General features: G+C 56.8%; 396 protein-coding genes, 8 tRNA genes, 1 other RNA gene and 5 pseudogenes (1 of these 410 running past the window's edge). 233 read left to right on the top strand and 177 right to left on the bottom strand.

Annotation, left to right across the window (positions count from 1 at the left end; all coding sequences use genetic code 11):
• Window positions 1–95: 95 nt before the first annotated feature.
• Window positions 96–1,121, bottom strand: a complete 1,026-nt coding sequence (locus tag GOW92_RS07290; RefSeq protein ID WP_170559267.1) for a helix-turn-helix domain-containing protein — start codon at window positions 1,119–1,121, stop codon at window positions 96–98.
• Between the two features lie 132 nt (window positions 1,122–1,253).
• Here GOW92_RS07290 and GOW92_RS07285 point away from each other — a divergent pair, with 132 nt between their 5' ends.
• Genes GOW92_RS07285 through GOW92_RS07275 form a run of 3 tightly spaced genes read left to right on the top strand, consistent with a single transcriptional unit; the run spans window position 1,254 to window position 4,639 of the window.
• Complete coding sequence (locus tag GOW92_RS07285; RefSeq protein WP_217356505.1) at window positions 1,254–2,651, top strand: amidohydrolase family protein; 1,398 nt, start codon at window positions 1,254–1,256, stop codon at window positions 2,649–2,651.
• A 45-nt stretch (window positions 2,652–2,696) separates the two neighbouring features.
• On the top strand, window positions 2,697–3,461 hold the full coding sequence (locus tag GOW92_RS07280) for a DUF3299 domain-containing protein (RefSeq protein WP_170559265.1): 765 nt from the start codon (window positions 2,697–2,699) through the stop codon (window positions 3,459–3,461).
• Window positions 3,458–4,639, top strand: a complete 1,182-nt coding sequence (locus GOW92_RS07275) for a carbohydrate porin (RefSeq protein WP_170559263.1) — start codon at window positions 3,458–3,460, stop codon at window positions 4,637–4,639. Before GOW92_RS07280 ends, GOW92_RS07275 begins: the two co-directional genes overlap by 4 nt.
• A gap of 329 nt (window positions 4,640–4,968) precedes the next feature.
• On the opposite strand, the gene gph is transcribed toward GOW92_RS07275, so the two are convergent.
• Complete coding sequence (gene gph, locus GOW92_RS07270; protein WP_170559260.1) at window positions 4,969–5,628, bottom strand: phosphoglycolate phosphatase; 660 nt, start codon at window positions 5,626–5,628, stop codon at window positions 4,969–4,971.
• A gap of 225 nt (window positions 5,629–5,853) precedes the next feature.
• On the opposite strand from gph, the gene hemP reads away from it, so the two are divergent.
• Together hemP and GOW92_RS07260 are read left to right on the top strand one after the other, a co-directional pair.
• The gene (gene hemP, locus GOW92_RS07265) at window positions 5,854–6,021 is read left to right on the top strand and encodes a hemin uptake protein HemP (protein ID WP_170559259.1); all 168 of its coding nucleotides are present in this window, start codon (window positions 5,854–5,856) and stop codon (window positions 6,019–6,021) included.
• Complete coding sequence (locus tag GOW92_RS07260) at window positions 6,018–6,494, top strand: hypothetical protein (RefSeq protein WP_170559257.1); 477 nt, start codon at window positions 6,018–6,020, stop codon at window positions 6,492–6,494. The genes hemP and GOW92_RS07260 overlap by 4 nt, the downstream gene beginning before the upstream one ends.
• 51 nt (window positions 6,495–6,545) lie before the next feature.
• On the opposite strand, the gene GOW92_RS07255 is transcribed toward GOW92_RS07260, so the two are convergent.
• The 7 genes and pseudogenes from GOW92_RS07255 to GOW92_RS07225 all read right to left on the bottom strand — a co-directional run bounded on the left by GOW92_RS07255 (window position 6,546) and on the right by GOW92_RS07225 (window position 14,874).
• A complete protein-coding gene (locus GOW92_RS07255) occupies window positions 6,546–9,611 on the bottom strand; it encodes an aminotransferase class III-fold pyridoxal phosphate-dependent enzyme (protein WP_170559255.1) in 3,066 nt (1,021 codons plus the stop codon).
• Window positions 9,612–9,623: 12 nt separating this feature from the next.
• Window positions 9,624–10,499 (bottom strand): annotated as a pseudogene (locus GOW92_RS07250) (NAD(P)-dependent oxidoreductase); the annotation flags it as partial.
• Window positions 10,500–10,594: 95 nt separating this feature from the next.
• Window positions 10,595–10,984 carry a Cu(I)-responsive transcriptional regulator gene (cueR, locus tag GOW92_RS07245; protein ID WP_170559251.1) on the bottom strand — a complete coding sequence of 130 codons (390 nt, stop codon included), beginning with the start codon at window positions 10,982–10,984 and terminating at the stop codon, window positions 10,595–10,597.
• Window positions 10,981–13,464, bottom strand: coding sequence for a heavy metal translocating P-type ATPase (locus GOW92_RS07240; protein ID WP_170559249.1), 2,484 nt, complete (start codon window positions 13,462–13,464; stop codon window positions 10,981–10,983). The genes cueR and GOW92_RS07240 overlap by 4 nt, the downstream gene beginning before the upstream one ends.
• Before the next feature lie 101 nt (window positions 13,465–13,565).
• Window positions 13,566–13,727, bottom strand: a complete 162-nt coding sequence (locus GOW92_RS07235) for a hypothetical protein (RefSeq protein ID WP_170559247.1) — start codon at window positions 13,725–13,727, stop codon at window positions 13,566–13,568.
• A 50-nt stretch (window positions 13,728–13,777) separates the two neighbouring features.
• The gene (locus GOW92_RS07230) at window positions 13,778–14,398 is read right to left on the bottom strand and encodes a pyridoxamine 5'-phosphate oxidase family protein (RefSeq protein ID WP_170559245.1); all 621 of its coding nucleotides are present in this window, start codon (window positions 14,396–14,398) and stop codon (window positions 13,778–13,780) included.
• An 11-nt stretch (window positions 14,399–14,409) separates the two neighbouring features.
• Window positions 14,410–14,874: a DUF1348 family protein gene (locus tag GOW92_RS07225; protein WP_170559243.1), complete on the bottom strand. Its 465-nt coding sequence runs from the start codon at window positions 14,872–14,874 to the stop codon at window positions 14,410–14,412.
• A 302-nt stretch (window positions 14,875–15,176) separates the two neighbouring features.
• Here GOW92_RS07225 and GOW92_RS07220 point away from each other — a divergent pair, with 302 nt between their 5' ends.
• On the top strand, window positions 15,177–15,740 hold the full coding sequence (locus GOW92_RS07220) for a TetR/AcrR family transcriptional regulator (RefSeq protein WP_170559241.1): 564 nt from the start codon (window positions 15,177–15,179) through the stop codon (window positions 15,738–15,740).
• Window positions 15,741–15,866: 126 nt separating this feature from the next.
• Window positions 15,867–17,024 (top strand): acyl-CoA dehydrogenase family protein, encoded by a 1,158-nt coding sequence (locus tag GOW92_RS07215; protein WP_170559239.1) that lies wholly within the window; start codon window positions 15,867–15,869, stop codon window positions 17,022–17,024.
• A gap of 158 nt (window positions 17,025–17,182) precedes the next feature.
• Here the strand turns inward: GOW92_RS07215 and GOW92_RS07210 are convergent, their stop codons facing one another.
• Window positions 17,183–18,073, bottom strand: coding sequence for a LysR substrate-binding domain-containing protein (locus GOW92_RS07210; protein ID WP_170559238.1), 891 nt, complete (start codon window positions 18,071–18,073; stop codon window positions 17,183–17,185).
• A gap of 97 nt (window positions 18,074–18,170) precedes the next feature.
• Here GOW92_RS07210 and GOW92_RS07205 point away from each other — a divergent pair, with 97 nt between their 5' ends.
• From GOW92_RS07205 to GOW92_RS07190, 4 genes are read left to right on the top strand one after another with little or no spacing between them, the layout of a single operon-like run.
• Window positions 18,171–19,337, top strand: a complete 1,167-nt coding sequence (locus GOW92_RS07205) for a pyridoxal phosphate-dependent aminotransferase (RefSeq protein WP_170559237.1) — start codon at window positions 18,171–18,173, stop codon at window positions 19,335–19,337.
• Window positions 19,338–19,361: 24 nt separating this feature from the next.
• On the top strand, window positions 19,362–21,554 hold the full coding sequence (locus GOW92_RS07200; RefSeq protein WP_170559236.1) for a dehydrogenase E1 component subunit alpha/beta: 2,193 nt from the start codon (window positions 19,362–19,364) through the stop codon (window positions 21,552–21,554).
• The gene (locus tag GOW92_RS07195) at window positions 21,551–22,585 is read left to right on the top strand and encodes an ACP S-malonyltransferase (RefSeq protein WP_170559235.1); all 1,035 of its coding nucleotides are present in this window, start codon (window positions 21,551–21,553) and stop codon (window positions 22,583–22,585) included. Before GOW92_RS07200 ends, GOW92_RS07195 begins: the two co-directional genes overlap by 4 nt.
• Window positions 22,586–22,624: 39 nt before the next feature.
• Window positions 22,625–23,896, top strand: coding sequence for an NAD(P)/FAD-dependent oxidoreductase (locus GOW92_RS07190; protein WP_170559234.1), 1,272 nt, complete (start codon window positions 22,625–22,627; stop codon window positions 23,894–23,896).
• Window positions 23,897–23,898: 2 nt separating this feature from the next.
• Here GOW92_RS07190 and GOW92_RS07185 read toward each other — a convergent pair whose 3' ends face one another.
• A complete protein-coding gene (locus GOW92_RS07185; protein ID WP_170559233.1) occupies window positions 23,899–24,600 on the bottom strand; it encodes an SDR family oxidoreductase in 702 nt (233 codons plus the stop codon).
• A gap of 103 nt (window positions 24,601–24,703) precedes the next feature.
• Between GOW92_RS07185 and GOW92_RS07180 the strand changes: the two genes are divergently transcribed.
• A complete protein-coding gene (locus GOW92_RS07180) occupies window positions 24,704–25,555 on the top strand; it encodes a LysR substrate-binding domain-containing protein (RefSeq protein WP_170559231.1) in 852 nt (283 codons plus the stop codon).
• On the opposite strand, the gene GOW92_RS07175 is transcribed toward GOW92_RS07180, so the two are convergent.
• Window positions 25,546–26,448 (bottom strand): LysR family transcriptional regulator, encoded by a 903-nt coding sequence (locus tag GOW92_RS07175; protein WP_170559229.1) that lies wholly within the window; start codon window positions 26,446–26,448, stop codon window positions 25,546–25,548. The two genes, GOW92_RS07180 and GOW92_RS07175, sit on opposite strands and share 10 nt — an antisense overlap.
• Before the next feature lie 76 nt (window positions 26,449–26,524).
• Between GOW92_RS07175 and GOW92_RS07170 the strand changes: the two genes are divergently transcribed.
• The 5 genes from GOW92_RS07170 (at window position 26,525) to GOW92_RS07150 (ending at window position 33,702) form a co-directional block, all read left to right on the top strand.
• Window positions 26,525–29,737 carry a reductive dehalogenase gene (locus GOW92_RS07170; protein WP_170559227.1) on the top strand — a complete coding sequence of 1,071 codons (3,213 nt, stop codon included), beginning with the start codon at window positions 26,525–26,527 and terminating at the stop codon, window positions 29,735–29,737.
• A gap of 129 nt (window positions 29,738–29,866) precedes the next feature.
• The gene (locus GOW92_RS07165) at window positions 29,867–30,733 is read left to right on the top strand and encodes an FAD binding domain-containing protein (protein WP_170559225.1); all 867 of its coding nucleotides are present in this window, start codon (window positions 29,867–29,869) and stop codon (window positions 30,731–30,733) included.
• Window positions 30,730–31,209, top strand: a complete 480-nt coding sequence (locus GOW92_RS07160) for a (2Fe-2S)-binding protein (protein WP_170559223.1) — start codon at window positions 30,730–30,732, stop codon at window positions 31,207–31,209. Before GOW92_RS07165 ends, GOW92_RS07160 begins: the two co-directional genes overlap by 4 nt.
• Complete coding sequence (locus GOW92_RS07155; protein WP_170559221.1) at window positions 31,209–33,464, top strand: xanthine dehydrogenase family protein molybdopterin-binding subunit; 2,256 nt, start codon at window positions 31,209–31,211, stop codon at window positions 33,462–33,464. The genes GOW92_RS07160 and GOW92_RS07155 overlap by 1 nt, the downstream gene beginning before the upstream one ends.
• Entirely contained in the window at window positions 33,457–33,702 is a 246-nt protein-coding gene (locus GOW92_RS07150; RefSeq protein WP_170559220.1) for a MoaD/ThiS family protein, read from the top strand. Before GOW92_RS07155 ends, GOW92_RS07150 begins: the two co-directional genes overlap by 8 nt.
• Here GOW92_RS07150 and GOW92_RS07145 read toward each other — a convergent pair.
• On the bottom strand, window positions 33,699–34,406 hold the full coding sequence (locus GOW92_RS07145) for a lysophospholipid acyltransferase family protein (RefSeq protein WP_170559218.1): 708 nt from the start codon (window positions 34,404–34,406) through the stop codon (window positions 33,699–33,701). The two genes, GOW92_RS07150 and GOW92_RS07145, sit on opposite strands and share 4 nt — an antisense overlap.
• A 143-nt stretch (window positions 34,407–34,549) precedes the next feature.
• Between GOW92_RS07145 and GOW92_RS07140 the strand changes: the two genes are divergently transcribed.
• The 3 genes from GOW92_RS07140 to lptF all read left to right on the top strand — a co-directional run bounded on the left by GOW92_RS07140 (window position 34,550) and on the right by lptF (window position 36,404).
• Window positions 34,550–34,625, top strand: a tRNA-Trp gene (locus GOW92_RS07140).
• 288 nt (window positions 34,626–34,913) lie between these two features.
• Window positions 34,914–35,081, top strand: a complete 168-nt coding sequence (locus tag GOW92_RS07135; protein WP_170559216.1) for a hypothetical protein — start codon at window positions 34,914–34,916, stop codon at window positions 35,079–35,081.
• Between the two features lie 183 nt (window positions 35,082–35,264).
• A complete protein-coding gene (gene lptF / locus GOW92_RS07130) occupies window positions 35,265–36,404 on the top strand; it encodes an LPS export ABC transporter permease LptF (RefSeq protein ID WP_170559214.1) in 1,140 nt (379 codons plus the stop codon).
• On the opposite strand, the gene GOW92_RS07125 is transcribed toward lptF, so the two are convergent.
• Window positions 36,401–37,231: a LysR family transcriptional regulator gene (locus GOW92_RS07125; RefSeq protein ID WP_170559212.1), complete on the bottom strand. Its 831-nt coding sequence runs from the start codon at window positions 37,229–37,231 to the stop codon at window positions 36,401–36,403. The genes lptF and GOW92_RS07125 overlap by 4 nt on opposite strands.
• A 100-nt stretch (window positions 37,232–37,331) precedes the next feature.
• Here GOW92_RS07125 and GOW92_RS07120 point away from each other — a divergent pair, with 100 nt between their 5' ends.
• Window positions 37,332–37,922, top strand: a complete 591-nt coding sequence (locus GOW92_RS07120) for an HD domain-containing protein (RefSeq protein ID WP_170559210.1) — start codon at window positions 37,332–37,334, stop codon at window positions 37,920–37,922.
• Here GOW92_RS07120 and speB read toward each other — a convergent pair.
• From speB to GOW92_RS07070, 10 genes are all read right to left on the bottom strand, one after another.
• Window positions 37,919–38,761: an agmatinase gene (speB, locus tag GOW92_RS07115; protein WP_170559208.1), complete on the bottom strand. Its 843-nt coding sequence runs from the start codon at window positions 38,759–38,761 to the stop codon at window positions 37,919–37,921. The two genes, GOW92_RS07120 and speB, sit on opposite strands and share 4 nt — an antisense overlap.
• Window positions 38,758–39,927, bottom strand: coding sequence for a carboxynorspermidine decarboxylase (gene nspC, locus GOW92_RS07110; RefSeq protein ID WP_170559206.1), 1,170 nt, complete (start codon window positions 39,925–39,927; stop codon window positions 38,758–38,760). The genes speB and nspC overlap by 4 nt, the downstream gene beginning before the upstream one ends.
• A gap of 109 nt (window positions 39,928–40,036) precedes the next feature.
• Window positions 40,037–41,260 carry a saccharopine dehydrogenase family protein gene (locus tag GOW92_RS07105; protein ID WP_170559204.1) on the bottom strand — a complete coding sequence of 408 codons (1,224 nt, stop codon included), beginning with the start codon at window positions 41,258–41,260 and terminating at the stop codon, window positions 40,037–40,039.
• Window positions 41,261–41,282: 22 nt separating this feature from the next.
• Entirely contained in the window at window positions 41,283–43,172 is a 1,890-nt protein-coding gene (speA, locus tag GOW92_RS07100) for a biosynthetic arginine decarboxylase (RefSeq protein ID WP_170559202.1), read from the bottom strand.
• 101 nt (window positions 43,173–43,273) lie between these two features.
• Window positions 43,274–44,359 (bottom strand): DUF1513 domain-containing protein, encoded by a 1,086-nt coding sequence (locus GOW92_RS07095; protein ID WP_170559200.1) that lies wholly within the window; start codon window positions 44,357–44,359, stop codon window positions 43,274–43,276.
• Between the two features lie 3 nt (window positions 44,360–44,362).
• On the bottom strand, window positions 44,363–45,373 hold the full coding sequence (locus GOW92_RS07090; protein ID WP_170559198.1) for an imelysin family protein: 1,011 nt from the start codon (window positions 45,371–45,373) through the stop codon (window positions 44,363–44,365).
• A 3-nt stretch (window positions 45,374–45,376) separates the two neighbouring features.
• Window positions 45,377–46,924, bottom strand: coding sequence for a di-heme oxidoreductase family protein (locus GOW92_RS07085; RefSeq protein ID WP_170559196.1), 1,548 nt, complete (start codon window positions 46,922–46,924; stop codon window positions 45,377–45,379).
• Window positions 46,884–47,369: a bacterioferritin gene (bfr, locus tag GOW92_RS07080; RefSeq protein ID WP_170559194.1), complete on the bottom strand. Its 486-nt coding sequence runs from the start codon at window positions 47,367–47,369 to the stop codon at window positions 46,884–46,886. Before bfr ends, GOW92_RS07085 begins: the two co-directional genes overlap by 41 nt.
• Window positions 47,317–47,610, bottom strand: a complete 294-nt coding sequence (locus GOW92_RS07075) for a (2Fe-2S)-binding protein (RefSeq protein WP_170559192.1) — start codon at window positions 47,608–47,610, stop codon at window positions 47,317–47,319. The genes bfr and GOW92_RS07075 overlap by 53 nt, the downstream gene beginning before the upstream one ends.
• 141 nt (window positions 47,611–47,751) lie before the next feature.
• Window positions 47,752–49,020: an imelysin family protein gene (locus GOW92_RS07070; protein ID WP_170559191.1), complete on the bottom strand. Its 1,269-nt coding sequence runs from the start codon at window positions 49,018–49,020 to the stop codon at window positions 47,752–47,754.
• Between the two features lie 211 nt (window positions 49,021–49,231).
• Between GOW92_RS07070 and GOW92_RS07065 the strand changes: the two genes are divergently transcribed.
• Window positions 49,232–49,780, top strand: coding sequence for a ZrgA family zinc uptake protein (locus GOW92_RS07065; protein ID WP_170559189.1), 549 nt, complete (start codon window positions 49,232–49,234; stop codon window positions 49,778–49,780).
• A gap of 134 nt (window positions 49,781–49,914) precedes the next feature.
• Here the strand turns inward: GOW92_RS07065 and glyA are convergent, their stop codons facing one another.
• The gene (gene glyA / locus GOW92_RS07060; RefSeq protein WP_170559187.1) at window positions 49,915–51,222 is read right to left on the bottom strand and encodes a serine hydroxymethyltransferase; all 1,308 of its coding nucleotides are present in this window, start codon (window positions 51,220–51,222) and stop codon (window positions 49,915–49,917) included.
• Window positions 51,223–51,319: 97 nt separating this feature from the next.
• Here glyA and GOW92_RS07055 point away from each other — a divergent pair, with 97 nt between their 5' ends.
• Window positions 51,320–52,189, top strand: a complete 870-nt coding sequence (locus tag GOW92_RS07055) for a LysR family transcriptional regulator (protein WP_170559185.1) — start codon at window positions 51,320–51,322, stop codon at window positions 52,187–52,189.
• An 854-nt stretch (window positions 52,190–53,043) separates the two neighbouring features.
• Here the strand turns inward: GOW92_RS07055 and GOW92_RS07050 are convergent.
• From GOW92_RS07050 to GOW92_RS07020, 7 genes are all read right to left on the bottom strand, one after another.
• A tRNA-Met gene (locus tag GOW92_RS07050) sits at window positions 53,044–53,120 on the bottom strand.
• 81 nt (window positions 53,121–53,201) lie between these two features.
• Window positions 53,202–54,176: an alpha/beta fold hydrolase gene (locus GOW92_RS07045; protein ID WP_170559183.1), complete on the bottom strand. Its 975-nt coding sequence runs from the start codon at window positions 54,174–54,176 to the stop codon at window positions 53,202–53,204.
• 4 nt (window positions 54,177–54,180) lie between these two features.
• Complete coding sequence (locus GOW92_RS07040) at window positions 54,181–55,650, bottom strand: flavin-containing monooxygenase (RefSeq protein WP_170559181.1); 1,470 nt, start codon at window positions 55,648–55,650, stop codon at window positions 54,181–54,183.
• 103 nt (window positions 55,651–55,753) lie between these two features.
• On the bottom strand, window positions 55,754–58,174 hold the full coding sequence (locus tag GOW92_RS07035; protein WP_170559179.1) for a GcvT family protein: 2,421 nt from the start codon (window positions 58,172–58,174) through the stop codon (window positions 55,754–55,756).
• Window positions 58,175–58,284: 110 nt separating this feature from the next.
• Window positions 58,285–58,524, bottom strand: coding sequence for a hypothetical protein (locus GOW92_RS07030; protein ID WP_170559177.1), 240 nt, complete (start codon window positions 58,522–58,524; stop codon window positions 58,285–58,287).
• Between the two features lie 59 nt (window positions 58,525–58,583).
• Window positions 58,584–59,738 (bottom strand): aromatic ring-hydroxylating oxygenase subunit alpha, encoded by a 1,155-nt coding sequence (locus tag GOW92_RS07025; RefSeq protein ID WP_170559175.1) that lies wholly within the window; start codon window positions 59,736–59,738, stop codon window positions 58,584–58,586.
• A gap of 99 nt (window positions 59,739–59,837) precedes the next feature.
• Window positions 59,838–60,743, bottom strand: a complete 906-nt coding sequence (locus tag GOW92_RS07020; protein WP_170559173.1) for a LysR substrate-binding domain-containing protein — start codon at window positions 60,741–60,743, stop codon at window positions 59,838–59,840.
• A 557-nt stretch (window positions 60,744–61,300) separates the two neighbouring features.
• Between GOW92_RS07020 and GOW92_RS07015 the strand changes: the two genes are divergently transcribed.
• The 5 genes from GOW92_RS07015 to GOW92_RS06995 all read left to right on the top strand — a co-directional run bounded on the left by GOW92_RS07015 (window position 61,301) and on the right by GOW92_RS06995 (window position 67,484).
• The gene (locus GOW92_RS07015) at window positions 61,301–63,127 is read left to right on the top strand and encodes a BCCT family transporter (protein WP_170559171.1); all 1,827 of its coding nucleotides are present in this window, start codon (window positions 61,301–61,303) and stop codon (window positions 63,125–63,127) included.
• Between the two features lie 155 nt (window positions 63,128–63,282).
• Window positions 63,283–64,830: a trimethylamine methyltransferase family protein gene (locus GOW92_RS07010; RefSeq protein WP_170559170.1), complete on the top strand. Its 1,548-nt coding sequence runs from the start codon at window positions 63,283–63,285 to the stop codon at window positions 64,828–64,830.
• A 76-nt stretch (window positions 64,831–64,906) separates the two neighbouring features.
• The gene (locus GOW92_RS07005) at window positions 64,907–66,010 is read left to right on the top strand and encodes a mandelate racemase/muconate lactonizing enzyme family protein (protein ID WP_170559169.1); all 1,104 of its coding nucleotides are present in this window, start codon (window positions 64,907–64,909) and stop codon (window positions 66,008–66,010) included.
• 11 nt (window positions 66,011–66,021) lie between these two features.
• The gene (locus GOW92_RS07000; RefSeq protein WP_170559168.1) at window positions 66,022–66,753 is read left to right on the top strand and encodes an SDR family NAD(P)-dependent oxidoreductase; all 732 of its coding nucleotides are present in this window, start codon (window positions 66,022–66,024) and stop codon (window positions 66,751–66,753) included.
• Entirely contained in the window at window positions 66,750–67,484 is a 735-nt protein-coding gene (locus GOW92_RS06995; protein ID WP_170559167.1) for an SDR family NAD(P)-dependent oxidoreductase, read from the top strand. Before GOW92_RS07000 ends, GOW92_RS06995 begins: the two co-directional genes overlap by 4 nt.
• Before the next feature lie 4 nt (window positions 67,485–67,488).
• On the opposite strand, the gene GOW92_RS06990 is transcribed toward GOW92_RS06995, so the two are convergent.
• From GOW92_RS06990 to GOW92_RS06975, 4 genes are read right to left on the bottom strand one after another with little or no spacing between them, the layout of a single operon-like run.
• Window positions 67,489–68,829, bottom strand: a complete 1,341-nt coding sequence (locus GOW92_RS06990; protein WP_170559166.1) for an NAD(P)/FAD-dependent oxidoreductase — start codon at window positions 68,827–68,829, stop codon at window positions 67,489–67,491.
• Complete coding sequence (locus tag GOW92_RS06985) at window positions 68,826–70,322, bottom strand: aldehyde dehydrogenase (protein ID WP_170559165.1); 1,497 nt, start codon at window positions 70,320–70,322, stop codon at window positions 68,826–68,828. Before GOW92_RS06985 ends, GOW92_RS06990 begins: the two co-directional genes overlap by 4 nt.
• A 5-nt stretch (window positions 70,323–70,327) precedes the next feature.
• Entirely contained in the window at window positions 70,328–71,245 is a 918-nt protein-coding gene (locus tag GOW92_RS06980) for a dihydrodipicolinate synthase family protein (protein ID WP_170559164.1), read from the bottom strand.
• Window positions 71,246–71,252: 7 nt separating this feature from the next.
• On the bottom strand, window positions 71,253–71,963 hold the full coding sequence (locus tag GOW92_RS06975) for a GntR family transcriptional regulator (RefSeq protein WP_170559163.1): 711 nt from the start codon (window positions 71,961–71,963) through the stop codon (window positions 71,253–71,255).
• A gap of 137 nt (window positions 71,964–72,100) precedes the next feature.
• Between GOW92_RS06975 and GOW92_RS06970 the strand changes: the two genes are divergently transcribed.
• The 3 genes from GOW92_RS06970 to GOW92_RS06960 all read left to right on the top strand — a co-directional run bounded on the left by GOW92_RS06970 (window position 72,101) and on the right by GOW92_RS06960 (window position 75,552).
• Window positions 72,101–73,051, top strand: a complete 951-nt coding sequence (locus GOW92_RS06970) for a GlxA family transcriptional regulator (protein ID WP_170559161.1) — start codon at window positions 72,101–72,103, stop codon at window positions 73,049–73,051.
• A gap of 385 nt (window positions 73,052–73,436) precedes the next feature.
• Complete coding sequence (locus tag GOW92_RS06965) at window positions 73,437–73,940, top strand: hypothetical protein (RefSeq protein ID WP_170559159.1); 504 nt, start codon at window positions 73,437–73,439, stop codon at window positions 73,938–73,940.
• Window positions 73,941–74,310: 370 nt separating this feature from the next.
• A complete protein-coding gene (locus GOW92_RS06960; RefSeq protein WP_170559157.1) occupies window positions 74,311–75,552 on the top strand; it encodes a hypothetical protein in 1,242 nt (413 codons plus the stop codon).
• A gap of 137 nt (window positions 75,553–75,689) precedes the next feature.
• On the opposite strand, the gene GOW92_RS06955 is transcribed toward GOW92_RS06960, so the two are convergent.
• Genes GOW92_RS06955 through GOW92_RS06945 form a run of 3 tightly spaced genes read right to left on the bottom strand, consistent with a single transcriptional unit; the run spans window position 75,690 to window position 76,515 of the window.
• Window positions 75,690–75,872 carry a hypothetical protein gene (locus tag GOW92_RS06955; protein ID WP_170559155.1) on the bottom strand — a complete coding sequence of 61 codons (183 nt, stop codon included), beginning with the start codon at window positions 75,870–75,872 and terminating at the stop codon, window positions 75,690–75,692.
• Window positions 75,869–76,039, bottom strand: coding sequence for a hypothetical protein (locus GOW92_RS06950; protein WP_170559153.1), 171 nt, complete (start codon window positions 76,037–76,039; stop codon window positions 75,869–75,871). The genes GOW92_RS06955 and GOW92_RS06950 overlap by 4 nt, the downstream gene beginning before the upstream one ends.
• Window positions 76,036–76,515 (bottom strand): hypothetical protein, encoded by a 480-nt coding sequence (locus GOW92_RS06945; protein ID WP_170559151.1) that lies wholly within the window; start codon window positions 76,513–76,515, stop codon window positions 76,036–76,038. Before GOW92_RS06945 ends, GOW92_RS06950 begins: the two co-directional genes overlap by 4 nt.
• A 207-nt stretch (window positions 76,516–76,722) precedes the next feature.
• On the opposite strand from GOW92_RS06945, the gene GOW92_RS06940 reads away from it, so the two are divergent.
• The 16 genes from GOW92_RS06940 to GOW92_RS06865 all read left to right on the top strand — a co-directional run bounded on the left by GOW92_RS06940 (window position 76,723) and on the right by GOW92_RS06865 (window position 86,548).
• Window positions 76,723–76,938, top strand: a complete 216-nt coding sequence (locus GOW92_RS06940; RefSeq protein WP_170559149.1) for a hypothetical protein — start codon at window positions 76,723–76,725, stop codon at window positions 76,936–76,938.
• A 68-nt stretch (window positions 76,939–77,006) separates the two neighbouring features.
• Window positions 77,007–77,888 (top strand): DUF7146 domain-containing protein, encoded by an 882-nt coding sequence (locus tag GOW92_RS06935; protein WP_170559147.1) that lies wholly within the window; start codon window positions 77,007–77,009, stop codon window positions 77,886–77,888.
• Window positions 77,881–78,363: a hypothetical protein gene (locus GOW92_RS06930; RefSeq protein ID WP_170559145.1), complete on the top strand. Its 483-nt coding sequence runs from the start codon at window positions 77,881–77,883 to the stop codon at window positions 78,361–78,363. The genes GOW92_RS06935 and GOW92_RS06930 overlap by 8 nt, the downstream gene beginning before the upstream one ends.
• Window positions 78,363–80,204 carry a hypothetical protein gene (locus tag GOW92_RS06925; RefSeq protein ID WP_170559142.1) on the top strand — a complete coding sequence of 614 codons (1,842 nt, stop codon included), beginning with the start codon at window positions 78,363–78,365 and terminating at the stop codon, window positions 80,202–80,204. The genes GOW92_RS06930 and GOW92_RS06925 overlap by 1 nt, the downstream gene beginning before the upstream one ends.
• Complete coding sequence (locus GOW92_RS06920) at window positions 80,201–80,725, top strand: hypothetical protein (protein WP_170559141.1); 525 nt, start codon at window positions 80,201–80,203, stop codon at window positions 80,723–80,725. Before GOW92_RS06925 ends, GOW92_RS06920 begins: the two co-directional genes overlap by 4 nt.
• Window positions 80,715–81,020, top strand: coding sequence for a hypothetical protein (locus GOW92_RS06915; protein ID WP_170559139.1), 306 nt, complete (start codon window positions 80,715–80,717; stop codon window positions 81,018–81,020). The genes GOW92_RS06920 and GOW92_RS06915 overlap by 11 nt, the downstream gene beginning before the upstream one ends.
• Window positions 81,021–81,821, top strand: a complete 801-nt coding sequence (locus GOW92_RS06910; RefSeq protein WP_170559137.1) for a hypothetical protein — start codon at window positions 81,021–81,023, stop codon at window positions 81,819–81,821.
• A complete protein-coding gene (locus GOW92_RS06905; RefSeq protein WP_170559134.1) occupies window positions 81,811–82,437 on the top strand; it encodes a hypothetical protein in 627 nt (208 codons plus the stop codon). Before GOW92_RS06910 ends, GOW92_RS06905 begins: the two co-directional genes overlap by 11 nt.
• Before the next feature lie 241 nt (window positions 82,438–82,678).
• A complete protein-coding gene (locus tag GOW92_RS06900; RefSeq protein ID WP_170559132.1) occupies window positions 82,679–83,176 on the top strand; it encodes a hypothetical protein in 498 nt (165 codons plus the stop codon).
• Complete coding sequence (locus GOW92_RS06895; protein WP_170559130.1) at window positions 83,173–83,487, top strand: hypothetical protein; 315 nt, start codon at window positions 83,173–83,175, stop codon at window positions 83,485–83,487. Before GOW92_RS06900 ends, GOW92_RS06895 begins: the two co-directional genes overlap by 4 nt.
• Window positions 83,477–83,974, top strand: coding sequence for a hypothetical protein (locus GOW92_RS06890; protein ID WP_170559129.1), 498 nt, complete (start codon window positions 83,477–83,479; stop codon window positions 83,972–83,974). The genes GOW92_RS06895 and GOW92_RS06890 overlap by 11 nt, the downstream gene beginning before the upstream one ends.
• Window positions 83,975–83,985: 11 nt before the next feature.
• A complete protein-coding gene (locus tag GOW92_RS06885; protein WP_170559127.1) occupies window positions 83,986–85,383 on the top strand; it encodes a phage major capsid protein in 1,398 nt (465 codons plus the stop codon).
• A 5-nt stretch (window positions 85,384–85,388) separates the two neighbouring features.
• On the top strand, window positions 85,389–85,688 hold the full coding sequence (locus tag GOW92_RS06880; RefSeq protein ID WP_170559125.1) for a hypothetical protein: 300 nt from the start codon (window positions 85,389–85,391) through the stop codon (window positions 85,686–85,688).
• Window positions 85,688–85,939 (top strand): hypothetical protein, encoded by a 252-nt coding sequence (locus GOW92_RS06875; RefSeq protein ID WP_170559124.1) that lies wholly within the window; start codon window positions 85,688–85,690, stop codon window positions 85,937–85,939. Before GOW92_RS06880 ends, GOW92_RS06875 begins: the two co-directional genes overlap by 1 nt.
• Entirely contained in the window at window positions 85,936–86,343 is a 408-nt protein-coding gene (locus GOW92_RS06870) for a hypothetical protein (protein ID WP_170559122.1), read from the top strand. The genes GOW92_RS06875 and GOW92_RS06870 overlap by 4 nt, the downstream gene beginning before the upstream one ends.
• 4 nt (window positions 86,344–86,347) lie before the next feature.
• On the top strand, window positions 86,348–86,548 hold the full coding sequence (locus GOW92_RS06865) for a hypothetical protein (RefSeq protein WP_170559120.1): 201 nt from the start codon (window positions 86,348–86,350) through the stop codon (window positions 86,546–86,548).
• An 830-nt stretch (window positions 86,549–87,378) separates the two neighbouring features.
• Here the strand turns inward: GOW92_RS06865 and GOW92_RS06860 are convergent.
• A tRNA-Thr gene (locus tag GOW92_RS06860) sits at window positions 87,379–87,453 on the bottom strand.
• Window positions 87,454–87,536: 83 nt separating this feature from the next.
• Here GOW92_RS06860 and GOW92_RS06855 point away from each other — a divergent pair.
• The 10 genes from GOW92_RS06855 (at window position 87,537) to GOW92_RS06810 (ending at window position 94,226) form a co-directional block, all read left to right on the top strand.
• Window positions 87,537–87,692 (top strand): hypothetical protein, encoded by a 156-nt coding sequence (locus tag GOW92_RS06855; RefSeq protein WP_170409977.1) that lies wholly within the window; start codon window positions 87,537–87,539, stop codon window positions 87,690–87,692.
• A gap of 6 nt (window positions 87,693–87,698) precedes the next feature.
• Window positions 87,699–88,967, top strand: a complete 1,269-nt coding sequence (gene murA, locus GOW92_RS06850; protein ID WP_170559118.1) for a UDP-N-acetylglucosamine 1-carboxyvinyltransferase — start codon at window positions 87,699–87,701, stop codon at window positions 88,965–88,967.
• Entirely contained in the window at window positions 88,964–89,440 is a 477-nt protein-coding gene (locus GOW92_RS06845; protein WP_170559116.1) for a DUF2948 family protein, read from the top strand. The genes murA and GOW92_RS06845 overlap by 4 nt, the downstream gene beginning before the upstream one ends.
• Before the next feature lie 43 nt (window positions 89,441–89,483).
• Complete coding sequence (locus tag GOW92_RS06840; protein WP_368040255.1) at window positions 89,484–89,951, top strand: GNAT family N-acetyltransferase; 468 nt, start codon at window positions 89,484–89,486, stop codon at window positions 89,949–89,951.
• A 60-nt stretch (window positions 89,952–90,011) separates the two neighbouring features.
• Window positions 90,012–91,313, top strand: a complete 1,302-nt coding sequence (gene hisD, locus GOW92_RS06835) for a histidinol dehydrogenase (RefSeq protein ID WP_170559114.1) — start codon at window positions 90,012–90,014, stop codon at window positions 91,311–91,313.
• Between the two features lie 121 nt (window positions 91,314–91,434).
• Window positions 91,435–92,235, top strand: coding sequence for a hypothetical protein (locus GOW92_RS06830; RefSeq protein ID WP_217356503.1), 801 nt, complete (start codon window positions 91,435–91,437; stop codon window positions 92,233–92,235).
• A 68-nt stretch (window positions 92,236–92,303) separates the two neighbouring features.
• Complete coding sequence (locus GOW92_RS06825; RefSeq protein ID WP_058279383.1) at window positions 92,304–92,783, top strand: UPF0262 family protein; 480 nt, start codon at window positions 92,304–92,306, stop codon at window positions 92,781–92,783.
• Between the two features lie 3 nt (window positions 92,784–92,786).
• A complete protein-coding gene (locus GOW92_RS06820) occupies window positions 92,787–93,239 on the top strand; it encodes a low molecular weight phosphatase family protein (RefSeq protein ID WP_058275393.1) in 453 nt (150 codons plus the stop codon).
• A 2-nt stretch (window positions 93,240–93,241) separates the two neighbouring features.
• Entirely contained in the window at window positions 93,242–93,640 is a 399-nt protein-coding gene (locus GOW92_RS06815; RefSeq protein ID WP_170559109.1) for a ketosteroid isomerase-related protein, read from the top strand.
• Window positions 93,633–94,226, top strand: coding sequence for a GNAT family N-acetyltransferase (locus tag GOW92_RS06810; RefSeq protein ID WP_170559108.1), 594 nt, complete (start codon window positions 93,633–93,635; stop codon window positions 94,224–94,226). The genes GOW92_RS06815 and GOW92_RS06810 overlap by 8 nt, the downstream gene beginning before the upstream one ends.
• Window positions 94,227–94,288: 62 nt before the next feature.
• Here the strand turns inward: GOW92_RS06810 and GOW92_RS06805 are convergent, their stop codons facing one another.
• Window positions 94,289–94,960 (bottom strand): HAD family hydrolase, encoded by a 672-nt coding sequence (locus GOW92_RS06805; protein WP_170559106.1) that lies wholly within the window; start codon window positions 94,958–94,960, stop codon window positions 94,289–94,291.
• A gap of 144 nt (window positions 94,961–95,104) precedes the next feature.
• Window positions 95,105–96,001 (bottom strand): LysR family transcriptional regulator, encoded by an 897-nt coding sequence (locus GOW92_RS06800; protein ID WP_170559104.1) that lies wholly within the window; start codon window positions 95,999–96,001, stop codon window positions 95,105–95,107.
• A gap of 91 nt (window positions 96,002–96,092) precedes the next feature.
• On the opposite strand from GOW92_RS06800, the gene GOW92_RS06795 reads away from it, so the two are divergent.
• The 7 genes from GOW92_RS06795 (at window position 96,093) to GOW92_RS06765 (ending at window position 100,241) form a co-directional block, all read left to right on the top strand.
• Window positions 96,093–96,917, top strand: a complete 825-nt coding sequence (locus GOW92_RS06795; protein ID WP_170559102.1) for a TauD/TfdA dioxygenase family protein — start codon at window positions 96,093–96,095, stop codon at window positions 96,915–96,917.
• 197 nt (window positions 96,918–97,114) lie between these two features.
• Window positions 97,115–97,990: a carbon-nitrogen hydrolase family protein gene (locus tag GOW92_RS06790; RefSeq protein WP_170559100.1), complete on the top strand. Its 876-nt coding sequence runs from the start codon at window positions 97,115–97,117 to the stop codon at window positions 97,988–97,990.
• Window positions 97,991–98,080: 90 nt separating this feature from the next.
• Window positions 98,081–98,299, top strand: a complete 219-nt coding sequence (gene infA, locus GOW92_RS06785; protein WP_005978431.1) for a translation initiation factor IF-1 — start codon at window positions 98,081–98,083, stop codon at window positions 98,297–98,299.
• Between the two features lie 11 nt (window positions 98,300–98,310).
• Window positions 98,311–98,889, top strand: a complete 579-nt coding sequence (locus tag GOW92_RS06780) for a Maf family protein (RefSeq protein ID WP_170559098.1) — start codon at window positions 98,311–98,313, stop codon at window positions 98,887–98,889.
• Window positions 98,886–99,908 carry a ribonuclease E/G gene (locus GOW92_RS06775; RefSeq protein WP_170559096.1) on the top strand — a complete coding sequence of 341 codons (1,023 nt, stop codon included), beginning with the start codon at window positions 98,886–98,888 and terminating at the stop codon, window positions 99,906–99,908. Before GOW92_RS06780 ends, GOW92_RS06775 begins: the two co-directional genes overlap by 4 nt.
• On the top strand, window positions 99,905–100,087 hold the full coding sequence (locus GOW92_RS06770) for a DNA gyrase inhibitor YacG (protein WP_170559094.1): 183 nt from the start codon (window positions 99,905–99,907) through the stop codon (window positions 100,085–100,087). The genes GOW92_RS06775 and GOW92_RS06770 overlap by 4 nt, the downstream gene beginning before the upstream one ends.
• A gap of 79 nt (window positions 100,088–100,166) precedes the next feature.
• Window positions 100,167–100,241, top strand: a tRNA-Phe gene (locus GOW92_RS06765).
• A 280-nt stretch (window positions 100,242–100,521) separates the two neighbouring features.
• Here GOW92_RS06765 and GOW92_RS06760 read toward each other — a convergent pair.
• From GOW92_RS06760 to GOW92_RS06745, 4 genes are all read right to left on the bottom strand, one after another.
• On the bottom strand, window positions 100,522–105,666 hold the full coding sequence (locus tag GOW92_RS06760) for a RecQ family ATP-dependent DNA helicase (RefSeq protein ID WP_170559092.1): 5,145 nt from the start codon (window positions 105,664–105,666) through the stop codon (window positions 100,522–100,524).
• 404 nt (window positions 105,667–106,070) lie between these two features.
• Window positions 106,071–106,373, bottom strand: coding sequence for a thiol-disulfide oxidoreductase DCC family protein (locus tag GOW92_RS06755; protein WP_170559090.1), 303 nt, complete (start codon window positions 106,371–106,373; stop codon window positions 106,071–106,073).
• A 322-nt stretch (window positions 106,374–106,695) separates the two neighbouring features.
• Window positions 106,696–107,229, bottom strand: a complete 534-nt coding sequence (locus GOW92_RS06750) for a DUF3299 domain-containing protein (RefSeq protein WP_170559088.1) — start codon at window positions 107,227–107,229, stop codon at window positions 106,696–106,698.
• Entirely contained in the window at window positions 107,219–108,487 is a 1,269-nt protein-coding gene (locus GOW92_RS06745) for an agmatinase family protein (protein WP_217356502.1), read from the bottom strand. The genes GOW92_RS06750 and GOW92_RS06745 overlap by 11 nt, the downstream gene beginning before the upstream one ends.
• Window positions 108,488–108,868: 381 nt before the next feature.
• Between GOW92_RS06745 and GOW92_RS06740 the strand changes: the two genes are divergently transcribed.
• Together GOW92_RS06740 and GOW92_RS06735 are read left to right on the top strand one after the other, a co-directional pair.
• Window positions 108,869–110,407 (top strand): hypothetical protein, encoded by a 1,539-nt coding sequence (locus GOW92_RS06740; protein WP_170559086.1) that lies wholly within the window; start codon window positions 108,869–108,871, stop codon window positions 110,405–110,407.
• Window positions 110,408–110,504: 97 nt separating this feature from the next.
• Window positions 110,505–111,845 (top strand): mechanosensitive ion channel family protein, encoded by a 1,341-nt coding sequence (locus tag GOW92_RS06735; RefSeq protein ID WP_170559084.1) that lies wholly within the window; start codon window positions 110,505–110,507, stop codon window positions 111,843–111,845.
• Window positions 111,846–112,055: 210 nt separating this feature from the next.
• On the opposite strand, the gene GOW92_RS06730 is transcribed toward GOW92_RS06735, so the two are convergent.
• Window positions 112,056–112,508, bottom strand: a complete 453-nt coding sequence (locus GOW92_RS06730) for a hypothetical protein (protein WP_170559082.1) — start codon at window positions 112,506–112,508, stop codon at window positions 112,056–112,058.
• A gap of 398 nt (window positions 112,509–112,906) precedes the next feature.
• Between GOW92_RS06730 and GOW92_RS06725 the strand changes: the two genes are divergently transcribed.
• From GOW92_RS06725 to GOW92_RS24870, 3 genes and pseudogenes are all read left to right on the top strand, one after another.
• Complete coding sequence (locus GOW92_RS06725; protein WP_170559080.1) at window positions 112,907–114,631, top strand: amidohydrolase; 1,725 nt, start codon at window positions 112,907–112,909, stop codon at window positions 114,629–114,631.
• A 44-nt stretch (window positions 114,632–114,675) separates the two neighbouring features.
• Window positions 114,676–115,233 carry a hypothetical protein gene (locus GOW92_RS06720; protein ID WP_170559078.1) on the top strand — a complete coding sequence of 186 codons (558 nt, stop codon included), beginning with the start codon at window positions 114,676–114,678 and terminating at the stop codon, window positions 115,231–115,233.
• Window positions 115,234–115,670: 437 nt separating this feature from the next.
• Window positions 115,671–115,841: pseudogene (locus GOW92_RS24870) on the top strand (IS6 family transposase); the annotation flags it as partial.
• A gap of 90 nt (window positions 115,842–115,931) precedes the next feature.
• On the opposite strand, the gene GOW92_RS06715 reads toward GOW92_RS24870, so the two are convergent.
• The 3 genes from GOW92_RS06715 to GOW92_RS06705 form a co-directional block, all read right to left on the bottom strand.
• On the bottom strand, window positions 115,932–116,579 hold the full coding sequence (locus GOW92_RS06715; protein ID WP_170559077.1) for a sulfotransferase family 2 domain-containing protein: 648 nt from the start codon (window positions 116,577–116,579) through the stop codon (window positions 115,932–115,934).
• A 229-nt stretch (window positions 116,580–116,808) separates the two neighbouring features.
• Window positions 116,809–117,414: an outer membrane beta-barrel protein gene (locus tag GOW92_RS06710; protein WP_170559076.1), complete on the bottom strand. Its 606-nt coding sequence runs from the start codon at window positions 117,412–117,414 to the stop codon at window positions 116,809–116,811.
• 385 nt (window positions 117,415–117,799) lie between these two features.
• On the bottom strand, window positions 117,800–119,074 hold the full coding sequence (locus tag GOW92_RS06705; RefSeq protein WP_170559075.1) for an adenylate/guanylate cyclase domain-containing protein: 1,275 nt from the start codon (window positions 119,072–119,074) through the stop codon (window positions 117,800–117,802).
• 532 nt (window positions 119,075–119,606) lie between these two features.
• Here GOW92_RS06705 and GOW92_RS06700 point away from each other — a divergent pair.
• The 4 genes from GOW92_RS06700 (at window position 119,607) to rpsD (ending at window position 123,198) form a co-directional block, all read left to right on the top strand.
• On the top strand, window positions 119,607–119,786 hold the full coding sequence (locus tag GOW92_RS06700) for a hypothetical protein (RefSeq protein ID WP_170559073.1): 180 nt from the start codon (window positions 119,607–119,609) through the stop codon (window positions 119,784–119,786).
• A gap of 945 nt (window positions 119,787–120,731) precedes the next feature.
• Window positions 120,732–121,463 (top strand): hypothetical protein, encoded by a 732-nt coding sequence (locus GOW92_RS06695; RefSeq protein WP_170559071.1) that lies wholly within the window; start codon window positions 120,732–120,734, stop codon window positions 121,461–121,463.
• Between the two features lie 377 nt (window positions 121,464–121,840).
• The gene (locus tag GOW92_RS06690; RefSeq protein ID WP_170559069.1) at window positions 121,841–122,377 is read left to right on the top strand and encodes a hypothetical protein; all 537 of its coding nucleotides are present in this window, start codon (window positions 121,841–121,843) and stop codon (window positions 122,375–122,377) included.
• Between the two features lie 200 nt (window positions 122,378–122,577).
• A complete protein-coding gene (gene rpsD, locus GOW92_RS06685; RefSeq protein WP_058275494.1) occupies window positions 122,578–123,198 on the top strand; it encodes a 30S ribosomal protein S4 in 621 nt (206 codons plus the stop codon).
• A 128-nt stretch (window positions 123,199–123,326) separates the two neighbouring features.
• Here the strand turns inward: rpsD and GOW92_RS06680 are convergent, their stop codons facing one another.
• A complete protein-coding gene (locus GOW92_RS06680) occupies window positions 123,327–123,788 on the bottom strand; it encodes an Lrp/AsnC family transcriptional regulator (RefSeq protein WP_170559067.1) in 462 nt (153 codons plus the stop codon).
• A gap of 103 nt (window positions 123,789–123,891) precedes the next feature.
• On the opposite strand from GOW92_RS06680, the gene GOW92_RS06675 reads away from it, so the two are divergent.
• From GOW92_RS06675 to GOW92_RS06660, 4 genes are all read left to right on the top strand, one after another.
• A complete protein-coding gene (locus GOW92_RS06675; RefSeq protein ID WP_170559065.1) occupies window positions 123,892–125,307 on the top strand; it encodes an aminotransferase class V-fold PLP-dependent enzyme in 1,416 nt (471 codons plus the stop codon).
• A gap of 64 nt (window positions 125,308–125,371) precedes the next feature.
• Window positions 125,372–126,457 carry a histidinol-phosphate transaminase gene (gene hisC, locus GOW92_RS06670; protein WP_170559063.1) on the top strand — a complete coding sequence of 362 codons (1,086 nt, stop codon included), beginning with the start codon at window positions 125,372–125,374 and terminating at the stop codon, window positions 126,455–126,457.
• Entirely contained in the window at window positions 126,454–127,374 is a 921-nt protein-coding gene (locus GOW92_RS06665; RefSeq protein ID WP_170559061.1) for a prephenate/arogenate dehydrogenase family protein, read from the top strand. The genes hisC and GOW92_RS06665 overlap by 4 nt, the downstream gene beginning before the upstream one ends.
• Complete coding sequence (locus tag GOW92_RS06660) at window positions 127,371–128,222, top strand: extensin-like domain-containing protein (RefSeq protein WP_170559059.1); 852 nt, start codon at window positions 127,371–127,373, stop codon at window positions 128,220–128,222. Before GOW92_RS06665 ends, GOW92_RS06660 begins: the two co-directional genes overlap by 4 nt.
• Here the strand turns inward: GOW92_RS06660 and GOW92_RS06655 are convergent.
• Complete coding sequence (locus GOW92_RS06655; protein ID WP_170559057.1) at window positions 128,219–129,220, bottom strand: DUF2125 domain-containing protein; 1,002 nt, start codon at window positions 129,218–129,220, stop codon at window positions 128,219–128,221. The genes GOW92_RS06660 and GOW92_RS06655 overlap by 4 nt on opposite strands.
• Window positions 129,221–129,287: 67 nt before the next feature.
• On the opposite strand from GOW92_RS06655, the gene GOW92_RS06650 reads away from it, so the two are divergent.
• The 3 genes from GOW92_RS06650 to GOW92_RS06640 all read left to right on the top strand — a co-directional run bounded on the left by GOW92_RS06650 (window position 129,288) and on the right by GOW92_RS06640 (window position 132,770).
• Entirely contained in the window at window positions 129,288–129,818 is a 531-nt protein-coding gene (locus tag GOW92_RS06650) for a gamma-glutamylcyclotransferase (protein ID WP_170559055.1), read from the top strand.
• Window positions 129,819–129,887: 69 nt separating this feature from the next.
• Complete coding sequence (locus GOW92_RS06645; RefSeq protein WP_170559053.1) at window positions 129,888–131,066, top strand: biopolymer transporter ExbB; 1,179 nt, start codon at window positions 129,888–129,890, stop codon at window positions 131,064–131,066.
• Window positions 131,067–131,069: 3 nt separating this feature from the next.
• Complete coding sequence (locus tag GOW92_RS06640; protein WP_170559051.1) at window positions 131,070–132,770, top strand: peptidoglycan -binding protein; 1,701 nt, start codon at window positions 131,070–131,072, stop codon at window positions 132,768–132,770.
• 25 nt (window positions 132,771–132,795) lie between these two features.
• Here the strand turns inward: GOW92_RS06640 and GOW92_RS06635 are convergent, their stop codons facing one another.
• The 3 genes from GOW92_RS06635 to gloB all read right to left on the bottom strand — a co-directional run bounded on the left by GOW92_RS06635 (window position 132,796) and on the right by gloB (window position 137,086).
• Window positions 132,796–133,683 (bottom strand): YHYH protein, encoded by an 888-nt coding sequence (locus tag GOW92_RS06635; RefSeq protein ID WP_170559049.1) that lies wholly within the window; start codon window positions 133,681–133,683, stop codon window positions 132,796–132,798.
• A 137-nt stretch (window positions 133,684–133,820) separates the two neighbouring features.
• Complete coding sequence (clpA, locus tag GOW92_RS06630; protein ID WP_170559047.1) at window positions 133,821–136,145, bottom strand: ATP-dependent Clp protease ATP-binding subunit ClpA; 2,325 nt, start codon at window positions 136,143–136,145, stop codon at window positions 133,821–133,823.
• Between the two features lie 173 nt (window positions 136,146–136,318).
• Window positions 136,319–137,086 (bottom strand): hydroxyacylglutathione hydrolase, encoded by a 768-nt coding sequence (gene gloB, locus GOW92_RS06625; RefSeq protein ID WP_170559045.1) that lies wholly within the window; start codon window positions 137,084–137,086, stop codon window positions 136,319–136,321.
• 61 nt (window positions 137,087–137,147) lie between these two features.
• Here gloB and GOW92_RS06620 point away from each other — a divergent pair, with 61 nt between their 5' ends.
• The 7 genes from GOW92_RS06620 (at window position 137,148) to GOW92_RS06590 (ending at window position 143,518) form a co-directional block, all read left to right on the top strand.
• Entirely contained in the window at window positions 137,148–137,882 is a 735-nt protein-coding gene (locus tag GOW92_RS06620) for a class I SAM-dependent methyltransferase (RefSeq protein WP_170559043.1), read from the top strand.
• 311 nt (window positions 137,883–138,193) lie between these two features.
• Window positions 138,194–138,754, top strand: coding sequence for a F0F1 ATP synthase subunit delta (locus GOW92_RS06615; RefSeq protein WP_170559041.1), 561 nt, complete (start codon window positions 138,194–138,196; stop codon window positions 138,752–138,754).
• Window positions 138,755–140,293, top strand: a complete 1,539-nt coding sequence (gene atpA, locus GOW92_RS06610) for a F0F1 ATP synthase subunit alpha (RefSeq protein WP_170559039.1) — start codon at window positions 138,755–138,757, stop codon at window positions 140,291–140,293. It begins immediately after the preceding gene.
• Between the two features lie 15 nt (window positions 140,294–140,308).
• On the top strand, window positions 140,309–141,184 hold the full coding sequence (locus tag GOW92_RS06605) for a F0F1 ATP synthase subunit gamma (RefSeq protein WP_170559037.1): 876 nt from the start codon (window positions 140,309–140,311) through the stop codon (window positions 141,182–141,184).
• A 20-nt stretch (window positions 141,185–141,204) separates the two neighbouring features.
• On the top strand, window positions 141,205–142,629 hold the full coding sequence (gene atpD, locus GOW92_RS06600) for a F0F1 ATP synthase subunit beta (protein ID WP_170559035.1): 1,425 nt from the start codon (window positions 141,205–141,207) through the stop codon (window positions 142,627–142,629).
• Between the two features lie 12 nt (window positions 142,630–142,641).
• Window positions 142,642–143,052 carry a F0F1 ATP synthase subunit epsilon gene (locus GOW92_RS06595; protein ID WP_170559033.1) on the top strand — a complete coding sequence of 137 codons (411 nt, stop codon included), beginning with the start codon at window positions 142,642–142,644 and terminating at the stop codon, window positions 143,050–143,052.
• A 115-nt stretch (window positions 143,053–143,167) separates the two neighbouring features.
• Entirely contained in the window at window positions 143,168–143,518 is a 351-nt protein-coding gene (locus GOW92_RS06590) for an H-type lectin domain-containing protein (protein WP_170559031.1), read from the top strand.
• Window positions 143,519–143,575: 57 nt separating this feature from the next.
• Here GOW92_RS06590 and rpiB read toward each other — a convergent pair whose 3' ends face one another.
• On the bottom strand, window positions 143,576–144,025 hold the full coding sequence (gene rpiB, locus GOW92_RS06585; RefSeq protein WP_170559029.1) for a ribose 5-phosphate isomerase B: 450 nt from the start codon (window positions 144,023–144,025) through the stop codon (window positions 143,576–143,578).
• Between the two features lie 60 nt (window positions 144,026–144,085).
• Window positions 144,086–145,105 (bottom strand): ribose-phosphate pyrophosphokinase, encoded by a 1,020-nt coding sequence (locus GOW92_RS06580; protein ID WP_170559027.1) that lies wholly within the window; start codon window positions 145,103–145,105, stop codon window positions 144,086–144,088.
• A gap of 107 nt (window positions 145,106–145,212) precedes the next feature.
• Here GOW92_RS06580 and GOW92_RS06575 point away from each other — a divergent pair, with 107 nt between their 5' ends.
• The gene (locus tag GOW92_RS06575) at window positions 145,213–145,815 is read left to right on the top strand and encodes a 2-hydroxychromene-2-carboxylate isomerase (RefSeq protein WP_170559025.1); all 603 of its coding nucleotides are present in this window, start codon (window positions 145,213–145,215) and stop codon (window positions 145,813–145,815) included.
• Complete coding sequence (locus tag GOW92_RS06570) at window positions 145,812–146,624, top strand: alpha/beta fold hydrolase (RefSeq protein ID WP_170559023.1); 813 nt, start codon at window positions 145,812–145,814, stop codon at window positions 146,622–146,624. The genes GOW92_RS06575 and GOW92_RS06570 overlap by 4 nt, the downstream gene beginning before the upstream one ends.
• A 39-nt stretch (window positions 146,625–146,663) precedes the next feature.
• Here the strand turns inward: GOW92_RS06570 and GOW92_RS06565 are convergent, their stop codons facing one another.
• From GOW92_RS06565 to GOW92_RS06530, 8 genes are all read right to left on the bottom strand, one after another.
• A complete protein-coding gene (locus tag GOW92_RS06565) occupies window positions 146,664–147,698 on the bottom strand; it encodes a threonine aldolase family protein (RefSeq protein ID WP_170559021.1) in 1,035 nt (344 codons plus the stop codon).
• Complete coding sequence (locus tag GOW92_RS06560; RefSeq protein ID WP_170559019.1) at window positions 147,699–148,172, bottom strand: YcgN family cysteine cluster protein; 474 nt, start codon at window positions 148,170–148,172, stop codon at window positions 147,699–147,701.
• Window positions 148,169–149,101 carry a bifunctional riboflavin kinase/FAD synthetase gene (locus GOW92_RS06555; RefSeq protein ID WP_170559017.1) on the bottom strand — a complete coding sequence of 311 codons (933 nt, stop codon included), beginning with the start codon at window positions 149,099–149,101 and terminating at the stop codon, window positions 148,169–148,171. The genes GOW92_RS06560 and GOW92_RS06555 overlap by 4 nt, the downstream gene beginning before the upstream one ends.
• 116 nt (window positions 149,102–149,217) lie before the next feature.
• Entirely contained in the window at window positions 149,218–149,661 is a 444-nt protein-coding gene (locus GOW92_RS06550) for a MaoC family dehydratase (RefSeq protein ID WP_170559015.1), read from the bottom strand.
• Between the two features lie 100 nt (window positions 149,662–149,761).
• Window positions 149,762–150,637: a TIGR01459 family HAD-type hydrolase gene (locus GOW92_RS06545; protein WP_170559013.1), complete on the bottom strand. Its 876-nt coding sequence runs from the start codon at window positions 150,635–150,637 to the stop codon at window positions 149,762–149,764.
• Between the two features lie 108 nt (window positions 150,638–150,745).
• A complete protein-coding gene (locus GOW92_RS06540; protein WP_170559010.1) occupies window positions 150,746–151,816 on the bottom strand; it encodes a DUF389 domain-containing protein in 1,071 nt (356 codons plus the stop codon).
• 134 nt (window positions 151,817–151,950) lie between these two features.
• A complete protein-coding gene (locus GOW92_RS06535) occupies window positions 151,951–152,871 on the bottom strand; it encodes a manganese-dependent inorganic pyrophosphatase (RefSeq protein WP_170559009.1) in 921 nt (306 codons plus the stop codon).
• 105 nt (window positions 152,872–152,976) lie between these two features.
• Window positions 152,977–154,053 (bottom strand): TraB/GumN family protein, encoded by a 1,077-nt coding sequence (locus GOW92_RS06530; RefSeq protein ID WP_254452906.1) that lies wholly within the window; start codon window positions 154,051–154,053, stop codon window positions 152,977–152,979.
• A gap of 19 nt (window positions 154,054–154,072) precedes the next feature.
• Between GOW92_RS06530 and GOW92_RS06525 the strand changes: the two genes are divergently transcribed.
• Window positions 154,073–154,747 (top strand): DUF2161 domain-containing phosphodiesterase, encoded by a 675-nt coding sequence (locus GOW92_RS06525; protein WP_170559007.1) that lies wholly within the window; start codon window positions 154,073–154,075, stop codon window positions 154,745–154,747.
• Here the strand turns inward: GOW92_RS06525 and bla are convergent.
• On the bottom strand, window positions 154,744–155,625 hold the full coding sequence (bla, locus tag GOW92_RS06520; protein WP_170559005.1) for a class A beta-lactamase: 882 nt from the start codon (window positions 155,623–155,625) through the stop codon (window positions 154,744–154,746). The two genes, GOW92_RS06525 and bla, sit on opposite strands and share 4 nt — an antisense overlap.
• A gap of 226 nt (window positions 155,626–155,851) precedes the next feature.
• On the opposite strand from bla, the gene GOW92_RS06515 reads away from it, so the two are divergent.
• From GOW92_RS06515 to GOW92_RS06495, 5 genes are all read left to right on the top strand, one after another.
• Entirely contained in the window at window positions 155,852–156,139 is a 288-nt protein-coding gene (locus tag GOW92_RS06515) for a co-chaperone GroES (RefSeq protein ID WP_008757222.1), read from the top strand.
• A 54-nt stretch (window positions 156,140–156,193) separates the two neighbouring features.
• Entirely contained in the window at window positions 156,194–157,837 is a 1,644-nt protein-coding gene (gene groL, locus GOW92_RS06510) for a chaperonin GroEL (protein WP_170559003.1), read from the top strand.
• Window positions 157,838–157,958: 121 nt separating this feature from the next.
• Window positions 157,959–158,801, top strand: coding sequence for a DMT family transporter (locus GOW92_RS06505; protein WP_170559001.1), 843 nt, complete (start codon window positions 157,959–157,961; stop codon window positions 158,799–158,801).
• A 38-nt stretch (window positions 158,802–158,839) separates the two neighbouring features.
• Window positions 158,840–159,613, top strand: a complete 774-nt coding sequence (locus GOW92_RS06500; RefSeq protein WP_170558999.1) for an alpha/beta fold hydrolase — start codon at window positions 158,840–158,842, stop codon at window positions 159,611–159,613.
• Window positions 159,610–160,761: an alpha-D-ribose 1-methylphosphonate 5-triphosphate diphosphatase gene (locus GOW92_RS06495; protein WP_170558997.1), complete on the top strand. Its 1,152-nt coding sequence runs from the start codon at window positions 159,610–159,612 to the stop codon at window positions 160,759–160,761. The genes GOW92_RS06500 and GOW92_RS06495 overlap by 4 nt, the downstream gene beginning before the upstream one ends.
• Window position 160,762: 1 nt before the next feature.
• Here the strand turns inward: GOW92_RS06495 and GOW92_RS06490 are convergent, their stop codons facing one another.
• The 4 genes from GOW92_RS06490 to GOW92_RS06475 all read right to left on the bottom strand — a co-directional run bounded on the left by GOW92_RS06490 (window position 160,763) and on the right by GOW92_RS06475 (window position 163,372).
• Window positions 160,763–161,830, bottom strand: a complete 1,068-nt coding sequence (locus tag GOW92_RS06490; RefSeq protein WP_170558995.1) for a 5-(carboxyamino)imidazole ribonucleotide synthase — start codon at window positions 161,828–161,830, stop codon at window positions 160,763–160,765.
• On the bottom strand, window positions 161,830–162,588 hold the full coding sequence (locus GOW92_RS06485) for an NAD(P)-binding domain-containing protein (protein WP_170558993.1): 759 nt from the start codon (window positions 162,586–162,588) through the stop codon (window positions 161,830–161,832). Before GOW92_RS06485 ends, GOW92_RS06490 begins: the two co-directional genes overlap by 1 nt.
• Window positions 162,585–163,070 carry a 5-(carboxyamino)imidazole ribonucleotide mutase gene (purE, locus tag GOW92_RS06480; RefSeq protein ID WP_170558990.1) on the bottom strand — a complete coding sequence of 162 codons (486 nt, stop codon included), beginning with the start codon at window positions 163,068–163,070 and terminating at the stop codon, window positions 162,585–162,587. The genes GOW92_RS06485 and purE overlap by 4 nt, the downstream gene beginning before the upstream one ends.
• A 77-nt stretch (window positions 163,071–163,147) precedes the next feature.
• Complete coding sequence (locus GOW92_RS06475; protein WP_058275529.1) at window positions 163,148–163,372, bottom strand: YdcH family protein; 225 nt, start codon at window positions 163,370–163,372, stop codon at window positions 163,148–163,150.
• Between the two features lie 164 nt (window positions 163,373–163,536).
• On the opposite strand from GOW92_RS06475, the gene GOW92_RS06470 reads away from it, so the two are divergent.
• From GOW92_RS06470 to GOW92_RS06455, 4 genes are all read left to right on the top strand, one after another.
• Window positions 163,537–163,950, top strand: coding sequence for an Hsp20 family protein (locus GOW92_RS06470; RefSeq protein ID WP_058275530.1), 414 nt, complete (start codon window positions 163,537–163,539; stop codon window positions 163,948–163,950).
• 5 nt (window positions 163,951–163,955) lie between these two features.
• Window positions 163,956–164,180: a DUF1150 family protein gene (locus tag GOW92_RS06465; RefSeq protein WP_170466716.1), complete on the top strand. Its 225-nt coding sequence runs from the start codon at window positions 163,956–163,958 to the stop codon at window positions 164,178–164,180.
• A 98-nt stretch (window positions 164,181–164,278) separates the two neighbouring features.
• Window positions 164,279–165,166: a PhzF family phenazine biosynthesis protein gene (locus tag GOW92_RS06460; RefSeq protein ID WP_170558988.1), complete on the top strand. Its 888-nt coding sequence runs from the start codon at window positions 164,279–164,281 to the stop codon at window positions 165,164–165,166.
• The gene (locus GOW92_RS06455) at window positions 165,163–166,032 is read left to right on the top strand and encodes a hypothetical protein (RefSeq protein ID WP_170558986.1); all 870 of its coding nucleotides are present in this window, start codon (window positions 165,163–165,165) and stop codon (window positions 166,030–166,032) included. Before GOW92_RS06460 ends, GOW92_RS06455 begins: the two co-directional genes overlap by 4 nt.
• Here the strand turns inward: GOW92_RS06455 and GOW92_RS06450 are convergent.
• From GOW92_RS06450 to trxB, 5 genes are all read right to left on the bottom strand, one after another.
• Entirely contained in the window at window positions 166,029–166,886 is an 858-nt protein-coding gene (locus tag GOW92_RS06450; protein ID WP_170558984.1) for a hypothetical protein, read from the bottom strand. The two genes, GOW92_RS06455 and GOW92_RS06450, sit on opposite strands and share 4 nt — an antisense overlap.
• A 114-nt stretch (window positions 166,887–167,000) precedes the next feature.
• Window positions 167,001–168,719, bottom strand: coding sequence for a bifunctional sulfate adenylyltransferase/adenylylsulfate kinase (locus tag GOW92_RS06445; protein WP_170558982.1), 1,719 nt, complete (start codon window positions 168,717–168,719; stop codon window positions 167,001–167,003).
• Window positions 168,720–168,925: 206 nt separating this feature from the next.
• Complete coding sequence (locus GOW92_RS06440) at window positions 168,926–170,596, bottom strand: adenylate/guanylate cyclase domain-containing protein (RefSeq protein WP_170558981.1); 1,671 nt, start codon at window positions 170,594–170,596, stop codon at window positions 168,926–168,928.
• Between the two features lie 51 nt (window positions 170,597–170,647).
• Window positions 170,648–171,124, bottom strand: a complete 477-nt coding sequence (locus GOW92_RS06435) for an RES family NAD+ phosphorylase (protein ID WP_170558979.1) — start codon at window positions 171,122–171,124, stop codon at window positions 170,648–170,650.
• Window positions 171,125–171,128: 4 nt separating this feature from the next.
• Window positions 171,129–172,070 (bottom strand): thioredoxin-disulfide reductase, encoded by a 942-nt coding sequence (gene trxB / locus GOW92_RS06430; protein WP_170558977.1) that lies wholly within the window; start codon window positions 172,068–172,070, stop codon window positions 171,129–171,131.
• Window positions 172,071–172,297: 227 nt separating this feature from the next.
• Here trxB and GOW92_RS06425 point away from each other — a divergent pair, with 227 nt between their 5' ends.
• Window positions 172,298–172,798, top strand: coding sequence for an Lrp/AsnC family transcriptional regulator (locus tag GOW92_RS06425; protein WP_170423073.1), 501 nt, complete (start codon window positions 172,298–172,300; stop codon window positions 172,796–172,798).
• Between the two features lie 116 nt (window positions 172,799–172,914).
• On the opposite strand, the gene GOW92_RS06420 is transcribed toward GOW92_RS06425, so the two are convergent.
• The 5 genes from GOW92_RS06420 to lgt all read right to left on the bottom strand — a co-directional run bounded on the left by GOW92_RS06420 (window position 172,915) and on the right by lgt (window position 177,138).
• On the bottom strand, window positions 172,915–173,697 hold the full coding sequence (locus GOW92_RS06420) for a Hint domain-containing protein (protein ID WP_170558975.1): 783 nt from the start codon (window positions 173,695–173,697) through the stop codon (window positions 172,915–172,917).
• Window positions 173,698–174,030: 333 nt separating this feature from the next.
• Window positions 174,031–174,159 (bottom strand): hypothetical protein, encoded by a 129-nt coding sequence (locus tag GOW92_RS25135; RefSeq protein ID WP_302477274.1) that lies wholly within the window; start codon window positions 174,157–174,159, stop codon window positions 174,031–174,033.
• A 272-nt stretch (window positions 174,160–174,431) separates the two neighbouring features.
• Complete coding sequence (gene pgeF, locus GOW92_RS06415) at window positions 174,432–175,190, bottom strand: peptidoglycan editing factor PgeF (RefSeq protein WP_170558974.1); 759 nt, start codon at window positions 175,188–175,190, stop codon at window positions 174,432–174,434.
• Complete coding sequence (locus tag GOW92_RS06410; protein WP_170558972.1) at window positions 175,187–176,254, bottom strand: class I SAM-dependent methyltransferase; 1,068 nt, start codon at window positions 176,252–176,254, stop codon at window positions 175,187–175,189. The genes pgeF and GOW92_RS06410 overlap by 4 nt, the downstream gene beginning before the upstream one ends.
• Window positions 176,251–177,138 (bottom strand): prolipoprotein diacylglyceryl transferase, encoded by an 888-nt coding sequence (gene lgt / locus GOW92_RS06405; protein ID WP_170558970.1) that lies wholly within the window; start codon window positions 177,136–177,138, stop codon window positions 176,251–176,253. The genes GOW92_RS06410 and lgt overlap by 4 nt, the downstream gene beginning before the upstream one ends.
• Before the next feature lie 97 nt (window positions 177,139–177,235).
• Between lgt and GOW92_RS06400 the strand changes: the two genes are divergently transcribed.
• The 5 genes from GOW92_RS06400 to GOW92_RS06380 all read left to right on the top strand — a co-directional run bounded on the left by GOW92_RS06400 (window position 177,236) and on the right by GOW92_RS06380 (window position 180,431).
• A complete protein-coding gene (locus tag GOW92_RS06400) occupies window positions 177,236–177,484 on the top strand; it encodes an accessory factor UbiK family protein (protein ID WP_050604795.1) in 249 nt (82 codons plus the stop codon).
• 313 nt (window positions 177,485–177,797) lie between these two features.
• Window positions 177,798–178,298, top strand: a complete 501-nt coding sequence (locus tag GOW92_RS06395) for a YbjN domain-containing protein (protein ID WP_170558968.1) — start codon at window positions 177,798–177,800, stop codon at window positions 178,296–178,298.
• A gap of 36 nt (window positions 178,299–178,334) precedes the next feature.
• Window positions 178,335–179,150, top strand: a complete 816-nt coding sequence (gene proC / locus GOW92_RS06390; protein WP_170558966.1) for a pyrroline-5-carboxylate reductase — start codon at window positions 178,335–178,337, stop codon at window positions 179,148–179,150.
• Entirely contained in the window at window positions 179,143–179,481 is a 339-nt protein-coding gene (locus GOW92_RS06385) for a tRNA-binding protein (RefSeq protein ID WP_170558964.1), read from the top strand. Before proC ends, GOW92_RS06385 begins: the two co-directional genes overlap by 8 nt.
• Window positions 179,481–180,431: a 2-hydroxyacid dehydrogenase gene (locus GOW92_RS06380; protein WP_170558962.1), complete on the top strand. Its 951-nt coding sequence runs from the start codon at window positions 179,481–179,483 to the stop codon at window positions 180,429–180,431. The genes GOW92_RS06385 and GOW92_RS06380 overlap by 1 nt, the downstream gene beginning before the upstream one ends.
• Here the strand turns inward: GOW92_RS06380 and GOW92_RS06375 are convergent.
• Window positions 180,428–181,006 carry a thymidine kinase gene (locus tag GOW92_RS06375; protein WP_170558960.1) on the bottom strand — a complete coding sequence of 193 codons (579 nt, stop codon included), beginning with the start codon at window positions 181,004–181,006 and terminating at the stop codon, window positions 180,428–180,430. The two genes, GOW92_RS06380 and GOW92_RS06375, sit on opposite strands and share 4 nt — an antisense overlap.
• Before the next feature lie 356 nt (window positions 181,007–181,362).
• Between GOW92_RS06375 and GOW92_RS06370 the strand changes: the two genes are divergently transcribed.
• Window positions 181,363–181,824 (top strand): hypothetical protein, encoded by a 462-nt coding sequence (locus GOW92_RS06370; RefSeq protein WP_170559388.1) that lies wholly within the window; start codon window positions 181,363–181,365, stop codon window positions 181,822–181,824.
• 100 nt (window positions 181,825–181,924) lie between these two features.
• Here the strand turns inward: GOW92_RS06370 and GOW92_RS06365 are convergent, their stop codons facing one another.
• Both GOW92_RS06365 and GOW92_RS06360 read right to left on the bottom strand, forming a co-directional pair.
• On the bottom strand, window positions 181,925–182,434 hold the full coding sequence (locus GOW92_RS06365) for a GNAT family N-acetyltransferase (protein ID WP_170558958.1): 510 nt from the start codon (window positions 182,432–182,434) through the stop codon (window positions 181,925–181,927).
• Window positions 182,435–182,522: 88 nt separating this feature from the next.
• A complete protein-coding gene (locus tag GOW92_RS06360; RefSeq protein ID WP_170558956.1) occupies window positions 182,523–183,647 on the bottom strand; it encodes a beta-ketoacyl-ACP synthase III in 1,125 nt (374 codons plus the stop codon).
• Window positions 183,648–183,803: 156 nt separating this feature from the next.
• Here GOW92_RS06360 and GOW92_RS06355 point away from each other — a divergent pair, with 156 nt between their 5' ends.
• From GOW92_RS06355 to GOW92_RS06345, 3 genes are read left to right on the top strand one after another with little or no spacing between them, the layout of a single operon-like run.
• Window positions 183,804–184,283 carry a MarR family winged helix-turn-helix transcriptional regulator gene (locus GOW92_RS06355; protein ID WP_254452905.1) on the top strand — a complete coding sequence of 160 codons (480 nt, stop codon included), beginning with the start codon at window positions 183,804–183,806 and terminating at the stop codon, window positions 184,281–184,283.
• Window positions 184,280–185,317: an efflux RND transporter periplasmic adaptor subunit gene (locus tag GOW92_RS06350; protein WP_170558954.1), complete on the top strand. Its 1,038-nt coding sequence runs from the start codon at window positions 184,280–184,282 to the stop codon at window positions 185,315–185,317. Before GOW92_RS06355 ends, GOW92_RS06350 begins: the two co-directional genes overlap by 4 nt.
• 11 nt (window positions 185,318–185,328) lie before the next feature.
• Complete coding sequence (locus tag GOW92_RS06345; protein WP_170558952.1) at window positions 185,329–188,376, top strand: efflux RND transporter permease subunit; 3,048 nt, start codon at window positions 185,329–185,331, stop codon at window positions 188,374–188,376.
• A gap of 18 nt (window positions 188,377–188,394) precedes the next feature.
• Here GOW92_RS06345 and GOW92_RS06340 read toward each other — a convergent pair whose 3' ends face one another.
• The 3 genes from GOW92_RS06340 to carB all read right to left on the bottom strand — a co-directional run bounded on the left by GOW92_RS06340 (window position 188,395) and on the right by carB (window position 193,636).
• A complete protein-coding gene (locus tag GOW92_RS06340) occupies window positions 188,395–189,543 on the bottom strand; it encodes a hypothetical protein (protein ID WP_170558950.1) in 1,149 nt (382 codons plus the stop codon).
• Window positions 189,544–189,626: 83 nt separating this feature from the next.
• Window positions 189,627–190,037, bottom strand: coding sequence for a VOC family protein (locus tag GOW92_RS06335; protein WP_170558948.1), 411 nt, complete (start codon window positions 190,035–190,037; stop codon window positions 189,627–189,629).
• A 254-nt stretch (window positions 190,038–190,291) separates the two neighbouring features.
• The gene (gene carB / locus GOW92_RS06330) at window positions 190,292–193,636 is read right to left on the bottom strand and encodes a carbamoyl-phosphate synthase large subunit (RefSeq protein WP_170558946.1); all 3,345 of its coding nucleotides are present in this window, start codon (window positions 193,634–193,636) and stop codon (window positions 190,292–190,294) included.
• Window positions 193,637–193,814: 178 nt separating this feature from the next.
• Between carB and GOW92_RS06325 the strand changes: the two genes are divergently transcribed.
• The 4 genes from GOW92_RS06325 (at window position 193,815) to aspS (ending at window position 198,066) form a co-directional block, all read left to right on the top strand.
• Window positions 193,815–194,942, top strand: a complete 1,128-nt coding sequence (locus GOW92_RS06325; protein ID WP_170558944.1) for an aminodeoxychorismate synthase component I — start codon at window positions 193,815–193,817, stop codon at window positions 194,940–194,942.
• The gene (locus GOW92_RS06320) at window positions 194,897–195,544 is read left to right on the top strand and encodes an aminotransferase class IV family protein (protein WP_170558942.1); all 648 of its coding nucleotides are present in this window, start codon (window positions 194,897–194,899) and stop codon (window positions 195,542–195,544) included. Before GOW92_RS06325 ends, GOW92_RS06320 begins: the two co-directional genes overlap by 46 nt.
• A complete protein-coding gene (locus GOW92_RS06315) occupies window positions 195,541–196,212 on the top strand; it encodes a CPBP family intramembrane glutamic endopeptidase (protein WP_368040254.1) in 672 nt (223 codons plus the stop codon). The genes GOW92_RS06320 and GOW92_RS06315 overlap by 4 nt, the downstream gene beginning before the upstream one ends.
• A gap of 78 nt (window positions 196,213–196,290) precedes the next feature.
• Window positions 196,291–198,066 carry an aspartate--tRNA ligase gene (aspS, locus tag GOW92_RS06310; protein ID WP_170558940.1) on the top strand — a complete coding sequence of 592 codons (1,776 nt, stop codon included), beginning with the start codon at window positions 196,291–196,293 and terminating at the stop codon, window positions 198,064–198,066.
• Between the two features lie 246 nt (window positions 198,067–198,312).
• Here the strand turns inward: aspS and GOW92_RS06305 are convergent, their stop codons facing one another.
• Entirely contained in the window at window positions 198,313–199,029 is a 717-nt protein-coding gene (locus GOW92_RS06305) for a response regulator (protein ID WP_170558938.1), read from the bottom strand.
• A gap of 135 nt (window positions 199,030–199,164) precedes the next feature.
• On the opposite strand from GOW92_RS06305, the gene mce reads away from it, so the two are divergent.
• Window positions 199,165–199,569, top strand: coding sequence for a methylmalonyl-CoA epimerase (mce, locus tag GOW92_RS06300; protein ID WP_170490274.1), 405 nt, complete (start codon window positions 199,165–199,167; stop codon window positions 199,567–199,569).
• Between the two features lie 21 nt (window positions 199,570–199,590).
• Window positions 199,591–199,866: a DUF1467 family protein gene (locus GOW92_RS06295; RefSeq protein ID WP_170558937.1), complete on the top strand. Its 276-nt coding sequence runs from the start codon at window positions 199,591–199,593 to the stop codon at window positions 199,864–199,866.
• A gap of 3 nt (window positions 199,867–199,869) precedes the next feature.
• Here GOW92_RS06295 and GOW92_RS06290 read toward each other — a convergent pair whose 3' ends face one another.
• Window positions 199,870–200,568, bottom strand: coding sequence for an EI24 domain-containing protein (locus GOW92_RS06290; RefSeq protein WP_170558935.1), 699 nt, complete (start codon window positions 200,566–200,568; stop codon window positions 199,870–199,872).
• Window positions 200,565–201,143, bottom strand: coding sequence for a nitroreductase family protein (locus GOW92_RS06285; RefSeq protein ID WP_170558933.1), 579 nt, complete (start codon window positions 201,141–201,143; stop codon window positions 200,565–200,567). The genes GOW92_RS06290 and GOW92_RS06285 overlap by 4 nt, the downstream gene beginning before the upstream one ends.
• Before the next feature lie 138 nt (window positions 201,144–201,281).
• Between GOW92_RS06285 and GOW92_RS06280 the strand changes: the two genes are divergently transcribed.
• Window positions 201,282–201,557: a DUF167 domain-containing protein gene (locus GOW92_RS06280; protein ID WP_170559382.1), complete on the top strand. Its 276-nt coding sequence runs from the start codon at window positions 201,282–201,284 to the stop codon at window positions 201,555–201,557.
• Here GOW92_RS06280 and GOW92_RS06275 read toward each other — a convergent pair.
• Complete coding sequence (locus GOW92_RS06275) at window positions 201,545–201,793, bottom strand: hypothetical protein (protein ID WP_170558931.1); 249 nt, start codon at window positions 201,791–201,793, stop codon at window positions 201,545–201,547. The genes GOW92_RS06280 and GOW92_RS06275 overlap by 13 nt on opposite strands.
• A 122-nt stretch (window positions 201,794–201,915) precedes the next feature.
• Here GOW92_RS06275 and GOW92_RS06270 point away from each other — a divergent pair, with 122 nt between their 5' ends.
• The 4 genes from GOW92_RS06270 (at window position 201,916) to GOW92_RS06255 (ending at window position 203,659) form a co-directional block, all read left to right on the top strand.
• Window positions 201,916–202,623 (top strand): M48 family metallopeptidase, encoded by a 708-nt coding sequence (locus GOW92_RS06270; protein ID WP_170558929.1) that lies wholly within the window; start codon window positions 201,916–201,918, stop codon window positions 202,621–202,623.
• Between the two features lie 5 nt (window positions 202,624–202,628).
• Window positions 202,629–202,988 (top strand): YigZ family protein, encoded by a 360-nt coding sequence (locus GOW92_RS06265; protein ID WP_438826308.1) that lies wholly within the window; start codon window positions 202,629–202,631, stop codon window positions 202,986–202,988.
• Between the two features lie 68 nt (window positions 202,989–203,056).
• Window positions 203,057–203,320, top strand: a complete 264-nt coding sequence (locus GOW92_RS06260) for a DUF6455 family protein (protein WP_170558925.1) — start codon at window positions 203,057–203,059, stop codon at window positions 203,318–203,320.
• A gap of 78 nt (window positions 203,321–203,398) precedes the next feature.
• Entirely contained in the window at window positions 203,399–203,659 is a 261-nt protein-coding gene (locus GOW92_RS06255; RefSeq protein WP_170558923.1) for a DUF6455 family protein, read from the top strand.
• On the opposite strand, the gene GOW92_RS06250 is transcribed toward GOW92_RS06255, so the two are convergent.
• A complete protein-coding gene (locus GOW92_RS06250; RefSeq protein ID WP_170558921.1) occupies window positions 203,660–203,902 on the bottom strand; it encodes a CDGSH iron-sulfur domain-containing protein in 243 nt (80 codons plus the stop codon).
• Between the two features lie 213 nt (window positions 203,903–204,115).
• On the opposite strand from GOW92_RS06250, the gene GOW92_RS06245 reads away from it, so the two are divergent.
• Window positions 204,116–204,304, top strand: a complete 189-nt coding sequence (locus GOW92_RS06245; RefSeq protein WP_170558919.1) for a hypothetical protein — start codon at window positions 204,116–204,118, stop codon at window positions 204,302–204,304.
• A gap of 606 nt (window positions 204,305–204,910) precedes the next feature.
• On the opposite strand, the gene rimO is transcribed toward GOW92_RS06245, so the two are convergent.
• Window positions 204,911–206,305 (bottom strand): 30S ribosomal protein S12 methylthiotransferase RimO, encoded by a 1,395-nt coding sequence (gene rimO / locus GOW92_RS06240; protein WP_170558917.1) that lies wholly within the window; start codon window positions 206,303–206,305, stop codon window positions 204,911–204,913.
• Between the two features lie 94 nt (window positions 206,306–206,399).
• Here rimO and GOW92_RS06235 point away from each other — a divergent pair, with 94 nt between their 5' ends.
• Window positions 206,400–208,349 carry an AsmA family protein gene (locus GOW92_RS06235; protein WP_170558915.1) on the top strand — a complete coding sequence of 650 codons (1,950 nt, stop codon included), beginning with the start codon at window positions 206,400–206,402 and terminating at the stop codon, window positions 208,347–208,349.
• A gap of 57 nt (window positions 208,350–208,406) precedes the next feature.
• On the opposite strand, the gene GOW92_RS06230 is transcribed toward GOW92_RS06235, so the two are convergent.
• The 4 genes from GOW92_RS06230 to GOW92_RS06215 are packed head-to-tail and all read right to left on the bottom strand — an operon-like array spanning window position 208,407 to window position 212,968.
• Window positions 208,407–209,903: a phosphomannomutase/phosphoglucomutase gene (locus GOW92_RS06230; protein ID WP_170558913.1), complete on the bottom strand. Its 1,497-nt coding sequence runs from the start codon at window positions 209,901–209,903 to the stop codon at window positions 208,407–208,409.
• Between the two features lie 14 nt (window positions 209,904–209,917).
• On the bottom strand, window positions 209,918–210,751 hold the full coding sequence (gene kdsA, locus GOW92_RS06225; RefSeq protein ID WP_170558911.1) for a 3-deoxy-8-phosphooctulonate synthase: 834 nt from the start codon (window positions 210,749–210,751) through the stop codon (window positions 209,918–209,920).
• A gap of 5 nt (window positions 210,752–210,756) precedes the next feature.
• Window positions 210,757–212,331 (bottom strand): capsule biosynthesis protein, encoded by a 1,575-nt coding sequence (locus GOW92_RS06220; protein ID WP_170558909.1) that lies wholly within the window; start codon window positions 212,329–212,331, stop codon window positions 210,757–210,759.
• Complete coding sequence (locus tag GOW92_RS06215; protein WP_170558908.1) at window positions 212,309–212,968, bottom strand: ABC transporter ATP-binding protein; 660 nt, start codon at window positions 212,966–212,968, stop codon at window positions 212,309–212,311. The genes GOW92_RS06220 and GOW92_RS06215 overlap by 23 nt, the downstream gene beginning before the upstream one ends.
• A 230-nt stretch (window positions 212,969–213,198) precedes the next feature.
• Between GOW92_RS06215 and GOW92_RS06210 the strand changes: the two genes are divergently transcribed.
• Window positions 213,199–213,786 (top strand): uracil-DNA glycosylase family protein, encoded by a 588-nt coding sequence (locus GOW92_RS06210; RefSeq protein WP_170558906.1) that lies wholly within the window; start codon window positions 213,199–213,201, stop codon window positions 213,784–213,786.
• Window positions 213,779–214,567 (top strand): SseB family protein, encoded by a 789-nt coding sequence (locus GOW92_RS06205; protein ID WP_170558904.1) that lies wholly within the window; start codon window positions 213,779–213,781, stop codon window positions 214,565–214,567. Before GOW92_RS06210 ends, GOW92_RS06205 begins: the two co-directional genes overlap by 8 nt.
• A 38-nt stretch (window positions 214,568–214,605) precedes the next feature.
• Here GOW92_RS06205 and yghU read toward each other — a convergent pair whose 3' ends face one another.
• Window positions 214,606–215,484, bottom strand: coding sequence for a glutathione-dependent disulfide-bond oxidoreductase (gene yghU, locus GOW92_RS06200; RefSeq protein WP_170558902.1), 879 nt, complete (start codon window positions 215,482–215,484; stop codon window positions 214,606–214,608).
• A 251-nt stretch (window positions 215,485–215,735) separates the two neighbouring features.
• Between yghU and GOW92_RS06195 the strand changes: the two genes are divergently transcribed.
• Window positions 215,736–216,254 (top strand): YHS domain-containing (seleno)protein, encoded by a 519-nt coding sequence (locus GOW92_RS06195; RefSeq protein WP_170558901.1) that lies wholly within the window; start codon window positions 215,736–215,738, stop codon window positions 216,252–216,254.
• Between the two features lie 50 nt (window positions 216,255–216,304).
• Here the strand turns inward: GOW92_RS06195 and GOW92_RS06190 are convergent, their stop codons facing one another.
• Together GOW92_RS06190 and metF are read right to left on the bottom strand one after the other, a co-directional pair.
• Window positions 216,305–216,955, bottom strand: a complete 651-nt coding sequence (locus GOW92_RS06190) for a J domain-containing protein (protein WP_170558900.1) — start codon at window positions 216,953–216,955, stop codon at window positions 216,305–216,307.
• Between the two features lie 166 nt (window positions 216,956–217,121).
• Window positions 217,122–217,988, bottom strand: a complete 867-nt coding sequence (gene metF / locus GOW92_RS06185) for a methylenetetrahydrofolate reductase [NAD(P)H] (protein WP_170558899.1) — start codon at window positions 217,986–217,988, stop codon at window positions 217,122–217,124.
• A gap of 94 nt (window positions 217,989–218,082) precedes the next feature.
• On the opposite strand from metF, the gene GOW92_RS06180 reads away from it, so the two are divergent.
• Window positions 218,083–218,988: a LysR family transcriptional regulator gene (locus GOW92_RS06180; RefSeq protein ID WP_170559380.1), complete on the top strand. Its 906-nt coding sequence runs from the start codon at window positions 218,083–218,085 to the stop codon at window positions 218,986–218,988.
• 96 nt (window positions 218,989–219,084) lie between these two features.
• Entirely contained in the window at window positions 219,085–219,870 is a 786-nt protein-coding gene (locus GOW92_RS06175) for an inositol monophosphatase family protein (RefSeq protein WP_170558898.1), read from the top strand.
• Between the two features lie 306 nt (window positions 219,871–220,176).
• Here the strand turns inward: GOW92_RS06175 and GOW92_RS06170 are convergent, their stop codons facing one another.
• Window positions 220,177–220,920, bottom strand: a complete 744-nt coding sequence (locus tag GOW92_RS06170; RefSeq protein WP_170558897.1) for a rhomboid family intramembrane serine protease — start codon at window positions 220,918–220,920, stop codon at window positions 220,177–220,179.
• 42 nt (window positions 220,921–220,962) lie between these two features.
• Complete coding sequence (putA, locus tag GOW92_RS06165) at window positions 220,963–224,364, bottom strand: bifunctional proline dehydrogenase/L-glutamate gamma-semialdehyde dehydrogenase PutA (RefSeq protein ID WP_170558896.1); 3,402 nt, start codon at window positions 224,362–224,364, stop codon at window positions 220,963–220,965.
• Window positions 224,365–224,466: 102 nt separating this feature from the next.
• Here putA and GOW92_RS06160 point away from each other — a divergent pair, with 102 nt between their 5' ends.
• Together GOW92_RS06160 and GOW92_RS06155 are read left to right on the top strand one after the other, a co-directional pair.
• Complete coding sequence (locus GOW92_RS06160) at window positions 224,467–224,955, top strand: Lrp/AsnC family transcriptional regulator (protein WP_170558895.1); 489 nt, start codon at window positions 224,467–224,469, stop codon at window positions 224,953–224,955.
• Window positions 224,956–224,985: 30 nt separating this feature from the next.
• Window positions 224,986–225,552 (top strand): tetratricopeptide repeat protein, encoded by a 567-nt coding sequence (locus tag GOW92_RS06155; RefSeq protein ID WP_170558893.1) that lies wholly within the window; start codon window positions 224,986–224,988, stop codon window positions 225,550–225,552.
• 53 nt (window positions 225,553–225,605) lie between these two features.
• Here GOW92_RS06155 and GOW92_RS06150 read toward each other — a convergent pair whose 3' ends face one another.
• From GOW92_RS06150 to GOW92_RS06120, 7 genes are all read right to left on the bottom strand, one after another.
• Window positions 225,606–227,495, bottom strand: coding sequence for a PhoX family protein (locus tag GOW92_RS06150; RefSeq protein ID WP_170558891.1), 1,890 nt, complete (start codon window positions 227,493–227,495; stop codon window positions 225,606–225,608).
• Window positions 227,496–227,725: 230 nt separating this feature from the next.
• Window positions 227,726–228,721: an ABC transporter ATP-binding protein gene (locus GOW92_RS06145; protein WP_170558889.1), complete on the bottom strand. Its 996-nt coding sequence runs from the start codon at window positions 228,719–228,721 to the stop codon at window positions 227,726–227,728.
• Window positions 228,718–229,752 carry a Gfo/Idh/MocA family protein gene (locus GOW92_RS06140; RefSeq protein WP_170558887.1) on the bottom strand — a complete coding sequence of 345 codons (1,035 nt, stop codon included), beginning with the start codon at window positions 229,750–229,752 and terminating at the stop codon, window positions 228,718–228,720. Before GOW92_RS06140 ends, GOW92_RS06145 begins: the two co-directional genes overlap by 4 nt.
• Window positions 229,749–230,588, bottom strand: coding sequence for a carbohydrate ABC transporter permease (locus tag GOW92_RS06135; RefSeq protein WP_170558885.1), 840 nt, complete (start codon window positions 230,586–230,588; stop codon window positions 229,749–229,751). The genes GOW92_RS06140 and GOW92_RS06135 overlap by 4 nt, the downstream gene beginning before the upstream one ends.
• Window positions 230,589–230,598: 10 nt before the next feature.
• On the bottom strand, window positions 230,599–231,513 hold the full coding sequence (locus GOW92_RS06130) for a carbohydrate ABC transporter permease (RefSeq protein ID WP_170558883.1): 915 nt from the start codon (window positions 231,511–231,513) through the stop codon (window positions 230,599–230,601).
• Window positions 231,514–231,585: 72 nt separating this feature from the next.
• Entirely contained in the window at window positions 231,586–232,839 is a 1,254-nt protein-coding gene (locus tag GOW92_RS06125; protein ID WP_170558881.1) for an ABC transporter substrate-binding protein, read from the bottom strand.
• Between the two features lie 25 nt (window positions 232,840–232,864).
• Window positions 232,865–233,752 carry an N-acetylmuramic acid 6-phosphate etherase gene (locus GOW92_RS06120; RefSeq protein WP_170558879.1) on the bottom strand — a complete coding sequence of 296 codons (888 nt, stop codon included), beginning with the start codon at window positions 233,750–233,752 and terminating at the stop codon, window positions 232,865–232,867.
• A 169-nt stretch (window positions 233,753–233,921) separates the two neighbouring features.
• On the opposite strand from GOW92_RS06120, the gene GOW92_RS06115 reads away from it, so the two are divergent.
• The 4 genes from GOW92_RS06115 to nagA are packed head-to-tail and all read left to right on the top strand — an operon-like array spanning window position 233,922 to window position 237,714.
• Entirely contained in the window at window positions 233,922–234,797 is an 876-nt protein-coding gene (locus GOW92_RS06115; protein ID WP_170558877.1) for a BadF/BadG/BcrA/BcrD ATPase family protein, read from the top strand.
• The gene (locus tag GOW92_RS06110) at window positions 234,784–235,533 is read left to right on the top strand and encodes a GntR family transcriptional regulator (protein WP_170558875.1); all 750 of its coding nucleotides are present in this window, start codon (window positions 234,784–234,786) and stop codon (window positions 235,531–235,533) included. Before GOW92_RS06115 ends, GOW92_RS06110 begins: the two co-directional genes overlap by 14 nt.
• Window positions 235,534–235,552: 19 nt before the next feature.
• Window positions 235,553–236,581 carry an SIS domain-containing protein gene (locus GOW92_RS06105; protein ID WP_170558873.1) on the top strand — a complete coding sequence of 343 codons (1,029 nt, stop codon included), beginning with the start codon at window positions 235,553–235,555 and terminating at the stop codon, window positions 236,579–236,581.
• Complete coding sequence (gene nagA, locus GOW92_RS06100) at window positions 236,578–237,714, top strand: N-acetylglucosamine-6-phosphate deacetylase (RefSeq protein ID WP_170558871.1); 1,137 nt, start codon at window positions 236,578–236,580, stop codon at window positions 237,712–237,714. Before GOW92_RS06105 ends, nagA begins: the two co-directional genes overlap by 4 nt.
• A gap of 120 nt (window positions 237,715–237,834) precedes the next feature.
• On the opposite strand, the pseudogene GOW92_RS24865 reads toward nagA, so the two are convergent.
• A pseudogene (locus GOW92_RS24865) lies at window positions 237,835–238,540 on the bottom strand (IS5 family transposase); the annotation flags it as partial.
• Between the two features lie 396 nt (window positions 238,541–238,936).
• Between GOW92_RS24865 and GOW92_RS06085 the strand changes: the two are divergent.
• The 11 genes from GOW92_RS06085 (at window position 238,937) to GOW92_RS06035 (ending at window position 249,038) form a co-directional block, all read left to right on the top strand.
• Complete coding sequence (locus tag GOW92_RS06085; RefSeq protein WP_170558866.1) at window positions 238,937–239,107, top strand: Flp family type IVb pilin; 171 nt, start codon at window positions 238,937–238,939, stop codon at window positions 239,105–239,107.
• A gap of 142 nt (window positions 239,108–239,249) precedes the next feature.
• A complete protein-coding gene (gene cpaB, locus GOW92_RS06080) occupies window positions 239,250–240,065 on the top strand; it encodes a Flp pilus assembly protein CpaB (protein WP_170558864.1) in 816 nt (271 codons plus the stop codon).
• Between the two features lie 8 nt (window positions 240,066–240,073).
• Window positions 240,074–241,657, top strand: a complete 1,584-nt coding sequence (locus tag GOW92_RS06075; protein ID WP_170558862.1) for a Tad domain-containing protein — start codon at window positions 240,074–240,076, stop codon at window positions 241,655–241,657.
• A gap of 5 nt (window positions 241,658–241,662) precedes the next feature.
• Entirely contained in the window at window positions 241,663–242,169 is a 507-nt protein-coding gene (locus GOW92_RS06070) for a TadE/TadG family type IV pilus assembly protein (protein ID WP_170558860.1), read from the top strand.
• On the top strand, window positions 242,166–242,861 hold the full coding sequence (locus GOW92_RS06065) for a TadE/TadG family type IV pilus assembly protein (RefSeq protein WP_170558859.1): 696 nt from the start codon (window positions 242,166–242,168) through the stop codon (window positions 242,859–242,861). The genes GOW92_RS06070 and GOW92_RS06065 overlap by 4 nt, the downstream gene beginning before the upstream one ends.
• 24 nt (window positions 242,862–242,885) lie before the next feature.
• Window positions 242,886–244,094: an AAA family ATPase gene (locus GOW92_RS06060; protein ID WP_170558857.1), complete on the top strand. Its 1,209-nt coding sequence runs from the start codon at window positions 242,886–242,888 to the stop codon at window positions 244,092–244,094.
• 14 nt (window positions 244,095–244,108) lie between these two features.
• Window positions 244,109–245,497: a CpaF family protein gene (locus GOW92_RS06055; RefSeq protein WP_170558855.1), complete on the top strand. Its 1,389-nt coding sequence runs from the start codon at window positions 244,109–244,111 to the stop codon at window positions 245,495–245,497.
• A gap of 3 nt (window positions 245,498–245,500) precedes the next feature.
• Window positions 245,501–246,472 carry a type II secretion system F family protein gene (locus GOW92_RS06050; protein WP_170558853.1) on the top strand — a complete coding sequence of 324 codons (972 nt, stop codon included), beginning with the start codon at window positions 245,501–245,503 and terminating at the stop codon, window positions 246,470–246,472.
• A 10-nt stretch (window positions 246,473–246,482) separates the two neighbouring features.
• Window positions 246,483–247,484 carry a type II secretion system F family protein gene (locus GOW92_RS06045; protein WP_170558851.1) on the top strand — a complete coding sequence of 334 codons (1,002 nt, stop codon included), beginning with the start codon at window positions 246,483–246,485 and terminating at the stop codon, window positions 247,482–247,484.
• 224 nt (window positions 247,485–247,708) lie between these two features.
• Entirely contained in the window at window positions 247,709–248,563 is an 855-nt protein-coding gene (locus GOW92_RS06040; protein ID WP_170558849.1) for a helix-turn-helix transcriptional regulator, read from the top strand.
• The gene (locus GOW92_RS06035) at window positions 248,553–249,038 is read left to right on the top strand and encodes a prepilin peptidase (RefSeq protein ID WP_170558847.1); all 486 of its coding nucleotides are present in this window, start codon (window positions 248,553–248,555) and stop codon (window positions 249,036–249,038) included. Before GOW92_RS06040 ends, GOW92_RS06035 begins: the two co-directional genes overlap by 11 nt.
• A gap of 24 nt (window positions 249,039–249,062) precedes the next feature.
• Here GOW92_RS06035 and GOW92_RS06030 read toward each other — a convergent pair.
• Together GOW92_RS06030 and GOW92_RS06025 are read right to left on the bottom strand one after the other, a co-directional pair.
• A pseudogene (locus GOW92_RS06030) lies at window positions 249,063–249,178 on the bottom strand (IS5/IS1182 family transposase); the annotation flags it as partial.
• 343 nt (window positions 249,179–249,521) lie between these two features.
• Window positions 249,522–249,908, bottom strand: coding sequence for a MerR family transcriptional regulator (locus GOW92_RS06025; RefSeq protein WP_170558845.1), 387 nt, complete (start codon window positions 249,906–249,908; stop codon window positions 249,522–249,524).
• A gap of 440 nt (window positions 249,909–250,348) precedes the next feature.
• On the opposite strand from GOW92_RS06025, the gene GOW92_RS06020 reads away from it, so the two are divergent.
• Together GOW92_RS06020 and GOW92_RS24860 are read left to right on the top strand one after the other, a co-directional pair.
• Window positions 250,349–250,672: a hypothetical protein gene (locus GOW92_RS06020; protein WP_170558843.1), complete on the top strand. Its 324-nt coding sequence runs from the start codon at window positions 250,349–250,351 to the stop codon at window positions 250,670–250,672.
• A 4-nt stretch (window positions 250,673–250,676) separates the two neighbouring features.
• Window positions 250,677–250,943 carry a GDCCVxC domain-containing (seleno)protein gene (locus tag GOW92_RS24860; protein WP_254452904.1) on the top strand — a complete coding sequence of 89 codons (267 nt, stop codon included), beginning with the start codon at window positions 250,677–250,679 and terminating at the stop codon, window positions 250,941–250,943.
• Between the two features lie 297 nt (window positions 250,944–251,240).
• Here the strand turns inward: GOW92_RS24860 and GOW92_RS06015 are convergent, their stop codons facing one another.
• Window positions 251,241–252,620, bottom strand: coding sequence for a metal-dependent hydrolase family protein (locus GOW92_RS06015; protein ID WP_170558841.1), 1,380 nt, complete (start codon window positions 252,618–252,620; stop codon window positions 251,241–251,243).
• A 423-nt stretch (window positions 252,621–253,043) separates the two neighbouring features.
• Here GOW92_RS06015 and GOW92_RS06010 point away from each other — a divergent pair, with 423 nt between their 5' ends.
• The 3 genes from GOW92_RS06010 (at window position 253,044) to GOW92_RS06000 (ending at window position 258,357) form a co-directional block, all read left to right on the top strand.
• On the top strand, window positions 253,044–253,745 hold the full coding sequence (locus tag GOW92_RS06010; protein WP_170558839.1) for a helix-turn-helix transcriptional regulator: 702 nt from the start codon (window positions 253,044–253,046) through the stop codon (window positions 253,743–253,745).
• Between the two features lie 129 nt (window positions 253,746–253,874).
• Complete coding sequence (locus GOW92_RS06005) at window positions 253,875–255,500, top strand: murein L,D-transpeptidase (protein WP_368040252.1); 1,626 nt, start codon at window positions 253,875–253,877, stop codon at window positions 255,498–255,500.
• A gap of 349 nt (window positions 255,501–255,849) precedes the next feature.
• Window positions 255,850–258,357, top strand: a complete 2,508-nt coding sequence (locus tag GOW92_RS06000) for an AsmA family protein (protein WP_254452903.1) — start codon at window positions 255,850–255,852, stop codon at window positions 258,355–258,357.
• An 11-nt stretch (window positions 258,358–258,368) separates the two neighbouring features.
• Here GOW92_RS06000 and GOW92_RS05995 read toward each other — a convergent pair whose 3' ends face one another.
• Window positions 258,369–258,869: a hypothetical protein gene (locus tag GOW92_RS05995; protein WP_170558835.1), complete on the bottom strand. Its 501-nt coding sequence runs from the start codon at window positions 258,867–258,869 to the stop codon at window positions 258,369–258,371.
• 573 nt (window positions 258,870–259,442) lie between these two features.
• Between GOW92_RS05995 and GOW92_RS05990 the strand changes: the two genes are divergently transcribed.
• Together GOW92_RS05990 and GOW92_RS05985 are read left to right on the top strand one after the other, a co-directional pair.
• Window positions 259,443–262,043, top strand: coding sequence for a response regulator (locus GOW92_RS05990; RefSeq protein WP_217356501.1), 2,601 nt, complete (start codon window positions 259,443–259,445; stop codon window positions 262,041–262,043).
• Between the two features lie 3 nt (window positions 262,044–262,046).
• Window positions 262,047–263,648: an adenylate/guanylate cyclase domain-containing protein gene (locus tag GOW92_RS05985; protein ID WP_170558831.1), complete on the top strand. Its 1,602-nt coding sequence runs from the start codon at window positions 262,047–262,049 to the stop codon at window positions 263,646–263,648.
• Between the two features lie 11 nt (window positions 263,649–263,659).
• On the opposite strand, the gene GOW92_RS05980 is transcribed toward GOW92_RS05985, so the two are convergent.
• Window positions 263,660–264,028: a response regulator gene (locus tag GOW92_RS05980; RefSeq protein ID WP_170558829.1), complete on the bottom strand. Its 369-nt coding sequence runs from the start codon at window positions 264,026–264,028 to the stop codon at window positions 263,660–263,662.
• A gap of 619 nt (window positions 264,029–264,647) precedes the next feature.
• Between GOW92_RS05980 and GOW92_RS05975 the strand changes: the two genes are divergently transcribed.
• The 4 genes from GOW92_RS05975 (at window position 264,648) to GOW92_RS05960 (ending at window position 269,788) form a co-directional block, all read left to right on the top strand.
• Window positions 264,648–264,722 (top strand) — tRNA-Gly (locus tag GOW92_RS05975).
• Between the two features lie 264 nt (window positions 264,723–264,986).
• Window positions 264,987–266,807 (top strand): ABC transporter transmembrane domain-containing protein, encoded by a 1,821-nt coding sequence (locus GOW92_RS05970; protein ID WP_170558827.1) that lies wholly within the window; start codon window positions 264,987–264,989, stop codon window positions 266,805–266,807.
• Between the two features lie 155 nt (window positions 266,808–266,962).
• Window positions 266,963–268,852, top strand: a complete 1,890-nt coding sequence (locus GOW92_RS05965; protein WP_170558825.1) for an acyl-CoA synthetase — start codon at window positions 266,963–266,965, stop codon at window positions 268,850–268,852.
• 12 nt (window positions 268,853–268,864) lie between these two features.
• Entirely contained in the window at window positions 268,865–269,788 is a 924-nt protein-coding gene (locus tag GOW92_RS05960) for an alpha/beta hydrolase (protein ID WP_170558823.1), read from the top strand.
• A gap of 4 nt (window positions 269,789–269,792) precedes the next feature.
• Here the strand turns inward: GOW92_RS05960 and GOW92_RS05955 are convergent, their stop codons facing one another.
• The 16 genes and pseudogenes from GOW92_RS05955 to GOW92_RS05880 form a co-directional block, all read right to left on the bottom strand.
• Window positions 269,793–270,629 carry an alkaline phosphatase family protein gene (locus GOW92_RS05955; RefSeq protein ID WP_170558821.1) on the bottom strand — a complete coding sequence of 279 codons (837 nt, stop codon included), beginning with the start codon at window positions 270,627–270,629 and terminating at the stop codon, window positions 269,793–269,795.
• A gap of 158 nt (window positions 270,630–270,787) precedes the next feature.
• Window positions 270,788–272,425, bottom strand: coding sequence for an ABC transporter ATP-binding protein (locus GOW92_RS05950; RefSeq protein ID WP_170558819.1), 1,638 nt, complete (start codon window positions 272,423–272,425; stop codon window positions 270,788–270,790).
• Window positions 272,422–273,237: an ABC transporter permease gene (locus GOW92_RS05945; protein ID WP_170558817.1), complete on the bottom strand. Its 816-nt coding sequence runs from the start codon at window positions 273,235–273,237 to the stop codon at window positions 272,422–272,424. The genes GOW92_RS05950 and GOW92_RS05945 overlap by 4 nt, the downstream gene beginning before the upstream one ends.
• Window positions 273,237–274,193 (bottom strand): ABC transporter permease, encoded by a 957-nt coding sequence (locus tag GOW92_RS05940; protein ID WP_170558815.1) that lies wholly within the window; start codon window positions 274,191–274,193, stop codon window positions 273,237–273,239. Before GOW92_RS05940 ends, GOW92_RS05945 begins: the two co-directional genes overlap by 1 nt.
• Before the next feature lie 15 nt (window positions 274,194–274,208).
• Entirely contained in the window at window positions 274,209–275,795 is a 1,587-nt protein-coding gene (locus tag GOW92_RS05935) for an ABC transporter substrate-binding protein (protein ID WP_170558813.1), read from the bottom strand.
• A 125-nt stretch (window positions 275,796–275,920) separates the two neighbouring features.
• Complete coding sequence (locus GOW92_RS05930) at window positions 275,921–277,915, bottom strand: CocE/NonD family hydrolase (RefSeq protein ID WP_170558811.1); 1,995 nt, start codon at window positions 277,913–277,915, stop codon at window positions 275,921–275,923.
• A 51-nt stretch (window positions 277,916–277,966) separates the two neighbouring features.
• Window positions 277,967–279,070, bottom strand: a complete 1,104-nt coding sequence (locus GOW92_RS05925; protein WP_170558809.1) for a glycerate kinase type-2 family protein — start codon at window positions 279,068–279,070, stop codon at window positions 277,967–277,969.
• The gene (gene dtd / locus GOW92_RS05920; protein ID WP_170558808.1) at window positions 279,070–279,507 is read right to left on the bottom strand and encodes a D-aminoacyl-tRNA deacylase; all 438 of its coding nucleotides are present in this window, start codon (window positions 279,505–279,507) and stop codon (window positions 279,070–279,072) included. Before dtd ends, GOW92_RS05925 begins: the two co-directional genes overlap by 1 nt.
• A gap of 25 nt (window positions 279,508–279,532) precedes the next feature.
• On the bottom strand, window positions 279,533–280,201 hold the full coding sequence (locus tag GOW92_RS05915; protein WP_170558807.1) for a nitroreductase: 669 nt from the start codon (window positions 280,199–280,201) through the stop codon (window positions 279,533–279,535).
• A gap of 100 nt (window positions 280,202–280,301) precedes the next feature.
• Window positions 280,302–281,411, bottom strand: a complete 1,110-nt coding sequence (locus GOW92_RS05910) for a TFIIB-type zinc finger domain-containing protein (protein WP_170558806.1) — start codon at window positions 281,409–281,411, stop codon at window positions 280,302–280,304.
• Entirely contained in the window at window positions 281,411–281,887 is a 477-nt protein-coding gene (locus tag GOW92_RS05905; RefSeq protein WP_170558805.1) for a protein tyrosine phosphatase family protein, read from the bottom strand. Before GOW92_RS05905 ends, GOW92_RS05910 begins: the two co-directional genes overlap by 1 nt.
• Before the next feature lie 17 nt (window positions 281,888–281,904).
• The gene (locus tag GOW92_RS05900; RefSeq protein ID WP_170558804.1) at window positions 281,905–283,050 is read right to left on the bottom strand and encodes an SPFH domain-containing protein; all 1,146 of its coding nucleotides are present in this window, start codon (window positions 283,048–283,050) and stop codon (window positions 281,905–281,907) included.
• A 21-nt stretch (window positions 283,051–283,071) separates the two neighbouring features.
• Complete coding sequence (locus GOW92_RS05895; protein WP_170558803.1) at window positions 283,072–283,998, bottom strand: DUF2927 domain-containing protein; 927 nt, start codon at window positions 283,996–283,998, stop codon at window positions 283,072–283,074.
• Between the two features lie 43 nt (window positions 283,999–284,041).
• Complete coding sequence (locus GOW92_RS05890; RefSeq protein WP_170558801.1) at window positions 284,042–285,232, bottom strand: toxic anion resistance protein; 1,191 nt, start codon at window positions 285,230–285,232, stop codon at window positions 284,042–284,044.
• 30 nt (window positions 285,233–285,262) lie between these two features.
• On the bottom strand, window positions 285,263–286,177 hold the full coding sequence (locus tag GOW92_RS05885; RefSeq protein WP_170558798.1) for a 5-bromo-4-chloroindolyl phosphate hydrolysis family protein: 915 nt from the start codon (window positions 286,175–286,177) through the stop codon (window positions 285,263–285,265).
• A gap of 189 nt (window positions 286,178–286,366) precedes the next feature.
• A pseudogene (locus GOW92_RS05880) lies at window positions 286,367–287,161 on the bottom strand (pseudouridine synthase); the annotation flags it as partial.
• A 61-nt stretch (window positions 287,162–287,222) separates the two neighbouring features.
• On the opposite strand from GOW92_RS05880, the gene GOW92_RS05875 reads away from it, so the two are divergent.
• Entirely contained in the window at window positions 287,223–287,672 is a 450-nt protein-coding gene (locus GOW92_RS05875) for a nucleoside deaminase (RefSeq protein ID WP_170558794.1), read from the top strand.
• Between the two features lie 2 nt (window positions 287,673–287,674).
• Here the strand turns inward: GOW92_RS05875 and GOW92_RS05870 are convergent, their stop codons facing one another.
• Window positions 287,675–288,367 (bottom strand): metal-dependent hydrolase, encoded by a 693-nt coding sequence (locus tag GOW92_RS05870; RefSeq protein WP_170558792.1) that lies wholly within the window; start codon window positions 288,365–288,367, stop codon window positions 287,675–287,677.
• Window positions 288,368–288,427: 60 nt separating this feature from the next.
• Here GOW92_RS05870 and GOW92_RS05865 point away from each other — a divergent pair, with 60 nt between their 5' ends.
• Window positions 288,428–289,084 carry a ceramidase domain-containing protein gene (locus GOW92_RS05865; RefSeq protein WP_170558790.1) on the top strand — a complete coding sequence of 219 codons (657 nt, stop codon included), beginning with the start codon at window positions 288,428–288,430 and terminating at the stop codon, window positions 289,082–289,084.
• Here the strand turns inward: GOW92_RS05865 and GOW92_RS05860 are convergent.
• Window positions 289,075–289,638 (bottom strand): DUF4202 domain-containing protein, encoded by a 564-nt coding sequence (locus GOW92_RS05860; protein ID WP_170558788.1) that lies wholly within the window; start codon window positions 289,636–289,638, stop codon window positions 289,075–289,077. The two genes, GOW92_RS05865 and GOW92_RS05860, sit on opposite strands and share 10 nt — an antisense overlap.
• A 139-nt stretch (window positions 289,639–289,777) precedes the next feature.
• Window positions 289,778–289,942 carry a hypothetical protein gene (locus GOW92_RS05855; protein ID WP_170558786.1) on the bottom strand — a complete coding sequence of 55 codons (165 nt, stop codon included), beginning with the start codon at window positions 289,940–289,942 and terminating at the stop codon, window positions 289,778–289,780.
• Between the two features lie 236 nt (window positions 289,943–290,178).
• Between GOW92_RS05855 and gatC the strand changes: the two genes are divergently transcribed.
• From gatC to rnpB, 5 genes are all read left to right on the top strand, one after another.
• The gene (gene gatC, locus GOW92_RS05850; protein WP_058275619.1) at window positions 290,179–290,466 is read left to right on the top strand and encodes an Asp-tRNA(Asn)/Glu-tRNA(Gln) amidotransferase subunit GatC; all 288 of its coding nucleotides are present in this window, start codon (window positions 290,179–290,181) and stop codon (window positions 290,464–290,466) included.
• A gap of 3 nt (window positions 290,467–290,469) precedes the next feature.
• Entirely contained in the window at window positions 290,470–291,957 is a 1,488-nt protein-coding gene (gene gatA, locus GOW92_RS05845; RefSeq protein WP_170558784.1) for an Asp-tRNA(Asn)/Glu-tRNA(Gln) amidotransferase subunit GatA, read from the top strand.
• 40 nt (window positions 291,958–291,997) lie between these two features.
• Window positions 291,998–292,696: a hypothetical protein gene (locus GOW92_RS05840; protein WP_170558781.1), complete on the top strand. Its 699-nt coding sequence runs from the start codon at window positions 291,998–292,000 to the stop codon at window positions 292,694–292,696.
• Window positions 292,647–293,357 carry an N-acetylmuramoyl-L-alanine amidase gene (locus GOW92_RS05835; RefSeq protein WP_170558779.1) on the top strand — a complete coding sequence of 237 codons (711 nt, stop codon included), beginning with the start codon at window positions 292,647–292,649 and terminating at the stop codon, window positions 293,355–293,357. Before GOW92_RS05840 ends, GOW92_RS05835 begins: the two co-directional genes overlap by 50 nt.
• A gap of 51 nt (window positions 293,358–293,408) precedes the next feature.
• Window positions 293,409–293,808, top strand: an RNA gene (rnpB, locus tag GOW92_RS05830) — RNase P RNA component class A.
• A gap of 8 nt (window positions 293,809–293,816) precedes the next feature.
• Here rnpB and GOW92_RS05825 read toward each other — a convergent pair.
• From GOW92_RS05825 to GOW92_RS05815, 3 genes are all read right to left on the bottom strand, one after another.
• Complete coding sequence (locus GOW92_RS05825; RefSeq protein ID WP_058275623.1) at window positions 293,817–294,149, bottom strand: GYD domain-containing protein; 333 nt, start codon at window positions 294,147–294,149, stop codon at window positions 293,817–293,819.
• A gap of 67 nt (window positions 294,150–294,216) precedes the next feature.
• Window positions 294,217–295,059 carry a DUF2182 domain-containing protein gene (locus tag GOW92_RS05820; protein ID WP_170558777.1) on the bottom strand — a complete coding sequence of 281 codons (843 nt, stop codon included), beginning with the start codon at window positions 295,057–295,059 and terminating at the stop codon, window positions 294,217–294,219.
• A 13-nt stretch (window positions 295,060–295,072) separates the two neighbouring features.
• On the bottom strand, window positions 295,073–295,708 hold the full coding sequence (locus GOW92_RS05815; RefSeq protein WP_170558775.1) for a DUF1326 domain-containing protein: 636 nt from the start codon (window positions 295,706–295,708) through the stop codon (window positions 295,073–295,075).
• 316 nt (window positions 295,709–296,024) lie between these two features.
• Here GOW92_RS05815 and GOW92_RS05810 point away from each other — a divergent pair, with 316 nt between their 5' ends.
• Both GOW92_RS05810 and rpmG read left to right on the top strand, forming a co-directional pair.
• Window positions 296,025–296,729, top strand: coding sequence for a DUF533 domain-containing protein (locus tag GOW92_RS05810; RefSeq protein WP_170558773.1), 705 nt, complete (start codon window positions 296,025–296,027; stop codon window positions 296,727–296,729).
• A gap of 126 nt (window positions 296,730–296,855) precedes the next feature.
• Entirely contained in the window at window positions 296,856–297,023 is a 168-nt protein-coding gene (gene rpmG, locus GOW92_RS05805; RefSeq protein WP_058275626.1) for a 50S ribosomal protein L33, read from the top strand.
• Here rpmG and GOW92_RS05800 read toward each other — a convergent pair.
• Complete coding sequence (locus tag GOW92_RS05800; RefSeq protein WP_170558771.1) at window positions 297,016–297,234, bottom strand: hypothetical protein; 219 nt, start codon at window positions 297,232–297,234, stop codon at window positions 297,016–297,018. The genes rpmG and GOW92_RS05800 overlap by 8 nt on opposite strands.
• On the opposite strand from GOW92_RS05800, the gene GOW92_RS05795 reads away from it, so the two are divergent.
• Window positions 297,233–297,739 (top strand): hypothetical protein, encoded by a 507-nt coding sequence (locus GOW92_RS05795; RefSeq protein ID WP_170558769.1) that lies wholly within the window; start codon window positions 297,233–297,235, stop codon window positions 297,737–297,739. The genes GOW92_RS05800 and GOW92_RS05795 overlap by 2 nt on opposite strands.
• A 166-nt stretch (window positions 297,740–297,905) precedes the next feature.
• Here GOW92_RS05795 and GOW92_RS05790 read toward each other — a convergent pair whose 3' ends face one another.
• Window positions 297,906–298,682, bottom strand: coding sequence for a Bax inhibitor-1/YccA family protein (locus GOW92_RS05790; RefSeq protein ID WP_170558767.1), 777 nt, complete (start codon window positions 298,680–298,682; stop codon window positions 297,906–297,908).
• 127 nt (window positions 298,683–298,809) lie between these two features.
• Here GOW92_RS05790 and GOW92_RS25460 point away from each other — a divergent pair, with 127 nt between their 5' ends.
• The gene (locus tag GOW92_RS25460; protein WP_438826302.1) at window positions 298,810–299,160 is read left to right on the top strand and encodes a hypothetical protein; all 351 of its coding nucleotides are present in this window, start codon (window positions 298,810–298,812) and stop codon (window positions 299,158–299,160) included.
• A gap of 40 nt (window positions 299,161–299,200) precedes the next feature.
• Entirely contained in the window at window positions 299,201–300,082 is an 882-nt protein-coding gene (locus GOW92_RS05780; protein ID WP_170558765.1) for a LysR family transcriptional regulator, read from the top strand.
• Window positions 300,083–300,089: 7 nt separating this feature from the next.
• On the opposite strand, the gene GOW92_RS05775 is transcribed toward GOW92_RS05780, so the two are convergent.
• Complete coding sequence (locus GOW92_RS05775; protein WP_170559376.1) at window positions 300,090–301,046, bottom strand: NADPH:quinone oxidoreductase family protein; 957 nt, start codon at window positions 301,044–301,046, stop codon at window positions 300,090–300,092.
• A gap of 321 nt (window positions 301,047–301,367) precedes the next feature.
• On the opposite strand from GOW92_RS05775, the gene GOW92_RS05770 reads away from it, so the two are divergent.
• From GOW92_RS05770 to GOW92_RS05760, 3 genes are all read left to right on the top strand, one after another.
• Window positions 301,368–301,739 carry a helix-turn-helix domain-containing protein gene (locus tag GOW92_RS05770; RefSeq protein WP_058275630.1) on the top strand — a complete coding sequence of 124 codons (372 nt, stop codon included), beginning with the start codon at window positions 301,368–301,370 and terminating at the stop codon, window positions 301,737–301,739.
• A gap of 44 nt (window positions 301,740–301,783) precedes the next feature.
• Window positions 301,784–302,575 (top strand): histidinol-phosphatase, encoded by a 792-nt coding sequence (hisN, locus tag GOW92_RS05765; RefSeq protein WP_170558763.1) that lies wholly within the window; start codon window positions 301,784–301,786, stop codon window positions 302,573–302,575.
• A 114-nt stretch (window positions 302,576–302,689) separates the two neighbouring features.
• Entirely contained in the window at window positions 302,690–304,024 is a 1,335-nt protein-coding gene (locus GOW92_RS05760; protein WP_170558761.1) for an 8-oxoguanine deaminase, read from the top strand.
• On the opposite strand, the gene guaD is transcribed toward GOW92_RS05760, so the two are convergent.
• Window positions 304,021–305,310, bottom strand: coding sequence for a guanine deaminase (guaD, locus tag GOW92_RS05755; RefSeq protein WP_170558759.1), 1,290 nt, complete (start codon window positions 305,308–305,310; stop codon window positions 304,021–304,023). The two genes, GOW92_RS05760 and guaD, sit on opposite strands and share 4 nt — an antisense overlap.
• Window positions 305,311–305,448: 138 nt before the next feature.
• Between guaD and mgtE the strand changes: the two genes are divergently transcribed.
• On the top strand, window positions 305,449–306,843 hold the full coding sequence (gene mgtE / locus GOW92_RS05750; RefSeq protein WP_170558757.1) for a magnesium transporter: 1,395 nt from the start codon (window positions 305,449–305,451) through the stop codon (window positions 306,841–306,843).
• Window positions 306,840–307,403: a 5-formyltetrahydrofolate cyclo-ligase gene (locus tag GOW92_RS05745; protein ID WP_170558755.1), complete on the top strand. Its 564-nt coding sequence runs from the start codon at window positions 306,840–306,842 to the stop codon at window positions 307,401–307,403. Before mgtE ends, GOW92_RS05745 begins: the two co-directional genes overlap by 4 nt.
• On the opposite strand, the gene GOW92_RS05740 is transcribed toward GOW92_RS05745, so the two are convergent.
• A complete protein-coding gene (locus GOW92_RS05740; protein ID WP_170558753.1) occupies window positions 307,400–307,627 on the bottom strand; it encodes a putative hemolysin in 228 nt (75 codons plus the stop codon). The genes GOW92_RS05745 and GOW92_RS05740 overlap by 4 nt on opposite strands.
• A gap of 88 nt (window positions 307,628–307,715) precedes the next feature.
• Here GOW92_RS05740 and GOW92_RS05735 point away from each other — a divergent pair, with 88 nt between their 5' ends.
• From GOW92_RS05735 to GOW92_RS05725, 3 genes are all read left to right on the top strand, one after another.
• Window positions 307,716–308,531 (top strand): TIGR00282 family metallophosphoesterase, encoded by an 816-nt coding sequence (locus tag GOW92_RS05735; protein WP_170558751.1) that lies wholly within the window; start codon window positions 307,716–307,718, stop codon window positions 308,529–308,531.
• Between the two features lie 90 nt (window positions 308,532–308,621).
• Entirely contained in the window at window positions 308,622–310,400 is a 1,779-nt protein-coding gene (locus GOW92_RS05730; protein WP_170558749.1) for an SLC13 family permease, read from the top strand.
• 98 nt (window positions 310,401–310,498) lie between these two features.
• Complete coding sequence (locus GOW92_RS05725; protein ID WP_170558747.1) at window positions 310,499–311,239, top strand: YbaY family lipoprotein; 741 nt, start codon at window positions 310,499–310,501, stop codon at window positions 311,237–311,239.
• Window positions 311,240–311,253: 14 nt separating this feature from the next.
• Here GOW92_RS05725 and GOW92_RS05720 read toward each other — a convergent pair whose 3' ends face one another.
• The 4 genes from GOW92_RS05720 to GOW92_RS05705 all read right to left on the bottom strand — a co-directional run bounded on the left by GOW92_RS05720 (window position 311,254) and on the right by GOW92_RS05705 (window position 316,380).
• Window positions 311,254–312,915 carry an FAD-binding dehydrogenase gene (locus GOW92_RS05720; RefSeq protein ID WP_170558745.1) on the bottom strand — a complete coding sequence of 554 codons (1,662 nt, stop codon included), beginning with the start codon at window positions 312,913–312,915 and terminating at the stop codon, window positions 311,254–311,256.
• A gap of 11 nt (window positions 312,916–312,926) precedes the next feature.
• Window positions 312,927–313,784 (bottom strand): bile acid:sodium symporter family protein, encoded by an 858-nt coding sequence (locus GOW92_RS05715; RefSeq protein ID WP_170558743.1) that lies wholly within the window; start codon window positions 313,782–313,784, stop codon window positions 312,927–312,929.
• A 72-nt stretch (window positions 313,785–313,856) separates the two neighbouring features.
• Complete coding sequence (locus tag GOW92_RS05710; RefSeq protein WP_170558741.1) at window positions 313,857–314,591, bottom strand: glutamine amidotransferase; 735 nt, start codon at window positions 314,589–314,591, stop codon at window positions 313,857–313,859.
• 16 nt (window positions 314,592–314,607) lie between these two features.
• Entirely contained in the window at window positions 314,608–316,380 is a 1,773-nt protein-coding gene (locus GOW92_RS05705) for an SLC13 family permease (RefSeq protein ID WP_170558740.1), read from the bottom strand.
• A gap of 110 nt (window positions 316,381–316,490) precedes the next feature.
• Between GOW92_RS05705 and GOW92_RS05700 the strand changes: the two genes are divergently transcribed.
• Both GOW92_RS05700 and GOW92_RS05695 read left to right on the top strand, forming a co-directional pair.
• Entirely contained in the window at window positions 316,491–317,231 is a 741-nt protein-coding gene (locus tag GOW92_RS05700) for a YebC/PmpR family DNA-binding transcriptional regulator (RefSeq protein WP_170558738.1), read from the top strand.
• A 155-nt stretch (window positions 317,232–317,386) separates the two neighbouring features.
• The gene (locus GOW92_RS05695) at window positions 317,387–318,658 is read left to right on the top strand and encodes a permease (RefSeq protein WP_170558736.1); all 1,272 of its coding nucleotides are present in this window, start codon (window positions 317,387–317,389) and stop codon (window positions 318,656–318,658) included.
• On the opposite strand, the gene GOW92_RS05690 is transcribed toward GOW92_RS05695, so the two are convergent.
• A complete protein-coding gene (locus GOW92_RS05690; RefSeq protein ID WP_170558734.1) occupies window positions 318,649–319,551 on the bottom strand; it encodes a LysR family transcriptional regulator ArgP in 903 nt (300 codons plus the stop codon). The two genes, GOW92_RS05695 and GOW92_RS05690, sit on opposite strands and share 10 nt — an antisense overlap.
• An 86-nt stretch (window positions 319,552–319,637) precedes the next feature.
• Between GOW92_RS05690 and GOW92_RS05685 the strand changes: the two genes are divergently transcribed.
• The 6 genes from GOW92_RS05685 to GOW92_RS05660 all read left to right on the top strand — a co-directional run bounded on the left by GOW92_RS05685 (window position 319,638) and on the right by GOW92_RS05660 (window position 325,413).
• A complete protein-coding gene (locus GOW92_RS05685) occupies window positions 319,638–320,237 on the top strand; it encodes a LysE/ArgO family amino acid transporter (RefSeq protein WP_170558733.1) in 600 nt (199 codons plus the stop codon).
• 40 nt (window positions 320,238–320,277) lie between these two features.
• Entirely contained in the window at window positions 320,278–321,186 is a 909-nt protein-coding gene (locus GOW92_RS05680; RefSeq protein ID WP_170558731.1) for a DMT family transporter, read from the top strand.
• Window positions 321,187–321,273: 87 nt separating this feature from the next.
• Window positions 321,274–321,846, top strand: coding sequence for a choline-binding transcriptional repressor BetI (gene betI, locus GOW92_RS05675; RefSeq protein ID WP_170558729.1), 573 nt, complete (start codon window positions 321,274–321,276; stop codon window positions 321,844–321,846).
• Window positions 321,843–323,351: a choline-sulfatase gene (gene betC / locus GOW92_RS05670; RefSeq protein WP_170558727.1), complete on the top strand. Its 1,509-nt coding sequence runs from the start codon at window positions 321,843–321,845 to the stop codon at window positions 323,349–323,351. The genes betI and betC overlap by 4 nt, the downstream gene beginning before the upstream one ends.
• Before the next feature lie 72 nt (window positions 323,352–323,423).
• On the top strand, window positions 323,424–325,082 hold the full coding sequence (betA, locus tag GOW92_RS05665) for a choline dehydrogenase (protein WP_170558725.1): 1,659 nt from the start codon (window positions 323,424–323,426) through the stop codon (window positions 325,080–325,082).
• Window positions 325,083–325,173: 91 nt separating this feature from the next.
• Window positions 325,174–325,413, top strand: a complete 240-nt coding sequence (locus GOW92_RS05660; protein ID WP_170558723.1) for a YdcH family protein — start codon at window positions 325,174–325,176, stop codon at window positions 325,411–325,413.
• Between the two features lie 73 nt (window positions 325,414–325,486).
• On the opposite strand, the gene GOW92_RS05655 is transcribed toward GOW92_RS05660, so the two are convergent.
• On the bottom strand, window positions 325,487–326,887 hold the full coding sequence (locus tag GOW92_RS05655; protein ID WP_170558721.1) for a helix-turn-helix domain-containing protein: 1,401 nt from the start codon (window positions 326,885–326,887) through the stop codon (window positions 325,487–325,489).
• Window positions 326,888–326,952: 65 nt separating this feature from the next.
• Window positions 326,953–328,158, bottom strand: a complete 1,206-nt coding sequence (locus GOW92_RS05650) for a multidrug effflux MFS transporter (RefSeq protein WP_170558719.1) — start codon at window positions 328,156–328,158, stop codon at window positions 326,953–326,955.
• Window positions 328,159–328,341: 183 nt separating this feature from the next.
• Between GOW92_RS05650 and GOW92_RS05645 the strand changes: the two genes are divergently transcribed.
• From GOW92_RS05645 to GOW92_RS05635, 3 genes are all read left to right on the top strand, one after another.
• On the top strand, window positions 328,342–329,874 hold the full coding sequence (locus GOW92_RS05645; protein WP_170558717.1) for an acyl-CoA carboxylase subunit beta: 1,533 nt from the start codon (window positions 328,342–328,344) through the stop codon (window positions 329,872–329,874).
• Window positions 329,875–330,107: 233 nt separating this feature from the next.
• Window positions 330,108–330,470: a DUF6497 family protein gene (locus tag GOW92_RS05640; RefSeq protein ID WP_170558715.1), complete on the top strand. Its 363-nt coding sequence runs from the start codon at window positions 330,108–330,110 to the stop codon at window positions 330,468–330,470.
• Window positions 330,471–330,606: 136 nt separating this feature from the next.
• A complete protein-coding gene (locus GOW92_RS05635; protein ID WP_170558713.1) occupies window positions 330,607–330,960 on the top strand; it encodes a hypothetical protein in 354 nt (117 codons plus the stop codon).
• A gap of 86 nt (window positions 330,961–331,046) precedes the next feature.
• Here the strand turns inward: GOW92_RS05635 and GOW92_RS05630 are convergent, their stop codons facing one another.
• On the bottom strand, window positions 331,047–332,198 hold the full coding sequence (locus tag GOW92_RS05630; RefSeq protein ID WP_170558711.1) for a DcaP family trimeric outer membrane transporter: 1,152 nt from the start codon (window positions 332,196–332,198) through the stop codon (window positions 331,047–331,049).
• A gap of 650 nt (window positions 332,199–332,848) precedes the next feature.
• On the opposite strand from GOW92_RS05630, the gene GOW92_RS05625 reads away from it, so the two are divergent.
• Both GOW92_RS05625 and GOW92_RS05620 read left to right on the top strand, forming a co-directional pair.
• The gene (locus GOW92_RS05625; RefSeq protein WP_170558710.1) at window positions 332,849–333,052 is read left to right on the top strand and encodes a hypothetical protein; all 204 of its coding nucleotides are present in this window, start codon (window positions 332,849–332,851) and stop codon (window positions 333,050–333,052) included.
• A gap of 117 nt (window positions 333,053–333,169) precedes the next feature.
• On the top strand, window positions 333,170–335,215 hold the full coding sequence (locus GOW92_RS05620; protein WP_170558707.1) for an acetyl-CoA carboxylase biotin carboxylase subunit: 2,046 nt from the start codon (window positions 333,170–333,172) through the stop codon (window positions 335,213–335,215).
• A gap of 76 nt (window positions 335,216–335,291) precedes the next feature.
• Here the strand turns inward: GOW92_RS05620 and GOW92_RS05615 are convergent, their stop codons facing one another.
• Window positions 335,292–335,738 carry a DUF4174 domain-containing protein gene (locus GOW92_RS05615; protein WP_170558705.1) on the bottom strand — a complete coding sequence of 149 codons (447 nt, stop codon included), beginning with the start codon at window positions 335,736–335,738 and terminating at the stop codon, window positions 335,292–335,294.
• 168 nt (window positions 335,739–335,906) lie between these two features.
• Between GOW92_RS05615 and scpA the strand changes: the two genes are divergently transcribed.
• From scpA to GOW92_RS05585, 6 genes are all read left to right on the top strand, one after another.
• Window positions 335,907–338,033: a methylmalonyl-CoA mutase gene (scpA, locus tag GOW92_RS05610; protein WP_170558703.1), complete on the top strand. Its 2,127-nt coding sequence runs from the start codon at window positions 335,907–335,909 to the stop codon at window positions 338,031–338,033.
• A 104-nt stretch (window positions 338,034–338,137) separates the two neighbouring features.
• Window positions 338,138–338,740, top strand: coding sequence for a VOC family protein (locus GOW92_RS05605; protein WP_170558701.1), 603 nt, complete (start codon window positions 338,138–338,140; stop codon window positions 338,738–338,740).
• Window positions 338,737–339,261, top strand: coding sequence for a GNAT family N-acetyltransferase (locus GOW92_RS05600; protein WP_170558699.1), 525 nt, complete (start codon window positions 338,737–338,739; stop codon window positions 339,259–339,261). The genes GOW92_RS05605 and GOW92_RS05600 overlap by 4 nt, the downstream gene beginning before the upstream one ends.
• Before the next feature lie 9 nt (window positions 339,262–339,270).
• Complete coding sequence (locus GOW92_RS05595; protein ID WP_170558697.1) at window positions 339,271–339,951, top strand: molecular chaperone DjiA; 681 nt, start codon at window positions 339,271–339,273, stop codon at window positions 339,949–339,951.
• A 3-nt stretch (window positions 339,952–339,954) separates the two neighbouring features.
• Window positions 339,955–340,950, top strand: a complete 996-nt coding sequence (locus GOW92_RS05590) for an endonuclease/exonuclease/phosphatase family protein (protein WP_170558696.1) — start codon at window positions 339,955–339,957, stop codon at window positions 340,948–340,950.
• Between the two features lie 19 nt (window positions 340,951–340,969).
• On the top strand, window positions 340,970–341,362 hold the full coding sequence (locus tag GOW92_RS05585) for a hypothetical protein (protein ID WP_438826301.1): 393 nt from the start codon (window positions 340,970–340,972) through the stop codon (window positions 341,360–341,362).
• A gap of 3 nt (window positions 341,363–341,365) precedes the next feature.
• On the opposite strand, the gene GOW92_RS05580 is transcribed toward GOW92_RS05585, so the two are convergent.
• The 5 genes from GOW92_RS05580 to GOW92_RS05560 all read right to left on the bottom strand — a co-directional run bounded on the left by GOW92_RS05580 (window position 341,366) and on the right by GOW92_RS05560 (window position 347,153).
• Window positions 341,366–342,910, bottom strand: coding sequence for a Ppx/GppA family phosphatase (locus GOW92_RS05580; RefSeq protein WP_170558693.1), 1,545 nt, complete (start codon window positions 342,908–342,910; stop codon window positions 341,366–341,368).
• A gap of 49 nt (window positions 342,911–342,959) precedes the next feature.
• Complete coding sequence (locus tag GOW92_RS05575) at window positions 342,960–343,649, bottom strand: HdaA/DnaA family protein (protein ID WP_170558691.1); 690 nt, start codon at window positions 343,647–343,649, stop codon at window positions 342,960–342,962.
• Between the two features lies 1 nt (window position 343,650).
• On the bottom strand, window positions 343,651–344,724 hold the full coding sequence (locus GOW92_RS05570) for an AI-2E family transporter (RefSeq protein ID WP_170558689.1): 1,074 nt from the start codon (window positions 344,722–344,724) through the stop codon (window positions 343,651–343,653).
• A gap of 90 nt (window positions 344,725–344,814) precedes the next feature.
• Complete coding sequence (locus GOW92_RS05565; RefSeq protein ID WP_170558688.1) at window positions 344,815–345,789, bottom strand: isopenicillin N synthase family dioxygenase; 975 nt, start codon at window positions 345,787–345,789, stop codon at window positions 344,815–344,817.
• Window positions 345,789–347,153: an FAD-dependent oxidoreductase gene (locus tag GOW92_RS05560; RefSeq protein ID WP_170558686.1), complete on the bottom strand. Its 1,365-nt coding sequence runs from the start codon at window positions 347,151–347,153 to the stop codon at window positions 345,789–345,791. The genes GOW92_RS05565 and GOW92_RS05560 overlap by 1 nt, the downstream gene beginning before the upstream one ends.
• 169 nt (window positions 347,154–347,322) lie before the next feature.
• Here GOW92_RS05560 and proS point away from each other — a divergent pair, with 169 nt between their 5' ends.
• Both proS and GOW92_RS05550 read left to right on the top strand, forming a co-directional pair.
• Complete coding sequence (gene proS / locus GOW92_RS05555) at window positions 347,323–348,663, top strand: proline--tRNA ligase (protein WP_170558684.1); 1,341 nt, start codon at window positions 347,323–347,325, stop codon at window positions 348,661–348,663.
• Window positions 348,647–349,540 (top strand): glycosyltransferase family 2 protein, encoded by an 894-nt coding sequence (locus GOW92_RS05550; protein WP_170558682.1) that lies wholly within the window; start codon window positions 348,647–348,649, stop codon window positions 349,538–349,540. Before proS ends, GOW92_RS05550 begins: the two co-directional genes overlap by 17 nt.
• Window positions 349,541–349,545: 5 nt before the next feature.
• Here the strand turns inward: GOW92_RS05550 and GOW92_RS05545 are convergent, their stop codons facing one another.
• Window positions 349,546–349,896 carry a hypothetical protein gene (locus tag GOW92_RS05545; protein WP_170558678.1) on the bottom strand — a complete coding sequence of 117 codons (351 nt, stop codon included), beginning with the start codon at window positions 349,894–349,896 and terminating at the stop codon, window positions 349,546–349,548.
• 337 nt (window positions 349,897–350,233) lie between these two features.
• On the opposite strand from GOW92_RS05545, the gene GOW92_RS05540 reads away from it, so the two are divergent.
• From GOW92_RS05540 to GOW92_RS05530, 3 genes are read left to right on the top strand one after another with little or no spacing between them, the layout of a single operon-like run.
• Window positions 350,234–351,232 (top strand): DUF6492 family protein, encoded by a 999-nt coding sequence (locus GOW92_RS05540; RefSeq protein WP_170558676.1) that lies wholly within the window; start codon window positions 350,234–350,236, stop codon window positions 351,230–351,232.
• Window positions 351,233–351,285: 53 nt separating this feature from the next.
• Window positions 351,286–352,581 (top strand): lipoprotein-releasing ABC transporter permease subunit, encoded by a 1,296-nt coding sequence (locus tag GOW92_RS05535; protein WP_170558674.1) that lies wholly within the window; start codon window positions 351,286–351,288, stop codon window positions 352,579–352,581.
• Window positions 352,574–353,260, top strand: coding sequence for an ABC transporter ATP-binding protein (locus GOW92_RS05530; protein ID WP_170558672.1), 687 nt, complete (start codon window positions 352,574–352,576; stop codon window positions 353,258–353,260). The genes GOW92_RS05535 and GOW92_RS05530 overlap by 8 nt, the downstream gene beginning before the upstream one ends.
• On the opposite strand, the gene GOW92_RS05525 is transcribed toward GOW92_RS05530, so the two are convergent.
• Entirely contained in the window at window positions 353,244–353,681 is a 438-nt protein-coding gene (locus GOW92_RS05525) for a DMT family transporter (RefSeq protein WP_170558670.1), read from the bottom strand. The genes GOW92_RS05530 and GOW92_RS05525 overlap by 17 nt on opposite strands.
• 92 nt (window positions 353,682–353,773) lie before the next feature.
• Between GOW92_RS05525 and GOW92_RS05520 the strand changes: the two genes are divergently transcribed.
• Complete coding sequence (locus tag GOW92_RS05520) at window positions 353,774–354,172, top strand: c-type cytochrome (RefSeq protein ID WP_170558668.1); 399 nt, start codon at window positions 353,774–353,776, stop codon at window positions 354,170–354,172.
• Window positions 354,173–354,175: 3 nt separating this feature from the next.
• On the opposite strand, the gene GOW92_RS05515 is transcribed toward GOW92_RS05520, so the two are convergent.
• Together GOW92_RS05515 and GOW92_RS05510 are read right to left on the bottom strand one after the other, a co-directional pair.
• Window positions 354,176–354,850: a hypothetical protein gene (locus GOW92_RS05515; protein ID WP_438826300.1), complete on the bottom strand. Its 675-nt coding sequence runs from the start codon at window positions 354,848–354,850 to the stop codon at window positions 354,176–354,178.
• Window positions 354,851–354,909: 59 nt separating this feature from the next.
• On the bottom strand, window positions 354,910–355,572 hold the full coding sequence (locus GOW92_RS05510; protein WP_170558664.1) for a DNA-3-methyladenine glycosylase I: 663 nt from the start codon (window positions 355,570–355,572) through the stop codon (window positions 354,910–354,912).
• A gap of 414 nt (window positions 355,573–355,986) precedes the next feature.
• On the opposite strand from GOW92_RS05510, the gene GOW92_RS05505 reads away from it, so the two are divergent.
• The 7 genes from GOW92_RS05505 to GOW92_RS05475 all read left to right on the top strand — a co-directional run bounded on the left by GOW92_RS05505 (window position 355,987) and on the right by GOW92_RS05475 (window position 363,879).
• Complete coding sequence (locus GOW92_RS05505) at window positions 355,987–356,937, top strand: ABC transporter substrate-binding protein (RefSeq protein ID WP_170558662.1); 951 nt, start codon at window positions 355,987–355,989, stop codon at window positions 356,935–356,937.
• 10 nt (window positions 356,938–356,947) lie between these two features.
• The gene (locus tag GOW92_RS05500; protein WP_170558660.1) at window positions 356,948–357,997 is read left to right on the top strand and encodes a quaternary amine ABC transporter ATP-binding protein; all 1,050 of its coding nucleotides are present in this window, start codon (window positions 356,948–356,950) and stop codon (window positions 357,995–357,997) included.
• Window positions 357,994–360,060 carry an ABC transporter permease gene (locus tag GOW92_RS05495; RefSeq protein ID WP_170558659.1) on the top strand — a complete coding sequence of 689 codons (2,067 nt, stop codon included), beginning with the start codon at window positions 357,994–357,996 and terminating at the stop codon, window positions 360,058–360,060. Before GOW92_RS05500 ends, GOW92_RS05495 begins: the two co-directional genes overlap by 4 nt.
• Window positions 360,061–360,167: 107 nt before the next feature.
• Window positions 360,168–360,833 carry an NnrU family protein gene (locus GOW92_RS05490; RefSeq protein ID WP_170558658.1) on the top strand — a complete coding sequence of 222 codons (666 nt, stop codon included), beginning with the start codon at window positions 360,168–360,170 and terminating at the stop codon, window positions 360,831–360,833.
• Between the two features lie 72 nt (window positions 360,834–360,905).
• Window positions 360,906–361,427: a DUF2478 domain-containing protein gene (locus GOW92_RS05485; protein WP_170558656.1), complete on the top strand. Its 522-nt coding sequence runs from the start codon at window positions 360,906–360,908 to the stop codon at window positions 361,425–361,427.
• Between the two features lie 86 nt (window positions 361,428–361,513).
• On the top strand, window positions 361,514–362,761 hold the full coding sequence (locus GOW92_RS05480) for a D-arabinono-1,4-lactone oxidase (RefSeq protein WP_170558654.1): 1,248 nt from the start codon (window positions 361,514–361,516) through the stop codon (window positions 362,759–362,761).
• 11 nt (window positions 362,762–362,772) lie between these two features.
• Window positions 362,773–363,879, top strand: a complete 1,107-nt coding sequence (locus tag GOW92_RS05475; RefSeq protein ID WP_170558652.1) for an alanine racemase — start codon at window positions 362,773–362,775, stop codon at window positions 363,877–363,879.
• Window positions 363,880–364,025: 146 nt separating this feature from the next.
• On the opposite strand, the gene GOW92_RS05470 is transcribed toward GOW92_RS05475, so the two are convergent.
• Window positions 364,026–364,109, bottom strand: a tRNA-Tyr gene (locus GOW92_RS05470).
• A gap of 116 nt (window positions 364,110–364,225) precedes the next feature.
• Here GOW92_RS05470 and rlmB point away from each other — a divergent pair.
• The 4 genes from rlmB to GOW92_RS05450 all read left to right on the top strand — a co-directional run bounded on the left by rlmB (window position 364,226) and on the right by GOW92_RS05450 (window position 366,520).
• Window positions 364,226–364,996, top strand: a complete 771-nt coding sequence (gene rlmB, locus GOW92_RS05465) for a 23S rRNA (guanosine(2251)-2'-O)-methyltransferase RlmB (protein WP_170558650.1) — start codon at window positions 364,226–364,228, stop codon at window positions 364,994–364,996.
• A complete protein-coding gene (locus GOW92_RS05460; protein WP_170559372.1) occupies window positions 364,980–365,294 on the top strand; it encodes a hypothetical protein in 315 nt (104 codons plus the stop codon). Before rlmB ends, GOW92_RS05460 begins: the two co-directional genes overlap by 17 nt.
• 104 nt (window positions 365,295–365,398) lie before the next feature.
• On the top strand, window positions 365,399–365,851 hold the full coding sequence (locus tag GOW92_RS05455; RefSeq protein ID WP_254452901.1) for a YHS domain-containing (seleno)protein: 453 nt from the start codon (window positions 365,399–365,401) through the stop codon (window positions 365,849–365,851).
• A 198-nt stretch (window positions 365,852–366,049) separates the two neighbouring features.
• A complete protein-coding gene (locus GOW92_RS05450; RefSeq protein ID WP_170558648.1) occupies window positions 366,050–366,520 on the top strand; it encodes a CoA-binding protein in 471 nt (156 codons plus the stop codon).
• Between the two features lie 3 nt (window positions 366,521–366,523).
• Here GOW92_RS05450 and GOW92_RS05445 read toward each other — a convergent pair whose 3' ends face one another.
• From GOW92_RS05445 to GOW92_RS05430, 4 genes are all read right to left on the bottom strand, one after another.
• Window positions 366,524–367,099 carry a hypothetical protein gene (locus tag GOW92_RS05445; RefSeq protein WP_170558646.1) on the bottom strand — a complete coding sequence of 192 codons (576 nt, stop codon included), beginning with the start codon at window positions 367,097–367,099 and terminating at the stop codon, window positions 366,524–366,526.
• A 72-nt stretch (window positions 367,100–367,171) separates the two neighbouring features.
• Complete coding sequence (locus tag GOW92_RS05440; protein ID WP_170558644.1) at window positions 367,172–367,489, bottom strand: phosphoribosyl-ATP diphosphatase; 318 nt, start codon at window positions 367,487–367,489, stop codon at window positions 367,172–367,174.
• Complete coding sequence (hisF, locus tag GOW92_RS05435; RefSeq protein WP_170558642.1) at window positions 367,486–368,247, bottom strand: imidazole glycerol phosphate synthase subunit HisF; 762 nt, start codon at window positions 368,245–368,247, stop codon at window positions 367,486–367,488. The genes GOW92_RS05440 and hisF overlap by 4 nt, the downstream gene beginning before the upstream one ends.
• A 115-nt stretch (window positions 368,248–368,362) precedes the next feature.
• A complete protein-coding gene (locus GOW92_RS05430; RefSeq protein WP_368040251.1) occupies window positions 368,363–370,516 on the bottom strand; it encodes a spermidine synthase in 2,154 nt (717 codons plus the stop codon).
• A gap of 312 nt (window positions 370,517–370,828) precedes the next feature.
• Here GOW92_RS05430 and GOW92_RS05425 point away from each other — a divergent pair, with 312 nt between their 5' ends.
• Entirely contained in the window at window positions 370,829–371,275 is a 447-nt protein-coding gene (locus tag GOW92_RS05425; RefSeq protein ID WP_254452900.1) for a DUF302 domain-containing protein, read from the top strand.
• Here the strand turns inward: GOW92_RS05425 and hisA are convergent, their stop codons facing one another.
• Window positions 371,276–371,995: a 1-(5-phosphoribosyl)-5-[(5-phosphoribosylamino)methylideneamino]imidazole-4-carboxamide isomerase gene (gene hisA, locus GOW92_RS05420; protein ID WP_170558640.1), complete on the bottom strand. Its 720-nt coding sequence runs from the start codon at window positions 371,993–371,995 to the stop codon at window positions 371,276–371,278.
• A gap of 134 nt (window positions 371,996–372,129) precedes the next feature.
• Between hisA and GOW92_RS05415 the strand changes: the two genes are divergently transcribed.
• A complete protein-coding gene (locus GOW92_RS05415) occupies window positions 372,130–372,531 on the top strand; it encodes a DUF2147 domain-containing protein (protein WP_170558638.1) in 402 nt (133 codons plus the stop codon).
• Window positions 372,532–372,535: 4 nt separating this feature from the next.
• Here the strand turns inward: GOW92_RS05415 and hisH are convergent, their stop codons facing one another.
• Together hisH and hisB are read right to left on the bottom strand one after the other, a co-directional pair.
• On the bottom strand, window positions 372,536–373,174 hold the full coding sequence (gene hisH / locus GOW92_RS05410) for an imidazole glycerol phosphate synthase subunit HisH (protein ID WP_170558637.1): 639 nt from the start codon (window positions 373,172–373,174) through the stop codon (window positions 372,536–372,538).
• Complete coding sequence (hisB, locus tag GOW92_RS05405) at window positions 373,175–373,762, bottom strand: imidazoleglycerol-phosphate dehydratase HisB (RefSeq protein WP_170558635.1); 588 nt, start codon at window positions 373,760–373,762, stop codon at window positions 373,175–373,177.
• Window positions 373,763–373,915: 153 nt separating this feature from the next.
• Here hisB and GOW92_RS05400 point away from each other — a divergent pair, with 153 nt between their 5' ends.
• Window positions 373,916–374,155 carry an Lrp/AsnC family transcriptional regulator gene (locus tag GOW92_RS05400; RefSeq protein WP_170558633.1) on the top strand — a complete coding sequence of 80 codons (240 nt, stop codon included), beginning with the start codon at window positions 373,916–373,918 and terminating at the stop codon, window positions 374,153–374,155.
• 1 nt (window position 374,156) lies between these two features.
• On the opposite strand, the gene GOW92_RS05395 is transcribed toward GOW92_RS05400, so the two are convergent.
• The 4 genes from GOW92_RS05395 to GOW92_RS05380 form a co-directional block, all read right to left on the bottom strand.
• Entirely contained in the window at window positions 374,157–374,759 is a 603-nt protein-coding gene (locus GOW92_RS05395; RefSeq protein WP_170558631.1) for a hypothetical protein, read from the bottom strand.
• A gap of 39 nt (window positions 374,760–374,798) precedes the next feature.
• Window positions 374,799–375,665: a GNAT family N-acetyltransferase gene (locus GOW92_RS05390; RefSeq protein ID WP_170558629.1), complete on the bottom strand. Its 867-nt coding sequence runs from the start codon at window positions 375,663–375,665 to the stop codon at window positions 374,799–374,801.
• An 86-nt stretch (window positions 375,666–375,751) separates the two neighbouring features.
• Window positions 375,752–375,826, bottom strand: a tRNA-Gly gene (locus GOW92_RS05385).
• 35 nt (window positions 375,827–375,861) lie between these two features.
• Window positions 375,862–375,936, bottom strand: a tRNA-Gly gene (locus GOW92_RS05380).
• A gap of 149 nt (window positions 375,937–376,085) precedes the next feature.
• On the opposite strand from GOW92_RS05380, the gene GOW92_RS05375 reads away from it, so the two are divergent.
• Window positions 376,086–376,238, top strand: coding sequence for a hypothetical protein (locus tag GOW92_RS05375; RefSeq protein WP_170558627.1), 153 nt, complete (start codon window positions 376,086–376,088; stop codon window positions 376,236–376,238).
• A gap of 16 nt (window positions 376,239–376,254) precedes the next feature.
• Here GOW92_RS05375 and GOW92_RS05370 read toward each other — a convergent pair whose 3' ends face one another.
• The 4 genes from GOW92_RS05370 to GOW92_RS05355 form a co-directional block, all read right to left on the bottom strand.
• Complete coding sequence (locus GOW92_RS05370) at window positions 376,255–376,638, bottom strand: MAPEG family protein (protein ID WP_170558625.1); 384 nt, start codon at window positions 376,636–376,638, stop codon at window positions 376,255–376,257.
• Between the two features lie 72 nt (window positions 376,639–376,710).
• Window positions 376,711–380,148, bottom strand: coding sequence for a pyruvate carboxylase (locus GOW92_RS05365; RefSeq protein WP_170558623.1), 3,438 nt, complete (start codon window positions 380,146–380,148; stop codon window positions 376,711–376,713).
• A gap of 127 nt (window positions 380,149–380,275) precedes the next feature.
• On the bottom strand, window positions 380,276–381,430 hold the full coding sequence (locus GOW92_RS05360) for an alpha-hydroxy acid oxidase (protein ID WP_170558621.1): 1,155 nt from the start codon (window positions 381,428–381,430) through the stop codon (window positions 380,276–380,278).
• Window positions 381,431–381,469: 39 nt separating this feature from the next.
• A complete protein-coding gene (locus GOW92_RS05355) occupies window positions 381,470–383,254 on the bottom strand; it encodes a sensor domain-containing diguanylate cyclase (RefSeq protein ID WP_170558619.1) in 1,785 nt (594 codons plus the stop codon).
• Window positions 383,255–383,435: 181 nt separating this feature from the next.
• Between GOW92_RS05355 and GOW92_RS05350 the strand changes: the two genes are divergently transcribed.
• Together GOW92_RS05350 and GOW92_RS05345 are read left to right on the top strand one after the other, a co-directional pair.
• Window positions 383,436–385,832, top strand: a complete 2,397-nt coding sequence (locus tag GOW92_RS05350) for an ATP-dependent helicase (RefSeq protein WP_170558617.1) — start codon at window positions 383,436–383,438, stop codon at window positions 385,830–385,832.
• Between the two features lie 25 nt (window positions 385,833–385,857).
• Window positions 385,858–386,184, top strand: coding sequence for a hypothetical protein (locus GOW92_RS05345; protein ID WP_170558615.1), 327 nt, complete (start codon window positions 385,858–385,860; stop codon window positions 386,182–386,184).
• Window positions 386,185–386,237: 53 nt separating this feature from the next.
• Here GOW92_RS05345 and GOW92_RS05340 read toward each other — a convergent pair whose 3' ends face one another.
• Complete coding sequence (locus tag GOW92_RS05340) at window positions 386,238–386,462, bottom strand: DUF1127 domain-containing protein (protein ID WP_170558613.1); 225 nt, start codon at window positions 386,460–386,462, stop codon at window positions 386,238–386,240.
• Between the two features lie 916 nt (window positions 386,463–387,378).
• Here GOW92_RS05340 and mraZ point away from each other — a divergent pair.
• The 9 genes from mraZ (at window position 387,379) to GOW92_RS05295 (ending at window position 397,073) form a co-directional block, all read left to right on the top strand.
• A complete protein-coding gene (gene mraZ / locus GOW92_RS05335; protein WP_170558611.1) occupies window positions 387,379–387,882 on the top strand; it encodes a division/cell wall cluster transcriptional repressor MraZ in 504 nt (167 codons plus the stop codon).
• A gap of 4 nt (window positions 387,883–387,886) precedes the next feature.
• The gene (rsmH, locus tag GOW92_RS05330) at window positions 387,887–388,879 is read left to right on the top strand and encodes a 16S rRNA (cytosine(1402)-N(4))-methyltransferase RsmH (RefSeq protein ID WP_170558609.1); all 993 of its coding nucleotides are present in this window, start codon (window positions 387,887–387,889) and stop codon (window positions 388,877–388,879) included.
• Entirely contained in the window at window positions 388,876–389,244 is a 369-nt protein-coding gene (gene ftsL, locus GOW92_RS05325) for a cell division protein FtsL (protein ID WP_170558607.1), read from the top strand. The genes rsmH and ftsL overlap by 4 nt, the downstream gene beginning before the upstream one ends.
• Window positions 389,241–391,028 carry a peptidoglycan D,D-transpeptidase FtsI family protein gene (locus GOW92_RS05320; protein WP_170558605.1) on the top strand — a complete coding sequence of 596 codons (1,788 nt, stop codon included), beginning with the start codon at window positions 389,241–389,243 and terminating at the stop codon, window positions 391,026–391,028. The genes ftsL and GOW92_RS05320 overlap by 4 nt, the downstream gene beginning before the upstream one ends.
• Before the next feature lie 22 nt (window positions 391,029–391,050).
• On the top strand, window positions 391,051–392,532 hold the full coding sequence (locus GOW92_RS05315; protein WP_170558603.1) for a UDP-N-acetylmuramoyl-L-alanyl-D-glutamate--2,6-diaminopimelate ligase: 1,482 nt from the start codon (window positions 391,051–391,053) through the stop codon (window positions 392,530–392,532).
• Window positions 392,529–393,923 carry a UDP-N-acetylmuramoyl-tripeptide--D-alanyl-D-alanine ligase gene (locus GOW92_RS05310; protein ID WP_170558601.1) on the top strand — a complete coding sequence of 465 codons (1,395 nt, stop codon included), beginning with the start codon at window positions 392,529–392,531 and terminating at the stop codon, window positions 393,921–393,923. The genes GOW92_RS05315 and GOW92_RS05310 overlap by 4 nt, the downstream gene beginning before the upstream one ends.
• A gap of 36 nt (window positions 393,924–393,959) precedes the next feature.
• Window positions 393,960–395,042 carry a phospho-N-acetylmuramoyl-pentapeptide-transferase gene (gene mraY, locus GOW92_RS05305; protein ID WP_170558599.1) on the top strand — a complete coding sequence of 361 codons (1,083 nt, stop codon included), beginning with the start codon at window positions 393,960–393,962 and terminating at the stop codon, window positions 395,040–395,042.
• Between the two features lie 150 nt (window positions 395,043–395,192).
• Window positions 395,193–396,593 (top strand): UDP-N-acetylmuramoyl-L-alanine--D-glutamate ligase, encoded by a 1,401-nt coding sequence (murD, locus tag GOW92_RS05300; protein WP_170558598.1) that lies wholly within the window; start codon window positions 395,193–395,195, stop codon window positions 396,591–396,593.
• 99 nt (window positions 396,594–396,692) lie between these two features.
• Entirely contained in the window at window positions 396,693–397,073 is a 381-nt protein-coding gene (locus tag GOW92_RS05295; protein ID WP_170558596.1) for a glycine zipper family protein, read from the top strand.
• Here the strand turns inward: GOW92_RS05295 and GOW92_RS05290 are convergent.
• Complete coding sequence (locus GOW92_RS05290) at window positions 397,070–398,251, bottom strand: NAD(P)/FAD-dependent oxidoreductase (protein ID WP_170559364.1); 1,182 nt, start codon at window positions 398,249–398,251, stop codon at window positions 397,070–397,072. The genes GOW92_RS05295 and GOW92_RS05290 overlap by 4 nt on opposite strands.
• 150 nt (window positions 398,252–398,401) lie before the next feature.
• Between GOW92_RS05290 and GOW92_RS05285 the strand changes: the two genes are divergently transcribed.
• The 7 genes from GOW92_RS05285 to murB all read left to right on the top strand — a co-directional run.
• A complete protein-coding gene (locus GOW92_RS05285) occupies window positions 398,402–399,205 on the top strand; it encodes an arylamine N-acetyltransferase family protein (protein WP_170558594.1) in 804 nt (267 codons plus the stop codon).
• 151 nt (window positions 399,206–399,356) lie between these two features.
• Entirely contained in the window at window positions 399,357–400,520 is a 1,164-nt protein-coding gene (gene ftsW, locus GOW92_RS05280) for a putative lipid II flippase FtsW (RefSeq protein WP_170558592.1), read from the top strand.
• Entirely contained in the window at window positions 400,520–401,617 is a 1,098-nt protein-coding gene (locus tag GOW92_RS05275) for a UDP-N-acetylglucosamine--N-acetylmuramyl-(pentapeptide) pyrophosphoryl-undecaprenol N-acetylglucosamine transferase (RefSeq protein ID WP_170558590.1), read from the top strand. Before ftsW ends, GOW92_RS05275 begins: the two co-directional genes overlap by 1 nt.
• Window positions 401,614–403,023, top strand: coding sequence for a UDP-N-acetylmuramate--L-alanine ligase (gene murC / locus GOW92_RS05270; protein ID WP_170558588.1), 1,410 nt, complete (start codon window positions 401,614–401,616; stop codon window positions 403,021–403,023). The genes GOW92_RS05275 and murC overlap by 4 nt, the downstream gene beginning before the upstream one ends.
• A 76-nt stretch (window positions 403,024–403,099) precedes the next feature.
• On the top strand, window positions 403,100–403,348 hold the full coding sequence (locus GOW92_RS05265; protein WP_170558587.1) for a DUF2484 family protein: 249 nt from the start codon (window positions 403,100–403,102) through the stop codon (window positions 403,346–403,348).
• A complete protein-coding gene (locus GOW92_RS05260; RefSeq protein WP_170558586.1) occupies window positions 403,345–403,599 on the top strand; it encodes a DUF2484 family protein in 255 nt (84 codons plus the stop codon). The genes GOW92_RS05265 and GOW92_RS05260 overlap by 4 nt, the downstream gene beginning before the upstream one ends.
• Before the next feature lie 340 nt (window positions 403,600–403,939).
• On the top strand, window positions 403,940–404,071 hold the 5' portion of the coding sequence (gene murB, locus GOW92_RS05255; protein WP_170558585.1) for a UDP-N-acetylmuramate dehydrogenase. The gene runs 798 nt beyond the window's last position; only the first 132 of its 930 coding nucleotides appear in the window; it begins with the start codon at window positions 403,940–403,942; its stop codon lies off the right edge, out of view.

Here is a 404,071-nt window from a genome sequence, read left to right as displayed (position 1 = left end):
GTAGGTTCAAATCCTACTCCCGCAACCAAATCGAATAAAACAATCAAATCAAAACCAAAACCAAAACCAAAAATAAGACCAAAAATACGGTCGACCTACGAGAAAAACTCGTCAGAACTTACCTGCCCGCGAAATCGCGACGGCGTAACTCCCATCTGACCACGAAAAAAACGCGTGAAATGAGACTTGTCTGAATATCCCAACATCAGACTAATTTCAGTTATTGTCTTGTCGTTGCGGCTTAGGTGATCTTTGGCGACGTCGACCTTGAGGCGTTTGATTTCCCGCGGCAGCGTTGTTCCCTGTTGGTGCAGAGCCCTCAGCAGCCGATCCGCTTGAAGGCCGAGCAGGCGGGCAACGGCCGGTGGACTCAAGTCAGCTTCGTCTAGCTTATCGCGCAAAACGGATCGTATCGCGGCGACGACAGTGATCTCTTCTTGTTGCTTGGGAGAAGTTTGTGGTTCAACTGAGGCGTCGAATGAATGAGGCTTTAATAGCCAGTCGACCGGAAAGCTGATTTGCATCCCTGGATCTGTCCCGAGTCCGACTTCAATGCCCTTGTAGCCAAGTGGGACCCCGTTGATGTAGCGGCTTTCCCACCGCACGACCGAAGGGCTCCAGGACTGTGCGACCACGGTTTGCAGTAGACGAACATAGATCGCGGCCCCGAATCCTGTGACCTGAACCGGAGGTACGGCTGGGTCCTGCTGCCGTTCGATCCGATAGATTGCTTTGTCTGCATCTAAAATCAGCCTGTGGCGTACCGAACTGGACTCTTGCGGAACGAGCCGGACAAAGCGGGCAAAGAACTCAAAGAGCGTTTTGGATGAATGTCGGGCCTGCGCAAACGGCGGCCACTCGTGCAAGTTGAATGACTCTCCGACATGCAGTCCAAGATAACGATCTCCTGCTATGTCTGAAAAGGCGTTAAGAAGTCCGTAAACCAATTCTGAATGCACATAGACGGACGGATCGGACAAGAGCTCGGCCTGAAGGCCCACCTGATCTAAAGCAGGCTGGGGGTCAATCTGGCGTTCCGTGAGATAGTTCAGAAACGGTGCCGCCAGCGCGAGCCGAATAAATCCTTCGCTTTGGCCCTGTGCAATGGTGTTTATAGGCATGTCCGTCACCTTTCGGGGTTGGCTCGATGACCACTTTTTGCACCTTATTCAAACAATGAGATTGAAAACTGGCAACTACTTGTAGCTAAATCAAGCTAACATCTCAGATATTCGAATATATCGAGGTTGCCTATGTCCGGATCACGAACACCACTGCTATGGGCTGCGTTTTTTGCTGCGGCCAGTTCTTTTGGTTTGCCCGCGATGGCCCAGGATACTGAAGCCCCGCAAACCTTGTTTACTAACGTGCACGTATTTGATGGGGTAAGCGAACAGCGCATCGAGAATGCCAGCGTGCTGGTCGAGGGTAACCTGATAAAATCCGTCTCGACCGATACGATCGATGCGCCGAACGCCACGGTTGTTGATGGGGGCGGTCGGACCTTGTCGCCAGGTTTCATTGAGCTTCATGCGCATCTTATGCTGATGGGGCCAACCCTTCCTGCAATGGAGGCCAACACAACCTGGGAGGATTTTGCCATTCACGGGGCCAGAATGGCCGAGATGTACCTGATGCAGGGGTTCACCACCGTTAGGGACGCGGGTGGCGCCAATGGCGGACTTCGCCGCGCCATCGACGCGGGGCAGATTGTTGGTCCCCGATATTTTCCCTCTGGCGCTTTCATAGGAACGCGCGGTGGTCACGCCGACTTTGCCAATTTCACGGCACCTCCCGGATCGGATACCAATATGGGCCGTTTGAACATGGCGCAGGAAGTGAGCGGCGTGGATGACGTTTACAAATTCGCGCGAAACAATTTCCGTATGGGCGCAACGCAGCTGAAGTTCATGCAATCTGGCGGTGTCGTTTCGGCGTTCGATCCGTGGCAATTGCTTGCCGGGTCTCGCGAAGAAATTGAAGCCGCTGTGCAGGTTGCAAATGAGTATGGCAGTTACGTCATGGCGCACTCTTACCGCAAAGAGGCGATCCTGAGCGCCTTGGAAGCCGGGGTGATGTCGATCGAACACGGGTTCTCGTTTGACTGTGAGATTGCCGAGGTCATGAACGCGAAGGGGGCTTACATCACCACAAACCTGACCGCATTTGATCCGGGCTTGCTTGAAATCCCCGCGGTTGCAAACGTGCCCGCCAGCCTGGCTAAGGCTAAGTCCGCATCGGCAACTTTTGCAGGCTACATCGACAACATGAAGGAGTGCCCGGTAAAGCGTGGGTTCCAGACCGACTGCGTTGGATCTGTCGAGGCATGCAACATTCAAATCGCTTATGAAAAGCACCTGAACAACGAGTTTTTCGGCCCCTATACGTCGATGGTTACGCTGACCTCGACAGGCGGCGAAGTTGTTGCTTTGTCCGGTGATTTCATGAACCCGTATACTGGCGGCAAACTGGGTGTGATCGAACAAGGTGCCTATGCGGATATTCTGCTGATTGATGGTAACCCGCTCGAGGATTTCTCGGTCACTGGAACCGGCAATCAGTGGTTTGGTGCGGACCCGCGACCAGACAGCCCTGAGACCATCCGTTTGATCATGAAAGACGGCGTCATCTACAAAAATACGTTGGACTGATTTAAGGTAGATGCACCGAAACAAGCGATGTATCGGAGGGCGCGGATGAAAGCCTTTTACACGATGGTCACAGCGGTCGCACTGACCCTAGCCGGTTCTGCTGCAATCGCGGCTCCGGGTGGCGTTATTGACTGGTCCGATTTGCCGGACCCATCGGTTCAGGCTTTCAAGGACCCATACAGGGAACTCAGCCCGGAAATGTTCGATGACGTACTGTTCGTCGTTCGTATGCGTAGCAGGCTGCAGCAGGATGTCGGCAGCGCAGAGGAACGGCACAAATGGCAAGAGCTTCTGACCGAGACCGAAGATGCCCTTGCAGCTGGCGGAGTCGATGTCGATTGGTTACTGGCCCAGCGGCAAGTTGTGACCGAACGGCGTGAATTGGCCGCAACAGCGGGAAATCCACTGATCGACGGGCAAACGATCACACTTGCAGGGTTTGCAATACCGGCACCTGCAGATGCGGACGGTCGGCCTGTGGCCTATCTGGTGCCGGAACGGGGCATGTGCAGCCACATGCCTCCGCCGCCGCCAAATCAGATGATCCGGGTACGGTTGGACGGGGATTGGACCCCCAGCTTTTTCCATGAACCTGTGCGGTTGACGGGAAAGCTGACCATAGCCCCTTCGGATCAAAGAATGATGGTCGTGGATGGCTTGATGCCCATGCACGCGACCTTTCAATTGGATGCCGACAGCGCCGAGACACTGGAAACCCGCGGCGACAGCCTTGAATGGACGCAGAGCGGTGCCAACCGCCTTCGCGGGGCAGGCAATCGCAAGACCGGCGGCAATAAGGCGTCCGAATGATCAGAGCTTCGATTGCCACGCTGCTGCTTCTTGTTTGCACAAGCGGGGCTTGGGCGCAGGGTTTGTCCGGACCTTCTTCTGTTGGGGCCGAACTAGAACCCGGTGATGGGCTGACAGATCCGCAGTATCGTTCGGATTTTCCGAAAAACATTGCGCCGCGATGGTTTCGTTGGAAAGACGGTCTGGCCGAGAACGGTTTTCGGTTCAACTTCGACTACTTGGCATTGGGTCAATCCACGAACGCTGATTTGGGGACCGGTGAAGCGGCCAGCGGTATCGCGCGGTTGTATGGCAACTGGCAGGCAACCGAACGAGGCTCTTTGACGTTCAAAATCGAGCATCGCCATAAATATACGGAAGTTGCGCCACAGTTTCTGGGGTTGGACGGCGGGGCGCTGTCCATCACGGGCACAGCATTCAACGACAGTGGCTTATTGTTGACCAACCTGTTCTGGACCCAAAGGGCAGATGATGGTGCATGGACATTGCAGATAGGCCAAATCGACGTCACCGATTTTGTAGATGTCTATGGGCTGGTCAGCCCCTATAGCGGTTTTCAGAACCTTGCCTTCAACACGAATCCGACAATCAACGCCCCCAATCCAGGGTTGGGGATTGCCGGCGGCTTGAAGCTGAGCAGCAATCTATACGCCGTAGCCAGTGTAGCCGACGCCAATGCAGATCCTTCGGACCCGAGTTTTGACGTGTTCAGCGACGGTAATCTCTTCAAGTCGTTAGAGCTTGGCTACACGTCCAGTTTCGACCGCATCTATTTTGACAACGTCCACCTGACCCTGTGGCACGCCGATGCCGCTGATGATGGCAGCCGCGCTGAGGATTATGGCGCAGCCTTTTCCGCTGCTTGGTTCGTGGATAACAAATGGATGCCATTCTTGCGCGCTGGCGCGGCGAAAGGAACTGCAGCATTGTACGACCGCTCTGTTTCAGCGGGGGTCGGATATTTCGGTCGCAACACGGATCTTGCCGGGCTGGGTTTGAACTGGGCCGAAGCGCGTGGCGTCGATGGGGATCAGTTCACGGTTGAAGCGTTCTACCGCTTCTCGATTTCACCGGGCCTGCAGATCACACCGTCTTTGCAGTTCATCGAAAACCCTTTGTTGAACCAGGAGCAATCCAGCGTAACGTTGATCGGCCTGCGAACACGGATCGTTTTCTGACAAAGAAAGTCCAGTGCTTCGGCGTTGAAGATGCTCGGAGATAACCTGTTTCAATGCTCCAGCTCACGATTCTGGGGGTTGGTTGCCTTCGGAAACGAGTTTTTCCGCAAAATCGTATTTTTCCGTCAAAAAAATTTGCACAATTTCAATCGGTTATGCCTGCCTACGGGAAACCCCCAATTCCTGAAAACAAGTCGATTCGTTAACTTTAAATCATCCAAAGATTTACTGCGGACAATACCACTTTTCCCCGATGAGGGGCTGGCTACTTACCCCCTCGGCCGGCCCCTCAACCGCCTTTTTCAAGCCCCTTTCCCGAAAATTTGCCACTAACCTTGTACTGCCTCCAGCACGAGTGCAGGCAACTTGTGCGTGTCATCGTAGCTGAAGTTGTGCGGGATCTCTGCAACCGGGGTCTTTCTGTAGCCTTCCGAAAACAGCAGGAAGGGTACTTTGGCACGGTATGCAGTTTCGGCATCCACCTCGCTGTCGCCGACATAAAGACGCGGGCCGGCATTGGCGACGGCATTGAAGCTCGCTTCAAGGTGCGCGGGATCAGGTTTGCGAACAGCCAGTGTATCGCCGCCAAATACAGTGTCGAAGTGTTGAGCCAGATCCAGCGCCTCTAAGATATGTCGCGCCGGGGCCTCGGGTTTGTTCGTGCATACACCCAAAACGCAACCCATTTCGCGCAGTTTCGCCAGCGCTTGTGGAACGCCGGGGTACGGGATCGTTTTCTCGCTGGAGGCGGCAGAGTAATGGGCCAGCGTCAGTTTGGTCAATTCTCCATGCCGCCCGATCGGCAGGTCGTGATGGCGGATCATTCGCTCGACCAGTTTTGGCAGGCCATTACCCACAAATTGTTTGATTGTGCTTTCTGGCAGGGGGGCGATGCCGATATCCAGCAATGTCCGGTTGGCCGCCGCAGCAATGTCCGGAAGGCTGTCCACCAGCGTTCCATCCAAGTCGAACATGATTGTCGCGGTCATCGGTATTCCCGTCTGTAAATGAGTGTGAACCAGACCTAGCCTGCATGAAATCTCGACGCAATTACCCCGAGACCGTGTTTTCCGAGGAACGGGGTTGACATACCTGACTAAATTAATCAGATTAGCGTCAAGATCCCTTCAGCCAACCCGGTTCGGGTCAGCCATATTGTTGAAAGCGCGAACAAATTAAGGCCCTTCGCCCGAGAACCTACTGGAGTTGTCCTGATGAATGTGCAGAATCCAAATGCCAGCCAGTCCTATGCGGTGTCCATGCTCCCGGCCCACAAAGCCGAAGATTTGACCAAGGGTGGCAACTTGGCCCATATCGAACTGGGCGATCAACTTTACACACTGCGTATCACACGCGCCGGCAAGCTGATCCTGACGAAATGAGCGCGCCTTCCTCGCGCGGCGGGGCTGCGGTTGGGCGTCTGTCCGACCTCAGCCCGATCGAAGTTGGCGCCGTTATGTATCTGCGTTTATGGAGCGAAAGCCCCCAGGCGCGTGCGGATGCAGCAAGCGATTTCGAAATCGCGCTCGGTCTGGACCAGGGGCGGGCGGCGATGATGACGCTGGACCGTCTGTGCGGGCTGTGTGCTCATCACGGTCGTCGTCCCTTGGTGCGGCACGGGTTGGGCTGTTCCTGCCTCGGCGCAGATGAGAACTGCTTTGCGCAGATGATTGCTGCGGCGTCAGAAGGTGCGCGGGAAGACGCCATGATGATGGCATCCCTTATCGTTCGGCCCGACTTTGCCCCGGCGTTGGCATCGCTGTCCGAAGAGATGGGCATGGTACTGCGCCGCATGACCGCGTCGATACCCCTGCCGACCACAGGGCATAAGTCCCCCTCGGCCGTGTTGCATTAAGCAGCAGGCAACTTAAAAACCCCGGCGTATCAGAGTCGGGGTTTTTTTGCTTCAGCAGCACCCGCATCCAGCGTGATGATGATCGTGATCGCAGGCCGGCGCGGGGGCATAGTCACCAACCTCGGACAGTACGTCGCGCAAGGCCCATAGGATCATGTCGACGTCTTCCGCCTCGATGGTCAGGGGCGGGCGAATTTTCAGGATGTTATCTTTGGGACCCTCACTGCCGATTAGGATACGGTGATCACGCATCCGATTCTTGACGTAGCTGCAGATCTCGGTGCCCTCGGAATTGTCTGGATTGATCAGCTCCACACCCAGAAACAAGCCCATGCCACGCACGTCTCCTACACAGCTGAAATCGGCTTCAATCTGTCGGAGCCCGTCCATCAGCCGCAAGCCCATGTCGCGGGCGTTGCCTTGAAGGCCTTCGTCATCGACGATATCCAACACCTCTTTGCCAATCCGGCAAGACAGGTTGGAGCCGCCGAAGGTCGAAAAGAACTCGATCCCGTTGTTGAAACTGTCCGCGATGGCCTTGGTCGTAACGAGAACACCCAGCGGATGGCCGTTACCGATGGGCTTGCCCATAACAACGATATCCGGCAGCGCGCCCTGATGTTCAAAGCCGAAATAGTAGTCACCAAGGCGACCAAGGCCGGTCTGAACCTCATCCGCAATGCATACGCCGCCTGCTGCGCGGATCTTATCGTATACCGCTGGCAGATATCCTTTGGGTGGGATGATCTGACCGCCAACCGAGGGGAAGGTTTCTGCAATAAAGCCAGCCAGCCCTTGGCCTTTGTCCTGTAGCGCGGCGATAGCCGGATCCACGAGGTCAGCGAATTTCTGGGCGCGATCAGGATCGTCGCGCTTGTACGAGCCACGAAAATCGTCTGCAACCTCGACCAGTTCGACCCAATCCGCCTGACCGATCCCGCCCGGCTTTTTGAACTTGTAAGCCGAGATTGCCACCGCTGCATTGGTATTGCCGTGATAGCCGTGGTCCGGCGTAACAATTCCCTTGGCTCCGGTATGTGCCCGGGCCAATCGCAAGGCCAGTTCGTTTGCCTCGGTACCCGAGTTTACGAAGAAGCAGACCTCAAAATGATCGGGCAGTTTGGACAGGATCTTGTCGGCAAACGCTGTTTGCGCCGGGTGCAGGTAGCGTGTGTTCGAATTCATCCGTTTCAGCTGATCTGCTGCCACGGCCTGAATGCGTGGGTGAGCATGGCCCACATGCGGGACGTTGTTGTAGGCGTCCAGGTAGGGGCGACCCCACTCATCAAAAAGGTGGTGTTTCCACCCGCGCACCAGCATGACCGGATCGTCATAGGTCAGGCTCAGGTTTCCGCCGAAATGATCATGCCGCCCTTGCAGGATCGCCTGTTTGTCGGTCGGGCGATAGAACACCTTGTCATCCGGCAGGTTCAGCAGGGCTGCGGGGTTGGGGCAAACGGCGTGCCACAGCTCCATCTCATCCGGATCGCCGACACCAGGCCAATCGTTTTGCATCCCGTCCGTAGTCAAAGCCAGGTGGAAATGCACATGCGGGGCCCAGCCTCCATTTTGCGTAGAATTCCCCAGTCGAGCAAAGGCGGCACCTTGCGCCACGGGATCACCGGGCTTTAGCCGCCCACAAACCTCGGGGTCCAGATGACCATAGAGGGTATAGAACGGATCGCCTTCAGGCGTTTCATGGTGCAAGATCACGACACCGCCGTAGTCCAGGTGGGCATTGCGGTTTTCAACGGCTTCGACCCGACCGCTCATCGGCGCATGCAAGATGGTTTCGGCGGGGGCGAATATGTCCACTGCCAAATGCACCGTCCGTCGGTCAGAAGCTTTCCACGGCCCTTTGCGGAACGCAGGCTCGGCATAGATCAGGCGGGGTTCATTGTAATAGCCTAGCCAGAGGCCTTCTCCGAACTCCTCACCCACGCGCGCGGCTTCACCCAGCGGCATGTTGAAGGGGTTCTGTGGCCATGTTGAATTCTCGACCGACAGCGATCCCATTGGAACTTCACTTAGGTCCTGGTCGAACATTTGGGCGAACTGACCGCGATGTTCAGAGAGATAGGCATGGATGCGTTCAGCCCCGTCCGTCACGGACAATCCGCATCCAGCGCGCAACCGCGCGGACATCAGACCGCCATTGATTGCATTGTTCTCCAGGAACCGCCATGCGGGGGCCTGACTGATTGTCACGTAAGGATCATCCGGGTTCTCGGACGCCATTAGGGTCGAGTTGACCACCGACACCGCCAGCCGCATCCGCAGCAGTGGCCAGATCAGATCAACCTCGTCAGCCCGCAACCGGTTTGCGGCGTGATAGCCGCGAACCAGCGCTGTCAGCGCGCGCTCAGGCTTTGGATGGTCCAGAACGATGTAAGCTGCGGCAATCGCCAGATCGCAGATACGCGGCGCGGCGCACATGTCCCCCAAATCAATCAGGCCCGAGACTGTCTGGCGCTGCCCCAACTCTCCGTCGACCAAGATGTTGTAGTCGTTAGCATCATTGTGGATTGCCTGTTTCGGCAGGCTGGCCAAACGGTCCGAAATCGTATCGAAACCAGCGCAAATCTCGGACAACATGGCCTGTCGCGCCGGATCTGTGATGGCGTCCAGCTTGTCCGCGATCCAGCCCGCTTGCGTAAGGTCCCATTTGAAATCCGGGCGGTGCAGTCCTTCGTGGTCAAATCGCTCCAACGCCCTGCCGGTTGCCCCCAAAACGCGGCCCAGCTTCATGATCAGTTCTTCGGGCTTCGGTGCCGCCTTGGCATAGCATTGGCCCGGCAAGCACTCGAGCAGCCAAGCCAGTCGTGGCTGCCCATCCTGATCCGAGATTTCCGGTAGCAGCGCACCGTTGATGTCAGGGAAAACAGCAGGAAAGGGAAGCCCCGGAGCCTCGGCAGCGAGGTGTTCCAAAGCCTTGATCTGCAGGTCAATGAACTCGACCTCGCAGTCTGCGCGCATGACTTTCAGCACATAGTTTTGGCCGTTGGTGGCCCTGGCCAGAAAGTTGAGGTCATATTCGCCGTCCAGTCGGGTCAGCTTAGCCTCATGCCCCCATTGGGTGCGTAGGGCGCGAGCCCAGAAATCCGTCGGCTCAACCATGTTTGCAGTCCTTTAGTCCAGCGCGCGCAGGCGTTTGAAGAGCGAGGATGTGTCCCAGCGCCCACCACCCAGTTTCTGAACATCTTTGTAAAACTGATCGACCAGCGCGGTCACGGGCAGCGAAGCCCCCGTTTCATTGGCCGTGTCCAAACAGATGCCAAGATCCTTACGCATCCAGTCCACCGCAAACCCATGATCGAAATGGTCATCCAGCATCGTTTCATACCGGTTCGCCATCTGCCAACTGCCTGCCGCGCCCTGGCTGATCACTTCGACGACCGACCGGCCGTCCAGCCCTGCTTTCTCGGCAAAGTGCAATGCCTCGCTGAGGCCTTGCACCAAGCCGGCAATAGCGATCTGGTTACACATTTTGGTCATTTGACCCGCGCCGCTGTCGCCAATGCGACGGCAAATCTTGGAATAGACCTGCATGATCGGTTCTGCCGCATCATAAGCCGCCTGATCTCCGCCGCACATGATCGACAGGACTGCGTTTTCGGCTCCTGCCTGGCCGCCGGAGATTGGGGCGTCCACAAAAGCAATGCCACGGGTTGCTCCTGCGTCGTAAAGCTCGCGCGTCACCTTGGCGGAAACGGTCGTGTGGTCGACAAAAATCGCGCTGTCCGACATACCGTTGAACGCACCGTTCTCACCCGTGCAAACCATGCGCAGGTCATCGTCATTTCCGACGCAAGCCATAACGAATTCTGCACCCTCTGCAGCTTCGCGCGGCGTCGCAGCCATCGAACCGCCGTGTTGGGCGACCCAGGCTTCGGCCTTTGCCGCGGTGCGATTAAATACGGTGACATCGTGCCCGGCGGCCTGCAGGTGACCGGCCATGGGATAGCCCATGACGCCCAGACCCAGAAACGCGACTTTTGCCATTTGGTGATCCTCTCTGCTGTCCGGTGCCTGTCTTTTTTCAGCAGGCCGGAGTGTTTAGCAGAGACAAAGCAAAGCTGCGCCCAAAGGGCAACCCCGCGTCACGCCTTGCCGCCCAAATCCTGTAGGATCGGGCAATCGGGCCGGTCATCTCCCGCACAGGCGTCAATAAGGTGGCCAAGCGTATCTCGCATCGCGTTTAGATCGGCAATCTTGGCTTCGATTTGGGCCATATGCGCGCGGGCTACCTTTTTAACATCGGCACTGGCACGGGTTTCATCCTCGTAGAGTGCCATCAATGTGCGGCAATCCTCGATCGTGAAACCCAAGGCGCGGGCGCGGCCCAAAAAGTTCAGCTTGTGCACATCTTGGCTGCGGAATCGGCGGTAACCGTTGTCATCGCGCAGTGGTTTGATCAGCCCGATATCCTCGTAGTAGCGGATCGTTTTCGCGGGCAGACCTGTCTGGTTTGAAACGTCGCCGATATTCATGAGGTCACCGTTTGCGTTGAATGGCCTTGCGGAGTGTCAGGCAGGCTGGCACGGACGCGTCGCAAACGTAGTGCATTCGAGACGACAAAGACACTCGACAACGCCATCGCCCCAGCGGCGAGGGCTGGTGACAAGAGGTGTCCGCTAAACGGGTAAAGAACACCTGCAGCAACCGGGATGAGCAGGATGTTATAGCCAAAGGCCCAGCCCAGGTTCTGCTTGATGTTGCGCATTGTCCTGCGGCTGATCTCAACCGCATTAACGACACCGCGCAAATCACCAGACATGAGCACCACGTCAGCGGTTTCAATCGCCACGTCAGTGCCGGTTCCAATCGCGATACCGATATCCGCCGCCGCCAATGCAGGGGCGTCGTTGATACCATCCCCGACAAAAGCCACAGAGCCGAACGTGTCGCGCAACGCATTAATCGCGGACAGCTTGCCATCAGGCAGTACCTCGGCCGTGACATGATCGATGCCCAGATTGCCTGCCAAAGCCTGCGCCGTACGAGCGTTGTCGCCCGTCACCATCGCCAATGTCAGCCCCATCTCGTGCAGACGTTCCAGCGCCTGCACAGTGCCGGGTTTGATTGGGTCCGCCACTGCCAGCATCGCAGCAGCTTGTCCGTCGATGGCCACAAACAAGGGTGTCGCGCCTTCGGCTGCGCGCTGGTTGGCCTCAGCCATCAGCTCTTGCATGACGGCAATGTTGTTCTGCTCCATCAGTCTGGCCGATCCGATCAGCAGCTTTTGCCTCTCGACTATGGCCTGAACACCCAGACCGGTGAGTGATTCAAAACCCGTAATATTGGGCAAATCTGATGGCCCGGCGCGGGTGATGGCCGAGGCGATGGGATGCTCTGAACGTGACTCGACTGCGGCTGCCAAACGCAAAACGTCGTCGCGGTCAAAGTCGTTCACGGTCTTAACGCCGGCAAGCTCCGGCCGCCCTTGCGTGAGTGTCCCGGTTTTGTCCAAAGCCACTACTTTGACCTGTTGCAATTGCTGCAACGCATCGCCTTTGCGGAACAGCACACCCAGCTCTGCTGCGCGACCGGTACCAACCATAATCGAGGTTGGTGTCGCCAGGCCCATGGCACAGGGACAGGCGATGATCAAAACCGAAACCCCGGCGACCATGGCCATTGGCAATGTCGGTTCAGGGCCAAACACCAACCAGACCGCTATCGTCAGCAAAGCCACTGCGATCACCACCGGAACGAACCTTGCAGTAATTTGATCGACCAGACCCTGTATCGGCAGTTTCGCCCCCTGCGCCTGTTCGACCATATGTATGACCTGAGCCAGAACCGTGTCGGCACCAACACGCGTTGCGCGCACGCGCAGCGCACCGGTGCCGTTCACCGTGCCGCCAACGACCTGATCCGAGGATGCTTTGCCCACCGGCACCGGTTCGCCTGTGATCATGCTTTCATCCACATAAGAGTTGCCGTCCAGAACCTCGGCATCCACGGGAACCCGCTCACCCGGGCGGATCTGCAGAATATCTCCCACCGCGATATCGGCGATGGGTCGATCAAAGAAGTTGCCGTCCTGTTCTACCCTTGCCGTTTTGGGCTGTAACCCGACCAGCTTACGGATCGCCGCGCCAGTCCGGCCTTTAGCGCGCGCCTCCATGACGCGGCCCAGCAGGATAAGGACCACGATGACCGATGCGGCCTCGAAATATACATTGGCGCTGCCCTGTGGCAGGATTTGCGGGGCGAAGGTTGCGGTGACCGAGAATAAGTAGGCGGCCCCCGTTCCCAGGGCGACCAGCGCGTTCATATCGGGCGATCCTCGCATCAATGACGGAATGCCTTTGACGTAAAACACACGCCCGGGGCCAGCCAAAATGACGGAGGTCAGAGCAAACTGCACAAGGTGACTGGATTGCGTGCCGATCGTGGCATGAACCCAATGATGGAAGGCGGGGATCATGTGCCCACCCATTTCCAAAATAAATACCGGCAATGCGAGCACGGCTGCCAAGATCGTCGCGCGAGTCAGCGCATGGGTTTCATTGGCGTTCGTGTGATTTGCGGGCGTATCCGGCACGCCGTCCGCCACACGTGCGGGGTATCCGACAGCTTCGGACAAATTGGCCAGTTTTTGCGGATCGGTAGCCCCGTCGATAAACGTGACCACAGCGGTTTCGGTTGCAAGATTAACTTGCGCATCAACGACAGCAGGGTCAGCTTTCAGCGCTTTTTCAATCTTGGCCACGCAGGATGCACAATTCATCCCGCCGACTTTCAGGGTCGTCTGTTTGCTGATCGCTGGGTATCCGGCGTCGCTCAGGGCGTTCGTCAACGCGTTGATTGGCCTGGTATGCGTGATCTGAGCCGTTTCTGTTGCGAAATTGACCGAAGCCTCGGTCACGCCTGGTACCGCTTTCAAAGCGGCCTCGGCTCGTCCCACACAAGACGCGCAGGACATGCCCGAAATTTTGAGTTGAGTGATTTGCGGCGTAGTCATGCGACTCATCCTGAATTGACTTTCATCCACCAGATGGGGGTTCCAGTCACGGGAAGGTCAAGGGCAAACAGAGGTTTTCTTTTTATTTCCCGGAACGCGCGCTATCGGGTCGATAGCGTTTCTAGCAGGAGCGTGTTGTAAACCGCCGGTGGCGAGGTGCGCACAGCCTGGGGTGACGCAAAAAACGCCAACATCAGAGCGGCCGTGGCCAAGACAAAACCAACGAGGCAAAAACTGGCGACATTCAATGTGGACCGTTTCATCGGGAATGTCCTTGTTCAAGATAAGCAGATAAATTTTTGCCGTTGCTGGATCAGGAAAGGCTTGCCAGCTCTTGCTTCAGTTTCTCATTTTCGGCCTGAAGTTGCGCCAATTGCTGCCCTAGTGAATTAAGATGCGGCCGAAGCTCGGCCTCGGTAAATCGGGGCGTAATGTGGCGTGGGCAATTCCAATCCAATCCCTCAACCCGGATGATTACAGCGCGTTCAGCTGGGGCATCGGCGCCATCCGGGTATAGGCTGGTCGCTGCGGTTTCGCCTTCAGTGAACTCGACCCTGCCAAGGATTTTCAGGCGGCGCCGGTTGGCGTAATCCATAAGGATCATCGCCACCCGGTTGTTTCCGTCCAGATTCCCGCGCGAGATATACTGCTTGTTGCCGGAAAAATCGGCATACCCGATTGTCTGCGGTCCCAGAACCTTGAGAAACCCGATCGGGCCACCGCGGTATTGCACATATGGCCAACCGGTCTCGGACACGGTGGATTGATAGAACCCGTCCCGCGCTTCGATAAAGGCTTTTTCGGGCTCACCGATTTCATGACCCTGCTGCGGGCCGCTTTCGATGAATTTTGCATAGGTTTTGGCAGATCCCATTCGCTCCTGATGGGCGCGGACGGCGGGGGTAAAGGTCAGTTCTGAAAAAGCGCGGGGCATGAGATGTCCTTTCAAAGTCCCAGTTCGGACAGGCCAGGATGATCATCGGGCCGAGGGCCGTGCGACCAGAAAAATAATCGTTCAGCTTCAGCAATAGGCAGATCGTTCAACGATGCGTGGCGTTCAGCCATTCGACCATCTTGTGCAAATTGCCAGTTTTCGTTGCCATAAGACCGGAACCACTGACCGCTGTCGTCCCGCCATTCATATGCATAGCGCACCGCAATTCGGTCACCGGAATAGGCCCACAGCTCTTTGATCAGCCGATATTCCAGTTCCTTGTGCCATTTGCGAGTTAGAAACGCATGGATGTCTGCATGCCCGCTCAGGAATTCCGCCCGATTACGCCACCGGCTGTCTTCAGTGTAGGCCGGGGTAACAACATCCGCGTCACGGCTGTTCCAGGCGTTTTCCGCCATCCGCACTTTTTGCGTTGCGGTTTCCAGTGTGAACGGGGGCAAAGGGGGACGAGTCATTTACAAGTCTTTCAAGTCAGTGAGGCTGCCAACAAAGCGATTGTCAAAAGAAGGGGGACGTATTGGGGCGGGAATGGTCTGCTGCGGGATTTCATTGGTTTACTCCGGAGGTTTACAGATCGGTACACTATGAGCTCAATGTGTACAGATCGGTAACCTTTTTCAAGTATTGAGCTGAATTAATTTGATCCCAAATCTGAGTTTCTGATGAGGAGTGAATGAAAACAGTAGGTTAGGCTGTTTTTGTTGCAGCCATCGCTGCAGTGCATTATGTACCGATCAGTACATACAGGAGCTGACTGATGCGCCCGAACAAACGTGACGAGCTGGTCCGCAAGGCTTTGCAGGTCTTCTATCGTGACGGATTTCACGCCACCGGCATGGACAAGCTGGTGGTTGAAACAGGCGTGTCAAAAACGTCGATGTACAAGCATTTCCGCACAAAGGAAGAACTCATCCTGGCGGCTTTGCGGCTACGAAATGAGAGTTTTCGCGACTGGTTTATGGCCCGGATAGATGAGCTAGCAGATACGCCCGCTGAACGGTTGATTGCCAGTTTCGATGCGCTGGGCGAGTGGTTTCAGGAGGACAGCTTTCGCGGATGCATGTTCATCAAGGCGGGCGCAGAGTATCAAGAACAGGACCACCCGATCCATGTGCAAGCTGCCGAGCACAAGCGTCTGATGCTTGAGTTTCTGACCGATCTGGCCCGCAAGGCGGGCGCGCGCGACCCCAAGGCACTAGGCTGCCAGCTACTGCTGTTGCAAGAGGGCGCAATCGTAACGGCCGTTCTGGTCAAAAGCTGCGACCCCGCGCAAGATGCCAAGGCAGCGGCGCGGGTTCTGTTGGAAAACGCCTTGGCTTAACCGGATTTAAACCTGTGAACGTAGTGTCTTGAGCAAAAAAGACGTTACGTTGCTATACTGTGGATGGGTTGGTTTGCAGGATGTCCAAAGTTACCCTTGTCGAAATTCGATTTGGGAGAAGCCTACATGTCGCTATTCAAGCCAACCGCCAACTGGGTCACCGAGGAACATCAGATGTTTGCCGAAATGGCAAACCGGTTCATGGATGACGAACTTGTTCCCAACATCGAACGTTGGAACCAGAACGGCGTCGTGGATCGCGACTTCTGGAATAAGGCCGGGGATATGGGGCTGATGGCAGGCGCAATCCCCGAGGAATATGGCGGTGTAGGCGGCGGGATCGGATTTGACGCGGTCACGTTATACGGCCAATCTGCGCGCGGCGATGCAGGCTGGGGGTTCGGGATTCAGTCTATCGTTATCCACTACCTGAACGCCTACGGCAGCGAGGATCAAAAGCACAAGTGGCTGCCCCGTCTGGCATCCGGTGAAATGGTGGGCGCTTTGGCCATGACCGAGCCGGGAACAGGTTCGGACGTTCAGTCCGTTCGCACCACGGCAGACAAAGACGGAAATTCCTATCGCCTAAACGGATCCAAGATCTTTATCACCAACGGCCAATCCGCCGATTTGATCCTGGTGGCCGCAAAGACGGATAAATCGCAAGGATCCAAGGGCGTTTCGCTGATCGCAGTTGAAACCGAGGGCGCAGAAGGATTCCGCCGGGGCCGTAACCTCAAGAAATTGGGGATGAAGGCCAATGATACGGCTGAGTTGTTCTTTGAAGACGTCAAGGTTCCCATGACCAACTTGATCGGTGCGGAAGAGGGGCAAGGCTTTTATCAGATGATGAAACAATTGCCGTGGGAACGTTTGACCATCGGCATCATGGCGCTGGGTGCGATCGACTTCGCAATTGCCGAGACTGTGCGCTATACGCAGGAGCGCAAGGCGTTTGGCCAGCGCGTTATGGACTTTCAAAACACGCGGTTCAAACTGGCCGAATGCAAGACCAAGGCCGAAGTGCTGCGCAGTTTCGTCAATGACTGCATCGCACAGCTTGAGGCGGGCACGTTGGATGCGGCGACGGCCTCGATGGTGAAATACTGGGGGTCAGAAGTGCAAAACGAGATCATGCACGAATGTCTTCAGCTTTTCGGTGGTTATGGGTTCATGATGGAATACCCGATTGCCCGGCTTTATGCGGATGCGCGGGTGCAAATGATTTACGGCGGTACCAACGAAATCATGAAAGAACTGATCGCCCGTTCGCTGGACAATTAATACACCCAAAAGGCTCCCGCCCATCGTCAACGTTTTACAAAAACGTTTTCTCCCGTTGGGCCGGGCAGTCGCGGTTGTGCTCGCACCTGCCCGGCCCACCTGCCGTCCACAGGACACAAGGCCGAAGGCCGCGCAGCTTTCGGCTGAGCCTTTTTCGCTCAGAATGGGCCAACCTGACCTTCCAACCAGATCCGAAACGACCGTAACGGCTCGGACTCAGGCTTCGATTGTGGCCAAACTAGAAAGAACTGCCCCAAGCTAATACGGGGTCCGTTCCAAGCCGGAACCAGCCGTTCGGATTTCAATTCGTTTTCAATCAGATAGCTGGGCAGTAGCGCCGCCCCCAATCCGTGGATCGTGGCCTGCACCATCGTCGAGAACTGATCGAACAGCATTCCCCGCATACCTGATGCATCCCGCCCTTGTGCGGCAAACCATCTTTCCCAGGCGTCCGGCCGGGTTTCAAGGTGCAGTAGGGGGGCTTTCATCAGCCAGCTCAGGTCCTGGTCGCCCCCGGGCAACAGCTCCGGTGCGCAGACCGGGACCACTTGTTCACGCATTATCGGCAGGTAATTTACCCCGGGCCAGTCCTTTTGGCCAAAGTGAATGGCCGCATCAAAATGCTCGGCCTCAAAATCAAACGGCTTGAGACATGTGTTCAGGTTCACGGTCACTTCGGGGTGACACCGGGCAAAATCCTGCAGGCGTGGTGCCAGCCAGTGCATTCCAAAAGCGGGTAGGATGGACAGGTTCAGCGATCCACCTGTTGGATTTGCCTTCAATTTCAGGGATGCCTGCGCTATCTGGTTTAGCGCCGTGCGCGCGACCAGAACATACTCTCGTGCGGCGGGGGTCAGGTGCAATCGCATCTGATTGCGTTGGATGAGCGCGACGCCCAACTGTTCCTCCATCGACTTGAGCTGTCGGCTGATCGCGCTTTGGGTCAGGGACAGTTCTTCGGCCGCAGCCGAAGCGCTGCCAAGGCGATCAACCGCTTCCAGCGCCAGGAGCGAAGGGATCGAGGGTAAGAACCGACGTGGTGCAATCATATGACTAATCCTCATACCTTTCACACGGAATATCACTGGTAATTGCCCCACACCAGCCTGATACAGAAGGTATGGATTCCAGCGTGGATGTGGAACAATGACCCTGACGAGCAGTCTTCAAAGAATTCAGCCGGCCAAGCGCCTTGAAGGGATTGAGTTATCTGAGATTGTCCGCATTTCAGAACATGCTGCACGTCTGCGCGCGCAAGGGGTCGACGTAGTTGCGCTTAGCACGGGTGAGCCCGATTTTCCCACACCAACGCATATAGTTGAGGCCGCGCATAGCGCGGCCGTCGCCGGCCAGACCCGCTACCCCGCGACGGCAGGAACGCCGGCTTTGCGCTCGGCGATCGCAGACGAGGCGGGTGTAGGTCCTGAGAACGTAATAATATCGACGGGCGCCAAGCAGGTGTTATCCGGCGCGATGCTGGCAACCCTCAACCCCGGTGACGAGGTGATCATGGCCGCTCCGTTTTGGACAAGCTATGCGGATATGGTCAGGCTGGCAGGGGGTGTTCCCGTGATCCTAAGCTGCCCATCCACGCAGATGTTCAAAATGACACCGGATCAGTTGGAGGCCGCGATCACCCCGCGCACGCGTTGGCTGATGCTGAATTCTCCGTCCAACCCAACGGGCGCGGTCTATTCCAAGGCTGAATTGCGGGCGTTGGGTGCTGTGCTGCGAAACTACCCGCAGGTCTGGGTGATTTCGGATGAGATTTATCAGCACCTGTCGTTTGTTCCTTTTACACCCTTTGTGCAAGCGGTCCCCGAGTTGGCGGATCGAACGTTGATCGTGAACGGTGTGTCCAAGGCCTATTCCATGACGGGCTGGCGTATTGGGTGGGGCGTCGGCCCGGTGGCGCTGATCAAGGCGATGGTTGCAGTGCAGGGGCAGATCACGTCGGGCGCGTGCTCGATTGCACAAGCGGCTGCATTGGCAGCTGTTACCGGCCCGCAGGATCTGCTGGCAGAACGCCGCCATGCAATGCAGGCTCGCCGTGATTTGGTTGTCAAAAGCCTAAACGCCGCCGGCTTGGAATGTGCCATGCCGGATGGTGCGTTCTACGTCTTTCCCAAGAGCCCCGCGAAGATGTCCGTTGATCATGAATTTTGCAGCTACTTGCTGAATGAAGCAGGCGTTGCCCTGGTGCCCGGACGGGCGTTTGGGATGCCGGGGCATCTGCGGCTTTCTTTTGCCTATGCCACCGAAAGCCTGCAAGAAGGGGTGCGCCGTATCGCGGGCGCCATCGCTCAACTATGACCAAGTAAGACCGGGATACATCCTATGGACCGCGCTCAGATCGTTCACCAAAACTTCCTGACCCGTGTCGCCAATCGCGACTTTCCCAACGGTGCAGGACCGCGACAAGGGCTGAGCAAGACTGATGCGGTGTCGCTGTACCGGTCACAAGTCCTCAGCCGCGCCTTGGACCGCACCAGCAGGGCGATGCAGAAGGCCGGGCAGGGGTTCTATACCATCGGCTCATCAGGGCACGAAGGGATGGCCGCCGTGGCGCACGCAATGCGCCCAACAGATATTGCCTTTCTTCACTACCGGGATGCGGCGTTCCAGATCGCTCGTGCCGAACAGGTGCCGGGCCAGCAGATCGCATGGGACATGCTGTTGAGCTTCGCCTGCTCGAAAGAGGATCCAACCTCAGGCGGACGGCATAAAGTGCTGGGGTCCAAGGCGCTGACGATTCCGCCGCAGACCTCGACCATCGCCAGCCATTTGCCAAAGGCCGTGGGCGCGGCTTACGCGCTGGGTGCGGCGCGGCGGCATGATCCGGAACACCGGGAACTGCCTTTGGACGGGATCGCGATGTGCTCTTTCGGCGACGCATCGGCCAACCATTCCACGGCGCAGGGTGCGATCAACACGGCTGGTTGGACCAGCGTACAATCGACCCCATTGCCGCTGCTTTTCGTTTGCGAGGATAACGGGATCGGAATCTCGGTCAGAACGCCCAAGGGCTGGATACAGGCATCGATGGAGCATCGCCCGGGGATCAAGTATTTTCAGGCCAATGGTCTGGATATCTTTGAGACTTACGCCGTGTCCAAGGAGGCTGCCGAGTACGTCCGCACCCGCCGCAAACCGGCTTTCCTTCATTTGAAAACGGTGCGCCTTTACGGTCATGCAGGCGCCGATGTGCCAACGACCTACATGCCCAAAGCCGAAGTTGAGGCCGATGAAGCTAACGATCCTCTGCTCCACACGGTGCGATTGCTGGATCAGGCTGATGCGCTGTCCCCGGATCAGGCGTTGAAAATTTACGAGGACACCTGCGCCCGGACAGACCGCGTGGCTGCCGAAGCTGCGACGCGTCCCCATCTGGCCAACGCGTCCGAGGTCATGGCCAGCCTGATTCCACCCAAGCGCGCCTGCAAACCCACCAACGGTCCAAGTACCGAGGCGCGCGCCAATGCCTTTGGTGGGGACATGCGGGCAATGCAAGATCCGCAACCGATGAGCCGCCTGATCAATTGGGCGCTGACAGATCTGATGCTGCAGCACGGTGAAATCGTGTGTATGGGTGAAGATGTTGGCCGCAAGGGTGGCGTCTATGGCGTGACCCAGAAATTGCAGCAGCGCTTTGGTTCGGATCGGGTGATCGACACGTTGTTGGACGAACAATCTATTCTGGGGCTCGCAATCGGAATGGGGCACAACGGGTTTGTCCCGATCCCCGAAATCCAATTCCTCGCTTATTTGCACAATGCCGAGGACCAGATCAGAGGCGAGGCCGCAACCTTGCCGTTCTTCTCGAACGGACAGTTCACCAATCCGATGGTTCTGCGCATAGCGGGGCTTGGGTATCAGAAAGGATTCGGCGGGCATTTCCACAATGACAATTCTCTGGCTGTCCTGCGTGACATTCCCGGCGTGATCATTGCCTGCCCGTCAACAGGTGCGGATGCGGCGCAGATGTTGCGTGAATGTGTGCGTCTGGCGCGTGAAGAACAGCGGGTGGTGGTTTTTCTGGAACCTATTGCCCTATATCCCATGCGTGACCTGCACGATGCACAAGACGCAGGCTGGATGACGGCCTATCCGTCGCCGGACAAGAGTACTGCGTTGGGCGAAATCGGCGTGCATGGCGAGGGGACAGATTTGGCTATCGTCACCTATGGTAATGGGCATTATCTTTCGAAACAGGCTCTGCCCGAATTGGAGGCGGCGGGCCTGAAAACCCGCATCATCGACATGCGTTGGCTGGCACCGCTTCCCGTTGATGCGCTGCGTGAGGCAACCAAGTCCTGCAAACACGTTCTGATCGTCGACGAGTGCCGCCGCACTGGCAGTCAGTCTGAGGCATTGATGACCTTTTTCGCGGAAAACAGCCCCACGGCTTCAACCGCGCGCGTCGTGGCCGAGGATTGCTTTATCGCCACTGGTCCCGCCTATGCGGCCCCGTTGCCTTCGAAGGATGGGATTGTCGCTGCTGCACTTAGTCTGACCGGAGGCCGCTCATGACCCGAACAGCGGTCGTCATCTGCCCCGGACGGGGGACCTATAACAAGCCCGAGCTTGGCTATCTGCATCGCCACTACGCGCATCAGACGGAGATGTTTCATAGCTTCGACGCTATACGCGCCGAAGCGGGGCAGGAGGCTGTAACTGCCCTGGACAGTGCAGCGCGCTACACGGTTTCCAAATATTCAAAAGGAGACATCGCTTCCCCTCTCATCTACGCAGCCTCGCTGGCAGACTCGCAGACGCTGGCCGATGATATCGAGGTGGTTGCAGTCACCGGAAACTCGATGGGGTGGTACATCGCGCTGGCCGCCGCTGGAGCGTTGTCCGCTGAGGCTGGTTTCAAGGTCGTGAACACCATGGGCACGCTGATGCAGGATCACTTGATTGGCGGTCAGCTTGTTTATCCTTTTGTCGGTGACGACTGGTTGGATGATGCCGCGCGCAAGACCGAGTTGATCGCGGATGTGGACCGCATCAACGCAATTCAAGGTCATGATCTGGCGTTATCCATTGATCTTGGCGGAATGCTGGTTCTGGCCGGCAACGAAAAGGGGCTGCTGGCATTCGAGGCGTCGCAACCCAAGGTGCAGGATCGTTTCCCGATACGGTTGCCAAACCATGCTGCGTTTCACACGGCCTTGCAGGCACCAGTTGCCGCCGAAGGGCGTGCGCGTCTGGACACAGAATTGTTCGGACAGCCTGAACGCCCCCTGATCGACGGTCGTGGAAAGATCTGGTGGCCTGGTGCCACAGATACTGCGGCGCTGTGGGACTATACGTTAGGCCATCAGGTGACCGAACCATATGACTTCACCCGCGCGATCCAGACTGCTGCGCATGAGTTTGCGCCGGATTTGTTCATTGTCACCGGTCCTGGCGCGACCTTGGGTGGTGCAGTCGCGCAATCCCTGGTTCTGGCGAATTGGCGCGGCATGGCAGATAAGACCGCGTTTCAGGCCCAGCAGGAAGCTCGGCCCTTCCTAATTGCAATGGGGCGCGAGGATCAAAGAGCCCTTGCAACAGGTTAACGCCGCCCTGATGATCCGCGCAATTTGAAGGAGCGCGAAGTGAGCGACCACAACCAATCCCTTTGGCTGAAAACATGCCGCGAACACGTCGAACCCGCGATATCGACCAGTGACATCACTGTTGATCTGGCGGTGATCGGCGGCGGCTACACCGGCTGTTCTGCAGCCCTGACTGCAGCCAAAGCAGGTGCCACGGTCTGCGTGCTTGAGGCGGATGAGATTGGTCACGGCGGCTCGGGTCGAAATGTCGGGTTGGCGAATGCAGGGCTGTGGTTGCCGCCCGCCGAGATTCGCGCGCATTTGGGTGACATGGTTGGGGACCAGTTGATTGACCTTCTGGCCGCTGCTCCAACTGAAGTATTCAACCTGATCGACCAGCACGACATAGGGTGCGAACCGGTTCGAAATGGAACACTGCATTGTGCGCATTCTGCGGCGGGCTTACGGGATTTGCAGGCCCGCCACGCACAACTTAGCGCTGCTGGCGCACCGGTTGAGTTGCTTTCTGCAGACCTGACCGAGCAACGTACAGGAAGTGTGGTATTTCATGGTGCCATGTTTGACCCACGCGCGGGGACAATTCAGCCGTTGGCCTACGTGCGAGGCCTGGCACGTGCTGCGGCCGAAGCCGGTGCATTGATCTGCACACGAAGCCCGGTTCGGTCTATGGAACATGTCGATGGAACCTGGATGCTAAAAACATCGCAGCGCACGGTGCGTGCAAAGTCGGTGGTGCAGGCAACCAACGCCTATCACCGCGACCTGAGTGCATCGGCCCCCGCATATGTGCCGGTCTATTACTTTCAATACGCGACAGCCCCGTTGTCGGACAGTCTTCGCGCCAGCATTTTGCCGGGCGGCGAGGGGTGCTGGGACACAGATCTGATCATGACCTCGTTCCGAATGGATCATGAGGGGCGGTTTATCATTGGGGCTATGGGTGATCTGGATCGGGCAGGAGGTGCGTTTCACAAAAGCTGGATCAAACGCAAGCTGGCTCAGCTGTACCCTCAACTGGCTGATCGGCCGTTGGTCGAAGGATGGCATGGCCGCATCGCTATGACTTCGGATCACATCCCCAAGATCACACGGATTGGCCCTAATGCCTTATCCGTCCACGGCTATTCCGGACGTGGGATCGGACCTGGGACCGTCTTTGGCCGTCTTGTTGCCGAGAGCCTGCTGCAGGACGACCCAGGTCTGTTACCAGTGCCTGCCGTCGTTGAATATCAGGAAAACTGGACAGTCCTGCGCCGCGCGTATTTTGAAACTGGCGCGGCGCTGACACATTTTTTTAAGGCACGGTTCTGAGGTTAGACCGCGCGGGTAATGCCGCCATCCACCCGTATGTTCTGACCAGTGATATAGCCGCCACCCTCTGACGCGAGCATTGCCACGACCGAGGCGATTTCATCATAGCTGCGTCCGTAGCGGCCCAACGGGATGCGTGCACGGAATTCCTCTTTTTCAGGCAGGCTGTCGATGAACCCGGGCAAGACGTTGTTCATCCTTATGTTGTCGGCCGCATATTTGTCTGAAAATAGCTTGGTGAAGGCAGCAAGGCCTGCGCGGAACACGCCTGAGGTTGGGAATACCGGGTCGGGTTCGAACGCGGCGAAGGTCGAAATGTTGACGATGGATCCACCGCCTTGATTCTGCATGATCGGTGTCACCAACCGAGTTGGTCGGACGGCATTCATAAAATAGACATCCATGCCGGTGTGCCAGTCTTCGTCCGTCAGTTCCAGCACTGGCGCGCGCGGGCCGTGACCGGCCGAGTTGACCAGCACATCAATGCGCCCCCAATGAGTCATCGCTGCATCGATCAGTTTCTGCAGGTCATCCGTGGACTGGTTCGAACCGGTCACGCCTACACCACCCAGTTCCCGCGCCAAAGCTTCACCTTTACCTGACGAAGACAAGATGCCAACTTTAAAGCCGTCTGCAGCAAGCCTACGTGCTGAATCCGCGCCCATTCCGCTGCCGCCTGCTGTTACCAGCGCCACTTTGCTCATGTGATTTCTCCATTCCTTGATGGCATAAGGATGGGCTTTGGCGGACAGATTGACCAATCAGTTCTGCTGCGTTTATGCTGTAGAAAATCTACAGGGTATTGTAATGGCCGCGCTTCCACCGCTGAATGCTTTAAGGGCTTTCGAAGCTTCTGCACGTCATCTGAACTTTCGTTTGGCTGCCGAGGAATTGAATGTCACCCAGGGGGCCGTCGCCCAGCAAGTGCGCGGGCTTGAGGCGCGGTTGGCCGTGACGCTGTTTGACCGCCTGCCACGTGGACTTGCTCTGACTGAGGCCGGGCGCAGGTTTCATACACCTTTGCGCCGGGCTTTCCGACTGATCGAAGACGCTGTCGAAGGTTTGTCGGAGGACAGGCAAATCACCATTTCTGTCACGCCAAGCTTCGCTTCGAAATGGCTGGTTCCCCGTCTTCAGGACTTTACCCGTCATTACCCGGACATTGCCGTCCAGGTCGACGCGCGGGAAAGGCTTGCGGAATTCCAGAGGGACGGCGTCGACATTGCCGTTCGCCAAGGGCGCGCGCCGTTCGGGTCGGGCCTGGTCGCCGAACCTTTGTTCTCGACAGTCTTCGTCCCGGTTTGCAACCCTCAGTTAGCGACTGCGATTTCCAAGACTGCGGACCTGACAAAGCACACGCTGCTGAATGACACGCATGGGCTGTGGCCCCTGTTCTTGCAGCGAGCAGGAATCACGGGCAAGCCGAAGATGATGAGTTTCAGTCAAACAAGTCTCGCCATCGACGCCGCCGTGTCGGGCCAGGGTATCGCGCTGGCTAATGAGCCGCTTGTTTCCGCCCAGTTGGCCGCGGGTCAGTTGGTGCGCCCGATCCCAGACGAACTGGTCGAAGATCTGGGGTTTTATATCGTGGCACCCAATCAACCTCGGCAGCCAGCGTTGGTCGCTTTGATGAAAGAATGGTTGCTGTCTCAGTCCTGAAGCGTTGATGCGATGGCTTCGATCCTGTCACGCAGCCAGCGATGTGCCGGATCGTTGGACGACCGCTGATGCCAGACCATGAAGATCGAGACAGGCTCGCATGTGAAAGGCAAAGGCGCACAATCCAACGCATTGAGAGGACCGCGCTTCATCAGTGCCGTATCGGTGGAAATCAGATCGCCGCCTTTTACAAACGAGGTTATGGCGTTGAAGTGCGGCAGGGTGACCGTGGGGGGCCTGATCTGGTTTTGATCGACGCCCCGCATAACTGCGCGCGAGCTGCGGCCGTCGGAAAATCGCACTTCGACGTGTTCGGTTTCGCAATAGGTTTCCCAGCTGTCCGGAGGAGATCGCCGCGTGCCATCATAATAGATCATCAGCGGACTGCTGAGGATGCGCTTTTGAAAGATGTCCGGCCCATCCGGCGGCAAAGGCGACAACATCAATTGACATCGGTCACTGCGTAGAAGCTCGGGGTCCGGAACACCAGAGGGGATAAATCCTAACCCCAATCGAACACCTTCGGCCCGAACCGTTTGCAGCAATTGCGGGAAGATCAATTCCCTTGGCATGTCATTAGTGGCGATGTGAAAGGCCATCTCCTCGGACAGGGGATCGAACGGGCGATCCTCGGTCAGCGCGCGCATGTTGTCCAAGACCTGCTGCACTTGGTCTTTCAAGGACAGTGCGCGTTCGGTGGGGGTCAGGCCTTGCCCCGATCTGACGAATAAGGGATCGCCCAGAACCAACCGGAGTTTGGACAGGGTGTGGCTGATGGCTGATTGTGTCACGCCAAGCCGATCTGCGGCTTTGGACACCGAGTTTTCCTCGAGAATGGTCAGGAAGACCCTGAGGACTTTGCCATCCAGATCCATGAAATCTATTTTGCTCATACCGTTTATGATTATTCATGAATGGATTTGCTGTCCATGCCGCAGTAGGTGACATTCACAGATTAGGAGGCGCGCGATGGGGATCCGCTTTTTTTCGGATAAGAACCGGCCGGTTCACATGGGACCTTATCCATTAGAACGGTTGGCACGTCAGAACGCCGTGCCGGATTTGTCTGCCGTGCAGCCGATGCCCATGCTCAGTTTTCACAGGCCGGACCAGCCCGAAAGCATTGTTAACGCTATGGGTGAATTCCAGGCGATGATGGACACAATTCGCGACGGGTTCGTGAATGCTGTGCCCTCTGAAATTCCGGCTGACCTGACCGCACGCGCGCATCACCTGAAAGCCTTTGGCTATTTCAATGATGCGTCGATGATGGGTTGCGGACCCTTGCCCGCAGAGGCGCTGCTGTCCGAGCCGCGCCGTAACCCGGACATTGACCGTCTGTCCCATGCGCTGAAGACACGGCAGACCAAGACGCTGGCGTCGGGCATAGATGTCATCATGGCCGACCTTAAGGAAAGTATGGAGGCGGCGCCCAAGCCGATGGACAAGCATCGCCACGCCATCGTCTTTCTGTATGAACACAACCGTGATCCGAGCGCGGACGAGCCCGGCTCGGATTGGATCATAGATGCGCAGGATCATCGTTCCTGTTTGCTGGCGACCGAAAATGCGGTGGTGATTGCCAACTATATCCGTTTGTTGGGATTCGACGCGCGGGCGCATACCGCAATGTCGTCAGAGGTTGATCTGGGCAAGCTTGCGGTGGCGGCGGGGTTGGCGACAGTCGAGGATGGCGAAGTCGTTGTCCCGTGGGTAGGCAAGCGGTTTGGTCTGGCGGCCGTGACGACCGAGATGGAGATCGCACATGATACCCCTCTGCAACCGATGGCCCAGCAACCGTGGTTTCGCACGCAGGGCCCGGCGTGGTGGCTGGGAACGGGATTTGCCAAGAACGCTTTGAACCGCGATCCCTATGCTAAACGGCGTTACATGGATGGGTCGCACCCGTTCGAAAGGCTCAAACGCGTAGAGGACCCGACGACATATATCGACGAAGAGAATGTTGCCCGCGTCCCTAAGCGCGCTGACATGTTTGCCCGTGCCCAGTTTGGGGATATGGGGAAATCGCTGCAGGATGCGGCCAAGGGTGGGCATTACGTGCGCAAGGCCGCCCCCAGCTTCGCGCAACGCCGTTCTCTAGGGGCATTTGTGTTGTTGCAGGACGGCGAAAGCGCAGATGGCCCTTGTCCGCACGATGCCGTCCGAAATGCCGCGAATATCAAGGCCGCAACCTATTTTCTTGGCGTTGATGCCTTGGGCCTCAGTCGGTGTCCGGAATGGGCGTGGTATTCCCACGACGCAACCGGAGAAGAGATCATCCCGCTGCACGATCAGGCCATCAGCATGATCATCGATCAGGGCTATGAAACGATGGAGGGCGCAAGCGGTGACGACTGGATCAGCGTTGCCCAGTCGATGCGGGCCTATCTGCGGTTTTCACTTTTGGGTGGTGTGATCGCGCAGCAGATCCGCAACCTCGGTTACAAGGCCAAAGCGCATACGGTTATGGACGGCGAAGTCTTGCAGCCGCCACTATTGCTGTTGTCCGGATTGGGAGAAGTCAGCCGGATAGGCGAAGTCATCCTGAACCCGTATCTCGGTCCCCGGCTCAAGTCCGGTGCAGTGACGACTGACATGCCAATGGAACATGACAAGCCGATTGATTTTGGTCTGCAGACCTTCTGTGAAAGCTGCAACAAATGCGCGCGCGAATGCCCTTCGGGGGCAATCACCGCAGGGCCAAAGCTTATGTTTAACGGCTATGAGATCTGGAAATCCGACAGCCAGAAATGCGCAACCTACCGCGTGACCACACCGGGCGGTGCAATGTGCGGTCGCTGCATGAAAACCTGCCCGTGGAACCTTGAAGGCATCTTCAAGGAACGACCTTTCCGTTGGGCTGCGATGAATATCCCCCAGGCCGCGCCAGCCCTGGCAAAGCTGGACGATGCCGTGGGCAACGGGGGTCTGAACGACACCAAAAAATGGTGGTGGGATATCGAGTTGCAGGCGGATGGAGCCTATCGTCCGACGGAACACCCGCTGAACAGGCGTGATCTGCAAAAAGATCTGGATCTGAGATACGAAGATCAGACCCTCGCCGTTTATCCCGCCTATCTGGCCCCGCATCCCTGGCCCTATCCATTTGCGATGGATCGCGAGGCAGGGATCGCGGCTTACGAGGCGTTGGTCAGTGCTGATGAATACAAGACCCGTAAGACTGCGGGCGACATGTCAGTTATCCATCGCTACCAGATTGCCGGAGACGCGCCGGTGATGCGGGTTGCGGTGACCAAAGTCGACAAAATGACTGCTGATGTAACGAAGTATGAATTCTCACCGCTGGACGGTGCGCCCCTGCCGGGATGGACAGCGGGCGCACATCTGGACGTGTTGGTTGCGCCCGAATTCCTGCGCCAGTATTCGATGTCAGGTGATCCGTCGGACGCGTCCGCCTATCAGATCGGCGTCCTGCGCGAGGACGATGGGCGCGGCGGTTCGGCCCTGTTGCACCGTATCTTCAGTGAGGGGCGCAAGGTCTTTATCTCGAAGCCGATCAACCATTTCGAACTGGACGAAACTGCAACCAAGACCTTCTTGATGGGTGGCGGGATCGGGATCACGCCGATGATCGCATTCGCACACCGCCTGCACGCGCTGGGAAAGCCGTTCGAGTTACATTACTCCGCCAGCACCCGTGCCGGGGCCGGGTACCTCGTTGATCTGGCCGCGATGCCCTGGGCAGATCATGTGCATTACCATTTCTCAGATGAGGGCACGCGTGCTGACCTCGACACCGTCTTGTCGGGCTATCGCGATGGATGGCACGTTTATACCTGTGGACCGGATCGGTACATGGACGGGGTGATCCAGGCGGCAGAACGCCAAGGTTTCCCGGATGACGCCCGGCATCTTGAGTATTTCTCAGTCCCCGAACAGCCGGAATACCAGAACCACCCCTTCTCGCTGAAGTTGGCAAAGTCCGGCAGGGAACTCGCTGTCCCCAAGGATAAAGACGCGGCACAGGTTCTGAATGAAGCAGGCATTCACGTGGATGTGAAATGCGCCGATGGTATCTGTGGCGTCTGTAAATGCGGCGTTGTTTCGGGCGATATTGAGCATCGGGATTTTGTCCTTTCGAACAAACAACGCGAAGATGCGATCATTCTGTGCCAAAGCCGCGCCGCTGAACCTGACGGTGTGATCGAACTCGACCTCTGATCCGAGGTCTGAAAACGACCGTGTGAATCACAAAAATTGGTCGTTCCAGCCATGGACGCCGTGGGGTTGCTGCACTAACGTCCCCTGCGAACCCCAGTGAATCCTGATCAACAGGTGCGAGGTATTTTCATGGATTATCACAGCCCCGCCAGCTTTGCCGAGGCGTCGGCACTGGCCGCAAACGCGACGGGCATCACACGTTTTCTGGCGGGTGGTACCGATGTTCTGGTGCAGCTACGGTCAGAGTTGGTGACGCCCGATACGCTGATCGACATCAAAAAGATTGATGGCGTCAGTGACATCAACAGCAATGCCGACGGCAGCTGGACCCTCGGCGTCGCTGCTACCGGCGCAGAGATGAGCGAACATCCCGAACTGAGCCGGGACTGGCCAGGTGTTGTCGAAGCGATGGACCTGATCGGTTCGACTCAGGTGCAGGGGCGTGCGACCTTGACCGGCAACCTGTGCAACGGATCGCCTGCAGCGGATTCCGTGCCAGCCATGGTGGCAGCGGGTGTGACCGTCACGGTGACCGGTCCGGAGGGCGACCGAGAGGTTGCAGTCGAAGATATCCCGACCGGTCCCGGCAAGATATCTTTGGCCAAAGGTGAACTGATCTCGGCCGTCCACATTCCCGCCCGTGGCGAGAATGGTGGAGACGCCTATTTGCGGTTTATTCCGCGCACCGAAATGGACATTGCCGTTGTCGGCGTCGGTGTAAACCTTCGTCTGGACGGCGACACTGTCACCGAGGCTCGTGTTTCATTGGGTGCTGTTGCCCCGACCGTGCTGCTGGTCGAAGACTGCGCTAAAGCCATAATCGGCAGTACGCTGGATGATCCCGCGCTGGACGCGCTGGCTGCTGCGGCATCCGCCGCCTGCAACCCGATCGACGACAAACGCGGCACAATCGCATTCCGCACCGATGTCGCAGGCGTTCTGGCCAAGCGTGCCGCGAAAATCGCCTATGCCCGTGCGAAGGGAGAACAAGCATGAGCAAGTTCCACGTATCTACCACCGTAAATGGCGACACTGTCGAATACCTGTGCGATCCGCGGGAGACCCTGCTGGACTGTTTGCGCGACAAGCTGAACCTGACCGGCGCGAAAGAGGGCTGCGGGACCGGTGACTGCGGTGCGTGCTCGGTCTCAGTTGATGGCCGGCTGGTCTGCTCATGCCTGATGCTGGGGGTTGAAGCGGATGGTAAGTCCATCGAGACCGTCGAAGGCATCGCGGATGGTGACGTTCTGCACCCGCTGCAGCAGAAGTTCATCGAACATGCAGCGCTGCAGTGCGGTATCTGCACTCCGGGTATTCTGGTCGCGGCCAAGTCTCTGTTGGAAAAGAACCCCAACCCGACCGAAGAAGAAACCCGGTACTGGCTGGCGGGCAACCTTTGCCGCTGCACCGGTTATGACAAAATCATTCGCGCCGTCATGGAAACGGCAGAAGAACTGCGGGAGGCTTCGTAATGGCACTCGACGATCGCAAATCTGAATTCACTTTTGTTGGCACGCGACCGAACCGTCCGGATGGGTTGGACAAGGTTACGGGCCGCGCCAAGTTCGGGGCCGATATGTCGGCGCCCGGTATGTTGCACGGCGCGATCCTGCGCTCGCCTCACGCCCATGCGCGGATCGTGAAAATCGACACGTCGAAAGCCGAGGCGCATAAGGATGTGAAAGCCGTCGTGACCCGCGCGGATTTTGCGGACGTCCCGTTCAAATCGGGACTGGAGGGCGAATTCTGGAACGTTCTGGAAAACGTTATGGCGGGCGAAAAGGCCCTGTATGACGGTCACGCCGTTGTCGCTGTTGCTGCTACGTCTGCCCTTGCAGCGCGCGATGCGCTCAAGCTGATTGAGGTCGAATACCAGGTGCTGCCTCACGTTACAGATGTGGACAAGGCGATGGCCTCAGATGCGCCTGTCATTCGCGAAGGGGCGGCGGATTACTCGGTGCCTGAAGGCATGCACCCGAACGTCGTTCGCTACCATGAAAGTGGGCACGGCGATGTCGAAGCCGGTTTTGCCGAGGCCGATCTGGTCATCGAAGACAGCTTTGTCACCGAAGCTACCCATCAGGGCTATATCGAACCCCATGCCTGTTTGGGCATGTTGGGAAATGACGGTAAGGGTGAGCTGTGGTGCACGACCCAGGGGCACTGGATCGCACAGAAGACATGCGCGGCGCTGCTGGGTATCGAAACCTCGCAACTGCGCGTGACCGCGTCCGAGATTGGTGGTGGCTTCGGCGGCAAAACGACCGTCTTTATCGAACCCGTTGCGCTGGCGCTCAGCCGCAAGGCCAACCGCCCCGTCAAGGTTGTGATGACCCGATCCGAAGTGTTTCGGGCAACTGGCCCCACGTCTTCGGCGTCTATGGACATCAAGATCGGGATGAAGAAGGACGGCACCATTTCCGCCGCTCAGGGCGTGTTTCGCCTGCAGGGTGGCGCGTTTCCTGGTGCGCCGGGTGACATGACGGCCATGTGTGCGTTTGCGCCGTACAATCTGACCAACGTCAAACAGATTGGCTATGACGTTATGGCCAACCGGCCGAAACAGGCTGCCTACCGTGCACCGGGTGCCCCCATGGGTGCATTCGCCGTTGAATCGGTGATCGATGAACTGTGCAAAAAGCTGGGCCTCGATCCTGTTGATGTGCGTCTGAAGAACGCCGCGCATGAGGGCACCAAGGCTAGCTATGGCCCACGTTATGAGCGCATCGGTCTGGTTGAGACGTTGGAAGCCGCCAAGGCGCATCCGCATTACTCGGCCCCGCTGAAGCCAGGGCAGGGGCGCGGCATCTCCTGTGGGTTCTGGTTTAACCACGGTGGTGAAACTTCGGTCTCGCTATCTCTGTCCGAGGACGGTTCGGCCCAGTTGATGGTCGGTACGCCGGACATCGGCGGCTCGCGTGCATCTATGGCACTGATGGCGGCTGAGGTTCTCGGTATTCCCTACGAAAACATCCGGGTGACCATCGCCGATACAGCGACGCTTGGGTACAACGACGTCAGCCACGGCTCTCGCGTGACCTACGCCTCCGGTCTGGCAACCATCAAAGCAGCCAAACACGCGGTCGAAAAACTGTGCGAACGTGCGGCGGCCAGCTGGGGAATTCCGACGGACGCAGTCAAATGGGAAAACGGCTGTGCGGTGCCCTCTGGCCCCAATGCCGGTGATTTCGATCCGCGGCCACTGGCTGATATCACGGCTCATATGGGCTCGACAGGCGGACCGATCTCAGGCCATTTTGAAGCGACCCCGGAAGGCGCAGGCGTGTCGTTTGGCACTCATATCGTTGATGCCGAGGTTGATCCGGAAACCGGCAAGACCTCGATCACCCGCTACACGGTCATCCAGGATGCCGGGAAGGCGATTCACCCGACCTATGTGGAAGGCCAGTATCAGGGCGGTGCCGCGCAAGGTATCGGCTGGGCGCTGAACGAAGAGTATATCTACGGCGATGACGGTCGCCTGCAGAACTCGATCTTCCTCGACTATCGCATCCCCGTTGCCAGTGACCTGCCGATGATCGACACGGTGATTGTCGAAGTGCCCAACCCCGGTCACCCCTTCGGTGTACGAGGCGTCGGCGAGACAGGCATCGTGCCGCCTCTGGCCGCCATTGCCAACGCCGTGTCCCATGCGGCTGGCGTGCGCATGCGTCAGTTGCCGATGTCGCCGCCGCGTATTCTGGCCGCGCTCAAGGACGATGGTTGAGGTTCATCTCTGGTCCGGTCTCCGGTCATTGACCGGGGGCCAGCAGGTCGTCGAGGTTGAAGCCAAGACGACCGGCGACCTATTACGCGCATTGGTGCTGGCTCACCCACAGCTTCAAGGTCCTATTGATGCCGGCGTGTCGATTGCAATTGATGGCCGCGTCATCGCCACAGGGTTGACCGAGCCAATCCCTGAAGGCAGCGAGGTTTACCTGATGCAGCGGTTAAGAGGCGGTTAGGCCTCTGGCGACCACGGTTCGCGCCCAACCATGCGGTCGGCCTCGGCAGTGATATCGTTCATATGCTGCTCAAGGCTTTGGCGCAGCTCCTCGATTTTCTCTTCAGACGCTTTGCGAGGCACGGTCTCGGTCCACTCGCTGCACAGAAAGACTCCTTTGTTCCGCCATGGGCGGGGCATCAAAAGACGATCCCATGTACCCGCTTCGCTGCCGTATTGTGCAGAAAAGGTGATCCCGAAGATTCGTTTGCCAGATGTGCGCGCCCAAACCAATGGCACCGTGGAAAGCACGCGCTCAGGTCCACGTGGTCCGTCAGCTGCGATGCCGATGGAAATCCCTTGTTTGATCTTACCGATCACTTCTCGCGACACGGCAACGTTGCTCTTGTGTTTGCTGGCCATGGCGATCGTGTCCATTCCGAACAACTTCTGCACCCGACCCACCATGCTGCCGGCCCGCGCAGACGAAGTGATTGAACAGATGCGCCCTTTGTCCAGCGGGAAGAAGTACGGCGACTGCGCCAGCCTTTGGTGCCACAGCACCACGATCACTGGTTCACCTTGTTCTGCCAGCTGGTCCAGTTCTTCATATCCGATGCGCTGCCACTTGGTGTTGCGATTGACCATCCGGATATAGCTGGCGATGCGGCGCGCGGCCCAGTTCAGAATGGCTTCGCTGTCGGCGATTTTTTTGCGGATACTCACGAATTGGGTCCCTCGTACTGGCCAAACCGTGTCTTATAGAACTAAACGCAGTTCGCAACTTGTTTGTGAGTTGGATTAGTCTACCGGAATCTGAAAAAGCCTCTTGAGTCCGCTGCGCGGCTGGCATATCTGATGCGCACCTTAGGGGTATAGCTCAGTTGGTAGAGCGACGGTCTCCAAAACCGTAGGTCGCGGGTTCGAACCCTGCTGCCCCTGCCATTCTTCCAATGAAAATCTGGAATCGGTGCAAGCCTTGTGGATTGCTCTTGTTCGTCGTGGCGCACAACTGCAGGCCGCTTCATGGACAATTATCGGATCGCTATGGTCAGACGAGCGAGGATTTTCGAGAGGTTGGATGTCTGCGAAAGGTTTTCAGAGCCCAGGCGCCGAGCCTGCCGTAAGGTTAACCCGATAAGAACACAGTGTTTTTACTTGATTTATTCGGTTTGTGTCAAAATACTGGCGAAAGTTTGTCGGCTTAGCGATGTCAAGTTTGAGGTAGTAGTGATGGCGTATGGTGAAGGTTCGGGACTGACGGAAGACCAAAAGAAGTGGGCCGAATGGACGATGCATCCTAAGAAGCGCAAGTTCAAACTAACCGACTATGCGTCTGTCGTAGTCATTGCCGCCTCTGTCGTTGTCGTAACCGGTGTCCATCACTACGTGATCTTCTAAATAATTCAGAAGTAAAGAGTTTTGATCTTTACTCGCCTTGTTTTTGGGGGGGTGAAGTCTGCAATCTTACTTTGTCCTGACATCGTTCCTCCCGCGGCCTGCTGTCAAAGGGTCAATCCCGGTTTCCTACGCCAGTAGAATGGCATATGGTCCTGCCCACAACAGACAGGCGGAAGAGGGTTCATGTCGCGCTTTGATGGTTACTTCCTGCGGCAACTGCTGATTCTGTTCGGCTTTTTCACTCTGGTATTGGTGGGGGTGTTCTGGATTACCCGTTCCGTCAGCCTGTTTGATCGCGTGATCAGCGGTGGACAACCCGCGATGGTGTTTCTGGAATTCACCGCACTGACCTTACCGACTTTGATCCGCACGGTGATGCCAATGGCGGTGTTTGCCGCGGCCGTCTATGCCACCAACCGCCTGAGTCGCGAAAGCGAGATGACGGTGATGCTGGCCACCGGAACCAGCCCCTGGAGATTAGCGCGTGCAGTGTTCGTATTCGGCATCCTGACCGGTCTGATGATGGCCGCGATCAGTGTTTTCCTGCGTCCGGCATCAGTGGATCGGTTAGACCAACGTCAAGCTGAGGTCGCCGGGGATGTTACCGCACAGCTATTGAATGAGGGTGAATTTCTGCACCCTGCGCAAGGCGTGACGGTCTACATCGGGGAAATCGATCTTGACGGGACGCTGTCCGAGGTTTTTGTCTCGGATCGCCGGGATGAAGAGAACCCGGTCAGCTACTCAAGTAAAACGGCCTATCTGGTCAACAATGGCACCGGCATTCACCTGGTGATGGTGGACGGGATTGCACTGCGTTTGAACCCTGAGAGCAGAGCGCTGTCTTCAACGCTTTTTGCGGATGCATCATATGACATTTCCGAGCTGACAAATTCGGACACAAATGCAATGCGGACTCTTGAGGCGATCCCAACGATCGAACTAATGCAGGGTCGTGATGGGATTCTGGCGAATGAGTATTTCTCGGAAGGGGAACTGATCGAAGAACTACATCAGCGCTTCTCGTGGATTGCCATCTGTATTGCTGTGGCAATGGCTGGGTTTTCAACGCTGATGTTGGGCAGCTTTTCGCGCTTTGGGCTATGGCCTCAGATATTTGGGGCCTTCACGATTTTGATCCTGTTGGAAGGTGTCCGGGGCTTTGTCTCGCCTGTCGTGATTGAAGATCCGAAACTGTGGATTTTACTCTATATTCCGGCCGCCATCGGTGTTCTGATCTCTTGCGTTTTCCTGCTGATCGCCGGGCGACCGCTAATTCGAGCCCGATCACGCGGGGCGAATGGCTCCTTGTCTCAGGCTTAACCCGTTTCACGCAATTCAGTCAGGCAGGCCATCACGTCGTCAAACGCCTCGCTATCTCGTCTGGTCACCAGATACAGCGGCAACATCAGATCCATTGCTTCGGCAACCGATACCACAGTGCCGTCGTTCAACTGATCCCGAATTACGTATTCCGGAAAGTAACCCGTACCGCCGCGCTTAAAAACATACCGCAAACCCATCATGCAATTTCCTAAAAAGAGCGTCTGTCCCGACGCTTTGCGCGCTGCCGAACGCACGTGGTCCTGATAGACTTCGCCCAATTCGAGATTTACGAAAACGGCATCTTCGGCCGCGTCGGGCGTTTCGACCAAGAGCAAACGCTCGGGCGCCAGTTCCTGGTACAGAACGCGCCGATCGGACGGCTTTTCGTGGGTCAGTGCCGCATCCAGCACATGCGTCGCAACGGCGTCGACCATGTTAAGGTCGTGATCGTAGTTCAGAGTCAGTAACAATTGTCCGTGCCGTTGCTCATAGCGAACGGCCAGATCAACCAGCAACGGATCCCAAATGCTGAGCTGCGCGCCAAGGCGCAAAGCCGCGCGGTGTGGTGTCTGGCCCGGCAATTCGTGCGAAGCGAACGACCATAACGACAACATCTGCTCGGCATAGGGGCGAAACTGTCGCCCGAACTCTGTCAGGTTGGTGCCACCTGCACCACGCGTAAACAGGGGCTTTCCGGTTTCCTCTTCGATCAGCTTGATCCGGGCGCTAACCGCAGTCTGAGTGACGTTGAGTTGCCGTGCAGCGGCATGGAACCCACCGGTGTCCGCCACGCATAGAAATGTCTCAATGGCTTTGATCTGCATGATGAAAGTATTTTTTCATCACAATGATAAAATCAATTCATTTTTTTGGACGACTGACCTCGACTATGCTGACGACAGCAGATCAGCCAGAGGAAATACCATGCTGGACAAAAGCCACAAACCCACCTGGACCAGTTTTGAAGAGGCAACCAAAGCCGATTGGGATGCGGTCATGGAGTATGAAGAGGCTTATAACGCGGCCCTTCCTGACCGTATTCTGGATGCGATCCGTTCGTTGGACGAGGCATGGACGCCTTACCCGGTGAACCGATACCAGCACAGCCTTCAGGCCGCGACGCGAGCCCATGAAGATGGCGCGGACGAGGAAATTGTGGTCGCCGCCCTGATCCACGACACCGGGGATATCCTGTCACCGTACAACCATGGTGAACTGTCAGCAGCGATGATGAAGCCGTATGTCAGCGAAAAGACCTATTGGATTTTGAAACATCATTGCGTGTTTCAGGGCTATTACTACAACCACCATCTTGGCGGGGACCGCAACGCCCGCGACAAGTATCGCGACAGCCCCTATTGGGAGGACTGCCGGTATTTCTGTCATGAATACGATCAGAAGGCTTTTGATCCGGACTATCCGACTAAACCGCTGGAGTTTTTTGAGCCTATGTTGCGCCGTGTCCTGAACAAGGGCGAAGGGCATATGGAGCTGAACGAAACGTCAGAAAGCTAACAGGCCGCCATCAGACGGTAGACGATCTGCGCGGCGGTAAAGTCCCAGGCGGCATTGCCGTCCGGGGCCAGTTCCACCACGTCGAAGCCCACACATTTTCTGCCCTTCAAGGCGTGCTCGACAAGTCGCAGAGCCTGATAATACCCCAATCCGCCTGGAACTGGTGTGCCGGTGGCGGGCATTTGCGATGGGTCCAGGCCGTCCACATCGAAACTGACATAGACCAGTTCGGGGAAGTCCTCGGGCAAATCGACGGCGTGGATATTGCCCGTGACCAGTTCCTCTGCATCTACGTGGAAGACGTGGTTCTTAAGGCGGCTTTGGGCCTCTTCGGTTGAGTACGCGCGGACGCCAAACTGAGCCAGCCGGACACCTTCCTCGGCCAACAAGTGCATCACGGAAGCGTGGGAATGCTTCTCGCCCTGATATGCATTGCGCAGGTCTGCATGAGCGTCGACTTGAACGATACCAATCGGTTGGTTAAGGGCGCGCGCCACGCCCATCACCGCACCGTAGCTAAGTGAATGCTCCCCGCCCAATGTGACCGGCACTTTGCCCGTGCGGATCGCAGCCTCGGTGCGCTGGGCAAGGCGTTCCATGATTTCGGACAGCGACGCGTCACAGTCCACGGGCTCTTCGGTGAAGATGCCTTCGACACAAGGCTCTGAATGACCGGTAATACGCTCCAGTTCATTGCTGGCCTCAATTATGGCGTCGGGACCTTTGGCAGTACCCGAGCCATAAGAAACCGTGCGTTCCAACGGCACCGGAATCACGCGAAAGCGTGCGTCCTCAGAGCGCTCGGATGCGGTCAGTTCACTGTCGAGGAAAATGCTCATGAGAGTCGGTCCTTAAAGTCTTCATAGCCGAACTGCTTGATGATCTTCAGTTCGTCTGTCTCGCTGTTCCACAAGGCGATGGTCGGCAGAGGAACACCGTTGAACGTGTTGGTCTTGACCATCGAATAGTGCGCCTGATCGAGGAAGGCAAAGCGCTGGCCGATTGCCAGTGGTCGATCCCATGTGTAATCGCCGATCACATCGCCCGCCAGGCAGGAGGGGCCACCTAATCTATAGGTGTGGCCTGTTTCTGCCTCGTTCATCAGGGCAGGGCGGTAGGGGGCTTCGATCACGTCGGGCATATGGCAGGTGGCCGAGATATCTGTAATCGCAAGGTCCATGCCGTTGGTAGGCAGGTCGAGGACTTCACCGATCAGGATGCCCGCATCCAGCGCCACGGCCTCACCGGGTTCGATATAGACGTCGATGTTGTACGTTTCGCGAATGTTTTTGATAAACGCCACCAGCCCTTCGCGGTCATAGTCATCACGGGTGATGTGGTGACCGCCGCCGAAGTTCAGCCATTTGAGCTGACCGAGGAACGGTTTGAGTCTCGATTCCACAGCAGACCATGTACGCTGCAATGGTTCGAAACCCTGTTCGCACAGCGTGTGCATATGCAGCCCGTCTACGCCAGTCATGGTTTCGGCGGACAGTTGACTGACTGGTGTTCCAAGGCGAGAGCAGGGCGCGCAAGGGTCGTATTTGGGAATCTCACCTTCGGAATGCTCCGGGTTGATGCGAAGGCCAACCTGAACGCCTGCGGCTCGGGCCTTGGCGAGGAAACGGTCCTTTTGCGCCGGAGAATTGAAAATGATGTGGTCGGAGAGGGACAGGATTTCGTCGATATCGGAATCCTTGTAACCCGCACAGAAGGTTGCGACTTCACCACCGTATTCTTCGCGACCCAAACGCGCCTCATAGATACCCGATGCGCATGTGCCACCAAGGTGTTGGCGCACCAGTGGGGACAACGCGAACATCGAGAATGCTTTGAGCGCGCTGAGCACATGCGCGCCGGATTGGCTGCCGATTTCGGACAGGATGGCCAGATTCCGTTCCACGGCCTTTTCGTCGACCACGAAGCAAGGGGTTGGCACGCGGCTAAGGTCGAACGCGCGGAAGGCGCCGGCGTCGCCCGCCTGTGTGGTCATCATTTCCGACACGGTTTGATCTCCGAACAGTGCGGAGGGCAGTGCCCTGCCGCGGGTGGGTGCGAAGCGCCCGCCCATAGGGGCGGTCGGGCGCTGCCCGGCGTTGCCGCCGGGCTAAGGCTCAGAACTCGACCGGGCCGTCGAGTTCGTGGACCTGCCACGGCAGGCCGTGCTCGTTCAGCATGTCCATGAAGTCATCCGGGTCGAGCTGTTCCATGTTCCACACGCCTGGTTCGTTCCAGTTGCCTTTCAGCACCTGCGCTGCACCGATCATGGCGGGGACACCGGTGGTGTAGCTGACCGCTTGTGATCCGACCTCTGCGTAACATTCTTCGTGATCGCAGATGTTGTAGATGTAATAGGTCTTCTCGCCCGAGCCATCCTTGGCTTGACCTGTGGCGATGTCGCCGATGCAAGCCTTGCCCTTGGTCTCTGCACCCAGATCGCCAGGATCGGGCAGCAGGGTTTTCAGGAACTGGATCGGGATGATTTCCTTGCCGTCATGCATTACCGGGTCGATGCGGGTCATGCCAACATTTTCCAAAACTTTGGCGTGTGTGATGTAGGCGTCGCCGAAGGTCATCCAAAAGCGGGCGCGTTCGATCTCGGGGAAGTGGGTCGAGAGCGACTCCAGTTCCTCGTGATACATCAGGTACATGTTTTTCTGGCCAATGGCGGGGAAGTCGAACTCGACCTTATGGGTCATGGCAGGGGAATGTTTCCACTCGCCGTTTTCCCAGTGACGCACTTCGGCCAGCACTTCACGCAGGTTGATTTCGGGATTGAAGTTGGTGGCAAATTCTTGGTCGTTGGACCCGCCATTTGCGTCCAGCACGTCGATTTGGCGGATGGTGTCCAGCTTGTGCTTTTTCAACCATTTCGCGAAGACGGATGTAACGCCCGGATCGAAGCCCGAGCCGAGGATGGCGGTCAGGCCAGCTTCTTTGAAGCGTTCCTGATAGGCCCACTGCCAGTGGTATTCAAACTTCGCCTCATCCTCGGGTTCGTAGTTTGCAGTGTCGAGGTAGTGGATCCCAGCCTCAAGACAGGCGTCCATCAGCACCAGATCCTGATAGGGCAGGGCGAGGTTCACCAGCAACTCGGCGCCGGTCTCCTTGATCAGCTTGACCGTGTCTTCGACCTTGTAGGCGTCCAGCTCAGCGGTCGCGATATCAACGCCCACACGCTCTTTCACCGCTTTGGCGATGGCATCGCATTTAGATTTGGTGCGGCTGGCCAGGGTGATTTCGGTGAAAATATCCGAATTCATCGCCATCTTGTGTACGGCTGCGTGGGATACGCCGCCCGCGCCGACAACCAGTGTTTTGCCACTCAAAGTTCCCATGGGGGTCATCTCCTCTCTGGGGTTATTCGTAATAGGTGTAGCCGTTGATCGAGTCGCGATAGGCGCTCATCAGGGTTTTGCGTTCGCTGGCTTTCAGAGTACCGGTCGAGATCGCTTCGTCCACCATTTTGCGGAAGGCGGCAACACAGTCGTGAGGGTCGAATTCCACATAGGACAGGACCTGGCTGATCGTGTCGCCCTCCTGCTCGTGTAGCAAGTCAAAGCCGCCATCTGTGCGCAGGTCAATGGTGACGACGTTGGTATCGCCGAACAGGTTGTGCAGATCGCCCAGCGTTTCCTGATAGGCCCCGACAAAGAAAACACCCATGAGGTATTCCTGATCTTCGGGTAGTGAGTGCACGGGCAGACTGGGCGAGACACCGTCGGCCAGAATGAACCGATCAATCTTCCCGTCGCTGTCGCAAGTGATGTCGGACAGCACCGCGCGACGATCAGGCGTTTGGTTCAGGCCCTGCAGGGGCACGATCGGGTGTAGCTGGTCGATCGCCCAGACATCAGGCAGTGACTGGAACAGTGAGAAGTTGCAGTGATAGATATCGGCCACTTTCTCGAGCTGATCATCCACATCCGTATCCAGATCATCGCTTGCGGCCAGCGTCTTGAGGCGGGCCATCAGCGACAGGTAAATTCGCTCGGCCCGCGCCATCTGACGCAGATCGACATAGCCGCGGCGGAACAGCGCGCGCAGCTCATTGCGATAGAAATTCGCGTCGTTCCAGCATTCCTGCAGGCGGTCGCTGCTGAGATAGCCGTTGATCGCCGCAAGATCTGAGACCAGATGGTGATCGTCCGCTTCGACCTTTGGTCCGTTGGGTGCGTCATACAAAGTGCTTTCCAGCACGTTGAACACCAGCATCGATGAGGTTGCCACCACGGCACGGCCGCTTTCGGTGACCAGCGTAGGGTGATCCACTTCGGCCTCGTCCATGGCATAGGCCACAGTTTCGACCACGTTGGCGCAATATTCCTCGACCGTGTAGTTGATCGAGTTCTCGGCGGCCTTCTTCTCACCCGTGTAGTCCACGCCCATGCCGCCGCCGAGGTCCAGATGGGTCAGCGGCACGCCCTCGCGGGTCAACTCGGTGTAGTACCGGCAGGCCTCGCCCACCGCGCGACGCACATCGTTGACGTCCTGCACCTGAGAGCCCAGATGCGAATGCTGAAGCTTCAGACAATGCAACAGGCCCGCGCCCTTCAGTTTGTCCACTGTGGCGACCAACTGGTCGGTGTTCATACCAAAGGCGGACCGGTCGCCCGAGCTTTCTTCCCACTTGCCACTGATCTGGTTCGTCAGTTTGACCCGCACGCCGATCAGGGGTTCGATGCCCAGCTCGTTGTAGACCTGGATCACTGTGTCAGCCTCTTTCGGGCTTTCCAGAACGATGACGGTGTTGAAGCCGATCTTGCGGCTAAGGATGGCCAGTTGGATGAACTCGGCATCCTTGACGCCGTTGCAGACAATCAACGCCTCAGGGGCGAGACGGTGCGCCAGCGCGACCACCAGTTCGGGTTTCGATCCGGCCTCGAGCCCGTAGTTGTACTTTTTGCCGAACTCGACGATCCGGTCGACGACTTGCGCCTGCTGGTTCACCTTTATCGGGAAGACACCGCGATAGGTGCCTTTGTAGCCAGTACGTGCGATCGCATCGCGAAAGCTTTCGTTGATATGGGAAATCTCGTGTTCCAGATACGAACTGACGCGCAGGATCATCGGCGCTTTGATGCCGCGTTCATCCAGATCACTGAGAATACCCGGTAAGCTGATCGCTTCAGCGTCGGGTGCCATGGGATTGCGCAGACCGATTTCGCCCTGCTCCGTCACCTCAATGAGATCTTTGCCCCATTTCTCAACTCCGTAGATGGAATGCGGTGCGTCGGGCGTGTGTTTCAATCAAGTCAGTCCTTGTAAGTCAGGGTGCCAGTTTCGCGCCCGCCAATACGGCAGCTATATGATTCTTCCAAGTGTAATCTATGGGGCGGAATTTTCCGAGTTCATGCAGCTGTGCGAATTGGGATCAGGTGGTTGTCCCATTGGCAATCAGCCCGGTTGGATATTTGGGCTTTGTTTGTGGACAATTGCCCGATGACACCAGTCCCGGTTGTGAACACAAACCCGTTTGATGCGGTGCCAAGGCCGCAAACATCCTCGTGCAGGAAGACGCCATCAAGCTGTCCATCCGCGACCCGAAAACGGTGCACGGCATTGCCGCGGGGACAGGTGATGGCGACTGTTTCGCCTGCACCGGAAAAGGCGATGCTGCCCGCATATCCCTGCAACGTACTTTGGTCACCGTCGGGCGCGCTGAGTAGCAGGGGCTTTTCGCCACGGCGATGCAAACCCAAGAGGGGAGGGTGTTGCGATGTATCGCCCTGCCATTGCATCGCGAACCCAATCAAACCATCAGGTCGCACGGCCAGATGGCGGATCGAGTTTTTGTGCAGCTCTTGTGGCAGTTCCACCTGCTCAAGAGCCCCGCCATATTGGTCAAGATAGGTCAGGCGCGGTTGCATCACAGGCAGGTTGAGTTTGGTTCTTCCTGTTTCTGGATGGGTTTCGATCCCGCCATTTGCCACAACCAATGTGCGCCCATCTGGCATCAGACGCATATCGTGGGGACCGACACCGCCCGAAGCGAACTCGCCAATTCGTGTGTAGTCATCCGTGTTCCAGACACCAATCACGCCCTGAACGGTCTCAAAATCGTTTTCGGTGGTGAACAGCCGCGTTCCATCTGTTGAGAACACGCCATGCCCATAGAAATGGCGGCTTTTCGGGGCTTCTAACACAGCGGTCTGTGTGCCGGTCGCGCAGTCGATGATGATTGCAAATGTTCCCGGACGGCGTGCAAAGGCCACCGCCTGCGCGTGGTGGGGATGCGCCGCCGCCGCGTGCCCGCGCGCGGGCAACGGCAGAGAAAACAGGATGTCGCCGCCCGTATCCAACCCGGCCAGCCGAAAAGTCCCATCCGGGAACAGTGCGGCGGCCAGATAATCCGGTGCGCCGACAGCGGACCATCCACGCAAGGGCGCAAGGCTGGCAGCAGCCAACCCAGCGAGAAAGCTTCGACGATTTGTCACGGTTCAATCCCCGTCCAGCGAGTTGAACCCGGCATTGATGCCCAGTGTGGGGCCAAGCTCGGTCGAGGCAATGGCGCGGATATCGTTGATGGATTGTTGCAGCGCCTCAACGCGGAGTCTTCCCTGTGGGGTTGCCACCCCGGCAAACGCCGGATCGTCCAGCGACTGCGCCCGATCGATGGCGGCGGCGAATGCGTCATCCAGATCGGCGGCGATGTCCGGGTGATCTGCCGCTAGACGCGCGGCAAGGTCACGCAGGGCGATCAAAGACAACTCCACATGGCGCAACGAACGTTCTGAACGCCGCGCTTCGGCGCGTTTGGGGCGGGGGCGATCGAAACTTCCCATTGGGCGACCAAGGCGGGTTTCAGCGGTGAATTCCAGACCAGTCGTCAGGGCCTTGTAAAGCTCTTGCATGGCTTCGTCTTCAGTCCGGTATGGACTGTTCTCACCCGGGCTTGCCAATGCGCGTGCGTAGTCCGCCCAGTCTGCATCAATTGCCGCGGCATTGCGGTTGATGTCTGCGGTTATGGCCTGCATTAGCGCGCAGCGATACTCGGCGCCGCCCAGATCGGTGAACCGTGGATCGTAGAGCATCAGTTCCAGCGCGAAAAAACCGCGTCCGGCCACGGAGGTTTCCGCAAAGGCATCCGGGGATTGAATGGCGGTATCCTCGGTAGAAATCAGGCCGGACAGGGCTTTAGGGGTGAATCCCTTGGTATCGGGCCAAAACGCCAACGCAAAAGCGCGGTCCTCGGCTTCGGATGGGCCAAAGCGCAGATGACCAACCGAAATCCAATCGTCAAACGCGTCGTTGTATGCATTGCGAAGCGGGGTCGAGTTCGGGTCACAATTCGCCCGCGCAGCATCAGCCAAAGCATTGGTGGAATCTGACAGGGCGGAATAGCCGGGTAGGATATGAGCCTCGATGGCGTCGGACAGGATCGGCCCACGATCTTGTGCGTTGGCGCCCAGAGGCATTGTCAGGGAAAGAGCAAGTACGAAGGCGCGCATGGGTCAAAGGCTTTCCAGAAAACGGATAAGGGCATCGCGGTCAGGCTTTGGCATCCCGACGACCGTGTCACGCGCTGTCTGCGCCTCACCGCCGTGCCACAGGATCGCCTCGAGCAACGATTGCGCCCGCCCATCATGTAGAAACTGCGTATGGCCTGACACCTGTTGGGTCAGGCCGATCCCCCAAAGTGGTGGTGTCCGCCATTCACGACCCGTGGCGCGGGCCTCGGGACGGTTATCGGCAAGCGCTTCGCCCATGTCGTGCAGCAGCAGGTCCGAATAGGGCCAGATCAACTGGAAGCTATGCTCGGGACGGTCTTCCATACGATGCGTCACGAATGAGGGCGTGTGGCACGATGCACACCCGGTGTCGTGGAACACCTGTTTGCCGCGCAATACCTGAGGATCGTCCGTATCGCGGCGGGCCGGTACACCCAGATTGCGGCTATAGAAGGCGACCAGATCCATGCCGACCTGGTCAATTTCAAAGTTCCGGTCGTCGCCATCGCCATGTGGAGCGTTTACGCATTCCGCCTGCGTCGCAGTGCAATCGCCGTGCGCAGCCGGATAGAGGGGGCTGGAAATGCCGATATCACCGGCAAAGGCTGCGGCGGATTGCTCCATTATTGTCGGCATGCCCGCCTTATGACCAAACCGGCCCATCATCGGCGCGCCATATTCAATTGCCCATACGATGTTAGGCCGGCCGGATATTCCGTCGCCGTCCTCATCTTCCGGGTCCGCATTCGCCAGCAGGTCTTCTACCGGGATCGCCTCGAGCAAGCCCAGGCCGATCATCTGCGGAGCCACGCGGGGGCTGATCATCGCGTCAGGGTGCAAAGGGCCATAACCCAGATCGGCAGCTTTGTAGGTAGGACGCCGCAAAGTGACGGTTTCCCCATCCGACATAGTGACGGGAACGTCATCGTAAGTGATATCCAACCGGTATTCTGCTGGGTGGCCGGGAAGGGCCAGATCCTGCATTTGCCCGCCGTAATTCGGTTCGGGAAGGGTGGCGATGTAGTTTTCGATCTCTGCGTATCCGTCCTCGGGAGTTCCAGGGATAGACACACGCAGGAACATCGAAATTGCGTTGTCATCGGGGCCGTTGGGCGTATGTCCGCGCCCGTCTTTGATGTGACAGCGTTGACAGGATCTTGCGTTATAAAGCGGCCCCAACCCATCTGAGGCCAGCGTGGAAGACGGGGAAGACACCCAGATCTTCTTGAACAGGCCGTTACCGACTTTGAAGTCGAGCTCCTGCTCGAAACTCAGGTTGCCAGAGGGCTGCGAAAAAGCATCTGCGTCGGTACGCGCTCGGACAGTCGCAGCACCTGCGGACAACTCTTCAAAACGCTGTGGCACACTGAAATCGTCAGGTGCATTTGTTACGCGCGCAATCCTTGCTTGTTCGTCTTCAGTTCTGGGAAGGTAGTTGAGATGAAGATCCCGCAGCTCTGCCGACAGGGATTGGGTGGCCGCAAGGGCGGCCACCGCCAAAAGGGCAAGCTTACTCGCCTTCGTCCATTTTCGATGCGTTAAGGTGCGCATAATTGGCTTCGCCAATCCTTTCGTGCAGGTCGAGCTGCGTTTCGAGGAAATCGATATGCCCTTCCTCATCCGCCAGCAATCCTTCAAACAGAGACATAGTGACGTAGTCGCCAGCGCTCTGACAGTATTCGCGTGCTTCCTTGTACAAGGCCCGGGCATCGACCTCTGCTGCCAGATCGCATTCCAGTGTCTCTTTCGGAGTCTGGCCGATGCGCAATGGGTCAAGTTGTTGAAGATTCGGGTGGCCGCCCAAGAAAATGATTCGCTCGATCAGCTTGTCCGCGTGCTCCATTTCCTCGATGGACTCTTCGCGGCTTTTCTTGGCCATGTGAACAAGGCCCCAATCCTCCTGCAGACGGTAGTGTAGCCAATATTGGCTGACTGCCGTTAGCTCATGCCGCAGTGATTTGTTTAGATATTCTATGACCTTGGGGTCGCCCTTCATCTGCATTCTCCTGTGTTGCCTCGCTGCGAAGTGCGCGAAGCTGCATTGGCACTTCCAACTTATCGCTGGAACGCATCGAGTCTAGGAAAAGTGGCATGCACCCGCCACAATCTGCTGACTTTCCAAGGGCATGGTAGATTTTACCAGGTGTAATGACCGCGTAAGGATCAGACGTGCGCATCCAATCAATAGCCGCGCGGATATCGTGATCCGAGATGTTTGTGCAGTGGCATACGATCATAGCAATCAGGCTCTGAGTTGTATTTCTTACTTTATTAGTAAGTTACTTCAAGAACGTCCAGAGGAAGCGCGCGAAAGGTTCCTCACAAGTGTTGGAGGCGGCGTGATACTGCCGCCTCCGCGTTGGTGTGGGCCTTGCGAGTTACTGGAAGACCGCGTCAGGGTTATCAAGGCTGTCCGAACCCTCGAACTCGATCTGGTCGAGTTCCAGAGCAGTCACAACGCGCTCGATCGTCTTGGTCTGATCGACCAGCCCGTTTACACCACCCATGATCAGCACTTCGCCGCCTTCGTTGCCGCGTTCCAGCATCTGGTCATAGGCAAAACCGGCTTCCGCGGTCGATTTCAGACGTCCAAGGGCCTGCATGGTGTTGGCCAGTTTCACCTTCATCTCCGCGTCCAGGGATGGATCGTTGGCGACAACCAGATCCGACAGCGATGCGCCGGAAACCGGGGTGCCGTCAATGCGGGTGTAGCTGCCCAGATAGACGTTCTGAACCCCCAAACCATCGTAGTAATGGCTGTTGTGGGTGTTGTCCGAGAAGCAATCATGCTCTTCTTCGGGGTCGTTCAGCATCAGGCCCAAGCGCATACGTTCACCGGCCTGCTCGCCGTAGGACAGCGAACCCATGCCGGTCAGAATGGCGCTCACGCCAGCGGTTTCGTCGGCCGTCAGTGCTGCGCGTGCTTCGCCGCCTTCAGCCCACTGTGCTGCCATCCATTCCAGATCGCTGACCAGCAAGTCGGTTGCCGCGCTCAGGTACTGGGCACGACGGTCACAATTGCCGCCGGTGCAGTCGTCACCCTGAACATAGTCGGTGTAGGGGCGGTTGCCTGCGCCTGTGCCGTGACCGTTCAGGTCCTGACCCCACAGCAGGAATTCGATAGCGTGATAGCCTGTGGCAACGTTCGCTTCGATCCCATCGGCTTCGTGCAGGGTCTCGCCCAGCAGTTCCGGGGTTATCTCGCTTGCGTCAATTGTATTGCCGGACAGCTCGAATGACGGGTTGGCGATGACGTTGAGTGCGGCGAACTCGTTTTCGTCGGTTGGGCCGCCATAGGCTGCGTCCACATAGTCGATCAGGCCTTCATCCAGCGGCCATGCATTAACTTTACCTTCCCAGTCGTCGACGATTGCATTGCCGAAACGGTAGACTTCGGTCTGCTGGTAAGGAACACGTGCAGCAATCCATGCGGTGCGGGCGGCGTTCAGCGTGGCGTCCGACGGATCAGCGATCAGCGCATTTACGGCGGCCTGCAGCGACTTCGCGGCGATCAGGCTGTCGTCATATTTGGCTTCGGCGATGTTTGCGTAGGTGTTCAGAACATCCACCTTCGCGGGGGCATCTGCAAATGCTGAAGTCGCGATCCCAAGGGTCAAGACGCTGGTGGCGGCAAAAAATCTGGTCATAGAGGTGACACTTCCCTGTCAGAAATAACTCACAAGCGCCGCCTCAGCGGCGCGCATGCGCTAAAAACTGAGTGAATTAGTAAACTAAGTCAACCTGAGTTTTATTGTCGGAAATAAATGCCGCACCCCATCCCCAGAAATAGCGGGGTCGGCGATCCGATGCCGCGATTGCACGGGGTCTTAATCAGATTAGAATGGACTGGGTGATTCTATGTTGGGTGGTGCCTTGTTTGCTAAATGTGCAGCCGTTGCTTTGATATTTACCCCTGCGGTTGTTCTGTCGCAGGCGGAAAGCGCTGCCCATGAACATGGTACGGGATATGTGGATATTGCGTTTTCCGATCAGTCATTTTCTTTATCGCTCACCGTGCCCGCCGCTGATGTCATAGGATTTGAAGGCTCGGCTGAAACCGATGACGATCGTGCGCAAGTGGCGGTTGCGGTCTCAGATCTTTCCAAGCCTTTAAGCTTGTTTGTGCTGCCGGAAGAGGCCGGGTGCTTTACCGCGTCGGCCAATGTAACCCTGACGGGCGAGGGTTTGGGGCAAGACAAAACCGACGAGGCTGCTGAGCAAGACCAACATAGCGACTTTCTGGCGGACTACCTTATCCAGTGTGAGGATGTTTCCGCGCTGGAAAATATTCGCTTTGCATATTTCGAACGGTTTGAAAACGCGAAGAAGCTGGTTTTACGGGTGACCAGATCCGGAGAGACCCGGGCACATGAAGTAACCCGTAGCCAGCCAAATTTGGATATGTGACGCGCCTAATCTTGGATCATTTGGACCGGCCTGAGCCCGCTTGCATTGCCAATGGTATAAAATGCGAGGCTGGTAACAGCGACGGCCGTCCCTGGCTGCAGGCAAGCAGGCCAGGGACGGCACCGACTGTGCAATTAATGCACGAAATGCAGTTCGGAAAAACTCCTCCGCCACTCAGCGACCTCGGCGGCGATATCCGCGCCTGCCAATCCAGAGGTGATCAGAGCCGCCAAACGGTCAGTGTCCTTCGACGTCATTCCCCATCGAACCAGCTCAGGCGTCCCGATCCGGAGACCGTTCATGTCCCCCTCAACATCGGGCGCGGGCAGGCCAATTCCACAAGCAAGAAACCCGGCACGACGCAATGTTTTGGACGCCGTTTGCCCGCCACCATAAGGTTCTGCCAACACAGCGAATTGGTGTGAGTTTGTAAACCCTTCCCGTCCGGCAAAGATGGGAACGCCGTGGGCGTCCAACCGTTCTGCAAGCGCTTGCGCCATCGCGATCATTTCTGTCGCGTACTGTTTGCCGAAGTCGCGCCAGTCCAGCATCGAAACAGCCAGCGCTGCAGATTTGGCCGCGTCGAAGTTTGCCGTCATACCCGGAAAGGCGATCGCGTCCAGCTTTTGCGTAATTTCAGCGTCATTTGAGACGATCAAACCTCCGGCAGGTCCGCCCAGGCTTTTATACGTACTCATCGTCATGAAATGCGCGCCCTCGGCCAACGGATTTCGCCACGCTTTGCCTGCTATGATCCCGCATTGGTGGGCGGCGTCAAACATGACCTTGGCCCCGATTTCGTCGGCAATCTGCCGGACTTCCTTTACGGGATGTTCGAACAGATTGAGGCTGCCGCCAATGGTGATCAGCTTGGGTCGTTCTTTCAAAGCCAATGCCCGTAGCCGATCCAGATCGACCGTATAGCCGTCACCATCCGTTGGCGCGTCAATCGTGCGTAGTCCAAACAACCCGGCACATCCCCCAAGGTGATGAGTCACGTGCCCACCAATCGAGGCTGGCGGTGCGATGATCGTATCGCCCGGCTTGCAGGTCGCCATAAACCCATAGAGGTTGGCAATCGCGCCTGACGGCACCCTGATTTCGGCGAATTTGGCTTCAAAGATCTCGGCGCAAAGCTCGGCGGCAATCACTTCAATCTCTTCAATAGCTTCCAGCCCCATCTCGTATTTGTCGCCGGGATAGCCCAGCGATGGTCGGGACCCGATGCCAGACGACAACAGAGCCTCGGCCCTTGGATTCATCACATTTGTTGCCGGGTTGAGGTTGAAACACTCTTGTTCGTGGATTTCGCGGTTTCTTCCCGCGAGATCGTCGATCCGTTTGATCAATTCATCCGACGCAGTCTTAGAAGTCTTGGCGGCAATTTTCTGAACACGGGTTTCGCACTGATCTGGGACCCAGTTTCGGGGTGTGATTGTCATATCTGTGACCTCCTGCTTGTCACCAGATTGAACAATCGGGGCGACATCGCAAATCAGAATTGCTATTTCTTGGCGTAGAAAAACTGAGTCTGTGCTGATGGCTGTTCTTCCAAGACGCCCGAAAGGGCCACCACTCAATGCTCTCCGCGCCTTCGAAGCGGCGGCAAGACTGGGCAGTTTCGTAGCAGCCGCTGAAGAGCTGAGCGTCACTCCCGGCGCGATTTCTCAGCATATCAAGACGGTTGAAGCCTGGTCTGATGTGCCGCTATTCCGGCGAAATGCGCAAGGGGTTGAACTGACTGCGGCCGGGCGAGAACTGGCTGGAGAATTCACTATGGCTTTTGATCAGCTTGCGGCTGCAACGCGGAAACTGCGGAATCTGAGCCCAAGCGTCGAGATTCACATCGCGGCGTTACCCTCGGTCGCGCAATTGTGGCTACCGACCCGCTTGGGGCGGATCCGAAAAAATCGGCCGAATATGAAGTTCTCGGTAACTGCCATGGAAACACCGCCTCGATTGTCGCGCGAACTATTCGACCTTTCGGTATTCATTGACGAACCCGACGGGTCGGCCAATCAGGTAGTCGTTGAGAAGGACCTGATTTTCCCGGTTTGCGCGCCGGAATTGGCCGGCAATTTTGACCTTGAATCTGTTCCGTTGCTGCACGATCAGACATGGCAGGATGACTGGCAACGGTGGTCCAATGCGACAGGGGCATATGTCAGCGACCCCACCAAGGGGCCGAAGTATTCGCTTTATGGCCTTGCGGTCGAAGAAGCCAAATCCGGGGCAGGTGCCTTGATGGCACATGGATGCCTGATCGCGCCCGTACTCAAATCCGGACAATTGGTGCGCATGTCTGCACAAGCCTGCGAAACAGGTCGGGCGCTGGTGATAAACCTTCCGCACCCGTCAAGGCGACGCGCGGAACTTGATGAGGTTGTCGCGCTCATGCGGGAAGACTAGCAGCGCGAGAAACCGTGGGTGCTTTTCCACTACGAAACGAAGCTGAGCTTTGTGAGCGCGGCTTCGGAAAGATGTTTGGACTTCGGAATAAAGGCCGGCAGAGTCGATATTAGTGGCGCCAAACCGATTTACGAATTTGATCTAACTTATGACCACGGCAATTAGCCCAAACGCGTTGGTTCCAGTTTCCAATTGATGGTGATTAGCTTGGCTGAAAAAGCTCCACAACATTACCTTATGGATCTTCGCAGAGGATTTGCATGCCCCCGGGACCCGCAGTGATTTCGGTGCGAAAGGGTGCGCCTTACTCGCGAAGTGAGGCGACCACGGCGTGGATGTCGTCGATGATCAGAACACATCTGTTCCATCCTCCCGGGCTTGGGTTGTGACCCATCCGGCCTAGGCTTGGATGCCGAGCGGGACGGTGATCTTCAATGGTACCGCAATCGGCAAGGTTGCTCGCGTTCAGTTCAATCCTTGTTCGAACTCTCTGATGACGGTACGTGCCTTGATGGCAATACCTGTCCGACAAACGCTATTCGGGTCGTACATGCCGACCCATCTCTGCCGGTTGCAGGGATGGCGCGGTTGAAACGGTCTTAACTGGCGGCCACGCCCACCCAAATTGTCCTGACAACTCTGCAAATTCGCCCGAAAGCCGACGCTGGTCTGCGTCCAGGTTTGTGAGCGCGGTAGTCAATCCATTGGTGATACCAGGTACCAACGCTCTGGACGACATCAGATCCTTCGTTTCTGATAACACTGTTTCCCTTGTGGGAAACGAGGCCTCTTCGGTCGAGGATCATCGATGCAGAAACACCTTCGTCTCGATCCAAAAAATCTGAAGTGGGGGATGGTAGCGGAGGAGGGACTTGAACCCCCGACACGCGGATTATGATTCCGCTGCTCTAACCAACTGAGCTACTCCGCCATGAGTGAGAGGCGATTTAAGCGAGGGACCGGGAAGGGTCAAGGGGGAAACACCGCTCAATGACGATTATTTTTGGCCCGTTCAATCGGCTTGGATTCCCGGTTGCGCGCTGACCTCAGTGGTATCCGCAATTCTGCGAATGAACGCTGCGCAGGCGTCGGGTGCGGTGATGAGGATCATATGGCCCAGACCCTCGATTTGTTCGTCACTCAGTCCAAACTGCATCATGGGGGCACCGTTGGCGGCAGGTGAAAGAATGGCGTCCCGTGACCCGTAAAGAATGCCTCCGGGTACGGACAAATCGGTATAGCGGCTTACCTGTTTTTCGATGCTTTCATCCACGCCGACGACGTCCTGCGATGCCGTTATGAAAGCCGAAGGCCGCAACCCCAGCGCGCCGCCGGCGCGGTCTAGAAAGTCATCCGGCGCAGGTTCCGGATCAAAAACGGCCCCCAACGTGTGCGGGGCGGTCTTAGCGGATATAGGAACGGCGATCGTATTGCCGATAAAGTTGCGCAACCACTCAGTGCGTATTTCCAGTGGTTTGAAAACTTGCGGCGTTGCGGGCAGCTTTTGCGTCAAAGGGGCAAGCAAGGCGAGCGCCCTGGTTTTCTCGGGGTGTTGCAGCGCCATAGCCAGCGAAACGGCCCCACCCAGTGAGTGACCGACCAGAACGGCGTTTGATATGCCTTTTGCATCCAGAAACTCCTGAATCATTCGGGCCTGTTCGGGCAGGCGTCCAAGATCTGCACCGTCGCGGGTCGAATATCCGCAGCCAGGGCGGTCGACTGCGATGACGTGGTAGTCATCTGCCAGCAAATCCATCAGGGCATAGGTGAAATGCTGCAGTTGCCCTGCAAGCCCGTGGATCATGACAATTGTCTGTTTGGTTGGGTCGCCCTTTTCAACGAAATGAATGGTTCCGCCCCGGACTGGAACAATCTGTCCAAGTTGCGGTACGCGCTCTAACCCTTGTTGGGTAAGTCTTCGGGTCCACAGGTTCATGCCGACAAAGAAGATGCCTACCAGAAGGGCGATAACTAGAATTGTGGTCATCTCATCACTCTCCGCCTGAGGAAGGGGCAGGGTGGTATTGTTCCAGCCCGGATTGCGCCATGCGCTTTTCATACTCTGAAACGGTCCCGGGCCAAAGCGTCGTGTTCCGGCCCTTTGCGTCCTGATACCATGAGGCGCAGCCACCCACCTGCCATACGCTGCCTTTGTGCCGTTCGCGCATCTCCTGTTCGAAGGCTTCCTGGTAGTCCGGGCGGGGTGTTATAATCTGCAGTCCGTCGCGGTTCATCTGGTCCAGCACTCGGCCGATGTGGCGAACCTGTGCTTCGATCATCAGCACAACCGAGTTGTGACCGAGGCCGGTGTGTGGCCCAAGCAAGATGAAGAAATTGGGGAAACCTGCGATGGCAGTACCCAGATGAGCTTTCATTCCGTCCGACCATGCCTGGCGCAATGTCAGTCCATCGGATCCAGTTATGTCGAGGCGCTCGACGACATCTGTGACATGAAACCCGGTGCCCCAGATCAGGACGTCGGCCTGTGTACGGCTTCCGTCAGATGAAATGATCTGATCGCCCTCAATTGATGCCACACCGTGCGGGAGCACCGTCACGTTTTCACGCGCCAGCGCCGGGTACCAATCGTTTGAGCTGAGGATGCGTTTGCAACCGATACTATAGTCCGGCGTCAGCTGTTTGCGCAGACCCGGGTCTGCGATCGCGCTTTCCAACGATTTGCGCCACATCTTCATGGCAAAATTTACCATCCGTTTTTCGCCGCGGAACACGCGGTGGCGATACTCGAAGACCATGTAAATCAGTTTCCGGCGTGCCCAAGGTAACACCGGGATGCTGCGGTAAAGGCGGCGTAACCAGGGCGCGATCGGGCCATCCGGGCGGGGCAGGACATAGGGGGCGCTGCGTTGAAAGATTGTGACGTGTGCAGCAGTTTTCGCAATTTCTGGAACAAACTGGACAGCGGATGCGCCGGTTCCGACAACTGCGACGCGTTTTTCCTCCAGCGGCGTGTCGTTATCCCACTCGGCAGAGTGAAAGCAAGGCCCGGGAAAACTGTCCGCACCGGGTAAATCGGGGATGCTGGGCAGATGCAGTGCCCCTATGGCCGAGACCAGAAACCGCGCCGACCAGCGCTGCCCACTTTCGGTTTCCACCTGCCAGCGCATGCCATCCCAGCGGGCAGATTTCAGCTGCTGACCGAAATGGCATAGCTCGTAAATCCGCTCATCAAGGCAGACCTTTTTCAGATAGGCCTGAATTTCAGCGCCGCCCGCGTAGGCTCGGCTCCAGTCTGGGTTCAGATGCGTTGCCATGGAATAGAGGTGCGATGGGATATCACAAGCGACACCGGGATAGGTGTTCTCACGCCATGTCCCGCCAATCTCATTCGCTTTTTCAAGGATCGCAATATTCTTGATGCCGCGTTTGCGGGCCTCAATCGCCATCGTCAGGCCGGAAAACCCGGCGCCGACGATCAGCATATCGGTTTGACATTCCATGCGCCCGTCCCTCCCAAAACGACCGATATGGTTGGGTCAGACTATAGGCGCTGGAATGCGTGAGAACAGCCTCCCGTAGGGTCAGGCGCCGTTCTCGGTTTATTCAGCCGCGCAGGATTTCACCATTTGGATCAAAAGGCGGCTCGGAAAGAATGGTCGCCTTGTGCGGATGTCCCAATACCATCACCTCGACCTCATCCCCTGCTTTGGCACCGGTCACAAAGCCAAGCGCCAGAGACATGCTGACGGAATAACCATAAGCGCCAGAGGTCACGCGGCCGATACCCTGACCATTTTTGAAGATTGGCTCACCGCCAGTCGCGTCGGCGTTCGACGCGCTGGTGTCTGCCTCATCCAGTTGCAAAAGGACAAGCTGTTCGCGGGCAGGGTTGGTCAAAACAGTCTCGGCTGCGTTCTTGTTCAGAAAGTCTTTGCTGAACTTGCACAACCGATCCAGACCTACCTCATGCGGCCAGTATTCGGGGCTGTATTCGCGGCTCCACGACCCATACCCCTTTTCGACGCGCAAAGACATCAATGCCCGACTGCCAACTGGACCCGCGCCAAATTCCTGACCGGCTTGAAGCAGCGCGTCGTACAGGTTGGCCTGATCTTCGGTGGCGCAGTGCACCTCCCACCCCAGATCACCCGTGAACGAGACCCGCAGGGCCAGCACCTTGATCCCGGCCAGTTCGATTTTCGCCGACCGCATGAACGGAAAATCCTCGGTGGCGAGTGAGGTATTAGTGAGTCGTTGTAAAATCTCGCGCGATTTTGGGCCCGCGACGTTGAACCCGCACACAGCATGGGTCTTGCTTTCGAAAGTGGTGCCCTTGGGCAGAGGAACCTGCTTGAAGAACCGTTTGTGATAGCGTTCCGCCATGCCGGAACCGATGATCCAGAATTCGTCCTCGGCCACGCGGGTAACGGTGAAGTCCCCAGCGATTCCTCCGCGTTTCGAGATCAGCGGCGTCAGGCAGGACCGACCTACAGCCTTGGGCATAGTGTTGGCGAAAACTGCGTTGAGCCAACCCTCGGCCCCGGGGCCTTTGCAGACATAATTGGCAAAGTTCGAGATGTCGATGATCCCTGCGCGGTCACGCAGCATACGGCATTCCTCGCCAACCGGTCCCCACCAGTTCTGACGCGTAAAACCATTGGTGTCTTTGGCGCCCGGAGTGTCTGCGAACCATAGCGGATGTTCCCAACCAGCATTCAGGCCGAAGACGGCTCCCATTTGGGCCTGCGTGTCGTATACAGGGCGCGTCCGCGCCGGACGACCTGCGCTGCGCTCTTCGTTGGGGAAGTGAATTGCGAACCGGTGGGCGTACTGGTCCTGAACGCGGGCCATTGTGAACTCTTTCGTCGCCCAGTCATCGAACCGAGCCATATCCCAGGCGAACATATCGTACTGCGTTTCACCCTCGATGATCCATTGCGCCGCCATCAGGCCCATCCCGCCGGATTGTGAGAAGCCGGGGATGATACCGTTGCAACAGAAATAGCCGTCGGCCTCGGGCACTGGGCCCATCAACACGTTGCTGTCGGGCGACCAGATCATCGGCCCGTTGATAACCCGCTTGATACCGGCTTCACCCACGGCGGGCAGACGTTCGATGGCGTTCATCATATTCTCTTCGATCCGTTCCAGATCGTCGGGGAAGAGATCATGCGCGAAGTCGAGTGGCGTACCGTCCTCGGCCCAGAATTTCATGTCTTTTTCATAGGCGCCAACCAGCAGGCCCTGACCTTCCTGCCGCAGGTAGTATTCGCCGTCGCGATCACTGACCGAAGGCAAGCGCGTGCCGTGCGCGGCCACGTCCGCCATGGTTTCGGTCACGAAATACTGATGCTCGGTCGGTTGCAGGGGAAGCTCGATGCCAGCCAATTTAGCGACTTCGCGACCCCACAGACCGGCGGCATTGACGACCCAAGGGGTACGGATATCGCCTTTGGGAGTCCGCACAATCCAGGTGCCATCTTCTTGCTGGTCGGTCGCGGTGACCGGAGTGAAGCGATGAGTCTCGGCCCCACGCTGCCGGGCGCCCACCGCATAGGCATTTGTGACGCCCGAAGGGTCCACATTGCCGCCGTCAGGTTCGTACATCACGCAGCGGATGCCATCGTAGTTGACCAGTGGGTTTAGTCGCTGGGCCTCTTCGATGCTGATCTCATAAAAGTTCATGCCGTAAAGCTTGGCCTTAGCGGCCTGCAACTTCAGTTGATGTTCGCGTTCTTCGGTCTGCGCCAGATACAGCGAACCGGGCTGGAACACGCCACAGCTTTGGCCGGTTTCGGCTTCAAGCTCTTTGTACAGGTTCATCGTGTAGTGCTGAATGCGGCTGATATTGGTGCTGTCGTGCAGCCCGTGGATGTTCGCCGCGGCGTGCCAAGTGGACCCGGATGTCAGTTCATCCCGTTCCAGCAGAACCACATCCGACCATCCCAGTTTGGTCAAATGATAGAGGATCGAACACCCGATCACCCCGCCGCCAATCACCACCGCCTGTGCATTCGTTTTCATGAGCCTGCCGTATCAAAGTTGGTCCCGCCGCCATGTGTCATCATCGCAATAGCGCCGGCAACGGACATAAATTTCAAGTTGGGTTGAGTGAGTTTAATCTAAGGCTAAACTCAGAAATTCAGCTTGTGCGCCCGGCCATAGGCGACCAGCCGCTGGTTCAGCGCATCAGCTTCTGGCGCGCCGGATTCCAGCGCGAAAATGAAGGCATGTGTCAGGTAAAAGCAGGCCGCGTCGATGTCCCGCGCCGTTTCGCGCTCATCCGCGGCCAGGGTGTAGTACCGGATCAGGTCGGCAGGATCTTTGCGATCATGCGCGTCCAGTAGAAGTCGATCCAGTTCCTGTTTGTCCATAGGTGTCCCTATTTGTCGTCGACCGGCCAACCTTTGACTGGCTGGCCGATCCAATAAGGTTAGCCTGCGCGGCCGTTTTCGACTTGCGTCGCGACCCAATGGTGGAAGTTATGCGTCGGCCCGTCCATAGCGGGCGAAAACCGACCGCCGTCAAACAACATACCATGTCGGCCTTTCTGCATGCCTTCGACGACAAAGACATCCTCTTCGAATACAGTCTTCCACAGCTGCGCATTCGAAGCACGCAGTCCATCATGCTGCGGAGTGTCATCAACGCTTTTGGCGTAGTACAGCTCGATATGTTCGACGGTGTTTTCCTGATCGACTGGCTCCAGCACAATGGCAAATGCGTGATCGCGCTGCACGCCCAGCAGAACGTTTGGATAAACCGCAATATACTCAGCGCCTTCGTTCCACTTGTCGCTCAGCCCGTCAAAATCCGGGAAGGTTGCGCCGTCTTGATCTGTCAGTTGGCGGTAAACCAGGGTCCCTTGGCCCGAATACTGACCGCGCTCTTCGATATTGTAGTGATCCTCCAGCCGCGAATAACTGTTCAGACCGGGATGCACCCATGGCAGGTGATAGCTTTCGCAATAGTTCTCGACCGCCAGCTTCCAGTTGGTCTTGACGTCAAGCTTGAATGAGGACGTTTCACCGCCGTGGAAGACGGGTTTCTCAAATTCCTTCCAACGTTCCAGCAGAGGGCCGTGAACCTCTTCGAACTCAGGCGCATTGCCATCGACATTCACAAAGATCACATCCCGCCAGACATAGGAGCGTACGCGAACGAGGCCCAGGTCTTCGCGCTTGACGTCCTCGTGCTTGTTCTGGCCTGGGCCACCCACGTGTGGAGTTGCACGCAGCTCGCCTTTCAGGCTGTAGCACCAGCTGTGATAGGGGCAGCGGATTGCGCCGCCGATTTTGCGCGGCGTGTCCACCAGGATCATCCCACGGTGGCGGCAGGTGTTCTGGAAAACGCCAACCTCGCCATCCTTGTCCCGAACAACCAACAGCGGCATGCCTAGAAAATCGACCGGCTTTGCATCACCTTCTTCTGGTACGTCCTTGCCGAACCCGATGCCGGACCAGTTGGCATACAGCACAGATCGTTTTTCTTCGTTGAAAACGGCCGGGTCGACATAGTGTTCGTTCGGCAGGCCATTTGCGACATTTACATCGGCCAGAACGGAAGACAGCGCGCTATGCTTGTTCATCGGGCTCTCCTGAGGTTTTGCTGGATGCTTTTTATCCCTATTGGCGGATCGAACCTGCCTGCCTCAATATCAGAAAAGCTCATCAGAGGGTGATTTCACCTAAACCGAGCCTTCCTGAACCTCTTGAACGATCCAGTTTTTCAGGGCGCGGGCGCTCTCTGAGAGCTCTTCGTCGCGGCGTCCGACCAGGTAAAACTGGTTCGGCGCGGGCACTTGATGCGTGCCAATAGGAACCAGTTTACCTGATTGCAGCATAGGTTGAATCAACCGCTGCCAACCTAGCGCCAGCCCGGCACCCTTCCGCGCCAGCTGCAGCGCGACCGAGTAGCTGTTGACGCGGGATTCAACGGGTACGGTGCCGTTATATCCCAACTGCTGGAACCATTCGGGCCACGTGGTCCAGGTGCGGTCTTCTGAATCCAGGTGGATCAGCCGTTCAGACGTCAGATCCTCGAGACCGGCATCTGCCAGCCTCTCTGCCATCTCGGGGCTGCCAACAGGGACAAGCTGGTCGCGAAACAGCGGCGTATGTGACAGGTTCGGATCGCTGTCCCGCCCGTAGCGGATGAAAAAGTCGACGTCTGGGCGATCGCGAAAGGGTCGGTCCTGCGACAGCTGATCCACATTGACCTCGGGCATGTCACGCCAGAACCGAATAACGGCCGGAGACAACCACAACGCGGCAACCGCTGTTGTCGATCCTACGGTCACCTTTCCGGCCGTGGATCGGTCGCGGATCATGCTCAGCGTTTTCGAGATGCGCCCAAAGGACGTGGACAGCGCCTCGTACAGGGCTTTGCCGTCTTCGGTCAGGTCAACGCCGCGATGCTTGCGTTGAAAGAGAGGCGTGTCCAGATCGCCTTCAAGCGCCTTGATCTGGTGACTGACCGCACCGGGCGTGACAGACAATTCCACGGCGGCGTTCTTGAAGCTCAGGTGACGGGCGGCGGCCTCAAAGGCTGACAATGTTGTCAGCGGCGGCAGGTTGTAATGGCGTCGGGACATAGTGGCTGGTGAATCGCTATTCGGTTTAGTTTAGTTTTTGTCAACTCAGTTTTAGTTTTTTTGAAGGTGAAAGCTATAGCGCTTTTAAAGATTTGATGTTCTTTTGGCTCATGTTAACGGCGAATGTCGCATTTTTCGCCAATGCGTCGGTTCTGGCCGAATTTAGATCGGAGCGCCACTATAGTCAGTTCTACCAACAAATGTCGTGTTTTGCAGGCTTTTCAATAGCGAAATCCCGACGTCATGTGACGGGCCTGCGACCTAACGACGTCCCAAACTGACCACCGGGGAAAGCCGAAAGGGAAAGTGAAGGAGGCGTGGAACTCACTCCCGGTTGGTACGGCTGCATATCGCCAGATTGGAATGTGTGTTGAATTCAATGCAACCCAGCAGGCGCGGAACCATGCCGCTGAGAAGCATTTCTGATAAACAGGAACGAAACAAGAAAGAACCGATACGTCTGCTGCAGCACCATCTCCCACGTAAGAAGCGATTGGGTAAATGGCGGGAAATGCACAGACAGTTTCGAAATTAATACGACATCACGGAGGAGCAACATGTCGATACCCGAACCCTTTACGGATCTAGAGATAGAAACGGCGGATGCCGGTTTCTATGAAAACTACAGCGTGCCAATCGCGCTGATCAGTAAGGGCATAATGGTTGCCCTTGTACTGTGGGCGCTTATTTTCCCGGCCAATGCCAATAGCACACTCGGCAGCTGGAATGGCAAGATCCTGGAAATCTTCAACAGCTTCTACATTGTCATTGTTGGCTTGTTTGTCTTCTTCCTCGTCGTGGTGGCAGCCCTCCCGGCAACCGGAAAGCGGATCATGGGAACAGCGGGCGAAAAGCCTGAATTCTCAAATTTCTCTTGGTTCTCGATGATGTTCGGCGCTGGTCTGGGTGTCGGCCTGATGGTTTTTGCGACTGCTGAACCGCTGGGACTGTGGGGGTCAAACCCCGAGGTTGTAGGTGGCGCTGTTGCAGGTAACGACCCAGAGTCCGTTCAGTCGGCTTATCGGTACACTTTCCTGCACTATGGCTTCCACGCCTGGGCGATTTACGTGGTGACCGGTCTGTCGCTGGCCTATTACGCCTATACCCGTGACATGCCTTTGACCATTCGCGCGGCACTTACCCCACTGTTTGGTCGCCTGATGAACGGTTTTCTTGGCCATGTCGTTGACGTTCTGGGCGTTGTTGCAACAATTCTCGGCGTGTCCGTTACCATCGGGTTTGGTGTCAGCCAGTTCATCGACGGTTTGTATGCCATCACCGGGATGGGATGGATCATGGATTTTGGTGGTGAAGTGCCGACCCCGAGCAAAGTTGGCCTGATCGCAGGTCTGGTTGTCATCATGGGACTGTCGATCATTTCGGCGGTGTCGGGTGTTGGTCGCGGTGTTAAATACCTGTCGAACCTGAACCTTGTTCTGTCGATCATCCTGCTGGGCACCTTTGTCGTATTCGGCTCGTTTGTCTTTGCCATGACGACCTATGGCACGGCCCTGGTTGACTACCTGCTGCACTTCCTTTCGATGAGCTTTGGTGCATATGGTCCGTTGTCGGTTGAAGCCTTTACTGCGGCTCTGCCTGCGGAAGCACAGGCGCATGCGGCTGACCTGGTGGGTGGCGCAACGAACGCATGGGGCAGCTTTGATGGCTTTAAGAGCGGTCTCGAAGGTGCCGCTGCAGAGCTGAGCGATGACACTCTGGCTGCAGTTTACGCTGCGGGTGAGCAAGGCCGTCAGTTTGGCTGGCAGTCGGGCTGGACCACCTTCTATTGGGCCTGGTGGATTGCATTCTCGCCGTTTGTGGGATTGTTCCTTGCGCGTATCTCCAAGGGTCGTTCTGTACGCGAATTCATTCTGGGCTGTGTGTTCGCGCCAGCGCTGGTATGTTTTGCGTGGATGACCATTCTGGGCGGTACTGCGATTGATCTGGAATTGGCCGGTGCTGCTGAAGGCGCGATCATCGGTGCGTCGAACACCAATAAGCTGTTCGTGACACTGTCCTACATGATCGACGGTGGGCTGTTGTCCATGTTGAACGTCATGTGCGTGATCCTGATCATGACCTTCCTGGTGACCTCCGCGGACTCGGGCATTCTAGTGATGAACACCATCATGTCGGGTGGCAGCCAGGAAACCGGCATCAAGCATCGCATCATCTGGGGTGTTATTCTTACAGCCGTGATCGGTGCTTTGATCCTGGCAGCAGGCGAAAACAATCCGATGGACGCGTTGCGCAACGCTATGATCATTGGCGCGTTACCATTTACCATGGTTATGGGGCTGATGATGGTGTCGTTGGCCAAGGCGCTCTACCGCGACGGTCGGCGTGACCAGCACTCTGATACAAGCACACAGGCCGCTGAATAAGTATTGCTCATAGTGCCAAAACAGACGCCGCCCCGACCGGGGCGGCGTTTTTCGTTCGGTTGCCTGTGTCGCTTCCTGCAAACAGATATCGCAATCAGTGAGGTGCAAAGCCGCCGAATCCGTCAGTCTGGTTATCAAGATTGGAGGATTGCACCGTGAATATTCGTACTGCGACACGCTCTGGCGGACGCTCTGCCCGTCGCGCCCTACGCACCGCCCCGAACTTTGATATGTTGCCCGGCCTGACCCGTGGCATTCCATTGTGTGAAGTGATGGACGGCAGCCAGGTCGAACGCATCGATGCCGCCTCGATGGACATTCTGGAAAATGTCGGTGTTCAGTTTCGCGATCCCATCGCTTTGGAGGACTGGAAGAAAGCCGGTGCCAAAGTAGAAGGCGAACTGGTCTACCTGGACCGTGGCCTGGTGCGCGAGTTGATTGCCACTATCCCAAGTGATTTCACCTACCACGCACGTGACTCTAAAAAGAATGTTCGATTGGGTGGCAGGCACTCGATCTTTGTGCCGATGACCGGTGCGCCGTTCCTGCGCGATCTGGACGACGTGCGCCGCAACCCGACGCTGGACGATCTGGCAATGTTTCACAAGCTCAGCCATATGATGCCTGCTCTGCATTCTTCGGCGCATCACATCGTAGAACCGTATGATCACCCGATCAGTCAACGGCACCTGCGCATCACCTATTCCTCGATGAAGCATTCGGACAAGACGTTCATGGGCATGACCACCTCGCCTAAGAACGCCGAGGATGTGATGGATATGTGTGCAATCCTGTTCGGCGAGGCGTTCTTAGAGGACCATCCGGTAACCACCGGCAACTGCAACGGCAACTCGCCCTTGGTTTGGGATGAAACCATGCTGGGTGCGATGCGCGCTTTTTGTCGTCGCAAGCAACCGGTGCTCTGCTCGCCCTTCGTTCTGGGGGGCGCCAACACGCCTGCATCTGTTCCGGCCACCGTAGCGCAGTTAAATGCCGAGGCTCTCAGTGCGCTGGCCTACACACAGGTCATTCGCAAGGGTGCACCGGCGATCTATGGTCACTACCTGTCGACTGTGTCGATGAAGTCCGGTGCGCCGATGGCGGGCACGCCCGAGATCAGCTTGATGAACTTCATGATCGGCCAAATGGCACGCTATTACGGTGTGCCCTGGCGCACGTCGAACACCCTGGGCGGGGCCAAGACGTTCGACGCGCAGGCCGGATATGAATCTGCAACGACCCTACAGGCGGTCATGCATGCTGGTGCCAATTACATCTGGCACTCCGCCGGGTGGAACGAGGCGGGGATGCACTGCTCGGTCGCCAAGTTCATCGTAGATGCCGAACAATGCGCCATGGCTTACCGCATGGCCGAAGGGCCCAAGTGGCACGATTTCGATCAAGCCCTGGCTGCCGTACCAGATGTCGGGCCCGGAGGACATTACCTGGGCCACCCCCACACGCAGGACAACTTTCAGGACGCCTTCTTCATGCCTGAACTGTTCGACAACAACTCGATTGAACAATGGCAGGCCGAAGGAAGTGTCGAAATCACGGAACGCGCTCTGGGTCGGGCGCGCGCGTTGTTGGCCGAATATGAGGAACCCAAACTGGACGAGGCGAAAAACGAAGCCCTGCTGGAATACATCGCCCGGCGCGAGCGCGAGATCCCGGCGGCTGAAGAACTGAACCAGAGTTACTAGGATCATCTCCCCCGAGACTTGCCCGCCCGACAACAGGGCGGGTTTTTTCCTTTCAAGACACGACGGAATATCTGCAGTGAAAATTACCGAAATTCACATCTATAGCCACGATCTGCCGGTCAAGAACGGTCCCTATACAATGGCCAACGCCGAGGTTTGGGCGCTGGACGCCACACTGGTTAAGTTGGTGACCGACAATGGATTGGTCGGATGGGGTGAGACTTGCCCGGTTGGCCCTACGTATGCCGAGGCACACGCCGCTGGTGCGCGTGCCGCTGTGGCCCAAATGGCAAATGGGTTGCTAGGCGCCGAGGTTTCGCTGCTGGGGCTGCACCGTCGGATGGATGGACTTCTAAACGGCCACAACTACGCCAAAGCGGCCATAGACATTGCAGCGCATGACCTGCTCGGCAAGCATTTTGGGGTCAGCGTATCGGAACTGCTCGGCGGTGCCGAAGTGGACAAGGTTCCGTCGTATTACGCGACTGGTGTTGGGGCGCCGGATGATATCGCAACTCTGGCAGCAGGAAAATTGGCCGAAGGCTATCCGCGACTGCAAATCAAGGTTGGCGGCCGGCCGGTTGAGGTTGACATCGAAACCATCCGCAAAGTGTGGGAGGTCATTGGCGGGTCCGGAATGCGCTTGGCCGTGGACGGAAACCGAGGTTGGACAACCCGCGATGCATTGCGCGTCAGTCGCGAATGCCCGGATATCCCGTTTGTCATGGAACAACCCTGCAACACGATTGAGGACCTGCAAAAGATACGGCCACAACTTGGCCATCCGATCTACATGGACGAGAACTCCACCGATCTGAACACCGTTATCTCAGCGGCCGGCACTGGCCTGGTGGATGGGTTTGGTATGAAAGTCACGCGGATTGGTGGCCTGCAGCCAATGCGCACGTTCCGAGACCTCTGCGAGGCGCGCAATCTGCCTCATACCTGCGACGACAGTTGGGGCGGGGACATTATCGCCGCGGCCTGCGTGCATATTGGCGCGACGGTCCGACCCGATCTGCTGGAAGGTGTTTGGCTGGCCGCGCCATACATCGAAGGCAACTACGATGCCCAGAATGGAATCCGGATTGACGGTGGGCACATCCAAGTACCGACTGGACCGGGGTTGGGTGTCGTGCCCGACGAAACCCGCTTTGGCGCGCCGGTCGCGTCGTTCTGAGGGAGCAAGCCATGGATTTCATGGGAAAATCAGCTTTGGTCACGGGTGCGGCCGGTGGGATCGGGGGGTCTCTGGTGCGGCGGTTGCGTGCCGCCGGTGCGCGAGTCGCCGTCGCCGACCGCATGGTCGAAGGGGTGGATGCCGAGGCTCATCTGCCCGGTGACCTGCTGGACGCGGCATATGCCGATGCGCTGCCGAAACGGGCGGCGGATACGCTGGGCGGGTTGGACATTGTGGTCAACAACGCAGGCGTCATTGCGCGTGGTGCCGTTACCGAAACCTCGGATCAGGATTGGTCCTTGTCACTGGGAGTGAATGTCGAGGCCCCATTTCGCATTTGCCGCGCTGCAATTCCGATTATGGCTGCCAACGGCGGCGGGGCGATTGTGAACACCGCATCCTGTTGGGGCCTGCGTCCTGGCCCAAACCATGCGGTCTACTGCATGACCAAAGCCGCGATCGCTTCGCTGACCCAATGTATGGGGATGGACCACGCCCATCAGGGCATCCGCATCAACGCCGTTTGCCCGAACGAGGTGAACACGCCTATGCTGCGGTCCGGGTTCGCCAAGCGCGGGTTCGACCCGGACACCGCGGTGGCCGAGCTGGGACAGACTGTTCCCTTGGGCAGAATTGCCGAACCAGAGGATATTGCCGACGTGATCCTGTTTCTGGCCTCGGATGCGTCGCGGTATGTGTGCGGTGCGTTGCTGGAAGTGAATGGAGGCAAGCCGGTATCATGACCCGATTTAATGGCAAAACCGCTCTTGTCACCGGCGGCCGCAGCGGGATCGGTCAGGCCATTGCTGAACGACTGCGTCAGGACGGGGCGCGGGTGTTTACCGCGCAGCGCGGGCAGGACACCGAGTTTGAAGCGATCGAGTCGGATTTCTGCAATCCGGACAGCCCAGCCGCAGTGATTGCCAGCGTTATCGAACGGGCAGGGCGTTTGGATGTTCTGGTCAACAATGCGGGCATGATGCAGGAATCCCTTGTCGAAGACATGAGCCTGGATGACTGGCACCGCAACCTGGCGGTCAACCTGACGGCCCCGTTTCTGCTGATCAAAGCCGCGTTGCCCTATCTGCGGAATACGCAGGGAAGTATTGTCAACATTGGCTCGATCGAAGGGCTGGGCAGCAATCCCGGGCATGCAGCCTATTGTGCGACGAAGGCCGGGCTGCATGGCTTGACCCGCGCAATTGCCGTCGATCATGGCGCGGACGGAATCCGGTGCAACGCGGTGGCCCCCGGTTGGATCGACACCGAATTGAACATGGAATTCATCGACGCCCAGCCTGATCCAGATGCATTTCGCCGTGATATTGGCCGCATTCACCCTGTCACCCGGACCGGTCGACCAGAGGAGGTCGCTGCGTTAGCGGCCTTTCTTGCGTCCGAGGAGGCCAGTTTTGTCACCGGTCAGGTTTACACTGTTGATGGTGGCCGTATGACGAAGCTCAGCCTGCCCTGACACGTCATTCCTTGCCGGAACGCCACTCTTTCCAAATCAAATAGCTATTTGCACCGAGTGAGGCAAACGGCTCTGGCGGTAGCCGCGGCGGCATTGGTTGGGTCAGGAAATGATCCGCGATTTCGGATCCGCTCTGTGTGATTAATTCTGCGACAGCCATGCCTTGCAGCGTCCCTCTGGCAATCCCCAAACCGTTCTGACAGCAAGCAGAGAAGATGCCGTCGTCCAGCTCTCCGAATGCGGCGGACCCGTTTCGGCTGAGGCAGAGCATGCCTGCCCAACGATGCTCCATTCGTACATCTGGCAGATGCGGAAACCGTTCACGGAACTTGCGGTCATGAACCCAGCCCGCATTGCGCAGGCGCATGGGGCTGGTCTCGATCGTCGGGTGGAAGGTCGAACAGGTGCGGATCAGCAGTCGGTCGCCATAACTGCCCGAGACGCGCCGGACTGAGGTGCCCATCGGATCGGCTGGGGTGACGGCCCAGCGGGGCTGGCCTCCCAATGTCTTGATCTGTGCAGGCGTCAATCGCTCAGTTATCGACGCGTAAAGACAGATATGCATCAGCCGCCGTTCGAAGAACCCGAAGCTTTCCAAATGGCCGTTATTGGCCAGAATGATCCGACCTGTCGAAACCTGCGCATCAGGTGTTCTTACCAGCCACCCCGTGCCTTGTTTCTCAAACCCGGTCACGGGTGAGTTTTCGAACAGATCGACCTGAGCCGAGAGGCCAGAGGACAAAGCTCGAATATAGCCAGCGGGTTGGATCATCACCGTGCCGGGCGCGTAAAGGCCCGAGGAATAGTGCGGACTGCCCGTGATCTCTTGCATCTGTTGGCGATCATAGAGCGTGTAGGGTTCGCCCAACCGGTCCAGATGCGTTGCGAACTCGCGATTGTGCCTGTCTCCAGCTCGGGTGGCGGCCGCGTTGAACTTGCCGCAGGGGTCGAACATTTCCCGCGGCAGGTTGCACTCGTCCGCCACTTTCTTTGCAAACCCAATGGCACGGCGGTTCAGAGCTATAGTCGCGCGGTCGGCTTCCAGCCCCTCACCGGCGTAATTGTCTGACGCCAGATCATGCGGCAGGTCGATCATAAAACCCGAATTGCGACCCGCGGATCCGTCGGCAAAGCGCCCGGCCTCTAAAAGGACAATCTTGAGTGTAGGGTCTAGCTGGTGCAACCGGCGCGCCGCACTCAGCCCGGCAAACCCGCCACCGACAATCGTTACGTCGGCTGCAATGTTCTGTTCCAGCCGCGGCAGCGGTGTTTGCGGCGGCAGGATGGCGTTCCACCCTGCCGGACCAGTCTGCTGCGGTAGCCGCTTTGCGGTATAAGTCGTCAATCGACCGCCTCATCCGCATCATCGGCCAAATCGATCCAGATGGTTTTCAGTTGGGTGTACTGATCATGAGCGTGAACCGAGTTATCGCGCCCGCCAAAACCCGATTGCTTGTAGCCGCCGAAGGGTGTGGTGATATCGCCCTCGCCAAAGCTGTTGACCGTAACGGTACCCGCCCGGATTGCCCGCGCGCCGCGAATGGCGCGTTTGGCGTTGGCGGTGAAGATCGACGCACACAGTCCGTATTCGGTGTCGTTGGCGATCTTGATGGCCTCATCGAAACCCGAAACCTCTATCACCGATAGAACCGGGCCAAAGATCTCTTCCCGCGCCAAGGGGGCGTCGTTGTTAGGGACTTCGACTACGGTGGCTTCGACAAACCCTTTGTCCGCCTTGCCGCCGATCACCACGTTTTCAGCCTGATCCAGATAGCCGCAAACCTTGTTGTAATGGCCTTCGCTAACCAGTGCTCCCATGCGGGTTTCCGGGTCAAGCGGGTCGCCGATATTCCACTGTTTTGTATGATGGGCGATGCGCTCCAGCAGTTCTGCCTTTACATCCTTGTGCACGATCAGCCGTGAGGAGGCCGAGCAGTTCTCGCCCATATTCCAGAACGCACCGTTGACGATATGCGCGGCGACGCGGTCCAGGTTTTCCGCATCTTCCATCACGATGGCGGGGTTCTTGCCGCCCATTTCAAGCACCACTTCCTTGGCGTTGCTTTCGGCCGAATAGGTCAGGAACCTTTTGCCGGTGGCGGTCGAGCCGGTGAAGGACACCATGTCGATATCCGAATGCCGCCCGATGGGTTCGCCGACCTCTGCGCCACCACCCGGAACGATGTTCAGAACACCGCGTGGCAGACCGGCCTCCATTGCAAGTTCGGCCAGACGCAGGGCGGTCAGAGAGGTCTCGGTCGCCGGTTTCACCACAACTGAACAGCCTGCCGCCAGCGCGGGTCCGATCTTCCACGCCAGCATCAGCAGCGGGAAGTTCCACGGCAACACCAGACCGACGACGCCAATCGGCTCGCGCACGATCATGGCGATGTGGTCGTCGCTGGCAGGCGAAACCTGATCATAAATCTTGTCGATCGCCTCGGCGTGCCATTTCAGGCAGTGGATCGTCTCGGGCACGTCCACGGTTTCGCAGTCATAGATGGTCTTGCCGCTGTCGATGCTCTCCATAACTGCCAGTTCACGGGCGTTTCGGGTCATCAGTTTGCACAGTCGGATCAGGACGTCCTTGCGATCCGAGGGGTGCATTTTAGACCAGCGGCCATCGTCGAACGCTTCCCGCGCCTTTTCGACGGCAAAGTCCACATCTGCTGCGTCGCATGCGGCGATATCGGCCAGTTTTGTGCCTGTGGCGGGGTTCACCGTTTCGAAGGTCTTGCCGGAGATCGCCGGACGGAAGGCGCCGTCGATGAAGGCTCCGGTCGGCAGGGCCAGGCCTGCGGCGATGGATTGGTATTCGTCCTGTGTCTGCAGATCCATGTCTTTCACCCTTCCGCCACGATGTCAGCGATTGTCTTTTTCAGCACGCGGGTCACCTGTTCCAGTGCGCGTTTGTCATCCTTGTTCAGGCCCTTTAGCGGAGGCCGCATCGCACCTGCGTCGATCCCGTTCATCGTCACGCCATGCTTGATCGTCTGAATAAACTTGCCGCCCTGTTCCAGCACCCGCATCAGCGGCATCATGGCGCTCATGATCCGGCGGCCTTTTGCAAAATTGCCTTCAATGACACAGGCCTGATACAACGCCACGTGCTCGGCTGGCAGGAAGTTCGATCCGCCGCACACCCAGAACGGCGCGCCCCAAGCAAAGAACTCCAGGGCCTGATCATCCATGCCACAACCCAGTTGGATATGTGGGTAGTCGCGGGCCAGCAGGTGCACCCGGTTGATATCGCCCGAGCTTTCCTTGATGCCGCAAAAATTCCGGCTACGCCCCACACGGTCAAGGAATTCTTCACCCATCATCGTGCCGGTACGGTGAGGGTAATTGTAAAGCATCACCGGCAGATCAGCCGCCTTGTCGATGGCCAGCGCATTCAGCGCGTTTTCCCGGTCGGTCGGCACCGAATAAGGCGGGCTGGCGAGCAGGATCGCATCCGCACCGATCTTTCGCGCGCCAGACGCCAGCGCGATCGAATCCGGTGTGAGCATCGCTCCGGTTCCAACCACCAAGGGCAACCGACCTTTCAACTGCTTGTGCGTGAATGTTGCCAGCTCCAATCGTTCTGCAACAGTTTGGGCGTAATTCTCACCGGTCGATCCACCAGAGATCAATCCATGCACGCCATTCTCAATCAGGTATTCGATCACCTGCGCCAGAGCATCCCAGTTCACGCTTCCATTGGCGTGATAGGGCGTGACCACAGGGGTATATATCCCCTCAAATCTGAAAATCGGGTTCATTCCGTCCTCATGCAGGTTTTGAAAGGGGCGGGATGCCCATCGGGACATCCAGTGCGTCAGGCATCACGAACAACTCGATTTGGTCGCGTGACAGGTTCCAGTGGTCTTCGGCCAGCTGCGCGGCCGCCGTCTCATCGCCCGCCTCGATAGCGGCGATGATAGCGTCATGCTGGCGACTGGCTTCAGAAAGGTTCTCAGCCTTTTGCGCTGACTGAGGTCTGTAAAATGTCATCCCGATCCGGGCGTGGTCGATCAGCAACCGGTTGAATGACGGCAGTAAATAAACATTGGCTGACATCTCGCCGGTCACATCGTGAAAGCGGTTGTTTGCCAGCGCCCGATCTTCGGTGGATCCGGAGCGCAACGCAGCCTTAAACGACTGCTGCGCGTCTTTCAGGTCGTTGATCTGCGCCCGTGTGGCGTTCTGAGCGGCAAGTCGCAAGATCGCCCCATACACCATCGGTGCGGCCAGAAAGAAGTCGCGCAGGGTCGTATACGACATTTCGGACACTCGGGCACTGCGGTTGGTGCGCAGGTCCAGATAACCTTCGCCAGCCAATTGCCGGAACACTTCACGCAATGGCGTGCGGGACAGGCCAAAAGCGTCGGACAGATGCGCCTCGTCCAGATCCGTGCCCGGTTGCAGGCGCAGCGTCAGGATCGACACTTTCAGATGCTCCATCAGTTCAGCTTTACGAGACTTGGCGTCGTCTTTCATTGGTTCCTCCATCGACCGCTGTACGAATCGCGCCGATTGTTTTGCTCTTTCTCTGTATTCGAAGAAAATACAACTTGTATACAGAAAAAAATCGTGCAGCATAAGCCGTCGACCACGCCAAACTGAAACGGACGTTTATGCGCAAACCCCGCCACATCACGTTCATCCTGATCGAGGAATTCTCGCACCTTGCTTTTTCATGTGCGGTCGAGCCGTTGCGCATTGCCAATCTGGTGAGCGGTGAAGACCTGTATGAGTGGTCTTTTGTGTCTGAACATGGCGCGCAGGCCGTTTGCTCCAACGGGTCAGTGACACTAGTGCACGGCGGACTGGACGCGCTGCCAAAAACGGATCAGCTGTTTGTTCTGTCGGGCATTCATATGCGCAATCATGTCTCGCGCCCCTTGCTTGCAACCCTGCGGCGCGAGCGAGCGAGAGGTACGGCCATAGGCGCTTTGTGTTCGGGCGCGTGGTTGCTGGCCGAGGCCGGTTTTCTAAACGAGATGCAGGCCGCCATTCATTGGGAGTACCACGATGCCTTTATGGAGGCTTTTCCCGAAGTTAACCTTGTTCGAAGTGTCTTTGTGGCCGACGAAAAACACATCACAGCCTCGGGTGGCACGGCGACTGCTGACCTGATGTTGCACCTGATCGAACGGGATCACGGCGAAGAGTTGTCGATCGCGGTAGCTGACCAGATGGTCTATAACGCTGTACGAAACGCCACGGCCAAACAACGTGTGTCTCTTCAATCGCGTAACGGGATGCGAAATGCACATCTCGCCAAGGCGATTCACACTATGCAGGATTGCATCGAGGCCCCGGTGTCCCCGTCTGAGATAGCCGAGGATCTGGGGATATCTACGCGCCAGTTGGAGCGGCTGTTCGGCAAATACCTCAACACGTCACCCAAGAAATACTTTATGGAGCTTCGGCTGGAGCGCGCCCAGAAGCTGTTGTTGCAGACCGAAGCGTCCGTCACCGAGGTGGCTATGGCTTGCGGCTTTGAGAATCCGGGACATTTTTCGCGCGTTTACCGATCAAGCTTTGGTGTGACACCGCATGCCCAAAAGAACAAGATTGATTGACTGGCGAGGACGGGGGGAGCGTCTCTGTCCCAAGGCGAGCCTGGCCGGACAGGCGCTCACCCCCTGGTCCTGCTTCGTACCCCCTCGTTAAAACTTTACTGGTAAACTGGTCAGCAGGATTGAGTATTCATACATATCGAAATGGGCATAACTATTACAAGATCGTGTCAGATATGTGTGCTTTTTGTTTAAAACATTAACGTTGCGATGTTTCACCAGTTGACCAAAAGGCGCAAAACAGGCCAACCTATAGTGTGAAATGTATAGACAGACTCTGAAGTTGGCCAAAAAAGCAGACACATCGGGAATCTTTGACCGCAAATCCCATGCCGGCATCGTCGGAAGATTTTATATCTTCATCCTAAATTGACGGTGGAGGATATCAATGCACCTGGAAATAGGTAAATCTGAATCCCGTTTCGATCACGGCGCACATACACATGCAAGCCGCGAACGGCAGATTTGCGATGCGGCCAAATTGGCAGAAGCTGCCTTTTCCGAACTGACCGACTTCGCTGGATGCGCGCCGGACATAGCAGGTTACCAAAGTCGGGTTTTTCGAGTGTTCCGTTGGTATTTTTTGTCGGCATATTGCATGCGGCTGCTGACCAATGCCGCCCATCGGCTTGAGCATCAGACTTTGCAGGTTTCGATGGATGTATTCAGCGCAGTTCGGATGGCCCTGCCTGAGTCCGAGGTTGAGGTTTCCATGGCCTTGGCTCGCGATAAGGTGACAACCCTGGCCGCTGCACGCACGAACAAAATCGGATGCCGCGGACATTCTGCGGGCTGGATCGCCGCAAAGATGAAACAGCAAGGCCGGAACATCCCGTCTGAGATCAAAAGCTCACTTGCTGGTGCATTGTCGGCGTCGGAGCGGCGCGTCTGACGCATCCAACAATACCGTCGCGAACTGGGTGATTTCTTAAACGGGCTTGCGGGCTTGAACCGCACTGCCTTGGTTCGGGGCGGTGCCGCAATCAACGCGACAACCATTTGCCACCTTCATGACAAAACAGCGCTTGCATTCACCAGTTGAGATTGGATGGTGCTGCTGGAGAGAATTGAACTCTCGACCTCTCCCTTACCAAGGGATTACCGACATTTTCCCCTAGTTTCGCCAAGTGCCGTTTCGCCCTTGTAAATAAGGGGTTTACTCTCTATTTCCTGTCTCAAGGCCCCGCCACGTTTCGGGGCGTTTCGCTGCAAAAGTCCGGAAAAAGTCCGGAAAATGTCCGGATGATACAGGAGTTTTAACCATGTCCGCCAACCTCAGAACCCCGAGCGCCCGCGCCCGTTTGACCGCCCGCCGTGAACCCTACTATTCGCCCTTGGATAAGGGCCTTGCTCTTGGGTTCTATGTGGGGGCCAAGGGTGGCCGCTGGACCGCCCGAACCATTAACCCGGCTGGTCGCCCTAAGTGGCTGACCACCACGCTTGCCCCTGAGTCTGACCTGACCTTTGCCGAGGCTTGTGACCGCGCCCGAGCTTGGGCCGCTGACACTCTGGCCGACGCCCCCGCCGACGATCCGACTCCAACCGTCCGTCAGGCCGTGGATTCGTGGGTCGCTGGCAAGCGCCGTGCCTCTGGTGATCTGGCCGCGTCTAAGACGCTGGCCGGGTGGGTGGGTGCCGCTAACAGTGTGGCCGCGTTCCTTGGTGAGAACGTCCGCCTGTCCGATGTATCCCGCGCCGATCTGGAACGCTACCGGGACCGCCCTGCGTCTCGTGGTGCTGTCCGTAGCCGTGCCACTGGCAACCGTGACCTGAACGCCGCTAAGGCGATGTTGACCGCCGGGGCCAACGATCCGGATTTGAACTATCAGGGGCCGCGCGCTTGGCAAGATGCCAAGCGCCACGATACCGAGTCCACCGCCCGCGTAGACGATGCCACCGACGCCACCGCCGAGGCCCTTGGGGGCCGGGTTCTGTCGCTGGACGATATGCGCCTGTTCCTTGAGTCCGCCGAGGTGATTGACCCGGCCTTTGCCACGTTCTGCCGGGTGATGTTCCTGACCATGCAACGGCCCCACGCCCTGCGCATGGCGAACGTGTCTGACCTGATGGTGATTGATGGTCGCCCCATGCTGCGCCTGCGTTTCGGTAAGAACGCGCATAAGCGCCGCCGCCGTGTTGGATCGACTGAACGCACCCTGCGTATTGAACTGTTTGATGAGGTGGCCGCGATCCTGTTTGAACTGGCCGAGGGTCGCCCCGCGAACGCACCGCTGCTGACCGATAGTGAGGGCAACCGCTGGCCCGAGGATTTCCAACGGTTGCCGTTTCAACAGTCCGTTGAGGTGGCCGGGATCGACCCCGAGGGCCTGACCTTCTACACGCTGAGACATTCGGGGATCACTTGGGCCGCAACCCCTGCCGAACATGGCGGGGGCGGATTGGATGCCGTGACCGTCGCACAGTGCGCCGATACCTCGCTTGAACTGATAGCGCGCACCTACTACCGCAGACAGACCGGGATAGGTACGGGGCCGGGGCTGTGATGGGCCTGACCTGATCGACGGATGAGCCGGGGCAATCGCCCCGGTTTTTTTATATTTGTGGTCCACTCTGCAACCGTCCCGTTTAGTCGGTTTAGTGTTAGTGGCGTTGTGGTGGACGCCGCTGGGTTTCGTCGGGTTCACGTTGCAAGTTTCAGGGCTTCGACCTTTTGTAGATCGTCCCGCAAATCCGTGTTTGTGATAGCTGCCAACCACGCGCCGAAATCACTGAACGTCTGAACCTCAACCGCACCCGTGTAGGTTTCCGTTTTCAGGCTGTAGCGCGCCCGTGGTTTGCGCTGTGCCTTTCGTGGTCGGCTCATACCGATTCCCCCTGTTCTTTCGCCTTGGCCCGGTTATAGGCAATCAAGGCTTTGGCCGTTTTCATTGAGTGGGTTTCATGGCCCCGTTTACCTAGTGCAATGTGCGCCTTGTGCAGATCGTTCAACAGGCCAAGCAAGGTGACGTGAATCAATCGCGCGTCGGTCATGCTGCCCCCCGATCTGTCGCCGCCTTGTGCGCTCTGATCAGCTTGGAAATCATCCCCTGAGAACACCCGAGGAACGCGGCAATCTGGCGCTGAGTGGGTGCCTTTCCGTCCCTGTGTGTCAGGAACGCCCGCGCATCGTCTACGGCCTTATAGGTGAACTTGGCCGCGTCCTGTGCCTCTGCCCCGTCTGCGTCAATTTCCGCCGCGCGATCACTGGCAAAGATCAACTGAATCGCGCTGTCCTGTGCAACCGCCGCCGCCCGGTAAATCGACGTTGCGGCGAACATATCGCGCATGACCTCGACCAATGCGCCCCGCGCCTCTGGCCCGTCCAGTTTGACCGCCTGATTATATCGACCCTCTGCCGCTCTGGTGATGTTGTCGGCCTGTTGGCGCAAAGCCTCAGACCGCCGCGATTCGTCCAGTGCCGCCGCCTTGAGGCTTTCCGCGCTGGTCGCATTACTGGTTTTCGTCATTGTCGGACTCCTTTGTGAATACCTACCGCCAAGCGTAGTCGTGAAACGAAACGAAAGGCAACGAAATTCTACGGCGCAAAGCTATAAAAACAAGGGGCTTTACTTTTGATTACTGGAATATTCCACGCTTTACGCAACGACGATTCCACGCCTATGGTTAATTCAAATCCGCCACGAAAGGCGCGACCCTTCAAAGGATGTTACGAAATGTCAAAAGCTCAAAGGGTATATGCACGGTTTGAAAATGACCTTGGCCTAGGCCCGACCAAAACCGCCGAAATTCTGAAATCTGGACAAGGCCCCGAAACCTTCCAACTAGGCCGCAACCGAATGGTGCGGGATGATGTTTGGCAGGAATGGGTTGACCGTGTGAGTGCGGGCGAAATCGACCTGAGTAAATCCGCCCTGACCAAATCGGCCTAAGCGCCGACCCCCTGACAACCTGACCCGCAACAACCCCGGCCAACCGGGGAACAATAGGACTTTGCCCAATGGCTACCTATTCCGCATACGATCTGGCCCGCCACTATTCCCTAAAGACCCCGATTCCGGGGAAGGATGAATACAGTGTGAAGCCCTGCCCGATGTGCGCCGAGAATGGCACCGGGGGAACGCTGCATATCAGCACCGACGAACACGGCAACCCGTGGGTGCGCTGTCACGCCTATTGCGGGTTTGATGTTTGGGAAATTCTGGAACGGGACGGGTTCAAACGACCGAGGCGACCGCGCAACGCTTCGCGGCAAGCTCGTAACCTGACAGAGGTAGAGGCCAAGCGGGAACGCGCTGCCGAGATATTCGACCACGCGCACCAGATCAGCGAAACGTCACCCGTTGGCCTGTACCTGATCAGCCGGGGATTGCCGCCACCGTGGCCCCCGACGCTGCGCGAGGTGATGGCCCTGAACCATCCAACCGGAACCAAGGCCCCGGCACTGGTGGCCGCTGTCGAAAGGCTGGCCGATCTGCACCGGGTGGGTGTCGCGCGGCAATGGCTGACACCAGAGGGCCGAAAGATCGACGCAGACCCCCAAAAGGCCACGCTGGGGCCGATCAAAGGGGGCGGGGTAAGGCTGGCCCCCCTGACTGACCGCATTGGGCTTGCTGAGGGCATAGAAACGGCCCTGAGTGCGCAACGCCTGTACGATCTGCCGACCATCGCCACGCTTGGCACAAACGGCCTGCTGAATATCGAACTGCCCGACGCCGTGCGGTCTGTCGTGCTGTTTCTGGATGGCGACCCCCAAGCCGAGAAAACCGCCGCTCTGTTGGGCGTCCGCCTGCGATCTGAGGGCCGCACCGTGGCCGAGGCCCGCGCGCCTGCCGGGACCGATTTTAACGACCTACTGCAAAGGAGTCTGACCAATGCCTGATAAATTCCTTGAGACTGACCCAGACCTAGAAATCGCAACCGCCGACGCCCTGCCACACATGCCGCTAAATGCGGCCCTGTCCGCCCTGCCGTGTGATGGCGAAAACCCGAGGTTAACGGCCCGCTGCCGTGAAACTGTCGCCGCCCTGATGGTGCCGCCGGGAACGCCCCGACCTATCCGCGATCTGGTCAGGGACATTGCGAAAAATCCTGACGATCTGTCGCCCTTTGAAGTGTTCCGGGTGCGCTGTGCTTTGGGTGGTTTCCGCCAAGCACGGCCCGAGCTTTATGCACTGGTCAAACACATCCTAGTTGACCTGTTCGGGGTGCCAAACATGACCCTGACCCAATGCGCCCACCGTTTCCGGAATGAGGAATCCGCTGCCCGTAAGGCGATGAAAGACGCCGCCAAGAATCGAGATTGGGAAAAGCTGCTTAAACTGGCGCATGACCGCGCAAGCGTAATGGGTGAGTGATGGCCGAGAAACAGACCCAGGCCGTAGAAGTCCCTGATATTGCTGATCAAAATGACCCCCTAGAGGGGCTAATTGACAGGGTAAAATCAGAGGGCAAACCCGCCGCCTTTGAGGTTCCGACGCTGGCCGCATTGGGTGCGCTGGACCGGGACAACCCCGCCGAATTTGAACGCCTGTTAGCTGACCTGAAAGGGCAGGGGGTGGGGCTTACTGTCCTGCGCCAAAAGATCAAACAACACGGCCCGAGGGGTGACGGATCAAGTGATTCACAACTCGACACACTGGCCGAGGTGATGGGCGAATTTGACCTGTTCTGTGATGCTGCCGGAACCGCTTACGCATCCGGGGCAAACCGGGGCATATGGTCAACGGTCAAGGTCAGATCGTCCGCGTTCCGCGAGGCGTTAGTTTTGAAGTATTACGAGGCCACCGACTCCGCGCCGAACAATGACGCATTGGGGGCCGCTGTTAACCTTGCATCTGCCAAGGCGCATCACACCACCACCCGCCGCGAGGTGGGCAAGCGGTATGCCCTGCACGATGGTCTGATTTACGTCTACCGCGCCGACCCGGAAAACCACCAAATCCGGATCAATCCGGCCCTGCCTGATGGCTTCGAACAAATCACCGCTGAGGAGTCGCCCGTCCGGTTTCTGACCCGGCCTGAACTGGCCGAACTGCCCGAGCCTGTGGCCCCGTCTGATCGTGACAAGCTGCTAATGGCATTCCAACAACTGACCCCCTTTGAACGGGTGGACAATTTCCGCCTGTTTGTCGCCGCCATACTGGACGCGATGCAACCCGAGGGGCCGCACGTTGTGACCATCATCACCGGGTTACAGGATAGCGGCAAAAGCAAGCGAATGCAGATGTTCACGCGCTTGGTTGATCCGCAGCAATCCGAGGGGGTGGGGAAGCCTAAAGGCGAATGGGATATTTTCTGTGAAGTCCGCGCCCTGCACTGTCTGGCCTATGACAACCTGTCGGGCATGTCTGGCGACGTGTCAGACGTTTTCAGCCGCATTGCATACGGGGGAACATTCCGCGCCCGAACGCATCACCAGATGGACGAATTTACGAGCCTGACCGGGTGTTGTCCTGTGGTGCTGGCCGGGATTGGTGACTTTGTGGTTAAGGCCGATCTTATTGACCGTTCCGTGTTCCTGCGCGTTGAACCTATCGCCGCTGAAAACCGCCTGCCTGATGCCGAGCTATGGGCCAGATTTGAAGCCCTGCAACCCGAGCTTTTGGGCCTGTTCTATGGTGCGCTTGCTGAGGGTATCCGGAACCGTGGCCGGGTGCTGATCGTCAACGCGCCCCGGATGGTCGATTTTCTGCGCCGGGTGTCCGAGGCCGAGCCTGCGCTGTGGGATACAAAGGGGCTGATCGACGCTGCCTTTCGCCGCAACCTGATTGAACGCATAACCATGCTGCTAAACGATGATCCGTTTGCGCTGGCCGTGTTCGACCTGATGGACGGACTCCGGACGTGGGAAGGCACCGCAACGGCCCTGCAAGATGCCTTGAAAGATTTTGCCGATGAGGAAACCAGATCAAGCCGCCTGTGGCCTTCAAACCCGACTTGGCTAGGCCGACGCCTGCCACACGTTGCGAACACGCTGCGCCACCTTGGGGTGAAGATCGAAACCGACTCCAGCCACACCGGGACGCACCGCAAAATTCAAATCACCTACACGCCCGACGATAGCCTGCCCGATTCCGGGGATGAGCTTGAACCGCTGGTGATCTGGCGCAACGCCACTAACACTAAAACGACTAAACAGAACCCTTCGAAGGTACGCCACAAATATAAAAAAAATTCGGTAGGGGGTGAGCTATGACCCCGGCCAAATTCCTAGACCACGCCGAGTCCGTGGGTTTCCGGTTCTGGATGGATGGCGACAAAATCCGCTATTCGGGACCGCGCGAACCAAAGCCGCAAGGGCTGGAATTTATCAGGGAAAACCGCGCGGCATTTGTGCGGGTGCTGAAAGGTCGGGAAAAGCGCAAAAAACAGACCCAGGATTTGCACAACGCCCGTTATGGCCCTGATTTACATACGGTTTTAGCGTCGTGGCCCTGTGTCCGTTCTGCGCCTTCAATCCTGCGAAATGCTGCCGATTTGATCCTGTCCGCACGATGGTTTCCGACCTTCAAAGGATGGGTAAAAGGCGACCCGCGCCCGATGTTTTCCGAGGTGATGGCCGAGCAACACCGGGGCCGCATTCTGACCCTGCGCCGTTGTGTTGTGTCCAGTGACCGCGCCGGGGTGCCTGACCGTCTGCCGATGGCTTGGACAACCATTCTCAGCCGCCTTGCAATCGACCTTTTCAACAAACGGAGACTGATCAATGAGGGATAAATACCAAGTTCATGCAACGTGCCAATGCCCGACCAATGCAACGCACACTTTCCGCGCCGATGAACTGGACGGTTTGTCATTCATCACCACCGGACCTGACCGCCGAGTCTTTGGCCTGCCGGATCACTGGCGCGCTGTGATGGGCGACACCCGAAACAACCCGTCACAAGGCGATCTGCTGGAAATGGACACAAGCCAACGGGAACAATTCAACCAAGCCAAATCCCGAAACTTTCAATCCGTTGTCGCCGTGACCTGTGACCGCTGCAACGCAACCGTGTGGAGTGCCGAATAAATGGAATACGATTTTCACGACCTCGCCCTTGCGACGAAAGCCGCCTGCGCCCCTGTGCCTGAATACATCGGCCCGTTGGCCCCGTTTGCTGACGATCTGGTGAAGGCCCATTTTCCGCGCGTTCCGGTGATCCTAAACACCGCGTCCGCCCTGACCGTTCAACAGATCATTGATAGCCGTATGCTGCCCCGCTTTGCCGTGCGCTTTGCAACTGCCGTTCAAGTGGCTCAAGGTGATCCGGCTGTGATTGTGCAAGCTGGTGAATGGGCTGGATTGCACCAAGGCCGAAAGTGGATTGAGAAACTGGCCGATCTGCGCCCCGATTTTGGCCGCTGCTACCCTGCGCCGGGTGCCGATTGGGTGACGATGCTAAAGCGGATCGAACGGGCAACCTGTGAACTGCCCGAGGCCGAGAATTGCCCCGAACTGACCCGCCGCCGTTTGATCTGGTCAGGGGTGCCAAATCTGCCTGCCGATTATGGGGTTTATTTGGCTGGTCTGGCGCTGCGCTGGCCTGTGGGTGATTTCATGCAATCGAACACGCCGGGGCCTGTCCGCATCGCCCCTGTGTTTGGCCTGTCATTCGAGTCCGCTGTGGCGATCCTGCGCGGCCTGTTTCATTCGTCCCTGACCTCTTTTGATTGCTGTGCGCTGGCCTGTGAAATGCTGAGAATGCACGAACACATCCAAGGCAAAGAACAACTGCACATCAAACGACCTCGCCGGATCAAAGAACCCGAACCGGGCAAAGTGGACTCGGTCCTGCAATACAATCCGGGGGTGCAATCCAATGGACGCTAAAGCCAAAGACCCGGCCATGTATGGAAGCAAATACGCCCGTGCCGATGCCGATTTTTACCCGACCCCGCCCGATCTAGCCCACGTCCTGACAATCGCGCCCTGTAGGGGCCTGATTGACGGTTCCGAGGTATGGGAACCCTGCGCCGGGAACCACGCCCTAGGGCCTGCCCTGACCGCTGCCGGGGCCACCCGGATTCACTGGTCCGATGCCATTGATTACGGGTTTGCGGATACGGCAATAACACCCTTTGAGGATGCCCTATTTCCACACGCCCCGGTGATCGTGACCAACCCACCATATTCGGGGGATTTCCCTGCGCTGATGGTCAATCGCTGCCTTGAGTGGATGCAATCGGGGAAGCTCGAATCCCTGCTTATGCTGGTGCGCGCTGATTGGGATTTAGCCAAGGGCAGACAGGGGGCCATGTCACACCCGGCCTATGCTGGTGCTGTGCGTATGTGCTGGCGTCCCTACTGGACCACCAACCGCACCGCTTCACCACGCCATAGCTACCAATGGTTGCTGTGGTCAGTGCATAGCGTGGGCCATGAGCCGAGGCATTGCCACCTTTACCAAGCAAGGCCAGACGATGTGCAAGGGATGGTGATGCAATGAACGTGCGATAAGTCAGGAGGATTGTGAATGTGATATGGTGATAACGAATCCAAATGATGTGGATACAATGACTATACATCTAACCGACTGTAGTAGATCACCCTTCGCCCCCTGCTTGCGAACTATGGGCGAGGGATCAACTAGGGGGGGGAGTGGACATAGCATAGGCAATTCACCTCAAGCGTGTCCCCAAGCACAAAACGAACGCTATTCCGAAACCAGACCCCAGAAAGGCCCACCGATGCCGACTAAAGGACGCAAACCGCACAAGGCCCGCAGCGATAGCTTTGCCGCCGCCAACGAAGCCGCAAACAAGCCCGATTTATCCCTGACAATGCCCGAACTGGAAACTATGCCGGGTAGTCATGCGCTGAGTGAATGGGGCGTGAATTTTGCCCGTAATTTGTGGCTGTCCCGCGAACGCTGGACCGTGGCCGATCTGTCGATGATCTGTCAGGCCGCTTTGACCGCCCAAAGACTGCACGAAATGGCCGATGAACTGGCAACCGCGCCCCTAACCGTGATGGCCGGGAATGGTGCGCCGAAACCAAACCCGATCTTTGCCATTGCCGACACGCACCGCGCCCGCCTGCAATTGGTTTACCGTGACCTTGGCGTGAGGTTCAAAGACCGCGACACCCGCGCGAAAGAGGCCCCGGAACCTGACGAAATGCACGTTCCACAAGGCCGGGTGGCTGATTGGCTGAACCGCCTGCAATCCGGGGCGCAAAAGCAATGACCGAGATAAACGCCGCACAATTGGAACGCTTGGCGGGTGGCCCTGTGGTCTGGCCTGACCGGGACCGCGAACCGCTGCTGTTTATCGCCTATGGGCGATATCTGGCGGGGCAAATTGCCGATGTTTTCGGGGCTGAAATCGGCCTGCGCGCAAGCCTGCTTTATGGCGTGGTCGCCGATCCGCTCTGGTGGGAATGGTGCCGCCGCGATTCCGAGTGGATCAACACCCGGCAAAGGGCCGATCTGCCCGCCGATACAGAGGCGCTAATCGCTGAAATCCAAGCAACAGGAGAGTCCGACAATGGAGATTAGGAATCCGTTCAAATCGAAAGCGGCCACCGCACCGCCGCACCCGCGCCGGGTGCTGCCAAAGGTCAAAGACCCGGACGCGGGGCAGATGTTCAACGCCCTGCGCAAGTCTGGCATGACCACCACCGAAATAGGCGATTTGGTCGCGCAACGGCCCGACTATTGGGAAGGTAAATTGACCGCACCGGGCAAGGTGATGCTGGCCGACCTGAAAGCCGATATTGACCGCCGCCTAGATGGCCTGACGGGTGATGAAAGGGCCGTAGAAATCGCCCGAATTGAGGCTGAACTTGACGCCAAATCAGGGGCCGCGCCAACCACCAAAGCTGCCGAGGATGCCGCCGCCGAAAGGACGCTGCGCAAGGTGGCCGAATTTTGGTCTGTCCGGAACCGGAAACAGACCCAGGATTTAGGAATGTCCCTTAAAAATATGGCTGAAACGCCGAAACCACGGGTGCGCCTGCGCGCGATCAACACCCGTAAATATTGAGGAGTCCAACGATGAATAAACCACTTGTCAGGGGCGATCTGCACGACCCCACCAACGAACGCAAAGCGAAAAAGGCCCTGTCAGATGCCGCCTATTCGTCCGCGCTGGAATTTGAAGCCGCCGGGATGAAAGACCGCGCCGGATTGACCAAGGCGCAAGCCGCACTGGAACGCCGAGTCGATGCTCTGGAAAGCCGCCCGTTTGATGCGAAAGCAACCGTCAAACTGTTGCCACCAGATCAGCCGAAAGACGTTGACCCGCTGGCGAAACTGCCCGACCCGAAAACGGCACTGGTGGCCGCAACCGCCGCCGAATTTATGCGCCGTGCGACGGGGCAAGGCACCCATTCCGAATGGGTCTTAAAGTTTGTTCCGAAGGGACCGAACCACGCCGCCACCGTGACCGCTGCAAATGGTCTGTTGTTCAAATCTGCCACCAACCCCGGCACCACAACCGCCGCAGGATTTGGGGCCGAACTGGTGGACTATGGCGTCCTACCGATCTGGTTTGAAAGCCTGAATAACTCGGTTTACGCCGCGCTTGTGGCCCGTGGTCTGCGTCTGGAATTTGGCAATTTCAACGGCCTGACAATGCCACAAATGGCCGCTGACACGATGGCCGCAAATTGGGTTTCTGAGGGTGAGACAATCCCGGTTGTTTCGGGTGCTGTCGGGTCGCTAACGTTCTGGCGTACCAAGCTGGCCGCAATCTCGGTTTATTCCAACGAACTGGCCGAAACGTCGATTCCACACATCCGCCGGGTGATTGAATATGGTCTGCTGTCCGCTGTTTCGATGGCAATTGATAGCGCGCTGTTAGATCAATCGGCAACGATACCCACCGTGCGGCCTGCGTCCATTCTGAACGGCAAACCGAACCAAGCAAGCGCCGGGGCAACGCTGGCCCTGATTATGGACGACCTGAAATATTTGCTAGGTCAGGCCGACGCGCAAAAGATGACTGACCCTGTGTTGATCATGCACCCGGCCCGTAAGCGATCCTTGCAAATGATCCGCGATGGTGAGGGCTTTGTTTTCCGTGATGAGATTGAACGGGGCGAGCTTTTCGGCCTGCCTCTGATCGTATCGAACAACGTCCCGCCTGACGTGGTTTCGATTGTGGACGCTGACAAATTCGCCGGGGCTACTGAGGTTCCACAGATTGACGTTTCAAGCTCCGCAACTGTGGTTATGGCCTCAGATGAAAACCCGGCCCCGGTCTATGGCACGGGTGACGATTCCATTGTTGGCGATGGTGACTCAATTCACATTGACGATGCCGCCGCCGCTGGTGCCGTGGCCCGGTCAACATTCCAGACGAATTGCCAAGCCCTGCGCGTCATTGCGCCTGTGTCGTGGGGAATGCTGCGTTCCTCTGGTGCGGCTTATCTCACTGGCGTTGCGTGGTGATCGACATGAACAAAATCCTATCAACCGGGACGCCGGAACCACGCCCGAACTACGCGCCTAACGTGGCTTGGAAGGAGTCCAGATGGTCGCCCGCTGGCTACCTGTTCCGATATGGCCGCGCTGACGGAACCGCCTATCTGATGGTCACTGACAAGGCCGCTGGTGATTTGCTGATTTGCACCGCCCGTCAGGATGGCCGGGAAATGGTGACAGAGTGGGCAATTGAACCGCCAAAGAATGCGCGAAAGACGATCACGCAACACTTGAACGCGCATTTTCAGGCGATGCTAGGGGGCCGCATCTGATGCCGCCTGAGTGGACGCCCTACGCAGACCGCGCCGGGATGGAATCCGCCTATCACTTTGACGGGGGATTCCACGTCCGCGCCACGCTGGACGGGGCCACGATTTGCACCGCAACACCGAGGCCAGAGGGCCGGAAACAGGATTTCACAATCTGGGTTTCTGACGATCTGGACCGACACCAAAAGCGCAAGGCGTCCAGCCTTGTGCAATCTGCGCTTTACCAATTCTTAGGGGAAAGGATTCGACCATGATCACAACCACCGCACCGCGCCCGCCTGTGGCTGAATACCCGACTCTGATCGTATCGCCTGATTATGATCTGCGCACCGGGCAACCGTCAGAGGATGCCGTTTGGCTTGGCGTCCAAGGCGCGCATCGGGTGGGGCGATTGTTCCGGGGGGATTGTGACAGTCTGGCCGAGTCCGTGCTGCACCAGATCACCGCATTTGGCCTGCCAGATCAAACCGTGATCGTCTGGCAAAACCTGTTCAGCACCACGCGGGAAACTCTGGGTGTGATCCGTCAACGATCTGCCGAGGTACTGGACGAACGCGCCAAGGCCCACGCCCTGAAACTCTACACGCCGAACCATCGGAAACACCCGGCCCATGCTGGCCGATCACGGCCCCCGAAATCAGCGAGATTGAAAGGTTGAACCAATGGCCCTAGTCACGATGTACCGCAGTAACGGCAACCCGGTTTGCCAGACTGACAACGCCGCCGGGTGGCTGGCGTCCGCCCGATATGAACCGCTGAACACTCGGACCCAGATGCACCACGTTCTGAGGGCCGACCCCGGCCTTGATAACCCGATGCACACTCGCCTTTGGATCAAGCCCGAAGATTTGCCCACGCCCTGACCTTGGCGCTATACTGGTGCCGAGGGTGAGTTAGTCGGACTCCCAAACTTGGCCCCTGTGCGATCTGGCGGGATTTGCGCGGGGGCCTTTTCCGTCTTAGGCTGGCGGCAACTGCAATTGCTCTCACGCAGCTAGGCGGGGCCAAAATCTGACCATCGGTCCCGCCATTCCCGAAAGTAAAACCCCTTAGCCTTTACTTTGATATTTTTGACCCGCTGTGCTGGCCGCTGAGTGGGGGAACGGATGTTTTCCGGGTGCTAGGTCGCCGGAAATTACCGGCCCTGTGCGGCTCGCTCTGCGCGCCTGTTTCGCCCTGTTTCGCCCCCTGTCGCTTGGTGCCGTTCTTGGGTGGGGTGGGCGAATCTGATAATCTGGTGACGGGTCGGGGCTGACAATCTGGCGACTTATCCCCGTCACGAAGAGTCACGCGAAACCCGGCCCGTTCAATGTAACTTTTAACCGTGCTTTCTAGTTATCTGGACATAGTAAGACCCCCGGTTTCATCGTCCCGAAATCGGGGGTTTTCTGTTAAGGTGGATTCGCGTGGCGGGTATTTGTCATATCAGCCGCCACGCGCTCTGACCGGGTTCTGATTCAGCATCTTGCCCGGTCCCTCAGATGGTCGCCGGGTATTTAAAAGCTATAGGCGATCAACAAAGGCCCCCGGTTTGCGCAGCCGCAGATTCGGGGGCCTTTTGATTTCTACCCCCGCGACATTCCGTCCTGCCCCGCGCCGTTTCGCTGCAAAAGTCCGGAAATCGAGTCCGGAAATTCCGGACCCCGGAAACAGACCCAGGCCCGTAAACTACTGATTTTGTTTAGGAAAATGGTGGTGCTGCTGGAGAGAATTGAACTCTCGACCTCTCCCTTACCAAGGGAGTGCTCTACCTCTGAGCTACAGCAGCGCTGTGGGCGGGTGATTAGACTCAAACGAAACGGGGCGCAAGGGTGTCTGGACGGTTTTTTTCGTCTCCTGTAGAGAAAGACAATGGCAGACAAAAATTCACCTAAAAAACACGGTAAATCCGGGGACGCGCGCGAAGAACGGCTTAAGGCCGCGCTCAAGGCAAATATGGCACGGCGCAAGGCGCAGGCTAAGGCGCGAGCAGCTTCCGAGGACAAGACCGGCAAGGACGAGGGATAAGAGCAGATGGATTCGATTTTGGTGACGGGCAACGGGCCGCTGAACGGTCAGATACCGATCGCGGGGGCCAAGAACGCATGTCTGACGCTGATGCCCGCAACTTTGCTGAGCGAAGAACCGCTGACGCTGACAAATGCGCCGCGGCTGAGTGACATCAAGACAATGACTGCGCTGTTGCAATCGCTGGGGGCCGAAGTGTCCTCGTTGCAGGATGGGCAGGTGCTGGCGATGTCCAGCCATGACCTGACCAGTCAGACGGCGGATTATGAGATTGTGCGCAAAATGCGAGCATCCAATTTGGTGCTGGGTCCTTTGCTGGCGCGTTTCGGGCAGGCCGTCGTGTCGTTGCCGGGCGGCTGCGCCATCGGCGCGCGTCCGATGGACCTGCATGTCGAAGGACTTGAAGCGCTGGGCGCGGAAATTGAACTGAAAGACGGTTATCTGCACGCCAAAGCCCCCGGTGGGTTGAAGGGCGCTGTGCATGAGATGCGCTTTGCCTCGGTGGGTGCGACCGAGAACATCGTCATGGCTGCGACGCTGGCTAAAGGCACGACTGTTCTGAAGAACGCTGCACGCGAGCCTGAGATCGTCGACCTGGTCGAATGTCTGCGCAAGATGGGTGCACAGATTTCGGGCGAGGGGACCTCGACCGTCGAGATTCAGGGCGTAGATCGCCTGCATGGTGCAACGCATCAGGTGGTAACCGACCGAATTGAACTGGGCACCTATATGCTGGCCCCTGCGATGTGTGGCGGTGAGGTTGAGCTGTTGGGTGGTAGGATGTCTCTGGTCGAATCCTTCGCGGTCAAGCTGGATGCGGCAGGCGTGCATGTCGAAGAAACTCGACATGGCCTGAAGGTTGCGCGCAAGAACGGTCGTGTCAGTGCCGTGGATGTGGTGACCGAGCCATTCCCCGGCTTTCCGACTGACCTGCAGGCACAGATGATGGCGCTGATGTGCACGGCCGAAGGTACCTCGGTTCTGGAAGAGCGTATTTTCGAGAACCGCTTTATGCATGCCCCCGAATTGGTGCGCATGGGCGCAAATATTGAAGTACACGGTGGCACGGCGACCGTGACCGGAGTTGAACGCCTGAAAGGCGCGCCCGTAATGGCGACGGATTTGCGGGCCTCGGTGTCGTTGATTCTGGCCGGTATGGCGGCCGAAGGGGAAACGACGGTCAGCCGGGTCTATCATCTGGACCGCGGATATGAACATGTGGTGCGCAAGCTGGAAGGCGTGGGCGCAAAGATTGAACGGATCAAAGGCCAATGACAGACGCAAGTTTCGAAGACGGACGCGAAGCCCCACTGAACCTGGGGGCCGAGGATGCTGATGACCTGCAGGTGATCTCGACCCTAGCGCAGGACGCGGTTTTCCCGATTACCGAGATGACGTGGAGACCTTCTGAACGTCGCTTCGGTTTACTGCTGAACCGCTTCCGCTGGGAAGACAAGGACGCTGCCGCGCGCCGGGATCGGCCATTCGAACGGGTGCAGGCGGTTTTGGTTGTCGACTCGGTCCTTTCAGTGGCCAGTCAGGGTGTCGACCGCAGCGATAAGGACATGGTGATGTCTCTGCTGTCGATCGATTTCGAAGCCGAAGAAGATGGCGCCGGGCAGATTACGCTGACGCTGGCAGGCGACGGTGCAATCCGCCTGTCGGTCGAGGCGCTGGATGTCACCCTCAAGGATGTGACCCGGCCGTATCAGGCCCCATCGGGTCAGGCACCATCTCATCCGGAATAAGCGCGGCATAGCGCAGGCATTCACCGGGCCTCCACAGGGCCTGGTGTTGCGGCGCGCGACCGTGTTCGATGTGTTCGATCTGAGCCGTGTTCTGATCCGGTCAATTACCGGGCTTTGTAAGGCAGACCATCAGGATGATCCTGAGGTGGTTGCCCAATGGATCGCAAACAAGGATCCGGCGACTATCAGGGGCTGGATCAGGAACGGGGCACAAATCTGGCTTGCCGAGAATAACGGGCAGCCTGCAGCCGTTGGTGGACTGACCGAAGCCGGAGAAATCACCCTGTTGTATATCGATCCCGATCACACCCGTTGCGGTATTGGCGGGGCTTTATTGAAGAAACTTGAGCAGGAGCTTATCGCCTTGGGTTGCGCTGAGGGACGGCTTGAGGCCACCCGAACTGCGAAGGGCTTCTATTCACGTTGTGGCTGGCAAGCCACCGGGAGGTGCAGTCAGCGCAATGACTTGTCCTGTCTAAACATGCGCAAATCGCTGAACCTGCAGGACTGAGGGTTGAGGCCAGCCCATCCGGACGATATGTCCCGGTCAAACGCTCCGGAGTGCCAGAACATGCCTGTCTTCCTCGACACGACGTCGTCCGAATTCGAGACCGCCTTCACAACGCTGTTGTCAGCCAAGCGCGAGGACAGCCCGGATGTGGATGCCGTTGTCGCCGGGATTATCGAAGACGTGCGGACACGTGGCGATGCGGCGGTGATCGAGCTGACCGCCAAGTTTGACCGGCTGGAGCTGACACCCGAAACACTAGCCTTCAGCGCCGAACAGATAGCCGAGGCCGTGGATCAGGTCTCATCCGAAGATCGGGCTGCTTTGGAGTTGGCCGCTGAGCGCATCAGATCCTATCACGAAATGCAGTTGCCAGAGGATCACGAGTGGACAGATTCGTCGGGCGCAACGCTGGGTTGGCGCTGGTCTGCTGTGTCGGCTGCCGGTCTCTACGTGCCCGGCGGGCTGGCATCTTACCCGTCTTCTGTGCTGATGAACGCAATCCCCGCGAAGGTCGCAGGGGTTGAGCGTCTGGCCATTGCCGTGCCGACACCGGATGGACAAGTGAACCCGTTGGTCTTGCTGGCGGCGCAGCTTTCCGGTGTGGACACGATCTATCGTATTGGCGGGGCACAGGCGATTGCCGCACTGGCCTATGGCACCGACACAATTGCAGCGGTCGACAAGATCACGGGTCCGGGCAACGCATTTGTAGCCGCCGCCAAGCGCCGCGTATTCGGGAAGGTTGGCATCGACATGATTGCCGGTCCGTCCGAGATTCTGGTCATCGCCGACAAGGACAACGATCCTGACTGGATTGCACTGGACCTTCTTAGCCAGGCAGAACATGACGAAAGCGCGCAATCGATCCTGATTACAGATGACGCAGGATTTGGACACGATGTCGCCAAAGCCGTCGACAAACGCCTGGAAACCCTGCAGCGCCGCGCCATCGCGGGTGCAAGCTGGCGTGATTTTGGCGCGATAGTCACCGTACGTGATCTGGACGAGGCGGCGGCATTGTCGAACCGCATCGCGCCCGAACACCTGGAGCTGTGCGTGGCGGACCCAGTGGCGCTGAGCGCTAAGACTGTCCACGCCGGGGCTATCTTTCTGGGCCAGTACACACCGGAGGCCATTGGCGATTATGTCGGTGGCCCCAATCACGTGCTGCCAACAGCGCGTTCGGCCCGTTTCTCGTCCGGCCTCAGCGTGATGGATTTCCTCAAGCGTACGACGCTGAGCCAGATGACACCTGAAGCACTGCGTGCGATTGGACCCGCAGCCGAGCAGCTGGCCCACTCCGAAAGCCTTGAGGCGCATGGACTTTCTGTAACCGCGCGGTTGAAGCGTCTGAACGGCTAAATCCTTATGGCATAAGGGTCACACCCGCCGCGAACCTGCACAGGTTATCTGGGTAGGGACTTGAAACAACCGGTTGTTCAACGGCGCCTTGACCGAAGAACCTGACGCATAGGAGCCAGACTTGGAACGCGTGGCAACACTCTGGATCGGCAAGCGATTTAGTTTTCTAGAGCATTTGTGCCTGAAATCCTTCGCGGATGTGGACCAGAAGCCGATCGTCTACCACTATGGCGACCTAGAGGATATTCCGGACTACATCGAGGAACGCGACGCACGCGAAGTTTATGATACTTCCGAGATTTACCGCGATCCGATCGCCCGGTCTGTAGCCGTCCACGCGGATCTGTTTCGACTAAAACTACTGCAGAAAACGGACTATATCTGGGTGGACGCGGATATCTACGCGCTACGCCCATTGGCGGCAAAAGACGGATATCTGTTCCCGCGTGGTAACAAGAAAAACCAACGGCTGATCAACAGCATCATGGCCTTTCCGGACAACAGCACCGCTCTTCAAGCTATGTGCGAATTTGCTTTTGATAGCAATCTGGTACCGCCCTGGTGGCCCGTCGAAAAGCAGCAAGCCTATTTAGAGCTCTACGGAAGATCGACCTATTGGAGCCTTCCTCTCTTTAGTCTGGGACCACCGATGCTGTATCACTACATCAGTCTGAGCGGCGAAATGCAGCATGCGACCCCGCGCGCCGACATGTACGCTTTGCCGCCGCGTCATCGAAGGCTGTGGAACGATCCGGACATGTCCAAACTGGATTTTCTGGACTGGCGGAACAAAATGTCGATCCATTTCCACGGGTCGTGGTTTCGCAAAATGTTTGTGGATTCTGGAACTCTAAAACAGGGAGCGCTTGTGGACCATCTGTTGCGAAAGCACCAGATCGACCCGAATGAACACCCAATTTAGCATTTTCCCGCGTTGTTCAATTTTTTGAGTTGGGATAAGTCTGTCCCGACTTTAACGGACCGCATCCAATGACTCGTATCTCGCACATCGAACTAGATGATCGAAACCTGCCTCCACCGACCCCCGAGATCGAGCAGGAGCGTAAGGTTGCGATCTATGATCTGCTGGAAGAAAACAGCTTTGCACTGCCTGTGCGCGATGACCGTGTCGTGCCCGATGGACCGTACCGTGTTCAGTTGTCGATCCGCGACAAGCGGCTGGTTTTCGACATCGCCACCGAGGCCGAAGAAAAGGCGGCAGAGTTTCACCTGTCGCTGGGGCCGTTCCGGCAGGTGGTCAAAGACTACTTTCAGATCTGCGAAAGCTATTTCAATGCGGTAAAAACCCTGCCGCCCAGCCAGATCGAAACCATCGACATGGCCCGTCGCGGCATCCACAACGAAGGCAGTCGCGTTTTACAGGAACGTCTTGAAGGTAAGGCTGACATTGACACTGATACCGCACGCCGTTTGTTCACGCTGATCTGCGTGCTGCATTTCGGAGGCTGACGCGTGAAGCCTTTGCCGCAGTCGGTCCTGTTCTGTTGCGACCATAACGCGGTTCGGTCCCCTATGGCCGAAGGGCTCATGAAAAAGTTCTACGGCACCGGCACCTATGTGCAGTCCGCCGGTGTGCGAAATGACCTTGAGATTGACGGGTTCTGCATCGCGGTCTGTCAGGAGGTTGGCGTTGAGCTGTCCCGCCATCGGTCACGCTCGTTTGATGAAATGCAAGAATGGGGCGATGACCTCAGTTCGTTCGATCTGATCGTTGCTTTGTCACCGGCCAGTCAGCGCCAGGCGCTGGAGCTGACACGGATTTTTCACCTGGATGTCGATTATTGGCCAATAATGGACCCTACCGGACTGGGCGAAAGCCGCGCAGACAAGTTAATTCACTACCGACAGACCCGCGACCAGATCATTCAGCATCTGAAAGGCCGCTGGGGTGAACCTACGGAGTGATCATGAACAAGACCGTCAAAACCTATTTCGAGGCTTTCAACGCAGGTGATGTCGATGGCATGCTGGCCTGCCTATCTGATGACGTGGCGCATCACGTGAATGAAGGCCAAATCCGCACTGGCAAGGACAAGTTCACCGCCTTCTGCGCCCATATGAACCGCTGCTACAAGGAAAACCTGACCGATATCGTGGTGTTCGAAGCTGAGGGCGGTACCCGCGCGGCAGCCGAGTTTATTGTGAACGGCACCTATCTGCAGACGGATGAGGGTTTGCCCGAAGCCCACGGTCAAACCTATCGCCTGCCGGCCGGATCGTTCTTTGACCTGAAGGATGGCAAGATCACCCGCGTCACCACCTTTTACAACCTTGCCGACTGGACCAAGCAGGTTTCGAATGGCTGAGGTCACGTCTGTTCGTCCCCTGACCGGGGCGGCGCTGACGGATGCCTTGGACGACGTGGCGCGTCTGCGGATCAAGGTATTTCGCGCATGGCCATATCTTTATGATGGCGATCTCGACTATGAGCGAACTTACCTGCAATCCTACCGCGATAGCGACAAAGCGGTCGTGGTGGGGGCATTTGACGGCGACCGCCTGATCGGGGCGTCGACCGGGGCCCCTCTGACCGACCACGCTGACGATTTCGCCACTGCTTTTAAAGGCACAGGGTTTGATCTGAACGAAATCTTCTATTGCGCCGAGTCTGTCCTTCAATCGGACTATCGAGGGCAGGGCGTAGGCCATAAGTTCTTTGACCTACGCGAGGCACATGCGCGCAAGTTGGGCTACGTAAAGTGCACCTTTTGCAGCGTGCAGCGCCCAGTTGATCACCCAATGCGACCGGATAACTATCGCCCCCTGGATGCCTTCTGGCGCGCGCGTGGATACGAACCGCTACCCGGTGTGATCGCGCAGTTTTCGTGGAAGGATATCGGTGAAGAAGGCGAGACACTGAAGCCACTGCAGTTCTGGGGCAGGGATTTGTGACGCTATTTGTCCGAAATGCGGGGCATTCTGCGTTTTCGCTGCAATCGCACGAAGGTTAGCTTTTATTCCGGACCTACCATCAGACCAACGGCGTGGGCCCCGGCGATGATGTCGCTGGCGATGAAATGACCGAGCGCACGTAGTTCGGCGTCGGGGGCGACGATATCGGGGACCTGCACCGTGATAAGACCTGCCGCGTGGGCCGCGCGGACGCCGTTGGGCGAGTCTTCAAACGCGACACAGCTTGACGGATCGTGACTCAGACGTGCGATGGCATGTTGATATATATCTGGCGCGGGCTTGCTGGCAGCGACCTGATCTCCGCCTACTACGTCAGGATAAAGCGCGCTTAGGCCCGCTCGCTCGAGATGCAGATGCGCCTTTTCCGTCTGGGTGCTGGTGGCAATGATGTAAGGTATATCCTGCTCACGCAGGTGTTCTGCCATCGCGCGTGCACCCGGTTTGACGGGGATGCAATCTGCCAGCCGTTGCGCAATTTCGGTATCCCAGACGGCATCAAATTCTTCCAGTTTGATGCGTCCTGCGAGCCCTTCAGCCAAGAGTCGGCGTCCTAGCGCACGGTTCGTGCCGACTAGCCGCCGGAACAGATCGTCGTCTTGCGGCAATCCGAGAGTCTCAAGCGCGGTACGGAAGCCCTCAAAGTATACCCGCTCCGTGTCGAGCAACAGGCCATCCATATCGAAGACGACGGCTAGGGGAGTGGGAAGAGGCATAAATGGTGGCCGCGCTGAGGTTCAGGTGTACGTAGCTTGAATGAACGTTTTCGGGCGAATTGGAAAGGCATCAAAGCGGACAAAACCGCCGTTCTAGTCAAATGCACAAAGGTTCGCTTTCAAAAAAGGTCGTGACACAGTTGTTCAGACCTGGGTCCGGCACATATCCAGAAATGCAGTTACCAGATCCGTCTGCTGCACGGACCTTGCGATGGCAATGGCGACCTCGAAGTGGCCAATCTCTTGCGCGAGCGGACGTGTGACGACAGCATCGCCTTCAATCGTCAAATTCCGGCCAGGCGAGAAGCCAACAAGAGTAAAGCCCAATCCTTTTCCCACATAAGCTTGAACCATTTCGCGCGATTGAGAGGTCAGCGGCACCTCCGGATCAAGACCGGCACCCCGCAACAAGTCAAGATAGCTGGGGCCGGGACCTGCACGCGACACGGAAATGTAGGGAATATCGGACAGATCCTCGAGCTGCACGCTGTCGGCATTTGCCAAAGGGTGCATTGCGGGTAACAAAACCAAAGGCGGCAACGTCTTCAGGCATTCGACATCGAAACGCGTGCTATCAAATCCCTGATTGAAAACAACAAGCGCATCGACCTCTCCTGCATCAAGCGAGGCGACGAGGCTTGGAAAATCATCTTCCACGACTTCGATGCGCACACGGGCATAGTGGTTGCGGAACGCCAGAACCGCAGGCAGCACGACCCGTTGGGCAATGGCGTAGTGCGTCCCAATCCGGATCGTACCGGCTTCCCCCTTGGCCATCTCTGCAGCACGTCGGTCTAGGGCCTTCGCCCGACTTAGCAGAGCTTCGGCATCGGCAAGGAACTCCGCACCTGCACTGGTCAGCCGCATACCCCGTGCGGGAAAACGATCAAACAAGGTCAATCCGGTGACCGCTTCGAGTTTGTCGAGCGCAGAAGAGATCGCCGCAGCGGAGACGTTCAGGTTTCGCGCCGCAGGCGCGATACCGCCGCAGCGGGCGATTTCCGTCAGAAAGGCAAGTTGACGTAGTGAAAATCGAATCATCAGAAAAACCATCCTTTGCGCCAGATTAATTCAGTTTTTCTGATCTTAAGCAATCTCCTACTCTTCTCGCTAGAAAACAGGGAGAGAACCGATGGACATCAGACCTTTGACTGGCGGCCTGGGAGCAGAAATTGTCGGAGCAGATGTAAAAGACGGTGTGCAGTTCGCGGAAATCCAGGCCGCCTTCGCCAAATACTCCGTCATTGTTCTCAGAGGGCAAAACATTGCCCCGGAAGACCACCTGGAATTTGCACGCCGCTTCGGTTCGATTAACGTGAACCGCTTTTTCAAACCTGTCGACGGGCACCCAGAAATTGCAACCGTCCTGAAGGAAAAGGACCAGAAAGAAGCGGTGGGCGAAGGCTGGCACACCGATCATTCCTACGACCAGATCCCGGCGATGGGATCAATCCTGCATGCCATCGAAATGCCCCCCTACGGCGGTGATACACTGTTCGTGTCGATGGGTGCGGCATATGAGGCGCTGTCAGATTCCATACGCCGGTTTCTTGATGGGTTGACGGCCATGCACTCGTCCCGGCACGTCTTTGGCCAGACCACGTTGGATAGCGAAGCGGCCAAAAGCGGAAGACTGGCTAATGCCGAGGCGGCGACGCAAGATGCGCGCCATCCTGTCGTCATCACACATCCGCTCAGCGGGCGCCGTGGATTGTTCGTAAACCCTGTCTTCACCACACACATTGAAGGCCTGACGGCTGACGAATCCGCAGCAATCCTCAATATGCTCTATGAGCATTGCAGACAGCCCGAATTTCAGGCTCGCGTCCGCTGGCAGGAAGGTGACATCACCATGTGGGACAATCGTGCCACCTGGCACAAGGCGATCAACGATTATCACGGTTTCCGGCGTCTTATGCACAGGATTACCGTGGATGGCGTAGCCTTATCGCGTTAGAAGCCCGTTGCTGGCCGTCCAATCGCAAAGGGAACGTGATGCACGAAGTCGCCATCCGTACGCCGCGCAGAATCTGACATATTGGGGTCTTAGCGGGCTTCGCATTTCGTTTGCCGTGTTCGAATGATTTGCCTGTACAGCGCGTGAGCACCGTTATTAGTGTTGCTAAAGATTTACCCATTGAGGATCTCTTGTTCATGAAAGTTGCCACCGCCGCCTACAATCTCGACTGGCTCGACAGTTGGGCGCAATACGAAGACAAACTGGAGCGTTGGGTCTCGGACGCTGCAGGCCAGGGGGCGGAGTTGCTGGTCTTTCCTGAGTATGGAGCAATGGAGTTGTCGACGCTGGACGGAGTGGACGTGGCGGGGGACCTTGAGCGTTCGATCCTCGCGGTTTCTGATCGGATGGAGGACGTGCAGAACCTGCACCAGCGTTTGGCGCAGAACTACAAGACTTACATTCTGGGCGCGTCCGCCCCGGTGGTGGACGGCCCTGATCGACCGGTGAATCGGGCTGCATTTTATGCCCCTGACGGCAAACAAGATCACCAGGACAAACAGATCATGACCCGCTTCGAACGCGAGTCTTGGGATATTGCCGCTGGTGGACCGTTGAAACTATTCGATACGGCGCTTGGCAAGATCGGCGTGCTGATCTGTTATGACAGCGAGTTTCCGTTGCTGGGTCGCGCGCTCAGCGACGCAGACCTCATCCTTGTTCCATCCTGCACAGAGGCTTTGTCCGGCTATTGGCGAGTGCGTATCGGTGCGATGTCCAGAGCATTGGAAAATCAATGTGTTACAGTGATGTCGTCTTTGGTGGGCAATAATGAATGGTCCGAGGCCGTGGACATGAATACCGGAACCGGGGGTATATTTGGCCCACCAGACAAGGGCTTCCCTGCGACCGGCGTTCTGACCGAAGGTACCCTGAACCAACCAGGGTGGGCGTATGCCGAGGTCGATTTGTCAGTCATCGCAAGCGTGCGCTCGGATGGTCATGTTCTCAACCGAACCCATTGGGATGAGCAACCACCCCGAGTCGATTCAGTCACATTATCGGCCCTATAGTAGATTCCGCCCTTGAAATAGGGCCGAAATAAGCTCATTTAAGCGCACATCCCGCAGATTCTGCGGGTGCAACTTAAATATGGAGACAACATGGCCAAGGAAGATACGCTCGAATTTCCCGGTGTCGTGAAGGAACTCCTGCCTAATGCGACGTTTCGGGTCGAGCTGGAAAACGGCCATGAGATCATCGCACATACGGCAGGCAAGATGCGCAAGAACCGCATCCGTGTTCTGGCCGGCGATAAAGTTCAGGTCGAAATGACCCCCTATGATCTGACCAAGGGTCGGATCAACTACCGCTTCAAGTAACGCCTGCCGAAATGGCGTTTATCTTAGGATCGGGCAGCCCAAGGCGGCTGGACCTGTTGGCCCAGCTTGGCGTGCAGCCCGATGCAATCCGCGCCCCAGACATCGACGAGACGCCTTTGAAGGGCGAGTTGCCTGTTCCCTATTGCAATCGCATTACGCGTGCGAAAGTGGGGGCGGTTCAGGCGGAAAGCGACGATGTAACTCTTTGCGCGGACACCACTGTTGCGCTGGGTCGCCGTATTTTGGGAAAACCGGAAGATGTGGGTCAGGCGGCTGAGTTCCTGCATGCTCTGTCTGGTCGCCGTCATCGCGTGATAACGTCTGTTGCCGTGCGGCGCGGTGACCGCGTCCTGCAGCGGGATGTCGTGTCCCAGGTCAAGATCAAGCGCCTGTCAGACGTTGAGATCAATGCATATCTTGCGACCGGAGATTGGCAGGGCAAAGCAGGCGCCTACGCCATTCAAGGCCCCGCCGGGGCTTTCATCCCGTGGATTTCGGGCTCGTTTACCGGCATTGTGGGTCTACCTCTGTCCGAGACCGCCGCGCTTTTGCAAGGCATCGGCTATCCCCTGTATAGTGAGGCGCCATGAAGGGTCGAACCATAGTTCTGGATCATATCGAAAACCGCGAAGCTGCCGCCCTTATGGTAGATGGCAAGCTGGACGATTTTCTGATTGCCACAGATGCACCTGCTCCAGGTACGATTTACCGCGCCCGTGCTGATCGACCGGTCAAAGGGCAGGGCGGCATGTTCCTGACCACGCCAGACGGCCCGGCATTTCTGCGGCAGGTCAAAGGGCTCGCGCCCGGTGCCCAATTGTTGGTTCAGGTGACGGGTTATGCCGAACCCGGCAAGGCGTTGCCGGTCACCGACCGCGTTTTGTTCAAAAGCCGCTATGCGATCGTCACGCCTGATGCGCCCGGCCTGAACATCTCACGTTCCATCCGTGACGAAGATGAACGCGACCGCCTTCTTGAGATTGCTCATGAGAGTATGGAGGGCAGCGAGTTTGGCCTTATCCTGCGATCCTGTTGTCAGGGTGAAAACGCGGCTGAAATCGCCGAGGATATCGGCACCATGCGGGCCCATGCGGACCAAGTTCTGAACGATCCGGGAACCGAACCCGAGCAACTGCTGGAAGGTGATGGGCCACATGTTCTTGCCTGGCGCGACTGGACCGATCCGGCTGAGGTCGTGACGCAGCCGGGAAGTTTTGAGACACATGGCGTGCTGGACGCGTTGGACGTGGCCCTTGGGATTTCCGAGCCACTGCCTGGCGGTGGCTATCTTTTCGTTCAGCCTACTCGGGCTTTGGTGGCGGTGGATGTAAATACGGGCGCGGACACGTCACTGGCAGCGGGAACCAAGGCCAATTTCGCCTGTGCCAAGATGCTTGCCCGTGCCCTGCGCGTTCGCGGTCTGGGGGGGCAGATCACTCTGGATTTGGCGCCAATGCCCAAGAAAGACCGTCGTGGATTCGAGGCCTCGCTGCGCGCTGCATTCAAAGCTGATTCCATCGAAACCACGCTTGCAGGCTGGACCCCTCTTGGCCACTACGAACTACAGCGCAAACGCGGTCGTATCCCGTTGTCCGAGGTGCTGAAATGAGCTGCCCCATCTGCGAAGAAGAAACTGTCACTAAGTTTCGACCATTTTGCTCGAAACGGTGCGCTGACATCGATCTGGCCAAATGGCTGAACGGGTCATATGCAGTTCCTTCGCAACGGGAAGAAGACGTCGAAACCGAAGTTTCCGATCCCAAATCGGACCAGCAACGTCCACATTGAAAAAATGTAAAAAAGCCTCTGGACACCGCTTGGTGCAAGTCATAGAAGGCCCCCACCCAACGACAAACGTCGTTCCCGTGCCCGGGTAGCTCAGGGGTAGAGCAGTGGATTGAAAATCCTCGTGTCGGTGGTTCGATTCCGCCCCCGGGCACCATATTTTCTGGGTGAGATTTCGGCTAATAATCTGTTTTATAAGCTTTAAATGTCGATTGCGTCTGCTTGGCTGATTGGGTAAGCGGCTGTTTGCTCCACAACTTGCTCCACAATATGCTCCGCTCACGATGTGTACTTCACATGGAAATGTTGGGGGTGCCCGAAAACCGTGTTGGTCCGCTATGCGGACAAAGCTACCGATAACTCATTTTGCTGGTATGTGTGATAACGGCCCTGAGCGGTCCATAATCGCAAGTGCAGCGAACAATTGTTTGACCGCCCTACTTGCCGTTCTGATCCTTTCCGAAATCCTTTGCAGCCCCATTGGCCTCTTCGAATACCAGTTCAGGCACTACGACTTCCCAATTGGCGCGTTTCATTAGGTGATGAAAACGCTCATCGGCATCCTCCTTACGCCAATTGATGATGGCCGCAATCTCGCCGGCAACAAATTTCGTGCCCATCGGGGGCGCGAATGCTTTTGCCATCCGCCCGAGGGGCCGCCCTTGAACATCCTCGATCTGCCAGCGATCTCCAACACGGGAGATCCCGACTGGCGCGCCGACTTGTGCTTCGGCGATCGCGTCAAAGACAATGTGCCGATCACCTTGGCGTCCTGCAAATGACAGGTCGACCATTCTCATTTCGGGCGATTGAAAGAACCGGCGTGGACCAGGGACTGTAGTCAAGTCGGGCACCACGTGCCGCGTGACAACGGAGGGCGACTCGGTGGGAAGATATTCGTGGTTGTCGTTGCTCATGACGATCAAATTGCGCCGTGCACGTGTCATGGCGACATAAAACAATCGCCTCGGCGCGTCCTGATCTTCTTTTCGTGACGGTCGTTCCCACCCGCCATCCATGATCACTACATCATCGAATTCAAGGCCTTTGGCGCGGTGCGCTGTCAACAATTTGAGGCCACGCTGCTCGCCCCATGTATCCTTCGACCATTCAGCAAACCATTCGATCACGTCAGGGCTCGGGAGCGCTTTGCCATCAACTTCACGAGCAAGTTGGCCAAGTCCCTCGCCGATCCGGTCAGTCCAACGGCTTGAGGGTATCGTGTTCAGGGTTTCGGTAAGATCGCTCAAGCTGACCAAAGCTGCCTGCCTCTCGCGTAGGCCGTCGATGAACCTCCGCATCTCACGGGTGCGCCAAACGCTTGGCAAGTTTTCGTTCGCCATTTCGACAGGAATTCCATGCGCCTCGGCAAAATCACGAACCGGCAGAAGCTTGCGCCAATCACGAGAAATGATTGCCGCGCCCTTCCAGCTCCAATCCGGGATCAGTTTTGACAGGCGGATCATCTCGTTGACCGCCGCAAGGGCCTGAGCGTCAATTCCGGCTGGGCAGCCAAGGATTTGGACCCGCCCCTGCGCAACCGGGTCGAGGCTTTCCATAGTACCCCCGGCGGGGTCCTTTTGCCGCGATTTGTCGACGGTAATCCCATGCCCTATTTTCATACGTTCCCGAGATCCTTCGATCACGGCGTTCGCTGCGCTGATGATGTTTTTTGACGAGCGGTAATTGTCGGTCAGAAAAACCGGCTTGGCTGAATAATCCTGTTCGAATTGCCGAATGTGGCGCACCGATGCGCCGGCAAACGCATAGATATTCTGGTCGTCATCGCCGACCGCGAACAGGCTGATCCGTTGATCGGGGTCGTCGATACTGCGACCGGCCACCGCTGCGATCAAGGCGTATTCCTCGGGCCCAACGTCCTGATATTCGTCCACGAGAATCCATCGGAACCCTTGGATCAAGGTCTCTCGCAAGGCTTCGGCCTCGATTTTGTCCAGCCCGTCACCACGCAAGAGACGCGCCGCATCGATCAGAAGCGTCTCGAAATCAGGTTCATCGGCCGCTGCCCGCCCGGCGAAACTGGCGCCAACCAACCTCATGGCTAAGGCATGGATGGTCAAGACCGTCACGAAGCGAGCATCTTCGCCGATCAGTAGACGCAAGCGTTCCCGGATCTCGGCGGCGGCGTGACGATTATAGGCGAGCATCAGTATACCATTTGGATCTTCTCGCTTGATTCTGACCAGATAGGCAACGCGATGGACCAGCACGCGTGTCTTGCCCGATCCTGGCCCAGCAAGCACAAGGACATTGGTCTGTTCGCGGTCGTCACGCACGATCTTCTCTTGTGTCGAATTCCCCAGATTGTCGACGATCTCTGCGTAAGACTGAGGCGTTGCCTGCCGTCGGCACTCCGAAATCTTCCCCGGCATCCAAGCTTTCATAAAGTCGGACTGCTCCACTGCGAAATAGTCATGCGCGAGCCGCTGGGCCTGATCGATATCATCGATGCCTTTGTTTGCATAAGCCGCCATCACGTGGGTTTGGACAGTCTGTTCGGTGTAGTGGTCTTCGAGCGGCGCGAAATGTTGGGTGGTGAAACCGCCACCTTTCGGATTGATATGCAAAGTCATGGCCGAGCGGAACACGGACAATCCTTTACCCAGAGTCACCACCTGCTGTTCGTGCAACCACAGAAGCGCCCGGTCCATCAGTTTTGCTGGATCATTGACAGATGCTCGCAACAGCGCATCGCTGTTGATTGCTGCAAGAAGGTCGCCAAGTGTGGTCTCGACAGGAACATCTTTGCCACGCAGGCCGGCCTGAACCTTGTTGATCAAGTATGAAACCAAACGCTCTGCGGCCTGCCTGCGAAGCTGAGCGGTCTGCTCGATCACGCCCCATGATCTTTGCATTCGCACCATGACGCTGCCTTTGGATACCTTGCGCAGGCCAATATTGCCTTTTCCGCCATCCATGTCGCGGCCATCCTGCGCCATCCCGCGGAGCAGCCCCTCGACGATATCGGGTCGCACGGAGGCGTGTCCCCGCTCCCGCAGGGCCTGCGCCACTGAGGCCAGATGGCAGGGCACAGCCTCATTGATGTCCGCGTCTGGCGCTTGCTCTCTAAGGATCGCAATCAGGTCAGCTTCCAACCGGGATGCCGCTTCGAACCGCTTCGACGAGGCATTTTCGACACCTACATGCACGAAGATGGTGATGTTTGTGTCGTCCTTTGCGATCCCCAGGGCTTCGAGATCGGCCAAGGCTTTGCGCAGGCTCGACATCGTCAGCCCACTGACACCGCAGAGCTCGTCCGTGGTGATGCCCTCTTCCTGCGGCGCGTTGATGATATGCTGCACGATGGCGGCCAGATCCTCGCGCCGCCGCTCGGTGATCTCAGCGGTTGCCAGGATTTCGCGGACCCTCTTCATGCTTCTTATCCGGAGCGAGGCGGGGAACACCTGCACCCGGTTTTCTTCGCGGTTCAGAAGGTGTGCTTCTTCCAGCCAGGCGACGGCGGTCTTCACTCGCGTATCGTCGGTATTGCTGTCCCGCTGGAAATCTCGCTCTTTCTCCTCATGAACAATCTCACCGGGTGTGGCGACAATTTCACCGCCTTTTCCAGTCCGAGCATCAAGGCGCCGAAGCGCCTTCAGGATCGCGCCGATTTCGTGCCGCGCAAGTCGAGAACGCGCGCTGAGGCTGAACTGACGATCAACGTCTTCGGTACTGAACAACAGGACGCAGTTTGCAGGCTCGCGGTCCCGCCCGGCGCGACCCGCCTCTTGCAGGTAGTTTTCCAACGACCCCGGCACGTCCCCATGAACCACCAGACGAATGTCCGGCTTGTCGACCCCCATCCCAAAGGCGTTGGTGGCTGCGATCACGCGTAGATTGCCGATGCGGAAGTCCTCCTGGATCTCACGCTTTTCATCGGGGCTGAGGCCTGCGTGATACCGTTCAGCTGCGATGCCCTGTTGTTTTAAGAACTCCGCCACGCGCTCGGTGGCGTTTCGGGTAGCACAGTAGACTACTGCCCCAGACACGCCCTCCCGCGGAAGCTGGGCTTCGATCGTGTCGAGGATATCGGTCATCTTGGTCGCACGTTGCGTTGGCAGCACCTGGAAGCTCAGGTTCGATCGCGATGCGCCACCGTCGATCAACGCCAGCTCGGACCCCAACCGCGCTTTGAAATGAGTGCGGATGTCCTGCACGACGTCCGGCTTTGCCGTTGCGGTCAAGCAAAGTACCGGAGCCGGCTCGTCAGCTGAGCTTTCCTTGATAAACCGCGAAACGTAGCGATAGTCGGGTCGGAAATCGTGCCCCCATTTAGACACGCAGTGCGCCTCGTCCAGCACCCACAGCCCCACCTCGCGCTGTGCCAGAGCGGACCGAACTGTTGTGCTGCGCAGTTGTTCGGGCGAAATTAAAAGGATCGCAGCATCCCCAAGCCGCACCTTGTCGAGCGCGTCTTGACGCTCGGGTAAAGACAATAACCCGTTAATCGTAACCGCCGAGGAAATTCCGGCCCGTACCAAGCCCTGAACTTGGTCCGCCATCAGCGCCACAAGCGGCGATATTACGACGGTCAATGCCCCGGTCTTGTCGAACCGAGACAGCGCGGGGATCTGGTAACAGATGGATTTACCAGTGCCCGTCGGAAGGATGCCCAACAAATTGTCGCCTTCCATGGCCGCCGCCACGATCTTTTCTTGAAGCGGGCGTCCGTTCTCGTCGACTGGTTCCGGGCGGAAACTTGGAAAGCCGAACCAACGTTCGAGCGCACGGGTGGGATCATTGTGCTCTGCGCAATAGGCACAGTGCGGATCACGACAATTCGTATCTCTCAGGTCCTTCACGAGCCGTGCTGCGTCACGGAACTGCGCCCGCACCCAAGGCGGCATGACAGAATCCCCACCAGCGACCGAAATCCAGGCAAGCGCATATGCCATCGGCCAACCCAACCCAGTGTCCGAGAGCCGCTCGAGCAGAGCGTGCACCTGCGCGCCGCAGGCCACGTCTCTTAGTAGCGCTCGAATGGCCTCGTGCGCTTCCGGTTCCGTCGGGATGGGCGCCTCGCGCACGTCGCTGAACAACCGATCAAATCCGACGCTACTGGGACCTCGGCAGCACAGCCAGTGATAGGCGATCATCGTTTCTGGAGACAACGTGTTCAGCGACGCGAAGGCTTTGATCTGGTTGCGAAGAACCTCGAATACAAGACGCGCGTCGAGCTCGGGATCGTTGACGTGACCACTTTGAAGCCGCCCATCGCGGTAGTGCTTGACCAGATGATGGTAGGGATTGCGCGGGAACGCCAAAGGGTTGAGCCACAGCGTGTCAATCGGTCCGTCCGCGAGCTTTGCAAAGCGCGGCGAGACCGCCATGAGATGCGGCAGGTCATGGCGCAGAATATTGTGCCCAATGACATGTGCGAAACCGGCGCAAAACAGATCAAGCTGTTCAAGCGCAACCTTTGGGTCACCTTTCCGATGAACTATCCCCTCTCCATTGCCGTCTGGCACGGCTGCAAAGGCGAACAACTTGGCTTCCTTGGGATCGATCTCCAGATCAACCGACAGACAGCGCGACAGGATTTCGGATTGTTCCCGCGGCATTGGAGTACTCTTGATTCCCGTCGGGTTAGACTCAGGCTTTTCAAGTGGCTCTCGTCTGCCACGGCCAAGGGCCTTTGATATGCCACGGGAAATTAAGCTTTTCATATTCGTAGGTTAATATTTATTCCCAAGGAGCGGAACCTTCGGCGTCCATTTGACAAAATATGTTGTCCCGATGCCATGCCAGGTTTGCGAGGTGCGGCCAGTGTCTTTTTCTTCCGGTTTGCAGGTCTTCCCATCCGGAACCAACAGCCGGTCGACAACATCACTCGGCCCTTTTTGTGAGACCAGTGCTGGTGTGTTTCAGACAGGTCTGTTGATCAAAGTTCGCTTATTCTCCGCCGCGTCGATCTTATACGAATGCAGCATATCTCCGGTTCACGCTCAAACGACATTTGCTTAGCTCATCCGCGCTTGGGCAAAGCGCCCCAAAGCTCTGTGAAGCCGCGCGCGCCCGAAACGAGTTTTCCGTCCGCTCGTCGTACATGAAACCGACCCAATGCCTCTTGCCGCGTTAGATCGTCACCAAGAAGCACATCAGAATTTGAAACGTCAACAAATCGCAGTCGATCAGCGCCCTTACACGAGGCACAATGCTCAATCTCAACGGAGCAGAGCGGGCAAGATCCGTCGTAGTACACCGTAGCGCACGCGTGATCGGCTTTACCCGATTTGACTGCAACCTCAACTCGTTCCGTTTTGTGCATTGTCTTCGACCTCTACCAGTGGGGTGCGCCAGATCTCTCTCAAGAGCTAGCGCAAATGCTGAAGAAACCAGAGCGCAGCTGCGGCAGCTAGGTGTGGTACAAGGCCGCAACTTTCGGAGCAGCTGTCCAAATTCAATGGCAGAATTGCCCGCAGCTGGAGACTGCAAAGCCAAATTGTGAATCTCTGCTTTGGGCTGACTTCGGTCCTATGCATTGATAATGTGGATGGCCGCAAAGTCCGCAAAGCAGGCATTCATCGCAGATAAAGCGAAGGTCCACTTTGAGCCCCAAGCCGTAATTTGTCTGCGGGCCGCGGATGACCTCACTCTGAAGCTGTGACGTTAGGAATGTTTGCTGAAATTACTTCTGAAGCTTCAATCCAGTAGATTGAAGGAGCGAGTTCGCTTTGAGTTTGGCGGATAATTAATTTACCTGTAACCCACACGGGATCCGCCGTTATGTCGACGCCCTCCGGATATTCTACGGTAATGACTTGATCAGGAAGAGGGGCGGTTGGATGTCGGCAGCTCTGAGACAGTGGAGGTATCAATAAAAAGCTTTTTACGTTTTTGAACTCGAACTCAAGAGGGTGCGCGTAGCCAGCAATCCGAACAAGATCTCCCTCCAGTTTAGAATTCCCTGGTACGCACTCAGCAATCTGCATCGACAGCATGCGATCACTCAAATCTCTCGGCATGCAACCCGGATTTGATAGGTAATCATTCAAGAAATCAAAGCATTCAACAAGGCGCTCTTCCCGAAGATCAGACCACGAAATCTCCTGTGGTTCGGAGTGAGCGGCCAAAACGGTTAGGACAACTAGGGAGATCGAGCAACCCGAAAGTCTAATTGTCATTCCGACCGTGCGAAACAGTAAGCGGGCTCTTGTAATCCGGCTCGGTCAATCCTTGTTTGCGCATAGCAATACCGGTCAGGCACTCCCTGATGGTTCGGTTGGCATTCAATGCGGAAACGTAGGTCGGGTCCATTAACGGAGCGAGCTCAACGATTTCAAACCCAATCACGTTTGACTCGGCGCAGAGGCGACGAATTATTGGGAAAACCTCTCGGGGCATCAGGCCACCAGGCTCGGGCGTCCCTGTTCCAGGTACGAATGCCGGGTCAAAGGTGTCGATGTCGAAGGAAATATAGATATGCTCCGGCCCGTCATTTGCCTCGGCGATGACATCTTCCATAACCGCATCCCAGCCGCGTTCTTCGATCTCTGCCATTGTATGATAGCGGAACCCATTCAACCGCATCCATTCAAATGCTTTTTCGTCTGGATAGTATCCGCGCAACGCGACTTGAATAAAGTTTTTGCCCTCGACCATGTCTTCTTCGATCAACCTGAAAACAGGCATGCCATGATTGATCAGGTGTCCAAAGCCATATTTTCCGGCATCGTAATGTGCATCGAAATGAACGACGCCCACATTGCCTTTTCCATAAACGTCCGTCATCGCAGCGACGTTTGGGTACATCAAAGAATGATCGCCACCAACAATAAAGGGTATCACATGGTCACCGTCAGCGTGTTGCACTGCCGCTGCCTGACCAACAAAAGAACGGACCGCATGAATTGTGCGCTCGGTGCTCATGATATCGTTCGGGGCGTTTCCGTAATCTACGACTGTCATATCCTGCAGCGGGTCAACCATGACGTGCATATGCGGTTGTCGCCCCCCATACCCGAGATACAATGAGGAGTTTCGAACCGCATTCGGACCGCGCGACGCTCCGCGTGCGCCGGTCCCCATGTCGGTAAAAGCACCCATGATAGCAACGTCAACTTCAGCAGCGGCTAGATCGCCGGGCGTGAATGCTAATGGTTGGTGCAAGAAAGTTGGGAGTTGCATATAGCCTTGACCAGGGAAACGCTGAGGGTCAACAATTCCGGGCTCCCGTCCTTCACGTTCTCCTTCAAAACTTGGTAAAGGAGTGCGCCATGCATTGTAAGTTGGATCTTCAGTGTCCAAAGGAATAACGGGTTGTTCCCCGTCACGGATCGGTGCTTGGGTACCTTCGAACTCGTGACCGTAGATCTGAGCGTTCCCTGCACTGGCAAAAACAACCGACAAAACAGCCAGTACGGAATGGAGCCTATGAAACACCAGAAGTCCCTCCTCAGTTCTTTGCTGTACCAATACTATTGTCGAAATTGTGGTTTGAAGCAAATTTTGACGCGATGGTATCCTTACACTGAATAGTTAAGACGTTTTGGTGGACTAAAGTTTTTAAGCGTGCCCAGAGATCTTTTGCTGAACTGAAATTTTGAAGCGAAGCAACTACTTATCCCGCCGGGAGCGAATGACCGCACCAAGCCCCATGCGCGCTAACGGACCGTAGCGTCTGAAAGTCTTCTTCGCCGCAACCTGCGTGGCGTTGTTTTACAAATTATGGCGACTAAAAAAGAACGGCGTAAAAAGGTGCATATAGTCATACAGTAAAAGAGATTTGAGCATTTATCCTCGATTAAGCGGAGGAGAATAGTTGTGGTCGAAAAAGTCGATATTCTTGAGCAAGTTGAACGCATAACGACGTCAAAGGACTTTCAGTGTAGTGCGCGGACAAAGTCGCTCCTGAAGCATCTTGTCCAACTAGAGCTTGAGGGTCGAAGTGATGAGTTAAACGGGACTGCATTGGCAATGGATGTGTTTGGAAGGGGCGCTAACTTTGATCCAAACAATGATCCGGTTGTCAGAACTGAAGCTGCCAAACTACGAAAAGCACTACATTACTACTATTTGGCGGAAGGAAATAGTGATCCGGTTGCGATATCGATCCCCAAAGGGCAGTACCGCCCGCTTTTTGAAGTAAACGGCAAAAATGATGCGCCTAAGGACTCATCACTATCGCAAAGTAAAGACTGGCCTGTTCTTGGGATCGGCACTTTCACCGGTTCGGATACGATACGCGCGAAACGTTTCCGTGAGGGGTTTCCCGAAGAGTTGGCGCTGGAACTGGCGCGTTTCGCTCATATCCGCGTTTTGACCGGGTTCTTAGACCAGGGCACTAGTGGGCACAGTGAGAAACCCATAGCTAGTTATGACTATGTTCTTGACGGCTCAGTCCGGGACGATCAAACCAGCCTGCGCCTGATCGTTCAACTTAGAAGGATCGATGATGCTTCGGTACTGTGGGCCGATCGGCGCGACATCAATCCAGACGCGACCGATAGTTTCAAATTCCAGGAAGAGATTGCAAAACAGTGTGCAACAAAGCTGGTCGATGCCTATGGGGTTGTCGCAACAGATACTGCGAGTCGTTTAGCAGGTCGGACGTCTGCTGAGAACAGCGTCTATCAAGCCCTACTAGCGTTTCATGCCCATCTTCGCACCTCGAGATCAGGCAGTTTGAAACAAATGATGGATCTCGCGCATTCAGCAACTCAGAACGATCATTCCAATGGACTTGCACATGCGCTGGTGGCATTGGGTTATGTAGAGGAAGTTGCGTTGGGCAAAAAACGCCTAAGAGAAGTTTTGGAGCCGGGACAAACTCACGCTGAAAAGGCAGTGTCTTTGGAACCTCAAAACCAGGAAGCTCTTTTTGCGGCGGCGATTTATGCGCAGCTGGCCGGGGACAGCCATCGGTTTAATCGTTTAATTGACGCAGTAATAAAAGCCAATCCCAACAGTGCTCTATTGCTTGTATTGGCGGGTGGATGGTTTGCACTGGTGAGTGATGTCAAGCTGGGTGCGGAAATGGTGCGACGGGCCTTAGAAATCAACCCATTTTTGCCGATCTGGACAAACCTCACACTATGTCTGGAAGACGTAGAGAACGGAGACTATTCAACGGCCTCAGAAAAGGTGCGACGGATTGATGCTCGTGAATATGCAGCGGATTGGTTGTTGATTGCTGCCATTCATGATCTGGCTGGCGAGACGGAGCTTGCACGCGATGCGCTTTCGAACTTCCCCACAAAACAGTTTTCGCTCGACGAGTATCTCGGCGATCTCCCCTATGCATCCAGCGTCGTGGATATGCTGCGGAAAGGTATTGGAAACTTGGGTTCCGTTGAGACGTAAAACCCAAATAGTTACTTCGAGCCGGAAAATTTCAGCAAAGATTGCAACAGCCACGGTAATTTGTGCCAAGATAGTCCGAAAATGAGCGGGTAAATCGATGGCTCCTATCCAACTGAAGAGTGTTACGCGCACCTCGATTTTAACTAGAATTGTGGGTTTGTCCGTTTTGTATCTTTTCTCGCTATTTATTAGCATTGCCAACGCGCAACAACCTGCTCAATCGGATCCGTACCAAAACTCAATTTCTGTTGCGAGTGAGGCAAACGTGGACGAAGACGTCCTCTCTCGGCATGTCGTTGCGTTAGGCGCAGAAGATCTGACGAAAATAGCAGACATCTGGCAGCAAAGAGTTCAGGCCAACCTCGCGAGAATTGCCGAAGGCGTAACCCAGTTAGAGATAGTGGCGGATGATCAAGTTCCTGCGCTCGTTGACCAAATAAAGGCTATTAATCGCCAAAACATCGGTGACTTTCAGAACTACTTGGTCGTAGTCAACGCTCTGGAACGCAAAGGTGGTTCTGAAGAGGATTTGAAAAAGCACCAAGGGTTTATCAAAGGTTTCATAACGGAGCTTTTGCTTTCATACCAATGGTCCGCGATTGTTCACCTTTCAAAGGACTGGATTTTGTCAGGCAGGGGTGGGCTAAGAGCGCTAAGCGGGGTGGCCCAAGCCTTAATAGTTATGGCCGGTGCTTTCCTTGTCGGAGGCATTCTAAAAAGAGTGTCTGGCAGATGGTTGCGCGGCCGAAACGTTGATAACGAAATCGCCGCAGTGGTTTTTCCGAACCTGCTGCTCTGGAGCATTCTTGTACTGGGTTTATTTGTCGCCTTGTGGGGGCTTGGTGTAAACCTTGGCGTCACAACAGCAATTATTGGTGGACTTGGGTTCCTTTTAGCTTTCATGCTGCAGAACTTGTTTCAAAGTGTGATTGGCGGGCTTCTGTTACAAGCAACAAACCCTTACTCAAAAGGCGATATTATATCTATAAATAAAACGATTGGCACCGTCGTTGACGTAAACGTCATTTCAACAAAGCTCAGAACTTTCGACAACCGTCTGGTGCAGATCCCTAACCAATCGATCTGGCAAGGGGCCATGGAGAACCTTTCTAAGTACCGAGTTAGGCGTGTCGATCTTGTTTTCGGGATCGGATATTCAGACGATATTGAGCGCGCCAAGGCGACGCTTGCTCAGATAGTTGAAGCAGACAAGCGTTGCCTGAGAAGCCCGGAAACGCGTATTTTTGTCGGCGAATTGGGCCCCTCATCTGTGAACGTTTTTTGCAGGCCGTGGGTACGTACGGATGATTACTGGGATGTGATGTGGGACTTGACGGAAATTGGAAAGACCCGTTTGCAGAATGAAGGCATCTCTATCGCGTTCCCGCAAATGGATGTGCACGTACACGCCAAAGACAAGGCTACTTCTGACAGTTAAAGTGCGATGCGTTTAATTCTTGCTGAACGTTGGCGGAAAAAGATCAGCTAATTCCTCAAGTTCAGAAGCCTCCAGAAACTCGACGGTATTCGTCAGTTTTTTACACGGGCAGTATCTATTGGATTGGCTGGAAATCGCCCGACGAAACAAGGCTTCACTTTGAGAGAGTTTCAGCCGGGCGAAAAAATGACTAGCATTGTTTTCGTTTGGTTACCCAGGGTTTTTGGGGTTAAGTCCCGAGTGTTCTTCCAGCGCTGCCCTGCCTAGGCCTCCTATTACCAATTGCTCGCCCTTAACCTGAGCAACAGCGTCAATTAACAAGGACTTTTCTCGGCCGCCGGCATCGAACAAGTAGTCCACAACTTCGGGCAATGCACTGTTCCAACTCGGGCAAGCCAGTGCGAACTGGGCCAAGAAATTTGCCATGAACTTTATGAGGCGTTCTGCGCTCGTTTCTCCAGTCTCGCGAGCTGCCCAAAGTAAGGCTTCCCACATCGCGTCTTCAAACGCGACCGTTGCTTTGTTGGCCCCGTGAAAATCGATCCAGACTCGGTTTTCGCGGGCTAGCCTAAGTTCTGAAGCCTTTTGTACAAGGTTATGTGCAGCGGCGGTGGTCGAAGGATATTGATCCCTCAAGATTTTCAGAAGTTCGAATTGAGACATCTTTCGCTCCTGTTTCGGTTTTCACCAAACAGAAGTGGGAAAGAGCGGCTGAAACCAGCAGGTGTCCTACTGTAGTCCTACTGTAGCAGGTAGTCAGTAAGCTATTGAAAATAAATATATTTGGAGCTGAAATTCGTTCAAGACGTTCTTTGCTTTCAGGCATCTTGGGACAGTTTGCCTTTTCTCAAAATATGCCGAATGGGGGTAAACTCTCATTGTCGCTTTTCTTAACTTCTTCTTCAAAATTTCTGCGTTGCTCGAAATTTGTGTTTCTGCACACTTGGTTTCGAACATCTGTTTGCACGGAGCTAGCTTCCGAAGCGCCAACCAAATTTATTTGACATGCAGATATTATGTTTCATGATTTATGAAGACTTGCAGTGTTGGGAGTGCGCATTGTGAAACAGACGATGATAGCAATTAGTTTCTTGGCCACTTTCGCTACCGCTTCACAAGCTCAAACCGGTCGAGAGAATCCGACTGGGGACTATGCTCTAATCAATGGTCAGATCCACACCATGGACGAAGCGGGATCTGTCGCTGAGGCCATAGGCATTGAAGATGGTAAAATCGTTTATGTCGGAAGTGCCGAAGGTCTTCCAAATATCATTGGGTTGGGAACAGAAGTTATCGATCTTGCTGGCGCGATGGTTTTGCCAGGCTTTGTGGACGGTCATATACACGCTGCCGCAGGTGGGCTCATCATGTTGGGCGTTGATCTACAGACAGACGATAAGGATGAACTTTTCGCGCGCATCCGAAACGAGGTAGAGACCAATGACGATGATCTGATCCTCGGCTTTGGGGTTCGATTTAATCCTTGGACGGATGGCAACCCAACAGCTGCCATGCTGGACGAAATTGAATCTGAGCGGCCAATGTTTTTCTGGGCAATTGACGGACATGCAGCTTGGGTAAACTCGAAGGCTCTTGAGCTGGCCGGGGTCAACAAAGACACGCCAGACACCGTTCCGGGTTTTGCATTCTTTGAACGTGATGACGACGGTAATCCCACAGGCTGGATCGTCGAAGTCCCGGCTCAGTTGCAAGTTCTGTCCGCGCTTCTCGATATTGATCCGGCATTCATTGCCAAAGGCGTAGAAATGTGGATGGGCCGTTTTGCAGCCGCAGGCATCACAGCCGTCCATGATCATGGTATTCAGGGCCTTGGGCAGGACGAGGGCTTCCAGATGTTGCAGGCCTTTGAGCAAGAGGGAAAGCTGCCAATTCGCGTAATTGGGTCTTATTACTGGAATGACGGGACGATCGACCCTTTGCTAGGCACGATGGAGTTGCGCGAGAACTACAACTCGGACCTCGTGCGGGCCAAATACCTAAAGATCAACATCGATGGCGGTGACGACAAATGGACCGCGCTTATGCTCGATCCTTACGTTGACGAACCTGACAGGGTTCCAGAACCAATCATCCCCTACGATGTTGTAGAAGATGCAGTGGTGCGCGCGGACGCAGCGGGGATTGACGTGACTTGCCATTGTTTCGGCGACCTTGCGGTGCGCAGTCTTCTTGATGCCATTGAGACTGCAATAGAGGTCAACCCGCCGCGCGAACGCAGCCACAAGATCACACACGGCGTTTATGTTCATCCCGATGACTATGTGCGTTTTGGACAACTGGGGGTCACATACGACTCTTCAGGCGCTTGGATGAGCTTGGACCCACTGATGCAATCCATCGCGCTGGCCCGTGTCGGCAAGGAACGACGGGACAAGGCATTCCCAGCAACAAGTGTAATGGCCGCGGGCGGGTCTTTTTCGCTGGGTTCTGACTGGCCCGTATCTGGCTATGTTTCCGAATATCGGCCGCTTTCTGCAATCGAAGCGGCTGTTCTCCGACAGCTTGACGGACGCAAGGATGTCCCCCCACTCGGCGGTGAAGAAGCAAGACTGACCGTCGATCAAGCGCTCACTGCGCATACGATAAATGCAGCACATGGTATGGGCATGGGCAATGAGATCGGCAGTTTAGAAGTTGGCAAAAAGGCGGATCTCGTAGTTGTTAGTGAGAACCTCTACGAGATTGATCCGAACGAGATTTCTGAGGTCGAAATTCTCTACACGATTATGGATGGCCAAGTGACTTGGGATCACACCAAGCAGTGACTGGTCCCTGGATCTAGGCGTCAACTTTATAATGGAGAACTGCCATGAAGCTCCTTCAAAGAGTAGTACTTGCATCGGGTCTAATGGCTAGTGCGGCGGGGCAGTCGCTTGCGTGCGGCAACCCAATGCAATGGGCAATGCTTTTTGAACGCCACCCGGAAGCGAAGGTAGCCTTCACTGCCGATCTAGCAGCTCGAACATCGGGTCTTGTCCAAGCGAGACCATATAGCAAAAGACCCGGCGTCTCGTACCATACGTGGTCTGTTAATTCCCTGGACAGGCTGGCCCAGGAAATGGCGCCGTCGATTTCTGCAAATTTAGAGAAGGGTGAATCACTCACTGTCCTGCTTTCAATCGAAGTTGCGGCCATTCGCTTTCACAGTGGAGATCGTGCACCTGAAATTGTTACTGCCGCTGAGCTCAAAACGATCTCGGACTACGACGCTACTACAACAGTGAACGTTCTATATTCAGGTTGGCGGCACGATCTCGACTTTGACTCAGTGTTAGAAAACGAACTCTTGATCATCTCTCAATCTCAAGCGGTTGAAACGCTTTCAGCGGTATTTGGTGGGGTGTCGAAGGTTTCATTCAAGCCTTGAAGTTGCTTTAACTTGTTTGGTTCCTAAAGATGTGTTCGACAGCTGTAGGAACGTTGCAAGCTAGGTGTAGAATCGGCAAGAGTTTTGACCTACAAGAAACGATGTACACCCGTGCGTTTTGGTGTCTCACGGAGTTTCCGATAACTCTCAAAAAGGGGCGTGGGCAGTCACCTAAAATACTGTGTAAACGAATGTACGAGGCTGTTGATGGGTGACATTTGGTTAGTAGGCATACCAATTCTGTTGTTGGTGTAGTTAGCCTTATTATACTCGCCGCGACTGCGTTTGCGCTTACCGGAAACCGACCAATTGCAAATAGCTGCGCGCTTTTCTTAGGTCATAAATTTACATACTTTGTGATGGGAATTTAAATGGTCTACGGGCTTTCAGAACTTCTCACGCCAGTGGTGGATTTATTATAAAAGGTTTCGTGGACCCAACGCGCGATGCAGCGTTTCAGGCGCATGCGAAGTTTACAGAAATTCGCTTCCGTCCATTCCTCTGTCCAAAACCACTTGAATCAGGAAAGAACCCTCACCAGCCGAGACTCCTTCAAGCTAACGCTCACCGCCGCTCTTGCCGATTGGCGTCAACTTTGTTCCGCATAAGTTCACAGTTTTGGCGTCAAACTTGGACTGGCTCGAATTCGTTTGACAGCACCAGTGACACTGCGCATCGGCTTACGACACTACCCAAAGCTACAACTTTCTAAGAGAAAATTGTTTCTGTCGAATTAGACCATCATTGAAATCGTAACCGAAGTTTTGGATGTCGCTGATGTATATTGCGCCAACAGCTTTACTGCTTTCTGTGGAATAGTATTCTCGGTAGTCCTGCCTCCTCGATTTTTTTCGATGCTTAAAAAACCTACGCTTGCTGCCAACCTCTCTAAGAACGATGCTTAGATCTTTCTCGAATGTTTCGAAGCGGCCGAGGAAATCTATTGGCATTTCTCCATCTTCATTAATGAGAAAATCAGATTGCGGTGTAAAATAGGGAATACTGAGATACTGGGAAGGCTCTTCAACAAATGAATGCAGAAAACTCTCAAAGGTGGAATGATTTGCCACCAATTCCAGTTCCTTTCGCCGCGCGATGATATAATGATAGGCGGATACTAATCGGTCCCAAGGGTTCCGCACAAAACTGAATTTGAAGTAGTTCTTCGCTTCCGGTCCCAGTTCGTCGAGATGCACAAATATTGAAGCGTGTTTATTGATCGTCTGACAAGGCTCATGTTTGGTCAGACTCCGGAGGTTCGGGCGACGCAAAATGGTAGAGATCGTAGATCCCCCAGTTTTAGGTATATGAACGAAGACTGTTTTTAACGTGTGATAGGTTGGCAACGCTTAGCTGGTCCTTCTTGCCAAGAACAGGTGTGCCGCAAGTACGTCGACACCTCGCGAGACATGCGCAAGGACAATGCTACACTCCGGCGCAAGGCGACAAAAGCGAATTATCATGATAACATGATGTGTGGATATAACTGGAACCCCATCTCAATGGTCATCGACACAAGGCATACGCCACACCCTTGATTGGGAATATCGAATACCAAAAAGGATCTGCCGCGACTCAGAATCTGTAGTTCAATGAAAAGGAAAGCACTGTCACATCCAAATCTTTAAATTCACGTTCAAAATCTGAGAATTCAGAGTACACCAACTCGGCTCCGAATGTGATCTGTTCGCGGATGAATCGTTCATAACCAAGGCCCACGAAATAACCACTGCCTGCGCCCGGGTTAATGTCGCCGCTGGCGTGAGTGTCGAGTTCTGCATAGCCGGCGCTGGCGTAGTACATGTTCACGCCACTGTCGAATCCGCCACGCGCACCAAAACGTTTATAATAGCCAAGTTCGAAACCTGGGTCTATGTCCAGTTCCGTTCGGGTGTATTGCAGGAAATACCCGACTATGACCTTGCCGAAATCGTAGTCCCAACCAATTTTTGCGCCGTAAACCGGGCCGCTGGAGCTTTCCACGTCGGGAGCATAGCCAAGCTCTAAGCCGACGGAAAAACCGGTCCAATCGACGCCCGTTTCAGTTGGTAAGGCTGGCTTCCCGAACTGCATTACTGCACTTGCATGTTCAATTTCACCAGCCAGCGAGATTGCTGGATACATCGCAGCGAGGAAGAGGGCGACAAGACTATTGCGCTTTGTCATGTTAATCAAATCCATTGTGCTTTGTCTAAACTCTACTTTAGCGCAGCCGCCTCGGCTTTTTCTAAGTAAGTAGTTCGAAATCACAGAAATGCGGTAATTGCTGTTTCAAGGTGGCAACAGTAGCGCAATGCCAGTACTTCTTCCCCACACGACGCCGTACCGTGACTTCAGAGTTGGCTGTGCTGGCTAGTTGGGAACTGTCAGTTTCTGCGGCAAAGACACTTTTTTGGTACCTATGCTCTGTCGGGAAGCGGGGATCGGCTCTGTCCGCAAAGCAGACGCTCACATCGTATGCAGCGAATGGGGGTGCCGAGCCTAAAGCTGAGCGGTTTCATTCCAATACCCGCGCTTCAAGACGCGCCTAGACGAATGATTGCCAATCGCCTAATGCAATTGAGCGTTATTTGAAAATTTCGTAAGAAAAGACCTCTAAGTCTTCCTCAAAACCCCGCAAAGAATGCCGCCCCAATTTTTTTGGCTCTTCAGATACCAAGTTCACAAAATCACCCGTTGCTAAAAGCCGCGCCTCCAGTTTTCGCGTCAGGCCCTCTAACCTGCTGGCTATCGCGACTGATGGGCCAGTTACCGTAAAATCCAAGCGCTTTTCAGTGCCAACATTCCCGTAGACAGCCGCCCCAGTGTGCAAACCAACCCCAAATTCAGCACGGTCTGGTGGATCAAGTTCTTCATTCCTTTGGAACGCTTCACGCGCCGCGGACAGGGCTGCTTCGCACATGTCTTCGGGTAGTCTTCGTTGACCATCAAAAGGAAAGATTGCAAGCAACCCATCGCCAACGAATTTAAGAACCTCTCCGCCGTGATCGTGTACCGCACCACCGACACAATCGAAGAATTGGTTAACCGTCGCGACATATTTTTCCGATGACAAGCGCTGGCTCAAAGCCGTAGAGCCGCGCATATCACTGAACAAGAGAGCACAGTCAATTATGCTTACATCTCCCCGGGCTATTTGACCGTTCAGTACGGATCGACCGGACAACTTGCCTAGATACACCTCCATCAACTCAGCTGCCAAGAACTGCTCCGACAATACACGCGCTGCACCAAGCAAGGGTAAAGATAGCCGCGACAGACCATCTACCTCACGGTCTGTGAAGCCAGAACGACGCTTTGTAGCAAAAGACACGGACGCGCCCAAAGCCCACTCCATCTCTCCGTCAAAGACAACAGTACGATTGCCGAATGGTGCACTGCATACGACATAGTCGGTCACACCTGCTTCAGCGAGTTTTCGGAATAGCGGAAATTTGTCACGCGTCGCTTGGTCAGTCAGATTTGCTCGCATGAAAGGAAACTTGATTGTGCCGTTAGCAAGTCCGTCCGCCAAATCCCATACTTCCTTATTAAAGTGCTGTTTCGCAATCTCATTGGCCAATTTCGAATTCTCTCCGAAGGGTGCTTTGTCGAAGAGATCAACCGTTACTGAGCTGCGTGGAAGAACGGTCCATTCAATACGATGGTTCGATGCATCCCAAGTTGCATCGAGCAATCCAATTACAGGGTGCATCATCAGGCGACCCAAGGAAACACGCGTGACCGGCACGCCACCATCGATCAGCCTGTTACTTAACTGCTCGACTAGTCCACCAAGATCAGCATCAAAAAAGGCCAGCTTTTGCAGCCAATCTGCAATGCGGTCGAAAACATCCGCCATAACTTACACCTCCACCATCATCTTCTTACAGCCGAAGGCTCGTGTCATTCGGTTTGTCTTCGAACGCTCAATACTCTAGCGATGGGTTTGCAAATTCTCACGCCCGCTCACTCGCGGTATTGGCCAAAGCCTGTCAATTTTTCGAGCTACGAAAAAGTGCCAGGCGAAACAGTCGATAGAGAAACGTGACTATTCAACTCTAAAGTACTCTTTCCAAGGTCCTGTGCAGCGGTGCAACTAACGGCCGCTTTGTCCGCACAGCAGTCGTCCGACTTAATCGCAGCGAGTGACTGCTTCGGGCCCAATGCGGTCATTTGTGTTGACCCAGTCGATAACGCCGCGTCTAACCAACGTCCAGTTCCAGCACAAACGGTCGTTAGGACGTCGAAGCAGACGTAGCTGCGGAGCCAACAAGAATTTAGAGTCCGGTTCGCCCTGTGCATTTGAGGTGGGGAACCGCCAGAGGAAACTTCCCGCACATCATGATTCCTTGGTCACTGGCTACCCGAGAGCAGCGTTTGCCGAGGTTCACATGAGCAGGCAGCAGTACATTTTGAAGATCGCATCACAACATGGCACACACGAGGCCAGGGGATGGTTTGCCAATCCGGCAATGGTTTTTATCCGTGTCGCACTGTATGCGGCCGCCGTCGCCACCGGTGGGGAGCTTGCCGATGCGGTGTTATTGTATGGTCAGGGGCTTGCATGGTGACGCGGTACAACGCGCCCCATCGTGATCAGCTCGGAACAACAACCCCAATCGAAAAACCCACTTGTTCGAAATCGTTAGTCGGCCAAGGAAACGTGGCGCGAATATACCCACGTAACACCGCCCCGAAAGGACCCACAAAACCTCTGGCGGTGTTTGGTCCACGCCGGGTTTCATTTTTCAAGTGGGGAGGTGGGGAGCGACTTCTATTACCTCTATGAAAAATTGGTCAAAATGCCAATTTCTCGCGTGGGGGATAGAAAATAACTTCCCTTACTCCCCATACACTAAAGAGTATCTATATAAGATATTGTAATTTATAAGATTTACTGGCAACCATCGCTGCATTTAGGCTCCCCAATCATTCCCCGCCGGTTCCCCGAAGCTCCCCGTATTTGGCCCTTCTTCGTCGCAATCATTGCGAGCATCATGGGTTTGGAAAAATTTGCCGTCGCGTGAGCGCCCGTGAAGGCGGAGACCAAAAAAGGACATAGGTTTAGCGTCTAAGTGGTGGGACATAAAATTAGAAACGCGCAACAATTAGTGGGAAAATTATATGTCCCACTTTTTGACAACACATTGTTATTCAAAGTTTTAGCTGTGCCGCCCCCGGGCACCACTTAAAGAACCTTACGAATTTGATAAGACAGAACTTAAATGACATCCGATTGATGTGCACCACCTGTCCGGCTTGGTTATAGAGGTATCTGTCGGGGCTGGTGTTGGACAAATTTGACCGCTTTGCGCCCTTGTCCCTCTGATGAGGTAATCCAACACAAGCCGCAATGCGTCCCGGTTTATCTCTTTTCCATTCCCCATCGAGCCGATTAGGGTCCGCTTTGAAAAGGGTGGGCATATGTGGACCAAGGGCGAAATAGGTGAAGCGTTTTGAAGGTGGTAATTCATCAGGGTTTCCATAAAACAGGAACAACAACTCTGCAAAAGACGTTGTCGAAAAATCGGGGATATCTGAAAGATCACATCAACGTCCTTTTGCCGGAAGATCTGCAAGACGCCAGCCGCGCCGCGCGGCGCTATGCGGTTGCCCCCAAGAAGCGCACTCTTCGTAATTTTGGAGCGATCATTCGCGAAGCGCTAAAGCCGTTTGCAGATCATGGCGGTAAGCCTCTACTGATCAGCAACGAAGAACTCGCTGGCCTAATCCCCGGTCGCAAAGGGGTTTGGTCGTATGAACAAACGCACGTTCTTGCCAAAGTTCTGTTGGATGAGGTCTTACACCTGACTGAAGATGGGGACCGCATTGTATTTCTGCTTACAACACGAAACGCGCCCGATTGGGTCAAAAGTACGTATTGGCAAAATCTGCGTAGCCACAGAATTCGCGAGAACTTAGCGCAATACGGCGAGGCATTGCGTCGGGGTTCGGATCTTGAGGCCGTAGTGTGCCGCGTGAAGGAGGCTGTGTCCCCGCGTGCTGAGGTAGAGTCTGTCAATGTTTCCAGGTTCGACGACCATTATTTCCCGCTGATTAAGGCACTGTCCATCCTGAACGTCAGGTCCGACAGGCTTGTCAAAAGTGAAAATCGCAACGTCCAGCCAATGGGCGGCGCTGACTACTTTTTAGAACTGAATCGATCGAACTTGAGCGACGAAGAGGTGTCGGCCGCGAAACGCGAGTACTTGAACAAACTTAAGCGGTCGAACGGCGCCACTTCATGACTTGAAGCAGGTGCGTGGCCAGGTTGGTGCAGTGGCCCAAGCAAGTTGCCGTTACGTAATGCTCCGACCAATCAAAATGCAGGTTCGCGAGTGATTGTAAGAACCGGAACATTAATTTTTCATATATTCAGTACAGAACTGGCGGTTTAAAAGACACAAGATCACTGGGTTCGATTTGCAAATTAAAAACAAGTATTTGGTTGGCGAATCGATTTGGACAGTCTTGCTTTGTAAACTGCCGTTTTTCGAGTAGAGCAACTCAAGGTTGAAAAGTTGTCATTTTAGTATCAATTTGATTTGACAATTTAGAAACATTTGCGTGATTGCTGCAATTCGGTCCCTTTTCCGCCAGATTCTGTCTTGATAAGAAGATGTCAGTGAGCAGTGATTTGTTGAAAGGTACAGGCGGCACAATGAGAGCCGGGGTTAGCGGTCGTATATCCATTTCGTGGACGCAGACAGAGTTAGACGGACTTGAGGCAGCGCCTCAGTCTTTTTTGAAAGTTGGAGCTGCATGGTCATGGCGTGGGCAGGCCCTTTCGTTGGCCAGCCCGTCAGAGCAGGCCCTGGTGTTGTCAGGTCAGGCCGAAGCATACGCATCAAAAGTGTTAAGCAGCATGTCGCCGTCGCCGAGCGTGGCAGACGGTGCGTTGGGTCGGGTCGTCCTGACCAACGGAGCGCAAACATATACAGCAGATTTGTTTATGGTTCCCGGAGAGGCAGACCCGACGCTGGTTTTCGAAAACGGATATCCCGCACGCGACCAAGAATTCTGGGTTAGCGCGTATGCCGAATTTGAACGCGAAACCGTATCGACCCTCCCGGATAGAACCGTTGTCGCATTTCCAACGCAGTCGCTGACGGACGAGGGCTGGGAAAACGCGGTCACGCGAGCCCGAAGCCTGGCAGACTGAACTTCCAATCCGGCAGACTGCGTTCTCACATAGCAAAAAGATCCAAGCCGTGTTGACTCCGCCAATTCTGCGGATATAAGCGCGGCTTCATTGGTGTTGGTGGACCCCGCAAGGGGATTCCTGTCATGGGGGAAACCTCAAGAGGACAACGCCCTTCATAGCGGCCTAAAAAGGCCTCGACTTTAAGAAGGAGATCAGCCGTGACCAAACGCACGTCTGCCAAGTACAAAATCGACCGCCGGATGGGCGAAAACATCTGGGGTCGTCCGAAATCCCCGGTCAACCGTCGTGAATATGGCCCCGGCCAGCACGGTCAGCGCCGCAAGGGTAAACTGTCGGACTTCGGTCTGCAGTTGCGCGCCAAGCAGAAGCTGAAGGGCTACTATGGCGACCTGACCGAGAAGCAATTCCGCCGCATCTACGCCGAAGCCGTGCGTGTGAACGGCGATACTGGTGAAAACCTGATCGGTCTGCTGGAGCGTCGTCTGGACGCCGTCGTCTACCGCGCCAAATTTGTTGCGACCGTCTTCGCCGCTCGTCAGTTCGTGAACCACGGCCACGTCAAAGTGAACGGCAAGCGGGTCAACATTCCGTCGTACCGTGTCAAAGAAGGCGACGTGATCGAAGTGCGTGACAAGTCCAAGCAACTGGCTGTTGTTCTGGAAGCTGCCGCTCTGGCCGAGCGTGATGTACCTGACTACATCGACGCCGATCATTCGAAAATGACCGCCACCTTCGTGCGCGCACCTGGCCTGGGCGATGTGCCTTACCCGGTCGTCATGGAGCCGAACCTGGTCGTCGAATTCTACGCGAAGAACTAATCTTCGCCGACATCAAGTTTTGGAAAGGCCGCGCAATTGCGCGGCCTTTCTTTGTTTAAAGGGGCCTTTGTTCCCAATTGAGGCGGGCTGTGATTCCGCTGGGATACCTTGGCCGGACGAAGAGCGGATCAGATCGGCAAGGGGCGCCCCTCAGCGATTGCCTCCATTGCGAAATATGATGTGACACTGTCCAGTTCGACCTTATCGATCAGTCGCTGATATACTTTATCGTATGATGACATATCCTGTGTGACGACCTTCAATTGATAGTCATAGTCGCCGCCTATGCGATGAAAATCCACAACTTCGGGGATGGTCAGGACGTGGCGTCGAAAGGCCTGCAACCAGTCCGCCGAATGATGTCGGGTGCGTAGCATGACAAAGACCACAAGGCTTAGCCCCAGTTTCTCACGCGCAATTTGCGCGGTTGATCCGGTAACGACACCATTTTCGTTCAACGCCTTTAATCGGCGCCAGCAGGCGTTTTGCGATAGCCCGACCCGATCTGCCAACTCACGCTGAGATAGCGTTGCGTCTGTTTGAAGCTCACGCAAGATACGTTTATCAATTTGATCTAATTTGTCAGCCATTCCGCATCATATGACACAAAATTTTAGAATTCTACCAAAAGATAGGGGAGGTTTTCGCGGCAATGCTCAATCATATTGGATTGTGCAATATGGAGATTTCACCATGACCTTGTCAAAATTTCGCGCAGACCTCCAATCCACCACTCGCAATTCAACCCTGCGCGATGGGCTGATCGGAGAAAATGTTCTGATCCCCGGTTTGAATGGGGACGTGCCGCTGGTCTATGCGGATTACGTCGCTTCGGGTCGCGCGCTGCGGCAGGTGGAGGATTTTGTCACCCATGAGGTGCTGCCTTTCTATGCCAACAGCCATACAGAGGCCTCCTATTGTGGGTCGTACATGACCCGCCTGCGGCGCGAAGCGCGCGCAGAAATAGCCCGCATTGTTGGAGCAAAGGAAGAGGACGCGGTGATCTTTACCGGGTCCGGCGCCACTGCGGGTCTTAACCGGCTGGTCAGTTTGATGGGAATTGAGGGGGCTGACCGGCCGGTTGTTCTGATCGGGCCGTATGAGCATCATTCAAACATCCTCCCCTGGCGGGAAAGCAAAGCGCAGGTCATCGAAATCCCCGAAGCGCCTGAAGGTGGCGTTGATCTGGGTGCACTTGAACGGGCATTGGAGGACAATTCCGATTCCGATCTGATTGTCGGTTCTTTTTCCGCCGCCTCTAACGTAACCGGCATCATTACCGACCCGGACCCGATCACGCGGCTGCTCAAGTCTCATGGCGCTGTTTCGATCTGGGATTACGCTGGGGGTGGACCTTATTTGCCGATGGACATGGGGCCAGAAGATGCGCGCAAGGATGCCATCGTAGTATCCCCGCACAAATTCCCGGGCGGCCCGGGCGCTTCCGGTGTGCTGATCGTTAATCAGAACGCAGTTCGACGCACTTGCCCAAGTTGGCCTGGTGGCGGGACTGTCAGCTTTGTATCGCCCTGGCGCCATGACTACAGCGAGGATTTGGCTACGCGGGAAGAAGCCGGAACACCCAATGTGATCGGAGATATCCGCGCCGCGCTGGCCTTCATCGTCAAGGATGTCGTCGGCACGGATGAAATTGCTGAACGCGAAGCCCGGTACAATGAAATGGCATTGAAAGGGTGGGGGGACAATCCGAACCTGACTTTGCTAGGTACTGAAAACCCGCATCGTTTGCCGATCTATTCTTTCCTTGTGCGGGACAACTCTGGCCAGCCGGTGCATCAGCAACTGTTTACCCGGATGCTCAGCGACATCTACGGCATTCAGGCGCGTGGTGGTTGCGCGTGTGCCGGGCCATATGCGCATCGCTTGCTGGATATCGACCATGAAACGTCCACTGAATTGCATGCTGCTTTGTCAGCAGGGGAAGAGATGAAGAAACCCGGATGGGTCCGCCTGAATTTCTCGTACCTTATGAGCGAAGAGACGGTTCAGTTCATCATCGACAGCGTCAATGACCTGTCCCACCGGACTGAGGAATTCACCCCTTATTACAACGCGGACCCGGCGACCGCCCGCTTCAAAGCGGCGTGACGGAATTGCCGCTTTTCTCAACGCGTTGAGACAGGTATGAGAGGCTCCAACAACGGAGCCTCTTATGAACAAGATCACCCCGCAACCCGGCATTATGGACATCGCGCTTTATCAAGGCGGTCAGTCGCATGTGGCCGGGGTCGAGCATGTGATCAAGCTCAGCTCGAACGAAAATCCGTTTGGGCCAAGCCCCAAGGCGATCGAAGCGGTTCGCGATAGCGCGGCAACGCTTCATCGTTATCCCAGCACCGACCATGCGAGTCTGCGCGCGGCGATCGGCGAGCGTCACGCGCTGGACCCGGCACGACTTATCTGCGGCGTTGGCAGTGACGAAGTCCTGCAGTTCATCGCTCAGGCTTATGCGGGCCCCGGTGATGAGGTTATCTATACCGAGCACGGGTTTTCGATGTACCCGATCATCGCCCGCATGGCTGGTGCAACCCCGGTGATGGTGGCCGAGCGGGATCGCCACGTGGATGTCGACAACATTCTGGCTGCCGTGAACGACCGGACGCGGATTGTGTTTGTGACAAACCCGGGCAACCCGACCTCGACCATGATCGCCGAGGCTGAATTGCTGCGTCTGGCCGAGGCATTGCCCAAGACCTGCCTGATGGTGATCGACGGGGCCTATGCCGAGTTTGTCGATGGGTTCGACGGTGGTGCATCGCTGGTGGATCGGTTTGACAACGTGATCATGACGCGGACCTTTTCCAAGGTGTACGGTCTGGGTGGAATGCGTGTCGGTTGGGGTTATGCCGCGCAGTCGATTATCGACGTGCTGAATCGGGTGCGCCAGCCGTTCAATCTGTCCTTGACCGCGTTGGCTGCTGCAGAGGCAGCGGTGAATGACGTGGAATTCCTGTCCTTCTGCCAGGCCGAAAATGCGCGCCTGCGGGTGTGGCTGTCGGAAGAACTGGACAAGATCGGGATTCCATCGGATGCGTCCTGCACCAATTTCATCCTCGCCCGCTTTGCCAACCGGGCTGAGGCTGAGGCGTGTGACGACTATCTCAAGACCCAAGGTTTGATCGTGCGCCGCGTGGCGGGCTACAACCTGCCGAACGCCCTGCGGATCACCGTGGGCGACGAAGAAGCCTGCCGCCGCGTTGTTGCGGCCATCACTGCGTTCAAAGGGGGCGCCGCATGAGCCAAGTTTACGACCGTGTGGCCTTGATCGGGCTGGGCCTGATTGCCTCGTCAATGTTCTGGGCGATCAAACGCGCTGGGCTTGCGGGTGAGGTTACCGGCTATGCGCGGTCCGAAGCCACCCGCGAAACGGCCCGTCGTATCGGCCTGTGCGACCGAGTTTGCGACAGCGCGCAAGAGGCGGTCGAGGGCGCGGATCTTGTCGTTCTCTGCGTCCCTGTCGGCGCGATGGGGGCTGTTGCAAAGGAAATTGCGCCCGCATTGAAACCTGGGGCGACAGTGACAGATGTCGGCTCGGTCAAGCACCACGTTATTCAGGCCGTTGGGCCTGAAATCCCTGATGGCGTTCATTTCATACCCGCGCACCCGTTGGCGGGGACCGAGCATTCTGGCCCGGAATCGGGATTTGCCGAGCTATTTGATAACCGCTGGTGCCTGTTGGTTCCAGTCGAAGGCTCTGATCCGGACGCAATTGCGTGCTTGCGAGCGCTGTGGGAAGGCATGGGGTCAAACGTCGATGAGATGGATGCGGACCACCATGATCTGGTTCTGGCCGTGACATCGCACGCGCCGCACTTGATCGCCTACACAATGGTTGGCGTGGCGGATGATCTGCGTCGGGTCACCGATACCGAAGTTATCAAATATTCCGCTGCGGGGTTCCGGGACTTCACCCGCATTGCAGCCTCGGATCCGACGATGTGGCGTGACGTGTTCCTGACCAACAAGGAAGCGACGCTGGAGATCCTTGGCCGGTTTACCGAAGAGCTGTTTGCCTTGCAGCGCGCAATCAGAACAGGTGACGGCGAGCAACTATTCGACTATTTCACCCGTACACGCGCGATCCGACGCGGCATCATTGACGCCGGGCAAGACACGGATGCGCCAGATTTCGGACGGGGGAAAACGAACCCATGACACGGGGCTGGAGAACCACTCTGATTGCATTTGCAGCGCTTTGCGCAGCATCGACTCAGGCTGGTTCACTGGAACGCTCGTTGGTACCGTTGTCGCGGCCCGGCACTGTACTGACCCCGCAACAGATCGTCCTCAGCAGCGCGGTGTTGCCTCAGCTGCCTCCGGCGACGATACGCCCGGAGTTGCGGCCAGCGTCGCCGCAGGTTTTGGCGGTCGCGGCCCGTCCCGCAGACCTGCCCCTGCTTGGACCAGACACATCGCTGATGCCGTACCTGCGGCCCAAAGCCCTTGAGCAGGAGGCGCTGTTCAAAAAGCGTAAGTTGCGTAAGGGGTCGGTATGCGGCGACATCAATATACAGGGCAAGCCAGTCGGCACTGTACCGGGTAAGATCAAGGCATGTGGGATCAAGGACGCAGTTCAGATCACCTCGATCTCGGGGGTGACGCTTAGTCGTCCTTCCACGATGGATTGTGGAACGGCTGTTGCGCTGAACAAGTGGGTTGAAAAGGCAGTCAAGCCGACCTTCAAGAGACGCGGGCCGGTGGTCCAGTTGCAGGTCGCCGCGCATTATGCGTGTCGGACGCGAAACAACCGTAAAGGCGCTCGTATTTCCGAGCACGGCAAAGGCCGAGCAATTGATATCTCGGCTTTCAAGATGGCCGATGGAGAGGTTGTGTCGGTCCTGAACGGGTGGCGCAAGAACCCGTCCCAAAAACAACTGGTCAAGATCTGGCGCGAAGCGTGTGGGCCGTTTGGCACCGTACTAGGGCCAAACGCCGACCGGTATCACCGGGATCATTTCCATCTGGATACCGCCCGCCATCGTCGCGGGCCATACTGCCGTTAACGCAAGATCAGGCGGGGCGCAGGCCCCAGCGGCAAAGGCCCGAGCGCCACGAAACCGTCCCGGAAGTTAAGCTGCAGGTCCAGCGCATTTGGGTTTCCACCCAGCCCGGCCATAAAGTTCAGTGCCCGCGTCACAGGATCAACGGCCTGATCGGGTAGGGCACCTGCAGCGTTAGCCATTGCAATCATGTCGCGCCAGTTTTCAGCTTTGACCGCAATCTCGCCCGTTGGAATTCCCTGGTGGTCGATGTCGAGCTCACCCGCTGCAAACAAACGCAAAGCACCCCATTTCATCTCGGCAAGGTTCAGGTCAATCTTCACCGGCTGCGGTCTGCCTTGTTCCAGAGCCGTACGATCCCACGGTTTGTTGAACGTGGCCGTCATATCCAGTTCGAGCGTCTCAAACGCCTGTGGCAACGTAGTTGCAGACCGCATCAAATCGCGCAGACCATCTCCCGGGGTAAACCCGTCTATTCGAGCGCCGATGGCATAGGTTACCGGAATAGAGGTCTGTTCCATAACCAATGTCAGCGTATCGCCGCCAGCCAGCGCTTCGGCATCATCGGTGATCAACCATGAACCGGCGGTCAAAGCCATTTTTTCCAGCACCAGCGCCACACCGGGTTGCAGCTGTAGCTCGGCTTGCAGATCGCTGGCTTCAATGGTCGCTGTCTGATCAAAATAGGACAGGCGCTGGGGCGTGTCGGCAAAGCGCAGCACCTGGCGTCCGGGCCAGATGGCAGGACTTTGGAACTCAATCCAATCCGCGCTCCACGCGGTGCCGTTGACTGGGTCTGCCAGAGCAGGACTGTTCAGGCGCGTAACGTGACGAAACGGATACCCGGCTGTCGAAACATCGGAAAAGTCCGCCTGCCAGCCTTGTTCCTGCTGATTGTCGAACCAGGCGGTGATTGCGTTCCGCAATCCGAATCCGGCAACGAACCAATAGGCGCTCCAGATAACCGTTAAGAAAATGACTACTCGTATTAGACCGCGCATGGCAGTTGGCCCTTTTTCCCGCGTTGAATTTGATGTTTATAGGCCCAAACGGGCAAGGACCAGAGCTATGACGATGTGGGTTTTCGGATATGGATCATTGCTGTGGAATCCGGGCTTTCCGGTGGCGCGCAGCGAACACGCCACGTTGCATGGGTATGCCCGCTCATTCTGCATGAGTTCAATTCACCACCGCGGCACCGAAGAACACCCCGGCCTTGTGCTGGCACTGGACGAACAGGCCGATGCCAATTGCACCGGCTTGGCACTTGCGGTCGAGGCCGGCCATGAAGAGCGCACCTTGCATGAATTGCGCGAGCGTGAGCTGATTTCGTCTGCCTATGTCGAGAAAAACCTTGATGTGCATTTGAACAACGGCGAAGTCGTCACCGCCGTGACTTATGTGATCGACGCGGATCACGTCCAATACTGCGGTGGCATGCCGTTGGAAGAGCAGGCGCAGATCATTGCGCATGCGGTTGGCGGGCGCGGTCCGAATACGGAATACCTGTATAACACAGCTGAACATCTGGCCGAGATCGACCTGCGCGATCCCGATCTTGAGTGGTTAGCGCAACGGGTGCGCAACATCACATCATAATTCCTTGGCGTCACCGGCGGATTTTGGCTAGATTCAAGCCAGAGCAGGCAAAAACCGGGAAGTACGCGCATGGCGCAGGCACATCAGGGCGCGAGACCCCATTTCTCGCATCCCATCCGTCAGATTGTGATGATGTTGGTCGCAATTGGCCTGGCGGGTTTGGGCGTCTTTATGGCGTTGCCATATGTGTTGCCGGTGTTTCAGGCCAACCCATACCTGAACGGTTTTATCATTCTGGTATTCATAATTGGTGTGTTTGCCTGTTTCTTTCAGGTGGCGCAGCTGATTGGATCGGTTCGGTGGATTGAGGCTTTTGTAGGCGGCGTGGTACGCGAAGACGCACGCACGCCGCAATTGCTGGCGCCCCTGGCATCGTTGCTGCGGGAACGTGGTGCCCGATCGCAGATCAGCTCCAGTTCGACCCGGTCGATCCTGGATTCGGTTGCGGAACGGGTTGAAGAAGAGCGTGAGATAACGCGCTATATCACCAATGTTCTGATCTATCTTGGCCTTTTGGGAACGTTCTTTGGGTTGGCGACGACTGTACCGGCCATCGTGGACACAATCCGAAGTCTGAACCCCCAAGAAGGCGAAGAGGGTCTGGCTGTGTTCAACCGACTTATGGTGGGGCTTGAGGCGCAATTGCAAGGCATGGGCGTGGCATTCGGCTCGTCCCTGTTGGGTCTTGCCGGATCTCTGATCGTTGGTTTGCTGGAACTGTTCGCGGGTCACGGCCAGAACCGGTTCTACCGCGAGCTTGAGGAATGGTTGTCCTCAATCACCCGCGTTGGCTTTGCCGCCGCTGAAGAGGGCGGGGCAGAGCTAGCCGTCCTGACCCCGGTTCTGGATGCTATGTCCGAGCAGATGGATGCGCTGCAGGACCTGTTTTCAGCGCAAGAGGCTGACCGCGCCACCGTTTCGGTTAAGCTTGGCCAATTGGTCGACGCGATTGGTGAAATGAATGTGCGACAGTCTGAATCTGAAGGGGTGACAGCGGCATTGGACCGCGTGGCCCTTGGGCAGGATGCCTTGTTGGACCACATGCGCGATCAGGGGACAGGCGATGGTATAGACGCCGAAAGTCGGATGCGCCTGCGCTCGATGGACGTTCAGCTATTGCGCATCCTCGAAGAAATCTCGGCCGGTCGTCAGGAAAGCATGAGCGAATTGCGCAAGGATATCGAATTGCTGGTCAAAGCCCTGACATTGCCCCGAGGCGCCGTGCGCACCGCTCCGGAAGGGGAGTAATCCATGGCTCTGTCCCGCCGCACAGGTCAGCGTTTTCAGGGCTCGGTTTGGCCGGGCTTTGTTGACGCGATCACTGGGTTGCTGATGGTGCTGACCTTCGTTCTGACCATCTTTATGGTGGTGCAGTTCGTGTTGCGCGAAACTATTTCCGGCCAAGAGGACGAACTGACTGCCCTGTCAGATGAAGTCGCTGCGCTGGCCGGAGCGCTGGGTTTGGAAGAGCGTGAAAATAGCCGTTTGGAGGCCCGTCTTGGGGCGTTGAATGCGACTCTGTCGCAAACCGAGGATACGCTGGCGCGGGCCGAAGTGGACTTGGCCCTGTCGCAAGCGCGAATAACGGATTTTGAGGCGCAGGTCGCCGCACTTTTGACGGATCAGGAACGCGCACGCGGTGCAATTGCATCACTGGAATCCCAGCGTGCCAAACTGCTGGAAGACCGTGAGGCATTGAACCTTGCTCTGGCGCAAAGCCGGTCTGAGATCGACGAACAGGCCGAAGCCGCTCGGTTGGCGGCTGCCCAACGCGAGGCGTTGGAGGCGTTGGTCGCAGATCTTGAACAGAGTGACACGGCGCAATCCACCAGGATTAGTGAACTGGAAGAGCAACTCAGCGCGGAAGAGGCTGCCAAACTGGCTGAAGCTGCCGCCGCCGAAAACCTGCGCAACCGACTGCAGGACGCAGATGCCGAGTTGACGGCGATGACCCTGGCTTTGGAAGCGCAGCGCAAGGAAGCTGAGGACACGCTGACGCTGCTTGCTGCTGCACGGGCTGCGAAGGCCGAGCTTGAGCGCCAGTTTGGCGCGCTGGATACGGACGAATTGCAGGCCCAACTACAAGCCGCCTTGGCTGCGCAGGCCGAAGCACAGACCGAGGCACAAACGCAGCGCTCATTGGCCGAAGAACGTGCAAACCTATTGGCTGTGGCTAGGGAAGCGATCTCAACAGAGAAAACGATTTCCGCAAAAGCGCAGCGGGAAACGGCGTTGTTGAACCAGCAGATGGCCGCGCTCCGCCAACAACTTGGCGGATTGCAGGCGTTGTTGGACGATTACGAAGAACGCAACGCAGCTTCGGACATTCGAATTCAGACCCTGGGTCAGGACCTGAATGCAGCTTTGGCCCGCGCGGCATCGGAGGAACGCCGTCGACGTCTTTTGGAAGAAGCTGAGCGCGTCCGGCTAGAAGCTGAGGCCGAGGCTTTGTCGGGTCAAAATCAGGAACTGGCGGCGCAGGCCGAGGACCTGCAGCGCTATCGGTCAGAGTTTTTTGGAAGATTGCGCGACGTCCTCGGGGATGAAGAAGGCGTTCGGATCGAAGGCGACCGATTTGTGTTCTCGTCGGAGGTCTTATTTGATACCGGTTCAGCCGTTTTGTCACCGATCGGGCAGCAGGAGGTCGCCAAAGTGGCCAGTATCCTACGTAGCGTAGCTGCTGAGATTCCCGAGGGTCTGAACTGGGTGATCCGCGTCGATGGCCATACCGACAACGTGCCGCTGGCCGGTTCAGGGCGCTATCGAGACAACTGGGAGCTGAGCCAGGGGCGCGCCTTGTCAGTGGTGCGCTATATGGTTGAAGCTTTGGGCATCCCGCCAAACCGGCTGGCCGCAAATGGGTTTGGTGAGTTCCAGCCTGTCAACCCGGCCGACACGCCGGAGGCCCGCGCACAGAATCGCCGGATCGAGCTGAAACTCACCGAAAGGTAACAGTGTCACTCGTTAAGGGTATGGGTTACCGACGACCGAACCGAAAGCTGGTATCTGGTTTGCCCGCAAAGCAGCGCGGGATGATCGGGTAGCTTTCGGTTAGGAAATACGCATACGTTCCTGATGGATATTCGGGCGAAACCGTAAAGGCTCCGTTACACTCATCCAGATTTCCTGCGCCAGCGACGTAGGCATAGTCTTCATTGAACGTGCCATCGTAGTTCCCGTCTGGTGCTCTTCCTCCGGGGCGGTTGCCGCTTTTCAAGCGGTAGGACGACGTCATTTGCGTGACGTTCCCGTCCACAACGCCGGTCATTGCATAAATCGGGAAACCATCGGCGGCATATCCGATCAGTGGCGAATGACGGTTGGGTGAATAGTCCAGCAGCTCAATAAAGCCAGTAGGGATGCCGTGATAATGGTATTTTCCATTGGGTTGTACATGCGCAAAGTTTTCGTCGAAGCCCAGAGCAACCGCACCGCCAAGCGCATTGTAGGACCAGCCCGAACGGGGACTTCCTTGCCAGAACTCAGCCGCCAACGGGTCGAATACGACGCCGTTCAAAGACACGCCAAAATTCCATCCCATTTCGAGCGGGGTAATGCGTCCATTGGTTTTTGGGTTGGCCGGCACTTTCAGTTTGACGCGCTGCTCGGAAATGCTGTGCGGATTGCCCTTATTTGGGAAGCGGCCGACAAGGTGATCGGGAATCCCATTGGCTGAAACGCGCAGGCTGTTTCGCACCTCAGAGATTTCAGAATGACTGTGTCCGGGGTCAACTGTTGCGGCTTGCAGACGAAGTGGTCGCGTTTCTGTTTCGTCGTGGTACCGAAATCTGTGCTGGGCGGTTGCTATAGCAGCAACTGTGGAAAGAGCGAATGCAACGCTCCAAACGGCGACAGTCTTGGTCATCAAAATCCCCTTTGCGTTTCAACTGTGACATTGAAACGTGCGGGATTGGCTATTCCGTCGAAATAGCTCGAGGTGACTACGAAATCGCCCGGCTGCTGGGCAACCGGGCGATCAAGTTCTTTAGTCGTACGCGGGTCTTAATCCGCAGTTAAAAGCGGAGGCTTATCGCCCGGAATACGCGGCTGATCAGGGCCGAGGATTTCCAGGTTCAAATCGCCCTTTTTGACCGACACGCGGACCACGCCGCCTTTGGCCAGTTTGCCGAACAGCAACTCCTCGGCCAGAGGCTTCTTGATGTGCTCCTGGATGACACGGCCCAGAGGACGGGCACCCATTTTGTCATCATACCCTTTGTCCGCCAGCCATTCGGCGGCTTTGCGGGTCAGGTCAATGGTCACATTGCGGTCCAGCAACTGCGCCTCAAGCTGCAGCACGAATTTCTCGACAACCTGGAGGATGACCTCTTTCGGTAGTGGCGCGAATGAGATCACGGCGTCCAGACGGTTGCGGAATTCCGGCGTGAACATGCGTTCGATCGCGGCGGTATCCTCTCCTTCGCGACGGTCGCGGCCAAAGCCGATAGCCGCCTTGGCCTGTTCCTGCGCGCCCGCGTTCGAGGTCATGATCAGCACTACGTTGCGGAAATTCACCGTGCGTCCGTTGTGATCGGTCAGCTCGCCGTGATCCATCACCTGCAACAGGATATTAAACACGTCCGGGTGCGCTTTCTCAATCTCGTCCAGCAACAGAACACAATGCGGATGCTGGTCAACGCCATCGGTCAGCAGGCCGCCCTGGTCAAACCCGACATAGCCCGGAGGCGCGCCGATCAGGCGGCTGACCGCGTGTTTCTCCATGTATTCCGACATGTCAAAGCGCAGCAGCTCCACACCCAGCGTATCCGCTAGTTGTTTTGCCACCTCGGTCTTCCCTACGCCGGTGGGGCCGGCGAACAGGTAGTTGCCGATGGGCTTTTCAGGCTCACGCAGACCGGCACGTGCCAGTTTGATTGCGCTGGACAGCGCTTCGATTGCCAGATCCTGGCCAAACACCACACGTTTCAGCGAGGCTTCGAGGTCTTTCAGAACCTCGGCATCGTCCTTGGTGACGTTCTTGGGCGGGATGCGGGCGATCTTGGCGACGACCGCCTCGATTTCCTTAACCCCGATGGTCTTGCGCCGTTTGCTCTCAGCCACCAGATGCTGCGCTGCACCGGCCTCATCAATCACGTCGATGGCCTTATCGGGCAGTTTGCGGTCGTTGATGTAACGGGCCGACAGTTCTACCGCCGTCTTGATGGCGTCAGCAGTATATTTGATCTCGTGATGCTCTTCGAAATAGGGTTTGAGACCGCGCAGGATTTTTACACTGTCCTCGACCGAAGGCTCATTCACGTCGATTTTCTGGAACCGACGGCTCAGCGCGCGGTCCTTTTCAAAATGCTGACGGAATTCCTTGTATGTGGTCGATCCCATGGTGCGCAACTTGCCACCCTGCAGAGCAGGCTTCAGCAGGTTTGACGCGTCCATCGCGCCGCCCGAAGTGGCACCGGCACCGATGACGGTGTGGATCTCGTCGATGAACAATACCGCGTCGGGGTGATCTTCCAGCTCGGTCACGACCGCTTTCAGGCGTTCCTCAAAATCGCCGCGATAACGGGTGCCTGCCAACAAAGCGCCCATATCCAGCGAATAGATAGTGGTTTCGGACAGCACATCGGGGGCTTCCCCGCCCACAATCTTATGCGCCAGACCTTCGGCGATGGCGGTTTTGCCCACGCCCGGATCGCCCACCAGCAGTGGGTTGTTCTTGCGGCGGCGGCACAGCACCTGAATGCAACGCTCAACCTCATCGGCGCGTCCAATCAGAGGGTCGACGTCGCCCGCACGGGATTTAGCGTTCAGGTCAATGCAGTACTTTCCGAGCGCGCTTTCTTTCTGATCGCCCTCGGTGACGCCAGGTTGAGCTTCTTCTTCGACCTGATCGGCGCCCGATACCGAGCGGTTTTCCCCGTATGCAGGGTCTTTCGCCACACCGTGTGCGATGAAGTTCACCGCATCATAGCGGGTCATATCCTGTTCTTGCAGGAAATAGGCTGCGTTGCTCTCGCGTTCGGCGAAGATGGCGACCAGAACGTTTGCCCCGGTCACTTCGGTCCGACCTGAACTTTGGACGTGGATTGCCGCGCGCTGAATGACGCGCTGGAAAGCAGCTGTCGGAACAGCTTCGGAACCGTCGATATCCGTGACCAGGTTGGACAGGTCTTCGTCGATGAATTCGACCAGCGTGCTGCGTAACTCATCCAGATCGACGCTGCAGGCTTTCATGACGCGGATCGCGTCAGGTTCTTCCAACAACGCCAGAAGCAGATGCTCCAGCGTGGCAAATTCGTGACGCCGTTCATTCGCGGCTGCCAAGGCCGCGTGGATGGCTTGTTCTAATGTGCTCGAGAATGAAGGCACGCGGGTGCTCCTCTGTCTTGGGTCGAAAGGGGGCAGGCTTCGGCCGGAACCCCATCCCAACCATGTCCTCATACTATTAGAGTTTGGTTGATCGTGGCCCGGCTTCAAGGGTTTTCTTTCACTTGACAGTCACATTTCACGTGACCGTGGCCGTGAGGAAGGCAATTTGGGCATTAAAAGCGGTCTTTTCTAGCCCGGATTTCCGCAAAAACTTCGACCGGGTCCGAATTGCGCATACCCAAATGGGCCTGAATCGCCGGATCAGCGGCTCGCAAGAAGGGGTTTGTGGCCTTTTCGAGCGCCAGAGATGAGGGCACAGTGGCTTCTCCGGCTGCGCGGGCGCGGTCGATATCAGCAACGCGCTCCTGTAGCTTAGCATTTTCCGGGTCAACAGTCACAGCGAATTTTGCATTGGACTGCGTGTATTCATGACCTGAACAAACCAGCGTATCGTCGGGCAGGGCGGCCAGTTTGCTGAGAGAGGCCCACATCTGCGATGGCGTGCCTTCGAACAAGCGCCCGCAACCCAAGGCCATCAAGCTGTCTGCAGTGAACACAACTGCGCTTTGCGGCATATAGAACGCAATATGTCCGACCGTATGTCCCGATACATCCAGGACCTGAACCGGTTCGCCCCCGACTTCGAAAGTGTCGCCTTCGCTGACTTGCTGATCCAGCGGTGGCAGGCGATGTGCATCAGCAGCCGCACCAATCACTTTGGCCGGGCGTCTTTCCAAAATTGCACTCAAACCGTCCACGTGATCCCAGTGATGATGTGTCAACAATACGTGGGACAGCGCCCACCCGCGCCGGTCTAACTCGGCCAGAATGGGACCGGCCTCGGGGGCGTCGACCAGTGCGGTATTGCCGCTTGCGGCGTCATGCGCCAGAAATGCGTAATTGTCGCTGAGACATGGGATGGTAACGACCTCAAGAGGCATGGCCTTTTGCCCTTTCGTTGCTAGACTGCGCCCAGCTAAGCCGATTGACCGGGTGTCTGCAATGCATCTTGATGTGCAGGATTTGAGGAACTTCTACTATCGTAGCACTCTGGGTCGTGCCGCGCAGGCGGCGATCCGTGGACGATTGATTGAGCAATGGCCTGAGGCCAAAGGGCAAACCGTGGCAGGATTCGGGTTCGCTGTTCCTTTGCTGCGTCCTTACCTTGCCGACGCTCGCCGCGTAATCGGCCTGATGCCGGGACCACAGGGGGTTATGCCCTGGCCAGCGGGAATGCCAAATGTGTCGGTTCTGACAGAAGAAACCCTGTGGCCAATCGAAACGGGCCATGTAGACAAGCTTATTGTGATGCATGGTCTAGAAACGTCGCAGCGGCCCAGCCAATTGTTGAATGAGTGTTGGCGTGTTCTGGGGCCAGGGGGGCGCGCATTCTTTGTTGTGCCCAACCGGGCAGGGCTTTGGTCACGGACAGACAAGACACCGTTCGGCTTTGGCCGACCCTATTCTGCCTCTCAACTGGAAAGCCAGCTCAAGGCGCATCATTTCATCCCGGAAAGCCACTGCTCTGCACTTTACCTACCGCCGTCCTTTCGACGTTTCTGGCTGAAATCGGCAAATCTGATCGAAAAGACTGGTCAACGGCTGCCCACCGTTATGGCGGGCGGTGTGCTGATGGTTGAGGTGACAAAACAGATCCGTCCGCCAAGTGGAAATGTCACAAAAGACGCCGAGCGTCGACCGATCAAGGCGCTGGATGGTCTTCTGAAACCAGCCTGAACATACCGGTCAATTTGCTTCGGCAAATCGCAAAAATTGAGGGAAATAGGACACAGGAATCGCAAAAACCTACACTTTCGTAACATTTTTCGCCTGTTTAAGCCGGACAAAAGGGTCGCACCCGGCTTAACTGTTTGAAATTAAACACTTTGTGGATAAGCCTGTTGCCGTGATAATATATTGCTAGCTGGGTTCGGCTCTGCTAGACCCCCGGTGATTTTGATCCCCGACCGTCTGGCCGGGGTTTCTTCACGCCCCCGGGGTAGCTGCCGCAACGCGAATTCGGGGCCCAAAATATCGGAAGGGTGGACGTGTCCGAACCAGCTTCGATTTCCACAGGCATCGCCGAGCGCTATGCCACCGCGATCTTTGAGATCGCCAAAGAGAATAATGACCTCGCAGGTCTGGAAACCGGAATCAACGATCTGGCAGCAGCATTGGGCGACAGTGCCGAACTGCGCGACCTGATCGCATCGCCTCTGGTTTCGCGCGCCGAACAAGAAGGCGCCATTACCGCAATCGCTGACAAAATGGGTCTGCACGCCATCCTGCGTAACACGCTGGGTCTGATGGCGCAGAAACGCCGCCTATTTGTTGTGCCGCAGCTGGTGCAGGTTCTGCGCGACATGCTGGCAGACGAACGTGGCGAAGTGACTGCCGATGTCGCGTCGGCCAAGGCGCTGACCAAAACCCAGATCGAAAAACTGTCCAAGACGCTGTCCGAGCGTGTGGGCAAGACCGTGACAATCAATGCGACCGTTGATGAAAGCCTCATCGGCGGTCTTGTCGTTAAAGTGGGCTCGAAAATGATCGATAGCTCGATCCGTTCGAAGCTCAACTCCCTACAGAATGCAATGAAAGAGGTCGGATAAATGGGAATCCAAGCTGCAGAGATTTCTGCAATCCTGAAGGACCAGATCAAGAATTTTGGTCAGGAAGCCGAAGTGGCCGAGATCGGCCGCGTGCTGAGCGTCGGTGACGGGATTGCCCGTGTATACGGCCTGGACAACGTGCAAGCGGGTGAAATGGTTGAGTTCCCCGGCGGCATCATGGGCATGGCGCTGAACCTGGAAAGCGACAACGTTGGTGTTGTTATCTTCGGTTCCGACCGTGACATCAAAGAAGGTGACACCGTTAAGCGCACCAACTCGATCGTGGACGTTCCGATCGGTGACGAGCTGCTGGGCCGCGTTGTAGACGGTCTGGGCAACCCGCTGGACGGCAAAGGCCCGATCAACGCAACCAAGCGTGGCGTTGCAGACGTTAAAGCACCGGGCATCATCCCGCGTAAATCGGTTCACGAACCAATGGCAACCGGCCTGAAATCGGTTGACGCGATGATCCCGATTGGCCGTGGCCAGCGTGAGCTGATCATTGGTGACCGTCAGACCGGCAAAACCGCCGTTGCACTGGACGCGATCCTGAACCAGAAAACCTATAACGAAGCGGCTGGCGACGACGAGTCGAAGAAGCTGTACTGCGTTTACGTTGCCATCGGTCAAAAGCGTTCGACCGTTGCGCAGCTGGTGAAGAAACTGGAAGAGTCCGGCGCGATTGAATACTCGATCGTTGTGGCCGCAACCGCGTCCGACCCGGCACCGATGCAGTTCCTGGCACCCTACGCCGCAACCGCAATGGCTGAATACTTCCGTGACAACGGCCGTCACGCACTGATCATCTATGATGACCTGTCGAAGCAGGCTGTGTCCTATCGTCAGATGTCGCTGCTGCTGCGCCGCCCGCCCGGACGTGAAGCCTATCCTGGCGACGTTTTCTACCTTCACTCGCGCCTGCTGGAGCGTTCGGCCAAGCTGAACGAGGACTTCGGTGCCGGCTCGCTGACCGCTCTGCCGGTTATCGAAACCCAAGGTGGTGACGTTTCGGCGTTTATCCCGACCAACGTGATTTCGATCACCGACGGTCAGATCTTCCTGGAAACTGAACTGTTCTATCAGGGCATCCGTCCTGCTGTGAACACCGGTCTGTCGGTTTCGCGTGTGGGCTCTTCGGCTCAGACCAACTCGATGAAATCGGTTGCGGGTCCGGTGAAACTGGAACTGGCGCAGTACCGCGAAATGGCTGCGTTTGCGCAGTTCGGTTCCGACCTCGACGCCGCAACTCAGCAGCTGCTGAACCGTGGTGCGCGTCTGACCGAGCTGATGAAACAGCCGCAGTATTCGCCGTTGACCAACGCTGAAATCGTCTGCGTTATCTTCGCCGGTACCAACGGTTACCTCGACAAGATCGAAGTATCTGATGTTGGACGTTACGAAGCTGGCCTGCTGGCGCACCTGCGTGGCAAACACGCAGATCTGCTTCAGTGGATCACGGACGAAGATCCCAAGATCAAGGGTGACGCTTCCGACAAGATCAAGGCTGCGCTGGACGAATACGCCGCAACCTTCGCTTAAGGGAGAGGCGGGCATATGCCAAATCTTAAGGACCTTAAAAACAGGATCGAGTCGGTCAAATCGACCCGCAAGATCACCAAGGCCATGCAGATGGTCGCGGCTGCAAAACTGCGCCGCGCCCAGGAATCTGCCGAAGCCTCGCGCCCCTATGCCGAGCGGTTCAATGCCGTGATGGCGGGGCTGGCGGCATCAGTCGGGGGTAGCGACAGCGCCCCCAAGCTGCTCCGGGGTACGGGCAGTGATGATGTCCATCTGCTGGTTGTCATGACAGCTGAGCGCGGCCTGTGTGGCGGCTTCAACTCGAGTATCGCCAAGCTGGCCCGTGTCAAAGCGGAAGAGCTGCGCCTGAAAGGCAAGACGGTCAAGGTTTTGACTGTCGGCAAAAAGGGCCGCGACGCCCTCAAGCGTGATCTTGGTGATCTGTTCGTTGGACATGTCGACCTGAGCGAGGTCAAGCGTCTGGGTTACACCAACGCGCAGGACATCGCTAAGGACGTTCTGTCCCGCTTCGACGGGGGTGAGTTCGACGTTGCAACGATCTTCTACTCGAAGTTCGTAAACGTTGTGACCCAGATTCCGACGGCACAGCAGGTCATTCCTGCCTCGTTCGAGGACACCGAGGGTGATGACAGCGGTGCGGTGTTCGATTACGAGCCCAGCGAAGAAGCCATTCTGGCCGATCTGCTGCCCAAGGGGGTTGCGACTGCAATCTTCTCGGCTCTGCTCGAAAACGGAGCCTCGGAACAGGGTGCACGGATGTCCGCAATGGACAACGCGACACGTAACGCGGGTGAAATGATCGACAAACTTACGATCCAGTTCAACCGTTCGCGTCAGGCCGTGATCACCAACGAGCTGATTGAAATTATTTCCGGCGCCGAAGCGCTGTAGAGACAAACCGGAGACGAAACATGGCGAATGCAAAAGGCAAAGTCACACAGATCATCGGGGCCGTCGTCGACGTGCACTTCGAAGATCAGCTGCCTGAAATTCTGAACGCGCTGGAAACCACCAACAACGGCAAGCGCCTGGTGTTGGAAGTTGCACAGCACCTGGGTGAAAACACTGTCCGCACTATCGCGATGGATGCGACCGAAGGTCTGGTCCGTGGCGAAGAAGTAACAGACATGGGCGCACCGATCTCGGTTCCGGTTGGCAACGCCACCCTGGGCCGCATCCTGAACGTTGTTGGCGACCCCATCGACGAAAAGGGCCCGGTTGAGGCAACCGAATCCCGCGCAATCCACCAGCCTGCGCCGACCTTCGCAGAACAGTCGACCGAGTCGGAAGTTCTGGTCACCGGCATCAAGGTTGTCGACCTGCTGGCCCCTTACGCAAAAGGCGGCAAGATCGGCCTGTTCGGCGGTGCCGGCGTTGGCAAAACCGTTCTGATCATGGAACTGATCAACAACATCGCAAAAGTGCACTCGGGCTTCTCGGTGTTCGCGGGTGTTGGTGAACGGACCCGTGAAGGGAACGACCTGTACCACGAGATGATCGAATCGAACGTTATCAAGCCGGACAACCTGGAAGAATCGCAGGTGGCTCTGGTTTACGGTCAGATGAACGAACCTCCGGGAGCACGTGCACGTGTTGCTCTGACCGGTCTGACCCTGGCGGAACAGTTCCGCGACCAGTCCGGTACCGACGTTCTGTTCTTCGTCGACAACATCTTCCGCTTCACGCAGGCAGGCTCCGAGGTTTCGGCTCTGCTGGGTCGTATTCCTTCGGCGGTGGGCTACCAGCCGACACTGGCCACCGACATGGGCGCCCTGCAGGAACGCATCACCTCGACTAAGTCGGGCTCGATTACCTCGGTTCAGGCGATCTACGTGCCTGCGGACGACCTTACCGACCCTGCACCGGCAACCTCGTTCGCTCACTTGGATGCGACCACCGTTCTTAACCGTGCGATCTCGGAAAAGGGTATCTACCCTGCGGTTGACCCGCTCGACTCGACCTCGCGTCTGCTTGACCCGGCCATCGTCGGTGAAGAGCACTACAAGGTTGCGACCGACGTTCAGCAGATCCTCCAACGCTACAAGTCGCTGCAGGACATCATCGCCATCCTTGGCATGGACGAACTGTCGGAAGAGGACAAACTGACCGTGGCACGTGCGCGTAAGATCGAACGCTTCATGTCACAGCCGTTCGACGTTGCGCAGGTCTTCACTGGCTCGCCCGGCGTTCAGGTTCCTCTGGATGTGACCATCGCGTCGTTCAAGGCCGTTGTGGCCGGCGAATACGATCACCTGCCCGAAGCGGCCTTCCTGATGGTTGGTGGCATCGACGAAGTGATCGCCAAAGCGGAAAAGATGGCCGCAGAAGCTGCCTAAGGAGCACACCTGATGGCAAACACGATGCAATTCGACCTCGTCAGCCCTGAGCGGAGCCTTGCTTCGCTTGAGGCCACCGCGGTCCAGATTCCCGGCGCGGACGGGGACATGACGGCAATGCCCGATCATGCCCCCACCATCACCACGCTGCGCCCCGGTCTGCTGAAGGTTGAGGCACCCGAAGGGTCCAGCGAATACCTGGTCACCGGCGGGTTTGCCCAGATCAACGGCGACAGCCTTTCGGTTCTGGCCGAAAAGGCCATTCCGGTTGCTGAAGTAACACGGTCACATCTGGACGATCTGATCACTGAAGCCCGCGCTTCGCACGAGGCGGCCAAGGCTGGTGACGATCAGTCTATCGTCGATGACGCAGCCAAGCTGCTGGCCGATATGGAAGCCCTTGGAACGCATATGAGCCTGTGAGCCCATCGACGTTCAATTGATTTAGAACGGTCCCGTTGAATCGGGGCCGTTTTTTTGTGGAGTTTTAGTGAAGTACCGGGTTAACCTCCGGGGGTTTATAAATAAAGTTGAATGAATGAAGACGTTTAAATCCCACCCGATTGGAATCGACCAAGGCGAGGCAGTCATTTTTTCCGAGTTCGCCGATGGTGGCGAGATGTGGACGGGCGAAGGGCCGCGCCAGCGCCGGTCAGTCGTGACGTTCAGTCAGGCGTTCCGATCAGTGCCGGTTGTTCAGGTTGGTGTGTCCTTGTGGGATGTAGATACATCTTCTGCCCTGCGCGCCGAAGTTACCGCCGAAGACATTACGCCTGAAGGCTTCAGCGCGGTGTTCCGCACATGGTCTGACACACGGATCGCCAGAATACGGGTCACATGGACCGCCATCGGAGAGGTGGCCAACGAAGACGATTGGGACATCTCCTAACGCAACAGGGCCCCACTACGGGGCCCATTGCGCGGTCGTGGGATAGCACAATGCGGTTTAGTCGCCCTGCGCCTCGATCATGTCCACACGGGTTGCGTGACGACCGCCTTCGAACTCGGCCTCCAGAAACGCATCTACGATATCCAGGGCCTGACCTTCACCCACGACACGCGCGCCAATTGATAGCATGTTGGCGTTGTTGTGCGCGCGGATCATGCGGGCCGAGAAAGCGTCAGAACACACGCCACAGCGAATGCCCGGAACCTTGTTGGCCGCCATCATGATGCCCTGACCTGTACCACACAGGACGATCCCAAGGTGGCAATCGCCCGAGGCAACGGCCTGAGCTGCAGCTTTGCCGTGTACCGGATAATGCGTGCTTTCCGGTGTTTTGGGGCCGATATCGACGACTTCCCAGCCTTGTGCCGAGATATGGTCGGCGACCGTCTGGCGCAGCGCGATCGCTGCGTGGTCACTGGAAAGAACAATGCGTTTTGAGGCTGTCACGGGTTCGTCCTGCCTTTGTGTGTTGACAAAAAAGGGCGGCTGCTGCGCCGCCCGACTTGGTCAGTCCATGTGATACATCGACTCGTAGATTGGGGTCAGCGTCTTGTCCTCGAACAACGAAGACACGCTTGTTCCGTTCCAGATGTTCAGGATTGCCTGAGTGAAGATTGGAGCGGTTGGTACGATGCGGATGTTTTTGGCTTTGGCGATCTCTTTGGTCGGCTGGATCGTATCGGTCAGAACCAGCGATTTCATCACCGAATTCGTCACGCGTTCGACCGCAGGGCCGCTCATGACGCCGTGCGTGATATACGAGTGAACTTCCTTCGCACCGTTATCCAGCAGGACCTGAGCCGCCTTGCATAGCGTTCCTGCAGTGTCGCACATGTCGTCCACGATCAGGCATATCTTGTCTTTGACGTCACCGATTACAGTCATCTCAGCCACTTCACCGGCTTTTTCGCGGCGTTTGTCCACGATCGACAGGGGGGCGTTGATGCGCTTGGCCAGCTCGCGCGCACGGGCCACGCCGCCCACGTCGGGCGAGACGACCATAAGTTCGTCCAGATTGTCCTGAAACTGATGTTTCACATCCAGTGCAAAAATCGGCGAAGCGTAGAGGTTGTCGACCGGCATGTCGAAGAACCCCTGAATTTGCGCCGCGTGCAGGTCCATGGTCAGGATCCGCTCAATCCCGGCGCCAGTCAGCATATTGGCCACCAGCTTGGCGCTGATCGGCGTGCGTGCCTTGGTGCGGCGATCCTGACGGGCATAGCCGAAGTAAGGGATCACGGCGGTGATACGCTGCGCCGAAGACCGGCGCAGCGCGTCGGCGATGATCAACAACTCCATCAGGTTGTCATTCGCCGGGTTCGACGTCGGTTGGACGATGAACATATCCTCACCGCGCACGTTTTCGAACACTTCGACGAAAATCTCGCCGTCATTGAAGCGTTCGACCCGCGCATCGACCAGATTCTGATCGACGCCGCGATACAGGCTCATGCGCCGCGATATGGATTCGGCAAGAGGAAGGTTGGCGTTCCCAGCGATAAGCTTGGGTTCGTTGAGTGTCGGCATCGGCTGAGGTCCCCGGGCAGCAATGGCAATGTGACAGATTCGTGATGTTGACACCGCTTAGCATGGCCTTACCGTCCAGCAAAGATAACGCAGCGGAGAAAGTGCACATGGCCCAGATTGACTACTATTTTGCGACACTCTCGCCCTATACCTATCTGGCAGGAATGCGGTTGGAAGAGGTCGCGGCGAAACATGGCGCGACGATCAACTACAAACCGCTGGATATTGTCGCCCTCTTTGGGCGTACGGGTGGCACGCCACCCAAAGACCGCCACATTTCGCGCATTGAATACCGAGCGCAAGAACTGCAAAGGCAGTCCAAGCAGCTTGGGATGGAGTTCAATTTGCAACCCGCGCACTGGCCGACCAATGCGGCACCATCGTCCTACGCAATCATCGCAGCAATTAAAGATGGGGCCGGCGATGTTGGCAAACTTGTGCATTCCTTCGTGCGTGCATGTTGGGCCGAAGAAAAAGACATTGCGCAGGATGATGTGATCCGTGATTGCCTGACACGGGCCGGCTTTGATCCAGGTTTGGCGGATAGCGGCCTTCTGGTGGGTGCGGAAACCTATGCAGCCAATCTGGAAGAGGCAGTGGATCGCGGCGTCTTTGGCGCGCCGTTTTATATTACCGAAGATGACCAGCGGTTCTGGGGACAGGACCGGCTGGATGATCTGGATCGCCATTTGTCGGGACTGAAGGAGTGAAGGACACCCCGTTGGTAGACGACATCTTTGTCAGAACTTTGGGTCAGGGCGCCCGCAAGGTGCTCGCCCTGCACTGCACGATTGCGCATTCCGGGGCTTGGGCGGGGTTGTCGGCTGCGCTAGGGGGCGAGGCGACATTTACGGCCCCCGACATGCCGTCTCATGGCCGCACTTCCGATTGGGACGGACACGGGGATTTCTTTGACCAAGTGACGCAGCTGTCGGCCGCGCATCTGACCGAGCCGATGGACGTGATTGGGCATTCCTTTGGTGGAATGCTAGCCCTTCGGCTGGCTGTCGAGTTTCCGGACCTCGTCCGCAGTGCGGTACTGATCGAGCCTGTGTTTTTTGCGATTGCGGTTCAGGACGCGCCAGAGTTGGTCAGGCAACATGATGACGAGGCCAAACCCGTTTCTAATGCTTTAGCCGCTGGAGACATGGAGCAGGCCGCCCGGTTGTTCAACCGGATGTGGGGTGCACAGGACGGCCCCCGATGGCCTGACCTGCCGAAACGAACCCGCGCGGGCATGATCCGCGGGATTCACGTTGTACCAGCAGTCGATGATGCATTGTTTCACGATCAGAAGGGGCTGTTGATCCCCGGCGTTCTGGACCGCGTGAACTTGCCGTTTCTGATCCTAAGTGGGTCCGAGACACATCCCGTTATGCCCGCGATCGGAGAAGGACTTGCCCGGCGGTTACCCAATGCAAAGACAGGCGTTGTTTCGGGTGCCGGTCACATGGTTCCAATCACGCACCCGGATCAGACGGTCGCTGAGATCAGAAAGTTCTGGGGTGGTTTGTCCTGACGTTTGTGTGGGGCAGGATAACGTCCCAAACCCCAGACATCACAATAAGCCGATGAACTGGTCGATATCGCCTGAGCTGATCGACCAGTCGCAGACCAGTCTACAGGCCAGAATCTCCTCGTCATCCGTGCCGTCCAACTCGGCGCCCCACAGGTGGTAGATCGCGCCTGCGTCGTGCAATTGCTTGTGCCGTGCGCGGGAAAACTGCGCGAAGATCATGTTGGCTTGTGGTTCATGTAAAAAGCTTGCCCCTTTGGACCGCAGACCATTGGCTAGATGCGCGCAGTTCGCATTGGCTTGCTTCGCCAGCTGAAGCCAAAGATCATCCTTTAGATATGCTGCCATCTGGGCCGATAGGTAGCGGTGCTTGGAAAACAGATGCGCTCCACGCTTGCGGCGCAGCTCAAACTCCCAGGCTTTGGATTCATCGAAGAAAACCACCGCTTCGACGCCCATCAGACCGTTCTTGGTGCCGCCAAAACTGACCGCATCCACGCCCGCTTTCCATGTCATCTCGGCAGGAGAGCAATTGAGCGCGACAAGCGCATTGGTGAAACGCGCACCGTCCAAATGCACCGGCAGGTCGTATTCTTTGGCAACACCACACAACCCTTGCAACTCGGCCAGAGAATAAACCGATCCGCGTTCGGTCACCTGCGTGATCGACACTGGCCCTCGCTGGGGCCCGTGCACACCACGTGTTTCTTCAGCCAGAATGGAACGGCGCAGCGCCTCGGGGTCCATCTTATCGCCGCCCGGCACCAGCGTCAGTTTTGCGCCACTATAGAACTCGGGGGCGTTGCACTCATCCTCGTGGATATGCGCGACGGGGGAACAAAACACAGTTTCCCAAGGGTTTGAGAGCGTCGCCAGAGCCAGCGAGTTCGCCGCTGTCCCGGTGGCTACCAGATAGACAGCCGCACCTGGCGCTTCGAAGATTCCGCGAATTCGATCGCGCACTTCATTCATCAGTGTGTCGGCGCCATAGGCCATCTGATAGCCCTGATTGGCCTCGTTCAATGCGGTCATGACCTGAGGGTGAACCGGACCGGAATTGTCAGACGCAAAATACATCTAGCTAGGCTCCTCAATAATATAGTCTTCCCACTCTTCCATGGGTGTTTCGAACTCGGACACCGTGCGCCCCTGAACCGAGACACCAGCGGCGTGCACGCTGTCCGGCGTACCTGATATCAAAGGATGCCAGTCGTAAAGGGGTTTGCCTTCCCACAACAGCCGATAGGCGCAGGTCTGAGGTAGCCAATAGGCGTGATCGTCGATGTTTTCGGGCTTCATCACGATGCACTCGGGCACGAACTGATGGCGGATGTCGTATTGCGTGCAGCGGCAGGTCTCGTCGTCCAGCAGGCGGCAGGCGACGCAGGTTAGAGCGACCTCTCCGGTGTCCTCATCTTCCAGCTTGTTCAAGCAGCACTTGCCGCAGCCGTCGCACAACGCTTCCCATTCACGTTGATTCATCTTGGTCAGCGGTTTTCGTTCCCAGAACCGGGAGCCAAGGTCCTTGCGGTCGATCGGGTCGGAGGTCATAGCGCGGTCAGCAGGGCGCGCGCCTTGGCGCAATCGGCGTCCATTTGTGCGATCAGTGCGTCCAGCCCGTCAAAGGTCATCTCGGGGCGCAGGTAATCGACCAACCCTACGGACAGGGTCGAACCGTACAGATCGCCTGAGAAATCGAACAGGAAAGTCTCTATATTCGCGACGTCTCCGTTGAACATGGGGCGCACGCCAACGGAAGAAGCTCCGAGATAGCTGCCCTGATGGGGGCCATCGAGCACATCGACCAGCACCGCATAGACACCGAATTTTGGTGGGTGCAGCCCTTCAATGGACATATTGGCAGTAGGGAACCCAAGCTCGCGCCCGCGTTGTTCACCGCCGATCACCTCGCCCTCGACCCGGTGCCAATGACCCAGCATCGTCGCGGCGTCGCGGGGGCGGCCTTCGGACAGTGCTGTGCGGATCCCGGTTGAGGATACGACGTCATCAGATCGTTCCATCAACGGTGCAATGGTGACACCGAACCCCATCTCTTGCCCGAACCGGACAATGTCTTCGGCGGTGCCGCTTCGACCTTTTCCAAAACAGAAATCCGCGCCGACCACCACGTGCGACAGACCAAGCCCCTCGCAGATGACATTGCGGGCAAATTCTTCAGGCGTCAGGCCAGCAAGCGCTGCATTGAACGGCAATTCGTACAGCATTTGCACACCCAGTTTCTCCAAGCGGTGCGCACGTGCGTTTCCGCGCATCAGACGAAAAGGCGGTGCATCGGGTGCAAAATACTCGCGAGGGTGGGGCTCGAACGTCAGAACACCAAGCGGAGCATCCGGGGCTACGCGTTGTGCCAGTTCGATCACCGACTGATGACCAACATGCACGCCATCGAAGTTCCCGATTGCCACACTGGCACCGCGGTCTTCTGGCTCGACAAACTGGAAATCCCGGATGATCTGCATGAAGCTTGCCTAGCGGGACTGGAGACTGGGTTCAAGCACCTGATTGGTACAAATGCCGCGCAACAAAAAAGGGCACCGTTTCCGGCGCCCTTCAAAAGGATAAAGGTATCGAGGCTTCAGTCGAATTTGCGCGACGGGGCCAGAACCATCGCTTCGCCCACCAACACCTTCTTGCCATCGACCGCACAGTGACAATCCAGTTTCACGCGGCGCTTGGCAAAATCAATGTCGATCACCTTGACCTCTGCATAGACCATGTCGCCAGGGCGCACGGGTGCCAGAAACTTCAGCGATTGACCCATGTACACTGTTCCGTGGCCCGGCAGTTGTTCGCCAATCACGGCAGAGATCAGGCCCGCGGTCAGCATCCCGTGGGCGATGCGCCCTTCAAAAATCGTGTCGCGGGCATAGTCATCGTCCAGATGTACCGGATTCCGATCCGTTGAAACCTGCGCGAACATCTCGATATCTTCGTCCGACACCACTTTGCGCAGGTGGCGGGTCATGCCCATTTCGATGTCTTCAATACAGATCGTGCCGCGTGGAAGATTATCCAACATGTCGCCCTCACTCGAGTTCATTGGGCAACAAAACAACGCATGCTGCCCCCGTTTGGCAACTTTATTACTTCGCAACTGCAGAAAATCAAGTCTTTTCTGACTATCTCAACCGGCCGATTGTGTAGGTCGGATTGATGTTTTCCTTTGCAATATAATCACTTAGGGATTCATGGTGTGGGTGATGGTCAGTTTTTGTTTCTGCTGCGGCCAGGCCGCCCGAGATGAACAGAGAATCAATCCCTTCGCCCATACCGCCCAGAATGTCTGTATGAGGGCCGTCGCCGATCACCAGAATGTCGCCATCGGGTATATCGTGACCCAGTTCCTGCAGCCTGCGCCGCGCCAGATCATAAATCGGCGGGTGGGGTTTTCCGAAGTACAGGCTTTCACCGCCCATTTCGGTATACAGCTTTGCCAGCGCGCCAGCGCACCATTCCCTAACTTCGCCTCGATCGACAACAATATCGGGATTTGCGCACAAGAGTTTCATACCCATTTGCTTGGCATACAAAAAATCTGCACGGTTGACGGATGGGTCCGCCATCGGATCAAACGGGCCGCAGCAGACGATCCCTTCGGCCTGATCCAGCGGCACGCGTTCGATGTGGATCGGGTGATGCAAAATTTTTAAAGGCTCAAAGAACCCCGCGTCTCGCTGCCATTCACCCATGAAATATACTTTGTGGCCGACTGCTCCGCGGAACATGGCGGATCGTGCCGAGTCCCCGCTGGTGGCGATTGTGTCGTAAGCGTCCGCGGGAACATTGAACTGCCCAAGCTGTTCAGCCACCCCGGCGCGCGGTTTGGGAGAGTTGGTGACCAACACCACGACCCCACCTTGCGCCCGGTACTGCTGCAGCGCCGCGACCGCTTCGGGGTATGCAGTGATACCGTTGTGAACGCATCCCCACAGGTCAACGAACAGCGCTTTGTAGCGGTTTGAAATCTCGGAAAGCGCGTGGATGATCTGGGTCATGGGAGCCTCGGGATCTGATTTCGGAGTTGTGACAGCTATGGCAAAGCTTTCACCTGATGACCATCCCGCAATACGATTTGTCGGCTGAACATATGGTGTCTGCAGGCTTTATTCGACAATTTCCTCGACATCTGGCGCTTGCTGAACGTTTTCGGTGCCCAGAATAATCTGTGCGCCGATCCTGTTCTGGAAACGCACAACGACCAGATACCCCGGCCCCAGTTCTTTCTGAAGCGCGTCAGTCAAAGGTGTTTCTCGCAGGGATGCGGGCAGCAAGCCCGCGATCGAGGACACTTTGTATGCGGCTTCCACAGGAAGGTCGACGATCAGCCAGATGTCGGCATGTTTTCGTTTGGCGTTCACGTCCACGCGAACAACTTCAACCGACACCGGATCGGCCCAGTCCCGGATCGTTTGCGCCAACTGTGCCTCAGTCCGGGTTTCGAGGTATCTGTTGTAGGTGGATTTCCCTAGCTGCAGGACAACGAAGGCAAGGAATGCCAGTGTCACCGCCACACTCGCGGTGAAATTCAGTTTGCGTCGACCCTTGCTGAACAGCACCGCGCGCGCCGCGTATACGATGTAGACTGAGCAAGCGGACAGAATGATCGCACCAAGGTTGGTGGCGAAAAGCAGGCCGGCTTCATAGGCCTCGGCGGGTTCGCCAAAATACAGCAAGACGCCCGAGGCAGACAACGGCGGCACGAGCGACACGCCGATGGCTGCGCCAGGAAGAAGGCTGACCTCGGACCGGTTGATCTGAACGTAAGCTGCGGCCACTCCGGCAGCCAGCGCAACGATCAGATCCTCGGTGCCCGGGTCGGTTCTGGCCAGAACCTGATCGGGGATCAGAATGCCGCGCGGGACGTCGGCAACATAGACAAGAAGCCATGCCAGCAAGACACTGATAACAGCCGCGCAACAAACAATCAGCGCCAATTTGAACGCGCGGCCCAGCCATCCCATGACCATCGCTGCCGCAACGCCAAGGATAGGTGTCATCAAAGGCGCAACCAACATCGCGGCAATGACCACCGCGCCGGAGTCACGTAGCATCCCCATCGTGGCAATCACCACCGACAAGGTCAGCAGCATGGCAAAGCGTCGCCAATAGGCCGCTTTGTCCTTGCCCTCAAATCTCAGGATGTCGCGTGTGGTGCTGAACTTGCGGGAACTCATAAACGTCGTCTGGCCCAATTTGCTGTCTGGCTGTTGAAGTCAGACTATCAATGGACGTCGTTGGTGCAAAACATTAGTGGCAAAGAAAAAAGGCGCCCGGGTGGGGCGCCTTGTCATTGCAAATGCTGCAAACCTCAGACCTTGAGGTTTGGGATGATCTGCTTCTTTCGGCTCATGACGCCGGGCAGGACCACGGCGTCGCCATCCACGCTTGCGCCAAAGCTTTTCTCTGCGACGCCTTTAACCAGTTCGTTGGGCACCAGCAGCGTTGCTTCTTCGTTCAGGATGTCGACAACAAACAGCAGAACCTGATCGACGCCGTCTTCCTTGGCTACGTCTGCCATCGAATTTGCCAGGCTAGCCTTGCGGTCCAAAACAACGCCCGGAGCTGTAGTCTCCAGAACCGATACTCGGAACTTGGTGCCGTCGACTTCGTATTCCTTGCTGTCCATGCGGATCAATTCGGCGTCCGAGAAGGACGAAACATCTGATTTCGCCGCGAACATGTCGGCGGCATAGGCCGAGACGTCCAGGCCCAGATCAGCGGCTAGCTTCTCGGCCACGGCGCGATCATGCGCGGTGGTGGTTGGCGATCGGAACTCTAGAGTGTCCGACAGGATACAGGTCAGTGCCGCGCCCTTGATGGCCTCGGGCATTTTTGCGGCATCTTCGCCGATCAAGTCCATCATGATGGTTGCTGTGCAGGCTAGCGGACGCACAGTGATGTCGATCGGGCCTTTGGTTTCCAGACCGCCCACTAGTTTGTGATGGTCGATGATGGCACGGATGTCAGCGCCGTTGATGCTGGCGGGCAGCTCGGCCGGGTTGTTGGTGTCTACGATGATGACCGGCGCATCTGCGTCGACATCTTCGATAATGCGCGGCTTGGGCAGGTCCCAGCGTTGCAGCAGGAATGCAGCTTCGGTGTTGGGCTCACCCAGCAGAACGGGCTCTGCTTGTTCGCCTTTGATTTCATTCAGGTACCAGGACCACAGGATCGGTGAGCCTGTGGAATCGGTGTCGGGGGATTTGTGGCCAAATACGAGCGTTGTCATGTCAGCATCCTGAGGATCATCATTTCGCGCGCGTTATAGGGTGGTCTGCAGGGGTTGTCACCCGGCAGTGTTTACGCTGCGACGGTTGGTCTGGGACGCGGTGTGTCAGAACGGGGCGCGAGTCAGGGTATAGTCGGCCTGTTGCAGTTGATTCAGCAACCCCTGGTCGCCGCCCAGATGCCCGGCGCCAACCGCTATAACAGCGGTTTGGTCCTCTATGTCCAAAATTTTCTGCATCCAGTTTCCGTTGCGCTCGACCAGAAGTTTTTGTTCGAAGTCGTTCCATTCTTCGTCAAATATCTCGGGCGAAAGGCCGGATTCCTCCAATCCCTGAAGCCGCGCTAGCTGGATGATCTCAACATGCTTCTCTTCCAGATAGGCGTTGGCCATTGTGGCCAACTGATCTTCGCTGCCGCCCATGGCTCCGGCCATTCGTACAAGAGACTGGACCTGCTTTTCTATAGGATGATTGTCGAACATACTCATTAGATCGGCAATCTGCTCAAGCGAATGTTTGGGGGTGCCCAACTCGTCAGCCAGCTGATCCAGACGGGCGTCCATCCCGTGGTTCGCGCTGGGGTCCTGCATCATACAGGGGGGGACGCCCAGCATCATGCTGAGAAACCAAGGGCGCATTTTGGCAGCCATCCAGCCTGGGATGCCGCGCTCGGCCAACCCCTGAGACAGGGCAGACCAGTCTTCCTCGGACATCAGGTCAATCAGGCTGGGTCCTGTGGTGATCATCACCGGGCTCATATCCTTGGCCAGATCCTGTTCGAACGCGTCCATTTCCTCGCGCGTGACCTCAAAATAAAACGCGTCCGCATCACGTAGGGTCGGTGTTAACCGTTCGACCACCGCATCCATGCGTGGATCGTTGGCGTGCAGCGTGCCAACAATGTGCAGAACCGTGTCGCCCTTGGTGGCGATCCAATGGTTGCCCTCGGGGAACGGGATATCGGCGACCGCCTGTTGTAGTTCGGACTTTACGTCGGGGCTGAGGCCCGGCCTCAGGTCACTTCCTTCGCAAGCGGCCTGAACAGTGGCCGGCAGTAGCAGGAAAAGCAGCGGTGCAAACAGGCGCATAGCGATCATCTCGGGAATGTCAGTGTGATCGAGACATTGCCTTGGCGCGGCCACATGTTCAAGCCGGGTGCAGGCGATGTCTGGTGTTCGCGGCAAATTTGCATAGCATGGCAGAATGGACCGCGAGCAGGATCTATACCCGCCGATCAAAGCGCTGTTAGAGCGTCAGGGCTACACCGTCAAAGGCGAAGTCGGCGCAGCCGACATCGTTGCCCTTCGGGATGGCGATGAGCCGGTGATCGTTGAGTTGAAGCTGCGGTTCTCATTGACCCTGTTTCATCAGGCGATCACGCGGTTAAAGGTAACCGATCTGGTTTATATCGGCGTGTGCAAGCCAAAGGGGCGGACCGCGCGGCGTGCGTTGAAGGATAATCTGGCACTGTGCCGCAGGCTGGGTCTTGGATTGATCACCGTACGTGCCGACGGAACGGTCGAGGTGCAATGCGACCCCGGCCCTTATGCGCCACGCAAAAGCAAGGCAAAAGCGACCCGTTTGCTGCGCGAATTTGACAGATTGGAGGGCGATCCCAATGCAGGCGGAGCCACTCGGCACGGGATCGTAACGGCCTACAGGCAGGACGCGCTAAAGTGTGCGGCGCATCTGGCTGAATGCGGCGCGACAAAAGGGGCAGAGGTCGCACAGTCCACTGGCGTGGCCGCGGCCACGCGCTTGATGCGGGATAATCACTACGGGTGGTTCGACAGGGTCGAGAAGGGTGTCTACGCATTGTCCGCTTCGGGGGCCGAAGGATTGAAGCATTGGGCCTACAGTTGGGAAGATGCGGACTAATCCGACCGTGCGCTGATTTCGGCAATCATAGCGCGGCCAACGTCTGAAAGGACCGCATTGCGTTCCGGGAACGGCGCATCGCTCTCGGTCAGATATATGGCAGCCAAATAGGTGCGGGGTTCAGGGGTCTGTAGAAAAGCCACGATCGCACGGCTGCCGTGGCCTCCGGCCCCCGTCTTGTCTCCGATCGTCCACCCGTCGGGCACGTGCGCGCGGATAAGTTCGTCAGCCACCTGATCCTCGATCATCCATTGTTTTAGCTGAGCGGAGGATGTGACAGAGAGCGCTTCGCCAAACAACAACCGATCCAGCGTTGCCAATATTGCATGCGGCGTCGTGGTATCGCGTGGATCGCCCGGAGTGGCTTCATTCAATGCCGTCTCCCAACGATCAAGTCGGGTGACATCGTCGCCTATTGTGCGAAGAAACCCGGTCAGCCCGGCAGGCCCGTCCAGACGTTGTAGCAACAGATTGGCCGCGGTGTTGTCGCTTATTGTCATCGTTGCTTCGCACAGTGCACCAACCGACATGCCCGTCTCGACATGTTTGCTGGTTAGAGGAGAGTAATCCACCAGATCCGACGATTGGTATGTGACGGTATCTGACAGCCTTTCCGATCCTGCATCTACCTTCGCCAGTACAGCGCCACACAAGAGCGTTTTGAACGTACTGGACATCGGAAACAGCTCATCGGCGCGGTATGAGACCTGCCAATCGCTGCCGGGTTCATAGAGCAGCGCCCCGATCCGCGCATCAAGACGATCCTCCCACGTCCGGACTGTTTCAGTAAGGGACTGCGCCTGCACGGACATGACTGGCCCAAAAATAAGAGTGATTGAAAACAGAAAGTTAGTTGTGATGATCCGGAGTCCGCGCATCAAAATTGCCTCGGTCTAATGTCGTTGTCGCCACCTTAGATGGTCGAAGCTCTGTGTAAACCGGGGGGTCAGTGGTTCCGCGTGGGAAAAATATTCGGGCAACTTGTTGACTCGGCTAATTCGACCCCCTAGCTATGCGTCGTTATCACTCTCTACCCTTGAGTGCTAACGCCTCGCCGACCGGCGAGGGGAGGATAATAAACTTTGAGCCCAAGGAGCTGCAAAGATGGCATTGAAACCGCTTCATGACCGCGTGCTGGTTCGCCGTACCGAAAGCGACGAAAAAACCGCTGGTGGTCTGATCATTCCCGATAGCGCAAAAGAAAAGCCCAGCGAAGGCGAAGTCGTTGCAACCGGCGAAGGCGCACGCAAGGACAGCGGCGAACTGATCGCAATGGCTGTGAAAGCTGGCGACAAGATCCTGTTCGGCAAGTGGTCGGGCACCGAGGTCAACGTCGGCGGCGAAGAGCTGCTGATGATGAAAGAAAGCGACATCATGGGGATCATCGAGTAAGCGACCCGCTTCCTCTGATCTTCATTCCAATACATTTTCTCAAGGAGAAACAACATGGCTGCTAAGGACGTCAAGTTCGACACCGATGCCCGCAACCGCATGCTGTCAGGTGTGAACATCCTGGCTGATGCTGTCAAAGTGACCCTGGGCCCCAAAGGCCGCAACGTGGTTCTGGACAAATCCTTCGGCGCACCGCGCATCACCAAAGACGGTGTTTCGGTTGCCAAGGAAATCGAACTGGAAGACAAGTTCGAAAACATGGGCGCGCAGATGGTGAAAGAAGTCGCCAGCCGCACCAATGACGAAGCCGGTGACGGCACTACCACCGCAACCGTTCTGGCACAGGCAATCGTTCGCGAAGGTCTGAAGCAGGTTGCAGCTGGTCTGAACCCGATGGACCTGAAGCGCGGCATCGACCTGGCGACTGCCAAGGTTGTTGAAGGCATCAAAGACGCTTCGCGCGAAGTTAAAGACAGCGCAGAAGTTGCTCAGGTTGGTACCATCTCGGCCAACGGCGAAGCCGAAATCGGCCAGCAGATCGCAGACGCGATGCAGAAGGTCGGCAACGAAGGCGTTATCACCGTCGAAGAAAACAAAGGTCTGGAAACCGAGACCGATGTTGTCGAAGGTATGCAGTTCGACCGTGGCTACCTGTCGCCTTACTTCGTCACCAACGCAGACAAGATGATTGCAGAACTCGACGACTGCATGATCCTGCTGCACGAAAAGAAACTGTCCTCGCTCCAGCCGATGGTTCCGCTGCTCGAGCAGGTGATCCAGTCGCAGAAGCCGCTGCTGATCATTGCCGAGGACGTCGAAGGCGAAGCGCTGGCAACTCTGGTTGTCAACAAACTGCGCGGCGGCCTGAAAATTGCTGCTGTCAAAGCACCGGGCTTCGGCGACCGCCGCAAAGCCATGCTTCAGGACATCGCAATCCTGACCGGCGGTCAGGTCATCTCCGAAGATCTGGGCATGAAGCTCGAGTCCGTCACCATGGACATGCTGGGCACCGCCAAGAAAATCGAAATCACCAAAGACGAAACCACCATCGTCGACGGTGCTGGCGAGAAAGCCGAGATCGAAGCACGTGTTGCTCAGATCCGCACTCAGATCGAAGAAACCTCGTCGGACTACGACCGTGAGAAGCTGCAAGAGCGCGTTGCCAAACTGGCAGGCGGTGTTGCTGTTATCCGCGTCGGCGGCATGACCGAAGTTGAAGTGAAAGAGCGTAAGGACCGTGTGGACGATGCTCTGAACGCAACTCGTGCTGCTGTGCAGGAAGGCGTTGTTGTTGGCGGTGGTGTTGCGCTGGTTCAGGCCGGTAAAGCACTGGAAGCCCTGGAAGGCGCAAACGCTGACCAGAGCGCGGGCATCAACATCGTTCGCAAGGCAATCGAAGCGCCGCTGCGCCAGATCGCTGAGAACGCAGGTGTTGACGGTGCGGTTGTTGCGGGCAAAGTCCGTGAATCCGCTGACGCAGCATTTGGCTTCAACGCGCAGACCGAAGAATATGGCGATATGTTCTCGTTTGGCGTGATCGACCCGGCCAAAGTTGTCCGTACCGCTCTGGAAGATGCGGCATCGGTTGCTGGCCTGCTGGTCACCACCGAAGCGATGGTTGCAGATCGTCCCGCCAAAGAAGGCGCAGCACCTGCCGGTGGTATGCCCGACATGGGCGGCATGGGCGGCATGATGTAATCAGCCCACGCCTAGTGGTAAGAATAGCGGGGTCGCCTTCGGGCGGCCCCGTTTCGTTTACCGGCTGTTCCCCGCAGGAATGTGAGTGTGCAAAACATGATTTTCCCGCTATGCGGTTGATATGAAACTGTTCCTGCTCACATGCCTGACGATGTGCGCCTTTGCGTCCAATTCAATCTTGAACCGGTTGGCGATTGACACCGGCGCCAGTGATCCCGCAGCCTTTGCCGTGGTGCGCGTTCTTGCCGGGGCGGTGATGCTGGCCGGGCTGGTTTTTCCCAGGACTAGCCATTTGCCCCTGTTTGACCGGCGCAGAATTGCCGGGGCAGGGTCGCTTTCATTGTATATGATCGGTTTCTCGGTTGCGTATCTGACGTTGGACGCAGGGCTTGGCGCGCTGATCCTGTTTGGGGTGGTGCAGGTCACGATGTTCACTGTGACATCAGTGAAGGGCACGATCCCCACCAGCCGACAGATCGCAGGAGCCGCAATTGCGTTGTTGGGGCTAGGTTATGTGCTGTGGCCGTCCGGGTCGACACAGGTCAATCCGGTTGGGGCGGCTTTGATGATCGCTGCAGGGATTGGTTGGGCGATCTATTCGCTGGTTGGCAAGTCCGAACCGGATGCTTTGTCCGGTACGGCTGCCAACTTTGTCGTGGCATTGCCTGTGACCGCGCTGGCCCTGTTGGGGACCGGAGGGGCGTGGCACATGACGACGGATGGATACCTTCTGGCAGCCTTGTCCGGCGCGGTCACATCAGGAATGGGCTATGCGCTTTGGTATCACGTTCTAAGGGAGTTGACGCCCACAACGGCGGCTGTCGTACAGCTCAGCGTTCCGATCATTGCCATAGTTGGTGGTGTCATCCTACTGGGTGAGGCTGCCAGCCTGCGCCTGATCCTCGGGGCCGGGCTGGTATTGGGCGGAATTGCACTGGCGGTTCTGCGCAGGACGCCGCGGTAGGGGTTTATTCGTCGGGCGATAGGCCTTATCTGGCGGCTATGCGTTACTTGCTTGCCCTCTTCTTGCTCATTGTCCCCGCCATAGCGCAGGCCAAATGCGTGGTCCTGCTACATGGGCTGGCGCGGACCGAAGCGTCCTTTACCGTCATGGAACAGTTGTTCAAAACGCATGGTTATACCGTCGTGCGCCCGGGGTATCCCTCTACCGACCTGCCAATTCCCGAACTGGCTGCACAGACGTTGCCGGATGCATTTGCGGAATGCGGCGACGACAAAGTCAATGTTGTTGCGCATTCGATGGGCGGTATCCTGTTGCGCTATTGGTTGCAGGAAAACCATCCTGAAAATCTGGGTCGTGTGGTCATGCTTGGCCCCCCCAATCAGGGTAGCCAGTTGGTGGACGAACTTAGCGCGTATGAAGTATTCGGGATGCTGAACGGACCAGCCGGTCTGGCGCTGGGCACGGGCCCCGAAGGTATCCCACGACGACTGCCCCCTGTGGATTTCGAGCTTGGTGTAATCGCCGGGGAGAATTCGTTGAACCCACTGTTTTCTTCGATGATCGATGGCTCGGATGACGGGAAAGTTTCGGTAGAAACGACCAAGGTCGAAGGGATGGCGGATCATATCGTCCTACCGGTGACTCACACGTTCATGATGAACAATCCACGCGTGATGGCGCAAGCGCTGCATTTCATCGAGTTCGGTCAGTTTGATCCGCAGATCACATGGCTGGATGGGGTGATGGAAATCATCGATGAAATCTGCATTGGGCAGGATTGCTCGGAACCGGACTCGGAGCGCTCTGAATGACCGCACTTTCTCTGACTTTGTCCGGCGCAGAGGTACTGCTGCCGGATCAGGGCATGACTCGTGCCGATCTGTCCATTTCTGAAGGGGCCGTGCAACGGGATCGGGCGGGACGGACTATCGACCTGTCTGGATATTTGGTGTTGCCCGGCATCATCGACCTGCACGGCGACGGGTTCGAGCGTCATATCGCACCGCGCCGCGGGGCGATGAAGCAGATGGGCGAGGGTATTCTGTCGGCCGAAGCTGAACTGGCCGCCAACGGGATCACGACGGCGGTCCTGGCCCAATTCCTGAGCTGGGAGGGCGGCGTTCGCGGCCCAGATTTCGCGGGGCAGGTGTTCGACGCCATTGCCTCGGTTCAAGACTGCGTCGTGACCGATCTGCTGCCGCAGTTGCGCTTCGAAACCCACATGCTCGAGGAATATCCAAGCCTGCCTGAACGTATTGCCGCGTGGCGTGTGCCATACGTTGTGTTCAACGATCACCTGCCACATGACAGGCTGGCCGAGGGGCGCAAGCCGCCGCGCCTGACGGGGCAGGCGCTTAAGGCCGGGCGTAATCCTGAAGCACATTTTGAGATGTTGCTGTCCATGCATGCCCGAGGCGATGAGGTTCCCGCAGCCTTGGACGCGCTCTGTGCGGCACTGTCCGAGCAGGGTGTCCGTATGGGCAGCCATGACGACGCAACGGCTGAAACTCGCGTCAATTGGCGGGAGCGAGGTGCTCAGATTGCCGAGTTTCCCGAAACGCTAGAGGCGGCTGAGGCCGCTCGGGCTGCTGGGGATCACGTTATTCTCGGATCACCCAACGTGGTGCGCGGCGGTTCGCACAAGGGCAACGTCAGTGCGCTGGATCTGATCACCATGGGGCTGTGTGATGCGCTGGCCTCGGATTACCATTATCCCAGTCCCAGGCGAGCGGCTTTGATGCTTGCCAAATCCGGTCTGTTGGATCTGGCCGGAGCCTGGGCGTTGGTCTCTTCTGGACCGGCACGGGTTCTTGGGTTGCAGGACCGGGGTACGCTCGACCCGGGCCAACGCGCAGACCTAGTGATACTTGATGCTCGGTCCCACCGCGTCGCCGCCACGCTGGCTGGCGGGCGGGTGAGTTTCATGTCCGGCGATATCGCCGCAAGGTTCGTGGGCTGAGTTACCGCGTAATGCGGTTAAAATGCGCCATCTTGCGGCCCGGTTTGACTTCAGCCTTGCCATAGAGATGAAGCGCAACGTCGCGTTCCCGCGCCAATTCCGGCACGCGGTCCATATCGTCGCCAATCAGGTTCTCCATAACCACGTCTGAATGGCGTTGACCGTCGCCCAACGGCCAGCCGGCTACGGCGCGAATATGCTGTTCAAACTGATCTACCGCGCAGCCGTTCTGCGTCCAGTGGCCCGAGTTATGCACCCTTGGCGCGACCTCATTCACGATCAAACCATCCGACGTGACGAACAGTTCAACGCCCATGACGCCCACGTAATCCAGCGCGTTCAGGATATTCGCTGCCAGCAGCACAGCATCAGTTCGCTGCGCCGGGGCGAGGCGGGCGGGTACCGTCGTGGTGTGCAGGATGCCATCGCGGTGCACGTTTTCACCGGGGTCGAAACAGGCAACCTGACCGTCGATACCGCGGGCGGCGATGACCGATACCTCGTGGCTGAAGTTAACGAACCCTTCTAGTATCGCGGGTGCACCGGCCATATCGGCCAGGGCTGCCTCGGCATCTTCCGGGCTACGCAGACGCGCCTGCCCCTTGCCGTCATAGCCAAAGCGGCGGGTTTTCAGGATGGCCGGCGTGCCGATCCGGTCAATCGCTGCCTTCAGGCTGTTTAGATCCGTGATGTCGGCAAATGGTGCCGTCTTCAAGCCTAACCCGGCAAGGAAGTTCTTTTCGGTCAGCCGGTCCTGACTGACGCGCAATGCCTCGCGGCCCGGATGGATCGGGCAATGTGCTTCCAACAGGTCCAACGCTTCGGTTGGGATGTTCTCGAATTCATAGGTGATGACATCAACCGACCCGGCAAACGCTTGCAACGCCGCAGCGTCGTCATAGGCTGCAGTGGTCACACGATCCGCCACCTGACCGGCGGGTGGGTTGGCGCCTGGTTCAAAGATGTGGGTTACAAAGCCCAACCGGGCTGCCGCGACGGACAACATCCGGCCCAATTGACCACCGCCAAGAATTCCAATTCGTGCCCCCGGAGAAAGCATGTCCGTCATCAGTCTGTCTCCAACCTTTTTCCAATCGCCTGCAGCGCCGAGCGCAGCGCGTCATGTGCCTTGCCCGCATGCAATGCCTGCGTCATTTGCAGGCTGAGTGTTCCATCCGTCGCCAGTGCGTCCCGTTCCTCGGTCAGACGCCCGGCTTGCCCGGTTTGCATCGTCTGCAGAAATCCGGACAGCAGCTGTGTTGTGTAGAACTCCGAGGCATCCGCGTCGCCTGTCTGCTGGGTCAACCACTCGGCACCTGTCGCCATAACGTCCAGAATCCCCGGCACCATCGCGCAGATCGCAAAATGTGCGTTCAACGCTACCTCGGTTTCGACTTTTACAACTGGGTTTTCGGGTTCGAACAGTTCGGCCAGCAAGGCATCGTTGCCAAACGCCGCAAGCGGGCATCCGCCTTGCCGCAAAAAACCCAAAGGGATTGTTTGAACGAAGTCAGTCGCCGGAGCGCACAGGGATGCAAGCTGATCCGCCGATACAGCTGCCATCACAGATACGATTTGCTGATCCGAGCGAAAACTCAGGTTATCCAGAACTTCCGGGGCGATCTGAGGGCGCAGGCAAAGAAAAACGATATCCGATGCGTCGATAACCGCTTGTGGGTTTGTAACCGTTACGCCCAGTTCAGCCTCCAACTCAGCTGAGACTTTGGCGTTTCGCTCTGTAACGGCAATGCTATGCCCCTTGTCCGTAAGAAAACGCGCAATGGGGGCTGCGATATGTCCGGTTCCGATAAAGCCGATACGGCTCATCCTTGGGGTTCCTCGGGGATAGAAGCAGACAAAGCTTCGCGCCAGGCATCCAGCCGATCAGCCAGCGCTGCGTCCTGCAAGGCGAGGATGCCGGCCGCCATCAACCCGGCATTGGCCCCACCGGCCGAGCCGATAGCCATCGTCGCCACCGGAAAGCCTTTGGGCATCTGCACGATGGAGTAAAGCGAATCGACGCCGGACAGGGCACGGGTCTGAACAGGCACGCCGATCACAGGCACGCGCGTCTTTGAGGCCATCATCCCCGGCAGATGCGCAGCACCGCCCGCACCGGCGATAATCACATCCAGACCGCGCTGAACGGCAGTTTTGCCATAGTCCCACAGGCGATCGGGGGTGCGGTGCGCCGAAACGATGCGCTTTTCATACGCAATGCCCAGTTCATCCAGAATATCCGCGGCCTCTTTCATCGTGGGCCAGTCCGACTGGCTGCCCATGATGATCCCCACTTTTACATCGCTCATCCGCTTGTCGCCTCTGCCCGTCGAAAGAGCGCGCACTATAGCCAAATCGGCCTATCTGGCAATGCGGTAGAGGGGTATTAGGCAATGATATCCGGGGTCAGGCGATCTTCGATCAGGCGAATGATGTCCTTAAGGCGCAGTTTCTGCTTTTTCAGTCGCTTGATCGTCAGCTGATCCGACGTGCCCGTCGCTTGCAGCGCTTCGATCGCCTCGTCTAGATCGCGGTGCTGGCGGCGAAAAACCTCCAACTCGACCCGAAGAACTTCGTCAGTTTTCATCGAAATGTCAGTGGGCGCGTTCATAGGCGACTCGGTCATTATTGTGGTGCTTTCCACACAAGATAGTGTGTCAGACTTTATCCGACCAGACCTTGTGGACATCCCTGCATATTCCCATATTCTATCATACGCGGTTGCCGGAACGGGGCCGCACCATACGTCGCTTTGACAAAAAAGGACGAAAATACGTGTCAAAACTTACTCTTGGCTCATACCCGCATCTTTTGGGGTTCGAGCAATTGGAACGCCTTCTGGAGCGGTCTGCAAAGGCCGGCAACGAAGGTTACCCGCCCTATAACATCGAACAGACCTCGGATTTTTCCTATCGCATCACCTTGGCGGTTGCCGGTTTTGCGGAAGAAGACTTGTCGATTACCATCGAGGATCGCCAACTTGTGATCCGGGGCCGTCAACGCGACGATAGCGAGGGGCGCATCTTTTTGCATCGCGGCATCGCGGCGCGCCAATTCCAGCGCATGTTTGTGCTGGCCGATGGTGTCGAGGTGGGCGAGGCGATCATGGAGAACGGTCTGCTGCATGTGGACCTGACCCGCGCCGTGCCGGAAACCGTGGTGCAGACAATCAATATACGGAAGGGGTAAGAGCAATGAATACACCGATTGAAATCAACACCGAAGGCGATCGGATCGTTTACGTGAAAGCCGTCGATGTAGCTGACCTGCCTCGGGAAGTACGCGAACAGGCCGGTGATCTGGATCAGCTTTATGCTGTGCACGATTCAGATGGTCAGCAACTGGCACTGGTCGCAGACCGCAAGCTGGCCTTTGTTCTGGCGCGCGAGCATGACTTCTCTCCGGTGGCCGTTCACTGAAACGGCCCCCCACAGCGCGTGATTTTCCCGTGACATCCGCCGCCCCACGGGTGAGATATGCGAACCAGGATTGGTTCGCAGGGCGGAGGCTTCAATAAATGAGCTGGTTTGATTTTGACTGGGTGGATGCCTTCAGTGACCGCGCCTTTGGTGGCAACGGTTGCGCGGTGGTCCATGGTGGGGCAGGGTTGCCTGAAGAAGTCTGCACAGCCTATGTACGGGAAACTTCTTTGGTCGAGTGTACCTTCACAGGCCCGTCAAATGTGGCCGATATCAAAGTACGCTATTTTCTGGCCAGCCGTGAGATCCCTTTTGCCGGACACCCAACTATTGCCACCGTTGCGGCAATGCGGTCGCGTGGTTTGTTTCAGGGCGAGGCCCTGACCTTGGAAACCGGGGCAGGGATCGTGTCGATTCAACTCAACGGCGATGAGATTGAGATGACGCAGGTCGCACCGCAATTTGGTGCGATGGTTCCTGCCGATCTTGTTGCCGCGGCCATTAATCTGCCGGAAAATGCGATCATCTCGCCGCCTCAGATGGTCTCAACCGGATTGCCGTTCTGTGTCACTGTTCTGCGCGATCTTGAAGCGCTGCGTGCTGCAACGTTGGTTGAAGAACCTTTACGCAAGGTCATAGAGGCCGGAGGGTATTCTGGATCGGACATGGCCGAGCCGTATATTGTGACGCTCCAGGGTGCGACTGAGGCTGGAGATACGTTTTCGCGCCTGATGATGTTGCCGCCCAGCCCACCTGAGGACCCGTTTACCGGATCCGCAACCGGGGCAATGGCGGCATATCTGTGGAAATACGGTTTGATGCCAAAGGATACGTTTACAGCTGAACAGGGCCATGACCTGGGCCGCCCGGGTCAAGCGACTGTGACGCGCGTCGGACCGGCGGATGCGATGACCGGTATCAAGGTGGCTGGGCGTGGCTTTGTGTTAATGCGCGGTCAGGTCAACTTGCCCGAGCAATTGTCATGACTGAACCCGCGATCGCCATCCTGCCTTACGGGCATCGGTTGGGGCCGAAACTGGCTTCGGTTCCATTGTCCGATCTGATCTGGCCCGAAGGGTGCCCCGAGCGCCTGATGGGTAAAACGGTTGGCGATCTTGAGCGTACCGACCACCTGATCATGTACCCTAATTCAACCGTGCATCTGCGCCTTCGCCGAGGGACCCGCGCTCGGATTTCCCTGATGATGGGTGAGCCGTCGGCCATTCACGCCAAGCACGACAAGATGCTGCGCTACACGTGGCGACGTTTCTTTCGCGTGATGACGTTCCACGATGTGTTGCTGCAGAACCTTCCGAACTCGGTGTTCCTGCCTTATGGCGTGACAATGGTGCCAGATTGGCGTGAGTTGGATGTCGAAAAGACCAAATCCTGCTCACTGATCGCCTCGGCCAAGCGTGATCTGGAAGGCCATCAATTGCGCCATTCAGTGATTGACTGGGTACGCGACAACGGGGCCGACGTGGATATCATGGGGCGGGGATATACCCCGTTCGACCGCAAGTCCGACGGGTTGGCCCCGTATCGCTATTCCGTCGTGATCGAGAATGTGCGCGAGAAGAACTATTTCTCGGAAAAGCTGACAGACGCGATCCTGTGTTCAACGGTTCCGATCTATTGGGGCTGCCTGAATATTGGCGACTTCATGGATACCAAGGGCATGATCCTCTGCGAGTCCGAAGTCGATATTCAGCGCGCGATCGGAGGCTTGTCCGCTGAAGACTATGCCCAGCGATTGCCACATCTGAAAGCTGCACAAAGCAAGGCAGCAGAGTTTGGTGACTTTGAAGGTCGCGCGGTACGAACGCTGCGAGAACAGGTCAACGCGGCCTAGTGGTCCATTGGTTTTGGGGCCAGCCATCCCACGGGCCGTATAGGGTTTGCCAGGGCGTCAATTCCATGCCGAAGGCAAAGCCGCTGCAGGTATGATCCGCTGACAGGAAGCCCGGCGGAATTGCCTGCTAAGAACTTTTTCTGGTGTCCGTAGATGTGGACCGAATGCACCGCATCACGTTCAATATCGGACGTGGAAATGAGCGGATCGTGCAATTTCCATAGCTGTTCCTTGTCCAATGGATAGAAGACATCGGCGTGCATTGCGTGTACGTCTTCACCCGTTTGACGCAAAAAGAACTCCAGCGCTTTGGGGCCTGAGCTGCCCCATGGCAGTGCTTCGATGCCCCAGGATTCACCGTTTCGGATGCGCCTGCGATTGTGCCGAAACAATCGCCCGCCACGCCAGGGTTGGGTCGGATTGGTCGAGGTCACGAAGTCGATCCATAACGCCAGTGTCTCAGAATCTTCCGGCAGGCGCAGTACGCCGTTTGGAAAGGTACCTGATTGAGAAGATCCAAATATATAAGAGGAAGAAAAATCAAATGGCTGCACGCAATAAGCATCCAGATCGACCCAGATGAACGGGGTTTTCTGCATAAGCCGCAGTCGGAAAATGTCCGAAAACACTGCGATCCCCAACCGATCTTCCGGTTGGAAATCAAACGGCGCGGGCCAGAGAATGTCGGCTGCGGGTCGTACCTCGGCACCCTTAGGCACGCCTTGGACTTCATGCACGGTATACAGGACAAACCGGTGACCGTTATCCAGGTAGGATTGAATACACAACGCCTCGAGCCAGCTTAAATCTGAGCCGAACCAGAAACTGGCAATTGCAGGCAGGTCGCGGGTCATGGGCACTTTGCGTTTTTGTCAGGTGTTGCATTTGCACTAAGGCAGTCCCCGCTTGTCAATCCAACAAAAAAAGCGGCCACTGATGGCCGCTTTGATTATTGGTATCCAGAACGTTTATGACGCCGCAATCAGACCCATGCTTTCCAGTTTCAACAAAACCTGATGGGCACAGTTGTCGACCTCGACATTTTCGGTCTCGACGCTCAGCTCGGGGCTGTCGGGTACGTCGTAGGGGTCCGAAATTCCGGTGAACTCTTTGATTTTGCCTTCGCGTGCCAGCTTGTACAGCCCCTTGCGATCGCGGCGTTCGCATTCCTCAATACTGGTCGCCACGTGAACCTCGCAGAAGGCACCGAACTGTTCGATCTCTTCCCGGACCGCGCGACGGGTCGTGGCATATGGTGCGATCGGCGCGCAGATTGCGATACCACCATTTTTGGTGATCTCGCTGGCCACATAGCCGATGCGGCGGATGTTCAGGTCGCGGTGTTCCTTGGAAAAGCCGAGCTCAGACGACAGGTTTTTCCGCACAATGTCACCATCCAGCAGGGTAACAGGGCGGTCGCCCATCTCCATCAGCTTGACCATTAGGGCGTTAGCAATCGTCGACTTGCCTGAACCCGAGAAGCCGGTGAAAAACACGGTGAACCCTTGCCGCGAACGTGGTGGGAAGCGGCTGCGCAGCTCTTGCACGACTTCGGGGAACGAGAACCATTCCGGAATCTCAAGACCTTCACGCAAACGGCGGCGCAGTTCGGTACCCGAGATATTCAGGATGGTGACGTTGTCCTTGTCGAGGATTTCATCATTCGGCTCGTATTGGGCGCGTTCCTGCACGTAGACCATGTGTTTGAAGTCGACCATTTCGATGCCGATTTCGTCCTGGTATTTGCGGAATAGGTCTTGGGCATCGTATGGGCCGTAGAAATCTTCGCCCTCACTGTTCTTGCCGGGACCGGCGTGATCTCGACCAACGATGAAGTGGGTGCAGCCGTGGTTGGCGCGGATCAGCCCGTGCCAGACCGCCTCGCGCGGACCGGCCATTCGCATAGCCAGATTCAGCAGCGACATCGAGGTGGTGGAGGCCGGGTATTTGTCCAGCACAGCCTCATAGCAGCGCACGCGGGTAAAGTGATCGACGTCCCCCGGTTTGGTCATTCCCACGACCGGATGGATCAGCAGGTTGGCCTGTGCCTCTTTTGCGGCGCGGAAGGTCAGTTCCTGGTGTGCGCGGTGGAGCGGGTTACGCGTCTGAAACGCCACGATGCGACGCCAGCCGACCTTGCGGAAATAGGCGCGCAACTCGTTCGGCGTGTCGCGACGCGCGCGGAAGTCATAATGAACCGGCTGCTGAATACCGACCACAGGTCCGCCCAGATAAACCTTGCCCGCCACATTATTCAGATAATTCACCGCAGGGTGTGCGTCGTCATCAGCACCAAAGACCTTTTCGGCCTCGCGCGCTTTGTCGGGCGTCCACCGGTCCGTCACGGTCATCGTGCCCAGAATGACGCCTTCCTGATCGCGCAGTGCGATGTCCTGGCCTAGTTCGATTTTGTCGGCGAACGCTTCGTCTACGTCCAGCGTGATGGGCATCGGCCAAAGGGTGCCGTCGGCCAGCCGCATGTTTTCAACGACATTGTCGTAGTCCGCCTGGCTCAGAAATCCCTTGAGCGGGTTGAACCCGCCGTTCATCAGCAATTCCAGATCGCAGATCTGGCGCGGGCTCAGGTCCCAGCTGGTCAGATCGGCGGCTTCCACCTTCATTTTCTGTGCCGACTCGTATGACACGTACAATTCGGGGATAGGGGCCAGGTTACTTAACATCGTCATTGGAATACTCTTGTCGAAGTGCTTTTTTGCCGTTGAGTTAAGGGCGTTTGCCCCGGCATTTGGGTGAAGTCCATATACCTTGATGAAACTAAGGACGATATGCGTGGTTTTTTCCCGCAATGGAAGGATTTTCCGGTTTTTGACACAAACCGCGAAGTTGGTCCTTGCGGTGGGCAACAATTCCACTGAATTGAGGGCGAGTGTTCTTATGCAGCGACACTGGCGTTCAAATCCGCAGCTGTGTGGACGGGCAAGGCGGGAATCGGGCGCGTCACACCGCGCAACTCAAACGAGCGGACTTGCCGCATATCGCCCTCATAGCCTGCGGCCAGCAACAACTCTTCTGAGACCAGAAGTTCGCAACCCAGTGTTTTAGTTTCAGCTTCCAACCGGCTGGCCACATTGACGGTGTCTCCGATGATCGTGCGAGCGGCATGGCCTGCAGCGCCGATTTCGCCCAAAACAAGGTCGCCCAGATGCAAGCCCATTCCTATGCGAATTTTAGGGCTGCCCTCGGATTCCAACTGCTGATTGAAACGTTGCAGGGCCAGGCTGATTTCAGTGGCCCCTTTTATTCCCGCCCGGGCCGAGGTTTGAGCGTCGGCGGTTTCGAATACCGCAAGTAGGCCGTCGCCCATGTATTTGTCCACCACTCCGCCTTCGGCGGTGATCGCGGGAACGATGGCGTCAAAAAAACGGTTCAGCAGGAAAACGATGTCATAGGGCAACTGGCCGGTGGTGCGAGAGGTGAAGCCGCGCATGTCCAGAAACAGGACCGCCAACTGCCGCTCCTGACCCTGGCTTGCATGTGCCCTGTGCCGCGCGCCGTCCGGGCGAAACATTCGAAACGCCGTGATCGGCGCAGTCGGCCGGATCTGGCAAGCTAGCCGGGCACCATCCGGGGCGCTGACTGCGGCAAGGCTTCGGGCTTCGACCTCACCGGGTTCAGGCAGTTGATCCGCGCCATCCTCGACAATCACACGGCAGGTGGTACAGCGCCCTTTTCCACCGCACAGCGCGGTGTGCGGAATCCCGTTGGCTTGAGATATTTCAAGTAAGGTCATGCCTTTTTCGGCAACGACCTCAGGGCCCTGAACATACTTGACGCGCACGGAATGTCGGCGGCGCCACAGCTTGCGGATCGCAAAAACCGCCAGAGATGCTCCAAGGGCCACCCAGAACGCCATCAGCGCATTGTCCTTGACGTTGAACAGGGTCTGAAATTCTTCTGGAGAAGGCCAGTTGTAATGCTCGATATATTGTTCGCGCAAAAAAGGATCTGCAAAATCGGCCCAGATCCGGCGCCCTTCCGTCAACACTCCAGTAAGAGCAAATGTCGGAACGAACACAGCCAGACCAATCAGATAAGGTACCAGTTTGGGCCACCATTTGGTCAGCCGCAGCCACATGTGCAGTCCGATGCAACCATGCACCCAAACTACCAATAACAGCAGGCTTTGCATCCAGACCGCGTAGCTGGGCCACATCAGCACGATGATATAGCCCATTTCATCGTTCACATCGAAGACCGTGTTCGCATATCGCGTTTGCACGATGTGTGAGATCAGTTGTAATGGGATCAACAACCCCAGCACCATCTGCAACCCCGTGCTGAACGGCATTCGCAATGTCCTGCGCTGGCTAATTGAATACAGGGCCAACCCTGCGTGAATTAGCAGAGCAGCATAGAGGATTACGCTTCCGATCCCGTGGCGCGTGATCACATGCCGGGCATCCTGCATGTCATGCAGGTAGTCCGTGTGAAACAGACCAAGGCCGATATTGATGAAATGAAAGAACGCAAAGGCGAACAGAATCAGGCCGCTGCCGATCCTTAGCCGGGTTGCCCGCCCGCCTTGCCACAGAACAGTTTTCAATCAGATCACCCGCATTCGTCTCGTCTGAGGCCGAGTCTGATACGCCGCAGCTTAGCGGTCAAGCGGAGGTTGTGCGTAATGCGGTGCCCAATCCGTCGGCGGTGCGTGCACACCGATAAGGGAAGGCGACGGGTCGAACAGGACAATGTGGCTGAGTTCGGGGCGCGAGCGCGAGCTGTACATCAACCCGTCCGCGCCAATGCTGCGCGCGTGGTCCGAGAACCGCCATGTGGGTGAGGTGCCCTGTTTGGCGTGAATATCCTGCCATAGGACAGATGCGTCAGACTGCCCCCGTAGGTCGACCAGCTTTGCGTCTGTCACGTTTGCCTGCACCAAAACCCGTGGCGGATCGCCTGCCGTGACATATCGCCGAATGGCGATTCCGGCGCCTTCCGCGCTGAGCGATGCGTAAAGCGCTGGCTGTCCCGGGTAATGAAAACGCCCCTCTGGCGCCCGAGCAGGGGCCAAAGGGGCGTCCAATTGTGACAGAAACAAAATTCTCCAGACCGGGCCAGAGAATTCCAGCATCTGATTAGTCCTGTTCGGCCAGGAAACGCTCGGCGTCCAATGCGGCCATACATCCCATTCCCGCGCTGGTGACAGCCTGACGGTAGATGTGGTCGGTCAGGTCGCCCGCCGCGAATACACCCGGCACCGAAGTTTCGGTCGAGCCCGGTTTTGTCACGACATAGCCGCCCATATGGGATTCCAGCGAGTCCTTGACCAGCTCATTGGCTGGCGCGTGCCCGATCGCAACAAAAACGCCCTTGCAGGGGATCTCGGTGATCTCACCGGTCTTCACGTTTTTGACGCGCACACCCTCGACACCCAGTGGGGCATCGGTGCCGGTCACCTCTTCCAACTCATGGAACCACAGGGGTTCGATTTTCTCATGCTTAAGCAGACGGTCCTGAAGGATCTTTTCCGCGCGCAGCTCATCCCGTCGGTGTATCAGCGTGACCTTGCTGGCAAAATTGGTCAGGAACAGCGCCTCTTCCACGGCGGTGTTGCCGCCGCCGATCACCACGATTTCCTGTCCGCGATAAAAGAACCCGTCGCAGGTGGCGCACGCCGAAACGCCAAAGCCCTTGAATTTTTCTTCTGACGGCAGCCCCAGCCATTTGGCGCGCGCGCCGGTGGCCAGAATGACCGCATCGGCGGTGTAGATGGTTCCGCTGTCGCCTGTTGCGGTGAACGGGCGTTTACTGACGTCCAGATTGTTGATTATGTCACCGATGATTTCACAGCCCATCGCTTTGGCGTGGTCTTGCATACGCACCATCAGGTCGGGGCCTTGAACCTCGGTATCTCCGGGCCAGTTTTCGACCTCGGTTGTTGTGGTCAGCTGGCCACCCGGCTCGATGCCCTGAACCAGAATCGGCTCCAGCATCGCGCGACTGGCATAAACGCCGGCCGTGTAACCGGCCGGTCCCGATCCGATGATCAGAACCCTGGTGTGTCGTGTTTCGGCCATGGTACCCCCAACTCGATCTGCCTGATTGGGGCGCGTAGCCCCTGACGGATGGATATAGCGACCACCGCGCAGGGCTTAAACCCCCAACCTTTTGACAGGCTGCTATGCGATTGCTGGTGGGCGCTCAAAAAAAGAACATTGAAAATATAGAATATTGCGCGGATGCGAAAGATAATTGCGCATTGATCGGGTGCTGATATAACAACCGAAAATTCTAGGAGCATTTCATGGTCGCGATACGGCTGGATGAGATTGATCGCAAGATTCTGGCGGAATTGCAGGCAGACGGTCGTATGACCAATGTTGAGCTGGCAAAGCGCGTGGGTATTTCCGCGCCGCCCTGCCTGCGGCGGGTGCGCACACTTGAGGAGTCCGGGCTGATCCGCGGTTACCATGCCGATGTGAACTCACGCGAGCTGGGGTTCGAGGTTCAGGTCTTTGCGATGGTGGGTTTGGAAAGCCAAGCCGAATCCGAACTCAACGCGTTCGAGGAACGCTGCCGCGAATGGCCTCTGGTCCGGGAATGCCACATGTTGAACGGCGAGGTGGATTTCATCCTGAAATGCGTCGCCCCCGACCTGAGCAGTTTTCAGCAATTCCTGACCGGCGAACTGCTGACGACGCCCAACGTAGCCAGCGTAAAAACATCGCTGGTTATCCGCGGCGCAAAAGACGAGCCCGGCGTTCCCTTCGACGTTCTTGAAGAACGAATGAGCCGGACGGCGTAAACATCATCCGCTTTTGATGCGGTTTTGACGGCGGCAGAAAAGCTGCGACCGTCAATGATAGAACCCAACTAAGTATTAGCTGCATGATGCCCCCACATTGCAGTTAATTTCCGTTTTCAGGCCGTGAGCGCGTCCACTTCGCCGTCTCCGGCGCGCGGCAGAACCAGCGGGCCAAAATCATTCAGCGATTCGATGTGCGCAAACAAGTTCAGGTAGATCGACCTAAGTGATCTGCTGACCTGCCGCACGGCGTTGACGCCCGGATGGTAAGATTCGAATTGCAGGCCGTCGACCTTGATGACCGAGTGGCGTTTCAGGCAGATGTGAAACAGTTCGATCGGGGTCGGCGGTAGCGTTTCGATCACGCTCATACCGTCCTGGAATTCATGAACAGGGGTCAGGATTTCACTGCCCCCGTGCAAATGGCGCAGGTGCGCAGGCGCACCCAGCAAGCGCGCGGCAGGCCCCGCGATCACGCCAGACAGCGGCTTTTGCATCCCAAACGTATCAGCCATGATCCGCGTTAGCGGGCGCGTTCGGCCACGCGAATCCTCGCGTCCGGGAATCAGTGTCACCGACCCTTTCCACAGAACTGTCTGCAGTTCGCCATCCTGTGTCAGAACCGAGTCGCCCGGAAGCAGATCTTCGATCGCCAATGGGCCGTGTTCGGTTTCCACCAATGATCCGCGCGTAAAAGCGCAGAACGCGTCTTCGAACATAGGCAAAGCCGGGGCGATGTGGCGCGTTAACGATACATCTCCGTTTGGCATCAACGTGCTGACCTCATAGCGCCGCAGCTGCGCCTTTGGTCTTGCTTGTGTCCTTGGGATTTCGCGCAGCATGGTCGAAGTTTCGACCGCGTTTCTGGCTGCACGCGCCAAGGAATGTGGAATTGTCATTTTTATTCCGTCCCCTCTAAAAAGCCGCTCAGACGGGTAGAGCCCTCCGTACAGGGCAACCTGACCGGCATCTTTTTTGTCTTGAATGAGATAGAGACCACAGGGCGCACGCCTTTCCGGCGTCGCAGCGCGATGAATTTACGCTTTCCTTTGGTCAACACACTGACCCCCCAGACAAACTCACTACAACGCAAGCGGAAATTACCTGCGCACACACACCCCTGAACCAGGCCGCTGGAAATTTCAGCGGTTGGTCACACACCGGCCCGGAGCACCCCTCCGATGTGCGTCTTCACCCTTGGAACCGGCAGCTTGGTTCCTTGGGCCTTTTGGTCAGCGCCGGCGCGCCAAGCGGCGCGCGACCCGGACCGAAGTACTGGAAACCCGTTTCCACGGCATTTCCGGTGCCTGCTCTCGCGTGGCCGCAACAACGGCACTGAGGAAGCGAGATTTGACCTTCATGATATTGTTCCTGCTCGTATCGGAGTGTGAACACCCCGTTTTCCCTTGTCGGATCACTGTGACGCGTCATTGCGGCACCGATAAGGCTGATCCGGGGTTAATGCAGTATAATTGAAGGTCAGCAGGTCCTCTTCCTTTGGAATGCCTCGCACTGCTGGAAAATCGATTGATAAACATCTGAGTGCGGACAATAAAAATCAAAATGTCTCGACTCAAACAGACACAATAATTGTGGCAAAAAAGCGGCGACTTTGCCACAATTGGGGCGCGAGTTATAATTTAATGGCGGAAATCAGGCGGCCGTAATCGGCCTCTTTCGCGTGGGTTGAGCGGCGGTAGGAATAGAATCTGTCCGGGTCTGAATAGGTGCAGTGCCGCGTCCATTCGGCCTGACCCACGCCAGCTTGCCGCAACTTGTGCAAACCAAAGGCGGGCAGGTCGAACTGCAATCGATCCCCACTACCATTTGCGAAGAACCTGAGATTATCGGGTGAATCCGCAGCGAATTCATCCAGAAAATCGGGACCGACCTCATAGGCGCCTTGAGAAATCGTCGGGCCAATAACGGCGACAGTGTTTTGTCTTTGCGCCCCTAAAGCCTCCATCGCGTCCAAGGTTGCTTCCAAAACGCCGTCCAGTGCACCGCGCCAGCCCGCATGCGCGGCTCCGATCACATTTGCGTCAGGATCGGCAAACAACACCGGTTGGCAATCCGCGGTCAGAATCGTCAGCGCCAATCCAGGGGTCGCGGTGACAACGGCATCTGCCTTGGGCTTTTCTCCATTGATGGGCGCGTCCACTGTGAGAACAGTCGGCGAATGCACTTGATGTACGCCGACCAAAGCATCCGATTCGACCTCCATCGCGGCGGCGACGCGCTGACGGTTCACCGTCACTGCTTCGGTTTGGTCAGACGAGCCATAGCCGCAGTTCAAACCCGAAAATATACCGGAAGATGCCCCGCCCCGGCGGCTGAAGAATCCGTGGCGGACAGGCGAAAGGATGTCCGAGGTCAGAATTTCCAAAGTCATGGTTCCAGTCCCGGTGGAGGTGCAGCATATGAGGGGTAGAGGCCCAGTACTTTGAACAGGTTTCCCATTTCCTCGGGGTGCGTCAACCGGCGATGTGCAGCAATGAGTGTCTCAAGCTCAGTCCCGCCGAGTGGTGATGCCAATGCCTGCGCGCGGGCAGTGATGCCGAGTCGCTCCAGAAATATGCCCTGAGGTGTCAGCTTTGTATGTGCGCAACCCGCCGCGCGTGCCGCCAGGGCAAGCGGTTCGAAATCTACATGCGCGGTCAAATCCGCATGACCCGGCGCTTGGAGGGGATCAACACGTTCATGTGATTGCAAAGCTTGAAACGTGTCGCCCAGCGATTGCCAGTCTCCATAATCAACGATCAGCGCAGTGCCACCATACGATGCGATCCGCCCTGCGATGACGGTCAGAATCGGAATAGCGGCCGCGCAAAGTTCGACCAGATCGCCGTCTTCAGTGTCGGTAATGCGATCCGCAAGAGCGACCTGACTGGTGTTGGGCCCCAGGCCAAACGCTAACGATTCGCCTTCTGCGCCGATCAGACGTTCGTGCCAGCCATCACCGTCACGTAGGAACTGTCGGATTGGCAGTGCGTCAAAAAACTCGTTCGCCACCAGAAACAGAGGAGCTTCGGGCAATTCGGTAAGCGAATCGATCCAGCGCGGATCGTGAATGCTGAGTGTTTGGGCCTGTCTGTCCCGAAGCGCAGGCGAGGCTTCGAACAACACGATTTCGGCCGCCGCATGGAAGCCCGGCACGCTGCGGGTCGCGCGCAGGATATCTTCCATCAGGGTGCCGCGTCCCGGCCCCAACTCGGCCAGCGTGAAACTGTCCGGCTTGCCCTGATCTATCCAGCATTGCGCCAGGCTAAGACCGATCAACTCGCCAAACATCTGGCTGATTTCCGGGGCTGTGATGAAATCCCCCTGTGCGCCCAAAGGATCGCGGGTGGTATAGTACCCGAACTTGGGGTTCAGCAGGCATTCGGTCATGAAATCGGCGACGCTCATCGGGCCGTTCAACGCGATTTGCGCCAGCAGGTGGTCCTTAAGGTTCATAGCGCCGATCGCGCGCGCAACGCGAGCCAAAGGCCAAGTGCGATCATCGGCAGAGACAGAAGTTGTCCCATCGTCAGACCGTATCCGCCAAGATGCCACGCCAGTCCCAGCGGATTGCCGGGCGAGACAAATTGCGCATCGGGTTGGCGAAAGAACTCGACGAAGAACCGCGAAGCCCCATAGCCTGTTAGAAAGACGCCGGTCACGAGGCCTGGCTTGTGAAATGCCCCGCGCCGGTAAGCCATCCACAGGAGAACTGTGCCCAGCAACAACCCTTCCAGCGCGGCTTCGTACAGTTGCGAAGGATGGCGGGCACACATTCCGGCGACAACGCCGGGGCAATCTTGCGCGGCAGCGCCGGGAAAGATCACCGCCCACGGAACCTCGCTGGGTCGTCCCCAAAGTTCGGCATTCGTGAAATTCGCCAATCGGCCCAGCAGCAAGCCGGGTGGAACAGCGTGTGCAATCAGATCGGCCATGGATAAAATCGGTATCTGATGCCGACGCCCGTAAAGGTATGATGCGACAACAACCCCCAGCAGCCCACCATGAAAGGCCATCCCACCCTGCCAGATCTTCAGAATCTCCAGCGGGTGCGACAGGTAATAACCCGGTTGATAGAACAGAACGAACCCAAGACGCCCGCCCAGAATAACGCCCAGGATGATCCAGGTGATCAGATCCTCCAACTGCTGCGGCTTCATCGGGGGTGTTTCCGCGGGCCAAAGGGCAGGGCGTTTCAATGCCATAATGCCCAGTCGCCATGCGATCAGAATGCCGACGATATAGGCCAGCGCGTACCACCTGAGTGCGAACTCCATCCCGAACAGCGAGATCGAGAACAATTCGGGCGAAAGGTCGGGGAAATTCAGAACAGCCTGCATGTGCGTCTCATTGCCCGGGGTTTGCGGGGCAAGTCAACCTTGAGCCCGAGCCAATCTTTACCCATATAGAGACCAACCGCGATACCGGAGTAAAGCCATGCAAACCCGTAATAAGATTCTTGATGACGTTTCCCAGCTGATGACCAATGCTATGGGCGTGGCGCAAGGCGCGCGGGAAGAGGCCGAGAATGCGATGAAGTCGATGATCGATCGCTGGCTGGCTGACCGCGATTTCGTCACGCGTGAGGAATTTGATGCCGTGCGTGCCATGGCGCAGAAAGCGCGTGAAGAAAACGCCGCACTTGAGGCGCGCATTGCCGCGCTTGAAGCCAAGCTGGACAAATAAGTTCCGCAAACCCGAAATTTTGAGAAAAGAAAACCGCCGCGCAATCCGGCATTGGATTGTGCGGTGATGTGTATTCTGACGTCTTGCTGAATTTAATCAAGACAAAGCTGTGTGAGCGGCCAATATTTTGATCGCCGTTGCCTACTGTCCACAACTTATTGCTGTTATCCCCAACAAATAGGGTTGCCAGAACCCTGCCCGCGGCGCACCATATCTAGTACAGGCAGACTGGGGAAGCCCGGCTTGTAGAGCAAGCAACTAGCGCTGGGGCGCTGCCAGCCCCTAAAAGGCTAGAGATTAGTGAGGTGGCATTATGGCCCTTTCCGAACAGTTTCTCGAAGAAGACCTTCATCCAATCGACATTGTTGAACATCTTGCCGAACACCATGATTGGGATTTCGACCGGATCGGGGATGATCAGATAGCTATGGCTGTTGAGGGGCAGTGGCGCACATACTCGATCACCCTGGCTTGGTCCAATTATGACGAAACACTCCGCATGGTGTGCTCTTTCGAAATGGACCCGCCATCCGAACGCACGAATGAGCTTTATGAGCTGCTCAACAAGATGAACGATCAGTGCTGGGCCGGTGCGTTTACCTACTGGGCTAATCAAAAGCTTATGGTTTACCGGTACGGACTGGTTTTGACCGGCGGCCAAATGGCCAGCCCAGAACAGATCGACACAATGATCACCGCAGCGGTGCTGAGCGCTGAGCGTTATTACCCAGCGATCCAGTTGGTCACCTGGGGCAACCGCGATCCCGAGGACGCGATGCAGGTCGCCATTGCAGAGGCCTACGGCCGCGCGTAAAGCTTTGCCCCAAACCGGATAAGGGAAGGGGCAATTATGGACATGTCACGCGTCGCTGAGCAGGGGCTTGTTCTTCTGGGGTGCGGCAAGATGGGATCGGCCATGCTCGCCGGGTGGTTGGAGCATGGCCTTCCTGCGTCAGCCGTCTGGGTGATCGACCCTTATCCATCTGATTGGTTGAAGTCGCTAGGCGTCAATATCAACACTCCGTTGCCCGAGGCCCCGGCGGTTGTACTGGTGGCCGTAAAACCTCAGATGATGGGCGAGGCGCTGCCGGCAATCAAGGCGCTGGGTGGAGGCCGCAGCCTGTTCGTCTCAGTCGCTGCGGGTACTTCAATTGCTACGTTTGAGGATGCGTTGGGCGATGGCACACCTATCGTGCGGGCGATGCCGAACACACCGGCTGCCATCCGTCAGGGAATTACTGCGTTGATCGGCAATTCGACTGCTTCAGCCGCCGATGTTGCCTTGGCGGAAAACCTATTGTCCGCAATCGGAGACACAGTTCGTCTGGATGATGAGGCGCAGATGGACGCTGTGACGGGCCTCAGCGGTTCGGGGCCAGCTTACGTCTTCCACTTGATCGAAACGCTGGCAGCTGCCGGACAAGCGCAGGGCCTGAGCCATGAATTGGCGATGAAGCTGGCCAAATCCACCGTCGCCGGGGCAGGGGCCCTTGCTATGGCCGCTGAAGAAGATCCCTCGCAATTGCGCGTAAACGTGACCTCTCCCAACGGTACAACGCAAGCTGCGCTTGAAGTGCTGATGCATGAGGAAGAAGGTTTCCCCGATCTGCTGCACCGCGCCGTTAAGGCCGCAACCGACCGATCCAAGGAGCTGTCCCGTGAGTGAGATTTCTTTCGACGACTTTCTGAAAGTCGACATTCGGGTCGGCAAGGTCCTGCGCGCCGAACCGTACCCCGAGGCCCGCAAGCCCGCGATCAAGATGTGGATCGACTTTGGTGATGAAATTGGCGAGCGCAGAACCTCGGCCCAGATAACGGCGCATTACGATCCTGCGACGCTAGTGGGCAAGCAGGTGATGGCCGTTGTCAATTTCCCGCCGCGCCAGATTGGCAAGTTCATGTCCGAGGTTTTGGTCCTGGGCTTGCCAGATGAGAAGGGCGAGATCGTCCTTATCGGACCGGATGATGAAGTTCCCGTCGGTGGAAGGATGCACTGATGAAATTGCTGATTGCGCGCCCGATGACCATTGCCGTCGAATCACGTGCCCGAACCGAGTTTGACGTTGAGATTCGCAGCAGCACTTTGCCCATGTCGCCCGAGGAAATGCTGCGCGCCTTGACTGAGTTCGACGTGGTTGTGCCGACTCTGGGCGATCAGTTTTCGGCTAAGGTTTTTGCTGAGGTTCCGCAACTGCGCTGCAAATTGCTGGCCAATTTCGGTGTGGGTTACAACCATATTGACGTTGCAGCCGCGCGGGCGGCAGGGATTGAAGTCACTAACACCCCTGGTGCTGTTACCGATGCCACGGCTGACATCGCAATGTCCTTGCTTCTGTCGACGGCGCGCCGCGCAGGCGAGGGTGAAAGGCTGGTGCGTTCCGGAAACTGGCAGGGCTGGCATCCGACGCAAATGCTGGGTCATCACGTGACCGGAAAACGCGTTGGAATCGTCGGGATGGGCCGAATTGGTCAGGCTATTGCCTGGCGCTGTCATTTTGGTTTCGGGATGGACGTGGTCTACCAGTCGCGCAGCCCGAAAGAAGTGGAGTTTCCCGCCGAGAATATCCCGGACCTGAAAGAATTGGCGTCTGTGGTAGACTTCCTGGTGCTCGCCGTTCCGGGTGGAGCAGAAACGCGCCACCTCATTAATGCACACGTGCTAGAGGCGATGAAACCCTCGGGTATCCTCATCAATATTGCGCGCGGAGAAGTCGTGGACGAATCCGCCTTGATCGCCGCCCTGCAAGCCGGTCAGCTCGCTGGGGCCGGCCTTGACGTGTATGAGTTCGAACCCGCTGTTCCGCAGGCCCTGCGCGATATGGAGAATGTGACGATACTGCCGCATCTCGGCACAGCGACAGAAGAGGTGCGTACTGATATGGGGCAATTGGCGCTGGATAATGTCGCGGCATATGTTGCAGGTCGCCCATTGCCGAACCCGGTCTAGCGCCCGACGGCTTCACGCCAGTGTTTGCGGCAAAGCGAAACATAGGTTTCATTGCCGCCAATCTGCACTTGTGCGCCCTCAGTGATGGCGTTGCCGTTTTCGTCCTGGCGGATGACCATCGTGGCCTTGCGCCCGCATTCACAAATGGTCCGCACTTCGCGCATTTCGTCGGCCAGGGCCAGCAGGGCAGCTGAGCCGGGAAACAGGCGGCCCTGAAAATCTACGCGCAAGCCATAGGCAAGGACGGGAACTCCAAGGTCATCCACCGCGCGCGCAAGCTGCCAGACTTGTTCTTCGGTCAGAAATTGCGCCTCATCCACAAAAACGCAGGTGACGTTCCCTTTTTTCAAGCGCTGTTCAATCATCGCGAAGACGTCGTTTTCAGCTGCGAACGTGTCCGCATCAGCCGAGATTCCGATGCGCGAGGCGATCTTGCCGACACCGGCCCGGCCGTCCAAGGCTGCGGTCATTAGATAGGTGTCCATGCCCCTCTCACGGTAGTTGTGCGAAGCTTGCAGTAACACGGTCGACTTACCCGCGTTCATTGTCGAATAATTGAAGTATAGTTTTGCCATGACCCGGGTCTAAAACGCCTGTCTTATCCGGGCAAGCCATCAAAAGCGCTTGAATAAGCGACGTCGCCGTTATTGTTGCAGAGGTCGAGCGTAAGCCCATTGGGGATGGATCCCCCCGCCTCAACAACAGCGACGCCATCGGCCAACATGCGGCCTAACCGTAGCGGGACAAGAAAACCGACCCGCAATCACTCATTACTGGCATGAAATGCCCCCACTCACTCACAAAACCCCTGCTTATCTGAGGGATAGCCAACATATGACATTTCAATTATGAATCGAGTATGGGAAATTTCTTTTTCCTTTCCCCCGCAATGGCAGATTTAGTGGGGCGTGCAGGCAGTAAAGGTAAAAATATGGCAGATATCGGGGCCTACCTGAAAAAACATACTGAAGCGCTGGTCAAGGATGTCGGAATCGAATCCGCATGCGAGATTACAGGCAAATCCAAAGCCACATTGGGCCGTTACTATTCTGACAATACGGAACATGCTGACAGGTTCATGCCAGTGGATGCAGTGGCAAGACTGGAGGCTGTGTCGAACTTCCCTCACGTCACCTCGGCGCTGGCCGACCTGAAAAATATCACTCTGTCTTATGACGGCCGCAATGACGACAGCCCCCGCACCGGTGGCGTGAATTCAGACGTGATCGCGCTGAGCCAGCGTTTTGCGATGTTGATGACCGAGTATCAGTCGGCAATCGAGGACGGTATCATTACGGTGAACGAGGCCAAGCGCCTGTTGAGGGAAACCAGCCAGCTGCAACAAGTCCTTCTGGACATGAAACTGCATCTGGAAGAGGAAAGCGTAAGCTGAGGTTCCTAAGCAAATCACCAGTAATTTTGGGCGGTCAGTTTCGAGGGAATTGTTGCCTACCGCGTAGCGGCATAAAGTCCGCTGCGAATTTTTTGCTGAATCAAGCCAAGTGAACCGAATACACGTTGTTCAGGTACTTTTGGTTTTCGATCCGAAAATGGGTCTCTCCGACATGATCGAATCCCTGCGCAAGGTAGAAAGCGATAGCCGGGTCGTTTTCAGCGTTCGTCGCAAGCCAAACTGAAGCGGCCTGTTGGTCACGGCAGAATTGTAGCGCCGCGTTCAACAAACGTTTGCCAATCCCCTTTCCCTGGTGACGCGGCTGTACGTAGAAAGTAGCGATTTCAAATTCTGAGCAGCCGGGCACCGGCGCTATGCTTCCAGAGGAAACACGTATGAACCCGTCGATCCCTTCCTCATTTTCCGAGGCGATGATGAACTGAGTGGGATCGAGTATGAGTTTCTCGATATTCGATGGCTGGAACTCTTCCAGCGCATAGTCCGCAAAAAAGGCACTTACGCCGCGCTTCAGATAAGTGCCCACCCACACCTCAATCGAAATTGCGGCAATGCTGGATGCATCTGTTATTTTTGGCCTGCGTAATGTCATGGACGACAGATGACAGCTTGCAAGTCTGGGTCAATGCCAAAACCTGGAGTGCACCCAGAGGCGGTGCAGCTTTCGCTGCATCAGTATATTACCCGTGCCGCTTAACGATCACTGAACCCACCGAGTAGCCCGCTCCGAAAGAACAGATCAGCCCGACGTCACCGTCTGAAAGATCATCTGAATATTTTGAGAACGCGATGATTGATCCGGCCGAAGACGTGTTTGCATAGTCCTGAAGGATGTTGGGTTGTTCGCCCTGCTCCGGCTCACGACCCAGAACCTTTTTGCCGATGAAATCATTCATCGTCTTGTTGGCCTGGTGCAGCCACAGGCGTTTCAGGTCATCGCTGTGTATGCCCTCCGCGTCCATGTGATCCGAGATATGCTTGCTCACCATAGGCAGCACCTCCTTGAACACCTTGCGGCCGTTTTGCATGAACTGCATGTCACGGCGATCGACCACTCCGTCAGGACGCGAGCGGCGCAGGAAGCCGTTGTTATTGCGAATATTGTTTGAAAACTCGGTCGCGCAACGGGTCGAAAGGATTTCGAAATGCGGACCCTTTGCGTCTTCCACCCGTTCGATCAGGGTGGCGGTGGCCACGTCGCCAAAGATGAAATGGCAATCGCGGTCACGCCATTCCAGATGGCCGGAACAAATCTCGGGGTTGACCACCAATGCGGCGCGGACCGAACCAGAGCGAACCATGTCCGCAGCGGCCTGAATTCCGAATGTGGCTGAAGAACATGCGACGTTCATGTCAAACCCGAATCCGTTGATTCCAAGTGCCTGCTGTATCTCGATAGCAACCGCAGGATAGGCGCGTTCGTGGTTCGAGGCGGCACAGATAACCAGATCAACGTCTTCGGCAGTACGCCCGGCCTGTTCCAGTGCCTTTTGGCAGGCATCCACGGCCATTTCGGTCATAATGCCCGGCTCATCATCACTGCGTTGACGCAGAAGGGGGTGCATCACATCAGGGTCCAGAACACCGTCCTTGTCCATTACGTACCGCTTTTCGATGCCCGATGCCTTGACGATGAATTCTTCCGACGAATGCTGCATCGGTTCCACCTCGCCCTCCGCAATCGCGCCTGCGTTTTGGGCGTTTATCTTGTCGGCGTAGGCGTTGAAGGCCGTGACAAGTTCGGCGTTTGTAATGACGTTTTCTGGGGTGAAAACACCTGAGCCGGTGATCGCGGGCGTGTACATGATAAGACCTGAATGTTTCGGATTTGCACAAAATGCAGTCATATAGGGGTTAGATCAAGAGAGGTTGACCCAAGGGAACCTCAATCTTCGCGCCGAAATCCGCTTCACTTCTTGAATAGTTCATATTTCGAAGTATATGCGGGGCTGAAATCGCAGATGGATTCGCCGATGACCTATGATGACAGTGCACTGATCCGCCGTCTCAGCCCCGAAGTGCAGGCGATGATGGGTGTCTATGCGCTCTACTGGAAACTGGAAGAGAGCTTTGACGCCCTTGAGGTCGAGTTGAGCCATCAGGAATGCCACATGATGGTCAAACTGGAACGACCCAAGCGCATGGGCGTTTTAGCTGCGGACATGCTGACAGTTCCTTCCACCATCACTTCGACCGCTGATGCGCTCGAGAAGGCAGGGTATCTGACCCGTCAGCGCGATCCGGAAGACCGTCGGGCATGGTTGTTGGTTCTGACCGACAAGGGAAATGAGATGCGTCAGGTTCTGATGTCCGAAGCGGGGGATCTGTTCCGCCGTGCCTCGGGGCTGGATGCGGAAGAAACCGCCGAATTTGCACGACTGGCCCGGAAGATCCGGGAAAACATAATGAAAACAGGAATTCCTGAGGGATTGAAGAAATGAAGCTCTTCTCTGTACTGAGCGTTGCTCTGACCGTGTTTGCAACCTCTGCGCTGGCGCAGGATATCGCTAAGCCCGTGAAACTGATGGTGGTCAAAGAGACCTCGCCCGGCTTTTCACGCCAGTTCTTTGGCCGCGTCGCTGCGCGGCAGACGGTTGATCTGGCCTTTCAGGTTTCCGGCCAAATTGTCGAAATGCCCGTGACCGAGGGGTTTGTGATTCCCAAAGGTGAACTGATTGCCCAACTCGATCAGGAACCGTTCCAGCGCCGCTATGACCGGGCTGTCCTGCAAAAAGATCAAGCGGATCGTACCGTCGCTCGTCTTTCCCGCCTGCGCGGATCAACGGCCAGCCAGGTTGCGGTGGACGACGCGGAAACCGAAGCGCAACTGGCGGATATTGCCGTCCGCGATGCCGAATATGATTTGGAGCACGCCACGCTGACTGCGCCTTTTGATGCATTGGTATCTCGGCGAACGGTCGAGTCTTTTACGACTGTAAACGCGGGGGCGCCCATCGTGCGTATCCACGACATGTCCGAACTGCGGATCGAAGTGGACGTTCCTGAAATCCTGTTCCAACGCTCGGGTCAGGAAGATGACATCACGATCACCGCGAAGTTCCCCACCAGCGACGAGGTCTTCCCGCTACAGATCCGAGAATTTGACGCGGAAACCTCGAGCGTGGGTCAGACGTTCCGTATCCAGTTTGGTCTTACCCCACCCGAAGGTTTGCAGATTTTGCCGGGTTCGTCGGTGACGGTGAACGTAAAGGTTCAGGACACCCGCACAGGTATCGTTGTGCCGGCCACCGCCATCATAGCAGACGCCGAAGGTGGTCTGGGCGTAATGGTGTTTTCGCCGGTTGGTGCTGATGAAGGCGCCGTCACACTTGTGCCGGTTACCATAGAACCCACTCAGACCGGCGAAGTTCGCGTTCTGACCGGTTTGAAGGACGGCGATGAGATCGTCGTCGCGGGTGGCGGCACCCTGGCAGATGGTCAGGCCGTTCGCCGCTTTGCCGGCTTTGCAAACTGAAAGGCGTATCGATGAACATTGCGCGCGCATCCATTGATCGTCCGATCTATACTTGGCTGATCATCCTGATCGCTTTGTTTGGTGGCGTCTGGGGGTTCCTTTCGTTGGGACGTCTGGAAGATCCGGCTTTCACCATCAAGAACGCGGTGATCGCCACACAGTACCCCGGCGCAACCGCGGAACAAGTAGCGCTGGAGGTCTCAGAGCCTCTGGAATCCGCTATCCAGCAAATGGGCGAAATTGAAACCATCACATCCGTGAACCAGCCCGGTCTTTCGCTGATCGAAGTCGAGATCCAATCGACATATGACGGAACCGAACTGCCCGAAATCTGGACCAAACTGCGCGCCAAAGTGCGTGATACGGCCCGCAGCCTGCCGTCTGGAGTGCAGCAGCCATTGGTCAATGACAGGTTCGGCGACGTTTTTGGGCTGTTCTATGCGGTAACGGCGGACGGGTTTTCAGATGCCGAAAAACACGAACTGTCCACCTTCTTGCGGCGCGAACTACTGACCGTCGACGGCGTGGCAGACGTAGAAGTGATGGGGTTGCCACAAGAGGCGATTTTTGTGGAACCCGATCTAGCCATTTCGGTGAATCAGAACGTGCCGCTCCAGTCCATTAACGAGGCCATTGCCAATGCGGATTCGGTGAATGCTTCGGGGTCGGTTCGGTCAGAAAATGACCGTACAACGATTCTGACCGCCGAAGGGTCGGACAGTGTTTCAGCGATTGCGGGATTGTCGGTCGGCTCTCAAGGGCAGGTGATCAACCTTTTTGATATGTCCGACGTGTACCGTGGCCGCCAGACCGACCCAGATGTGATGATCCGGTTTAACGGGACTGAAGCCTTCACATTGGGCATTGCGGGCCTGTCCACCGAAAACATTGTCGAGGTAGGCAAACGCGCGGATGCAAAATTCGCCGAGCTGGATTCGCAAATCCCCTTTGGCGTCGAAATTTTGCCGATCTACCAACAGCACGTGGTGGTGGAACAGGCCTCAAACGACTTTCTGGTGAACCTCGCCATGTCTGTGACCATCGTGGTCATTGTGCTGGCGGTTTTCATGGGGTGGCGCGCGGCTATTGTCGTTGGTTCGACCCTTTTGTTGACCGTGGTGGGAACGCTTCTGTTCATGTCGATGTTCTCGATCGAGATGGAGCGGATCTCGCTGGGCGCGCTGATCATCGCGATGGGTATGCTGGTGGATAACGCCATCGTTGTTGCCGAGGGCATGCAGATCGCCATGCTGCGCGGAAAGAACTCGCGCGATGCAGCGGATGAGGCTGCGTCCAAGACGCAAATCCCGTTGTTGGGCGCGACGGTAATCGGGATCATGGCTTTTGCTGGGATCGGTCTTAGCCCCGATGCGACGGGCGAGTTCTTGTTCTCCCTGTTTGCGGTGATCGGTATTTCGCTGTTGCTGAGCTGGGTACTTGCCCTGACGGTGACCCCGTTGCTTGGCCACTATTTCTTTAAACAGGGCGAGGAAGGGGCCGTAGATGCCTATGGCGGGATCATGTTCCGTGTCTACGGCACGATTTTGCGCTGGGCGTTGCGGTTCCGCTGGCTGGTCGTCGCCGGGCTGGTTGGCGTCACTTTTGCCTGCTTCGCCGGGTTCGGTCTGGTTAAGCAGCAGTTCTTTCCGGATTCGAATACGCCGCTGTTCTTCGTGCACTACAAGCTGCCGCAAGGTACGCCTATCGCGCGGACGGCTGAGGACATGGCCGTATTTGAGGAATGGCTGGATAACCGCGAAGACGTGGTCGCCGTCACCACATTTGTGGGGCAGGGCGCAACCCGGTTCTTGCTGACCTACTCGGCAGAGAAACCGAACCCCAGTTATGGTCACATGATCATCCGCACCGAAACTCTGGATGACATCCCTGCATTGCAGGCGGATCTTGAGGCGTTTGGCTCGGCGCAATTCCCCGAAGGTGAGTTCCGCACCAAACGTCTGATCTTTGGCCCAGGAGGCGGTGATCCGATTCAGGCGCGGTTCTCGGGCAGTGATCCGGCGGTTCTGCGGCAGCTTGCGGATGAAGCGATCGTGCGAATGCGCGCGGCTTCTGAGAATGCCCTGCATGTTCACCACGACTGGCGTGAAAAAGAGCTGGCTGTTCAGCCTATCTATGCAACCGAACGGGCGCAGACAGCTGGGGTGACCCGTGAGGATATCGCCGGAACGCTGCAATTCTCGACCGATGGTGTCAGGGCGGGTGTCTTCCGTGAACGCGACCGCCTGATCCCGATCATTATTCGCCGCCCTGCGGACGGAGATTACTCGATCGTTGACCAGGTCGTTTATTCGGATCAGTCAAACAGATTTGTTCCAATCGAACAGATGGTCGACGGGTTTGAATACCAATCGCTCAATACGCTGGTTCACCGCCGCGACAGGGTGCTGACCATAACGGTCGGGGCCGAAATTCCTGCTGGCCTGACGGCAGCTCAGGTCCACTCGGAAGTACGCGCTGTAATCGAAGAGATGGAACTGCCCGCCGGTTATCGCATGGAGTGGGGCGGTGAGTTTGAAAACGCGGGTGACGCCAACGAAAGCCTGGGCCGTCAGTTGCCGGTAAGCCTGCTGATCATGGTGCTGATTTCGGTATTGATCTTCAACGCCGTCCGTCAGCCGATTATCATCTGGTTGCTGGTGCCGATGTCCGTAAATGGCGTGGTAATCGGGTTGTTGGGCACGGGTCTTCCGTTCACTTTCACGGCGCTGCTGGGGCTGCTCAGCCTGTCGGGGATGCTAATCAAGAACGGCATCGTACTGGTCGAGGAGATCGATCTGGTCCGCGAAACCGGCAAGGGCCTGCGCGTGTCGATCATCGAGGCGTCGGTCTCGCGTCTGCGCCCCGTGATGCTGGCCGCGATCACCACAATTCTGGGCATGGCGCCATTGCTGACGGATGCGTTCTTCAAATCCATGGCGGTGACGATTATGGGTGGCTTGGCCTTCGCGACAATCCTGACGATGGTCGCCGCACCGGTTTTCTACATGATCTTCTTCGCGCGGGATGAAAGACGCGAGACGAAAGCAGCAGCGGCCTAAGTAAAACCTGAAAACCGTTCAAACCCGGCTGGTGTCTTTTCCGGCCGGGTTTATTGACCAGCTGACGCGGTCGAATGCAGCCTGTGTTTGAGGATCCACCTCACAGTTGGTCAGCGCATCCTTGTCGTAGCTACGCCATGGGCTCGACGTGATCGCCTTGCAGTGCCAGACGCCGTTGTCCTTCGGAGCGATCAGGCTGCCTCGCTGTCGGAGCAGGCCGATTGTGTGGATGTGCCATGATGTAAACCAAAGCGGGCCCGAGGGCGCGATGCAGTACTTAGCTCTGCACAATTTATCACCAGGTACTTTACAGATGTGATCCGAATGTCGGAAATCCTTGGTGCGGGTTGTATCCGGATATCTCCATTCAACACCCAAACGGATGAATCCTGATGGTCGATTCCGAGTGAGGTCGAAAATCGCACCGTTTTTGCACCAGACCAATTCGTCAATGTCGCATTGTAAAACAGCGCGAGCCCCGGAGAGAAAGCGAAGGCGCGAGATATTTAACAGGGAAGTCTGCAAAAACTCGGTATTGTAACGGAGTTTTCCCTTTTTGTCGTGCGTCGCCAAGCCGAAGCGAGATGGGGCTGACACTACGACAGCGTCTTTGATCCCGCCGCGCTTCAGCGCGGCGCGGATATCATCCAGACCGTATAGCGAAGAGGCATTGTCGAAGAACAACATCTGCTCCAGTCCGTGTACCTGGCAATGGTATCGAGTGAAATCCTCGATCCAAGTCAGATCGTTGTCGCGTGAAAGGGTGACGGCCACGTTTTTACCCGTGAAAGGGGCCGAGTCTTGTGGGACCGAATTCACCGAAGATTCAACCCGTGACCCACCCCATTCGAACGCCAGTGTTTCAGGTTTTTCAGGTTCCCGGATTATCAGGGCATCATAGAATTCATGCGGTTTCAGTCGAGCTTTGCCCACCCGTTTGCCATCCAGTAAAAACTGGCCTTCGCGGATAACGTCATACAGGCCGAACAGCTTGGGGCAGATGATCGTCAGGCGGCCCCTGTCCCAGAATGCGTCATACCAGAACGTGTCATAGTCGTAGACATGTTCGGTATAGTCCGGGCCTGTATGGCCCGGTTTCATCTCGCGCCGTAGCCCAAGTTCCGTCAGGCTGCTGGAGGCAAGAACGGGATGGCTCTGCTCTGTCAATGTCGTTGCCTTTAATCTTCTAGTGATCTCACTTCGCCTCACGCTTTGATCGCCAGGGCAGCGGTATTGCTTGCGGCGGTTTGTTAGTCGCCCGGATCCTTTGCCGGGTCGTAGTGATAGCAAAAACAGGACAGCTTGTTCCCGTCGGGGTCACGCAGATAGGTGACATAAAAATCAGGAGTGTAATAGTCCCTTGTACCCGGAGCGCCCGCATCTGTACCACCATGTTCCAGGCCTACAGCGTGAAACTGTCTGACTTTCGCGGCGCATTGGACAGGGAACGCGATCATCGTCCCGTTGCCAACCTTGGCAGGGCTTCCGTCAAAGGGCGCGCATATCCAGAACCCGGTCCCATCGTCTGGTTCGGTTCCCCAACCCGCGCGGTCTTTGGTCCATCCCGGAAGGCGTGGCAGTTCCAAGACAGAAAAGATCGCGTCATAGAACTTTATGGCCCGCGGTAGGTCATTTGTTCCATAGGTGGCATAAAGGCGCACGGATTCCCCCGTTTTAGGGACAGTGTCACAAGGCCCTTATATCGGAGGGTTACAGAAAAACAGCACTGAAGGTTGCCTTAGATCAACGGGACCAGGGGCACGTCACACGCTGCAAGCGTCATCATTGCGGCAAAAACCAAAAACCTGCGCATTTGTCATTTTCCTTCTGCTCGATCACAGAAACGATGCGCGCCCGAGGACACAAGGTCAACGGGCGCGCGAAACGATCAGTCATGTAAGCAGGTTAAGGCCGATCAGCCCTGCAGCGATTTAACCTCTACATCACCTTCGGCCTGCGCCTTGATCGCCAGCGCGGCGGCGTGGCTTGCGGCTGCAGTCGTATAGTACGGGATTTTGTCGTAAAGCGCGATGGAGCGGATAGCCTTGCTGTCCTCGACCGCCTGCGCCCCTTCGGTGGTGTTCATCAGCAGCTGAACCTGACCGTCTTTCAACATGTCGACCACGTCCGGACGGCCCTCGTAAACCTTGTTGACCACCTCACAGGCGACGCCCTGTTCCTCGAGCCAGCTTTGCGTTCCACGTGTCGCGACAAGCGAAAAGCCTTGTTCGGTCAAGACCTGAGCGGCCTCAAGCATTGCGGCACCTTTGTCGGCATCCTTGATCGAGATGAACGCGCGGCCCGAAGAAGGCAGAACCATACCCGCGCCCATCTGCGCCTTCAGGAAGGCGCGAGGGAAGTCGCGGTCCCAACCCATGACCTCACCGGTCGACCGCATTTCCGGGCCCAGAATCGTGTCAACTCCAGGGAAACGGGCAAAGGGCAACACGGCCTCTTTCACCGAGAACCAAGGCATGTCCGGATCGGCCAGCGTCATCTGGTCGGCGATCTTAGTGTCCTGACCTTCCTTATACGCAGGGCGCTGAGGGAAGCTTGAGAGTTTTTCGCCGGCCATGACGCGGGCTGCGATGGATGCAATCGCGCTGTCGGTCGCCTTGGCGACAAATGGCACGGTGCGCGAGGCGCGTGGGTTCACTTCGATCAGGTAGATTTCATCATCCTTGATCGCGAACTGCACATTCATCAGGCCGACGACGTTCAACGCTTTGGCCAGTTTGTATGCTTGGTCCTTGATTTGCGCGATGATCTCTTTTGACAGCGAATAGGGCGGCAGCGAACAGGCCGAGTCGCCCGAGTGGACGCCAGCTTCTTCGATGTGCTGCATGATGCCTGCAACGTGAACGTCTGTGCCATCACAAAGAGCGTCAACGTCCAGCTCAACCGCACCAGCCAGATAGCTATCCAGCAGCACAGGGCTGTCGCCCGAGACGACCACCGCCTCGTTGATGTAGCGTTTCAGTTGATCCATATCGCGTACGATTTCCATAGCGCGACCACCCAGAACGTAAGAAGGGCGGATCACCAGCGGGAAACCGATATCTTCAGCAATTTCAAGCGCTTGTTCGTCGGTGGATGCGATGCCATTCTTAGGCTGTTTTAGGCCCAGATCATTGACCAGTGCCTGGAACCGTTCACGGTCTTCGGCCAGGTCGATGGCGTCCGGCGTGGTGCCGAGGATCGGAATGCCTTCTGATTCCAACGCGTTGGCCAGTTTCAGAGGGGTCTGACCGCCGTACTGAACGATCACACCGTGCAAGTTGCCGTTTTCCTGTTCCTTCGTCAGGATTTCCATGACGTGCTCAAAGGTTAACGGTTCGAAATACAGCCGGTCCGAGGTGTCATAGTCGGTCGACACGGTCTCGGGGTTGCAGTTGATCATGATGGTTTCATAACCAGCCTCTGTCAGCGCGAAGCAGGCGTGACAGCAGCAATAGTCGAACTCGATCCCTTGACCGATCCGGTTCGGACCACCGCCGAGGATGACGACCTTTTTACGATCAGACGGGCGTGCCTCGCATTCAACCTCGCCCATCATCGGGGCTTCATAGGTCGAATACATATAAGGCGTTTGCGCTTCGAACTCGGCAGCGCAGGTGTCGATGCGTTTGAATACGGCGTTGACACCAAGGTTCCGTCGGGCTCGGCGGACATTGTCTTCGTCACGCCCGGTCAGATTGCCCAAACGTGCGTCAGTGAAGCCCAGCATTTTGAGCTTGCGGACGCCATCTTCGGTCACCGGCAGGCCATCCTTGCGCACCTGACGCTCGGCATCGATGATCTCGCGAATACGGGCCAGGAACCACGGGTCGAATTTAGTGACGCCAAAGATTTCGTCATCGGTCAGGCCATGCCGCATAGCTTGTGCGATGGTGCGCAGGCGGTCGGGTGTCTGCTGGCTGATCGCCTTAATGACGGCGGCCCTGTCGTCGGCCTCGTCCCAGACACCGACATTCAGGCCGGGGATTTCGATCTCATCAAAGCCTGTCAGACCCGATTCCATCGAGGCCAACGCCTTTTGCATCGATTCGTGGATGGTGCGACCGATGGACATCGCCTCACCTACCGATTTCATCGCGGTGGTCAGGTAGGGTTCGGAGCCGGGGAATTTCTCGAACGCGAATTTTGGGATCTTGGTGACGACATAGTCGATGGTCGGCTCGAACGAGGCCGGTGTGACTTTGGTGATGTCGTTGTCCAGCTCGTCCAGCGTGTAGCCCACGGCCAGCTTGGCTGCGATCTTGGCAATCGGGAAACCTGTCGCCTTTGACGCCAGCGCCGAAGATCGCGATACGCGCGGGTTCATCTCAATCACGACCATGCGGCCATCAACCGGGTTGATCGCCCATTGCACGTTTGATCCGCCAGTTTCGACACCGATTTCACGTAACACAGCAATCGAGTGATTGCGCATGATCTGGTATTCTTTGTCGGTCAGCGTCAGAGCAGGGGCAACGGTGATCGAGTCGCCGGTGTGCACACCCATGGGGTCGACGTTTTCGATGGAGCAGACGATGATGGCGTTGTCCGCAGTGTCACGCACCACCTCCATCTCGTATTCTTTCCAACCCAGCAGGCTTTCATCGATCAGGATCTGACCAACGGGCGAGGCATCCATGCCTGTGCGGCAAATATGAATATAATCCTCACGGTTATACGCCACGCCGCCGCCGGTGCCGCCCAGCGTAAAGGCGGGGCGGATGATGGCCGGAAGACCGACAGTTTCGAGAGTTTCGAGGGCCAACGCGACGCCAGCATCAAGGTCTTTCTTGCCGCTGTCGTCTTTCGGGGCGGTTACAATCTCGGCTTTGGGGTTTTCGATGCCCAACCGGTCCATCGCTTCGCGGAACAGGGCGCGGTCTTCGGCCATTTCGATGGCGTCGCGCTTGGCGCCGATCATTTCGACACCGAATTTGTCCAGCACACCCATCTCTTCCAGCGCGAGTGAGGTGTTCAAGCCAGTCTGACCACCCATTGTGGGCAGAAGGGCGTCAGGGCGCTCTTTCTCTATGATCTTGGCAACGACCTCGGGCGTGATCGGCTCGATATAAGTCGCGTCGGCCAATTCGGGATCGGTCATGATGGTTGCAGGGTTTGAGTTCACCAGGATGACCCGGTATCCTTCTTCACGCAGCGCCTTGCAGGCCTGAGCGCCGGAATAGTCGAATTCGCAAGCCTGACCGATAACAATGGGGCCCGCCCCGATGATCATGATCGACTGAATGTCGGTTCTTCTCGGCATGGCCTTGTTCCTTCGATTGTCCGCGAGTCAGGGCGCACCCCAAGCGCCCAAATTGTCCTGCGTTATAGGGACCGCGCGAAAAGGTTCAAGAGGTATCGGAAACAGGGACGAATTTGCCGCTTTAACCTCTTTCCCTCTCCGCCGTATCCTCTATATCGCGCAGCACAGGAATTTGAGGATGCAATTGCGTATTCGGTTTGATCAGGGGCCAGTCGGGGTCGGAACCAGTTTCGACCGGCCAGCCGAAGTGATCCGCGCGGACAATGCGGAGGACGTGCCCCAGGCGATGGAGGCATTGGACGAGGCACGTGCACAAGGGGCATGGCTGGCCGGTTATGCCAGCTATGAGATGGGATATGCGCTTGAGGCGCGCCTGGCGGATCGCATGCCAACAGGCCGTCGGCTGCCTTTGTTGTGCTTTGGTGTTTTTGATCGGCCGACTCAACGCGAGCTTCCCGCGCCATCCGGTGGTTTTACCCGCTTTGAGCCGCGCTGGGATGAGGCGCGGTACACGCGGGCTTTTCAAGACGTGCACGACGCCATTGGGGCAGGGGATATCTATCAGGCGAACCTGACATTCCCGATTGATTTGAAAGTGGATGGCGACAGCGCTGCACTCTATGCTGCACTGGCAGCCGAGCAGCCCGTGGGTCACGGCGCACTGATTCAGCAGGATGGATTGCCCGATCTGCTCAGTCGTTCGCCTGAGCTGTTTTTTCGTACGAATGCGGACCGAGGGATCGAAACCCGCCCAATGAAGGGCACTCAGCCCCGCAGCGACGACATGGCCGAGGACACCCGACGCCGCGCGTTCCTGGCCATTGACGAAAAAAACCGGGCCGAGAACCTGATGATCGTCGACCTTTTGCGCAACGATATCAGTCGCGTTGCGATGCCGGGATCCGTCAAAGTGCCCGAACTGTTCAAAGTCGAAACTTACGCAACCGTGCATCAGATGATCTCGCTGGTGCAGGCACAGCTTCATATGGGTGCCGAGCTGTCGGATATCCTGATGGCGCTGTTTCCGTGCGGCTCGATCACCGGTGCGCCGAAAATCCGCGCGATGGAGATTTTGTCCGACCTCGAACCTTGGCCGCGCGACATCTATTGTGGTGCGATCGGCTGGGCCGCCCCTGATGGGCGTTCAGAATTCAACGTGGCGATCCGGACGCTGATGGTCGAGGATGGTTCGGCCACCCTGAATGTGGGCGGCGGCGTCATCTGGGACAGCACGGCCCCATCCGAATACGAGGAAGCGCTATGGAAAGCCCGCTTTGCCCGCCAAGTGACCCTGACTTCCGTCTGATCGAAACTTTGGGCTTTCGACCCGGGCAAGGGTTCGGGCGCAAAGAGCGGCATCTGGCCCGCATGGCCCGATCGGCTGCAACCCTGGACATTCCATTCGATCGGGACGCGGCCCTTAAGACATTGGATTCTGTCGCGGGGCAATCACCCCTTCGGTGCCGGCTGACGCTGGCAGTTGATGGAACGTATGACGTGACAACCGGAGTGCTGGCCGAAAACCCTCCGGTTTGGCGGGTCGCGGTAACGGATACACGGCTTTCGACGTCAGATGTTTGGCTGCAGCACAAGACAACCCAACGCTCTGTCTACGACACAGCCCGTGCGTCGTTGCCCGGTGGAATCGATGAGATGCTGTTTCTGAATGAACGTGACGAACTGTGCGAAGGGACCATCACCAACCTGTTCCTGCACATGCCGGACGGTCGCCGCCTGACCCCGAAGTTGAGCTGCGGTTTGCTTCCGGGAATTCTGCGAGAAGAACTGATTGATAATAAACAGGTTACCGAAAGCGTCTTGTCCTTGACCGATCTGCAAAACGCGGAAAAAGTTTTCGTAGGGAATTCCTTGCGTGGCCTGATCCGGGCGGAGTTGGCGGTATTGTGAGCAAACAAAGTGATTGGGCGCATGACGGGACGCAGCACTTTCGGTTGCGGCTGGAATTCGGCCTGTTTTTCATAGCAGTGCCGGTCCTGATCGCGGTTTTCTTCCCTCCGAACTGGATGTTTCCGTCGCTGTTCACTTTCACGGCCATCGGAATCATCCTGCTCCACTGCACGCCGGGCTTTGCCTGGGCCGAACTTCGGTACAACTGGCGCAACTGGTCGTGGCGCGAACTCGCCGTGTTCACTGTTGTTATGACCGCGTTTTGCACGGCGATCGTATTGGCAACGAGACCGGATGTTGCATTTCGCATGCTTCTCTACCGGCCCGAATTCCTGGCCGTGATCTGGCTGGCTTACCCGATTGCTTCCGCCCTGCCGCAAGAGCTGTTGTTCCGGTCGCTGTTCTTCCGCCGCTATCAAGCAATCCTGCCAAACGGGAAAGCAGCTTACCTTCTGAACGCGTCCCTGTTTTCGCTGGCCCACCTGATGTACTGGAGCTGGATCGTCGCCATCATGACCTTTGCCGGTGGGCTGCTGTTCACTTGGGCATATCGCAAGCGCGGGTCGTTTTTCTATGCGGTTCTGTTGCACGCAATCGCGGGTAATATCATCTTTGCGGCCGGTCTGGGCATCTATTTCTATTCCGGTAACGTCCAAAGGCCGTTTTGACGGCGCGACCTGCCTTGACTTTCCAAGCCTGACAGGGTGTATCGGCGCGACGAATTCTGCGCCCGAAGGGATATATCCATGCACGCCTACCGCAGCCACACCTGCGCCGCACTGACCGCCGCCAATGTTGGCGAAACCGTTCGCCTGTCCGGTTGGGTGCATCGGGTTCGAGATCACGGCGGCGTGCTGTTCATCGACCTGCGCGACCATTTCGGGGTGACACAGGTTCTCTGCGACGGCGACAGTGCAGCTTTTGCCGAGCTTGAAAGTGTTCGGTCCGAGTGGTGTATCCGTATCGACGGCACCGTAAAAGCGCGTGACCCGGAACTGGTGAACCCGAAACTTCCGACCGGAGAGGTTGAAGTTTACGTGCGTGAGCTGGAAGTGCTGGGTGCCGCCGACGAACTGCCGCTGATGGTGTTCGGCGATCAGGAATACCCAGAGGAAACGCGCCTGCGCTATCGCTATCTGGACCTGCGTCGCGAAGCGATGCAGCAGAACATGACGCTGCGCTCGGATGTTGTTTCTTCCATGCGCAAACGCATGTGGGATCAGGGCTTCCGCGAGTATCAGACACCGATCATCACCGCCTCTTCGCCGGAAGGCGCGCGCGACTTCCTTGTGCCCTCGCGTCTGCACCCGGGCAAGTTTTACGCGCTGCCGCAAGCGCCACAGCAGTTCAAACAGCTGATCATGGTGTCGGGCTTCGACAAGTATTTCCAGATTGCGCCCTGCTTCCGCGACGAAGACCCGCGCGCCGATCGCTCGCCCACTGATTTCTACCAGCTTGATCTTGAGATGTCGTTTGTCGAACAGCAGGACGTGTTCGACACGATCCAGCCGGTTCTGACCGGTGTGTTCGAAGAGTTCGGTGGCGGCCGCAAGGTCGACCAGGAATGGCCGCAGATTTCCTACAAGGACGCGGCCCTGTGGTACGGCAGCGACAAGCCCGACCTGCGGAACCCTATTAAAATGCAAGTGGTCTCCGACCACTTCCGCGGCTCTGGCTTCGCGATTTTCGCGAAGCTGTTGGAACAGGACGGCACCGAAATCCGCGCCATCCCTGCGCCGACCGGCGGCAGCCGCAAGTTCTGTGACCGCATGAACGCGTTTGCCCAGAAAGAGGGTCTGCCCGGTATGGGCTACATCTTCTGGCGCGATCAGGGCGAAGGGATGGAGGCCGCAGGACCGCTGGCCAAAAACATCGGCCCCGAACGCACCGAGGCGATCCGTCAGCAACTGGGGCTAGGTGTCGGCGATGCGGCATTCTTCCTAGGTGGTAAGCCGAAAGCCTTTGAAAAAGTCGCTGGCAAGGCGCGTGATGTGATTGGTGAGGAACTGAACCTGACCGAGAAAGATCGCTTTGCCTTTGCCTGGATCGTGGATTTTCCGATCTATGAGCAGGACGAAGAAACCGGCGCGATCGACTTTGAACACAACCCGTTCTCGATGCCGCAGGGCGGAATGGAGGCTCTGGACGGCAATCCTCTGGACGTGCGTGGCTATCAGTACGACCTCGCCTGTAACGGGTATGAGCTGGTGTCGGGCGCGATCCGGAACCACAAGCCGGAAATCATGCTGAAAGCCTTTGAACTGGCAGGATACGGCGAAGAAGAAGTGAAAAGCCGTTTTGGGGCGCTGTTCAACGCCTTCCATTATGGTGCGCCGCCGCACGGTGGCTGCGCCGCTGGTATCGACCGTATCGTGATGTTGCTGGCCGACGAAGCCAACATCCGCGAGGTCATGATGTTCCCCATGAACCAGCGTGCCGAGGATCTAATGATGGACGCACCGTCCGATCCGACCTCGGATCAGATGATGGAGCTGGGCCTGCGGATCATCCCTCAGGACTGAGAATAGCAAAACCCGCTGCTTACCCTGCAGCGGGTTTTTTTATGGCTCGCGCTGGTGCATATGTCTCGGTCGTGGACCTATAGCAATGACTGTTCACAGATCCGCCTAGCCCGTTTGTCGGCGACCTATTCCCATGGGTCCCTAAATGACTTCCGGCTCGATCGAATATCGCGGGCGGTGGCGCGCGTTTGCCAGTAGATCCAAAGGCACAGGATCGTTGCGGTTATGAAGTAAGCGGTCATCATCTCAAATCGCCTCGCGCTGTTCCAAACGGGTCTGCACAATTCCGGCGACTTGAGCGGCTATAGCCGTTACTGGGGTCCCGTCAGCCCGGGATTCGGCAAGCCGCTGGGCAGCTTCTGCCAGAACCGTATCCTCGGCATCGCGGGCAACCCCGTGCAGAAACTGTGCCGCGTAATCCAGCGTGCGCTGATCATTCGGACCGGCCAGAATGTCGGCGATATGGGCCATGTCATCCTGATAGGCCATCGGATCGGCATGAATCACCTCATCCCGGACTGCATGTGGGCTGCTGGGGCGGCGGTCTTCGGGCAGACATTCCAGAATCGACGTCTGAAAATAGGCCAGAGATTTTAGGGGTTTCGCCAAAAAACCATCGGCACCGGCCCGCATTGCGGCGCGTTTCGTTTGGTCGTCGCCCGACATGCCAAGAATGGCCCCAATACGGGGCGTGGCTTCAGACAGATCGGCGATCAGATCTGCACCGGACCCGTCGGGCAGACCCATATCCACGATGATGACAGACGGGCGGTAGATCTGAAGGTGACGCCGCGCCGATTGCAGGCAATCCGCCCGCCTGATACGCGCACCACTGTGCAGGCACATAAGCCGAATAGCGTCGCAGGCATAGCGGCTGTCTTCCACAACCAAAATGGTTTGTCCCAGCAGGGGCCGCGTGGCCGTCGGCTGCGCGGGAGAGGCAAAGGGGCTCGAATCGTCCATGGCGGAACTCCTAATCAGCAGATGCCTTACGCTAGGAAGTTCTGGCTAACAGGGCGTTAACGTCAATTTGGCGCACTTGTCCTTTACCCAATCAGCCCCCATAACCGCTGCAACGCCGAAATAGAGGAGAGTTCCATGATTGGTCGCCTGAACCACGTCGCCATTGCCGTCCCTGATCTTGAGGCTGCCTCTGAGCAGTACCGCAGCGCGTTGGGTGCGAAGGTCGGCGCCCCGCAAGATGAGCCGGATCATGGCGTAACTGTTGTTTTCATCGAACTGCCCAACACCAAGATCGAACTACTTTACCCGCTGGGTGACGACAGTCCGATCAATGGGTTTCTGGAAAAGAATCCCGCCGGCGGCATCCACCATGTCTGCTACGAGGTCGAGGATATCATCGCCGCGCGCGATCATCTGAAGGAAACCGGAGCGCGCGTGCTGGGCTCAGGCGAGCCCAAAATCGGTGCGCATGGTAAACCGGTGCTGTTTCTGCACCCCAAGGACTTTAATGGCTGCCTGGTCGAGCTGGAACAGGTCTAACCAAACCCCGGAGGGGATGAGATGACGATTACTGCTGCGGCCGTATTGTTCGCCGTAATCTGGTTCATGACCTTGCTGGTGGTGCTGCCAATCCGCATCAAGACGCAGGGTGATCTGGGTGACATCGTTCCGGGCACCCATTCGGGCGCACCGGAAGAGCATCACTTAAAGAAAAAGATGTGGATCACCACCGGTATCTCGGTGGTGCTGTGGGCCATAATCGCTGGCATTATCTTGTCCGGCGTTATTTCGGTGCGTGACTTTGACTGGTTGAATCAGTTGGAGCCGCGCGGCTGAACTTTATGCGGTTGGCCCCGACAGTTTGTGGTAGATATGGGTGAAGGTTGCGACCCCTAGGATTGGGATCACAAGGTTTACCAAAGGTACGGAAAGCGGGATCGCCATTAACGTTCCCGCCATCCAGATGGTCGTAGCGTGCTTGGCGCGCAGTTTACGTGCACCTTCACGACCCAACCTGCGCATCGCTGCCAAAGTAAAGTACTCTCGTCCCAAAAGGAATCCGTTCATGCCCCAGAAGATGAACGGGGCGAGCGGGGTAAATATCGCGTACAGGATAAGGGCCAGCAGGTTGGCAACTATCAGAACCCCCATGAAACTCAGCCCGTCCAGTATACTTTCGCTGAGCGGAATGCCGGGGACTTTGGGAAGGGTCGGATAGTGCTTGTCCTCAACGGCTTGAGCGACCTCTTCCAGGAACAATGACGTAACCGCCGAAGCGACCGGAACCATCAGGAACACAGGCAGGATCAGGACGACAAAGATGCCCGAATAATTCAGCACGTCGTTCAGCCACGGTACGGCACCGACAAAGGGTAGTGATATCTCGTTCCCTGAAAGGCGGTTGATTATCCAGATTGCGGCTGCACAGGCGAGGATCAGAAAAACGATCGTCAGGCCAACGCCGCGCAACAGGACGGATCGGAACTTTGGGTCTCCGATCTGTCCCAGTGCTGCGAAAAAGGCATTAAAGATGATCATTCCGAAACCCACTCGGTCAATGCGGCCACATCAGGGCGCGGCCTTTCCGGCGGCGCTGAGCCCTCGGTCGCGATATGGATAAGGCCCGCGACGCGTTCGTTGTCTTGCAAACCGAACGCCTTTAGGCAGAAACCGCGATCATGTGTCTGCCAACCAGACAACCAGTTCGCCCCCCAACCCGCAGCAAGAGCGGCATTCAGCAGGGCCAGGCACACAGCGCCGGCGGAATAGGTCTGCTCGAGCGCGGGGATTTTCGCTGACGGTTTTTGCACCTCGACCACAGCGACCGCCAGATGGCCCATGTCAAACTGGTTGCGGGCCTTGGCTATGTCCTCGGCGGATTTACCCAGCGCCGAGCCACATTCTTCGGTCAATTGCGCAAGGCGCGGCATAGCGCCTTTATCGAGCACGATGAAACGCCAGGGTTCCAGCTTGCCATGATCCGGACTGCGCGCCGCGGCCGTTAGCAGGGGTAACAACTGGTCCCGCGTGGGCGCGGGTTCAATCAGCGTTTTCGCTGGGCGCGACCGCCGCGATTGTAGAAATTCTAGAGCGGCCGGATTCTTCAAGGACATATGTTAACTTCCTTTACATTGGCGGTTGTGTATGTGGTTGAACATCTGGCGGGTTTCAAGGGCAAGCGGCTGGATGCAGAAGATCAATTTCACTCCCTGCGCGTTCGTGCAAGGGTGTTCAAGAAGAAGAGAGGAAAGATGGCCAAGCCAAAGCTGCGAAATGTACCGAACCTGAGCGCGCGCGCCATCCCCGGCGAAGAGATCAAGGTCAGAGTCACGCCGAAAGCGGCGAAAGACGGAATTGTTTCCGATCCGGGAACCATCCGCATCACCGTCACCGCGCCACCTGAAAATGGCAAGGCAAACGGGGCGGTGCGTTCCATCCTCGCTGTTGCCTTGGGTGTGGCACCGTCTTCGCTGACCCTCAGGCGGGGTCAGGCGTCGCGCGACAAAGTATTTGTCTATTCACCTTGATCCGGTGATTCACGGATTTGGTACACGCCTTCCGGCAGATCCAAAGCCGCCGCCAGATCGCGCACCTGTTCAGGGGATAACGTGATCCTCTGAATCCTATCTGTCCGTGGATCCAATTGTTCAAGCGTCACACATTCTGCGAAGCTGTTGATGACGACATCCTCTTGCAAAGGTTTTGGGCCCTCGTCCACTAGAGTAATGACTGTCGAGTCGAATTCATGCTCAATCGAAAACATGAAGCCAGAGTGCAAGCCCGTCGAGCGCAATGCAACCCGTACTGTCGTAATCGGCCTGTGGTGATCGCCGCAGGTCCGCGCTATGGTCGTGAAAACGGGCCAACCGTTTCAAAGGATTATGAATGCGCCGTCTGATCTGTTTAATTCTTCCCCTGTTGCTGGCGGCGTGCAGTGCCAATTCGTTGCGCGTTCAACCCGCAACCGAATGGGCGCAGGAGGCCCGGGAGTTCAAGGCCGAAGCACAAGTTTTCCAGCAGGTCAGCCAGCAGGTTGGAGAACAGGCGCGTAAAGAATGCCTGCGGCGGTCAAACGTGACCAATTGCGAGTTTACGATTCTGGTTGACCTGAACCCGAACGCTGAGGCCAATGCGTTTCAAACGCTCGACAATGAGGATCAGCCGGTCATAATCTTTACCCGCGCGTTGATCGAGTCCGCAAACAACGCGGATGAATTGGCGTTTGTGATGGGTCACGAAGCGGCGCATCACATCCTGCGTCACATTCCAAGGCAATCCAGAAACGCGCGGGACAGCGCGGCCATTTTCGGCGAACTGGCCCGGTTGGGCGGTGCGGACGGAGCGGGTATCGAAGAGGCGCAGAGACTAGGAGCTGAGGTTGGCGCCCAAGTCTATATCAAAGACTTCGAGCTAGAGGCCGATCAGTTGGGTACGATCATTACTTACAATGCCGGCTACAACCCTTTGATCGGTGCAAAGTATTTTGATCGCATTCCGGACCCGGGCGATCAATTTCTAGGAACGCACCCCCCGAATGCGCAGCGCGTCAAGATGGTCAAGGACACCGCGCGACAACTTGGACTGACGCAATGAGTTCAATGATCCAACTAGGCGTAATCCTGACGGATCGCGGATCGAAGTACGCAGTATCAGGCGCTGCGGTTCAAACCCGCGATGACGTGGATGCCGTGCTGCAAGACCTAAAGTCCGACAAAGCTTATGCCAAGGCGACGCACAATACCTGGGCTGCGATCCTGCCGACAGGGGCGCTAAAGGCCGACGATGGCGAAAGTGGTGCCGGAATGGTCATTTTGCGCATGCTCGAAAGGGCCGGCTTGGACGGCCACGTCATCATCGTTACCCGCTGGTATGGGGGCAAAAAACTCGGTGGAGACCGCTTTCGCAGGGTTCAGGATGCCACGCGAGCCTATCTGGATCACATCGGCGTCGGGTCTTGACCTGAGTCAAATGCCTGATCGAACCGCTGCGCTATCCTGTCCAAACCGTGCGACAGGGAGACAGCGCAATGACTGGAAAGAACACTCTGAAACGACATGCGGAATTGGTCGACCAAATGGCAACCCGTGTCGGGGTTGATCTGGAAGATGCAGCCATTGGTGGTGAGGTCTCGATTGATCAGATCTCTGAGGCGGTATTGCGCTGCAGGGATTGCTCGAACCCAGATCATTGCGCACGGTTTCTGGCTCAATCCGCACAGGACCGAAAGACGCCGGAATACTGCAGGAACACGGCACTGTTTGACCGCCTGACTTCGCTTTCAGACGGATAGTGCGGCGGGTGGAAAAAACCAAACCCCGCCGTTGCCCCATGTTTTGGTGCTTTGCTTGAACGAAAGGCAGATCCGTTAATGACCCGAGATATTTTGGGCGACGTGGAAAAACACTTCTGGCTCACGCGGTCAGTCGCCAGATGCATGAATGTTTCGTTGACCGAAGCGATGGCCGAGGGGCGTCTGAGCAGCAACGGCTATGCAGATATCGTGACCCGCTGTCGCGCCTCTGGCTGCAGTGGCCAATGCGAATTGTGGCTGTCGCAGCAGCAATCCAAAGCCAACTCAGCACCCGCGTTCTGCGCAAATGCGGAAACGTTGAACGCTTTGAAGACGTGATCAGAGCTTGGAATGCGAACCGTCGCACAGCGGCGGATTGGCTGTATGCTTGCAACCGCAAAAGAACACTTTTTTGCTGGTTTCGGCGGTAAATTTCACCGGTTCAAACTGTGTTCCTTTGTGTGAACCATCGCAGAATGGCTGCCGTTCTGATTTACCGCAGGCACACCAGAAATAGCTTTTTCCTTCGGTCACTTCGACCGGATATGGGGCTTTTTGGGCAAGTTTCGGCTGATCTGACATGTGGCTGCTCCGCTTTTGGCTGATGTCGTGAATCAACTATAGACCCTGTGGGCAGGGCGTGTAGAGCGCATCTGATTCTTTATGGAAGCAGCATGGTTTTGCCGTTCTCACAGTTCCGTGATTGATTTTGTTGCAATAAATTCAATGAGGTCGTATTTTGAGACTGGCCCGAGGTTATAGGTCAATATGAAAAATTTTAGAGGATTGACGGACATGAAACTTAAATTTGCTGCCGTAAGCGCAATTGCCCTGGTTTTGGCTGCATGCTCGCAGCAGGAAGAACCGGCACCGGTTTACATCACGCCTGAATACGACAAGTACGGCACACCGAGCTGCCCGGCAGGTACTGCATTGGCCACGACCGAAGCGGGTCAGACGGTCTGTAACCCAGTCGCTCAATAAGAATTCTACGGGCGGCCCTTTTGGGGCCGCCCGCTTTCTGAGTTCGATTCGACCGCCTCCTTCAGGGCGGTTTTTTTCTTGCCTGCTTCAGGCTGGCGCAGTGTCGGGTCAGGTTGCGCCAGGCAATCAGCTCGTCTCCTCAGTAGCTATCAATATCCGTGTCCAAATGACCTTCGGTGGTAGTATTGACGCTTAGACCCATACCAAGGCCCATACAGGTAGAGATAGGATTTCTTTTTTGGCTTACGCAGAGCGTAAGGATCATGCCTGGCTACTGGCTTCGCGTGTAGCGCTTTGGGCGTGTAAGCTTTAGGTGAGGCATAGTGCCTGTGTATGCGGATATTGTTGTGGTTATGAATATGCTGCGATTTTGCCCCGACAAAAACTATGACTCCCGTTCCAGCAGTGGCGTTGCCAGCGTTTGCAGGAACGGCATAAAGTTGGGACAGGAATATCGCGGCCATGCAATTGAAAGAGATTGCACGAAGGTATGACATGAAAACCCTCCTTCTTGCGAGTTGAGGTCTTCATTCATGGTCCGGGAATATCCGGTCCAAAGCCAATAAACTTAAGTCACGCTCTGACTATTTGGGGTGAACGGATACATTAGGGTCTGGTGCGTGTGCCCCATAGATCGTATTCGCCGGCTTCGTCGATCTCGACCGATACGATGTCCCCAGGTTTCAAGTCTTCGAAGCCTTCGTCGATGAACAGGTTGCCGTCGATCTCGGGCGCGTCTGATTTCGTGCGGCATGTTGCGGCCTCGTCATCAACCTCATCCACGATCACTTCAAGGGTCTGGCCGACTTTGGCGGCCAGCTTGGCCTCGGAAATGGTCTGAGCTTTTTCCATGAAACGGTCCCAGCGCTCTTGCTTGACCTCGGCAGGGACATGATCAGGTAGATCATTCGAACGTGCGCCGTCGACGTTTTCGTATTGAAAACAGCCGACACGATCCAGTTGTGCCTCGTCCATCCAATCCAGAAGGGTCTGGAATTCGGCCTCAGTTTCACCGGGGTAACCGACGATAAATGTTGAACGCAGGGTGATATCCGGGCAGGTCGCCCGCCATGCGGCGATTTCATCCAGTGTTTTAGCCGCTGCCGCGGGGCGAGCCATGCGTTTCAGAACGTCCGGGTGGGCATGCTGGAAGGGAATATCCAGGTAGGGCAGGATGTTGCACCCTGCGTCCGCCATCAGAGGGATCAACTCGCGCACATGTGGGTAAGGATAGACATAGTGCAGCCGGACCCATGCCTCTAACTGCCCCAGCTCGCGCGCCAGATCGGTGATGTGGCTGCGGACCTCGCGGTCCTTCCACGGGTTCACGTCATACTTCCGGTCCAACCCATAGGCGGAAGTGTCCTGCGAGATTACCAGCAGCTCACGCACGCCATTGTCGACCAGCTTCTCGGCCTCGCGCAGTACCGCATGGGCTGGACGGCTGGCTAGCTTGCCACGCATGTCGGGGATGATGCAGAACTTGCACTTGTGGTTACAGCCCTCGGAAATCTTGAGATAGCTGTAGTGACGCGGGGTCAATTGTACGCTGGCGGCGGGTAGCAGGTCCACAAACGGATCGGGATCGGGGGGCACAGCCGAGTGCACTGCATCCAGCACCTGTTCGTATTGGTGTGGGCCGGTGACAGCCATGATGCGCGGGTGATGTTCGCGGATGTAATCCGGTTCCGCACCCAAACAGCCGGTCACGATGACCTTGCCGTTTTCCACCAAAGCCTCGCCAATCGCATCCAGAGATTCCGCCTTGGCGCTGTCGAGGAACCCGCAGGTGTTCACGATCACGGCATCCGCGCCTGAGTAGTCCGGTGATATGCCGTAACCTTCGGCACGCAAGCGCGTCAGGATACGCTCACTGTCGACCAGTGCTTTGGGGCAGCCCAAGGAAACCATACCGATTGTCGGCTGGTTCGAACGTGGCGTCTCGGGCATCCGGGCGGCAGGCGCCAGGTCGGGGCGGAGGTTTGGCGGGTTCGTGGTCATGGCGCGGCATATAGTGGGGAACGCTTCCCCTTGCAAATGCGACGCAGGATTTGGATGATCTTTTTAAACGCATGAAAAAGGCGGAGAGCAGAAAATGAAGTGGTTATTGCGCATCCTGTTTCTGTTAGTGGCAGTATTTGGCCTGATTATTGGGGCTTTGCTACTTATGCCCGGCGACAAGCTGGCCACGATATTGGCCGAGCAGGTTCGCGCCCAGACCGGTCGCGACCTGACGCTTTCAGGTGATGTGAATCTGTCTTTCTGGCCTGTACTGGGGCTGGAGACCGGTCCCGTAACCTTTGGAAACGCATCGTGGGCCGGTTCAGAACCAATGTTGAGCGCAGAAAGCCTGGCCGTAGGAGTTGAAGCCGCCGCGCTGATATCCGGGGATTTGCGGATCAAAAGGGTGATCGCCGATAATCCGGTTCTGCGGTTGGAACTTTCTGACGGGCGCGGGAATTGGGAGCTTTCAGCGCCCACAAGCGCGACCTCGACAAGCGCCACGGGAGGTGCAGCGCCGCAAGGTCAGCAAGGCGAGGTTACGCTGGATCACCTGAAACTGACGAACGCGCGCCTGATCTACATCGAAAACGGTGCAACAAAGTTCGACTTTGCCAATGTCGATCTGGCGGCCAGTTGGCCGGACGTTTCAGCGCCTCTGCAAGTTCAGGCGCAAATGGCGGTCCCGGGAGGAGAGGTCGATGTCGACCTAAAGATTCAGGATCTGCCGGCCTATGCGTCTGGTTCGGTTACGCCTCTGGATCTGACCATGACCGCCCCGGGAGGGCAGTTTGGTTTTGTTGGCCGGGTCAATCTTGCCGGTGAAATGGACGGCAGGTTGTTGGCCAAATCGACGAATACAGAACGAATGCTGGCCGCTTTTGGTCAGCCCGGCGTCGGACTGCCTTTGGGACTGGGCCGCGAGGCCGATGTGGCCGGTCAGATGACCTATACCAGTGATGGTCGGATTTCCCTGCGCAACATGGTAGCGCTGCTTGATAACAACCGTCTGACCGGTGAGGCAGATATCGTGATCTCGGACACGCCGCAGATCACCGCCCGGCTGGATGGCGGTGATCTTGATCTCACTCATTTCACCGATGCGCCCAGCAGTGGTGGCGGAGGGGCAGCGCCCCCGCCAGACCAAGGTTGGTCAACCACACCGATTGATGCTTCTGCGCTGGCGTTGGCCAACGGCAAGATCCGACTCAAAGCAAATTCGATTGCCGTGCCGGGGCTAACGCTGGGTCACAGCGATCTGACGCTTAACCTCGATCGGTCCAGAGCAGTTCTTCAGATGAGCCCCGCCACCCTGTTCTCAGGACAATTGAACGGGCAGGTGGTTGCAAATAACCGGAACGGATTATCGGTCGGCGGCAACCTGACCGCAAATGGGATAAACATCAAACAAGCGCTGTCCGCGCTCGGTGGCATTGAGCGCCTGTCTGGCACCGGATCGGGATCGTTCGAGTTTCTGGGAGTTGGACAGACCGAAGATCAAATCATGCGCTCACTCAGCGGCAAGGGCCGCGTGGACGTGGGCAAGGGTGTGATTTCGGGGTTTGATCTGGATCGCCTGATGGGCCGCAGCGGCGGCGAGAGAGGCACAACTGTCTTCAATAGCCTGTCCGCCAGCTTCACAATAGACCAGGGGGTATTGTGGAACGATGACCTGTTGATGTCGCTGGATAACTTCCGGGCCGACGGCACCGGACGCGTCGGAATCGGTAACCGAGATATAGACTATCTGTTCACCCCTGTTGCGCTGCGCGCGAATTCGGGCAATGGGATTTCCGTGCCGGTTCAGATCGTTGGGCCTTGGAGCAACCCATCGATCAAGCCAGACCTGACCAAGGTCCTAGAAGCGGTCGCCGAAGGAAAGGCCAAAGAACTTGAAGACGAGGCTAAGCAGAAAGTCTTGGACAAAGTCGGAAACGAGCTGAACACGACGATCACCGACAGTGATCAGATCGAAGACGCGATCAAGAACAAACTGGAAGACGAAGTGAACAAGGGGCTTTTGAAACTGTTTGGCGGTAACTAAAGCGCGCCAATTACAGAATGTTTCGGGGCAGGAAAGTGCCCCGAAACGCAAGTATACTTAGATGGTCTGATCGTAATCGCCCACACCGGGTTCAGTGCGAATAACTGCGTCGATATCTGCGAAGATTGCGCGCATCTCATCCTCGCTTTCGCTGCTTTCGCAGACCACAACAAGGTTCGGGGTATTCGAAGACGCGCGCACCAAACCCCAGCTGCCATTGTCCAGAGTGACACGGGCGCCGTTGACGGTGACGACCTCTTTGATCGCGCGACCGGCAAAACTGTCTCCGGCATCTGCTTTTGCAACCAGCTTGTCGACCAGCCGCTGAAGAATGTCATATTTCTCGGTATCGGCGGCATAGGGCGACATGGTCGGCGTAGACCAGGTTTTTGGCAGCGCCTTGCGCAAGTCCGACATGCTTTGATCCGGGTTGCGATCCATCAGCTTGCAGATCTCAACGGCAACCCGCATTCCACAATCGTAGCCACGCCCGATCGGTTCAGCCAAAAAATAGTGGCCAGATTTTTCAAAACCGGCGAGCGCGTCGATCTCCTTGACCCGACGCTTCATGTGGCTGTGGCCGGTTTTCCAGTAATCCGCTTTGACGCCGTGGGCCTGCAATTCGGGGTCGCTTGCGAACAGGCCGGTGGATTTCACATCCGCCACGAAGGTCGAATTGGGGTACAGTTTCGCCAGATCGCGGGCCATGATCACACCGACTTTGTCGGCAAAAATCTCTTCGCCTTCATCATCCACAACACCACAGCGATCGCCGTCGCCGTCGAAGCCCAAAGCCAGATCGGCCCCGCTGGCTTTCACAGAGGCGGACATGTCGTGCAACATCTCCATAGCCTCGGGGTTGGGGTTATAGTTGGGGAAGGTGTAGTCCAATCGGGTGTGGCTGGGCACCATTTCGACGCCAATGCGTTCGAAAATCTCAGGTGCAAAGGCCGAAGCTGTTCCGTTTCCGGTTGCACATACGACTTTCAGGGGGCGGGACATTTTGAAGTCGCCGACCAGATCGTCGATGTAGGCTTCTTTTACACCATCAACGAATTCGTATGTTCCGCCCTCATGCGGGGTGCCTTCACCGTTCAGGACGATGTCGCGGAGCTCTGACATCTCGTCGGGGCCGTGTGTCAAAGGACGATCAAAGCCCATCTTGACGCCGGTCCATCCGTTCGGGTTGTGGCTGGCGGTCACCATGGCCACGGCCGGCACATCCAGATGGAATTGCGCAAAGTAAGCCATCGGGCTCAGCGCAGGACCAATATCCTTGACCTGAATACCGGCCTGCATCAGGCCCAGGATCAGCGCATTCTTGATCGCCAGTGAATAGTCGCGATAGTCGTTGCCCACCGCAATCACCGGCTCGATCCCGCGCTTTCGCATCTGCGTACCCAATCCCAGACCAAGCGCAGTCATACCGGGCAGATTGATCTCTTCAGGGTATTTCCAACGTGCGTCATATTCGCGAAAGCCGGTTGGCTTGATCATCGGATCGCGCAGAAAGCTCCAGGTGTTCGGGGTCACCTCGGGGATGGGTTTCGTCATGCTATTGCTCTTACTTAAATCTGTATTGGATTGGCTTTGGCCAATGCATCAAAGCGCATCAAAGTGTCAATCAATTGAGGCATTTGGTCCAGATAGATCATGTTAGGCCCGTCACACGGTGCATTGTCTGGATCTTGGTGGGTTTCCATGAAGACACCCGCCACGCCTACAGCAACAGCCGAGCGGGCCATAACGGGTGCAAATTCGCGCTGACCGCCGGATGCGCCGCCCAGGCCACCAGGCTGCGCCACGGTATGAGTGGCGTCCATGATCACCGGATACCCGGTGCGGGCCATTTCCGGTAACGATTGCATGTCTACGACCAGGCGGTTGTAGCCAAAGCTGACACCACGTTCGGTCAGCATGATGTTGTGGTTGTTCGTGCTTTCGATCTTGGCTGCAACATTCTGCATATCCCAAGGCGCCAGGAACTGACCTTTCTTTACGTTGACCGTCGCGCCTGTTTGCCCCGCGGCCTTCAGAAGGGCGGTCTGTCGACACAGGAAAGCTGGGATCTGAAGGATGTCGCATACTTCGGCAACGGGCGCGCATTGCTCCTTCTCGTGCACATCTGTGGTGACAGGGACACCGATGCTGTCTTTTACCGATTGCAGCACTGCCAACCCCTTGTCGAGCCCAAGCGCAGGGGCCGCATTTACAGAGGTGCGGTTCGCCTTGTCGAACGAACCTTTGAACACGTACTGAGCGCCGGCCGCGTCGCAAGCCTCTTTCATTTTGCCTGCGATCATCTGAGCATGGTCGGCAGATTCAAGTTGGCAAGGACCGGCAATGATCGTCAGAGGCAGATCATTACCGACCGTGAGATCGGAGATTTTTACATGTTTCATGTGTCTTACGAGGATACCTGTTCACGAAGGACCGACGCGGTAAGCGAGATCAACAGGTAGATACCAGCAAACAACAGAAAAGCCAAAATCGTATTTTCGAACTTGCGCGGATAGGTGGGTTCCTGACTTGGGACTGGCCGCACCGAAACTGTCAGATAGCGTACTTTGCGGTTTGCCTCGGTCCGTGTGGTTTCCATTTGCTGCATGGCTGTCTGCAGCATCATGTCCCTTGCAACAAGATCGGCCTGCGCCATCTGAATTCGAACACTAAGCCTGGCAAGCGAGTTTTCGCCTGCAGACACATCCAGCATTTCTGAGTTGAGCTCTTCCAACACAACTTCAAGCCGCGCAATGTCAGCACGTGCGCCATCGACCTTGGCCTGGTTTGGACGACGGTTATCCAGCAATGCGGCCAACTGCAGCTCTTTTTCCTGAAGCTGTGTTTCCAAGGCGTTGATGCGGCTACGCAAGCCGGCGATGACATTTTGCGGATCCAGTAATGCGCCTTGAATCTGAAGTTCGATCAAGGCTTCCTGGGCTTTCCGCCGCTCGTTCTGAGCCATTTCGAATCCAGCCCGTGCGTCACGCATCTGGTCTTCGCGCTTGAGTTCCGTAAGCCCGTTTATCGTGTCTTCCGCGTAGGACAGCAGGCGATCGGAAATGGCTACTGAAATCTCCGGATCAGGTGCTGCAACTTCCATCCGAATGATGCCGTCACTCGGATCATATCCGATCGTGATCATCCGGCGGAAAAGCTTGTAGGTTTCTTCCAGCGTGGCGTCCGGCGAAAGCCGTTGAATTGGGTCGATCCAGTCTTGTTTGAAGATTTCGGCAAAGCCCATGTCGCGCTCAAGCCTAAGCAGAGCATCTTTGGATTCCAGGAATTCCTGTGTGGCCACAGAATCCTGCGCGGTGGCAAACTGGGTTCCCGCCAAAAGCCCGCCAAAAGCTGCACCGCCGCCGTCCGCCTGAAGGATTGAGAAGGCCGAGTCGCTGGCATACATCGGCGTTGCCACCCGGTAGAAATAGAACCCGACTATAAAGGTGGGCAGGAAGACAAAAACCGCCAAGCGGACAAACAGGGTAAACAGCTTACGGCGGCGGCGGCGGGCGATGTCTTTTTGTATTTCGCCAATTTCAAACGCGCGCCGTTCTGCAGGGGTCAATTCGGGGCCGGGTAGCGTCTTTCCACCTTCGTTGACCGTTTGCGGCAAGTGAATAGTGACTTTGTCCTTTGTGTGGTCCTCGGTCTGCTCTGTTTCTCCTGCCATCCCCAGCAAGTTGGCGCGATGAAACGGGTCGATACCTTTTTGGCGCAGCAAACGCACCGCATCATAGTCCGAGGTCGCGTCCAGCCCGTTCTTTTGTGCCAGCCTGCGTGCCATCCGCAATTGGCGTCCGGTCAGCCCCTCATTTCTGATGGCATCAATCTCGGCGTTAGGTTGCGAGTCATTGGCGGCGGAGGGCGGCTGAGTTGCCTTGCGAATCCGAGAAATAGCGTCAGCGCGGTCTTCTTCCGTTCCTGCGCTGCGGCGTTTGCGACGCCAGTTGTAGATTTTAGCCTTGGGTTTGGTAGTCATATAACTGCTTTGCCTCTTCCAAGGTGTCGAACATATAAAGCTGGCCATCCATCAAAACGGCGGCCTCTTGTGCAAATTTTTCCAGCACAGCGGGACTGTGGGACACGATAACCATCGTTGTCGTGCGTAGTTTTTCCCGAAGAATGTCACCGGCCTTCCTGTTGAATTCCACATCCGTCGTCGCGGGCATACCTTCGTCAATCAGATACATGTCGAAATCCAGAGCCAACATCAGAGCAAACGTAAATCGTGCCTTCATACCGCTGGAATAGGTGGCCAAAGGCTGGTCAAAATACTCGCCCAATCCGCACAGCCACTTGCAGTAGGCTTCGACGTAGTCGGGGTCCATCCCGTAGATGTTGGCGACGTAGCGCGCGTTTTCCAGGGCCGACAGTTTGTTTGCGACACCCCCGGTGAATCCCATGGGAAACGATACCCTGCAGGACTTTCGAATTACGCCCTCATCGGGTTTTTCCAGCCCCGCCATCATGTTGATCAAGGTCGTTTTCCCGGTTCCATTAGGTGCAAGAATGCCAATCGAACGGCCCAATTCTACCCGGAACGAGACACTGTCCAAGATCACCTTGCGGCGGGTCCCGGTCCAAAAGGACTTACTGACATTTTCAAACTCAAGCATTAAGGGCCTGCTGCTTGTACCTTGTATACTGCACCGGATGCGCCGGTAACCGGGGTTTTATCCTACGTTTTATATGGGCCATATTATGTCGAATTTTTACAGCAATGATCAATGCACCGGCAAATGTGCTGTTGGTAATGTGACTTTTCCTTCGGTTGGACCCGCGCGTTGCGTTGACTATCTTTCAGGGTGACCGTCAACCAATTTGATGCGGGAAACCTTGCCATCTGATGAATTCGCTGCAGAAAGAAATCTCATCCTGCCGTATCTGCGCGGAAAGATTCGCCGCGACAGAGACCGCCCACCAGCCGCGCCCGGTGGTCTGGTTTCAGCCGGGAACGCCGATTTTGGTTGCCGGTCAGGCGCCGGGTGCACGGGTGCACGCGTCGGGCCGGCCATTCACCGATCCATCCGGAGATCGCTTACGCGATTGGCTTGGAGTGGATGAAACCGTGTTCTATGACCGATCACGGGTTTCGATCGTACCGATGGCTTTTTGTTTTCCGGGCTATAATGCGCGCAAGGCTGATTTGCCGCCGCCAACAGTTTGCGGGCAAACCTGGCACAAAAAGGTCATGCAAACACTGGGCGATGTACCCCTAACCATTCTGGTGGGTGGTCACGCGCATAAGTACCACCTGAACGTGCGCGGATCGGTCACGGAAACGGTTCGCAACTGGCGGGACCATGCGCCGCGCGTCTTTGCCTTGCCTCATCCTTCTTGGCGGAATACGGCATGGATAAAGAAGAATCCGTGGTTCCAGACCGACCTTCTGCCGGTCCTGCGTGCGCGGGTGCAAGAGGTTCTGAATGACTGAAACCACCGCTTTGGACACTGCCCACGCCGCGATGAACGCTAATCCACAGGACGATGCAGCGCGTTTGCGGTTTTTCGAACGGCTTGCCGATAGCGAGCTGTTTTTGATGCTGACGGAAGAGGCAAAGGGCGAAAACATTTCGCCCGAGTTGTTTGACGTCGCTGATGGGCGTTTTGTGCTGGCCTTTGACCGCGAGGACCGGCTGGCGCGGTTTGCAGAACGCCCAGTTCCTTACGTGGCCCTGTCGGGCCGGGTGCTGTCATCCATGCTGGCGGGGCAGGGGATTGGGCTGGGGCTCAACCTTGAAGTCGCGCCATCCTCTATGCTGATCCCTTCCGAGGCGCTGGGCTGGCTGGCGGAAACGCTGCAGCACGGGCCAGAAGAGGTTCAGCAGCGGTTGGCAGAGTTCCTGCCGCCTGCGGGTCTGCCCGACGATTTGCTGACCGCGCTGGACGCTAAGCTCGCCACCGCAGTTGGGCTGGCTGAAGCCGCGTATCTGGTGGGCACGAAATCCGATGGCGGGGGTTCAGGCCACCTGCTGGGTTTCATTGGTGCGGTCGAGGGGTCCGAACCCGCACTGGCCAAGGCCGCGTCCGAGGCGTTGACGTTTTCCGGGATTGAAGCAGGGGCTATGGATGTCGGTTTCTTCGGCGCACATGATCCGGCTGCCGCATCATTGGCGCGGGTTGGCTTGCGGTTTGATCTACCGCAGCCCGAAGCGCGCGTTATCACCCAGACGACACCCGGCAGCGATCCGGATAAGCCACCGATTCTGAAGTGAAAAGCCCCGAAACCGGATGGTCTGCGGGGCTTTTGCATTTATTCTGCAGCCGCTTCCAGTTTGTCTTGGGTGCGGGTTTCGAAATCGCTGGCTTCGTGACGTTCGTGCAGCTGAGTATGAGGTTCACCGAACGGACGGTTGACCATTCGGCCCCGCTGAACGGCCGGGCGTGCGTCAATAGCCTTGGCCCACCGCATGACGTTCTTGTAAGATTCGACGTCCAGGAATTCCGCGGCGCTGTAAAGGCGGCCCAGAACCAGTTGACCATACCACGGCCAGATTGCCATATCGGCGATAGTATAGTCCTCACCCGCGATGTAGGTTTTATCCGCCAGTTCGCGATCCAAAACGTCCAGTTGACGTTTGGTCTCCATCGTGAAGCGGTTGATCGGGTATTCATATTTTTCCGGCGCGTAGGCGTAGAAATGGCCAAACCCACCGCCCAGGTAGGGTGCGCTACCCATCTGCCAGAAGACCCAGTTCATGACTTCCGCACGTTCCGGTCCGGATGCAGGCAAAAACGCACCGAACTTCTCGGCCAGATGAAACAGGATTGATGCGCTTTCAAACACGCGTGTCGGTTTGTCGCCCGAGCGATCCCAAAGAGCGGGGATTTTCGAATTTGGGTTGGCTCCGACAAAGCCCGAACTGAATTGGTCACCTTCGCCGATGTTGACCAGCCACGCGTTATATTCAGCGCCTTCATGACCCAATGCCAACAGTTCTTCCAGCATCACGGTTACCTTGACGCCGTTGGGGGTGGCCAGCGAGTAAAGCTGTAGCGGGTGCCTCCCAACCGGCAGATCCTTGTCGTGGGTGGCGCCGGCGATCGGGCGATTGATGTTGGCGAATTGGCCGCCATTCTGGCTGTCCCAAGTCCAGACCTTTGGGGGCGTATAGGTCGGTTGCTCGCTCATTTCTTGCCTTTCTTCACAAAGTGCAGGTGAATTGTCCGTCCGTTCCAACAGCTAATGTTGCAAAGCCCAGAGTCCAACCCCCATGGGCGTAGCGTTTTTTGTAACATTCCTCACCTGACTTCTCACGAATCCTCATTCAACGTCACAGCGACGCGAGGGGGACTTCGCAACCCATCTGAATCGCCTATTGTAAGTTCAGACCCGTAAGTTCGGGCAGATATACAACCCCGAGGACAAAAGGACTTGCCACCATGAAACGTTTTGCCCTGACAGTCGCTGCGGCGCTGACCCTTGCCGCACCGGCCTTTGCTGGCGATCAATATGTTGACGGCACCGGTTTTGCAGTTTCCGGTTACGATGTCGTCGCCTACCGTGATCTGGATCAGGTTGCGATTGGTCAATCTCAGCCCGAAGCTGTGCGCGGACACGCAGATATTACCGCGGAGTACAACGGCGCCACCTGGGCATTTGCGTCGGAAGAAAACCGCGACAAGTTTCTGGAAAACCCGGCATACTACGCCCCGCAATATGACGGCCATTGCGCGTATGGTGTGTCGAAAGGCGGAAAGGTTCCCGCGAACCCGAACCTGTGGCGCATCGTCGATGATAAACTTTATCTGAACATCACCGATGTAGTTGTTGGATTTTGGGAAGAAGACGTACCCGGCAACATTAACATCGCAGAAGGCAATTGGCCGGGGATCGAACCTGACGGAGCATCCACCAGCGTGATTCCGAAATTCACCTCGGAAGGCCCGATTTCAAACTAAGTGGCCACTCACCAAGTCAAAGCCCGGCCCATTTTAGCCGGGCTTTTCCGTCAATGTGCGAACGAGAATTCGTCCCGCATCTGCTGATCAGCATCGAACCGAATTCGAACGCTCTTAGCCCCCGGGAACGTCCGGGCCGTGATCGCATCCGGCACAACAACTTCACCACCGCCCGAGTTGTTTGACTGGAAATTCAGCACCTCGGTTTCGGTCTGGCGTGAGCTTGCTAAAACTGATGTCGGCAATGCCACACGGTTTGCACCCTCATAGACCGGCGTTGAGACAAAGAAGGTCACATGACGCCCAAAGAATCCGACCGCATCAGGCACATGATCTGACTTGCATATCAGCTCGGAATCCGGAACTTCGACTTCGTCCGATCTGTCCGGCAACGCTGTGTTCAGCAGGGCGCGGCATGCGTTTATGTCGGCTGTTTCCAGTGAAAGGATACGACGGCGCAGTTTTGGACGTCGGGGTTTCCCCGACCCGACACCCTTGCCCGCCAGACCTTCTTTGCGCAAAAAATCGTACGCATCCTTGGCGCGGGTAAACCCGGAACTGTCGCCTTGGGCCTGGTCTGGATGACCATGGAACGCAATGTCTCGCCAGGCGCTCCTGATATCATCTGAGGTTGCGCTTTGATCCAGCCCCAGAGCATGCAGTGCCTCTGCGCGGGCGTTGATCTTGTCAACAGATTCCATAACCTAACTTACTCATTACAAAAAATAACACTGCCCCAGTTTCACCAGGGTCGTGAATTTGTCAAATTTCACGCAAAATTGAGGTGCATGGAGGAACAATTGCGGCGGGTGGCGGCAATTGTTCTCAATTTTTCCGTAGCATGGAGCCGCTCTTCGTTTGGCCCGGTCAGGCGACGTTTTGCAACTCGGCTTTTGGGGTGATGCCAAGGGCAAAACATACGTCGCGGGTCAGTTCAGGACGGTTCAACGTGTAGAAATGCAGCTTGTCCACGCCACCTTCGATCAGGTCCGAACACAGCTCGGTACACAGTGCTGTGGCCAATAAATCTTCACGATCGTCGCGCACCGCTTTGTCGAATGCGTGCTCAACCCAATCCGGAATGCGTGTACCGCAACGCTTGGCAAAATTGCGTGCGCCTCTCCAGTTCTCGATAGGCAGAATGCCAGGCACGATGGGCTTGTCGATGCCAGCTTTTGCACAGGCATCGCGGAACCGGAAAAACGTCTCGGCCTCAAAGAAGAACTGCGTCAGGGCCTCGTCTGCCCCTGCATCCAGTTTGGCCTTGAGCCAATCAATGTCAGTGCGGGCGTTCTGTGCTTCGGGGTGAATGTCTGGGTAGGCTCCGACACGAATGCTGAACATCTCGGTCTCGGCCAGGGCCGAGATCAGTTCAACTGAGTTTGCAAAACCATCGGGATGCGGCTGGAATCGGTCCTGACCGGTTGGCGGATCGCCCCGCAAGGCTACGATATCCTGCACGCCTGCGCGCGCGAATGTGTCCGCGATTTCAAGCGTTTCCTGGCGCGAGGCATCCACGCATGTCAAATGCGCGGCAACCGGCAGGCCTGAGGATTTGTGAAGGGTCGCCACCGCATCGCGTGTCAGTTCCCGCGTTGTGCCACCCGCACCATACGTAACCGAGACAAAGCGTGGCTCTAACGGGGCCAGTGTCTGAACCGTATCCCAAAGGCGAAACGAGGCCTCGAGCGTCTTGGGCGGAAAGAACTCGAACGAAATTTCTGGCTTGGTCATCTCGGCCTCATTTGATTGGTACAGAGACCTTGTGCCAGTTCCGGCAATGTGAGACAAACTCATATTATTCAAGAACAACATGAGTATCACTGCAATGCACATCGAATTCCGCCACCTGCGCACGATCAAGGCGATCCATGAATGTGGTGGGTTGGCCCGTGCGGCGGATCAATTGAACATCACCCAATCGGCGCTGAGCCACCAAATCAAAGGGCTAGAGGATCAGGCAGGGGTTGAGTTGTTTTTGCGCCGATCCAAGCCGATGAAACTGTCTGCGGCCGGGTTGCGCCTGCTTCGTTTGGCCGAACAGATCTTGCCGCAAGTCGAGGCCACACAACAGGAATTCTCGTCGCTTCGGGATGGACGGACCGGACGTATGCATATCGCAATCGAGTGCCACGCGTGTTTCGAGTGGTTGTTCCCGGTGCTTGAATCTTTCCGGAAGTCGTGGGGCGACGTGGACGTCGATATCCGGCCTGGATTGGCATTCGACGCACTGCCTGCGCTGCAAAAAGAAGAGGTCGATCTGGTCGTCTCGTCCGATCCAGAAGATCTGCCGGGCATCGAGTTCATTGAACTGTTCGACTATGACGCTGTCTTTGTCGCGGCTTCGTCCCATCCGCTGGCTCAGAAAGAGTTTATCGAAGCCGAGGATTTTCGTGGGCAAACCCTGATCACGTACCCGGTAGAACGCACCCGTTTGGACGTGTTCAGCCAGTTGCTTATCCCCGCTCGGGTCGAACCGGCGGCGATCCGGCAGGTTGAATTGACTGCGGTGATCCTTTTGCTGGTTGCGTCGAACCGCGGCATTTCTGTTCTGCCCGATTGGGTTGTGCGCGAAGTGAAGTATAATTCGGACTATGTTACACGTCCGCTGACCAAAGAAGGCATCACCCGCAGGCTTTACGCAGCAGTGCGTGCCGAGGACCTGGAAAAACCCTTCGTGCAAGAGCTGATTCAGCTGGCCGGTACCGAGGCGCGCAAGCTGCAGACGCAATAGGCGAAAAACGCGGGTCTGCTATGCGTATCATTCCTCTTGGCAAGGGGGCTTTGCATCAGTATACGCGCGGTTTGACCGGACAGGAGCCTTTGGACAATGGTTGGCAGTGCAAACCTCAACATCATGATCAAAGCCGCGCGCAAGGCGGGGCGTTCTTTGGTCAAGGATTTCCGTGAAGTAGAGAACCTTCAGGTGTCGATGAAAGGCGCGGGCGACTTCGTGTCCAAAGCTGACATTGCCGCCGAGGCGATCCTGAAAGAGGAACTGCTGGGCGCGCGTCCAACCTATGGCTGGCTGGCCGAAGAGGGCGGCGCAATTGACGGCGAAGACCCAACCCGTCGCTGGATCGTCGATCCGCTGGACGGTACTACGAACTTCCTGCACGGTTTGCCGCACTGGGCAATCTCGATCGCGCTGGAACACAAGGGCAAGATCGTGGCTGGCGTGATCTATGACGCAGCCAAGGATGAGATGTTCTTTGCCGAAAAAGGCGAGGGTGCGTGGATGAATGATATGCGCATCCGTGTCTCGGGCCGTCATCGAATGATCGAGTCGGTTTTCTCGACCGGCCTGCCCTTTGGTGGTCGCTCGGACCTTCCTGCAACCTTGCAGGATTTGGCGCGTCTGATGCCTGTTTGTGCCGGTGTGCGGCGCTGGGGCGCCGCTGCGCTGGACATGGCTTATGTGGCCGCCGGGCGTTACGAAGGCTTCTGGGAACGTCGCCTGAATGCATGGGACCTGGCGGCCGGGATCATCATCGTCAAGGAAGCGGGCGGATTTGTCCAGGCGCTGAATCCTGAAGGTGACGTTCTGGAAGACGGTGAAGTGATCTGTTCGAACGAACCGATTTTTGACCAGTTCTCCAAGGTGATCCGGGGCTGATAGCCTAACCGCCAATTCATTAGGCATGCGCCAACTTAGAGGCGTTTTCCGCCTTCACAAGTTCGCATGTTGCTAACAGCAATCTCTCACCCGGCCACGGGTACAACTGGCTGTGTCCATGCAATTCCTGGACCGGCCGGAGGGCGTGTGGACCACGGTGCCTAGGTTAGAGCGCCGACCTCAATCCGCATTGGCTGCCCGCTCGGGGAGCAAATGGCGATGATTGCCGCTGGCACCGCATTTCAACCCTTACAGCAGGAAATCACGTGTCTTACCAGGACCAGCTTGCGCGACCTTGAAGACCTATTATTTGCGGGGCACGCGGGGGATACGGGACTGCGTTAGCTTGTACTTGTGTTCTGGATGCGGCGGATGGCCGTGGGTGCGACTCCAGAAATCAGTGCCACCGCGCCGCAGCCAAAGTGGAATGCAAAGGATCAATCCTACGAAAAATCCACCCGTATGGGCCCAATATGCCACCCCGCCTTCGTCCGGGTTGCTGGCCAGACTTCCAAAGAACTGGATGGCTAACCAAACCCCTAGCATGACAAAGGCTGGTATCGTGAATACCCGGAAATAAACGATGAGGATCAGCAGGATATCCACGCGGGCTTTGGGGAACAGCAGCAGGTAGCCGCCCATGACGCCCGCAATCGCACCCGATGCCCCAATGGTCGGCACCACCGAACCCGGCGCTGTGACGATGTGGATCAGACCCGCCCCAATGCCGGCGGCAGTGTAGAACAGCAGAAAGGGCAGGTGGCCCATTTCATCTTCGAGGTTGTCGCCGAAAATCCATAGGAACAGCATGTTTCCCGCAAGATGCATCCAACCTCCGTGCAGGAACATCGACGTCACCAACGTTTCAAAGGCAAACCCGTCGGCAATCCGCGCCGGGATAATCGCATAGTCGTAGTAAAGCTGATTGATCAGCCGAGCATCGTTCATGATGCCCACATAGCTTAGGAATATCAGGATATTGGCCGCCATCAGCAGGTAGACGACATACGGCGTTCGCCCCGAAGGGTTATGGTCACGGATTGGAAACATGAGGCGACGCTGGGCTTTTCCCGGCCCAGCGTCAAGGCATGCTTACGCCGCACCCCCAAGCAAAGCGGCATTGCCACCAGCGGCTGTTGTATCAACGCACAGGTGGCACTCAGCCAGAACCCGTGCGCGGTCCGGATGGCCCGGGATCAGCGGCAGGATCGGGCCGTCCCGACGGGCGAGGTGTCGTTCGATCTCACGCGCTGTATCGTCATCGCCCCACCAAAGCACGCCCGATATCCCGGTGATATTCTCCAACCGGTGCAAATCCAGCGAACCTGTCGCCTGAATAGCCGTTCCCCCAAGTGCCTGAACGGCGTCAGCCTGCGCGCGCGCGACCTCGGCTCCGGGGCCCATGCACAGCAATGGCGCGCGTGGGAACTCGCTTAGCCGATTGGATTCGCCCGTTGGGCCTGGCAATGACTTGGTCTGCACCGGAGCGGGCGTACCCTGAGCGCCGGGAAGCTCGCTCATCTGGCTATCCCATTGATCGTCGGACTGCTGCCGGTCAGGGGCGCAGAATCGTGCCATGTAGTTCGGCCCACCAGCCTTGGGGCCCGTGCCTGAAAGCCCTTCGCCGCCAAATGGCTGAGACCCCACGATTGCACCGATCTGGTTGCGGTTGACGTAGATGTTTCCGGCGTGCACTGCCTCGGTGATGTGCTGTACGCGGTCGTCGATCCGAGTATGCAGGCCAAAGGTCAGCCCGTATCCAGTGGCGTTTATTTCGGAAATGATCTGATCAATCTCGGATGCCTTGAAGCGTATGACATGCAGGACAGGGCCAAAAATTTCGTGCTGCAAGGCGGAAATGCCGGGTATCTCGATAAGCGTCGGGGCGATGAACGTCCCTTCGCGCGGTACGCCGGTTTCTTTCAAAACGCGCCCTTCTGCGCGGGCTTTGCCAATGTGATCCGCTATGCCCTGGCGCGCGGCCTCATCAATGACCGGTCCGCAATCGGTTGCGATCAACCAGGGATCGCCAACCAGCAGAGCATCCATTGCGCCGGTCAGCATTGTTAGAAGATCCTCGGCGATATCCTCCTGAACATAGAGGCATCGCAAGGCCGAGCACCGTTGTCCTGCAGATTGGAACGCGCTTTCGATGATGGATTGAACGGCCTGTTCAGGCAAGGCGGTGCTGTCCACGATCATCGCGTTCAATCCGCCAGTCTCGGCGATCAGCGGCGTACCAGGGCGCAGGTTTTCAGCCATCGCTGTGCGGATTTTTAACGCAGTTGAGGTTGATCCGGTAAACGCAACGCCCGAGACGCGCGGGTCCGAGGTCAGAGCAGCGCCGACTGAGGGACCACCCGGCAGAAGCTGAAGTGCGTCTCGGGGAATTCCGGCCTCGTGCAATAGTTGAACAGCGCGATGCGCAGTCAGCGGCGTCTGTGGCGCAGGTTTCGCCAGAACCGCGTTGCCTGTGGCCAGGGCCGCTGAAATCTGGCCTGTGAAGATAGCCAGAGGGAAGTTCCATGGGCTGATGCAAGTAAATGTACCCGCCGGTTCGGCATCAGGAATGTTCGCGGCGTAGTAACGCAGGAAATCCACCGCCTCTCGCAACTCAGCGACGGCGTCGGGTACTGATTTACCCGCCTCGCGCGCCAGCAAGGCGAAAAGTTCACCGAAATGAGCCTCGTACAGGTCGGCTGCGATATTCAGGATACGCGATCGTTCGACCGGAGATGTCTGCCATGGTGCGGCGGATGCCAGAGCAAGCTCGACATCTTCCGCGCTGGCGGCGGCGACGGCTCCAGGTCGATCCTGCGGCTGGGACGGGTTCATGACCGGTTGGTCCTGTTCCGGATTTGCGTCACCGGACAACAGCGGTTGCGCATACCAGTGGTGCGCCCGGTATGCATCCCGCGCAGCGTCGATCCTGTCTAACGTTGGGGTGTGATTAAGGTCGAATCCTTTCGAGTTGACGCGTTCCGGTTGGAACAGGTCTGGCCCGGTTGGCAGCGGGCGGACCTGATCCTTGAGCGTCAGGAACGGATCGGCGGCCACCTCTTCCGGGCGGACGTTCTCGTCTACAATCTGGTTGACGAACGACGAGTTTGCACCGTTCTCTAGCAGGCGTCGCACCAGATAAGCCAGAAGATCCCGATGTGCCCCGACTGGCGCATAAATCCGACACCCTGTATTGCTTTGGTCTTTGACAAGCTGGTGCAGGGTCTCGCCCATCCCATGCAAGCGCTGGAATTCAAAAGGCTGGCCCTCGGCCATGTGAAGGATCGCACTGACCGTATGGGCATTGTGGGTGGCAAATTGCGGATAAATGCGATCGGTCATGCTCAGCAGCTTGCGCGCATTGGCGATGTACGAAATATCCGTGGCCGCCTTGCGGGTGAACACCGGAAAGCCATCTACGCCTTCGACCTGAGCCCGTTTGACTTCGGTATCCCAATACGCGCCCTTGACCAGGCGTACCATCAACTTGCGATCGTGGCGCTCGGCCATCTCATACAGCGTGTCCAGCACGAGCCCAGCACGCGGCCCATAAGCCTGAACCACGATTCCCAGACCGTCCCAACCGGACAGAGCGGGTTCGGCCATCACGGCTTCTATTACCTGCAGCGAAAGGGACAGACGGTCTGCTTCCTCGGCATCAACGTTCAGACCCATTCCAGCGGCCTTTGCCAACAGGCACAACGCGCGCAATCGGGGAACCAGCTCGTCCATAACCCGTTGTTCCTGCGCCAATTCATAGCGTGGATGCAACGCCGACAGTTTGACTGAAATCCCCGGATTGGCCCGGATATCATCGTGAATACAGGCTTCTGCGATGGCTGCAATCGCGCGTGAATAGGACAGGTGATAACGGGCGGCATCTGCCTCGGTCCGGGCGGCCTCTCCCAACATGTCGTAGGAATAGGTATAGCCCTTGGTCTCCATCCCGTTGGCACGGTCCATGGCGGATTGGATGGTCTCGCCCAATACGAATTGACGACCCATTTCCTTCATCGCGCGTCCAACGGCCGTTCGGATCACGGGTTCGCCCAGGCGCTTGATAGCCCCGCGAAGCGCGCCGACCGGAGAGGTCTTGCCTTCGTCCAACACCTTGCCAGTCAGCATCAAAGCCCAAGTGGATGCATTGACCAGCGACGATGAGGACTGACCCAAATGCTTGCCCCAATCCGATGGCGCAATCTTGTCCTCGATCAGCGCGTCGATCGTGTCGGCATCGGGTACGCGCAACAGCGCTTCGGCCAGACACATTAACGCGATGCCTTCGTCCGTGGAGAGGCCATATTCTGCAAGGAACACTTCCATCATACCGGGTGAGGTGCTGGATCGGATATCACGCACCAATTGCGCCGCAGACGCGCAAATCACGTTGCGGTCGGTCGCGCTGAGGTCGGCCTTGGCGATTAGTGCGTCAAGAACCTCAGTGGGATCGGCATAGGTTTGGGCATCAATTCGGGTGCGCAGGCTGTGTGACATGTATCCTCCGGTCTTTTGAGTAATATAGTGTCGATTTTCCGGGACGATTGCCTTATTTTCACACGTGGATAGGCGAATGGCCTGTTTTTTGGGGTGCAGACGATGCAAAAAGACTTTCCGGGATTGGATCGGTTCGACAGGACAATTCTGGCGATTCTGGCCGAGGATGGCCGGATACCCATCGCCGATCTCGCGCGGCGCATCGGACTGTCAAAATCCCCGACTCAAGCACGTGTGAAGAGACTTGAGGCAGAAGGCATTATCACAGGTTATCGCGCCTTGCTGGACCCCATTCGCCTTGGTTTGGACCACGTTGCCTTTGTTGAGGTCCGCCTGACCGACACGCGCGAGAAGGCTTTGGCCGAGTTTAACGCCGCCGTTCGGAAGGTGCCCGAAATTGAGCAAGCTCATATGATTGCGTCGAATTTTGACTATCTGCTGAAAATACGCACTAGGTCGATGTCGGAATACCGTGCCGTTCTTGCCGAAAAGATATCATCGTTGCCGCATGTCGCCAGTACCTCAACGTTTGTTGCGATGGAGGCTGTGAAAGAGACTGGTGTATCTGGAGCTTTGGACGCGATGGGTTGACGAACGCCTTGTGCGGGTCACCATTGGCGCATGAAAAGCTTAGCCTACGCCTCAATCTTCTATGCTGCGACTGCATTCGCGGGCAGTGCTCAGGAGTGCCCTATCGCGCCGGACCATTCCGCTGACGTATCTTCAGTGCTATCGCAAATACAGAACGCTGAATCCGAACAGTCCGCCCGCGCTCTATCTGGTCAGCTTTGGGAATTCTGGACTGATGCGCCGGATGAAAGTGCACAGGCCGTTTTGGATCGCGGCATGACGCGCCGGAATGCGTGGGACCTGCTGGGTGCGATTGAGGATTTCGACAAGCTGATCGCGTATTGTCCGTCTTACGCTGAAGGGTACAACCAACGCGCTTTTGCTCACTATTTGAGACAAGATTTTCAATCCGCACTGCCCGATCTGGAGAAAGCTATAGAGCTGTCGCCCAACCACGTCGCGGCAATCAGCGGACGGGCCCTGACATTGTTGGGACTTCAGCGCATTGATGAGGCGCGCGAAGCGTTGTCTCAGGCACTCGAATTGAATCCCTGGCTGTCAGAGCGTCATCTGATGGCGCCGGGCGGGCCGCTTGCCTTGCCGGGTGAGGAAATCTGAAACGAAATGCGCCCCCGAACCGAAAGGACGGGGGCGTTTCGTTGTAGATGGGCTTATCCAACCAGACCGTTGTCCGTGCGCTTGATCGCGATCACGGAAGAGCGGGGTGTACCACCATCGGGCCAGTTGCTGCCTGGGTGTTGAATACCAACGAACATGGTACGCAGATCGGATGACCAGGCCAGTCCGGTGACTTCACAGCCATTCGGACCGGTCATAAAGCGCGCGATCTCGCCGGTGATCGGGTCACCAACCAGCATCTGGTTGTTGCCGTTGCCTGCAAAATCTCCCTCGTTGTCGTCATTGCCGTCTGTCTGGATCCAGATCAGGCCGGTCGAGTCGATCACCATGCCGTCGGGCGAGTTGAACAGGTTGCCCTCGTTCACATTCGCTGAACCGGCGCGGTCGTCCGAATGCACGGTCGGGTTCCCGGCCATGACGTACAGGTCCCAATCGAACCCTTCGGCGGCGTGATCGTCATTTGCCGGACGCCAGCGCACGATCTGACCGTATTTGTTGGCCTCACGCGGGTTGGGGGCGTTGACGGACGTATCGTCTCCACCTGCGTTCGGCTTCACGCCGCGGTTCTTGTTGTTGGTCAGGCAGCAATACGCCTCGACCGCAACAGGGCTGGAGGCCACCCATTCGGGGCGGTCCATGGTGGTGCCGCCTGCCTTGGACGCGGCCATACGGGTGAAGATCGCGATCTCAGCTTTTTCCATGCCGGTCGTTTCCGGCGTCAGAGGCAGCCATTCTCCCTTCATGTCGTCGTTGAACTTGGCCACATAAAGCGTGCCGTCGTTCAGCAGGCTCTCGGTTTCGCCGCCCGGCTGGTAAGTGCCGTTCGAGACGAACTTGTACAGATACTCGCCCCGCTCATCGTCGCCCATATAGACAACCACGCGGCCATCTGCGGCCAGAGTGACCTCTGCATTTTCGTGTTTGAAACGGCCCAGGCCAGTGTGTTTGACCGGCGCGCTGTCAGGTTTGGTCGGGTCGATTTCGACGATCCAGCCCGCGCGGTGCGGTTCGTTCGGGTTTTTCGACGTGTCGAAACGCGGATCGAACAGTTCATAGCCGTTCCAGCTTTCAGCTTTGACGCCATAGCGTTTGAAGCCATCTGCAACCTTTTGGTCGTAAGTGGCGTTTTCATCGCTGGACCCGAAGTAGCCGTTAAAGTTCTCTTCGCAGGTCAGGTAGGTACCCCATGGAGTTTTACCTGCACCACAGTTGTTCATCGTACCTAGCGACGAGGTTCCGGTCGGATCAGCTTCAGTTTTCAGCAGGTCGTGACCTGCGGCGGGGCCAACGATCTTCATCGGCGTGTTGTGGTGGATACGACGGTTGAAAGGGCTGTCTTTGACGACAGACCAGCCATCGGGGCCTTCGGTGATTTCCATCACGGTGACACCCTGAATGTTCTGCAGTTTCAAAACATCGTCGGCGTTGGCCGGAACACCTTCCTGCGCGGCGGTCAGATTGATCTTGCGGTTCGGGTATTCGTGGTTGATCGCGATCAACTCGTGACCCTGGAACGAGAATGTCTCCATCCCGTCGGTGTTTTCGCCAAAGATGCGATCCGATTTCTCAACCGGGCCACCATCGGTGATGTCATAGCCATCAGCGTCGGAAAACAGTGGGTCGCCCCAGCGTGTCACAACTTTCCACTCGTACCCTTCGGGGACATGTACTGTGCCGTCAGTCTGTGCGGCAATCGGAGTGAAGGCAAAGCGCGAAGCTTCGACAGCCTGGGCGGAAGTGGAGCCTAGCAGGCCCGTGCCCATCGCGACAGCACCCGAACCAAAGGCCACTACGCCAGCCAGAAAGCCACGGCGCGAGATTGCGCTTTCGACGACGCGGTCAAAGTCGTTTTCCTCGGGTCGGGGGAAGTGCAACTCATCCCAATCGTCGGCGGACAGGGTGGTGGGATCAACGTCTTTCATGAATAGCTCCTGGCTGTCTTATCGTAGTTGATGACAGGCATGTAGGACGTCTTTGTGACAGGTTGTTAACAGCGTCATTAATGAAGTCTTCCGTTTAAGTTGGTACAGCAAATACTGTACCGCGTTTGCCGGAACCTAAACGCTTGAATTCCTGTGTAATAGATTGAAGCGACCGTAATTTGTGACCGGCCAAATGGTTCAATCAGGTGTTTTCCTAAAACGCGGTATCCTCAGAGCAGGCGCTGACCAGATGTGTCGAATCGATAGGCCCGATCTGGCGCATATCCAAATCGCAGTTCCTGACCTTCTGAGATCGAATGCTGTCCAAACAGCCGTGCCGTAACATCGTGGTCCTGAACCTTGGCAATAACGTTGGTGTCACCGCCCAGTTTTTCAACGTGACTGACATGCGCGGTAAGCGGGCCGTCATCGGACAGAAACAGGTCCTCGGGGCGTATTCCAATCGTGTTCTGGCCACCGTCTTGCAGCAAGCCTTCGGGCAGGAAGTTCATCGAGGGTGAACCAAGGAACCCGGCCACGAACTGATTGGCGGGGTTGTTGTACAACTCCATCGGGCTGCCGATCTGTTCGACCCGCCCGTCGCGCAGCACGACGATCTTGTCGGCTAGCGTCATCGCCTCGGTCTGATCATGGGTCACGTAGATCATCGATGCGTCCAGCGCCCGATGTAGATTTGCGATCTCGATCCGCGTGTTCATGCGTAGGGCGGCGTCCAGATTGGACAGGGGTTCATCGAACAGGAACAGTTTTGGCTCACGCACAATGGCCCGGCCAATGGCGACCCGTTGACGCTGCCCGCCTGACAATTCCGACGGGTAGCGGTCCAGATAGGGTTCAAGATTCAGCATGCGGCTGGCCTTGGCCACGCGGTCCTCGATCACCGATTTGGGCTGCTTTTCCTGCTTCAACGCAAGTGTCATGTTTCCACGTACGCTGAGATGGGGGTAGAGCGCATAGCTTTGGAACACCATCGCAATCCCGCGCTTAGAGGGCGGCACCAGATTGACCTGCTGGCCGCCAATGTTGATATCGCCGGATGACGCATCCTCCAGCCCCGCGATCACCCGTAGCAAGGTGGATTTGCCACAACCCGAGGGGCCGACAAAGACGACGAATTCGCCTTCTTCAACCTCAAGCGTGATGTCTTTCAGGACATGTACATTGCCAAAGGATTTGTTGACATTTTTCAGGGTCAGGGCGGTCATGGTGCGGGCTCCTCAAGGGAAACTGGCTGGCCGGTTCGGATGCTTTGATCCGCCGCCAGACAAATGGCAAGCGATTGGACGGCGTCATTCATGTGACGGGTCAGGTCGATGTCGTCAGCGATGGCGCGCAGCATGTAGGCCTGTTCTGCATCGCAGAGTTCTTGATGGCCGGGTTCGTCCGGCATCTCGATGGTGTGGTCGCCTTGCGGTGTATGGACCAGCAGGCCGCCGACTTTGGTATGGCCGTCGATGTCGGCAGACGCACCCTTGTTGCCATCGGTGATCGAGACCGACCCGTTGGGCGACACGATATCTTTCACGAAGAACGCTGTTTCCGACATCATCGGGCCCCATCCGGCCTCGTACCAGCCGACCGAGCCGTCGCCAAACACCACCTGAAACTGTCCATAATTGTACATGTCTTCTGCGATCTCATCTGACAGGCGCAAACCCATGCCATGCACGCGGACAGGCTGCGCATCGGTGATCTGGCACATCACGTCGACGTAGTGCACGCCGCAATCGACGATGGGCGAGGTGGTTTGCATCAACGCCTTGTGCGTCTCCCATTCCGTGCCCGAAGATTGCTGGTTCAAGTTCAGCCGGAACACGTATGGTCCACCCAGATTGCGCGCCTCGTCGATCAACCGCACCCACGACGGGTGATGGCGCAGGATATACCCAACCACCAGTTTCCGTTTCAGCCGCGTTGCTGTCTCGACCACACGGCGGGCATCGGCGACATTGGTGGCAAGGGGTTTTTCGACGAATACGTGCGCGCCGGCCTCCATCGCCGCACAGGCAAAATTGGCATGGCTATCCGAGTAGGTGGCGACCACGACCAGATCGGGTTTTGTCTCGGCCAGCGCCGTGTCGAAATCGGTAAATACCGGATAGCCAGCAAGGTCTGGATGATCCACACGACCAGACCGGTTCACCAAGCCAACGATCTGCGCGTCAGGGTGGTGGTGATGGGCTAACGCGTGGCTGAGCCCCATGTTGCCGAGGCCTGCAATCAGAACGCGGGTCATTTGACTGCTCCGGAGGTGATGCCGCGGATCAGCTGGCGCGAAAAGATGACGTACAGGATCAGCACCGGCAGGATCGCCATCGACAGGGCCGAAAGGACTGCGTTCCAATCCGTCACGAACTGTCCGATGAACACTTGGCTGCCCAGCGTTAATGTCTTGGTCTCTTCCGCTGGCGCGAGGATTAGTGGGAACCACAGATCGTTCCAGATCGGGATCATGTTGAATACCGCGACCGTTGCCATGGCGGGACGGACAAGAGGAAGAACCAGACGGAAAAAGATCGTGTATTCGGATAGCCCATCGATGCGCCCGGCGTTCTTAAGGTCATCACTGACCTGTCTCATGAATTCGGACAGAATGAAGACGGCCAATGGTAACCCCTGCGCGGTATAAACCAGGATCAGCGCCCAAAGTGTGTTCACCAACCCGGTCGCCACCATCATCTCAAGAATCGCCACGGTGCCGATACGGATTGGGATCATGATCCCAAGTGCCAGATACAGGCCCATGATCAGGTTGCCTTTGAACTGGTATTCCGACAGCGCATAAGCAGCCATCGCGCCGAACAAGAGAACAAAAAACAGCGACGCGACGGTGACGATCATCGAGTTCTGGAAATAGAGGAAGAAATCCCCCTGCTTCATCACCGTCTCATAGCCTATCATCGAAAAGCTATCTGCGTTGGGCAGGGCCAATGGCTCGCGAAAGATCGCCCGACGGGATTTGAAGCTGTTGATCAGGATCACAAAGACCGGAAACAGGGCGATCAGAGTGTACAGGATCAGCGCGCCGTGCATCGCGACCATGTTGAGGGGGTTATGACGTGCTTTGTTCATCGTGATGCCCTCAGAGTTGATACCGGCGCATCCGGGTCTGGATGCCGAAAAGATAAATGCAAACGCCCACAAGGATGATGGCAAACATCGCCCCGGCGATTGCCGAACCCATATGCGGGTCACCCAGTTGCAACTGGAAGCCGAAGAACGTGCGGTACATAAACGTACCAAGGATATCGGTCGAGAAATCAGGCCCCGCCAGCGCGCCTTGTGACGCATAGATCAGGTCGAATGCGTTGAAATTGCCCACGAATGTCAGAATCGAAATGATGCCGATTGAGGGCAGAATCAGCGGTAGCTTGATCTTCCAGAAGGCCGAAGTTCCGGTGATCCCATCAATCTCCCCCGCCTCAAGGATTTCTTCCGGGATGGTCAGTAATGCAGCATAGATCAGCATCATCGGGATGCCGACGAACTGCCAGACCGAGATAAGCGCAAGCGTTGTCAGCGCGTATTCTTCTTTCCCCAGCCAGGGCGCAAACAGCGATTTGAGCCCGACAGCATCCAGCATTGACGGCGCAATGCCCCAGATCGGCGAGAGGATCAGTTTCCAGGCAAACCCAACAATCACAAAGCTCAGGATCGTGGGAATGAAGATTGCCGACCGGTACAGCGCGGCAAACCGCAGGCGCGGGTGGCTGAGCAGGGCAGCCAGAGCAATCCCAATTGGGTTTTGAACCAGCATGTGGATCAGGAAGAACCAGAAGTTGTTGCCTAACGCATTCCAAAACTGTTCCGACCAGATCGGATCAAAGAACAGGGTTTGAAAGTTCTGCAATCCAACGAAGACGCGGCTCTGATCGACTTCGGAGTAAAGCGCCAGTCGCAGTGTGTTGAACAGCGGGAAGATCATGACCGCGGTGTAGACAAGAACGGCCGGTGCAAGAAACACAAGGATATGCCAGCGGAAGCGGGGGCGGTTCATGGGACTGCTTTCAATGGGGTGTCGGGGATACCCGGGCGATCACCGCCGCCCGGGTATGTGTCAGATCAGCGCTTACTGGTGCGGAGCGTACCAGGAGGACAGGCCTTTTTGCAGGTCTGCGCCCAATTCCTCAGGGCTGTTTGCGCCTTTGATTGCAGCAACCGACGCGCCCCAGGTCTCGTTCTCTAGGTTCGGCGTGCCGCGCGACAGGATCTGATATGTCGAACGGATGGTCGATTCACACTCATCACGCCAACCGACGAATTCCTTGGCCAGCGGGTCCTGCAGTTCGACTGGCGTGTTGGACAGCGGGAAGAAGCCCGGGACGGCGTTGCCAAAGATTTCGGCAAACTCGGGGCTTGCGACCCACGCTAGGAATGTTTCGGCCGCTTCGGGATGTTCGGTGGCGGCGTTCATGCCGATGCCGATATCTGTGTGGTCAGAGATATAGCAGGTGTCGCCTGCGTTTTGGACTGGCGGCTTGAATGCGCCCATCTCAAAGTCGGCTTGTGTGTTGAAGCCAGCGATTTCCCACGATCCGGCGGGGTAGATAGCGGCCCGGCCCAGAGTGAAGATGTTCTGGCTGTCAGGATAGGTCTGCGCCTCGTACCCGTCACCAAGATACTGTCCCCAACGTGCCAACGCTGCATAGGGCGCGGTCCAGGCTTCGTCCGTTAGTTTCTGTTCGCCTGCGATCAGGGCCTGACGACCTTCTTCACCTTTCCAGTAGTTCGGGCCGATGTTGTTATAGCCCATTGTGGCAGCTTCCCACTGATCGTTGGTGCCCATCGCCATTGGGATGTATGTGCCGTCTTCTTTAATCTTGTCGAGGGCAGCAAAGAACTCGTCTTCGGTGGTCGGCACGTCGATGCCAAGCTCGGCAAACGCATCTTTGTTGTAGATGAAGCCGTGGATCACCGATGCCATCGGAACGCAGAAACTGGCCGAGCCGTCATCCGTCTGCCATGCCGATTTTGCCACGTCCGAGAAGTTGCTCATCGCGTCGACCGAGGACAGATCGGTCAGGTGCCCGGCCTCATACAGTGCCAGCGACGCATCGAACGGACGGCATGTGATGAGATCACCGGCCGAACCCGCATCCAGTTTCGAGTTCAGCACAGCGTTGTATTCCGCCGGAGCTGATGGGGTGAACTGCAATTTGATCCCAGGGTGGTTGGCTTCGAACGCCGGGATGATCTGTTCCTGCCAAAGCGTCAGGTCGTCGTTGCGCCAGCTTTCGATGATCAGTGTTACGTCCTCGGCATAGGCACTTGATGCCATCAGGGTCGTGCCCAGTAAGGCCAGTTTCAGGCTGTTGCGTTTCATTCTTGTTCTCCCAGTTGGTTAGCAGTCATTTATCTTGTTCCAGCGCGGACTTCAGAACCCCGTTGCTTGCGTTGAGAACGGCTGAGGCATCCTTGTGTGATATGCCACGTGCGGCGATCAGCACCGCCGGCTTCACGTCTCCGTTCGCGGCGTCCAGCGCGTGTTTTGCTTTTTCCGTATCAACATTGGCGATCCGTGCGACGATACCCGCAGCCCGCGCGCGCAATTTGTCGTTGTCGGCGCGCAGGTTGACCATCATGCCGCCGTGAACATGGCCAAGTTGCAGCGCCATAATAGACGACAGCATGTTCAGAGCGATTTTTTGAGCTGTTCCGGCACCCATTCGCGTCGAACCCGAGATCAACTCCGGCGGCGTCGCCAAAAGAATCGGGATATCAGCCGTTTCCAGCAAAGGGCTGCCGGCGTTGTTGGCAATGCCGATAACAGTTGCGCCATGTGCCCGCGCGATTGCGCTGGCGGTCAAAGTGTATGGTGTCGATCCGCTTGCGGATACCGCGATGATTGTGTCTGCCGGCTTTAGTGCCGCGAGCGCATCCTCAAGCCCTTCGGCTTCGTCTTCTGCGCCGCCCGGCATTTCAACATCGGTCGGCAGGCCGCCGGCCATATGTATGCGAAGCTGCTCCGAGGGGATTGAAAAGGTGCCGCCCAGCTCTTGTGCGTCGGCGGCAGCCATCAACCCGGATGAGCCAGCGGCCACATAGTGTAAAATGCCGCCTGCGCGGATGGATTGCGCCATAGCGTTACCGCCGCGCGCGATTGCATCCAATGCGTTCCGCGCTGATGTTGCGGCCGCAATCTGACCCTCGACCAGTGCCCGAGCAGAAGCGACTAGGTCCTGTGGGTCCAGTTTGGTGGCGTCTGGATGCAGTTGTTCGGTCGACGGCAGCGTCAAGAGAATCCCCCTTTGCGGTTATCAATACAATACCTATTCAATACCACTTGTCCATAATTTTATTTCTCCAACAGAAATCAACGCTTTTCCCTGTTTTTTGGAAAAAATACTGGGAAATTGGTCTATTTTGACCTTCCTTAACTTAAACAGGTATTATAATGGTATTGTCATGACTGAGTCTCTAAGCAATGCTGTGCTGGCCATAGATGGTGGTGGAACCCGATGCCGGGTTGCTTGTGAAGCGGCTGGTATTGTTCACTCCGTTGAAACCGGCGCAGCCAATGTCTCGACAGATTTCGAAGCGTCCGTCTTGCAGATGAAATCGGGGTTAGTGCGGTTGGCGCAAATGCTGGCTGTAAATGTTCAGGACCTGGCTCGATTGCCGGCTTATGTCGGATTGGCCGGAGTTACAGATGATCGTATCGCTCGCCGCGTGCAAAGTGCTCTGGGACTAACGTGTGCCCGCGTTTCAGATGATCGTCCTGCGGCGCTGCGTGGCGCGCTTGGTTCTCAGGATGGGTTGGTCGCGCATTGTGGTACAGGATCCTTCTTCGCTTCTCAGAAGGGCCGGGTGATGCAATTTGCCGGTGGGTGGGGGCCGATTTTGGGGGATGAGGCGTCCGCGCAATGGGTCGGCCGTCGTGCGTTGGCAGAGGCCTTGAACTCAGAAGACGGAATTCAGACCGTAAGCGATCTGACGCGGCATTTAATGAATGAACTTGGCGGCGCTGCCGGGATAGTCGAGTTTGCAGGCCATGCGACGCCGACTGAGTTTGGTGCGCTCGCCCCTGCGGTGACGTCCGCCGCAAAGACGGGGGACGTGGTCGCCAAACAAATCATGCAGGCAGGGGCCACTTACGTTTCCGAAATGGCGGAGCGGCTCGGTTGGGTTCCTGGAGTGGTGATTTGCCTGACCGGCGGAATTTCTCCGTACTATGCGGATTATTTGTCTGCTGACATGCAATCAGAAATACGCCGCCCATCGGGCGAGCCGTTGACCGGGGCGCTGGCTCTGGCGAAGGAGGTCCCGCATGAGCATTGCTGAATTCCTACGCGCTGATCTTTGGCTGACCCCGGAAAGCGGTCCGCGCTACGTTCAATTACGCCGCAGGCTGCAAGAGGGGATCGATACGGGCGTGCTTGCGCCGAATTCCTCGCTGCCATCTGAGCGTGAACTTGTTGAAATAACAGAGTTATCGCGCGTGACTGTGCGCAAGGCGATTCAAGAATTGGTTCAGGAAGGCATAATCGAGCAACGACAGGGATCAGGGTCATTCATCCGCGAACGTGTTCCACGGGTCGAACAATCGCTGAAGCACCTGACTTCGTTCACCGAAGATATGTCGAGCCGGGGCATGGAGACGACCTCAAAGTGGTTGGAGCGCGGAGTATTTGCGCCAACCCCGGAAGAGGTCACTGCACTGAATCTGTCAGAGGGTGAGCAGATATCCCGCATTTACCGCCTGCGCGAGGCGGACGGGCGTCCGCTGGCGCTGGAACGTGCTGCGCTGCCGCTTGATATTCTGCCAAACCCAATCGAAGTCACCACATCACTTTATGAAGTGCTTGATGTTCTGGGGCACCGCCCGGTACGCGCGGTGCAAAAGATCTCGGCCCTCAACCTTGCCGCGCGCGAGGCAGAACTGCTGGAGGTGCCCGAAGGCGCTGCAGGTTTGAACATCGAGCGTATCTCATTCCTCAAAAACGGGCGGGTCGCGGAAATGACGCGATCGCTCTATCGCGGCGACGCCTACGACTTCGTCGCTGAATTACGCCTTTAACCGGAAGGACCGGGATCAAATGTCTGAACAAACGTCAAAAATGCGCCAGGAAATCCTGGAAATACCGGACGCCGTCGACAGATTGCTGAGCGCGGGGGCAGGCAATATCCGAGAGGTTGCGCAAAGTGTCAGGGATTCGGATCCACGCTTTTTGATCTCTGTCGCGCGCGGATCATCCGATCATGCCTGCAGCTATTTGAAATACGCCAGCGAGTTGCTTTTGGGGTTGCCGGTTGCGTCGGTCGGCCCGTCCGTCAGTTCGATCTATGGCGTGGACCTCAGGGCCAAAGGATCAGTCTGTCTGTCCATTTCGCAATCCGGCCAAAGCCCGGATATCGTGGGTTTGACCGGCTCCCTGAGGAACTCGGGCGCAACGACAATTGCGGTAACCAACAACTCTGAATCCCGGTTGGCTGACGTCGCGGATGCTGTTCTTCCGCTTCATGCGGGCCCGGAATTGAGCGTCGCGGCGACCAAAACGTTTGTGACCTCACTGGTGTCCGGCCTTTGGCTGCTGGCCGAGGTCAAAGGGGATGCTGAATTGATCGGTGCGATCCGATCATTGCCTGAATATCTGGCACGGGCGGCGCAATGCGATTGGTCGACGGCAGCCGAAACAATCACCGGGCGTTCGTTGTTCACACTTGGCCGGGGGCCTTCTTATGCCATCTCTGACGAAGCTGCGTTGAAGATCAAGGAAACCTGCCAGATCCACGCCGAAAGCTATTCGGCCGCCGAAGTTCTGCATGGGCCGGTATCGATTGTTGAAGAAGGATTTCCCGTGATTTGCTTCGCAGCCAATGATGCAGCCGAACAGGCGACTGCCGGCGCGGCGGATGCGTTGGCCGCGAAAGGTGCTGCGGTCTTTGCCACGAGCGACAAGGTGAAGCGAGCGCAAGCACTGCCTGTGGTTCGCACAGATCACTGGATAACCGATCCGATAACGGCGATTACGTCTTTTTACAGCATGGTAGAAGCCGTCGCCAGCGCACGCGGCATCGATCCGGACGCGCCGCGACACCTTAAGAAAGTGACTGAGACGGTATGACCGAGCATGCGGTGATCTTTAGGAACGGTCCGATCTTTGATGGGACGCGATTGCATCAAGACCACGCGATTGTTTTTCGCGAAGGACACTCTGGCGACGTTGTGCCTGATGCCGAGGTGGCCGGCGCAAAGGACTATGTCGATCTGAATGGAGATATTCTTAGCCCGGGTTTTGTTGATCTTCAGGTCAATGGCGGCGATGGGGTTATGTTCAACGATGACCCGTCAATTGAAACGATCCGAAGAATTGCATGCGCTCATCGTCGACTGGGTGTCGCGTCGCTTTTGCCAACTTTGATCACCGATGGGCCGGCCAAGACCCGCGCGGCGATAGACGCGACGATTGAGGCGGTTCGAGCACAGTTGCCAGGCGTCGTCGGATTGCATTTGGAAGGTCCACATCTATCGGTTGCACGAAAGGGGGCCCATGACGGCGATCTGATACGGCCGATGCAAGCGGCAGATTTGGATATGCTGATCGCTGCCGCGGATGCGCTGCCTTGCCTCAAGGTGACCGTCGCACCCGAGGGTGTGTCCGAGCAGCAGGTACGAGCCATGAGCAGCGCAGGCATATTGGTTTCTTTAGGACACAGCGATGCGGATTTTGCGACTTGCCAAAACTATGTTGCCGCCGGTGCTCGGTGCGTAACCCATCTGTTCAACGCGATGAGCCAGTTGGCTAGTCGTGAACCCGGCCTTGTCGGCGCGGCGCTGGCAAATGGCGAGTTGTCTGCGGGGCTGATTGCCGATGGCGTTCACGTGCATCCCGCGGCCATGCGCGCTGCCTGGTCTGCGAAAACCGGACCTGGCCAGATCTTTCTGGTTAGCGATGCGATGGCTGTGGCGGGAACCGATCAAACCGAGTTCACCCTTGAAGGGCGCAGAATCACGCGAACCAACGGCAGGTTGACGCTGGATGATGGCACTCTGGCCGGGGCGGATTTGGACCTGACCACCGCTGTCGGAGTGTTGGTCAATCAAGTCGGTGTCCCGTTGCAGGACGCGCTGTCAGCAGCCATCTCTTATCCGGCTCAATTGGTCGGATTGGACAGCCCGGCAACCCCGGAATACAGCTCGATGATCCGGATTTCATCTGATTTCAGCGGTTGCGATTGGCTGCCTGCGCAAGGCTGATCTTGTATTTTTCATGCAGAATGACTGCCTGCCGGTTGCAGTTAAATGCCTGTGAATTTTTGTCGACGAATTTGAATTCTGGCTTCGAACGGCGCTTGACGGCATCTGACGCATCGCTTACCCGCTCCACAGTTTCCAGATGGCGCGGCCCAGGTATCGAGATGCATTGACCGTCTCATTTCGGGCAATGGCACCGGCAAATGTGGGATTCCATGACTTGACGTTCTTGCGTGTCGGGATGATGGCGTGGGCCTTGTGGGCGGCAATCGCGCCGTGGCACTTGCGCGTGTCGTATGCCCCGTCTGCGCTCACTGCCCCAAAGTTGTGACCTGGAGGTATTTGATCAAGCAACTCGGGCAACATTGGCGCGTCTCAGACGTTGCTTGTGATACCTTCAACGGCGCGCACTTCCAGCGTTTCCTCGTCGAAGCCTATGCGTTTTCTACGCCAAATGTTTCGCTTGGGGCTACCATGCTTGCGGGCATTCCATTCTCCTTCGCCCTCGGATTTGATGCCGGTGATGTCGATCAGCAGATGCAGCGGGCCGCTTCCCACCACGATACGGAAGGCTCACGTTCAGCGTTCTTTGACGGCGGCACAGTGTACTGAAATCAGGCATGGCACAGTCCAAGCCAATCAGCCGCAGGAGACTGCTCACGAAGTCCGTGGTTTGCCTCAGCGTCATCCCGAACAAAACCTTCAGGGTCAGACACGCTTGGATTTCGGAGTCGCTGAAACTCTGGTGACTGCCGCGCTTGCCTGAAGGTAGCGATGTCCAATCCATCTCAGGATCAAACCAGATCGAGAGCGATCCTAGTTTTTTCATTGCGGTATTGTACGAAGGCTTTTCCCGGTCTTGTGCTTCGTCCGGGCCCAACTGGTCGTACCTCTCAGCTATCGTTCTGGATTCATGAAGTGAATCCTTCAGTCCATTTGTGCAGCAAAGCAGCTTGGCACCGGAATTGGCGGCCCGTCAGTTGGGAAAGAATCAGGAATCTGGCCATTCGGATTCCGGTAAGGAATCAGGCAAATTTGCGACAAAGAATCGACCAAGCTGCCAAATTTTACAATCCTGGCGTGTATTTCTCCGTGGTTTGGAGGATGCGGTGCCCTGATGGCGGGACCTAAGCTTGTGGAAGGCTCCGTCGGTATGGAGGGGGTTAGAACGCCGCGAATTTGGGCGGCATCCATGAGTAGCTAGTGAGTTAACTAGGAGAGTAAGATGTTGAAGCTTTATGTAATGATGAAGACCATGGCACGTGACGAAAACGGCGCGACCATTGTGGAATATGGCGTTGCCCTGACAATCGTCACGGCGATTGCAGTTGCTACCCTGACAGCGTTGGGCAACGACGTTAACGGTCAGTTCACAGACGCTGAAACCCTGATGTAATGACCTGACGGAAGACAAAGCACGCGGTGCGCTCAGCCCCGCGTGCTTATCGTCCCGGAATATTTTCTTGATCCGCTGGCAAAGTGCAACCGCTCAGATCGGTTCATTCGATAAACGCCAAAAAAAGCTGAAGGAGCACCAGATGAGACTCTCTGCCATTTTCACAGCATTGACGGGCCTGGTCGTAGCCGGAGGGTCGGTTTACGTCGCTCGGGATTACATTCAATTCGATACTCAGTCCGCAAATGTCGAGGCCGAGAGCGAGATGGTGAGCGTGGTCGTTGCGTCGCGCGATATTTCGTTTGGCGAAGAAATCGAGCCAGGCGCGCTGACAACCATTGACTGGCCCCGCGGTGCTGTACCCGTGGGAGTCTTTACAGATTATGACGACCTGATTGCGGCGGCTAGCATGCCGTCCCGTCGCGCTCGTCGAGCAATTACTCAGGGTGAACTGATCCTGAACAGCAAGGTTTCCGACTTTGGTGAAAAGGTCACCATCGTTCAGACGCTGGGCGCAGATCATCGCGCCATGGCCATTGAGGTTGACGCTGAAACCGCCGTTGGGGGTTTTGTTACCCCGGGTGATCGGGTCGATGTGGTGATGACCACTGGCGAAAAAAGAGACATGCACGCCGTCACCATTTTGCAAAATATCAGGGTCATCGGTGTTGATCAGGAATCTGATGAACAGACCGACCAACCCGTTGTTGCTCGCACGGTCACCGTCGCCGTTACCCCGGATCAAGTTCAGCGCCTTGCTCTGGCGCAACGTGCCGGTCGGCTGAGCCTGACCTTGCGGTCCATTGATGACACCGAGGACAAGACGCTGACCATGACTCGACTGAACGATCTTCTGATTGATGAACCAGCCGTCGCGCGGGACATCAAAGAACCGGTTCGCAAAACGATTATTCGGGTCCGCCGCGGCACCGAAGTGACAGAATCCATCATCAACTGAATCGACCAATGAAGGTTTCGACCGTGTCCCTCGCTCAATTCATACGTCCATTCCGCAGCTCCGAAGACGGCGCGATCCTGGTCTTTGTTGCGGTGGCCCTGTCGGTCATGGTCGGTATGGCCGCCCTTGCATTCGACATTGGTCGGGTGACCACCACACAGTCGGAATTGCAGAGCTTTGCGGACAATGTTGCCCTTGCGGCTGCGGGGGAGCTTGATGGTCGCCCGGATTCAATCACCCGCGCCACAAATGCGGCTGAAAACATGATCCGCGACCGTCAAAGCTTTGGCGTTCGGAACAAGGATCAGCTGTTGTCCGGCGCAACGGATTACCAGTTGCGGTTTTACGAAAACCCGCCGACCACCGCGACTGATCCAGCTCAACCCGCGCAACTGCTGGATTCGACCGATCCGGTCAGCGGACCGAATGCTGCATTCGTTCGGGTGACTGTCGATACGCACGAGGTTGGTACTCCGCTCGCAGCGGCAGCGGCGGCTTTGTTGGGCAATGCGCAGCCCTTCTCCAGCGTCAATGCCGAGGCTGTGGCAGGGTTCACCTTGATGGCCTGCGACATCACCCCCATGTTCATCTGCCTGCCGCAACCTAGCCTCGATATGACCGAGGGCCAATTGATTAGGATGGTAAGTCAGGGCGGCAATGGCCATTGGGGTCCCGGAAACTTTGGTTTTCTGTCTTCTAATCAGAATCTGGCCATCGACGCGTCTGGTGCCTGCGAACCTGCACCAAACGGTCAGGAAGATTCTTGTGCTCTGGCCGCGTCGCGCGCTGTTTCCATGTGCTTCAGCCAAAGAGGCGTTGAAACCAGACCGGGTCTGAGCGTGGGTAACATGATCGCGGGCTTTAACACACGCTTCGACCGGTTTGAATCCAGCGCCAAACAATTCAGTAACGGTTCGCGCTACGACGTCGACAATTTTGCCTCTTCTCCGCATGTCTTGGACGGTTGGATCACTTCGGGCAATGGAAACAACTGTACCAGCCAGCCGTCGCCTAGCTATGATTCAAACGGTGCCCTTGATCCGTCCGCGACCGTTGGTTTGCCGCTTGACGATTGTTTTGCCAGTGGCACTTGCCCGACGCCTCGTATTGGCAATGGCGTATTCACTGCTGGTCTTACCGAATATCTGACCATCAACTATGGCGCAGATTTCAGCGGCCCTCTCCCAACCGGTATTCCGCCATGGTTCCCGACTGGTGGCACCCGCTACGACATCTACAATGCTGAGGTCACCAACCAGGCCGCTCTGGAAGCTATCCTGACCGCTGGTGGTAAAGCTGAAAGCAGCATGCCTTCGTGCCAACCCGCGTCAGCCGGTCGTGCAGATCCTACGCGCCGTGTCATCACCGTCGCCGGTATCGATTGCGCAACTTTTGCGGACGAGCTTAACGGCGGATCGGGCACCATTCCGGTCACCAGTTTTATCGAGATGTTTCTGATCCGCCCCTCTGAATCCGGCAGCACCGGTGCCAACGCGGTCATCTATGGTGAAGTCATTCAGACCGTTTCGGACGGCATTGGCGGCGCCGGAGTCGGCGGCATCGTTCACGATCTGGTTCAGCTGTACGAGTAATGATCATGTTTGGTGCATCCCGTCATATCAGAAAGACCCTCAACCGGTTCCGCAATGACCAGTTCGGCGCGGCGTTGGTCGAATTCGCGATCCTTTTACCGATCCTGTTGGTGACATTTGCCCTGATCGTCGAAGGGGGGCGGATTTTCTGGTCCTACCAAAATGCGATCACGGGGGTTCGGGACACTGCCCGTTATGTTGGCCGGATCGCCCCGTCGGACCTGTGCACTGCCTCGCCAAGCGCTGCTATCGGCGATTTTCAAACCGATGTCTCAAATACACTGACGTCGCTTTCGACCACTGACATTGCTGTTGGTCTAGACTCTCTGTCCCTCGAATGCGTTGGCAACGCAGGTGAATACCGCGTTTCGCCCACACCTGTTGCCGTACTGACCGCGTCACTGACAATTTCAAATCTGCCATTTACGCCCGTGTTCCAACTGGTTGGAGGCTCGGCAACGGCGCAGATCCAAACCACGATCACAGATCGCAGCCGGGTGTTTGGACCATGATCCGCCGCATTCACAAGATAACCCGCGAAATGTCACGACTTGGCCGTCAGGAAGATGGGTCGACGGTCACTGAGCTTGCCTTTGTCCTGCCGTTGTTCCTTTTGATTTTCCTGGGCCTGATAGATTTTGGCAGATTGGCCTTCCACTATGTGGCCGCTGAAAAAACAGCACAGGTCGCCGCTCGGATGGCTGCAGTGATGCCACCCGCATGTGGCGGTGTTCCGACAACCAACAGCCGAGGCACCTATACCGATATCACCGGCCCGCGGTTCGGAACCAATTGCAGTTTCGCTGCTGGCGTCTGTGTCGAACCGGCCACCACCATATGCACCGGTGCGGCCCCCGCGAATGCAGCTGCCCAGACCACCGTGACCGACATCTGGAACATGCTTCAGTTTGCCGTTCCCAACGATCCCACCGCAACTTTTGACGAAAGCAACATCACGTTCACTTACAACTTCGACCCGGAAATGAATTTCCTGGGTGGCCCCTATGTACCGATGGTCACAGTGACAATCGAAGAGCTTCCGTTCCGGTTTGTCTCTCCGTTGGGTTCGATCGCAGCGCTGGTTTTGGGCGGTTCCACGCCGCAAACCGATGCGCTGACCACCGCGACAACGGGCTTCAAGATATTTTCCGACTTTAGCGCAACCCTTCCTGGCGAAGACCTCGCCAGCGGAGTCAACGGTTGAATTTCTAACCATGGGAGCTGAAAAATGACTCAAAAATCATTAGCCCTTATCTCTGATAATGAGGCGATTAAGAATTCAGTCGCCCAGGCCGTCGACCGGCTCGACGATCTTTCGCTCGAGACGCACTCCGGAACATTGTCTTCGGTAAACGGCCGCGCCTGTGGTCTGATGGGTGAAAATGATCTGCTGGTGTTCAGCTTTTCAGGTGAGTTGGATCTGGAAACTGTCAGCGATCTTCGTCGTAGCGCCGGTTCGCGCGGCACGTTGCTGGCACTTAGCGACCGTGACATCTCATTGACCGAAGTGCGTGCGCTGAACAAATCGGGCGTCGATGAGATTCTGCCCTATCCCATCGGGCAGGACGAACTGGCCGAGCAGATTCAGCGTCTGACGGTCGACAAATCTTTGTTGCCCACCATTTATGCGCCGCAACCGCAGCGATTGGGACAGATCATCAGCATATGCCCGGCCCGCGGTGGCATCGGTGCGTCAACGCTGTCTATTAATCTGGCCGACCAGTTGCAGGGGTATTCCGGCATCTTCCGGAAAAAGACGCAAAACAAGGTCGCTGTCGTCGATCTGGATTTGCAATTCGGTACGGTCGCAACGTCCTTGGACTTGCAGCCCTCCTCGGGGCTTCTGAGAATGGCTCAGGATGGGGTCATGCCGGACCGGACGTTCCTTCAGCAATCTCTGGTGCAACATGAATCCGGTTTGGAAGTCCTGAGCGCTCCCGAAGAATTCATTCCTCTGGATGTTCTGACACGCGAACAGGTCAGCGCGCTGATCGAGACTCTGCGTCTGGAATTCGACTTTGTCGTCATTGATCTGCCTCGGGTGCTGGTCGATTGGCTGGGTGCAGTTGTTAACGCGTCGGACCGGATGCTGATGGTGGGCGACAGCTCGGTCTCTTCGGTGCGCCAGTCCTGCCGTTTGATCGAATTCTTCACAAAAGAGCGGCTCGAACCTCCGGTTGAGATCGTCATCAGCCAAGAAACGAAACCGACATTCCGGTCAAGCCAACATGTTGAAGCCCAAAACGTGCTGGAACGCGAATTGCGGTTCTGGCTTCCCAGCGACGCGCGACACGCAAAGCAGGCGCTGGATCGGGGTCAGTTGCTGTCGCAGGCCTCAGGCAGTTGTGCCCTGTCCAAGGCGATCCGCTCGGTGGGTCGAAAAATCATAAATGAAACGATGGTCGGAAAAGCCGACCTGAGAAACAACGCAGCCTAATTGGAGTCTAAGGGATGTTTGAAAAGTTTACGCGCGCCGGACGACCCAATGAGGCCGAAGTTATCCAGCTGAATCAACGTGCCGAACCGCAGGCCCAGGACATTCAGCCAGACACTGCCGCCGAAGATACAGAACTGGCAGATTGGCTTGAGCTCAAAAGCACTTTGCACGAGGCTTTGCTGGAACGCTTGAACCTTGCAGTGATCGAAAAGGTTGAAAAAGACGTGCTGCGGCGCGAAGTCGCCGGGGTTGTCGGCAGCGCCTTATCCCAAGCGGGCAAGCCACTGAATACCGAAGACTTCAACCGCATCGTCGAAGAACTTCTGGACGAAATTCTGGGTTTTGGCCCGTTGGAGCCATTGCTTGCTGATCCAACTATCAATGACATTCTGGTTAACGGTTATCAGACGGTCTATGTCGAACGCTCTGGCCTGCTGGAACGCGTTCCGGTGCGGTTCCGGGATGAAAAGCACCTGTTGCGTGTTATCGACAAGATCGTCAGCAAGATCGGCCGACGCGTGGATGAGCGCCAGCCTTGGGTGGATGCCCGGCTGGAAGATGGCAGCCGTGTAAACGCAATCATCCGCCCGTGTTCGATTGACGGCCCCAGTGTTTCAATTCGAAAATTCGCCCAGTCGAAACTGACAATGAAAAAGCTGGTTGCAAATGGCGCTCTGAACGATGCCGCCGCACGGTTCTTGCAATCGCTGGTATTTGCGCGCCTGAATGTCCTGATTGCAGGCGGGACGGGGTCGGGTAAGACAACGATGTTGAACGCCCTGTCTTCGTATATCGACCATGGCGAGCGTGTCGTCACCATTGAAGACGCAGCCGAACTGCAACTCCAGCAGGAGCATGTTGTGCGACTGGAAACACGCCCGCCATCCCCGTCCGGCGACGGCCAGGTAATTCAGCGTGATCTGGTGCGAAACGCGCTGCGTATGCGCCCCGACAGGATCATTGTCGGAGAGGTTCGCGGAGCGGAGACCTTCGACATGCTTCAAGCCATGAATACGGGTCATGATGGCTCGATGACGACTGTACATGCAAACTCGGCGCGCGATTCATTGGGCCGTCTGGAGCAGATGGTCACGATGACGGGTATCGAATTTCCCGCCGCAGCCATTCGATCCCAGATCGCGTCGGGGCTACACTTTATTGTGCATCTGTCGCGGTTGGCGGATGGGTCGCGCCGCGTCACCAGCATTTCGGAAATAACCGGGATGGAAGGTGAGATCATCACCATGCAAGACATCTTCGTGTTCCAGAAGAAAGGCCGCGCGGAAAGCGGCGAGGTGCTTGGTAAGTTTGTTCCCACTGGGATTCGCCCGAAATGCTATGACATGCTCACAGCCGCTGGCGTCGATCTCGAACCCGAGACCTTCCGAGTATCAGGAGGCTGAGGCATGACCAGTATTAACACAGCCGAACTTCTTAACTATCTGACGCTCGCTTGCGTCTTCGTCGGAATTTTCATGCTGATTACCGGTGTGTTCCACTTTGCCCGTCGCGGTGAAAACCACTCCGAGGCCCGCAACCGCCGAATGCGCATGGTCCGGCAAGGCGTTACCGATGAAGATCGGCTCGCCTTGCTGCTTCCCGAGACCCAGACAGGGTTTTTTGCGAAGATCCCTTTTTTTGGGAACTTGCCGGATACGCTAGTTCAGGCGGGGCTGCATGTTTCAGCGAAGAATTTTGTGCTGCTTTGCCTGTTTGGTACCTTGGCGATCGCAACCGCCGGTATGATGTTTCTGCCGCCTTGGCAGACGGCCCCGATCGCACTCGTCCTGGGTGTGGTCATGCCGGCTTTGGTGGTGAAATCGCGGCAGGCTGAACGCCAAAAAGCTTTGACCAGCCAGTTGCCCGATGCGCTAGAGTTGATGGCGCGTGGCCTGAAAATTGGCCACCCGGTCAACACCTCGATCAAAGCCGTTGCGGACGAGATGCAAGACCCTATCGGGTCCGAGTTCGGCATCATTTTCGACCAGATCAGTTTTGGCGACGAATTGCCCGACGCGGTTCAGGACTTTGCTGACCGGGTCGGTTCGGAAGATGCACAGTACCTGGCGGCAAGCATGGCAATCCAACACGGCACTGGTGGCGATCTGGAGCGGATCGTGTCCGTTCTGGCTACCGTGGTCAGACGGCGCATTGCATTGCGTGCGCGGATCAAGGCCATTTCCGCAGAAGGGCGCCTGTCCGGGTTTCTTTTGTCGATCATTCCGCTGGTGATCATGGGGGTAATGTCGATCAACGCACCGGGATATTACACCGATATCAGTGACGATCCCGCATTCATCAAACTTGCAGTGCTGGTTGTCGTTCTGATGGTCTCGAACGTCATCATCCTGCACAAACTCGTCAATTTCCGTATCTGAGGGCAGTTTCATGGAACATATGCTGGAAATCATGTCGCTTCGTTTCGGTTTGCCAGCCGAAACAATTCTGCTGACCATCTTTGGCCTCGGTGTTTTGCTGGTGTTCGTTGCTGTAACCTCGGCGTTAAACCGCCGCCATCCTGCGGCCGTCCGCATCGCCAAACTGCGTGCCCAAAGATATGGGGCCCGCAACGACCGTGGACTGTTGCGGGAAACCATTGCTACACCAAAAGGCCTTTTTAGAGCAGCGCTACCCAGCAAAGAGTCTGAGCGGCGCAAGATTGAGGATCAGCTTATTCAGGCCGGGTTGACCGGCCGGAATGCCCTGCGGATCTATACGCTGACGCGGGTTTGGTTTGGGATTTTCGTGCCGATGATTGTGGGTCTGCTCATTGTTGCCTCAAGAACTCCTGGCATTCCAGTTCCCAGCCCGATTACGGACATTTTTGAATCCATCAGCAAAGCCAACGCCATACAGCTTATCGGTTTGCTGACGGCCGTCGGATATTTTCTACCCGCAGCCTGGCTGAAGCGTCGCCGTAAGGAGCGTCAGCAACGTATCCGCGACGCGTTTCCAAATGCCCTCGACCTGTTGCAGATTTCGCTTCACGCCGGTTTAGGCTTTGATGCAGCTATGACCCGAGTCGGAAACGAACTGGCGCTGGCCTCCCCTGATCTGGCCTTTGAGTTTCTGAACACACAACACGAGATTCAGGCTGGGCGTCCCCGCGCAACCGCGCTGTCTGACATGGCGCGGCGTACGGGGGTTGATGAAATCCAGTCATTTGCCACAGTCGTCCAGCAATCCATTCGCTATGGAACGAGCATGTCCGAAGCCCTGACCACCTATGCATCTGAAATGCGGGATTCCCGCGAAACCAGGGCGCAGGAACTGGCAAATCAGTTACCGGTAAAGATGTCCGCCGTTCTGGCTGCGCTGATGCTGCCGACGCTGATAATCATCACCGCCGCACCTTCGATGATTCGATACTTCCGGGGCTTCGGGGCGTAGAATTCGTGCCCGGTTCCAATGCAATAACGTGTTCAAACAATTCGCGTTTCCAAAATGAGAACAAACAGAACTCCTGTTGCGAAACTTTTTGCCCGACTTAGGGAAATAAGACTAAACTTATAAGCAGTTAAGTGGAGTCCAGCCACACAAAAAATCGAGACACAATCGACGGGTGGGGGCTTTTGTCGAAAGGGTTGATCGGGTTTCGGTCAATATTAAACGGTATGAATGGTATGTTTTCGGCGCATCGTTTCGCGCCAGATGCAATGGCACCAACTTCAGAACTTCTCAAGGTCGTAGCGGTCCTTTGCCAGGCCTCTCAGGGGAAAGTTCCACTGCTAAACGCACTGCGTGAAACGGCTCGCGCGATTGACGCGGAAGTGGTTGCAATCAGCCGGGTCGACCTGCAAGGCAATCAGAATTCGGCAAAAGTGCTGAGCTACGACGCCAATCACAAGACGCCGGACAGTTTCAGCGGTTTCGACTTCTGCATCGCGCCTGCCATCTGCGGCAACAACATGAGCCGGGCTAAACTGGGGTCGGCTTGGTTCGGCGACCTCGATGACCTTTCCGAATACGAACATCTGTCAGAGTTCTATGCGTTTCGCAGATTTCACGAGTCCGTTTCCATTTTGCTGGAAAGGCAAAATGGTGTCGCCGACTTTCTGGAATTGCATTTCATCCACCCTATCTCTTCGGCCGTGGTAGATATTCTGAGCGTTCTGGGCCATGTTCTGTCGGATTGCTGGAAGAAAAGATCTCTTGGTCGGTTTTCCGAAGCGAAGCTGAAAAACACGCGCCGAAAGCTTATCAAGAAAGAACCAAAAAGCATTTTGTCTTTGGACAACCCTTGTCGGCTGAGTCGCTCGGAATATCGGGTTTGCCTGTTACTGGCGCGGGGATTGAACAACAACGCCTTGTTGTCCGAGTTGTCGATTTCAATTTCGACACTGCGTACACATCTTCGCAATATCTACGTCAAAACAGAAACGTCATCTCAACCCGAATTGATCCATGATTTGCTGACCCCGATGGTCAAGCGCCAATCGCCAACTGCGGGTAGCGAAAATGTCGCCTGAAGTCGCGCAGCTCGCCCCTCTGATCGTCATTACTCCGCTTTTGGCTGCAATGGCATGGAATGACCTAAAGAACCTCAAGATATCCAATAAGCTGGTGATGATGATGCTCGCCGCTTTTGTCCTCTCCGCGCCCGTGTTTCTATCGTTCCACGAGACGGTGTACCGTGCGGTCTTCGGCGTTGGCGTTTTTGTCGTTGGTTTTCTTGGTTTCACGCTACGCCTGTGGGGTGGAGGGGACGTAAAGGCAATCGCCGCGCTGACATTGTTTGTGCCCAGCTACTGTCTTTTGCTGTTCTTTTACACTTTCACCCTGTCCATGGTCGTGGGCATGATGTTTGTGATCACAAGCCGCTCGATAATTGGATTTCCGGAATGCCGCTGGCTCGCGTTGCGGCCAAAAGCCGGCTATCCGATGGGTGTATCGATAGCTATGTCGGGTGTATTATTGCCCTTGGTTGCGATGGGTTTGGGGTAGTACTATCCAGGATGGTCTTAGGCCTCATAGCCAATAAATAACGGTTACTAGAGTGCTAGGGCAGAAAGGAAGGCCTTTAGGTGTCTGTCGTAGCAGGTGGCAACGCGTCTCCAGTCTTTCAACCGGCCAAACATGATCTGAGGTGGTGTGGTAAGCACCACATCGCTTTGTGAGTTGTGAGGAAAATTCATTTTGCGGTTTTCAAGATGTTGGCGACAGCGCTTAGGCAATAAAGGTGTTGGGGTTGAACCGACAAACAGCACCGTGTCGGAGCCGAATGATCGCTTTGCGATAGAAAGGCTCTCCAATTTGCGTCTGAAGAGAATGTCCGGTTGTCGCCCAAATTGATGAATGCTGCGTAACGAACCAGTGTCCAGTTTGGGCTCCAATGCGGTCGTTCGCTGCAACCGGTTCAAACGTCGGCTGTGCGGACTTTCCCAACTTTCATTCTCGCTGTATCGCAAAGTCTAAGCCAGTTCCTTTTTATCGCGCCAACTCTTCCAACATCTGACACGACACAGAGCCTGCTCGGCAATTTGCTGTCAGTTCTATAAGTGCGGCCTCCAATGCTCTCAACTCGGCGATTTTGGAGCGAACCTCGTCCAGATGGCGGGTGCCGATATGCCGAACGGCGGCGCAGTCTTCGTTTTCGCCTTCTGACAACGACAAAAGATTTTTGGCCTCAGCAATTGTGAAGCCAAGATCACGGCATCGCCTGATAAACCGGAGACGCCCAACGTCCTTTTCGGAGTACACACGTCTCCCGTTGGAAGCGCGGCGCGGCAAGGGCACGACACCTTCTCGTTCGTAATAGCGGATTGTTTCTATAGATACGCCGCTCTGCCTTGCCGCTTCACCAATCGCGATCATGTGAACTTTTTCCTCATTGATCCTGTAGTGACTACAGGATGCATATTGGCTCTTATGAAAACAAGCATCGAAAACACGTCCGGCGAAAGCGACCAGGGTCCAAGCCGCATCCTGATCAGTGCCGCTGGCCTGCTGGCATTTGTGTCTGCCTCTTGCTGTGTCTTGCCTATTGGCTTCTCGATCATCGGCCTTGGCGGTACGTGGCTGTTATATCTTGGCCCGTTTGTGGCATATCGCGTTCCAATCGTGCTCGCCTTGGGCTTAGTTCTTCTTTGGGCATGGTACAGAGTTTGGAAAAGGTGGGCGTGTGTGTCCCACCGGCGCTCTACTCTCGCCATTTTGATTGCCACAAGTGCATCATTCCTTGTGGCGGCCACCGCTCCTCTTTGGGAAGCAGAAGCCACACGCACGATGTTTTCGTTGTGGAGGGCGTCCCGGTCATGACGAAATCTCTTTGGGCAAGCTATGCAGGATCAATTTCTGCTTTGGGCGTAGCAACGTGCTGCGTGCTGCCAATGACGATGATGTTGTTGGGGCTCGGCGGAAGTTGGTTGGCGGTGTTTGGAAGGATTGCTGCTGCGAGCTACTACGTACTGGCGGCAGCATCCATAATGCTACTATTCGCTTGGGTTATCGCAGCCCGAAAAGGGACGCTGGCGCACCTGAAAGGATGGCTGGTTGGAAGCACCATATTGACCATCCTCGCTTGGATTATCGTTTTCAACGAAGCCCAAATAAACGACTACCTCATAACTTTGATGTGACGATATGAATGATCTGAATGTGACCTTGGAAAGCAAAATTACTTGCCCTAAGTGCGGCCACGCAACCGTCGAAACGATGCCGACCGATGCGTGTCAGTGGTTCTATGAATGCGCTGCCTGCAATACCGTTTTGAAGCCGTTGCCAGGGGATTGCTGCGTTTTCTGTTCCTACGGCACCGTCGCTTGCCCGCCAATCCAAGAGGGAAATACTTGTTGCGGGAGATGTCTGCGTTGGGCTCAACGCAGTCACCTGAGTCTTTCAGTCAGATGACGGCTTAGGAACGGATAGCGGTCATTGTTGGTGGTCATTCCGAGGAAATTCGCCTGAGGGTCTGCATTGACCGGCAGCGGACGTTCGCTGAAATCTGCTGAACGGCAGAATTGCGGACTTTGCCGCCATTGGCCCACTTTCACCGGAAGACCGCACACAAGCCGAAGCAGACAGTCACAAATAGACTTTGCAAACACAGCGAGGCGGGCAAAGTCGCCAATCGCGGCGGTCAAATCTGAAGAGTTTTCAATTGGAAAGGTGCGCGGAGTGCCGAGGTGAGTTCACTCCGCGCGACACTCATTCAAGTGCGTTCTTGTAGATCACCCCATCCTTCATGATGAAATCGATGTTGTTCGCGTAGTCGACGAGGATAGTCACGTCTTCAACTGGATTGCCGTCCACTAGTAGAATATCGGCATAAGCTCCCTCCGATATCACGCCCAACGGGCCATCAACGTATGGATTAAGCTTTCCTGAAAGCGCGAGCAATTCAGCAGTCTTGGACGTTGCCTGAACCAGTATTTCATAAGATGACCAGACCTCTGTCCGATACTGGAATTCATCGTTCTGTTTCGAAAGCGCAACTGGGTCTCCAATAATGTCTGTTGAGAATGCGACCTTTTCTATTCCGAAGTCCTTGATTAGCTTCATCTGGTTTCTAGCACCGGCTTGGACACTGAGAAACTTTGCCCCAGCACTAGGGCCGAGTGCTTTTGCTACTGTTTCTTCGTCCAGCCCCAGCAACGAGTAGAAGGGGACAATCCAAGCGTCGGCATCCTTGATTGCTTGTGCAGAGACTTCGGTCATTAGCTGTCCGTGTTCGATGCTGATTACGCCAGCTTCTAGTGAGCGCAGGATCGAGTCATCATTATATGCGTGGACCATGACATAAGTGTCCCAGTCCGCTGCGGCCTTAACCGAGGCTTCAAGCTCCTCAGGCAAGCCCTGTACAGTGTGCAGTGGGTCAACCGAAGAAGACACGCCGCCGCCAGCCATAACTTTTATTTGCGTAGCGCCGAGCCGCAGCGCCTCTCGCGTTGCACGCAGTACTTCTGGCACGCCATCCGCTAGGAACTCTACATGCTGATTAAAGAATGAGGGCTGCGCTCCAATAAAGTTGGGGTGCGGTTCGGTGTAAACGCGATGTTCTCCATGACCCGATGTTTGAGAGATCACAGGTCCAGACGGGTATATTCGTGGGCCGACGGCCTTTCCTCGATCAATTGCTTTTTGCAGTCCAATGGCAGGGCCTCCAGCATCCCGGACAGTTGTGAAGCCACGCAGCAACATTTTTTCTGCTTCTGACGTGGAAACAGCGCCCCAATACATCCAATCAAAGTTATCTCTTAGATCAGCCACAGGCTCAGTTATTGCCATATGTACGTGGGCATCGATCAGGCCCGGCATCAGAGTTCTGCCTCCACCGTCGATTATCCTAGCGTTGGCTACTACAAGGCGTTCAGACGATACCTCTGCGATCAGATTATCGACTACCATGACATTCGCGTTCTCAATTCTCTCTGAATTCACGCCGTCAAAAACATGCACGTTAGTAAAGAGTATTGGAAAGCTAACCTCTTGTGCGAATGTCGGAGCGGAAAGAAGTCCCGCAAAGATAACCAAGGCTGCACTTCTTGACAGTGCTCGCTTGAAACGCAGCTCAAAGGGAAAGTTCATTTTCCGATCTCCAGCTAAAGGATGTCCAAGTTGGCGATCATGCTATCAAGGTTTTTGAGAATTACTCATTGTCATTTGAGGACAATTTCAATTTTCTCTGTCCAGTAAAGATAACTAGGATGACATATGTGCGCTCAGGCTTCTCAAGTGACAATCCCAGTCATGCAGTCAAAATTTTTGTCAGCGGTAGTGGGTCGAGCTTGCGAATTGGGCGCCCACAGAGAAAAGGTCTTGGAAGGCTGCTTACTCAGGTCAGAAGTTTTATCTGGTCCTACCCAACCAATTCCTAGCGCATGTGTGTATCGCGCGTCCACCCGTGCCGCCAGACTTTCAAAAAAGCCATATCTTTGCGCAGAGATTGCTAGTCAATTTGATTGGAGTGACGGTTTCGTCCCACCTGAAACTTTGAGTTACACGCCTAGCTTGGGAGACCTGCTCGTTGCTTGGCTTCAGTTTGTGGAAGCCGTGCAAATTTCAATGAATTACACAATGACGATTGAAGATGGACGGGCCATATTGATGGGTCGCCGGATGCTTCAAGCTTCTCAACCTCCGGGCCAAGCAGACGCATGGGATATTGTTGCATGGTCTGAAATGCTGAAGACGAGATTGGGGCCAGTATGGAACAGCGCATTGGTAGAAGCACTTGTCTTTGATCCGAAAGCGATCCCGCCAACTTTTATTCCAAAAAGTCAGGTTCAAAAATGCGATGCATGGGGCCTCAGTATGTCGTTCCCCGCGTCTTGGTTGATGCAGCAGTCAAAATTTGAACGAAACGAGGCGACGGAAGCGGACAGCCCCATTCAAAAAGTACTCGACTTGGCCGACTTGTTCTCTGTGATTGACTACTCCGCATGGCCTGGCTTGGACGGATTTGCAAAATTCATCGGTTTGCATCCCAAAACGCTTCAAAGAGAACTTGCAAGACACGGCACGACAGGAGCAAATCTCGTAGACAGCGCGAAAATGCGCCAGGCGGAGCAATGGCTGACCGAGGGGCGCCTTTCTATAACAGATATCGGAAAGAACTTGGGCTACAAAAACCCAAGTGCGTTTACACGAACGTGTCGCCGTTGGTTTGGTTCGTCGCCTTACCGGTTAAGGCACGACCTCGATGTTCGATGAAATGCTCGTGAAGTAGGTCCGCTTTTCGAGCAAAATCTGAGAATAATAAATTACGAATTGATTATACAAAATGTTGGAGTATCCTATGCTGCAGCAACCACATATAGATTGACTATTCAGGAGGGGATGGTGAAAGTTCTTAGATCAGCTGTTGCAACTGCACTGACTGCAACGCTGGTAACATGCCCCAATTTGGGCGCAGCAGACCAAGTCTCGGAACAGATAGAAGCGCTTCTACGGTCAAATACGAATGCGAGTAATACACTTTCAAACAGCAAGAGTTTGGACGCAGAAATCCTTGTACCTCGTTTCTATACGGCTAGAGAATTTACGCCGGCTTGGACCGGTTTTGAATTGGTTGACGAGCTTTTTGAGGAGTTGGACGGAGCAATTGATCAGGGTTTTACGCCGAGTGACTTCAAACTAGAAGAGCTTCGATCCGCATTCAAAGCCTCACAGGATGGCGATGCCTCCAGTCGAGCTTTATTCGATATTCTGGCGACTGACGCGGCCGTAAAACTCGTACACCACTTGGTGTTTGGAAAAGTCGATCCAAATGCGCTAGACGACGCTTGGAATTTCTCAAAGCCAGTAATACAACAAGACCCTTCCGTTGTATTGAGCCACTATCTTCAAGATGAAGGCTTCAGCGCTTTAATTGAACGCATCGATATCGACAACGCGCAATATACGATGCTCGTTGATGCTTTGAGCAAATACAGAGCTATCGCATCAAAGGGAGGCTGGAACACAGTCCCCGAAGAAACGGTTCTGAAGCCGGAAATGGTGGATCCTGCCGTCGCCGAACTGCGCAAAAGGTTAGCGACAGAAGGCTACGATGGAACAAATGAATTTCCAGAAATCAGCCAAAGCGGTATAAATCCAGCTTGGGTTTATGACGATCATTTGGTGCGACAGGTAAAAACCTTTCAAAATCGTCACGGCTTGGAGGCAGATGGCGTCGTTGGTGGTAAGACCTTCGCGTCTCTCAACAAACCTGTTGAAGATCGCATAGATAAATTGCGGCTCAGCCTGGAACGAGGCCGCTGGCTCATGCGCGAAATCGACGAAGAGTTCGTGCTGGTAAACATTGCAGGCGCTCGTACTTACTTGGTCACGTCCGATGGGACGCTTTGGACCACTCGGTCGATCACAGGATCAGCCTACCGAAAAACCCCAGTGTTCCGAGATGAAATTGAATACATGGAATTCAATCCGACTTGGACTGTTCCCGCCTCGATTTTTCGGAAGGATAAGCTTTCGCGCATCCGCAAGGATCCAGCCTATCTGGCGCGCAACAATTACGTAGTTCGGAACAAAGACGGGCAGACGATTCCTGCCAACGCTGTGAACTGGGGGGCAAAGAACCCCGACGTCACTTTGGTTCAGCAGCCGGGCCCAGACAATGCGTTAGGTTTAGTCAAGTTCATGTTTCCCAATAAATACGCAGTGTACTTGCATGATACCAACGACCGCAGCCTTTTCGACCGAAATGAGCGGAACCTCAGTTCCGGCTGCGTTCGCCTTGAGTATCCGTTCGAATTTGCCAGCCTTTTGATGGAGGGAGAGCCGGACTGGAGTCGGCAAAAAATGCAATCCATTCTGGATAGCGGGAAGACAACGCGAGTTAACCTACCCGAGCCCATGCCGGTCCTTTTGACCTATTGGACTGCTTGGGTCGAAGATGGGGCCGTTCATTTCCGCGAGGACCCTTACGAGCGCGATGCTCGGATACTTGCGGCTTTGGACCGATGAACACGTCATCCTAAAAGAGATGCGCAATTTTAAGCGTGCTAAATTGCCAGTAGGATTGGTGACTTCTAATTGGCGGAAATTCGAAGCAGTGTGAGCTGCAATAGGGGAGCACATGAGGGTTTGGCTGGTTAGGATAGTCGGGTTTGTTGCATTTCTCGCATTCGCCGCAGTCGCTTTTGTTTGGCTGTTGCTTGCGGCTCCACTGTTCTCCGATATGCGGCGTGAACTTGTTGAACAAGTTCTTTCGAAACAAATTGGCCGGCCACTGTTGATCAACGATGACGTGAGCGTAGCGCTTGGACGCATTAGTCACATATACGTCGGTGGGGTGGTCATTCCGAGCCAAACAATGCCGGAGTCACCTCTTGTAGAATTGAACTTTCTGGAACTGGAGCTGGACATTGCCGCTTTGACCAACCGGCGTCTACATTTTGACAATCTGGTAGTGGAAGGGCTCCAAGCAAATCTTCTTACAGCCGCAGACGGCACAACAAGCTGGCGAAAAGGCAGGCCGACAACCAAGCCAGCTTCCGAGGAAACAGTACCAGCGGTTGATCAAAAAGACGTCGCTAGTGTTGATAGTACCGATGAGATCGACACCGAAAGCAGTGGAATCCTGAACTTTCTGAGCGACAAGAACGTCAGTTTCAAGTCAATCGGGCTAAACATCGACGACAAGGTCTCGGGCTTCTCGTTTGTGTTTGACCTACAGTCACTTGCTCTTGAACAAGCGGATCATGGACAAAGAACGAAGGTCTCTGGTTCCGGATCCGTCAACGGTCAGGGCTTCCAAATCGAAGGCGACTACCCGCACGCCGCACCGTTTACGACGCGCGCCAGTTTTGGCGAAATGACCGTAAGCTTCGATGGTGAGCCTTTCTCGGAGGACGAAGGTGGTGGCTATCGAGCTGTATTGGAGATGGACACCGGTGAATTCGGTGATTTTCTAGATGTCATCGGATTGGAACGCGTTTTGGAAGGCAATGGCCAGTTGCAGGCAGAACTCGTGTCTCAGGACGCCCTGAAGATCGAGGCGTTTACAACCACCGTAAGCCTGGAGGATGGACAGAATCTCGAAGCTGAAGGTTCAATAGATGACCTCTACACCGCTCAGGGCGTTGATCTGCTTTTCAACGCTCGGCTTCATCCTGAAGGACAGCCGCCGCCAGCAGCAAAAAGTATCCAAGAGCTGAAATTCACCGGCTTTGAAATGCATATGGTTGGATCCCTGGCTTCCTTCGAGTTCGAGAAGCTACTTTTTCAAACCAATGCGTTTGACCAAGGGTTAGACGTAATCGGTCCAGCCTCTATCGAAAGCATTCGCCGCATGCCAGACGGCCGGCTCGCCATGCTGGGCATCGCGCTGCAAGCCGGGCCAATTGAAGAGCCTGTCCTGAAAGCCGAAGGTGAAATCCTTAATCTGCTTCAGCTTCAGGACGTAACTTTCGATGGTGTGCTGAACGGACCCGCCAAGTTGATTTTGCCCAACCTTGATGAAGACTATGTTAACCAGTTCGGCGGCATCAAAGCCGATTTCAACATATCCAATGCGGGCGGGCCGGTTTCACTCAACAGGTTTAATGCGACCACTTACGGCACCGATCTCTGGGCGCTCGATCTCGCACTATCTGTCAACGAGCTAAGAGGGCTTGCCGGTCTCGATTTCGACGTGGAATTGGACATCGACGACAGCGCCGAGTTTCTGACCGCGCTCAATCTGCAACCTGTCGAAATTGGCGCATTGGCTATCAACGCTGAAACCTCTAGGCAGGGCGAAGACTTTGATGCTGCAATCCAGTTCGAAGCCGGGTCTTCGCATCTTCTTGCAGCTTTGGATGCACAGTTTCCCGAGGGCGCTTCTGTAGTTTGGGGCAACATCACGAGCGAAAAGCTCGATCTCAATGACCTGAAGAACCTGACTGCCGTACTGGATCAACTGAAAAGCTTGGTAGGAGAGGCCTCAAAGGTACCTGAATCCGAAGTTCAGCCTTTGGTTTTGCCGAAGAAGACAGGCGTCCAGCCCTTGGTGCTGCAAAAGGAAAAAGGGAAACCTGCCGATCTTCTGGATGTGCAACGCGTGCTGCGAGAAGCTGACGTCGAGGTACAGATCGAATTCAAAGAGATTGTAGGCCAAAGAGGCGTAACATCTGTTTCCAGCCAATTGTCTGCAAGAGACGGAACCGTGGATTTCGGCCCCCTTCAGATGACTTATGGTGGCGGAAACTTCAGCCTTCGGGCGGTCATGGACCTGGTAGATTCACCCGATTGGCTTTCATTGTCGGGATCGACCTCGGGCTGGGAATTCGGTGAGATCCTTGATGAATTGGGAATAGGTATTGATGCCTATGGACGTTTGAGCGGTGAGTTCAACGTTTCTGGCAGCACCTCCTCGGGCAAGGCCTTCATCAACTCGATGCGCGGCAACGCGTCTTTGTCGATGTCGGAGGGTTATATCAGCACCAGCCTATTGGAACTGGCGGGGCTGGGCATTTTCCCCTGGCTGTTTTCAGAGGAGTTCAGACAAGGCTACACCGACATCACTTGCGTGGTTGCCCCGGTTGATATCCAAGCCGGGCAAGTCAGTTCAAACTCCATCGTCATTGAAACAGGATCAGTTCAATTGGTGGCCAGGGGACAAGTGCACTGGCTGAACGACACCATTGCGATTAGAGCTGAGCCGCGGCGCGTTGGCAAACCCCTATCTCGAAGCGCTTGGCCCTTTGATGTGACTGGCCAGCTTTCGTCGCCAAAGTTCAAACTGGATGTTGGTGGGTCCAGAAACAAGGCTCCGGAAGGCGCCAATGCTATGCCTGGCGACAGGCAACCTTGTGTGCCGGACGTCAATCAATTGCAATAATTGGACGCTACCTAGTTCTTTAGTGGTTCCGGCTGTTCAGCCTGACACGCCAGAACAGCCTCAATAGCTTTGGCAGACCCGCTGAGATCGAGTTCAACCTCGGTCCCACTTTCACCAATAATCGTAACACTCTGGCGTTTTCCAAACTCGGTTACAAACGCCGGGTTGTCGAAAAAGGCGTAGCCACCGGGCACGCCATTCTTGAAGGTACCCACCGCTTCGCCTTCGAATCTCGCATCACCAAAATCGAACTGTACGATCCCGGTCGCCCCGTCCTCGATTTGAACCCAGGCCGGATTAAAAGCGGCAAAAAAGCCGCCGGCCTGATTGGGTGCTGCGCCGATTTCAACGGTCATGTCATTTTCAAAGGGCTTCCACGCGAGGCAGCCGTCTCCCTTTTCGGGATCAATCAGGATTGTCCAGTCGCCGGATTCACCCCACCGTTCCATACCAGCGGCATGAAGAACGCTTGCACAACACAAAGCCATTGTTGTCAGAACATACCTGTACATTTGGGACCTCAGAACTGTTTTGAAGGTTAGCCCATCCTATCGATCAAGAAAGATCAATCAAACGATACAGAAAAAGCTTTATCAGGACCCAAGTTGTCGGAGCGCAACCGCGAAGCCTGCTTCCTGCTCATAGCCGCATACGCTGCCATTGGAAGGAATGCCCGGTTTGACCAGTCTACTGGACTTTGCAAAGTCCGCTTTCTGCGCATTGCTGTTATTGGGGCATCGCGCAGCATCGATCAAAGTGGGCTCGATGCGGTCGTTTGCAGAATTTTCCTCAAAGTCTGCTCTGCGGACTATACTGCCGATAAGTCAGATTGTTGGGACGTGTGATAACGGCCCATAGCCGACTTTGAGCAGATTGATTGATATCTGCTATCGTACCCGCATTCCGGACATTGGCCACAGCTACACCATTGGCCTCACGGGGTCCGACAGAACAGCGGCTCTGTCAACATCAATCCAAAGGCACACACAGACGGTCCGAAACAGCCTTGTTTTGTAACTGCATTTCAATTCAACTGGAAACAGTGAGTTGCCGACGTGTCGGTTTCACCAGATGGAGAGCGCGAAATGAACCACTCCGGCGATCACCGTGTGTCGAAACCAGTTGGAACGAACCAGGCTCTGGACCGGATCGTCGACGCCATAAACACAATTCCCGAGGGCTTTGCCCTGTATGATTCCGAAGATCGTTTGGTTCTGGCGAACGAGACGTATCGCAAGATGCTGTATCCGGGGCACGAAGATTTGGTGAAACCGGGGATGACGTTCGAACAGGTCGTTCGCAAAGCACTGTCGCTCAACGTGATTGCAGATGCGATCGGACGAGAAGAAGAATGGCTGGCGCAACGGCTGAAACGTCACGACAATCCGGAAGGCACCCAGCTGCAAAGCCGGGCATCCGGGGGCTGGATCAAGATCAGCGAGCGGAAGACCCATGATAACGGAACCGTTGCGATCTACAGCGATGTGACCGAACTAAAGAAGGTCGAAGCCCGCAATGCCGAGCTTGCTCAGATCCCTGAGGAAAACCCCAATCCGGTTATGTGCATCAGCAGCGACGGAAAGCTGCTCTTTGCGAATAAAGCCAGCGACCCGATGTTGAAAGCGTTGAACCTGAAAGTCGGTGCAGCCGTTACAAAAGAATGGCTGGCACGCGTCAGGAAAGGGCTTGAAGAGAACGAAAGGCAGGATTTTGAATGCCATGCTGGCGGCATGGTCTATTCGTTACTTCTCTGGCCAGTGCCGGATGCCAAACATGTCAATATGTACGGGCGGGACGTTACGCAGCTGAAGCGAGCAGAAAAGCGGATGCAAGAACTGGCGCGTATTCCTGAAGAGAACCCTAACCCGGTCTTGCGCATCACCGATAAGGGCAAATTGATCTACGCCAACAAGGCAAGTATTCCACTGATTGAAGCGCTGCAATTGAAGGTTGGCGACCGAGTGGGGACTGGTTGGCGCAAACGAGTCACCAAAGGTTTGAACGAGGATCAACGCCAAGATTTCGAATACGAGGCAGGTGGTCTGATCTATGCCCTGCTACTATGGCCGGTTCCGGAGGGGGGCTATGCGAATATCTACGGTCGGGACATTACCACCCAGAAGCAGGTGGAAAGCGAACTGCGCGTGGCAAAAGACAATGCTGAAGCGGCCAATAAGACCAAGAGCACATTCCTTGCCAACATGAGCCACGAACTCCGCACCCCATTGAACGCGATCATCGGATACAGTGAGTTGATGCTTGAGGAAGCTATCGATCAGAATGATGAGACGAACCTGAGTGATCTTCAGAAAATCCAATCTGCCGGAAAGCATTTGCTTGCCCTGATTAACGACATTCTGGATTTGTCCAAAATCGAAGCCGGAAAGATGGAGTTCAATCTGGAAGCATTCGATGTCTTTCAAATGATCAAAGATGTCGGAACAACGGTGCGACCGCTGGCCGAAAGAAATAACAATACTCTGAAGATTGTGTGCGCCGAGAACATCGGGGATATGGTTTGCGATCTGACCAAGGTGAGACAAGCATTGCTCAACCTTTTGTCCAACGCCTGCAAGTTTACCGAAAACGCTACAATCACGCTGTCCGTCCAAAGATCGAAGGAACAGGATCAGCTGGAATTTTCAGTCGCCGATCAAGGCATCGGCATGTCGCCCGAACAAGTCGACAAAGTTTTCGAGGCGTTCACTCAGGCAGATTCCTCCACTACCCGCAACTATGGTGGTACCGGTCTAGGGCTGTCGATCACCAAGGTCTTCTGTGAACAGCTGGGGGGTGACATTCACTGCGCCAGTACTCTCGGCGACGGGTCAACCTTCACAATTCGTCTTCCGAGCGTCTGCAGAGATCCGTCGGCAGACCCGCTGCGCGAAAGAGGGGAGTCCGCGGACGATCCGGACAGCGGTTCAAACGCGCCACTGGTACTGTTGGTAGATGACGACCCGACGGTGCATGACCTTTTGGGGCGGCGGCTGCGCAGGGAAGGATACCGCGTTCTTGCCTCGACCAAGGGTGACGAAGCATTGGAATTGGCGCGCAAATTCAGGCCTGACGCAATCACCTTGGACGTATTCATGCCCGAGATTGACGGCTGGGCGGTGTTGTCCAAGCTGAAAGACGATCCGGACATGGCGGACATCCCGGTGATCATGCTGACATTCGCAGAGGACCGCACGCGCGGGTTGTCGCTGGGTGCCAGCGAATATCTGGGAAAACCAATCGACACGGTTGCACTTCTGAACGCGCTGAAAGAGCATTGTCCGCCCCGGCCGACGCCCCGCGCTCTTATCGTCGAAGACGAGGCCGTAACCCGCGAAATGATCTGCCGTGTTCTGGGCAAAGAAGGCTGGCAGATCGAGCAGGCCGTCAACGGACTGGACGCCCTTCAACATCTTTCTGCATCCGTACCGGACGTCATTTTGCTGGATCTCATGATGCCCGAGATGGACGGGTTTGAATTTCTGGCGGGGATGAGGAAGAACCCGGACTGGAAAGACATACCTGTCATCGTTGTCACCGCAAAGACCCTGTCAAACGAAGATCGCGCTCGATTGAGCGGCTCGGTCGAGACACTGATCAGCAAAGACGGGGATGAAATTGAAACCATCCTCAACGAGTTGAAGGACATTCTGGTCAAACACCGGCCTGCCCCTGCAAAGGAAACTTAAGTTTTGAACGGCAGCCCAGAAAACGAAGCACAAAACACACAGGCAGTGTGGCTAGCCAATTTGCGACAAAACCTCATCTCTCCGGTCAGCGCCATTGTCGGATTTTGTGAGTTGCTTCAAAGCGAATCCAGGCGGCTGAATCTGGATGAGGTTGTCTCGGATCTGGACCGGATTTCTCAGGCGACAACGGAACTGAAGGCCTTGGTGGATCAGCTTTTGCACCCTGAGATGGCGACGAAGCTGACGGTCAGCGGCGATGAAGGCGTGAAACGGCTTCGCCACGACCTGCGTACACCGATGAACGCGATCAAAGGCTACAGCGAAATGATGCTCGAGGATCTGCCGGATCTGGACGCAGAACATCTTGAGCAGGACTTGCTTGGGCTCTTGGACCACACCGAGACCTTGCTACAACGTATCGGCACACTCTCGGGTTTGTACGGTGATGCCCTCAATTTCTCTGAACCACCACACGAAACGGCCGCGATGTTCGCCAATCTGGCGCGGAGCATGCAGCCCCTGACTTCAATCGCCGATACATCCGGATCTACCGGTGATATCCTTGTCGTCGATGATGCCGAAGCCAACCGGGACTTGCTGGCCCGCCGGTTAAAACTGGACGGGCATCGCGTCTGGACCGCCGACGGCGGCTATTCCGCTCTGGAGAAAATGTCTTGCCAGCCGTTCGATCTGGTACTGCTTGATTTGATGATGCCGGATATCAACGGTTTTGAGGTCTTGGTGCGTTTGAAACAAGATGACGCCCTTCATGATATCCCCGTCATTATGATTTCTGCCCTTGATGAGATCGAAAGCGTCGCGCGCTGCATCGAAGCCGGTGCCGAGGACTACCTGCCCAAACCCTTCAACCCGATCCTGTTAAAAGCCCGGATCAGCGCGGCGCTAGAGAAAAACCGCTGGCGAAAGCGCGAACGCCAGTACCTTGAGATGATGGAAGCGGAAAAGCAAAAATACAAAGACCTTCTGCTTAGCATTCTGCCTCAACAGATCGTGACGCGCCTTAACCACGGCGAGGCTACAATCGCCGACCGCCACAACGACGTCACCGTGCTCTTTTCCGATATCGTCGGCTTCACCGAGATGTCGGCCAGGCTGGCTCCGGCGCAGGTGGTTTCCTATCTGAACCGGATTTTTTCGGGGTTCGACAAAACGGCGACGGAACTGGGCGTTGAAAAGATTAAGACGATAGGTGATGCGTATATGGTGGCCGCCGGAGTGCCGGATGGTCGTGAAGATCATGCCGAGGTGATCGTCGATATGGCGCTCCGGATGCTCGATCAAGTCGAGGCGCTGAACCTTGAAATGGACCACCCGACGCATATCCGGGTCGGCGTACATACCGGGCCGGTGGTTGCCGGTATCATCGGATCACACCGTTTCCTTTACGATGTCTGGGGGGACACTGTTAATTTTGCCAGCCGCCTTGAATCAACGGGCGCGCCGGGCCGGGTGCAAGTTTCTGAGGCCACCGCCAGACGGGTCGAACATCGCTTTGACATCTCTGAACCTGTCGAAACAAGGGTGAAAGGCAAGGGTCAGATTAGAACCTACTATGTCACCCAACGCAAAACGGCGGCGGATTGAGCGGTTCTTCCTCAGGTTGTAGGCAGAAGATTCCCCATCTTGTCTAGCAAACGGCTCAACTCAACCGGTTTGGTGTCGAAGTCGTCGCAACCTGCTTCCAGCGCCTTTTCCCTATCACTGGCCATCGCGTGTGCGGTCAGGGCCACCACCGGAATCGACGCCGTCTCGGGCGCCGCCTTGATACGTCGTGTAGCCTCCCACCCATCAATCTCAGGCAGGCTCATGTCCATCAAAATGATGTCTGGACGTTCTTCTCCAGCCATTGACACGCCTTCCAGCCCGTCCTTCGCAACGACAACATGAAAACCTTTGCGTTCCAACCGGCGCGACAGCATATCGCTGTTCATTTCATTGTCTTCCACCAACAGGACTTTGGTCAAAATTTCCCCCTTGCGCTTCCGCATACTATGAACACCGAATGGCTCAAGAAGCATCTAAACTTGTATTCGAAGGTCGCGCTCTGATGACGGATCGTGCAATCTTTACTGGTCGGTATATTCTTTCATCAACTCTATACCACGCAATAAGTATTTAGCCGACTCAGTTCGACCCGCCCCCATTTGCCAATGATGGGCATGATCCGTAGCATTTTGTTAAGAGGCAGTTCACTTTATGAACCGACGGGAGGTCAAATGACCGCTTCGCGAAAAAAAACCTTCCAATTTGCACCCACAGAGAATGTCAGCTTGCCGCCCAGAGTGACGAATGCTGCTCTCATCATCTATGTCTGCTTTCGGCTCAGTGCAGTCATAGTCGCCAATAAGACGAATGCCCGTTCTGTCCGCAATGGGGACATTCGAACAGTTCCGATTGGAACAGGGACACTTTGATTGTTCAGTTGATTCTATTAGAAAATTGACAGCTTACTTTTCGGCCAAACTCCATTACTTGCCTGCGATTCAGCTGCAGATTTTTTGTTCAACAAAGATCAGTTGTCTGAAAAAAAACAAATCCTCTATTGACCGCAAATTCGGGATGAAATAGACCCGCTCGAGCTGAGCGGGCGTCGTATACTGGCTATTACCTCAGCCTTCCAAGCTGATGAAGCGGGTTCGATTCCCGCCGCCCGCTCCAAGAATTTTTCTCCGACATATAACCTACAAATCGACTATATGTATTCTAATATTGCATTGAAATAGTTTTGAAAGTAGTGACTAAGGCGCTTGCCTTCCAAGCTGATGAAGCGGGTTCGATTCCCGCCGCCCGCTCCAAATCAGCCCCGAAATTCTGCGTCAAATGGCCCTTTTAGGTGGTGTCATATATTGTGGTTCTTGACCCGGCTTGCCGTGGCCGCCAAGAAGCGAACACGAAATCGCGAATATGACGTAAGGGCCAAATATGGCGAACTCTGCCTCAGCCTCTCCCAAGGGCAAACCTGCACCCGGCGCCACGGAAGAGCGCGCAGGATCGCGGAAGATTGGCGTTCTGTCGTCTCTTTGGCCGTTTATGAAGCCGTATCGGGCCCTGATGATCGGCGCGGGACTGGCACTGGTGCTGACAGCCAGCATGACGCTGACCTTGCCGCTTGCGGTGCGTCGGGTCGTCGATAACTTTCGAATTGAAGATGGCGAGCTGCTGGATTGGTACTTTTTGGCGGCGTTGGGTATTGCCGCGATTCTCGCCATCGGAACCGGCATCCGCTATGCGCTGGTGACTCGGTTGGGGGAACGGGTCGTGGCCGATATTCGCAAGGCCGTTTTTGATCGCGTAATCGGGATGAGCCCTGAGTTTTATGAACGCATCATGACCGGAGAAGTTCTGAGCCGCATTACCACGGACACAACCTTGATCCAGTCGGTACTGGGATCATCCGTCTCGATCGCGCTGCGCAATTTGCTGATGTTCGTTGGGGGCTTGGTTCTGATGCTGCTGACCTCTGCCAAATTGACGGGCTTGGTGCTTTTGTTGATCCCGGTGGTCGTGGTGCCCATTCTGGTTCTGGGACGCCGTCTGCGGGTGATTAGCAGGGAAAATCAGGATTGGATCGCGGCCTCATCCGGCAATGCGGGCGAAGCGCTGAGCGCGGTGCAGACAGTTCAGGCCTTTACCCACGAGCAAGCCAGCCAAAAGCAGTTCGGCGATATGACCGAAACCTCGTATATCGTATCGCTGCGTCGAATTCAGACCCGCGCCGTTCTGACGGTTATTGTCATCTTCCTCGTATTCTCAGGCATTGTCGGTGTGCTGTGGATGGGTGCCAATGACGTGCGCGATGGAGTGATGACCGAAGGTGTTTTGATCCAGTTCGTAATTTATTCGGTCATTATGGCCGGCTCAGTCGCAGCCCTGTCCGAGATTTGGAGCGAACTGCAACGCGCCGCTGGCGCGACCGAGCGTTTGGTGGAATTGCTGAATGCTGAGGACACGGTAACCGACCCGGTCAAGGCGGCGTCTTTACCCACACCTGTCCTGGGTGAGATACGTTTTGAAGATGTGACCTTCCATTATCCGGCCCGTCCGGATGTCGTGGCATTGGATCATCTGACGTTGTCGATCCAACCGGGAGAAACAGTGGCTTTTGTTGGGCCATCGGGTGCAGGCAAAACGACGGTCATCCAGATGATCCAGCGGTTCTACGATCCGGACGCAGGCCATGTCCGCCTGGATGGTGTTGATCTGCGCGATCTCGACCGGTCCGATTTCCGGCAGCACATGGCACTGGTGCCGCAGGACCCAACCATCTTTGCAGCCTCGGCTCGTGAAAATATTCGGTTTGGGCGTCTGGACGCCACTGACGCCGAGGTTGAGGCAGCAGCGCGCGCAGCCGCAGCAGATGAATTCATTTCGAAACTACCCGAAGGGTATGACAGCTTTGTCGGCGAGCGTGGTGTAATGCTGTCGGGTGGTCAGAAACAGCGCATCGCGATTGCCCGTGCGATCCTGCGAGATGCGCCGGTTCTGCTGTTGGATGAGGCAACTTCTGCCCTGGATGCCGAAAGCGAACGTGCAGTACAGGGAGCGGTTGATCAGATGCGGGCAGGACGCACCACATTGATCGTGGCCCACCGTCTTGCGACAGTCAAAAAGGCGGACCGGATCGTGGTGATGGAGGCCGGTCAAATCGTGGCTCAAGGCACGCATGAAGATCTGGTCGATCAGGATGGCCTATACGCTCGTCTGGCGCGTTTGCAATTCACCGACGGTGTCGCAGCGGAATAGCCTGACGTCGGGGAAGTCATTTTTGCGCCGCTGCGTAATTCTACAAATTTGGGCGTGGCCCCTCTAACCCGTCGCTTGCACCTGCGGGGTTTTGCTTCCATCTTGTTCTGGAAAAAACCGCGCAAGACGCGGGAGAAAAAACAGGGAGGAGTCACATGGCCTTTGTGGGTTTGGAAGACAAGGCGAGAATGGAGCAGGAAATGCCGTGGGAGGATCGGGACGTTCCGGTCACGTTCCACCAGTTGCTGTCACGTACGGCAAGCAAGTTTCCGAACAGTAATGCGGTCAGCTTTCAACTTATGTCTGGTCCGACAGACAAGGCAGAGACGCTGACCTGGTCGCAACTTCTGGGCAAGGTCAACCAGGCTGCCAATCTCTTCCGGTCGTTAGGGGTCGGTGAGAAAGACGTGGTGGCATATGTGCTGCCTAACTGTAACGAAACGCTGGTCACCATGATGGGCGGCGCGGTTGCAGGGATCGTGAACCCGATCAACCCGCTGCTAGAGCCCGAGCAGATCGCCGCAATCCTGCGCGAAACCGGCGCCAAGGTGGTTGTGACGTTGAAATCCTTCCCAAAAACGGATGTGGCGCAAAAGGTCGAAGAGGCAGTGCGCCACGCGCCCAACGTCAAAACCATTCTCGAGATTGACCTCAACCGCTATCTGACGCCGCCAAAATCCTGGCTGGTGCCGTTCCTGCGCCCAAAAATGGGTGACAAGGAAAAACTGGCCCATGCGGATTACAAGAACTTTAATAAAGAATTGGCCAAGCAGCCAACAACGCTGACCTTTGAAGACGGCAAGGAAGATCGCGTTGCCTGCTATTTCCACACCGGCGGCACAACCGGCATGCCTAAGGTTGCACAGCACAAATACTCGGGCCTCATCTACAACGGCTGGCTGGGGAGCACTCTGTTGTTCTCGGACGAAGACGTGATCATGTGCCCACTGCCCATGTTCCACGTTTTTGCCGTGCACGTGATCATGATGGCTGCTGTGTCGTCAGGCGCCCATGTGGTATTCCCAACGCCTGCAGGATATCGCGGCGACGGTGTTTTCGACAATTTCTGGAAATTGATCGAGCGTTGGAAAGTAACGTTCATCATCACCGTACCCACAGCGATTGCTGCCAAGATGCAGCGACCCGTGGATGCGGACATCTCAAGCGTGAAAACGGCGTTCTCAGGTTCAGCACCTTTGCCCGTCGAACTGTTCCGCCGGTTCGAAGAAGCGACCGGTGTGACCATCGTAGAAGGCTATGGGCTGACCGAAGCTACCTGTCTGGTTTCCTGCAACCCGGTGGACGGGGAAAAGAAGATCGGCTCGATTGGTATTCCGTTCCCATATACGGATGTCAAAATCCTGCAGGATGGCCCGGATGGGCCAAAGGAATGTGCCGCCGACGAAATTGGTGAGATCTGCATATCGAACCCGGGGGTTTATGCGGGCAATACCTATACCGAGGCGGACAAGAACGTAGATCTGTACCACTTCGACAAGTACCTGCGTACGGGCGATCTGGGTCGGTTTGACGAGGATGGCTACCTGTGGATCACAGGTCGCGCGAAAGATCTCATCATCCGTGGTGGTCACAACATTGACCCGGCTGAAATCGAAGAAGCCCTGCTGGGGCATGATGCCGTCGCCTTTGCCGGTGCCATCGGGCAGCCAGATGCCTATTCGGGCGAAGTGCCTTGCGCCTTTGTCGAACTGGTCGATGGTGCCTCGGTCTCCGAGAAAGAACTGATGGATTATTGCAACGTCCATGTCCATGAACGCGCGGCGCAACCCAAGCATATGACCATTCTGGACGAACTGCCCAAAACCGCTGTCGGAAAGGTCTTTAAGCCTGAGCTTCGCAAACAGGCGATCACGCGCATTTATAACGGCGCGCTGGAGGAAGCGGGGCTTGAGGCACGGGTCGTGTCAGTCATCGACGATAAAAAGCGCGGACTCGTTGCGCAGCTTGACGCGAAGGGCTCCTCAGAGGACGATGTCAGCAAAGTGCTGGGATCGTTCACCCGGCCGTGGGAGTGGGCTGCCTGACCGGGAGAGAGCATGGATTATGAACGTCTGATTGATGAAGAAACCTGGGCGTTCATAAAACGAACGGCTGAAAGCTATCCCGATGATGCGGTCGAACAGTCGATCGAAGATCAACGCCGGGTGTACGGCACGATGTGTCGCGACTTTCGCCAACCCCGCCCGCAGGGGGTCGAGACTGAGGACAGGCAGGCATTTGGCGTGCCTGTCCGTGTCTACAATGCGGGTCAGCCGACGCGAACCGTCACTTATTTTCATGGTGGCGGATTTGTTGTTGGAGGTCTGGACAGCCACGATGATGTTTGCGCCGAGATCTGCGCGCAGACTGGATATCGGGTTGTGGCTGTGGACTACCGTCTGTGTCCCGAACATGTCCACCCGGCGCAGTTTCAGGACAGCTGGAATGCGACAAACTGGGTGGCGCAGGAATTCGGCGACCCGATTGTCCTTGCGGGTGACAGTGCCGGTGGCAACCTGGCGGCCGCAGTCGCCCAATATGGGCGAGGTAAGTTGGACCATGTGCTGGGTCAGGTCCTGATCTACCCAGGTTTGGGTGGTGACAGCACGAAAGGGTCGTATATCGAGCACGCCCACGCACCGCTTTTGACGCTGGATGAGATTCAGTTCTACGAAAAAGTGCGTTGTGGTAGTGATATCCCGCAAGATGATCCGACCTTCGCGCCGCTTCACGACACAGATTTCTCGGGTCTGCCGCCGACCGTGGTGGTGACTGCAGATTGTGATCCGCTGCGGGATGATGGCGCCGCTTATTGCGACAAGATTTCCGCCGCCGGAGGGCAGGCGCATTGGATCAACGAACCGGGCCTCGTCCACGGCTATCTGCGCGCGCGGACCAGTGTAAAGCGCGCGGCAGACAGTTTTGAGAGGATTTCGGTCGCGATCGAGGCGCTGGGCCAGCAGATCTGGCCCTACGACTAACCCGTTACTTCAAGAAAGACTGTGCCTTCATCGTTTCAGCAATGGGCGCGCCCATGCGGTTCAGGATCGTGGGCGCTAGTTGTAGCTGATCGATCACCGTGTCGGCCTCGGGGCCTTCCGCGTCGCCAAAGTAGTACAGTGCCGTTTCCTGTTGCAGCGGGCTGCGCCCGCCGTGATGCCCGCGTTCGTCCTGACCGTGATCGGCGGTCACGATGACCTCATAGCCTAGTTGCCGCCAACGCGGGATGAAGGGGGCCAGCATCTCGTCTGCGACGAAACAGGCGTGGTCCATCTCCTCGCAATCATGGTAGAAACGGTGCCCCATACTGTCCAATGTGCAGGCATGCAGCAGGCCGTAATCCAGCCCATGACGCAGGCAAAGGTTGGTCAGAGTGGCATAGAGATCCACGTCGGACGGCGTCATCTGATTGGCTTTGCCATAGCCGGTCATGGTGTGAAAGCGGCCGTGGTTGATTGTCTTGCTCTCAGGCTCATCATATTCGATGTCGCGGACGTAATCGAACGGGTGGCGGTTGAAGAACTGTGACCAATAGCTGTGGGTGACCGCACCGGTTACACCACCAGCTTCACGGACCTGGCTGAAGACGTCCTGATGGCCTAGGCGAAAGACATTACCGTTGCCGGTACAGCCATGTTCCTGCGGAGTGACACCGGTGTGGATCGAGGCATAGCAGCTGGCGGACGTGGATGGCAAAACAGCGCGTAGTTTCCACACGCGCGCCTCACCGCTGTCGACCCAACCTTCAAGGTTACCGAACAACCGTCGGAAATTGCGCCACGGTACACCGTCCAGAATTATGAGTAGAAGTTTGCGGTCCATGTCATTGGCCTTTTGACTAGATATTTCAGGCGACCCTAGGGGATTCGCAATCAGGGGCCTGCCCGTTCGCGCCCCCAATAGCAAAATCCCGACACCTGTCTTTTTACAAGGTGTCGGGATTTCAATTTTTTACCGTATGGTCACGGAAAGGGCAGGGATCAGTTCCCGGCGCTTTCCATTTTGCGGTGGGCGACGACCTCTTCCAGCCAGCCCAGATGCATCTCGGGGACCGAGCTGAGCAGCAGGTCGGTATAGTCGTCGAACGGCGGGCTCAGTACCTCGCTTTTCGACCCGTAGCGAACCACGCGACCCTGATACATCACTGCGATACTGTCGCTGATTGCGCGCACCGTTGCCAGATCGTGGGTGATGAAGAGGTATGCTACATCCTCGATCTTTTGCAGGTCCAGCAGCAGCTTGAGGATGCCGTCCGCAACCAGAGGATCAAGCGCCGAGGTGACCTCATCACAGATGATCATCTTGGGCTTGGCCGCCAGTGACCGCGCAATGCAGACACGCTGTTTCTGACCACCTGACAGTTCCGCCGGATAGCGATCGATGAACTTCTCGCCCAGCTCAATCTCATCCAGCAGCTCAACGATCCGCTTGCGCTTTTCGGCGCCACGCATGTTGAAGTAGAACTCCAGCGGGCGACCGATGATCGTGCCAACGGTCTGGCGCGGGTTCATTGCCACGTCAGCCATCTGATAGATCATCTGCAGCTCGCGCAGGTCTTCTCGTGTGCGGTTCTTCAGGTCTGGTGACAGCTTTCGCCCGTTAAAGGTGATCTCACCATCACGCGGCGGCAACAGGCCCGTGATCACACGTGCCAGCGTCGACTTACCCGAACCGGATTCACCCACAACCGCCAGCGTCTGCCCTGGATGAAGCTCGACATTGACGTTGTGCAGCACGTCGAAGTTCAAACCCTTGTAGCGTGCGGTGATACCGTCAACGCTAAGCACCGCATCCGGTGTTGGCTTTTTTTCTTCGTGCTCGATAGAACGCACCGAGACCAAGGCCTTGGTGTAATCTTCCTTCGGGTTGTTGATGATCTGATCGGTACTGCCGTATTCGACGGTGTTACCCATCCGAAGAACCATGATGTCATCACTGACCTGTGCGACAACGGCGAGGTCATGCGTAATGTACAGCGCAGCAACGCCAGTATCGCGAATGGCCTCTTTAATCGCCATCAGAACGTCGATCTGGGTCGTCACGTCCAGAGCTGTGGTCGGTTCATCAAACACCACCAGATCAGGCTCGGGGCACAGGGCCAGTGCTGTCATACAACGCTGTAACTGACCGCCCGAGACCTGGTGCGGATAACGATCACCGATATTGTCCGGATCGGGCAGACCCAGCTTGGCGAAAAGTTCCCGCGCACGGCCTTCGGCTTCCTTGCGTGAAAACTTCTTGTGCTCGACCGCAGCTTCGACAACCTGATCCATGATCTTCTTGGCCGGGTTGAATGACGCGGCGGCGGATTGCGAGACATAGGCAACCTCGCCACCACGCAGATTGCGGATATCGCTGTGCGGAGATTTCAGAATGTCGCGCCCGTTGACCCAGACTTCTCCTCCGGTCAGTTCAACGCCACCGCGGCCATAAGCCATGGACGCCAGACCGATGGTCGATTTACCGGCACCGGATTCGCCGATCAGCCCCAGCACCTTGCCGCGTTCGAGGTCGAAATCGACCCCGTGCACAATCTCGATGTCATGGGGCTTTTCGCCCGGTGGATATACAGTCGCGCCAATCTTGAGGCCACGGACCTTGAGAAGGGTATCACTCATCCCCGGCCTCCTTTCAGCGATGTGGTACGGTTTAGAACCCAGTCAGCCACGAGGTTGACCGAAATGGCTAGCGTCGCGATGGCCACAGCAGGGTAGAGCGCCGCGCCGATGCCATAGACGATCCCGTCCTTGTTTTCCTTCACGATGCCGCCCCAGTCCGCCAGCGGCGGTTGGACGCCAAGGCCCAGGAACGACAAGGTTGAGATAAACAGAACCATAAAGATGAACCGCAACCCGAATTCGGCCACCAGAGGTGACAGGGCGTTTGGCAGGATTTCCCGGAAGATGATCCAGCGCCGACCTTCACCGCGCAGCTTTGCGGCCTCGACATAGTCCATCACGTTGATGTCTACAGCAACCGACCGTGACAGTCGGTAAGGACGCGTCGCGTCCAACAGTCCCATCACAAGGATCAGGATTGGAACGGTCACCGGAACAATTGCCAGGATAACCAGTGCCAGGATCAGCGTCGGGATCGACATGACTAGGTCAACTGTCCGGCTGAGTGCCTGATCGGCCCAACCACCCAGCACGGCAGCCAAAAGGCCCAACGAAGTGCCGGTGACAAAACTGAGGATCGTAGCTGCTGCAGCGATAAAGATAGTCGTGCGACCACCGTAGATCATACGTGTCAGCAGATCGCGCCCGATGTTGTCCGTGCCCAGCAGGTGTTCAGCGCTGGACGGTTCCCACACATCGCCTACCACTTCGGCCATACCGTAGGGGGCGATCAGCGGGGCTGCAAAGGCTATGAAAAAGTACAGCCCGGTGAAAAACAGACCGATGGCGGCCGAAATAGGAATATTCTTCATCATTTCGGATGCCTCAGTCTTGGGTTGGCAAGGATGGACACAATATCGGCAACCATGTTGAGCCCGATATACACAGCGGCAAAGACGACGCCGCAGGCCAGAACGACCGGCACGTCACGTTTTGTCACCGAATCCACAAGGTATTGTCCCATGCCGGGATACACGAACACCACTTCGACAACGACGACGCCCACAACCAGATAGGCCAGGTTCAACATCACAACGTTGACGATAGGCGAAATCGCGTTGGGAAATGCATGGCGTGCAATGACCTGAAAATTGGAAAGGCCTTTCAGTTCAGCAGTTTCGATATAGGCCGACTGCATCAGGTTCAGGATCGCAGCGCGGGTCATTCGCATCATCTGCGCCAGAACCACCAGTGTCAGAACGAAAGCAGGCAACGCGATTGCATTTAGCTTTTGCCCGAATGACATCGTGTCGTTGATCATTGCGAGCGAAGAAAACCAGCCCAGTTTTACTGAGACGAAATAGATCACCACATAACCGATCAGAAACTCGGGGATCGAAACCGTTGTCAGGGTGATGGCTGAGATAAGCTTGTCAGGCCAGCGGTTGCGGAAACGGACGGCGAGAAGGCCCAGAAAGATAGCAAGCGGCACGGATACGACAGCTGCGGCACAGGCCAGGAAAAGGGTGTTACCCAAACGTTTCCCGATGCTTTCCGCGATATCTAGTTTGTTGGTCAAAGACTGACCCAGATCGCCCTGCAGGATGCCCACCAACCATTCGAAATAGCGGGTCAAAGCGGGACGGTTGAGGCCCATTTCCTCGCGCAGGTTTGCCAGCGCCTCGGGGGTTGCGGATTGGCCAAGGACCGCTTGCGCAGCGTCCCCGGGCAGGGCTTCAGTGAGGCCGAAAATCAGAGCCGATGCACCGAAGAGAAGAAGGAGTCCCAGCGCAAGGCGCTGGGAAACCAGTTTGATGATTGGATGCATTAACTGTGGGCCCTATCAGGAGAACCACATTTTGCGGGACATGTTGCCATTCATCATCTCTTGCGTCGGGTCGCTTTCCCAACCTTCGAGCTGATTGGTGACGCCTTCGACAAAATCGTTGAACATCGGGCAGATCAGACCACCCTGGTCGCGGACCATCATGCCCATTTTGCTGTAGATGTCCTTGCGTTTGTCGTTGTCCAGCTCTGCCCTTGCTGCGAACAGCATTTCGTCGAACTCCGGCACCTTGAAGCGGGTGTCGTTCCAGTCGGCACTCGACAGATACGCAGTTGCGTACATCTGATCCTGTACCGGACGGCCACCCCAATAGGATGCGCAGAACGGCTGAACGTTCCAGACTTCGGACCAGTAACCATCGTTCGGCTCGCGCTTGATTTCCAGCGGGATACCGGCCTGAGCCGCGCTTTGCTGGAAAAGGGCTGCTGCATCAACGGCTCCAGGGAACGCGCCATCTGCAACACGCAGAATGATCGGCGAACCATCATGGCCCGACTTCTTGTAGTGCTCAGCGGCCTTTTCAAGGCTGAATTCGCGCTGCGGGATCGAGCCATCGAACAATGGGTAGGCCGCGTTGACGGGCATGTCGTTACCGACGGTGCCGTAGCCGCGCAGAACCTTGTCGACAAGTTCTTGACGGTTGATGGCATGCTTCAACGCCAGACGTAGTTCGTTTTGATCGAACGGCGCAGTGTCGCAGTGCATGATGAACACATAGTGTCCACGACCAGCTGTGGAATGAACGGTCAGGTTCGGCGCGCGACCCAGCAGATCGGCAACCTTAGGTTCAACGCGGTTGATAGCATGGACCTGACCCGACTGCAGCGCAGCTGTACGGGCGGTCGCGTCATTGATGACGATCACTTCGACACTGTCGAAGTTGCCGAAATCGGGGTTCCAGTGGTTCTCGAACTTGCTGTAGAGGTGACGTACGCCGGGCTCGTTTACTTCGACCTTGTACGGCCCTGTACCGATGCCAGCACCAGGATCATCCATCCCACCATCTGGCTGAATGATCAGGTGATAATCGGCCATCAGATATGGCAGGTCGGCGTTCGGTTCGGTCAGAGTGACCTGGAAATTGTCACCATCGGCCTTCATCGACTCGATGCCTTTCATGATGCCCAGGGCACCTGACTTGGAGTCTTCGTTCGAGTGGCGCTGCATGGTCTTCAGCACGTCTTCGCTGGTCATGGTCTTACCGTTGTGGAACTCGACGCCCTGACGCAGCTTGAAAGTCCAAACTTTGGCGTCCGCGCTGCCTTCGACAGATTCCGCCAAGCGCGGCTCGATCGAACCGTCGGGCGCAACTTCCACAAGTTGGTCACCGAATTGTTTGCCGTTTTGGAATGGCACTGAGCTGGCATAGGTCGCGGGATCCAGCGAATTGGTGGATTCGCCGCCCTGCAAGCCAAATTTCAGGTCGCCGCCTTTTTTCGGTCCTGCCGCGCGTGCCGCGTCAGCGAACATGGTGCTGGCCATCGCTGCCGACACACCCAGAGCCGCCGCTTTCCCCATGAATTCGCGGCGGGTCAGTTTGCCCGCAGTGACCTGACCGGCCATGTGAGTGAGTTGTTCGTTCATTTAGTGATCTCCCAGTTGATTGGATTTCAGCCCTTCTCGGGCATTTTTATTGACGCATGAGTCAAGTTAGGCGCATTTCGGTCTACCGAGCAAGGGCAAATGTCTGACCTTTGGCCACCAAAATATCACATCTGGTTTCGTGGAACGGCGTCCTCCGTTTTTTTAGAGAATACCAAAGTTTCGTTTTCAAAAGCACTTATCTGCGCCTTGAGGAAAAAGTTCTCGCGATCCGACCACATTTCGCAGGAGGTTTCAGTGCGCAGATCAATCCCGCCGCGACTGATCTCTTGTGTCCAATGGCACTGCCCGCGAGCGGAAAGCGGGTCGTCAGGGTGGATGGTCCAGCGTTCAGATGCTGTCCCACCATAGGTCAGCCCGTGGTGATTGTTCACTACACGACCGAAATCGTCTTCGATGATCAATTGGGTTTCACCCGAGTTCATATCTGTCTCGACCCGGCGAGAGTTGCTGCTGTTCCGCAGAGTTGTCACGTCAATCGGGGTGTCAGAGTCGGGCGGTTTGAACACATGTTCATCCTCACCCGGGGTTGGTCGGTTCGGGATCATGATCTTACCACCTGTCAGGTGCAATTCGACAGGCTCGGGTGAGGGCCAGATCAGCGGCCAGTACGCGCTGGATATAGCCACTCGCACGCGATGCCCTTTGGGAACACGATAGGCGATGTGATCCAGATCCAACGAGATTTCATACGAGGTTCCTGGCGTCAACGGAGTTGGCTTCGCGTGGCTGTCACGGTGCGACAGGTTCAGAACGCCATACGTAATCCGGGTCGAAGCCCCGTCTGGGTGAATGTGGTTCAGCCGCACGGCAATCTGTGCTTGCGGGCGGTCGGCGCTGACATTCAGGCAAATGCGCGGTGCACCGACTATATCCAGGTCTTCCGATAAAGGCGGCCCATCGAAACAGGCGGACACCGCATCATCGGTGCGCTGATCACCGGGCATATCGGGGCCCAGCCAAATGGCGCAATACTCACCGCCGTCCATCCCACAGGTTTGAGGCGAACAAACCCGCGTATCCAACGGTTCATCTTGTCCAAGTCCCGCGTTGGACAGGTTCAAGGTCAGGTTGGACAGATGTGAGGTTGCGCCGGTCTGTTCGCTGATCCAGCGCCCCGGTCTGTCGTTGTACCATCGATGTGGACGGACCCCGTCCATCAGATACGCCCGGTAGTCGGGGTCGGTTTCAACTCCGCTATCCAGACCTTTCAGCCAATGATCCCACCAGCGTAAGGCCTCTTGCAAAAAACCGATCCGCGGTTCCGGGACTGCAAAATGCGGGTATTTGTGCACCCACGGCCCGACGATTCCCTTAACCGGCGCGCTAAGCTGTTCAACCAGCAGCGGCACAGTATTTTTGTAGGCATCGCCCCAACCGCCAATGGCCAGCGTCGCCGCCCGGATCGCGCTGAAATCCTCGCAGACAGAGCCATGTTGCCAATAGGCATCGCGTGTCTGGTGACGCAGCCAGACCGAAGGCAGAAACGGCTGATTTCCCAGACGTTCAAGCCATAACTCACGCCAGTTCGGGCGTAGTTCCGGGTCGGGCGCGCGGGATGAATAGGACCACATGGTCGCGCCCCAGCCCAAGTTTTCGTTCAGTAGGCAGCCGCCCTTGTAGTGGATGTCGTCGGCATAGCGGTCGGCGGTTGAGCACAGGGTTATGATCGCCTTCAAAGAGGCAGGCTGCAGGGCTGCGACCTGCAACGCGTTGAAACCGCCCCAGCTGATCCCCATCATCCCAACCGCGCCTGAACACCACGGCTGATCCGCCAGCCACCGAATTGTTGAGACGGCATCATCCAGCTCTTGCTGAGTGTATTCGTCTTCCATCAACCCTTCGCTGTCGCCGTTGCCGCGCATGTCCACACGAATGCAGGCATAGCCGCGTTTGGCAAACCAAGGATGGGTCAGGGCATCACGCGTCGCTGTACCGTCCCGCTTGCGATAGGGAAGAAACTCCAAAATGGCCGGAACGGGGTTGCTGTCTGCATCCACCGGACGCCAGACACGCGCTGAAAGGCGACACCCGTCGGGCATCACTATGCCGACATCCGGTAAGTCTTCGATATCGCATAGCGAATTGAGCGAGCGCGTCATTGTGGAAGTGTCACGGTCTTTTGCGTTTCCCGGTGTTTGAAAATCGTCAATTCATCGCCTGATTGCGACAACAAGGTCCATCACGTTTGTTCCGGTCGGACCTGTCACCAACAAAGCGCCGGCGGCGTCCAGAAAACTCCCGCTATCTGCATTCTGCAGGGCATGCTCAGCTCCGTCGCCCCAGGTCGTGCCGTCAACAACCGCTCCGGCGGCATTGGTCGGGCCATCGGTTCCATCTGTTCCGCCAACGACCAGCGTCAGACCCGAGGTCCCGGCTATTTCACGGGCCAGCGCCAGAGCCAGCGCCTGATTGCGCCCCCCGCGGCCCGGCTGATCTGGCAACACAACCGTAGGCTCACCGCCGAACACCATGACACCCGGGGGCATATCCCTCAGGCGTTGTCCCAGTTGGGAAGCGACGTGCAAGAAGTCGTCGTGCAGGCATTCTTCATTGGCCAATACTTGCAGGCTTTCACGACGCGCCAAATCTGCTGCCGTAGATCGCGCATGAGCGTTCGACGCAACAATCCGGGTCACGGCGTCAAATTCGTAAGTTTCGGGCAAGGCACCGATCCCCGATCCGATGACATTCAGATCATCCCCGGGAACGTCCGAGATTGCCAGAACGGTGGCTTTTGCCCCTTTGAAATGGGCCAGCAGCCCACCGCCCTTTATCCGGGACAGCTTGCGACGCTCGGCATTCATTGCGGTGATATCCATCCCTTCGGACAGCAGCCTGCCGTTCAGCTGCTCCAGATCACTTAGAGTGTTTCCCGGCAGCAAATCCTCAGCTAGGGATGAGGCTCCGCCCGAAACCAGAAGCAGCACATGAGAATTGGGTGCCATAGCCTCGATCGCCGCCCGCAGGGCGCGACCGCCTTCAAGGCTGCGCGCGTCCGGAACGGGGTGTGAGGCCTCGATCAGCTGAACATGTTCCAGCAGACCGCGTCCGTGATCATCCTTTGTGACCACCAGCGTAGGACGCGGGCCGAAATGTTCCAATGCCGCGCTGGCCATTGCTGCGGCTGCCTTGCCGACTGCCAAGATCTGGTCGGGCGTTGGAACCCCATCCAGAACAGCTTTGGTGGCCCTTTTTCCGTCAACCGCATCAACGCCAGCCTGCCAAATGCGAATTGCCTGTTGCTTCTGATCCATCAGCTTTCCATCCAAATCGTGACCGGTCCGTCATTAACCAGCTCTACCGCCATGTCGGCACCGAATTGCCCGGTTTCCACGGCCAAACCATGCGCCTGCAACCGCCGCGCAAACTCTTCATACAAGTGCTGCCCCTCATCCGGGGGCGCAGCCTCGGAAAACCCCGGTCTGTTCCCGCGCGACGTATCGGCGGCCAGCGTAAACTGGCTGATCACCAGCGCCGAGCCACCAACATCCACCACAGAGCGGTTCATCTTGCCGTTTTCATCTTTGAAAATGCGCAACTTTGATACTTTGGCCGCAAGCTGGCCTGCCTTTTGTTCATCATCGCCTTTCATCGCACAGACCAGGATCATCAAACCAGGGCCAGACTGTCCGATCGTTTGTCCATCAACCGAGACCTTGGCCCGGGAAACCCTTTGTAGCAGTGCGCGCAAATCCGCTCTCCGTTTGGTGACGTGGTTATTCGACCCAGCGTGCGATCTCGTCCAGGCCGGCACGGCTGGTTCGAAACCCGTTTGCAGGGTGGTCTGTATCGGAATAGCCGAAGGAGATTGCGCACAGGATCAAGCGGTCATCGGGGATACCAAAGTACCGGTGCAGGAACTGACCATAGCTGGCCACCGCAGCCTGAGGGATTGTAGCCACACCCAATGCTTGCGCGGCCAGAGTGAAGGCCATGACAAAACCGCCGGTGTCCATTGCCCCGTACGGGCCAAGTTCTGCAGGGCTTGAGATGATCGCGCAATGCGGCGCGCCGAAAAGTGCAAAGTTTTCCATCATTTGCTGGGCTGAACCTGCACGGTCCCCGCGCTGTACGCCGACGGCTTCGTACAATGCCCAGCCGCATTCACGGCGGCGTTCCTGGTAGATACCAGTATATTCGGTCGGGAACGGCAGGTCCGGTTCTGGTGCGCCAGTTGCGACTTCGTGTTGCAGTGCTTTTCGGAATGCGTCAGTTTCGGCGCCGCTCGTGACAATGACGTTCCAAGGTTGCGCATTGCACCAACTGGGGGCGCGTGATGCGCTGGACAATATTTGTTCGACGAGCGTCTTAGGAACGGGGTCAGGTCGGAACGCCCGGCAAGAGTGCCGCTCGGCCAGTAATTGATCCAGATCGGATAGCGTCACACTGCTCTCCCCTTCGTGCAGACGAGGCGCAGGATGGCGGTAGGTTCAGCGATGTTCAAGCGGTTAAACCGCCAAAATTGCACGCGAACGCGACGCGGTTCTATTGCTGACCCGTTGCCATCATGTACCCGACACCCGCCGCGACCAGCAGGCCGAGGACAACAGCGATCGTGATCTTGATGGCTGACCACGGGCGTTCACCCTGAACGCGCCCCGTTCTGCCATTCACAACGAAACGATAGGTCTGCCCTCGGTATTTGTACGCGGCCAGCCAGACAGGCAGCAATATGTGCTTGAAGGTCACATTCCGCACGTCAGTGTCGATTGCGTGAATGCGCTGTCGGTCGCCGCCAATATCGAACCGAACATCCCGTTCGATCACGCGGGCCATATGCGCGCGGGCTTCGGTGTAACCATCCTGCAGTTCGACAGTATATGCTTCTGCCCGGAACCCGGCCAGATACTCGGGCTGATAAGGTTCAAGCGCCGGTAGATCCCAAGGCTCAAGCGCGTCAGTATATGCTTTGGGCAAGGACCGGGACGCCAGCACCAGAACATCGTCAAAGAACCGCGCAACCCGGCCGGATTTTGGGGACCAACGCACTTTGGCCACTTGTTGTTGCACGCGTTTACCGTCACGCATTACGGTCCGGGTCTCGTAATACACTGTACCGCGTTCGCCGCGATACGCTGACTTGGTATCTGCATCGAATGTCCAGTACGGGACGTAAATCCCCTGCATCTTGCGACCTTTGCGGGCATAGTCCTTCAACCCGTTGGGTGCGAACCACAACTTGCCCAACCAGCTTGACATCGCCTTGTGAGCCGCGCGTTCATCCAAGGCAAAGGGCAAAACGCCCTTGGGTTTTATATGCCGGTTTACACCGGTCTCTGTCACGACCGGCGTGGCACAAAATGGGCATTCAGCGGCATGGGTGTTGGGGTCAAACTCGACCTGAGCCGCGCAGTTCGGGCAGGACAGAACCCGTGTTTCCTCAATTTCCGCATCTGGCAGTTTGTTCGCCAGCGCAGCGTTGAAATCCAGTTCTTTCAGGCTGGCACCGCCCCACGGCCCGGCTCCGATCTGTTCCGAGTGACCGCAATGATCGCAGGTCAGCGTTCCATCGCCCGGATTGAACCGGTAATCCGCGCCGCATTGATCGCAGGGAAAACGGTGTTCGGTCAACGGGTTGGCTGGATTCTCGTTCATCAGTACTCATAACCCAAATAACGGTTCGGTTTGTCGATATCGGCTCCATGTCCCAGAAAGGCGGCCCAAACGCCTCCGGGACGCCAAATCCCATCCATAAGCGCTTCGGCGGCCTCAATGTCACCAGATCCATCCCGTGCTCTGCGCAGCATAAAAGCTGAAACGCGGGCATTGTAGATGCAGTGCACATGCAACGGCGTATCGCCGAGCGCATCCAGAGTTCTGACAAACGCGGAGTAGTCGTCTTCGGTCGGGTTCTCGAAATCCACCGGAATATAATGATAGGTCATACCGGCTGCTGCGACAGTTCCGGGTTCGTCCGCAAGCGCCCCCTTGTTGTCATGCGGTCCCAAGTTGATGATATCTGTGATCCGAGCATCCGCCAGCGCTGCGATCTGTTCTTCGGTCGGCTGGCCTGACACAGTCAGCCGCTCATCGACGCGACGAAAATTGAGGATATCTGTCAGCGACGCCATTTCTTGCCTTTCCGAGCCTAAGCTCCCGGCGGTGGTGGCGGCAAGATCGTGAACAACTGCGCCAATTCCTGAACATCCCCGGCTTTCTTCCAACCGTCCTGACCCGCTGTCCAGACATGGGTGTCGCGCGTGATCTCACCATCTGTCGCCATACGACCCATCTTGGCCTTGGAAAACGGCCCGCTGGTTTGCCCGTCCACCGCGATATGCCAGACATGCTCAACCGGAGGAGGTGGCGGTGCTGCATGCGCTGCCGGTTGCGGGGCAGCGGGGGCGGAACTGCCCCACGGGCCGCTTGGTTGACCCGCTGCCATGTTCGACATCTGCTGTGCCATGGCCATGCCCATTCCCATGCCAAGACCCGCGCCCATTCCGCCGCCCTGACCAGGGTTGTTTGCGGCAGCAGTCATTGCTTCGGCGGCGGAATACTGGGTGAACTTGCCCAGATCGCCCGCCAATCCCATCGACGTCCGCTTGTCCAGCGCAGCTTCGACCGCAGGCGGTAGCGAGATGTTTTCGATGTAGAACTCGGGCATCTCAAGCCCGTACCCTTCCAGAACGGGCGACACCTCGGCGGCGATAAGTTTGCCCAGATCGGCGGTGTTGGCGGCCATGTCCAGCACCGGAATGCCCGATCCTGCGATCACGCGGCTGAACTCCTGCACGATGATGTTACGGATCTGAAAGCTGATCTCATCCATGGTGAATTCACCATCGGTGCCGACGATTTCAATCAGGAACTTCGCGGGGTCCTTGACCCGGACCGTGTATGTGCCAAAGGCGCGGATACGGGTCGGTCCGAATTCCGGATCGCGCAGCATGATTGGGTTCTTGGTGCCCCATTTCAGATCATTGAAACGCGTCGTGTTAACGAAATAGATCTCGGACTTGAAGGGCGACTGAAACCCGTGATCCCAATGCTGCAGCGTCGTCAGGATCGGCATGTTGTTGGTCTCAAGCATATAAAGACCGGGCGTGAACACGTCTGCCAGTTGTCCCTCATGCACGAATACCGCTGCCTGTCCTTCACGCACCGTCAGTTTGGCGCCGTACTTGATTGCATGCCCTTCACGCTCGAAACGCCAGACCATTGTGTCACGGGTGTCGTCGACCCAGTGAATGACGTCGATAAATTCTCCGGTCAGAAAATCGAAAATACCCATTGGGGTCTCCTTTCCTTGGGCTCAGAGCTGCTGGCCCATCAATTCGCGAGCAATAATCCGGACCACCGGGCGGGCGTCATCAGCCGTAACACCGGGTTCAAGGCGCGGGTCATAAAGCATTGTCAGAAGTTTTTCGTCATGGCTGGTCAACAGCGCAAACTCATCATTGTCGTTGAATATCGAAGGCCGTGCGGCAGGGCTGTCGTTGGATAACCCAAGCCCTTGCGCGATCTCTTCGTGAATGCAGCTGCGGCGGGTAAGGTCCGGCAGTTCAGCCCGGATGAGCGTGACGGCCCGCACAAATTTATACGGCGAGCTTTTTGTGGGTGACGCAAAAACAAGACAATCGATATTGGCACGCGGGTTCGCTACCAAATCTAGGGAAGGCGTGCTGATACCGGGGATCAGCTGTTTCAAACGTTTCACCACATAGGCGCTGTCATCCTTGCCTGCAAAGAAGACATGGAAGTTAGCCTTGCGATTGACGACCGAGATCGGGTGATCCGTCAGCTTACTCAGCCGCTCCGCGAACGCCTCGACCTCAGCCGCGTCTTTTGTGCGTATTTCGGGTGCCACGGATGGGGCGAACTCGGTCTGTATCCGCACGGGCCCTGCCCACCGGCTAAGCTGTCCGTCCGTTCGCCGAATGCGCGTGGTCACAGCGTGATCGGGGTATTCGCTGTAAAATGCTATGGCCTCGAAATTGCGGGCCAAATCGTCGGCGTCGTAGGGTGTATCAGGTCCGCCTCCGTCCACGCGCAACATGTCACGGGTTAGCAGGTCACGTTCGACCCGCTCGTAAAACCGGGCCAGATCCTGACTTGCGGCGGACGGGGGAACGTAGGCGTTTGGTGCCGGCGCAGGTGCCACCGGGCGCGGCTGCGGGGCAACCGAAGATGTCAGCGCTTCATCGCAATTGGCCAGCGCCAACAGCGCTACCACGCCCATTAAGGGTTTCAGATATCCCGTTATCCGCACGCCTAGCCTGCCTTTAACTGGAAACCGCAGTTCCAGCGTTGTCGCCGACCCCGTCTTTGCGGGCCTTGGCCGCGGCAAGGGTGTCGCGCAGCTCGGTCTCCATCTTCTGCAATTCCTGTTCGGCAGCGGCGCGTTTGGCCTTGCCCTCGTCGGCAATTGCCAGGCTCTCGTTGATCGTACCGATCAGATCGGCATTGGCTTGCTTGACTGCTTCGATATCAAATACACCGCGTTCCATTTCCTCGCGGATCATTTTGTTCGACTGGCGCAGGTTCGCCGCGTTCGAAGTCAGCAGCTCATTCGTCAGGTCATTCGCATCGCGCACGGCCGAAGCAGCCTCGGCGCTGCGCTGGATGGTAACGGCCTGCGCCAGTTGCGTTTCCCACAGAGGCACTGTGTTGACGAGGGTCGAGTTGATCTTGGTCACCAGCGACTTGTCGTTTTCCTGTACCAACCGGATTGAGGGAAGCGACTGCATGGTCACCTGACGGGTCAGCTTCAAGTCGTGCACACGCCGCTCCAGATCGTCTCTGGCGGCCCGCAAGTCACGTAGCTCTTGCGCTTTCATCACTTGTTGGTCTTCGGGCGCCGCCTGAACTTCGGCTTCTTTTTCAGGGATGTTTTGGCTGTCCAGTTCAGTCAGTTTTTCCTCACCTGCCGCGATGTACAACGCAAGTTCATCATAAAAACCCAACGTCTTTTCATATAGCAGGTCCAGCGATTTGATGTCCTTCAGCAGCGTATGCTCGTGACCCAATAGGTCATCGGTGATCTTGTCGATCTGACCCTGAACATCTTCAAATTTAGCGGTGAACTGGGCAAAAGGCGCGGCTTTGCCCAACAGTTTTTCCCACCAGCTGCGTTCGCGCCGGACGTCCAGCTCACTGACCGAAAACCCACGGATTGTGGTCACGATGTTGCGCAGGCTATCCCCAGCAGGTCCGACATCCTTGTTGCGTACATCGGCCAGCATCGCCTGGCTGATTTCTTGCAGTTCCGATTGGGCAGATGACCCGAACGCGACGATCGAGTTGGTATTGCCCATGTCGATCTCGTCCATGCGCTTGCGGATCTCGGCGCTGACAGGTTCGTCGGCTTCCTCAAGCGAGACGATTTCGGCGGTCGGGTCGGGCAGGGCTACAGCCGTCACTTCCTGTACCAACGTTTCAGCTTCGACCGCCTTGTTCTTGATGTCATCGGACATGGGGGTAATCCTCTCTCAAATTGTGGCCGGTCAGTCCAACCGGACGCCTTCGCGTTGCAGCCTTTCGCGCAACACATCAATTTCAACCGTCAGATCACTGCGGTCATCCAAAAGCATCTTACGGGTTCGAGCCGCGAAATTCTGTTCAAGATCATCCAGCAGGGCTGAATAATCCTCCAACGTCTTCGCATCGCGTGTGCGGGCGTAAACATCTGCGAATTTGACCGTCGCGTCACGCGCACCCTGCAAATAAACGGTCAGGTACTTTCGTGCTCCGGCCAGATCGCGCGGGTCTTCCTCGACCGTGCGGAACAGTTCGCGGGCAGTGTCCTGAAACCGTTCAACCCGCGCCTCGATCCTGCGATCGCCCGCGCGTTTAATGGCGTCGGTCATTTCGGACAGGTGCGTTTCGGCGTCTTCAACTACGCGGGCAACGCGGTCTTGCTGAAAGGTGTCGATGCCCTCCATACCCTTGTCTTTCATCGGATCAATTCCGAATGAGACAGAGTGAAGGGCGCCAGCCACCAAGCCAAACAGGATCGGAGCAACAAGGCTAGCCTCGGACGATGTGGCTGCATCCAGAAATTCTGTGCGGTATGCGGCCAACCCGATCCCGAGTCCGGTCAGGAGGCTGGAGAATATTTTTCTGGGAAACGCCGGACGACGCGCGGTGCGCCGGGCATTATAGGCAGACTCGGCCCGCAACCCTTCACGCAAAAGGAATGCCGCGCCGGTCAAAACGCCGGCTGCAATCAGCCCGATTGTCATGCCAACTGCGCCGTCGTTCAGTGACAGGAACACCAAGGGGATCGCGGGCAAGAACAAAAGGTTGGCGCGGGCGCCAGCAGGTTCGACGCGTGCGCCGTCAAACTGGCCACGCGGGTTTTGGTCTGGCTGTGCCGATTCGCCTTGAGGGCTGTATTTTCCGCCATACCGTTTGGTCATGCGCTCACAAGCCCCCTAGCAGGCCAGTGCACACGCCAAGCATTAGTGCCAACAGCACAACATAGGCTAATTTTTGCACTCCGGTCCCGGACATGGCGCCCCCCAAGTATGTCCCTTGTGGAAATCTAGGCCATGAGAGGCCGTGGCGCTAGGGGGAAGGTTGCCTAACCTGCGTCACTTGCGAGGTTTCTTGCCGATTGGGGGGCGTTTTCGCTGTGGTCGCGTGGGTCGTTTTGCCGGTGCGTCAGGCTCTGCGTCCAGACCCAGCTGATCCCGCATAACCCGGCGGCGTATCTCTTCGACCTCACCGGGTTTCAGGCTTCCCAGTTGGAACGGGCCGTAAGATACGCGCAGTAGTCGGTTCACTGCAAAGCCAATATCTTCGATCGCGCGCCGAATTTCGCGGTTTTTGCCTTCGCGCAGACCAATGGTCAGCCACGCATTCGCGCCTTGCTGGCGATCAAGCGTAACAGTCATGGGCTGAAAACGCTCACCTTCGATCACCAGGCCCTTGCGCAAGGGTTCGAAATCCTCGTCCTTGGGGCGGCCATTTACACGCACGCGGTATTTGCGCAGCCATCCTGTTGCCGGCAGTTCCAGCTTTCGCTTGATCCCGCCATCATTGGTCAACAGCAGCAAACCTTCCGAGTTCAGGTCCAGCCGACCGACGCTCATGACCCGCGGCATGTCCTCAGGCAAATTGTCGAAGATCGTCGCGCGCCCCTTTTCGTCGCGGGTCGTTGTCACAAGACCCGAAGGCTTGTGATACAACCACAGGCGCGACGGTTCCGGTTCGGACACCGGTTTGCCGTCGACGATGATCTTGTCTTTTGCAGTGACGTTCAGGGCGGGGCTGTCGATGGTCTTGCCGTTTACACGCACACGACCGGCTTCGATCATGCGTTCGGCTTCCCGACGCGAGGCGACGCCTGCGCGGGCAAGGACTTTGGCGATCCGGTCGCCGGGAGGAGGGGTTTTGGTCATCCGCAGCCCATAGCGCATCCCGGCCGCTTGCGAAAGGCGGGTTTCTGATGCAGTCAGGGGCATGGTGTTCAGATCGCACATGGATAAGGCGTTGGTTGAAGCGCGCGCTGCGGGATCGCGCGGCGAAGTGCCTGTGGGCGCTGTCATAGTCGGACCCGATGGCCAGATCGTGGCCTCTGCGGGCAACCGCACCCGAGAGTTGAATGACCCTACAGCCCACGCCGAGATCCTGGCCCTGCGCACAGCGTGCGCCGCGACCGGGTCCGAACGTTTGCCGGGTCACGACCTTTACGTCACGCTGGAGCCGTGCGCCATGTGTGCAGCGGCCTTGGCAGCTGCACGTATCCGCCGCATTTACTATGGTGCCGCCGACCCGAAATCAGGCGGTGTCGCTCATGGCGCGCGCGTTTTTACCCACAAGCAAGCGCACCACGTGCCAGAGGTTTACGATGGTATCGGCGGACAGGAGGCCGCCGACCTTCTAAAAGAGTTCTTCGCCGCGCGGCGATAACTCTAAAGGTTGATGGTCTTCATCACTTCGGGTTCGATGACATCGACCCCCGGCAACCCGTCGACTAGCGCTTGAGCCGATTGTTCAAGGATCGGGAAGGTCTTGTAATGGCAGGGAATCACGGTTGTGAAGTTAAAGTAACGCTTTGCCGCGTAAGCCGCGCCCTTCATATCCATTGTGAAATGGCCGCCTGCTGAAAGGATGCCTATGTCGGGTTTGTAGTAATCCCCCATCCAATCCATATCGGCCATGATATCTGTGTCGCCAGAGACATATAGCATGCGCCTTTCCGAGGCGATCATGAACCCGACCTCGCTGCCGCCGGTGCGCAGACCGTCGGGCGTGGAAAAGGTTGAACTGTGCGAGGCCGGAACCATCGACACTTTGACACCGTTCAGGTTCACGGTTCCGCCTTTGTTGAATCCGATGGTTTCCAGCCCTTCGGCCTCGCTCCAATACCCCATCAAGTCGTATTGTCCGACTACGGGAACGTTCAGGTGCTTCGCCAGCGACACGACATCGGCGACATGGTCAAAGTGCGTATGGGTCAGAAGGATATGGGTCGCTCCCGCCAACGCGCGGTCATGCTGTTCTTCGGACAAAACCGGGTTACCTGTCAGCCACGGGTCAATGAGCAGAACCTGCCCACCGGTTTCGATGCGGAAACTGCCGTGGCCAAGCCAAATGATGTCCATGAATTCATCCTCCCAAAACAAACTGTTGGCATCAACTTAGCATCGGCTATGTAAAAGTTCATGGATTGGTTGCAGGAAATAGATGGTTATTGCGAGCGCGTGTCGCCCGCCTATTGGGCGGAGCCGGTAAACGCGGTGACCAACGCCGCATTTCTGATTGCGGCTTTTGTTATGTGGCGACGTGTTCGCGGGCAGGGGATGCCGTTGGCGATGCTGTTGGTGGTCGTTTTGGCCGCCATCGGCGTGGGCAGCTATCTGTTCCATACTCACGCGCAGGTCTGGGCTGCCATGGCGGATGTTCTGCCTATTTTGCTGTACATCCTGATCTATATTTTCGCGATCAATCGTGACGTCTGGCACATGCGCCCAATTGTGGCCGGGATTCTGACGGCCCTGTTCATTCCTTATGCGGCAGCGACAGTACCCCTGTTCCAGCTTGTACCGGGGTTGGGTGGGTCAGCCGCCTATGCTCCGGTGCCGCTATTGATCCTGATTTATGCGTACTTGTTGCGCCGCCGGGTGCCGGATACTGCCCGTGGTCTGGCAATTGGGGCAGTGATTCTGATCGCCTCAATCACCTTTCGCGCGCTGGATGAACCCATTTGTGGGCAAATCCCATTGGGAACGCACTTCATGTGGCACATCCTGAACGCCATTATGCTTGGCTGGATGATTGAGGTTTACCGCAGACACCTGGCCCGCGCGGTTCAGGCCTGAAACGCGGCGGCTAGCTCTGCGGGCAGGTCGAATTCGGACAGCACACGTGCGCGGCCTTGCTCAGACATTTTGCGCGCCGTTTTTTCGACGATGCTTTGGATTTTCTCGGCCGAGTGCTTCTCGGCAAAAGGTTGAAAGTACCATTTGAGGAAAACAAAGCAGATGACATCCTCAAGCGCCTGAACCTCGTCGTTACGCTTGATACCTTGCTTGCGCAGCATCCGACCGGCAGATTCGACATCATCGGCGCTATAGCCGCCGTGTTCCATCAAGCCCATCACAACGTCAGCATGATGGACACCCTGTGCTTTGCGCCATGCAAGATACCCGGCGCGCCCTTCGGGATATTTGCTGCGTGCCAGTTTCCACCGTTCTACATGCTGGCCACGTGCGGCAATCTGCAATGGGTCGGACGCGTCAGGGAACAACCTGTCCAACTCGGCGCTCATGCGCTGCCCATAAAGCAATTCGACCGGTTGGCCGTCTTCTAGGTTGGGGTCTTTTGAGTTGGCCGCATCAATCGCGTCCAGAACAGCTTGCTTGCGCGCGTTCATCTTCCGCTCCGTTGGCTTGCCGGATCTGCGGGGCAGACCGGCGGGTCATTTAACGCCACCGTAGCGGTTTGCTGCGCGGGGTGCAGCAGGCAATTGCCGGGCCGGGGCAAATGGATCCGACCCGGTTTTGCGGTTCAATTTACTTGCCCGGCTTGGTCTGATCCTTAGTGACAGGTTCCGAAACCTGATCGGGGAACATCAGGCTACGGGTCAGGGTGTCCATGCCTGGGCCAAACGCGCCCGCCTGAGCCTGTGCCGCAAAAATTGTCGTGGCCAATACAAAAGCAGTCATGAGCGTTTTCATCGTTTTTCTCCATATAAGGCTGTGCCGTGCATATGAAGTGAACAGTTCAGTTCAGTTTTTCAAGATGTGAAATGAACTAAATAGTTCACTATTTTGCATAGGGGGTATGCGGAAACGATTGGTCTTGTCGGAATTATGGGCTTTGCAGTCGATCCAAGGGTGGATCAGGGCCTCGGCGGTCTTGCGACCCGGCGACCAGACAGGTAAATGCCCCCTAACGCATATGAGGATATCCGATGTCGATTGACCAAAGCAACGCCGCCAAGGTGGCCAAACTGGCCCGGATCAAGGTCGAAGATGACGCGCTGCCTGCGCTGGCATCTGAATTCAACACTATCCTTGGGTTCATCGAACAACTCAACGAAGTCGATGTGGAAGGTGTCGAGCCGATGGTTTCGGTTGAGCCGATGCGCCTGAAACGTCGCGAAGACGTGGTCACCGACGGGAACCAGCAAGACAAGGTGCTGGCCAACGCCCCTGATGCGCGCGAAGGGTTCTTCGCAGTTCCCAAAGTTGTGGAGTAAGACATGAGCGATCTGAACAAACTGGGCCTGGCCGAAGCGCGCGATGCGTTGCGCGCCGGTGATGTAACCTCTGTCGAGCTGACCGAATCCTGCCTTAAGGCAATCGACGACGCGGACGCGTTGAATGCTTTTGTTCACAAAACGCCAGAGATCGCGCTGGAGCGTGCCAAAGCGGCGGACGAGCGGATCAAGGGCGGCGATGCACCGTCTATGTGCGGCCTGCCGATCGGCATTAAGGACTTGTTCTGCACCAAAGGGGTGCCTTCACAGGCGGCTTCGAAAATCCTTGAAGGTTTCAAGCCTGAATACGAATCCACAGTATCCCAGCAGTTGGCCGACTCTGGCGCAGTGATGCTGGGCAAACTGAACATGGACGAATTCGCCATGGGCTCGTCCAACGAGACATCGGTTTACGGCAACGCGGTCAGCCCTTGGCGCCGCGGCAATGACGACGCACAACTGACACCCGGTGGCTCATCCGGCGGGTCGGCCTCGGCTGTGGCGGCAGACCTGTGCCTGGCCGCCACCGGCACCGATACAGGCGGTTCAATTCGTCAACCTGCAGCGTTTGTAGGTATCACTGGTATCAAGCCGACTTATGGTCGTTGCTCGCGCTGGGGCATCGTGGCTTTTGCGTCCTCGCTGGATCAGGCGGGTCCGATGACTAAAAACGTGCGCGATGCAGCCATCATGCTCGAGGCGATGTGTGGTCATGATCCCAAGGATTCGACCAGTACGGAACTGGCAGTTCCGAACTTCGAGGCCATGCTAACCGGCGATATCAAAGGCAAGAAAATCGGTATCCCCAAAGAATACCGCATGGACGGGATGCCGGCTGAGATTGAAAAACTCTGGGCCGAAGGCGCCGAGATGTTGAAAGCAGCGGGCGCTGAAATCGTCGACATTTCGCTGCCGCACACCAAGTATGCGCTGCCCGCATACTACGTGATTGCACCGGCCGAAGCGTCCTCGAACCTCGCCCGTTATGACGGTGTCCGCTATGGCCGCCGCGCGCAACTGGCGCAAGGCGATGGCATTACCGAGATGTACGAAAAGACCCGTGCCGAAGGCTTTGGCCACGAAGTGCAGCGTCGAGTGATGATCGGGACCTATGTGCTGTCGGCAGGGTTCTATGACGCTTACTATAACCGTGCCCGCAAGGTGCGAACCCTGATCAAGAAAGACTTCGAGGATGTCTTTGCCGCGGGGATCGATGCGATCCTTACACCGGCAACCCCGTCGGCGTCGTTTGGATTGGGCGAGATGACCGAGGCGGACCCGGTACAGATGTACCTCAACGACGTCTTTACCGTGACGGTGAACCTGGCGGGCTTGCCCGGGATCTCGGTTCCCGCAGGTCTGGACCAGCAGGGCCTGCCGTTGGGTCTGCAGCTGATCGGCCGCCCGTGGGACGAAGGCGATTTGCTAAACACAGCCTACGCGCTGGAAAGTGCGGCCGGGTTTGTGGCCAAGCCGAGCAAATGGTGGTAATCCTCGGATCAGGCAAGACCAGCTAAGACGGAGCAGCTGAATGCGCTTTACGCTTCTGATCCCCGCAATCGGGCTTGTGGCCGCCTGTAACACGGTGGCCCCGGTCCAGGGTACAGGATTCAACACGCCTCAATATCAGGCGCAGCGCGAGGCGGCGCTAGCCGGACAGGGCTATACCGGCAACCCATTGACTGGCCCTGCTGAGGTTTCAGAACAACAATTGGGCGCACCCGGCAGCACTCCGACTGGGGATAACGCTGATATCGCGTCGGCAACCGCAGCTGCATTGGCCAACACTTCGGGGCAAAGCACGTTGACGCAAGCACCGCTGTCCGCCGCCAGTAACAATGCGATCTCCGACGAACAGGATTTCGCGGCTGTATCAGGCCGTCGCACGATCGAAAACGACGCGGCCCTGATTCAACAGAACCGCCAGACCTACGAAGTCGTCACCCCGACTGCTGTTCCGCAGCGCGGATCGGACGGCCAGCCCAATATCGTGCAATACGCTCTAAGCACTTCGAATCCAGTTGGTACACAGCTTTACAGCCGCGCTGGGTTTAATCTTGAGGCCAAGGCTCAGCGGAACTGCGCCAAGTTCCCGTCGCCCGACCAAGCTCAGATCGAGTTTTTGGCCAATGGCGGCCCGCAGCGTGATCGCAACGGGCTGGACCCGGATGGGGATGGGTATGCCTGTGGCTGGGATCCCAGTGCATTCCGCAGTGCTGTCAACAACTGATCCACAAGCGCCAATCTGGCACGCTTCGCCTAACTATGGGCCACGCAGGGACGGGTTGAAGCCGTCCCTGATCGTTTTGCACTATACCGCGATGAACAGCGCGCAAGAGGCGCTGGACAGGTTATGCGACCCCGTCCACGAAGTTTCGGCGCATTATTTGATTGGGGGCGACGGGACGCTCTGGCACATGGTGCGAGAAGAGGACCGCGCCTGGCACGCAGGGGCCGGGGAATGGAGCGGTCAGAAGGATATCAACTCCCGTTCGATCGGCATCGAGTTGGACAATACCGGCAGGCACCCGTTTTCAGACCTGCAAATGCGCAGGCTGGAACAGTTGTTGCCTCAGATCATGCATCGCTGGGGCATTCGCCCATACGGTGTGATCGGTCATTCCGACATGGCACCCGGACGCAAATTTGATCCCGGGCCGCGATTTGACTGGTTGCGGCTCGAGCGCAACAAACTGGCCGCGCCGCGCGGACAAAGCGATGGCCCGCTAGATGCGCCGATGGATCAGTTTCGGATTCTGGCTCAATCCGCCGGCTTCAGCGCTGACGTAGACGACGAAACTTTGCTGTCCGCCGTTCGCCTGCGATTTCGTCCTTGGGCTACAGGTCCGTTGCAGAAGGCCGATTTCGCACCTCTGACCGCCCAATCCTGATCCGCTCTGCGCTCTTGACGCAGCTTGTCACAAGGCATACCCACCGCTTGCGCGGAGGGCCGGATGGCCGCTGGGGCCGCAAGGCCCGAGAGGAAAGTCCGGACTCCACAAGACAACGGTGCCGGGTAACGCCCGGGCGGGGCAACCCGACGGAAAGCGCCACAGAAATCAGACCGCCCCGGACTTCGGTCCGAGGTAAGGGTGAAACGGTGGGGTAAGAGCCCACCGCGCCGCTGGCAACAGTGGCGGCACGGCAAGCCCCACCGGGAGCAATGCCAAATAGGGTCCCCGCGCGGGCCGGTCGGCGTAAGCCGATACCGCCGCTAGGCACGTCCTGGCCAAGAGGGACCGGGTTGGCAGCTTGAGCCGCGCAGCAATGCGCGGCCTAGAGGAATGGTCATCGAAGGGGGCAACCCCGGAACAAGATCCGGCTTATAGGCCCTCCGCGCATAACTCTGTTCACTTACCGGGCGGCGTGTAAGCCCCGGTCAGCTTGGCGGCCTTTTTGGTAATGGCGGCAAAGTCCTTCGCCTTCCAGGCGCGTACTGTTTCAACGTTTGATACTGCACCCGAGGCCGCAACGGCCATTCCAATGGCTACTGCGTCAGTGCCATCCGGAACTTCACTTACGACCACCACGTCATTTTCGCCGGTCGTCATGTAAAAAGCCAAAAGCTTGCCGCCGACTTTTTTCAGTAACGCCCGGACGGCCGCCGTGCGGTCTGCAGGCTTCTTCAGCATTCCTTTGACGCCATCCTGCGAGTAGGTCGCGTAAGTTATGAAAATAGGCATAAGTCTTCTCCTTGTTTCAATGGTTTGGAACGCTGAAATTGGCCTGTTCCGCGGCCTGAAAATGGGACTAAAAAATGCTCATAAGGGCGTCCAGGACGATCCAGAAACCCACTGCGATCAGCCCAAGACCGGTCAGGGTGGACAACCATCGTGCACCCGGCAGAAGCTTTTCCAATGCGACGTAGACCGCAATTCCGGCAATCCAGTACAGGTTCATGATCCCACCGACGAACAGCAGCGCCATCAAGGCCCAGCAACAGCCAAGGCAGTACAGCCCATGCAGCGCGCCGGTTCGGAACGCGCCAAACGCTCCGGGTCGATGATGATCGGCAATGAACCGGGCAGGGCTTTGACAATGCCGCAGACAGGCGGTCTTGAGGTCCGACAACTGGTACGCGCCTGCCATGATAAGGACGCAACCGGCGAATGTTTTGGACCGAATTGTCATCATTGGACCATCAGACAGCCCAACACTTTCGAGGCCCCATTGTAGTCCCGTCGCGGCAACGCTGAAAAAAGCCCAGGCGATCAGATAACCCGTCAGAAAGTAAAAGCTGAACTGCGCTGCCTTGTCCCGTTCGGGCCCCGCGCGTTTTATCGCTGAATACAGCAGGACCGCCGGGGCGGCGCTGGGGGTCATCATCGCAATCATCATGACCCACCACATCAGAAAGATCAGCGTTGCGTATTGCAGGTCCCAAATGGGCGCTACGCCCATTTGCATGGGCTCTCCGATCGGACCCGCCATCCGCGTCATCTCGGTAGCGGTCATGCTCATGCCAATCCCGGCGATGGTATACCAGGCCGAAACCAAAATGATCAGCGATACGCCGGACAACACGATGACCCGCTCACGCCGCATAAGCCGCTCGACCGCCCCAGTGCGGGGCGGTGTGGGATTGGATGTCATAATGAACCCCGGATCAGGCGCCCAGGACACCGTGGCCCGAAATGTTCAGGTGGGCCAAATGAGCGTGCGTTGCGTCGAAGGTCAGGCTGATTTCACCGCCATGCGTTTTGGCAGAGCCCGAGGCAGCTTCGGCGTGCCGGTATTCGAACCCGTTTGGCAACTGAATAGACGCCCGGTGCGCCGCGCCCGATACGATATGCGGAATAGGGCTGACCTCGACATCAAAGATGCCTGCCGCATTGGCAAATCCCGTGCGTTCGTCGCGATCCCAGTTCAGCTCAATGGGCACAAAGAGTGTTTCGTATTTGGTCGGGGCCATAGCGCTGTATACATACCACATCGTCGCCATTTCATCGGTATCTTCCCCGGTCATGATGGCCTGCAGTGCCGCGCGCTGATCGGCGCTGGCGTTTTCATCTATGATCAGTTGCATTTGACCGTTGCCCTCATGGATCGGGCCCGGCCAATAGTAAACACCAGCCGCCCTTACACCGGCCAGATCGGTGTCCCCATAGTGGCCGCTTTCGATGTCGAACACGACGACCGCTTCGCAATTGCCATGCGTGGGAAGAACACTGAACTGGCAAGGACAACCGAAGTTGCAGTTACAATTGGCCAGTTCTTCGCCCTTAATGGTCCATTCAGTCATGATGCCCCCTAAACAATATCAATCGTGCAAAGCCTGCTTGCACGGTTGCTTGCCTGTTCATGGTGCCTCGAAGAACGAGCCAGAAATTGGCTTCTTTGGATTGTTGATGGCGCAGTAACTATCACAAATTCGAATTTCTGACAAATTAGGCCTGAGTTTGTGCGGGAATACGCCTGTTTCGCGTTCACTCGGTGAAGCGACGCCTCAGTTGATCGGATTCGCGCTAGCGTCGGAGCATCTGCTTTATCAGCGGATTATTGAGTCACAGGTATCTGCTATATAGCGGAAACGTATTTTGAATACTGGGAGGATTGTTATGAGCTTCATGAAGGCATTGGCGTCGGTTGCAGTTGGATTTGCTGCAGCAAAAGGCATGGAAAAGTACAAGCAAATGGGCGGGATGGCCGGTCTGCAGGATATGATGCAAGGAGCTGGAGGCGGCTTTGGTATGGATCAATTGGGCAAGATGGCAGAACAGTTCGGGATGCCAGGTGGTGCCGGTGGGCTGCAAGAGATGATCGGTAAGCTTGGCATGGCCAACCCAGCCGGTGCCGCTGGCCTTGGCGGTCTGATGAATGCCATGCAGGGGGCCGCAAAGACAGGCAGCCAGCAGACCGTCGACATGATGGAAACGGTGTTCAAAGGCACGCCGGGCGGTGCCGCGATGGAGGAGCAGGCCAAGCTGATGCTGCGCGCGATGATCCAGGCAGCCAAAGCGGACGGAGAGCTGGACGCGCAAGAGAAGGAGACTATCCTGGGCGAGTTGGGTGACGATATCAGCGACGAAGAACGCGCCTTTGTTCAGGATCAGTTGAACAGTCCGATTGATGTGATCGGATTGGCTGCTGATTCCGGTGCGCCACTGAAAACGCAGGTCTATGCGACGTCTCTGGCGGCGATTCGTCTGGATAATCAGCGCGAGGCATCTTACCTCGTGCAGCTGGCCACGGCGCTGGGATTATCCGATGCCGAGCGCGACCAGATACACACTTATATGGGTGCGCCAACCCTTTCGACCTAAGCCTGATCCCCAAACCGGAGGACATGTGCCTGATTGCCCTTGACACGAGCCGTGCAAGGCGTAAAAGCGCACGCTCATAGGAATTCAACCGAAAGGCCCCTGCCTTTTCGGACGCAGGAGATAACCATGGCGAAGCCGACGACAATCAAGATCCGTCTGAACTCGACCGCGGGCACGGGCCACTTCTACGTGACCAAGAAAAATGCTCGCACCATGACCGAGAAAATGATCGTTCGTAAATACGATCCGGTCGCTCGGAAACATGTCGAGTACAAGGAAGGCAAGATTAAGTAATCTGCCGTCCAACTTGGACAGAATACAAAAGGGTTTCGCTGATGCGGAACCCTTTTTCTTTGTGCCTGCGGCTGGGTGAATTGCCGGGGATCAGGAATTGGCCGTTGCAGTGGCGCATCAGCGCAACGGCCATTCGACAGGGCGGCGGGTTGCTTTTTGGGACACCTTGACCATACGCTTCAGCAAATCGTTCCAAAATGTTGGTCGCCATGAAAAAAATCTTGTTATCCACAATTGCCGTTTTCGCCTTAGCGGCATGTGAAGACCCCTATAACCGCTCGGGCGTTGGCTTCACGGGCATAGACGGAGAACCCCGGACCCTCTCGGATGTTCCGGGTGCAGTCTCGTTTCTTCCTGTCGCCACGAACGTTCCGGCCGAGTTGGCTTTGTTGCCAGCCATACCGGTCGTGACTGATCAGACCGAAGCGGAGAAAGTAGCCCGAGTCGCGATCGACAATGGCGGACGCAGTGATGGCAACTCAGTTGTATTGACCGGTTCGGACATGAACATGTACCTGAGCACCGTCAGCGTGAACGGAACCTTGTTTGGTGTGCTTCGGACGGAAAATAACAGCACTCGCGTGGACAACGACATCGGCGCTGCCTTTGGTCAAAACACTGAACAGTTTACGGGATGCTTGCCAGCGGGTGAAGTATACCGCAAGGGATCTTCGTCGCGTAGCTCGGGATTCGCGATCGCTCTGAACTGCAGCTAATCCAACCACAAGTTACTAGTAAAGAAACCTTCACCATGTCGGTGAAGGTTTCTTTGTTTTTGGGCTCCTAAGCCCGCTCGTTACTCTGGGCATGATACGATAAAGTGAGGCAAATAAAAAAGGCGAGCCAATCGGGCTCGCCTTTCAATCCGAATTCCGGCTTGTCTTATTCGCGGTTGCCGAACAATTGCAGCAGGAACATGAACATGTTGATAAAGTCCAGATACAGGCTCAGCGCGCCCATAATTGCGGCTTTACCCAACCATTCCTGGTCGCCCGAGTGGGCCATTTGCAGGTAGGTTGTTTTGATCTTCTGGGTGTCATAGGCGGTCAGGCCAGCAAAGATCAAAACGCCGATCACCGAGATGGCATACATCATTGCGGGTGATTGCAGGAAGATGTTCACAACCATCGCCACGATTAGGCCAATCAGACCCATGATCAGGAATGTGCCCATTCCGGACAGGTCTTTTTTGGTCACGTAGCCATACAAGGACAGCCCTGCGAAGGCGATCGAGGTGATCAGGAATACCTGAATGATCGACATGCCGGTAAAGGCAATGAAAATCCAGCTGATCGACAAGCCCATGACGGCCGCAAAAGCGTAGAACACCAACTGCGCTGCCGCAGCGGAAAGGCGGTTGATGCCGGCGCTAAAGCCAAAGATGAACGCAAGCGGCGCAAACATGATCACCCAGCGCAGAGGCGAGGTATAGATCGCGGCGCCCAGCGACGTCAGATAGGTGCCCGAGGTGATTTGCCCGGCTGCTGCCGACGGGTCGGTTGTCGTGGCAAGGCCGGAAATGGCCCAGGCTGCCATGAAAGTAATCAGCATGCCGACGGACATGGTGCCGTAGACTTTGTTCATATGGGCGCGCAGGCCCTCGTCAATCTGGGCAGCGCGCGCACCGGTCGCCGTCCGGATCGTGTCAAATTGTGCCATTAAGGGTCTCCCTTCGCATATTTCTTGTCGTGGCCATGATAACGGCCGCGTTCCACGCAAATATCGGCAAGTGCGGGCTGCGTTTCAAGGGTTTAACGCCGGAAACTGGCTAAAACACGCAACAAAAATGGCAGCCCGACGTTTCGCGCTGCCATTCATCGAGGAAAGGTGTGAATTCAAGTCACTTTTGCCAGAAATCAGGCGCATCCCAAATGGATCGCGAAGCCTCGGCTTCGGCTTGTTCGCGGGTGATGCCGATGTCTTCCAGAGCGCGATCATCAAGTTTGGCAAGCGTTTGACGCTGGCGCAGAAGAGAGAAGACATCCTGAAGCGAGGACAACAAAAAGCGACGCTGCGGTTTGCAGTGCTGTTTGATTGCAATTTGGGTCATGTTTATTGTCCTTTCTCTGATTGTCGATGGTTTCTTATCGTTCCATCAGCTTCCTTGATTTATATGGCGCAATATGTCACATTTTGAAAATGAATATTTTTGAAGTGAAGCATAAGGAATCGTGAACATGCGAAATCTGGATATCACCACGCTCAGATCCTTCGTTGCCGTTGCCGACCAGGGTGGCGTGACACGCGCGGCCGGATTTCTGCATCTGACACAATCTGCGGTTTCTATGCAGTTGAAGCGATTGGAAGAGTTGCTGGGTCTTGAGTTATTGGACCGCAGTGGCCGCACAATTGCGTTGACAGCGTCTGGCGAACAACTATTGGCCTACGCCCGGCGCATGATCGCGCTGAATGATGAAGTGATTTCGAAACTCACTGATCAAGCTTATGAGGGCGAGGTTGTTCTGGGCGTTCCGCACGACATCGTCTACCCGGCCATTCCGAGGGTTTTGCAACGTTTCAACGCCGAATTTCCACGGGTTCGGGTTCAATTGATTTCGTCGTATTCGCTTCAATTGAAAGAAATGTTCAAACGCGGAGAATGCGATCTGATTTTGACCACAGAGGCATCAGCCAGTGATGGAGCTGAGATCGTCGCTGAGTTGCCATTGCGGTGGATTGGAGCACCGGGCGGGTCAGCGTGGCGCAAGAGTCCGATTCCGTTGGCCGTTGGGCGGAGATGTGCGTTCCGACCACAGATGATCTCAGCCCTCGACGCGGAAGGTATCTCTTGGGAGTTGTCGGTCGAGACGGAAAACGACCGAACAATTGAGGCCACGGTCAGCGCGGATCTGGCAGTCCACGCCATGTTGGACGGGACTGAGCCGGCACATCTTGAACAGATTGATACCGGCGGTGCGCTGCCGGAACTGCCAGCGCACGTAATCAATTTGTACGGTGGAGAGGCCGGGCGCGGTGCTGTTGTCGAAGCGCTGGCTGCTTTGGTCCGTCAGAATTTCCGCATGTTGGGCAGTGCGCCTCTTAAGGCGGTTGTGGGGTAGGCGCCTTTCAGGGCGTCACCACCACTTTCCCTGTTGCAACCCGGTCGCGCAGTAGTTGCATACCCTTTTCGGCTTCGGTCAAAGGAAGTATGTGGCTGATATGCGGTTTGATCCGCCCTTCGGCGAGCCAGCCAAACAGAGTGTCAAAGCTGTCCTGCACGATCTGAGGCCGGAATCTCAGATATCCGCCGATGTAAAACCCTATCACCGTAAGGTTTTTTACCAGCAGGTGATTGGCCGGAATCTGAGGCACGTCGCCACCCGCAAATCCGATCGGCAACAGGCGGCCTTCAGGGTTGGTTGCGCGGAAGGCGGCCTTGAAGACGTCGCCTCCAATCGCGTCATAGACAACGTCGGCGCCGCCCAGTTCCTTGACGCGAGTACGAAGATCCTCGGATGCGTCGATAAGATGGTCTGCGCCTGCCGCGCGCGCCACTTCCAGCTTTTCCTGGCCACGCGCATGGGCAATCACCGTCGCGCCCATCAACTTACCGATTTCAACGGCTGTTAGTCCGACTCCACCTGCAGCTCCGGTAACTAAAAGGGTTTCACCTGGCTGCAGTCGCGCCCGATGATCAAGGGCAATGTGGCTAGTGCCATATGCGATCTGAATGGCCGCGGCATTTTCAAAGCTGATCGCGTCAGGTAGGGGTATTGCACGGTTCGCATCGAATACGCCGTATTCGGCCAGTCCACCCTGACCGGAATACACGGCCACGCGGTCACCGACATTCAGGCGCGTGACGCCTGACCCCAGCTTGTCGATAACGCCCGCGACCTCCATACCCAGCGTGAAGGGCGCTTCGGGCGTGTCCTGATAAGTGCCCTTCAGCATCAGCAGGTCTGCAAAGTTCAGTCCGCAGGCCTTGATCGCGATGCGCACTTGCCCGGTGCCGGGTTCGGGAAGGTCGATATCAGCCAGTTGGGCAGTCGCTCCGTGGGATGGGATCGTAAATGCCTGCATGATCGCGCTCCGTGCTTTTTTGGGCATAGATTCTCTTCAGCGCGGATTTGTCAATCATTTCTCCGGTCGTTTCCGTTGCGTTTAGATGCCCGGCAACGAGTGCAGGAAATATCGAAGCGTTAAAAACACACAACCCTAAATCTTTGTGGGCCGAAACAGATTCAACCTTCTTGAAAAAATACCCAAATGCGTCAATATTGCGCTATGGTGCTGTTTTGGGGGTATGTTCCAAATTAGGGAGTGGTTAAGTGCGACTCGCTAGTGTTGCGATGAAAAGCAACGCGCGCCCCAGGTAGTTGTGTGTAAAAGAGGAGAATACCAATGACCCATCACGTCGATGTCCATGTGGGCAAGCGCGTCCGGCATCGCCGCTGGCTGATTGGCATGACCCAGCAGCAGCTGGCGCAGCAAGTTGGTATTAAGTTTCAACAAATTCAAAAGTATGAAACTGGGGCCAACCGGATCAGCGCGTCTCGCCTATGGGACATTGCCGAGGCATTGGACGTTCCCGTCAGCTTTTTCTTTGAAGGTCTGGAAGAGGCCGAAAAAGAAACCTCAGGCAAAAAGTCGGTTCCTGCGGACCTGATGGGGGACAAGGAAGCACTGGACCTCGTGCGGTCTTACTATGCGATTCCCGAAAACCAGCGCCGCCGCCTGTTCGAACTGGCTCGGGTTCTCAGCGACGTCGCATAAATTAGTGGGTTGACTCGGCACCGCGCTCACCCCACGGGTTACGCATGCAAGAGACCTCTCTAAGCGATCTGGAAGTTGCCGAAGAAATGGCCGACGCAGCACGTGCGGCCATTCTTCCGTATTTCAGGCAAACTAATCTGGACACCAAGAACAAACTCGCTGATGGGTTTGACCCTGTCACCATTGCCGACCGCGACGCGGAAAAGGCGATGCGTAAAGTTCTGGCGCAACATCGGCCTGAAGACGGCATATTCGGCGAGGAGTTTGGTCGCGAAGACGGCTCCAGCGGCCGGACCTGGGTACTGGATCCCATCGACGGCACGCGGGGGTTTATCAGCGGGACTCCTACCTGGGGCGTTCTGATTGCCCTCAGCACGTCTGATGGCCCGATCATGGGGGTCATTGACCAGCCCTATATCGGCGAAAGGTTTGTGGGTTCGGCGGATGTCGCGCAGGTCAGCGGCCCAACCGGACTGGCACAGTTAAAAACACGTTCGACATCCACCTTGGATCAGGCGGTTGTGTTCACCACATTCCCAGAGGTCGGGACACCCGAGGATCGCGCTGGGTTCGAAGCTGTGGCCAAACAAGCAAGGCTGACACGCTATGGCATGGATTGTTATGCCTACGCGTTGGTGGCGGCAGGGCAGGTCGACTTGGTGATCGAATCCGGCCTGAACGCGTATGACATTCAGGCCCCCATCGCAGTGATCGAGGCGGCAGGCGGCATAGTGACCGACTGGCAGGGCGCTCCGGCCCATGATGGCGGACGAGCTCTGGCGGCCGCCAACCCTGAACTGCACGCCGCTGCATTGGAAATCCTGCGCAACTACTGAAACTGGTTGCCGCGATTTGGTCGGTCGGGTAGGTTCTACGCGGCTGGTTCTTGTGCCCGTTTTCCGCCAGCTTTTGCACTCCTTGCATGAGACGGGCTAATGCAGGAGGGCGAATTGACTGAAATCCTTATCAAAAATGCAGATACCATACTGACGATGGATGACGCGCGGCAAGAACTGTCGGGCGCGGACATTTTAATTTCTGGAGGTCAGATCAAGCATATCGGCCACAATCTGCATACAGACGGAGAGATCCACGATGCCGCGGGTTGTGTTGTGACCCCCGGCCTAGTGAACACCCACCACCATTTGTACCAAACCCTGACGCGGGCTGTGCCAGGGGGGCAAGATGCGTTGCTTTTCGGTTGGTTGCAGACACTCTATCCGATCTGGTCCAGATTCGGCCCTGAAGAGATGTTCGTGTCGGCTCAGATCGGTCTGGCGGAATTGGCTTTATCTGGATGCACGCTTAGCTCTGATCACCTATACCTGTATCCCAATGGCGCGCGTCTTGACGACACGATTGCCGCTGCCGCTGAAATTGGCCTGCGGTTCCATCCGACCCGTGGCGCGATGAGTATCGGTGAGAGCGACGGAGGATTGCCGCCAGATACCTTGGTCGAGGTCGAATCGGCGATCCTTGACGACATGATCCGTGTGGTCGACGCGTTTCACGACCCATCCGAAGGCGCGATGTGCCGAGTTGGGTTAGCGCCGTGTTCTCCGTTTTCGGTCAGCCGTGATCTGATGCGCGACACGGCAATACTTGCGCGCGACAAGGGCGTGATGCTGCACACTCATTTGGCAGAAAATGACGAGGATATCGCGTATTCGCAGGCGCAGTTCGGGTGCCGTCCCGGTCAATATGCCGAAGACTTGGGGTGGACCGGATCAGACGTTTGGCATGCCCATTGTGTGAAGCTGGACGGGGCCGAGATTGATCTGTTTGCCAGAACCCAAACGGGTGTAGCTCATTGTCCTTGCTCCAATTGTCGATTGGGATCGGGTATCGCACCGGTGCGGGCCATGCGTGATCATAAGGTTCCGGTGGGTCTGGGCGCGGACGGTTCGGCCAGCAATGATAACGGCAGTCTGATCCTCGAAGCCCGACAGGCCATGCTGCTGCAGCGCGTTGCCAATGGCGCAGATGCAATGTCGTCACGCGAAGCGTTGGAGATTGCCACGCGTGGCGGTGCAGATGTGCTGAACCGCCCCGATTGCGGTCGGCTTGAGCCCGGCAAGCGCGCCGACATTGCCATATGGGACACGCGCGGGATCGAAAGCGCGGGCAGTTGGGACCCGGCCGCATTGCTGCTGGCCGGGCCAATGAAGGTGAAGCACCTGTTTGTCGAAGGCCGCCAGATTGTGCGCGACGGGCATGTCACGACGTTGGACCTGCCGCGCGTGGTCGAACGGCAGACCCAGCTGGCTCGCGCTTTGCAAGCCTAGGACGTGACGCGGCGACCGGCGATCCATACTTCGGCAATGGCCCGGTCGTCGCCCATCATGATGGTTGGGAAAATGGCCTCCCACAGGTCATCGGCGCAAGCCTCGCGCTGGGCGATGGCTGGGGTAGACGCTAGGTCGAGAACAACCAGATCAGCCTCCATTCCCGGCGCCACGTTGCCGATGCGATCATCCATTCTCAGCGTGCGGGCCGAGCCGACCGTGCCCAGCCACAGCAGTTGTGCCGCGTGCAGGGGTGAGCCGCGAAGCTGCCCGATTTCATAGGCCGACGCCATAGTGTGCAGCATCGAAAAGCTGGACCCGCCACCGGTATCGGTTGCAAGTCCAACCCGGTGACCTTCGCGCATCAACCCGTCCATGTCGAACAGGCCGGATCCGATAAAGGTGTTCGAGGTTGGGCAATGGATCAGTGAGGCGTCAACTTCGCGCAGCCGATCGCGTTCACGCGATTCCAGGTGGATGACATGGCCATAAACGCCATGCGACCCCAGCAGTCCGAACTTTTCATAGGTATCAAGATAGTCCCGTGCGTCGGGAAACAGTTCACGCACCCACGCGATTTCGTCTGTCTGCTCGCTCAGGTGCGTTTGCATTAGACAATGGGGGTGTTCAGCCCACAGCGCGCCCATCGCCTCAAGCTGCTCGGGCGTTGACGTTGGCGAGAACCGCGGTGTGATGGCGTATGAGATCCGGTCGACCCCATGCCATTTCTCCAGCAAGGCCTGCGACTGGTCATAGGCCGTTTTCGGTGTGTCCCGCAGCCCTTCGGGCGCATTGCGGTCCATGCAGGTTTTACCCGCCACCACACGTTGCCCGCGTTGGTGTGCGGCCGTGAAGAACGCATCGACACTTTCCGGGTGGATGGTGCAGAAACTGCACATCGTTGTCGTGCCGTTCGAAGCCGTCAGATCGAGATATCGATTGGCGATTTCGGCTGCGTATTCGGGATTCCCGAACTTCATTTCCTCGGGGAAGGTATATGTGTTCAGCCAGTCGATCAGGCGTTTTCCCCAACTGGCAATCATGGCGGTCTGCGGGTAGTGGACATGCGCATCCACAAAGCCAGCCATGATCACGTGCTGACCGTGGTTTACAACCTCGGCCTCCGGTTGCGCGGCGAGCAGGCTTTCGGCATCGCCAACTGCAGAAATGCGGCCGTCTTCGATCAGGACCGCTTCGCTGATGGTCACGGCCTCTGTCGGTTCACCTTCGAATGGTGATCCGTTGAAGCTCAGGACACGCCCTTTCAGCAGCGTTTTATGCGCCATTTCTGTTTATCTCCGCCTGTGTGGGACTACGAAACAGCATAAGGGGACGAAACTTGCCGGTAAATCGGCGCATTGTCATTGTTTTCCGGTAGCTGCTTCTTCTAATTAGGGGTCAATGCGCGAACACACGGGGGCAACATGACCACAGGCTTTGATGAACCCGTAACCGAGTCCACGAGTGACGACGACGTTTATGCGCTGGACCGCAAGACTGTGGCGGACATCTTGTATGCGGTCGAGGTAGACGATCGCGATAAGCTGATCGAGCTTATGGATCCTCTCCATGCGGCAGACATCGCTGACCTTCTGGAGCAGATCAGCCCCCATGAGCGCGTTCACCTGATCCGTCTGTACGACAAAGAGTTCGACGGCGACATCCTCTCCGAACTGGACGAAGCGCTGCGCGAAGAGGTGATTGGTATCCTGCGCCCCGACGTTTTGGCCGAAGCCGTGCGGGACATGGAAAGCGACGATGTTGTCGACCTGCTGGAGGACCTCGAAGAACCGCAGCAAGAGGCCATCCTTGATGCCCTGGAAGAACCCGAGCGTCACGCCGCGGAACAGGCTTTGTCCTACCCCGAAAATTCGGCCGGTCGCCTTATGCAGCGCGAAGTTGTCATGGCGCCCGATCATTGGACGGTGGGGCAGGCCATCGACTTCATGCGCGCCAATGATGACCTGCCGGAGCAGTTCTATCATGTGGTTCTGGTGGATCCACGGCTCAAGCCGGTGGCTCAAGTCACACTGGGCAAGCTGATGGCGACGCGTCGCGAGGTGACGCTTCAAGATATCGCCGAAGAGGAATTCCATACGATCCCGGTCGATCAGGATGAAGAGGATGTCGCTTATGCTTTTAACCAGTACCACCTGATTTCTGCGCCTGTGGTCGATGCCGATGGGCGTCTGGTTGGTGTGATCACCATCGACGATGCGATGGTCGTTCTGGATGAAGAACACGAAGAGGACATCCTGCGTCTGGCTGGTGTGGGTGAAGAGAGCTCTCTGTCCGATAGTGTCGCCGCCACCAGCAAGCGTCGTCTACCCTGGCTTGCGGTGAACCTGTGCACGGCGATCTGTGCCTCGCTGGTGATTTCCCAGTTTGAAGCCGCGATTGATCAGCTGGTTGCATTGGCCATCCTGATGCCGATCGTGGCATCGATGGGGGGCAACGCCGGTACGCAGTCGCTGACGGTTGCCGTGCGGGCGCTGGCGACTCGCGACCTGACCAATGCGAACGTCATGCGCGTGATCCGACGAGAGTTGCTTGTGGGTATGCTCAACGGTCTGTGTTTTGCGATCGTTCTGGGCACTGTCGGTATGATGTGGTTTGATTCACCTTTGCTGGGTGTCGTGATCGGCTCGGCCTTGGTCGTGAATATGGTGATCGCTGGCTTCGCAGGTACGGTAGTACCGGTTGTGCTGGACCGTCTTGGTGTTGACCCGGCGCTGGCGTCGGGAACTTTTGTGACGACCACAACGGATGTCATGGGGTTCTTCATCTTTCTTGGGCTTGCAAGCGTGGTGCTTCTGTGACCGATCTGACTGAAATCAAGGCTGCCGCGCGCAAGGCGGCTTTTGCGCGCCGCAAGGTGGCGTTCGATGTGCGTTTACCGGGAGCAGCCGGGCGATTGTCTGAAGTGCTGGCGGGCCATCGCGGCGTACCTACGTCGGGGTATATGCCGATCCGCACTGAAATCGACCCGCTGCCGGCCATGGCCGAGGCGTCCGCTTATGGCGCGGTTGGTGTGCCGGTCATTCAGGCAGCCGGGCAGCCGCTACGGTTTTCGCGCTGGACACCCGAGGGCGTACTGAAAGACGGCCCTTTCGGGGCCAAAGTGCCTGAGGTTGAAGATTATTTCGACCCCGAGATCCTGATCGTGCCGCTGGTGGCCTTTGACGCGCAGGGTGGCCGGCTGGGTTATGGTGGAGGTTTTTATGACCGCACGCTTGAAGGGTTGCGCGCCAAGCGACCCACTTTGGCCATCGGGTTTGCCTTTGACGCGCAAGAAGCCGAAGGGCTTCCGCTGGAACCCACGGATCAGCCGCTGGATATGGTTATCACCGAAAGTCGCGTTCTGACTTTCGAAGCCTAACCCATGTTTTCGGCACGGAAGTATTCCCAAGCATCCTTTTTCGACCCATCGGGCAATGTGCAAATCCCGGTCTGACCATTCTCACCATCTTGTATTTCATATTGTCCGCCCTGCTCTATGCAGAAGGTCGCGGCCGGGTTGGCAAGTCCAACTGGCTGATCCGGGGCCTGCTCGCAGGCGGCGAGAGGCGCAAGCAGGGCTGCGGGAATAATGTAACGGGTCATTAACGTCTCCTGTCCAAGGCGTTTTCACAATGCGTGGCGGCAGCTTAACCACTTGTGCTTGTCGGATACCACACTTAGGACGTTAAGGATGAGAATACTTTTTCTGGGTGACGTCATGGGCCGCGCCGGGCGCGCGGCCATTCAGCAACATTTACCGCGCTTGCGCGACGAATGGCGCCTGGATTTTGTCGTGGTGAATGGCGAAAACGCCTCGAACGGGATGGGTCTGACCGGGGATCACGCAAAGCTGTTGCTGGATGCCGGGGCCGATTGCCTGACGCTTGGCGACCACGCGTTCGACCAGAAAGACATGCTGCAATTCATCGAAAGTGAACCCCGTATTGTGCGCCCGGTGAACTTTGCCAAGGGCGCGCCGGGCAGGGGTCATCGGTTGTACACCGCGCCGGGCGGACGCAAGGTTCTGGTTGTTCAGGTTTTGGGCCAAGTCTTCATGAAACGCCCCTTTGATGATCCGTTCTCGGCTATTGAACCAATCCTGAAATCGCACCCGCGTGGTGGGCAGGCGCAGGCGATCATCGTTGATATGCACTGTGAAGCGACGTCCGAAAAAATGGCCATGGGGCACTATTGCGACAAACGCGCCAGCCTTGTGGTGGGCACGCACACGCACGTACCGACCGCGGATGCACAGGTACTGCCAGGTGGTACGGCCTATCTGACGGATGCGGGCATGTGCGGTGACTATGACTCGGTCATTGGGATGGACAAGCTGGAGCCGATGCGCCGCTTTATCACTGGTATGCCAAAGGCCCGGTTCACTCCGGCCAATGGCGAGGCCACGCTAAGCGGTGTGTTTGTTGAAACCGATGATCGCGACGGGCAGGCTAAATCTGTTCAAATGGTACGCGTTGGCGGACGTTTGCAGCAGGCCGGACCGCAATAAGGGCACGTCAGGCTTGCTCTGTCGCGCGCAATGCGTGAAACTGCCTGACGGGCGCGTAAGCCAGGCCAGGGTTCGGACAGAATACCAAGAATGCAATTCCTTCAGCTGACAGAAATGGGAAGCGCGATATTGGCGCTGTTGGTCGTTGCAGGCATGTTCATCATGTTCCTGCGCGAGGTTTATCCGACTGAAGTTGTCGCTATCGGTGGTGTCGCCGTGATGTTGGTGACCGGCATTTTACCCTATCAAAGTGCCCTGGCTGTCCTGTCAAACCCTGCGCCATGGACGATTGCGGCGATGTTTATCATCATGGGGGCCTTGGTACGTACCGGAGCATTGGACGCCTTCACTTCGATTGCACAGAAACAGGCACAGGTGAATCCCAAGGCGGCTATCGCGACGTTGATGGCCTTTGTCGTTTTGGCCTCGGCGGTGGTTTCAAATACACCGGTTGTGGTCGTCATGATCCCTGTGTTCATTCAGATCGCGCGCACACTGAATGTGCAGGCGTCGAAACTGCTTATCCCGCTTAGCTATGCAGCTATTCTTGGCGGTACACTGACCCTCATCGGGACCTCGACCAACTTGTTGGTGGATGGTGTTTCGCGGGCGCAGGGGATGACCCCGTTTACGATCTTCGAGGTAACGCCGCTGGGCATTGCGCTAGTGATTTACGGCATGTTCTACCTGCGCTTTGTTGCGCCGCGCCTGCTGCCTGATCGCGACAGCATGGCATCCATGCTCAGCGACCGGTCGAAGATGAAGTTCTTTACTGAGGCCGTGATCCCCCCCGACAGCAACCTGATCGGGCGCGAAGTGACGGGGGTGCAGCTGTTCAAGCGTCAGGGCGTGCGGTTGATCGATGTCGTGCGCGGCGACGAGTCGCTGCGTCGCAACCTCAAAGGCGTCGCCTTGAAAGTCGGCGACCGTGTGGTTCTTCGAACCGAGATGACGGAATTGCTGAGCTTGCAGACCAACAAGGAGCTTAAGCGCGTCGACCAGGTCTCGGCGGTCGAAACCAAAACGGTCGAAGTGCTGATTACCCCCGGCTGCCGCATGGTCGGGCGAACATTGGGCACGATGCGTCTACGTCGTCGTTACGGCGTTTACGTTCTGGCGGTGCATCGGCGGAACCAGAATATCGGTCGTCAGTTGGATGATCTGGTCGTTCGGGTCGGTGACACGCTGCTGCTGGAGGGCTCGCCGGCCGATATTCAGAAGCTGGCGGCTGACATGGATATGGTCGATGTGACCCAACCTTCGGCCCGCGCGTTCCGCCGCAGCCATGCGCCGATTGCCATTGGGTCGCTAGTGGGGATCGTTGTGCTGGCCGCACTGGGTGTCGCGCCGATCCTGCTGTTGTCCATTCTGGCTGTTGCTGTTGTTTTGATCACCCGCTGCATCGACGCGGATGAGGCGTTTTCATTTGTCGAAGGACGACTGCTGGCCCTGATCTTTGCAATGCTGGCCATAGGCGCAGCGTTAGATAAATCCGGTGCAGTGTCCTTGATTGTCGAGGCCGTGGCGCCGGGTCTTGGCGCCTTGCCGCCATTCTTGATTATCTGGGCGGTCTATCTGCTGACCTCCGTGCTGACAGAACTTGTGTCGAATAACGCTGTGGCGGTTGTGGTGACGCCGATTGCTATCGGGTTGGCACAGGCGGTGGGGATCGACCCGCGTCCTCTGGTGGTGGCGGTCATGGTGGCGGCTTCGGCCTCATTCGCGACCCCGATCGGATATCAGACAAATATGATGGTTTACGGTCCCGGTGGATACAGGTTCACAGATTTTCTGAAAGTTGGCGTGCCGCTCAACCTGACTGTGGGGCTGCTGGCTTCGCTGCTGATCCCATTGATCTGGCCACTTTGACTTCGGCGCAGAACCGCTGGTTTTCCGGCGAAGTCCTTGTAAAATCAAAACCTCATACAATGTTTTGAATACGTGATTTTGCGAAAAGGAGCACATCAATGCTCAAGACCGGATACACTGCGCTTACGGTTGCGGCCACATCAGCCATGCTGAGCAGCGCGGCCATTGGCGGAACGATAGAAGGTACAGCCGCATATCGCGAACGCATCGCCGTTCCACCAGATGCCACATTATATGTTCAATTGCAGGACGTCTCGCGCGCGGACGCACCGTCGGTGACCCTGTCTGCCAAGCGATACGCTTTGACCGGAGTGCCGGCGCAATTCGAGTTGATCTATGACGACGCCCTAATTCAAGAAGGGATGCGTTATGTGGTGCGGGGATCGATTTTCCAGGGCGACAAGCTGTTGTTCACAACCGATACCGCTTATCCGGTTTTGACGAATGGGGCCGGGAACGCGACTGATCTGATGCTTGTCAAAGTGCAACCGCCGGGGGCAGAAATGCTGGAAAACACCAATTGGACCGCAACCGGCCTGAATGGCGCAGCACTTGAAACTGAAAGGCGCCCGGCGCTTTCATTCGCAAATGATGGTGCGTTTTCTGGCAGCGGTGGATGCAACCGGTTTTCCGGCCAGGCGCAGATCGCGGGCAACACTATCGAATTCCCGGACAACATGGCGGCAACTTTAATGGCCTGCCCACCGCCTCTGGATGAGGTGGAGCGGCAGTTCTTCAAGGCATTGCAGGGCGTTACGGCCTATGCCTTCAAAGGGGATACGCTGGTGTTGTTGGACAGCGCCGGGCAATCCGTCGTGCAGTTTGCCCGGGAACAGTAGAGCTTAAAGGGGCGTCACGCGACGGCCCTTGACCGCCCTGCATTGCGGCCCGAGAAGATGCAGCCGCCCAGGAACGAACCTTCAAGCGCGTTGTAGCCGTGATAGCCACCGCCGCCGAAACCCGCGACCTCTCCGGCTGCGAACAGGCCAGGAATGACCTGACCGTCTTCGCCAACCATTTGGCTATCCAAATTGGTCTGCAGCCCACCCAGCGTTTTGCGTGTCAGCACGTGCAGTTTAACTGCAATCAGCGGGCCATTGGCCGGGTCGAGGAACTTGTGTGGCTTGGCAGTCCGGATCAATTTGTCGCCACGATAATTTCGCGCGGCCAGAATGGCGGCCATCTGCGCATCCTTGGTGAACGGGTTGTCGATCTGGGAATCGCGTGCCTCGATCTGAGCGCGCAGGTGCGCCTCATCAATCAGTCCGCCACCCAGATGGTTCATGCCGTTCACCAGTTCGGTGAGGGTGTTGGCGACAATGAAGTCCTCGCCATGTTCCTTGAACGCTTCAACCGGCGCAGTGGCCTTGGAGCCTGTCAGGATACGTTGGAACAGAACCTCTTTCCAACCGCCGTCGGTCATGTCGGGGTTCTGTTCGGACCCGGATAGGGCGAATTCCTTTTTGATCACCTTCTGGGTCAGAACGAACCAGCTGTATTCATGGCCGGTCTTCAGGATTTCCTTCAACGTCCCCAGCGTATCAAAACCCGGCAGGCATGGCGGTTTCAACCGGTTGCCTTCGGCGTCGAACCACATCGAGCTTGGGCCGGGCAGAATGCGAATGCCGTGCGATGGCCAGATCGGATTCCAGTTACGAACGCCCTCGGTATAATGCCACATCCGGTCGCCGTTGATGACATGACCGCCGGCCTTTTCGCTGATACCGATCATGCGTCCATCGACGTGGAATGGCACGCCAGCGACCATGTCTTTTGGCGGCTCGCCCAGACGATCGCGTGGCCAGTTTTTGCGCACCATTTCAAAGTTGCCTCCGATACCTCCAGAGGTGACTATGACGGCAGGGGCGTAAAACTCGAACTCTCCGACTTCATCGCGGTTGGTCTTGGTGCCGTGGGGTGCAGTGTCGTCGGCCAGAACCTCGCCCGAAACTCCCTTAGCCGCGCCATTCTGCATGATGATGTGGCTGACCTGATGGCGGAATTTCAGCTCGATCAATCCGTTGCTGACATGTTCGCGAACGCGGCGTTTGAAATGTTCCAGAACGCCCGGACCTGTTCCCCAAGTGATATGAAAGCGGGGCACAGAGTTTCCGTGTCCGTCCGCATACGATCCACCGCGCTCGGCCCAACCTACAATTGGGAACCAGCGCAAGCCCATATCATGCAGCCAAGGGCGCATCTCGCCGGCGGCAAATTCCACATAAGCCTCGGCCCATTTGCGAGGCCATGCGTCCTCGTCGCGGTCGAACTGCGCGCTGCCCATCCAGTCGCGCAGTGCCAGATCATAGCTGTCTTTGATTCCCATACGCCGCTGTTCTGGCGTGTCGACCATAAAGAGCCCACCAAGGCTCCAGAACGCCTGACCGCCCAGGAAATGCGCGGGTTCTTGATCAACCACGATCACCTTTTTGCCCCGGTCACCCAGTTCAGCTGCGGCGGCCAGCCCGGCCAGCCCAGCCCCCACGACGATGGCATCGGCAGAGTTATTCGTCATGTCTTGTCCTTTCAGCGGCTGCGGAACCAAAGGATGAAGGGCAAGGCCACAACATACATCGTTATTCCGTACACAGCCGAGGGCAGGGCCAACGGGCTGAACCCGCTTTCCGTCGCCGTGATCAATGCAGCCAGTGTAATCCCAAGTGTCGAGTTTTGTATTCCGGTTTCGATGGAGACCGTCTTGCTTTCGTCCCACGTCAGGTTTGCTGCGCGCGCCAGCCCCAAGCCGATCAGCAACAATGCGATGTTCAATGAGATCAAACCCGCGCCCATAACTCCAAGGTTATCGACAAAAAGCTGCCAGTTACCAGCCAGCGCCGCCAAAACGATCAGCATGAACAGGACAGTTGCAATCTTGGACAACACAGGCTCAAGCCGCTTCGCAAAGTCAGTTGCAAAGCTGCGCAGTGTGACGCCAAGCGCCACGGGCAACGTAGTGATCAGGAACATCGCAATGGCCAATCCCGTAATGGAAACCTCGGGTGCGGCATCGCCCATGAAATAGTTCACTGACCAAGCGGCAAGAAAGGGCACGGTCACCATCGACAGCAGGCTTATGACGGCAGTCAGGCTGACCGACAGGGCAACATCACCCTTTGCCAGTTTCGACAGGATGTTGCTGGTCACGCCGCCGGGACAAAAGCTGAGGATCATGAAGCCGACGGCGATCTCGGGTGGCAACGCAAAAAGTGTGACCGTGACAAAAGCCGCGACCGGCAGCAGTACAACCTGACACAACGCGCCGATGGCAAATGGATAGCGTCGGCTAAAGACGCGGCGGAAATCTGCGACCTCTAGCCCGACGCCCAGAGAAAGCATGATAATGGCCAGCGACAGTGGCAGGCCGACATTTATTAGAAGATCCAAGAACAACTCCTCCCAAAGCCGTTCGGGCCACCCTAAGCGAGCGGTTGCGGATCAGGCAATAACGCCGTTAGGTCATCCGTAGCGTTCCGCGAACCTGCGGAGGATTTCGGCCGGTTGTGTAACATCCGCAGCATGGCAGATATCGATCAGGCGCTGGGCGTCCTCGGGCGGGAAATAACCGTGGTTCTTGTAGATGTTGATGCGCTGTTCGAAATCACGCGCGTCGGCTTCCGGGTGAAACTGCGTGGCGTAAACGTTCTGTCCCCAGCGGATCATCTGAAACGGACACGGTTCCGAGGCCAGTAGATGAACGCATCCGTCGGGCAGCGCCTGCACGGCCTCTTTGTGACCCACGAAGGCGTCGAATGTTCCGGTCAGTCCCGACGTCAGCGGGTCTTGCGCCCCGTCTTCGGTCAGGTGGCAAGTCGAAGGTCCTACCGGTTCGCCATATCTTTCTTTGCTGACCTCACCGCCAAGATGGGCAGCCAATATGCCCAGCCCATAGCAGCACCCCATAAACGGATGATCCTGTGCGATGACCTGCGGCATCAATCCCATGATGGCCGCCTCGGTACGTGCATCGGTTTCCGATTTGGTTGCTGGATCGTCACTGACGCATCCCGGTCCACCGCCGACGATCACCCCGGCATAGTCCGTGACATCCAGATCCGCAGGCAAGTCCTCGCAATCCAGACGAATGCGATGGGTTTGCTCGTGTTTCAGCCCGGTTTTGTCCAGGATCGAGGCATATTCGGCATCCGAAGCATCGGTTTCCGGGCGTAGTTGCAGGATCAGAAATCGTTTCATGAATGGCTCTTATCCGTCAAAGAGGCCAGAAGACAAGGATGGCGGGAATGGAAACGGCGATGATCAGGATTTCCAGCGGCAACCCCATGCGCCAATAATCGCTAAACTGATACCCTCCGGGCCCCAGCACCAGCGTATTGTTCTTATGCCCGATCGGCGTCAGGAACGCGGCTGAGGCAGCAACGGCAACCGTCATCAGGAACGGGTCGGGTGAAACCTCAAGCGTGCGGGCCATCTGGATGCCGACCGGAGCCGCAACAATGGCGGTGGCCGTATTGTTCAGCACGTCCGATAGGGTCATGGTGACCACCATAAGTACAGTCAGAATGGCCCAGGCAGGCAACCCATTGGTCAATTGTATCAACGCGTTGGCAATAAGTTCCGTACCGCCGGATGTCTCCAATGCGCTGCCTAGCGGGATCATCGAACCCAGCAGCACGACAACAGGCCATTCGATATGATTATAGATATCGGCAATCGGCATGATCTTGGTCAGCACGTAGGCGACGACGACTAGCCCCAAAGCGATAGGCAGGTAGATCAACCCGACACTGGCCGCCAGGACGGCGGCGGCAAACAGACCAATGGCCAGCCACGCCTTTTCGTTGGCGGTGACATTCAAGCCGCGTTCGGCCAGTGGCAAGCAGCCCAGCCACTCGGTCACATCAGCGCTGCGGTCGCGTGGGCAGAGCAACAGCAATATGTCGCCTGCTTCAATCTCAGTTTTGCGTACCTGCTCCGTTATGCGGCGGCCCTGACGTGAAATCCCCATGAGAACGGTGCTCTGACGCCAGGCCAGTCCCAGGCCCTGCGCGGTGCGGCCAGTGGCGCGCGCGTTCAATGGCACGACAACTTCAACCACTTCCAGGCCGTCCCCTTCGGCGGTCAGCAATTCCTGTCGACGGGTATCCGAGAAATCGAGGTTCAGCGCTGTGCGGAATTCGTCCAGCGCCTCAGGGCGCGCTTCAAGAACCAGCGCGTCGCCCTGTTTAAGCGTTGCGTGGGCCGACCGGCCGTATCGCCGCTTGCCGTCCCGGATCAAGCCGATGATGGCCACGTCGGATTTCTCGGCGGCTTCGTAAAGCTCGCTGACACGTTTTCCGATCTGCGAGGATTCGGGCGGGACGGTCAATTCCGCGATGTACTCGGCTAGGGTTTCCGAGGCCTCTTCCTGAGTTCCCCGATTGGGGATCAACCGCCAGCCGACCAGTGCGACGAATGTAAGACCAGCAATGGCGGCCAGACCGCCAACCGGGGCGAAGTCGAACATGCGAAATGGTTCGCCCAGGGTTTCTGCCCGGATCGAAGCAATGATGATATTGGGTGGCGTTCCGATCAACGTAGCCATACCGCCAAGAATGGTGGCAAAGCTCAGCGGCATCAGCGTCAGCCCGACCGAACGCCCCGCTTTGCGCGCGGTTTGAATATCAACCGGCATCAAAAGCGCCAGCGCGGCCACGTTGTTCATAAAGGCCGAGAGAACCGCGCCGATTCCGCCCATAAGGGCGATATGCGCACCAAGCCCGCGCGAGGCATCGACCAGCGTGCGCGTAATCAGAAAGACAGCTCCAGATCGGACAAGCCCCGCTGAGACAACCAAAACCAGAGCGACAATTATAGTGGCAGGATGCCCGAACCCGGCAAAAGCGTCATCTACTGGTACAACACCCAGCGTAACTCCGATCAAAAGCGCGGTGAAGGCCACGAGGTCGTATCGGAACTTCCCCCAAAGCAACATCCCAAACACAATGGCGAAAAGGGAAAATAGAATAATCTGGTCAGTCGTCATGCGGTCACCATACCTGTAGAAGTGACCGTCGCAAGCCGCTCTCTTGATCCTTGGCCCCGCAAACGTCTATATGAGCGCCGAATACGCAAACATGATGACGAGGACGCAATATGGCAGGCCATTCCAAATGGGCCAACATCCAGCACCGCAAGGGGCGTCAGGACGCCGCGCGGTCCAAACTGTTTTCCAAACTGTCGAAAGAGATCACCGTGGCTGCCAAGATGGGCGACCCCGATCCCGACAAGAACCCGCGCCTGCGTCTGGCTGTGAAAGAAGCTAAGTCGAATTCGGTCCCCAAGGATGTGATCGACCGTGCGATCAAGAAATCGGTGGCCGGAGAAGGCGACGAATACGAAGAAATCCGGTATGAGGGCTATGGTCCGAACGGTGTGGCAGTCATCGTCGAGACGATGACCGACAACCGCAACCGCACTGCGTCTACCGTGCGCTCAACCTTCTCGAAGAATGGCGGCAATCTGGGTGAGACCGGCTCAGTCGGCTTCATGTTCGACCGTAAAGGCGAGGTGGTTTACCAGCCGGATGCAGGCGACGCAGATGCGATTTTCGAAGCGGCCATCGAGGCGGGCGCTGAAGATGTCGAAAGCTCGGAAGATGGTCACATCATCTGGTGCGCTGATACCGATCTGAATGATGTATCGAACGCACTGGAGGAGGCGCTTGGTGAATCCGAGTCGACCAAGCTGGTCTGGAAACCCACCACCACCACCGAGCTGGGTCTGGAAGACATGCAAAAGCTGATGAAACTGGTCGATGCGCTGGAAGACGATGATGACGTTCAGCGTGTGACGACCAATTTCGAAGCCACGGACGAGGTCATGGCCCAGCTTTGATCCCGGTGCAGGAAAAACACGAAAAACCCGGTCATTGGCCGGGTTTTTGCATTCAGTAAAGGGTGTTCTTGGCCGGTTGTGTGGAACTGAGTACCATGCATTGATCAAACCCAACCGACAGTCCCAGTCGCGAGCCGAGGAACCAACACGCCCGAATGACGGACAATTCGCAGCTAACGCCCAAAAGAAACATTCCGGTTCTGGCCGGGCAGAGCATTCTGTCTCAGGTGGCGTGGACCTTGGGCAGCCCATCCGTGGTTTTGCCGTTTCTGGCCGTGTCGCTCGAGCTTCCGATGTTCATAGCCGGCGCGCTGGTGTCGGTGCGAATGGTGGGCAGCATGATCTCGGATGTGTTCCTGGCGCAACCCATCGCGGCGCGTGAACGCAAGAAACGTGCGATCGCGATGACCGAGATCGCAATTGGTGCGTGCCTGATTTTGGCTTTGTTGGTGGCCGCAACCGGGGTCGTGCCGGTCATTGGGCTGGCCTTTGTCTTGGCGTTTTTCATGATCGGCCTGATCGAAGAGATTCAGTCGCTGATGTATACCGATCTACTGGGCGATCACGTGCGTTCCAAATCGCGGATGATCATGCATTATCTGCAACTTGGGGTGGGTGGTTTAGGTGCAATCGGCCTCGCCTTGCTGGTCCATGAGATCACCAAAGAGAATCCACCGTTCTCGCGTCATTCCGCTGTTATCGCCGTATCGGTGACGTTCTTTGTGTTGTCTGGTCTGTCGATCCTGATGATGTCCGAAGATGCTGGCCGGACGGAAGAAAATGGCCCACAATCGGGCAAGAAAAGAAAGTTCATCGAGAACTTCACCGATATCGCCGCGATGTTCGATCAGGCCTGGTTTCGCCGGTACATGGTCATGCGCATGCCGCTGGTCGTTGTGTCCTTGTCTGTGCCGTTCTTTGCACTCATCGCGGCCGAGGCGCATCACAGTTCGGCCAGGGGGCTTACGGCAATGATCGTTTCGTCTGCGTCGGGGTACCTTGTGTCCGCTCCGTTGTGGCAATTGGTGAACATGAAATCGCATCGGGCCGTGATGGTCACCGGAAATCTTATGGTGGCGCTGACGGGCGGTGCGCTTTTGTCCGTGCATTTTCTGGGCATGGACCATGATGTTCACCTGCACGCCATCGCCCTGTTTATCGTAACGGTCGCCGTGACGGGTATCGGCAGCGCCCGCAAACTGTACTTTTTGGACGTTGCGCCGAAAGAGCAGCGGGTCAAAGGTGCCGCAGCGGTCAAGAGCATTTGCCGTATCTCTGGTGTGCTATTCTCGGCGGCACTGGCAGGTGTTGCGCATTTGCACGAGGTGGCCTGGGCTATCGCGTTCATTGTCGTCATAAGCGTTTTCGCCGCGCTCGCCTGTTACCGCGTGGTTGTACCCGGTGATAAAGCGACGGTTCAGGCCTGATCTGAGGTGTCCAGCTGAAGTAGGGCTGCACGCGAGGCGCTTTTGACTGCGGCAGTCAGCGGGGCCAGCGCCGTGGATAGCACGCGTCCCACCTGCCAAGTCAGCCGTACATCGAGCCGCGCGCCGGGCATCAAAGGACATAAACGGCCATCTTCCAGCGCTCGGCGTGCAAGGTTCTCCGGGTTCATTCCCCACCCGATCCCGGCTATTGCCGCTTCTACAAACCCCTGCGAAGACGGCAGGAAATGCGAAGGCGGCGATATCCGTTGGCCTGTCTGTTGCGTGATCCAAGCTTTTTGCAGGCCGTCTTTCCGGTTGAATGTCAAACAGGTGGCGCGGGACAACGTGTCGGCATTCACTCCGTCAGCGAACCACTTGCGTATAAACATGGGATTGGCTGTTGGGATGTACCGCAGAGACCCTAGGGTGACGGCGTCGCTGCCGGGGATCGTATCACCGCCGACAGTTATGGCCGCGCTGACCTCTCCGCGTCGCAGCCATTCTGCCGAATGGTCCTGATCGTCTACGACCAGATCGAACAGCAGACCGTCGACCTGCGACATGGCATTGATGAACCATGTGGCCAGAACATCCGCGGGAACGGCGATGCGCACGCGCGCGGGGCCATTGGTCTGATCAAGCGTCAGTTCCCGGGCCAGCTGCGCCTCAAGTAATCCGATATCCTCGGCATGTTGCGCGATGCGTAAACCCATTGGAGTGGCGGTACAGGGGGATCCCCGGTTGATCAGGGTTGCTCCAACAAGGTCCTCCAGCGCCTTGATCCGCTGCGAAATTGCGGAAGGCGTAACTGCAAGCTCCGAGGCGGCCGCATCAAAGCTGCCACGTCGCAGGATGGCGGATAGTGCCGAAAGGTGGTTTGGGTCCAGTAACATTAGCCTGACTTAATTCAGAACAGTATCTTTAAATTGATAGATGTCCGCTGGGAGCGTAGTCAACGGCTCAGACAATCGGAGGTTTCATGTCCACATCATTGTTCGCAGGCTTTGTGCTTGGCTTTAGCCTGATCCTCGCCATCGGTGCGCAAAACGCCTTTGTTCTGCGCCAGGGCTTGCGGCGTGAACACGTTTTCCCCCTGTGCCTGACGTGCGCAGTATCAGATGCCATTCTTATCGCCGCTGGTGTCGCCGGATTTGGAACATTGGCACACGCCGTGCCTTGGTTCGAAACCGTCATGCGATATGGCGGGGCGATCTTCCTGACCTGGTACGGTTTGCGCAGCCTGAATTCTGCATGGCGCGGTGGAGCAGTGATGGAGGTTCGTGAGGGTGAGCGTGTCAGCCTGAAGTCTGTTCTGCTGACGGTACTCGCGTTCACATGGCTGAACCCACATGTCTATCTGGATACCGTTGTTCTGATTGGATCGATATCAGCTCAGTATGATGATCGCATGGCATTTGCACTTGGTGCGATGATCTCCAGCTTTGTTTTCTTCTTTTCATTGGGCTACGGGGCAGGGATGCTGTCCCCGGTTTTTGCGCGGCCACGGGCGTGGCAGGTGTTAGACTTGGTTATCGGCTTAGTCATGTTGGCGATTGCTGCCAAACTTGTGTTGATGTGACGGGTTGCCTCTGCCGGGGATTAGGTGTTCAACCGTTAACATGTCAACTTTAGCCGCCCAACACCGCCCATTGGCGGGTATGCTCTGGATGTTTTCGGCAGGCCTGTCGTTTGTGGTTATGACTGCATTGGTAAAGTCGCTGGGTCCAACAATGGATCCGATACAGGCCGCGTTTTTGCGGTTTGCGTTCGGCCTGATCTTTCTGTTGCCCGCACTGCGTCTGGTGTTGAAAACCCATCTGACGCGCAGGCACATTGTATTGTTGGGCACTCGCGGCATCGTCCATGCATTGGCCGTGATGCTGTGGTTCTTCTCGATGACACAGATCCCGCTGGCTGAGGTCACGGCGATGAACTACATGACGCCGGTTTATGTAACACTGGGGGCCGCGCTGTTTCTGGGTGAAAAGCTGGCTTTCCGACGGATCGCTGCGATCTGCGTGGCGCTGGTCGGCGTATTGATCATCCTCAGACCGGGTTTCCGCGAGATTTCGCCCGGTCATATCACAATGCTGGGCACGGCCCTGACTTTGGGGGGGTCGTACCTGATCGCCAAAGTGCTTGTGCGCGACCTTCCGCCCTCGGTTGTCGTGGCCCACATGTCGATCTGGGTGACGGTCGCCTTGATCCCCTTTGCAATGGCAGTCTGGACCCCGCCCAGCCTGCGTGATCTTGGTGTCCTGTTTCTGGTGGCCAGTTTTGCCACGGCAGGCCATTACTTCATGACGCTTGCGCTAAAGGCGGCCCCGGTTGCGGTTACGCAACCCGTCACCTTCCTGCAGCTGATCTGGGCCACGCTATTGGGGGCACTGATCTTTAAGGAGAGCATCGACATTTGGGTTGTCGCGGGTGGTACGGTGATTCTTCTGGCGGTCAGCTTCATTGCCTGGCGCGAGGCGGTTTTGAACCGCAGCAGCTTGACGACCCCAAGCATCGCACCAAAACTCTAGCCGTTCACGGCCGCTTAAAACGTTATTGATTGACGGGTCAATAAAAACCCCTTAGCGTTTCCCGGTACACGTAATGAGGGGATAGCGATGCCGAAACTCGGAATGGAGCCAATCCGCCGTGACGCGATCGTCAAGGCAACAATCGCCGAGCTCGGGTCGAAGAAATCCCTTGACGTGACTGTCAGCCAGATCGCCAAACGTGCAGGTATGTCCAGCGCACTGGCGCATCACTATTTCGGCGGCAAGGATCAGATCTTTCTGGCTGCCATGCGCCGAATTCTCTCGGACTTTGCTGACGAGGCCCGAGGGGAGCTCAAAAATGCCGTTCCGGAAGAGCGCGCGCAGGCGATTATCCGGGCCTGTTTTGCGCCGTCATGTTTCACTCCGGATGTCATCGCAGCCTGGATGACATTTTACGTGCTGGCCCAAACCAACGATGACGCATTGCGCCTGTGGCAAATCTATCAGGCACGCATCCGGTCGAACCTGACGCATGCTCTGCGCCCGTTGCTTGGCGATCCGGTCGAAGCGGCTGAAAACATGATCGCCCTTATCGACGGGCTATATATCCGCGCGGCGCTAAGCGCGCCGGAAGAGCCGCAATTGGCCGTTAATCACGCAATGCGTGTCCTCAACACTCTGCTCGAGGCTGAAAAATGACAAAACCGAACATTCTGATCCTGATGGTGGATCAGCTTAACGGGACCCTTTTTCCGGATGGTCCCGCTGATTGGCTTCACGCTCCGAACCTGAAGAAACTGGCGGAACGCTCAACCCGATTTGCCAATGCGTATACGGCGTCGCCCCTGTGTGCGCCGGGGCGGGCCAGCTTCATGTCCGGTCAATTGCCTTCGCGCACAGGTGTCTATGACAATGCCGCAGAATTCCGCAGTGATATCCCGACCTACGCGCACCATCTACGCCGCGCGGGTTATTATACCTGCCTGTCCGGCAAGATGCACTTTGTCGGCCCAGATCAGATGCACGGGTTCGAGGACCGCCTGACAACCGATATTTACCCGGCCGATTTCGGCTGGACGCCCGATTACCGCAAGCCCGGTGAACGGATTGACTGGTGGTACCACAATATGGGCTCGGTGACGGGCGCAGGTGTGGCCGAAATCTCAAACCAGATGGAGTATGACGACGAGGTCGCATACAACGCCAAGGCCAAACTGTACGATCTGGCCCGCGGTAAGGACGACCGCCCTTGGTGTGTGACCGTCAGCTTTACGCACCCCCATGATCCCTACGTGGCGCGTCGCAAATACTGGGACCTCTACGAAGATTGCGAACACCTGCAGCCCGAGGTTGCAGACCTTGGCTATGACAATCAGGACCCGCATTCTAAGCGCATATTTGACGCCAATGATTGGCGCAGCTTCGACATCACCGAAGAAGATATCCGCAAATCCCGCCGCGCTTACTTTGCCAACATCTCGTATCTGGACGACAAGATCGGTGAAATCCTCGAGGTGCTGGAAACAACCCGGCAAGAGGCAATCATCATGTTCGTCTCGGACCACGGTGACATGCTTGGTGAGCGAGGGCTTTGGTTCAAAATGACCTTCTACGAAGGTTCAGCGCGTGTACCTTTGATGATCTCGGCGCCGGGAATGCCTGCGGGGCGGATCGACACGCCGGTGTCGACAATCGACGTTACGCCAACCCTAGGTGCGCTAGCGGGTGTCGATATGGCCGAGATCGCGCCGTGGACGGATGGCGAAGATCTTGTTCCGCTGGCCAACGGCACGGAACGGACCGCGCCGGTGAAGATGGAATATGCAGCTGAAGCGTCATATGCGCCGCTGGTTTCGTTGCGCTACGGCAAGTGGAAGCATAATCGCTGCGCTTTGGACCCCGATCAACTGTACGATCTGGAAAACGATCCGCATGAATTGGAAAACCTTGCGGAACACCCCGAACACGCAGGCACGCTGGAAACTTTGCGCGCGAAATCCGAAGCACGCTGGGACCTGGACCAGTTCGATGCCGACGTCCGTGCCAGTCAGGCGCGCCGCTGGGTTGTCTATGAGGCTTTGCGGCAGGGTGGGTATTACCCCTGGGACTACCAGCCGCTGCAAAAAGCATCTGAGCGTTACATGCGCAACCACATGGACCTGAATGTCGTAGAGGAAAACGCCCGCTTCCCGCGTGGCGAATAGCCTCTTCACCTTATTGAAAATACTCCTGCCGAACGGATCAAGACGCAGTTCGGCGGGTCATGGAGACCAAAAATGGAAGCAGATTTCGTCATCGTCGGCGCAGGATCCGCAGGATGCGCGATGGCATATCGCCTAAGCGGGGCCGGGGCGTCGGTTCTGGTGATCGAGCATGGCGGGACCGATGCCGGCCCGTTCATCCAGATGCCAGCGGCGCTGAGCTATCCGATGAACATGCCGATGTATGACTGGGGTTTCCGGTCAGAGCCCGAGCCGCACCTCAATAATCGGGAATTGGCTTGTCCGCGCGGCAAGGTGATTGGCGGCTCGTCTTCGATCAATGGCATGGTCTACGTGCGCGGCCACGCGCGCGATTTCGATACATGGGCCGAGATGGGCGCCGATGGCTGGTCGTTTGCGGATGTTCTTCCGTACTACAAACGCATGGAGACCTGGCATGATGGTGGCCATGGTGGTGATCCGACATGGCGCGGAACCGATGGCCCCCTGCATGTCTCGCGCGGCCCGCGCGAGAATCCCCTGTTTCAGGCTTTTGTCGATGCCGGCCAGCAGGCGGGGTACGAGGTTACCGGCGATTACAACGGCCAAAAGCAGGAAGGCTTTGGCCCGATGGAACAAACCGTCTGGAAAGGGCGGCGCTGGTCTGCGGCGAATGCCTATCTGAAACCTGCGCTCAAGCGCGAGAATTGCGATATCGTGCGCGGATTGGCCACAAAAGTGGTCATTGAAAACGGTCGCGCGACCGGTGTTGAGTTGATCCGCGGTGGCAAGACTGAGGTTATCCGCGCTCGGCGCGAAGTGGTTCTGGCAGCATCATCCATCAATTCTCCAAAACTGCTGATGCTTTCCGGTATCGGACCGGCAGCGCATCTGGCCGAGCATGGGATCGAAATTGTGGCGGACCGTCCGGGTGTGGGTGGCAATCTTCAAGACCACCTGGAGCTTTATATCCAGCAGGCGTCCTTGCAGCCTATCACACTGTACAAGCACTGGAACCTGATCAGCAAAGGCCTGATCGGAGCACAATGGCTGTTCACAAAGACCGGGTTGGGTGCATCAAACCAGTTCGAAAGTGCGGCATTTATCCGGTCGAAGCCGGGTGTGGAGTATCCTGATATTCAGTACCATTTCCTGCCGATCGCCGTTCGCTACGACGGTCAGGCGGCAGCAGAAGGTCATGGTTTTCAGGCGCATGTCGGGCCGATGCGCTCGCCCTCGCGCGGGGCGGTCTCACTTCGGTCGGCCAAGGCCGAGGACGCGCCTGTGATCCGTTTCAACTACATGAGCCACGAGCAGGATTGGGAAGATTTCCGCACCTGTATTCGCCTGACACGCGAAATTTTCGGGCAGGATGCGTTCAAACCGTATTCCGGCAAAGAAATTCAGCCGGGTGCGGACGTGCAGTCTGATGAAGCGCTCAATGCCTTTATCGCGGAACATGCCGAAAGCGCGTATCACCCTTGTGGAACCTGCCGGATGGGTCGGGCTGATGACAAAAACGCTGTGGTCGATCCCGAGGGACGCGTTATTGGCGTAGACGGGCTGCGCGTCGCCGACAGTTCAATCTTCCCGCAGATCACCAATGGCAATCTGAACGCGCCGTCTATAATGGTGGGTGAGAAGATGTCCGATCATCTGATGGGTAAGGATGCCCTGCCAGCAGCCAATGACCAACCTTGGATTAATCCCCAATGGGCGGTTGCGCAGCGATGATCGAATGCATGATTTGATCCGCGTCAAAGATTGACGGGGACCGGACGAATAGACTTGAATCGCAACAACATATTTTGAGGAGCGAACAGGAATGTCCCATACCCCGCACGAACTGGCTGAAGAGTTTCCGGACAAGGTTGAGCTGATGAGCCAACTCAAGCAAACGGACGCTCATTTTGCGCGGCTGGCGGATGAATACCATGAGATCAACCGCGAAGTGCATCGAGCCGAAACCAATGTTGAGCCGATGGATGATCTTGCTGAAACGGACCTGCGTAAGAAGCGTGCGGGTTTGAAAGACGAGATCTGGGCTATCCTGTCGAAAGCCTGAGGCATAACGGGGGCTCGGCCCCTGGTCGCGGCAGGCCGCGCATCCCTTAGGATATTGTCAGCCCAGGTCAAGATCAGGTGACTTCATAGGGCAGGGTGCCGCGGGTATGGGCGTCTATCGTTAAGCGTCTTTCCAATGGCGGAACCGATCGCTGATGACAATTCTGCCGCTCGCAGATGCGGCAGGATATGCCAATTGGCTCGTAGGCACTGGCGTTGTTGAAGTCCAGATTGTCGGCATAAACCAGCGCCTCGGCGTGGCGCACTTCGCACCCAAGGGCAATGGCATAACGACGTACCGGTGCACCGTATGAGCCTCCGGATTTCGACACGTCTCGAGCCAGAGAAATATACTGAACGCCATCGGGTGTTTCTGCAAGCTGACGCAGAAAGTGGCCGGGCGTTTCGAAGGCGCGGTGCACGTTCCATAAGGGGCAGGCACCGCCAAACCGGGCAAATTGCAGGCGCGTGGCCGAGTGCCTTTTAGTGATCGTTCCGGCCTGATCAACGCGTACGAAAAAGAAGGGAATCCCCTTGGCGCCCGGGCGTTGCAGAGTCGATAGTCTATGCGCAACCTGTTCGATCGATGCCCCAAACCGGTTGCTGAGCAGTTCAAGATCGTGGCGGCATTCCTCTGCCATTGTCAGAAACTTGGTATACGGCATCAACGATGCGCCGGCGAAGTAGTTGGCCAGTCCGATTTTGGCAATTGAACGGGCTTCGTCGCTTTGAAACTTGGCAAAATCCAGCGTGGCTTCCAGCAGTTTGTCCTGGCTGATCAATGCGACCTGCAACAACAGTTGAAATACCTGAGTTTGTGGCGCGGTTCTGGACGAAAGCAGCAGCGTCTTGTTTTCCGGGTCGTACTTTCGGGTTTCGTCGATATCCGGGAATTGTACCCGGATGCCGCGTTCCGCAAGGCTGTCCAGGGCCGCCGCGCGAATGCCGCCGGCATCCTCGGCCCGCCCCGCAAATCGTTCAGCTGCACGGTCCACCGCGTCGATATAGTTGTCGCAATAGTGGAAGAAGTCCCGAACTTCCTCCCAAGGGCTGGCCTGGATCCGCGCATCTTCGCGCCCCAATGCTTCGTCAAGGGAAGCCAAGCGTTCATGCGTCTGACGATAGGTTCGATGTAGGGCGATGAAGGCCCGTGCAAGTGCAGGCGCGTTTGACGCCGTCAGGCGGAGATCAGCCAGAGGCGGAATAGCGTCGTCAAAAACCGGATCGGCCAAAGCTTCGCGCATGTCCGAAACCAGGCGTTCGCTGTCGCCGGTGCTTAACTCGGTGACATCCATTCCGAATTCTTGCGCCAGAGCCAAGACAACAGTGGTCGAAATCGGCCGGTTGTTGTTCTCCATCTGGTTCAGATACGGCAGGGAAACACCCAGTTTGGCGGCAAATTCCTTTTGGGTTAGTGAAAGGCGCGTGCGCATTTCACGCAGCTTTGCACCTGCATAGAGTTTCTGTGTCGCCATGGCGGGCCTTTGCAACTTTTCTAATTCGGCAAGCTAACTTTGCAAACCAATATAAACAAGTCGCGTCAAAGGCCCAATTTCTGTTCACGTCGTATGACAGACAAAATTGCGCAGACAGCCAGGACCGAAGTTGCCAGCATTAACCATAGCAGAGGCATCGCTCCGGTTTCATGGGTTAGCAAGGCTCCGGCAAGGGCGCTGAGGCCTGCGCCGCCACTCAACATGATTGCACCACTCAGCCCAGAAGCAGTGGCGGCCAAATGCGGACGTACCGACAGCGCGCCGGCGGTAGCGTTTGGAATCGTCATGCCGTTTCCGACGCCCACAAACGTCATAAAGCCGAAAAAACTGAGCGCTGTTCCGAAACCGGCCAAAAACAATACGGCAGACATGGCGACGCCTATCGCGTTCAACCAGCAGCCCCAAAGCACCATTCTATTGACACCGAAGTGAACGGAATAGCGACCGCTGACGAAGTTACCCAAAAAGTATCCAACTGCAGGGGCGCCAAAATATATGCCGACCTCGGCGGCGCTGAGGCCGAACAGCTCGGTGCCAATAAAGGGAGCGCCGCCCAGGTAGGCAAAGAACGCGCCCGATGACAGTGCGGATGACAGCGAATAGCCCCAAAATCGCGGGGATCGCAGCAGTTCAGGGTATTCCCGGAACTGTTGAATCAGTGTTTTGCCGCTTTTGGCCGACGTTTCACCAAAATCTGAATAGGTAAGCATCAGCGTCATTACGCCAAGAACGAAGGGCAGCCAGAAGTTGGCTTTCCAGCCATAACTCTCCTCCAGCAAGCCTCCGATCGCAGGGCCGATCATGGGGACAACGGCCATGCCCATCGTCACATAGCCTATCATCGATGCGGCCTGATCCTGGTCGTACAGATCACGAACCGCCGCACGGCTTAGAACCATGCCAACAACGATGATTGCCTGGCACATCCGGAAAACAAGAAAGACCTCGACGTTGGGGGCATAAATGCACCCAAGCGTGGCCAGTAGAAATAGGACCAAGCCCCAAAGCAGAACAGGCCGGCGCCCCGCCTTGTCGGCGATTGGTCCGATCAGGATCTGCAGCACCGCATTGACCAGCAGGTACAGAGCGATAGACAGCTGCATAACCTTGTAGTCAGCCTGAAAGTGCAGGGCCATGTTAGGTAGGCTCGGCAAAAACAAATTGAGGCTGAGCGCGGACAGTCCGGACAGCAAAACCAGTGTGGTAATCTTTGGTGGCGACCGATGCGCCGACGAAGAACTAAACTGCATGGTTCACATGTATAGACACCGCGGATAGGAATGCCATCCGTCTGGCGTTTCGAAAACAAAAATTTGCAAGTTTACAATATTCAAGAAGTCAGTTGTCAATAGTTTGCAAATTTGCGGAAAGGTGCTTTGGTCTTGTAGCGTCAGAGTATAGTGTCCGGCCAGATTTTACAGGGGATCATCGCTATGAAAGACATCCTTTCCGAACTTGAAGGCCGTCGCGACAACGCACGACTAGGTGGCGGGCAAAAGCGTATCGACGCACAACACGCACGCGGCAAGCTGACTGCGCGTGAACGGATTGAGCTGCTTTTGGATGAAGGCAGCTTTGAAGAATTCGACATGTTTGTCAGTCATCGGTGCACCGATTTCGGAATGGAAAATCAAAAGCCTGCGGGTGATGGTGTTGTCACTGGCTGGGGTACGATTAATGGTCGCATGGTTTATGTGTTCAGTCAGGACTTTACGGTCTTTGGCGGCTCACTCTCGGAAACTCACGCGCAAAAAATCTGCAAGATCATGGATATGGCCGTTCAGAACGGTGCGCCTGTAATTGGGATCAACGATTCGGGTGGCGCACGAATTCAGGAGGGTGTGGCATCACTGGCTGGTTACGCCGAGGTGTTCCAGCGCAACATCATGGCATCAGGCGTGGTGCCGCAGATCAGCGTCATCATGGGCCCCTGTGCTGGTGGTGCTGTTTACAGCCCGGCAATGACCGACTTTATCTTCATGGTCAAAGACACCTCTTACATGTTTGTGACCGGCCCCGACGTGGTTAAGACAGTTACAAACGAGGTTGTCACTGCCGAGGAACTGGGTGGCGCGTCGACACACACCAAGAAGTCTTCAGTCGCAGATGGCGCGTTCGAAAACGATGTAGAAGCACTGGCCGAAGTCCGCCGCCTGGTCGATTTCCTGCCGCTCAACAACCGCGAAAAACCTCCAGTACGCCCGTTCTTTGACGAGCCCGACCGTCTGGAAGCTTCGCTGGACACGTTGATCCCCGACAACCCGAATACGCCCTATGACATGAAGGAACTCATCACCAAAGTGGCGGATGAGGGCGATTTCTACGAGATTCAAGAGGATTACGCCAAGAACATCATCACTGGATTCATCCGGCTTGAAGGGCAGACCGTGGGCGTTGTGGCCAATCAGCCAATGGTTCTGGCCGGTTGTCTGGACATCGACAGCTCGCGCAAAGCCGCGCGGTTTGTACGGTTCTGTGATTGCTTTGAAATTCCGATCCTCACGCTGGTGGATGTGCCTGGTTTCCTGCCGGGGACGTCGCAGGAATATGGCGGAGTGATCAAGCACGGCGCCAAGTTGTTGTTTGCATACGGTGAAGCCACGGTGCCAAAGGTCACCGTGATCACCCGTAAGGCTTATGGTGGTGCCTATGATGTTATGGCCTCCAAGCATCTGCGCGGCGATTTCAACTATGCCTGGCCCACAGCCGAGATTGCGGTAATGGGCGCAAAGGGCGCGACCGAAATCATCCATCGTGCCGATCTGGGCGATGCCGAGAAGATCGCACAGCACACGCAGGACTATGAGGACAGGTTCGCGAACCCGTTCGTCGCGGCCGAGCGTGGCTTTATCGACGAGGTGATCATGCCGCAATCGACCCGCCGTCGCGTATCGCGCGCGTTCGCCAGCTTGCGCAACAAGCAGGTGAAGAACCCTTGGAAAAAGCACGATAACATTCCGCTTTGAGGGAACGTGCCAAGGAATCTGCCCTAATGGAGCGGCTTGGATTTAGTCTAAGACAGCAAATTAGGGCAGGCAATTTTGGTGAAAAATTGACATTGAGGCCACAACTGCTAATGAGTTGCCCCACTAGACATAGAACAGCGCGGGCCCACAGCCAAGCGCGCGCGATCCCGGAGAGAGGAGCTCGCTTCTGGCGAGTCTGGGATCGCGCTTTAGCAGTTCTGCTGTCGGTTTGTGTGTCCCCTGTTCTGGCTGATACCGAAAACCTGTTGCCCGTCCCGTCCGGGCAGCCTGTGCACCTGAGTGACGTTTTGCTGGACGATAACCCCGGCGAGCTTTGGGTTCGGTTCCGCTTTATTGCCCCCAAGATCGGATCAGACAGTGGCCGGATCGGATACGACATCGCTTCGGTGGATATGGAACATCTGTGCCAGACGCTTGCGGTCGCTTATGTGGCCAAATACGAACTGGAACCGGCGCGGGTGGTCATTTCCTTGTCGGATCGCCCCATTGAATTCGGGCGTTCATCCCCTGACGCCACCCAGTTCTTTGAAGCCTACCGGCTGGAACAGTCCCGGTGTATCTGGGAGGGGCTTTGACCATGAATCCCTCAGTTCATCCGGTCAGGGCATTTCTGAACAGCTACGCGGCTTTGGAGGTGCGCACCATGACATCATCCCGTGACGGATGTGGAAATCTGATCCCCATGACCCCTTGTACAATTGAGGTGGAACCATGCTGAAACATCGCGGATTTCCCGGTCGCCTGCCGGGCACGGACTTTCAGTTCACCATTCGTCGAGCCAATCCCAAAGGCGTGACACCGCTGACCCGGCGTGAGCGGTTTCGGGACCGCAAACCTGCAGATAAACGCGCGGATGCGGCTTTTATGGAAGCTCTGTGGGCGCATTTTGGTGATCAACCCTTTGAGCGGGGCAATCTGGACGCCGGCCGGCTATGCTGGCTTTTCGAACGCGAAGTCGTTCCGGCCGAGGATCCGTTTGATCCCGCCAGTTACGATGCGCTTTTGGTGATTGATCCGAATGTGGGTCGGATTTCTTTCCCCGAAATTTTCGACGGGGTGCGCTGATCGTGCAGACTGTCGTTGCACATAACACCGTGGGGCCGTCCTGGTCCGGAACCCTGCCCACGTCGGGGCAGGGCCGTTATGTGTTGTCAGAAATTCAGCTGTGCGGCCAATTGAATCCGGTTGCTGTCAAAGGTGCGCCCGGTCGGCTCGTCGTTGCGTTCGCCATAGAAGAATTCGGCGCTAAAGGTCAGGTTGTCGGTTGCTTTGTAAAAGGCATTCACGTGGATCGTTTCGACTTCGGTGAAGGACAGGGTCCCGGTCGAGGTCGGCAGGTCGTAGTTTTCTTGCCCGTAGGCGATGCCGACGTTCCACTTGGGGCTGAGGTCCTGGCGGAACTCCACGGTAAAGCCATCCACGTCATTGGCCTGACCATTGACGATGGCGTCACCCGCGGCGATCAGATAGGGGCCCAGCGCCTCCCCGTCGACATAGTTGACCTGAAACAGACCGCCTTGCCAGGGCCGGATTCCGGCCGAAAGGGTAAAGCCGGTCTGGTCCACTTCGACCGCTCCGGATTGGGCCTTGCCGTACAAGGCCGAGGCGCGGGCGAGGTAGGTGTCGTTGTTGTACTCGATGGAACCGGTCAGAACGGGATCGTTCGAGTCCGAACCACCAACGTTTTCTTCGATCGAAAACGCAAATGTTGTGTCGGAGCCGAGTGTGTTCGTATAGCGCACCTGGGGGACGCGTGCGAAGGGAATGCCAACGGGACCGTTGAACTCGACGGTAGTTGGGTAGGTGTCCAGCGGCTGGAAGTTGGTCCAGTACTGGCCGATCAACCAATTGTCACCGATGCGGATATTGGCGTGGCGCAGGCGGAATTCGGCGTTTCCGTCGGATGCAAACAAGTCAACCTCAAGCTGGCCCGCGATGTCACCGATGGCGGATGGCGTATTGGTCCGAAGTCCGATGCGCGATTGGCGCACGGTGGCCCCAAAAGTGCCGCTGGTGGCATCTGCTGGCTCGCCAATTCGGGTCGCATCGGCAAGATCGCCCAATTCAAAGTCGGTATCGAAGAAGAAATCAGCCTTAACGTACCCATAAACGTCGAGCGTGGTGTTTCCGATTTGAAGGTCACCAGTACCAGCCCCTGGTTTTCCAGCCTCCAGGGCTTCGACACGGGCGCGCAGGGCATCAAGTTCCGCTTGCGTCTGGGCATCTTGGGCAAAAGTAACAGTGCCGGACATGCCAAGCGCGGATACGGCAAGCAGCAACGCCGTTTTTCTCTTTGCAATCATGTGGATAATTCCTTGTGTGCGAGTGTGCACCGGCACCGTTCCATGCAAGAGACAATGAGGGAAATCACGAGAACGGGATGGAGAACACCTGTTTTCTCAAGGAAATGTGCAAGATTTCAGGCCCGGTTTCACCGGATGGTGAACAGATCGGTTAACCCTTTGCGTTTGAGACGGGAATTTCTGGCGACCAATCCCGTAGTCCGTGATGCTGCAAGCGCAGAAACAGCTCATTTGACGAAGAATAGTAACGGCAACGTGACAGCTATAATGCCGTGCATTTCATTCGAAACAGCACCAAACCTAGGCGTGAATCTGCGCGCGCATTCATCCAATGGGCGATTTCCAGCCGGAATCTTAGTCGGAAACAATACTTTGTTTACGCAGTCGATTGTGCCAAGCAACCTGTTTGAGCCGTGCGGCTCTACTTTGCCTGCGTCGCACATGCACCTACTATTCCGTACCCCTTCCTTCCGCGGGCAGGCTTGTGAAGTTCACAAAGTCCTGCCCGCGTTTTTCTTTGCGCACCAACCATGCGTAAAGCAGCACAAACTTGCGCAAAATTCCGTTCAAGACTGCCTGTTATTGAATAACAAGGCCGAAATCCGACATCTGCCCCCGAACGCATCAAGAATCCAAAAGGGGCAGATATCATGCGAATCTCGAAACTCTTACTTGCAGTGGCGACCTGCGCAGGGCTTACGGCCTGTGGCGACACAACAGGCGAACAAGCGCTGCTTGGCGGCGGCGCGGGCGCCGTCGGGGCGGCCGTTGTCAGCGCCGATCCGCTGTTCGGCGCAGTTGTCGGCGCGGCCGGCAACGTCCTGTACTGCAAAACGCAAAACAACTGTAGGTAACACCGGGTTTTCCGGGGCGCGCGTCGTCCCGACCGTCATCGCGCATTACGCCGTCGTGGGGAGTGCTCCCTGCGGCGGCGTTTTGCGTTCTCAGAACATCAAGCCAAAGGACGTTCCATGTTTAACAAGATCCTGATCGCAAACCGGGGCGAGATTGCCTGCCGGGTCATCAAGACCGCCCGCAAGATGGGTATTGGCACCGTCGCCATTTATTCGGACGCAGACAAGAACGCCTTGCATGTGTCGATGGCGGATGAATCGGTGCATATTGGCCCACCGCCTGCGAACCAGTCCTACATCGTGATAGACAAAGTCATGGACGCCATCCGCCAAAGCGGCGCGCAGGCTGTTCATCCCGGTTATGGATTCCTGTCTGAGAACGCCAAGTTCGCCGAGGCGCTTGACGCTGAAGGCGTCGCCTTTGTCGGCCCCCCGGTTGGTGCAATTGAAAGCATGGGTGACAAGATCACCTCGAAAAAGATCGCCCAGGAAGCGGGCGTTTCGACCGTTCCCGGCTACATGGGGCTGATCGAGGACGCCGACGAGGCCGTCAAGATTTCCAACGAAATCGGCTATCCGGTCATGATCAAGGCCAGCGCCGGCGGCGGTGGCAAGGGTATGCGGATCGCCTGGAATGACGAAGAAGCGCGCGAGGGCTTCCAGTCGTCCAAGAACGAGGCGGCAAACTCGTTCGGTGATGACCGTATCTTTATTGAAAAATTCGTGACCCAGCCACGGCACATCGAAATTCAGGTTTTGTGCGACAGTCACGGTAATGGAATCTATCTGGGCGAACGTGAATGCTCGATCCAGCGTCGGAACCAGAAGGTGGTCGAAGAGGCGCCTTCGCCGTTCCTGGACGAAGCCACCCGCAAGGCGATGGGCGAACAGGCCGTGGCACTGGCCAAGGCTGTGAAATACGCCAGCGCTGGTACGGTTGAGTTTATCGTTGATGGCGAAAAGAACTTCTACTTCCTGGAAATGAACACGCGTTTGCAGGTCGAACATCCGGTCACCGAACTGATCACCGGTGTTGACCTTGTCGAGCAGATGATCCGCGTCGCAGCGGGCGAAAAGCTGACAATCACGCAGGACGACGTGACACTGACCGGCTGGGCCATTGAAAACCGCCTGTACGCCGAGGATCCGTATCGCAACTTCCTGCCATCGATTGGACGTCTGACCCGCTATCGTCCGCCGCAGGAGGTTGCCTCTGGCCCGCTGCTGGTTAACGGCAAGTGGCAGGGCGAAGCGCCCGAAGGTGAAACAGCTGTACGGAACGATACCGGCGTCTATGAGGGCGGCGAGATCAGCATGTACTATGATCCGATGATCGCCAAGCTGTGTACCTGGGCGCCGACCCGCGAGGCGGCGATCGAAGCGATGCGCGTGGCGCTCGACAGCTTTGAGGTCGAAGGCATCGGCCACAACCTGCCTTTCCTATCGGCTGTGATGGACCATCCGAAATTCGTCAGCGGTGACATGACCACGGCGTTTATCGCCGAGGAATATCCTGACGGGTTCGAAGGCGTTGAACTTCCCGAGGCCGACTTGCGCCGCATCGCCGCGTCTTGTGCCGCGATGCACCGCGTTGCCGAGATTCGCCGCACCCGCGTTTCTGGCCGGATGGACAATCATGAACGCAAGGTCGGCTCTGATTGGGTCGTTACCCTGCAAGGGCAGGAATATGCAGTTGAGATCGATGCGGATCGGGATGGGGCAACCGTGACATTCTCGGACGATACGACCATGCGGGTCACTTCGGACTGGACACCCGGAGATCAACTGGCGGTTCTGGACGTCGATGGCAGCCCACTGGTTCTGAAGGTCGGTAAAATCTCGGGCGGGTTCCGAATTCGCAACCGGGGCGCGGATCTTAAGGTCCATGTCCGTACTACGCGTCAGGCCGAGCTGGCCCGTATGATGCCCGAAAAGCTGCCGCCCGATACCTCGAAATTGTTGCTTTGCCCGATGCCGGGCCTGATCGTGAAGATCAACGTCGAAGTGGGGCAGGAGGTCCAGGAAGGTCAGGCCCTGTGTACCGTCGAGGCGATGAAGATGGAAAACATCCTACGCGCTGAGAAGAAGGGCGTGGTCGCGAAGATCAATGCTGGCCCCGGCGACAACCTGGCCGTGGATGAAGTGATCATCGAGTTCGAGTGATCATGAAAGCGCTTTTGTCATATCCCCATCGTGTCCCGGCGTTCTCCGCCGGGGAGTTGGGGCGTGGCGAAAGCGTTCAGCCGCCCTCGCGCCGTTCTCGGATTTCGCGTTCGCGCAGGGGCGTCTTGTCGATGGAACGGCCAATTTCGCGCACGCTCCACGGAGATGGTTTGCGCAGTTTGACAACACCGTCCTTGTCGACGAACACCATCTGGAACCCGCGCGGTCGCAATTGCGACCGGATCGGGGACTTGGCCGACGGATCTGTATCAGTCAGCACGACGACATCGCGATCCCGCATGGCCGCTTCGCCTTCGACCAGCATGTCGATCTGCTGCTGGAACCTTGGATCGGCGGGGGTATCCGCAAATACGACGATGGGTCGGTTGACCCACAAGAATTCGCTGAGTTCGCTGTCCCCTGCCGGGCGGACGAACTCGTCCTCAGCGGGCGCAGCCCCGTCAGCGGCCATCGCGGCCAGCGGGAATAGTGCCGATAAAACAAGGGCAAGCGTTCGTGTCATGGGGCCTCCTGTTCGTTTGAATATAGCCCCTACGCCGGTGAATGCGACCGGCGAAATGCACACAAGCTTCAAAATATCGCGTTCGCACGCGCCGCAGCGGACGACATGGAACGTCAAAACGCGCAGGTGCAGCCTGTTCGCGACCCGAATTGAGAAAAGGAAATCGCAATGACCGATACGAAAGACTGGCAGGCGCTGGCCGAGAAAGAGCTGCGCGGACGCCCGTTGGACGACCTGACGAAGGAGACTTTGGAAGGTATCGACGTCAAACCACTCTATACGCAGGAAGACACGGCTGAGCTGCCGCATATGGGGTCACTGCCCGGGTTCGGTCCATTTACACGCGGTGTGAAGGCCACGATGTATGCCGGGCGTCCGTGGACGATCCGCCAATACGCAGGGTTTTCGACCGCTGAGGAATCAAACGCGTTTTATCGCCGCAACCTGGCGGCTGGCCAACAGGGTGTCTCAGTTGCCTTCGATCTGGCGACACACCGCGGCTATGACAGCGACCACCCGCGCGTGGTTGGTGACGTGGGAAAGGCCGGTGTGGCCATCGACAGCGTCGAGGACATGAAGATCCTGTTCGACGGTATTCCGCTGGACAAGGTCTCGGTCTCGATGACCATGAACGGCGCAGTGATCCCGATCCTGGCAAGTTTCATCGTTGCAGGCGAAGAGCAGGGGCACGACAAATCTGTTCTGTCTGGCACCATTCAGAATGATATTCTGAAAGAGTTCATGGTGCGAAATACCTATATCTATCCGCCTGAACCTTCGATGAAGATCATCTCGGATATCATCGAGTTTACCTCGAACGAGATGCCGAAATTCAACTCGATCTCGATCTCGGGCTATCACATGCAAGAGGCTGGGGCGAACCTCGTGCAGGAACTGGCCTATACGCTGGCCGACGGTCGCGAATATGTCCGTGCGGCGACGCAGGCGGGGATGGACGTGGACAAGTTTGCTGGCCGCCTGTCCTTCTTCTTTGCCATCGGAATGAATTTTTTCATGGAGATCGCGAAGCTGCGCGCCGCGCGCACGTTGTGGCACCGGGTGATGACCGATTTTGGTGCGAAATCCGAACGCTCCAAAATGTTGCGCACCCACTGTCAGACGTCTGGCGTAAGCTTGCAGGAACAGGACCCCTACAACAACGTGATCCGCACCGCTTATGAAGCGATGAGCGCGGTTCTGGGCGGCACTCAGTCGCTGCACACAAACGCGTTGGACGAGGCGATTGCGCTGCCGACCGACTTCTCGGCCCGCATCGCGCGGAACACGCAGTTGGTGCTGCAAGAGGAAACCGGCGTGACCGACGTGGTCGATCCGCTTGCCGGTTCGTATTACATCGAAAGCCTGACCAATGAGCTGATCGAAAAAGCCTGGGCCCTGATGGAAGAGGTCGAGGAGATGGGTGGCATGACCAAGGCCGTGGCCAGCGGTATGCCCAAGCTGCGGATTGAAGAAAGCGCCGCCCGCCGTCAGGCCATGATCGACCGGGGTGACGAGGTGATCGTCGGCGTCAACAAGTACCGCAAGGAACAGGAAGACCCGATCGACATTCTGGACGTCGACAATGTGGCCGTGCGCGAAGCTCAGGTCGCGCGATTGGAACGTATCCGTGTAACCCGAGACGAGGCTGCCTGCCAACAGGCGCTGGATGCTCTGACCAAGGCCGCCCGCGAGGGTGGAAACCTGCTGGCTGCTGCGGTCGAGGCCGCCCGTGCCCGCGCATCCGTAGGAGAGATCAGCATGGCAATGGAAAAAGAATTCGGCCGCCACCGCGCCGAAGTGAAAACACTGGCCGGTGTCTATGGCGCGGCATACGAAGGCGATGAAGGCTTTGCTGCGATCCAGAAATCCATCGAAGAATTTGCCGAGGCCGAAGGCCGCCGCCCACGCCTGCTGGTGGTCAAGATGGGCCAAGACGGCCATGACCGTGGCGCCAAGGTAATCGCAACCGCCTTTGCGGATATCGGCTTTGACGTGGATGTTGGCCCACTGTTCCAGACCCCGGCTGAGGCAGCTCAGGACGCTGTGGATAACGACGTGCATGTCATCGGCATCTCGTCGCAGGCAGCAGGTCACAAGACGCTTGCACCGCAACTGGTCGAAGAACTGAAAAAGGCCGGTGCCGAGGATATTCTGGTGATCTGTGGCGGGGTTATCCCGCAACAGGATTATCAATTCCTCTACGATCACGGTGTCAAAGCGATCTTTGGCCCGGGCACCAATATCCCTGAGGCCGCACAGGACATATTGCGGCTGATCGGTGAAGCGAAAGGCTGAAGCGGTCAAAGATTTTCTTCGAAAAATCTTGTGATCCCCCGCCTTTGAGGAAAAAATGCGACCAGACCCAATTGGGTCTGGTCGTTTTTCATAGGAGGCGCTGCGTGTTACTGGATCATCTGGCCGTTGCGGGCGAAACGCTCGAGGAGGCGTCGGATCATATCGAACAGGCGTTGGGCGTGACGCTGCAAGCGGGCGGCAAGCATGAAAGGTTCGGCACCTACAATCGTCTTTTGGGGCTGCGGGATGGCCTGTACCTAGAGGCCATCGCAATTGACCCGGAGGCTCCGAACCCGCAAAGAACCAGATGGTTCGATCTGGACCGGTTCAAGGGCGCGCCCCGGCTTACCAACTGGATTTGCAGGGTGCCGGACATTTCTGCCTCCCTTTCCGCTTTCCCCGATGGCGTCGGGCATCCGATTGATCTGGCCCGGGGCGCGTTGCGCTGGCAGATGGCGGTTCCGCCAAACGGGCGTCTGCCCTTCGACAATCTGTTTCCGGCACTTATTCAGTGGCACGGTGACCTGCACCCTGCGAGCATGCTGCAGGATAGTGGCTGCCGTTTGCATCGGTTGGTTGTTTTTCATCCGGACGGGTTGGAGCTGGCGAGGATTCTAGGCGAAATGGACGCCGTGGTTTTCGATACCGGCCCCGCCGCTTTGCGAGCAGAGTTTGAAACACCCCATGGCAAGCGCGTGTTGGGATGAGGGTCAGGCAAGCTGAAGCTGCGGATGCCAAAGCGATTGCCGCTATCACTAACGCAATCATCCGCGACACACTTATTACCTTTACAACCGACGAACGCGGTGAAGACGGCATTGCCTATGATATCCAAACACGCGGTCCGGCGTTTCTTGTGGCTGAACGAGATGAACAAGTTCTTGGATTTGCCACCTATGGCCCTTTTCGATCTGGTCCTGGGTATGCGCAATGCTGCGAATTGACAGTTCAACTGTCCCCCGATGCGCGCGAACAGGGCATGGGGCGGGCTTTGATACAGGCGCTTGAGGCCGCCGCCCGGGCCCAGGGAATACATGTGCTGGTTGCCGGCATTTCGTCGGCCAACCCGGGGGCGATTTTATTTCATACGGCCTTGGGTTTTTCCGAAGTTGGACGCATGCCCGAGGTTGGGTTCAAATGGGGAAAACGTCTGGACCTTGTTCTGATGCAGAAAATTCTTGCCGCCGACGGTTTTGTTGCACCTGACAGTCGCGATTTGTGGCGCTAGGGTGCGCTCATGTCGATCTGGATCCGTATATCCGATGCGCTGAGCGCGCTTGCCCAGGGTGAAAGCCTTACCGCAGTCTTTGAAAAGCTACGCTCGCCACCCGAACGGTCGGTGGCCTTCACTATCGCTGTAATCGCCTTGGGTGCGAAAATGGCCAAGGCGGATGGGCAGGTGACGCGAGATGAGGTCACCGCTTTTCGCGACGTATTCCAGATCGCGCGTGATGACGAGGAAGGCGCGGCGCGTGTGTTCAACATGGCCCGTACAGATGTCGCGGGTTATCAGGATTACGCCCGCAAGATCGCGCGAATGTTTTCCGAGGATAGCACCACACTGTGTGACCTGATGGAAGGGCTGTTCCACATCGCCATGGCGGACGGGTTCTATCATCCCAATGAAAACGAGTTTTTAGAAGAGGTCAGCCAGATTTTCGGCCAGACCGATGCGCAGTTCATGGCCTTGCGTGCAAGGTTTGTACCTGATGCGCCCAACGATCCTTATACGGTTCTTGGAGTGCCACGGGACATGCCGCTGCCCGACATTCGCAAGGTGTGGCGGCAACTTGTGCGCGAAACGCATCCCGATGCGATGTTGGCGCGGGGGGTTCCCGAAGAAGCTGTGCGACTGGCCGAGAAAAAGATGATCGATATCAACCGCGCTTGGGACGAAATCAATGGCGCGCAGGCCTGAGGCATGCGTCTGGCGACCTATAACATTGAATGGTTCGCCAATCTGTTTGACCGTAAGGACGAGCTGATCATTGATGACAGTTGGTCGGGTCGCCACGATGTCACCAAAGCACAGCAGATTGAGGCCATCGCCAAGGTTCTGACCGCGATTGATGCGGATGCTGTTCTGGTGGTCGAGGCACCAAACACAGGGAAGTCCCAGAACACGGTTCGCGCGCTGCAAAACTTTGCCGAAACTTTTGATCTGCGCACCGGCGAAGCCGTAATGGGATTTGCCAACGATACGCATCAGGAACTAGCTTTGCTATATGATCCGCTCGCTCTGACGGTGCGGCATGACCCGAAAGATGGCAGTCATCAAGCGCCGCGGTTCGATCAGGTTTTCCATATCGACCTCGATGTAGACGCGTCCGAGGATCAGGTGCAGTTTTCCAAGCCGCCGATGGAGCTGGCCGTCCAAACCAAAGACGGCAATCATTTTCGGCTCATCGGGGCGCATCTGAAATCAAAAGCGCCTCATGGGGCGGAAAGCCGGGATGAGGCTATCCGCATCTCTATTGCCAATCGCCGGAAGCAGCTGGCGCAGGCCATTTGGCTGGGCAGACGTATCAAGGCACATCTGGCGGCTGATGAGCAGGTAATCTTGCTGGGTGATCTGAATGACGGGCCCGGACTGGACCAATTCGAAAACCTGTTCGGCCGTTCATCGGTTGAGATCCTGCTTCAATCCGGGGTTTTTGACCCACATGCAGATGCCGCTTTCAGGTCCAAACCTGGCGATGGCCCATCGACTGCGCGCTTCTTTCGACCTGATAGTGGCGGGTATCTTGAGGCGTTGCTGGACTATATTATGATTAGCGATGGGCTAAGGGACCGCCGCCCGGATTGGCGTATCTGGCATCCATATCACGATCCGGCCTGCCGAGATGCGGGCGACCTGCAAGAGGCGCTGCTCACCGCGTCCGACCATTTCCCGGTCACTCTGGACCTTGAGCTGTGACCTTTCAACCGCGTTTCAGATGTCCTATATTTTCGATATGAAACCTTTCATTCCAATCTGTGCGCTGACCATTGTTATGGCCCTTCCGGCCTCTGCCGAGGACGACCAAAGCAAATCCCTGATGGAGCAGGGGGCAGAGCTGTTCTTTGAGGGCCTGCGTCAAGAGATGGAGCCTGCATTGGATGAATTGCTGGGCCTCGCCGAACAGTTTGGACCGGCTATGCAGTCCTTTATTACGGAAATGGGCCCTGCACTTGCCGAGCTGGCAGATGAGATCGAGGATTGGAGCGCCTATGAAGCGCCTGAGATTTTACCCAATGGCGACATCCTGATCCGAAAGAAGCCCCCGCAGGATCCCGACGCGCAGCCAGAACTGCGTGAAGACGCGCCCGAGGGCGAAACTGAGATTTGATATCTACTTGCGGATGACGACGCGGGTCTCAGACTTCAATGCGTTGCCCAGCGAGTTCAACCGCGCCTCGGCCACTTCGTTGAACAATGGGCGTGCCGCATTGGGTAAGAACAGGTCCAGCTGTTGCTTCTTGGGATAGAATTTCAACGTCGCCATCGGTGCATCATTCTGCATCCACAGCATTGCACCAAATCGCATGGCTTTGCCTAAAATCTCGGCCTGTTTCTGGTCCTTTTCGTCCAGCAGTTCATACAGCGCGGTAAAACGATTCCCCTCACGCTTGTTGCGATACCGGTGCTGCAGGGCAAGCCCGATAAACACCCGTTCCGAGTGCTTCAAACCACCCAGATTGGCGCGCGTGACATAGTCGAAACAGACTTCGGCGCGATAGTCGGGATGCGCGCGCCAACTGACGTCGTGCAAAAGACAGGCTGCCTTGATCAGACGGGCTCGCGCGGGGGGCGCTGATTTGAACAGCGGCATCACGAATTCCAGCAGGTGCTTTCCGAAACCTGGTAGGCGCGCGTCTTTGGCTTCGGAAAAGCGGCTCGCTTCGATCAACGGATCGCGGTCCCGCAGGTTTTGCGGCATCTGCTCGTAAAGCAGGCCTTCGCGGATTCCATAGCTGGAAATGGCGATGTCCTTGGGTTTGAACGTGCGGATCAACCGCGCCAGCACATCCATCGCGTAGGGGATCAGTGCCATTCGCGACCCCGACACGCCGGCCTTGCTGCGCAGTTTTTCCGGGTCACCCTTTTCAATGTACTTAATGGTTTCGCGCACCTGCTTGGTGGTCATGCGATATTCGTGCAGCACGTTCAGGGGATAACCGCGGCGCAGCATGTCCAGCCGTGCGAAAGCTCGCCAACTGCCACCCACGAGGAACAAACGGTCCCGTTGTGGCCCCATCTGGTCGCGCAGATCCTCCATCGTGGCCTTGATGTGCGCCTTGCGCGCGCGCCGACCACCCTTGATATCGCGCAGTTTCAGCGGCCCCAGCGCCGAGGTCAGACGCCGGCCGACGCCGCCATCTCCGATCTCGGCCAATTCCATTGAGGACCCACCAATGTCGCAGATCAGACCGTAGGCGCCGGGCCATCCCAGCAGGACGCCCTGCGCAGATAGGCGGGCCTCTTCATCACCGTCGATGACGGAAACGGTCAGGCCGGTTTCGGCTTTTACCTCAGCACAAAAATCGGGACCGTCTTCGGCTTCGCGTACGGCTGCAGTTGCGACGACATGCAGGCCGGGCAGGCCAAGGTCATCCGAGAGCAGCGCGAACCGTCCCAAAGCGGCCAGAGCGCGTTTGCGACCCGTCGGGTTAAGCCGCCCGGTGTCTGACAGGCCCGCGCCCAGTTCGCACATCACTTTCTCATTGTAGAAATATGCCGGTGATCGGGCTGCACCGTCAAAGATCACCATTCGGACAGAGTTCGATCCGACGTCAACCACGCCGACGCGCGACAGAGCTCGGGCTTGTGGGTCATCAAAAAGGGGCTTTCCGAACGGCCCCCAGTCGGGGATTTCGGTAACGACAGTCTGATCCATGTCTCTTCCAGATATTCCGCGTGCAGAATGCGAGATGACCGGGTGTGGGTCAATTACCAGATTCGACATCATCCAGATCTGCGCTCAAAACACGCACCGCCAACGCTCGGGTAATGTCACGCTTTTCCGACAGGGCAAGCTGATCCAGTTGCGCCACGACATTCGCCGCAGTTTCAAAGCGCCGATCCATATGTTTAACCAGATAGGCGATGACGTCGGGGCTTGGGTTCAGTTGCCGATCCACGAACAGCTTGGCCAGGACCGCGCCCAGCAACGCGTCATCGGGCGGGTCCAGAGCTACGTGATGTGCGCCCTCGATCCGGCTTTGGAGATCGGGGAGCGGCAGTTGCCAGAATTTCGGTGCCAGCCGTCCCGTAATGAGAAGGGCATTGCCTTCGGCCAACACAAGATTGTGCAGGTGAAACAGTGTTTTTTGTAGTTCCGGATCGCCCGCGACCATTGGAACGTCTTCCACTGCGACTGGAGTGCGCGCGAGATCAGGCACATCCTCATACCGTACATCCGTGGCCTGAATGATCCGCCCACCTGTTTCCGCCGCCCAGACATGGGCCAGATGGGTTTTGCCTGCACCGGCAGGACCGCTCAGCACCAGTTTGTTGCCCGGCCAGGATGTGGCCGAGATCATGGCAACCGCAAGTGCATTTGCAGGCGAGACGAAAAAGTCCTCACGCCCCAGCGCAGTTTTGGCCGGAAGATCAAAGCTAAGCTGAAGGGCCATCTTACGAGTCTTCCTGATCCGCGCTTTCGAGGCCGGTATACAGGCGGCTGCCCAAATAGACCGATGTGGCATACCGGGCCAACACGCCCAGCGCTGCAGCAACGGGCACGGCAATCAACATGCCGACAAAACCGAACAAGGCGCCGAAAACTGACAACGCCAGCAGTAGCCACACAGGGTGCAGACCCACCGAATTACCCACCAGTTTCGGCGTCAGGAAATTACCTTCGGTAACCTGACCCAGCGCAAAGATACCGGCAACCAGACCGATTTGCGCCCAATCTCCCCAGAACTGGAACAGTGCCAATCCAATTGCCAGCGTGCCACCGATCAGGGCGCCGAGGTAGGGAATGAAAGTGACCAAACCCGCAATGAAACCGACGATCAGCCCGAACTGCAGGCCGACCGCCATCAGCGCCACGGCATAATAAGTGCCAAGGATCAGGCAGACCGTGCCCATGCCGCGGACGAACGAGGCTAGAACAGCGTCAATTTCACCGGCCAGGCGTTTGATCGTGGGGGCGTGATCGCGCGGCAGCAGATCCCCGATCCGGGCGATCATGCGGTCCCAGTCCAGCAGCATGTAGACAGCCACAACAGGAACAATGACCAACAGAACTACGACGTTGATCGCCGAACCCAATGAGGCAGCGACGGATTGCAAGACATCGCCTGTTTTGGATTTCAGCGTTTCGCCCAGTGAGACAAGGAATTGGTGCGAATTGGATTCGCGGTCAAGAAGCGACGGGAACTGTTGTTCGATAAAGCTGCGCAGCTGTTGGAACAGGCTTGGCATAACTTCGACCAGCTCGATCAACTGGGTAATCAGCGCGGGAACAACCATCAGGATTGCCAGAGCAAAGCCCAGAATGCCGACAACTGTGATGATGGCCGTGGCCGCCATGCGCGACAGACCCAGATTTTCCAACCGATCTGCGATCGGATCAAGGAAATAAGCAATCGCACCGCCAATCACAAATGGAAGCAAAACGTCGCCAAGTGCCCATAGACAAAGCACAAAAATGACAGCCGCGACGCCCCAGTATCTGAGTTGATCTTTTACCGGCAAGGCCATGCTTGTCCCCTTGTTTCTGGCTCTTACCGGTGTTCTTGGCGTAACAAGCCCCGTGATGCAAGCGGTTCATGCCTTGGGGATTTCCAGGAATTATGAGTCCAGCGTTCCAAGTTCCGGCGTATCATCTGTGGCGGTTTCATCGGGCCAGTTTGTGCGCCATATTTCTGCGGACCAATGCCCGCAATGAACTGAAGGGCGATCAAAGCCGGGTAGCGGCGGCAGCAGTGGCTCGACGATCACGTCATGGCGCGGAACCGCGAAATAGGGAAAGGAATAACGTTCCTTGCCTGACCGGTTGACCACCCGGTGTGGCGTCGACTTCAATCGACCACCCGACCACAGCTCAAGCATATCGCCGATGTTCACGATAAACCCGCCGGGTGGACAATCAGGAGTGATCCAGCCCCCGTCTCTGGTTTGAACCTCAAGCCCGCCAACCGGGTCCGGGGCAATGATGGTCAGGGCATCTGTGTCCTTGTGGGGATGGATGCCGAACCCTTCCTCATCCGGGGCCTGCGGCGGGTAGTGCAGCACCGTCATGTTTGTCATGGGTGTTTCAAATGCACTCTTCAGGATGTTGGGTTTCAAACCCAGACCCAGTTCAAGCGCACCAAGCAGCAGGTTGGTCACGTGATCCAGTTGCGACCAGTATTCCAAAATAACTTCACGCGCCCCTTGCACTTCAGCCGGCCAGAGGTTCGGGCCATAAAGCGCGCAGTCTTCGCGTACCGGATCGTCACCGGACACCTCGAAATGCAACTTGTAGCCTTCGTACTTGTCCGCTTGGCCCGATCCATCATTGGGTGTGAAGAAGCCCAAGGGAATGTAACCGCGATAGTTGTTGCGGGTGATGGCCTGATCCCACTTGGTTTGCTCGTCGATAGCAAAGATCTCACGTGCTTTGGCACGCACGTTATCGACGGAGTTCGACGAAACGCCAGTTCCTGTGATTGAGAGGAAACCAATGTCGGTACACGCATCCAAAATTCTCCGGACCGTAGCATCGTGGTCAGGATGGGCGGTGTCTTGCAGCGGAGAGATGTCGATCGTGGGGATTGACTGCATCAGTGAACCCTCACGCCCTGCCGGTCCAGTTCCGCGTGAACAGGGGCAAGGTTCATCGCGTGTAGGTCCTGATTGCTTTTCAGCGATAAGGCTGCAGCAATTCCCGCACCCTGTCCCATGACCGCGCAACAGGCCATGTTGCGCGTTGCGGCGTGGGCCACCTTGTCCGCACCGTGCGAACGGCCCGCGACCAGCAGGCCTTTGATGCCCTTGGGCAGCATCGAGCGATAGGGCACCTGCATATACCGCCCCGTGGTCGGCAGGATCAGTATGCCGTAGCCGTCGATGAATTCGGGATAGATACCGATTGTATCCTCGAACCGGCCCTGATGGCGGGCATCATCTTCAGTCATGTTATAGACCGCGTCGATCTTCCGCGTGTCGCGAATGCCGATGGTCATCCCAAAGTTCCGCAGCCGTGCGTTTTGACAACCGGGCATGAACCGGCGCAGCGCCTCAATGGCAAGCATCGACTGGCGGCGGCCCTCAATCTCGCCCCGCGTCAGGCTATCGGGGTCGGTGCCGTCGATCTCGGCGAGGTGGATGAGGTTCATATAGGTCAGCTCGCCCGTGTCGTGCATCGCGCCCCAGGTGCCTGCAATGGTGTTCAGATGCGGAGGGATCAGGCCCTCATCAATGGCTTGTTGAAACGGTTTGTGCACGAAGGGCGAGAACATGTCGTCTTCCTTGCCGCTCGTTTCGATGTTCCACTCACCGCCGCCGCCCCAGTCCTTATAGGTTTGGGGGTCGGCTTTGACGCCCTCCATAAATGCGCGTTTGTCGACACCGGCGAGATGGAACATGACCGAGGCCGCCATCATGTCTTCGCGGGCTGTTTTGTGGGTCGGTGCACCCGCCCGATGGGCCACGTCTGCATCGCCCGTGGCGTCAATCACCACCTTGGCGAGGATGGCCTCGCGCCCGGCTTTGGATTCGGTGATGATGCCAGTGATCCGGTCACCATCCATGATCGGCGCGACGAACTGACGGTGCAGCATCGGGTGAACGCCTGCCTCTTCGACCAGCTTGTCGGCAACCAGTTTGAACCCTTCGCTGTCCAACTCATAGCTCAGCGACTGGCTTTCGGGCACAGCAGCGCCCATGTCCTTGGCGCGAGTTTCGAATTCCATGCCGATACCGCCTGCCTCAACCGTTTGTTCGTGTCGGTACCAGGCGAACCCTTCGACCCCCACGGCGGTAATATTGCCGCCCATGCAGCCGAACCGGTCGACCAAAGACACCTCGGCCCCCGCGCGCGCCGCGGCCAAAGCGGCGGCCAATCCGGCGGGGCCGGAGCCTACGACCAGAACGTCCGTCTGGTGAACAACAGGGATTTGACGGGCGGGTTCCTGAATTGTCTGCATAGGCGCCTCATGGGATTCACTTTCCCGCTACAATTGGAAACCCTAACTGGCGGGTCAATCAAAAAACCGACTGACCCAAGGTCGCAAAATAGCCAATGCATGATTGCCCCCGGCAGGGCTTTGGAATAAGCAGCTTTGAAGTCGAATTCTTACCTTTGAAGGTCATACAATGCGCCTCAGCCGTTACTTTCTGCCCGTTCTCAAGGAAAACCCCTCCGAGGCCCAGATCGTCAGCCATCGGCTGATGCTGCGCGCCGGGATGATCAAGCAAGCCTCTGCCGGGATTTATTCCTGGTTGCCGTTGGGCTTCAAAGTGCTGCGCAAGCTGGAAAACATCATTCATGAAGAGCAGGCGCGCGCTGGCCACATTGCGATTCAGATGCCGATCATCCAATCGGCGGACCTGTGGCGCGAATCCGGGCGTTATGACGACTACGGTCAGGAAATGCTGCGTATGAAAGACCGGCATGACCGGGATATGCTGTTCACGCCGACCGCCGAGGAACTGGTCACCGACATCTTCCGTGGTCACGTCAACAGCTACAAGGACCTGCCGCTGACGCTTTACCAGATTCAGTGGAAATTCCGCGACGAGATCCGCCCCCGTTTCGGCGTGATGCGGGGGCGCGAGTTTTACATGAAGGACGGATACAATTTCGACCTGACCAAAGAAGACGCACTGCACGCCTATAATCGTCATCTGGTCACGTATCTACGCACCTATGAACGCATGGGTCTGCAGGCCATCCCGATGCGCGCCGATTCCGGCCCGATCGGCGGGGACAACACGCATGAATTCCTCGTGCTGGCCGATACCGGCGAATCTGAAGTGTTCTATGACAGCGCCGTCACTGACCTGACATTTGGGGACCGTCAGATCGACTACGACAGCCGCGAGCAATGTCAGGCGATCCTCGAAGAGTTCACCTCAAAATATGCGCGCACCGATGAAACTCATGACGAGGCGCTGTTCAATCAAGTCCCTGAAGAGCGTCGCCGCGTCGCGCGCGGGATTGAGGTTGGCCAGATTTTCTACTTCGGAACCAAGTATTCCGAAGCGATGGGCGCGACTGTACAAGGCCCCGATGGCAAACCGACACCGGTCCATATGGGCAGCCACGGTATCGGGGTCAGCCGTCTGGTCGGCGCAATCATCGAGGCCAGCCATGATGACAATGGCATTATCTGGCCCGAAGGTGTGACCCCGTTCCATTGCGGTATCGTCAACCTGAAACAAGGTGATGACGAGGCAGATGCCGCTTGCGACAAAATCTACGGCGCGCTGACCGCACTGGGTCTGGACCCGCTGTATGATGACCGCAACGAACGGGCAGGTGGCAAGTTCGCCACCATGGACCTGATCGGCTTGCCCTGGCGCATCACCGTCGGCCCGCGCGGTCTTAAGAACGGCGTGGTCGAACTGACTTGTCGCCGGACTGGTGAAAGCGAAGAGATGCCACCCGAAGCCGCCGTTACCAAGATCGCCGAGATCTATGAGCGCTTCGCCTGAAACCTCGGACGCGCCGCTGATCTCGGTCATCACCGCGACGTATGATCTGCTGTCGCAAGGGCGGCAGGACAGCTTTCGCGAGGTGATCAGATGTATGGCGCGTCAGAATTGCAGCAGGGCTGAACACGTCATTCAAGACGGGGCGTCGACTGATGGTACCGTCGAGTTTCTGCAGAACCTGACTGCGGATGCCCAGCGCACTCGATTGTTCAGCGAACCGGACACAGGTTTGTATGATGCGATGAACAAGGGGGCGCAGGCCGCTCGCGGCGAATACCTGTTGTTCCTGAACTCGGACGACTCTCTGGCGGCTGACGACATTCTGAATACGGTAGCGGATCGGCTTGAGGCGGCGCGACCAGATTTCCTTTTCGGATCGACCTTGCGCCGGTTTGAAGATGGGTCGGAAGCCCGCGAGAAACGGATGTCGCTGACGGCGATCCTGCAGCGGATGCCTTTCTGCCATAACTCGGTGCTGCTGAAGCGGGATGTGTTTATGGCGCTGGGCGGTCATGACACGCAGTTTCGCGTTGCCGCCGACTACGATCTGATGCTGCGCCTGTTGACTGAAGGGTATCAGGGTTCGCGCATTGACGATCCGATTTCCATGTTTTGGGGCAGAGGCGTCACCAGCGATGATGACGCGACTGCCGAAGATTATGCGCGTGTTTGGTCGAACTATTACACCGGGTTCAGGGCTGCCCAGGGCCTTACAGAACGCGACTTCGTCCGGTATTATCAACGGGGTCACATGCCCGCAGGACTGATACTGGAACGAATGCTAAAACCGGGTACGTGCAAAGCGATCAAAGCCGCTGCGCGCCACAGTCTGTGGAAAACCACGCGCCGATCGGTTCAGTTCTGGCGCAAGTTTTAAGCGCGTCAGGCTGTCGGTCGGGCAGTCAGAACGTCTCCGTCGGCCTCTTGGCCTCGCGCCACGACGATCGGACGGCCCAGCCGTCGCACCAGATCTCTGAACTCGAGACCCAGAAAGCGCAGACCGCAAATCCGGTCACCGGTGGTTTGATCGGTAATGCACATCCGTCCATCGCGGAATACCAGGCAATAACCCTTGTCGTTCAGGATGTCCGTAAGACCAGCCCAACTTGCGGCGCTGGAAAAGATCGGAAGGATGGTTGCGCGCAGAAGAACTGCGGATTCACAATCCAGTTCTGTTGGTGCATGTCGGACCGAAATTACGTCCGGTTTTTCAGTTTCAATTCGAATACTCATGAGCGACCCCCGCTCTTAAAAATGTATTCCCCCACAATCAGGGTGACAAAGTTTCTAAAAATAAGCAAAACACGAAATAAAGTTGCGTTGCAAATGTTGCATTTTGAGTTCAGTTTGTCTCGCCGTGCTCACATTGACTTCATACCTGAAACAATGCGGGGCTGTCTGTGAAGAGTGTCACAACCAGTGGTGTATTTGGCTAAAAACCGATCTCCTTAAATTCGAGTGACCCTTTGCGTGATAGTCGGACTGATTCGCGAAATTGAGGCCGTGAGAGTGAATTGGACCACGCGGAAATTGCTGATAAACGGAGCAAAACGATGAAAGGGCCCGCGCCGTGCTGAGTTTCGCGACCGTCGTGTACTCCAAGGATTATCCCCTGCTTGAACTTCAGGCGCTTTCTTTTGCCCGTTTTGTCGATCCGGACATGGTTTCGTCGATCCATGTCATCATGAATGACAATGACGAAGAGGCGCTAAAGGCAAAAATCGCACCCATTTTGGACGCCTACGGCCCGCTACGGTCCAAGGTCGAGGTGCTGGGTGGCGATGCTTTGTTGTTGCAGCCGGGTCAAAGCGCTGAGCGGTCTTTCTCGGATCGATTTCTGATCGAGAACCGATTTCGTATCCCGGGTATTCGCAGGCAGGGATGGCGCGGTGCGAACGGGTACCGCAGCCAACAAGTGTTAAAACTGGGCGCCGCACGGGTCGCTGCGTCCGAGAACATGGTAATACTGGATACCAAGAACGTCTTTTTGCGCGGTTTTGACCAAGCTGAGTTCTTTGCGGAAAATGGCGCGGCGCGGATCGCATTTATCGATGTCGAAAGCGACTATCATCGCAATTGGTTGATCGAGAGTCTTGATGCCCTGGCTGCATCGCATATCGATCTGAACGGGTTGAAAACAACGACCTTTGCCACGCCTTTCGCTGTTCGCCGATCATTGGTTCTGGCTTTGCTGGAGGAAATCAACGCCAAGTATGGTTCGGTTCAGGCGCTGTTCGGATCGCGCAGACGTCCGTCTGAGTTTATGCTGTTGAACGCGTTTTGTCTGAAATCGCCCGAGGGTTATGCCCCCTGGTTCGAGGATCAGGCGCAATGCAATATCGGGCTTTGGCCGACCTATTCGCCAGAAGAAATGGCGTCGCAGCTGGCAATGTTGGACAATCCTGCTGCATTGACACTGGGCCTTCACAACCGCGCCTTGGCGCTTTTACCTGACAACCTGCGAGACCGGGTATTTTCCGAGTTGGAGAACAGGCGTATCTGTGACAGGTCGCGCACTGAAGAGGTGCTAAACCGCGCGGCAACGCTGACCGGCAGACAACCGGCTTGACCATCCGGTGAAATGCCGAAAGGGTCGCGCCAACAAACAAACCCGGAGCAGGTATGGCCAAAACACCCCCGCCCTTTGCCCCATTTGAGTGGAAGATCGCTTGGCGTTACCTACGCGCGCGTCGTGCCGAAGGTGGTGTCAGCGTGATGACGTGGATTTCGCTGATCGGGATCACGCTGGCCGTCTTTGCCCTGATCGCCACTTTGGCTGTTCGTTCGGGATTTCGGGCCGAATTTGTTGGCACCATCTTGGGCGCGAACGCGCATGTGACCGTGTACTCTGCCGGAGAGTTCGACGCGCAGGGCCAGGTGGACCGAACGATTGCGGACTATGACGAAATGACCAGCCGTATCGCGCAGGTTCCGGGCGTGGAACGCGCGGCCCCGCTGGTCAAAGGGCAGGTTCTGATTACCAACCGCGACCGCAGCAGCGGGGTTGAGGTCTTTGGCATCCGCCCAGAGGATTTGCGAGATTTGCCCGGCGTAGCGGAAAGCGAACAGGCCGTCGGCGATCTGACCCAGTTTCAGGACGGCGAGGATGTGATTGCCATCGGGTCCGGTGTAGCGCGCAGTATTGGGGCGACGGTTGGTGATACGGTAAAGCTGACCTCACCGAATGGGGTTAAAACCGCCTTTGGGACATCGCCGCGGGTGAATGCCTATCGTGTGGTTTATGTATTCTCGGCCGGGCGGTATGACATCGACCGAACTCGTGTCTACATGCCGTTTGTGCAGGCCCAAAGTTTTTTCAACCGCGACGGTGTTGCGGACGAGATCGAAGTGATGGTCGAACGTCCCGAAGATTTGACTCCGGTTCTGATCCCGATCCTTGAAGCCGCCGAGGGGCGCAGCCAGCTTTGGACGTGGCAGGATGCCTCGGGCGGCTTTCTGCGCGCGCTCGAGGTGGAAGACAACGTGATGTTCATCATCCTTTCGATCCTCGTCCTGATCGCAACAATGAATATCGTGTCCGGCCTGATCATGCTGGTGAAGAATAAGGGGCGCGATATCGGTATCTTGCGTACAATTGGCCTGAGCGAAGGATCGATCCTGCGGGTCTTTTTCATCTGCGGCGCATTCACCGGCATCATTGGCACCGTAATGGGAGTGATCCTCGGCTGCCTGTTTGCGATATATATCGACCCGATATTTTCATTCGTGAACTACGTCATGGGTGGCGGGGTCTGGGACCCGTCCATTCGCGGCATTTACTCCTTACCAGCTGAACTGCATCTTTCTGATGTTCTCAAGGCGATTGGTTTGTCACTGGGGCTGTCGTTCATCGTTACCTATTTCCCGGCCCGCCGTGCGGCGCGGCTGAACCCGGTTGAGGCGCTGCGCTATGAATGATGTGACGATGCGGCTGAACGGTCTGACCAAGACCTATCTCAAGGGCACTCCGGGGGAGGTTCAGGTGCTACGCGGTGTCGATCTTGAGCTGCGCGCGGGTGAGGCCGTGGCTTTGGTCGCCCCATCCGGGGCAGGCAAATCAACGCTATTGCATATTGCCGGGCTGCTAGACAAACCGGATGAGGGGTCGGTCGAAATAGCGGGTCAGAATGTTGCTGGCAAGGGTGACCGAACCCGTACGGCGCTGCGACGCCAAGACGTGGGTTTTGTCTATCAGTTCCATCATTTGCTGCCCGAGTTTACTGCGCTGGAAAACATCACTCTGCCGCAACTGGCGAACGGTGTATCTGAGAAGGTTGCACAGGTCAGGGCGATGAGCTTGCTGGACCGTGTTGGCGTTGCAGCGCGCGCCGACCATCGACCCGCCGCTTTGTCAGGTGGCGAGCAGCAACGTGTTGCGTTTTGCCGGGCATTGGCAAACAAGCCGCGCGTTTTGCTGGCGGATGAGCCGACAGGCAATCTGGACCCCGAAACTTCGGATCAGGTATTTGACGCGCTGATGGCGCTGGTCCGGGACGAGGGTCTTTCTGCGTTGATAGCCACACATAACATGGATCTTGCGGCGCGGATGGATCGTAAACTGCGGCTTGAGGCCGGTGTTCTTAAGCCAGTTGTGTGATGGCGACACCAACGGCCATCACGGCGATGCCGCCGGCCCTTATCCAGGTCAATGGCGTGACCTGAGCGCCAAACAGGCCAAAGTGGTCAATGGCCGCTGTGCTGATCAGCTGTCCCAGCAGAACAAAGAACACTGCGTTGCCGACCCCGAAATGGGGCGCGACATGCGTAATCGACAAAACGTAAAACGCAATTAGAACACCCGCCAGTAACAAGTGCTTCGGAGCTTGGGCCACTTTGGACAGCGCTGCTGTTCCCGGGAATAACACCATGACTAGCGCCGAGGCTGCAAACGCGATGGCGAACAGGACAACGGCGGCGGTTGTCGGTGATCCGATCAGCTTGCCGAGGGCGGCGTTCAAAGCCGCCAGAATCGGGACGCCGATCCCGGCCGCCAGCATAATGGCTATGTATTGTGTCATTGCCCGTATCCTCTTGCTTCGTTGATCTGGATCATTGCGCCAAGCCGCCCGGCGGGCAAGCCTGCAAATGTCAATCATGACAGGAGGATGCGATGATCAGACCGTTGTTCGGGGCAGCTTGTGCAGGTATGGCCGCGTTGGCTTCTCAGGCCGAGGCGCAGAACGTAGAGACGGGCGCTGAGCTTTATCAGCATTATTGCGCAACATGCCATGGGATTGATGCAACGGGGCATGGGCCAATGGCGGGTGTTCTGGTGATACAGCCCACCGATCTTACGCAACTGACATCAGAGGATGGCGTGTTCCCTACAGCCCGCGTCGTGGCGCGTATTGATGGGCGTGACCCCTTGGTCAGTCATGGCAGTCCGATGCCGGTTTATGGCCCGTATTTCGACGGGCAGGACACATCAATGAAAACACCCGACGGGCAGCCGATTCTGACCAGTCAACCGATTGTGGATCTGGTGGCGTTTCTCGAGACTCTGCAATAGGGCTCAGCCGTTGCGGCAAATCCCTTCGACCTTTGCGCCGCTCCACGGAATTACAACTGCACGCTCGCGTTGCGCGCCGGGCAGCGGAGACAGATCGAAATGTGCGCCCAACATGTCATGCAGACGCTGGGTGCGCGGTGCAGTAGGGTCCAATGAGCGGCAGCAGATATATTCCTCGACGATCGCACCTTGTTGTTCAAACCCGTAGGCCAGAAAATCCGGTGATGTCTTCAGGTCAAACAGATAAGGGTCCTTGCTTCCACCATGTTCTGCGGCTGCGCGCAGGGGGTGATAGCCCGTCGTCTGACGGTTCTGCCACTGCCAGACATGGGTCAGCTCATGCGCCAGAAGCATAGCGGCAATCAGGTCCATCTGATCCGGAAAGTCGGTCATATAGTCCTCAAGATACCAATCCTTGGTAAAATAGACCTTGTTAAACAACGCAACGGCGGCAGGTTTCGCTGTCACGACACCTTCTTCGGTCGGTGGCAGGATACGTTCCCGGCAGGCCAAACGCGGCCGGTCCTTGCGGTAGAAAGTGATAGGTGCAACCGGTGCACCTTCAACAAGGCGCACGCGATCCAGATCAAGCGTGTCGCCCTGAACGGCGCTGGCAAATGCGCGTTCCTGATCCGTCAAAGGGCGGCCGCAGGCTGCAAACAGAATAATTAACGTCATCAAAATGCGAAGGGCCATAATCAAAGCCTAATGCGAAGTGCCCGCGCTGCAACCCGTTTTCACAGGCTCATTGCCAAAACCCTGCTTATTTCGGTCAGAGACCGGCCGGATTGTTCCATCCACGTGTTAAAGGCTGCTTGCACCGCAGCCATTGCCTTTTTCGAAGTGGGGGATTTGTCGATAACGCCTTCGGCAATCAGCCGCGCGGTCACGTCTTGCGAGAGGATAAAGCTGTCCCGCCCGGCAAACCGCATCGCGTACTGGGCCGAGGCGCCGCCCAGACGCGAACCGCGCTTGGCCAGCATCGCCAACAGACCGACGTAATCTTCAGATGGCCATCCTCCAAGCACCCGACCCGCGCCGCCTTCATCCCGCAGTTCCAGCAGAAATGCAGCATTATCACGGACGGCGGCAATCTTGGTGCCGTTGCGCACGATGCGCGTGTCCTGAATTAATGCGTCGAATTTCTCATCGTCCATGAAGGCGCAGCGTCCTACATCGAAACCGTCAAAGGCAGTCTCGAACCCGTCCCACTTGTTTTCGATGACCTTCCAGTTGAACCCTGCCTGAAACACGGTTTTGGTGATGATCGACAGCCAGCGGTCATCCGGCATCTTGGCCAGCTCGGCCACACTAGTGGGCTTGCTCAGTTTTCCGTTCAGAGCATCCAGGCCACCATGTCGCTTGGCGGCGATGGCAAAAATTTCATCAAAGTGACGCATAAATCCTGTCCTCCACCGGTAACGTTGCTTGTTGAGCATTGTGTTACAAGGTCTCAAAGCGAGTGATTATTTTGAATTTTGGCACCTGTGACACCAAAAAATGCAGAAAAGTCGGAAATCCGAAAAAGAAATGCTCGACAAAACAGTGGAATCGGGTTTGTGATTGACTCGTCAATCAAAGACCCGCGCCGAATATCTGTGTTAAACAAAAAAGCGCGCGATCAGTACAACGCAGCGGGTGGGGACTTGCACCTTAAAGTAAGGCGAAAAATTCCGCGCTCGTTCAAAGTGTTCGCTTTCCTTTTGCGGCGGACTTTGTGCATGTTGCGACATGGTGATGTCGTCTTATCAACCTTGCGGCGCTGAAGTATCCGCTGAGGTGGACGAGAAACAAAAAAGACAGGGAGAATGTCGATGAAAAAACTCAGTGTCAGCCTTTTGGCTATGATGGTAGCCGGTTCCGCTTACGCCGCCGAAATGGGGGCCGTGGACGAGCCGATCAAATTGGCGATCAACGAATGGACCGGTCAGCATGTAACGACCCACGTTGCTGGCGAAATGCTGAAAGCCGCAGGTTACAATGTCGAATACGTGACCGCCGGCATGATGAACCAGTTCCAAGCCATCGCGGATGGTGACATCACTGCGACGCTCGAAATCTGGTCGTCCAACGTCTCGGACGAATACGCAAAGAAAATCGACGAAGGCACAGTGGTTGAGATCGGTGATCTGGGTCTGGATGCCAAGGAAGGCATCGCATATCCGGCGCACGTGGCCGATCTGTGCCCGGGTCTGCCTGCATGGGAAGCGCTGAAAGACTGCGCGCAGGTCTTTGCAACTGCTGAAACTCTGCCCGGTGGACGTCTGGTCGACTATCCCGCCGATTGGGGTACGCCCGGCGCCGACCGCATGACCGGTCTTGAGCTGCCGTTCAAAGCGGTTCCTGCCGGATCTGAGGGTGCTCTGATCGCCGAACTTCGCGCCTCGACTGAGCGCAAGTCACCGCTGCTGATCACCTTCTGGCAGCCCCATTGGGCGATGTCGGCTTATGACGTGCAATTCGTCGAACTGCCTGCAGGTGAAGAGGCATGCTTTAACGATCCGGCATGGGGCCCGAACCCGAACGCTATTAATGACTGTGATTTCTCACCCTCGCGCATCTTCAAGGCCAGCTGGAACGGTATGGAAGACAAATGGCCTGCGGCCTATGAAATCCTGTCCAACTATCAACTGGCAGTCGAGGACCAGCAGCCGATGATGGGCGCAATCGACGTTGACGGCGGTCAGGTCGAAGAGGTTGTCGCCGAATGGATGTCTGCGAACGAAGACAAATGGCGTCCGGTTGTTGACGCGGCAACTCAGTGAGTTCGCATAAGTGACTGACGCGAATACGCCAGCCATTGCCTGCCAGAATCTCTGGCAGGTCTTTGGCCAAGGCGCAGACAAAGCCCTGACCGACGCGCTGTCTCGGTCAGGGAATGACGCAGACAAAGCCGCCGCCGATCTGCGCGAACACGGATTCATCCCGGCCGTTCAGGACGCCAATTTCGAAGTCAAAGAGGGTGAGCTCTTCGTCATCATGGGGCTGTCCGGGTCAGGAAAATCCACGCTGATCCGCTGTATCTCGCAATTGTTGCCCGGCACGGGTGGTGAAATCCGGGTCGACGGTGAAAACGTCATCGGCGCGTCAAAGAAGGCTTTGACCGAATTGCGGCGCAAAAAGCTGGGAATGGTGTTCCAGCATTTTGGTCTGTTCCCGCACATGACCGTGGCCGAAAACGTGGCCTATCCGCTACGCGTATCCGGTATCGGCAAAAAAGAACGGCTGGCCCGCGCGCAAGAAGTGATCTCGTTGGTTGGATTGGAAGGTCGTGAGGACAGTTTCCCCCGTCAGCTTTCCGGTGGTCAGCGTCAGCGGGTGGGGATTGCGCGGTCCCTGGCTGTAAACCCCGATATCTGGTTTCTGGACGAACCGTTCTCGGCCCTCGATCCGCTGATCCGCCGCCAATTGCAGGACGAATTTCTGCGCATTCAGGCGACACTGAAGAAATCCATCGTATTCATCACTCACGATATTCAAGAGGCGCTGAAACTGGCTGACCGAATTGCCATCATGCGCGACGGCAAGATCGTTCAGATCGGCACGCCGACGGATATCGTTTTGCGTCCGGTTGACGACTACGTGCGCGAATTCTCGAAAGACGTGGCAAAAGGTCAGCACGCCAAGGTCGCCTCCGTCATGCGAGACGAAGCCGAGCGTGGCCCGGACGACCCTGGCCTGACCACGTCTATGACATTGGATGCAGCACTTGCGCATTGCATGGAGCTGTATGAACCAGTCCCTGTACGTGACGAAAACGGCAACATTGTCGGGACAGTTCACCCCTCGGATCTGGCCGCCGCCTTGCAGGTGGAAGAAACATGACCGCCGTTACGGATACTCCGAGGCAATACGCATTGCGTCTTTCGGTAGGCGCAAAGGCGGCTTTGATCACTGCTATCGTTGGTGCGATTTGTCTTGCGTTAGAGGGCGTTGCGCCTTGGTTGGTCAAGTGGCCCACCACGTGGGAACTGCCCGCTACACAATGGGTCGGCGCGTTTCTGGACTGGTTTCTGAACGGTATCAAACCCGCTATGCGGTTGTTCTCTGACCTGATGGCTTATCCCATGAACTGGGCCAATTTCGTGTTGGGTAGCACCCCTTGGCCGATTCTGATTGGTCTGGTGACGGCGTTGGGCTGGTTTCTGGGCGGTTTACCTATGGCGGCGTTGGGATTCTTTGGTCTGAGTTTTGTGCTGGCCTCAGGCTACTGGGCCGAGAGTATGAATACGCTGGCGCTGGTTGCCGTTTCTGTGCCCGTCGCGTTAGTCGTCGGCGGCGCCATCGGCATCCTTGCCAACGAAGTGCCGCGCGTCAGGTCCTTTGTTCAGGCGGTTTTGGACGTGATGCAAACGGTTCCGACATTTGCCTATTTGACCCCGCTATTGCTGCTATTCGGCTTTGGCCCGGTTGTGGGTCTGATTGCCTCGGCCATCTACGCGGCACCCCCAATGGCGCGTAACGTGATGCTGGGTCTGGAACGGGTCGAACCCGAGATCAAAGAGGCTGCCATCATGTCTGGCGGCACGCGGTTTCAGCAGCTGTTTCAAGTTGAAATCCCGGCGGCCGCGACGCAGATCATGGTCGGCGTAAACCAGTGTCTGATGGCCGCCTTGTCGATGGTCATCATCGCCGCCGTTATCGGCGGGTTCAACGACATCGGTTGGGAAGTCCTTCTGACCATGCGCAAGGCGCAGTTTGGCGAGTCGCTGATGGCTGGCCTGGTCATTGTGGTCTTTGCCGTAGTGATCGACCGGATGAGCGGCACGCTGGCCACCGAGCGTAAACGTTATGACCAACGCGTCGTCTGGGCACTTCTGGGCTTTACGGTCCTGTTTACCGCCGCCTTTTGGGCATGGCTGCCGAACCCGTCCGAACTGACCCTGCTGGACCCGATGGCTGAGGCTGTCGACAGCGGACTGACTGCGTTCACGCAGGCGAATGGTCCTTGGCTGGATGCGCTCAAGAACAACTCGTTGTTTTACGTGCTGTTGCCGTTGCGGATCGGACTGGATCAGGCGGTTCTGCCCTTCACATGGGGTTTCCAGTGGACAGCGGGGATGAGCTTTGGCCTTTTTGCTGCCGGCGGCGTCATCGCAGCATTGATGGCATGGCGCGGCCACCTGACAGGTGGTTTGGTTGTTCTGATCCTGTTCGGAATGCTGGAAACGGGTATTTCAAACCTTCCATGGCCCTTCGTCCTGACCGGGGCGGCTGCGCTCAGCTATGTCGCGGGGGGCTGGCGTCTGGCGGCGCTTTCCGTTGGGTTGCTTAGCACCATCCTAGTTTCCGGCCTGTGGGAGCGCGCGTTGCTGTCGCTTTACCTCAGCGGTGCTGCGGTGTTTTCCTGCGCCATCGCAGGTGGCTTGATCGGCCTAGCCAGCGCCGTATGGTTGCCGGTCTGGAAGGTCGTTCGCCCGATCTGCGACATGCTACAGACAATCCCGCTTTTCGTCTTCCTTATCCCTGTGCTGATGGTTTTCCAGATTGGCGAGTTCTCGGCCTTTCTGGCGATCTGTGCCTACGCCATCGTCCCGATGATCCGCTACACGCGGCACGGTTTGGTCAACACACCGGAAGAGATGATGGAGGCCGCAATCTCAAGCGGCGCGACCGAGTGGCAGATCATGCGCGACGTCCGTGCGCCTTATGCCGCGCCAACGATCCTGTTGGGTCTGAACCAGACCATCCTCTATGCCTTTGCCATGCTAGTGATTGCGGCGCTGATCGGGACCACCGGTCTGGGACAGTCGATCTATCTGGCGTTGGGTCAGGCGGATGTTGGCCTGGGTATCTCGGCCGGAGCGGCGATGGCGATTTTGGCGCTGGTCGCCGACCGTATCGTGCAGGGCTTTGCCGAAGAACAGCGTAAAGCGCTGGGACTTTGAAATGGGGCAGGGGCGGTGTGTCCGCCCCTTTTTCCCACACTTGATTTTGGACAAAGACCGGACGGTATTCGGCGCATAGATCCTGCGTAACACGTTCGGAGATTACTATGACCGGTTGGGCCTTCTTCCTCGCAGCATTGATCGCTTTTCTTCTTAGCCACGCCATCCCGGTACGTCCTGCCGTGCGCGGGCGGCTGATTGAAACGTTGGGGCGCAAGGGATATTTCGCGGCCTATTCCGGACTGTCCTTGTTGGTGCTGGCATGGCTGATCGTAGCCGCCGCACAAGCGCCTTACGTTGAGGTCATACCACCGCTTGCCATTTTTCGCTGGGCGCCACTCTTGGTGATGCCGATCGTGTGTTGGCTGGCGGTTGCAGGCTTGTCTATCCAAAACCCGTTCTCTTTTGGCGGGATGGGGCACCGCGCCTTCGATCCAGAAAAACCGGGCATTTTGCGGACAACGCGCCATCCTATTCTTGTCGCCTTGATGCTATGGGCCATTGCGCATCTGCTGGCCAATGGCAGTCTGTCACACGTGATCCTGTTTGGGCTTTTTGCTGGTTTTGCTGTCTTTGGCATGGCCTTGATCGATCGTCGTAAACAACGCGATATAGGCATGGAATGGACTCGGTTGTCCCGCAATACACGTCGTCTGTCGCTACGCGCGCCGCGTCCCTGGCCGCGCCCTTGGGTCTGGTTTGTTACTATCGCCATCTTCATGGCCCTGCTTCATTTGCACGCGCCTGTGATCGGGTTGTCACCACTGCCGTAAAGCAAGGGAGTGGTCGCGCGGGTACTTGCGTGCTATCTGGAATGTCACAAATCTGTACTTAGGGGTCCCTAGATGCATCTGGCCTATGTCACTACCACCGACCGCGGCGCAACCGATCGTCTTTTAAGCGCGGTTGCCGAACACCTGCTCGCGAAAGGCGCAAGCCTTGCCGGAGTGGTGCAAACCAATACCGAATGCGCGGATAGCAGCAAGTGTGACATGGATGTTCGGGTTCTGCCCGAGGGAGAGACCATTCGCATCTCGCAATCCCTTGGTGAGCAGTCGCGGGGGTGTCGTCTGGACCCGGCCGCGTTGGAGCAGGCCGTTGGATATGTGACCTCTTCGCTTGCCGACGCGCCGCAACTGCTGATCATCAACAAATTCGGCAAGCATGAGGCTGACGGGCGCGGATTCCGCCCGGTGATCGCCGAAGCACTGGCGCAGGATATTCCTGTTCTCGTTGGCGTGAACGGTTTGAATAAAGAGAAATTCGACGAATTCACCGGGGGCGCCGCCGAAAAGATATCGCCAGATTCCGAAAGCATCATTGCCTGGTTCGACCGTATCACAGCGCAGCGTGAGGCCGCAGCCTGACAAAGCTCCCGTAGGGTAAGTTTCTGTTTTCCTGACTTGTTTCGTGCCACATGTACTGCAATCCTCGTGTCCGGAGGAGTGATTTTATGTGGACCAACTGGGCTGGAAACCAGCGCACGGATACGCCATTAGCGTGCCCGACGTCGATTGCTGATCTGCAAAAAGAGATTGCGCAGCCCCAAAGCCTGAGGATCTTGGGGGCAGGGCACTCCTTTACGCCAATCGTAGCTGGTGGTGACCGGATTCTGGACTTGTCGGGATTGGACCTGCCAATACTTGGGGCTGCCGAACAGGACCGGGTGTGGGTTAACGCCAACGCGCGGTTGCGGGATCTGTCACCGGCGCTGGCGGACAAAAGGCTGGCGTTTCGAAACCTTGGGGATATCAACACCCAATCGCTGGCGGGTGCAGCGTCGACCGCGACGCATGGGACCGGGCGGGACTTGCCATGCCTAGCGGCAGAAATCACCGCAGCCCGGATGATCGGAGCAAGCGGAGATATCCTGACCACGGATGATATCCCGCTTGAGATGGCGCAGGTCAGTATGGGGATGTTGGGCGTCCTGACCGAGGCGCAAATTTCGGTCGTTTCGAAATACAATCTGCGACGACAGGTCGGGCTTGCCTCGGTCGAAGAAACTCTGGCCACAATGCACCAGAAATGGGCGGAGAACCGGAATTTCGAGTTCTTCTACATCCCCTTTACCGGAAAAACTGTCGAGCTTCGTCATGCCATCACTGATGCAGCCGAAAGCAAAGCGCCGCGAGATTTGGATATGATCGCAGTAAAGGTGCTGAAACTCGCGCGCAGCGCCGGGCGGATCAGCGCGGGTTTGCGTCGTGCATTGCTCAAGATGCTAACGATGGCGCAGTCAAATGAGGATTATGTTGGTGAAAGCTGGCGGGTTCTGTGTAGCGACCGGCATATTCCATTCAAGGAAATGGAATACCACTTGCCGCCCGAAGTTGCGGGGGATGTTCTGCAAGAGGTTCTGACGCGCCTGCATCGCGACCATAAAGATGTCTACTTTCCGATCGAGGTGCGCCAGACCGCTGGTGACACGGCGTGTCTGTCTCCGTTTCAGGGCGGGCCACGCATTTCAGTCGCCATTCACACAGACGCGGCCGAAGACCATAAACGGTACTTCGAAGCCATTGAACCCCTGTTTGTCGAAGCAGGTGGGCGCCCCCATTGGGGCAAGATGCACAACCTGTCCTATAAGGACCTGTCGTTGATGTACCCAGATTTTGATAGGTTTTGTGCATTGCGCGAACAGCTTGACCCGCAAGGTAAGTTTCTGACCCCTGCGCTAGCCCGGCTGTTTCAACCATGAACACGGCGGTCTTGAAACGACTTTCGGAGACACTGCGTTCATACGGCGTCGACAAACCAATTGTCGTGGTGGATTTGGATGTGCTGGACGCCAATTGTGCGGTGGCGGACAAGGTTGCCGATGCCGGGTTGGCCCGCAGGCTGGTCGCCAAGTCTCTGCCTTGTCTGCCCTTGCTCAACTACATTCGCGAGCGCATTCCGACCTCTGGCCTGATGACGTTTTCCGAGCCGATGCTGCAAGCGCTTTTGACGGCAGAGCCAAATACGGATCATCTGGTAGGGAAGCCCTTTCAGGTCAGTTCTGCGGCAAGGATTTTATCTACCAATCCCGACGCGGCAAGGCGCGTACAATGGTTGATCGACACTCCGGTTCGGCTTGGGGAGTATCTGAAGCTGGCATCAGATCGCCAGATGCCATTGCGATTGTCGCTGGAACTGGATGTTGGTCTTCACCGAGGCGGTGTAAACGCTCAATCCGTGCCCGAGCTTGCCCAACGGATTGCGGCGCACCCCTATGGGCATTTGGCCGGTGTCATGGGTTATGAGGCGCATCTGGCGAAACTGCCTGGCATTTTGCGCAGCCGCGCAGCGAGAGCCAGCGCAAATGCGTTCAACGCGGCCGTCGCCGCATTGCCACGTTTCGGGGACGGATTGTGTCTGAACACAGGCGGCAGCCTGACTTTCCAGTCTTACCTCACCAAAGGTACCGCGAATGAGGTCGCATTCGGCTCGGTCTTGGTAAAGCCTAGCGACTTTGATCACGCCACGACGCGCGCTTTTGAACCGGCCGCATTTATTGCGACGCCGGTTCTCAAGGTCATGCCGGGTAACGCATTGCCGGGTCTTGAGTTTTTGCCCAGACAAAAAACGGATATTGCGGTTTTTGGCGGCCACTTCCTTGGCCAACCGGTGTTCCCGAGGGAATTTGGGTATTCAACGGTTTTCGGTCGTTCCAGCAATCAAGAAGTATGGACCGGACCGCGCGCGGCCAATGTGTCACCGGGCGACATAGCGCTGCTGCGGCCCAGTCAAAGTGAGGCCGTGCTGAATCAGTTTGGCAGCATTCTTGCCGTTCGCGACGGGCAGGTGATTGAGGAATGGCAATGCCTGCCCAACTAGGCCGCGCATCCAAAAACAACGCTTCGGCGGTGCGTCTCTGGGTCACTGCGCCGGGAGAATGTCAACAAAATGCAACAAATAGGCTCGATCAAAGGCTGATGCGCGCAAAAGGTCTTTGATTGCTTGGTTCGTGTATGTTTGGAAAGTGGTGGGCGACCCTGGAATCGAACCAGGCGTGCGTCTCCGCGAGGGAGTTACAGTCCCCTGCCACACCTTGCGGCCTGTCGCCCACTGTCAGGCGTTGCACCTGACGTGGAGGCGTGATTACTAGCGCCTTGAAGGAGCGTCAACAGGAAAATTTGGCTTTGACGCAGGAAACCGAATTCCCGGCCCGGAGGCCCAAGAAATGAAGAAACCCAAGTGGGTCGTTGAAAAAGAACAGGCGCGCAAAGCTGCGGCGTCCGAAACTGTTTGGCTGTTCGGATTGCACGCCGTTCGCGATGCTTTGATGAACCCGAACCGGCAGAAACTGAAACTGATCGTGACGCGGAACGCGCGGGACAAACTGGCAGAAGCGATTGAATTTGCAGGGATTGAGGCCGAAATGGTCGACCCGCGCAAGTTCACCGCGCCCATTGACCCCGGTTCGGTTCATCAGGGGGCTGCGCTTGAGGTCAAGCCGCTGGATTGGGGCGGGTTGGCCGAAAACTGCATCGGGCGTGAACATCCGAGAGTCATTTTGTTGGACCGCGTGACTGACCCGCACAACGTCGGGGCGATTCTACGTTCAGCCGAAGTGCTTGGGGCCAGCGCCGTGATCGGTACGCGGCACCACTCGGCCCCGGAAACAGGAGCGCTGGCCAAAACCGCCAGCGGCGCGTTAGAGCGTCAGCCATATCTGCGCGTGCGCAACTTGGCTGATGCGATCGTTGAGTTGCAGAATATGGGATTCTTGGTGTTGGGCCTGGATGGCGAGGCGGAGGACACGATCGAAACTGCGCTGGGTGGCAAACTTGATCAACCTGTTGCGCTGGTGCTGGGGGCCGAAGGGCCTGGTCTGAGGCAAAAGACCAAAGAAACCGTTAACCAGCTGGTGAAAATCGACGCAGCCGGTGGGTTTGGTTCTCTCAACGTCTCAAATGCTGCCGCAATTGCCTTATATGCTTCAAGGCATTGATGGAGAGGAGAGAGCCATTTCAAGCCCGACTAAAATCGCCACGTGCTGTTATTGCGGAACGCGCGCTGCGTTGGTTCTGAAGGGGAAGCAACGCCATGAACTCAGCTGCTCTAGCTGTGGGGCCCCTTTGCATGACCTCAAGATGGTTCCCAAGCGCAAGCTGAACAGCGACAAACCAAAGCGTGACAGCTACAAAACGGCCACCGCATACCAGAACAAAAAGAAAAAGAAGAAAAAGGGGATCTTCGCACGCGTCATTGATGAGGCCTGGGATGTGGTAGAGGATATCTTTGACTAGTGCGGGGTAAAGCGACACGCGCGTTCACAACCGCGTTAATAGGGGTGTTACGCGCGACAAAAGATTGCATTTTGATAGCCTGAATTTGTAACCCTGAACATGTGATGACAATCAAACGTTTCATACTTGGCGCGATCGCCGCCCTCGCCATTCTTCCTGCCGCTCACGCACAGGACTTACCCGTCTTTTACGAGGCGGACGGTGCTGTCATGGCTGGATATGACCCGGTCTCGTATTTTCTGGAGGAGACACCAGTACTGGGATTGCCTGAGTACTCCGTGATCTGGAAGGGGGCCGAGTGGCATTTTGCCTCGGCCGAGAATCGTGATCTGTTTGAAAGCAATCCCCGCGCCTTTTCTCCTCAGTTCGGGGGTTACTGCGCTTACGCTATGGCGCAAGGTATTTTGAAAAGCACAGATCCGATGCTTTGGGATATGGTAGAGGGTCGACTGTATCTGACCCATTCCCCAGAGATTGAGCAACTGTGGCGCGGAGATCGCGCAGAGTACATTCATATGGCTGAGGAAAACTGGCCAGTTGTGTTGTATCAAGACTAAGCGGATTGCCGCTTTTTTTGGTCTGTCATCACAAAAATGATACTCGCCTCTTTTTTTCTCCGAACTTATGCCTAAATGTCACAGTGACCGCGGAACGGAACTGCCGCGGGTCATTTCACTGTCCCTCGTTCCAACAACTGGCGCTCAGGTTCGACCTGGGCGCTTTTTTCTTTTTCAGACGACGTTTAGGGTGGCCGCATGACGGATTATTCAGACTCATTCCTGAAAGACATCCTGCGCCGGACCAAAGTTGTTGCTGTCGTCGGCGTTTCGATGAATCCTGTTCGGCCTAGCTATTACGTTGCGCGATATCTCTCGCTCAAGGGGTACACGGTTATCCCTGTGAACCCGGGCCATGCGGGCAAGGTGCTTTTTGGTCAGACCGTACGTGCGTCATTGTCTGAGATCACCCAGTCGGTTGATATGGTCGACATCTTTCGCCGGTCCGAGGCCGTTCCGCCAATTGTCGATGAAGCCCTGTCTGCCTTTGCCGGCCTGCGCACGATTTGGATGCAGATTGGCGTTGAACACCAAGAAGCCGCAGCAAAAGCACAGACGCGCGGCGTGGATGTGGTGATGAACCGCTGCCCGAAGATCGAATATCAGCGGCTGTTTGGTGAGCTGAGGATGGGTGGATTCGCAACCGGTGTGATCTCATCCAAGCTGTGACGGCTAGCCGCTGACATAGGGCAGCAATGCCCCGTACTGTTCCTGCCGGCGCTTCTCCAGCACAACGTTTCGGGGCACCCAGTCATATCTGGTGTCTTCCACCAGGGGCGACCAGAACAGCACGCCGCCATATCGCCATGGATCCAGCACCACGCCGTCATACATCGTCTCGCCTTTGCGGCTGATAATTGCGGTGCTGTGGTCGATTCTGAACTGGTTGTCCGCGTTGGCTATTGCACGGTGCAATTCCAATGTCCGGAAGTTCTCTTGCTTCAGTCGACGTTCGATATCCTCTGCCCAATGCCAGCACAGCCCGCGCGGTCGCAGACCTTTGTTGACCTTGGCATTGTGAATCAGCGGAGGGTCGGTGATTTCATATTCCTGTACCAGTTGCGCGGTATAGGAATAGGCTATGCGGGCTGCTCGGTCGGCCTCTTCGGGGTCTATATCCGGACCAAGGTTTCGGATTTCCGTTGCCAACCTTTGGACCTCATCACCTGTCGTGCGCGGCGGTGCCGAACACGCGGCAATCATCACAAGCGAAAGCAAAGCCATTAAACTGGCAAAAGCTCTGGTCATTCCCGCGCCCCTCGGTCGGTCCCACATTGATCCCTGACTATATAGGGCGGGGCGGCAGGACGGAACCCGCCCTTAGGTCTTGGGGCGTGATGCTTTTTCTGCGATGCCACTTGTGCCTTGGCGTCGGGCGATTTCGGCCAGTACGTCGTCCAGTGCAACGTCTCGCGCTGCCAGCATGACCAGCAAGTGATAGAGGACATCTGCCGCCTCGGCCGTCAGCTTGTCTTTGTCGCCTTTAACGGCTTCGATGATGGCCTCAACGGCTTCCTCGCCGAATTTTTCGGCGCATTTCTCCGGACCTTTGGCCAGCAGCTTTGCGGTCCAGCTGGAATCAGGTGCCGCATCTTTGCGGGTCTCGATCGTAGCGGCCAGTTCGTGCAGGATGCTCATGTCAACCTCATGGGGATACCAGCCGCTGCCATGTGTTCCTTGGCTTCGCGAATGGTGTATTCGCCGAAATGAAAGATCGAAGCGGCCAGCACGGCACTGGCCCCGCCTTCCGTCACACCTTCGACCAGATGGTTTAGGTTGCCTACACCGCCGGAGGCGATCACCGGCACGTCCACCGCGTCCGAGATTGCGCGGGTCAGGGGCAGGTTGAACCCGGCTTTGGTGCCGTCGCGGTCCATCGAGGTTAACAGGATTTCTCCAGCGCCTTTGGCGACGACAGTTTTGGCGAACTCAACCGCGTCGATGCCTGTTGGCTTGCGGCCGCCATGGGTGAAGATCTCCCACTTGCCAGGGCTCGTTGTTTTTGCGTCGATGGCACACACAATACACTGGCTGCCGAACTGATCGGCAGCTTCTGCGATGACATCCGGGTTGGCGACTGCGGCCGAATTGAAGCTGACCTTGTCGGCACCCGCCAGCAACAGCGCACGCACGTCGTCTTTGGTGCGGACACCTCCGCCGACCGTCAGAGGAACAAAGCACTGTTCTGCCGTGCGCTGAACCACATCGAACATGGTGCCACGATTTTCATGAGTGGCATGAATGTCCAGAAAACAGATCTCATCCGCGCCTGCCGCATCATAGGCTTTGGCTGATTCCACAGGATCGCCTGCGTCACGCAGGCCAACGAAGTTGACACCTTTGACAACGCGTCCATCGGCGACATCCAGACAGGGAATGATACGAGTTTTTAGCATGCCAGCGTCCTTTGTTGACGCACCTGTATCGGCAAAACCCCGCCGTTTCCAGTGGCGTTGGGACACCTTTCGGAAATCGGCGGGGTAAATCACTGGCTGAGATACAGCGCCGGTTCTACTGCTGTTTGTCTTTAAGCAATCTGAGCGCGGACAGTAGGTTGGCCTTGTCATCCGTCCACGGCTCACCCCCATCCGAAACCACGGGCTGCCATTTGCCGTTCTGGACAAAACTGTCGATCCTAGCTTGTTCTGGGCTAACGATCACAACGTGCGATTTATGTGCGCCAATTTCTTGGCTACCCGTTTCGATTTGATGAAACTGGTGTGCCATATGAAGACCAAGCTTGTCCGTAATCCGCGCAAGTGGGTCGAGCAGATCGTAGTAGCGGTTGGTAATGTGGAAGACCAGAATACCGTCGTCAGCCAGTCGTTCTGTGTACATCTGCACTGCTTCTTCTGTTGTCAGGTGCAAAGGGATCGCGTCAGAACTATATGCGTCCAGGACCAGAATATCGAAGGAATAGTCTGTCTGAGCCAGAACGATGCGCGCGTCACCAAGATGCGTTGGCGAATTCGGCGCGCATTCTGAGATATAGGTGAAAAGGGATGGGTCGCGTGCCACCTGATTGACCAAGGCATCGATTTCAAAGAATGCCCATTCCTGAGTTGGAAGCTTGTAGCAGGACAGAGCGCCGACCCCGAGGCCGACAATGCCAATGCTGTCGGCTTGGCGCCCGAATTCAGACGTTATGACCTGAGCCATTGGCCCATTGGGGTAGTAGTAAGACTTAGGCGTAGGTTTCTTGCCAAAGTCCGATTCCAACTGCAAACCGTGCAGCGTAGTTCCGTTTCGGTAAACTCTGAGACCCGCTTTCGAGTACACACCGTGGGTTCCAAAAAAGCTTCGATCTTGAAGTAGCGCGCCCTTTTGCGGCCAAAGAACCGGCAACATGAGTGCTGCGACAACGGCGATGATGCGTGCAGGTTGATTGCGGAACAGGATTAATGCGGTCAGCAGCATCGCGGATGCAACAACCGCGCGCAAAGCGCCCTTTCCAAGTGGCTCTATTCCATCAATCATACCGAAGGCGAAAAGGATCGGGTAGCTGACGATCAGACCAAATGCCAGGTTCCTGGGGGTAACTGCGCCTTGTCCGATCAAGAGCAATCCAGCAGCCAAAATAAATGTCAGGTGCGCCTCGACTTCCTGGGCAAACACCAACGGGGCGAGAATGGAATTGAACAATCCGCCGAATGCACCGCCCACCGACAATGCGATGTAAAACACTGTTAATTGCTCTGCCGCAGGTCTCATTTCGTATAGCAATCTGTGCGCAAAGAGGGCGATTACAAAAAGAACCGGAACATACAGCAAAAATACGATCGGGGTTTTGTGATGGTCGATCAGATTGGACAAAAGGACTGCGCCAGTCGCCAGCGCCAAAATCATTGGAATGTGCAGGGATTTGACACTCAACCATTTCAGTTTTGCAAAGGCGAAAATGAAGGTCAGAAGGTAAGTCGCCAGAGGTACAACCCAAATCAATGGGATTGAACCCAGATCCGTGCTGGCTTTCGTGGTGAAAGAAAGCATCAGAGATGAAGGTACAAAGGCGATCACAATCCAGGTTGCGATCTGCTTCAGCTTTGGAGTGCTAATCGCGATATCGGTTGCGATTGGGGCATTGACGCTGCTTGATCCGCGGAGTGCAAACAGGCCGCTGATCGCCATCAGTCCGCCGAAGACGACAAACCCGATGGACCAAATATCACTGGTCGCACTCGCACCCAGCAGGGGGTCCGCAAGTAGTGGGAAGGCCAAAAGGGCCAGAAGTGACCCCACGTTGCTTGCGCTGTAGAGAAAATAGGGGTCGTCAGCCGAAGGTCCGCCGGACCGCGAATACCACGCTTGAAGCAAAGGCGCGTTCGCTGACAGAACCGCAAATGGTAGGCCAACGCCCACGGCAAACAATTTTAGGGTTTGCAGTGCAGTGGAGCTGGATGCGTCATAGCTCCAGCCATCGCTTATTGAGAGGGGCAGGTAGGTGAGTGCAGCCGCCCAAAGGGCCAGATGAGTAACCAACTGCCAGCGCAGGGGTATCCATTTCGTCAGCACGTGAGCGTAAATGTAGCCCACGATCAAAACCACCTGAAAAAAAAGCATCGCAGTCGTCCAAACCGCTGGCGCGCCACCGATTTGCGGCAAGACCAGCTTGGCAAACAGGGGCTGGACAAAAAACAACAAAGCAGCACTGACAAATACCGTCACGCAAAAACTAAATATGATTGCAATTCTGAACCAAGAATTGTTCGAATACTCTGTGCTCGCAATACTCACGGCGGAAATCCCTGCTCGAGGTCGTTGGCGAATTGCTACAGGCCAATTAAGACCAAGTTTAGGCTAAGCTAGGTAAAATATCTGTCAGAATGGGTTATTGTCCCTGAATGCGGAACGGTCCGTGCGAACGTCGAGCAGCGAATTTTCGGGTACGTGGCAACGCTCCGCTGATGCCGGAGTTGTGATTGTAAGATAGTGAAAAACTGAGACAATTTGTTTGGAAATCATAGAAGGAAACCCGATATGCGAAATCTGATACTGGCAACAATTTTGACTTTTGGAGGGGCGATGTCCGCAATGGCCGATGACATCATCAAGGTAAACACAAGTAAATCGGTACAAGAGGCGATGGACGCTCTGGAAGCGGCTGTCGGCAATGCGGGCGCGACTGTCTTTGCCCGCGTTGATCACGCGGCGGGTGCGGAAAAGGTTGGCATGAGCATCCCTGCAAACCAGGTACTGATCTTTGGCAACCCGGCACTGGGCACCCCCGCGATGCAGATAGATCCACGCGCGGGGCTTTTCCTCCCGCTCAAAGTGCAGGCATACGAAGACGCGAACGGACAGGTCTGGCTGGCCTACGAGGATCCCAAAGAGACGATGGACGAGTTTGACGAAGTCGAGAAGTCACCTGTCATAGAAAAGATGCGAGGTGCGCTTGCCAAACTGACTTCGGTCGCGGCCGAGTGATCAGCTTAGGGCGCGAATGGCCTGCGACAGGTCAATCGCGCCGTCATAAAGCGCCCGCCCCGAGATAGCGCCATCCAGCGCCACGCCGCAATCACGCAGGGCGATTAGATCATCCAAAGAACTGACCCCACCCGAGGCGATAACGGGGATGGACACAGCGCGGGCCAAATCCGCCGTTGCCTGTATGTTCGGGCCCTGCATCGCCCCGTCGCGGTTGATATCGGTATAGATGATGGCCGCAACGCCCGCGTCCTCGAAGCTGCGGGCCAGGTCGGTGACCTTGACGTTGGTTTCCTCGGCCCAGCCTTTAGTGGCGACCATCCCGTCGCGCGCGTCTATGCCGACGGCAACCTTGCCCGGAAAAGCCTTAGCGGCCTCGCGCACCAGATCGGGGTTTTCGACTGCTACGGTGCCGAGAATAACTCGCGCCAAGCCTTTTTCGATCCAGGTTTCGATCGTGGCCATATCACGTATCCCGCCACCAAGCTGCGCAGGTACATTGCATTCCTTCAGGATCGCCTCGACCGGGGCGGCGTTCACGGGTTCACCTGCGAATGCGCCATTCAGGTCGACCAAGTGCAGCCATTCACAGCCAGCGTCCACAAAGGCCCGTGCCTGCGCGGCAGGGTCATCGTTGAACACGGTCGCCTGGTCCATTTCACCGCGCAGCAGGCGTACGGCCTGGCCGTCTTTGAGGTCGATGGCGGGGTAGAGGATCATGTCAGGCGGCCCTATATCAAAACTGTTCGCGCGGGATATCGCACATGCGGGGCAGGGGATGCAACGCGACGCCAAGTCAATCTTGCCGGAATTGCCCAGCCGGGCCAGACTGAGCGGAAATAAGGGAGGAAATCATGAAGACATTTACACTCGCAGCTGGATTCGCTGTACTGGCCAGCGCTGCTTTTGCCGCTGATCCGGTTGACGGGCTTTGGAAGACCGAGCCGGGCGACACAGGGGGCTATCTGCATGTCTCGATCGCTGAATGTGGCAGCGCGATCTGTGGCACCATTGACACCGCTTTTGATAAAGACGGAAATGAGCAGTTGGAGTATGAAAACCTCGGCAAGCAGATCATCTGGGATATGGTGCCCGACGGCGGCGGCAACTATGGCGGCGGCAAGATCTGGGCCCCGGACCGCGACAAAACTTACAGTTCGAAAATGACACTGGACAGCCAGAACAAACTGACAGTCAAAGGTTGTGTCGCGGGCGGTCTGGTGTGCCGCGGGCAGGACTGGACGCGGGTTCAGTAACCGATCAGGGTTTCCAGGTCAGGAAATTTCCGATCATGCGCAGCCCGACTTCCTGACTCTTCTCAGGGTGAAACTGCATACCAACCATAGTGTCACGGCCGATCACGGCCGTGACTTCCTGCCCGTATTCCACATAGGCCAGCCGTTGCGACGGATCGCTGACCCGGAAATGGTAGGAGTGCACGAAATAGGCGTGGTCGCCCGTTCTTACGCCAGCAAAGACCGGATGATCGCTTTCCAGAACCAGATCGTTCCAGCCCATATGCGGCACTTTCAGTGCTTTGTCTGCCGGTTCGATCCGCACGACGTCACCCGCGACCCAACCCAGGCCGTCGGTTTCGGAGTATTCATGGCCTTTGGAGGCCATCAATTGCATACCCACGCAGATGCCTAGAAAGGGTCGGCCTTTCTGTTCGACCGCTTCAACCATTGCGTCATAGATACCTTTGTGGCCGCGCAACTCGGCTGCACAGGCCGGAAAAGCACCGTCACCGGGCAGAACCAGCCGGTCCGCACGTGCAACGACGTCGGCGTCAGAGGTCACGACAACCTCACCGGCATCCACCTCACGCGCCATGCGCTGAAACGCCTTTTCGGCCGAGTGCAGGTTGCCGCTTTCGTAGTCGATAATGGCCGTCAGCATTTACAGCGCGCCCTTCGTGGACGGAATCGCATCCGCTTTGCGCGGATCGGTTTCAACCGCCAGACGCAAAGCACGTGCGACGGCTTTAAACGCGGCCTCGGCAATGTGGTGACTGTTGAAGCCGTGTAGTTGGTCGATGTGCAGCGTGATGCCGCCATGCGTGCTGAGCGCTTGAAAAAACTCACGCACCAGTTCGGTATCGAAGCTGCCAATCTTAGGGGTCGGCAGGTCCACGTTCCAGATCAAGAACGGGCGACCCGACAGATCCAGCGCGCAGCGTACTTGCGCGTCATCCATGGGCAAGTGGCACTCGCCATAGCGACGGATGCCTTTCTTGTCGCCCAAGGCCTGCGTCAACGCCTGGCCCAGTGCAATGCCGGTATCTTCGACAGTGTGGTGGTCGTCGATATGATAATCGCCCTTGGCGCTAATCGTCATGTCGATCAGCGAATGGCGCGCAAGCTGGTCCAGCATGTGATCGAAGAACCCAACACCGGTCTGGTTGTCATAGGTGCCGGTCCCGTCAAGATTGACTTCGACCGTAATCTCGGTCTCGGCGGTCTGACGGCTGATCTTTGCGCTGCGCATGGGCGAATTCCTTTTGCTACAGGCGCGCTTATAGACGGGGTTTGACCGGCTTATCCAGTCCAACCGTTGCTTTCGCTGCAATCTGTTGCAGGGGATTGCACCCGGTGTCCTGCCATGCCAGCCTGCCGGAAACTCAATCAACAGGTCAAAATCATGTCCACCTGCGTTTTCATCCAGATCCGCTGCAAACCTGGCACCACCTACAAGGTCGCCGAAGAGATCGCGCTGCGCGAAATTCATTCCGAGCTGTATTCAACCAGCGGCGAATATGACCTGATGCTCAAGCTATACATCCCGGAAACGGACGATGTCGGCCATTTCATCAATGAAAACCTGCTGGTGATACCGAATATCGAACGGTCTTTAACTACCATGACCTTCAAGGCGTTCTGAGTCAGATCGACGCCTCGGACACCGAGCTTTGTGAAGAAGTACAGGCCAGAATCGCGCCATTGCGTGCTTGCTGATCAGTTGTTCCCGCCCGGAGCAACTGATGTACGCCAAACAACACCATCAGCGGAATGCCAAGTGAGATCAAATAATTGTCTCCGGCCAGGAGCGACCACACGATTGCGATTGCGCAGACAAACAGCAAAACGGCAGAATGCGCGCGTTTTTGTTTCGTTCCGCTGGTCTGATAGTTCAGAAAACCGTCCGTTCTGAACCGGGTTAAAATGGCACCCGTAAAAAACACACTGATCAGAACGAGAGTTGCGATGTTCCCGGTCAAAAGGGTTGCAGCGTTGCGGTAACCTAGCATGATCAAGCCTTCAATGACCGGCGTGATAGCCACCATGAAGACGTTGATCCCAAGTAAAATGGGCTGAGGGCGCAGCGTATTCCTGACATAGGTGACGCAAACCGAGGCGGCCAGAACCGTTCCGACCCACCCAGCCAATTGCAGATCGTCTGTGGCCCGAAACAAAAGCATGAAAGCTATGCCCGGCAGGTTCTCAAACATCTCAAGCAGCAATCGCTTTTGGGTGGTGCCGGGCATAGTTTGATTTCCTTTTAAAATGTCGCGCGCGGAACGCGCTTATCCCAATTCGAATGTCGTGATCCCATAAATTCGGTCCAGATCAATGTCCGGCGCATGGCTGGAGTACATGCGGCCGGTTTCGAATACTTTGGTCAACCCCAACTGTTGCGCCATTGCCATAGCGTGCGCATTGGGGTTTGGCATGTCGATGAACACCTCGGCCCCCGACTGATCGGCGGGAAGTGTCGACAGCAGCGACACCAAAAGGGTCTGAGCGATCTCAGGGCTATCTGCGAACAAAGGGCCGACCTTGTAACCACTCAGGCAACGGCGCAGCGTTGCATATCCCCTGATTTGACCGTCTTCCTCAAACACCCGAGAGGCGTGATTGGGCGCATCCAGCCATGCGTGAAGGAATGTGTCGCGCGGGGCAGGGAACAAGCCACGGTCATACTGCCTCAACTCATCCGTCAGGGCGTTCAGAGGGATGACCTGATCGTGCTGCGACCGGCCTAACTGACCCAGAATTCCGCCGACTGTGCCTGAGAAACGATAGTTGTCATAGGCCAGATCGAACCCGAATTTGCGGTAATTGTCCTGCTGCTCGACTACGCCGTCCATACCCATGTTCCGGTCCTGGCAATGCGATTTGACGGCCTCGGCAACCTGCAACCCATATCCCGATCCGCGATACTCGGGACGCACGATATAAAACCCTAAAAACGAGTAGTTATCATCGTAATTCACGGCCGAAGCCGATGCGATCATCTGCCCATCTAAAAATCCACCCTTAAACCCTTCGGGATCGGAACTGCGGAAACAAACAGCATCGTGCAGGCCGGGGTTCCAGCCTTCCTGACCAGCCCAATCGACGGCCGTTTGAACCTCGTCTTCTGTCAAAGCACGAATTACGTATTCTGGCATGGGCGCACCTCTGTCGTGACTGCGTGTAATCACGAGGATGCCGCAACGGCACCGAAAGAACCAGCATGTTCAGAGAGGTTTGTATCTGGAGCGGGCGAGGCGATTCGAACGCCCGACCCTAACCTTGGCAAGGTTATGCTCTACCCCTGAGCTACGCCCGCATCAGATACATATTTTCGACCTTTCGGTCTCTCAATGGAGCGGGCGAGGCGATTCGAACGCCCGACCCTAACCTTGGCAAGGTTATGCTCTACCCCTGAGCTACGCCCGCGCCGTTGAGTGAGGAGGGATGTATAAATTCCCACGCATGCCTGCAAGCGGAAAAAGCAAAAAAGAGGAAAATTCTTTGCGACGGAATTGTGCCTCTCAACCGTTCAAGAACCAAAGCATCCAAGAATAGAAACTGTGGAGGTGACATAAATGACGTATTTTAAGGACCTGAAGATGGCGGCTCTAGCGGCGATGATTTTGCTGGCGTCAACCATCGGAGACACGGATCAGAATCGTTTGGGCGAAGCGGAGCCTTTCTTTATGGAAGCGCCCCGAATCGAAACGCGGATTTTGGCGGGGTGATGACCCCGCCGCCCGCTCATAGTGCCATCAAAAGGCTGGATATTGCCGCAATTACCATCACCGCGAAGGTCAACAACATGCCGATCTGGCGCAGAATCACAATCTGCGGTTGGCGCCCGAACCCATAAGCGTGCAGCACCCGCCCGGCCAGAATACCAAGGCCCAATAGGTTGACCAGCCACGCACCGGCACCCTGAAGCTCGACCATGGCGATCAGCAGCAGTGCGAACGGCGCGTATTCGGCAAAGTTGGAATGGGTGCGCATTACTTTGAGCATGCCAGTGTTTCCACCATCACCGTATGAAATCTTGTCGCTGCGGCGTTGCAGGATGACCTGCACACTGAGCGTGACATAAAGAAGTGCCAGCAACGCGGCGTAGACAGGGGTGATGGACAGCATGGTCTGCTCCTTTCAAAAAAATAGGCCGCCCGGTTACCCGAACGGCCCTTGTTCCTGAGAACGTTAGGTCGGTTATTCCAGTTCGACCAGTAGGTCCTTTGCGTCAATCTGACCGCCCGGCTGGATGTGAACGGCCTTTACCGTCGCATCACGCTCGGCATGGATGCCGGTTTCCATTTTCATCGCTTCGATGGTCAACAGCATATCGCCTTCCTTGACCTCTTGGCCGACAGTCACGGCAACGGTGGCAACAACGCCAGGCATCGGTGCGCCGATGTGGTTGGGATTACCGGCCTCAGCTTTTGGTCGGGACTGTGTCGTTGAGGTGACCAAACGGTTCGGCACCCGGATCACACGTGGTTGGCCGTTGAGCTCAAAGAATACTTTGACCTCGCCCTTTTCATCGGTCTCACCGATGGCCTGACAGCGGATTTCCAACGTTTTGCCTGGGTCGATCTCAGCCGTGATTTCTTCGCCCGGCTCCATTCCATAGAAGAATGTGCGGGTCGGCAGCGTTCGAACAGGGCCATAGGTCCGGTGGCGCCCCATGTAGTCCAGGAAAACCTTGGGGTACATCAGATAACCGTTCAGATCCTCGTCATCGACCTCCTTGCCTTCCAGCTGTTTGGACAGCTCGGCACGTGTAGCCTCAAGGTCAACCGGCGGGACATCCTTGCCGGGGCGATCTGTATTGGGCGCTTCGTCTTTAAGTACTTTCGTGACGATGGTGTCTGGGAACCCGCCCGGTGGTTGACCCAGATTGCCGCGCATCATGTCCACGACCGAGTCGGGGAAGGCGACATCTGTATTCGGATCTTCGACCTGCTCTCGGGTCATGTTCTGGCTGACCATCATCAACGCCATGTCACCCACAACTTTGGACGACGGTGTCACTTTCACAATGTCACCGAACATCTGGTTCACGTCCGCATACATCTGGGCGACTTCGTGCCAGCGTTCCTCCAGCCCCAACGACCGCGCCTGCGCCTTGAGGTTAGTGAACTGACCGCCGGGCATCTCGTGCAGATAGACCTCGGATGCCGGGGCCTGCAGGCTGGATTCGAAGGCCGCATATTGCCCACGGACCGCCTCAAAATAATCGCTGATCTCACGGATGGATTTGATGTCCAGCCCAGTGTCACGCTCGGTATGCCGCAGCGCTTCGACCACCGTCCCCAGCGTCGCCTGCGAGGTGTTGCCTGAGAAGCTATCCATCGCGCAATCAACCGCGTCCACGCCGGCCTCTGATGCCGCCAGAATGGTCGCGCTGGCAATGCCTGCGGTGTCGTGTGTGTGGAAGTGGATCGGTAGCCCGACCTCCTCCTTCAGTGCACGGATCAGGATGCGCGCCGAGGCTGGTTTCAATAGCCCCGCCATGTCCTTGAGGCCAAGGACATGAGCACCCGCATCGCGCAGCTCTTTCGCCATGCCGACATAGTACTTCAGGTCATACTTGGCGCGATCCGGGTCCAAAATGTCACCGGTGTAACAGACCGTTCCTTCACAGATTTTGCCGTTCTCAACAACTGCGTCCATGGCGACGCGCATATTCTCAACCCAGTTCAGAGAGTCGAACACGCGGAACACGTCGATATTCTGCGACGCCTGACGAACGAATTCCTGCACCACGTTGTCGGGATAGTTGGTATAGCCAACCCCATTTGCACCGCGTAGCAGCATTTGGGTCATCAGGTTCGGCATCGCTTCGCGGAGGTCGCGCAGACGCTGCCAGGGGCATTCTTGCAGGAACCGATAGGCCACGTCGAATGTTGCACCGCCCCAGCATTCGACCGAGAACAGCTGTGGCAGGTTGGCCGAATAGGTTGGCGCGACCTTGATCATGTCGATCGACCGCATCCGGGTCGCCAGCAAAGACTGATGGCCGTCCCGCATGGTGGTGTCGGTGATCAAAAGCTGACGCTGCGCCTTCATCCAGTCGGCCACGGCTTGCGGGCCCTTTTGTTCCAGCAGGTTGCGGGTGCCCATCTGTGCCTCGGCTTTTGGCGCAGGTGCCTTGGCCTCTTTCAAGTCAGCGCGTGGTTCGGGGCGGTCTTTGGTTTCGGGATGGCCGTTCACCGTAATGTCGGCGATATAGGTCAGCACCTTGGTGCCCCGGTCGCGGCGGCGCTTGAAGGTGAACAGATCCGGCGTCGTGTCGATGAACTTGGTGGTGTATTCATTCGACAGGAAAGTCGGATGTTTCAGCAGGTTGATGACAAAGTCGATATTGGTGCTGACGCCCCGAATACGGAACTCGCGCAGGGCGCGGTCCATCCGGGCGATCGCCGCTTCGGGCGTTGGTGCCTTGGCGGTCACCTTGGTCAGCAGCGAGTCATAGTACCGCGTGATGACCCCGCCTGCATAAGCCGTGCCGCCGTCCAAACGGATTCCCATGCCGGTGGCCGATCGATAGGCGGTAATACGGCCATAGTCGGGGATAAAGTTGTTTTGCGGATCTTCGGTAGTGATCCGGGTTTGCAGCGCGTGGCCGGTCAGATGCACGTCTGCCTGGCTGGCGGCACCTGTGGCTTCGGCTAGGGTTTTGCCCTCGGCGATCAGGATCTGAGCTTGAACGATGTCGATACCGGTGACCTCTTCGGTAACCGTGTGTTCCACCTGCACGCGCGGATTCACTTCGATGAAGTAGAACTTGCCGGTTTCCATATCCATCAGGAATTCAACCGTGCCTGCGCATTCATAATTCACATGCGCGCAGATTTTGCGGCCCAGTTCACAGATCTCGGCGCGTTGTTCTTCGCTTAAGTAAGGGGCAGGGGCGCGTTCGACAACTTTTTGGTTCCGGCGCTGGACTGAGCAGTCGCGTTCATACAGGTGATAGATCTCACCGTGCTTGTCGCCCAGGATCTGCACCTCGACGTGACGCGCGCGGATGATCATCTTTTCCAGATAACCCTCTCCATTGCCGAATGCGGCCTCGGCTTCGCGGCGACCTTCCAAAACCTTCTCTTCTAGCTCATCCTCCGAATGGATCGGGCGCATACCGCGCCCGCCGCCGCCCCAGGACGCTTTGAGCATCAGTGGATAACCGATTTCTTTGGCCTCGGCGCGGATTGCATCCATATCATCGCCCAGAACCTCTGTCGCCGGGATGACAGGTACATCCGCGGCGATGGCCACCCGGCGCGCGCTGGCCTTGTCGCCCAGGGCGCGCATGGTTTCGGCCTTGGGGCCAATGAAGGTGATACCGTTTTGCACGCAAGCATCCACGAAGTCCGGGTTTTCGGACAGCAGGCCATAGCCGGGGTGGATCGCGTCCGCCCCGCATTCCTTCGCGACGCGGATGATCTCGTCGATGCTCAGGTAGGCGGCAACAGGCCCCATGCCCTCGCCAATGCGATATGCCTCATCCGCTTTGAAACGATGCAGGCCCAGCTTGTCCTCTTCGGCAAAGATGGCAACAGTACGCTTGCCCATCTCATTAGCTGCGCGCATCACGCGAATGGCAATCTCGCCTCGGTTGGCGATCAGGATCTTGTTGAATTCAGTCATGTCGGGTCCCGGTCCTACTTGTTTGGCCGTGTTGATAGGCGGACAATACGCGTACGTATATCAGTCGTTCTGGGTAGAACCGGCATGTTAACGCTCGCAAACGCCCCCTGTTAGCGCTATCTACTTATTAACGCTGCATCGCGGCATGAACAAGCGGGGTAATGGGCGGTAGGTGATTCAGCGACTCGGCGCCCAATTGGCCCATGTTCGCGTGCATGTCCTGCCGCAAAATGTCGATAACGTGGGCTGGGCCTTTTGCGCCCAGGGCGGCAAGCCCGTACATGAAGCCACGGCCCAACATCACGAAATCGGCCCCTAAGGCCTTGGCTCGCAAAATGTCCAAACCACCTTCAATCCCGCTGTCGAAGATCAGGGGCAAGTCGGTGGCCGCGCGAATGGCGGGAAGGGCGTCGATACTGGCCGGGGCGCCGTCAAATTGCCGACCGCCATGATTTGATAGCCACAGAGCGTCCACACCCGCCTTCTGCAACGGTTCGGCATCTTCAGGGCGCTGTACGCCTTTCACGATCAGTGGACCATCCCAGGCATCGCGCAGCCAGTGAACATAGTCCATATCCGGAGACGTACGGAGCAAATATCCAACATGTGCGGTTGGTGGCAGGTTGCTGGAGTTGTCCGTATATTTGTCCAGTGTCCGCATCCGCGGAGGCCCACTGCGCGCAATTCCAAGCGCCCATTCAGGCCGCATTGCGATTTGGGCCAGCAAGCGCGGTGTCAATCGTGGTGGATTGGTCAGGCCCGAGCGTGTCTGACGTTCGCGTCTGGATGCAACCGGAACGTCTGCAGTCATTACAAGCGTCGTAAAGCCAGCATCCCGGACCCGATTCAGAAGATCTTTACGAATGTCCGGATCTTTAGGCGGATACAGCTGAAACCAAGCGTTTTCACCTAGATGGGGCGCGACGTCCTCGGGGCTTTGGCAGGCGACATTGCTCAAGGTAAAGGGCAACCCAGCTTCGGCAGCGGCACGGGCCAAGTGGCCTTCGGCATCGGGCCAGATCAAGCCTGCCATACCGATCGGAGCAACGCCGAAAGGCAAAGGGTAGGTCTGCCCCAGAAACTTGGTCGAGGTGTCAAATTCCAACGGCCCGTGGAGGATCGAAGGCAGAAAGCCGGCGCGGTCCAAGCTGTCGCGATTGCGGCGCAACGTGGCCTCAACGCCGGTTCCACTGTCCAGATACTCCCAGACAAAGTGAGGTATCCTGCGCTGGGCGCGGTGTTTCAGATCGGCGATGCCGGGAAAGCGACTATGAAGGTCCATGGGGATTGATCGGGCCAAAGGCGCGATTCGGCAAGGAATTTAAGCCGTTGATTGCCCCACAACGGCTTTTATCGGCTTTTTGAGCTTGGAAATCTGCCGTGCGTCGTCCCAGCTGCCTGCGACCTGAACTTGATTGCGACCTTTGTCTTTTGCCGCATACAGCGCATCATCCGCAGAGCGCATCAGATCCTGCGGCATAGTGCCATGCGCCGGATAATGCGAAACCCCAACTGAGATCGTGATACGGGGCAGGGATTTCTCACCGTAGCGCACCGAGACGGCCTCGACCGCCTGCCGCAATTGTTCGGCACGTGTAACCGCGTCGTCAGATGTGTTGTCGGGTAGGATCAGCATGAATTCCTCACCACCGATGCGACAGGCAACCTCGTCCCGGTCGCAGCCCTGTTCCAATGCAGCGCCAACTGCGCGCAACACCATGTCACCGGCATCATGCCCATGGGTGTCGTTGAACTTTTTGAAGTGATCGACATCTACGGCTATCAGGCTCAGCGGCGCGCCAGTTTGCTGACTGCGGTTGATGGATTTGCGCAGTGTTTCGATCATGTGCCGCCTGTTGAACAGCCCGGTTAGGGGATCCCGGACAGACTGGTCATGCAGTTGATCGCGCATTCTTACATTGGCAATCGCCATACTGATCTGTTCGGCGCAAAGCTGAGCCAGTTTTTTGCTAGCATGAAACGCCACATCCATGCTTTCGAGAGCACGAAGATGTAAGAGACCGACCGTTTCCCCATGCGCGAGGATCGGAAAGCAGAAATAGGGCCTTCCATCATGGGGTTCTGCATGTTCACAAACAAAATCGATCTCTGAAGCGCCGTATTCATAGGTTCGGCCGCGTCGAAGGCCCCAGCACCCTTCGGGGTGGATGTGTGCTTTGTGTGTTCCGCCGTTCCAGCTGGCACACCCATCCAGGACATCGCGGGAGTTGGAATAAACGTAAACGCTGCCCTCGGCCTCAGGTAGGATATGTGTCATGAAACGCGAGACCATATCGAACAACTCGTCCAAAGAGCGGCTGGATTGCAGCCACTCATTCAATTCGCCCAGCAAGCGGACTTCGCGGGCCAGACGCAATTGGTCTTCCATCAGGTCACGCTCTTTGGTCGATTGTTTTTGAAGTGCCTGCATTTGCAAGCGGTTGGTCCTGTAGCTGGCAAAAGAAACCGCAGCCAAAGCAAGCAGGGCGATACCGCTCAGGACTGTTAAAGAAATTCTGAGCCGCGAAACAAAAGTGGTGCGCAAATCAGAGATGTCCGTAAAAAATTCAATCGCGCCGATAAAGCGACCGTTCTTGGTCACGGGCATGAAGACTTCTGCGACATGGTGCTGAGTTGCGTTTCCAATATTGTCGGTGTGTAGATCAAGCCCGTCGATCTCGGACAGAGGAACAATTTCCTGAATGTAGTGAATCATCCCTCGGGCAACGTCGCTGCGAAAGAAATCGCGGTTTTCGACACTGCCGATCTCAGTCGGGCGAGTCGACCACGTGACCCGTCCATTCGTATCAAACAATTTGAACCGGTAAACATCGGATGCCTCCGGCATCGAGGTCAGAAACTCGGCGTCGTGGGCATCGATTACGCCGGTTTCCAGGGCACTTTCGGGGTCCTCCAGGTGCAACACGACACGGCGTTTCCACAGCTCGGCCTGCTTTAAAATGTCGGTCTTCAACATCCTGTCGACCAGCGGGGCGGGTAATTTGTACACGCCCCAACCGCTTCCAATTGCCAGAGAAATCAGCAACATGCTGATGCCGATCCATTTCAGCCGGTGATTTACGCCCCCCCGTTTCTCCTGAGTCATTTCTTTGCGCTCCCACAGCAGTTTACTGATCATCGCGCCGGGGGTTTTACAGATGGTTAACGTGGTCGTCCGCAGGTCAAAAGTTTTGAATAGAATTGATCGTAACACTGCATCAAAAACTGTGCGAACAAGGCGTGAACAAACCCTTTCCCTCAGCCTTCATCCAGCGTAGTTTGGAAAGATGAGCAGTTTTGACGAAATGGACGCCTTCGAGGGCGCATCCCTGTCCGCGCGGGCCATGGCCGCGCGCCCTATGCCTTATCTGGACGAGCTGAACCCCGCGCAGCGCGATGCGGTCGAGCGTTTGGACGGGCCTGTCCTGATGCTGGCAGGCGCAGGTACGGGCAAAACCAAGGCACTGACCGCGCGTATCGCGCATCTGCTTAGTACCGGGCGGGCGCGCCCGAACGAAATCTTGTCGGTGACTTTCACCAACAAGGCCGCGCGCGAGATGAAGAACCGCGTGGGCCGTTTGTTGGGGCAACCGGCCGAAGGGATGCCTTGGCTGGGCACATTCCACTCGATCTGCGTCAAGCTGCTGCGGCGGCACGCAGAACTGGTCGATCTGAAATCGAATTTCACCATTCTAGATACGGATGATCAACTGCGGCTGCTCAAACAGCTGATTCAGGCGGCCAATATCGATGACAAACGCTGGCCTGCGCGCATGTTGGCCGGAATCATTGATGACTGGAAGAACCGGGCGCTTACGCCCGACAAGGTGCCTACTGCCGATGCCGGCGCCTATAACCACAAGGGAATTGAGATCTACGCTCAGTACCAAATCCGGCTGCGCGAGCTGAATGCGGTGGATTTCGGTGATCTGCTGTTGCACATGGTCACGATCTTCCAGACCCATCAGGATGTGTTGGAGCAATATCAACGTTGGTTCCGCTACATCCTAGTGGACGAATACCAGGATACCAACGTCGCGCAATACCTGTGGCTGCGGCTGCTGGCCGGGGCGCACAAGAACATTTGTTGCGTTGGGGATGACGATCAATCAATTTATGGTTGGCGAGGGGCCGAGGTGGGCAACATCCTGCGGTTTGAGAAGGATTTTCCCGGGGCTTATGTTGTCCGGCTGGAACAAAATTATCGTTCAACCCCACATATTCTGGCGGCTGCGTCCAATGTAATTCGCGGCAATGAAAGCCGGTTGGGCAAAGAACTGTGGACTGATGCGCAGGATGGCGAAAAGGTACGGTTAATCGGCCACTGGGATGGCGAGGAAGAGGCCCGCTGGATCGGTGAAGAAATCGACGCGATGCAGGGCGGAACGCGCGGGGTGCGACCCTTCAATCTGGATGAAATTGCGATTCTCGTGCGGGCCAGCCATCAGATGCGGGCGTTTGAGGACCGTTTTCTGACCATTGGTCTGCCCTACAAGGTCATAGGCGGCCCGCGATTCTATGAGCGGATGGAGATTCGCGACGCAATGGCGTATTTCCGGCTGGTGGTCAGCCCCGGTGACGATCTCGCGTTCGAGCGGATTGTAAACACTCCGAAGCGTGGGCTTGGTGACAAGGCGCAGCAGACGATTCAGATGACGGCACGGGAAAATGGCGTGTCTCTGGTCGATGGCGCGCGCATTGCAGTCGATAACGGGCTGATCAAGGGTAAGGGCGGCAAAGCGCTGCGCGAGTTGATTGATGGGTTGGCCCGCTGGAATGCGATGACCCGAGGTCCTCGGATCGAGGTTGACGATGATTCTGTAATTGATGATGGCTCCGCTCCGATGCGGTTTGGTGAGCCCGAGGTCTCACATATCGAACTGGCACAGATCATTCTGGACGAATCCGGCTACACGGCCCACTGGCAGAACGAAAAGACTCCGGAAGCTCCGGGACGGTTGGAAAACCTCAAGGAACTGGTCAACCAGCTGGACAATTTCGAGAACCTGCAAGGGTTTCTTGAGCATGTCAGCCTAGTCATGGACAATGAGCAAGAGGGCGATGGGGCCAAGGTTTCCATCATGACTCTGCACGCGGCAAAGGGGCTTGAGTTTCCGGCCGTGTTCTTGCCGGGGTGGGAAGACGGGCTGTTTCCCTCACAGAGATCAATGGACGAGTCCGGGATCAAGGGCCTCGAAGAGGAGCGGCGACTGGCCTATGTGGGCATCACCCGCGCGGAAGAAGTCTGTACGATTTCCTTTGCGGCCAATCGTCGGGTGTTTGGCCAGTGGCAGAATGCAATGCCGTCACGCTTCGTTGATGAGTTGCCTGAAGACCATGTCGAAGTTCTGACGCCACCCGGGTTGTACGGGGGCGGGCAGCCGACGGCGAGTATTGAGACCCGTGCGGCTGAAGCGAATGTGTACAACTCGCCAGGTTGGAGGCGGATGCAGGCGCGGCAGGGGCAATATGGGACATCTCAACCCCGCGAAAGCCGAAATACGGTGATCGACGCGACCGCAGTTGCGAGTTTCACCATGGGCGAGCGCGTGTTTCATCAGAAATTCGGCTATGGCGCCGTTATTGGTATCGAGGGTGACAAGGTCGAGGTCGATTTTGACAAGGCTGGTACCAAAAAGGTGGTTTCCCGCTTTCTCTCCGCCAAGGATGATGTTCCGTTTTAGTCAAATTGAATGTGCCTGACGGCACATGCTTGATCCTATTGAAAAGCGCCCGGTTTTGACCGCGGCGTTTTTTTCTTGCCTGAGAAAACAAAAACGGCGGTTCCCTGGGAGGAGGAGAGGAAACCGCCGTTCTTTTCAACATCAGGGCAGGGAGGAGGAGAGCCCCGATGTATCTGAACCCGGGTTCGAGCCCGGTATGAGGAAGACGCGGCGACGTCAGGGAGGAGGAGAGACGTCGCCGCGCGCTTTCAACACCAGGAAAAGGGAGGAGTACCCGGTGTGTCACGTTCCGGCGTTCAAGGCCGGTATAAAGGGCGGCGACATCAGGGAGGAGGAGAGATGTCGCCGCTAAAATACAGGTCCAAAAGGGAGGAGGAAGGACCTGATCTCGTATTTCAGTGTCGCTTAACGTGCGACGTGTTCTTCGGCCGCTTGCTGGGCCAGGCGGCGGATCATTGAGCGGTGAAGCCCCAGATCAGCCAGTTCGCGGTTTGACAGATCAGACAGTTCGTTAACTGTCTGGCGATAGATGCGATACCGCACAAACCGGGTCTTTGCCGCCTCAATCAGCGAAGCCAGGCTTGTTACCGGTGCGCCTTTGAGCGCGGTGTTATGTGTTGCTACAGCCATTTGCTTAACTCGATGTATTCGTTGTTGCCGGTGTTGCCCGGCGCTTGCTTGAGATTGAAAATAGGCAAATGCTGCAATTGCACAATACCTGATGACATCAATGCCGCTATGCAGCAAATGCATAGATATCAAACGTTTGCTGACGTGGGTCCGGAAGCGTCAACAAAATAAGGCCTTAGGCGGAAGCTTCCGCTGGGGGAGGTTTCAATCTGATATTTCGACTTCGGAAGGTTGCGTGTTACTTAAGTAGGATTTGTCAATTCTTGTGCGCTTTGTGCGCTTTGTGAGCGGAGTGGGCGAAGCCTGCGGCGACTGACACAAATATTCCGGCTCATGGGATTTCATGGGCGCCTGCTGGGTTGCGGTGGGTGTCGCTCTTAATTTGGCTCCGACGGTGGCGCGATTCGGCACTCAACTGGTTCTTTTTGGCCACTCTTGCCCCGATTTTTCTTTTCGATGGAAAATATACGGGAAATTATGGGAACTATTGGGGACCGACTATTTTTGGCATATTTGGTAGGGAGTGTGGAGACTGCATCTACAAATTGTGTATTTGGTGTGGTATTTTTTCGAATACGAACAGTCAGACCGTGATTCTTGAGGAATGGCTCAGAAAATTTCTATTGATTTCCATAAATTCCCATGCCATCCCTAGTTCATCCGATGAGGACGAGGCACATGGGGCGCCAAACGACCCCGAACCAATAAAAACAGGTTTCATACAGGCATCTCGCTTTCATCAATCAAGAGATCCGGCGCGCGGGCGAGCAGACATCCCCCCAGGTGGCGCGCGCAGCTGGACATCCCGCACAGCGGGTCAATGCGGCGGGTTGATCAGTGGCAGCAGATCAACCCGCCGTTTTTCATCCGGGGGGCGAGAAATTTAGGTGGGGCGCAAGCGAAAGGGACAGTCGTCTTGGCGCGCAGGTTTAGAGGTGAAAGCCACCACAAGGTGGATACGAAGGGCAGGGTGTCAATCCCGGCCTCGTTTCGCCGTGTGCTTGAGGCCTCTGACCCCAACTGGCAGCCCGGAGACACTCCTGAACTTGTAATTGTCTACGGTGATCACCGCCGCAAGTTCCTTGAATGCTATACTATGCAGGCAATTGACGAAGTTGATGCCAAGATTGATGCGCTGCCGCGCGGGTCGATGCAGCGGAAGATGTTGCAGCGGATGTTCCACGGTCAATCCTTTCCGACAACAGTAGATGAAACCGGCCGTTTGGTGTTGCCCGCAAAACTGCGCAGCAAGATCGATCTCGAGGGCGAAGCATTCTTTATCGCCGCAGGGGACACGTTCCAGATATGGAAGCCGGAAACCTACGATTCCGAAGAACTGGCCGCGGCCGAAGAGTGGTTGGATGAACAGCCCGAGGATTTCGATCCTTTGGAGTTCCTTGACGGCACCGGGGATGCGTAACGGCATGGCCGGCGCTGAAACCCCTTCCGATAAACCTCATATCCCTGTTCTGTTGCGCCCGTTGCTGGCAGCTGTGGCACCTGTGTCTGGTGTCTGGCTGGATGGAACCTTCGGTGCTGGCGGTTACACGCGGGGTCTGTTGGACGCCGGGGCAAAGAAAGTCATCGGCGTGGACCGGGACCCACTGGCCTTTGAAATGGCGGCGGATTGGTCTGAAGACTATGGTGATCGGCTGGTGATGCAGCCGGGTGTATTTTCGCGCATGGACGAATACGCGCGGGATCTGGATGGAATTGTCCTTGATTTGGGCGTGTCGTCGATGCAGCTGGATCTGGCCGAGCGTGGCTTTTCCTTCATGAAAGACGGCCCTCTCGATATGCGGATGAGCCAGGAGGGGGAAAGTGCCGCCGATCTGGTTAACAACGCAACCGAGGCGCAACTGGCCGACATCTTGTTTCACTACGGCGAGGAACGTGCCAGCCGCCGCATCGCAAAGGCCATTGTCAAAGCGCGCACTGACGAACCTATTACGACGACCCTGCGCCTGGTTGAGATCATCGAATCCTGTCTGCCACGCCCCAAGCCGGGGCAGTCGCACCCTGCAACGCGCAGTTTTCAAGGGCTGCGGATCGCGGTGAATGCTGAATATGAAGAACTGTACCAGGGCCTCATGGCCGCTGAACGGGCACTGAGGCCGGGCGGGCAGTTGGCTGTAGTGACATTCCATTCCATCGAGGATCGGATGGTCAAACGGTTCCTTCAATCTCGTGCGGGCAAAACGGGTCGGGCCAACCGTTACGCGCCAGAGATTGAGCAGGAACAGCCGCAGTTTACGCTTAAGACACGCAAGGCCGTGGGACCGGATGATCAGGAGCTGCAAGAAAATCCGCGCTCGCGCTCGGCGAAGTTGCGTGTGGCAATTCGAACGGATGCGCCGTCGGGGGAAATTGAGGCCCGCGCTGTTGGCATGCCGCAATTAGGGGGAAGAGCAAAATGAAGAGTGTTTTGTATGTGTTGACTGCTCTGTCCGTGTTCGGACTGGCGCTGTGGGCGTATCAGGAAAATTACCGTACGCAACAGGTCGTGAAAGAAACGCAGAAACTGCAGCGCGAAATTGGCATGGCGCAAGTTAGGCTGGCGGTTTTGAACGCTGAATGGGCCTATCTGAACCGCCCCGACAGGTTGCGCGAGCTGGCCGATCTCAACTTTGAAAGGCTGGGCCTTTTGCCCCTGCGGGCCGAGCAGTTCGGTCGCGCCGACCAGATTGCCTATGCTGAAGATCCCGACCTACCTATTGTCGACCCGATCGAGTTGCAGGCCATAACGAACATTCAGGCATTGGGTGAGGTGCAGATCCCATGACCCGGACGCCACTGCGCCCTCTGGCCCGAATCCTTGATGCGCGTGCGCGGGGTGAGAACCCCAAATCCATCGAGCGTGAAAACATCCGACAGCGCCACGAAGACATGAAAGACCGTGCCCGCACCCGGGCCGAGGGCCGCTTGCTGGTACTGGGTCTTTTCTTTTTCTGTGCGTTTTCGGTGGTGGGCGTGCGCATGGGCATGTTGGCCACGTCTGAAGCGCAGGAACCTGTTGCCTCGGCCCCCGGTGCCGCCATCGCGATGCAGCGCGCCAACATTGTCGATCGGGAAGGCCGCATTCTGGCGACCAACCTGGACACTTATTCGGTTTATGCGCAGCCGCCTTTGATGATCGATCCGATTGCCGCGGCTGATCAACTTGTCGCGATTTTCCCTGATCTCGAAAAAGAACGTCTGGTCAAGGACTTCACCGGCAACCGCAAGTTCCTTTGGATCAAAAAGCGTATCTCGCCCGAGCAGAAGCAAGCCGTACACGATATCGGTGATCCGGGCATTCTGTTCGGCCCGCGAGAGATGCGTCTGTACCCGAATGGCCGTCTGGCGGCCCATATCCTGGGTGGATCAAGTTTTGGGCGCGAAGGCGTCAGCGCGGCCGAAGTGATTGGCGTGGCGGGCGTCGAAAAGCAATTCGACGACTATCTACGCGACCCTGCGAATGGGACTAAGCCGCTGCAGCTTTCCCTGGACCTGACTGTTCAGGCCGCAGTGGAACAGGTGCTTTTTGGTGGCATGAAGATCATGAACGCCAAGGGGGCATCGGCGGTTCTGATGAATGCGCACACAGGTGAAGTGATCTCGGCGGCTTCACTGCCGTCTTTCGACCCCAATGACCGTCCGCGTCCGCCGACCTCGGGGTTCGACCCCTCCGACAGTCCGCTGTTTAATCGCTATGTACAGGGCGTTTACGAACTGGGGTCCGTCTTCAAGATTTTCACCGCAGCGCAGGCGGTTCAGCTAGGTTTGGTGAATTCGAACACCATCATCGATACCTCGGGGCCAATGAAGATCGGCCGTTTCCCAATTGGTGAGTTCAACGGCAAGAATTACGGCAAGATCAGCGTGGCCGATGTGATCGTCCACAGTTCAAACCGGGGCACCGGGCGACTGGCGCTACAGATCGGCGCGCAACGGCAGCAGGATTTCCTGGAATCTCTTGGCATGTTTGATCCGACTCCGTTTGAAATCGTCGAGGCCAAGGGCGGCGAGCCGCTGAAGCCCAAGAAATGGGGCGAACTGAGCACGGTTACCATCTCATATGGTCATGGCCTGTCGACCAGCCCGATGCATTTGGCTGCGGGCTACGCGGCGATTGCCAATGGCGGGCATTACGTCAGCCCGACCATCCTGCGCAAAAACGGGCCGCAATACGGTCCTCGGGTAATGTCCGACAACGCCGCGAAACAGGCACAGAACATGTTGCGCCGGGTGGTAACGGATGGCACCGCCAGTTTTGGTGATGTGGCAGGCTATGATGTGGCCGGTAAGACCGGCACAGCGGACAAGCCAAAACCTCGCGGCGGGTACTACGATGACAAAGTGATCGCGACCTTTGCGACGTTCTTTCCGGCTTATGATCCTAAGTATGTCCTGATCGTGACGCTCGATGAACCATCCATCGTCGCCTATGGGGAAAAACGGCGCACGGCGGGTTGGACGGCGGTTCCAGTTGCCGCCGAACTGATCGGGCGCATTGCACCTTTGCTAGGGCTGCGTCCCCGGCTTGAGCCTGATGCGGGCGCTGCTATAACGCTGACCTCAAATTAGACTGTCCGGCAAGAGGTGGGTCATGGGCACAAGGACGAAGAAACTAAGCCAGCTGGCCCTGACTGCGCGCGGTGGTGTCAATCCTGACATCACTGGGCTGGCGGTAGACAGTCGCGAAGTCAAAGACGGTTTTTTGTTTGCAGCGCTTCCAGGTACGCGTGTTCATGGCGGTGAGTTCATTCAGTTCGCGTTGCGCATGGGGGCCGCAGCCATTCTGACGGATGCCGAAGGGGCCGAGATCGCCGCCGATGAACTGGCCGAATCCGATGCGGCGTTGATCGTGGTCGAAGACCCCCGTCAGGCGCTGGCCGGGTCGGCTGCGTTGTGGTTTGGTGTACAGCCCCAGAACATTGTGGCGGTCACCGGAACCAATGGCAAAACCTCTGTCGCGACGTTTGTACGCCAGATATGGACAGAACTCGGTCATGCCGCGGTGAACCTTGGGACCACAGGCGTCGAGGGCGCGTGGACCGCACCGCTGGCCCATACAACGCCCGAGCCGATAACTTTGCATCGCTGCTTGTCGGAGGCTGCGGAGAACGGAGTGACCCATGCGGCGATGGAGGCGTCCTCGCACGGGTTGGAACAGCGCCGCTTGGACGGCGTGCAACTGGCGGCAGCTGGGTTTTCCAACTTCACTCAGGACCATTTGGATTACCACGAAACCTTCGACGCGTATTTCAACGCCAAGGCAGGCCTGTTTGATCGGGTTCTGCCTCAAGACGGTACTGCCGTCGTCAACCTCAGCGATCCTAAAGGCGCTTTGGTAAGTCGGATTGCCAAAGACCGCGGTCAAAAGGTGCTGACCGTTGGGCTTGGAGATGCCGACCTGTGCCTGATCAATCAGCGGTTCGATGCGACGGGTCAGGACTTGCGGTTTTCATGGCGGGGTAAGGTCTTTCAAACTCGTCTGAATCTGATCGGCGGATTTCAGGCTGAGAACATTCTGTTGGCCTGCGGTCTGGTCATCGCGGCTGGCGAGGGTCCAGAGCGCGTTTTTGAAACCTTGCCGCATCTTACGACGGTTCGCGGGCGCATGCAGCTGGCGGCGACACGAGAGAATGGGGCGGCGGTATTCGTGGACTACGCACATACACCCGACGCGGTGGCGACAGCCCTCAAGGCATTGCGCCCACACGTAATGGGCCGCCTTATCGCCATTGTCGGCGCGGGTGGTGATCGCGACGCGACCAAGCGCCCTTTGATGGGGCAAGCCGCCGCCAATCACGCAGACTTGGTTTTCGTCACGGACGACAATCCGCGCAGCGAAGATCCAGCAACCATACGCGCGGCTGTAATGGGGGGGGCGCCGGAGGCGACAGAAGTCGGTGACCGCGCCGAAGCAATCCTGCGCGGTATCGACGCGCTGCAACCCGGCGACGCGCTTTTAATCGCGGGCAAGGGGCATGAAACCGGTCAAATCGTTGGCGATCAGGTTCTGCCTTTTGATGATGTCGAACAAGCCAGCATCAGTGTGGCGGCATTGGACGGGAGGGTGGCATGACGCTTTGGACCGCGGCTGAGGCTGCCGAGGCAACCGGCGGGCGCGCCACCACGGAATGGGTGGCCAATGGGGTTTCCATCGATACGCGCACGATCCAGCCCGGCGATCTTTTTGTCGCGCTCAAAGTTGCGCGCGACGGGCATGATTTTGTGGCGCAAGCCTTGGAAAAAGGCGCAGGCGCGGCTCTGGTGAGCCATGTTCCAGAAGGCCTGCCTGAGGATGCGCCGCTGTTGATCGTTAAAGACGTGCAGCTGGGGCTAGAAGCGTTGGGCCGCGCGGGCCGTGACCGCTGCAACGCGCGGGTGCTGGGCGTTACGGGAAGCGTTGGCAAGACTTCGACCAAGGAAATGCTGGCCACAATACTGGAAACGCAGGGGAAAACTCATGCCAGCGTCGCCAGCTACAACAACCATTGGGGTGTTCCACTGACACTGGCGCGGATGCCGCGCGACACAGAGTTCGCCGTGATCGAGATCGGTATGAACCATCCCGGAGAGATTTCTCCGCTTGCGCGTCAGGCTCGCCCGAACGTGGCGATGGTAACAACGGTCGCAGCGGTGCATCTTGAGGCTTTCGATTCAGTGGCCGGTATCGCGCGTGAAAAAGCTGCAATCTTTGACGGCCTGACCGAGGGCGGTTCGGCTATCGTAAACGCGGATATCGAACACGCGGACGTCTTGCGCACCATCGCGCATGACTTGGGTGTAAAGACGGTAAATTTTGGCCGCAATGGCACCGACTACACACTGACTGAAGTATCGCAAGAGGCCGACTCGGTTCATGCAACGGCGACGGTTGCAGAGCGTGCGATTGCGTTTGACGTTCGGTCAGCGGGCACGCATTTCGCCATGAATGCGCTGGGTGCTTTGGCTGCCTGCGCTGAAATGGGCGTCGATTTGGATCAGGCAATTGCAGGTCTCGGCGGATGGTCGCCGGTGAAGGGCCGCGGGGTACGTGAACAGATCGCGCTGGCAGACGGTGGCCGGATCGAATTGCTGGATGACAGCTATAACGCCAATCCGACCTCGATGGAGGCAGCGCTGGACGTTTTGGCCGCCGCGCAAGGCCAGCGCCGCATCGCTTTTCTTGGGGACATGAAAGAGTTGGGGGCCGAAGAGATCGCCATGCATGCGGCAATGGCGGATGTATCAGCTATGCCGCGTGTAGACCAAGTGCATTGCGTTGGTCCGCTGATGAAATCCCTGTACGACGCGCTTCCGGCGGACAAACGCGGGCTTTGGTTTGAGACCAGCGCCGAAATGGTTACGCATCTGCCTGAGCTTATTCAGCCCGGCGACACGGTCTTGGCCAAGGGATCGCTGAGCATGGCCTTGGCGCAGATTGTTGACGGTTTGCATAAAATGGGGCAAGGGGGCGCGTTTGATCGATGACCGCGCCCGCGACCTCAGTGTGAGAAAGGTTTTGTAATGCTCTATTGGTTGACCGCCCTGTCGGACGGAGGGGATTTTTTCAACCTCTTCCGCTATATTACGTTCCGCGCTGGCGGCGCCTTTCTTACTGCGCTGATTTTCGGGTTTATCTTCGGCAAGCCGCTGATCAACGTGCTGCGCAAAAAACAGGGTAAGGGCCAACCGATCCGTGATGACGGTCCGGAGGGGCATTTTTCAAAGGCTGGCACACCGACAATGGGCGGGCTTTTGATCGTAGGCGCGCTGGTGACATCGACATTGGTCTGGGCGCGTTGGGACAATCCATATGTCTGGATGGTCTTGTTTGTGACGCTGGCCTATGCGGCGATTGGGTTTGCAGATGACTACGCAAAGGTGTCGAAGCAGAACACTAAGGGCGTTTCGGGCAAAATGCGTATGGCGCTGGGTGTGATCATCGCAGTTTTGGCTTCTGCGTGGGCTACGCTGCATCATCCCGAAGCGCTGCAAAACCAGCTGGCTTTGCCGATTTTCAAGGATACGCTGGTCAATCTGGGCATATTCTACATTCCCTTCTCGATCGTCGTGATCGTTGGCGCGGCCAATGCGGTGAACTTGACAGATGGTTTGGATGGTTTGGCAATTATGCCGGCAATGATTGCTGCCTCGACGCTGGGGGTAATCGCCTACGCCGTGGGGCGGGTTGACTTTACCGAATATCTCGACGTGCATTACGTGCCGGGCACCGGTGAGATTTTCATCTTTACTTCGGCTTTGTTTGGCGCGGGCCTTGGGTTCCTTTGGTACAACGCACCACCGGCTGCTGTGTTCATGGGTGATACAGGATCGCTGGCTTTGGGCGGGGCTTTGGGTGCCATCGCCGTGGCCACAAAGCACGAACTGGTTCTGGCGGTCGTCGGCGGTTTGTTCGTCGTTGAAGCGCTGAGCGTGATCATTCAGGTCCTTTATTTCAAACGCACCGGACGGCGCGTGTTCCTGATGGCTCCGATCCATCATCATTATGAGAAAAAGGGCTGGGCGGAGCCTACGATCGTGATCCGGTTCTGGATCATCTCGCTGATCCTGGCGATGATCGGCCTGGCCACGTTGAAAGTTCGGTAACACTCCCGCCAGGTTCAGCGGACCTGCGGTCCACCTGCTACCTGTTGGGCCCGGCTCGCGCTGTTGCGCGAGCCTTTTGCCGCCCTTGCCATCAGGGATTTCTTCGGTGCAGTGTGGCGGCCAATTCAAAATCAATAAAAGGTGGGCAGAATGATCCCGGTCAAAGGGTTTTCAGGGCAAAAAGTTGCGGTTCTGGGGCTTGGCCGGTCGGGGCTAGCCACGGCTCGTGCGCTCCAGGCAGGCAATGCTGAGCCTGTGTGCTGGGATGACAACCCTGCCGCCCGAGAGGTAGCCGAGACCGAAGGGTTCAAATGCACCGATCTGCGCCGTCACAGGGTTTTTGATGACATCGCCACGCTGATTGTTTCGCCGGGCATTCCGCACCTTTATCCCGAACCGAACCCGGTTGTAGCTGCAGCGCTGGAAGCGGGCGTACCGGTCGACAACGACATCGGGTTGTTTTTCCGATCCTTTGCGGGGCCCGAGTGGAACAACTATGACACGCCTCCGCGTGTCATCTCGGTGACCGGGTCCAATGGGAAATCGACCACGGCGGCCCTGATCCACCACATCCTGACCGAAGCTGGGCGCGAGGCGCAATTGGCGGGCAATATCGGACGTGGGGTGCTGGATATTGATCCGGGCGGTGACGGTTCGGTCGTTGTGCTGGAACTTTCCAGCTATCAAACGGAACTTGCCCGCTCCCTGACCCCGGATGTGGCCGTATTCACCAACCTCTCACCTGACCATTTGGATCGCCACGGCGGTATGGGGGGCTATTTCGCGGCCAAGCGAAGGTTGTTCGCCGAAGGCGGCCCGGATCGCGCCGTGATCGGCGTTGATGAGAAAGAGGGGACGTTTCTGGCTGGTCAACTGGCCGAAGGCCCCGCCGACGATCGCGTCATCCGCGTGTCGGTTGCACGTAAATTGACAGGCCCTGGATGGCAGGTATTTGCGCGCAAAGGGTTCCTGTCAGAATACCGCAAGGGACGGCAGGCAGGCTCGATTGATTTGCGCGGGATCAAAGGGTTGCCGGGGGCGCATAACCATCAAAACGCCTGTTCTGCCTATGCCGCTTGCCGGGCGCTTGGGCTGGCACCGCGAGTGATCGAAGACGCGCTGCACAGCTATCCGGGCCTGCCGCACCGCAGTCAGGTCATTGCCGAAGTGGATGGTGTTACTTACGTGAACGATTCCAAAGCCACCAATGTGGACAGCGCGCTCAAGGCGTTGAGCGCCTTCAAGAAGGTTCGCTGGATTTGCGGAGGGCTTGAGAAAGAAGGTGGTGTTGAGGCCCTAAACGCAGCTTCAGGCCAAGTGGTCAAAGCCTATGTCATCGGGCGCGAAGCTGCGAAATTTGCCATGCAATTAGAAACTGATGCTCAGGTCTGTGTCACCATGTCCGAGGCCGTTGAGCAAGCCATGAAGGACGCCCAATCCGGCGAGACCGTCCTGCTTGCACCAGCAGCGGCCAGTTTCGATCAGTATGACAATTTCGAACAGCGCGGAGAGGATTTCGTGGCAGAAGTCAGGCAAAGGCTTTCGGAATAGCTGTTTGCAATAGACCGCCGGTTGAGCCAAGCTAGGATGCTATCAGCTTGACGCGCCATCATTATTGGTTTTGCTTGCCTGCAAATTCAACACGAGGTCATGAATATGCCATTTCGTAAGTTTTCTCTGATCCTGCCTGCCATTCTCGTTGCCGGTGCCTGCACCAACACAGGTGCTAACTACCAGCCTATCGTCGACGGCCCGATCGGCCCGAACTACAACGTGGATCTGCAGCAGTGCCAACAGTTGGCGGCATCGCAGGCCAGCGTTGATGGGTCCACTGCCGGGAATGCCGCCCTTGGTGCGGCTGGTGCCGCAGCGACCACAGCGATCATTCAGGACAGCAGCGACAATCTGGGCCGCGCAGCGGCTGCAGGTGCCCTCATCGGTGCCGGTGCAGATGTCTATGCGAAGAACCAGAACAAAGAAGTCATCGTGCGCAACTGCATGCGCGGACGTGGTTACAACGTCGTCGGCTAACTCTGTTTGGCGATAGCAGTTCCAGCGGCGTGGCCTGAGGACCACGCCCATTGGAAGTTGTAACCGCCAAGCCAGCCGGTGACATCCACCGCTTCGCCGATTGCATAGAGGCCGGGGACATCCCTGGCCTCCATCGTTTTTGAGGACAGATCATCTGTGTCGATCCCACCCAGAGTGACCTCGGCGGTACGATATCCTTCGGTGCCCGATGGGGTTAGCTGCCAGTTGGACAGGGCGGCAGTCAGCTCCGACAACGCGGCATCCGATTGATCGGCCAGATTGCCGGACATGGGGATGTTGTGGCTTAGGTGTTCGACCAGCCGCGCGGGCAGATGGCGCGCTAGTTCTGTTGTCAATGCCTTGCGCCCACCGCTTTGCCGCTGTTCCCGCAGCAAATCAAACAGCGGCAGGTCCGGGACCAGGTTTATCCGGATCGCCTCGCCCTCGCGCCAATAAGAAGACAACTGCAGTACCGTTGGCCCGCTGAGACCGCGGTGGGTGAATAGCAGGGCCTCGTCAAAGCTGGTTCGGTCATTTGACAGCCGCGCAGGCAGTGAAACGCCAGACAGATCTTTGAACCGACCATCAGAGAAGGTGAACGGCACAAGCGCCGCGCGTGTCTCTGTTATCCCCAGTCCAAATTGGCGCGCGATGTCATAGGCCATCCCGGTCGCGCCCATCTTTGGGATCGACTTGCCGCCAGTGGCAAGGACCAGATTGGTGCAGCTCAGACCGTGCCGCTGGCCTTCTCGTTCTACGTCGAGAATAAAACCGCTGTCGGTCTTGCGCAGATCCTTCACTTCGGTCCGAACCCACAGCTCGGCACCGGCCCGCCCCATTTCGTCTAGCAGCATCTGGATGATCTGTTTTGATGACCCGTCGCAGAACAACTGCCCCAGTGTTTTTTCATGCCACGCGATGCCATGCCGGCCGACAAGATCAATGAAGTCCCATTGCGTGTACCGCGCCAGCGCGGATTTGCAGAAATGTGGGTTCTGCGACAGGAAGTTTCCGGATCCTGCGTACGTATTGGTAAAGTTGCAACGCCCGCCGCCCGAGATGCGGATCTTTTCTCCGGCGGCCTTGGCATGGTCGATCACCAACACGCGCCCGCCGCAATGGGCGGCGCACATCATACCGGCAGCACCGGCACCAAGGATGATCGTGTCAAATCTCATACGCTGCGCATGGCGTGGATTGTGGGTGAAGGCAAGGGGGCAATATTTGCGGCGCATGACCCAGTGTTTAGACTTGAGCTCAACCTAACTTGAGGAATTACAAGCTAACTTGTGCGGCTGAAACCGCGAAGAAATGCTGAAGGTGCAAAGATGGATTTGGAAAACTACTTAAGCCATATTGCCTATACGGGCGACCTAAAGCCGGATCGGGCGACACTAGATAGCCTCTTTGCGGCCCAGCTAAGGATGGTCACTTTCGAAAACATTGATCAACAAATGAGTGTTCCAGTGTCGTTTGATCTGAGCGACGTGTTTGAGAAAATAGTTCTCCGAAAGCGCGGCGGGTGGTGTTTCGAGCTCAACACTCTCTTCAGTTGGGTCCTGAGGGAAATCGGATTTGAGGTGTCATATTTGGCAGGATACGTCGGTCCCGATAAACCTTTACCAAATCAGGCGCCGGATCACATGCTGCTCAAAGTCGAATGTGATGAGCTATTGCTGGTCGATGTTGGGTTTGGTGGCGCGATGTCCGCTCCGCTGCCGCTCAAGCCAGCCATGGTTTTGCAGCAGCCTTATGATCTTACTATTTCAGCCCGACGTGGTGGATTTATCCAATACTTAGAAAGCGCGGGCGGTGCGGATGCAGGCTATTGGTTTGTTCAGGAAGGTGTAGAGCCCCATGTGTTTCAGTCGGCCAGCACGCAATTGCAATCCGATCCAAACTCGCCGTTTTTACGGACGTTGACCGCGCAAAGACGTTACGCCAACCGGCATGTCATACTGCGCGGTCTGGTCATCAGGACGATTGATGCCGTGGGAATACGTGAGGAAGTCCTTTCGACGCCAAAGGAATTGGTGGACAGCCTGAAGTATGATTTTGGCCTTGATGTCCCCGAAATCGCCGACATCTGGCCGAAGATCAAAACCAGTCATCAAGAACTTTTTGCTGTCTGAGACCGGCTTGCGATTCCGCCTTTCAGACTTAAAGCCAAGCAGAATTGGCAAGCGTCATTCATTCCGCTAGCCCAAACGCAAAAATGTCTGTAGACTCTCAATCAGATCCCGAAAAACGGGACGTTAACGAGGCAGATAGTGGCGGTATCTCATGACTGAGATGGTGTATGGCGCGGTTCAGGACCAGCGCGGAGAACCGATTCTTCCAAAGTGGTGGCGGACGATTGATCGCTGGACGATGTCCTGTGTTCTGATCCTGTTTGTCATCGGGTTGTTGCTGGGGCTGGCCTCATCGCCGCCGCTGGCCGGGCGCAATGGGTTTGATCCATTCCACTATGTCGAGCGGCAGGTGCTGTTCGGCGGTTTGGCGCTTATTGCCATGTTGTTGACCTCTATGATGTCGCCGACACTGGTGCGGCGTTTGGCTGTGCTTGGCTTCCTTGCTTCTTTCGTTGCATTGGCTTTCCTGCCGGTCTTTGGGACGGACTTCGGTAAAGGTGCCGTCCGTTGGTATTCACTGGGTTTTGCGTCGCTGCAGCCGTCAGAGTTCCTGAAACCCGGATTTGTCGTCGTGGCCGCTTGGCTGCTGGCCGCGTCGCAGCAGATCAACGGCCCTCCGGGGCGGTTGTGGTCTTTCGCGCTGTGCATAGCGATTGTCGCGATGCTGGTTTTGCAACCAGACTTCGGGCAGGCCTGCCTGATCCTGTTCGGATGGGGCGTGATGTACTTTGTGGCCGGCGCGCCGATGCTGTTGCTGGTTGGCATGGCCGGGGTCGTGGTTTTGGGTGGCATGTTTGCCTATTCGAACTCGGAACACTTTGCCCGCCGCATTGATGGTTTTCTGAACCAGGAGGTCGACCCGACCACTCAGCTTGGGTATGCCACCAACGCCATTCGTGAGGGTGGATTGTTCGGCGTTGGCGTCGGTGAGGGGCAGGTGAAGTGGTCTTTGCCCGATGCGCACACGGATTTCATCATTGCTGTCGCGGCCGAGGAATACGGTCTGATCCTGGTGCTGATCATCATCGCGCTTTATTCACTGATCGTGGTGCGGTCACTGCTGCGGCTGATGCGGGAACGTGACATGTTCATCCGATTGGCCGGGACCGGTCTGGCCTGCATGTTCGGCGTTCAGGCCATGATTAACATGGGTGTGGCTGTGCGCCTGCTGCCAGCCAAAGGTATGACGCTGCCCTTTGTCAGCTATGGTGGTTCGTCGCTGATTGCGGGTGGTATCGCGGTTGGCATGTTGCTGGCGTTCACCCGAAGCCGCCCACAGGGCGAACTTGGCGATATTCTGCGCGGAAGAGGATAATGGGGACACCTTACCTGTTGATAGCGGCGGGCGGCACCGGGGGCCACATGTTCCCGGCGCAAGCGCTGGCTGAAGCGATGCTGAAGAAAGGCTGGCGTGTGCGCCTGTCTACGGATGAGCGTGGCGCGCGTTACACTGGTGGCTTTCCGCAAACGGTCGAGATTGTCGAAGTTGCCTCGGCCACTTTTGCGCGCGGCGGTCTTGCGGCCAAGGCAATGGCTGGACCCAAAATCGCGGGCGGCGTTGCTAGTATGGCCTTTCAGATGACGCGGGACAAACCGGATGTGGTGGTCGGCTTTGGCGGATATCCGTCGATCCCGGCGCTAGGGGCGGCCACTATGCTGAAACTTCCCCGCATGATCCACGAACAGAACGGGGTCCTGGGTCGCGTAAACCAAGTTTTTGCCACACGCGTTGCCAATGTGGCCTGCGGTGCTTGGCCGACAGATCTGCCCGAAGGCGCGCACGGAATCCACACCGGCAACCCGGTTCGCGCGGCAGTTCTGGAACGTGCGGCAGCAGGATACATTCCGCCTGGCGACTATCCGATGTCGATCCTTGTAATGGGTGGCTCTCAAGGCGCTCGCATCCTCAGCGATGTTGTCCCCGGAGCAATCGCGGCCTTACCCGAAGACCTGCGCAGCCACATCCGCGTTGCCCATCAGGCCCGGGACGAAGATGGTGAGAGGGTGACCGCATTTTACGCCGAGCACGGAATTCGGGCCGAAGTCCTGCCTTTCTTCGACGATGTCCCGCGCCGCATGTCTGACGCGCAACTGGTTATCTCCCGTGCGGGCGCGTCCAGCGTTGCCGATATCTCGGTTATCGGACGTCCTGCAATCCTGATCCCGTTTGCCGCCGCCGCAGGCGACCACCAGACCGCCAACGCGCGGGGACTGGTTCAGGCGGGCGGGGCGATCATGATCCCTGAAAACGCGCTTGACGTTGCCGCGCTGACAGAGCAAATCACCGCAGTTCTGACCAACCCCGAAGCCGCGCAAAAGATGGCCCATGCCGCCCTCTCGACAGGTGCCCCCGACGCGACCGAACGTCTGATGGCCCTCGTCGAACAACTGGCGCAGAAGGAGACCACATGAATCCAGCAACTAAACTGCCGCAGGACGTTGGGTCGATCCATTTCGTAGGGATCGGCGGGATAGGGATGTCGGGCATTGCCGAGGTTCTGCTGAATCTGGGCTACCGTGTGCAGGGATCTGACCTGAAAGCGTCTAAGATCACCGATCGTCTGGCGAGCCTGGGGGCTGAGATATTTGTCGGCCAGCGCGCTGAAAACCTAGAAAATGCGGCCGTTGTCGTTGTGTCGACTGCCATTAAACCGGGTAACCCCGAGCTGGATGGCGCCCGGGCGCAGGGCCTGCCGGTCGTCCGTCGCGCTGACATGTTGGCCGAGCTGATGCGCCTGAAGTCGAACATCGCTATTGCGGGCACGCACGGTAAGACCACCACGACCACAATGATGGCCGAGCTTATGGTGGCCGGCGATTTCGATCCGACCGTCATCAATGGTGGCATCATCCACGCCTATGGCTCGAACGCACGGATGGGGCAGGGAGAGTGGATGGTGGTCGAGGCCGACGAATCCGACGGCTCGTTCAATCGGCTGCCCGCGACCATTGCCATTGTTACGAATATCGACCCTGAGCACATGGAGCATTGGGGTGATTTCGACCAACTGCGTGACGGCTTTTACGAATTCGTCTCGAACCTGCCGTTCTACGGGCTGGCTGTGTGCTGCACGGACCACGCCGAAGTACAGACGTTGGTTGGACGTATCACCGACCGCCGGGTCCGGACCTATGGCTTCAATGCACAGGCCGATGTGCGCGCCTTGAACCTGACTTACAAGGGCGGCGTGGCGCATTTCGACATCCACCTTCAGTACGAAGATAAGATGATTGAGGGCTGCACATTGCCGATGCCAGGCGACCACAATGTCTCGAACGCGCTGTCTGCCGTGGCCGTCGCCCGCCACCTGGGTATGAAGGCCTCGGAAATCCGCGAGGCGCTGGCCAATTTCGGTGGCGTCAACCGCCGCTTTACTAAGGTTGGAGAGGTCGATGGAGTTACCATCATCGACGATTACGGCCACCACCCGGTAGAAATCGCAGCCGTTTTGAAAGCCGCACGTCAAGCAACCGACGGGCGCGTTATCGCCGTGCACCAACCGCACCGTTATTCGCGTCTGTCCAACCTGTTTGACGATTTTTGCACCTGTTTCAATGACGCGGACGTTGTCGCCATCGCCGATGTCTTTGCGGCCGGAGAGGACCCGATTGAAGGGGCCGGCCGAGATGATCTGGTGCAAGGTTTGATCCGTCACGGCCACCGCCATGCGCGCGCATTGCTGAATGAAAATGATCTGGAGCGCCTTGTGCGCGAACAGGCCCGCCCCGGTGACATGGTGGTTTGCCTTGGTGCCGGTACGATCAGCGCTTGGGCCAACGGGCTGCCCGATAGGCTGCGACAAAAACAAGCCGTTTGACGGAATGGACTCCCCGGCAGTGCAACTTTAAAGTGTGATGTTGCAATTGCAGCAATGATCGTCCTCGGAGGGGCAGTTGGTATATTCAGTGCTTTTTGCTGGCTTGTGGGTTCTGGCTTCAACGGCCGTGGCCATGTTGCCGATGCGCCTTCAGTTTCCGCCCGGCGTGGTTCTTTTCGTTTCTGCACCTGCGCTGATCGTCTGGCTGGGCCATGACTTTGGTTGGTTCTTCTCGGTGCTAGCATTTGCTGCTTTTGCATCCATGTTCCGCAATCCCATTCGTTTTTATTGGCGTCGCTGGACAGGGCAGGAGGTCGAGGGATGAACTGGTCAATCGCCTTGGCCGCGCTGTGGGGGATCGCCGCGAATGTTCTGGCGATGATCCCCAGCAAGGATAACCACTGGACCCGCGCGTATGTTTTGATTGCGCTCGGAATTCCGATCCTGGGGTATGTAACCTTGCAGAACGGCCCGTGGATCGGGCTGATCGTTCTGGCGGCAGGTATGTCGGTACTACGGTGGCCGGTGATCTATCTGGGGCGCTGGTTGCGGCGAGTCGGTCGCAGTTTTGAATGATGGCTGCACTGATAGCTTTTTGTTGCCTAGCTGTTGTTTCATTCCTTTCCGCTTTGGCCATAGCCCATTTGTTATCCAAGCGCGGACTTGCATGGACCGTGTTTTCAGCAATCACAGTATCCGCTGTGAGCATCACGTATCTGCTACTCGCCAATGGTGAAGGTCCGCCAAAGGACGCTGATTATTTGTTGGTCCTCTTAGCGTGGTCATTGTTTTTTCCTGCCCTGTCAGGCGCAATCCTGGGTGCGTTGATGGGGACCATTAGAAAGATGCGTCGCAATTGCTGATCTTTTTTCGTTCGATGGATGACATCCCAGAAAGCCGGATATAGAACGAGCCTATGACACTGACTTCGCTTCCGGTTCGCGGAAAACTAACCGAACAAAGATCACTCAACGACCTGACATGGCTTCGTGTTGGCGGTCCTGCGGACTATTTTTTCCAGCCGGCCGATGTCGAAGACCTGCAAGCC

Origin of the sequence: Ruegeria atlantica (assembly GCF_013032505.1) — a bacterium.
Classification (GTDB): domain Bacteria; phylum Pseudomonadota; class Alphaproteobacteria; order Rhodobacterales; family Rhodobacteraceae; genus Ruegeria; species Ruegeria atlantica_F.
The sequence above is the reverse complement of the archived record's forward strand: the minus strand, read 5'-3'. Positions and strand labels throughout refer to the sequence as shown.

Bases quoted from the DNA above. Each gene is read 5' to 3' on its own strand.
- GOW92_RS07290 (WP_170559267.1), bottom strand. From the start codon at position 1,121: ATGCCTATAAACACCATTGCACAGGGCCAAAGCGAAGGATTTATTCGG.
- GOW92_RS07285 (WP_217356505.1), top strand. From the start codon at position 1,254: ATGTCCGGATCACGAACACCACTGCTATGGGCTGCGTTTTTTGCTGCG.
- GOW92_RS07280 (WP_170559265.1), top strand. From the start codon at position 2,697: ATGAAAGCCTTTTACACGATGGTCACAGCGGTCGCACTGACCCTAGCC.
- GOW92_RS07275 (WP_170559263.1), top strand. From the start codon at position 3,458: ATGATCAGAGCTTCGATTGCCACGCTGCTGCTTCTTGTTTGCACAAGC.
- gph (WP_170559260.1), bottom strand. From the start codon at position 5,628: ATGACCGCGACAATCATGTTCGACTTGGATGGAACGCTGGTGGACAGC.
- hemP (WP_170559259.1), top strand. From the start codon at position 5,854: ATGAATGTGCAGAATCCAAATGCCAGCCAGTCCTATGCGGTGTCCATG.
- GOW92_RS07260 (WP_170559257.1), top strand. From the start codon at position 6,018: ATGAGCGCGCCTTCCTCGCGCGGCGGGGCTGCGGTTGGGCGTCTGTCC.
- GOW92_RS07255 (WP_170559255.1), bottom strand. From the start codon at position 9,611: ATGGTTGAGCCGACGGATTTCTGGGCTCGCGCCCTACGCACCCAATGG.
- cueR (WP_170559251.1), bottom strand. From the start codon at position 10,984: ATGAATATCGGCGACGTTTCAAACCAGACAGGTCTGCCCGCGAAAACG.
- GOW92_RS07240 (WP_170559249.1), bottom strand. From the start codon at position 13,464: ATGACTACGCCGCAAATCACTCAACTCAAAATTTCGGGCATGTCCTGC.
- GOW92_RS07235 (WP_170559247.1), bottom strand. From the start codon at position 13,727: ATGAAACGGTCCACATTGAATGTCGCCAGTTTTTGCCTCGTTGGTTTT.
- GOW92_RS07230 (WP_170559245.1), bottom strand. From the start codon at position 14,398: ATGCCCCGCGCTTTTTCAGAACTGACCTTTACCCCCGCCGTCCGCGCC.
- GOW92_RS07225 (WP_170559243.1), bottom strand. From the start codon at position 14,874: ATGACTCGTCCCCCTTTGCCCCCGTTCACACTGGAAACCGCAACGCAA.
- GOW92_RS07220 (WP_170559241.1), top strand. From the start codon at position 15,177: ATGCGCCCGAACAAACGTGACGAGCTGGTCCGCAAGGCTTTGCAGGTC.
- GOW92_RS07215 (WP_170559239.1), top strand. From the start codon at position 15,867: ATGTCGCTATTCAAGCCAACCGCCAACTGGGTCACCGAGGAACATCAG.
- GOW92_RS07210 (WP_170559238.1), bottom strand. From the start codon at position 18,073: ATGATTGCACCACGTCGGTTCTTACCCTCGATCCCTTCGCTCCTGGCG.
- GOW92_RS07205 (WP_170559237.1), top strand. From the start codon at position 18,171: ATGACCCTGACGAGCAGTCTTCAAAGAATTCAGCCGGCCAAGCGCCTT.
- GOW92_RS07200 (WP_170559236.1), top strand. From the start codon at position 19,362: ATGGACCGCGCTCAGATCGTTCACCAAAACTTCCTGACCCGTGTCGCC.
- GOW92_RS07195 (WP_170559235.1), top strand. From the start codon at position 21,551: ATGACCCGAACAGCGGTCGTCATCTGCCCCGGACGGGGGACCTATAAC.
- GOW92_RS07185 (WP_170559233.1), bottom strand. From the start codon at position 24,600: ATGAGCAAAGTGGCGCTGGTAACAGCAGGCGGCAGCGGAATGGGCGCG.
- GOW92_RS07180 (WP_170559231.1), top strand. From the start codon at position 24,704: ATGGCCGCGCTTCCACCGCTGAATGCTTTAAGGGCTTTCGAAGCTTCT.
- GOW92_RS07175 (WP_170559229.1), bottom strand. From the start codon at position 26,448: ATGAGCAAAATAGATTTCATGGATCTGGATGGCAAAGTCCTCAGGGTC.
- GOW92_RS07170 (WP_170559227.1), top strand. From the start codon at position 26,525: ATGGGGATCCGCTTTTTTTCGGATAAGAACCGGCCGGTTCACATGGGA.
- GOW92_RS07165 (WP_170559225.1), top strand. From the start codon at position 29,867: ATGGATTATCACAGCCCCGCCAGCTTTGCCGAGGCGTCGGCACTGGCC.
- GOW92_RS07160 (WP_170559223.1), top strand. From the start codon at position 30,730: ATGAGCAAGTTCCACGTATCTACCACCGTAAATGGCGACACTGTCGAA.
- GOW92_RS07155 (WP_170559221.1), top strand. From the start codon at position 31,209: ATGGCACTCGACGATCGCAAATCTGAATTCACTTTTGTTGGCACGCGA.
- GOW92_RS07150 (WP_170559220.1), top strand. From the start codon at position 33,457: ATGGTTGAGGTTCATCTCTGGTCCGGTCTCCGGTCATTGACCGGGGGC.
- GOW92_RS07135 (WP_170559216.1), top strand. From the start codon at position 34,914: ATGGCGTATGGTGAAGGTTCGGGACTGACGGAAGACCAAAAGAAGTGG.
- lptF (WP_170559214.1), top strand. From the start codon at position 35,265: ATGTCGCGCTTTGATGGTTACTTCCTGCGGCAACTGCTGATTCTGTTC.
- GOW92_RS07125 (WP_170559212.1), bottom strand. From the start codon at position 37,231: ATGCAGATCAAAGCCATTGAGACATTTCTATGCGTGGCGGACACCGGT.
- GOW92_RS07120 (WP_170559210.1), top strand. From the start codon at position 37,332: ATGCTGGACAAAAGCCACAAACCCACCTGGACCAGTTTTGAAGAGGCA.
- speB (WP_170559208.1), bottom strand. From the start codon at position 38,761: ATGAGCATTTTCCTCGACAGTGAACTGACCGCATCCGAGCGCTCTGAG.
- GOW92_RS07105 (WP_170559204.1), bottom strand. From the start codon at position 41,260: ATGGGAACTTTGAGTGGCAAAACACTGGTTGTCGGCGCGGGCGGCGTA.
- GOW92_RS07090 (WP_170559198.1), bottom strand. From the start codon at position 45,373: ATGCGCGCCTTCGTACTTGCTCTTTCCCTGACAATGCCTCTGGGCGCC.
- GOW92_RS07085 (WP_170559196.1), bottom strand. From the start codon at position 46,924: ATGCGCACCTTAACGCATCGAAAATGGACGAAGGCGAGTAAGCTTGCC.
- bfr (WP_170559194.1), bottom strand. From the start codon at position 47,369: ATGAAGGGCGACCCCAAGGTCATAGAATATCTAAACAAATCACTGCGG.
- GOW92_RS07075 (WP_170559192.1), bottom strand. From the start codon at position 47,610: ATGATCGTATGCCACTGCACAAACATCTCGGATCACGATATCCGCGCG.
- GOW92_RS07070 (WP_170559191.1), bottom strand. From the start codon at position 49,020: ATGACCAGATTTTTTGCCGCCACCAGCGTCTTGACCCTTGGGATCGCG.
- GOW92_RS07065 (WP_170559189.1), top strand. From the start codon at position 49,232: ATGTTGGGTGGTGCCTTGTTTGCTAAATGTGCAGCCGTTGCTTTGATA.
- glyA (WP_170559187.1), bottom strand. From the start codon at position 51,222: ATGACAATCACACCCCGAAACTGGGTCCCAGATCAGTGCGAAACCCGT.
- GOW92_RS07055 (WP_170559185.1), top strand. From the start codon at position 51,320: ATGGCTGTTCTTCCAAGACGCCCGAAAGGGCCACCACTCAATGCTCTC.
- GOW92_RS07045 (WP_170559183.1), bottom strand. From the start codon at position 54,176: ATGACCACAATTCTAGTTATCGCCCTTCTGGTAGGCATCTTCTTTGTC.
- GOW92_RS07040 (WP_170559181.1), bottom strand. From the start codon at position 55,650: ATGGAATGTCAAACCGATATGCTGATCGTCGGCGCCGGGTTTTCCGGC.
- GOW92_RS07035 (WP_170559179.1), bottom strand. From the start codon at position 58,174: ATGAAAACGAATGCACAGGCGGTGGTGATTGGCGGCGGGGTGATCGGG.
- GOW92_RS07030 (WP_170559177.1), bottom strand. From the start codon at position 58,524: ATGGACAAACAGGAACTGGATCGACTTCTACTGGACGCGCATGATCGC.
- GOW92_RS07025 (WP_170559175.1), bottom strand. From the start codon at position 59,738: ATGAACAAGCATAGCGCGCTGTCTTCCGTTCTGGCCGATGTAAATGTC.
- GOW92_RS07020 (WP_170559173.1), bottom strand. From the start codon at position 60,743: ATGTCCCGACGCCATTACAACCTGCCGCCGCTGACAACATTGTCAGCC.
- GOW92_RS07015 (WP_170559171.1), top strand. From the start codon at position 61,301: ATGTCGATACCCGAACCCTTTACGGATCTAGAGATAGAAACGGCGGAT.
- GOW92_RS07000 (WP_170559168.1), top strand. From the start codon at position 66,022: ATGGATTTCATGGGAAAATCAGCTTTGGTCACGGGTGCGGCCGGTGGG.
- GOW92_RS06995 (WP_170559167.1), top strand. From the start codon at position 66,750: ATGACCCGATTTAATGGCAAAACCGCTCTTGTCACCGGCGGCCGCAGC.
- GOW92_RS06985 (WP_170559165.1), bottom strand. From the start codon at position 70,322: ATGGATCTGCAGACACAGGACGAATACCAATCCATCGCCGCAGGCCTG.
- GOW92_RS06980 (WP_170559164.1), bottom strand. From the start codon at position 71,245: ATGAACCCGATTTTCAGATTTGAGGGGATATATACCCCTGTGGTCACG.
- GOW92_RS06975 (WP_170559163.1), bottom strand. From the start codon at position 71,963: ATGAAAGACGACGCCAAGTCTCGTAAAGCTGAACTGATGGAGCATCTG.
- GOW92_RS06970 (WP_170559161.1), top strand. From the start codon at position 72,101: ATGCGCAAACCCCGCCACATCACGTTCATCCTGATCGAGGAATTCTCG.
- GOW92_RS06965 (WP_170559159.1), top strand. From the start codon at position 73,437: ATGCACCTGGAAATAGGTAAATCTGAATCCCGTTTCGATCACGGCGCA.
- GOW92_RS06960 (WP_170559157.1), top strand. From the start codon at position 74,311: ATGTCCGCCAACCTCAGAACCCCGAGCGCCCGCGCCCGTTTGACCGCC.
- GOW92_RS06955 (WP_170559155.1), bottom strand. From the start codon at position 75,872: ATGAGCCGACCACGAAAGGCACAGCGCAAACCACGGGCGCGCTACAGC.
- GOW92_RS06950 (WP_170559153.1), bottom strand. From the start codon at position 76,039: ATGACCGACGCGCGATTGATTCACGTCACCTTGCTTGGCCTGTTGAAC.
- GOW92_RS06945 (WP_170559151.1), bottom strand. From the start codon at position 76,515: ATGACGAAAACCAGTAATGCGACCAGCGCGGAAAGCCTCAAGGCGGCG.
- GOW92_RS06940 (WP_170559149.1), top strand. From the start codon at position 76,723: ATGTCAAAAGCTCAAAGGGTATATGCACGGTTTGAAAATGACCTTGGC.
- GOW92_RS06935 (WP_170559147.1), top strand. From the start codon at position 77,007: ATGGCTACCTATTCCGCATACGATCTGGCCCGCCACTATTCCCTAAAG.
- GOW92_RS06930 (WP_170559145.1), top strand. From the start codon at position 77,881: ATGCCTGATAAATTCCTTGAGACTGACCCAGACCTAGAAATCGCAACC.
- GOW92_RS06925 (WP_170559142.1), top strand. From the start codon at position 78,363: ATGGCCGAGAAACAGACCCAGGCCGTAGAAGTCCCTGATATTGCTGAT.
- GOW92_RS06920 (WP_170559141.1), top strand. From the start codon at position 80,201: ATGACCCCGGCCAAATTCCTAGACCACGCCGAGTCCGTGGGTTTCCGG.
- GOW92_RS06915 (WP_170559139.1), top strand. From the start codon at position 80,715: ATGAGGGATAAATACCAAGTTCATGCAACGTGCCAATGCCCGACCAAT.
- GOW92_RS06910 (WP_170559137.1), top strand. From the start codon at position 81,021: ATGGAATACGATTTTCACGACCTCGCCCTTGCGACGAAAGCCGCCTGC.
- GOW92_RS06905 (WP_170559134.1), top strand. From the start codon at position 81,811: ATGGACGCTAAAGCCAAAGACCCGGCCATGTATGGAAGCAAATACGCC.
- GOW92_RS06900 (WP_170559132.1), top strand. From the start codon at position 82,679: ATGCCGACTAAAGGACGCAAACCGCACAAGGCCCGCAGCGATAGCTTT.
- GOW92_RS06895 (WP_170559130.1), top strand. From the start codon at position 83,173: ATGACCGAGATAAACGCCGCACAATTGGAACGCTTGGCGGGTGGCCCT.
- GOW92_RS06890 (WP_170559129.1), top strand. From the start codon at position 83,477: ATGGAGATTAGGAATCCGTTCAAATCGAAAGCGGCCACCGCACCGCCG.
- GOW92_RS06885 (WP_170559127.1), top strand. From the start codon at position 83,986: ATGAATAAACCACTTGTCAGGGGCGATCTGCACGACCCCACCAACGAA.
- GOW92_RS06880 (WP_170559125.1), top strand. From the start codon at position 85,389: ATGAACAAAATCCTATCAACCGGGACGCCGGAACCACGCCCGAACTAC.
- GOW92_RS06875 (WP_170559124.1), top strand. From the start codon at position 85,688: ATGCCGCCTGAGTGGACGCCCTACGCAGACCGCGCCGGGATGGAATCC.
- GOW92_RS06870 (WP_170559122.1), top strand. From the start codon at position 85,936: ATGATCACAACCACCGCACCGCGCCCGCCTGTGGCTGAATACCCGACT.
- GOW92_RS06865 (WP_170559120.1), top strand. From the start codon at position 86,348: ATGGCCCTAGTCACGATGTACCGCAGTAACGGCAACCCGGTTTGCCAG.
- GOW92_RS06855 (WP_170409977.1), top strand. From the start codon at position 87,537: ATGGCAGACAAAAATTCACCTAAAAAACACGGTAAATCCGGGGACGCG.
- murA (WP_170559118.1), top strand. From the start codon at position 87,699: ATGGATTCGATTTTGGTGACGGGCAACGGGCCGCTGAACGGTCAGATA.
- GOW92_RS06845 (WP_170559116.1), top strand. From the start codon at position 88,964: ATGACAGACGCAAGTTTCGAAGACGGACGCGAAGCCCCACTGAACCTG.
- hisD (WP_170559114.1), top strand. From the start codon at position 90,012: ATGCCTGTCTTCCTCGACACGACGTCGTCCGAATTCGAGACCGCCTTC.
- GOW92_RS06825 (WP_058279383.1), top strand. From the start codon at position 92,304: ATGACTCGTATCTCGCACATCGAACTAGATGATCGAAACCTGCCTCCA.
- GOW92_RS06815 (WP_170559109.1), top strand. From the start codon at position 93,242: ATGAACAAGACCGTCAAAACCTATTTCGAGGCTTTCAACGCAGGTGAT.
- GOW92_RS06810 (WP_170559108.1), top strand. From the start codon at position 93,633: ATGGCTGAGGTCACGTCTGTTCGTCCCCTGACCGGGGCGGCGCTGACG.
- GOW92_RS06805 (WP_170559106.1), bottom strand. From the start codon at position 94,960: ATGCCTCTTCCCACTCCCCTAGCCGTCGTCTTCGATATGGATGGCCTG.
- GOW92_RS06800 (WP_170559104.1), bottom strand. From the start codon at position 96,001: ATGATTCGATTTTCACTACGTCAACTTGCCTTTCTGACGGAAATCGCC.
- GOW92_RS06795 (WP_170559102.1), top strand. From the start codon at position 96,093: ATGGACATCAGACCTTTGACTGGCGGCCTGGGAGCAGAAATTGTCGGA.
- GOW92_RS06790 (WP_170559100.1), top strand. From the start codon at position 97,115: ATGAAAGTTGCCACCGCCGCCTACAATCTCGACTGGCTCGACAGTTGG.
- infA (WP_005978431.1), top strand. From the start codon at position 98,081: ATGGCCAAGGAAGATACGCTCGAATTTCCCGGTGTCGTGAAGGAACTC.
- GOW92_RS06780 (WP_170559098.1), top strand. From the start codon at position 98,311: ATGGCGTTTATCTTAGGATCGGGCAGCCCAAGGCGGCTGGACCTGTTG.
- GOW92_RS06775 (WP_170559096.1), top strand. From the start codon at position 98,886: ATGAAGGGTCGAACCATAGTTCTGGATCATATCGAAAACCGCGAAGCT.
- GOW92_RS06770 (WP_170559094.1), top strand. From the start codon at position 99,905: ATGAGCTGCCCCATCTGCGAAGAAGAAACTGTCACTAAGTTTCGACCA.
- GOW92_RS06760 (WP_170559092.1), bottom strand. From the start codon at position 105,666: ATGCCGCGGGAACAATCCGAAATCCTGTCGCGCTGTCTGTCGGTTGAT.
- GOW92_RS06755 (WP_170559090.1), bottom strand. From the start codon at position 106,373: ATGCACAAAACGGAACGAGTTGAGGTTGCAGTCAAATCGGGTAAAGCC.
- GOW92_RS06750 (WP_170559088.1), bottom strand. From the start codon at position 107,229: ATGACAATTAGACTTTCGGGTTGCTCGATCTCCCTAGTTGTCCTAACC.
- GOW92_RS06735 (WP_170559084.1), top strand. From the start codon at position 110,505: ATGGCTCCTATCCAACTGAAGAGTGTTACGCGCACCTCGATTTTAACT.
- GOW92_RS06730 (WP_170559082.1), bottom strand. From the start codon at position 112,508: ATGTCTCAATTCGAACTTCTGAAAATCTTGAGGGATCAATATCCTTCG.
- GOW92_RS06720 (WP_170559078.1), top strand. From the start codon at position 114,676: ATGAAGCTCCTTCAAAGAGTAGTACTTGCATCGGGTCTAATGGCTAGT.
- GOW92_RS06710 (WP_170559076.1), bottom strand. From the start codon at position 117,414: ATGGATTTGATTAACATGACAAAGCGCAATAGTCTTGTCGCCCTCTTC.
- GOW92_RS06705 (WP_170559075.1), bottom strand. From the start codon at position 119,074: ATGGCGGATGTTTTCGACCGCATTGCAGATTGGCTGCAAAAGCTGGCC.
- GOW92_RS06700 (WP_170559073.1), top strand. From the start codon at position 119,607: ATGAGCAGGCAGCAGTACATTTTGAAGATCGCATCACAACATGGCACA.
- GOW92_RS06680 (WP_170559067.1), bottom strand. From the start codon at position 123,788: ATGGCTGACAAATTAGATCAAATTGATAAACGTATCTTGCGTGAGCTT.
- GOW92_RS06675 (WP_170559065.1), top strand. From the start codon at position 123,892: ATGACCTTGTCAAAATTTCGCGCAGACCTCCAATCCACCACTCGCAAT.
- hisC (WP_170559063.1), top strand. From the start codon at position 125,372: ATGAACAAGATCACCCCGCAACCCGGCATTATGGACATCGCGCTTTAT.
- GOW92_RS06665 (WP_170559061.1), top strand. From the start codon at position 126,454: ATGAGCCAAGTTTACGACCGTGTGGCCTTGATCGGGCTGGGCCTGATT.
- GOW92_RS06660 (WP_170559059.1), top strand. From the start codon at position 127,371: ATGACACGGGGCTGGAGAACCACTCTGATTGCATTTGCAGCGCTTTGC.
- GOW92_RS06655 (WP_170559057.1), bottom strand. From the start codon at position 129,220: ATGCGCGGTCTAATACGAGTAGTCATTTTCTTAACGGTTATCTGGAGC.
- GOW92_RS06650 (WP_170559055.1), top strand. From the start codon at position 129,288: ATGACGATGTGGGTTTTCGGATATGGATCATTGCTGTGGAATCCGGGC.
- GOW92_RS06645 (WP_170559053.1), top strand. From the start codon at position 129,888: ATGGCGCAGGCACATCAGGGCGCGAGACCCCATTTCTCGCATCCCATC.
- GOW92_RS06640 (WP_170559051.1), top strand. From the start codon at position 131,070: ATGGCTCTGTCCCGCCGCACAGGTCAGCGTTTTCAGGGCTCGGTTTGG.
- GOW92_RS06635 (WP_170559049.1), bottom strand. From the start codon at position 133,683: ATGACCAAGACTGTCGCCGTTTGGAGCGTTGCATTCGCTCTTTCCACA.
- gloB (WP_170559045.1), bottom strand. From the start codon at position 137,086: ATGCCTCTTGAGGTCGTTACCATCCCATGTCTCAGCGACAATTACGCA.
- GOW92_RS06620 (WP_170559043.1), top strand. From the start codon at position 137,148: ATGCATCTTGATGTGCAGGATTTGAGGAACTTCTACTATCGTAGCACT.
- atpA (WP_170559039.1), top strand. From the start codon at position 138,755: ATGGGAATCCAAGCTGCAGAGATTTCTGCAATCCTGAAGGACCAGATC.
- GOW92_RS06605 (WP_170559037.1), top strand. From the start codon at position 140,309: ATGCCAAATCTTAAGGACCTTAAAAACAGGATCGAGTCGGTCAAATCG.
- atpD (WP_170559035.1), top strand. From the start codon at position 141,205: ATGGCGAATGCAAAAGGCAAAGTCACACAGATCATCGGGGCCGTCGTC.
- GOW92_RS06595 (WP_170559033.1), top strand. From the start codon at position 142,642: ATGGCAAACACGATGCAATTCGACCTCGTCAGCCCTGAGCGGAGCCTT.
- GOW92_RS06590 (WP_170559031.1), top strand. From the start codon at position 143,168: ATGAAGACGTTTAAATCCCACCCGATTGGAATCGACCAAGGCGAGGCA.
- GOW92_RS06580 (WP_170559027.1), bottom strand. From the start codon at position 145,105: ATGCCGACACTCAACGAACCCAAGCTTATCGCTGGGAACGCCAACCTT.
- GOW92_RS06575 (WP_170559025.1), top strand. From the start codon at position 145,213: ATGGCCCAGATTGACTACTATTTTGCGACACTCTCGCCCTATACCTAT.
- GOW92_RS06565 (WP_170559021.1), bottom strand. From the start codon at position 147,698: ATGTATTTTGCGTCTGACAATTCCGGTCCGGTTCACCCTCAGGTCATG.
- GOW92_RS06560 (WP_170559019.1), bottom strand. From the start codon at position 148,172: ATGACCTCCGACCCGATCGACCGCAAGGACCTTGGCTCCCGGTTCTGG.
- GOW92_RS06555 (WP_170559017.1), bottom strand. From the start codon at position 149,101: ATGCAGATCATCCGGGATTTCCAGTTTGTCGAGCCAGAAGACCGCGGT.
- GOW92_RS06550 (WP_170559015.1), bottom strand. From the start codon at position 149,661: ATGTTGGATAATCTTCCACGCGGCACGATCTGTATTGAAGACATCGAA.
- GOW92_RS06545 (WP_170559013.1), bottom strand. From the start codon at position 150,637: ATGACCCAGATCATCCACGCGCTTTCCGAGATTTCAAACCGCTACAAA.
- GOW92_RS06540 (WP_170559010.1), bottom strand. From the start codon at position 151,816: ATGAGTTCCCGCAAGTTCAGCACCACACGCGACATCCTGAGATTTGAG.
- GOW92_RS06535 (WP_170559009.1), bottom strand. From the start codon at position 152,871: ATGACAACGCTCGTATTTGGCCACAAATCCCCCGACACCGATTCCACA.
- GOW92_RS06525 (WP_170559007.1), top strand. From the start codon at position 154,073: ATGGACCGCGAGCAGGATCTATACCCGCCGATCAAAGCGCTGTTAGAG.
- bla (WP_170559005.1), bottom strand. From the start codon at position 155,625: ATGCGCGGACTCCGGATCATCACAACTAACTTTCTGTTTTCAATCACT.
- GOW92_RS06515 (WP_008757222.1), top strand. From the start codon at position 155,852: ATGGCATTGAAACCGCTTCATGACCGCGTGCTGGTTCGCCGTACCGAA.
- groL (WP_170559003.1), top strand. From the start codon at position 156,194: ATGGCTGCTAAGGACGTCAAGTTCGACACCGATGCCCGCAACCGCATG.
- GOW92_RS06505 (WP_170559001.1), top strand. From the start codon at position 157,959: ATGAAACTGTTCCTGCTCACATGCCTGACGATGTGCGCCTTTGCGTCC.
- GOW92_RS06500 (WP_170558999.1), top strand. From the start codon at position 158,840: ATGCGTTACTTGCTTGCCCTCTTCTTGCTCATTGTCCCCGCCATAGCG.
- GOW92_RS06495 (WP_170558997.1), top strand. From the start codon at position 159,610: ATGACCGCACTTTCTCTGACTTTGTCCGGCGCAGAGGTACTGCTGCCG.
- GOW92_RS06490 (WP_170558995.1), bottom strand. From the start codon at position 161,830: ATGACGGACATGCTTTCTCCGGGGGCACGAATTGGAATTCTTGGCGGT.
- GOW92_RS06485 (WP_170558993.1), bottom strand. From the start codon at position 162,588: ATGAGCCGTATCGGCTTTATCGGAACCGGACATATCGCAGCCCCCATT.
- purE (WP_170558990.1), bottom strand. From the start codon at position 163,070: ATGAGCGATGTAAAAGTGGGGATCATCATGGGCAGCCAGTCGGACTGG.
- GOW92_RS06475 (WP_058275529.1), bottom strand. From the start codon at position 163,372: ATGAACGCGCCCACTGACATTTCGATGAAAACTGACGAAGTTCTTCGG.
- GOW92_RS06465 (WP_170466716.1), top strand. From the start codon at position 163,956: ATGAATACACCGATTGAAATCAACACCGAAGGCGATCGGATCGTTTAC.
- GOW92_RS06460 (WP_170558988.1), top strand. From the start codon at position 164,279: ATGAGCTGGTTTGATTTTGACTGGGTGGATGCCTTCAGTGACCGCGCC.
- GOW92_RS06455 (WP_170558986.1), top strand. From the start codon at position 165,163: ATGACTGAACCCGCGATCGCCATCCTGCCTTACGGGCATCGGTTGGGG.
- GOW92_RS06450 (WP_170558984.1), bottom strand. From the start codon at position 166,886: ATGACCCGCGACCTGCCTGCAATTGCCAGTTTCTGGTTCGGCTCAGAT.
- GOW92_RS06445 (WP_170558982.1), bottom strand. From the start codon at position 168,719: ATGACGATGTTAAGTAACCTGGCCCCTATCCCCGAATTGTACGTGTCA.
- GOW92_RS06435 (WP_170558979.1), bottom strand. From the start codon at position 171,124: ATGCTGGAATTCTCTGGCCCGGTCTGGAGAATTTTGTTTCTGTCACAA.
- trxB (WP_170558977.1), bottom strand. From the start codon at position 172,070: ATGGCCGAAACACGACACACCAGGGTTCTGATCATCGGATCGGGACCG.
- GOW92_RS06425 (WP_170423073.1), top strand. From the start codon at position 172,298: ATGGTCGCGATACGGCTGGATGAGATTGATCGCAAGATTCTGGCGGAA.
- GOW92_RS06420 (WP_170558975.1), bottom strand. From the start codon at position 173,697: ATGACAATTCCACATTCCTTGGCGCGTGCAGCCAGAAACGCGGTCGAA.
- GOW92_RS25135 (WP_302477274.1), bottom strand. From the start codon at position 174,159: ATGAAGGTCAAATCTCGCTTCCTCAGTGCCGTTGTTGCGGCCACGCGA.
- pgeF (WP_170558974.1), bottom strand. From the start codon at position 175,190: ATGACTTTGGAAATTCTGACCTCGGACATCCTTTCGCCTGTCCGCCAC.
- GOW92_RS06410 (WP_170558972.1), bottom strand. From the start codon at position 176,254: ATGAACCTTAAGGACCACCTGCTGGCGCAAATCGCGTTGAACGGCCCG.
- lgt (WP_170558970.1), bottom strand. From the start codon at position 177,138: ATGCAGGCTGTTCTGAATTTCCCCGACCTTTCGCCCGAATTGTTCTCG.
- GOW92_RS06400 (WP_050604795.1), top strand. From the start codon at position 177,236: ATGCAAACCCGTAATAAGATTCTTGATGACGTTTCCCAGCTGATGACC.
- GOW92_RS06395 (WP_170558968.1), top strand. From the start codon at position 177,798: ATGGCCCTTTCCGAACAGTTTCTCGAAGAAGACCTTCATCCAATCGAC.
- proC (WP_170558966.1), top strand. From the start codon at position 178,335: ATGGACATGTCACGCGTCGCTGAGCAGGGGCTTGTTCTTCTGGGGTGC.
- GOW92_RS06380 (WP_170558962.1), top strand. From the start codon at position 179,481: ATGAAATTGCTGATTGCGCGCCCGATGACCATTGCCGTCGAATCACGT.
- GOW92_RS06375 (WP_170558960.1), bottom strand. From the start codon at position 181,006: ATGGCAAAACTATACTTCAATTATTCGACAATGAACGCGGGTAAGTCG.
- GOW92_RS06370 (WP_170559388.1), top strand. From the start codon at position 181,363: ATGGCAGATATCGGGGCCTACCTGAAAAAACATACTGAAGCGCTGGTC.
- GOW92_RS06365 (WP_170558958.1), bottom strand. From the start codon at position 182,434: ATGACATTACGCAGGCCAAAAATAACAGATGCATCCAGCATTGCCGCA.
- GOW92_RS06360 (WP_170558956.1), bottom strand. From the start codon at position 183,647: ATGTACACGCCCGCGATCACCGGCTCAGGTGTTTTCACCCCAGAAAAC.
- GOW92_RS06355 (WP_254452905.1), top strand. From the start codon at position 183,804: ATGGATTCGCCGATGACCTATGATGACAGTGCACTGATCCGCCGTCTC.
- GOW92_RS06350 (WP_170558954.1), top strand. From the start codon at position 184,280: ATGAAGCTCTTCTCTGTACTGAGCGTTGCTCTGACCGTGTTTGCAACC.
- GOW92_RS06345 (WP_170558952.1), top strand. From the start codon at position 185,329: ATGAACATTGCGCGCGCATCCATTGATCGTCCGATCTATACTTGGCTG.
- carB (WP_170558946.1), bottom strand. From the start codon at position 193,636: ATGCCGAGAAGAACCGACATTCAGTCGATCATGATCATCGGGGCGGGC.
- GOW92_RS06325 (WP_170558944.1), top strand. From the start codon at position 193,815: ATGCAATTGCGTATTCGGTTTGATCAGGGGCCAGTCGGGGTCGGAACC.
- GOW92_RS06320 (WP_170558942.1), top strand. From the start codon at position 194,897: ATGGAAAGCCCGCTTTGCCCGCCAAGTGACCCTGACTTCCGTCTGATC.
- aspS (WP_170558940.1), top strand. From the start codon at position 196,291: ATGCACGCCTACCGCAGCCACACCTGCGCCGCACTGACCGCCGCCAAT.
- GOW92_RS06305 (WP_170558938.1), bottom strand. From the start codon at position 199,029: ATGGACGATTCGAGCCCCTTTGCCTCTCCCGCGCAGCCGACGGCCACG.
- mce (WP_170490274.1), top strand. From the start codon at position 199,165: ATGATTGGTCGCCTGAACCACGTCGCCATTGCCGTCCCTGATCTTGAG.
- GOW92_RS06295 (WP_170558937.1), top strand. From the start codon at position 199,591: ATGACGATTACTGCTGCGGCCGTATTGTTCGCCGTAATCTGGTTCATG.
- GOW92_RS06290 (WP_170558935.1), bottom strand. From the start codon at position 200,568: ATGATCATCTTTAATGCCTTTTTCGCAGCACTGGGACAGATCGGAGAC.
- GOW92_RS06285 (WP_170558933.1), bottom strand. From the start codon at position 201,143: ATGTCCTTGAAGAATCCGGCCGCTCTAGAATTTCTACAATCGCGGCGG.
- GOW92_RS06280 (WP_170559382.1), top strand. From the start codon at position 201,282: ATGGCCAAGCCAAAGCTGCGAAATGTACCGAACCTGAGCGCGCGCGCC.
- GOW92_RS06275 (WP_170558931.1), bottom strand. From the start codon at position 201,793: ATGTTTTCGATTGAGCATGAATTCGACTCGACAGTCATTACTCTAGTG.
- GOW92_RS06270 (WP_170558929.1), top strand. From the start codon at position 201,916: ATGCGCCGTCTGATCTGTTTAATTCTTCCCCTGTTGCTGGCGGCGTGC.
- GOW92_RS06265 (WP_438826308.1), top strand. From the start codon at position 202,629: ATGATCCAACTAGGCGTAATCCTGACGGATCGCGGATCGAAGTACGCA.
- GOW92_RS06260 (WP_170558925.1), top strand. From the start codon at position 203,057: ATGACTGGAAAGAACACTCTGAAACGACATGCGGAATTGGTCGACCAA.
- GOW92_RS06255 (WP_170558923.1), top strand. From the start codon at position 203,399: ATGACCCGAGATATTTTGGGCGACGTGGAAAAACACTTCTGGCTCACG.
- GOW92_RS06250 (WP_170558921.1), bottom strand. From the start codon at position 203,902: ATGTCAGATCAGCCGAAACTTGCCCAAAAAGCCCCATATCCGGTCGAA.
- GOW92_RS06245 (WP_170558919.1), top strand. From the start codon at position 204,116: ATGAAACTTAAATTTGCTGCCGTAAGCGCAATTGCCCTGGTTTTGGCT.
- rimO (WP_170558917.1), bottom strand. From the start codon at position 206,305: ATGACCACGAACCCGCCAAACCTCCGCCCCGACCTGGCGCCTGCCGCC.
- GOW92_RS06235 (WP_170558915.1), top strand. From the start codon at position 206,400: ATGAAGTGGTTATTGCGCATCCTGTTTCTGTTAGTGGCAGTATTTGGC.
- GOW92_RS06230 (WP_170558913.1), bottom strand. From the start codon at position 209,903: ATGACGAAACCCATCCCCGAGGTGACCCCGAACACCTGGAGCTTTCTG.
- kdsA (WP_170558911.1), bottom strand. From the start codon at position 210,751: ATGAAACATGTAAAAATCTCCGATCTCACGGTCGGTAATGATCTGCCT.
- GOW92_RS06220 (WP_170558909.1), bottom strand. From the start codon at position 212,331: ATGACTACCAAACCCAAGGCTAAAATCTACAACTGGCGTCGCAAACGC.
- GOW92_RS06215 (WP_170558908.1), bottom strand. From the start codon at position 212,968: ATGCTTGAGTTTGAAAATGTCAGTAAGTCCTTTTGGACCGGGACCCGC.
- GOW92_RS06210 (WP_170558906.1), top strand. From the start codon at position 213,199: ATGAATTCGCTGCAGAAAGAAATCTCATCCTGCCGTATCTGCGCGGAA.
- GOW92_RS06205 (WP_170558904.1), top strand. From the start codon at position 213,779: ATGACTGAAACCACCGCTTTGGACACTGCCCACGCCGCGATGAACGCT.
- yghU (WP_170558902.1), bottom strand. From the start codon at position 215,484: ATGAGCGAGCAACCGACCTATACGCCCCCAAAGGTCTGGACTTGGGAC.
- GOW92_RS06195 (WP_170558901.1), top strand. From the start codon at position 215,736: ATGAAACGTTTTGCCCTGACAGTCGCTGCGGCGCTGACCCTTGCCGCA.
- GOW92_RS06190 (WP_170558900.1), bottom strand. From the start codon at position 216,955: ATGGAATCTGTTGACAAGATCAACGCCCGCGCAGAGGCACTGCATGCT.
- metF (WP_170558899.1), bottom strand. From the start codon at position 217,988: ATGACCAAGCCAGAAATTTCGTTCGAGTTCTTTCCGCCCAAGACGCTC.
- GOW92_RS06180 (WP_170559380.1), top strand. From the start codon at position 218,083: ATGCACATCGAATTCCGCCACCTGCGCACGATCAAGGCGATCCATGAA.
- GOW92_RS06175 (WP_170558898.1), top strand. From the start codon at position 219,085: ATGGTTGGCAGTGCAAACCTCAACATCATGATCAAAGCCGCGCGCAAG.
- GOW92_RS06170 (WP_170558897.1), bottom strand. From the start codon at position 220,920: ATGTTTCCAATCCGTGACCATAACCCTTCGGGGCGAACGCCGTATGTC.
- putA (WP_170558896.1), bottom strand. From the start codon at position 224,364: ATGTCACACAGCCTGCGCACCCGAATTGATGCCCAAACCTATGCCGAT.
- GOW92_RS06160 (WP_170558895.1), top strand. From the start codon at position 224,467: ATGCAAAAAGACTTTCCGGGATTGGATCGGTTCGACAGGACAATTCTG.
- GOW92_RS06155 (WP_170558893.1), top strand. From the start codon at position 224,986: ATGAAAAGCTTAGCCTACGCCTCAATCTTCTATGCTGCGACTGCATTC.
- GOW92_RS06150 (WP_170558891.1), bottom strand. From the start codon at position 227,495: ATGAAAGACGTTGATCCCACCACCCTGTCCGCCGACGATTGGGATGAG.
- GOW92_RS06145 (WP_170558889.1), bottom strand. From the start codon at position 228,721: ATGACCGCCCTGACCCTGAAAAATGTCAACAAATCCTTTGGCAATGTA.
- GOW92_RS06140 (WP_170558887.1), bottom strand. From the start codon at position 229,752: ATGACCCGCGTTCTGATTGCAGGCCTCGGCAACATGGGGCTCAGCCAC.
- GOW92_RS06135 (WP_170558885.1), bottom strand. From the start codon at position 230,588: ATGAACAAAGCACGTCATAACCCCCTCAACATGGTCGCGATGCACGGC.
- GOW92_RS06130 (WP_170558883.1), bottom strand. From the start codon at position 231,513: ATGAACCGCCCCCGCTTCCGCTGGCATATCCTTGTGTTTCTTGCACCG.
- GOW92_RS06125 (WP_170558881.1), bottom strand. From the start codon at position 232,839: ATGAAACGCAACAGCCTGAAACTGGCCTTACTGGGCACGACCCTGATG.
- GOW92_RS06115 (WP_170558877.1), top strand. From the start codon at position 233,922: ATGACTGAGTCTCTAAGCAATGCTGTGCTGGCCATAGATGGTGGTGGA.
- GOW92_RS06110 (WP_170558875.1), top strand. From the start codon at position 234,784: ATGAGCATTGCTGAATTCCTACGCGCTGATCTTTGGCTGACCCCGGAA.
- GOW92_RS06105 (WP_170558873.1), top strand. From the start codon at position 235,553: ATGTCTGAACAAACGTCAAAAATGCGCCAGGAAATCCTGGAAATACCG.
- nagA (WP_170558871.1), top strand. From the start codon at position 236,578: ATGACCGAGCATGCGGTGATCTTTAGGAACGGTCCGATCTTTGATGGG.
- GOW92_RS06085 (WP_170558866.1), top strand. From the start codon at position 238,937: ATGTTGAAGCTTTATGTAATGATGAAGACCATGGCACGTGACGAAAAC.
- cpaB (WP_170558864.1), top strand. From the start codon at position 239,250: ATGAGACTCTCTGCCATTTTCACAGCATTGACGGGCCTGGTCGTAGCC.
- GOW92_RS06075 (WP_170558862.1), top strand. From the start codon at position 240,074: ATGAAGGTTTCGACCGTGTCCCTCGCTCAATTCATACGTCCATTCCGC.
- GOW92_RS06070 (WP_170558860.1), top strand. From the start codon at position 241,663: ATGTTTGGTGCATCCCGTCATATCAGAAAGACCCTCAACCGGTTCCGC.
- GOW92_RS06065 (WP_170558859.1), top strand. From the start codon at position 242,166: ATGATCCGCCGCATTCACAAGATAACCCGCGAAATGTCACGACTTGGC.
- GOW92_RS06060 (WP_170558857.1), top strand. From the start codon at position 242,886: ATGACTCAAAAATCATTAGCCCTTATCTCTGATAATGAGGCGATTAAG.
- GOW92_RS06055 (WP_170558855.1), top strand. From the start codon at position 244,109: ATGTTTGAAAAGTTTACGCGCGCCGGACGACCCAATGAGGCCGAAGTT.
- GOW92_RS06050 (WP_170558853.1), top strand. From the start codon at position 245,501: ATGACCAGTATTAACACAGCCGAACTTCTTAACTATCTGACGCTCGCT.
- GOW92_RS06045 (WP_170558851.1), top strand. From the start codon at position 246,483: ATGGAACATATGCTGGAAATCATGTCGCTTCGTTTCGGTTTGCCAGCC.
- GOW92_RS06040 (WP_170558849.1), top strand. From the start codon at position 247,709: ATGAATGGTATGTTTTCGGCGCATCGTTTCGCGCCAGATGCAATGGCA.
- GOW92_RS06035 (WP_170558847.1), top strand. From the start codon at position 248,553: ATGTCGCCTGAAGTCGCGCAGCTCGCCCCTCTGATCGTCATTACTCCG.
- GOW92_RS06025 (WP_170558845.1), bottom strand. From the start codon at position 249,908: ATGATCGCGATTGGTGAAGCGGCAAGGCAGAGCGGCGTATCTATAGAA.
- GOW92_RS06020 (WP_170558843.1), top strand. From the start codon at position 250,349: ATGACGAAATCTCTTTGGGCAAGCTATGCAGGATCAATTTCTGCTTTG.
- GOW92_RS24860 (WP_254452904.1), top strand. From the start codon at position 250,677: ATGAATGATCTGAATGTGACCTTGGAAAGCAAAATTACTTGCCCTAAG.
- GOW92_RS06015 (WP_170558841.1), bottom strand. From the start codon at position 252,620: ATGAACTTTCCCTTTGAGCTGCGTTTCAAGCGAGCACTGTCAAGAAGT.
- GOW92_RS06000 (WP_254452903.1), top strand. From the start codon at position 255,850: ATGCCGGAGTCACCTCTTGTAGAATTGAACTTTCTGGAACTGGAGCTG.
- GOW92_RS05995 (WP_170558835.1), bottom strand. From the start codon at position 258,869: ATGTACAGGTATGTTCTGACAACAATGGCTTTGTGTTGTGCAAGCGTT.
- GOW92_RS05990 (WP_217356501.1), top strand. From the start codon at position 259,443: ATGAACCACTCCGGCGATCACCGTGTGTCGAAACCAGTTGGAACGAAC.
- GOW92_RS05970 (WP_170558827.1), top strand. From the start codon at position 264,987: ATGGCGAACTCTGCCTCAGCCTCTCCCAAGGGCAAACCTGCACCCGGC.
- GOW92_RS05965 (WP_170558825.1), top strand. From the start codon at position 266,963: ATGGCCTTTGTGGGTTTGGAAGACAAGGCGAGAATGGAGCAGGAAATG.
- GOW92_RS05960 (WP_170558823.1), top strand. From the start codon at position 268,865: ATGGATTATGAACGTCTGATTGATGAAGAAACCTGGGCGTTCATAAAA.
- GOW92_RS05955 (WP_170558821.1), bottom strand. From the start codon at position 270,629: ATGGACCGCAAACTTCTACTCATAATTCTGGACGGTGTACCGTGGCGC.
- GOW92_RS05950 (WP_170558819.1), bottom strand. From the start codon at position 272,425: ATGAGTGATACCCTTCTCAAGGTCCGTGGCCTCAAGATTGGCGCGACT.
- GOW92_RS05945 (WP_170558817.1), bottom strand. From the start codon at position 273,237: ATGAAGAATATTCCTATTTCGGCCGCCATCGGTCTGTTTTTCACCGGG.
- GOW92_RS05940 (WP_170558815.1), bottom strand. From the start codon at position 274,193: ATGCATCCAATCATCAAACTGGTTTCCCAGCGCCTTGCGCTGGGACTC.
- GOW92_RS05935 (WP_170558813.1), bottom strand. From the start codon at position 275,795: ATGAACGAACAACTCACTCACATGGCCGGTCAGGTCACTGCGGGCAAA.
- GOW92_RS05930 (WP_170558811.1), bottom strand. From the start codon at position 277,915: ATGACGCGCTCGCTCAATTCGCTATGCGATATCGAAGACTTACCGGAT.
- GOW92_RS05925 (WP_170558809.1), bottom strand. From the start codon at position 279,070: ATGGATCAGAAGCAACAGGCAATTCGCATTTGGCAGGCTGGCGTTGAT.
- GOW92_RS05910 (WP_170558806.1), bottom strand. From the start codon at position 281,411: ATGAACGAGAATCCAGCCAACCCGTTGACCGAACACCGTTTTCCCTGC.
- GOW92_RS05905 (WP_170558805.1), bottom strand. From the start codon at position 281,887: ATGGCGTCGCTGACAGATATCCTCAATTTTCGTCGCGTCGATGAGCGG.
- GOW92_RS05900 (WP_170558804.1), bottom strand. From the start codon at position 283,050: ATGGGTATTTTCGATTTTCTGACCGGAGAATTTATCGACGTCATTCAC.
- GOW92_RS05895 (WP_170558803.1), bottom strand. From the start codon at position 283,998: ATGGGCGTGGTAGCGCTGTTGGCGCTGGCCAATTGCGATGAAGCGCTG.
- GOW92_RS05890 (WP_170558801.1), bottom strand. From the start codon at position 285,232: ATGTCCGATGACATCAAGAACAAGGCGGTCGAAGCTGAAACGTTGGTA.
- GOW92_RS05885 (WP_170558798.1), bottom strand. From the start codon at position 286,177: ATGACCAAACGGTATGGCGGAAAATACAGCCCTCAAGGCGAATCGGCA.
- GOW92_RS05875 (WP_170558794.1), top strand. From the start codon at position 287,223: ATGGTGTTCAGATCGCACATGGATAAGGCGTTGGTTGAAGCGCGCGCT.
- GOW92_RS05870 (WP_170558792.1), bottom strand. From the start codon at position 288,367: ATGGACATCATTTGGCTTGGCCACGGCAGTTTCCGCATCGAAACCGGT.
- GOW92_RS05865 (WP_170558790.1), top strand. From the start codon at position 288,428: ATGGATTGGTTGCAGGAAATAGATGGTTATTGCGAGCGCGTGTCGCCC.
- GOW92_RS05860 (WP_170558788.1), bottom strand. From the start codon at position 289,638: ATGAACGCGCGCAAGCAAGCTGTTCTGGACGCGATTGATGCGGCCAAC.
- GOW92_RS05855 (WP_170558786.1), bottom strand. From the start codon at position 289,942: ATGAAAACGCTCATGACTGCTTTTGTATTGGCCACGACAATTTTTGCG.
- gatC (WP_058275619.1), top strand. From the start codon at position 290,179: ATGTCGATTGACCAAAGCAACGCCGCCAAGGTGGCCAAACTGGCCCGG.
- gatA (WP_170558784.1), top strand. From the start codon at position 290,470: ATGAGCGATCTGAACAAACTGGGCCTGGCCGAAGCGCGCGATGCGTTG.
- GOW92_RS05840 (WP_170558781.1), top strand. From the start codon at position 291,998: ATGCGCTTTACGCTTCTGATCCCCGCAATCGGGCTTGTGGCCGCCTGT.
- GOW92_RS05835 (WP_170558779.1), top strand. From the start codon at position 292,647: ATGCCTGTGGCTGGGATCCCAGTGCATTCCGCAGTGCTGTCAACAACT.
- GOW92_RS05825 (WP_058275623.1), bottom strand. From the start codon at position 294,149: ATGCCTATTTTCATAACTTACGCGACCTACTCGCAGGATGGCGTCAAA.
- GOW92_RS05820 (WP_170558777.1), bottom strand. From the start codon at position 295,059: ATGACATCCAATCCCACACCGCCCCGCACTGGGGCGGTCGAGCGGCTT.
- GOW92_RS05815 (WP_170558775.1), bottom strand. From the start codon at position 295,708: ATGACTGAATGGACCATTAAGGGCGAAGAACTGGCCAATTGTAACTGC.
- GOW92_RS05810 (WP_170558773.1), top strand. From the start codon at position 296,025: ATGAGCTTCATGAAGGCATTGGCGTCGGTTGCAGTTGGATTTGCTGCA.
- rpmG (WP_058275626.1), top strand. From the start codon at position 296,856: ATGGCGAAGCCGACGACAATCAAGATCCGTCTGAACTCGACCGCGGGC.
- GOW92_RS05795 (WP_170558769.1), top strand. From the start codon at position 297,233: ATGAAAAAAATCTTGTTATCCACAATTGCCGTTTTCGCCTTAGCGGCA.
- GOW92_RS05800 (WP_170558771.1), bottom strand. From the start codon at position 297,234: ATGGCGACCAACATTTTGGAACGATTTGCTGAAGCGTATGGTCAAGGT.
- GOW92_RS05790 (WP_170558767.1), bottom strand. From the start codon at position 298,682: ATGGCACAATTTGACACGATCCGGACGGCGACCGGTGCGCGCGCTGCC.
- GOW92_RS25460 (WP_438826302.1), top strand. From the start codon at position 298,810: ATGGCAGCCCGACGTTTCGCGCTGCCATTCATCGAGGAAAGGTGTGAA.
- GOW92_RS05780 (WP_170558765.1), top strand. From the start codon at position 299,201: ATGCGAAATCTGGATATCACCACGCTCAGATCCTTCGTTGCCGTTGCC.
- GOW92_RS05775 (WP_170559376.1), bottom strand. From the start codon at position 301,046: ATGCAGGCATTTACGATCCCATCCCACGGAGCGACTGCCCAACTGGCT.
- GOW92_RS05770 (WP_058275630.1), top strand. From the start codon at position 301,368: ATGACCCATCACGTCGATGTCCATGTGGGCAAGCGCGTCCGGCATCGC.
- hisN (WP_170558763.1), top strand. From the start codon at position 301,784: ATGCAAGAGACCTCTCTAAGCGATCTGGAAGTTGCCGAAGAAATGGCC.
- guaD (WP_170558759.1), bottom strand. From the start codon at position 305,310: ATGGCGCATAAAACGCTGCTGAAAGGGCGTGTCCTGAGCTTCAACGGA.
- mgtE (WP_170558757.1), top strand. From the start codon at position 305,449: ATGACCACAGGCTTTGATGAACCCGTAACCGAGTCCACGAGTGACGAC.
- GOW92_RS05740 (WP_170558753.1), bottom strand. From the start codon at position 307,627: ATGACCCGTTACATTATTCCCGCAGCCCTGCTTGCGCCTCTCGCCGCC.
- GOW92_RS05735 (WP_170558751.1), top strand. From the start codon at position 307,716: ATGAGAATACTTTTTCTGGGTGACGTCATGGGCCGCGCCGGGCGCGCG.
- GOW92_RS05730 (WP_170558749.1), top strand. From the start codon at position 308,622: ATGCAATTCCTTCAGCTGACAGAAATGGGAAGCGCGATATTGGCGCTG.
- GOW92_RS05725 (WP_170558747.1), top strand. From the start codon at position 310,499: ATGCTCAAGACCGGATACACTGCGCTTACGGTTGCGGCCACATCAGCC.
- GOW92_RS05720 (WP_170558745.1), bottom strand. From the start codon at position 312,915: ATGACGAATAACTCTGCCGATGCCATCGTCGTGGGGGCTGGGCTGGCC.
- GOW92_RS05710 (WP_170558741.1), bottom strand. From the start codon at position 314,591: ATGAAACGATTTCTGATCCTGCAACTACGCCCGGAAACCGATGCTTCG.
- GOW92_RS05705 (WP_170558740.1), bottom strand. From the start codon at position 316,380: ATGACGACTGACCAGATTATTCTATTTTCCCTTTTCGCCATTGTGTTT.
- GOW92_RS05700 (WP_170558738.1), top strand. From the start codon at position 316,491: ATGGCAGGCCATTCCAAATGGGCCAACATCCAGCACCGCAAGGGGCGT.
- GOW92_RS05695 (WP_170558736.1), top strand. From the start codon at position 317,387: ATGACGGACAATTCGCAGCTAACGCCCAAAAGAAACATTCCGGTTCTG.
- GOW92_RS05690 (WP_170558734.1), bottom strand. From the start codon at position 319,551: ATGTTACTGGACCCAAACCACCTTTCGGCACTATCCGCCATCCTGCGA.
- GOW92_RS05685 (WP_170558733.1), top strand. From the start codon at position 319,638: ATGTCCACATCATTGTTCGCAGGCTTTGTGCTTGGCTTTAGCCTGATC.
- GOW92_RS05680 (WP_170558731.1), top strand. From the start codon at position 320,278: ATGTCAACTTTAGCCGCCCAACACCGCCCATTGGCGGGTATGCTCTGG.
- betI (WP_170558729.1), top strand. From the start codon at position 321,274: ATGCCGAAACTCGGAATGGAGCCAATCCGCCGTGACGCGATCGTCAAG.
- betC (WP_170558727.1), top strand. From the start codon at position 321,843: ATGACAAAACCGAACATTCTGATCCTGATGGTGGATCAGCTTAACGGG.
- betA (WP_170558725.1), top strand. From the start codon at position 323,424: ATGGAAGCAGATTTCGTCATCGTCGGCGCAGGATCCGCAGGATGCGCG.
- GOW92_RS05660 (WP_170558723.1), top strand. From the start codon at position 325,174: ATGTCCCATACCCCGCACGAACTGGCTGAAGAGTTTCCGGACAAGGTT.
- GOW92_RS05655 (WP_170558721.1), bottom strand. From the start codon at position 326,887: ATGGCGACACAGAAACTCTATGCAGGTGCAAAGCTGCGTGAAATGCGC.
- GOW92_RS05650 (WP_170558719.1), bottom strand. From the start codon at position 328,158: ATGCAGTTTAGTTCTTCGTCGGCGCATCGGTCGCCACCAAAGATTACC.
- GOW92_RS05645 (WP_170558717.1), top strand. From the start codon at position 328,342: ATGAAAGACATCCTTTCCGAACTTGAAGGCCGTCGCGACAACGCACGA.
- GOW92_RS05635 (WP_170558713.1), top strand. From the start codon at position 330,607: ATGCTGAAACATCGCGGATTTCCCGGTCGCCTGCCGGGCACGGACTTT.
- GOW92_RS05630 (WP_170558711.1), bottom strand. From the start codon at position 332,198: ATGATTGCAAAGAGAAAAACGGCGTTGCTGCTTGCCGTATCCGCGCTT.
- GOW92_RS05625 (WP_170558710.1), top strand. From the start codon at position 332,849: ATGCGAATCTCGAAACTCTTACTTGCAGTGGCGACCTGCGCAGGGCTT.
- GOW92_RS05620 (WP_170558707.1), top strand. From the start codon at position 333,170: ATGTTTAACAAGATCCTGATCGCAAACCGGGGCGAGATTGCCTGCCGG.
- GOW92_RS05615 (WP_170558705.1), bottom strand. From the start codon at position 335,738: ATGACACGAACGCTTGCCCTTGTTTTATCGGCACTATTCCCGCTGGCC.
- scpA (WP_170558703.1), top strand. From the start codon at position 335,907: ATGACCGATACGAAAGACTGGCAGGCGCTGGCCGAGAAAGAGCTGCGC.
- GOW92_RS05600 (WP_170558699.1), top strand. From the start codon at position 338,737: ATGAGGGTCAGGCAAGCTGAAGCTGCGGATGCCAAAGCGATTGCCGCT.
- GOW92_RS05595 (WP_170558697.1), top strand. From the start codon at position 339,271: ATGTCGATCTGGATCCGTATATCCGATGCGCTGAGCGCGCTTGCCCAG.
- GOW92_RS05590 (WP_170558696.1), top strand. From the start codon at position 339,955: ATGCGTCTGGCGACCTATAACATTGAATGGTTCGCCAATCTGTTTGAC.
- GOW92_RS05585 (WP_438826301.1), top strand. From the start codon at position 340,970: ATGTCCTATATTTTCGATATGAAACCTTTCATTCCAATCTGTGCGCTG.
- GOW92_RS05580 (WP_170558693.1), bottom strand. From the start codon at position 342,910: ATGGATCAGACTGTCGTTACCGAAATCCCCGACTGGGGGCCGTTCGGA.
- GOW92_RS05575 (WP_170558691.1), bottom strand. From the start codon at position 343,649: ATGGCCCTTCAGCTTAGCTTTGATCTTCCGGCCAAAACTGCGCTGGGG.
- GOW92_RS05570 (WP_170558689.1), bottom strand. From the start codon at position 344,724: ATGGCCTTGCCGGTAAAAGATCAACTCAGATACTGGGGCGTCGCGGCT.
- GOW92_RS05565 (WP_170558688.1), bottom strand. From the start codon at position 345,789: ATGCAGTCAATCCCCACGATCGACATCTCTCCGCTGCAAGACACCGCC.
- GOW92_RS05560 (WP_170558686.1), bottom strand. From the start codon at position 347,153: ATGCAGACAATTCAGGAACCCGCCCGTCAAATCCCTGTTGTTCACCAG.
- proS (WP_170558684.1), top strand. From the start codon at position 347,323: ATGCGCCTCAGCCGTTACTTTCTGCCCGTTCTCAAGGAAAACCCCTCC.
- GOW92_RS05550 (WP_170558682.1), top strand. From the start codon at position 348,647: ATGAGCGCTTCGCCTGAAACCTCGGACGCGCCGCTGATCTCGGTCATC.
- GOW92_RS05545 (WP_170558678.1), bottom strand. From the start codon at position 349,896: ATGAGTATTCGAATTGAAACTGAAAAACCGGACGTAATTTCGGTCCGA.
- GOW92_RS05535 (WP_170558674.1), top strand. From the start codon at position 351,286: ATGGCCAAAACACCCCCGCCCTTTGCCCCATTTGAGTGGAAGATCGCT.
- GOW92_RS05530 (WP_170558672.1), top strand. From the start codon at position 352,574: ATGAATGATGTGACGATGCGGCTGAACGGTCTGACCAAGACCTATCTC.
- GOW92_RS05525 (WP_170558670.1), bottom strand. From the start codon at position 353,681: ATGACACAATACATAGCCATTATGCTGGCGGCCGGGATCGGCGTCCCG.
- GOW92_RS05520 (WP_170558668.1), top strand. From the start codon at position 353,774: ATGATCAGACCGTTGTTCGGGGCAGCTTGTGCAGGTATGGCCGCGTTG.
- GOW92_RS05515 (WP_438826300.1), bottom strand. From the start codon at position 354,850: ATGACGTTAATTATTCTGTTTGCAGCCTGCGGCCGCCCTTTGACGGAT.
- GOW92_RS05510 (WP_170558664.1), bottom strand. From the start codon at position 355,572: ATGCGTCACTTTGATGAAATTTTTGCCATCGCCGCCAAGCGACATGGT.
- GOW92_RS05505 (WP_170558662.1), top strand. From the start codon at position 355,987: ATGAAAAAACTCAGTGTCAGCCTTTTGGCTATGATGGTAGCCGGTTCC.
- GOW92_RS05495 (WP_170558659.1), top strand. From the start codon at position 357,994: ATGACCGCCGTTACGGATACTCCGAGGCAATACGCATTGCGTCTTTCG.
- GOW92_RS05490 (WP_170558658.1), top strand. From the start codon at position 360,168: ATGACCGGTTGGGCCTTCTTCCTCGCAGCATTGATCGCTTTTCTTCTT.
- GOW92_RS05485 (WP_170558656.1), top strand. From the start codon at position 360,906: ATGCATCTGGCCTATGTCACTACCACCGACCGCGGCGCAACCGATCGT.
- GOW92_RS05480 (WP_170558654.1), top strand. From the start codon at position 361,514: ATGTGGACCAACTGGGCTGGAAACCAGCGCACGGATACGCCATTAGCG.
- rlmB (WP_170558650.1), top strand. From the start codon at position 364,226: ATGAAGAAACCCAAGTGGGTCGTTGAAAAAGAACAGGCGCGCAAAGCT.
- GOW92_RS05460 (WP_170559372.1), top strand. From the start codon at position 364,980: ATGCTTCAAGGCATTGATGGAGAGGAGAGAGCCATTTCAAGCCCGACT.
- GOW92_RS05455 (WP_254452901.1), top strand. From the start codon at position 365,399: ATGACAATCAAACGTTTCATACTTGGCGCGATCGCCGCCCTCGCCATT.
- GOW92_RS05450 (WP_170558648.1), top strand. From the start codon at position 366,050: ATGACGGATTATTCAGACTCATTCCTGAAAGACATCCTGCGCCGGACC.
- GOW92_RS05445 (WP_170558646.1), bottom strand. From the start codon at position 367,099: ATGACCAGAGCTTTTGCCAGTTTAATGGCTTTGCTTTCGCTTGTGATG.
- GOW92_RS05440 (WP_170558644.1), bottom strand. From the start codon at position 367,489: ATGAGCATCCTGCACGAACTGGCCGCTACGATCGAGACCCGCAAAGAT.
- hisF (WP_170558642.1), bottom strand. From the start codon at position 368,247: ATGCTAAAAACTCGTATCATTCCCTGTCTGGATGTCGCCGATGGACGC.
- GOW92_RS05425 (WP_254452900.1), top strand. From the start codon at position 370,829: ATGCGAAATCTGATACTGGCAACAATTTTGACTTTTGGAGGGGCGATG.
- hisA (WP_170558640.1), bottom strand. From the start codon at position 371,995: ATGATCCTCTACCCCGCCATCGACCTCAAAGACGGCCAGGCCGTACGC.
- GOW92_RS05415 (WP_170558638.1), top strand. From the start codon at position 372,130: ATGAAGACATTTACACTCGCAGCTGGATTCGCTGTACTGGCCAGCGCT.
- hisH (WP_170558637.1), bottom strand. From the start codon at position 373,174: ATGCTGACGGCCATTATCGACTACGAAAGCGGCAACCTGCACTCGGCC.
- hisB (WP_170558635.1), bottom strand. From the start codon at position 373,762: ATGCGCAGCGCAAAGATCAGCCGTCAGACCGCCGAGACCGAGATTACG.
- GOW92_RS05400 (WP_170558633.1), top strand. From the start codon at position 373,916: ATGTCCACCTGCGTTTTCATCCAGATCCGCTGCAAACCTGGCACCACC.
- GOW92_RS05395 (WP_170558631.1), bottom strand. From the start codon at position 374,759: ATGCCCGGCACCACCCAAAAGCGATTGCTGCTTGAGATGTTTGAGAAC.
- GOW92_RS05390 (WP_170558629.1), bottom strand. From the start codon at position 375,665: ATGCCAGAATACGTAATTCGTGCTTTGACAGAAGACGAGGTTCAAACG.
- GOW92_RS05375 (WP_170558627.1), top strand. From the start codon at position 376,086: ATGACGTATTTTAAGGACCTGAAGATGGCGGCTCTAGCGGCGATGATT.
- GOW92_RS05370 (WP_170558625.1), bottom strand. From the start codon at position 376,638: ATGCTGTCCATCACCCCTGTCTACGCCGCGTTGCTGGCACTTCTTTAT.
- GOW92_RS05365 (WP_170558623.1), bottom strand. From the start codon at position 380,148: ATGACTGAATTCAACAAGATCCTGATCGCCAACCGAGGCGAGATTGCC.
- GOW92_RS05360 (WP_170558621.1), bottom strand. From the start codon at position 381,430: ATGGACCTTCATAGTCGCTTTCCCGGCATCGCCGATCTGAAACACCGC.
- GOW92_RS05355 (WP_170558619.1), bottom strand. From the start codon at position 383,254: ATGACTCAGGAGAAACGGGGGGGCGTAAATCACCGGCTGAAATGGATC.
- GOW92_RS05350 (WP_170558617.1), top strand. From the start codon at position 383,436: ATGAGCAGTTTTGACGAAATGGACGCCTTCGAGGGCGCATCCCTGTCC.
- GOW92_RS05345 (WP_170558615.1), top strand. From the start codon at position 385,858: ATGCTTGATCCTATTGAAAAGCGCCCGGTTTTGACCGCGGCGTTTTTT.
- GOW92_RS05340 (WP_170558613.1), bottom strand. From the start codon at position 386,462: ATGGCTGTAGCAACACATAACACCGCGCTCAAAGGCGCACCGGTAACA.
- rsmH (WP_170558609.1), top strand. From the start codon at position 387,887: ATGGCCGGCGCTGAAACCCCTTCCGATAAACCTCATATCCCTGTTCTG.
- ftsL (WP_170558607.1), top strand. From the start codon at position 388,876: ATGAAGAGTGTTTTGTATGTGTTGACTGCTCTGTCCGTGTTCGGACTG.
- GOW92_RS05320 (WP_170558605.1), top strand. From the start codon at position 389,241: ATGACCCGGACGCCACTGCGCCCTCTGGCCCGAATCCTTGATGCGCGT.
- GOW92_RS05315 (WP_170558603.1), top strand. From the start codon at position 391,051: ATGGGCACAAGGACGAAGAAACTAAGCCAGCTGGCCCTGACTGCGCGC.
- GOW92_RS05310 (WP_170558601.1), top strand. From the start codon at position 392,529: ATGACGCTTTGGACCGCGGCTGAGGCTGCCGAGGCAACCGGCGGGCGC.
- mraY (WP_170558599.1), top strand. From the start codon at position 393,960: ATGCTCTATTGGTTGACCGCCCTGTCGGACGGAGGGGATTTTTTCAAC.
- murD (WP_170558598.1), top strand. From the start codon at position 395,193: ATGATCCCGGTCAAAGGGTTTTCAGGGCAAAAAGTTGCGGTTCTGGGG.
- GOW92_RS05295 (WP_170558596.1), top strand. From the start codon at position 396,693: ATGAATATGCCATTTCGTAAGTTTTCTCTGATCCTGCCTGCCATTCTC.
- GOW92_RS05290 (WP_170559364.1), bottom strand. From the start codon at position 398,251: ATGAGATTTGACACGATCATCCTTGGTGCCGGTGCTGCCGGTATGATG.
- GOW92_RS05285 (WP_170558594.1), top strand. From the start codon at position 398,402: ATGGATTTGGAAAACTACTTAAGCCATATTGCCTATACGGGCGACCTA.
- ftsW (WP_170558592.1), top strand. From the start codon at position 399,357: ATGACTGAGATGGTGTATGGCGCGGTTCAGGACCAGCGCGGAGAACCG.
- GOW92_RS05275 (WP_170558590.1), top strand. From the start codon at position 400,520: ATGGGGACACCTTACCTGTTGATAGCGGCGGGCGGCACCGGGGGCCAC.
- murC (WP_170558588.1), top strand. From the start codon at position 401,614: ATGAATCCAGCAACTAAACTGCCGCAGGACGTTGGGTCGATCCATTTC.
- GOW92_RS05260 (WP_170558586.1), top strand. From the start codon at position 403,345: ATGAACTGGTCAATCGCCTTGGCCGCGCTGTGGGGGATCGCCGCGAAT.